This window comes from Streptomyces sp. WMMB 714, from assembly GCF_900090125.1.
GTDB lineage: Bacteria > Actinomycetota > Actinomycetes > Streptomycetales > Streptomycetaceae > Streptomyces > Streptomyces daqingensis.
Genome location: NZ_FMHJ01000004.1, coordinates 1 through 454,594, shown reverse-complemented (window position 1 = coordinate 454,594; position 454,594 = coordinate 1). Strand labels below are relative to the sequence as shown.

Sequence of the window (454,594 nt, the reverse complement as noted above, 5' to 3'; positions counted from 1 at the left end):
TACGAGCGGGTCACGCTCTACGGCGTGCCGCTCGTCGCCCAGCGCAAGGTCAACTACGGGCGGATCGACCCGGAGACGGCCCGCGACCTCTTCATCCGGCACGCCCTGGTCGAGGGGGACTGGCGCACGCACCACCAGTTCTTCCGTGACAATCGCAAACTCATCGACGAGGTCGAGGAGCTGGAGCACCGGGCACGCCGCAGGGACATCCTCGTCGACGACGAGACGCTGTACGACTTCTACGACCAGCGCGTCCCCGAACACGTCGTGTCCGGCGCCCACTTCGACTCGTGGTGGAAGAAGCACCGGCGCGAGGACCCGGACCTGCTGAACTTCGAGAAGTCCATGCTCATCAGCGAGCGGGCCGACGAGGTCAGCCGGACCGACTACCCGGACGTGTGGCAGCAGGGCCAGCTCACGCTGCGCGTCACCTACCAGTTCGAACCCGGCACGGACGCGGACGGCGTCACCGTCCACGTCCCCCTGCACGTGCTCAACCAGATCACCCACGCGGGCTTCGACTGGCAGATCCCGGGGCTGCGCCACGACCTGGTCACCGAGTTGATCCGCTCGCTCCCCAAGGCCGTACGCCGCAACTACGTGCCGGCGCCCGACTTCGCCGCCCGCTTCCTGCGCACCGCGGCGCCCGGCGGGGAGGCGCTGACGAGCACGCTCGTCCGCGAGCTGCGGCGCATGGTCGGAGTGCCCTTCGAGGCGGGCGACTTCGACTGGGAGAAGGTCCCGGACCACCTCAAGGTCACCTTCCGGGTGGTGGACGAACGGCGCCGGACGCTCGCGGAGTCCAAGGACCTGGAGGAGCTCCAGCTCCGGCTGCGGGAGAAGACGCAGGCCGCGATCGCGCGCGCCTTCGAGTCCGCGGAACGCTCCCGGCGCTCGAAGAAGGCGGCCGGGGGAGGCGGCGAGCAGCAGGAAGGCGCGCGGGACGCCGGCGCCGGGCACTCCACGTCCGAGGCGGCAGCAGGCCAGGGCGCCGCCCTGGCCTCCCGTACGGGCCTCACCGACTGGACGATCGGCGCTCTCCCCCGCGTCTTCGAGACGAAGCGCGCGGGCCAGCCCGTCAAGGCGTACCCGGCGCTCGTCGACGACGGCGGCTCCGTCTCGGTGCGGCTGTTCGACACGGAAGACGAACAGCAGCAGACCATGTGGAGCGGGACCCGCCGCCTGATCCTGCTCAACATCCCTTCCGATCCGGCCAAGTTCGCCGCCTCCAAGCTGTCCAATCCGCAGAAGCTCGCACTGTCCCGCTCGCCGCACGGCAGCGTCCAGGCTCTCTTCGAGGACTGTGTGACGGCCGCCGCGGACCGGCTGATCGCCGTGCACGGCGGCCCCGCCTGGGACGAGGACGCCTTCCGCAAGCTCTTCGAGGCGGTGCGCACCGACCTCGTCGAAGCCACGCTGAGGACGGTCAAGCAGGTCCAGGAGGTGCTGGCGGCCTGGCACTCGTGCGAACAGCGCCTGCGCGGCATCACCAGCCCCGCCCTGCAACCCTCCCGGGCCGACGTCGAGGAGCAGGTCTCCGCGCTCGTCTGCCCCGGCTTCGTCACCCGGCACGGCGCGCACCGGCTCCAGGACCTGCTGCGCTATCTCGTCGCCGCCGACCGGCGTCTGCAGCAGATGCCGAACAACGCGGAGCGCGACCGTACGCGCATGGCGAAGGTCAAGGAGATGCAGGACGAACACCTGTGGCTGCTCGAGCAGTTCCCCGAGGGACGCCCGCTTCCGCAGGCCGCGCGGGACATCCGCTGGATGATCGAGGAGCTGCGCGTCAGCTACTTCGCCCATGCGCTGGGCACCGCCTACCCGGTGAGCGACAAGCGCATCGTGAAGGCGGTGGACGCGGCGGTGCCGAAGCCGTGACGAGGGGGTGACGGCGGCGTCGCCCTGAGTGAGTTCGCGCCGCTCCTCGCGCTGCTGTAGAGTCTCGTCTCGCGCCGCGCGCCGGAAGGCGGAAGCGGGCATCGGCCCTTCGAGGCCACCAGGTCCTGTGGAGCAGTTTGGAGTGCTCGCCACCCTGTCAAGGTGGAGGCCGCGGGTTCAAATCCCGTCAGGACCGCAGAAGAAGAGCCCGCCCCCGGCCGCCGGGGGCGGGCTCTTCCGTGTGTCTGCTCCGTGTGCCTGCGCGGCTGTGCGCGTCGGGGCGCGTGTGGCAGGTTGTGCGTCCCCAGGCACCCTTCGGCCCCGAGACCGTGTCAGACCCGGAGCGCACCATGACCGTCCCAGCGGACACCCCGGCGGACATCCCGACGGCCCACTTCCACTTCGACCCTTCCTGCCCGTTCACGTGGCTGACCTCGCGCTGGCTGCTGGAGGTCGCCAAGGTGCGTCCGCTGCGGGTGAGTTGGCACCTCATGAGCCTCTCCCTGCTGAACGAGGGGCGCGACGACGACCCGGAGGACGACCCCGAGGGCTACCTCCGGATCCCGGTGCGCGTATGCGCCGCCGTACGCCACGAGCACGGGCAGGAGGCGCTGGCGAGGTTCTACACAGCCCTGTGGACCAAGGACGCCTCGGACGCGGGCAATTGGCTGAACGGTCTCCAGGTCTCGCTCGACAGGGCCGGACTTCCCCGCTCGCTCGCCGAGGCGGGCACGACGGACGCCTACGACGAGGCGGTCAGGGCGTCGCACGCCCGCGCGGTCGCGCTCGTCGGGAACGGCCTCGGCACCCCCGTGATCGCCGTCGAGCCGGCCGCCGGAAACGCCGGACCGGAGGGCGGGGAAGAGACGGCCGACCGCAGGACCGCCTTCTTCGGCCCCGTCGTCTCCCGGGTGCCGACGGGCGAGGCAGCAGGACGCCTGTGGGACGGGCTTCTTCTCGTGACCTCGACGCCCGGATTCCACGAGGTCCAGACGTCCCGCCCCTCCGCGCCCTGAGGGGCGGGACGCCGTGCGCTTCCCGCTGCTCCCGTGCGCCCCGCCCGGCGCGACTTGACGGCCCGTCCGCCCGGCAGTACGTCTCCACAGGGAGGTGGGGCGATCGTGGGGACGACTCCGCAGGACCCGGACCGGAGCAGGGCCGTGACCGCGGCGCTCCTTCGCGCGCACCTCTCGGCCGCGAGCCGGTACCGTCATCTGACGCCGCAGTGCCCTGTCTGCCACCGCCTGTTGCGCCTCGTGATGGAGCGCGTGCCGGACGAACCCGGGGACGCGGAAGAGGCTCCTGCGTCCAAGTAGTCAACACCGGTTCCGGATAAGCCAGTTGGGTAGGGGGTCTGGACCGGGCGCGGAGCCCTCCCCGCAGGGGAGCGCCTTTACCCGAGAGTGGCACATGCCACAAGTGGCGGGAGATGTGACGGGAGTCACCGATTCCACTCCGCACGAGGCGGAAGTTACGGGCTTCTCACCACCCGTCAATTTAATATGTGCAATTGCACCATGCACGAGAGGTCACCACGGAACCCCGCACTCCGGTGGTCGGTCGCCCCAACTGCCCCATACGCACCAGCAGTCGGAGAGCCCCGCGGCCCCGCAGGCCGGCCCCGGCGACCAGAGCCGAACGGTCAGAACTTGACCGTCACCGCACAAAAAAGATCGCGCCGGACCCGGCGGAGTCCAGCGCGATCAACGTTCAAGCGCCGTTGGGGACAGCGACCTGACGCTTCTCACCACGGGCGCCGATCCGGGGTGTGGGCCCCGAATGCGCCCTGATATGCAGTTATTTCGCCTGATCAAACCTCACTGCGCTGCTGCGGGATGCCCGCCAGCAGTGCGCGCACCTCCGCCTCGCGGTAGCGGCGGTGCCCGCCGAGCGTGCGAATCGACGTGAGTTTGCCAGCCTTTGCCCAGCGTGTGACCGTCTTCGGGTCCACGCGGAACATCGTGGCGACCTCAGCAGGGGTCAACAGCGGCTCGGCATCAGGGGTGCGAGCGGTCATGAGCGGCCTCCTCGGAGGAACCGAACCATACGGTTCTTTCCTTGAATTCTGCACCTTGGCCCGCCTTGCCCGATATGGGCGAAGGCAGACCGAGTCGGTTATAGGACGAACGGCTTGTCCTCGGCACTACAACTACACCATCTGTCCAGCCACGTCGGCCAAACCGATGGAATTGCCCTCTGAGGTGTTCAACCTCGACGGAAGCCGATGGACCGCCCTATAACGGACAGTCACCCTGCCGTGACGATCAGTCACAACGTGACCAAGCGGCATCAGACCCACCAAGGAAGGCAATACCGATCTATCCGACCATAGTTGGATGGATGGAGCCCCCGTCGAGCTCCTTGTCCTATTTTGACACGAGGGACGGCTCTGAGAGCAAGGCCCCGGAAAGTGCCGTCCGTCACGCTTGAGGCTTTGGCCCCTTTCGGGACCTTGGTCCTGGAGGTCCGCGACGCGAAGCAATCCCCGTTCTGCATCCGAGCCACCGGCCTGTGTTCAGTTCACGAACACACCGTGAACCTGCACCGACCGGCCCGCGCATCAGTTGGCGAACTGCAGTTCCCGTACAGCCCGCCAGCGGTCCGTGAGCCGCTCGTACGCTTCGCCGGCCCGCTCCCCGTCCCCTGCGCGCAGTGCCTCGATCCCCTCCGCGACATCGGCCGCGGAATGGTCGTCGGCGAGCTGCTCCTCAGGGATCGCGTGCGCCAGGCCGCCGTAGTCCAGTTCGACGAGAGACCGCGGATGGAACTCCTCCAGCCACCGACCCACGTCTACCAGGCCTTCGACGAGCGGCCCCTCCTCCAACTCCTCGCGGAGCACCTTCAGTCCACGGGCGAGGCGGCGCCGCGCCTGGACCATCGGCGTGCGATAGCGGAGGACGAACTGCTGAACGCTCTCCTCACCGCTTCCGGGCTTCGCAAACTCTTTCTCTTCCGAAGAAAAAAGAACGAACCAGCGCACAGGCACGTGCCAGAGCGCCGTCCTGATCCACGGACGGGCGTCCGGGTTGCGGATCAGCCACCGTTCGTAGTCGGAGGCGGCCTGCCGCCGCACGACGGGCGGCACAGCCGCGTCCAGCACCGTCTGCGGCATCGCCACCTCCTGCTCCCCCGCCGCCTGGGAGAGCGCGGCGAGCGCCTGCCAGCCGCGCAGCCGCGTCCGCCAGGGACACACGCAGACGACCCCGTCGACCTCCGCGACGAACGCGTCCGCACTTTCCCGCACAGGCACGGCCACGGGCGGAGTGGGCAGCAGGTCGGCCAGCGAGCGCCGCAACTCGTCCTGCGCCGTGGGCACCCGCTCCCGCTTGGCGTACCGCACCCAGTGGGCCCGCTCCGGTTCGGGGAACGCGGCCAGTGGCTCGTACACCCGCAGATACGCGGCGTACGGGACGATGGCCGAGGCCTGCTGAGCCACGCGTTTCCTCCAAGATCTGTGACAACGGACCTGCTGCCGCCCTCATTACCGGCGGGTCCGAAGGACAGTTGACTACCACCGATCGTGGCACCGCAACGATGCGGCCGCGCGCAGGCCGTACCCTGCTGTCGACCGGCCCTCGCCGCCGCTCCGCGCCACAAGCACGGAAGGCGGCAAAGAGGGCGTACAACTGCGACATCAGGAGTCACCACCGTGGCTGACGTACGTCCCTCCCCCCGGCACTCCGAGCAGGCGCCCACCGTCAGCGCCGGCGGAGCGAACGGTTCAGGGATCCTGCGCACCCTCTTCCAGTCCGAGATGGGCGGGCACGAGCAAGTCGTGCTGTGCCAGGACCGCGCGAGCGGTCTCAAAGCCGTGATCGCCCTGCACTCCACCGCCCTCGGCCCCGGCCTCGGCGGGACGCGGTTCCACGCCTACGCCGGCGAGGAGAACCCCGAGGAGGCAGCCGTGATGGACGCCCTCAACCTCGCCCGCGGCATGTCCTACAAGAACGCTCTGGCCGGGCTTCCCCACGGTGGTGGAAAGGCAGTGATCATCGGCGACCCGGAGAAGGCCAAGACGGAGGAGCTCCTCCTCGCCTACGGCCGCTTCGTCGCCTCGCTGGGCGGCCGCTACGTCACGGCGTGCGACGTCGGCACGTACGTGCAGGACATGGACGTCATCGCACGCGAGTGCCGCTGGACGACCGGCCGTTCACCCGAGCAGGGCGGCGCCGGCGACTCCTCCGTGCTCACCGCTTTCGGCGTCTTCCAGGGCATGCGCGCCAGCGCGCAGCACCTGTGGGGCGCGCCGACTCTGCGCGGCCGCACGGTCGGCATCGCTGGCGTCGGCAAGGTCGGTCACCACCTGGTCGATCACCTGCTGGAGGACGGCGCCCGCGTCGTGGTCACGGACGTGAGGACCGAGACGCTGGACCGGGTGCGGGCCGCGCACCCCGAGGTCATGGTCGCCGCGGACACCGCGGCGCTGGTCCGCTTCGAGGGGCTGGACGTCTACGCTCCGTGCGCCCTGGGCGGCGCCCTCGACGACGACACGGTTCCGGCCCTCACCGCCCGCGCCGTGTGCGGCGCGGCGAACAACCAGCTGGCGCACCCGGGCGTCGAGAAGGACCTCGCGGACCGCGGAATCCTCTACGCGCCGGACTACGTGGTCAACGCCGGCGGCGTGATCCAGGTGGCGGACGAGCTGCTGGGCTTCGACTTCGCGCGCGCTAAAGCAAAGGCTGCAAAGATCTTCGATACGACGCTCTCCATCTTCGAGCGCGCGGAGACCGACGGCGTCCCGCCGGCGGTGGCCGCCGACCGCATCGCCGAGGCCCGCATGGCGGGTGGCGAAGGTCACTGATCCCGTCCGGGCGAACCGGCCGTACGGCCCGCCGTGAGGGTTCTCATCCACCCCTCGGCGGGTCGATACTCGGACGCACGGTAAAATCAGAGCTGACCAGCGAAGAGAAGGACGTGGAGCACGTCGGTGGACGTCCGTGTCGTGCGGGCGACGTACCGTACGGCGGCGGAAGCAGGTACCGTTGAAGCTCTACGGGCCGGTCTCTCCTTCGAGGGTCCGCTCTGAATTGTGAACGCGTGTCAAGACTCTGGGGCCGTCGAGCCCCGTCGTTGAGGGGGTCGAGCCATGGGGCGCGGCCGGGCCAAGGCCAAGCAGACGAAGGTCGCCCGCCAGCTGAAGTACAACAGCGGTGGGACAGATCTGTCGCGCCTGGCTGAGGAGCTGGGCGCATCGACGTCGAACGAGCCGCCGAACGGCGACCGCTTCGAGGACGATGAGCAAGACGACGACCCGTACGCACAGTACGCGGACGTGTACAACGACGTGGAGGACGAAGGCGGGTCCTCTGGTTCCTCGGCGCAACGCCGGGGCTGACGTCCACAGATTCGTGCCCGGTCCGGCGAAAGCCGGACCGGGTTCTGTGCTGTTCCGGGGCCTGGGACTCCGCGGTGCCGCGGCCGGCGCGGAGTCTGCTCCGCTCCCGTCCACAGCCTGTGCACAGTGCGCTCCGCACAGTCCGCGCGTTCTCCGGCGCCGCCGGACTCAGCTCGCGTAGTCACCGCTGAGCGTCACCGCCTCGCCGTCCTCCGTCCGTCCGACGACCTCGCCCGCGATCCACGCGCCGACGCCGCGCTCCTCCAGGGTGGCCAGCACGCCCGCGGCCGACTCCGGCGGGACGACGGCGACCATGCCGACGCCCATGTTGAGCGTGCTCTCCAGCTCGGAACGGGCGACGTCCCCCGCCCTGCCCACCAGGTCGAAGACCGCGCCGGGGCTCCACGTCCTGCGGTCGATCCGGGCGTGCATCTCCTCGGGCATGACGCGGGCGAGGTTGCCCGCGAGCCCGCCGCCGGTGATGTGCGCGAAGGCGTGCACCTCGTGCGTACGGGCGAGGGCCAGGCAGTCGAGCGAGTAGATCTTGGTGGGTTCCAGCAGCTCCTCGCCGAGGGTGCGGCCGAACTCCGGCACGTGGCGTTCCAGGGCCCAGCCCGCGCGTTCGAAGAGCACATGCCGGACCAGCGAGTACCCGTTCGAGTGAAGACCCGAGGAGGCCATGGCGATCACCACGTCCCCCGAACGAATGCGATCGGCGCCCAGCACGGCGTCGGCCTCGACCACACCGGTGCCGGCACCCGCGACGTCGTACTCGTCGGGGCCGAGGAGCCCGGGGTGCTCGGCCGTCTCGCCGCCCACGAGAGCGCATCCCGCCAGGACGCATCCCTCGGCGATGCCCTTCACGATCTGCGCGACGCGTTCGGGGACGACCTTGCCCACGCACACGTAGTCCGTCATGAACAGGGGCTCGGCGCCGCAGACGACGAGATCGTCGACGACCATCGCCACCAGGTCGTGGCCGATGGTGTCGTGCTGGTCCATGCGCTGGGCGACCGCGACCTTGGTGCCGACGCCGTCAGTGGCCGAGGCCAGCAGGGGACGCTCGTAGCGCTTGAGGGCGGAGGCGTCGAAGAGCCCGGCGAAGCCGCCGAGCGCGCCCACCGACTCCGGGCGCTGGGCCTTCTTCACCCACTCCTTCATCAGCTGGACGGCGCGGTCGCCCGCCTCGATGTCCACGCCGGCTGCCGCGTAACTGGCACCGGAAGGTTCAGCAGGCATCAGGGTCAGCTCTCTCGGATCGTCGGGGGTCGGGGCTCTGACGGGCGGGGCTCATGGCCGGATTCCACGACCGGGGCTCGTGACCCGGTTCCGCGGCCGGGGCTCGTGGCGGACTCGGCATGACGAGGAGCCTTCGCCTTTCCGGGCGGCCTACGGGCGGCGGAGCGCGTCGGCGCCGCCGACTCCGGCGGTCAGCGTGCCGACACCGTCGACGTCGGGGATCGTGGCCTGGTCGTTCGGCCCGGACGCGGGCTTCCTGCCCTCGGGCTCCCTCAGGTACTTGCCGAGCAGCTCCGGGTCGGGGAGGGCCATCGGGTACTCGCCGTCGAAGCACGCCCGGCACAGCTGCGACTTCGGGATCGTCGTCGCCTCGGTCATGCCGTCGATGGAGATGTAGGAGAGGGAGTCGGCTCCGAGCGACTTGCCGATCTCCTCCACCGTCAGGCCGTTCGCGATCAGCTCGGCGCGGGTGGCGAAGTCGATGCCGAAGAAGCAGGGCCACTTGATGGGCGGGGACGAGATCCGCACGTGCACCTCGGCGGCCCCCGCCTCGCGGAGCATCCGCACCAGGGCGCGCTGGGTGTTGCCCCGCACGATCGAGTCGTCCACGACGACGAGGCGCTTGCCGCTGATGACTTCCTTCAGCGGGTTGAGCTTCAGACGGATGCCGAGCTGGCGGATCGTCTGGCTGGGCTGGATGAACGTTCGGCCCACGTAGCTGTTCTTCACCAGGCCGCTGCCGTAGGGGATGCCGCTGGCCTCCGCGTAGCCGATCGCGGCCGGGGTGCCGGACTCGGGCGTCGCTATGACCATGTCGGCGTCCGCCGGCGCCTCGGCGGCGAGCTTGCGGCCCATCTCCACGCGCGAGAGATAGACGTTGCGTCCGGCGATGTCGGTGTCCGGCCGTGCCAGGTAGACGTACTCGAAGACGCAGCCCTTGGGTTTTGCTTCCGCGAAACGGCTGGAGCGGAGGCCGTCCTCGTCGATGGCCACCAGCTCGCCGGGCTCGATCTCGCGGATGAAGCTCGCACCGACGATGTCCAGCGCCGAGGTCTCACTCGCGACGACCCAGCCCCGCTCGAGGCGGCCGAGGACGAGCGGGCGCACGCCCTGCGCGTCGCGGGCGGCGTAGAGCGTGTGCTCGTCCATGAAGACGAAGGAGAAAGCCCCCTTCACGCGGGGCAGGACGAGCGGGGCGGCCTGCTCGACGGTGAGGGGGGTGCCGTTCTCGTCGGTCTGGCCGGCGAGCAGCGCCGTGACGAGGTCGGTGTCGTTGGTGGCCGCGACCCTCGTGGCCCGGCCGTTGCCCTGGGAGGACTGCGCGGTCACGAGGTCGGCGAGCTCCGCCGTGTTGACCAGGTTGCCGTTGTGTCCGAGCGCGATCGAACCGTGCCCGGTGGCGCGGAAGGTCGGCTGGGCGTTCTCCCAGACGGACGCACCGGTCGTCGAGTAGCGCGCGTGGCCGATGGCGATGTGGCCGCGCAGGGAGCCGAGGGAGGTTTCGTCGAACACCTGGGAGACCAGGCCCATGTCCTTGAAGACCAGGATCTGCGAACCGTTGCTCACTGCGATGCCCGCGGACTCCTGACCGCGGTGCTGCAGCGCGTACAGACCGAAATACGTGAGCTTCGCGACCTCTTCCCCGGGAGCCCAGACACCGAAGACGCCGCAGGCGTCCTGTGGGCCCTTCTCCGAGGGGAGCAGGTCGTGGCTGAGTCGTCCGTCACCACGTGGCACGCCATCGAGTCTAGGACAGGTGGCGCGTTGCTCCGAATCGGGGACATGCCCTGCGAATCGGGTGACACGGCCGCTACCTGCGGTGACGGGCCTTCCGGGCCGCTCGGCGGGCGGGCCCCGTTAGCCCATCAGCGGCAACTGGCCCTCCAGGTCCGCCCGTTCACCGCTCGCCTGGACGGCATGTGCGGCACGGGCGTCCGCCCAGGCGACCCGTCCGGTCGCCAGCCTGACCCACGTGAGGGGGTCGGTCTCGACGACGTTCGGCGGGGTGCCCCGGGTGTGACGCGGGCCCTCGACGCACTGCACGACGGCGAACGGCGGGACGCGCACCTCCACGGACGAGCCCGGCGCCTTCACGGCGAGGGCGTCCGTGAGGACGCGCACCGCGGCTGCGAGAGCGAGGCGGTCGAGGGTGACGGCGGTCCGGGTGGCCCGGGCCAGGTCGTCGCTGTGGACCACCAGCTCCACGAGGCGGGTGACGCTGAAGTCGAGCATCCGCATGGCCCCGAAGCCGTGCGGGATGAGCAGGTCGGTCCGTACGGCGGACTCCAGGACGGGCTCGAACTGCGCGACGGCCTCGTCGATGCGGGCGAGGGCGTCGGCCGTCCGCGCGGACTGCTCGCGCGTCTCGCGGTCCAGATCTCCTGCCGCAGAGGCGGTGGAGAGCGCCCAGGTGGACAGGTCCAGCCCGGGGGCTCCGGCGTCCGCCTCGGGGCCGGCGAGGTAGCGGGGCACGGCGTCGATCTGCAGCGCGATGTGGACGAGGAGCTGGTCCACGTCCCAGCCGGGCAGTCCCGAGGGCAGGGCGCGCTGCTCGGCGGTCAGCGCGTGTGCGGCAGCGGCGACTGCCTCTACCTGGCCGATGAGGGCCTTCCGGACCTTCGCGGGGTCGTAGCTGCGCTTGGGCGGACGGCTGCTGCGTTTGGCTGGCGGCATGGTCACGAGATTAGAGGGTGCCCGGGGCTGCCCGGGACGTCCTGGTCGGCCGTGGGGCGCCGGGGTCTGCCGGGACGGGTGGGACGGACGCCTTGCGGGGAGCGTCCGGCCGTCCTCAGCCCGTGCTCTCCCGGGTGACCAGGCGGTGCGGGGCGTGCAGCGTCGTGTGCGGCGCCTCGGGGTCGCCCGCGACGCGCGCGAGCAGCGCCTCCACGGCGAGGTTCGCGAGCCGCGTCTTGTCCGGGGCGACGGTGCTCAGCGAGGGGACGCAGTAGCGCGTCTCCTCGACGTCGTCGAAGCCGATCACCGCGACGTCGCCGGGGATCTTGCGGCCCGCGTCGTACGCGGCCCGCACGACGCCCGAGGCCAGCAGGTCGGAGAAGCAGAACACCGCGTCGGGCGGCTCCCGCAGCGCGAGGAGGCTCCGCATGGCGGTCATGCCGTCCGCACGCGTGAACGCCGGGACGTAGGGGGTGAGTTCGGGCTCGTGCCGCAGGCCGGCGGACTCCAGGGCCCTGACGTAGCCGCGGGCGCGCTGCTGGGAGGTGGTGAACAGCGGATCGGCCTGGAACCCGACCGCGGCGATCCGGCGCCGGCCGCACGCCAGCAGGTGGGCGGTGGCCTCCTGCGCGGCCATGACGTTGTCGATCAGGACGTGGTCGGCGGGCACCTCGTAGTCGCGCTCGCCGAGGAGCACGAGGGGGACGCGGCGCTCGCGGCGGGCGAGGGTCGCCTGGTCGAGGCGCTGCGGTGAGAGCAGCACGCCGTCGATGAGGGGGTCGGACATGCCGCAGGCGACGCGGAGTTCGGCCGCGGGGTCGCCTCCGGTGTCCTCGATGAGGACGGAGACGTCGCGCTCGCGGGCGGCGCTGATCACCGCGGTCGCCAGCTCCGCGAAGTAGGGCTGCACGAGTTCGGGCACGGCGAGGGCGATGACTCCGCTGCGGCCGGTGCGCAGGTGGCGTGCGGACGCGTTGGGCCGGTAGTCGAGTTCGGCGATGGCCTTCAGGACGCGCTGGCGGGTGGGTTCGGAGACCCGCGCGTTGCCCCGTACGACGTTGGAAACCGTCTTGATCGAGACGCCCGCACGCTCCGCGACGTCCTTGAGCCTCGTCACGGCCATGCCACTCCCCTCGGGCCCGCGCCGGCCCGCGTCGCTCCCGCCTCGCCCCGCCCGCCGCGCGAGCGGCCGTCCGCCGGCGCCCGCGGGCACGGAGCCCGTGCCGAACACCCGGCGGAGAAAGATCTGCCCGATGTGTTGACGACAGATTACGCCCTGAGTACAACGTTGGAACACCGAAATCCGGCTGGCTCAACGGGCACTTCCCGGCGGACCTCCCGGTCGATTACAACGTTGAACGGGCGTGATGCGCATGCAGGGCAGGAGGAGGTTCCTCGGCGCTGCCGGCGGTCTCGCCGCGGCCGGGGCGCTCAGCGGCTGCAGCAGTACGGTCGGGCAGGCCTTCACCGGATCCGCGGGCCCCCCGTCGCTGCTCAACTTCTGGCACCCGTTCACCGGCGGGGACGGCGCGCAGCTCGTCGCGATGCAGGACCGGTACCGCAAGCGCAACCCGGGTACCGACCTGAAGTCGACGACGATGGTGTGGGGCGCCCCGTACTACACCAAGCTCACGCTCGCGACGCTCGGCCGGCGTCCGCCCCAGGTCGCCATCACCCACATGTCCCGGCTGCCCACCCTGGCCGCGTCCGGCCTGCTGCGCGACATCTCCCGCTCCGAGCTCGCCGAGCACGGCATGCAGGCGTCCCGCTTCAACAAGGCCGCCTTCCGCAGGGCGCACCTCGACGGCAAGCTCTACGCGCTGCCGCTGGACACGCACCCCTTCGTCCTCTTCTTCCGCAAGAAGATCGCGGAGAAGGCCGGGCTGCTCGACGGCGACGGCGAACTGAAGGACCTCGACGGCCCGGAGAAGTTCCTCGACGCGATGCGGGCGGCGAAGGAGGTCACCGGCGTCTGGGGCGGCTCCGTCGCGTCCATCAAGGACCCCGGCACCAACTGGCGCATCTTCTGGACCCTCTACCGGCAGCTCGGCGCCGACCTCGTCGCCGACGGCGGGCGGAAGGTCGTCATGGACGTCGGCGCCGCCGAGGAGGCCCTGGCCTACATACGCCGGATGACCGCCGAGAAGCTGGTGCCCACCGGCATCGACTACACCAGCTCCCTCACCCTGCTGACCTCGGGCAAGGCCGGTTTCCTGATGGACGGCGAGTGGCAGCTGCCCGCCGTACGGGACGCCGTCGAGGACGACTTCGGCATGCGGACCTTCCCGCGGATATTCCGGGACGGCCCCTACGCGTGCGCGGCCGACTCGCACGCCTTCATCCTCCCCACCGCCCCGTCCGAGAAGGCCCAGCGGACCGAGCAGTCACTGGCGTTCACACGCGCGATGCTCGACTCCAGCCTCGACTGGGCCAAGGGCGGCCACATCCCCGCCTGGGAGCCCACCGCGCGCTCCGACGCCTACGGCGACCTGAGGCCGCAGGCCGACTACGCGTCCGCGGCGGACGGAGCGGCCTACGACCCGGCCGCCTGGTACGCCGGCGCGGACAGCATCCTCTACCGGCGGTGCGCCGGCGCCATCGCGTCCGTGCAGGGGGGCCGTGCCCGCCCGGGCGCGGCCGCGGACGCCATCCACGGCGCCGTACGGGAACTGGCGAAGATGGAGGCCCCCGTATGAGCACGGCACCCACGAGCACCGCACGCGTGAGCACCGCCGCACGTACGGGCACCGCGACCGGACAGGCCAGGACCGCGGGCAGCCGGTGGACGGCGTCCGGGATGCTGCTGCCCTTCGGGGCGTTCTACGTGGTCTTCCTGCTGGGGCCGCTCGTCTACACGGCCGTCGCGGGCTTCTTCAACGGGAGCCTGGTCAAGGGCGGCCTGGGCGACTGGGTCGGTCTGAAGAACTACGCGGAGGCCTTCGGCGCGGCCGAGTTCTGGTCCAGCCTGGGCAACACCCTGTGGTTCACGGTGCTGACGACGGTCCCGCTGATCGTCCTGGCGCTGGCGCTGGCCCTGATGACCGACCGCTTCTCACGCGGCAAGTGGTTCTTCCGGCTCGCGTTCTTCGCCCCCTTCATGCTGCCGTCCTCGGTCATCTCGCTGCTGTTCATGTGGATCTACGCGGACGAGATCGGGCTCGCGCAGGCCACCGTCGAACTGCTCGGCGTCCGGACACCGCCCTCCTGGCTGGGCGACCCGGACTGGGCGATGATCTCGATCGCCGCGGCGACCGTGTGGTGGACCGTCGGCTTCAACTTCGTCATCTACCTGGCGGCACTCCAGGAGATCCCCCGAGAGGTGCACGAGGCCGCCGCGATGGACGGAGCGGGGCCGTGGCAGCGGCTGCGGCTCGTGGTCGTCCCCATGCTGGGGCGGGCCACGACGCTGGTGGCGGTGCTCCAGCTCGTCGCGTCGCTCAAGGTGTTCGACCAGATCTACATGATGACCAACGGCGGCCCCGAGGACTCCACCAGGCCCTCCCTGCTGTACGTCTACCAGACCGGCTTCACCGACAGCCGGACCGGATACGCCTCGACGGTCTCCCTGCTGCTGTTCGTCATCATCCTGCTGATCTCACTCGTCTGGTTCGCCCTGATCCGGCGCACCGAGAAGGAGGCCTGAGCGATGGCCACCCTCACCCCCGCCGCGTCCGGCACCCCCGAGGCGGCCGGCGGCGGCACGGGCACCGGGAAGGCGGGACGCGGACCGGCCGCACGCCGTACCGACTCCGAGCGGCTCTTCAACCGCGTCACGCTCGGCGTGCTCATAGCCCTCGCGCTGCTGTGGCTGGTGCCGCTGGCGTGGGCGTTCGCCACGTCGATCCGCCCGCCCGGCGAACTCGCCACGAACCCCACGACGTGGGTCGCGGACAACCCGACGCTCGCCAACTACCGCGAGGTCCTCTCCGCGGGCCGCATCCCGTACTGGTACGTGAACAGCTTCATCACGGCGGCGCTGACGACGCTGCTCAGCGTGTTCACGGCCTCGCTGGCGGCCTTCGCGCTCTCCCGGCTGAGGTTCCGCCACCGCAGGCCGGTCTTCCTGGCCATCCTCGCCGGCGTCATGATCCCGCCGCAGCTGCTGATGATCCCGCACTTCCTGACGTTGCAGGCCACGGGCATGCTGAACACCTACTGGGCGGTGATCCTCCCGCAGGTTCCGAACGTCGTCGCCGTGTTCGTCTTCAAGCAGTTCTTCGACGGCATCCCCGTCGAGCTGACGGACGCCGCACGTGCGGACGGCGCGAGCTGGCTGCGGATCTACTGGCAGATCGTGATGCCGCTCTCCCGCCCGGCGATCTCGGCGGTGACGATCTTCGTCTTCGTCTGGACGTGGAACAACTTCCTCTGGCCGCTCCTGGCGGTCACCGATCCGCAGATGATGACGCTGCCGGTGGGCCTGACCTCCGTACAGGACGCCTTCGGTCTGCCGCAGGCGCAGCTGATGGCCTCCGCGGTCCTCGGCGCCCTGCCGCTGCTGACGGTCTTCCTCTTCTTCCAGCGGCGGATCGTCGAAGGCATCGCCGGCACCGGCCTGAAGTGACGGCGAGGGCGGGGGCGGGGTCCGGGAGGCAGAACCGCCCCCGCCCTCGCCCCCGTCCGGAGACGGGCCGTCCGGGGCCGGATCCCCCGGCGTCAGCGCGAGCCCGAGCATGAGCCCGAGCCCGAGCACAGCACCGAGAGAGGCACGTACCCGCATGACCGACCAGTCCGCCGGCACCGCCCGCGTCACCATCGACCCCGACTTCGGCCTCGGCACCGTCGACCCCCGCCTGTACGGGACGTTCGTCGAGCACATGGGCCGCTGCGTGTACACGGGCATCTACGAACCGGCCCACTCCACCGCCGACGAGCACGGCTTCCGCGGCGACGTGGCCGAACTCGTGCGCGAACTGGGCACGGGCCTCGTCCGCTACCCGGGCGGGAACTTCGTCTCCGGCTACCACTGGGAGGACGGCATCGGCCCCGCCGGGGACCGCCCCCGCCGTCTCGACCTGGCCTGGCGCAGCATCGAGACGAACCAGGTCGGCACCGACGAGTTCCTCGGCTGGGCCCGCCGCCAGGGCGTCGAGCCGATGATGGCCGTCAACCTGGGCACCCGCGGCATCGACGCCGCCCGCGCCCTCGTCGAGTACTGCAACATCCCCGGCGGCACGGCCTGGTCGGACCTGCGGGTGCGGCACGGCGCCCGTGACCCGCACGGCGTGAAGCTGTGGTGCCTCGGCAACGAGATGGACGGGCCCTGGCAGACGGGCCACACCACTGCCGTCGAGTACGGGAGGCTCGCGGCGCAGGCCGGGAAGGCGATGCGCCAGGTCGACCCGTCCATCGAACTGGTCGCGTGCGGAAGTTCCAACGCCGAGATGCCCACCTTCGGCGAGTGGGAGCGCGAAGTGCTCCACGAGACCTACGACGAGGTCGACTACCTCTCCCTGCACGCGTACTACGAGGAGAAGGACGGAGACCGCTCCGGCTTCCTCGCCAGCGGCGCCCAGATGGACGCCTACATCTCGGACATCGTCGCCACCGCCGACCACGTACGCGCCGTGCGCCGCAGCAGCAAGCGGATGAAGCTCTCCTTCGACGAGTGGAACGTCTGGTACCAGTCCCGCTTCCCCGGCGAGCGTGCCCTCCCCCTCGAGGAGACGCCGCGGCTGATCGAGGACACCTACAGCGTCACCGACGCGGCCGTCGTCGGCTCGCTCCTGATGACGCTGCTGCGGCACGCGGACCGTGTGGCGATCGCCTGCCTGGCCCAGCTCGTCAACGTCATCGGCCCGATCCGCTCCGAACCCGGCGGCCCCTCGTGGCGGCAGACCACCTTCCACCCCTTCGCGCTCACCGCCAAGTACGCCCGGGGCACCGTGCTGCGCACCGAGGTCTCCGGTCCGGTGATCGAGACGCGGCGGCACGGGCCCGTCGACGCCCTGGACACGGCCACGACGCTCGACCCCGACACAGGGGCCCTGACGGTCCTGGCCGTCAACCGCGGCCAGGAGCGGGACCTGCACCTCCGCGCGGCCCTGCGCGGCTTCGGCTCCCGGTACCGCGTCGTCGAGCACCTGATGATCGCGGACGACGACCCGGACGCCGCGAACACCCAGGAGCACCCGGACCGCGTGACGCCGCAGGCCGTGAACGGGACCCGCGTCTCCGGCGAGGGCGAGCTGGAGGCCCTGCTGCCTCCCGTGTCGTGGAGCATCATCAGGCTGGCCCGGGAGGACGGGGCGTGATCACCGGCGTACCGGGGCCGGTCCTGGCCCGCCCCTGCGGCTTCTGAGCTCCTGGGTTCCCGGGTCCCCGGGTCTCCGAGCCCCGGCGTCCCAGCGCGCCTGAGCACCCGAGGCAGCGGCACGGTGCCGCCCGCGTGACCGGTTCACCGGGCGGCGCCGCGAGCCGATCGGGCCCTGGCCGAAGGGGTCGCCCACCACGTCGTCACCGGAGGCCCGCTACCAGCGGGGGAGGCGCAGGCGGTGAAGACACGACGGGGTCATCCGGGTGATATCACCCCCCGCTCATGCATGACTACGCTCTGGCACGGCAGTACGTACGTATGACGCCTCGATCACGCACCAGCACGCGACGAATATTCCTGGGCGGGGTGCTCCTTGCGGGCGCCAGCGCCGCACACTCCCGTACCTCCTTCGCCAACGGATCCGGCGCCGACGCCAAGGGTGCCGCCCGGCAGGCCGCTTCCCGCGGCGCGATACGCCCGCAGTCCTACCGCCTGCGGCCGCAGGCGGGCGCGCAGTCGCCCGGGCTCCGTCCCAGCACGTCCGTCACCTACACCCTGGAGGCCGCCGAAGGACGGCGAATAGCCCTGACCTTCGACGACGGCCCCGACCCCGTCTACACCCCGCAGATCCTGGACATCCTCCGCCGCTACAGGGTGCCCGCCACGTTCTGCGTGCTCGGCGAGAACGCCGTCGCGAACCCCGGGCTCCTGCAGGCCGTCGCCGACGGCGGCCATCTGATCGCCAACCACTCCTGGAGCCACCCGGCCCTCCCCCGGCTGAGCACCGCGAAGGCCCGCAAGGAGCTCTCCAGGACCAGCGAACTCATCGAGGACACAGTGGGCAGCCCGCCGTTGTGGGCCCGCGCGCCCTACGGCTACTGGAACGAGGAGACGCTGGAGCTGTCGGCGGGCCTCGGCATGAGCCCGCTGGGGTGGTCCGTCGACACAGGCGACTGGCAGCAGCCCGGCGTCCCCGCGATCGTCTCGGCGGTCGTGGACAACGTGCGCGCCGGCTCGATCGTCCTCTCGCACGACGGGGGCGCCGACGCGGCCCAGACCGTCGCCGCGCTCCGCGACTACCTGCCCCGGCTGATCGACGAAGGCTGGACCCTCTCGCTGCCGCCGGTCGACGGGCCCGCCGGCGCGTACCGGGGCGACGGTGCCGGAAGCAGCTCGGCGGACGCGGACGCCGGGACGTCGGGCGAGCGCATGCGGCCCGCTGCCCGGTGAGGACGCGGGGAGGGCGCGCGAGGCCCGCGCGGCAGCCCTCCCCGGTGTGAGTCGAGCCGGTGTGAGTCGAGCCGGCGTCCCGTCCGGATCTCCGGGGCGCGGCCCGGAGCTCCCGGATCCGCGCCCAGGGCGCGGATCCGGAAGAGCCGGATCAACCGGAACGAGCCGGAAGAGCCGGATGAACCGGAAGGCGGAAGCCCTAGCCGAACAGGCCGGGCAGCGTGGCCTCGTGCGCCGTGCGCAGCTCGCTCAGCGGGATGCTGAACTCGCCCTGCACCTCGACCGCTTCCCCGTCGACGACGCCGATGCGGGCGGCGGGCATGCCGCGCGCGGAGCACATGTCGTTGAAGCGGACCTCCTCGCTGCGCGGAACCGCGACGAGCGCCCGTCCCTGCGACTCCGAGAAGAGGAAGACGAAGGGCGACAGGCCGTCCGGCACCACCACACGGGCCCCCTTGCCGCCCTTCAGGCAGGACTCCGCGAGGGCCTGGACCAGCCCGCCGTCGCTCAGGTCGTGCGCGGCGTCGATCATGCCGTCCCGCGAGGCGGCGACGAGGATCTCCGCGAGCAGCCGCTCCCGCTCCAGGTCGACGGCGGGCGGCAGGCCGCCCAGGTGGCCGTGGGCCACCTGCGACCAGGCCGACCCGCCGAGCTCCTCCCTCGTCTCACCGAGCAGGTAGAGCAGGTGCCCCTCGTCGGTGAAGCCGATGGGCGTACGGCGGGTCACGTCGTCGATGACGCCGAGCACCCCCACCACCGGCGTGGGGTGGATCGCGGTGTCGCCCGTCTGGTTGTACAGGGAGACGTTTCCGCCGGTCACCGGGGTGCCGAGTTCGAGGCAGGCGTCCGCCAGGCCGCGGCAGGCCTCCGCGAACTGCCACATCGCCGCCGGGTCCTCCGGCGAACCGAAGTTGAGGCAGTCGGTGACGGCGAGGGGGCGGGCCCCCGTCGCGGCGACGTTGCGGTAGGACTCCGCCAGCGCCAGCTGCGCGCCCGCGTACGGGTCGAGCTTGGCGTAGCGGCCGTTGCCGTCGGTGGCGACGGCGACGCCCAGGCCCGTCTCGTCGTCGACGCGGATCATGCCGCCGTCCTCCGGCTGCGCGAGCACCGTGTCGCCGAGGACGTAGCGGTCGTACTGGTCGGTGATCCAGGACTTGGCGGCCTGGTTCGGGGACGAGATCAACGCGAGCGCGGCAGCCCGCAGTTCGTCACCGTTCGCGGGCCGCGGCAGCGCGGCGGGGTCGTCGGCCTGCAGCGCGTCCTGCCAGGACGGACGCGCGTACGGCCGGTGGTAGACGGGGCCTTCGTGGGCGACGGTGCGGGGCGGCACGTCGACGATCTGCTCGCCGTGCCAGTAGATCTCCAGCCGGTCGCCTTCGGTCACCTCGCCGATCACGGTGGCGATGACGTCCCACTTCTCGCAGATCTCGAGGAAGCGGGCGACCTTGTCCGGCTCGACGACGGCGCACATCCGCTCCTGCGACTCGCTCATCAGGATCTCCTCGGGGGAGAGCGAGGAGTCGCGCAGCGGCACCGTGTCCAGCTCCACGCGCATGCCGCCGCTTCCGGCGCTGGCCAGCTCGGAGGTGGCGCAGGAGAGTCCCGCGCCGCCGAGGTCCTGGATGCCCGCGACGAGGCGCTCGCGGAAGATCTCCAGGGTGCACTCGATGAGCAGCTTCTCCTGGAACGGGTCGCCGACCTGGACGGCGGGCCGCTTGGCGGGCCCCTCCTCGTCGAAGGTCTCCGACGCGAGGACGGAGACGCCGCCGATGCCGTCGCCCCCGGTGCGGGCGCCGTAGAGGATGACCTTGTTGCCGGTGCCCGACGCTTGCGCCAGGTGGATGTCCTCGTGCTTCATCACACCCACGCACAAGGCGTTGACCAGCGGGTTCCCCTGGTAGCAGGGGTCGAAGACGGTCTCGCCCCCGATGTTGGGCAGGCCGAGGCAGTTGCCGTAGCCGCCGATGCCGGCGACGACACCGGGCAGCACCCTCCTGGTGTCGGGGTGGTCGGGGGCCCCGAAGCGCAGCGGGTCCATGACCGCGACGGGGCGCGCGCCCATGGCGAGGATGTCGCGGACGATCCCGCCGATGCCGGTGGCCGCACCCTGGTAGGGCTCGACGTAGCTGGGGTGGTTGTGCGACTCGACCTTGAAGGTGACCGCGTAGTCCTGGCCGATGTCGACGACGCCGGCGTTCTCGCCGATGCCGACGAGCAGCGCGTCCGACTCGGGCGCCTTCTCGCCGAACTGCTTCAGGTGCACCTTGCTGCTCTTGTACGAGCAGTGCTCCGACCACATCACCGAGTACATGGCCAGCTCGGCACCCGTGGGGCGGCGCCCCAGGATGTCGCGGATACGCGCGTACTCGTCCTCCTTGAGGCCGAGTTCGGCCCACGGCTGGTCCGTCCCGGGAGTGCCGGAGGCGTGCTCGACGGTGTCGAGGACGGGGCGCTGTGCGGGTGTCGTGCGCGTCATGCGGTGACCAGCCTCTTGAGTACCGAGGTGAAGAAGCCCAGCCCGTCGGTCGTCGGACCGGTCAGGGTCTCGACGGCGTGCTCGGGGTGCGGCATGAGGCCGACCACGTTCCCGGCCTCGTTGGTGATGCCGGCGATGTCGCGGCGCGAGCCGTTGGGGTTGCCGCCGGCGTAGCGGAAGACGACGCGGCCCTCGGCCTCCAGGGCGTCCAGCGTGCGCTCGTCGGCGACGTAGCCGCCCTCGCCGTTCTTGAGCGGGACGGTGATCTCCTGCCCCTGCTCGTAGTCGCCCGTCCAGGCGGTGTCCGCGCGCTCGACCCGCAGCCTCTGGTCGCGGCAGACGAAGTGCAGGTGGTCGTTGCGGGTCAGGGCGCCGGGCAGCAGGTGCGACTCGCACAGCACCTGGAAGCCGTTGCAGATGCCCAGGACGGGCATGCCGGCACGCGCCTGCTCCAGCAGGGGCTCCATCACCGGGGAGAAGCGGGCGATGGCGCCGCAGCGCAGGTAGTCGCCGTAGGAGAAGCCGCCGGGAAGCACGACGGCGTCCACCTGCCGCAGGTCCTTCTCGCGGTGCCACAGCGCGACGGGCTCGCCGCCCGCGAGGCGCACGGCCCGCTGAGCGTCCCTGTCGTCGAGGGAACCGGGGAAGGTGACGACGCCGATGCGGCCGAGCCCCCCGGTCACGCCACGGCTCCCCGCGCGTCCCCGGAAGCGCCGCCGGAGGTTCCGCCGTCCTCGACGCGGACGGTGAAGTTCTCGATCACGGTGTTCGCCAGGAACTTCTCCGCCAGTTCGTGGAGGCGGGCCAGCGTCTCGTCCGAGACGGGCTCCGCCACCTCGAGTTCGAATCGCTTGCCCTGGCGGACGTCGGCGATGCCCTCGAAACCGAGACGGGGCAGTGCGCGCTGCACCGCCTGTCCCTGCGGATCGAGGATCTCCGGCTTCAGCATGACGTCGACTACGACGCGAGCCACAGGTACTCCCGGTGATGGTGGTGGTGCTCGAGGCGGGCGCCGCCGAGCGGTGCCTCACGCCTCTGTGAGTGCCGGCGCCCCGCCGCACGTCGAACAACACCCGGACGGCGCCGAACGACGTCAACGACGTGGTGACGCCTCCGCAAGCCTACCGGTCCCGAGATTCTACGCGCGTTGATATGGGATGCCGCCAGCTTTCGACTCTCCCCGCCGTTCCGGGCGGACGAGTCGCAGCTCTGGGAAAAAAGCAGTGAAAAAAGTATGGTCGCGATTGCGGTCTGACACGCGAGTCGAAATACTCTCGCTTCACATTGCAAAGCATGCCGCTGTACAAAAGATAAAGACACCGACCCCAATCCTTCGGACCACTTACGTTCCCCCAGGGTCTTCGCATGCGGGCCCCGGAGAAGAGCCGAGTGATCCATTTCGCGATCCTGATGGAAGGTCCGATATCCGTGGCGCAACGCGTAGTGGTGACACTCTCCGACGATCTCGACGGCGGGGAAGCATCAGAAACGGTCTCCTTCGGACTCGACGGGAAGTCGTACGAGGTCGACCTCAACCTCGACAACGCGAAGAAACTGCGGGAAGACCTCGCACGCTTTGTGGAGGCCGGCCGCAAGCGGGCCAAATCGGGCAAGACCTACCACCGCACCTCCGTGGCCCCCGACCCCCGCGCGGTACGGGCCTGGGCCGAATCGAACGGGTTCGAGGTGCCGGCCCGCGGGCGCATCCCGAAGAAGATCTACGACGCCTTCAACGCCTCCCGCTGAACCCGCGCCCGGCCCGTACGGCGGGCCGGGCGGCCCGACTTGCCATGCACCCCGGGTGATCCGCTAGAGTCTGGCGCACCGCGAAGGGGAACCTTCCGGATCACGCGGGTGTAGCTCAGTAGTAGAGCGCCCCCTTTCCAAGGGGGAGGCGCAGTGTGCGATTCCTGTCACCCGCTCTTTCTTCACCGGCCCCGGTATCCATCGGGTACAGTGAAGGACGCGCCACTCGGTGAACGCCGGGTGGAGGCATGCGGACGTAGCTCAGCTGGTAGAGCGCAACCTTGCCAAGGTTGAGGTCGCGAGTTCGAACCTCGTCGTCCGCTCCGTTCAGGAATAGGCCCCGGTTCCCACCGGGGCCTATTCGTCTTCCCGGGCCTTGCGGTCCGGTTCCCCTCCGCTCCGCCTCCACCGGTTTCGCGGTCCGTCCCGCACTGCCCCTTTGTGCGAAGCGCATGGTCCTCCCATGACGTTCGTCATCCGCACTTGTGACAGCGAACACGCCCCGGGACCTCGTTCGCGCGGAAGGATGACGCCATGGATGCGATCGAGGTCGAAGGACTCAAACGGCGATACTCAAAGGGGTTCGAAGCCGTACGCGGAGTCTCCTTCTCCGTCCGGGAAGGGGAGATCTTCGCGCTGCTGGGGACGAACGGCGCAGGCAAGACCTCCACGGTCGAACTGCTGGAAGGACTGGCGAAGCCGAGCGGAGGGAAGGTCCGCGTGCTCGGCTTCGATCCCTACTCCGAACGTCGCGCCGTGCGGCCGCGTACGGGTGTGATGCTGCAGGAGGGCGGCTTCCCCTCCGAGTTGACCGTCACCGAGACGGTGCGGATGTGGGCGGGCTGCACGAGCGACGCGCGGCCCATCGGCGACGCGCTGGCCCAGGTCGGGCTCTCCGGGCGGCGCGCGGACGTACGCGTGAAGCAGCTCTCCGGCGGTGAACGCAGGCGCCTGGACCTGGCGATGGCTCTCATAGGGCGCCCCGAGGTGCTCTTCCTGGACGAGCCGACCACCGGCATGGACCCCGAAGGACGCCGGGACACCTGGGAGTTGGTGCGCGAGCTGCGCACCGCCGGCACCACCGTGCTGCTGACCACCCACTACCTGGAAGAGGCGGAAGCCCTCGCCGACCGGCTCGCCATCATGCGCGCCGGCCGCATCGTCACCGCCGGCACGCACGAGCAGGTCGTCGCGGAGCGGCCGTCCCGTATCCGCTTCACGCTGCCGGAGGGCCTCACGCCGGCCGGGCTGCCGCCGACGCTGTCGCCCGCCGAACTGAACGGGAACCGTATCGAGATCCGCACGCCCAGCCTGCAGAGCGAGCTGACCGACCTGCTGATGTGGGCCCGCCAGAGCGGCGTCGAGCTGCAGAACCTCCACGCGCGCACCGCGACGCTGGAGGAGGTCTTCCTGGAGATCGCCCAGGAGCCGGAAGAGGACGACGCGGCGCCGGCCGGAGCCGGCGGCCACGCGGGCCACGGCGGGACGGCGCCGGAGCAGAAGGAGGTGGAGCGGGTATGACCGCGACACAGGCCGCCCCGGCGAACACGCCGGGCACCAAGATGAACACCTCGTCGGCCGGACGGCGGATGGCCTCGCTCGGACGGGCCGAACTGACGCTGCTGTTCCGCAACAAGGCGGCGCTCTTCGTCGCGCTCGCCACCCCGATCCTGCTGACGCTCCTGATGCGCCAGACGGCCAGCGGCATGAACCTGGACGGCACCGGTCTCTCGCTGGGCACCGTCCTCGTCCCCGGCTCCATCGGCTACGTGCTGATCTTCGCCGTCTACGCCAACCTGACGGGCGCGTACGTGACCCGTCGCGAGGAGCTCGTCCTCAAGCGGCTGCGGACGGGCGAGGCGAGCGACAGCGAGATCCTGGCGGGCGCGGCGCTGCCGTCCGTCGTCCTGGGCGTGCTGCAGTGCGTCCTGCTGCTCGTCGGCGGGGCCGCCCTGATGGACCTCGGCGCACCCGAGCGTCCCGAACTCGTCGCCGCGGGTGTGATCCTGGGCATGGTGATGATGGTCGGGCTGGCCGCGGTCTCCGCCGCGTTCACGCGCACCACCGAGGCGTCGCAGATCACGACCTTCCCGGTGATCGCGATCTCGGCGGTGGGCTCCGGCATCGTGATCCCGCTCGACGTCTTCCCCGACACTCTCGGGGAGATCTGCTCGCTGCTGCCCGTCTCCCCGGTCATGGAGCTGGTGCGCGGCGGCTGGGCGGGCACGCTGGACGGTCCGGACTCGCTGAAGGCGCTGGGCGTCGCGGTGCTGTGGATCGTGCTGTCGTTGCTGGCCGTGCACAAGTGGTTCCCTTGGGAGCCCAGGCGATAGACGGACGAGGCGGAGCCCCGGAAGGCGCTCCGGTGAGGAGAGCCGGCAAGGTGATCGGCTGGTGGTTGAACCCCGGATACCGCCGGTGGCAGGAGCGCAGCAGCACCGAGCAGGTCGAAGCGTCGACGCGGTGGATGCTCATCGCGTACGCGTGGGTGATCCTGGCGGGCTTCGTCGTGCAGCTGCTGCCCAACACCGCTCCCGGTCGCCTGCCCTTCTCCCTCGCGTGCGCGGTACTCGCGATGGGCCTGGTGCAGTGCCTGCTGTGTACGGCACTTCTGCACCAGGCCCTCGACAGCTACCTGGGCACGCGCCCCCTGCCCCGGGCCCGCTTCGGACTGCCGACGCTGCTGCTGGGGGCCGTCACCGCGCTCACGGTGGCGCTCGTCGCCCTCGGCGCCGTCGAGGGCGGGGTGACCGTGGGCCTGGCGCTGTACGGCGCCCTCGCCCCCTTCGCGGTGACGTTCGGCATCACCGTTCCGCGCCGGACCGCGGCGCTGGTCCTCTGCGGCTACGTCGCCGTCACCGCGGGCTCGCTGGCCGCCGCCGGGATGCCCTGGACGAACGTGCTGGCGGCAGCGGCGGTGATGGCCGCCGGCGGACTGATCTCCGTGTTCACCGGCCGCTCGTCCGCCTGGTACATCGCCGTCATCCGGGAGCTGGAGGAGGCGCGCGGTGTGCAGGCGCGGCTGGCGGTCGCCGAGGAGCGGCTGCGCTTCAGCCGCGATCTGCACGACGTGATGGGGCGGAACCTCTCCGCGATCGCGCTCAAGAGCGAACTGGCGGCGCAGCTGGTGCGGCGCGGGGCGCCGGCGGACGCGTCGGTCGAGCAGATGTCGGAGGTCCAGAGCATCGCCCGCGACTCGCAGTCCGAAGTCCGCGCGGTGGTGCGCGGGTACCGCGACGCGGACCTCTCCACCGAACTCGCCGGTGCTCGCGGCATCCTGCGTGCCGCAGGAGTCGACTGCCGCGCCAAGAGCGACGACGCCCCGCTGCCCGGCCCGGTCCAGGCGGCGCTCGGCTGGGTCGTGCGCGAGGGCGCCACGAACGTGCTGCGGCACGCGGACGCCACGTGGTGCACGGTGTGGGTCGGCTCGGACGCGGCCGGGAACAAGGCACTGCTCGTGATGGAGAACGACGGCGTGCACCGCGCCGCCCGCGACCCGGAGGGCGGGCGCACCGGTTCGGGGCTCGCGGGTCTGCGTGAACGTCTCGCCGGTGTGGGAGGCACCTTGCGTTCCGCCGGGGACAGCGGGAAAGGTACGTTCCGGCTGACGGCGGAGGTCCCGATCGGCAGCCCTGCGGACGACGCCCAGGGCGCGGGCGGGAAGGAAACAGCGGAGTGAGCGCGGAGGATCTGCCGGAGTCCGGATCCGGCGGTGGGAGTGAGGCGGGCGGGGACACGCGTCCTATCCGCGTCCTTCTCGCCGACGACGAGCACCTGATCCGCGGTGCGCTGGCCGCTCTGCTCGCGCTGGAGGGCGACCTGACCATCGTCGCCGAGGCGGCGTCCGGTCCCGAGGCGCTCGCGATGGCCCGGGCCCACGAACCGGACGTCGCGGTGCTCGACCTGCAGATGCCAGGCGCGGATGGTGTGAAGGTCGCGACCCAGCTCCGTGACTCGCTGCCGTCGTGCAGGATTATGATCGTCACCAGCCATGCGCGGCCCGGCCATCTCAAGCGGGCCCTCGCCGTCGGCGTACGGGGCTTCGTGCCGAAGACCGCGTCGGCGCAGCAGCTCGCGGAGATCATCCGGGCCGTCCACCGCGGAGTGCGGTACGTCGACCCGGAGCTGGCGGCGGACGCGATCAGCGCCGGCGACTCCCCGCTGACGGCACGGGAGGCGGAGCTGCTCGGTCTCGCCGCGGACGGCGCGCCCGTCGCGGAGATCGCGGAGCGGGCCTCGCTCACGGCGGGCACGGTCCGCAACTACCTGTCGGCGGCCACGGCGAAGCTGGGTGCCGAGAACAGGCACACGGCCGCACGCATCGCGCGGGAGCGGGGCTGGCTGTAACGGCACGGACCGTACGCACCGGGCGGTGCGGGGACGAACTCGGACGAGTTCGCCCCACGAGGCTGAAGAGGGCGCAACCACTGCGGACTTGGATATCCCTCGCTATCCCTGAATATCCCTTGCAACCGCTGGTGCCAATTTCAAGATTCTGAGGTTTACTTGAGCTTACAGCTCAGGGAACTGGAAAACGCCCACTGCCCAGTAACGAACTGGTCCAGTCCTTTACCATCCGTGGCATGAAGCTGTCGCGTCGCCTTGCAACAAACTGTCACGGATTCCTCTTCTGCGCCCCGCCCCGTGCTGGCATCTTCATCCCTGCGGAAGCGAGTCAGGCATTCACGGAGAGGTAAGCGTGCGCATAGATGCCCGCTTCGCTGCAGTTTACGGTGACGACCGAAAGCTCACCGAACGGGGGAAATGGTGCCCGACGACCAATCCGGGCCTTCCTGGCTTAGACCCACTTTCGCGAACCACAGCCAGCCATGTCTTACACGCACAGGAGGAATTCCATGCTGGAAGCGAAGCTGAACCTTCAGATTCAGGACGAGCTCCACGAGGGCCACGACGGTGAGATCGCGGAAGAGGCCACCCCGGTTCTCGCCACCCCCGCCCTCGCCGGTGCCTTCGTCGGCGGCGCCGCCGTCGTGACCGGCGCCTACGCGGCCGGCAAGGCTGTCGGCTGACCATCGCCCAACCGCCGGCCGAATTCCTACCTGCGGCCGGAATCCCGTCGCAAGACTTCACCAAGAACAGGAGTGTGCGCATGAACGACATCACTTCGCACATCAACGAGTCGGCCGAGCTCGCCGCCGTCGACGCCGAGGGTGCCATCTTCGCGGACAACACCCCCGTGCTCGCCACCCCGGGTGCCTTCCTGGGCGGCGTCGCCATCGCTTCGGCGACGGTCGCGGCCTTCGAGGCGGGCCAGGGCTGATTTCAGCCCCTCTCCTCGCTCACGCCGTCGTGTAGTACCCCCTTCTACAAGTCAGCGTGAAACAAGGGGACTCTCCTCCCGGTCGGCCGGCCGCAAAACCGGCCGACCGGATCCCCCGTTATCCGGTTTCTTTTAATTTTTGACCACTCTGTTTTTTCGCCATATTTGCCGCACCACGCCTCTTGCCAAATCCCCCACATTTCAGACCACCACCCGCACCCGGGACACCGGCACCGAGGAGACCGACGTGAAATCGCTTGCCAAAAAGCTGACCTCGACATTTCTCGGGCCGGTCCCGATCTCCCGTGACCGCACGCTCGCAATCTCCGAGCGCCTCACGGCAGTCACGTCACTCACCTCCAGCATCGAATACATCACCCACCAGCGGCAGATACGCCGCGGCGGGCTCAACGACTGGACGATCGCCCGCGGCATGCACGCCGCCTCCACGCGGCCCACCCGCCGCATTCTGGACGCCGTCGGCCACCCCCGCACCACGCAGGCACTGCACATCGCCCGTATCGCGGCGGGCGCGGCGCTCCTCGCACCGGGCAACGCCCGCTGGCGAGGTGCCGCGAACATGTTCCTCGGGCTCAGCAACGCCGCCCTCTACCCGCGCCACCGCTACGGCACGGACGGCTCCGACCAGGTGTCGTCGTTCGTGCAGACGGCCGCGGGAATGGCCCGGCTCTCCACCCAACCCGCCGTGCAGGACGCCCTGTTGTGGTACGTCGCACTGCAGGCGAACCTCTCCTACCTCGTCTCCGGCTGGGTGAAGCTGCTGGGGCAGCCGTGGCGGGACGGATCCGCGCTCAACGGCATCATGCGCACGCGTACGTACGGGCACGAGGGCCTGTGGAAGCTCACCAACCGCTACCCGGTGCCCGCCCGCTACCTCGCGCACGGCGTGCTCGCGCTGGAGTGCCTCTTCCCGGTGGCGTACCTCAAGGGCGGAGCCCTCGCCCGCCCGATCATGGCCAGTGCGGCGGCGTTCCACGTGGCCAACGGCTACTTCATGGGCCTGGGCCGGTTCATCACCGCCTTCGAGGCGATGCACCCGATGGTCGCGTACACCAGCGCACCCAAGTCGCACCCGGCGGTGGCCGGACGGGACGACAGGGCGCTGACCGCGACGGCGTCGATGGCGGCCATCGGCATCACGATCGCCGGGTTCCTCGCCGCGATGCGCCGGATGCGGGCCACCGACCCCTGGCCGCACGGCCGCGTCCTCACCACCCGGCACGGCAACGAACTCCACTACAACGAGCGGGTCTCGGAGAACGAGAAGGCACCCGTCCTCGTCTTCGGCACCGGGATGACCTCCACCGCCGAGCACTTCGGCTGGATCACGGAGAAGCTCGTCGAGGACAGCGACTACGGCATCATCACCTACAGCCGCGCCGGCTACGGGCCGAGCAAGCACCGCAGCCCCGCCCCGTACAGCCTCCAGGAGTCCGTGGACGACCTGGTGGACCTGGTCCGCGGCGCCGTGAACGAGGGACGGGACGTGTACCTCGTGGGGCATTCGCTCGGCGGTGAACTCGCCCGCCGCGCCGCGCGGGAGCTCGGCGACCGGGTCAACGGCGTCATCTACCTGGACAGTTCGCACCCGGAGGAGCTGAACCGCTCCAAGCAGCAGAAGGAATCCGCGGAGCGCCTCAAGGACGGCCTGAACATGTTCACGCGCAGCCTGCGGGCGGGCATGGGCGCGATGCTGGTACGTCCCCGCTGGGTGCACAACCTGCCTGCCGAGGTCCGCAGCCGCGCCTTCGCGCAGTACGCGGACAGCCGGCTGTGGCGCGCCGGCATGCGCGAATGGGACGCCACCGAGCGCGACTTCAAGGCATTCGAGGGCGATCTGCCCTCCGTCGGGGGCCATGCGCTGGTGCTCTCCGCGCAGCGGACCGTCGACCGCGACCCGGAACAGCTGCTGATGCACAACGAACTGGCCGCCGCGCACCGAGGGGACGGGCGCATCGTCCGCAACTCGGTGCTGGAGGGCGCCGACCACGACACAATGCTCACCGACGCCCGGCTCGGCACCGACGTGGGGCGCCGCATCCTCGACTTCCTCCACGAGGTCGAAGCGAAGGAAGGCGGCGCGGGACGCAGCGGGTCCGGCGCCGAGGGGAACAAGTCCGAGGAGGCACGATGACCAGCTCGCAGACTCCCGCATCGCTGGCCGGAACGGTGACCCGTACGGCCCGCGGCACCCGGTCGGTGCTCGCCCGCGCCTTCACCGGTCCGGGCGGCCTCACCCGCGCCGCCGGCGCCGCGGTGCTGCTGGGCACGCTCTCCGCGCAGCACCCGAACCCCCTGTTCAACAGGGCGCAGAAGATCGACATCTTCTCGGTGCTCTTCCCCAACTGGCGCTTCTTCGCGCCGACTCCGGCCCAGCACGACTACCACATCCTGTACCGGACCCTGGACCACGACGGGGAGACCTCCCCGTGGAAGATGGTCGAGGTCATCGTCGGCCGGAAGCTGCACCAGATGTTCTGGTTCCCGGGCCGGCGTCCCGAGAAGGCGATCTTCGACATCGTCACCGAGCTGATCACGCAGCTGGACAAGGGCTTCGGCGCGCTGAAGAAGCTGCCCTCCTACAGGATGCTCTGCGCGTTCCTCCGCCACCGGCTTCAGGAGGAGGGCAAGGCGGACGACGTGAAGGGCTTCCAGTTCACCCTCGTCAGGGCCACCGGCTACGAGGAGAACGACCCCGAGGTCATCTTCGTCTCGCCCTACACCCCCATGGCCGTCGAGTCGGAACCCGCCGCGGCGGCACGCAGCTCCCGGCCCTCCTACGAAGCGCACATACGGGACGACTCCCGCGAGGAAGTGCCCGTACAGCCTGCCTGACCGAGCACCGACTGTCCGTCCCGCGAACCTGTGGGGACGGGTGAACCACAACCGGATTCCCGAAAGGGGTCACATGTCCACCGCATCGATCGTCATCGCCGTCATCGGCATCGTCATCGCCGGATACCTCGCGCTGAACCTCGCCAAGAAGAAGAAGTAGTCCGCCGCCCCCAACGAGACCGAGAGGAGGCCCCGATGACTTCCGTGGACGACGTAGGTTACGGACGCCAGTTCGGCGGCTTCTACGACAGGATCTTCCCGAGCGGTCCCTACACCGAGCCGACCGTCGCGAAGCTCGCCGCCCTGCACCCCGCACCCGGCGAGCGGGCGCTCGAACTCGGCGTCGGCACGGGGCGGGTGGCGATTCCGCTCGCCCAGCGGGCCTTCCCCGTCACGGGCGTCGACTCGTCGCCCGAGATGCTGGAGCAGCTGACGACGAAGGCGAAGGAGGCCGACGCCGACGTCGAGGCGGTGCACGGCGACATCCGCAAGTACACCGACGACAACCAGTACAAGCTCGTCTACTGCATCTGCGCGACCTTCTCGATGCTGCTCGACCCCGACGACCAGCGCGCCGCCATCCAGTGTGCTGCCGACCGCCTCGCGCCCGGCGGCATGCTCGTGGTGGAGACCTCCAACGCGGGCGGTGTACGGGCGCTGCACGAAGGCCAGCAGCGCACCTCGTACTTCCTCCCGTACCCCGAGCCGAACACGGGGCTGCTGACGTATTCGACCCTCCTCGACAACGGCCTGTGGCACGCTTCGCACATCTGGTTCGAGGACGGCAAGTCGTCCATCGGATCCGAACTGGCAAGGCTCACGACGCCGGACGAGGTGGACGCGTACGCCCAGGCCGCCGGTCTGCGGCCGGCGGACCGCTGGGCGGACTGGAAGGAGACCCCCTGGGCCGAGGACTCCCCCATGTTCGTCAGCACCTACACCCGCAATTGAGGTGAGCGCCATGAGCACCCTGGAGGCGAAGGCGAGTTCCAGGACCCTCCACGTGGAGGGTCAGGACGACCGGATCGGACCGGCGCACGCGCGCAGGCGCGGCGGCGGTCCGGGACCAGCCGCCGTCTGGTATCTCGCACGGCGCCACAGGGCGCTCCTGGCCACCGGCATCGTCGTAGGGCTGATCGGCGTCACGGCGCAGCTCGCTCAGCCCTACGCGATCGGTGAACTGATCAAGCAGGCCGGGCAGAACAAGCCGCTCTCGGCGGCGATCATCCTTCTCGTCGCGCTGTTCTGCGTGGACGGCGCGTTCTCGGCGCTGCAGTCGTACCTCATCGGCCGGGCGGGCGAGAACATCGTCTACGACGTGCGGATGCTGCTCACCAGACGGCTGCTGCGCGTCGACCTGTCCGCGTACGGCAAGCAGCAGCAGGGCGACGTCCTCACCCGCACCGTCGCCGACACCTCGCTGGCGAAGATCGCGCTCTCGCAGAGCCTCGCCCAACTGGTCATCAACGGCTTCACGGTGGCCGGCGGCGTCATCGTGATGTTCCTGATCGACGTGTGGATGATGCTGATCACCCTGGCCTGCCTCGGCATCGCCAGCGCGATCTCCCTCTTCCTGGCGCGCAGCGTGCGCCGCGCCGCGATGGTCAACCGCGAGGACACCAGCCAGTACGGCTCGGACGTGCAGCGCGCGCTGTCGGCCCTGCCGACGGTGAAGGCGTCCCGCGCGGAGGACCGCGAGACGCACCGGATAGGCCTGCTGGCGTGGAAGGCCCGCAACTCGGGCGTGCGCGTCAACGGACTCAACGCGCTGTTCATGCCGGCGATGAACGTGGGGACGCAGGCGGCGCTCGCCGTCGTCGTCGGCGTCGGCATGACGCGGGTGACCCGCGGCACGATGTCGATGGCCGACCTCACCGCGTTCGTGATGTACCTCTTCTACATGGTCTCCCCGCTCGTCCTGTTCTTCCTCGCCATCGGGCAGTTCCAGCAGGGGCGCGCCGCGATCCGCAGGGTCGACGAGCTCACCGTCCTCCCGCAGGAGGGCGGCGTCCTGGACAGGATGCGGCACAAGTCGAAGCCCGCACCGGCCAAGAAGTCGCTGTCGGCGGACAAGGAGGCCGTGGAGTTCCGCGACGTCCGCTTCAGCTACGGCGGCGGGGAGGACGGCGCGGAGACGCTCAGCGACGTGACCTTCTCGGTGGCGTCGCGCGGGATGACGGCCATCGTCGGCCCGTCGGGAGCGGGCAAGACCACGCTCTTCCAGCTCGTGGAGCGCTTCCACGCGCTCGACGGCGGAGCGATCCTCGTCGGCGGCAAGGACATCGAGACGATGCCGCTGAGCACGCTGCGCGGCCTGGTCGGGTACGTCCAGCAGGACACCGCGGCGATGCGCGGCACCATCCGCGAGAACGTCGTGTACGCCGAGCCGGACGCGAGCGACGAGCAGATCCGCGAAGTCCTCGAACTGGCGGGTCTCACCAAGGTCGTCGACGCGATGCCGGACGGCCTGGACACCGAACTCGGCGACCAGGGCAGCGGCCTCTCCGGCGGTCAGCGGCAGCGCCTGTGCATCGCGCGCGCACTGCTGCAGAAGCCCGCCGTGCTCCTCCTCGACGAGGCCACCTCCCACCTGGACTCCGACTCCGAGCGGGAGTTCCGCGAGACGCTCAGCAAGGTCACCTCGCGCTGTGCCGTCATCGCGATCGCGCACCGCATCTCGACCGTCGTCGACGCGGACAAGATCGTCGTCATGGCCGACGGCCGGGTGCAGGACTCCGGCAAGCACGACGAACTGATGAAGCGGAGCGCGCTGTACCACCGGCTGGCCAACTCCCAGCTCCAGGCGGCGCACACCATGACGAAGGCCCCCGCGCAGGTGCCGCAGCCGGCGCACGCGGGTCCCGTGAGCACCGTGGACACGGCGGAGAACACTCTGTGACATCCGATGTGGCCGTCGTCGGCACCGGCCCGAACGGCCTCGCCGCCGCGGTGACCATGGCACGCGCCGGACTGAGCGTCGAACTGTACGAAGCGGCCGGGACCATCGGGGGCGGGCTGCGCGGCGAGGCGTTCTTCGACAGCGGCATCCGCCACGACGTGTGCTCCGCCGTGCACCCGATGGCCGCCGCGTCGCCCTTCTTCCGCGAGTTCCAGCTCCCGGAGCGCGGCGTGGAGCTGCTCAATCCGCCCGTCGCGTACGCGCACGCCCTGGACGACGGACGCGCGGGGCTGGCCTACGGCGATCTGGACACCACCTGCGAAGTCCTCGGGAAGGACGGGCCCGCCTGGCGGCGCCTGATGGCTCCGCTCCTCGAACACAGCACCGGCCTGGTCGACTTCTTCATGAGCGGCCAGCGGTCCGTGCCCCGTGACCTCCTCGCGCCGCTGCTGCTCGCAGCGCGGCTGCCCGCGCACGGCACCCGGCTCGGCTCGCGGGCCGGCTCGCCCGGCAGCCGCCTCCTCGGCGGCTTCCGCGAGGACGTGGCCCCGGCTCTGCTGGCGGGCGTCGCCGCGCACGCCGTCGGCAAGCTGCCGAGCCTGGCGTCCGCTTCGGTCGCGATGCTGCTGGGGCACCTCGCGCACGGTCCGGGCTGGCCCCTGCCCCGCGGCGGCAGCGAGCGCATCGCCGAGGTGATGGCCGACGACATCCGCGCGCACGGCGGGACGTTCCACACCTCGGCCCGCGTCACCGACCTGCGGCAGTTCGACGGCGTACGCGCCGTGCTGCTCGACACCGACCCCACCCAGCTGCTGGAGATGGCGGGGGACCGGCTTCCCGCCGGCTACGCCCGGCACTTGAGGCGGTACCGGTACGGCCCCGGCGCCGCCAAGGCCGACTTCCTCGTCTCCGGGCCCGTCCCGTGGACGAACCCGGAACTCGGACGGGCGGGAACCGTCCACCTGGGCGGGACGCGTGAAGCCGTCGCACGGCAGGAAGGGCTGACCGTGCGGGGCGAACGCACCGACGAGCCCTTCGTCCTGCTCGTCGACCCGGCCGTCACCGATCCCGGGCGGGCACGTGACGGGAAGAGGCCCGTGTGGGCGTACGCCCATGTACCCAACGGCGATCCTCGCGACCCCGTCGAACTGCTGCGTACCCGCATCGAGAAGTACGCGCCGGGGTTCAGCGACACCGTCATCGCCGCGCGCGGCATCCCCGCAGGCGAGTACGAGAAGTACAACGCGAACTACGTGGGCGGCGACATCGGAGCGGGCGCCATGACGCTCTACCAGTCGGTGGCCCGTCCGGTGCCCTACCTGGACCCGCACCGCACGCCGCTGCCGGGCGTCTTCCTCTGCTCGGCGTCCACACCGCCCGGCCCGGGCGTGCACGGCATGTCCGGGTATCTGGCCGCCCGCTCCGCGCTGCGGCACCGATTCGGGATGCGCGAGGCACCGTCGCTGGGTCCCGGACGGGCGTGACGGCGACGGGTCCGGCGGCCGGACCGAAGTCCGGCACCCCGTCCTTCTGCGCCCGCTCCCCGGCGCCGGGGGTCAGATCCAGCCGCGTTCACGGGCGAGCAGCGCCGCCTGCGGACGGTTGCCCGCGCCGAGCAGCTGCATGAGATCGGCGATGTAGCGCCTGTACGTACGGACCGAGACGCCCAGATCGCGGGCCCCCGCCTCGTCCTTGCCCCCGGAGCACATCGCCCGCAGGACCATCCGCTCCAGTTCGGACGGACCGTTCTCGCCTTCGGACCGGCGCTCCCCGAGCAGGGCGCCGAGGTCGTCCGACTCCGCCCAAATCGACTCGAACATGGCGAGAATGTTGGAGACGAGGCCGCTCTCCTGCGCGAACAGCGCACCGCGCGAGCTGTCTTCGGGGTGGACGGGCACGACGGCGGTGCGGCGGTCGTACATCTGGATCTTCGCCGTGGTGTGGCTGACCAGCCGCACCCGCGCTCCGTGGGACTCCAGTTCCCGCAGGTAGGAGACCGTCGGGGCGTGGTCCAGGGCCTTGCGGACGAGGACCGTGCGGACGCTCAGCCCCCTGCGCAGGCAGCGGAGCACCCGCGGCCGGTCCTGCTCGATGTCCTCCGGCCGAAGCGCCGTCGCCGGCTCCACCAGGGAGACCTCTTCGCGGGCGAAGAAGGCCAAGTCGTCGACGCGGTCACGGATCTTGGGCGGATCGGTGATCTGCTCGATGCCCACCACGGTCGGCGGCTGCTGCGCCGCGCTCTCCGGGCGGAGCGAAGCCACCAGCGGCTGAAGCTCGGTGACCTGCTGCAGCTTCTCGTGCAGTTCGTGGAGGCGGAGGTCCAGCAGGCGCGCCACCGCCACGTCCGGATCGGCGGCGGCCAGCCCGTCCTCCTCCGCCGTGCCGCTCCCGGCCTCCTGCTCCGGCGTTCCGCCACCTCGCAGCAGCCCCAACTCGCGCAGCCGGCCGAGCTCCTCGCGCGCCGCGTGCGGCGTCAGCCGGAGCTGCTCTATCAGTCCGTCGATCCCGATCCCCGGCTCGCGGAGGCACAGCCGGTAGATCTGCTCCTGTTCCTCGGTGAGACCGAGATAGGACATCTCGTTGGTACTCAAGCTGATCTCCCCCACTTCGGTCGCCTGCTGGGCCCGTGCAGTGGGTGGTCGTCAAAGCTTTGTGTCCCACGAGCCTGAACAGGAATCCGAGCATAGAAAAAACGAAGGCTTCCAACACCCCTCGGACCGGGGGCAATTCCTGGCAGGCCGTCGTGTGGTGCGCTTCTGCCCCCGTATGCACCCTCCCCATCGGAAGATTCGACTCCGCTAAGCCGGTTCTGTGTTTGGTTTATAGTGGGCACCGAGCCGCACGGATCGAGCAGGATCCGGTCGGCTCCTGCGGACGTAGCTCAGCTGGTAGAGCGCAACCTTGCCAAGGTTGAGGTCGCGAGTTCGAACCTCGTCGTCCGCTCGGCCGTGCACACGCGGTGTGCACACGAGAAGGGGTCCCGGTCTTCCCGACCGGGACCCCTTCTCGTGCGACGGAACGGCCTTGGGCGGCGCCCCGGGTGCGCCCGGACGCCAGGCGGAGGAGCGCCCTCGTACGGGGCGTACCCGGGCGGCTCCGACAGTGCAGCAGTCGGGCGTGCTGGGCGGCGCGGGCCCGACGAAGATCCGAACGACGTGCCCTCAGGCCCAGTCGAGGCCCGTCAGCCGGCTGTAGGCCTCCACGTACTTCGCCCGCGTCTGCTCCACGATCTTCTCCGGCAGCGGCGGGGGCGGGAGTTGACCGTTCCGGTCCCAGCCGGAATCGGCGCCGGACAGCCAGTCGCGGACGAACTGCTTGTCGAACGACGGCTGCGGGCGGCCCGGCTGCCACTGGTCGGCCGGCCAGAAACGGGACGAGTCGGGGGTGAGCACCTCGTCGCCGAGGAAGAGGCCGACGTGGTTCTCGGCGGGGACGCCGATGCCGTCGTCCGCGCCCGTACCGTGACCGAACTCCAGCTTCGTGTCGGCGAGGATGATGCCGCGGTCGAGGGCCACGTCACGCGCCCGCTGGTAGACCGCGAGGGTCAACTGCCGCAGCTGGGCGGCGGTCTCCGCACCCACCTCGCGCGCGACCTCCTCGTAGCTGACGTTCTCGTCGTGGTCGCCGACGGCGGCCTTCGTGGCGGGTGTGAAGATCGGGCCGGGCAACTCCGAACCGTCGGTGAGGCCTTCGGGGAGCGCGAGCCCGCAGACCGTGCGAGCCTGCTCGTACTCCGCGAGGCCCGAGCCCGTCAGGTAACCGCGCGCGACGCACTCGACCGGGATCATGCGCAGCGAACGGCACACCGTCGTGCGCCCTTCCCAGTCGGCGGGGGCGCCGGCCGGAACCTCGGTGCTGATCACGTGGTTCGGCACGAGGTCCGCCAGCTGCTCGAACCACCACAGCGAGAGCTGCGTGAGGATCCGGCCCTTGTCGGGAATCTCGGTGGGAAGCACCCAGTCGTACGCCGAGACGCGGTCACTGGCCACCATCACCAGGTCGCCCGCCTCGTTCCGGTACAGGTCGCGCACCTTGCCGGTGTGCAGATGCAGCAGGCCCGGCACCTGCACTGGCTCGGGCTTCTCGACGAATCCGGACACTGCTCCTCCGGGGGTTGGCACGGCTCCGGATACCGATTGTCCCGTACGGGCTCTCGCACACACTCCGGGGCGGTCCGGTCAGGGAAGGAGCGGGCAGCCGCCGGGCCGCGGGAGCGACGACCGGCCGTGCGCACCCGGGGCGCCCAAGGCCGCGGTGTGCACGGCCGCGGTGTGCACAGCCGCGGTGTGCACAGCCGCGGTGTGCACAGCCGCGGTGTGCACGGCCGCGGCGGTCAGTCGCTTTTGCACACGCGGTCCAGCAGGTTGGCCGTCGCCCGCTGCACGCGGGAGTCGACGTGGCCTGGCCGGTCCAGCGCGGGCGTCCAGGCGAAGGTGCCGGAGCAGAAGACCAGCGCGCCGGACGGCGCCCGGTACAGCGACGTCTCCTGATGGCGGCGCGCACCGCCCGTGTCCTGGTACGGGGAATGGGCGAGCAGGACGCGCTCGGTGTACTCCGGGAGGCTCGTACGGGGGAAGTAGCGGTCGGCCTCGCCGGCCACGAGACCCGGGATCCCGTCGCCGTCACCCGCCTCCGTCCCCTCCCACAGCCAGTGTTCGCTGTTGCGCACGATCAGCGGGTACGGCTCCGGGACCTGGCCCGCGTACTGGACGCCCAGGATGTGCTGCTCCGGCTCGCCCTGGGAGCGCCACTGGGCCGACCGGCCGGGGCCCCGGCGCTTGCGGCAGGTCAGCAGCCGGTCCGGCGACCCGCCGGGCAGCGGGTCCAAGTCCACCTGCCAGTACATGGTGTTGGCGGAGAGGAAGACGAGCGAGGTGCCGCCGTCACGGGCCCGTTCGACGGAGCGCCGCATGGGCACCGACCAGTACTCGTCGTGCCCCGGGAAGATCACTCCGCGGTGGGCGGCGAGATCCACGCGGCCCGCGTGGACGTCGCGGGCGTCGGCGTACGCCAGGTCGTAGCCGACGCGTTCGGCCCAGCGGATGAAGTCGTAGGCGTGGCCGATGTGCAGGGGGAGGCCGGCACCCGCGTAGGGGCGGTCGAAGGAGACGGTGACGGCGGCGTCCTCCTCGCCGAGCAGGCGTCCGTGGTCGTCCCAGGCGTGGTAGAGGCTGGCACCGTCGCGGCCGTTCTCGGGGAAGAGGTTGTACGCCTGCCAGGTGAGGTCGGGGAGGACGACCAGCAGATCCGCGGGGTCGCGGTCGCGGACGGTGAAGGGGATGTGGGAGCGGTGCCGTCCGTCCGCGGTGGTGAGAACCGCCACATAGGCGCCCGTCGACCAGTGGGAGGGGACCTGGAGCCGCCAGGAGAGCCACCAGTTGTGGCAGGAGACGGTGCGGTCGGCGGTCAGGGGCGGGGGCTGCCGGATGCCGGACAGACGGGGACTCGTGGTGATCTTCGTCGCGCCGATGCCGCCGTAATGGCCGACGCGGTAGACGTCGACGGCGAAGGCCTGGGGAGGGTCGACGGTGATCCGGAAGTCCAGGGAGTCCCCCGGCGCGGTGCCGCCGTCGCTTCCGGCGAACCCCTTGATCTGGCAGTGCACGTCGTCGGCGGTCCTGGGGCGGCCCACTCCGGGCTGGCTGAGGGACTCGCCGGGGAGGAGGCCCTCCAGCCCCGTCTGGTCCACGTACCAGGGCACCATGCGGCCGTTGTCGAAGTACTGCTCGCCGAACCGGAGCCAGGGGAGCGGCCCCTGGCCGAACGGGTCGGTGGCCGCGTGCGCGAGCGCCCCCGACTCCCAGTGCCGGATGTCTTCGGTCCCCACCTGTGACTCCCCAGTCCACATTTGTCGCCCCCGCGGCTTCAGCCCATCACATTACGCGAGCGCGACATCACCCTTGGTCGCTCATTTGGCCGATACAAGCACTCGGTCTCGGACAGGCGTACCAGCGCGGGCGGCGCAGGCGGTCCTGCGAGGCGTTCGCGCCGGAGCGGCAGCCGGGGGCCGCCGTCCCGGACGCAGGCGGCCCGCCTCGGGACGGCTACGGAAGCGGGCCGTTCGGAACAGACGGCTCAGACGAGCCGGACCGGCTTGTCCGCTCGGACGCCGACCCTCGCCAGCCAGTCCCTCAGCGGCTGGACGTCCGCCTCCTCGACGAGCGCGAGCACGGGACCGCTGAGATCCGCCGCGCGCTCCCCGCCGACGAAGAGCGCCGGGCCGTCGAGCCAGTCCAGACCGGCGACCGCACCGGCCGTGTCCACCGCCGCACAGCAGACGACCGCGGTGACGTGCTCCGTCATGACCTCGCGCCCGCCGCGGGGAGGCTGCAGCGGCAACCCCATGGGCGCCGCCGCCCCCGTGCCGCCCACGGCGGCCACGAGCGGCGCCACGAGCGCGGCCTCCCCCGCGTTCTCCGCCTCCTCACGGGCGACCGCGGCCGCTATCCGGGCGGCCAGCGCCTCCCCGTCCGCCCCCTCGCTCCCCGCCAGCCGCTCCATGACGCGGGACAGCGTGGGCCCCGGGAGAGCCCCCGCGCCGTCCGCCCCGACCCGTCCGGCACCGACGGCGCCGGGCCCGTCCAGCACGTCGAGCTCGGCGAAGAGACGGGCGGCATGGGTGCGCCATATGCGGTCGACGACCTCCTCCGGGTACTCCTGCCAGTCCACCGGAGACCAGTCGGGCCCGGACTCGGCCGGGCCGCCGTGGAAGAGGCGGGCCGCCAGCAGCGAGATCGACTCGTCGACCGCGCCGGGGGAGTCGAGCAGGTCGCAGGCGGGCCGCTCCCCGAGGCGGGAGGTGAAGCCCCCCGCGAGGCTGTCCCGGTGCGAGAGCTCCGTCAGGGCGGAGACCACGCCGGCGTCCAGCCGGGCGGGCCACCGGCCGATGCGCCAGGCGGGCAGCGCGACACGCGTCAGGAGGCGGTCCCAGCCGGCGTAGGCGAGACCGACCTGCTCCTGGGCGGACGTACGCAGCGCGTGGTCCACACCCTGTGCACGGTGGGCCGCCGCCGCGGCCACGCCGCGCTCCATCTCGGCGGCGTGCGGCACGCAGGCGCGGAGCATGAGGCGGGCGCATCCGCCCGCGAAGCGCAGGCCGAGGCGCCGCAGGGCCCCTGCCCGCCCGCTCCCCGCGTCCGCGGGGTGGTCGGCTACGGCGACGGCGGCGTCGAGGCCGCGCACGAATCGACGTGCGGCAGCTATGTCGGGATGCGCCGAGGGACCCGTACCGGCCACGACGGGGGCGAGCAGCGCCCGCAGCTCCGCGACCCGCATCCACCACAGGAAGGGCGACCCGATCACCAGGACGGGAGCCGGACGCGGGCGGACGCGGAGGGCCGCCCCGGCGCCGCCGCCCGCACCGGAGCGCGCACCCGCTGCCCCGTCGGCGGCGTGCGAGCGGTGGGTGCGGTCCTCCAGCCAGCTGTCGCAGTCGGGGGTGAGCGCGAGGGCCGACGGCGCCGGGACCTCCAGGCGGTCGGCCAGCTCGCGCACCAGGTTGTACAGGTCGGGGGCGGAGCGTTCGTCGAGGGCGACCGTGGGCGCCACCGCCGGCCTGGCCCGCACGATCACGGCGCCGACCGCCGCCGCGACGCCGAGCACCGCCAGCGCCACGGCCGTCACCGCCCAGCGCGCGCCCTGCCACTCCGGGCCGATGCTGCCCGTCCGCTCCCCTGCGAAGAGGACCACCGCCGCCGCCGCGGGCAGCAGGGCGAGCGCGAGGGCCGCGCCGCGGATGCGGAGCACGGAGAGAGCGTGTGAGCGCGCCGAGCGCGCTCCTGCCTGCCGGCCCACCACGAACTGCTCACCCCCAGACAGTCTGCCCGGGCCTTCCGGCCCTCGGATCTCCCCACTGTGGCACCGCGCGATGACAGCGCAACGTGCGCGGGGCCAGTCGGGGAGGAGCCATACGGCTTGCGCGGAACCCTAGTTGGGGCCTCCGGACGCGTCAGCCGCTCCGCGGCGCGGTCACTCGATGGAATGGCTTTGGGCAGAGCTCTTGCGTTGTGGAGGGTGAGCGAGGTGTCCCTTATGCGGCTAAAGCCCCCCGGGTGCCGCATGGCTGCCGCACGCCCGTGGGCAGCGTCCCGGCCGCGGAGACGGGCGCACCAGCCGGGCCGCGTCTGCTCCGCGGCCTTCGCCAGGCCCTACTCCGCGGCCTTCGCCGCGCTTCCCTCCGCGGCCTTCGCCAGGCCTTACTCCGCGGCCTTCGCCGCGATGTCCGAGCGGTGGTGCGAGCCGTCGAGGCCGATCCGGCCGACCGCGGCATAGGCGCGCTCGCGCGCCTCCCTGAGCCCGTCGCCCGTCGCGGTGACGGAGAGGACGCGTCCTCCCGCACTCACCACGCGGTTCCCGGCGTCGCGCTTCGTCCCGGCGTGCAGCACGTACGCGCCGGGTGCGTCCCGTTCGGCGACCTCTTCGAGGCCTTCGACGACGTCGCCGGTGCGCGGCGCCGCCGGGTAGTCCCTGGCCGCCACGACGACGGTGACCGCCGCCTCGTCGCTCCACCGCAGCGGCGGGAACTCCGCCAGCCGCCCGGTGGCCGCCGCGTACAGCAGGCCCGCGAGCGGAGTGCGCAGCCTGGCCAGCACGGCCTGCGTCTCGGGGTCGCCGAAGCGCGCGTTGAACTCGATGACGCGCAGCCCGCGCGAGGTGAGGGCGAGCCCGGCGTAGAGCAGCCCCGAGAAGGGCGTCCCCCGCCGGCGCATCTCGTCGACCGTCGGCTGGAGGACCGACTGCTCGATCTCCCGCACGAGGCCGGGGTCCGCCCACGGCAGCGGCGAATAGGCGCCCATTCCGCCGGTGTTGGGGCCTTCGTCGCCGTCGTAGGCCCGTTTGAAGTCCTGAGCGGGCTGGAGCGGGACCACGCTCTCGCCGTCCGTGACGGCGAACAGCGAGACCTCCGGACCGTCGAGGAACTCCTCCACGACGACGCGTCCGCAGGCGCGGGCGTGGGCGCGGGCCTCCTCGACGTCGCCGGTCACGACGACGCCCTTGCCCGCGGCGAGTCCGTCGTCCTTGACGACGTACGGCGGGCCGAACGCCTCCAGGGCGCCGTCGGTCTCCTCCGGGGTGGTGCAGACGTGGCTGCGTGCCGTGGGCACGCCCGCCGCGGCCATCACGTCCTTCGCGAAGGCCTTCGACCCCTCGAGCCGTGCGGCCTCGGCCGACGGGCCGAACACGGCGATGCCCCTCGCCCGTACGGCGTCCGCGACACCGGCGACCAGGGGGGCCTCCGGCCCGATGACGACGAGGTCCGCCTTCACCTGCGGCGTCTCCGCGAGGACCGAGACGGCCGCGCCGTCCAGGGCGTCGACCGCGTGGAGCGTCGCGACCTCGGCGATCCCGGCGTTGCCGGGCGCGCAGTGCAGGGCGGTGACCTCGGGGTCGAGCGAAAGAGAGCGGCACAGGGCGTGTTCGCGGGCGCCGCCGCCGATGACCAGAATCCTCACGGGAGCAGCCTAGACGGGACGGGCCCGCCCCCTGTCCGCGCCCTGTCACGCCCGGCGCCGGGGCCCGCCCGCGAGGGACAGCGCCCCCCTGTGAACTCTTTCGGGTGAGAAACGGACGACCGCCGATTCCGCACAGGTGCTGAACAGTGCCCCTGTACCGGGCAGTTCGGCAGGAAACCGGCATTGCGTGCCCACGCGCGGCGGTAGGAAGATCCCCCGGGCGTTCCGAGCGCGGAGTGCCGGGGGGCGTGATGTCGGGTGGCCTGATGCGGGGTGCTGTGGGGAGTGGCGCGGTGACTCAGCCGGAGATGAGGTGCGAGGGCGCCTGCCGGAAAGGGCGGGCGGAGCGCGCGGACGTGGAGGGCCGCGGCTTCCCCCTCGGCGACTGGAACGACCCCGCCCGTCGGCTCGACGAGCTCTACGCGTGGGTGGAGCAGCGTGCTCTGCACCTCGCCGACTCGTATCTCGCCGACCGCGTCCGCAAGCGCCGCGGGGCCCGGCTGCTGCGGGCGGGAGCGGCGCTCGGGGCGACGGCGAGCGCGGTCGTGCCGATGCTCGCGCTCACCGGGACGCTGCCCGGAACCGCCGCGGCCTGGGGCTACCTCGCACTGCTGGGGGCGGTCGTGTGCCTCGGCGCCGACCGCTGCTCCGGGCTGACGACGGGCTGGATGCGGGACGTCGCGACGGCGCAGGCCGTCCAACGGCGGCTGGAGACGCTGCAGTACGACTGGGCGTCGGAGGCGGTCCGCGAGGTGCTCGGCCCCACGGAGGGCAGCGCGGGGGACGCCGCGGACCGCGGCCTCGCCCTGCTGCGCCGCTTCACCGAGGACGTCTCGGAGATCGTGCGCGCCGAGACGGCCGACTGGATGCTCGAATCGGGTGCGGGCCGCTTACCCCTGCGGCCGCAGTGGGCGGCAGGGCCCCCGTCGCGCTCGCACGAGGCGTGCCGCCAGCCGCAGAGCGACCGCTCCCCGTTCGCGCGCGGCCCCCGCCCGGCCATGCCGCGGCAGCGCCCACCGGAGGACCTGCACTGACGTGGCTGGGCTCCGGCCCGCCATGAACCGTGACCTGAACTCGGCTGCCAGGAAGGCTGGTTCGAGACACCTCGCCGGTCGAAGGGCCGTTTCCAGCCACAGGACGCCCGGACGCCCCGCGGACGGCCGGACGGCCGGACGGCAGAAGGACTGATCAGCTGAAGACGATCATGGAGCCCTGCGCCAGGCTCCGCGTCGCCGCCGCGTGCAGCCCCAGCCACACGTGCCGCTCCCGCGCGAACGGCCCCTGCCCGTAGTCGATCGGGGAGTCCGCGGGCTCCTCGAGGCCGGTAGGCCGGGACGGCGCGGGCGGCGTGGGCGGAGGGTTGGCCGCGTCGATGCCCAGGCACGGCGCCACGGACTCCAGTTCGCGCAGCAGCCCCTGGCTCGACCCGAGCGGACCGCCGCCCTCCAGCAACTCCTCGTCCGCCAGCGGCGCGTCGAAGTCGACGGGGACGTAGGCGCCCGCGTGGTCGTAGTGCCACACGAGGTGCGACTGCTGCGCCGTGGTCTCGAACATCTCCAGCAACTGCTCGTAGTCGCCGCCGAGTTCGTCGACGGGCGTGACCTCCAGCCCGCACAGCTGCAGCAGGTGGGCGCGCCGGAGGAAGTGCAGCGCCTCGTAGTCGAAACCGGCGATCGGGGCGACCTCGCCGGAGAGGCCCGGCATGTAGTTGTAGACGGGCACCGGAGGCAGGCCCGCGTCCGTCAGCACCTTGTCGTACGCAGCGATCTCCTCGGCGAACGGATTGTCCGTGCTGTGGCACAGCACGTCGACGAGGGGGACCAGCCAGAGATCACATGCCAAGGGGTGCTCCCATCCACGGCTCGGGGTCGCAACAGCGTAGTGCCCGGTGTTGATGCCCCGTCGCGGCAGGCTCCGCACGTCTCGTGAGGGTCACGGTGCCAGCCGGATCGCCGGTCCCTCGGCCAGCGACAGCGCGTGCCGGTGGTATTCGGCCACGATGCGCCGCGACTCGACCGCGTCGCGCTGCTCCACCGCGTCGACGAGTTCCCGGTAGCCGGACCAGAGCCGCGCGGCGCTCTCCCCCTCGCGGCGCAGGCAGGGCACGCAGAAGACCCAGCACTGGGTGCGGAGCCGGTCGAGGAAGTCCAGGATGTACGGGTTGCCCGCGAGGGCGCCCAACTCCCGCCAGTAGCGCAGGTCGTAGCCGATCAGCACGTCGAGGTCCCCGGCGCGCGCGGCCCGTACCGCTGCTTCGGCGCGGCGGCGCACGGACGCCAGCACCGCCGGGTCCAGCTCGTACTCCCGGAGCGGCCCTGCCGCGCCGCCCGCCGCCTCCTCCGCGGTCCGCACGGCCTCCGCCTCGACGAAGCCGTGGAAGAGCCCGTCCATCACGATCATCCGCGCGTGCACCATGGCGCGGTAGTCGTCGATCGTGAACCGGTGGACGCGGAAACCGCGGTGCTGCTCGACGTCGAGCAGACCCTGCGCCGCCAGGTCGACCATCGCCTCGCGCACCGGCGTGGCGGAGACGCCGTACTGCTCGGCGATCTCCTTGACCGTGAAGTGGCTCCCGGCCGGCAGGCGTGCGGCCAGGATCTCGTCACGCAGGGCGGAGGCCAACTGCGCACGCAGGGTGCTGCGTTTGATCATCAGCGTGGACTCCGCCGTCTCAGCCGCGCGCGGACGCGCCGGCTTCCGCGGTATGGGCGTCCGCGACGCTCAGGGCCTCGTCCAGCACGGCCAGGCCCTCCTTGGCCTCGGACTCGCTGATGTTGCACGGCGGCACCACATGGGTGCGGTTCATGTTGACGAACGGCCACAGGCCGCCGCGCTTGCACGCCGCGGCGAACTCGGCCATGGGCGCGTTGTCCGGCCCGCTCGCGTTGTACGGCACCAGCGGCTCGCGCGTCGCCTTGTCCCGTACGAGGTCGAGCGCCCAGAAGGTGCCCATGCCGCGTACCTCGCCGACCGACGGGTGGCGCTCCGCCATCTCCCGCAGGGCCGGGCCGATCACGCTCTCGCCGATGCGGGCGGAGTTCTCCACGATGCCCTCCTCGGCCATCGTGTTGATCGTCGCCACGGCCGAGCCGCAGGCCAGCGGGTGACCGGAGTAGGTCAGCCCGCCCGGGTAGGGCCGCCTGTCGAACCTCGCGGCGATCTCCCCGGAGATCGCGACGCCGCCGAGCGGGACGTAGCCGGAGTTGACGCCCTTCGCGAAGGTGATCAGGTCGGGCGTGACGCCGAAGTGGTCGGCGGCGAACCAGGCGCCCGAGCGGCCGAATCCGGCCATCACCTCGTCGAGGATGAAGACGATGCCGTGCCGGTCGCAGATCTCGCGGACGCCGGCGAGGTAACCGGGCGGCGGCACCAGCACGCCCGCGGTCCCGGCGATGGTCTCCAGGATGATCGCGGCGATCGTGCCGGGCCCCTCGTAGGCGATGGTCTCCTCGAGGTGGGCGAGCGCCCGCCGGCTCTCCTGCTCCTCGGTCTCGGCGTAGAAGTGCGAGCGGTACAGGTGCGGCCCGAAGAAGTGCACCGCGCCTGCCGCGCCGGTGTCGTTGGCCCAGCGCCGCGGGTCGCCCGTCAGGTGGATCGCGGCCGCGGTGTGGCCGTGGTACGAGCGGTAGGCGCTCATCACCTTGGGGCGGCCGGTGTGCAGCTTGGCCATGCGTACGGCGTTCTCCACCGCTTCGGCGCCGCCGTTGGTCCAGAAGATCTTGTCGAGGTCGCCGGGCGTGCGCTCCGCCACGAGCCGCGCGGCCTCCGCCCGTACGTCGACGGCGAAACCGGGCGCCATCGTGCACATGCGGCCGGCCTGCTCCTGGATCGCGGCGACGACCTTGGGGTGCTGGTGGCCGATGTTGGTGTTGACCAGCTGGGACGAGAAGTCCAGGTAGCGGTTGCCCTCGTAGTCCCAGAAGTACGAGCCCTCACCTCCCGCTACGGGAAGGGGCTCGATCAGCCCCTGCGCCGACCACGAGTGGAAGACGTGTGCGCGGTCTGCGGCCCGCACTGCCTCGCCGGCAGCCGGGTCGGGAACGGTTGTACGCGGGGACGTGCTGGTCACGTGCAGGCTCCTCAGCTTCGGGATCACCCTTGGGGGAGGGCACCGGGTGGGACGGCCCACAGCCTAGGGATGAGTTTTCGCCCCGTCTTCCCCGGGACCGAACTATGTGGTTTTCCACCAGAACCGCAGGGCTCCGTACCCGCGGCCAGGTCCGATCGCGTAACAGATCAGCGACGAGCAGGCCGGAACTGTACTCCCCGCGTAGAGTCCGGACGGCGGGAGGGCGGGGGCCGCGAGCCTCCCGGCATGCGATGGGGGAGAGGTAGGCAGCGATGGAACGGCTCAGTGCCGGCGATCCGCGGTCGATCGGCGGCTTCCGGCTGCTGGGGACACTGGGCGAGGGCGGCATGGGGCGGGTCTACCTGGCCCGTTCCAAGCGCGGCCGGACCGTCGCCGTGAAGGTCGTCAAGAGCGAACTCGCCCGGCAGTCCGACTTCCGCCGCCGCTTCGCGCAGGAGATCACCGCCGCCCGCAGGGTGGGCGAGGCGTGGACGGCGCCGGTCCTGGAGGCCGACACCGAGGCGGAGACCCCCTGGGTCGCCACGGGGTACATCGCCGGCCCGTCGCTCGCGCAGGTCGTCGACGAGCAGTACGGGCCGCTGCCGGAGAAGTCGGTGTCGGCGCTCGCCTCCGGGCTGGTGCGGGCGCTCCAGGAGATCCACAACGCCGGGCTCGTCCACCGCGACCTCAAGCCGTCCAACATCCTCATCACCATCGACGGCCCGCGCGTCATCGACTTCGGCATCGCCCGCGCCCTGGACTCCGCGGTGCAGTCGGCGGGCGGACTGACCAGCACCGGGGCGCTGGTGGGGTCCCCCGGCTTCATGTCACCGGAGCAGGTGCGGGGTCAGCAGGTCACACCCGCGAGCGACATCTTCTGCCTGGGCGCCGTGCTCGCGTACGCGGCGACGGGCCGGATGCCCTTCGGCACCGCCGACAGCGGCGTGCACGCGCTCCTCTTCCGCATTGCCTCCGAGGAGCCCGATCTCACCGGCCTGTCGGGCGAGTTGCACGACATGGTCGCCGCGTGCCTCAGGAAGGACCCGGCGCACCGCCCCGCCCTGGAGGAGCTGGCGAAGCGCACCGAGGACGAACTCGCCGGCGCCTGGCTGCCGGGCGAGGTCCTCGCCCAGCTCGGACGGCATGCCGTCCAGCTGCTGGACAGCGAGGACCCGGACACCGAGACCGGCGCCATCCCCGTGGCCGACGCCGGCGCCGCCGCGGGCACCACGGCGGCCCCCGCGTCCTCGCACACGCCTCCCGCCTCGCCCTCCGCCGCTCCGGCACCGCAAGGTGTGTACGGGCCGTCCACACCGCCGCCCGGCGCGTACGGCCCTCCCGCGAGCGCCCCCTACCAGCCCCAGCCCCAGCCCTGGCAACAGCAGCCGGGGCCGGGGGCGTTCCGGCAGAACAACGGCGTGCCCGCCGCCGGGCCCGGGACTCCCCCGCCCCCGGGGCCCGGGCAGCGCCGTGCGATGTCGCCGCGCAAGCTGGGCAACGCCGTCATCGTCTTCCTCGGCCTGTCGCTGGTCGTCGACGTCATCGGGATGTTCCTGCACGGCATGGTGAGCTCCGCGCTGGAGGACAGCGCATCCGTCACGGGCGGCACCGCGGGCCTGCGCCAGGTGGACGGGTTCGTCGCGCTCAAGGGCGCCACGATGACGCTGGAGGTCATCAACGGCCTCGTCGTCATCCCCCTCATCGTGCTGTGGACGATGTGGTTCTGGCGGGCCCGTGTGAACGCGGAGATCTTCTCCCCCGGGCGCGTCCGCTACCCGGCGGGCACGGCGGCGGCGGCGTGGTTCCTGCCGGTGTGCAACCTGTTCATTCCCAAGCAGGTGCTCAACGACGTCTGGGCGGCGAGCAACCAGTCCCCGCAGTGGTACGGGCAGGGGCCGCGTCCCGCCCCGCGCCGCGCCCTCGTCCAATGGTGGTGGCTGCTGTGGCTGTGCTGCTTCTTCGCGGGCGGGGCGGCCAGTTGGGACAGCTGGTACAACATGGCCGACCTGGACGGCGGTCAGGACATCGTCTCGCTGGTGCTGTTCGCGGAGTTCGTCGGCATTCCGGCGGCGGTCCTCGCGATACTCCTCGTCAACCGGCTCACCGCTCTCCAGGACAACCTCATCTCCGGCCGGCGCTGACCGCGGGGGCCCCGCCCCTGCCCCATCTCCTTCCCCGGCCCGGCACTTCCCCTTCCCCGGCCCCCTCGCCGCGTGCCGTTTCTCGTTCCGCCGGCTCGTCCCGCCTGCTCGTCCCACCGTCGCGCCCGGAGTCGCCGACCGCCGGACGTACGCCCGCGAACAGTCCCGCTCTGACGCGGAATTCACATCGGGCAGAGCGCCACACGGCCGTCCAACCCCGGACAGCGCACTCCTCCGCGAGCATCAAACGGGAACCGGTGCGCAGCCCGACCGTGACCTTCGTAATCGACAGTGAGGAGGGATCGATGGACTGGCCGCAGATTCCACGTGGGGGAAGAACATGGCACAGCTGGCGGCGGACGACCCGCATTCGGTGGGCGGTTACCGGCTGTTGAGCAAGCTCGGCGCCGGCGGCATGGGCAGCGTGTACCTGGCACGGTCGGGAGGCGGGCGCACGGTCGCGGTGAAGCTCATCAAGGCCGAACTCGCCGCCGAGCCCGAGTTCCGCTCCCGGTTCCGGCTCGAGGTCGAAGCGGCACGGCGCGTGGGGGAGCGCTGGACCGCACCCGTGCTGGACGCCGACACCGAGGCCGAGACGCCGTGGGTGGCCACCGGATACATCGCCGGCCCCTCCCTGGAGCAGGTGATCTCCAGCCGCGTCCAGCAGGGCCACGGACCGCTTCCCGAGAACTCCGTCCGCACCCTCGCGTACGGCCTCGCCAGCGCCCTGCTCGACATCCACGGCGCGGGCGTCGTCCACCGCGACCTGAAGCCGTCCAACGTGCTGGTGACCATCGACGGGCCGCGCGTCATCGACTTCGGCATCGTCCGCGCCCTGGACGCCCTTCCGGACTCGACGATGACCAACACGGGCGTCGTCGTGGGCTCCCCGAGCTACATGTCGCCGGAGCAGATCCGCGCACAGCAGGTGACGCCCGCCAGCGACGTGTTCTGCATGGGCTCCGTGCTCGCCTTCGCGGCGACGGGCCGGCCGCCGTTCGGCAGCACGAGCGGGGGCATGCACGCGGTGATGTTCAACATCGCCACCGAGGACCCCGACCTGGAGGGCGTCGAGGAACCGCTGCGCGGGCTGATCGCCTCCTGCCTGGCCAAGGACCCCGCGGACCGGCCCGCGCCCGAGGACGTCATCGCGGGCGTGCAGCCCATCTCGACAGGTACCGCCGCCGCGCCGTGGCTCCCGGCCACGCTCATCGCCGAACTGGGGCGGCACGCCGTCCAGTTGCTCGACACGGACACCCCGCCCTCCGGTTCGGGAGCTCCCTCGGGCGTCCCCGGCGCGGAGAGCGGGCAGAGCGGGTCGACGTCCGCGCCCCGGGCGCTCCCCGAGGACCCGACCTCGGCGCTGCCGCAGCCCGCTCAGCAGCAGGCCCCCGCGCCGTCGTCGGCCGCACGGTCCCGCCGGCGCTACGCCGCCGCGGGCGCGGCCGCCGTGATCGTCGCCGGTGCCGCCTTCTTCGCGTCGGGCGCGGAACTCCCCCTGGTCGGCTCGGACGAGCCCGGGCAGACCTCGGGGTCCTCGGACATCCCCGACAGCTACGTGGGCACCTGGAGCGGACCCGTCGTACGGGACGGCGAACCCACGGGCCAGTACCGGCGGTTCACCATCTCCCGCGGCAAGGTGGGAGAGGTCGTCGCGAACAGCTTCAGCCTCGGCACGGACTACGAGTGCAAGAGCGACGCGAAGCTCGTGTCCGTCGGCAAGTCGCTGGAGCTGGACACCAGGGTCATCAAGAGCGTCGGCAGGAAGTGCTCCGCGCTGGGCTCGCACACCGTCACCAGCAACTCCGACTCGACGCTGACGTGGCAGGCGGCGGGCCGCAGCGCGACCCTCAAGCGCGTCGAGCAGCCGGAGAAGCTGCCCGAGGAGTACGTCGGCACCTGGCAGCGGCAGCTGCCCGACGGCGGCACGCAGCGGGTCACCATCGAGCAGTTGCGGGAGGGCAGCCCCATGTCGGTGGCCATGGTCTCCGAGAGCAGCACCCTGCACTGCGAGGCGAAGGCGGACATCTTCTCCGCGGGCGGCGACGGCGAGCCCGTCCGGCTCGGCCCGCCCCTCGTCGACAAGGAGGCCTCGTCCGGCGAGTGCCGGACCGGGCCGCCGTCGACGCTGAGCGTCGAGAACGGCAGCATGCTGCGCTCGTTCACCGAGGGCGGTACGGAGTTCGACTACACCCCCGCCCAGTGACGGCGGAGCGGACGGGCGGAGCGGGCGGGCCGGGTGCCCGCGACCGCGCCGCCGCCCGCTTGCGCTACTTCGTCTCCAGGTCCCGGCGCCGGAAGCCCGCCAGCCCCGCGGCCAGCAGCACGGCGGCGGTGAGGGAGAGCAGCAGCACCGGCGTCCAGTCCATGTCGTCGGACGGCAGCCGTGGCACGTGGCCGAAGGGCGAGATGTCGTTCATCCAGCCGGGAAGCTGCAGGATCTGGCCCAGGTATCCGGCGAGGAAGGCGTAGACGGGCACGCTCCAGGCCGCGGCGGCCGCCCGCGGAAGCCAGCCGTAGATCAGCGCCGCCACTCCGGCCGTGACCCACAGGGCCGGTGCGTAGGCCAGCGCGGCCGCGGTGAGCGACAGCACCAGGCCGCCGTCGCCCGTGGAGGCCGCCCCCGTCAGACCGAAGCCCAGCCCCGCCAGCACCAGCGTGAGCGTGCCGCCGAGCAGTGCGACGGCGAGGTGGCTCCACATCCACCGCACGCGGGACAGCCCCGTCGACAGCAGCGGTTCGGCCCGTCCGGCGCTCTCCTCCGCACGGGGCCTCAGCGAGGCGATGACGACGAACACGGCCGCCAGCACCGCGAGGACGATCATGACGGTGGAGGCGAACGACTCCACGAAGCCGGCGCCGCCCGCCTCGGCCAGCGCCTCCTTCACCACGGCGACGCCTTCGAGCATCTCCTCCACGTCGCCCAGGAGCGAGCCGTACATCGCGCCCAGCAGCAACGCCCCGCAGCAGAAGCCGGCCAGCATGCCGCGCTGGAGCCGCAGCGCGAAGCCGAGCGGACGGACGAGCGCCGCGGAGGCGGTCCGGCGTCCGGGCCGCGGCCTGCGCAGGCCCGCCCCCACGTCGCGCCGGCCGCTGAGCGCGTACGCGCCGGCGGCGGCGGCGCACGCGGCGCCGAGCATCAGCAGCAGCGGCCACCACCGGTCGTCGGCGAACGGGTAGCTGCGCTGCGCCCACCCGATGGGAGAGGCCCACGAGAGCGTTCCGTCGCCGACGTCCCCGGCCGCCCGCAGCACGAATGCCAGGCCGATCACGCCGATCGCCATGCCGGAGGCACCGCGCGCGTGCTCGCTGATCTGCGCCGTCACCGCCGCGACCGCGGCGAAGAAGACGCCCAGGCCGCCGAAGACGGCCCCGTAGAGCAGCGCCCCCTGCCACGTCGTCCCGTCGGCGCCGGACCCGCCGAGGGTGAGGCCGAGCAGCGCCGCCAGCAGCACGTCGGCGATCACCGCGACGGCGAGGGCCGCCGTCAGCGCCGCGTGCCGGCCCACCACGGCGGAGCGGAGGAGCTCCGCCCGCCCGGTCTCCTCCTCGGTGCGCGTGTGCCGTACGACGATCAGGACGCTCATCAGGGCCACCAGCACGCCGTAGAAGCCGAGCACCTGATGGCTGAGCATGGCGCCCGCCTCGTAACCGCCGTCGAGGTAGTGGCGGGGCCCGGTCATGGCGAGTCCGGCCGGGCTCGCCATCGTCTCGGCGAGGGAGGCGCGGGCTTCGGCGCCGCCGTAGAGCCCGGTCAGCTCGCTGAGCGTGGAGACGTGGGCGAGCAGCAGCGCGGCGACCCAGACGGGCACGCGGACGCGGTCGCGGCGCAGCATGAAGCGGAGCAGCGTCCCCGTACCCGCGAGCGGACCGCCGTCCGCGACGGCGGCGGCGGGGGCGGGGGCCGACGCCCCGGCTGACGGTGCGTCCCCGGCGGGCGGCCGTGCGCCGCCCGCCTCGGTTCCGGTGCTCATCGTGCCGTACCCCCGGCTCCGTTGAGGGCGGCCAGCTCGTCGCCGTAGTGCCGCAGCATCAGCTCTTCGAGCGTGGGCGGGTGGCTGGTGAGGCTGCGGATGCCGGAGCCGGAGAGGTGGCGTACGGCCGCGTCGAGGTGCTCGCCGTCGACGGCGAAGTGCACGCGACCGCCGTCCGTGCGCAGGCCGTGGACTCCGGGCAGCTCCCCGAGACCCGCGACGGGCCGGGCGGTCTCCGCCTCGATGGTGGTGCGCGTGAGGTGGCGCAGGTCGCTGAGCGTCCCGGACTGGACGATCCGGCCGAGCCGGATGATGCTCACGCGGTCGCACAGCTTCTCCACCTGGGCGAGGATGTGGCTCGACAGCAGCACCGTCTTGCCCGCGGCCCTGGCCTGGAGCACCACGTCCTGGAAGACGACCTCCATAAGCGGGTCGAGGCCCGCCGTCGGTTCGTCGAGGAGCAGCAGCTCCGCGTCCGACGCGAGCGCGGCGACGATGGCCACCTTCTGGCGGTTGCCCTTGGAGTAGGTGCGCCCCTTCTTCGTCGGGTCGAGGTCGAAGCGCTCGATCAGTTCGTCACGGCGGGCGGGGTCGATGCCGCCGCGGAGCCGGGCGAGCAGGTCGATGGCCTCGCCGCCGGTCAGCCCGGGCCACAGTTCGACGTCTCCGGGCACGTAGGCGAGGCGGCGGTGCAGGCTGACGGCGTCGTCCCACGGGTCGTGCCCGAGGAGCCGTGCCGCGCCGGCGTCCGCGCGGAGCAGGCCGAGCAGCACGCGGATCGTCGTCGACTTCCCGGCGCCGTTGGGGCCCAGGAATCCGTGGACCTCGCCTCTCCCGACGGAGAGGTCCAGCCCGTCGAGGGCGCGTGTGCGCCCGAAGGTCTTCACGAGACCGGAGACGGAGATGGCGGTGGTGGCTGTGTCCATGCTCGCGAATCTACGCTTCTTTCAGAAATTTGTGAAGTTAAGGAAGCGATAGGATCTGGCCAGGCGACTGAGCAGGGAGAAGCTGACCGGTGACCGCAGAGCGACCAGAGCACGGGCCCGAGGGGACGGCCGCACCCGGGGCGGGAAGGGGCGTCCGGTCCTCCGCGGGGCGGTCCTCGGAAGAGGAGCGATCGACCGTGGAGCAGCCGGCCGAGGGGCAGCGGTACGAGGAGCAGCCGGCCGAGGGGCAGCGGTCGGCCGAGCTGCGCCAGTACGACGAGGTCACCTCGGCGTTCGTGGAGCGGTTCGCCGCCGACATGACCGAGGCGGGGATGCAGCGCATGGCCGCGCGGATCTTCGCCTGCCTGCTCAGCTCCGAGAGGGGCTCGCTGAGCTCGGCCCAGCTCGCGGAGCGCCTACGCGTCAGCCCGGCGGCGGTCTCGGGGGCGGTCCGCTACCTCTCCCAGGTCCACATGGTCAGCCGGGAACGCGAACCGGGCTCCCGCCGCGAGCTCTACCGCGTGCACGAGAACGTCTGGCACGAGGCGCTCGTCGACCGGGACCAGATCCTCGGCCGCTGGACGAAGACGCTGCGTACGGGCGAGGCGAGCCTCGGGCCGGACACCCCCGCGGGCCGCCGGGTCCGCGATACCTACGACTTCCTCGAGTTCATGCAGCAGGAGCTGTCGCAGATGCTGGAGCGCTGGCGCGCCCACCGCGCGTCCCGGGACGCGCACGAGACGCCCCGGGACGGGTGAGCGGCGAGCGGGCCCGCCGGACGCCTGGTCAGACGTCCTTGGCCCGGTTGTAGAACTCCTCGAAGGTGAGGACGCCGTCCGTGTCGGCGTCCCGGGTCCTGAGGATCGCCTCGGCCAGCCCGACCGTGTACTCGCGGTCGCCCAGCTCCACCATGGCCTGCTGGAACTCCACCGCGGTGACGAACCCGTCGCCGTCACGGTCGAACTTTTCGAAGGTCTTGCGTGCTGCTTCTTCGTCGGCCACGAGACGTTCCTCCGCTGGTCGGTTATCGGGCCCGTTCAGACTAGACGGCGCCCTCGGCGGCCCGGATGCGAACTCCCCTCCGAGGCCCGCCCCTCCGGGACGTGCGCTCCAGGCCCCGCGGCCCCGCACGGCCGCTACCGCGGCCGGCCCACCGGCAGCACGAGGCTCCACGCCCGCGCCAGCGCCGTCCACGTACGGACCCTCACCGGGCCGCCCACCAGCGCGTCCGCGCGGTAGTGGAAGTCCGGCCCGGAGACCGTCACCGCCCTCGCCCGCACCCGGACCGGGCCGGAGCGGTCCTCACTCGGCCGCACCGTCACCTGCGCGAGGCCCGCGTGCGCACCCGCTCCGGGCTGCACCGAGACCTCCATGACCGGTTCGTCGAGGTCGGCCAGCAGCACGCCGTCGGCCTCCACCCGCAGCCGCTGCGGCGGCACCGGCACGTCACCGCGCACCCCGCGGCCCACGCGCACGGCCCGCACGGAGCGCGAGAGCGAACGGCGCGTACGGGAGAGTCCCGGCAGGGCGGAGAGGGCCTGGACCACCGGTGCGCCCTGTCCGGCACGCTCGCCGGCCTTCTCCCCGCGGGCCCGCTCCCCGCCGGGAGAGCCGCGGCCGTCCGCCCCGGAGCTCCCGCGCTCCGCCGGGCTGCCGGGGATGCGCAGGTCGCCCAGTACGACGCCTCCGCTGTCGTCCGTCAGCAGTCCGAGCCGGCGCGGCGCACCGTCCAGGACCGTACGGGCAGCCGAGACCGCGTCCGGCGGCACACCCAGGCCGCAGGCGAGACGCACCCGCTCGGCGGCGCCCACCGGCACCACCGACAGCGCGACGTCGTCCAACTCCCGTTCGCGGTGCAGCAGTCGGACCGTCCGGAGCAGTGCTCTGTCGTCGCCCACCACCACGGGACGCCGGCTGCCCCGGCGGACGAGCGCCCGCTCCGCCTCCTCGGGCGTCTCGGGCAGGCACACCTTCACACCGGGCGCACGCGCGCTCAGCACGTCACGCGCGATGCGCACGGACTCCCCGTCCCACAGCCGGGCGGCGGGGTCGATGACCACGAGCAGCGGGAGCTGCGAGGTCCCCGTGGGGTCTGGAGCCGACACCTTGCTCCTCTGGTTTCTCTCTCAGGTAATCTCTCGGTGCAAGAGCCCCTGTCGCTGTTGCGCCAGGGGCTGTATCTATCCGGGGCACCGGTCCGCGGCTCTTGCGATGGCAGAACCGCCACGCACGTGGGACATGCCCCGCCCGGAAGGGGTGTACGCCTGTGCCCGCACTCGTGCTGCTCGGTGCTCAGTGGGGTGACGAGGGCAAGGGGAAAGCGACCGACCTTCTCGGAGGCTCGGTGGACTACGTGGTGCGCTACCAGGGAGGCAACAACGCCGGCCACACGGTCGTCGTGGGCGACCAGAAGTACGCGCTGCACCTGCTCCCTTCGGGCATCCTCTCCCCGGGGTGCACCCCCGTCATCGGCAACGGCGTCGTCGTCGACCCGGCGGTCCTGCTCTCCGAGCTGAGCGGGCTGAACGAGCGCGGCGTCGACACCTCCAAGCTGCTGCTCAGCGGAAACGCCCACCTGATCACGCCGTACCACACCGAGGTCGACAAGGTGACGGAACGGTTCCTCGGCAAGCGGAAGATCGGCACGACGGGCCGCGGCATCGGCCCCGCCTACGCCGACAAGATCAACCGGGTGGGCATCCGCGTCCAGGACCTCTTCGACGAGTCGATCCTCACGCAGAAGGTCGAGGCCGCCCTCGACTTCAAGAACCAGGTGCTCGCCAAGCTCTACAACCGGCGCGCGATCCGCACCGAGCAGATCGTCGAGGAACTCCTGGGCTACGCGGACGCGCTGCGCGGCTACGTCGCCGACACCACGCTGATCCTGAACGACGCCGTCGACGAGGGAAAGGTCGTCCTGTTCGAGGGCGGGCAGGGCACGCTGCTCGACGTCGACCACGGCACGTATCCCTTCGTCACCTCCTCCAACCCCACGGCGGGCGGCGCGTGCACGGGAGCGGGAGTCGGCCCGACGAAGATCAGCCGGGTCATCGGCATCCTGAAGGCGTACACGACCCGCGTCGGCGCGGGCCCCTTCCCGACCGAGCTGCTCGACGCGGACGGCGAGGCGCTGCGCACCATCGGCGGCGAACGGGGCGTCACCACCGGCCGCGACCGCCGCTGCGGCTGGTTCGACGCCGTCATCGCCCGGTACGCGACCCGCGTCAACGGCCTCACCGACTTCTTCCTCACGAAGCTCGACGTCCTGACGGGGTGGGAGCGCATCCCCGTCTGCGTCGGCTACGAGGTCGACGGCCGGCGGATCGACGAACTCCCCTACAGCCAGAGCGACTTCCACCACGCCAAGCCGGTGTACGAGTACCTGCCGGGCTGGTCGGAGGACATCACCAAGGCGAAGACCTTCGACGACCTGCCGAAGAACGCGCAGGGCTACGTCAAGGCGCTCGAGGAGATGTCCGGAGCACCCGTCTCGGCGATCGGAGTGGGCCCGGGCCGGGACGAGACGATCCAGATCAACTCCTTCCTCTGAGCGGGAGGTTCCCCGCCCCGGCGCCCGGTCCGGGGCGCCGGGGCGGGGTCCCCGACCACCACGCCCATGTCCCTGACTTCGAGGAAGGACGGTGCCGCCATGGCGGCGAACTCCCCCCTTGTCGACGCCCTCGGGCTCCAGCCCCATCCCGAGGGCGGCTGGTTCCGCGAGACATGGCGCAGCGGCGTCCCGACGCACCCCGAGGGGTACGGAGGCGAGCGGGCGAGCGCGACGGCCATCTACTTCCTGCTCGGCCCCGGGGAGGAGTCACGCTGGCACGTCGTGCGCTCCGCGGAGATCTGGCTGTGGCACGCCGGATCCCCGCTGCACCTCCAGCTCGGCGGGGACGGTGCCGCACCCGGCGACGCTCCCGCCACCGTGACGCTCGGCCCTGACGTCGCAAGCGGCCACGTACCGCAGGCAGTCGTGCCCCCGGACGTCTGGCAGCGCGCCCGCCCCGCGGACAGGGACGGGGAGACGCTGGTCAGCTGCGTGGTCTCACCGGGGTTCGACTTCGCCGACTTCCGCATGCTGCCCTGAACGCCTGCCGGCCGGGGCGAGGCTTCCCGGCTGCCGCGTCCAGCGGGGCCCCGTGCCCCGGGTGGGCATCCGCGCCCGGAGCGGCCGCGTCAAACGGGCCCCCGCGCCACCGCGTCGGCCAGCACCCCGAACGCGGGGCTGCCCGGCACGAAAGGCGCGTAATGCCCCACTCCCGGCAGCAGGTTGAGCCGCACGCCCCAGTCGTTCGCGTAGCGGCGCGACAGCTCCACCGGCACTACATCGTCGACGGTGCCGTGCAGGATCTCGACGGGCACGCGCGGCGGCAGCCTCATCGGATCGGCCTCCGGAAGGCGGCGGGCCAACTCCCCCTCGCCGCCGAGGAATCCGGCCACCGCGCCGTCGCTGAGCCGCAGCGCGTGAGCCCGCTCCAGGTCGGCGACGGGCGAGACCGCGACGACACGCCCCGCCGCCCGCTCCGCGGCCGAAGCGGCCCACAGCGCGAGCTGGCCGCCGGCCGAATGCCCCAGCAGCACAGCGGGCGGGCCCAGCGCCTCCAGCGCGGCGGCGACGTCCTCGGCGGTGACGGGCCACCCGCCGCCGCCTCCGGTGCGCCGGTACTCGACGAGTTCGACCCGGACCCCGCGCTCCGCCAGGGCGGCGGCGAACGGCGAGAGGTGGCTCCTGTCGTACGGCTCGCGCCAGAAGCCGCCGTGCAGCACCACCACGCGCGGCCCCGACCCGCCCGTCCCGTAGAAGTCGACCACCTGGGAAGGGTGTTCGCCGTACGCGACGGTGCGTTCCGGCGGAACCGGCCGCAGCGACAGCAGTGCCCTCTCCTCCGCGCCGCTCAACCCCTCATCCCTTCAACTCCGCGGCTTTCCGGCCGCTTTCGGCTCCCCGCCCGCTCACCGCGCGCCTTCGACTACCCGCACGGCCTCCCCCAGCGCGGCCGCCGCGCGCTCCGCGTCGCCGAACGACGTGTAGAGCGGGGTGAATCCGAAGCGCAGCACGCCCGGCCGGCGGAAGTCCCCGAGGACGCCGCGCTCGTGGAGCGCCGCCATCACCCGCTCCGCGTCGGCCCTCAGCTCACCCTCGCAGAGCAACGAAACCTGGCTGCCCCGCAGTTCGTGAGACTCCGGGGTCAGCGAGGTGACTCTGCCCTCCGGAACGTGGGCACGGACCCGCGCCATGAAGAAGTCCGTCAGGGCGAGGCTCTTGGCGCGTACCGCCGCCATGTCGACGCCCTCCCAGACCCGCAGCGCCTCCTCCAGGGCGAGCATGGAGAGGATGTCGGGAGTGCCGACCCTGCCGCGTGACGCCCCTTCGGCCGGCTCGTAGCCGGACGCCATGGCGAACGGGTCCCGGTGGGAGGTCCAGCCGGGCAGCGGGGAGTCGAACCGGGGCTGCAACTCCCGCCGCACGTACAGGAAGGCAGGCGCGCCGGGCCCGCCGTTGAGGTACTTGTACGTGCACCCCACCGCGAAGTCGGCGCCTTGCGCGTCCAGTTCGACGGGCAGCGCCCCCACGCTGTGGCAGACGTCCCAAACGATGCGGCCGCCCGCGCGGTGCACGCCGACGGTGGCGGCCGCCGGATCGTGCAACTCCCCCGTCCGGTAGTCGACATGGTTGACGAGGGCGGCGGCGGTCGCGGGGCCCGCGGCCTCCCCCATCCGCGCCGCGGGCACTGCGCGCACCTGCGAACCCGTCATGCGTGCCGCGGACTCCGCGATGTACCCGTCGGTCGGGAACGTGGCCGCGTCGACCAGGATCTCCGTGCGGGCGGGTCGCCCGGCGGGGGTGTCCTCCCGCGCGACGCGCACCGCGGCGACCAGGGACTTGAAGACGTTGACGCTCGTGGAGTCACCCACGACCACCTGCCCCGGGGCGGCGCCGAGGAGAGGGGCGATGCGGTCGCCCGTCCGCTCCGGCGCGTTCCACCAGTCCGACTCGGACCACGAGCGGATGAGCAGGCGCCCCCACTCGCGCTCCACCACGTCCGCCAGCCGATCCGGAACCGAACGCGGCAGCGCGCCGAGGGAGTTGCCGTCCAGGTAGACGGTGCCCTCCTCCAGGGCGAAGAGCTTCCTGCAGGCGGCGAGTTCGTCCGCGGCGTCGAGGACCGCTGCTTCGAGTTGTCCTGCCTCCGGCTCAGACACGGCTGCGGGCCGTCCACAGCTCCGGGAAGACGTTCTTGGCGGCGCGCTTCTCCAGCCACGCCACGCCCGCCGAGCCTCCCGTGCCGACCTTGGAGCCCATCGCCCGCCTGGTGGCGACCAGATGGTCGTTGCGCCATCGCCAGACGAGCTCGGCGACCTCCGTCAACGCCTCGCCGAGCCGCACCACTTCGCCGTCGGGGCGCTGCGCGTAGGCGTCGGCCCAGACGGTCTCCACCTGGGCGTCGGGCCGGTAGAGCTTCGAGACGTCCCGGTCGAGGACGTCGGCGGGGATCTCCTCACCCCGCCGCGCGAGGAACCTCAGCACCTCGTCGTAGAGGCTCGGTTCGTGCAGCGCCTTCTCCAACTCGGCGTGCACGCGCGGCGCACCGCGGTGCGGCACGAGCATGGACGCCGACTTCTCGCCCAGCAGGAACTCCATCCGCCGGTACATGGCCGACTGGAAACCGGAGCCCTCACCGAGCGCGGAACGGTAGGAGTTGAACTGGGCGGGCGTCAGATGGGCCAGCGGCTCCCATGACGCGTTCAGCGACGACAGCTCGTACGTGGACCGCTTCAGCGCGGCCATCGCTCCCGGCAGGTCGTCCTGCCTGAGGCACTGCGCGGCTGTCTGCCACTCGTGGACGATGAGCGTGAACCACAGCTCCATGACCTGCGTCGTGACGAGGAAGGCCATCTCGCCCGGGTCGTCGGAGAGCGGGTGCTGGAGGTGGGTGAGGACGTCGGCCTGGACGTAGTCCTCGTAGGGCGTGGTGCCCTCGAAGTCGAGATGGGGGGCCTGCGTGCCGGCCTCGGGGTCGTCGACGGCGTGGGACATCGCTGTCTCCTCAACGTGGTGTCCGGGTAGCGGTCCGCTCCTTATCTGTAGGCAATGGAGCCCCGGTCCCCTCAGGCCCGCCACCGGACGTGGTCGTACGGGCCTGACAACATCATCGGTGAGGCGGCCCGCCGCGACAAGGGCAGCTGGTCAGCACCGTTGTCATATGCCCCCAGCCCCTCCGGAAGGCTCCCGGAAGGGAGCCCCCGGACGGGGGGGGTGGAGCGGCTGGACGCTCCGGTCCGCATACGTCCCGGGCCCGCTCCGGCGCGGCCCGGTCGCGGCCTCAGGAGAGGGTGGCCGCCGCGGTGGGCGAGCTCTCCTTGAGGAACGTCGAGCAGCGCTCGTACTCCTCCTGCTCGCCGATCGCGTGCGCCGCCCGCGCGAGAGCGTGCAGCGCCCGCAGGAAGCCGCGGTTCGGCTCGTGCTCGAACGGCACGGGGCCGTGGCCCTTCCATCCGCTGCGGCGCAGCGCGTCCAGGCCGCGGTGGTAGCCGGTACGCGCGTAGGCGTACGACTCGACGACGCGTCCCGCCTCGAAGGCGTCGTCCGCGAGCAGCGCCCACGCCAGCGAGGACGTGGGGTACTTCGCGGCGACCTCCACGGGCGCCGTGCCGGAGGCCAGCAGTTCACGCGGCTCCGGGTCGTCGGGCAGGTGGGTCGGGGGCGGGCCCCCGAGCAGGTTCTCGTGGATGCTCATGTTTTCCAGTCTGCCTTGTGTGACGGGGCGCAGCTGCCGTACGGAGACAGACCGCGGGCAGCGGCAGGGCCGGACACGCCCCGCGGTGCGGACGGCCCGGCCCCGGCCTGCTGCTGCGCTGCTGGTCTGCCCCTGTGCGGGCAGCGCGGACGGTGCTACTTGAGCCGGGTACCGGTCGAGCGCAGGTTCGCGCACGCCTTCTGCACGCGCTCCGCCATGCCCTTCTCGGCCGCCTTGCCCCAGCTGCGGGGGTCGTAGGTCTTCTTGTCGCCGACCTCTCCGTCGACCTTCAGCACGCCGTCGTAGTTGCGGAACATGTGGTCCGCGACCGGGCGGGAGAAGGCGTACTGGGTGTCGGTGTCGAGGTTCATCTTCACCACGCCGTTCTCGAGCGCGGTGGCGATCTCGGTGTCCGTGGAGCCGGAGCCGCCGTGGAAGACGAAGTCGAACGGGCTCTGCTTGCCGAACTTGGCGCCGACGCCGTCCTGCAGGTCCTTCAGCAGCTCGGGGCGGAGCACGACGTTGCCGGGCTTGTACACACCGTGCACGTTGCCGAACGAGGCGGCCAGCAGGTAGCGGCCCTTCTCGCCCAGGCCCAGAGCCTCGGCGGTGCGCAGCGCGTCGTCGACCGTGGTGTACAGGTCGTCGTTGATCTCGTGGCTGACGCCGTCCTCCTCGCCACCGGTCGGGGTGATCTCGACCTCGAGGATGATCTTCGCCGCCGCGGCCTCGGCGAGGAGCTCCTCACCGATCTCCAGGTTGTCCTTGAGCGTCTCGGCCGAGCCGTCCCACATGTGGGACTGGAAGAGCGGGTTCTTCCCGGCGGCCACCCGCTCCCTGGAGACGGCGAGCAGCGGACGCACGTAGCCGTCCAGCTTGTTCTTCGGGCAGTGGTCGGTGTGCAGGGCGATGTTGACCGGGTACTTCTTGGCGACGATGTGCGCGAACTCGGCCAGCGCCACGGCGCCGCTGACCATGTCCTTGCTGTACTGCCCGCCCAGGAACTCCGCACCGCCGGTGGAGATCTGGACGATGCCGTCGCTCTCCGCCTCCGCGAAACCACGGAGCGCCGCGTGCAGGGTCTGCGTCGAGGTGACGTTGATGGCGGGGTAGGCGAACTTGCCGGCCTTGGCCCGGTCGAACATCTCGTTGTAGACCTCAGGGGTCGCGATGGGCATCTGTCCGCTCCTTGGGGTACGTGATCGGCTCTGGTGCAGAGTTCGGGGTCGGTCAACGGAACGACGTCATCGTCGCTCCCCATCCTCCCAGACGGGCGCCGGTGCCAGGCGTGCGGTTCACGAGTGCACGAAAGCCCTGTGCCGCACAGCGGGCCGTGTGCGCGGTTTCACGTGGAACACGTCCCAACACCCGGCTTCCGCCCGGGGTTTGGGCTCCCGGGGCCCGCGCCTGCCCGTCGCCGCACCGGGGACGGACCCGCGCCTGTGCCGGACCCGCGCGTGTCCCGGCCCCGCTCATCACGGGTGCCCCGGACGGACGCCCGATCGCGGGCACGGGACGGGCGTCCGACGGGCCGGTGCGGGTCAGTCAGGCCAGTTCGAGGTCCGTGAGCCCGTACGCGTACAGGTACGGCAGTCCCGCGTCCGCGATCGCCGCGGCCGCGCCCCGCTCCACGATCGTCGCCACCGCGACGACCTCGGCGCCCGCCTCGCGGGCCGCCTCGACAGCCGTCAGCGGGGACCCGCCGGTGGTGGAGGTGTCCTCCACGATCAGCACCCGCCGTCCACGGATGTCCGGACCCTCGATGCGCCGCTGCAGACCGTGCGCCTTGCCCGCCTTGCGCACCACGAACGCGTCCAGCCGGCGGCCCCGGGCCGCTGCCGCGTGCAGCATCGCCGAGGCCACCGGGTCGGCGCCGAGGGTGAGACCGCCGACGGCGTCGAAGTCGAGTTCCGCGGTCAGGTCGAGCATGACCTGGCCGGCCAGGGGGGCGGCGTCACCGTCGAGGGTGATGCGCCGCAGATCGATGTAGAAGTCAGCCTCCTGCCCGGAGGAGAGCGTGACCTTGCCGTGTACGACGGCCTTGTCCTTGACCTGCTGGAGCAGCGCCGCACGCGCACCCGTGGGGGAGGCGAGGGGGGACGCTCCGGGAGAGGAGGATGCAGTGCTCATGGCCCCCGAGCCTAAGCGGACGGGACCGCGCCACGACGGCAGGGCGGGGCGGGCCCCGCGCGCGACGGCACGCGCGCGGCGCCCGCGCACGGGCCTACGGTGCGGGCTGCCAGCTCCAGGTCGTGGAGACCTCCAGCGGCTGGATGGGCGTCACGAGGTGGGGGTGCGTGTTGAGCCCGTTGGGCGGCCCCGTCTGGGGTTCGACGCAGACCGCGTCGGGCTGCTCGTCGTACACGACGACCCACTCCGCACGGCTGGCGATCTTCAGTTGCAGCTTCTTCGGCCACGTCAGCGTCACGTCGACGCCCTGCGGCATGCCGAAACAGTCGTCCCACGGGCCGGGGCGGGGCTCGACGCGCTTGCCCGTCGGCAGATGGTCGACGCCCCGCTCCTCCTGCCACTCGGGGGTGAAGTCGATGCGCACGTCGCCGCTGCCGTCGCCGAGGTTGCGCAGGAACCACGGGTGCCAGCCCGCCTGCGCGGGGAAGCTGGCGTCGGACGCCTCCACGCCGAGCGTGAGGGTGAGCGAGTCCCCCTTCTCCGACAGCTCGACGACCTGGGTCACCAGGCCCTCCCAGGGCCACGGGTCGGACAGCCGGCAGGTGAAGGCCGCGGAGCGCTCGTCCTGCCGCGCCGTCTTCCAGACGCCTTCGCGCACGGTGCCGTGGATCGCGTGCGGACCGCTGTCCAGGGGGAGTTGGTACAGCTCGCCGCCGCTGCGGAAGCGGCCGTGCTCGGTACGCCCGCACCACGGGACCATCACGAACGAGCCGTACCTCTTGCCCTGCCGGAGCAGTTCCGTACCGCTGACCTTGAGCGACGCGAGGCGGCAGCCCCGGTGCGGTTCTACCGTCAGCTCGGTGTTGCCCGCGCGGAGCGTGACGTCTGCGTCAGTGGTGGCGGTATGAGTCATGACGCGACCATAAACCTCGCCGGTTCCCCTCACTGCGCGACCTGGCCAGGCCGCAGGCGTGACAGCGGCGGCCCGCCGACCGGCGAACACCCGGCCGGTCGCCGCGCGTCCGGCGAGCGGCCCGGCTTCAGCGCCGGCGGCGCAGGGCCCGGCCGATGAACACGGCTCCCGCGACGACGGCCGCGGCAGCCGGTGCGACCCAGCGGACGGCCGCCGAGTTGGCGATCGGCTCGGGCACGGGGACGGGGGCGTAGCGCCCGCGGGGCGGCGCGTGGTCGACCTCCTCGGCGCTGCGGCCGATCATGGTGCGGCGGGCGTGCGCGGCCTCCGCCTCGGCGGCCGCCTTCGCCTCCGCCTCGGTCACGTCGGTCTCCTCGCCCGCTTCCTCGTCGTACAGCGGGTCCAGCGAGGACGGCGGCACCTCCGTCTCGAAGACGCCGCCGCGCTCCGGACGGTCCGCGTCGGACGGCTCGCCCGGGGCGGCGTCCTCCTCGGACTTCTCCCCGGTCCTCTCCTCGGGCCTGTCCTCGGCCTTCTGCCCGGAAGCGCCGGCCGCACTGTCCTTGCCGTCCGGCTCGCTGCCTTCCTTGCCGCCCTTGCTGTTCGTGCCGGCCTTGGCGGCGCCGTCGCCGGCCGCCGCTTCGGAGGAGTCCGGGGCGGGGCCGGGGATGCCGGGGATGACGCGCTCGTTGTCGTCCGGCTCGCCGATGCCGCCGGCCTGCGGGGTCTCGGCCTGTGTGGTCTCCGCCTGGGCGGCGGGGGCGGCCGGGGAGTCCAGCGCCTGCGGCTCGTCCTGCTCGATGCTCTCGGCGAGCGCCTTGCCGAACCGTTCCAGCAGCCGTTGTCCCGCGGAGGCGGCCGTCTTGTCCTCGAATTCGGCGAGGCGGCCGTCGGCATCGACCGTCCCGGTGAAGACGAGCCTGGTGCCCTCGCCCTCCTTGGCCCGGCGGGGCACGACCGTGAGCTTCAGCCGCACCGAGCCGCTGCCGCGCGCCTCCGTCCCGCTGCCCTCGACGGCGAACTCCTCGCCCTTGGGCGTGACGGTGAGGCTGCCGCGGTACGTGATCGTGGAGTTGCCGATCCGGAGCCGCAGCCGGCCCTCCGCCGTATCCGGGCCGGAGGCGTCGGCGGTGCCTCCCTCAGGGGCGTCGATCTGCAGTCCGGGGACGCAGCGCGCGACGCGATCGGGCTCGGCGAGAGCCGCCCGTACCGAACCGACGGAAAACGGAACGTTCACCTCGTGCTCCATAGTCGGGAGCCTACCCACCACACCCCGCACATGTGACCGGTCGATCGCATATCTCCGCGCGCCGCACCCTCACGTACCACCCGGAACGGGGGGCGGTGCACGTCATCCGTAGCGCGGGCGGGTCAGCGTCGACGGCGGAAGTCCGGCCACGCGTCCGCGCGGTGCGCGCAGAGGCGGCGGATCGGCGGCGCCCGTCCGGGAGCTGACGGCGCGTGGCCTCGGCAGCCGCGGATCTCCGCCGGGGGAGCGCCGTGCCAGGACGAAGCCCCAGTCGCGGGGTGTCGAGACCGCGTACGGGGAGGTGTGCAGGCCGGCTGAGCGGAGGGTCGCCTCCACCGTCCAGTACGTCTCCGGGTGCGCGGCGGCCGTGCCCGCGTGGACGGCGAATCGTCCCCGCGGGGTCAGCGCCCGGCGGACCAGCCCGTAGAACTCCTGCGAATACAGCTTCGCGTCGACGCTCGGGCCGGGGGCGGGCAGATCGGAGACGACGACGTCGTAGGCGGCCGGGCCGCTGCCCGCGCCGTGTGCGTGCTCGCGCAGCCGAAGGAAGGCGTCGCCCCCGCGCACCTGCACCCTCGGATCGTCGAAGGCGCCGTCGTTGAGCCGCCGGAGACCGGGATCGGTGCGCGCCAACCGCACGACGGCGGGGTCGGCTTGGACGACCGTCACCTCCTCCACGTCGTCGTGGCGCAGCACTTCGCGCAGCGTCAGCCCGTCTGCCCCGCCGAGGAGGAGCACCCGGGCGTTCGGCCCGCCCGCCATGGCCGGCCGGACGAGGGCCGAGTGGTAGCGGTAGCCGTCCGCGGAGCACACCCGCAGGCGCCCGTCCAGGAACAGCTGCAGCGGCTTGCCGCCGCGACGGTGCGCGGTCGGATCGGCGTCTCCCGTCAGCACGGCCTCCTGGGTGCCGGTGCGCACGGCCACGCGCAGGTCCTCCCCGTACACCGCCCGGCGTGCCTCCCGCTCGAAGACGCCCACGAACGCGGTCCCGGCGACGAGGAGCACGATCACGGCACCGTTCACGGTGAGCAGCCCCCACCGCATGCGGACGCCCACGTCGTGGCGGAAGAGCCACAGGACGACGACACCGCCCGCCGAGGCGTTGACGACACCCGTCAGCAGAGCCCCCGTCAACTGCCCGAAGAACGGCAGCAGAAGGAAGGGGAAGGTCAGTCCGCCCACGAGCGCGCCCACGTAGTCGGCGGCGAAGAGGTCGGCGAGGGCTCCGCCCGCGTCCTGGCGGCGGACGCGCTGGATGAGGGTCATCAGCAGCGGCATCTCGGCGCCGATCAGCACGCCGATGGCGAGGGAGAATCCGACGAGCGCCGGCCAGGCGCCGCCGAGCCAGGCGAAGCTGGCGTAGAGCGCCATCGCCGAACCGCCCCCGACGACGGCGAGCACGGCCTCGACGAGGACGAACCCGGTCGCCGCGCGGCATCGCAGCCGCTTGGCCAGCAACGACCCGATGCCCATCGCGAAGACCATGACGGAGAGCACGACGGACGCGTGTGTCACCGAGTCGCCCGCCAAGTAGGAAGCGAGCGCGACGAGTTCGAGTTCGTAGACGAGCCCGCAGGCCGCGCAGACGAACACGGAGGCCAGTACGAGTCCGCGTCCCAGCCCGGCGGGCACGGGCAGCCGCACGTCGTCGGCGGGTTCGAGGAGGCGGTCGCTCATGGCGTGAACGTTACGTGACGGCGCGAACACTCTCCGGAACGCACGCGAGCGCCTCCGCGGCACGCCACGCGCGGCGGTTCGCGCGTGAGGAGACGCGGCGGCACTGCTTCGGCGGCCGGTCCCAACTCTCAGGCCGGGGCGGGGCGTCGGGACGCGCGGACGCCTGCCGGGAGCACGGTGTGCGCGGTGACGCCGCGGCCGGACTCCGGCAGCGGCGCCGATGCGCGGACAGGCACCCCGACCCGGGTCCGGGTGGAGACCAGGGTGCCCTCCTGCGGGTAGGAGTGCCACGTACGCCAGTGGACCTGCCCCGACTGCCGCCGCACCAGCAGCGCGGTGAAGGCGTCGGGCGAGCCGGGGAACGTACCGGCAAGGCCGTTGGGGTGGTCCGAGACCAGCGCGAGCAGTTCCTGGGCGCGTCCCGCGAAGGACGCGGGCGCCAACTTCTCGACGTGGGCGGCGAATTCGTACTCCCACACGCCGACGCGTTTCGAGACGCCCAGCGGCAGCGGCGTACTGCTGCCCTGCATGCAGGCGACGGTCTCCGAGCAGCTTCCGCCGTCCTCTTCGAGCAGCACCTGGTGGGAGGCGCCGAGGAGGCGCAACTGCACTGCGGCGCCGTCGAGTTCGAGCTCCCTGACAGCGAGTGCCGGAAGGGGTTCCCGCCCGAGGACCCAGGCGAGGTCGCCGGCACGGGTATCGGTGTACGGGGTGGAGAGAGTGGTGAGCATGGGTCGGCTCCGCAAGCACACGGTGGAGGGGCGAGCCGGCACGACCCCCGGGACACGGCCGGGGTCGGCTTCGCCGACTCGAACCCACGCCAGCTTCAGTGATACTGAATCACCGAATCATGAAATGTGTACTTCCACAGACTTTTCGACGCCTACCTCCGGGTTTCCATCCCCCCGAGTGCCGGACAGTTCAGATGTTCAACTGCCGTACGGCGACCGGGAGGACGGAATCCGAGGCTCCGGGTGCTCGACCCCGGCGGGGCTCAGCTGCCGCCGCCACCGCCGCAGCCGCCGCCACCGCCGCCCCCGCACGAGGAGGAAGAGCCGCACGACGAGCCGCCGCCGTCGGACGACGAACCGCCGCCGCAGGACGAACCGACCTCTCCCGCACCGGCCCACCAGCCGCCGCCCCCGGACGACGACGAGCCCGCGGCCCGGCGGCGGCGCACGCTCGAGGCCGGACGCGTACCGCCGCTCCTCCTCGACGCGGCGACGGCAGCGAAGGTCACAGCGGCCACGATCATGGCAAAGAAGATCAACACGATGACTAGCGTCACGTCGGGTCCCCCATCTTTCAGCGGTGCGGCACCCCGCACCCTCAGTTGCACACGCGCGTCCCCCGGACGCCCGCGGATAGACGCCGTCTCCGGCGTGACGGGCTCCTGCCCGGGCCTTTCGGCCCTCAAAGCAGAGTTGAGGAAGACGAGAGGTTCGCGTTCCCGGGGCGGCGGCCGGCGGCCGGCAGTGGAGCGGCGCGGCGTGCGACGGCCTCCGAACGGGCGGGGCTCTACGCCCTGAATGCCCGTCATAAGTGCAATTGGGCGTTTCCCGACCTAGCGTCAGCTCCGAAACTCCCCCGACGGAGCGGCCGTCGCGCCGCTCCGGCCCGTGAAACAGGAGCACTCGTATGCGCATCACGCGAACCACAGCGGCCGCCGCGGCCGGCGCCGCCGCCCTCCTCCTCTCGCTGGCGGGTCCGGCCGGCGCCGCGCCGGCCGACGTCGCCGCCGACGCCCCGGGTGGCGGCGGATGGCACCGCGTCGGCCTCGACGGCGAGCAGGAAGTCCCCGGCCCGGGCGACCCGGACGGCAACGGCGTCTTCCGGTACGAGATCAAGAAGGACCGGCTCTGCTACAGGCTGAGCGTCGCCGACATCGACCCGCCGACCGCCGCGCACCTCCACTTCGGGCCCGCGGGCGAGACCGGGCCGGTCGCCGTCGTGCTGCGCACGCCGGGCGAGGACGGCACGTCCGGCGGGTGCATCCGCGCCCGCGCCGACCAGACGCCCGAGAACGCGGCCGAGGTGCTGACCCGCTGGGAGCTCCGCGGCATCGAGCAGGACCCGTTCTTCTTCTACGTCAACGTCCACAACGAGGAGTTCCCCGACGGGGCCGTCCGCGGCCAGCTGTGACCCCGTCCGCGGGGCGGCGCTGAAGTGAGCGACCGGGGTGTGCGGCGGGTGCACGTCGCACACCCCGCAGCACGGGAGGGGCCGGTCCCGGCCCGCTCCGCCGGCCCCGCCGGACCCGGCGGGCGTGACCGCCGCACGTCCGATCGGACAGGATGATCCCTGGACGGTCGTATCCCGGGTGAGGAGTTGGTGGACACATGAGTGACAGGCCGCTGCTGAACCGCAATCTGCGGGGGTTCGGTTCGACGATCTTCGCCGAGATGTCCGCCCTCGCCGTGAAGACCGGGGCGATCAACCTGGGGCAGGGCTTCCCCGACACCGACGGCCCCGAGTCCGTACGGGAAGCCGCCGTGAAGGCCCTGCGGGACGGACGCGGCAACCAGTACCCGCCCGGCCCCGGCGTCCCCGAACTGCGCACCGCGATCACCGAGCACCAACAGCGCTTCTACGGCCTGACGTTCGACCCCGACACCGAGGTGCTGGTCACCGCGGGCGCGACGGAGGCCATCGCCGCCTCGATGCTCGCCCTGCTGGAGCCGGGCGACGAAGTGATCGCGTTCGAGCCCTTCTACGACTCTTACGCCGCCTCGATCGCGATGGCCGGCGCGACCCGCGTCCCCCTCACCCTCCGTGCCCCGGGCTTCCGTCCCGACCTCGACGCCCTGCGCGACGCGATCACCCCCCGCACCCGGCTGCTGCTGCTCAACTCCCCGCACAACCCCACCGGCATGGTGCTCACCCGGGACGAAGTGACCGCCATCGCCGCTCTCGCGGTCGAGCACGACCTCCTCGTCGTCACCGACGAGGTCTACGAGCACGTGGTCTTCGACGGCGAGCACGTCCCGCTCATCTCGCTCCCCGGCATGCGCGACCGCACGGTCTCGATCTCCTCCTCCGGGAAGACCTTCTCCTTCACCGGCTGGAAGGTCGGCTGGGTCACGGCGTCCGCGTCCCTCGTGGCGGCCGTCCGCACCGCGAAGCAGTACCTGACGTACGTCAGCGCGGGGCCGTTCCAGTACGCCGTCGCCGAGGCGCTGCGGCTGCCCGGCAGCTACTTCGCCGAGTTCCGCGACGACCTGCGCGGCAAGCGCGACCTTCTCGCCGACGGGCTCGCGGCGGCGGGCTTCGAGGTACACCGGCCGCAGGGGACGTACTTCGTCACCACCGACATCACGCCGCTGGGCGAGAAGGACGGTCCGGCGTTCTGCCTGCGCCTCCCCGAGCGCTGCGGCGTGGTCGCCGTGCCGAACGCCGTCTTCTACGACGACCCGGACGCGGGACGGACGCTCGTGAGGTTCGCGTTCTGCAAGAGGCACGACGTCCTGGAGGAGGCCGCCGCCCGCCTGCGGCGCCTGGCGGACTAGACCCGCGCTCCCGGCGTCCCCGGACCCGACGGACCGGACGGTCGTCGGGTCCGCGGACGCCGGGAGCGTCGCCGGGTCACTTGCCCGAGGCCGCCGGGAACTGGCTCTGCATCTGCTGCCAGGCCTGGCTGACGACCGCGACGTCGCCCCAGGAACCGTCCGTGAAGTGGAACCGGAGGGTGGCCTTGCGCGGCATGCCCCCGGCCCACTCCAGGTGCTCGACGCCGCGCACCTGTTCCCTCGGCAGGGACCAGCCGGTCTCGGAGCCCAGCTCGCCCACGTACACGAGGTGGAGCCCCGTACGGCCGACGACGAGGAAACGCCGCGCGGACGTGTGGTGGGCGGCCAGCAGCGAGCCGGCGGTGCTTCCCCAACCCCCGCGCAGGGCGCGGCGCTTGCGGCGGAACGTGACCGAGTCCAGGAGCCAGTCGAAGAAGTTCCCGATCGGATCGGTCAGATGGTGCACCGGGACGACGACGAACAGGAGCAACCGGTCCAGCAAGCCCTTCTTGGGCTTGCGGACCACCGACGGATCCGGCCACCTGCGGCGCGGTGGCGTCTTCGCGCGCCCCGTGCCCTGGCTCGGTCCGAACACCACCGGCTGGTCCACGCCGGCCAGCGCCGCCTCGACGTGGCCGCGCGCCTCCTGCGCCGCCTGCTCTGCCTTGTCGTTCATCGTCCTCTGCCCAACTCCTCAGCCGAAATCCTTCTCGACCCTCTCCTTAGGCGAGAGCCCGTCGTTCATCCGGTCCTCGAAACCACGGGAGGAATCCTGCGGGAGAGGACTCTTCGGCGCGACACCGGGGGCGCCTTCGGGGCCGTACGTCTCGTAGCCCTTCTTGATCACGTCGCCGGTCTCGACGCCGATCACCGGGGCCACCACGCCCTTCTTGAGCGCCCTCTTGGTCGCCCAGTACTGGGCGGCCGCGGCCAGGTCGTCCCGCGACCCGCCCTCGACGCCGTCGATCTTCCCGCGGTACCGCTTGAGCGCGTTGCGGTGGCTGAGCGGGTTCTTCTTGTCGTTGAACCGGCGCAGCGTCGTGCGCAGCTTCGCCGCCTTGCGGAGGGCCTTCAGCCGCTTCGCCAGATCGGCGAGGGTGTCGGCGAGCTTCGCCGTGATCTTCACAGCCTTCATGGCCTTGTGCGCGATGCCCGCGGCGGCGATCAGCGGCCCGATCGCGGCGGCCGCGCCCGCCGTGAGCACCGACAGCAGCGCGGTCGTCGCGGCGGCGGCCACGGCGGCCTCGACGATCTCCACGATCAGGTCGATCATCAGCTGCTCGGCCTCGGCGCACGCGGCGGCAGCGGCATCGAGCAACTCGGCGATCTGCTCCATGTCCGCGGCCTCGCCCTCCAGGGCGTCCTCGAACGCGGACATCTCCTTGTGGAAGGCCTCGGCCGCCTTGCCGGCCCAGGAGCCGTTGAGGCGCTTCCGTTCGAACTTGAGGTCGTCGACGACGCCGCGCAAGTCCCGGGCCGCTTCCCGGTACTTCAGTGCGGCCTTCGTGAGCTGCTCGTTGTCGCCGGACACCTTCTCCAGGTCGTCCTCGAGACCGAACTGCTTGATGATCCCGCGGACGGCCTCGTCGAGCACACCGGCGAACGGCCCGGAAATGCTGATACCGAGCTTGCTGAGGATGTCCACGGTCAGCCCCCGAAGCTCACGTTGACGTCGTCCTCGGTCTGGTCGTACGCCTTCGCCGTGTCCCGCACCGCGTCGACGTTCTCCTCCAGCGTGCCGGCCGCTTCCTTCAGGTCGTCGAGCGAGTCCTTGCGCTGCTTCTCGTAGTCGTCGGCCAGCTCGTTCGACTCGGGCAGCTTCCCGAACGCCCCGGTGGGCAGCGTCACTTGGTCGATCTTGTTGCGGATGCGCCGGATGCGCTCCACGTCCTTGCTGACGTTCTTCGCGTAGGTCCGCAGAGCCTGCGGCTCGACTTCGAACTCTTCGGACAACGTCGTTCCCCCCAACTCACATGTGCGTCTGCAATGCGTCTGCGGGACAACCTTAATCGGGCCTCAGCAGCGGAATGTGAAGCTCAGGTTCGGGTGAGGGCGAGCGCCGGTGAAGGCGGGCCTTTGTGAAGCCCGGCGCGGTACGGGGCGCCGGTCAGCCCTGCCCGTCCCGCGGAAGGACCGACACCACTTCGGGGACCGGGCGCAGATGCTCCCCGAGCACCGCGAGCGCCCGCTCGGCGTCGCAGGCGTCGAGCGCGGCGACGAGCGCGCGGTGCTCGGCGTCGACGATGTCCACCCGTTCCGGGCGGGCCTTCATCGCGCGCAGCCCGACGCGCTGCTGACGGGAGTGCAGGCCGTCGTAGAGGTCGGTGATCACCGAGTTTCCCGCGGTGCTGACCATGATCTGGTGGAACTGGCGGTTCAGGCCGGCCACTTCGAACCAGTCCCCCGCGGCGCCGGCGCGCTCCATCGGCTCCAGCAGCGCGGTCATCCCCTCGGGAGCCCCGTGCCGGGCCTCGCACAGCGAACGGGCCGCCTGGCCCTCGATGAGCCGGCGCGCCTGGTAGACCTCCTCCAGCTCGCGTGCCGTGACGCTTCGCACCTGGGCGCCCTTGCGCGGCATGAGCTGGATGAAGTGCTCGGCGGCGAGACGGTGGAAGGCCTCGCGGACCGGGGTGCGGGACACGCCGACGGTGCGGGAGACCCACTGCTCGTCGAGGAACTGGCCGCCTTCGAGGGTGCCGCGGATTATCTCGTCGCGGAGCCACTCGTAGACGCGTTCCCTGGCGGGCCCGGCGGCCTTCGGGCTGCGCGTCGCCCCGTCCGGTGTGGTCACTGGCCCCTTCTCCCTGTCGGCTGACGTGAGGGCATCGTATCCCTGGACGCCTCGCAAATACACCGTGTATACACGGTGCATGCGCGGCTTGCGCGGTCGTCGTCACCGAGGAGTCCCCCTGTGCCCAGCACCCCCGCCGACCGGCGCTTCGCCGTCTGGCTGTCCGATCCCAGCACCGCCGCCGTCGAGATCGCCCGCGGCATGGGGTACGGAGCCGTCGTGCTCGACATCGAGCACGGCTCCTTCGACCTCGCCGACCTGGAGCGCTTCATCCCCTTCGTCAAGGCGTCGGGGATGGAGGTCCTCGCCAAGGTGCTGGGCCCCGAGCGCGGCCCGGTCCAGCAGGGGCTGGACTTCGGCGCGGACGTCGTCGTGATCCCGCACGTGGAGAGCGCGGCGCACGCCCGTACCGTCACGGCGTTCGCGAAGTTCCCGCCGCTCGGCGACCGCAGCTTCGCCGGAGGGCGGACGGCCGGCTACGGCGGCATGACGGACGACTGGGTGCGCGAACAGGACGCGCGCACCCGCTGCTACCCCATGATCGAGGACGCCGGTGCCGTCGAGGAGATCGGGGACATCCTGGCCCTGCCTACGGTGGACGGCGTGTTCGTGGGCCCCAGCGACCTCTCCCTTCGGCGCGGACGCGGCGCGTACGCCCGTACGGAAGGCGACTTCGCGGACCTGCAGAAGATCGCCGACGCCGCCGCGGAGGCCGGGAAGCCGTGGTTCCTGCCCGCCTGGTCCAGCGAGGAGAAGGAGTTCGCGGTCGGTGCCGGAGTCGACCAGATGGCGCTGATCATGCAGCACGGCGCTCTGGCGGCCGGGTTCTCGGCCCCGCTCGACGAGACGCGGCGACTCCTCTCCGGAAGCGGCGGCCCCTCGGCTGACGCGGCTCACACACCGGACCCGGCGGACGCGCGATGACGCACAGTGAAGCGGCCAAGGGCGCCGCTCCGAGGGCACAGCCCGGGACACCTCACGAGCCGTCCCGCGGGGGTCCCGCCGAACCGGCCCGCGGGACGGCGCCGGGGACCGCCCCCTCCGGCGGCCGCGGGCGAGTGCGCTGGGGCATCGCGGGAGTGCTCGGCGTCGGCACCTTCGTCAACTACATCGACCGCGTCAACCTCTCCGTCGCCGCCCCGGCGATCATGCGGGACTTCGACATCAGCGCCTCGCAGATGGGTGTGCTCTCGTCGGCGTTCCTGTGGACGTACGCGATGCTGCAGCTCCCGGTCGGCTCCGTCATCGACCGGATCGGCGTCACCTGGGTCAACAGGGCCGCGGCGTTCCTGTGGACGGTCGCGTCGTTCGCGTCGGCCGCCGCGGGCGGACTCGGTCTGCTGCTCGTCTCGCGGCTGCTGCTGGGCGTGGGGGAGGCGCCGACCATTCCCGCGGGCTGGAAGAGCATCGGGCAGTGGTTCCCCAAGCACGAACGCGGCACCGCGACTGCCGTGTTCGACGGCTGCGCCAAGCTCTCGAACGTGATCGGCATCCCGGTCATGGCCTTCCTCGTGACGGCGTACAGCTGGCATGCCGCCTTCCTGTTCACCGGCGTGCTGTCGGCCGTCTACCTGGCGCTGTGGTGGCTGCTGTACCTGACACCCCGGCAGGCGCACGCCAAGGGCAGGCTCGGCGACGAGGAGCTGGCGTACATACGCGAGGGCGGCGCGGACGACGAGGACTCGGCCACCGGCGAGGGCGGGTCGCTGCGCGGGCTGGGCCACCTGCTGCGGCGCCGCAAGACCTGGGGCCTGGCCCTCGGATACGCGTCCTACACCTACAGCTACTACGTGCTGCTGACCTGGCTGCCCGGCTACCTCGAGAAGCAGTTCGGGGTGAACCTGATGCAGGGCGGGGTCTACACGATGATCCCGTGGCTGGCGGCGGTCGTCGCCCAGTTCACGGTGGGCGGCCTCGTCATGGACCGCTGGCTCCGGCGCGCGAAGGACACCACGCGCGTGCGCCGCACGGTGCTCGTCCTCAGCCTCCTCGCCTCCCTGTCGGTGACGGGCGCCGCCTACGCCGGGTCCGTCGGCGCGGCACTGGTCTACCTGTCGGTGGGCGCGGCCGGACTCGCGATCTCGGTGCCCGCGGGGTCGAGCATCGTGGCCCTGATCGCCCCGGAGGGGTACGCGGGCACGCTCGGCGGGGTCGTCAACTTCGTCGCGAATCTGCTCGGCATCGCCGCCCCCATCGTCACGGGCATGGTGGTCGACGCGACGGGCTCGTTCGCCGGTGCTTTCATCGTCACCGGTGCGGTGCTGCTCGGCGGCATCTTCTGCTACACGGCGGTGCTCGGACGCATCGAGCGCATGCCCGCGCCCGCGGAAGCCGCATGACAGCCGACCTGCCGGCGGAGCGCCGGCGCAGGACCAGCCGATGGGAGAGGACGCATGGCTGAGATCGCCGTGGCGCAGTTCGCGCCGGGTGAGGACAAGAGCGCGAACCTGGCGGTGCTGCGCGAACTGGCCGAGGAGGCCGCGGGCCGCGGCGCGCGGGTGGTCGTGGCCCCCGAGTACGCGATGTACACCGCGCCGGCCATGGACCGGCGGTTCGTCGACTCGGCAGAAACCCTGGACGGCCCGTACACCGAGGCACTGCGCGAGCTGGCAGCCCGGCTCGGCATCCACCTGGTGGCGGGCGTCAACGAGCAGCGGGACGGGAGCACGATCCACAACACGCTGGTCGCCGCCGGACCGGACGGTGAGATCGCCGCCCTGTACCGGAAGACGCACCTCTACGACGCCTTCGGTTTCACGGAGTCATCGGTCGTGCACCCCGGCGCCCTGGACGCGCCGGCGACGTTCACGTCCGGCGGCCTCGTCTTCGGCATGCAGACCTGCTACGACCTGCGCTTCCCGGAGGTCACGCGCCGGCTGGTCGACGCGGGTGCCGACGTCGTACTGGTACCCGCCGAGTGGGTGCCCGGCCCGCTGAAGGAGGACCACTTCGTGACGCTGCTGCGGGCACGGGCCATCGAGAACACGGTCTACGTCGCGGCGGCCGACCAGTGCGCTCCGACAGGCTCCGGGCACAGCATGATCATCGACCCGATGGGGGTCGTCCTCGCGTCGCTGGGCGAGCAGACCGGGACGGCCCTCGCCACCGCCGGCCGGGAGCGCATGTCCGCGGTACGGAAGATCAACCCGGCGCTGGAGCTGCGGCGCTTCGCCGTGAAGGAGCGCTGACGAGGCGGGCTCCCGTCCGACAGCGCACGCAACGCACCAGGGAGCGGGCGGGGGTCCTCCCCCGGCCCGCTCCCTGGTGCGGTCCAGCGTGACGGCGGCCCGTGCGGACGGGCCCGCGTGTGCCGGGTGGCCCGCCCGGGCCACCGGGCTCACTCGGAGTCGTCGTCCGGCTTCTCCCCGGACTCCGCGTCCTTCTCGAGGCCGAACTGCTCGACCAGCCACTTGTCGAACTCGATCGAGGCACGGACCCAGCTGACGACGCTGGAGACGAAGTGCTCCAGCGAGACGCCGGTGCCGATCAGCAGCTGCGCCTCGCCGATCAGACGGACGGTGCCGTCGTCGTGCGTGTGGCTGTAGACCTTCGGCCACAGCGTGCGGCGGTTCCAGTCGTCGATGCTCTCCAGCAGCTTGGGCTTGTCCTCGATCGGGTGGGGCCGGTCGTAGAACGTACGGACCGAGAAGACCTGCTGCTCCTCCTCGCCCCGGAACATGAAGTACGTGCGGAACTCTTCCCACGGCGCCGCGAGGTCTCCCTCCTCGTCGACGACGTACTTCAGCTCCATCTGATCCAGCAGCTGCTTGATCAGCTCCTGGTCGGGGATGACAGGGCCGGTCGGGCCGGACTCCTGCGGGTCGGGCTCCTGCCCCCCGAAGTTCGGGATCGAGGACGGGTCGATGCTCACCGGATTTCCCTTCTTACGGTTCCTGCCATCCTCCCTCACACAAGCCCCGTACACGCAACCCCGGACGTCACGGCTCCCGCCGCTCGGTCTGCCGCTGCCCGAGAGCGGACGGGGACGCGGGCCGGACGCCGATCGGACGCGTAACGGGCACGGAACGGGCTCGGGAGGGACGGATCGCGGACGGGGCCCGGCGTCAAGCCCGCCGGATCCGCGCCGGCGGCGCGAGGCCGCCTCACCGCCGGTCCAGTGCCTGGTCCAGCAGGTCCTCCGCCATGGCACGGGCGTGCCGCAGGCGGCTGCCGTCTCCTTCCAGGCCGGCACGCGTCATCGCACCCTCCAGCAGGAACGACAGGTGTTCTGCCGTCGTGCGGGCCGCTGTGGGCCGGCCGGGCAGCATCGCCTCCATGTGCTCGCCGACGAGGCGCTCGACCTCCTCCTTGTGGCGGCGTACCGCTGCCCGGCTCTCGTCCCCGTCGGGCAGCTCGGCGGCGGCGTTGAGCAGCCCGCAGCCGCGGAAGCCCTGCGCGTGGACGGAGGCGGCGCTGTCGGCGTACGTGTCGAAGACCGCCAGCACGCCCTCGCGGGGGCTTCCGTCCTGCCGGAGGCGTGCGCGGTAGTGCGCCAGCCACTCCTCGTGCCGGGCGTCCAGGTAGGCCCGGACGAGCTCGGCCTTGGAGGAGAAGTTGTTGTACAGGCTCATCTTCGCCACGCCCGCCTCGGCAGTGATCGCGTCGATGCCGGTCGCGGCGACGCCGTCGGCGTAGAAGCGCCGTGCCGCGGCGGCCAGGACACGTTCACGGGCCGGCCGCCGCCTCCCGGCGCCTCTCGGTCGCTCCACCTGACTCATCACACACCTCGGTTGCACTAGGTAGACCGGTCTACCTAGTGTAGTCCGTACGCGGCTGCCCGCCGCAACTGCCGGATCCATGAACTCCACACCCGTGCCCCCGCCGACTCCCCCGGAGACTCATGTCCCTCCTGACGCCCCTCCTGACCGACCACCTCGTCGTCGACGGGGTACGCCTCGCCTACCGGGACCGCGGCCGGGGCGAGCCGGTGGTCTTCATCCACGGCACGCCCTCGCACTCCCACGAGTGGCGCGACGTCGTCCCGCACATCGAGGAGGCCGGCTTCCGCGCCGTCGTCTACGACCTGCTGGGGTACGGCCGCTCGGAGCGTCCCGTGGACCGCGACACGTCGGTCGCCGCCCAGACGGACCTGCTGGCCCGCCTCCTCGACGCGCTGGGCATCGAGCAGGCGAACATCGTGGCGCACGACATCGGCGGCGCCGTCGGCCTGCGCTTCGCCCTCGACCACCCCGGCCGGGTGCGGCGGCTGATGGCCATCGACCCGGTCAGCTACGACTCGTGGCCGTCCTCGACCTGGCGGAAGATCATCGACGAGCACCTGGACGGCTTCACGAGCATGCCGCAGGAGGCGTTCGACGCCCTGCTGACCCGTCAGCTCCGAATGACCGTCGCCGACGAGTCGCTCATGACCGGCGGCACCCTCGAGGCGTACCTGGCACCCCACCGGTCGGCGCTGGGCCGCGTCTCCTTCTTCGAGCACCAGGTGCGCCACTACGACTCGAAGTACACCGAGGAGATCAGCGGCCGGCTCGGAGACCTCGCCATGCCCGTCCGCATCCTGTGGGGCGAGGGAGACCGGTGGCAGCCCCTCCACTACGCGCGGCGGCTCAGCGGCGACATCCCCGGGGCTGAACTGACCGTCGTCCCGGAGGCCGGTCACTTCCTCATGGAGGACGCCCCCGAACGCGTCGTCGAGGAGATCGGCGGCTTCCTGCGCCGCCCGTCACGGTGAGGGGCGGCGCGGCTGACTCCCCGCACCGCCTCCCGTCCGCCGCTGTCAGGATCCGCGCGCCGAGGTGACCTCCAGGCTCCCGCCGTCCGGCGCGGCTTCCACCCGCACGGTGTCGCCGTCGAGCACCTCGCCGGAGAGGATCTCGCGGGCGAGCTGGTCGCCGATCGCCGTCTGCACGAGGCGGCGCAGCGGACGTGCGCCGTACGCCGGGTCGTTGCCCTCCCGTGCCAGCCACTCCAGTGCCTCCGGAGTGACGTCCAGCTCCAGCCGCCGCTCCGCGAGCCTCCGGCGCAGTCCCTCGATCTGCAGGCCGGCGATGCGGGCGAGCTCGTCGGTGCTCAGAGCCGAGAAGACGACCACGTCGTCCAGCCGGTTCAGGAACTCCGGCCGGAAGGAGGACCGTACGGTGGCGAGCACCTTCTCCTTCTTCTCCTCCTCCTTCTCCAGGGGGTCCATCAGGTACTGGCTGCCCAGGTTGGAGGTGAGGACGAGGATGGCGTTGCGGAAGTCGACGGTGCGGCCCTGCCCGTCGGTGAGGCGCCCGTCGTCGAGGACCTGCAGCAGCACGTCGAAGACCTCGTGGTGCGCCTTCTCCACCTCGTCCAGCAGCACGACGGAGTACGGGCGGCGCCGCACCGCCTCGGTCAGCTGGCCGCCCTCCTCGTAGCCGACGTAACCGGGCGGAGCACCCACCAGCCGTGCCACCGAGTGCTTCTCGCCGTACTCGCTCATGTCGATGCGGACCATCGCCCGCTCGTCGTCGAAGAGGAACTCCGCGAGCGCCTTGGCCAGTTCGGTCTTGCCGACGCCGGTCGGGCCGAGGAAGAGGAACGAGCCGGTGGGCCTGTCGGGGTCGGCGATGCCGGCCCGCGTGCGCCGCACGGCGTCGGAGACCGCCCTGACGGCCTCGCTCTGACCGATCAGCCGCCTGCCCAGCTCGTCCTCCATGCGCAGCAGCTTCTGCGTCTCGCCCTCCAGCAGCCGCCCCGCGGGGATGCCGGTCCAGGAGGCGACGACGTCGGCGATGTCGTCCCGGCCGACCTCCTCCTTGACCATCGTCTCCCGCTCGGGCTGCGAGGCGGCTTCCTCCTCGGCGGCGGAGGCCTCCTCCAGCTCCCGCTCCAGGCCGGGGATCTCTCCGTACAGCAGCTGCGACGCCGCCTCGAAGTCCCCCTCGCGCTGGGCGCGTTCGGCCTGCCCGCGCAGCTCGTCGAGCTTCTCCTTCAGCTCACCGACGCGGTTGAGGCCCTGCTTCTCCTTCTCCCAGCGGGCCGTCAGCCCCCGCAACTCCTCCTCGCGGTCGGCCAGTTCGAGACGGAGCCGCTCCAGGCGCTCGACGGAGCCGGGGTCGGTCTCGTTGGCCAGGGCCAGCTCCTCCATCTTCAACCGGTCGACGGAGCGCTGGAGTTCGTCGATCTCGACGGGGGAGGAGTCGATCTCCATACGCAGCCGGGACGCGGCTTCGTCGACGAGGTCGATCGCCTTGTCCGGCAGGAACCGGGAGGTGATGTACCGGTCGGACAGGGCGGCGGCCGCCACGAGGGCACTGTCCGCGATCTGCACCTTGTGGTGCGCCTCGTACCGGCCCTTGAGGCCGCGCAGGATCGCGATGGAGTCCTCCACCGTGGGCTCCGCCACCAGCACCTGCTGGAAGCGGCGCTCCAGGGCTGCGTCCTTCTCGATGCGCTCGCGGTACTCGTCGAGCGTCGTGGCGCCGACCATGCGCAGCTCCCCGCGGGCGAGCATCGGCTTCAGCATGTTGCCCGCGTCCATGGCGGAATCGCCTCCGGCGCCCGCGCCGACGACCGTGTGCAGCTCGTCGATGAACGTGATGATCTGGCCGTCGCTCTCCTTGATCTCCGACAGCACCGTCTTCAGGCGTTCCTCGAACTCACCGCGGTACTTCGCGCCGGCCACCATCGCGCCGAGGTCCAGCGCCACCAGCCGCTTGTCACGCAGCGACTCGGGCACGTCGCCCTTGACGATCCGCTGCGCCAGCCCCTCCACGACCGCCGTCTTGCCGACGCCGGGCTCGCCGATGAGGACCGGGTTGTTCTTCGTACGCCGGGAGAGCACCTGCACCACGCGGCGGATCTCCTGGTCACGCCCGATGACCGGGTCGAGCTTGCCCTCGCGCGCCGCGGCCGTGAAGTCGGTGCCGAACTTCTCGAGCGCCTTGTACGTGCCCTCCGGGTCGGGCGACGTCACGCGCCGGCTCCCGCGCACCGCCTGGAACGCCTCCAGCAGCTTCTTGTCGGTGGCGCCGTTGTCCCTGAGCAGGTCGGCCGTCTGCCCGCCCTCGGCGGCGAGCGCGATCAGCAGGTGCTCGGTGGAGACGTACGCGTCGCCCAGCTCCTTCGCACGCTGGGTGGCGTCCGCGATGACCGCCAGCAGTGGGCGGTTCGGCTGCGGCTTGCCGACCGTCGATCCCTTGACGCTGGGCAGCGCGGCGAGCTGGCGCTCGGCGCCGGAGCGCAGCGCGGCCTGGTCCGCTTCGACGGCGGAGAGCAGGTCGGAGATGTTCTCGTTGTCCTCGCCCTGGAGCAGCGCGAGGAGCAGATGGGCAGGTGTGATGTCGGGGTGCCCGTCCGTCACCGCACGGTCGTTCGCCCCGCTGATCGCGTCACGGCTCTTGTTGGTCAGCTCGGCGTCCACTGGCGTGCGTGCCTCCTTCTTCTCGCTGCTCTTCGGTAGCGCCCCGGCCGGCCGGGACCGTACAGCCCGGTCCGGCGGGTACCCCCACTGCACTGTTCAGCATCCAGCAAGTTGAGTCTATTCCACTCAACTATAGGGGCGTTAGGTTCGTTCCCATGACGCGTACGCCTTCCTCCCCCGCACCGCTTCCGGCAGCCGACGTCTCCGAAGCCCTTGCCGCCTTCTGGCGGGAACGCCACTACGCCACGCTCACGACCCTCAGGCCCGGGGGCACCCCGCACGTGGTGCCCGTCAGCGTCACCTTCGAACCGGGTACGGCGACGGCCCGCGTCGTATCGCGCCGGACCAGCAAGAAGGTGCGGAACATCGCGGCGGCGGGCGCCGAAGGCATGCGGGTGGCGCTCTGCCAGGTCGACGGCGGGCGCTGGTCGACACTGGAAGGCCGCGCCCGCGTACGTGAGGACGCGGACGCGGTCTCGGACGCCGAGCGCCGCTACGAGGAGCGCTACGGCCGCCGGCCCCGCCCCAACCCCGAGCGCGTGCTCATCGAGATCGCCGTGGACCGCACGATGGGGCGCGGCGTCTGAACGGGCCCGCCGCCCGTGCTGCCACGGAACCCCCGGCCGGGGCAGGGCGCGGCCGGGGCGGGGAAGGGAGCAGACGGAGCAGACGCCGGGGCAGCGGCTCAGCGGCCCCCGATCTCCTTCAGCAGCGTCTTCGCCGACTTCGGGTAGGGCCGCCCCAGCAGTTCGTCGTCCGAACCGACGGACGTCACGGCCACCAGCGTCCCGGCACCCCGCGACTTGTCGAAGTCCCGCAGCCACGGACCGCCGCTGACGCCCTGCGTCAGCCGGCACGGCTCGAGCGCCAGGGCCCCGACGTTGGCCGCCGCGATCTCACCGCGGCCGTAGCGGCGTGCCTCGCCCGCGCAGTAGTTCAGCGACTCCCCGTCGTAGGGCGAGGTGACCGGGTAGCCGAGCGTGGCCGTCGTGCCGCCCGGAACCGGCTCCGTCTTCAGGGTATTCGCGCCGTGCACGTCCTGGATGGTGCGCCCGCCCCGCTTCTCCATCCGCAGGAACGCCCAGTCGTGCGGGAGGATCGCCTCCAGCTCCTTGCGCACGTCCCAGCCCGGTGCCGTCCGCCACGACGTGGCCTTCCAGCCCTTCGCGAGGACGGCCTTCGGGCCGCCCTGCCCCTCGTAACCGGGCTGGAAGTAGATCGCCTGCGGCTTCTGCGGACGCTCCGGGCTGGCGATGCAGTGCGCCGCCGTCGCGACGACGCTGCCGCTCGGAGAGTCGACGACGGCTGCCGAGCACGACTCGACCTGGTTGTCCGACAGCTTCGCGACAAGCCTCCCGACCGTTCTGACCGTCCCGTGCGGCCACCGGCTCCCCTCGGAGGGCGGCGGGTAGGGCGCCGGAGCGCCGGCCGCGCCCATCACGGCCAGGGCGGTGGTGCATGTCACGAAAGCGGTAAGTGCCGCGCGTGTCGACGTCATGCCCCCACGCTCGGCCTGACCCGCCCCTGCGGCCAACTGCACACACCCGGTCGGGTTACACGTGCATGTTCCGCCTCGCACAGCCGTACGTGTCGGGCAGGCTGCACGGCGGCCCTGCCGAGCGGGGGCGCCTGCCAGGGGCCGCCGGGGCCCCGCGCGTCCCTGCCGCACCGAGGCCCCCTGCGCGCCGGACGCGCGAGGGGGCCGTTCGGGCAACTGACGTGCTCAGTCGCGGCTCTTCTTGGGACGCCAGACGACGAGCGCCCCGGACTGCGGATGCACGTCCTGGTACGGCACGAGGTCCCGGCGGTACGAGGCGTGGACCTGGGCCTCGCGCTGCTGCATGGCCGCCGCTGCGCCCTCGACCGCCTGCTGCAGTTCGACGACGCGCGACTTGAGCGCGGCGACCTGGTTCTCCAGTTCGATGATGCGCTTGATGCCCGCGAGGTTGATGCCCTCGTCCTGGCTCAGCTCCTGCACCTGACGCAGCAGTTCGATGTCCCGGGCGGAGTACCTGCGGCCGCGGCCGGCCGCCCGGTCCGGCGAGACGAGACCCAGACGGTCGTACTGCCGCAGCGTCTGCGGGTGCAGGCCCGAGAGCTGAGCGGCCACCGAGATGACGTACACCGGTGACTCGTCCGTCAGCTGATAAGGATTGCGTCGTCCGCCCCGGCCGTTCACCTCAGTCTCCCTTCGCGGCCTTGAACAGCGCGGCCCTCGGGTCCTCCGCCGCCGTCGCCTCGCGGTAGGACTCCAGGATGCCCTTCGCCTTGTCGCTCAAATCCTTCGGAACCGATACGTCGATCGTGACCAGCAGGTCGCCGCGCGTCCCGTCCTTGCGCACGGCACCCTTTCCGCGTGCCCGCATCGTACGACCGCTCGGCGTGCCCGGCGGCAGTTTGAGCGTGACGGGCGGACCGCCGAGGGTGGGCACCTTGATCTCGCCGCCGAGCGCCGCCTCCGGGTAGGTGACCGGCACCGACACCGTCAGGTTGTCGCCGCGGCGGCCGAAGACCGGATGCGCGTCGACGTGCACGATCACGTAGAGGTCGCCGGCCGGGCCGCCCCGCTCGCCGGGGGCGCCCTTGCCGCGCAGCCGGATGCGCTGCCCGTCGCTGACGCCCGCCGGGATGCGGACCTGCATGGTGCGCGAACTCGTCGCCTTGCCGGAGCCCTTGCACGTGTCGCACGGGTCCTGGGCGATCAGGCCGCGGCCCTTGCAGTCCAGGCACGGGTCGGTCAGCGAGAAGCCCCCACCGCCGCCGCGTGAGACCTGACCGGTGCCGACGCAGGTGGGGCACACCCGGGGCGTGCCGTTCTTGTCACCCGTGCCGGCACACGTCTTGCACGCCGCCGAGGAGGACATCCGCAGCGGCACGGTGGCACCGTCGACTGCCTCGGTGAAGCTGAGCGTCACCTCGGACTCGACGTCCTGGCCGCGCCGGGGCTGGGTACGCGTACCGGCGCCGCCACGGTTGAACAGACCTCCGAAGACGTCGCCGAGACCGCCGCCGAAGCCGCCCGCGCCACCGGGGCCGCCCGGGCCGCCGCCCGGCTGGCCGCCCCCGAAGAGGTCGCTCAGGTCGAAGTTGAATCCGCCCGCGCCACCGGGGCCGCCGGGCCCGCCCGTCCTGATCCCGCCGTTGCCGAACAGGGTGCGCGCCTCGTCGTACTCCTTGCGGCGCTTGGGATCGCCCAGTACGTCGTACGCCTCGGAAGCGTTCTTGAAGCGCTCCTCGGCCTTGGCGTCGCCCCGGTTGGCGTCGGGGTGGTTCTCACGTGCGAGCTTCCGGTAGGCCTTCTTGATCTCGGCCTCGGTGGCGTCCTTCGGGACACCGAGAACCTTGTAGTAGTCCTTCTCGATGAAGTCCTTCGTACTCATCCGCGGCGTCCCTCCTCCCGCTCGGTACCCCGGCCGGGGACCGGCCCGAGGTCCGGGCCGATCCCCCCGTCCAGCTCGCTTCCCTGGTCAGCCCTGCTCGGGGCCACCGTTCTCCTCTTCGTCGGCGGGCTCCTCGCCTGCCGGGCCCTGAGCACCCGGCTGCGGCTCAGCGACGCCCACCCTCGCGGGACGGATCGTGCGCTCGCCGATGCGATACCCGGGCTGGAGAATCTGCACGCACGTCGTCTCGGTGACGTCGGGCGAGTACGAGTGCATCAGCGCCTCGTGCACAGTCGGGTCGAAGGGCTCCCCCTCCTTGCCGAACTGCATCAGACCCATCTTGGCGGCGACCATCTCCAGCGACTCGGCGACGGACTTGAAACCGCCCACGAGTTCGCCGTGGTCCCGCGCCCGGCCGATGTCGTCGAGGACGGGCAGCAGCTCCGTCAGCAGGTTCGCGACAGCGACCTCCTTGACGGAGGCGCGGTCCCGCTCGACGCGACGGCGGTAGTTCTGGAACTCGGCCTGCAGACGCTGGAGATCCTGCGTGCGCTCCTGGAGCGCCGTGCGGGTCTGGTCCAGCTGGGCGGTCAGCGCCGCCTCCTGCGGGCCGAGCTCTCCGCCCTGGCCCTGGACCTGACCCTGGATCGGCTCCTGACCGGCCTGGCCTTCCTGCTCGGTCTCGGGAACGTCCCCGGCCCCGTCCGCCGGGCCCCCCGCCTCGTCGGCGGGGGAGGCACCGGCGGCCTGCGCCGCAGCGTCATCGGGCTGTACGGCGTCGGTGGGGACGTCGGACTTCTGGTCGAAGCCCGGGGTCTCCTCCGTCACGCTGCACCATCCTTCGGCTTCTGCTCGTCGTCCACGATCTCGGCGTCCACGACGTCGTCGTCACCGTCGGCCTTGGACTCGCCCGCGGCACCCTCGGCACCGGCCTGAGCGCCGGCCTCGCCCTGGGCGGCCTGGGCGTCGGCGTACATGGCCTGGCCCAGCTTCTGGCTGGTCGCCGCGACCTTCTCGCTGGCCTCGCGGATGGCCGCCGTGTCCTCGCCCTTCAGCTTCTCCTTCAGGTCCTCGACGGCGGCCTCGACCTCGGTCTTGATCTCGCCGGGGACCTTCTCCTCGTTGTCCTGGAGGAACTTCTCCGTCGTGTAGACCAGCTGCTCGGCCTGGTTGCGCGTCTCGGCGGACTCGCGGCGCTTGGCGTCCTCGTCGGCGTACTGCTCGGCGTCGCGCATCATGCGCTCGATGTCTTCCTTCGGAAGCGCCGAACCGCCCGTGACGGTCATCCGCTGCTCCTTGCCCGTCCCCAGGTCCTTCGCGGAGACGTGCATGATGCCGTTCGCGTCGATGTCGAAGGTGACCTCGATCTGCGGCACGTTGCGCGGGGCGGGCGGCAGGCCCGTCAGCTCGAACATGCCGAGCTTCTTGTTGTACGCCGCGATCTCGCGCTCACCCTGGAAGACCTGGATCTGCACCGACGGCTGGTTGTCCTCGGCCGTGGTGAAGGTCTCCGAACGCTTCGTAGGAATCGTGGTGTTGCGCTCGATCAGCTTGGTCATGATGCCGCCCTTGGTCTCGATGCCGAGGGACAGCGGGGTGACGTCGAGCAGCAGGACGTCCTTGACCTCGCCCTTGAGCACACCGGCCTGGAGGCTGGCGCCGATGGCGACGACCTCGTCCGGGTTGACGCCCTTGTTCGCGTCCTTGCCGCCGGTCAGGTCGCGCACCAGCTCGGCGACCGCGGGCATACGCGTCGAGCCGCCGACGAGGACGACGTGGTCGATCTCGGAGAGCTGGATGCCGGCGTCCTTGATGACGTTGTGGAACGGCGTCTTGCACCGCTCCAGCAGGTCCTGCGTCAGCTGCTGGAACTGGGCGCGCGTGAGCTTCTCGTCCAGGTGCAGCGGGCCCTCGGCGGACGCCGTGATGTAGGGCAGGTTGATGTTGGTCTCGGTGGAGCTGGACAGCTCGATCTTCGCCTTCTCCGCGGCCTCGCGGAGACGCTGGAGAGCCATCTTGTCCTTCGACAGGTCCACGCCGTGGCCCGAGTGGAACTGCTTGACCAGGTGGTCGACGACCCGCTGGTCCCAGTCGTCACCGCCGAGCTGGTTGTCACCGTTGGTGGCCTTCACCTCGACGACGCCGTCGCCGATCTCCAGCAGCGAGACGTCGAAGGTGCCGCCGCCGAGGTCGAAGACCAGGATCGTCTGGTCTTCCTTCTCCAGCCCGTAGGCGAGAGCGGCGGCCGTCGGCTCGTTGACGATGCGCAGCACGTTCAGACCGGCGATCTCACCGGCCTCCTTCGTGGCCTGGCGCTCGGCGTCGTTGAAGTACGCCGGGACGGTGACGACGGCGTCCTCGACCTTCTCGCCGAGGTAGGCCTCCGCGTCCCGCTTCAGCTTCTGGAGCACGAAGGCGCTCATCTGCTGGGGGTTGAAGTCCTTGCCGTCCAGGTTGATCTTCCAGTCGGTGCCCATGTGGCGCTTGACCGACCGGACCGTCCTGTCGACGTTGGTGACGGCCTGACGCTTGGCCACCTCGCCGACGAGCACCTCGCCGTTCTTCGCGAAGGCCACGACGGACGGCGTGGTCCTGGCGCCCTCGGCGTTGGTGATGACGGTGGGCTCACCGCCTTCGAGAACACTGACGACGGAGTTCGTCGTGCCCAGGTCGATGCCGACCGCACGTGCCATTTCGGTTTCCTCCAGCTGATGTCTTGAGTGAAGCTGACTCAAGAGTGCACGGCGAGGCAGGGAACGTCAAACGCCTTGAGTGGACAGGGCTCAACTCTTATGCCGTCTTTATGCGCACCCGGCCGCTGAGCAGGCACGGGAGGAAGTCCGGGCGCAGCCGTCAGGGTTGCCCTCGGCGGACGCTCGACGCGTCGCACCCCCGCGACGCAGATCACCGCGCGCCCGGGTACCAGCACCGCCGGGAAAGTGGGTAGTCTCGAACGGACTACATAAGTTACCGCTTAGTACGCCAGAGCGAGCCGCGCAGCCGCACGCATGCTCGCCCGCAGGTCCGAGGAGCCCGCATGCAACTCGCCGCGATCGTCGTTTCGCTGGTGCTGACCGTGGTCGGTATCGCACTGCTCGCGCGCGCCGTCGCGCAGATCTTCCGCTTCGTCCGGCTCGGGCAGCCGGTGCCCGCGGGCACGCGCACGGATGATCCGGGCGGACGCACGCGCACGCTCGCCCGCGAGTTCGTCGGCCACACCCGCATGAACCGCTGGGGCGTCGTCGGCGTCGCGCACTGGTTCGTCGCCGTCGGCTTCCTCACCCTGGGGCTGACGATCGTCAACGCCTACGGGCAGCTGTTCCGGGCGGACTGGATGCTGCCGGTCGTCGGCGGCTGGCTGCCGTACGAGATGTACACCGAGTTCATCGGCGCCATGACGACGCTCGGCATCCTCGTGCTGATCGGCATCCGGCTCGCGAGCCTGCCCTCGCGGGCCGGCCGCAAGTCGCGGTTCGCGGGGTCGAAGGCGTGGCAGGCGTACTTCGTCGAGTACGTCATCCTCACCATCGGCGTGGCCATCCTCGTACTGCGGGCCCTGGAGGGCGCGCTGCACCACGTGTCCGGCTACGAGGCCTCGTACTTCGTGTCGTACCCGCTCGTCGCCGCCTTCGACGGTCTCAGCACCGGCACGCTGCAGAACCTGGTCTACCTCTTCGCCATGATCAAGCTCAGCGTGACGATGATCTGGGCGATCACCATCGGGCTCAACACCAACATGGGCGTGGCCTGGCACCGCTTCCTCGCCTTCCCCAACATCTGGTTCAAGAGGAACGCCGACGGCGGCACCGCGCTGGGCGAGCTGAAGCCGATGGTCTCCGGCGGCAAGGAGATCGACTTCGAGACGGCCCTCGACGACGACAACGAGGAAGAGGTCCGCTTCGGCGCCTCCCAGGTCGAGGACTTCTCCTGGAAGGGCATCCTCGACTTCTCGACCTGCACCGAGTGCGGCCGCTGCCAGTCGCAGTGCCCCGCCTGGAACACCGGCAAGCCGCTCTCGCCCAAGCTGCTGATCATGTCGCTGCGCGACCACGCGCACGCCAAGGCCCCCTACCTCCTCGCCGGCGGCGGCAAGACGATGGAGGGCGAGGAGAAGGCGTCCGAGGAGCAGCTGAAGGACGTCCCGCAGTCCGCGCTGGCGGAGGCCGAGCGTCCGCTGATCGGCACCGCCGAGGAGGGCGGCGTCATCGACCCGGACGTGCTGTGGTCGTGCACCACGTGCGGCGCGTGCGTCGAGCAGTGCCCCGTCGACATCGAGCACATCGACCACATCGTCGACATGCGCCGCTACCAGGTGATGATCGAGAGCTCCTTCCCGAGCGAGGCCGGGACGATGCTCAAGAACCTGGAGAAGAAGGGCAACCCCTGGGGCATGGCGAAGAAGCAGCGCCTTGCGTGGACGAAGGAGCTGGCCGAGGAGACCGGCTTCGAGGTGCCCGTCGTCGGCAAGACCGTCGAGGACCTCACCGAGGTCGACTACCTGTACTGGGTGGGCTGCGCCGGCGCCCTGGAGGACCGGGCCAAGAAGACCACGAAGGCGTTCGCGGAGCTGCTGCACATCGCCGGCGTCAACTTCGCGATCATGGGCGGCGACGAGAAGTGCACCGGCGACTCACCGCGCCGCCTCGGCAACGAGTTCCTCTTCCAGCAGCTCGGTGAGGAGAACGTCGCCACCCTCAACGCCGCGTTCGGCGAGTCCGACCCGGAGGAGGAGGGCGGCGAGGGCGTCACGGTCGAGAAGTCGAAGAAGAAGATCGTCGCGACCTGCCCCCACTGCTTCAACACCCTCGCCAACGAGTACCCGCAGCTCGGCGGGCACTACGAGGTCATCCACCACACCCAGCTCCTCCAGCACCTCGTCGACGAGGGCAGGCTCGTCCCCGTCACCCCGGTCGAGGGCCTGATCACGTACCACGACCCCTGCTACCTGGGCCGCCACAACCAGGTCTACACGCCCCCGCGCGAGATCATCGGCAAGGTGCCGGGGCTGCGGAACGAGGAGATGCACCGCCACAAGGAGCGCGGCTTCTGCTGCGGCGCCGGCGGCGCCCGCATGTGGATGGAGGAGCGCATCGGCAAGCGCATCAACAACGAGCGCGTCGACGAGGCACTCTCCCTGAACCCCGACATCGTCTCGACGGCGTGCCCCTTCTGCCTCGTCATGCTGACGGACTCCGTCAACGGCAAGAAGAACGACAAGGCGGCGAAGGAGGACCTGCGGGTCGTGGACGTCGCGCAGCTGCTCCTGGACTCGGTGAAGACACCCGGAGAGCCGTCCGGCGAAAAGGAACCGGAGGAGGAGACGGAGCCCGAGCCCGCGAAGTGACCCTGCGCGCAGGGTTCTTCCGGAGCCGCGCGGGCAACGCGCCGGAAGCCTCGCGCAAGGGGCTTCCGGCGGGGCTCTGAACGGAGCCCGGACAGAGCCGTGACGGAGCTTGTCGTCCTGCACGGCAAGCTCCGTTTCGCATGCGGCAAGGTCCGTTCGTATTCAGTCACTTAATGTTCTTCACAGGTCAATCCCCTTCGGGGGATACCCATCGGGCCTCCTGCCGCTTAGCCTCGCTGACCAGCGACAGCCATAGCGGCGCGGTGAAGGAGGCGACCCGGGTGCCGGACGGCGGCGAGGAGATGGCGGGGAACCGCCCTGTCCCCGAGCGGCGGAAGGTGCTCTCCGCCCCCGTACGCCACCGCGCCGGCGGACCGGGAGCCGAAGCCCGGACGCCCGGGCGCCGCTCGGCGCGGCCCTTACGCACGTACGGGCCTGACAACAGCAGACCACCGGAGACCATGCGGGACGCAGACGGCGGCGCGACGACCACGGCAGGGGCCACGACCACGGCCCGGCCCGTGCGCCACGTCCACGGCCGGCCCGCATGCAGCACGGGCTCGGGGCGGACTCGTTCCGTTCACTGGACCTCAGCGTCGGGGAGATGACGGATGCTGACCAATGAGCGCCTGTGCCGCCTGCACTTCACCTCACGAGACCTCCCACGCATCCGGATCGAGGTCGAGGAGTGCGCGGCGGCCGCGGGCCTGGGGGAACCACGCAGAGGTGAATTCGTGGTCGCCGTCGACGCGGTGGCGACGAACGCGGTCGAACACGCCGGAGGCACAGGGCGGTTGGTGCTGCGTCACCTCGACGGCGAGCTGGAGTGCCAGGTGGAGGACTCCGGGCCGGGCTTCTCCGAGGACGTCATCCCGGAGCTGGCACCCGGCGTCGCCGGGGCCACCGCCGGACGCGGCCTGTGGCTGGCCAAGCTCGTCACGGACCGGCTCACGGTCGAACCCGCCGGGCCGGGCTGCGGCGCGGTGGTGACGCTGGCGGTGCGCCTGCCGGGCGGCTGAGTCCGGCCGACCGCCCGTCAGCCCGCGTCGGCGAAGCCGTAGGGGAGAGCCCTACGGGTTGTACCGGAACGGCCACAATGCCGTCCTCAATCCTCCTCGCCCGGCCTGACGGCTGCGGGGACAAGGTACGTTCGACGACGTGGCTGGTTTCAGGATCGGACGCGGCCGGGGCTCCCGGAACGCGCAGCAGCAAGGGCAGAACCGCGGACCTCAGGGGCAGCCGGGACAGGCGCCCCCCGGCCCGGGGCCGTACGGGCAGCGCCCGCCGCAGCAGTGGCCGGGCCGGCCGGGCAGCCATGGCGAACCCGAGTACCTGGGTGAGCCGCACGGCTCGCCGCCGCCCTACGGCTCGCAGGCCCCGTACGGACAGGGCGCGCAGTTCGGGCCCGGCCCGTACGCCGGAGGCCCCTCGCACGGACGGCCCCCGCAAGGCCCCGGCGGGCACCGGCACGGGAGCGACCCGTACACGGACAGCCCGGGCCACACCCGCTCCTTCACCGTCCCGGACCCGTACGCCCCCGGCGGCGCCTACGCCGGCGAGGGCCCCGGCGCCCCCGACCGGCATGCGCCGCCCCCCGGTCCGCGGCTCCACTGGAAGGAGCTGCTGAGCGGCATCGTCCTGCGGCCCAACGCCACCTTCTGGCGGATGCGGGACCACGCCGTGTGGCTCCCCGCGATCGTCGTCACCGCGCTCTACGGGATGCTCGCGCCGTTCAGCCTCGGCGAGGACACCCGCGAGGATCTCACCAGCAACACGATCGCGACCGCGGCGCCGAGCGTCCTGGGCGCGGCCGTCGCCTTCGTGGTCTTCGGGCTGATCCTCGGGTCGGTGACCCACACGCTCGCCCGGCAGTTCGGAGGCACGGGCACATGGGCGCCCACCGCCGGCCTGTCGATGCTGATCATGTCCCTCACGGACGCACCGCGGGTCCTCGCCGCCCTGTTCCTCGGCGGTGAGCACACGGTGTCGCAGGCGGTCGGCTGGATCACCTGGATCGCGGGCGGGGCTCTCCTGACGTCCATGGTCAGCCGTTCGCACGACCTCCCCTGGCCTCGTGCCCTGGGAGTGTCCGCGGTGCAGCTGCTGGCACTGCTGGTGCTGATCAAGCTCGGCAACTTCTGAGGCCGCTTCTGAGGCCGCGGGGGACGCGTCCCACCGCGGTACACGGGGGCGCGGTGACGTCGGCCGCGCCCCGCTTGCTGTCCGGCCCGTACGTCCGCCGCGGCGACGGCCACCCCTCCGGCTGACCGGCGACGGCCGATACGGGCCTCGCGTCCGGCTACCCCTCGCGCCGCCGGCCGTCCTCGCCGCCGTCCCTGCCCGTCCTCTTGAAACGCGGGCCGCCAGCGCGCGGATGCGGATGTTCCGGTCCCGCGTGCTCCGCGCCCTCGCCCTCCGGCGGGTTGCCCGGGTGGAAGGTGTCGTAGCGGTGGGTGACGATGCTCTGCTGGTGCCGCACGTTCAGCAGGTGGATCATGAGTGCCGTCAGTGCGATGAGCAGCACGATGACCCCGACGGTCACGAGGATGTCCATAGCTGTCGCTCCTCTCGCGCTGCCGGCGGCGACGGCCCGGCGCACCCGGCGGTGGCCGGCCGGACCCAACCGGCGACGAGGACGGCTCGGAAGCCTGTGGACGACGTATTCTCAGTATCTTCAGCCTACGCCGCCCCGGCGGCCGGGGCTGGTCGCAGGGCGAGCGCAGAGGGGGCGTGGGCGTGACGGAGGTGTTTCTGCGACGGCTCAGCCGATGGCAGGCCGACAGGGAACGGGACGCGGTCGCCGACCTGTACGTCGAGGCCTACAAGGGGATGCCGAGCGAGGAGTTCCACGACCGTGAGGAGTACCTGCGGCGCCTCGGCGAGCACGTTCAGCGCTCCGGTTTCGAACTCGTGATCGCCAGCGCCGGCGGCCGCCTGGTGGGCAGCGTCTACGGCTACCAGGCCGACCGCACGGACGAGTGGTGGCACGGCCTGCACGGTGAACTCCCCGGCGAACTGGTCGAACTCACCGCGGCCGGGCGGGCGTTCGTGATGACGGAGCTGATGGTCCTGCCGTCCGGCCGCCGCTCCCGCGTCGCCACCCGGCTCCAGGAGCATCTGCTGAGCCGCTCGGGAATCAGCCTCGCCGTCACCCTGATCGACCAGGACAACGCACCCGCCCGGGGCGCGCTGCAATCCTGGTCCTGGCAGAACCTCGGAAAGATCACACCCCCTTCCGGCGGCCCGCCCCGCGAGGCCTGGACCCGGCGCCTCGGCCGATAGGCGGGTTCGCGGTGGGTCGCTCCCCGGTGGGAGCGGGGCTTCCGAGCGGGGTGCTGCCGATGGCGGGTACGACGGCCGCGTCTCCGTCCGGCTCCCGGCTCAGGCGTCGAGGACCTGGCCGTCACGTTGCACGACAGGCGGGTCGACACTCCACGGGAAGTTGATCCACCTGTCCGTGCGCTTCCACACGTACTCGCACTTCACCACCGACTGCGGCTTCTCGTAGATCACCGCGCTGCGCACCTCGGCGACGTGCTCCGCGCAGAAGTCCTGCACCAGCTTCAAGGTGCGGCCGGTGTCCGCGACGTCGTCCGCGATGAGCACCTTCTTGCGGCTCAGATCGACGACGTTCGGTACGGGCGGAAGCATCACCGGCATGTCCAGCGTCTGACCGACGCCGGTGTAGAACTCCACGTTCATGACATGGAGGTTCTTCACGTCCAGCGCGTAACCGAGGCCGCCGGCGACGAAGAGTCCCCCGCGCGCGATGGACAGCACGATGTCCGGGTCGTACGAGTCGTCGGCCACGGCCCGGGCCAACTCCCGTACAGCCTGGCCGAAGAGGGAGTACGTCAGATTTTCCCGCTCGTCGTCACTCATCTCGCGCCTGCCTCTCGGCTGTCTGTGTCTGACGGCCGTTGCCCGTGCGGCAGCGCCGTCAGACCTGCGTGCGGTGGAACTTCAGATACGAGCGCGACGGGGTCGGCCCGCGCTGACCCTGGTAGCGGGAACCGTGCAGCGCCGAACCGTACGGGTGCTCCGCGGGCGACGTCAGGCGGAACATGCACAGCTGCCCGATCTTCATGCCGGGCCACAGCTTTATCGGCAGCGTGGCCACGTTCGACAGCTCCAGCGTCACGTGACCGGAGAAGCCGGGGTCGATGAACCCCGCAGTCGAATGCGTCAGCAGCCCCAGCCGCCCGAGGGAACTCTTGCCCTCCAGGCGCGACGCGATGTCGTCCGGCAAGGAGACGACCTCGTACGTCGACGCGAGCACGAACTCACCGGGGTGCAGGATGAACGGCTCGTCGCCCTCCGCCTCGATCAGCCGCGTCAGATCGGACTGCTCGACGGCAGGATCGATATGGGGGTACCGGTGATTCTCGAACACCCGGAAGTAGCGGTCCAGACGGACATCGATGCTCGACGGCTGCACCATCGTGGCGTCGTACGGCTCGATCCGCACCCGGCCACTGTCGATCTCGGCGCGAATGTCCTTGTCAGAGAGAAGCACGGGCTGAGACTACGCGCACGACGAGGGGCCGGCCCAATCGGACCGGCCCCTCGACCGCACGCGGGCTTCGTACCTGCGGGGGTTGGTGCGCGCGGGCGCCGACTTCGTGCGCGCGGACAGCCTGCTCATGCGCGGGCCGGCCGCAGGCACGGCCGCGGCGCTACCGCCCGTACGGCCCCGGCCGCCCGGATCCTCGCCCAGGGCGCGAAGCGGCCCCGTCCCCGCGAGCCTGCCCGGGCGCCGCGGGCGGGGGCACAGCAACCGGGGGAGAGACGGGCACCGCCTGCCGCAACCGCGCACAACGCGGACATCGCAGCAGCCGGCCGCGCCCGATGCGGTCCTCCCCCAGGTTCTGCATCGGGAACGTCGAGGTACTGAACACGTGGCCCTCGGCACACTGAACGACGGTGTCCTCCATCGCTCTCCTCTCCCCAACTCGTGGACGACCAAAGCCACATTAGGGGATCAAGCCGACAGCCCTCCGAGGAGGGCGCCCCGCCTCACGCTACGCCCCAACTCCCTTGCGCCGCAGGCCCCGGCCCCCGTCCCGGAGCAGCAAAAAGACCCCTTCGCCTGTGCGGCGGGGGTCATGGATGGGGTACAGTTATCGGCGTTGTAGCCGGTCACTCTCGGCTACTCGCGGGTGTAGTTTAATGGTAGAACATGAGCTTCCCAAGCTCAGAGCGCGGGTTCGATTCCCGTCACCCGCTCCAAGGAAAAAGCCCCAGGCCAGAGGCCCGGGACTTCTTTGTTGTACGGACGGTTCCAACGGTTCTAAGCGTCGCGTGCCAGATCCGTGCCAGAACGCTTGGCCGCCGGCTCCTGGCCCTCCCTCGCACGCTGGGCCCGTACGCGGGCGTCGATGCTGTCGGCCAGCTCGCGCTGGTGGGTGAGCGAGGAGTGCTGATAGATCAGCGCCGCGCGAACAGACGACTGTCCCATCCGGACCATGAGGTCCTTGAGCTTCGCCCCTGTGTCAGCGGCGAGGGTGTTTCCGGTGTGACGAAGATCGTAGAAGCGGAAGCCTTCCGGGAGGCCGACCTTCGCACGGGCCTTCCGCCACTTCCGCCCGAACGTCGAGCGCCGGAAAGGTGCACCCTTTTCGCCGACGAACAGCAGTCCGTCGGTCTCCTTTTCAGCGAACCATTCGATGTGCCGCTTTAGATCGGTGTGGATGAACGCGGGCAGGATCAGCGTGCGCTTGCCCGCCGTCGACTTCGGCTCTCCGGTGACCCGGCGGCCGGTTGTCAGCTCCGGTGAGGCGAGGGAGATGCGCAGCGTTCCGGCGTCCAGGTCGACGTCACCGCGGCGCAGCTCGGCCAGCTCCTCCGGGCGGAGCGTGGCGAAGGCGCCGAGGAGGACCATCAGGCGCCAACGCGGACCCATCGCATCGGCAATCGCGTAGACCTGCTCGACCGTGGCGACCGGCCGTTCCGGAGCCTTCTCCTGTCCGGCGCCCTTGATGCGACAGGGGTTGCGGCGGATCAGCTCGTCATCGACGGCAGTCTCGAGGATCGCCTTCAGGAGCCGATACGCCTTCGCCACGGTGGTCGGTGCGTCGGTCTCCGCCAGCCGCTCAGTCCGCCAGGTCCGTACGCGAGGCGCGGTGATCTCGTCCACGTCCAGCGTTCCGAAGAAAGGCACCAGGTGAAGACGGAGAAGCCGGCGGTACAGCTCCGCCGTCGTGGGACGCAGGCCGCGCTCAACAACCCACTGTCGTGCGTAGGTCTCGAAGTTGACCGCTCCCGCGTCAGGGTCCTGCCAGTCGCCACGCGTCAGGTCCGCTTCGGTCTGCGAGAGCCAGACTTCCGCGTCTGCCTTGCTCTCGAAGGTCCGATCAGCCGGGCGCATGAGCCCGTCGGGACCCGGATAGCGGGCCTGCCAGCGCCCCGAGGGCAGCTTGCGGACAGCCCCGAACCGGCGACGCTTTCCGCTCTTGTTCGCCATCAGGCAGCCGCCTTCCGGGGGCGGGAACGACGCGGACGCATCGGCTGGACAGTTCTCTCCTCGATGTAGGCGGCGAGGGCACTCTCTGGGATGCGCACGTGGCGGCCGACCTTGACGAAGGTGATGCGTCGCTCGGCAATCAGTCGGCGGGGGAACCGGGCGGTGGTGCCGAGGAGTTCGGCGACCTGGTCGACGCTGAGGTATCGGTCCGTCATCGTGCGATCTCTCCTTCCGTGCTGGTGGCCGTTGGTGTGCTGGGTTCGGCGAGCGAGGCGGATAGCCATTGCTCGATCGGATCGAGGCCGGTGCCGACGAAGGACCAGTGCGCGAGGACGAGCGTCGTCTCTTCGCGGGAACCGTTGTTGTCCACGGGCTGTGGATGGTTTTCGCCGCGTGCGATGGCGGCTTGGAGTCGGCGCCACTCGGCGCGGGCGTTGCGGAGTGCGCCGAGGGTGGTGGAGTAGCGGCGGGTCTTGGTGGAGAAGTGGCCGCGGAAGCCGAGCATGTGAGCCCAGGCCCGCAGCCGCAGTTGAGTCAAGTCCTTGCGGGCGCCGAGAGCCCAGGCGGTGCGGATCATTCGCTCGGCGTGGGGGCGGATGTCGAGCTGCGCGAGCTCGGCGACGAACTTCAGCCGGCGGTCGAGGGTTCCGGTGGCTGTCTCGGCGCCCTTGGTGGCGTACTTGGCGATGTACGCGGCCACCGTGCGATCCGTCAGCTGCTGCCCACCGTCGAAGTCCGGGCCGTGGATGGTGCGTACGTCGAGCTGGCGGCCGAAGGTGAAGGAGTGCGTACGCCCGTCGACGACGGGGCCCGCCACTCTCACCTTGTGCGTGGCGGCCTCGATGGCGTCGGTCAGCAGATCGGCCGTTGCCCAGGCCGGAGGCGAACTGTCCCCGCCCGTCGGTCCGTCGAGACGGATGACGGCGTGGAAGTGGACGGCCCCGCGCTTCTGGTACTCGGCGACCTTGGCGAAGGAGACGCGGGCGAAGTGCCGGAATGCGCGCTGTGTCAGCCCGGCCCGTTTGGCGACCTCGCGGCGCACGTAGATGGTGAAGCGCCGCCAGAGCATCCCGGCGTGCGCGTTCCACAGAACCGCGGCTTCGTAGTCGTACGTATCGGCGTCGAGCGGTGTGCCGAGTAGAGCGTCGTCTTCCTCGTGACGCTTACCGCAACGGCAGGGACGTACTGAACCGCTAGGCGAGGTGGGCCGGTTGTGGACCGGGCCGAAGCTCGGAGCGGTGAACGTCGCGAAGACCCGCGGGTGCGAGGTGACCGTCTCGGGTGTGCCTTTTCCGCCGCGGAGTCCGGCAGTGATCAGGTGGAAGGTGTCCCGGCGGTAGGTCTCCGCACAGGCCGCACAACGCGTCGTACGGCGGTTGCCGCACCTCACCAGGAGGTGACCGGCGGGCAGGTCCTGGGAGTTGAGGCGGTGCAGCTCCGCGCCGATCTCACCCGTGGCGGTGTCGACGCGATGTTCGGTCCGTTGGCCAGCGAGACGTACGGGGTGAGTGCAACCACCGAGCGTGGAGAGCTGGCGGAGGATATCGGGCAGAGACCCGGTCGAGGCGAGCGTCCCGAGTTCCTTGAGTGGAGTCGGGCTCTGGCGGGTGATGATGGTCCTTCTCCTTTCGGCTTCGGCTGGAAGGGGTCGGGCTGCCGGGGCGGTTGATGCTTGGCGGTATCGAGACCGCCCCGGTAGCCGCTCAGCGGCGGTGCTGTGAGTTCAGGAGCGAGCGCAGAACCACGGCAGCGACCGCCACGGAGATGGCTGAGACGGCGACGGCTGTCAGGAGCGCCGTGAGGACGACGCCGCCCAGGAGCACGAGGCCAATGGCGCCAGCGCTGACGGACGGAAGCGACCGACGGGGAGCCGGCGCGACCGGGGTCGACGCGTGATGCTGCGTGACGACCGGGGCAGGGCCGACGGGGGTTCCGGAAGGCGCCGGAAGCTGCGGCGTGTCGGGCAGTTGAGGGCGGAAGAGCATGGCGGTTCTCCTCTCAGTCGTGGGTGCCGTTGATGACCTGGACTCCGTTGCGGGTGCCGGAGTCGATGGCAGGGGCCAGGAAGGTGTCGGCGAGGTAGAAGCCGAAGAGGGCGATCACGACGACGAGCCATATGCGGACGCCGAGGAACTTCACGGCTCCCCAGGCGATGAGTCCAAGGACGACGACCAGGGGCAGGCTGACAGTCATGGTGGACGGGCTCCTTTCAGCGGACGGGGCAGCGGTGCGTGCGGGCGGCGAGTTCGGCGGCGGCGCGAGAGTCGTAGTCGGCGGAGAAGCCGCAGCGCGGGGCGGTGCAGGCGGCGGTGTGCTTCTCGCGGCCGCGGTTGTCGTAGGCGGTACCGACCTGGACCGGGCCGACGCGAGTCATGCGACGGAAGCGGCGGTTTAAGGACACGGCGAGTTCTCCTGTCTGGTCAGGGGAGTTGGGCGGCGATCTGTTCGGCGAGCGGCGTGGGGACGCCGAGGCGGGCACGGAGTGTGGCTGTGTCGATGCGTGCACCGGTCCGGGCCTGGTGGGCATCGGCGACCTTGCGGGCGTGAGCGACGAGGGCAGCCGGGACCGCCGGCGTAGTGCTCTCCGGCTTGGCGGGCGCCAGCGCTGGCGGTTCCTCAGCTACCGGCTCGACGGGAGCGCTGGATTCCTGCTCGGTGGTCATGACGGGCTCCGAACTCTCCGCCGCAGCAGGCTCGTTCGATCCGTGCGCGAGGAGCGTCCCGCCGAGGAAGGCCAGCGCGGGCCATCCGGCGACGAGGATGCGGAGCCAGGCGGGCACGTCGTCCAGGTCGAGAAGGCCGGCAGTTGAGATGTTCGCGCCGAGCGACGCGGCCAGGGCGACAAGGAACCAGCACCAGCCCGCAGCCTTGTCCCGTCCGGACCTCAGCCGCCGCCAGGCAGCGACCAACAGCAGGTCGACGGAGACCGGGTAGGCCCACGCCTTCCAGCCGTCCTGTCCGGCGGCCGAGGCCAGGTCGTGCAGGTGCGCGAAGGACAGCGCGGCGGCGATGACGGCTTGGATCAATACGGCGTCGACACGAGGCAGTTGAGCGCGCACGAGGTGCCTCCTTTCTGTTTCAGGCATGGGAGGGGTAGGGACGTGGCGCGAGGCGGTCACGCCAACCGGGTTGGGCGGGGAGTCAGTCGAGGACCGGGCGGGGCTTCACCAGCGAGATCGGCTGGCCGACCGAGGGCACCGGGGCGGCTGGCCGGAACGGGTCCAGAGCAGGCACGTCCGGCACCATGTGCGCGGCTTCCTGGCAGACGGCGGCAGCGTCGGCCAGGGACAGGTACGGCGTGCGGATGCGGGACCAGCCGCCGGAGGTGTCACCGGCCACGGCCAGGCCGGGCCGTTCCGGGGCGATGGCACAGACGGCCTCGACCGCCTCGGGGGCGATGTCGCCGAGCGCCATTTTTGCGGACGGTTCGTCGTTGACGCGGTGGCAGACGCGGCCGGAGAGCTGGGCACGGAGCATGGTGGCGCCCTTGCCCAGTTCAGCCCCGAAGCGCTGTCCGCACACCTCCAGGTAGATGCCAGCGGCACGGCCGAGCTGGGCGAGACGGATGAGCTGGGTGACCATCTCGTCCCGCCTCTCCTCGTCCTTCCGCGTCGCGACGAGGAAGAGTTCGGCGACCTCGTCGACGAACAACACGACCGGCACCGGCCGTTGATGCTCGGGCAATCCCCACACGTCCGAAGTGATCTCCTCGTCCGGCGTGTTCGGTGCGATGCCCTGCCGTGCCTTGATGAGGTCGTAGCGCTCCTCCATCAGCCGCACCAGCACCGGCAACAATTCCGCCGCCTCCCCCGGCTCGGTCGCCAGAGCAGACAGCCGCGGGGCGAAGGGCGCCAGCTCCACTCCGCGCTTGCAGTCGATTCCGGCGAGCGCGACCCGTTGACCAGCGAGACCGGTGACGAGGTTCCGCAGGTACATCGACTTCCCCGACAGCGTCGCGCCGAGGGTGAGCTGGTGGGGCATCGCGCGGTAGTCCCGTACGAACGCGGTCGCGTCCTCCCGCAGAGCCACAGGCACCCGGAGGAAGCCGTCACCTGCCTTGCGAGGCATCCGCACCCGGTCCAGCACGTCGAAGCCGACGAGCCGCAATTCGACGACGCCGGGCTTCACCTCGTCCACGTAGACGGCGTGAACACCCCAGGAATGCCGGAGACGCTCAGCCGAAGCCGCCACGTCCGCCGGCTCCTGCCCCGGAGCAAGCCGCAGTCTCAGCCGCATCCCGGTCGACGTCGGCCGTATCAGGCCCCGGCGAGGAGGTACCGGACGCACCTCGCGACGAGTCGTCGCGCGCGTGGCGAACACCCGCAGCCGTGACGGCGGAACCGTCAGCCCGCAAGAGTCCATGACCGACCCATACGAGCCCAACAGCCGGGCCACCGAAACCGGGAGGCCAACCGTGGACCAGTACGCGGCCGGATGCCGGGCCCGGAGGTAGGCGGCCCCGCCACCAGCAGCAGCGAGTGGGCCACCCACCTCCATCAGCGCCATCAGATCCGACATCAGGTCAGGCCCCCACACCGGCCGGAACGGCACCCGGAGCCACTGCCGCCGCCCGGTAGGCGATGCCGTGACGCTGCTGCCCGTTGAACACCGACTCCCACGGCCGGGCGAACAGACCCGGCAGGGAGACCGGCGCCCCGAGCGTCAGCCCTTCGGCGACACCGCTCTCGGGCACGGTCACGTGGATGAGCGAGGACTCCCCCTCGTCGATGTACACGACGCCGACCTTCATCAACGCCTCACCGCTGACGGCGTCCTTGGCGATCTCGCCGGTCTGCCGGTCCCGTACCTTCGGCTCAGGCACCTCGGTCAGCAGGATCGTGGCGTTCTCGGTCTCAACTCGGATGGTCTTCAAGGTTCTCTCTTCTCCTTCAGTCACCCGGAACCAGTCACGACTAGTCGTCTAGACAAGATGCGTCGTGACAGCACCGGTTCGATTCGAACGTGGACCACTGTGCCACAACACTTGCCCACTCGTCTATACGAGTATGCCTCTGGGTGTGTACAAGTCCCGAGAGAACGACGCCCCCTTGCATCACACCAGCGTCAACGTCCATCAGCTGGCAGGAAGTTGATAGGCGAGGACGTAGGCGTCAGCGGACATGACGGTGTCGCAGACCTCCACCGCCCGGCCATCGGTGTCGTACGCGGTCCGCACCAGGTGGATCACCGGCACACCGGAAGCCAGTCGCAGCGTCTTCACCTCGTCCGGTGCCGGCATCCGGGCCCGTACTTCTTCCTCGAAGTGGTCGAGCTGGTGGCCCAGTTCCTCAAGTCGGGCGTAGATGCCACCGGGCCCGGGGTTCGGTTCGGCGATGGGCGTATTGCGGGCGATGTCGAGCGGCAGGTACGAGACGGCCGTCTCGACCGGCTTCCCGTCCAGCAAATAGCGGCGCCGGCGGGCGAGGACCTTGCGGGCCGAGCCGAGCCGGGCGGAGATGTCGGGGGTCGAGCGCTCTTCCCGCACTTCCAAGCTGTCCACCTCGGGACGGCTTCCGGCGGCTTCCGCCTCCACGACGAAGGCGGCCTTGCCCTGATCGCGGTGACGCCGGGCAAAACGGTCGGACGCCAGTCGCTTCACCGGCGGTCGCGGACGGACGAAGACACCCCGGCCGTGCTCGTGCACGGTGAGTCCCTCGCCCTGCAAGATGCCCAACGCATTCCGCACAGTCATACGGGTCTTGCCGTAGTGCTCGACAAGCTCCGATTCCGACGGGAGCTTGGCGCCTTCCTTGAACCGTCCCTTGTCGATCGCTTCGCGGAGCTGGTCGGCGATCTGCCGGAAGGCTGCACGGTCACTGGTCGGATCCAGTGCACCAAGCACGCCGGGAGGAATGGACGCCATCCTGTACTCCTTCAGATATCTAGACGAGAGGTCGAGTGTCGTTGTTACGGTGGAGAGCCTAGCCAGACGAGGAAAGCCGGAAAGCGTGAGTACTGCAGAGCGCCCCCACTCCGTGAGCGTCGCCGGAGTCATCGTCGACGACCGCAGCCGGGCACTCCTGATCCAGCGCCGCGACAACGGCCAGTGGGAGCCGCCCGGCGGCGTACTGGAGCCGGAGGAGACCATCCCGGAAGCGCTTCAGCGCGAAGTCCTCGAAGAGACCGGCATCAAGATCGCGACTCCCGCGACCCTCACCGGCATCTACAAGAACATGTCCGGCCTGATCGTCTCGCTCGTCTTCCGCTGCGAAGCGGTCAACGGAGCCCCGACGACCGGGGACGAGACCTACGCGCTTCGCTGGGCGACCCGCGAAGAGGTCTCCGAACTGGCCGACGAGGCATACGCAATTCGCGTCCTGGACGCGCTCGACGCAACCTCCCCGCCGGCCGTGCGCGCGCACGACGGCGTCAAACTCGTCTAGCTCTAATCCACTGTCCATAGCGGCCACCAGCACAAAGGAACTTGTATGCACGAGTATACGAGCACTCTGCGGATCTGGGAACTCACCTGCCCCGGTTACTTGGAAGAGGTCGGCCGCGCACGTCGTTGGACGCGCGACGTCCTCAGCGACAGCGACCGCGCCGACGACGCGGCTCTGATCGTCACCGAGCTGGGCACGAACGCCTTACTCCACAGCGCCAGCGGCAACCAGGGCGAAGCCTTCAACCTCACGATCACCCGCACACCAGAGACGGTCCTGGTCTCTGTCACAGACGCCGGCGGCACCCGCACCACCCCACATGTCGAGCACCCCGACGAGAACGACACCCACGGCCGCGGTCTGGCCCTGGTCTCCACACTCGCCCAGCGGCTTCACATCAACGGCGACGACAAGCACGGCCACACCGTCACCGCCGAGCTCTCGGCCGACCCCAAGACGCCCAACGTCCCGCTGACACACGGCTACTGGTGCGAATGCCTCGTCAACGGCGGCAAGCTCGGCTCCTTCGACGCCACCAGCCCCGAACAGGCTGTCCGTTGGGTCCGCATCAGCCTCATGACGATCGCCATGGCTCTCGACGAGGAGCCCTACCGTCGGGCCCAGCATTGGAAGAACCAGGAGCAGCCGCAGGCTCTCGAAGCACTCCGCAAGGGCGAGCCCCAAAACCTCACCCTCAAGCACCGCACCACGCAAATCACTTGGACTGCCCGACCAGTCACCTTCCTACCCCTGGCACACCGCCAATGCAGAACGCTGCCCGCATGCACGCAGATGCACTCGACGGCCCAACTCACCAGCCTCAGCGGTGAGTAACAACTTTCTCTACTACTTCAAGGGCTCGCTCTGCTCGCCGCGCGGCCCGGCTTGCCGCCGGGCCGACGCTCATGTCTCCGCCCCGCTCCGGCCCGGCCGCCGGCCCGCGCGCAGCGGCGAACCTCAGAGAAAGAGCACCGTCGTGGCGGGGGCGGCCGGCTCCACGGCTTTACGGAGCCAACTTGGAGCGAGCCTCGAAGATCATGGCCCAGATCGGGCTATTGCGGGCAGGCGAGGAGCCAGCCCGATTCGCGGGAGCGTAAGGGCCATGATCTCTCGCTCCAAGCCAGCTCCACCCCAAAGCCCCTCCACCGACCTCGATTCCTCATCCAGTTACAGGTCTGAGCGCGAAAGGACAGCAAAGGTCCGCAAGCGAATGCTCTTGTTTCCCCCTTGATCCACACCGACTTCCTCGACCCCTCGCTCCTCCAAACTATTGAAATACGAGTACATCGCCGACTCTTCGAGATCCCAAGCTGCGGCTACAGCTCGAAGAGCCACACCGGTCATCGAGTTTGGAATTAGGAACGACTCATACTGCCAATCTCTCCCCCAATTGAATACCGCATTGTCGAACTCGTGGTAACGCCTTGATGCGTTGAGGGGAACACTGCCGCCGACATGCAATAGAACGATATCGTCTCCGAGTACGGGTGTTCCAGAGCTGCCTCTGCAATAGTTGCTCCACGCCGCATCCTGAACTAGGACAATCCGTGAACGCGTCGAACAATATCCTGTGAGTTCATCGAATGTAACTTCACCAGCAGCTGTTTCAGCTACAGTCAGATTTCCTGTGTCAGCGTATAGCCCCACAAGATCATGCGTGATCCGCTTGTCTAGGATCTCCTTTTGAGCTTGCCTGCTGGCCCACGAAGAAAAATCCTCCGCTTGAACAATGGGGATAGCAATATCACGTGCTGCTCGAACAGTCTTAGCGACAATTAGACCTGCAGAATGCTGCATGTGGGTTTGTGCACGCACCCCACCGACAACGAGTGGCGCGGAGAAAGATCTCAGGCTGCGTCCTACAGGATCATCTGAGTCTTCATCCCTGAGATCGTCAGGATCAAGAATGGAAGGCGCAATAGCCATCCGAGCTACGATGTCACCATCCGGAGAGATGACAGGCTCGAGATCTCCCTCGATCGCTTCTTTCATCTTCTCGGTCAATACTGGATCACGATCGATGTATAGCCGATCAATGAGATCATCTCGATCGATATGCTTCCAGTCATCTGCTGCAACAACAAGACGCCTTCCCACTGCCTTATCTGCAACGTGGAGATCAACGTCTAGCGCTGGACATAGCCAAGCACAGAACTCTTCGAGCGATACCAGATCCTTCGTCGGCCTATTCGAGCGACGGATGCTCAGAATATTCGCCACGGGTTGACTCAGTAGCACCTTGACTTCGGTTCCCCCGGAAACAAGCTGTTCGTGAGAGTCGGCGGTTCGTAGCATCGGTCGCCTTGAGACACCGTTTGCGAATTCGAGCACCAGGGTTTCACTTGCGGCTGCATCATAGCGTCGGGAAATCACCTGAACTGAGTGCCCGATCATAAAGACAGAGAAGAACCCAATTCCATACTGCCCCGTGGGTCGGAATCCCGAAGATAGAAGCCCTGGGAGGTCTCGACGCGATTGCGCAGAGTCCCAATAGGAAGTGCCGAAGTTTAGGAGTGCGTTCGTGAGAACAGATTTTGACATCCCAACGCCAGTATCGCGAATGTGGAGCCAGGCACCCCGGACATCTTCACGTAGCGTAACGGTAATATCTCCTGCAATTTCCCATGGAGCAACTCCGGATATTGACAGCAGCGCCTTTTTCGCTCGAACTGCATCTGCTGCATTACTTATTAGCTCCCGGATGGGTACTGACAGATCATTTCCGTATAGTTCCGCACCCCCCAATCGGTGAACTAGAGCAATAACATCAGTTGCCTTGACCCTAGCGTCGATCGGGTGCCAACCCTCGGTTTTGATACTGCGAGCGAGCTCTTCCAGGTCACTAACACCAACTACTGCTCGCACTGCGAACCGATGCCTACCGGCGTCAGATAGAATATTGTCTACTGCAGTGAGTTCATCATGCAGAGTCGCAAGCGCATCGTGGCAGACCCACCAGGCATCGGATTCGTCTCTGCTGAATGGGCTCAAGCTGGTGTAGGATAGTCGATCTTCATGAATGCGCGGTTTTTGCAGCTTGTCTTGGAAGATCCAATGCGGCATAGATTCAGCGCACGGTTTGCGCAGGGCACGCAAGAATGCTGGGGCTCTCCGGGAATCTAGGTGACTGGCATCCGCGCAGCGAAGAATGCATGCGAGCACCAGAGGGTCTACTTGCCAATCAGTAGGCATACTGGCACGGGCACCAATTTTCACGCCGAATTCTCGACGCAACTCTTTCGAGGACCACCAGTGGCTCGCAGCGATTCGGCCGGCAAGGTGACCATACTGGTTACGCAGTTCAGCGTCCTCAATCAGATGGAAAGACGCACCAGTAGCACTATCTTCATAGGAGGCCAATGGAATCCTTGCCGCGTAATCCGCATGTGTCTCACGCAGGTATCTCGCGACAGCCTTGGCTTCAATATCATGGTCCATGTTCACTTGTGTCTCATGTGAGGGGTAGTGACCATGTTCCGACCGATACTCAGCCACTAGTACGTCTTGCCACCTTGAGTCCTGGGAGATTTCCTCCATTCCTCCCGGAATTGCCGCTATGCCGTTAGCTAGGTCATGCACGAGAAAGGAGATGCCAAGGACATAGATTTCGGCAGGGTTCAGAGCGTAGTCGGAGCCACAGACAAGTTCAGCATATTCCCATAGAGCATCAATATGCGAGATGTCGTGCTGCGTAAGGTTGGCAGAGTCTCGGTTAATTTCAGCAGCGATTAAGGCAGCGCGTTCTCGGCTCCTTTCAAACTCCGCGAGGAGCCTCTTTGCCTCGCTACTGGATTTCTGTCCAGTGCACTCCTCGAAAATCTTCCAGAAGTGTGTCTCTTGATAGGACATGATCATTCCTCCGTAGTCCAGGCAATAAGTGCCGTCATGATCCGGGAAAACAGTTGCCCACGTAGACGCCCAGCTAGGCTTCAGGTCGCAGAATTGCTACGGACTGGGTCATGGCAATCGCCGACCCACTGAATCTGCAGGGCCCTTTCGTAATTCTCCAAACCATCTAGCCATTCGCAATCTATTTCTAATGCGAGCCGATGTGTATCGAGAGAGACGTACGGATAAACGACTGATCCCTGACACTCGAAGAATTTGAGCAGTCGGTCGCTTTCGATGCACAATTGATTATCGCATTGATGGCAGAACAAAAAGTCCACCGAGTGTCCACATTACGAGCACCGAAACGATGATGAACAACAGCACATATGTTTCATACCAACGTAGGAGGTTGCGCGGACGCGGCCGCTTACGGAACCCGGGCCCGATCATCTCATCAACGATGTCACACTCCTCATTGCGATAGTCGAGCCAGGAGGCAGCGCCCACTACGATCAACGTCACGGTGAACGCTGCGACCACTGTGATCAGGATCAATAATCCAACCACCCCATGCCGCGCAACAGCTGCCGTCAATTCCCATTTTCGGTAGCCGACAAAGAGCGCCAGAGCCGCGCCGACTAGCGTAGTAGCCAGTGTTTGGTAGATAGCGAAAAACCGGTGTGCATTTTCATTGACGGTATGTATCTGCTGCAGAATGTAGCGATACCTTTCTAATGCGAACTCGTTTCGCATTAGAAAGGTATCGGTCCGACTCTCCCCCATGTCGCCATCCTCTCCGCTGTGTCTGACCATCCATCAGCGTAGGCCATTCAGGCCACTGACCTACAGAGACCTGGAGTCCTGGATCGCTAAGGGTGGTTGGTCCCTGAAGCGGTGCCGGTGCACGCTAGAAGGTGGTCACGCTGACCATTTGGGCGTTGAGACCGCCAGCCAGACATCCACAACGCGTGCTTCTTCGAGGAAGCGCGCCAGCTGTCGCCCGGGCAGCTGTGATTCCCAAGATCAGCGTTCGGGTACGGTCTGGGCTCACTCAACGTTACGATGAAACGTGCGCCCTTCCCGACCGACAACTCTCCCCGCAGGGTGCGATGCGCCCCCGCAGTTCCTTCGTGCCAGATGCGTGCCAGAACAGCCGGGGAACGGCGGTTACCAGCGGTCAATCGATCGCCGCACGCGTGGTCGACTGTACGGGCCCTTGCCCAGGTCAGGGGCGGTTCTGAGCAGTTGTGGCCGGTGATTCCCAAGCTCAGAGCGCGGGTTCGATTCCCGTCACCCGCTCCAGCGCGAAGCCCCAGGCCAGGAGGCCCGGGGCTTGTTAGTTATCCCCAACCTCCGGTGGCCGCACCCCTTGCGTGCCCGCGTGGAATCAGGTGGGCCAAGGTGGCCGGCAACTGGCGAGCGACGACGTGGGAGTGCTGCCCATCGTGGCGCCGCAGACCTCCACCGCCCGCCCTTCGGCGCCGTAGACGGTGGGACGACGGGGCGATGGAAAGCCACACCGAGGATCTTGATCTCTTTGGACGGAGCGACTCGGAAGTTATGGCTGAGGCACCATAACCGTATGGCTCTGAAGAAGACGACCGTCATGGTCGACGAAGAAGACCTCGCGCTGATCAAGGGGGCGGCTGCTCGGGAGGGGCGCTCGGAATCGGAGTACTTCCGGGAGGCGTTCCACCTCGCGGCCCTGCGCACCCGTCGCTGGGATGAGGACTGGGACATCCCGAGCATGGACTTCGGCGGGCCGGTCACCGCCGAGGAGATCGACCAAGCGGTCTCGGACGGTGTGGCGGGCCAAGAGTGACGTCGTCGGGGACACCTCCGGCTTGGTGGCCGCACAGAACACCTCGAATCCTGAACACGAAGCCACTCGGACCGCAATGCGTCAGGCAGCACTCATCGTGGTATCACCGCTGGTGATTTTGGAGATCGAACACATCACCACGCGCAACGTCGACCGCAAGGCCGCGTACGCGGTGAACGATTGGCTGCTGAGTCAAGAGCAAACCGGACGCTTTGCCATTCCCGAGTTGTCCGCTGGCACACTGCGCAAGGCCCGTAAGGTCCAGAACCACCATGCAGCCCTGCGATTGGATCTGACCGATGCGGTGAACGTCGTACTGGCAGAGGCATACGACACCGAGATCATCCTGACCCTCGACCGCCGGGACTTCAGAGCCGTCACCCCGCTCACCGGCAACCATGCCTTTCGGCTTCTCCCCGACGATCTGTAGGTCCACGCCCGAACCCGTGCCGGATACGTGCCAGAACGAACAGGGGATCGCGGTCAACACCGGGAAAGGGAAGCTGACTTCAGTGGCGCCACACGTTGCCGTGGACGCAGGCCAGCTCCTCCGGGCGGAGCGTGGCGAAGGCACCGAGGAGCACCATCAGCCGCCAGCGCGGACCCGTCGCACCGACCATCGCGCAGACCTGCTCGGCCGTGGTGATCTGTCGCTCCGGTGCCTTCTCCTGTCCGGCGTCCTTGATGCGGCACGGGTTGCGGCGGATCAGCTCGTCGTTGACAGCGGTCTCGAAGTTCGCCTCTGGAGCCCGGGCGCCTGAACGCGTCTCTCGGCGCAGCCATCCCTCAAGTGCAGCCCGTTGGGCATCAGTTACGGACAACGCTCCGGGATCTTCGGTCCTGGTCGGCTCATCCCGGCCAACGACGAACCTCCGACTCACGTCACTGGGGCATCGTGCCCGCGGGAAGAGCAGGCACCCGGCGCGGGGTTACCCCTGGATGAAGCAGTACATCGAGATCGACGGAAGACTTCCCGACGACGAGAGCATGAGTCAAGCCCTCGTCGGATACGGGCACTTCACTTACATGCAGGTGCGGTCCCACGCCGTACGCGGGCTTGATCTGCATCTGGAGCGCTTGGAAAGCGGCACCCGAGAGCTCTTCGGCTCCGGCCTCGACCACGACCGCGTACGCCACTACATCCACTGCGCGCTGCGTAGGACTTCGGGTGACGCGTCTGTGCGGGTGCAGGTCGTCCCCGCGGACCCGAGCGTGCTGATGAGCGGCGCGAACGACGAACCGCGTGTCATGGTGATGGTGCGGCCGCCCGCCGAGCCCGACTACACCCCACAGCGGTTGCGTTCGGTGGAGTACGAGCGTCCAATGCCGCACATCAAGCACCTGGACACCATGGGCCTGATCCACCAGACGCGTCTCGCGCGCCAAGCCGGCTACGACGACGCTTTGTTCACCGACGCGGCGGGCCGGGTCTCCGAAGCAACCGTCGCCAACATCGTGCTTTACGACGAGGCGGAGGAAGCCTTCACCTGGCCCGACGCGCCCGCACTGCCCGGCATCATGCGCGGGCTGCTGCGCCGCGGAATGACCCGGCTGGATGTGCCGGTACGGGACCGCCCCGTACACCGGAGCGAACTTGAGAACTACAGCTCCGCGTTCCTGACCAACTCCATCAACGACGCGCAACCCGTCGCGTCGGTGGACGACGTCTCGTTCACCGTTCGGGAACCGGTGCAGGCTCTGCTGCGAAAATGCCACGAGTCGAACCGCTGGCAGACCATCAAAAGCGGTTGACCCTCTCGGCCGCCTCCGGGAGCGATTCAGTGCACAACAGTGCATGACACCGACCGCAGCGGGTGCAGGCCAGCGCGCCAAGTTGTCCCGACCACAGAGTGATTCCAAGCCCAGCGCGCGGGCCGATCCCCGTCACCCGCTCCAGCCCGATGCCTCAGGCCAGCGGCCGGCTGCCTCTCGGACGAAGGCATGACGCTGCGTGGCCAGCGGATCTAGTGTCTAGCCATGTCCCAGAGTGAGATTCACGGTGTCAACGCCCGCATGCAGTTCGACTCAGCCGAGGCTGATCCGTTATCCCGCTGGCAGCGAGCGGGGGCGGCGACCGCTGGGATTCTGCTGGCAGGAGCCGGGTCGGTCGCCATGTTCGTGAGCGAGAACGGCGCGGGCAGCGCCGTGTCTCTTGTCGTCGGAGCCGTCTTCATCCTGATGGCGATCACGGGCATGCCGTTTCTCGGCGGACGGCTCATGGACGCCGAGTTGATGATGGGACGCCGTCGTGCACGTTTGATCAAGCAGGCCAAGGCCGCTCCACCACTGGATGCCAGAGTCCTGCTGGACGACCTGATCCTCACCGACCGCGGCGTCATCGACGATCCCAATGCCGTCGCACTGGACTTCGCACTTCTGTTGGACGAGGTGAGGTATGCCGCTGGTGAGGCCCTCGAGCCGGACGACAGCCTGCATCACACGAGCAACCCTCAGATCGGGGACCCTCTCCTGGTGCTCGAACGTTCTACGGGGCAGCGCCTCGGGATTTACGCCATGAGCGCCAAGTCGGAGTCGGGGCGCCTGTCGGCCACCTTCAGCGACCAGTTCACAGCCCGTGCGGCGCACGCCGAATGTGACGGATATCTGTGGGTCGCTGCCGCTCCTTTCCAGGACGACCTCAGGTCGTTGGCCGCGCGTACCGAGAGGGAGACCGGCAAAGCCGTCGGGATTGTCGACTGGAGCACCCGGAATGTCGGACTGCGCCGCGGCATCGACGATCTGGACAACCGGGTCTTCCGCGTGCCGGAGCAGAGTGCCGAGGAAGGGACCGGCGCGTAGCGGTGCCTGTTGCAGGTCAGCAGAGCCGCCCGGTGATTCCGAGGCTCCGGGTGCGGCTGTCGCATGGTCTGGTCCCGCACCGCGCCGCAGGGAAGGCCCGGCGGGCCGCGGATGCGGGGCGGCTCTGAGCGCTCGGCTATGCGTCGCGCCCGGCGGCCGACCGGCGCGAGGTGGTCTGGGGTGAGGAGGGCGGCGCTGTGGTGCCGTCCGTCAGTGCCGCTTCGACGATGCGGATCGCTTCGCCGGTGTCGATGCCGGTGCCGGCGATGACGGCTGCGTATTCGGCGGCGGCGCGGCGAGCTCGTTCGCGTCCTTGCTCGCCCGCCGCGGAGACGAACGAGCCGGCCGGTCCGCGGGTCTCGATGAGCCCTGCCGCCTCGAGTTCGCGGTAGGCCCGGCCGACGGTGTTGACGGCCAGTCCGAGGTCGGCGGCCAGGCGGCGGATGGTCGGCAGCTTGGTGCCGACGGCCAGTGCGCGGTCGTGGATCTGCCGGGCGAGCTGGGCGCGGAGCTGCTCGAACGGCGGGACGGGCGAGGACGAGTCGATGACGATCATCGGATCACCGGGACGCCAGCGTCGTTCCGCGCCGGCGCGCCGCCAGCCCGGCGGACACCGTGATCAGTGCGAGCGAGACGGCGCCCAGGGCGACGAAGACGCACCAGGCGGCGACCCACCACCCGGGTGCGGTGTCCAGGACCGAGACGGTCGGCAGGCACCACACCACGGTCGGCGTGGTGACGTTGCGGGCGTCCTCGACCCGCATGATGCCGTCTGCGGTCAGCGAGACCTCGTCGTCGGCCACGACCGGGTGCGTCAGGACGTGGCGCAGCTGGACGGCCGTGGCGACGGCGACTCCGCACAGTCCGATGAGCAGGACGATCGACGCGTACTGCGCTGTGCCGTCCCGCACGGTCAGGGAGACGATCGCCAGCACCATCGCGCCCGTGAACGTGGCGACCGCGAACGCAGCGCGCGGTAGGCCGAGCACGGTGCGCCAGCCGGGCCGGACGGGATGAGCCGCCCGCCGCGGCAAGGTCGCGGCGACGCGGCGGTCGGCGCGCCGCACCTGCCGGTCCAGCAGCGACTGAGCCAGCACCAGGCCCCCCACCACCGCCGCCAGGACCACCAGCGACCAGGGCCGGTACGGCCCGGACCCGTCAGCCGGCCGGGCGAAGCTGTAGGCGAGGGCGACCGCGAGGATGAAGGCGGCCAGTACGACGCCCGAGGCGAGACGGGCACGTCGCCGCGCCGTCAGACGCGCGGCCAGCAACGGTGTCGTCCGGTCCTGTGGCAGTCCGTGCCCGGCCAGCCACAGGCCGACCCGCTCGACATCCGCCTGACGCACCGATCGGTCGGTCATCCGGCTCCCCTCCTCCAAGTCGCAGATGTTCGTCCCTCATGTCTCAAGCCTTGTCGCAAGATACTGCGTCAAGGCTTGAGACAAGTCAACGGGGAGGCGGAGCGGGTGGCGCCGGCCCCCGACGGGTGGACGGGCCGGCGGACGGGAGTCGGTCCGCGGCAGGTCCGCCGTACGGCCGAGGATGTGGGCACCCGTTGCGGCACAGAGCCCCAGGCCGGAGGCGGCCCGGGGCTCGTTCGTCGTGCGGGTGGATGTTCCGTGTCGGCTCCGGTGACGCGGAATCAGTGCTCGCAGAGGGAGAACTCCCGCTCGTAGAGCTGCTCGTTGTGCTCGTCGACGAAGAACTTGCGTTCCTGCATGAGCTGTTCGCGGTAGGCCCTGGCCTCTTCGAGGGTCATGGTCGACGTGTCGGCCCACGGTTGCTGCGGTGGCACGTCGGACGTCGAGACGATCCGCTCCGACGGGTCGACGAGGAAGAAGACGAGGATCTTGCGATGACCCGGACGGGCGGGATCCGCGAGACGGAACGAACCGACGCGGTGCTGCAGGACGTTGGGGAAGGCAAGGCAGCGGCCCGCCGGCGTCGGTGCGGAGCCGAGCTCCTGGTTCAGGGCGTCCTCGTCGTCCAGTCCGTACACCTCGCGCACGCCGTTGCCGTCGTTCTGCTCGTAGCGCGGGTCGTCGACCGCCGCCCGGAAACCCAGGCGGCTTTCGGTGATGTTCTCGCTGTCCCAGTAGTAGATGGCGGTCGAGACGATCCGCTCGTTCAGCATCCCCTCGACGTGCCAGGAGCCGCCGGCGTACTCGGGCTTGTCCGGGGTGAGACGAATCGTGGCGAGCTTGACGATGACCTGGAGACGGCGGCCGCGCAGGTCGACCCGGGAGGACTCGCCGGGCAGCTCCGGCGGGGTGAAGTCCGGTGCGTCGGGGATCTCCGGGCGGCGGTTCTGCCACCAGGCGTCCATTGCCTCTTCCCATGTCCGGCAGGCCTCTGCGTAGGACTCGTCATCGCGGTCCATGGATTCGTCGGGGTGTTCCGGCTCCGATTCGTACCACTCGGAGGGATACCACCCGAAGGGATCGGGCTCGATCCGCAGGGGCCGCGGACGGCGCAGATCCGTGAGCACGTTCTCCAGCAGCGGGCGCATGCGTGCGAGCAAGTCCGGCAGGACGGAGGCCAGTTCGCGATGCTTCCCGGGGTGGACGTTGTTGACGTAGGAGAGGAACTCCACGTCGCCGTCAGCACCGACCTCGACGTCCGTGGGCAGCCACTGGAACCTCTCCGAGAGTTCGTACTGCGAATAGCTGCCCGTCAAGCGCGGCCAAGCAGACTCGGGCACTCCGCTGGCCTCCCTCACCAGGCAGAACAGCGACGGATGAACGAGATCCAGTACCTGACCGTCGGACCCGGGGTGCCAGTCCTTCTCAGCTTCGGGAACGTCCTCCAGGACCCGGACCGCGTCGCGCAGCCGGGACCTGAGCTCCTCGTCGACCAGTCCGTCCGACTGCCACACCCCGTCGACGGCGGACACCTCGATGCCGGTCCGCCCGTCGCGCAGCGCGGCGTAATACCGGAGTTCGTCGAGCACGTACTCGATCTGCGCTTCGGTGAGGCCCTGCGCGATCGCTTCCCGCGTCCACCGGGAGACGATGCCGGCGTCGTCCATCTTCTCGAACCACCGCGGCTTCTCCCGGATGGCCGCACTGCACTGGATCATCTGGAGTTCCCGCAGCGTCCTGGGCTCCGAGAACGATATGGAGCGGGAGCTTTCGAAGGGCAGCGGGTAAGCGGACAGGCTGGTCAACGCTCTTGGTCCTCCCAGTCGGTTACGGCAGGCCGGAAGGCTACTTCGGCGGACTGACAGCGCGGCCGGACCCGTTCCGCCGCGGGCTGGGGGCGTTCACAACGAGTCGCGTGAAGCAGACGACACCCATGCCACCCTGACCCGGTGAGCTGCACGCGAGTGGCCTCACGTGCGCCAAGCGTGTGCGTATCCCTCTCGCCGCGGTCCGCCGACGAGGTCGAGCACCTGCTCGGCCGCCGCTGCCAGCGGCACGGCGTCGGCACGTTCGGCAACGACCCGGTGGCCTTCCAGCAGGGCCTTCCCCAAGGCCGGGTCCGCGCGGAGCAGCCTTCGGGGCAGCCACTTGCCGATGCCGGTCCATGCGCCTCGGTGCGCTGTGAGCAGATGAGCCGCCTCGCGCAGCGTGAAGTCGGCGAGAGCGAGCTGTTCGTACCGGTCGGCCGGTGGCGTGTCACGCAGATCGTCCATGTAGCAGGTGAGGCTGTAGCGGCTCTGCTCCCGCTCCGTAGGGGTGAGCGTGGGCGGCCCGGCTTCGATGAACGCCCGCGCCTGCTCCCGTGTGCGGGACACATGGCCGTGCGGGTCGGTGAGCGTCAGGCCCTGGTCGTAGATGAAGAGCACCGTGCCCCGGCGACGGGCTCTGTCCCACTCGAAGAACTCCGGGATGTCCTCAAGGGTGTTGAGGAACAACTCGACCTGACGGCCGCCGTGGCGTACCACTTCCCGGCGGCTGGTCTCGGTCTCCGGGAGCAGAACGGCCACATCGAGATCGCTGGACGGTGTGGCGCGGCCTTGAGCGGCAGATCCGCCGAGCAGGGCCCCGAGAGCATGGGGGAAGCGGGTTGTCACGAGATCCAGGGCCTGCGTTGCATGTGTGTCCTGATCAACCATGGTCGGCATCGTGTCAGGATGCGGCGGCCTCCTGCGGGCCGGCGGCACAGGCGACTTCGCCGTCTCGCGAGGCGCAAGGATCACGGCGACTGACGCCGCCGCTCCTGCTCCTTGCGCCGGAATGCGGAGCCCGGGTGGCGGGGCGGGCGAACCTCGTAGAGGGGCTCAGGGGCCGCCCAGCTGGAAGTGCCAGATGATCTCCGTCGGAACTCCCGCGTCGGCCGCCGCAGTCGCGTCGGGGAGCAGGTCCATCAGGGTCCACGGCCAGTCCTCCCACGGTCCCGGTTCGAGCGTGGGTCCCGGTTCGAGCGCCGGTCCCGGCGGGGAAGCCTGCGGCGCGGCACGTTCCGCGGACCCGGACCCTCCGGGCTCCTCGCAGCGCCGGACCCGCAGTCCTGCCGCGAGCGCGGCACGCAGGTAGTCCCCGACCAGGTGGCGGTGGGTCTCCAGCCGGCCCGGCTTCCCGTCCGCCGTGCGCACCGAGGGGATCGATCCCCGCGCCACCCTCTCCGGGTGGATGTCCGAGGTCACGAGGTGCCCACCCGGGCGCAGCACCCTGGCGAACTCGGCCATCACCGGCGCCAGTTCGCGGACGTGCGTCAGGGCGAGGGAGCAGACCACCAGGTCGACGACGCCGCCCGCCACGGGCAGACGGCGCAGGTCGCCGAGGTGGAACCCGGCGCCCGGTACCCGTTCGCGTGCCCTGGCCAGCATGTCCGGCGAGCTGTCGACGCCGACGGTCCGGTGGCCGCGCTCCGACAGCAGGGCCGACATCCGTCCGGTGCCGCAGGCGGCGTCCAGAGCGATGCCCGCCGGCAGCCGGTCGAGGATCTCCGACACGACGGGTTCGTCGATGTCGAACGCCGAGTTGGGGCCGTCGTAGGTGCGCGACCAGATCGCGTATCCGTCGACCGTGTTCACAGGGGCGACGTCCACAGCTGCATCCGCCAGTGTCTCCTCGTCGAGCAGCCTCCGGATCTCGCGGATGCGCGCGTCGGTGAACTCCCGGCCGTACTCCCCGGTGAACGCGCGCAGCAGGGCGGTCCCTTCCAAGCCCAGCAGGTAGGCGAGCGGGTCCTGGTACGTCATGGCGCGACGCTAAGACGTGCCGTGACGCGGTGTCACCTGCTTTACCCGTGGCGGGGACGGGATCGACCGGCGCCACCGCCCCTCCTCGCCGCGCCGCAGTGGCGTCCCCGCCGCGCCCCGCACATGGCGTTCCCCGCCGCCCGCACCGCGCGTGGTTCAGCGGGTGGTCAGCGGGTTGCCGTACTTGTGGGCCGTGGAGAGGTACGGGAGGCCGAGGGTGCGGGGCGAGAAGGCCGTGGAGCCGCGGGCCGAGCCGCCGGGGAGGTGCCATACGGCGCCCAAGGACGCGTTCTCGCCCGGGGATCCGGCGGTCACGTCCGGTGCGCCGTCGTCGTCGTGGTCGGAGGCGGCGACCGCCGCGCCGAAGGTGTCGCCTGCCTCGGCGACGCCCGGGACGCCGCTGGTGTCCTGGTTCCAGGTGACGGACCTGGCGGCGCCGCCGGCGTCGAGCAGGCCCTGCGCGCCACCGTGCAGCAGCCAGGCCGCACCCGCTCCCGCTCTGCTGCCGATGGCCTCGCCGGGTGCGCCCGCGATCAGGTCGTCGCGGCCGTCGCGGTCGACGTCGGCGGCGGCGAGGGCGGCGCCGAAGCGGTCGCCGTCCTCGGGCACGCCCGGGACGCCCGCCGTGCCCTGGTGGAGGGTCTGGGTGCGGCCGCCGAACCGGCCGCCCGCGGCGCTTCCGTAGTGGACGTGGACGCCGCCCCCTTCGGCGAGCTCTTCGGGGCCGCACGGGTCGTCGATGTTCTCGTCGGCGATCTCACGGCACTCGCCGAGCGCCAGGTCCTCGTGGCCGTCGCCGTCGAAGTCGCCGGCGGCCAGGGCGGTCACACCGGCGTTGTCCGTGTTCCAGAAGTTGGCCATGGAGGACGAGCCGGCGTCCCACGTCCACAGGCGCACGTGGGACTGCGTGGAGGGGTCGCCCGCCGTCCAGTACGCCACGGCCAGGTCCGCCGTGCCGTCGCCGTCGAAGTCGCCGGTGGCCAGGACGGGGGCGCGGCCGCCCATGGGCGCGGCGACGACGGTGGTGACGATGCTGTCCTCGCCCTCGATGACACGGGCGACGACCTTGTCCGTGCCGCCGACGGCGATCGTCTTGTTGCCGCCGCCGGTCAGGTCGGCCGCCGCGATCGATTTCCCGTACGCAGCCGACGGCGACGGCCCGGTGAGGACCGTCGACCCCGGTCCCGGCCCGCCCTCCGAGCCGCCCACGACGGTGACCATGCCGGCGTCCTTGCCGCGGTCGGTGACGTCCTCGCCGGGGGCGCCGGCGAGGAGTTCGGCGATGCCGTCGCCGTTGAGGTCCGTCAGGGAGGCGGAGGCACCGAAGCGGTCGCCCGCCTCGGGGGTGCCCGGCACCTCGGGGGTGGCCTGCGTGACGCGGATGCTTCCGTGGGCGCCCGCGCCCTTCGGGCCGCCCCGGACGATGTTCACGTACCCGGCCTTCGCCTTGCCGCCGACGGTGCCGTCCGGGACGCCCACGGCGACGTCCGCGTAGCCGTCGCCGTCGAAGTCGCTCGTGGCGGCGGGGGGTGCGGCGGCGCCGGCGCCTGACGGCAGCGCGAAACCGGCGGAGGCCACGGCGAAGGCTGCGGCGGCGCACGTCAGGATGCGGCGGCTGTGCGGCACGGAGGCCCCCATTCGGTCGACGGGGTACGGGTTGTCTGGTGTGACCGCCGAAAGGCGGGGCGGGTTGTACGGATTCGCCCGTCGTCGAGACGAATCGGCCGGTGGGGGAGGGCGACGGCGGTCGGGGCGCGGCTTCCGGACGGCGCGCGGCAAGGGCCCGCCGATACGGCGGGCCCTTGCGGCAGCGCCTCGGGATGCCGGGCGCTCAGCGGACGGGAGCGGGCGTCACTTCTCGGGCTTCTGCATCTCGGAGAAGCCCTCGCCCTTCTGCCAGCGAAGCGTGTAGAGCCCGTCGTAGTAGGCGACGAAGACGACCGTCTCGCCCCAGCCGCCCATCGTCGTGTCCCGCCAGCCGTCGAAGCCCTTCTGGATGTCGATGTCCCAGTCGGTCAGGTCGCCGGTGCCGACGCCCGCGAGCGACTCGGTGGGCGGCTCGCCGTCGTAGCAGAAGGTGCCGAAGTCGGCGATCAGCGAGACGGTGCCCTCCTCTTCACGGAGGTCGACGTCCTGGCAGCGGTCGGTCTTCGTCTTGTACAGCGTCTGCCACCGGCTCCACTTCGACGACTCGCCGGTCGTGTGGCGCTCCTGCACGCCGGTGCCCTCCACCAGCCGGACGTGCACCTTGCGCCCGTCGGTCAGTTCGAGAGTCGACTCGAAGTCGTCGTCGTCCCCGGCGGGTTCCTCCGGCGGCTGCGCCTCGCGCACCGTGGAACTCTTGTCGGGGGACGGGTCCATGCCCGCCTGAGCGGTGCCGTATCCGGCCCCCAGGAGTCCGATGGCGGCCACGACGGCCGTCGCGATTCTGCCTCCCCTGCTCATACCCACGTCTCCTCTCCCGCCGGTCTTCCGGCGTTTCCCGTACGTACGCGAGAGCTGCACCCGGTACGCAGCGGCGCCCTGCCCTCGAAAAGTCACTGAGGTCGCCAGGAGGACGACGGCAGCGGGCAGGCCGGTTCCGGTCGCGGCCGGTACGGCTGAGGGCCGTCACGCGGTACGGAGCGCGCCGACCGGGCCTCAACCGGCCGCGGGAGGGCGGTTGTTGACGGGCCGACGCGCCGCGATCCCCTGGGGCCGGCCTCGCCGGGCGGCGGCGAGGGGAGGGGCGGCAGGTGCCCCGCGACATGGGACGACGCCGTCGGAAGCGGGGGGTCCCGCGCAGGAGCGGCAACGGCGGACGGGGATCTTGCAACGACCGTGAGCCGCTTCGGGATCTCGCGTGCACGGTGAGTGAAGAGAGGGGCGTTCGGCGCACCGCACCCGGGCCGGGGCGGCAGCCTGGCGCGTGGCGTGACCGGTCAGTGGGGCACGCCGCGGTGGCGTCATGCGCCGCGTTCCACCTCTAGCGAAGAAGGACCACCGTCACATGCGCGACACCTCCCCCATCGAGACCCGTGAACTCTCCGACGCCGACCTCGACTCCGTCTCGGGCGGCCTCTCCGTGGGCGGCTCCGTCGAGGGCCTGAAGGCGACCTTCGAGCCGGGCCCCAACGGGCTTCCCGTCCTCAAGGGCGGTTCCGTGGACTCCGTCAGCATCAACGTCTCGGACATCCCGCTGGGCCCGGCCGCCGGCTGAGGCACCTGCCCCGAGTACCTCAGCCGGCGGCGCCGGCCTCCGCGACCTGGACGTGGTCGCGGAGGCCGGCGTCTGCCGCGACGGACGGCCTGCGCGGACGAACGCGGGTGAACCCGCGGCGGGTTACGGGCCGCGGGTTCACCGGCGGCGGGTTCACCGGCCGCGAGCGGCGGTCAGCGTCTCGGCCCCGCGAGCGCGTAGGCCGCCGTACCGCCGCCCGCGAGGGCCGCGGCCGTCCACGTGGCCGCCGCCGTGCCGGGCGGCAGCATCATCCAGGTCGCGACCTGCGCCGGCACGCCCGTACCGGGCGGAGTGAAGAGCGCGAACGCCAGCCACGCGACCGGCAGCGTCCACGCGTGCTGCGCGCCGAACAGGACCGCCCCGACGGCGACGAGCCCCGCCAGGCCCGCGCTGTCCCGTACGACGAACGCGGCGGTGGCCGCCTCCTCGCCCGCCTCGTCGCCCACCGCCCGCACCGCCAGCAGCACCGCTGCCGCGACCGTGCCGATGAGCAGGACGTGTGCCGCCCGGCGGGGCGCCCAGCGGATCGCGGCCGTCCGGTCCAGCGCGAGGTCCTGGCCGCCGAGACCGACGGAGCCTGCCGCCGTCCCCGCGACGAGTACCAGCGCGGGGAGCCGCGGATCGGCGCTCCCCCCGCCGGACAGCGCCCACACCGCCGCCGCGCTGACGACGGCCGCGGCGAGCGAGGCGGGAACCTGCCGGGAGCGGACGTACAGCGCCGTCCATCTCACCGAGCCGACGTACAGCGCCGTCCGTCTCACCGTGAGCCGCCTCCGGTGACCGCTTCCAGCGGTTCGCCGTCGCAGGAGAGCGCCGCGGCGCGCATCGCCTTGACGCGGGACCGCTGTTCGGCCCGCGGCAGGGCCTTCAGCTTCTTCCACGCCGGGCGGGCCTTCTCCATCTGGAAGGCGGCGCTGTGCATCGTGCCGTCGATCGGCCTGAGGTCCCCGAAGACCCATCCGGCCGCGACGCTCTGCGCGGCGGCCTCCGAGTCCGTGCCGCTGGAGCCCCAGCTGCGCGGCGAACACGTCGGTGCCACGCCCAGGCCCACCAGGACCCGGGTCAGCTCCTCACCCCTCGCGCCGCTGACCGCCTCGTCGGCGAAGTCGACGATCACATGCGTCCGGGAGCGTTCCATGGGCTTCAGGGGCGAGTTGAGGGCGGTGGTCTCGCGGATCGCCGTCGGCGCTCCCGCGCCCAGCGATTCGCGCAGCAGCCGCAGCGCCTTCTCGCCGGGGCCCGCGAGATACGAGAGTTCGCCCTCGTGGGCTTTCGTCACGCACACCCGGCCGTCGCACACCTCGGCCGCGGCGTCCTCGTCGATCACGTACGTCTCCCGAGGGGTCGCGGGCAGGACGAGCAGCGCGACGGCGGCACCCGACAGGAGGGGCGTCAGCGCGAGCGTCCGGGCCTTCGGGGTCGCTGCCGCCAGCAGCGCGAAACCGGTGGCGGCCATGCCCAGCAGCCACAGCGTCTGCCCGACGTGCACCGAGGCCGAGAAGGTGATCAGCACCTGCCGCACGCCTTCCACCGACGGCGACAGCAGCGCGACCGGGACCGGCAACGAGGACGACGGCAGCGCCGTGTCGAGCGTCATCCGCAGGACCGCCGTGACGAAGAGGGCGGCGACGGCCAGTGCGGGCGGTGTGAGCGCGGACGGCAGGGCCCGTCCGACGCCCATCCCCAGCACGGCGCCCGCGACGAGGGACAGCCCGGCCACGAGCGAGATCGGCAGCCACCCGAGGTGCTGGTACTCGGCACGGAACAGGACCTGGACGGCGCCCACGAGGACGAAGAGCCCGAAGCCCGAGGCCAGCGTGAGCGCCGTGGAGCCCGACAGCGTGGCCGCACGGTGCCACGCGGGCCGCGGCGTGCTCGTCAGCAGCTCGGGCATCTTCGAGCGGTGGTCGCGCAGCCCTTGCAGCGCGCCCAGTCCCACGGCGAGCGGCCACAGGAAGACGAGCATGGAGCGGGTCCACATCGCCATGGACGTCCACTGGGCGATCCACAGCTCCGTGCCCTTCCACCACGGACCGTCCAGCGAGTAGAGGAACGCCGGCCCGCCCAGCAGGGCCACCGCCCCCGCCCAGGGGGCGACGGACCTCTTCAACTCGGTACGCAGAACACGGGTGTTCACCAGCTGCCCCTTTCCTGCGCGGAGTCGAGGAGCAGCGCCGAGTAGCCGCGCTCCAGCGGGCTGTCGCCCACGTGGCCTGGTCCGCCGGCCTCGGCGAGGGCGTCCGGGGTCCCCTGGAACCGCAGCCGTCCCTCGGCGAAGAGCACCACGTCGGTGCAGGCGGCGGCGACGTCCTCGACGAGGTGGGTGGAGACCACCACGCAGGCGTCCGACCCCAGTTCCTGGAGGAGTTCGCGGAAGCGCAGCCGCTGCGCCGGGTCCAGGCCGACGGTCGGCTCGTCCAGCAGCAGGATCGCCGGGTCGTTGACGATGGCCTGGGCGATGCCGACTCGCCGCACCATCCCGCCCGAGAGCGTCTTCATGCGTGAGTCGGCGCGGTCGGCGAGACCCACGCGCTCGACGGCGCGCTGCACCGCCCCGGGGATCTCCCTGTCGGGGACCTCCTTCAGCCACGCCATGTACTCGACGAACTCCCGCACCGTGAACCGCTTGTAGTAGCCGAACTCCTGCGGGAGGTAGCCGATCCGGCGGCGCAGCTCACGGTGCTGCCCGCCCGTGCCGCGGGCCGGCTCGCCGAGCAGTTCCAGGCTGCCCCCGGCGGGTCGCAGCACGGTGGCCAGCGCCCGGATGAGGGTGGTCTTCCCCGCCCCGTTGGGGCCGAGGAGACCGTGTACGCCGGTACCGAGCGACAGGTCGAGCCCGTCGACGGCCATCCTCTTCGCGCCCGCCCTGACCTTCAGCCCGGTCGCCTGGATCTCCCAGGCGTAGGCCTTCGGTGCGATGTCGGCCGCGCTGACCGCGCGCATCATGTGTGTTCCTCTCTCGTGTCAACGATGAGTGCTCAGCACGGAGTAGGCGCCCCTGCGGGCTGCCACGACGCCCACGCCGAGCGCGAGGACCAGCCCCCACACGGGCAGGCCATCCGTCTGGAGGGCGAAGGTGATCCGGCTGGTGGCCAGGGTCGGCGCCAGCACGACGGCGACCCACACGGCCACCAGGACCGCGCAGGCGCGGGACACGCCGACGACGGTGCCGAGGGCCAGGGCCGTCGAGGTGAAGGCGAGGCAGGGCAGCAGCCACTGCCCGGCCGCCACCCCCGTCGCCCAGCCGCCCACCAGCAGCGGCGGCACGACGACCGCGAGCACGGCCGCGGTCCGCCGCAGTACGAGGTACAGCCCGGCTCTGGGCGCGGAGGCCGTCAGTTCGTACGCCGGGTCCAGGCCGCGCGACCAGGACGCCGCGACCCCGCACACGGGCAGCACCGGGGCGAACAGCAGCACTAGCGGCGCTTCGCCGAAACCCGCGCGGAATCCCGCCACTTCGAGCAGCAGCGCGATCAGGACCACGCAGGCCGCCGCGGCCAGCCACGGCACCATCACCGGCGTCATCCACGCCGAGCGGGCCGCCGTCCGGCGCCGCCCCGGCGGCATCGTGACCGCCGTCGCCAGCCGCGGTTCCAGTTCGGACCACACGGTGCCGACGAGCGACGCCACCGCGGGCGCCTCGGACGTGACGGCGGCGGAGAGCCGCTCACGGCACGTCCCGCACCTCTCCAAGTGGGCTTCCAGGGCCCACACTTCGTCGGCGGCGATGTCCGCGTCACCGCGCGCGTAGGCGTCGACGAGCCGCGTCGACGCGTGTTCCACGCTCATGCCAGCGCCTCCCGCATCGCGATCCGGGCCCTGCGGGCACGGGTCTTGACCGTGCCTTCGGGCAGTCCGAGCAGGACGGCGGTCTCCCGTACGGACAGCCCGTCGAGCACCATCGCCTGCAGCACCTGTCTGAGTTCGGGCGCGAGGCGCCCCAGCGCGTCCCCGACGTCACCGCCGACCGTCGCCGCGAGCGCCTCCTCCTCGGCGGCGGGGACGACGGGGCGCGGCGCGGCCGCCGGGGGCGGCTCCGCGTGGTGGGCGCGGCGCCTGAAGGCGTCGACGAGGCGGCGTGCCGCGATCGTCCACAGCCAGCCGACGGCCGTGCCTCCCACGGCGCTCCCGGCGAACGCCCCGGCCGCGCGCCACACCGCGAGGTACGTCTCCTGCATGACCTCGGCGACGATCTGCTCGTCCGCGCAGCGCCGGCGCAGCCGCAGCGCCATCCACGGCGAGGTGCGTCTGTACAGCTCCTCGAACGCGGCGCGGTCGCCTCTCGCCACGAGGCGGACGAGTCGCTCCTCGTCCAGCTCGTGCAGCGCTCCCCTGACTGATCTCACACCTGCTAGACGCCCGGCCCGCGGCGCGGGTTTTCCTTCCGGTGTGACCCGTGTCACTTTCAGGGCGGGGCCGCCTGGACGGTGCCCGGGGCCTGTCCGTGACGGCGCCGGGAAACCGCTGCACAGGGCCGATCTGAGTACCCGGACGGATGTCAGCCGCGTGGAGCCGCGTCAGGCTGCCCGGTATGGGATTCAACCAGCCGCTCGCCTACTGCCCTGGCTGCCGTGGACGGCTCGGCCACACGGCCGGGCACGCGCCGGCGGCGGACCACGGTCCGGGTCCGGGTCCGGCACACGGGCAGCCGCCCGCCAACTGCCCTTACTGCGCGCTGCCGTTGGCCGGCGGGGAGATCGACGAGCTGCTGCGGGTCGACGTGGACCTGGCCGCCCTGGAGCGGCGGCGCGCCGCACTCCACGAGCGGCGGCACGCCCTGCTGGCCGGGTTGCGGGCGCGGGGAGCCGGACACGGCGCGCAAGGCCCGGCAGCGGCTCCCGCCGGTGCCTTCGGACCGCCCCCTGCGCACGGGCCCGTGCCCAAGGCGTGGGGCGCGGCGCGGGCGGAGACCTCGTCGTACACCGCACGCAACGTCCTCCTCCTGCTCGGCGGTGTCCTGCTCACCGTCGCCGCGCTCGCGTTCACGCTGCTGAGCTGGGGCGACATGGGTGTCGGCGGACGTGCGGCGGTGCTCGGCGGACTGACGCTGTGCACCCTCGCCGCACCGCTGCCGCTGCTGCACCGCGGGCTGGCGGCCACCGCCGAGTCCGTGGCGGGCTTCGGGCTGGCGCTGCTGGCGCTGGACGCGTACGCGCTGCACGAGGTCGGCTTTCCGCAGACGGACGGGCTCGGCTGGACGGCGGGCAGCGCGGCGCTGATCGCCGCGGTGTGGGCCGGTTACGGGCTGGCGCTGCCGTCGCCGGGGCTGCGGCTGACGCTGCCTTCCGCTGTCGCCGTGGCCCAGTTCGCCCTGCCCCTGGGCGCGCTGGCCCTGGACGGGCCCGCGGACCGGGCGACCTACGTGCTGGCCGTCGCGCTGCTGGTCACCTTCGCCGCGGACGTCGCCCTGGCGGCATCGCGGCGGCGGACCGGCGACGACGGGGACGACGGGGACAGCGCGGGCTCCGGCGACGGAGACGGGGACGGGGACGGCCCGGGCAGCCGCGCGACCGCCCGGCCGGTCCGGTGGACGGCGGCCCTGGCGGCGGTTCCGGCGGGCGCGCTGATGACGGGCATGACGCTGGCCCAGCAGCAGTCCGGCGGTGTCGCCACGGCACTGAGCTGGAGCGCGCTGCCGGCAGCGGCCGCGGCCGTGCTGCTGTACGCGGGCCGGCGCCGCGAGGCCCTCCGGGTCGCGGGCCCGCTGGGCGTCACCGCCGGCCTGCTGCTGGTCGCGGCGCTCGCGGGCACCGTGTGGTCCGTGGTCCGCGCCTCGGGCACGGAGGGCGGGGACTGGCGTGTCCTGGTGTATCTGCTGTGCGCGACGGGCCTGCTGGGCGCGTTGCTCATCCCGCACGCGACGCGGGTGCTCACCGCGCGGCAGTCGTCCGGACTCGCCGTGGCGGCGCTCGCGGTGGAGACCGGTGCGCTCGTGTGGGCGCTCGTGCCGGTGGTGGAGGCCGTGTTCGGGCCGTGGAGGTACGCGGGCCGCATATGGCAGGGGCCGCCGCACGGCCCCGTCCGGCAGGCCGTCGACACGCACTTCGCGTGGACCGGCTCCGCCGCCACGCCGCTGATCCTCGTACTGCTGGCGCTGTCGGCACCGCTTCTCGCCGGCGCGCTCGGCACGGTCGGCGCGCTCGGCTCAGCCGACTCAGCCGACTCAGCCGACTCAGCCGCGGGCGGCGGACGGCGGTCCGGCGGCGGGAGCGCGCCGGACCGGGAGCCGGACACGCGGACGGCCGTGCCCGTGCTGCCGGCGCTGACCGCGCTGGGCGCCGCCGCCGGCGCCACCGCGGTGCTCGTGCTGCCGTACGGGCCGGCCGTCGCCGTCATAGCCGTGCTGGCCGTCGCGCTGCTCGCCGCCTCGGTCACGGTGCCGGACGGAGCGGCGGGCGTCACCGCACTGGTGTCGGGCCTCGTCCTGTCCGGTACCGCGACGGGCTGGGCCCTCGCGCAACAGGGCGCCACGCTCGGGGTGCTGGCCCTGATGGGCGGCGCGTCGGCGGCGAGCGCCGCCTGGTCGCGAACGGGCGGTCCGGGCCGCCGGGCCGCGCTCGCGGCGTCGGCGGTCGCATACGCGGCCGGGCTGGCCGGTGCCCTCGCGGCGACGCTGCATCTCCCCGCGCACCAGGCGCCTTTCGCGGTGCTCGCCGTCGCCGTGTGCACCGTGCCGGTGGCGGCGCTGCTGGCCCGCGGCGAGGCGGCCGCGCCCGGCGCGCGCAAGGCTGCTCCACCCGCCGCGCGCACGGCGATGGCACTCGCAGTCGAATGCGCGGGCTACGCCACCGCGCTCGCCGCGGTCATGCTGTGCGCGCCCCGCCCGGAGACCCTCTGGCTCGTACTCGCCCTGTGCGCCGTGACCGCCGCCGGACTCGCCCTCCGCGCCGACCGGCGCCGGGGTGCGGGCTACGGCTCCGCGGCGCTGCTCGTACTCGCCACGTGGGTACGGCTGCTGGCGTCCGGCGTCACCACCCCCGAGGCATACACGCTGCCGGTCTCCGCAGCCCTGCTGCTCCTGGGCTGGTTGCGCAGGCGCCGGACGGGCGTCGGCGAGGGCAGCGGGGAGACGGCCGGGCCGCGGCTCTCGTCGTGGCTCGCCTACGGCGGCGGGCTCGCCTTCACGTTCCTGCCGAGCCTGGTCATGGTCGCGAGCGACCCGCACTGGCTGCGTCCGCTGCTGCTGGGCGCGGCGGCGCTCGGGACCACCCTCGCGGGCGCCAGGTGGCGGGCGCAGGCTCCGCTGCTCCTCGGCGGGGCCACGCTCGCGGCGGTCGGCGTGCACGAACTCGCCCCGTACGTCGTCCAGGTCGCCTGGCTGCTGCCGCGCTGGCTGGTGCCGGCGCTCGCCGGGCTCCTGCTGGTCGCGGCGGGCGCCACGTACGAGCGACGCCTGGAGGAGGCACGGCGGCTGAAGCGCGCCTGGCAGCGGCTGAGTTGAGGCGCCCGTGCGCGACCCGTAGGCGTGTGTCGCACGCATGTCCCGGTCCTGGGGCGAGCGCCAAGGCCGCGGGCGCTCTTCTGTGACGGAGGAAAGCTCAGCGCCGCGCGTGGCGGATCTTCAGCCGTCCGAATCCCATGGTCCCGGAGATCCGGATCCTCGGCCCGCCGGGCCGGGAGCGCCTCGGGGTCTGGTAGAGCGTGTCCTTCCACCCGGTGCCCAACCCCTCGATGTCGACGGTCGCGTCGCGAGGCACCTTGATCTTGGCCCTGCCGGTGCCGAGGTGCAGCTCGATGTCGACCGCGGAATGTTCGAAGACCCCCTGGGACAAGTCCAGATAGACCCTTCCGAACGCGGACTCGACCTTCAGGCTCCGAGGTACCCGCCATACGCCGCGCCGCCGTATCCGGCCGCCGGCGGCGGCGATCTCCGACATGGTGCCCGCATCCACCTCTGGTAGCGAGGCCAGAGCCGAGGTGAGTTCACCATGCGTCCTGACGGTGAGCACCCGGTGGAGGCGTTCGTTCAAGTCCTCGTGAGAGATGTGCCCCTCGGCGTACGCCTCCTGGACGCGCCGCACGGCCGTGTCGCGGTCGTCTGCGCTGATCGGTGGCGGCCGGTCCCCCGGCAGAGCGGTCACCTTGGCACTCTACTGCCGGGCTGCCGGCGCGGATACGGCGAAGTCCGTGACGGGCAGGGCGCGTTGGATGCGTTGCGCCCTCCGCCGCCGGTCAGCCGCGCGCAGGGGGCCAGCGCACCGGCAGATGCGTGACGCCGTTGATGAAGTTGGAGGTGAGGCGGACCGGTGGCCCGTCGAGTTCCAGTTCGGGCAGGCGGTCCAGGAGGCGGGTGAAGAAGATCCGCATCTGCAACCGCCCGAAGTGCGCTCCGAGACACAGGTGAGGGCCCTGCCCGAACGCCAGGTGGTCGTTGGGCGTGCGGGTGATGTCGAAGCGGTAGGGGTCCGGGAAGGCGCGCTCGTCGAAGTGGGCGGACGCGTGGTAGACCACGACCTTGTCGCCCCGTTTGATCCGCTGCCCGGCGAGCTCCGTGTCCCGCGCGGCGGTGCGGCGGAAGCTGAGCACCGGCGGATGCCAGCGCAGCATCTCCTCGACGGCGGAGGGGACGAGGCCGGGGTCCTCGCGCAACCGCCGGTGTTCGCCGGGGTGTTCCAGCAGCGCCAGGACGCCGCCCGGCAGTGCGCTGCGCACCGTGTCGTTGCCCGCGATGACGACGAGGAAGAAGAACATCGCCAGTTCCTCGGCGGTGAGGGGGCGCCCGTCGTCGAGGGTGGCCGTCGCCAGGGCGGTCATCAGGTCGTCGGCGGGGTGGCTGCGCTTGTGCCGGGCGAGTTCGTGCGCGTAGTCGAACATGTCGCGCAGCATCGCGGGGGATCGGGGGTTGACGGGCCGCCCGGCGGCGTCGCGTACGACCTCGGCGTGTTCGGGATCCTGGTAGCCGATGACCCTGTTGGTCCACTTCAGCAGCAGGCCGCGGTCCTCGGCGGGGACGCCGAGCAGTTCGGCGAGGTTGGCGAGGGGGAAGTCGTCGGTGACGTCGACGGGCAGGTCGCAACCGCCTTGCCCCGCGACGGCGTTCAGCAGGGCGTCGGCCCGCGCGGTGATCTGCTCGGTGAAGCGTTCCAGGCGCCGCCTGGTGAACACCGCGGCGGCGAGACGGCGGATCCGGCTGTGTTCGGGCGGATCCATGTTGAGGATCATGCGCCGGATGAAGTCGAGGTCCTCCGGAGCGGGATCGCGGATCTGGGTGGCGCCGAGCCACGACGAGTATCCGGCGGGATCACGCAGCACGCCGCGTACGTCCCGGTAGCGGGTGACGGCCCAATAGCCGGGCCCCGCGGGCCAGTCGAGCACTTCACGCTCGTCCTGCCGGCAGACCGGCGCGTCGTCGCGCAGCCGCCGGAAGCTGTCGTGCGGGATGCCGTCCGCGAACACGCGGGGGTCGAACACGTCGGGGACCCCGGCGGCCGCGGTCATCAGTGCCTCCTGAGGAAGCGTTCGACGGTCCCGGCGAGAGCGACCGGGGACTCGTCCATCGCGTAGTGCCCGGCGTCGGGGAACACCTCCAGTTCGAGGTTCGGGTACCAGGCCCCGAACGTCGCCCGCATGGTGTCCGCACCGAGCGCGGGGTCGTGACGCCCGGCCACCACCAGGACCGGCACCTCGGCTCCCTGTATCTCGGTGTGGAAGTCGGTGCGCGCCCACGCGTCCAGGTAGGCGGCGAACGCGTCGCGGTCCGAGTTCTCCGCCGAATGACGCACCATGGCGTCGAGCCAGGTACCGGTGAGCCGGTTGCCGGTGGTGAAGTCGATGATCGCCCGGCGGTTGCCGTGGCTGTCCGCGGCGCCGGAGAACAGCGCCCAGCTCTGCTCGTCGAACGGCACCCCGCTCGCGGGCACCGGCGACACCCCGACGAGAGCCCGCACGCGCTCCGGCGCGTCGGCGTACACCCGCTGCATGACGGACCCGCCCATCGAGTGCCCCAGCAGCGAGAACCGCTCCGCCCCCAGCTCCCCGGCCGCCGCCAGCACGTCGGCCGCGGCCTCGGCCACCGTGTACCGGCCCGTCTCGCCGCGGCGCTCCCCGTAGCCGCGGTAGTCGAGGAACACGTAGCTGAACGCCTCCCGGTCGAGGTGCGGCAGCAGCGCCTGCCACGAACGCGACGAGCCGAACCAGCCGTGCAGTACGAGCACGGTGTGCGCTCCGGTGCCGACACGCTGTAAGTCCATGTTCCGTCCTCCGCAGCCGAGTCGGTGAGCGCGGCGAGGCCCGCGACGTCCAGGCCCTGTCTGACGCGTCTCGCCTCGCTCGCGACGACCGCGGCGGACGGCGCCATGTGTCGGACAGACCCTAGGACCGAGGACCCCGGCCGAGGAACAGGGCCTCGCGCGCCACCGGCCTCCCGCGGCCGCGGCGTTCGCCCCGGCCCCGGCAGGCGTGCCGCCGCTGTTGAGTCACGGGCGCAGCGCGTACGTGATGTGCGTGGCGTTCGGGGAGACGCGGACGTCGCGCTGGACGAGGCGCCGGTTGGGGCAGCCGGTCAGCAGCGGTGTGCCCGACCCGAGCACGAGCGGGGCGAGGTGGATGAGCAACTCGTCGGCCAGTCCGGTCTCCACGCACTGGCGGACGACGTCTCCGCCGCCCATCACGTAGACGTCCTTGCCGCCCGCCGCCGACCTGGCCCGGTCGACGGCCGCCGCGAGCCCGTCGGTGACGAACGTGAAGTCGAGATCGAGCCGGACGCTCTCCGGTGCCTCGTGGGTGACGACGAAGAACCGCGGCCTGGTGGCGAAATCCCCTCCGTAGCCCATCTGTCCGCTCCATCCGTACGGCCCGTCGACGACATCGAACAGGCGGCGTCCCATCACCACCGCGCCCGGGGACTCCGCGATCTCGCGCAGCACTTCCCTGTCGGTCTCGTGGCCGCTCGTCACCCAGGCGTGGAACGATTCGGCGCCCAGGCCGAGCCCCTGTTCCGGGCCGGGATCGGGCCCCGTCACGAACCCGTCGAGCGACATGGTGATGTCCGCGACGACCTTCGGCATGGGCTGCTCCCTCAATCCGGATCCGGTGGCGGCAGAGGACTGGACCGCGCAGGACGGCGGAACTCATCGCGGACGGAGCGGACGGCGGAACTCATCGGGGACGGGGCGGCCCTCCCGTGCCGGAACACGCCCGGCCGCCGGGCACGGAAGCTCCCGCGACCCTCCTCGACGGGTCACGAACCGCGGAAGCTCCTCACAGCACGGGCCCTTCGCCCGGCTCCTCCTGGTACGAGTACCGCTGCTCACGGCCTACTTCGCCGACGTTGTGATAGCCGCGCTCCTCCCAGAAGCCTCGGCGGTCGGCGGTCATGTACTCCATGCCGCGCACCCACTTCGGGCCCTTGTAGCCGTACAGATGCGGTACGACGAGGCGCAGTGGGAATCCGTGCTCCGGTGAGAGCCGTTCACCGTGGTTGTGGGTGGCGAGGATGGCGCGGCCGTCCGCCAGGTCGTCCAGCCGGAGGTTCGCGCTGTACCCGTACTCCGCCCACACCATCACGTGCGTGACGTCGGCAGCCGGCGGTGCGATGTCGAGCAAGTCGGACGCCAGGACTCCGCCCCAGTCGTTTTCCGGCACCGTCCACTTCGATACGCAGTGCAGATCGGCGGAGAGTCGTGAGGCGGGCAGTCCCTGGACCTCCTTGAGCGTGAAACTGTGGTTCACCCGCGTCGCCGTGGCGCCGAAGACCCGGAAATCCCAGTGATCCGGCTTGAATTGCGGCACGGGCCCGTAGTGGGTGACGAACCGCGAACCCGCGAGCCGCTGCCCCGGCGCGGGAACGTGGGCGGCGACAGGCCCGACAGCGCGTCCTCGCCTCTCGAAATTCCACATGAGGCGTTCGGCGTCCTCGTGGAGGCTCAGCCTGCGCATGGCCAGGACCGTCTCGAGAACGGTCGCCCCGGGACGTTCGGCGACTGCCTTGACGACGCGCCGCAGCATCGCTCCGTGACCGGCATCCCGCAGGGCGGCGAGAGCCCCGGCGGGTTCGCCGACGGGCAGGAGAGCGACGTCGCGCAGGACTTCGCCCAGTCGGGGGGAATCGCCCGACCGCTGCAGGTCGTCGAGAATCCGCAGCAGTTCGGGCAGGGGGTTCGCCCACTCGTCCTTCTGCCACACGTGCCCCGCGCCGGCCCTCGCACCACGTTCCGAGGGAGCCGCCGCTCTGCGCGCGACCGCGTGCGCCTGCCGTGGAGCATCGCCCGGTCCCGATTCCTCGCCCAGCACCGGTCCGTCCCCTGCCGGGAGGCCGGCCTCCCCCGTGGACGAGCCCTGGACAAGCCGCACGCACTCGTCGATGGCCGCGTGGATCCGGCGCAGGGCGGCGGACACGTCCCCGAGCAGTGCTCCGTCCGCGGAAGCGGAGGCCCGTTCCACCAGTCCCGTGACGGCCCACAGGTCGACGGCGCGCTCCTGCGGGATCGCGTCTTCATGTCCCAGCGCGCGCAGGGCGTCCTGCAATTCGGCCACGCGCTCTCCGGTCTCGTACACCAGGAGCAGCGCGTCCCGCTGATCCGTCTCAGCGGTGAGCATCTCCCGCTCGGCGCGGTCGAGCCGGTTGCGCGCCGCGGCGAGCCGGGTGCGTACCCGGTCGACGGCCCCACCGTTCTGTTCGAGCTCCACGACCTGGGCCTGGAGCCGGCCGATCATCACGAGTAGGGCGCCGATCAGCTGAGTGCTGTTGGTGAGCGCCTGCTCGCTCGTCGCTCTGGCCTCCAAGGCGCGAATGAGCTGCGACTGCGCCTCGATCGCGTGACGTTGAGCGTCCACGACAGGGTCGACGCCCGACGCCGGCTTCACGGCTTCGAGCCGGGACTCGTCGTGGGCCGGGGTCGGCGCGTAACGATGCCGGCTCCACAGACGCTTCGCCTCAGCTGTACGCCGCTTGGCGATCGCATCCTCCGCGCAGACGTCGATCACAGCCTCGACCAGCGCCCAGTCCAGACCCTTGCCGCTGAGGCGCTCCGAGAGCGTACTCAGCGGCGGTACGACACCCGTGGTGAAGTGATCAGGTGTGAGAAGACCCCGAAGCTGCCGGAGCCCGACGCCCTTTCTGTCGACCAGCTCCCGGAGCAGGCAGGCGAGATCATTGATCTCCTGGCTGGTACCACGTAAGGAGCCCCAACCACGCCCCGGCCGCCCCTTACCCGCCACGCACGCCCCCGGCATCCCGCTGCACGAACATCGCCATTGTTCGCCGGACATTGTCCCTTGTCCGAGCCCGGCCTGCCCAAAGCCCGCATCAAGCAGCCGGACAATTCTGCGGGGCGCACGGTTCTCGGTGTCAGCACACCCGTCTCCCTGGAGGGAAACAGAGATGACACCGCACAAGAACTCGTCCGACGACCCGCGCTGGAAGATCGCGACCGCCGCGGTGAGCGGCGTCTTCGCGGGTGCTGCCCGCGCCGTCATCGCCTGGCTGCTCGCCCGGCTGCTCCGTCAGGAGTGACCCCCTCGGCGGGAGGGGCACTTCCGTCATGCGGGACGGAGCACGACGGGCTTCCGCCAGGAGCCGCCGGGGGCCGAACCGGCGCCGGGCCGCACGCTGCGCCCCCGGCCGTCCGGTCCGGCCCGCTGCCGCGTCACATCCGCCGGACGTACGGGGCCCTCCATTCCGGGGACGGGTCAGATCCCGGCTCCGTCCAGTACTCCCGTCCGGCGGTGATCCTCCCGTCCCTGACCGTCCACAACGACACGACGCGGTGGACCCCCGTCGTGTCGTGGGGGACCTCGACCTCGGAGACCACGGTCTCGCCGTCGGCGACGATCCGCTGGACGTGGACCGCCCACCCCTCCGGATACTCCGCGTTGACGCGTATGAAGTCCGCACGGCCCTCGATCCGCTCGGCGGTGACCGGCCACTCCACCACCAGGTCCTCCGCGAGCAGCTCGCCGAGCCCCTTCCAGTCCCGGGCCTGCATGCGGTCCCAGAACCCTGCAACGACCTTCGCCGATTCCATGAGCGCATCCTGGCAGGCGCCTCTGACAACTCCCGCCCGTGACGGCGGGCGAGGCCGTTCCGGCGCCGTCCGGGCCACCGGGGGACCGCCGCGGACCTGCACCGGATAGCTTGAGCATCGGTCACAGGGGTGTTCGTGCGCTGCCGCGTGACGGAGGCTGGTCGCCGGCCGTCGGCGCCGTGCCGTACGGAACCGCCGCCCGACCCCGACGTGTTGACGTCCCCGACGTACCGAAACCGCTGACGAGTCGATGTCCCCCGACGAGTAGACGTCGCCGACCGAGGAGATCCGGATGCGCAGACTGCGTGTACGACTGGCTGCTGTTGTTGTCGCGAGCATGGCTCTGCCCGTCACGCCGGCCGTGGCCGAGCAGCCCGCCGGGTGCGCCGACGACTCGGTGCGACTGACCGTCGAGGAGCAGCGGCTGGACAAGGCCGCGCCCCAGGAGATCCTGCGGCGCTCCGGCTTCGGCTCCGTGGCGCCGCGTTTCGCCCGTGCCCTGTGCGGTGCGGACTCGTACGGCCAGGCGCGGAAGGCGGTGGCGCTGCACGGGCAGCGGCTGTGGCAGCGCGCGGTGGAGCGCGCCCAGGGACGCGGCCCGGCGGCCGGGGACCTGAGCCGTCTGGACGACCGGCCCCTGTACTGGGCGCGGCTCGGGATGACGGCCGCGCTGCGGCAGTGGGATCCCGGCTTCGAGCTGACCGACGCCCGACGCACCGCCCTGATGGACGAGTTGGAGCGCGGCTCGCGCGGCCAGGACGCGATCCGCTTCCCGGGCGGGGCGGAGAGCGGGACGGAGAAGGGGCTGAAGCGGGTGCTGGTCACCGGCTTCGACCCGTTCACGCTGGACGAGGACATCAGGATCAGCAATCCGTCCGGTGCCGGCGCCCTCGCGCTCGACGGCACGGTGGTGCGCACGGACGCCGGCCGCGTCAGGATCGAGACGGCCGTGTTCCCCGTCCGCTGGGCCGACTTCACCCGCGGAACGGTCGAGCGGGCGCTGCGTCCCCATCTGCCGCGGGTGGACATGTTCACCACCGTCAGCCAGGGCAGGCCCGGCCGGTTCGACATCGAGCGCCACAACGGCGCCTGGCGCGGCACGTTCCCCGACAACGGCAACGTCTCCGCGTCCGGGACCGTCCCCGTCTCCGACCCCTCGACCCAGCCCCAGTGGACGTCCACCACGCTGCCCTACCAGGACATCACCGGCACCCCCACGGGCCGCTTCCCCGTGCGGGACAACACCGAGGTGGTCGAGATCCCGGCCGGCGGAAGCGAGCCGGTGACGCGTCCCGACGGCCCGACGGAGGGCTCCACCGCGCGTGAGGGAGGCGGCGGGGACTACCTGTCCAACGAGATCGCCTACCGCGCGACGCTGCTGCGCGACCGGCTCGGACTGGACGTCCCCGGCGGCCATGTGCACACGCCCGTCCTGGAGTTCGGCGAGGGCAACACCGACCCGGAGACGGGCGGGATCACCGACCCGGACTTCGACCAGAACCGGCGGGACATCGTGGACCAGGTCCGTTCGATCATCCGCGTTGCGGCCGGGCACTGACGCCTCCCCGCACCGACGCCCCGCCCGCCCGGGTGCCATCGTCCGGCTCCGGCGGACGCCACCCGGGCGGGCGCGTGGGCACGTGGGCACGTGGGCCGCGGGCGCGTGGGCCGGGATATCCGGTTGCGGCGGGGTCCGGGTCCCAGCATCGTGAGCTGGATGAGCGACGTACCCGAGCGGTGGAGCAAGGCCGCCGTCCACCCCGACATGTGGGCCGACCCGGACGAGGATCCCCGCAACCGTGACGGGGCGAGCCCTGACGGCGAGTTGGCGACGCTGCGGGACTTCCTGGACGACTACCGGCTGACCCTGCGCCTGAAGTGCGAGGGGCTGGACCCGGAGCAGCTCGCCCGGCGCTCGGTGCCGCCCTCGACGATGTCGCTGCTCGGTCTGGTGCGTCATCTCGCGGAGGTGGAGCGCGACTGGCGCAACTGGATCTCCCCCGGCGGTCCGGCCCCGAAGCTGTACGGAGCACGCGACGCGGACTTCGAGGGAGCCGCGGCGGAACAGGCCCTGGTCGACGGGGCGTTCGCCGACCTCGCCCGCGAGCAGGCGGCGACCGACGCGGCTCTCGAAGGGCATCAGGACCTCGGCACGCGAGTGGGCCGGGACGGCACCTCCGTCCGGGAGTTGTGGGTTCACCGGATCGAGGAGTACGCGCGCCACTGCGGCCACGCCGACCTGCTGCGCGAACGCATCGACGGCCGGGTGGGCCAGTAGCGGTCCTGAACGCCGGGGTCCTGAAGGCCGGGGCTCAAAACACCGGCAGGTATCGGATTTGTCCGCATTCTGTAATAGGCCCTTGTCTGCGGCCTCTTGGGGCGGGTGTCCCCTCACATTGATGCTCCTCGGCACTCGGCCGGGATCCCGATCGCACCGGCGGCTCCAAGCGCCGCCGTGTGTGCACGACTTCGAGGAGACACCACATGTCTGCTTCTCGTCCGCTCCGCTTCGCGACGATGCTTCTGGCGTCCGGCGCTCTCCTGGGCGCGGTGGTCCAGCCGGCCACTGCCGCCGATTCGCACGCCCCGCGCTCGGCGGTGAAGATCGGACACGTGCAGTACGACAGCCCCGGTTGGGACACGCGCTCCAACCGCAGCCTGAACGCCGAGTGGGTGGAGGTGCGCAACACGGGCCGCAAGCCGGTGCGGCTGAACGGCTGGACCCTCACCGACCGTCAGGGCAACAAGTACCGCTTCCGCAACGTGTGGCTGCGGGGCCACGACTCCGTCCGCGTCCACACCGGCATCGGCCGCGACACCCGCCACCACGTCTACCAGGACCGCCGCAACTACGTGTGGGACAACCGCGACGCCGCCACGCTGCGCAACGACCGCGGCCGCTGGATCGACACCAAGTCGTGGGGCCGGTACGGCCGCTGACCGGTAGCACCGCACGTCACTCTGCGCTCCACCGCCCGACCGGCCGGCGGTGGAGCGCAGTGCCGTACCAGGAGGCGGACGCCCGCGAACGCCCGCGGGGAGCGGGGCGGGTCAGGACTCCCGCTGGGAGCCGGACGGTCGGGGCGGTCCTCGGCGCCCCGCCGCGCCGCCGTCACGACGCCACAGGGTTCTCGATCAGAGTGACGCGATTGCCGTCGGGATCGTGCACAGCGGCGAACCGGCTTCTGCGGCCGCCCTCTTGCACGTCGCCGGCCTCGATTCCCCGCTCCGCGAGCTCCTCCAGGGCCGCGTCCAGGTCCGGGACCACGAGGTTCAGCAGCGTCGACCCCGCGTGCTCCGGGGACTCGAAGACCTGGACCCAGGCGTTCGCCGACACGTGCCAGTCGGCCAGCCCGGGCATCGGCCTGGCGTCCGGCTGCCGGTCCAGGAGGCGTTCGTACCAGCTGACGGACGTCCCGATGTCGGTGACGGGGGCTACTGCGAGCACCATCGAGAAGTTCATGCCATGAAGTCCTTTCGCAAGCGCGTGTGATCCGGTACGTACGGACTCCGCGTCCGCCGCGTACTCATCGCCCGTCGGCGCCCCGGGAAAATCCCTTCGAAGGGGGGCGCGGCCCGCCCGTACGCTGCCGGACCATGACCTACGAACCGACGGAGCCGGGGCCGGGGTCGGCACGGGAGCTGGTGCCGCAACAGCCGGCACGGGAGCTGGTGCCGCAGCCGGGTGCCCCCGCCCGGGAGTGGGTCGACTACGACCTCGCCGCCCGCCGCACCCACTACTGGTCAGCGCTCTCCGGCACCGCTCCCGCGCTCCCGCCGGCACCCGCTGAGGCGCTGTGCCACGGCGACGGACGCGTACGGGAGGCGGCGCTGCGCCGTGCCGTACCCGGCGCGCTGCTGCCGCTGGTGGTCCTCCGCTGCGCCGACTGGGCCGAGCCGGTCAGGGACGCGGCGCGCGCCGTGCTCGCGGCGGCGTCGGACGAGTCGCTGGTGGCCGCGGCGGACACCGTGCTCGGGACGTCCGCACGCCGGTACGGCGGATTCGCCCTGGAGCTGCTGGAGACGCGGCTGGCGGGCGGCCGACTGGCGCTGTGGCGGCGGATGTTCAGCGACACCTCCCGCCGCGTGCGCCGCTGGGCGTACCGGCGGGCCGCGGACACCGGGCGGCTGACGGCGGCGGAGTTCGCCGAAGCCGCCTGCCGCGACACGGACGTGATCGTCCAGGAGACGTGCGCCTCCGCCGCGCTCGCCTCGGATCCGCTGCCGGAGACCGTGCACGACCGCCTCCTCACCTCCCGCTCCCCTCGCGTACGCGCCGCAGCCGTGACGGCGCTGCGCCGCTCCGGTCGGCAGTGCAGAGCGGTCCCACTGCTGGCCGACCGGACCGCGGCGGTACGGGCGTGCGCGCAGTGGGCGGTCCGTACGGCAGGCGGGGAACCCGCGCCGTACTACCGCGCGGCGCTCACCCACGCCGCCGAAGCGCCGCCCGGCGCCGTCGCGGGCCTGGGCGAGTGCGGCGTTGCGGCCGACGCGGCGCTGCTCGGGCCGCTGCTCGGCGACCCGCGAAGCGGGGTGCGGGCGGCGGCGGCCGGGGCGCTGGACCGTCTCGGGGCGGCCGATCCCGCGCGCCTCTCGGAGATGCTGGACGACCCGTCCCCGGCAGTCGTACGGCGCGTGGCGGCGGCCCTCGAACCGGACGCGCACACGCTCCCGGCCGGCGAGCTCCTCGCCCGCCTCGCGCCCGGGCACCCGGCCCACGTCCGGCGCGCCGCCCTGCGGCTTGTGCAGGCCGGCCGCCCCGAGCTGGAGCAGCTCCGTGCGGCTCTGCCGCTCGTCGACGACGAGGACGCGGCTCTGCGCGGCGCGGCCCGCATGCTCACTGCACGCTGGTCTCCACCGGACGCCGCGAAGCTCTGCGCGGCGCTGCCCCCGTCCGAACGGGCGCTGCTCTCGGCGGAGTTGGACAGGGCGTCGCTTTCGCTGCACCCGGGCACGGTCCGCATGCTGCGCCTGATGCTGCGGCTCTGAGCTTGCACGGGACGACGGCCCGTCACCGTCCCGGTCCCGGAACCGTTCCCGTCAGCCGTCGCCGGAGCGGTTCGCGTCCCGTTCCGTTCCCGTCAGCCGTCGCCGGTGCCGGGGCGGCCGGAGCTCTCGAAGGACTCCAGCAGACGGGGCGGAGCGGCCTGCTTCCAGGAGTCGACGAGGATGTCGCGCAGCTCGTCGCCGTCGTCGAGCGCGGCCAGACGTACACGCACCCACGCGGTGGGCGCCTCGTGCGGCGGCACCCAGAACTTCTCCGGCTCCGCCGCGATCAGCTCGGTCCGCTCGTGCCTGGGGCAGCGCACGGCGAACGACGTCTCGTCGTCGGGAACGGTGACGAACATCTTCCCGGCGACGCGGAAAGTGGGCATCTCCCACGCCACCTTCTCCACCGTCTCCGGAAGGGACAGCGCGATGCGGCGGACGTCCTCTGAGTCGGGCATGGGACCAACCTAGGGCCTGGCTGACAAACAGCGCCGTCCGCTGCAGGCGGTGCTCGCGGCGGACGGTGCGTACAGCCCCGAGGCAGAGGATCGCCCTCGTCGTGGGCTACTCGGCCGATGCGACAACGCCGGGGGCACCTCCCGCGAAGCGGGGAAGGATGTGCGTGCCAGTCGTCGCGAGCAAGGCGAGATGTGCCGGACAGGGCCTGGAACGCCCGGGCCGGCCTCACTCGCGGGACGGGGTCCGCCCGGCCCGGTCCGCGAGTCTCCGCCCCCACGCCTGCCCGGGCGCCTCGATGTACCGGTGGGTCAGCACGCACAGCGGCAGCAGTACGGCGAGGAAGCCGGACGCCGCCGCCAGGCCGCCGCGTCCGGGCGAGCGCACAGCCGCGCCCGCGGCGGCCAGCAGCATCGGATGCAGCAGGTAGACCGAGTAGCTGATCGTCCCCAGCCCGGTCAGCGGACGCGGAAGGCGCCGGTGGCGCAGGGCCCGTCCGGCCCAGAAGGTGAGCGCGGCGAGCACGAAGGCGACCGTCCATCCGCGCCGGTTGAAGCCGCTCCCGCCGTACGCGGCGGCGCACACGAGGGCGGAGGCGAGCACCGCCGCGGCGGCCGGGGCCGCGCTCCGGCCCGGGCTCCGGCCGTGGTCCGCCCGGTGGACGGCGGTCCCGAGGAACATCACCGCCAGGATCAGCAGGCCCTCCCACGGCGGAACGGTGCCGTTGAAGGGGACGAGGACGAGTACGAGCCCCGCACCCAGCACGGCACCGCACACGCGCAGGGAGCGGCTGCGGGCGAGGGAGCAGCAGACCGCCGCGGCGAGGACGGCCGCCGCGGCGAATGTGAGCGGGACGGTGCCGACGGCCGCTGACAGCGCGGACGGCCGCGGCGTGCCCGCGAACGCCCCGGCGGCGAGGGCCAGTACGGACAGTCCGGCCAGGGAGACCGCGACGGGGGCGGACCGCTGGTGCCTGCGGAAGGCGAAGAGGGCGACGGTAAGGAGGTAGAAGCACACCTCGTAGGAGAGGGTCCACAGGACTATCAGGACGCTCTCCGTTCCCAGGAGTTCCTGGAGGAGCGTGACGTGCGCGAGGACCGCCGCCGCCACGGAGGCGGCAGAGGCGTCGGGCCATTCGGCGCGGAGCTGGGCGTGGCCGGTCAGGTACAGCAGCGTCACCGCGGACACGGCGGCGGCCCACAAGGGGTACATGCGGAAGGCCCGGCCGATCCAGAAGGCCCGGACGCTGCCCCGGCGTTCGAGCGACGCGGGGATCACGTACCCGCTGACCAGGAAGAAGAGCACGACGCCGTAGCGGCCGCAGTCGAACCACGGCATCAACTGCCTGCGGAATCCGGGGAGGAAAGCGGACGAGGCGTGGTCGAGGACGACCATCATGGCGGCGATTCCGCGGAGGGCGTCGAGCCAGGCGAGCCGGGAGGGGGCGGACGCAGTCCGCCCGGACGCCGAGGGCGAGGACGTGGGCGAGGGCGAGGACGAGGACGAGGACGTAGGCGAGGGCGAGGACGTGGGCGAGGACGTGGGCGAGGGCGAGGGGACAGACGCCGGGGCAGGTGGCGGGGACGGCGGCCGGTCGGTCCGTCCGCAGGGGCCGCACGGCACGGTCCGCACGGCCGGTCGTGCGCTCCGCGCGGGCCGTCTCCGGTCCGGGGCGGCGGGGCGCGCACGGTAGTAGCGCAGCGGCCGGCCGTCGACGACGGTCTCGTGGGCGGTCTCGACCAGCCCCTCGGCCTGAAGCCGGTCCAGGGCGGCGTACAGGGCTCCGGCGCGCAGCCGCACCCGTCCCCCGGAGATCCGCCGGGCGTCGCCGATGATGCCGCGGCCGTGCCGCGGGGAGTCCGCCAGCGTCTCCAGCACCAGTCGCGAGGTGTCTCGTGCGCACGTTTTCATCGACCTACATATACAGATCGACTGACTATTAGCCAAGCACTCCCCATAAGGACAGCACCCGTCCGGACACCCTCCCGCCGTCAGAACCGACGGGCGCGCACCGCCCTCGTCAGCGGTCGGGGCACACCTGGGCCACCCTCCCCGCCCCGACGCAACAAGCCTGTATCCGGCGGCACTTGAGGTCTGTGGACGCCGTCACCATGCCCCGCGGTCCGGGCTGCCACGCGCAACGCCGACCAGGGAAGAGCCCCCGTCACCCGCAGGCCGCCGCACCCACTCGTTCCCCGCTCACCCTTGCACAGATACCGATGCTCGGTATATGCAGTTCCCATGACCAAGAGCATGCAGGAACCCACGTTCCTGGTCCTGACCGCGCTGGCTGACGCCCCGCAGCACGGCTACGGCATCATCGGCGACGTAGAACGGATCTCGGGCGGACGCGTGCGGCTGCGCGCGGGAACGCTGTACACGGCCCTGGACCGGCTTCAGGCCGAGGGGCTGATCGAGAGCGACCACGAGGCGGTCGTGGACGGGCGCCTGCGCCGCTACTACCGGCTGACCGACGCGGGCGCCGGCAGGCTCGAGGTCGAAGTCGAGCGGATGCGCGCCAACGTCACGATCGCCGCCACGAGGCTCCGTCTCCGGCACGGTCTCGCGGGAGGGACGGCATGAGCACCCTGGAGCAGCGCTACCGACGTCTGCTGCGCCTGTACCCGCGCCCCCATCGCCACGTGCACGGCGAGGAGATGCTGGCCGTCCTGCTGGAGTGCGCCGCCCCCGGGCAGGAGCGGATATCCGCGGCCGACGGGTTCGACCTCGTCCAGGGTGCCCTCAAGGTCCGCTGGCGCCGTCTGCAGGGCGTCTTCGGCCCGCAGTGGAGCGACGCGCTCGCCGTGGTGAGCCTGATCGCACCGCTCCTCATGCTGGCCTGCAGTTCGAACCCCATGGTCGGGGTGGTGGCCGACGGGGACTTCGACCCGCGCCCCATGCCCGGCGTCCCCTTCGATCCGACGCAGATCCTGGTCAGCTTCTACGTCGTCGGCTGGGCGTTCGTGGTCCTGACGGGGGCGGCGGGCAGGCGGTGGGCGTCGGCCGCCGCGGCCACCGTCCTCGCCACCATGGCGCTGGTCTTCCGCGTCGCGGACATCGCGAGGGGGCACTGGAGCGACTTCCTCGACCCGCCGCTCATCCTGACCGGGCTGATCGCCGCCACGGCGCTCATCGCCTCGCCCGGGCCCCGGCGCGGTGCCCGGATCATCGGCCTGCGCGGCACCCTGCTCGCGGTCACCGCGGCGACGCTGCTCCACGTCCTCAACCACAGCCTGGACTACGCCTCAAAGGCCCCGCACCTGGGCATGCTCCCCTACCTGCTCCTGTTCTTCGCGGTGTTCGGACGGCCGGAGGTGCAGATGCGGTTCGCCGCCCTGACGGTGCCTCACGTGGCGGGCGCGGCGACCTTCTTCCTGGGGATCGGGACGGGGCTGTTCACCACGGACGGGGACGAGGCCCTCTTGTACGACGAGGCCTACTACTCGGCCTACGCGGTGTCCGTCCTGTGCCTGCTGAGCCTGCTGTTCCTGCTGAAGCGGGCACGTGCCGCCGGCGCGGCCGCTCGCGACACCGGCGGTCCGCAGGAGGACAAGGACACCCTCACTCCGTGCTGAGGCCGCAGACCGGCCCTGCCCCGGCAGGGCTGTCCGCCTGCCTCACCCGTGAACTCCCGCCCGGTCAGGGCGTGCTGTGGAACCGGCGGTGCAGGGCACGCACCTGCTCGGCGAGTTCGGGAAACGGGCCCTCGACCGCGACGCCGGGAGCGACCTCCCGGATCGGAAGCGGCCGCACAGGAGGTGCGGGAACCCCCAACTCCGCCAGCCAGTCGGTCAGTTGCGCGGACGAGCTCACGTAGACGATGCGCCCCAGCCCGACCCAGCCGTGCGCCGCGGCGCACATCGGGCAGTGCTCACCTGAGGTGTAGACCGTCGCGCCCGCACGCTGCGCGGGGGTCATGTTCGCCGCGGCCCAGCGGGCCAGTTCGAACTCCGGATGCCTGGTCCGGTCGCCCCCGGCCACCCGGTTGCGGTCCTCGCGCAGCGCCTTCCCGTCCGCGTCGGCGAGCACGGAGCCGAACGGCTCGTCGCCCGCGTCGAGGGCCTCGCCCGCCAACTCCACACAGCGGCGCAGATGCCGCAGCTCGATGTCGTCCAACGTACGTCCCTCCAGTCGGGATTTCGAGCGGATGCTAGACCGGCCCGTACCGCCGCGCACCGCATTTCCCGCGCACCGGCGAACCCCCTGGCCGGGCGGCCCGGTGCGATCCGCGTGAACTCGATCGGCGAGCTGTGCGGAGTAGAGGGTGACCGGGCCGCTGCGCCCCGGCGCGCCTCGCAGAGCAGACGACAGGGGGATGATGGACGACGCGGAACACGGCGGCGGCAGCGGACGGGACTCCCGGCCGCTCGTCCGCCGCCACCCGCTCCTGGGTCTCGCGGTGACCGTCGCCTCGGCGGTGGCGGTGACCGCAACGGTGGTGCTCGGCGCCGAGGCGTTCGACGGCCCGGGCGGGAAGGGCGGTTCGGGCGCCTCCGTCGCGAATGCCGCCGGCACCCGGGAGATCAGCGCGAGGAAGGTGCTCCACGCGGTCGCCGACCGTGTGCGGGAGGAGGAGAAGGACGCCGAGAAGGACGCCGAGATCGACGTGCCCCGGGACGACCAGTTCGTCTACACCCGGGAGATCGTCAAGGAGACCGACCGCAGGACGGGCGAGACCGAAGTCAGGACGGCGGAGAGCTGGCAGTCCGTGGACCGCTCCAAGCGCGGATGGGTGGACGAGATCGGCGGCTCGGGCGGCTGGAGCGAACCGCTGGGCAGGAACGAGTCCACGTTCCCGCCTCCCGACTGGGAGGCCCTGGAGAGGATCCCCACCGACCCGGCCGGGCTGGTCCGCTACGTCGCGGCCGGTCTCGGGATCGGGAAGAAGCCGCTCGAGGAGATCGAGAAGGTCGAGTGGCGCATGATCCACTCCTCCCTGAAGGGACTCGCCACCCGTCCCATGGCACCGAAGGGCCTCCGCCCCGCCGCCTACGACGCTCTCGCGGCGGTTCCCGGCATGAAGGCCGAGCCGGGCGTCGAGGACGGCAACGGACGTCCCGCCGTCGGGGTCTCGTACGACTACGAGTTCACCAGGGACCAGAAGCTGGTCTTCGACGAGGACAGCCACGAGTACCTCGGTGAGAGGGCGATCCGCACGGCCCTCGGCAGGAAGAAGAGCTACGACCAGTTCGTCCGCCTGACCGGCTGCGCCGTCGTCGACGAGGTCAAGCAGCGGCCGTGAAGCGCGGGGGCCGGGCAGCCGCGGTACGGGGGTCCGCGGCTGCCCGGTCCGGCCTGGCGGGGGGTGCGGGGTGCAGGGCGCCGGGCTCTACTCGGGCGCGGCGCGCCTCGTGCAGGTGAAGGGTTCGCCGATCCAGTAGGTGTCATTTTCATGCCGGGGCCGAATACGTCGCTGCGGAAGTCGGCGGAGAGCCCCTTGTGCCACCGGTCGCCACCGGCCGCCGTCGAGCCCGTCGAGCCCGTCGGGTGCCGTTCGGACGGTCAGCCCTTCGGCTCCACGACGTTGATCATCCAGGGGGTGCCGAACCTGTCCGTGCACATGCCGAACACGTCCCCCCACATCTGCTTCTCGAAGGGCACCGCCACGGAGCCCTGGGCTGACAACTTCTGCCAGTAGCCGCGCAGTTCGGCGTCGTCGTCGCCGCTGACGCTCACCGAGAAGCTGTTGCCCGCGGTGTGCTCCGTGCCCGGCGGGGCGTCGGCGCCCATCAGGACGAAGCCGCTGGGCGTCTCCAGCATGGCGTGCATGACCTTGTCGGCGTGCGGGGTGCCGCTCTGGCCGTACTCGCCGAACGTGTGCAGGACCAGCGAGCCGCCGAACACCTCTTCGTAGAACTCCATCGCCTGGCGGGCGTCGCCGCCGAAGCTGAGGTACGGGTTGAGCCGCGAGGCCATGGGAACCTCCTACAAAGCGGAACATAACCGGATTACTCACACTAACCGGAACGCCCGCCGGGGGGGGGCCACCCGTGAAGCGCGCATCCGCACACCGTGGCCGGCGGCCCCCGTCCGGGGCCGCCGGCCAGGCGGTCATCCGTGTGCCGCCGGGACGCCCACCGTCCCCGCGGCCGGGAAGCCGCCGGCTACGAGCTCGCCGTGTGGCCGCCGATGTGCCAGTAGGCCAGCGCCGGGGAGTGCCGCCGGTCCCAGTTGCGCTTGAGGTGGACCCTGGGGTTGGTACGGGCGTCGACCGGGGCCAGCGAGTGGTCGCGGTGGTCGGCGGGCACGATCCGGAACTCCCCCGTGGGCGGGGCGTCGTACGCCTGCGGCTTGGCCACGATCCGCCAATCCTGGGAGGAGTCCTCGGAGTTGCAGGTGCGGACCCTGGCGTTGCCGGAGACCGGCCTGTTCTCGTTCGTGGAGAGGCAGACCGGGACGGCCCTGCCGATCGGCGCCGTCTGGATGCGGTACTGGCCGCCGGCCGTGCGCTTGATCCTCCAGACGGCCCCCGACCCGCCGTGGGCCATCGGATCCCTGTCCCAGACCTCGACGTCCTGGTTCGGGTTCTCGTTCTGGCCGTCCGTGCTCAGGTAGTTGCCGCTCACGGCGTTGCTGATGACGACGTTCTCATCGACCGGGAACGTCCCCGGTGCTGCGGCGGCGGGCGCCTGGACCACGGCCAGCGGCACAGTCGCGAACGCGGCGGTCAGGACGGCGGACTTGATGCGACGCATGCGTCTCCTCGCTTGCTGCTTTCTTGGACGAGGCAGCCTGCTCCGCCGGCCGCCGTTCATCCGGTCCGTCACCCGGTCGGCCGACACACTCCACACCGACGAAGGGAAAGGTGCCGGATCCGCCCGCGGGGCCGCCAGCCGCGGTATGGGCGGAACCGGATGCGCCCCCGCCCGGCCGGGCCTCCGGGGGCCGGCGGAGCCGAGCCCGCGCGGGCCACCGCACGCGGTGCTGTACTGGCCGGGTGAAGCGAGAGCACACACCGGCTTCGGCCGTGCGGAGCAGACGGGGGCGCAAGGCGCGTTCCGGGGGCGGGCGGGCGCGGCAGGCAGCCGAGGAGCAGCGCCGCAGAGTCCGGCTCATGATCGAGATCACGGCCCGGGCCGGGGCCTACCGGAAGGGACTGCTGGCGGCGGTCGGCCGCCTCAGCGCCGAGGAGGCCGCGGTCCTCGCCGACCTGGAGCGGAACGGACTGCAGGTCCCGCAGCTGCACGACGTGCTGTGCGGCGGGCACGTCCTCGTGGACGACCCGGCGCTGTACGAGGAGTGGCGGTCGGCGAGGGGCAGCCGCGAGCGTCTCTCCAGCCACCACCGGGACGTCGACAAGAGCCTCTACCCCGACATCGGGATGCGCGGGCAGGTCGTGAGGGAGAAGCTGCACGGGCGTACCGCTCAGGGCACCTGGGTGCAGCTGGAGAAGACCCCGGCCGCCTTCGGCGAGCGGAAGCTGCCCACCCTGAACGACCTGCGGCACCTCGCGGACTACGTGGTGTACCGGGTCACCCGCAGCAACGTCGGCCCGTGGGGCCTGTCCCGGATGACCGAGCGGCGTCCGATGTACCTGTCGCCGGCCCTGGCGGTGCCCACCTCCCTGACGCCTCCGGTCGCGCGGTCGCTGACCCGGGCGCTGCGGAGGATCGAGGAGGACGACGACGCCACCGCCGTCTCCCAGGACCTGGCCCCGCGCTTCCCGCCGCCGGACCGGCTGGACCTGACGGGGGAACTCGGCCGCGCCCTGACCGGGAGGGCGGGGCGGGGGCTGTTCGGCAACTCCGAGGTGTGGGTCACGGAGACGCCTTCGCGCATCGCCGCGTCGATCCTGCGGGCGCGGCCGGAGCCGCCCCCGGAGGCGGACGAGTGGCTGGAGAGAGGAGCGGCATGAGTGGTGACCGGAACGGTTCCTCGCCCGCTTCGGGCGAGGCGGGGGACGCGTCCGTACCCGAGGGGCTGGTGTCGGCCGTGGTGAACCTGGTCGGCACGGGGCCGGTGCTGCTCGGCGCCTACACGGTCGCCGAACTCACCGCCGTCGACGCGATCGTGGACTTCCTCGAGGCCCGGCCCCCGGACGACGTACTCGCCGAGGCCGTCCGCTCGCTGGCGGCGCGCCAGCTCCTGCTGGCCGGGTCGAGCGCCGAACAGGTCGAGGTACGCGGTGACCTGGGCATCGTGGTCGCGTTCCAGCGCAGGGCGCGGAAGGTGCTCGACGCCCGGACGACCGGTACCGGCGCGGGGGAGCCGTGGCGCATCCTGCTGCTCCCGCAGCCGGAGCGGATCTGCCTCATGGTCCGCATCGACGCGCTCGGCGTCCACGAGGTGGGCCTGTACAAGCTCGACGACGCGCTCGACATGCTTGTCGACTGGCTGCCCAGGGGCCGTCCGTCCGGGGCTGACGCCGCCGCGGACATCGACGGCGTCCTCGACAGCTCCGAGCGGTCGGCGCTGGTCACCGTCACCCACTACACGGCTCAGGGGTCCGCGGAGGTCGCCGGAGGCAGCACCGACCTCGTACTGGCCCGCAACCACGGGCGCCTGCACGTGCTGTCCCGGGACACCCGCGAGCAGCGGGATCTGACGCCGAGCCGGGTGGACGGCAAGGACGACGTCCACGACAGGCTCGCCGAGCTGCTCGCGGCATAGCCGGCCCGACCGGGCCTACGGGGCGGGACGGCCGCCCCGGTTCCGTGCCGGCCACGCGGTTCGCGGGTGGCCGGAAGGCGCGGCGGGTCGGAAGGCGCGGCGGGTCAGCGGGTCAGCGGGTCAGCGGGTCAGAAGGCGTGGTCCATCTTGCAGGACTTCACCTCGCCGGCCTTCCCGGTCTCGGTCATCGGCATCTCGACGTTCTCCGTGATCTCCTCGTCGTCCGGGGAGTCGGGCTGCGGGGTCAGCTTCAGCGAGGCGCTGTCGACGACCTCGCCCTCCGCGTCGAGGAAGTCGAGGCCGATGAAGTAGCGCCGGTCCGAGGGCGAGGTGCTGGCGGTGACCTTCACGGTCGCCTCGGGGTTCTTCTCCGTGGCGCACTCGACCACCTCGACCCTGATGTCGTCCCGGTCGAAGTCGTCGCCCTTGCCCGGGCGGCCGGTCGGTACGCCGTCGCCTCCGCACCCGCCGTACAGGGCGCCCGTCAGCGCCATGAGCGCGACGATCCCGATCGCCCGCAGATTCCTCTTCCGCCGCTGAAACACGGTTCCCGCCCACCCCGTTCGACTCCTGAGAAGCGCGAGCAGTATCGCAGCCGCCCGCTCGCGCCACCGACGTGGGACGGTCCGTCAGCCGGTCCGCCCGCCCGGCTGCGGTTCTGCCCGGGCGCCGCCGCCTCCGGCCGTCAGCCGCCGGGAAGCGGGCCCGGCCTGTCCGACGCGGGCCAGACGTACGGCAGGTCGTCGGGGACGCCCGGGAAGAGCGGGGCGTAGATGTCCGGGTCCTTGCGGATCAGTGCGGACCGGTGGCTGCGGTGGAAGGCCTCGTCACCCAGCCAGGGCGGAAGTTCACCGGCGTCCCGCAGCTCCGGCTGCCGGCGTACGGGCGTGCCGGGCCGCAGCTCGGCGAGTCCGGCGACGAGCGAGGCCGCGCAGCTGTCCTGACGGCCCTGGTCGCGCCACACCCGGCAGACGTCCAGCCCGTAGCGGACGAGCGCCTCCTCGTACCCGGCCCACATCCGCACGGCCGGATGCCTGCGCCACCCGTACCCCGGCACGGTCAGGCCCCGGAGGACCTGCAACGCCTCGACGCGCTGCTTGCCGAGCCGGCGGCGGTCCAGGACCAGTGCCGCCTCCGTGAAATCGGGACAGGGCAGGAAGGTCTGCATGCGCTCGTCCCTACCAGGGCGGGGCGGACGCGCGAAGGACCGCTGTCGGACGTCCCGGCGGGATCCGCGGCGCGGCACGCCCCGTGTCGCGCCAGACTCAGGCGCCGGAACCCGCCGGGCTTCCCGGTGTGTATCCGTCGCCGAGTCCGCCGCCCCCGGCACGTGACAGCCAGATCCCGCGGCCCACGGCCCACAGGACCAGTCCGGCGATCACCGGCGTGCCGAGGACCAGGAACATGCCGGCGCCGATGTTGGCTCCGATCACCCCGGCGGTCACCACCTGCCAGCCCGCTCCCGCCAGCACGCCGGCCGCCACGAGCGGCGCCAGCACCTGCCACCAGCGGCGGTCGAAGGAACCGCTGCGTGAGGCGCGTACGAGCAGTGCGGCACTGAGCGCCGCCAGCAGGAGGGCGCCCAGTCCGAGCGCGGTCTCCGCACCCGCCGGGACGTCCGGCGGCTGGACGGCGCGGTCGAGCTGCCGGGGCGGTACGCCCGGCTCGTCCTGCCGTCCCACGAGTCCCCAGGTGGCCACGGGTGCGGCGACGGTCAGAACGCCGGCGGCCAGCTGGTGCATCCCCTGTATTCGCATGGGCTCATCGTGGCACGGCGTGCCAGGGCCGCCATGAGCTGAAGTACTCACCCGGCTCCCCGCGCGCCGCGGCACGGGAAGTCCCGGAAGTTACCGCCCAGTTCAGCGGCGCCGCAGCGCCCGAGCACCCCCCGTGATGTGGCCTTCCTCACCGAGGGGGCGCGCGGAGGGCCCGTGCGCGTGCCGTCAGGTCCGGAGCGTGCTGGCGGGGTGCTGTCCGAAGCGCTCGTAGTACGAGGCGAAGAACTTGCCTCGGTTGAGGAACCCCCAGCGGGTGGCGACGGAGGCGACGGTCACCCCCGAGCGCGAATCGGCGGCCTGAAGGTCGCGGCGGGCCCGCTCCAGCCTGACGCGGTGCAGGTAGTCCAGCGGGCTCATGCCGTACTGCCGGAGGAAGCCGTCGTGCAGCGCGCGAGGCGTGACGGACGCGGAACGGGCGATGTCCGTCAGGGTCAGGGGCAGCGCGGCGTTGCCGTCGATGAACTCGACCGCGCGGCGCAGCACCGCCGGTGTGACCGTGCCGGGGCCCGGCTGGTAGTCGGCGGTCATGGTGGTGTTGGGGAACGTCTTCACGGCCGCCGCGCCGAGCAGATTGAGGGCCTGGACGTAGACGAGCGGTTCGGAGAGAGGGCTGTCCGGCGTCTCCAGCTGGTGGGCGACGAAGCCGGCCGTGGAGCGCCAGAACCGGTCCATGGCGGCGGAGACGGGGGTCGTCCCGACGAAGCTCACCCCGTCTCCGGCGCCGGTCTCCGCCGCGGCCTGCTCGGCGGCGCGCAGCGGCACCGACATGACCTCCTTGCCGAGGCGTTCCCAGCTCATCGACAGGGGCACGCCTGCGGGGAGGACGGCCGTGTCGCCGATGCGCAGCCGCGTCTCCAGGTCGCCCGCCGTGACGTTCAGCGTCCCGCCCGTCACGAAGACGAACATCAGGTAGTCGAGGGGGGCGACGTCGATGCTCATGCTCGAATGCACGAGGTGGTCCAGGCTCATGCTCCCGGCGGTCGTGCGACGCCCGTCGAACGTGAAGCCGTCCGTGGGCCCGTATCGCGGCTTGAAGGCGCCGTACATCTCGGCGCTCATCACCTCCGCCGCGTCGGGGTCCGACGTGCCGAACTCCGACCGCAGGACCGGTACCCGTTCAACATCCACCGACATGGCCGCCTCCCGGCTCCGAAGCGGGGCTGCGCCTGCGCTGCGGCAGGACCTTCTCCCTCGACCGTACTCCTCACCGCACCGTCCTGGCCCCGGCCGGCAGCGCAGTTCCGGAACCCGTTCTGAACTGCGCTTACGCCGTTCGTCCACGGTCAGTCGCGAGGTCCCCGGGGCGGGAGGGGGCGCCGTGGGGCCGTCGTCGTCCGGCGGGACCCGGCTCGGCCGGTGCCAGACCGTCGCGTCGGTGCGCCGGCCCGCCGCGGGCCCGTGTCACACAGGCCCGCCCTCGTCACCAGTTCTGCACGGAGTTCAGCAGGATCCGTTCGATGTCCTCCTCGTCCACGGGCCGGGGGCACGTCGTCAGCAACCGCTGCTGCTTCATCGTCCCGGGCACCAGCGCGGGGACGTCGCTCTCGCCGTAGCCGACGGCGCCGATGCCGTTGGGGATGCCGATGTCGCGCATCAGGTCGACGAGGACCTGCGGCAACTGCTCGGCCGGGTCGTCGAGTTGCTCCTTGTCCGGGGCCAGCAGCCGGGCCGCGCGCAGGTGCCGCTCCGGGGCCGCCTCGAAGCTGAACCGGAACGCCTCGGGCGCTGTCAGCGAGACGGCCTGGCCGTGCGGCACCATCGGTTCGTCCTGCGGGTATCCGCGCGGCCGGTAGTCACCGACCATGCCGGCGACGGGGTAGCCGTTGGCGTGCGGGATGTGAACGCCGGCGTTGCCGAAGCCCATGCCCGCGAACGTCGCCGCCATGATCATGTCCGTACGGGCCTCGACGTCCGCCGCTCCGTCGTGCACCGCGCGGCGGAAGGACTTCGCGATGAGGCCCATCGCCTTCTCGCACCACAGGTCGGAGACAGGGTTCGCGCCGCAGTAGGTGACCCGCTCCTCGGGGGCGCGCCTCGCGAAGCCGCCGTACCACCGGGCGGTGTACGACTCCACGGCGTGGCACACGATGTCCATGCCGGACGAGGCCGTCACCTCCGGCGGGAGGCTCATCGTCAGCAGCGGGTCGACGACGGCCAGCGACGGGCGCAGCCTCCAGTGGCTGATGCCGGTCTTGACCTTCATCGACAGCACGTCGAGAACGCACATCGCGGTGCTCTCCGCACCCGTGCCCGCGGTGGTGGGAACCGCGACGAGGGGCTTCAGCGGGCGGTCGGGGGCCTTGCCGCGCCCGACCGGCGCGTTGACGTAGTCCATGAGCTCGCCGGAACACGAGGTGAGCAGGTTGACGGCCTTCGCGGTGTCGATGGCCGAACCTCCGCCGACGGCCACGAAACCGTCCCAGGGGCCCCGGGACTCCGCGTGCTCGACGGCGGCCGCGAAGCTGGCGTCGGACGGTTCGACGTGCACCCCGTCGAAGACCTCCGCCGCGACGCCGTACCGGCGCAGGCTGTCGGCCACCCGGTCCGGGATGCCGAGCTCGCGCACGCCCGGGTCGGTGACGACCAGGACGCGCCCGGCCCCGTACTGCGCCAGTTCGTGGCCGACCTCGTCGCATGCGCCGGCGCCGAACTTCAAGGGCGGCGCGCCCCAGGTGAAGATCGTCTCCTCGGCCGGCTCGCCTGCTTCGTCGCCGCTCATCACGTGTGTGCCTCCGCTTGCTCTCGACGGCGGATTCAGGGGGGCGGCCGGGCTGGTACCCAGCCGGGCGGCCCGCACACTGCCGGCATGGGCCCCTGCGGGCAGTATGACCGCGTTCGCGCGGCGCACGCATGGCGCCGGGCCTCCGGCTGGGTACCAGCCCGGCCGCCCCGAAGCCACAAGAACGCCCCGTCCGGAGAGGCGGCCGGTAACCAACCGACGCGTAGGAAGCCCTGGGCCGGAAGAGGCCGAGGGGCCGGGAGCGCGTGCCGGACGCGAAGACGCGCCGCCGTACGGGGCGGACGCGACCCGTCGGCCGAGGTGCCACCGGGCAGGAGCGGGGCGGCTGCGCCCCGTGCCCGAGCCCAACCTCCGCCCCTCACGGGTGGGTTACGGTTCGAAGGGCGGACGCGCGAAGCGTCCGCACTCACCGACTGGGGGCTGGCATGGCACTGTTCGGCAACGCGCACACCGTCGACCCGGCGTCCGCGCAGCAGGAGTACGCGCGGCTGATGGGGCAGGGCGAGCAGGTGCACGCCGCGTACCTGCTGATCCGCGACACCATCCTCTTCACCGACCGCCGCCTGATCCTCGTCGACAAGCAGGGCATGACCGGCAAGAAGGTGGAGTACCACTCCGTCCCGTACCGCAGCATCACGCACTTCGCGGTGGAGACGGCCGGGACGTTCGACCTGGACGCGGAGCTCAAGATCTGGGTTTCGGGCAGCGCGACTCCCCTGCAGAAGACGTTCACCAAGGGCGTCGACATCTACGAAGTCCAGGCGATCCTCACGGCGTTCGTGGCGCGATAGGGGCGGCCCGTCCCGCCGGACCGGCACCTCCGCGGTACCGGTGCGGGGGCCGTCCTCGGCCTTGCGGCCTACGGCCGCCGCCCGATGTGGCGGTGCGTCACCGCGCCGTAGCCTCGCCCCCGTGACGGAGACGAACGTGCCCTCGGACGGGCCCCGCAGCCCGGAGCGCCGCAAGCGCGAGGCGCTGGAACGGCTCGCGCGGGACAACGACGTGTGGGTGGCCACCGCCGACGCCGCCGGGGAGCCGTGCCTGGTTCCGCTCGCGTTCTGGTGGGACGGCGGGACGGTGTGGCTGGCGACCCGCGACACCAACCCGACAGGGCGGAACCTGCGTGCCTCCGGGCGCGCCCGGCTCTGCTTCGGCTCCACCCGGGACGTGGTGCTGATGCACGGCACGGCGCGGACGGTGGCCCGCGAGGAGCTCGCGCCCGAAGTGGGTGACGCCTTCGCCGCCAAGGACGGCTGGGACCCCCGCCGCTCCCACCCCTCCTACGTCTTCTTCCAGGTCCGTCCCGAGGTGCTGCAGGCGTGGGGAACCGTGGCCGAGATGCCGGGGCGGACCCTCATGCGCGACGGTGAGTGGCTGGTCTGAGACGGGTCCCGCTCCGGCGGACGGTCCCGCACGGCCGGAGACTCTCCGCCCGGCGCCGCCTCGGGGGCAGTGGCGGGGCCGCGGCGAGGCCGCGGCAGGACTGCGAGGGGGGCCGTCACTCCTTGGGCGCCAGGGCCACCCACACCTGACCGCGTGCGAACCGCAGCCGCTTCCCCTTCGAGTCGGTGAAGGTGGTGCCGCCGGTCGCGGAGGGGCGGCTCCAGCGCGCCTCGTACTCCTTGCCGTCCCGCAGCACCAGCGCCCGGCCCGAGCCGACGGTCTCGGTGTAGGGCGTGACGGCGCCCGAACTGTCGCCCAGTTCGGAGTCGCGGACGTCGACGTACTGGACGACGACGGTGGACGCGCCCAGCACGCCCCCGCCGGTCGTACGGGCCTGTCGCCCGTCCATGCTCACCAGCCAGCGGCGTCTCTGCGCGGACCACGCGAAGTCGAAGCGGGCGGCCTGGTAGCGGACGCTCCGGGCCCGCGTTCTGCGTCCGCCGTCCGGGGCGGCACCGAAGCGGAAGCCGATGTCCTTGGGTGCGCCCGCGTCCTTGGCGACGGGGGCGGACAGGGCACGGCGGGGACGCAGGTACAGGTTGTGCGGCGCGGGCCGGTCGGAACCCCGCGTGTACGCCTCGGGCAGCCGGCCCGGCGGGAGGGCGACGAGAGGGGCGGAGTCCACCTTTGCCTGCAGCTTGGACTGGACGCCCGAGTACGCCAGTACCGGGTTGTCGAACTGCCGCAGCAGCTCCAGGTCGGACTCGCGGGCGCTGCGCACCGGCCCGAGCGTGGAGGGGATGCGGGAGGCGAAGACGGCCAGTATCCGGGAGAGGCCGGCCTCGACCTCCTCGATGTAGACGATGTCGGCCTGGTCGAGGCCGGTGTGCGGCCGCGCGGCCTCGACGTTGTCGATCTTCACGGCGAGGACCTTCTCGCCGATCGCGCGTCCGCCCGTGAAGGGCGAGCGCTCGACGTCGTCCTCACCACCGCCGCCTCCGCCTCCCCCGCCGCCTCCGCCTCCGCGGTCCTCCGAGTCGCAGGCCGCCGCCAGCAGCGACAGCCCCGCCGTCATCAGCACGGTCCGCCGGGATCCCGTCCACGCCATGGCCGCCCGCCTCCCTCTCTCGCGTCCAGGTCAACGTTCCCCGCGGAGGGGTGCTACCGACGCGTCGTGGCCGAGATGTGCCCGAAGGGCCGCCCGGGCGGGCACCGCGCCGCGTCAGGGTGTACGGCGGCGCACCAGCCGGAAGGCGGCCGCCACGAGGACGCCCGTCACGGCCAGCAGGATGCCCGTCTCGACGAGCTGGATCGGCCAGAAGTGGGACTCGGGGTGCGCCACCGCGAACACGTCCCGGCCGTCGTACTTGGCCAGGCACTTGTCCAGCGACGCCTGAACCGTCCTTCCGTCGCAGAACGACCCGGCGCGCGTACCGCTGTCCGTGATCATGCCGACGCTGAACTTCTCGCCCGCCCGGTCCGACAGGCCGGAGGCATCCGTGCCGGTCAGCCGCACCTTCGGCCACAGCAGGTGCCCGAAGGAGCCGAGAGCCGAGTAGACCGCCGCGAGGGCCGCCACGGAAAGGCCCGTCGCAGGCAGCGTCCGGCGGGTCAGCACGGCGGCGAGGGCCCCCACGGCCAGGCCGAGGGCGGTGAACGCGAGCCCGACGGGGCCGCCCGCGTGGAAAGCCTGCTGCTCCCACCAGAAACGGACGGGCCCCTGGGCTCCCGACGTCCAGACCCATCGCTGGAGGAGGATCAGGACGGTGGTCCCGGCGCCGATCAGGAGCCCCGGCACGGCCAGCTTCGTCGCGAGCCACCTCGCGGGAGTGACGGACTGGGTCCAGGCCAGGCCGGCCGTGCCCCTCTCGAAGTCCCGCGCGACGAGCGCGCCGCCCACGTACACGGCGACGGCGAACGGCAGGAACGTGATCGTGGTCTGGGCGAGTTCGAGCATCCAGCTGTAGGCGTAGGGCGCGCTGAAACCGTCCCCGTCCGGGCACTTCGGCACTCCGGGTTCGTGGCCGGACATGATGCAGAACGAGGTGTCCAGCCCCTTCGCCCGCTGCCCGACGGAGTACAGCCAGACGAGCGCGCAGGCGGCGACGGCGAAGAAGGACGTCCAGCCCAGCAGGCCGGCGCGGTGCACCCGGGCCGCCGCGAGGGCCGGACCGAGCGGGCCGCTCCCCGGGCCGGGGTCTCCGGCTCCGTGACTCGCGGAACGCCGCCCGTCACGGGTGAGTCCGGTCCGGGCGGTCATATCGCAACCTCCGGGCTCGGACTCACCGGCGCGACGCTCCCGGTGACCAGCGCGGGTGCGGCGGGGTTGCGCAGATGGGCGAGGAAGATCTCCTCCAGGCTGGGCTCCTCGACGTCCCAGACGCCGGTGTCCGGCTCGCCGTCCGGACGTACGAGCGCGGTACGTCCCCGCCCGGAGCCCTGCTCCTCGATGACCACGTGCGGCCCGAAGTCCGCGCCCGTACCGGTGAGGCGGCTGTGCGCCTCGACGATCTCGTCGCAGGTGCCGCCGAGTTGGACGCGTCCCGAAGCGAGCAGCAGCAGGTGGTCGCAGCAGCTCTCGAGTTCGGCGACGACGTGCGAGGACATCACGATGGAGGTGCCGTGCTCGGCCGCCTGCGCCATCAGCGCCCCCGTCAGCTGGTGCCGTGCGAGCGGGTCGAGATCGGCCATCGGCTCGTCCAGCAGCATCAGTTCGGGACGCTTCCCGAACGCGAGGGCGAGGGCGACGCGGGTGCGCTGACCGCCGGAGAGCTTGCGGACCGCGGCCCCGGGCTCCGCCCCGCCTCCGTAGGCGATGTGCTCGGCGGCCGCCTGGTCCCAGCGCCCCGGGTTCAGTTCGGCTCCCAGCCGCAGGGTGTCGGCGACGGTGAGCTGCGGGTAGAGCGGCTTGTTCTGCGCGACGAACGCGACGCGCTCGCGGTTCTCACCCGGGGCCCCGCCCAGCAGCCGCGCGGTTCCCCCCGTGGGCCGCCTCAGCCCGGCTGCGATGGCCAGCAGGGTCGACTTGCCCGCGCCGTTGGGGCCGACGAGCGCGCTGATGCTCCCGGCGGGCAGCCGGAAGGAACAGCCGTCGAGTACGGTCCCGCTCCTGAAGCCGTACCTCATCCTCAGGTCCACCGCCTCGACTGCGGCCGTCTGATCGGTCATCGCTGCTCCACCTCGGGGAACTCCTTGTCCAGTGCGGCGTGAAAGAGGGCCACCGCGCCTTCGCGGTCGAGCCCGTCGGCACGGACCCGCTCCATCCATTCCGACAGCTCCCTGCCGAGCGCGGAGTCCGTGGACGCGCCGCTGAGCGACTTGCGCACGAACGTGCCGAGACCGCGCCGGGCCTCGACCAGCCCTTCGCGTTCCAGCTCGCGGTATGCCTTCAGAACGGTGTTCGGGTTCACGGCGGTCGCCTCCACGACTTCACGTGCGGTAGGGAGCTTGTCGTCGGGCTCCAGCAGCCCCAGACGCATGGCCTGCTTGGTCTGCTTGACGATCTGGAGGTACGTCGCGACACCGCTGTGGCGGTCGATGCGGTACTCGATCACCCGTCCCAGCATCCTTTCACTAATCAAGTAGTGAAAGCGTGGTGCATGGGGGCGCGGATGTCAACGCCCCCTGGTCACCGCGGTGTCTGCCCGCGCCGAGAGGCCGGACCGGCCGCGCGAGGGGGAGTCGCCCCGCGTGCGGGCACGCGAAGGGCCCGGCGTCGATGCGTGCGCACCGGCGCCGGGCCCTTCGCCCGCTGTTCGCTCTGCCTGTCAGTCGCCGACCGGGATCCTGCCGTCGGCGGGGGCACCGGTGCCCCCCTGCGCCGGAGCGGCCCCGTTGCCGGCCACGCCCGGCTTGGCCGCCAGGCCCTTCAGCAGGCCAGCGAGGTCCACGCCCGTCGTCGAGTTGAGCAGCTCGACGCCCTGGGCGACGTTGTCCGCGACCGTGCGGGAGAGCTGGCTCGCCCCGTCGGTGGAGATGACCGTCATCTTGTCGACGGCGCCGAGGGGTTCGGACGCCTTGGCGACCACCTGCGGCAGCACCTCGACCAGCATCTGCAGCACGGCGGCGTCGCCGTACTGGGCGAACGCGTCGGCCTTCTTCTGCATGGCCTCGGCCTCGGCACGCCCCTTGGCGCCGATCGCCGCGGCCTCCGACTCGCCCTCGATACGGACGGCGTCGGCGAGCGCGGCACGCTGGGCCTTCATGCCCTCACCCGTCACCCGGGCCCGCTCCGCCTCCGCCTCGGCCTCCTTGACCTGCGCGATGCGGCGCGCCTCCGCCTCCTGCTCGGCCTGGTACCTGGCCGCATCGGCGGGCTTGCGCACCTTCGTGTCCAACTCGCGGTCAGTCAGGGCCGCCTGGCGCTGAGCGACCTTCTCCTGCTCGCTGAGGACCTCCTGGCGGCGTGCCGCCTCGGCCAGGGGACCCGCGGCGGCGGCACGGGCGGACGCCTCGTCGGTCTCGGCGGTGATCTCCGCCTGCTTCAGCTGGAACGTCCGCTGCGCGACGGCGATCTCCTCCTCGGCCCGCAACCGCGCCTGCTCCGCGTTGCGCCGCGCCTCGGCCTCGGCGATGTCGGCCTCCTGCTTGGCGCGGGCCGCCTCGGGACGTCCGAGGTCCTCCAGGTAGGAGCCCTCGGAGGTGATGTCCTGGATCTGGAAGGCGTCCAGCACGAGCCCCTGGCCCGACAGGCTCGCCTCGGCCTCCTCGGCGACCTGGCCCGCGAACGCCGCACGGTCCCGGATGATGTCCTCGACCGACATCCGTCCGACGATCGAGCGGAGCGCGCCGGAGAGCACTTCCTGCGTGAACCCCACGATCCCGTCCTGCTGCTGGAGGAAGCGCTGGGCGGCCGCACGGATCGAGTCCTCGTTGCCGCCCACCTTGACGATGGCGACACCGTCGAGGTTGACCTTCACACCGCGCAGCGTCACCGCTCCGCGCACGGCCACCGGGATGTGCCTGCTGGAGAGCTCCAGCGTGTACTTCTGCTGCACGAACGGCACCACGAAGACGCCGCCGCCGACGACGACCTTCTGCCCGCTGTTGTCGGTGAAGACGCGGCCCGTGTCCGGGTCGGTGGCCTTCTTGCCGCGGCGCCCCGTGACGATGAACGCCTCACTCGGGCCCGCGACCTTGTAACGCGTGACGACGGCGAGCGCGAGAATCACCAGAAGTACGGCGATTCCCACCACTGCGAGCACGACTGGACTCATGACGTGTCCCCCTCAGCCGCCCGCGCCGGGGCGGCGGTCGATAGTTCTCGTAGGACGGGACCTGCCGCGGGGCAGGCCCGGTCCGCGGGCCCTCACCGGGAGGCGGAAACGCCCCCCGGGGCCCGGCCGTTGCTTGTACGGCCCGTCAGCGCCCGACCGGCCGTACGGAGACGGACGTCGGCGACAGCGACGCGTCGACCCAGACCTCCGTGTCGCGCCCCAGCGGCGTGGCGCTGCGCGCCGAGAGCTTCACCGGCTGGCCCGCGACGGACAGCAGCACTTCGCCGTACCCGTCGGCGGGCACCGGTGTGACGACGCACCCCGTGACGCCGACCATGTCGTCACCCCGGGGCACCGCCGCCGAACTGCCGCTCATCAGCGCCCGGCTGAAGCGCCAGGTGCCCCAGCCGGCCAGCCCGCCCGCGCACACGCCCGCAGCGCTCGCGGCGCCTGCCCCGAGATCCGTGGCGCCCAGTACCAGCGCTCCGCTGAAACCGAGCATCGAGGTGAAGCCGGCGAGCACGGGAAGCGACAGAAGCCCGTCCATCGCCCCCACGCCGTCGAAGAGCCCGTCCAGAACCCCGTCGAAGATCAGTGAGAGAGCGAGGACGACGACGCCCGCGATGCCGAGAGCTAGAAAATAGAACACCGCCGACATCCCCCTTGCGTGCCGAACTGCCTGGCCAATGCCACCTTTCCACGGGATGGGAGACGTGCGCATTGCCTGGTTCCGGCAATGTTCGACGGCTACTTGATGCCGACGTGGAACCGCGGCGCTGGTCAGCGGACGCCGTGGACGGCTCGGCGCCTCGCACCACGAACCGCGGCTTCCCGGTGACGCCCGGCCCCGTCGGGACGCGGGCCCGGAGCGCGCCCCGGGATGTCAGCGGGATGAGCGAGGGGAGCGACGTGCGGGCGGGAACCACGTGCAGGCGGGAGCGAGGTGCGGGCGGGAGCGGCGTGGTCACGCCCGCCCGTCCTCCGCCGCGCCCGGCCCCGGCCCCGATTCCTTCACCGCCCGGCGGGGCGGGCCCCCGGCGGTGTCGTCCGTGCCGCGTGGGGACGGTCCGCCGCCGGGAGGCGGAGCGTCACGGACGCCGGGGTGCAGCACGAGGAACGCGGCGAGCAGGCCGAGTACGGCCGCCCCGCACACGAACGGCAGCGAGACCCCCGCCTGGTAGAGGGCGGTCGCGGCGAGCGGTCCGAGGACGAGGGTGAAGCCGTTCGTCGCGTTGATCAGCCCGGCCACGCCTCCTTGTTCGTCCGCGCCGACCCTGAGGCTCAGCGCGGAGTTGTAGCCCGGGATGGCGAGGCTGTGGCCCACTCCGGACAGCGTGGTGGCGGCGAAGAAGACGGGCAGGCTGTCGGCGAAGACCATCAGCGCGAACGCCCCGCACGTCAGCGGCACTCCCACCCGCAGCAGCCGCAGCGGACGCCACCCGAGGAGCGGGATGAGGACGCCCTGCACGAGGAGCATGGGCAGCCCGCCCGCCAGCAGCACGTACCCGGAGAGCTCCGCCGTCTCCGTCGTGCTCAGGCCGAGCCGGTCCTGGAGGAGGAAACCCAGGCTCATCTGCAGCAGGCTGACGGACAGATAGACGCCGGCGCCCGCCAGCAGGAACGGCCACACCCGTCCGTCGAGGGGACTGAGCTTCGGCGCGCGGCCCTTGCCCGCCTCCGGCCTCGAGTCGCCGGGCAGCAGGGCCCAGACCGCGAACGCGGGCAACAGGATCAGCGCCGGTGCCAGGTAGAGGGCGGAGACGAGACCGAAGTCCGCCAGCAGACCGCCCAGCCCGGGGCCGAGGACGAGCGCCAGGCCGATCGCGGCCCCCACCCGGGCCAGGCCCTTGACGCGCGTCTGCTCGTCGGGGGTGACGTCCGCGACGTAGGACTGGGCGGCCACCGGCAGCGCGGCGAGCGCACTGCCGAAGAGGACGCCCCGGGTGAAGAGCAGCAGGGCGAACGTCAGCACCGGGCCGATCAGGCCGCGGAGGCCGAAGTGGGCCGACAGGGCGAACGCGAGGAGACCGGCCGCCGCCCCGAAGAGGGAGACGACCAGCAGCGGCTTGCGCCCGTGGATGTCGCTGCGCCGCCCCCACCACGGGCTGAGCAAGGCGACCGTCGCCGCGGAAGCGCTCATCACCACGCCGAACTGGAACTCGCTCAGGGAGAGTTCGCGGGCCAGCGGCGGCAGGACCGGCGTGAGGATCTGCTGCCCCGTGTAGCCCCCGAACACGGCGAGGTAGACCAGCGGAAAACCGCGCCGGGACGGTTCCCGTGAGCCCGGTGGAGTGGCATGCGGAGCCGCAGCGGTCATCTCGTCCCCCAGTTTCGTCTCGTCCGGCACCGGCCGGCCGCCGTATACCTGCCCCGGGCTCCTACGGTGCCACTCGGGAGACGGCGAGTCCGCACCGCGCCCCGGGACGGGACGGGGCGGGACGTGGGACCGGACCGGACAAGTGCCCTACAGAGGACCACTGTTGACCAAGTGCCGCACGGGAAGGCCCCGTTGGCCAAGTGCCGCATGAAAAGGCTCTGTTGGCCAAGAGCCTCACGGGCAGGCGCCGTTGGCCAAGTGCCGTACGAGGTAGCCCCTTTGCTCAAGCCCCGTACCGGGCGCCGCCGTTGACCTGCACGACCTGTCCCGTCACGTGCCCGGCGTCCGGGGAGCACAGCCAGTGCACCGTCGCGGCGACGTCGTCCGGAGTGCCCGCCCGGCCGTTGTCGGTCTCGGCGATACGCATCCTGCGCCGCTCCTCGGGCATGCCGTCGCGGAAGAAGTCGGTGTCCTCGATGTAGCCCGGCGCCACCACGTTCACGGTCGCGCCGTGACCGCCCAGCCGTGCGGCCAGGTCGTAGGCGTACGGGTGCAGAGCCGCCTTGGCCGCCGCGTAGGAGCCGCCGCCCGAGCCGCGGTACGCGGCGATCGAGGAGAGCAGCACCACCCGCCGCCCGGGGGCCTGGAGCCGGTCCCGCAGCGCCTCGGTGAGCAGCACGGCGGTGAGCACGTTCGTCCGGAAGTTGCCCGTCCAGCGCCAGGCGACGCCGTCCAGCCCGCCCGGCACGTCGTCGGGCGTCCCGATCTCCACGTTGCCGCCGGCGTTGTTCACCAGCACGTCGACGCGTCCGTAGCGCCTCCCGACCTCCGCGGCCACGCGTTCGGCCTCCCCGGCGACGCCGAGGTCGGCGGCCACGGTCTGGATCTCCCCTTCGGCGCCGCCACCGGCCGAGAGCTCTTCGGCGGCCTGCCGCAGCACCTGAGGACGGCGTCCGACGAGCAGCACCCGGTCGCCCTCGGCGGCGAACCGGCGGGCCACGGCGCGCCCGATTCCCGTACCTCCACCGCTGACGACCACGACTCGCGACATGTGAGGTCTCCTCCCGACCTTCTCCGACCCGCGGCCCGGGCTCGACGGACCTGCCGGGCGCGAACGCCGCCCCGGCCCCTGAGGTCCAGGCCCCGAAGGCCCCGGCGCGGCTCACTCGTCGACCGACAGCGCGGGCTCGCCGGCCGACGCCTCCGCCCTCTCCGGCGGCGCCTCGGTGATGTCGAGGAAGACCTGGTCCGCCGAAGGCAGTTGCTCCATGACGGAGTTCTTGATGCGCTCGGAGATCAGCTCGACCTCCTCGCTGTCGAGACCGGGCGCGAGGTCGACGCGGGCCGCGACCAGCGTCGACTCCATCCCGAGCTTCATGGTCAGCAGCGTCTCGACGTTGTCGATCTCCGGCTGCGCCTCCAGCACGCGCTGGACGCCGCGCCGCAGTTCGGGGTCGGCGGCCTCACCGATGAGCTGGTCCCGGTTGGTCTTGCCGAGCCAGAACGCGACCAGCACCAGCAGCACCCCGATCGCGAAGGACGCGGCGGCCTCGTAGACGGCCTGCCCCGTGACCATGTGCAGGGCCATGCCCGCCATGGCGAGCAGGACACCGATCACCGCCGTGCCGTCCTCCGCGACGACGGTCCGCAGCGCGGGGTCGCGCACCCCGTCCGTGTCGGGGTCCTTGTGCGCCTGGTGCAGCGCCCTGACGAGGGACGTCCCCTCCGCGGCGAGGGCGACGCCGAGGACGGCGAGCCCGGCCACGTAGCCGCTGTGGGACTCCTGCGAGCCGCTGCGCAGCGCCTCGTAGCCCTGGAAGAACGAGAAGCAGCCGCCCATGACGAAGATGCCGACTGCCGCCAGAAGCGACCAGAAGAAGCGTTCCTTGCCGTAGCCGAACGGGTGCTTCCTGTCGGCCGGTTTGCGGCTGCGGCGCAGCGCCGCCAGCAGGAAGATCTCGTTGAAGCTGTCCGCGACCGAGTGCGCCGCCTCCGAGAGAAGCGCCGGCGAACCGGCGAAGAGCCCGCCGACGGCCTTCGCCACGACGATCAGCACGTTCGCGCCGAGCGCCACGAAGACGGTCGTGCGCGTCTTGCGGTCGGCGGTTTCCTGGCTCACGCGATGCCCATCCTGGTCTCCATGCGCCCCCGGTTACCCACCGGCCGTGCAGTCAGACCTGTCCGGTTCGCTCGGCTTGCGCGTCAACGTCCGTACGGAGGAAGGCTTTAGGCGGGCAGCGTCGGCGAGGAACGCGGAATGTCCACAGGGTGGGGACGGATTCGAAGACCTCCCCTCAGGACTCGAAGACCTGCGCTCAAGGACCGGGTTCAACAACCGCTGCGGACAGGCCGGTTCAGGATGGTTCAGGGCGGGACGGGCGGCGGAACCGTCTCCACGGAACGATGCTCCGGGAGAACTCGGGCTGTGCGGCCGGCCGTCCCGCCCGCCCCTTCTACGCGCCGGCGTGCGCCTCGCGGATCGCCGCGATGTCGAGCTTCGTCATCGAGAACACCGCTTCGCTGGCGCGCCTTGCCTTCTCCGGATCGGGGTCCGTGATCATCTCGACCAGCCCGTTCGGGACGACCTGCCACGACAGGCCGTACTTGTCCGTGATCCAGCCGCAGTGGCCTTCCTCTCCGCCGTCCTCGACGAACGTGTTCCAGTAGTGGTCGACCTCGTCCTGGTCCGCGCAGTAAATCTGGAAGGAGATCGCCGCGTCGAACGTGAACTGCGGGCCGCCGTTGACGCCGACGAACTTCTGGCCGTTGATCTCGAACTCGACCGTCAGCACCGTGCCGGCGAGCCCCGGACCTGCCTCCGTGTGGCGAGCGATCCTCCCGATCCTGCCGTCCTTGAAGATCGAGGTGTAGTAGTGCGCCGCCTCTTCGGCCTGCCCGTCGAACCACAGGCACGTGGTGAATCCTCGCTGGGGCATCGGTACCTCCCGGAGTAGGGGTGTCGCATGTGAGGACCGCACGGACGAGGGGGATTCATCGCTTCGGCGGGATCCCGCGGCCCGCGCGGGACACCCCGGACACGCGGGCGGCCCGGCGGACCGCTGCCTCGACGGGCGTCGGGGTCCACCGGGCCGGGACTCGCGGGACGGGACTCGCGGGGAGGGGACTCGCGGAACGGGCCGGACGCCGGTCCGGGATCCGCCCCGCGGCCGTCCGGAGCGTCAGGTCACCGCGTCGGCCGGACGGGGCGGGACGGATCGGAGCGCAGGCTCGTCGCGCCCGCCGCGTTGGTCGCCGTGACGGTGAACGTGTACGCGTCCCCGGCCCGCAAGTTCTTGACGGTGATGGGCGAACTCTTGCCCCGCGCCGAGGAGTTGCGGTGTCCGGGGTGCGTGACGTTCCTGGACGCCGCGGTGTACCCCGTGACCGCGTCGGAGGTGCTGGGCGTGAACGAGACCTTCGCCCTGCCCCTGCCCGCTGCGGCCTTCACGCCGGTGGGCGGCGCCGGGGCCGGCGGAACCGCCACGGCGGCGGGGGTGGTGAGCCCCCTGAAGGGCACGGTCCGCTGCGGGCCGCCGCGCGCGGGGACCTTCACCACGCGGTCGTTGCCGAAGTCCGCGACGTAGAGGTTGCCCGCGGGGTCCAGGGCCAGCCCCTGCGGGCTCTTCAGCCCCCTGGCGGGAACGGTGGTCTGGGGACCGCCGTCCGCCGGCACCCGTACGACGCGGTCGTTGCCCGAGTCGGCGATGTACAGGCGGGCGTCGCCCCGGCCGCCGGCGGGCTCGCGGAGCGCCAGCCCCGTCGGCTGTGACAGCCCGCTGGTGGGGACGGTCGTCTGCGGGCCCCCGGACACCGGCACCCGCACCACACGGTCGTTGACGAAGTCCGCGACGTAGAGGTGCCCGTCGCTGTCGAGCGCCAGCCCCGCCGGGTGGAGGAGCCCGCTGGTGGGGACGGTCACCTGGGGGCCGCCGTCCGCGGGGACCTTCACCACGCGGTCGTTGAAGCTGTCGGCGATGTACAGGTTTCCCGCCTCGTCCAGGGCGAGTCCGAGGGGGCGCAGGACGTCGGTGGTGACCGTCTCCTGCGGGCCGCCGTCGGCAGGCACCTTGACGACGCGGCTGTTGACGGTGTCGGAGATGTACAGGTCGCCCGCCGCGTCGAGCACCATGTACGTCGGACGGGTCAGGCCGGTCGTGGGCACGGTCTCCTGCGGGCCGCCGCCCGCGGGGCGTTCGAGGATCTCGTTGGCGGTGTAGTCGGAGACGTACAGCGGTGCGCTGCCCGGCCTGGGGGCCGGGTGCCCGGTCCTCGGCGCGGCGCCCGGACCGGCGGCCGCGGCGGCGGGTACGAGCCACGCGCAGCACAGCGCGAGGAGCGCCGTCACCGCCGTGAGGCAGCGCAACGACCGGAGCGGCGACGGCAGGCGTCCGCGTCGCCGTGGGGAACGGGGCACTGCTGAGGAGCGACTCACTGACACACCCACCTGTTCTGACCGGCGGCCCGCGCCGTGCGGACCGCTGAGACGGCGAGCGCCCCCGGCATCGCAACCCGAAAGGGTGGAGGAGCACCGGGGGCGCCGTTCACGCGACGGGCCGTCCCTTGCGGCCCGGTCCGGCGCACTGCACCGGGCCGGGCCCGGCCCGTCAGCGGCGACCATAGGGAGCGGTCACGGGCGGCGCGGTCGCACCACGCCACCGCATGCGCGTCATCCACCCCAACGGCAGGAACCGGCCTGCGGACGGGACGGCCGTGCTGCCCGGGCGGCCCGCGCCGCGTGCCGCGAAGAGCCGCGAAACGGGGTGTTCGCCATGTGGTGATGGCGTGTAATGTGTATACAGCCTGTATGCAATAGCGCGTTGACGTGGGAGGCGGACGTGGAAGACGCCGGTGGGGAGAGCCGCCTGTGATGTCGGGACGCCAGAAGGCGTACACGTATCTCAAGGACACCGTCCTCACCGATCCCGCGATGCAGGGCGAGTTCCTCTCCGAGCAGATGATCGCCGACCGGATCGGCATCTCCCGTACGCCGATCCGCGAGGCACTGCTGCTGCTCGCGGCGGAGGAGCTCGTCAGCCTGGTTCCCAAGCGCGGCGCGTACATCGCACCGCTCTCCGGCCGTGAGATCGGCGAACTGATGGAGATGCGCGCCCTGCTGGAGCGGTACGCGGCCGAGCGTGCCATCGCCCGCAAGGCCGTGCCCGCCGACGAGATGGACCGGATCCTCGACGAGCAGGCCAAGCTGCGCGGCGACGGCAAGGCGAAGGAGTTCATCGAGGCGGACCACCGCTTCCACGCCACGCTCGTCGCGGCCGCGGGCAACACCCTGATGGCGAAGCAGTACGAGGGGCTCCGCAGCCGCCAGGTCCGCGCCGGCGTCACCGCGCTCTACAGGGCAGGGGGGCGGCAGGAGGAGGTGTGCGTCGAACACCGGCGCATCCTGGAGGCGTTGGCCGCCGGGCGTGCCGACCTGGCCTGCGCCGCGATCGACGAGCACATCGCCGCGACCCGCCGCATCCTCGCCGAGGGCTGACGCGCCGGGCGGCGCCGGTCCGCGGGAGCGGCCCGGCGGGCCCGGACGGGCGGCCCGCGGAGGTGCGTCCGCCTCCGCGGGCCGCAGCGTCACAGCCGCCGGTTGTCCAGCACCGCGACCGCCCCGCGCACCCGCCCGACCTCTTCGGTGTCCACGTCGGCGACGATCAACTCCGGCTGCGTGCCCGCCTGTTCGCGGACACGTCCGTCGGGGCCGACGAGCACGCTGTGGCCGATCCCGAGGGGCGCCTTCGTGGGCTGCGTGATGTCCGCGTCCGGCCCGGGCGGTGCCTGCCCGACCGCCGCCACCCAGACCGTGGCGTCCAGCGCACGTGCCCTGCACAGCAGCTCCCAGTGGTCCAGCTTTCCCGGCCCCGCGCCCCAGGAGGCGGGCAGCACGGAGAGCACGGCGCCCTGGTCGGCGTGCGCCCGGAAGAGCTCCGGGAAGCGCACGTCGTAGCAGGTCGCCAGGCCGACGCGGACACCCGCGACGTCGACGGTGACCACCTCCTGGCCGGGTGCCACCGTCCTGGACTCGGAGAAGCCGAAGGCGTCGTACAGGTGGATCTTGTCGTACGCGGCGTCCACGCCGGGACCCGTCGCGATCAGGGTGTTGGCGACCCGCCCGCCGTCGGCGGGCCTGAACATCCCCGCCACGACGGTCAGTCCGTGCCGCCGCGCCGACTCCCGCACGCCCTCCGCCCACGGTCCGTCCAGCGGCTGGGCCACCGGGGCGAGGGGGATGCCGAAGCGCGCCATGGACGCCTCGGGGAACACGGCCAGCTGCGCGCCCCGCGCAGCCGCCCGCTCCGCCAGGCCGTCGATGGTGCGCAGGTTCTCCTCCGGGTCGGTGCCCGCGGTGAACTGGCACAGTGCCGTGCGCAGCGTCGTCACTGCGTCTCCTTTCCGCGTAGCCGTCCGCGACGGGACGGCGCGCCGGGCTCGTCGTCTCGGATGCCGCTACAGCGTCTTCGCGCCGTGTTCCGCCGCCTCCCGGGGACGGGGCACGTCGCCGAGGTGGCGGGTGTACTCCTCGTCCTCCACGTGGTCCGCGTCCCGGCCGAGCAGCACGCCGCCCACGGTAAGGACCGCCGTGACCACGATGTACCCCGCCAGCGGCAGCCAGGTGCCGAAGCTCCCGAGCAGCGCCGTGAAGATCAGCGGGGCCACGGCACCGCCGATGACGCCGGCCAGCGTGTAGGCGAGGGAGGAGCCGGTGTAGCGCAGCCTCGGGCTGAACTGCTCGGCGACGAAGGCCGCCTGGGGCCCGTAGAGCATCGAGTGGATCACGAGGGCGCCGACGACGCCCAGCACGATCAGCCCCCAGGAGCGGGTCTCGGCCAGCGGGAAGAAGACGAACGGCCACACGCCCGCGGCGACGGCCGCGGTCAGGTACAGCCGGCGGCGGTTCCAGCGGTCGGAGAGGGCTCCGGCCAGCGGGATCAGGAAGATCTGCAGTCCCGAGCCGATCAGTACGGCGGTGAGCGCCTCGCCCTGCGGCATGCCGAGCTGCTCCGTCACGTACGTGAGCACGAAGACGGTGAACATCGCGTAGAGCACGTCGGGGGCGACGCGGCAGAGGATCGCCGCGACCAGCGGACGGCGCTGGGTGGCGAACACCTCGCGGATGGGCGCCTCGGGGCGCTCCCCGGTCTGCTCGACGGCCTTGAAGACGGGGGTCTCCTCCAGGTGCGTCCGCACCCACAGCCCGAAGGCGACGAGGACGCCGGAGAGCAGGAACGCGATCCGCCAGCCGAAGGAGAGGAACTGCTCCTCGGTGAGCATCGCGCCGAGCGCCGCCAGGGCGCCGTTCGCCATGAGGTTGCCCGCGGGCGGGCCGACCTGGGCCGCGGAGGCCCAGAAGCCGCGCTGCCGCGAACTGCCGAACTCGCTCGTGAGCAGGACCGCGCCGCCCCATTCACCGCCGACGCCGACGCCCTGCGCGAAGCGCAGCAGGACCAGCAGGGCGGGAGCGATTGGGCCCGCGACGGCGTGCGTCGGAAGGCAGCCGATCAGGAACGTGGCCGCGCCGACGAGCACGAGCGTCGCGACGAGGACGCGTTTGCGTCCGATGACGTCGCCCAGGCGTCCGAAGACGAAACCGCCCAGCGGCCGGGAGACATATCCCACCGCGTAGGTGGAGAACGCGAGCAGCGTGCCCGTGAGCGGGTCCCCCGACGGGAAGAAGAGCTTGCCGAACACGAGCGCCGACGCGGCGGAGTAGACGGCGAAGTCGTACCACTCCAGCGACGTGCCGGTGAGGCTGGCGGTGAACGCCTTGAGCAGCGTTCTGCGGTCCTGGGGGCGGGGTGCGTCGGGGCTGCCGGCGGAGGTGGCGCCGGGCTCTCCCGGCCCGTGGCTCGGGGCCGGCTCCTCCGCCGCCGACTGCTTCGGCGAGTTGTGGTCCACGGGGCTTCCTCACGGTCGGGGACCTCTTGGGTACGGGAGCATACTTGCTGTATACAGCTCGTATGCGCAACCCTCGCGGACAGGATTCACCCCCGCGAAACACAGCCCGACCTGGAGGAACCACCATGTCCAGCCTCGCCTTCACGCTGCCCGACGGCACCCGGCGCACCGTCACCGTGACGCGTCTGCTCAACGCCGGCTACGCGGGCCGCAGCCAGGACGACGTGGCTGCGCACGTGGCGGAACTCGCGGAGCTGGGCGTACCGGCACCCTCCACGACCCCCGCCCTCTACCCGGTCGCCCCCTACCTCGCGCAGCAGACCGGCAGCGTCCCGGCGCAGCACGGCAGGACCTCCGGCGAGGCCGAGTGGGCGCTCGTCGTCGACGACACCGGCGACCTGCTGCTGACGGCGGCCTGCGACCACACGGACCGCGAACTGGAGGCGTACGGCGTCGCCTGGAGCAAGAACGCCGGGCCCGACGTGCTCGCCGGGCAGGCCTGGCGGCTCGCCGACGTCGCCGACCGCGTGGACAGCCTGACCCTGCGGGCCTGGGTCACGGGCGAGGACGGAACCGAGGAGCTCATCCAGGACTCCACCGCGGCAGAGCTGCTCACGCCCCACCACTGGGCCGAAGTGCTGCGCGAGCGCGGCGAGTTGGAGCCGGGCACGGTGCTGATCTCCGGGACGGTGCCGATGCGGCACGGCGTGGACCAGTTCGCCGGGCGCTGGCGCGTGCAGCTCGCGGACCCCTCCACGGGCAACGAGATCTCCCTGGGGTACGACGTCGTACGGATGCCCGAGCCCATCGGCTGAGACGGCGCTCCACCGCACTCGCTCGCTCACCTCCCCTGCCTCACCGGACCCTGCCGCCCCGCTTCCCCACTTCCCCGCTTCCCCGCTTCCCCGCCGGACCTCTTCCGGCCGCAACCGGGCCGCGCCGTTCCCCTCGGCGCGGCCCGGTCTCGTCGACCCGGTCCCGGCGGCCCGGTCCCGTCGCACGGCCCGATGCGGCCGCCCGGAGCCCGCCGGGGGGCGGCCGCATCGGGCGGCGCCTCGCCGGGCAGTTTCCTCTGAACGTACCCCTTGAAGGATCGTTCAACGATCCTCTACGTTAGCCGGGCATCAGCACCCCTCCCACGAGCCGGCCCCCTTCTCGGCGGCACCCTCCCCCTCAGCGAGGTGCACATGAACACCGACCCGATATCCAGCACCCCCAAGGACGGCACCGGCGACGGCGTGGACTCCGGAACCGGTCCCGGAACGGGCCCGCCCCCCGGCTCCGGGCAGCCTGACGGGCCGCAGCCGGACGGCTCGGGCTGGTTCGGCTGGTTCCGCGAGCTGGGGGCGTCCGGGCGCCGCGCCTTCGCCGGAGCGTTCGGCGGCTACGCCCTGGACTCCTACGACTTCTTCACCCTGCCGCTCGGCATGGTCGCCATCGGCGCCTACTTCAGCCTCGACACGGGCCAGACCGGTCTCCTCACCACCGTCACGCTGGTCCTCTCCGCGCTCGGCGGCGCCCTCGCGGGCATCCTGGCCGACCGCATCGGCCGCGTACGGACCCTGATCCTCACGGTGATCACGTACGCGACGTTCACCCTGCTGTGCGGCTTCGCCCCCAACTACGAGACCCTGCTGGTCTTCCGCGCCCTCCAGGGCCTCGGCTTCGGCGGGGAGTGGGCGGTGGGCGCGATCCTCGTCGCCGAGTACGCCACCGCGAAGAACCGGGGCCGCACGCTCGGCGTCATCCAGAGCTCCTGGGCCGTGGGGTGGGCGCTGGCCGTCGTCGTCTACACCCTCGTCTTCCAGTTCCTCGACGAGGACATCGCCTGGCGCGTGCTGTTCTGGACCGGCGCGCTGCCGGCGCTGCTGATCCTGTACGTGCGGCGCAACGTCACCGACGCCCCGAAAGCCACCGAGCAGCGCCGCAGCAGCCGCGACCGGGGCTCGTTCCGGGCGATCTTCACGCGCGACCTGCGGCGAACGACGCTCTTCGGCGTGCTCCTGTCCACCGGCGTCCAGGGCGGGTACTACACGCTCGCCACCTGGGTGCCCAGCTATCTGAAGACGGACCGCGGGCTGACCGTCGTCGGCACCGGAGGGTTCCTGACGTTCCTGATCTCCGGTGCCTTCATCGGCTACCTGACGGGCGGCTACCTCACCGACAAGCTCGGCCGCAAGAACAACGTCGCGCTGTTCGCGGTGCTCTCCGCGGTCTGCGTCGTCGCCTACACCAACGTGCCCATCGGCTCGAACACGCTGGTGCTGCTTCTCGGCTTCCCGCTCGGCTTCTGCATGTCCGCGATCTTCAGCGGGTTCGGCTCGTTCCTCAGCGAGCTGTATCCGACCGCGGTGCGCGGCACGGGGCAGGGCTTCGTCTACAACACCGGCCGTGCCGTGGGCGCCTTCTTCCCCACCCTCGTGGGGTTCCTCGCGGGCAGCTGGGGCGTGAGCGGCGCGCTGATCTTCGGCGCCGTCGGATACGGCGTCGCGCTCGTCGCCCTGCTGGGGCTGCCGGAGACGCGGGGGCGCGCGCTGCTGTGACGCCTGTACGGGCGGGCGCCGGGGCGCGTCCGCCCGTACGGATCGCAGCGCGGGAGCGGGCGCGCCGCCCCGCACCCCTCGCAGGCCCCCGATCGCAGGCCCTTCGCCGTACCGCCGTGCACCGACCGGAAGGAACGCACCGCCATGTCCCGTACGACACAGGGCGATCCGGCCGCCGCCGGTACCGCGCCACACCCCGGGGGCCCGGGGGCCGCGCCGGGCCCGGCGGAGGCCCGGGCGGCCTTCCGCGCCGGTTCGACGGCCCCCACCAGCGGCTGGGCGCCGGGCTACACGCAGGTCAACCTGATCTCCGTGCCCCGTGACTGGGCCTACGACGTGCTGCTCTTCTGCCAGCGCAACCCGCGGCCCTGCCCCGTCCTCGACGTGACCGACCCCGGAGGGACCTCCACGGTTCTCGCTCCGGACGCGGACCTCCGCACCGACCTGCCCGCGTACCGCGTATGGGAGGACGGCGAACTCGCCGGGGAGCCGGGCGAGGTGACGGACCGCTGGCGGAACGACCTCGTCACCTTCCTCATCGGGTGCAGCTTCACCTTCGAGTGGGCCCTCGCCGACGCCGGCGTTCCGCTGCGCCACCTCGAGCAGGAGCGGAACGTCTCGATGTACGTGACGGACCGCCAGTGCCGCCCGGCCGGGCAGATGCACGGCCCGATGGTCGTCTCCATGCGGCCCGTCCCGGAGGAGCTGCTCGGGACGGCGGCCCAGGTGACGGGCCGGATGCCCGCCGTGCACGGCGCTCCCGTGCACAGCGGCGATCCCGCACGGATAGGCGTCGCGGACCTGGGCACGCCCGACTTCGGCGACGCCGTGGACATGCTGCCGGGGGACGTGCCCGTCTTCTGGGCGTGCGGGGTGACGCCGCAGGCCGCGGTGATGGCGTCCAGGCCGCCGTTCGCGATCACGCACGCGCCGGGCCGGATGTTCGTCACGGACGTGCGGGACGAGCAGTACCTGGTCGCGTGAGGCGATGCCCGGCGACGATTCGCGTAGCCGCGGAGGACACACGTGGCTACGCTTGACGAATGAAGATCATCACGCAGCGGGAGTTCCGGAACAACTCCGCGTCCGTCATGGACGCCGTCGAGGCCGGCGAGATCTACCACATCACCCGGAACGGCACGGAAGTCGCCGAGCTTCGCCCGATACACCGCAAGCCGCGGCTGAGTGCCGAAGAACTGGTGGCCCGGCATCGCAGGCTCCCCCGTGTCGACCACCACGAGCTGCGCAGGGAAGCGGACGAGCTGTTCGGCTCCGTCGACCGCGCCGGTGACGACGACCCGTGGGAGCGGGACCGTGGCTGAGACCCGCCCCCGGTCCGGCGTGCTGGACACCTGCGCGTACATCGACCTGGATCTGCTCGACCCGGCGGATCTGCCCGCGGTTCCCGAGCTGACCGCCGTCACCTTGGCCGAACTCCACCAGGGCGTCGCCATGGCCAGGGACGCCGTGTCGAGAGCGGCACGCATGGAGAAGCTGGGATCCGCCGTCTCCGACTTCGACCCCCTGCCCTTCGACAGTGAGGCGGCGGCCCGCTACGGGTCGCTTGTCGGACTCACCCTGGCCTCCGCCCGGGATCCGGAGCCCCGCCGGCCGGACCTGATGATCGCCGCGATCGCATCCGTAAGGGGCCTGCCCCTCTTCACGCGCAATCCCGACGACTTCAAGGGGCTGGACAGCGCGGTGGACGTCGTGGCCGTCTGAGTCCCCAGGCGCCCCTCGGGACCCGCAATGGCAGGGGCAGGTGCCCGCACCGGCCTGAGGTTCCTCACGGACGTGCGGGACCTGCGGACCAAGGGATGCGATCCGACCCTCACCCCGGTTCCCCGAGGCGCATACTGGAGTATGCTTGATGCATGTCAGCCACCACCCGCGTCACGGTCACTCTGCCTGCAGAGCAGGTGGCCGCACTGAAGCAACTGACCGACAACGTCTCCGGCTACGTCTCCGAGGCGGTGGCCCGCCGTCTGAGGCACGAACTGGTCGGTGAGGACCTCCAGCGGTATCAGGAGGAGCACGGCGCCTTCACGGACGAGGAACTCGCGGAGGCGTCCGACAAGATCTTCGGGTCTGCTGGTCGCAACCTCCGCAGCGATGTCGCGTGAAGCAGCACATCGCGACCGTGGTCCTGGACTCTGAGGGACTCTCCGCCTGGATCGCCCAGGACCGGAAGGTCATCGCGATGCTTCAGTTGCTCCACGGCTCAGGAGCCGATTTCGTCGTCGGCGCAAACACCGTTGTCGAAGTGATGCATGCCCGCACGCAGGTCGCCCGCCTGAACTGGGTGCTCTCCCGTGTAAAGGTCGAACCTGTCACTGAGCAGGCGGCGAAAGCCTCCGCCGAGCTGCTCAAGTCCTGCGGGCTGCACGGTCACAGGTACGCGATCGACGCCACCGTCGCTGAGGCGGCTCTGCGTCAGCCGGGCCCTGTCGCCATGCTGACCTCCGACATCGATGACATGGAAAAGCTGTGCGGTCACCGAGTGCGGCTCGTGCCCCTCTGAGGCACCCGAAACCCGAGCCCGTCAAGGGGCTGGACAGCGCGGTGGACGTCGTGGCCGTCTGAGGGGGAGCCCGGGAGCGGCACCAAGGCACCGCCCCGGGAGATCCGTCCGAAAGGCACCCGCATGAGCACCCGCCCCCCGCTGCCCCCGTTCACCCCGGAGACCGCACGTCAGAAGGTGCAGGCCGCCGAGGACGCGTGGAACACCCGCGACCCGGAGAAGGTCTCCCTCGCGTACACCGAGGACTCGGTCTGGCGGAACCGCGACTCCTTCGTCACCGGCCGCGCAGCGATCCGGGAGCTGCTGACGCGCAAATGGCAGCGGGAGCTGGACTACGCGCTGCGCAAGGAGCTGTGGGCCTTCGAAGGGAACCGCATCGCGGTGCGCTTCCAGTACGAGTGCCATGACGCGGACGGACAGTGGTGGCGTTCGTACGGCAACGAGCTGTGGGAGTTCGACGAGAACGGGCTGATGGCGCGCCGCGAGGCCAGCATCAACGACGTCCGCATCGACGAGGGCGACCGGCGCATCCACGGGCCGCGCCCCGAGGCGGAGCGCGGCCGGGGCATCCCGCTCAAGTGACGGTCGTGCGCACGGGCGGCGCGGCACGGTGTGCGCACCCGCGGGGCGTAGGCGGCACGGCGGCCGGCCGCGGGCGCGAGTGCCCGCGGCCGGCCGCCGGCGCCGGTGGTGCTCATGCCTCCTCGTAGACCACCCAGACCTGGCCACGGTCGAAGGCCATGCGCTCGCCGTCGGACTTGGTGAAGGTCGTGCCCGACTCCTCGGTGGGCCGCTCCCACTTCGTCTCGTACGCCTTGCCGTCGCGCAGGACCGTCGCCTCGCCGCTGCCGACGGTCTTCTCGTACGGCGTGCCGCCGTCGTCCGGCGGCATCTCCACCTTCTGCACCACGACCGTGGCACCGCCGAGACGTGCGCCTCCGGTGGTCTCCGCCGGTTCGCCGTCGAAGGACGCCAGCCAGCGGTCCTCCTCCGCCGACCAGTTGAAGGTGGTCTGCGCGGAGCCGTAGTCGACGGTGCGCTCGTCGGTCGCCTCGCCGCCGCCGGGCGCCTCGTCGGCGAAGCGGAAGCCGATGTCCTTGCTCTTGCTGGCCTCCGGCGCCTGCGCGAGGACCTTGTCGGTGTGCGCGTAGAGGTTGTGCGGGGCCTCGTTGTCGCCGCCGCGGAAGTAGCCGTCCGGGTAGTCGTCGTGGGAGACGCCGTAGAGCTTCGACTTCTTGATCAGGTCGACGACGCCCTCACGCGCGCCCGAGTAGGCGAGTATCGGGCGGTCGAACATCCGGAGCTGCTCGACGTTGTACGCGCGGGCGCTGCGTACCGGGCCGATTCCCTCGGGGAACTTGCTGGAGAACACCCCGAGCAGCCGGCTCAGGCCGCCCTCGACCTTCTCCACGAAGACGATGTCGGCGTTCTCCAGCTCGGTGTGGGGCCGGGCGTCCTTGTGGTTGTCGATCTTCACCGCCATCACGGGGGCGGGTTCGGCGGGGAGACCGGTGAAGGGCGAGGTCTCCTCGTTCGCCTTCGAGGCGGCCCCCGCCTTCGCCGAGCGGTCCGGCGCTTCCTTCGCGGACGACGCGCCGGCGCTCGCCGTGCCGGCGGCGAGCGCCGCCACTGCCAGCGCGGCCAGCCATCGGGTGGGCCTGCGTATGCCTCCGGGTTCGCTGCCGGACGGCGAGGGGGTGGGGATGCCTCGCATGCAACTGCCTTCCGTCGTGGGGGGTTCGGAGACAGCCACCTCATCGCCGCCGCGCCGCGTCGTCAATACCGCTGCCGTGACACTTCCCGCCGGAGGGGGACGTGCGGCCGGTCGTGGCCAACGTCCCTGTCAGAACTCGGAGTTGATGACGGCCTCCACCAGTACCTCGCCGTCCGCCGTCAGGCTGATCCGCTTGCCGCCGTCGTCGACGACGGCCAGGCCGCGCTCCTGGAGGGAGGCGAACCTGCTCCGCCACGGCTCGTCGAACAGGGAGCGGCCGGGGAAGCGTTCCTGGTGGAGCCGGTCGTCGAGCGGGCGGAGCGTGGAGAGCGCCATCTTGACCGCCCGGGACTCCTGGGCGTCCTCGGAGAAGCGGGTGGCGGAGCCCAGCGGGACGCGGCCGGCCTCGACGGCCTCGCTGTACTTCTTCCAGTTCACGTCGGTGATGGCCTCGGAGGCACGGCAACTGGAGCTGCCGCCCAGGCCGATGGCGACCTCGGCCTCCTGCTTGTCCTGGTCGACCATGATGGCCTTCCACTTCTCCGGTCCGAGGCCGTCCCGCGCGAAGTACATCGTGGGCTGCTCGCTGTATCCGGCGTCGCGCAGTCCCTCGGTGAGGAGTTCGCGCATCTGGTACTGCTCGCCGAGGGTGGGCCAGCGGTGCCCCTTCTCGACGAGCCTGGCGCGGTACTCCGGCAGCTGCCACGCCGCCGGCTTCTCACCCGCCACGCCGGTCCTGGTGTCGCTGTAGTCCGCGAGGTGCAGCTTCGTGCAGACGACTGCGGTCAGTTCGTTCTCGACGACGATGTCGAGGTCCCGCCGGACGCTGTCCACGGTCTGGTCGAGGAGCCCGTACATGAGGTCGACGCTGATCCACTCGAAGCCGAGGGACTGGGCGTTGCGGACGAAGTCCACGCACATCTGCGCGGTGTGCTCGCGGCCGCACTGCTCCAGCACCGGGTCGTCGAAGGACTGCACGCCGCTGCTGAGCTTGGTGCAGCCCAGTTCGGCGAGGAGTTCGAGCTTCTCCGGCGTGAAGGTGCTGGGGTCGCCCTCGAAGCGGATGGCCGTGTCGGCGGTGAAGGCGAAGTTCTCGCGGTAGAAGTCGAGCAGCCGGCGGATGGCGTCCGGAGGCAGCAGCGAGGGCGTACCGCCGAAGACGTTGAACTCCCCGATCGGGGCGGACGCGAGGTTGGGCACGTCGCGCAGCCACAGCTCGGCCTCGCGGATGTTCCAGTCCACCCACTGCGTCGCCTTGCTGTCGACGGCCTCCGGGGAGCCCTTCGCCAGCACCACCGGGTACTGGCAGAAGCGGCAGCGGTAGGCGCACGTCGGTATGTAGGACCACAGGTGGATGGGTGCGGTGGAGGCGAGCTGGCGGTCCAGGTCCGCCAGGAAGTCCTCCGGGGAGTGGCCGGGGATGTTGCCGGGGAAGACGTGCGCGCCGAACGGGTCCTCGGTGACGTACTCGACGAGGTGCCGGTTGGACGGGTCGGTCAGCGCGCCCAGCACCGCCGGTTCGGGGTGGGCGGGGTCGGTCTTCCGCAGCGAGGCGAGGGACTCCTCGTAGGTCTGCCGTCGGGCGATGTCCATCAGAAGACACCGCCGTTGCCGAAGTAGTTGTGCGCTTCCCCTGATTCGCGGTCCTCGCAGAAGTACCGGACGAACTCGGTGAACCTCTCCGGCGGTACGTCCCGCAGGCACGGCGGCAGCGGCGGCGGGTGGCCGATGTCCTCGCCGACGGTGGCGCGCAGCCGGGCGAAGATCTCGTCGGCGAACTCGAAGTACAGCCGGTAGGACGGGGTCTTGTAGGAGTGGATGGGGGTGAAGTCGATCATCCTCATCTCGTCCTTGATCTCCGCTGTGCGCTGCCCGAGCCGTTCGGCCAGCGAGGGGCCGAAGAAGTCCACGACGGCGTCGTCGTCGAGGAGCGACGGTGTCAGCAGCACCGGCAGGATCGTGTTCTTCGGTGTGAAGTCCTTGACGGAGAACTCCCAGGCCTGGAGGGCCTCTTCCTCGGTCAGGTCGCCCTCGCGGTCGGCGACCGGCTCCGGCACGCGGATGTCGCGCATGACGATGATGCCGTCCGAGCCGTACGCCCTTCCCGTGATCACCTCGTCGATGGCGTGGTTGACGCGCCTCGGGTTGATCTCGACGCGGGACGCGGGAACGTAGGCGATGTCCTCGCCGGAGCCGCGGACGCGGATGCCGAAGTCCCAGTCGTCGGACAGGTGGTTGACGAAGCGGCCGTTCTGGAGCTGGTAGAAGATCTCGACGCCGCCGACCTTCTCGTACGCCTCGCGCTCCACCGCGAAGCCCTTGCCGTCGGGGAACCCGCCGAACAGCGAGAACGTCACGGCGCGGCAGCGCAGCGTCTTCTGGATGGCGTCCCACAGGCGCGGGCGCCGCGTGAAGTGCTCGGGCGCGTAGTAGTAGTCGCACACGCCGATGGCGGCCTTGCCCGACTCCATGGCCGTGAACAGCTCCCACAGCCAGCGCTCGTCCACTCGGCAGTCCGCATCGGCCGATACGAGGTAGAAGCGCTGCTCGGAGTCGGCCTGGCCGCGCCGCGCGCTGCGCCGGGACGCGAAGTCCATGCCCGTCCTGCGCGCGCAGGCCACCCCCTGCTCCGGTTCCGGGACGACGTGGAGGGCGAGGTCGGGATGGTCCGCCGCGAAGGCTCGGGCGATCCGCACGGTGGCGTCGGTGGAGTTGTTGTCCACGACGACGACTTCGTACATCGACTTGTCCAACGGGCCGTCCGGGCCGCGCTGTTCGTAGAGGGAGCGCAGCACGGCCGGCAGGTTGTCCGCCTCGTTGTAGACGGGCAGCACGACGCTCATGCGGGTCCGCTCGCCCATCGGGGTCAGGAACAGCTCGGCCAGCAGCTCGCCCGCCCGTTCGGCTCCGAAGTGACGTTCACCGAGCCGGTGGTTGTGGTCCGCCATCTCCTCGCGCTTCCTCTCGTCCAGGATCAGCCCGGCCACGTCGTCGACGAAGGCCGGCGTGGGCAGGTCGCCGTCGGTGAGTTCCATGACGGGGGCGCGGAATCCCTTGTCCCCGTAGACGGTGTCGTAGAGCTGGTAGCGGGTGGTCACGTACGGGACGCGGGAGGCCACGGCCTCGCCGATCGGGTTGCCGTAGCTCTCGTAGTCGTAGGAGGTCAGGAACGAGGCGACCGCGGCCTGGGAGAGCAGGTCCCGTACGGAGAAGCCGTCGCCGCTGGCGGCGCCGATGTCCGCCTCGTGCGGGGCGAGGCGGCCGCCGAAGACCACCCGGTCCGCCACACCGAGGGACTGCGCGAGCGTGCGGAGCCGTGCGTACTCGTCCGGGGCCTCGGCGGTGTCCCCGGCGACGAACAGGTACGCGCCGGTGCGGTCCGCGAGACCGGCCAGCAGGTGGATGTCCCGGTCGATGCGCTTCTGCGGGATGATCCTCGTGCAGCGGGCGATGAGCGGCGCGTCCTCGGGGATGCCGTATGCGCGGCGGAATCCGGCGGCCCCTCCGGCGCGCGGGGCGGCTGCGGGCGCATGCGTGAAGGTGTTGGGCAGCACGTCGATGTTCGCGAGGTCCGGCACCCATTCGAGGGTCCGCCGGCGGGCCTCCTCGTGCAGCGCGACGTAGTGGATCCAGGGCGAGTTGCGCGGGGCGACGGTGCCCGGGTAGGGGAACTCGCCGTACTTCTTGATGCCCGGCTCGCTCTGCCACATCAGGTCGTGGTCGCGCCACATGACGTACCGGCCCAGCCGGTGGCGCCGCCCGTAGGTCTCGATCGCCGAGTAGAGGGCCCTGGTGTAGGTGACGTTCTCGGGCAGCGTGCCGTTCTCGACCATCACGAACGACACGTTCCGGCGCTCCCACGTCCCGACGATCCGCTCGCTGATCGCCTCCGCCGCGGCCTCGACCAGCGGCAGCAGATGCTCGCCCGCACCGTGCTGGACGTACTCGCGCAGCACCTCGGAGACGAATTCGGGTCCGTAGCCGGGCACTTCGCCGATCCCCTCGATGCGGTCGAGCCGCACCCAGCCGGGGAGGAGCGCGGCCTCGTCGCGGTAGGGCCGGAAGAAGGCGTTCTTGTCCGCCTTCACGTCGTAGCCCAGGTCGAGGTGCACGCGGTAGCCCTGCTCCCGGAACGCCCTCGCGGTCTTGACGAACTCCACCACCACACCGGATATCGGCGTGGCGTCGAAAGATGTTCCCCACAAAACGGTCATGGACTCCAGATGCTCCTGCCGTCGCTGCCGGTTCGTCCCTCAAGAGGACGCCGAGAAGGGGAAGTTGACATTCCGGCGCCCCTGTCGAGGAGACCACCGGCGGAGCAGCCTGAGAAGACCGCGCATCGGTTCAATTCACTTCCCTGTGATCTCCATGCCAATAACCTGGCCCCGCACGGGAGTTCACGGGAGAGGAGCCGAGTGGTATCCCAACGCGCCGCTGTCGCCGCGGTATTCGTCGTCAACGGCGGCCTGTACGGCGCCTGGGCAGCCCGGGTCCCGGCGCTCGCCGCCCAGACCGGCGCCGATCCGGCAGAGCTGGGGCTCGCGCTGCTCGGCCCGAGCATCGCCATGATCGTCACCGCTCCGCTGGCGGCCCGCGCCTGCGCCGCGTGGGGTGCGCGGCTCGTCATCGCGGTGGCGCTCGCCGGCGCCTGCCTGGTGCTGCCGGTGCTGGGGCTGGCCGGTTCCGTCCCGCTGCTCGGCGCGGCGCTCGCCGCTCTCGGGGCGCTCATGGGGACCGTCGACGTGGCGATGAACGTCGCCGCCGTCGCCGTCGTACGGGACCTGGACCGCCCCCTGATGCCCTTCTTCCACGCCGGGTTCAGCTTCGGCGGGCTCATCGGCTCGCTGGGTGCCGGACTGGCCGCGGCGCTCTCCCTCACACCGGCGCGGCACTTCTGCTTCGTCGCGGCGGCCGGTCTGCTGGCGCTGCTCGTCACCGTGCGCTCGGTGCCGGGGGAGCGGCCCGGCCCGCAGGAGAAGAGCGGGGGCTCGTACCGCGCCGTCGTGTTCCGCAAGCGGCTGTGGCTGCTGGCGGCCGTGGCGCTGTGCGCGGCCGTCGCCGAGGGGACCTGCGCCGAGTGGTCCGCGCTCTTCCTCGTGAAGGAGCGCGCCGTCACCGAGTCGGTCGCGGCGACCGCCTATTCGGTCTTCTCCGTGACGATGGCCCTGACCAGGCTCTTCGGGGAACGCGTCGAGGCCCGGTTCGGGCCGCACCGGCTGCTGGCGGCCAGCGGGCTCGTCGCCGCCGCCGGTCTGGTACTGACCGCGGCGGTCCCGCTCGGGGCCGTGGCGTACGCGGGATTCGCCGTGGCGGGGGTCGGCCTGGCGTTCTGCTTCCCGGTGGCCATGGCGCTCGCGGGCGACGCGGGCCGCCGCTCCGACGGCGGCGGCGGCGAACGCGAACTCGGCTTCGTGACGACCGTCGCCTACGCGGGTTTCCTGGGCGGACCGCCGATGATCGGCGGTGTCGCCTCGCTGACCAGCCTCACCGTCTCGATCGGCGCCGTCGGGCTGCTGGCCGCGCTGATCACCCCGGCCGCCCTCGCGGCACGGGAACGCGGGGCGGCGCCGAAAGGCACCGCTGCCCGCGAACTCGTCTGAGACGGGCGGCCCCGCCGGCGCCGCGACGACCGGCGCCGCGACGACCGGCGCCGCGCCCCGCGGGACCGGCCCCGCGCCCCGCGTCGGACGTCAGTCGGCCACGGGAGCGGGCGCTTCGGCGCGCGTGACGCGGATCTTGGACTGCCCGTGCGGCAGCTTCTCCCAGTCGTCCATGAAGCGCGCGGTCAGCCCGTGCTTCTCCGCGAGGGCCGTCAGCGTCTCCGTCCTGTAGTAGAAGTCCTCGCGCAGCACCTGGTGTTCGGCGCCTTCCGTGCGGTCGAAGGTGAAGTCGAAGAAGCCGCGGGGCGTCAGGATGCGCGCGACGTTCGCGAAGCACTCGTCGATGACCTCGATCGGGGAGTGCGAGAAGACGCTGTGCGCGTGCACCACGTCGAAGTGGCCGTCCGGGAGGAAGTCGAAGGTCAGATCGTGCGTGAGGGTCAAGTGCGGGAGTTTGTCCTGCAGTTCGTACCGGGCCAGGGTCTTCTTCGCGGAGATGAGGATGTCGGGCGAGATGTCGATGCCGTAGTAGTTGCCGGCGTCCAGGTACTGGATGAACCTCCAGCCCGCGCGGAGGTTGCCGCAGCCGATGTCCAGCATGCGGTGCTCCTTCTGCAGTCCGTGCTCGACGAGGAAGTCGAACTGCATCTGCCCCAGGGCCAGCCACCTGTCGTGGCTGCGGCTGCCGACGGCCGCCTCCGGGTTCGCGGCCGTGTCGGACGCCATCACCGCCCGGTAGTAGTCGACGTGGTCCGGGTGCTTGAACCTCAGCCAGCGGTCGCGCAGGGCACGGCGGAGGTAGGGGACGACCCGTGCCGGGTTCCGCAGTGCGTAGGCGGCCTTGTGCGACAGCCGTGCGCGGTTCGCCGCGAGAGAGCGCGGGGTCTTCTTGGGCATCAGGACGTACTCCTTCGGTGCTGCGGTCTCCCCGCCGGTGCCCGATGCGGGCCGTTCGGGGCGAGTTGGGACGGGAAGGACTGAATGACCCGCCATGTCTGACATTCGCGGCCGAGCGTAGAGCAGCGCACGGCCGGGCGCGGACGCGCGGGAAGGGGCGTTTCCTGCGATCGGCGCGTGTCCGCGCCGTGCCGGACACCGCGCACCCCACGGGAGAAGGGGCTCCCGGGGCGCCGCGCGGCGCGGCAGGTTCAGCCGCCGCGCCGCCGTCTCCGGTGCCGGGCGCCGGCATCCGCGGTACCGGCGGCGGAGGCCCGTGCCGCGACGACTCCGCTCTCGTAGGCGAAGACGACGGCCTGCGTGCGGTCCCGCAGCGACAGCTTCATCAGGACGCGGCCGACGTGGGTCTTCACCGTCGACTCGGCCAGGTCGAGGTGGCCGGCGATCTCAGCGTTCGACAGGCCCTGCGCCACCAGGGCCAGCACGTGCGTCTCCCTCTCCGTGAGCCCGGCGACCCGTTCCAGGAGCGGTGCGCGCAGGGCGGCGTCCTCGCCGGTGAGCCGGCTGAACTCGGTGATGAGACGGCGTGTGACGGGAGGCGCCAGCAGCGCCCCGCCGGCGGCGACGGCCCTGACGCCCTCGGCGAGCCGCGCCACGGGGGCGTCCTTGAGCAGGAATCCTCCCGCGCCGGCCTTCAGCGCCTTGTAGACGTACTCGTCGAGGTCGTACGTCGTCAGGATCAGCACCTTCGTGGCGGGGGCGCGCGCGACGATCTCGCGCGTGGCCTCCAGGCCGCTCATGACGGGCATCCGCACGTCGAGCAGGGCGACGTCCGGGCGGAGCGCGAGGACCGCCTCGACGGCCTCCCGCCCGTCGGCCGCCTCACCCGCGACCTCGATGTCGGGGCGGCTGCCCAGCAGTACGGACAGGCCCTCGCGCACCATCATCTGGTCGTCGGCAATCAGCACACGGATGCTGCCCGCGTCAGCCATCGGGCTCCCCCGTTCCGGCGGCCGGCAGGAAGGCCGAGACCTCGAAGCCGCCCCCGTCGGTGGGCCGTACCTCCAGCCGCCCGCCCAGCATCGCGACGCGCTCCCGCATTCCCGTGAGGCCGTGCCCCGCGCCCGTCTCCCGCGGAGTCCGCCCCGTGCCAGGTTCCGTGGCGAGTTCCGTGGCGGGGCCGTTCACGACGGTGACGCCCAAGCCCTCCCGCGCATGGTCGAGTTCCACCCGGACGGGTGACCCGGGAGCGTGCCGCAGGGCGTTGCTCAACGCCTCCTGGACGATGCGGTACGCCGACAGCTCCACTCCGCGCGGCAGTTCGCGCACAGCGCCCCGCACCGTCTCCTCGACGGGCACCCCGGTCGCACGTACCCGCTCCAGCAGCACCGCCAGGTCGGCGAGCCCGGGCTGCGGAGCCTCGGCGGCACCGGCCGTCACGCCGTCCCCGCCGGCCGGCTCGGCCCGTACCGCTCCGAGGACCCGCCGCAGCTCCGCGAGCGCGGCGACCGCGTTCTCCCGGATGGCGGCGAAGGCCCTCTCCAGTTCGGGCGGCGGCGCCTCCACCCGGAACGGAGCGGCCTGCGCCTGGATGGCGACGACGGACATGTGATGGGCTACGACATCGTGCAACTCCCGTGCGATGACCGCCCGTTCCTCCAGCAGGATGCGCCTGGAGCGTTCCTCCGCGGTCGCCGCGGCGTGCACGGCCGCCTCCTCACGCGCCCGCCGCCACCCCGTGACGACGGCGCACACCAGCGGCATGCCACCGGAGAGCAGGGCCATCACCGACGTACCGAGCACGTAGGGGCCGAAGAGTCCCGCCGCCAGCATCAGCACGAGCGCCCAGAATCCGAGCGCGGCCCGGAGGCCGAGCCGCAGCCCCAGCACGACCTGGAGCGCCGCGAACGCGAGGAGCCCCGCCCAGGCCCACGGCCTCGCCTGGCTCTCGTACTGGAAGACGCCTTCGGAGAGTTCGGCGAAGGTGAACGGCGCGGCCACACCGCCGGGACGGGCGAGGCTGAGTCCCAGCAGCGCCAGCAGCAGCCAGCCCGACAGCACCGGCCGGCACAGCGCCGTCAGCAGCGCGAGCGGCACCAGGATGCGGCCCGCCGCGGCGTCGGCGGCAGGGACGCCGGACAGCGCCTGGAGCAAGGCGACGAGCACCGTCAGCGCCACGACACCGGCGTGCGGCGCCCAGCGCAGGGCCTCGCGTACGGGCGCGGGGAGCGCCCGCACGCCCCGCGCGGTGGGCGGGAGCCGTCGCGCCGGAGGCAGCGGGCGGGGGACGAAGGCGTCACGGACCAGGTCGCGGAAGAGGCCGCGCAGGACGCCCGACAGCCACCGGCGGAACAGCGCGGCCGCGGTCCCGGGCTCCGGCTCCCGGCCCGCCGGGCCGGAAACCGGCCCGGCGCCCTGGGCGGGTACCGCCGCGGCGCCCTGGGCGGGTACCGCCGCGGCCGGCGCCCGTTCAGGGGGCGGTGCCGGAGCGCGGTCGGGCGCTCTTCCCTGTGGTCGGTCCGGAATCATGCGGCGACGATATGGAGACCGGCCGGCCCCGGCATCCGTCCCAGGTGCCATCACGTGATCTCCCCCTCAGGTACTACACACGGGGGCGGTCCCGGACGCAGGCTGGGAGTCCGCCGCGGAGCCCAGCGCCCGCCCGTCACCGGCTGAGAGGAACCACCGTGCGCGTCGCCGTCCTGGACGACTACCAGCAGGCAGCCCACCACTTCGCCGACTGGCAGAGCCTGGACGCCGAAGTCACCTTCTTCCACGAGCACTTGGCGGACACCGACGCCCTCGTCGAAGCCCTGAGCGGCTACGGGATCGTCGTCGCGATGCGCGAGAGGACCCCGTTCACGGCCGAACGCCTCGCGCGGCTCCCCGATCTGCGGCTGCTGGTGACGACGGGCATGGCGAACGCCGCCATCGATCTGGACGCGGCCCGCGAGCACGGCGTGACGGTCTGCGGCACCCAGAGCCCCGCCACTGCGACGCCCGAACTCACCTGGGGGCTCATCCTCTCCCTCGTGCGGCACATCCCCGCCGAATCCACCGGGATGCGCGAAGGGCAGTGGCAGAACACCATCGGCGCGGACCTGGCCGGACGCACCCTCGGCCTCGTCGGCTTCGGGAGGCTCGGCAGGCGCGTCGCCGCCGTCGCCCAGGCGTTCGACATGCGCGTGCTCGCCTGGAGCGCCAACCTCGACCCGGCCGCCGCCCGCGAGCACGGCGCCGAGCCCGTCGGCAAGCAGACCCTCTTCTCCGAGTCCGACGTGATCAGCCTCCACTACAAGCTCAGCGGGCGCAGCGCCGGACTCGTCGGACGCGAGGAACTGTCCTGGATGAAGCCGACCGCGTACCTCGTCAACACCTCGCGCGGCCCGCTCGTCGACACCGGCGCCCTCATCGACGCCCTGTACGAGGGCCGTATCGCGGGCGCGGGACTCGACGTGTACGACATGGAGCCGCTGCCCGCCGACGACCTGCTGCGCACCGCGCCCCGTACCGTCCTGACCCCGCACCTCGGCTACGTCACCGAGGAGACCTACCGCGTCTTCTACGGGCAGGCCGCCGAGGACGTCGCCGCCTGGCTCGCGGGCACACCGCTGCGCACGCTCACGTCCTGAGCCCCCGGCCGGCTCCCCTCGGCCGCAGGCGCTCCGCCCTTCGGCTTGCCGATACGTGTCGAGGGCGAGCTGCTGTAACCGGCAGCACAGGGGCCACGGGTTGCGTCATCGGGCGTCAGTCACGTTCTCGTGGTGGCCGTCCTGCAAGAGGGACAGCAGAAGAGGCCGTTGCCCAGCGCCTCGGTCGTCGTGCCGCAGTACTCGCACGTGGGCGGGTCGGGCATCGGTGACGCCCTTCCCTGCCGCGTATTGGCCAGGGCGGTGGCGCGGATCTCCATGGCGGTGATCTGGTCGCGCAGCCAGGTGGATGTGGCGCTGCGCTGGGTGAGTTCGCGGGCGCAGCGGAGGCAGGCGTGTGCTCCTCCGCCGGGTCCTGATCCGCCTTCGTGGACGGTGACCAGGACGACGTCGTCTGCCCAGTCGTCGTGCCATGCGCAGTGCCCGGGGTGGGCCTGGCGGCTCATCACTGCACCTCCTCAAGTGCGAGGTGGAAGGCGGGTCGAACCCAGTGCGGTCCGGGTGGTGCGGTGTGGTCTCCGGCGGGGATGAGGACGTGGCGGCTGCGGCCGTAGACCGTCACGTCGGGGGTGGTGATGAGGTCGCCTGTGCCGGGGGTGATGAGGAAGAGGTAGCCGGGTCCGTCGCGGATGACGTCTCCGCACCGGGTGCCCAGGGCGTCAACGAGTGCTTCACCCTGCCGTGTCGGGACGCGTACGGCATCCCAGCGGCGTCCGGCAGCGACAAGCCGGAGCCCCTGGCGTGCGGAGCTGCGGTCTCGTCGTTGTGCTGTCCTCACCACGGGTCTCCGTGGGTGAAGGCGCGGTACAGGGCCAGGGTGGAGGTGGTGCGGCGGGACGAGAGGCGTGCCCAGTGCGGTCCGGGCGGCGAGATGATCCGGTCGGCGGGGACGAGGAGGAGATCACCGCGCCCCAGCACCGTCACACCAGGGAGCGTCAACTCCCCTCCCCGGCCCGGCTCGACGAAGAACCACACGTGCACCCCGTCCGCGACCACACCACCGCACCCCGCACCGAGATGGTCCGCGACTCGCTTGCCCACGGCGGCCGTCACACGGACCGCGTCCCAGCGGACCCCGGCCTTCGCCAACGTCAGGCGCATCTGCGTCTCGGGGATCGTCACCGCGCCGACGCCCCCGCGACGACGTTCTGGATCACGGCGTGCAGCCGCCTGGACCGGGTCAGCACACGGCCGTTGACAACAGGCCGCGCCCAGAACACCGCCGCCCAGCGGTCGCAATGGGGCGGAGGCACCACGACGTAGCAGCCCGTGCCGAGGACCCGCACACGAGCCTCGACCGGGAAGCGCCAAGCGTCGGCCGCACCCGGCCGGACCATGAAGTACACAGTCCGGTTGCAGGCGTCACGGATCACGGCGCCGCAGTCGTCGTCGAGGACCGCGAGAACCCGCTCACCTGAATCACCGGGCACCCGCACCGCGTCCCAGAACACCCCCGCCTCCCTCAACTCGGCGTCGAGACCTTCGGGCAGCGGCGTGCGCGACGGAACGGAGAGTCTGGACATGGTGAGCTGCACGGGAACGCACCTCTCGGTCATCGAGTGATCGGACACTCACAGACCGTAAGAGCGCTCCGCCGGGAGCAGGGGCAGGGATTCTGCCCCTGCGTCAGAACCCCTTTTCAGGCAGCCAGTACACCCACCTTGACTGCCAGCTCAGAGGCCCGGCGCCGACGATCCGGCGCCTTCGCCTCGGTCTCCTCCAGGATGATCCGCCGCGCGTAGCCGTTGTACTGGATCGTCTCCGGCGCGTTCTCGTGCGCCTTGTCCACCGTCTCCAGGGCGGCCTCGGGCTTTCCGTCGAGCTGATAGGCGCGGGCCTCCTCGATCCTGTGTCGCGCCCGGCGCGGCCGGGACGGAATCGACCGGACGTCGGCCTGCCGCACTTGCCGCACGCTCTCGTTGCCTGCGTGCAACTCCACAGCGAGAGTCACCGCGTGAGCCCCCATCACCGCCCGGGAGAACGACGTCACCGGGTGGTAGTAGGCCGCCGACAGCCCTCGCGCAACACGGTCCGCCTTGTCCCACCACCCCCACGCACTGCCGGCGTCTCCACGACTACTCGCCGTGTACCCCGCCGCCACCTGCAACGCCCCCGCGATGGCGCGCACATCCTCGCCCGCATCGGGCAGTTGCGGCTCAAGCCAGTGCAGGGCCTGCATCGTCACCGCGTCCGCGCCGTCGTACTGCGCGGAGTCCCGGTGCGCCTCAGCGGTCAGCCACGCGGCCATGCCCAGCGCATGCGGGTCACCGGACTCCTGCGCGGCAACCATGCCACGCTCGGCCACGCGCCACAGCAGGGCCGAATCCGGCTGGTAGGCGAGGAAGAACTGCGCGAGCGAATACACCTCGGCGAGGACGGCCTGCGCCGCGCGGCGCTCTGCGGGAGTGCCGGCCTGCCGCACGGCGAGTTGCCCGTCACGGATCAGCCCGGGCAGCAAAGTGCCGATCACCTCCCGGTGGTTCGGCGCCGAATGACGGGCGGCCCACGCGTGGGCGAGGCTTGCCCGAAGGTGCGCGGTGTCCGGGGCCCGGCGGTCATCCACCGGGAGCGGGAAGGCGTCCACGGCAGCGCGCACCTCGGGCAGGCGCGGATGTCCCGGGCCGATGAACAGAGCCGTAGGCATTCGAGCGGCATCGCCAGTGAGATCGGAAAGGTCTCGCACCCGCAACGCTTCGGCCATGCGCAGCACCATCGGGAGCGAAGGCGTGTGAAGGTCTCCGCGCTCGATCTGCTTCAGCCACGACGGCGACTTGCCCAACAGCCCTGCCAGCACGGGGCGGGTCATCCCACGGCGTGTCCGCAGGATGCGCAGGCGCTCACCGAACGCGATCGGTTCCGGGGTGGCATCGGGGTACGACACGGCTCTGCCCCTCTTCTGTGCGGCTCCGTCACTGCACAGGGTATGGGTCCGGACCGGATGTGTGACCGGGCTGACAACTCCCCAAGTGAGCAACGGGATTGCCGCCGCCGGAGACCGGGTGCCAGCCACTCCGGCGCCTGGCGCCGCACGTTCATGAGGGCGTCCACGGCCTGCCCGTACTGCCGCATCATGAGGTGCGCCCTCGCGCGACGCCGAGGCGACGCCGGTCGTAAGGATGTCTGGACCGTCGTACGAGGCCCAGGGCCTCGCCGAGACCGGCCACGGGGCTGCCAAGGGCGCCCGCCTCGTCCTGACGGCCCCTTCCGGCGAGCGGGGCGCACCGCCCGGTGAGACAGTGCCTGGTAGTGCCAGGTGAGGCCCGGGAGGTCGCGGTATGGCGGAGCGAGTGGTGGCCGAGTCCTACGGCGGACCGGAGGTGCTCTCCCTCGTCGAGGTGGAGGTGCCCCCTCCGGACCGGGGTGAGGTGACCGTCCAGGTGAAGGCCGCGGGCGTCAACCCGGTGGACTACAAGCTGTACGGCGGTGCCTTCGGATCGGACCCCTCGTCGCTGCCGATGCCTGTGGGGCAGGAGCTGGCCGGGGTCGTGACCGCTGTCGGGGAGGACGCCGAGGGGCCGGGCGGCCGGCTGTCCGTCGGTGACGAGGTGATCGTCTTCCAGATCTCCGGCGCGTACGCCACCGACGTGACCGTTCCCGCCTCCCAGGTCGTGCCCAAGCCCCCCGAGCTGAGCTGGGAGAAGGCGGCGGGGCTGCTGCTGACGGGTGCCACCGCCGTCCACGCCCTCGCCGTCGTGGGGGTGTCGCAGGGCGACACGATCCTCGTGCACGGGGCGTCAGGAGGCGTGGGGCTCATGGCCGTGCAGCTCGCCGTCGCGGTCGGAGCGAACGTGGTCGGGACGGCCGGCGAGGAGCGCCAGGAGCTCGTCCGGCGCTACGGTGCGACGCCCGTGGTCTACGGCGCGGGGCTGGAGGAGCGGGTGCGTGCCGCCGCGCCGGACGGCGTGCACGCGGCGGTCGACACCGCGGGGACGCGGGAGGCGGTGGACGTCTCCCTGGCCCTGGTCCCGGAGCCCTCCCGCATCGTCTCCGTCATCGCCTTCGACCGGGCCGACGCGGGGATCAAGCTCATCGGCAACGGCCCCGGCGCGGACCCCGGAACCAAGATCCGGAGCGACGCCTGGCGCGATCTGGTGCCCCTGGCGCGCGGCGGCATGATCGACGTCGTCGTCGCCCGCACCTTCCCGCTGAGCGAGGCGGCGGAGGCCCACCGCTTCCTCGCGGAGGGCCACCCCGGCGGCAAGGTCGTCCTGCTGCCCTGAACGGAAGACCGTCCTGCGGCCCGGACGGGCGGGCGCCCGGCGCCCTACAGCCGTGCCTTGAGGAACTCCAGCGTCCGCTCCCACGCGAGCCGCGCCGAGTCCGGGTCGTACGTGCCCAGGTGGTCCTCCTCGTTCGCGAAGGCGTGCCCGGCCGGATAGCGGTGGACCGTCATCGGCGCCCCCGACTCCGCCCGGATGCGCGCGGCGATCTCCTCGGCGCGGGCAGGGGAGGCGTTCTCGTCGAACTCGCCGTAGTGGCCCAGGACTTCGGCGCGCATCCCGGAGAAGTCGGCCTCGTCGTCGCCCGTCACGCCGTAGTACGGGACGGCCGCGGCGATCCGTTCCCCGGCGGCAGCGGCCAGCGCGAGGACGAAACCGCCGCCCATGCAGAAGCCGACGGCTCCGGCCGCGTCGCCGCGCACGGCCTCGTGGGCGAGCAAGTAGTCGACAGCGCCGGAGAGTTCGCCCACCGCCCTGGCCATCGGCACCTCCGAGGCGAGCCGGGCGGCGTCGTCGCTGTCGTGCGTCGTACGTCCGCCGTACAGGTCGGGGGCCAGGGCGACGTACCCCGCGGCGGCGAGGTCGTCGGCCACCGAGGCGATCTGGTCCGTCAGCCCCCACCACTCCTGGATGACGAGGACACCGGGGCCGGTACCGGCCGGGGGCAGTGCGAGGTAGCCGTAGACGTCCACGCCGTCGGCGGTGAAGCGGAGGTTCTGGCGGAGCGGGGGTGCGGACACGGGGGCAGCCTTTCGGTCAGCTCGGCGGAGGCGGGGGGCGGTTCGGCGGGCACGGGTAACCCGTCACCGCCGGAGATCACCTCCTGGGGCCCGTCTGCCTCAGCACCCGGCACCCGGCACCCGGCGCCCGCTCCGGCCGCCGTCCGCCGTCCGCCGCGTCAGTGGAGCAGTTCCAGCCCCACCACGCCCGCGACGATGAGCAGCAGGCAGATCAGCCGCGCCGCCGTGACCGGTTCGCCGAGCACCACCATGCCGTAGAGGGCCGTGCCGACCGCGCCGGTGCCCACCCACACCCCGTAGGCGGTGCCGAGCGGAATGTGCGTCACCGCGTAGGAGAGACCGAGCATGCTGAGGGCCAGAGCGCCGACGAACAGCAGCGACGGCCACAGCTTGTGGAAGTTCCCGGACGCCTGCAGGGCGCCCGCCCACACGGTCTCCAGCACCCCGGAGACGATGAGGACGGCCCAGGCCAGGCCCATGCGTCCACCTCCGCTCACCGCCGGCGGCGCGCACCGCCGCCGCTCCGCTCCCGCTCTCTGTCCGGCTCAGTCGATCACACGGACGGAGGGAGCGCCCAACCGGCACCGGCGGGCAGGGCCGCGGAGCGCTGTGCGCCCGGCCCCCGGTGGAGGGCCGGGCGCACAGCGTCGGTCGCCGCTCGCCCCTCACGCGTAGGGGTTCTTGTGCCAGTTCCCCTTCTTGCAGGTGTCGCCGGAACCCAACTTGTCGTCCTTGCAGGCCACCACGCGCGCGTGCGTGATGTTGAAGCCGTCGCTGAAGGACGGGCCCTTACGGCTCACACCCTTCCCCTTGCAGTCGGAGTTGTAGTTCCAGAACCGGCTCTCCCCCGTGACGACCTGACCGGTGGCCCTCTCGAACTGCATGAAGGCGAAGGCGTCGTCGCCGTCCTTGCAGCTGATGTCGTTGACGTAGACCTTGACCTTGCCGGTGCTGCCCGGTCCCTTCCACGTCCAGCGGGCAGAGGCGTACGTGTACTTCGGGTGCGCCTTCGAGTAGCCGCTCTTGCCGAGGACCTGCTGTCCGGCCGCCGCACCGGACACGGTGCCCGGCTGTGCCGCGGTGTCCGGCTGTACCGCCGACGCCGACGTCGCCGCGCCCCCGGTCGCCAGCAGTGCCGCCGCACCGATCCCGATGAGCGTCCTCTTGGTGTACTTGGTGTTCTTGGCGATCATGACCGATCTCCCCTCTGCCTCCGACGGGGCCGCGCCCCCTTCGCCAGTCAGCATCACGACTGCACGGCGGTCGGATCCACGACCTTCGGCGGAGGCCGAAGAACGCGGCGGGGGCCGGCGCTCCGCCCCGTCAGCCCGCCGGGGGCTCCGCCTGCCGGGGAAGGTCCTGCACACGGCGGCGCGGCGCCTGCCTGCTGCGCCGCTTCGCCGGGGCGTGCGCCCGCACCATCAGCGTGCCGACGTTGTCCGGCTCGGGCGCCGGAAGGACGTACGCGTCGATGTCGGTGAAACCGCTCTTCGCGAGCAGCTCCGTCCACATCTCGGGGGAGTAGGACCAGCGCAGGACGGGCAGGCGGCGGCCGCTGAGGCCGTTGCCGTACATCGCCTGCGGCCCGTAGAAGCCGTCGATCGGCTCGGCCTGCGAGAGAGCGAGCAGGCCCCGCGGGGAGAGGCGGCGGGCGACCAGCGGGACGAGGACGGCGGGATCGGTGAACCAGGCGGCGCCCCAGCGCGAGTAGACCGCGTCGTACGTCGTGGCGGTGCTCGCGAGGTACTCGCACGCCTCCGCGTTCACGAACGAGAGACCGGGGGTGCCCTCCCACCACAGGCGGGCGCGCGCGACCTGCGCGGGGGAGAAGTCGACCGCCGTCACCTCCACGCCCCGGCGCGCCAGGAAGTACGCCTCCTTCCCCTCGGCGGAGCCCAGTTCGAGCGCGGTGCGCGGCTCCCTCAGGAAGTCCGCACCGGGGCCGTGCCCCGGGTACTGCGTCCATTCGAAGGAGTCGACCGCGGGAGGAGGCGGCTCGCCCTCCCCCTTGTGCGGCTTGTACGTGTTCCAGTACTCCGGGAGGCTCTTGGACGTGAGGGGCATTGCGGTTCCTCGGGAGGCGCGGGGCAAAGGTGTCACCTGGCTGGAACCGTAGGGTTCACGCGCCGCCGGCCGGGACGGTATGGGAGGGGTTCACCCGAAAGTGCCCCCGGCGGGCACGTGATGTGCGCGCGGGGCGGCGGGCCGGACAGCCCGGACGTGAAGCACCGCCCGTCCGCAGGGAGTTGACCGCAGTCCGGCGCGTTCTGGACTGCCCACCTCAGACACCTCCTAGGGGACGATGACCGTCACACCGGCCGTCCCTCCCGACCCGGGGGAGCCCATGCCGGCCAGCGCCTCCGCCGCGTCGGAGAGGCCGATGCGCCTGCGCAGCAGGCGGTCCGGGCGCACCGCGCCGGACTCCAGCAGCCCCAGCAGAGCCGGGTATTCGTGCGCCTGGACGCCGTGGCTGCCGAGGACTTCCAGCTCCCAGGCGACGACCCGGTCCATGGGGATGCCGACGGCCGCCTGCTCCGGCGGCAGCAGCCCCACCTGCACGTGCCGCCCGCGCCGCCGGAGGCTGCGCACGGACGCCGTGCACGTCTCGGGCCGCCCGAGGCAGTCGAGCGACAAGTGGGCGCCTCCGCCGGTGAGTTCGGCGACGGCCGCGGCGGGGTCGTCCACCGCCGAGGCGTCCACGACCGCCTCCGCTCCCGATTCGCGGGCGAGTTCGAGCGCCGGGGGCGAGACGTCCACCGCGACGACCCGAGCACCGCAGGACGCGGCGATCATCACCGCCGACAGTCCGGCTCCTCCGCAGCCCCAGACCGCGACGAACTCCCCTGCCGCCGCCCGCCCCTGGCGCAGCGTCGCCCGGAACGCGGTGCCGAAGCGGCAGCCGAGGGACGCGGCGGTCGCCGTGTCCACGAAGCCGGGGAGCGGGACGAGGTTGTTCTCGGCGTGGTCGACCGCCACGTACTGCGCGAAGGAGCCCCAGTGCGTGAAGCCGGGCTGCGTCTGCCGTTCGCACACCTGCTGGTTGCCGGTCACGCACTCCGCGCATGCCCCGCAGCCGCACACGAAGGGCACGGTCACGCGCCGCCCCACCCACGACTCGCGCACTCCCGCCCCGACGGCGGCCACCGTTCCCGCGAGTTCGTGCCCGCCGACGTGCGGCAGCCGCACGCCGGAGTCGTGCCCCTGCCAGGCATGCCAGTCGCTGCGGCACAGCCCGGTGGCCGCCACTTCGACGACGGCCCCTCCGGGGGCGGGAGCGGGGTCCGGTACGTCGCGGAGTGCGGGGAGCTGCCCGAACTCGTCGTAGAGCAGTGCTTTCACAGCGGGGCAGTATGGCAGTCCGCACGGCGGCGCCCGGAGCGTGCCGGGTGCGCGCGGGCAGAGGACGGGCGGGGTGACGGGGCCGGTGCCTCCGCCGCCCGCGGCGCGCCCGGTGCGGCCGATCTGACCGGCGCCACATGGCGCCACCGCGCCAACCGGCCACGGTCCGCCGCGGGAGGCACGCCGCACCCGCCCGCTCCCCGGCCGCCCCGCCATGGCGTCTGACCAGGACGCCTGTGCCGCCGCACGGCGCTCCGCCCGTCCCGGAAGGGCACCGGTGCGCTCCCGCGGACTCGGCGGCCGGGTCATCAGCTTTGTACGAGCGGCTGCCAGTGACCCCTGTGCGAGGGGATGCTGGGGGGATGCGTGGGAGTCTGAAGTGGCCGCTACTCGGTGCGGCGTTGGTTCTGATGGTGCTGGGCGCTGTGGGCGGCGCGGCCGGGGGGTGGTTCGACCTCGTCTGGATCGCCGCCATCGCGGCGGTGGCCGGCTTCATCGTCTCCAGCGCCTGGGACCACCTCCAGGGCAGGCGCGCGGACGACGGGCTCCCCGACCCCGACCCCGGTCTGGCCGGGGTCTCCGACCCGGTGCGGTACGACCGGCGCCCCGGAGGCGCGGCCGGCGCGGCCGCGGACCACGTGGCGGACGCGCTCGGCCCTGCTCGCGCGGTCGGCGAATTCACCGGCCGCACCGAGGAGTTGCGCCTCCTGCGCGAATGGTGCGGCCACGAGGGGGAGTCCACGCGGCTGGCGCTGGTCACCGGCGCGGCCGGGGTGGGCAAGACCCGTCTCGCGCTGGAGCTGGCCGAGCAGCTCCAGCAGGAGGGGTGGCGGTGCCGCCGGGTGCTCGACGGCGAGGACGCCGCGGCCGTCCACGTGGTGGAGGCCGCCCGGCCCGGCCCCGTCCTGCTGCTCGTCGACCACGCCGAGACCCGCCCCGGGCTTCCGCATCTGCTGGCCTCCGCCGCCGCGAGCGGCGCGGCCGGGCTGCGGGTGCTGATGCTGGCCCGTGAAGAGGGCGAGTGGTGGGGGCACCTGAAAGCCGCGGCGTCCCCCATCGGTCCCGCCGCCTCCCGCGCCGTCACCCTGCGGCTGCAGGCGGGCCCGGGCGACGGAACGGACAGCGCGGAGCTGGTCGCGCGTGCCGTGCCGCGGTTCGCCGCCCATCTGGGGCTTCCCGCGCCGGAGGGCGTCGAGGTCGAACCCGCCCCGCACCCCGTCCCGATGCTGGTGGTGCACGCCGCCGCCCTCGTGGCCGTGCTGCGCGGCGAACGGGGCGGCGGAGGCCCGGCTCCGACGCGGGTGGGTGTCGGCCCGGACGTCCTGGACGAGCTGCTGCGGCACGCCGCACGCGCCTGGCACGAGAGCGCCGCACGGGCGGGGATCACCGGGCCGCAGGGGCTGGACGGGGCCGCCGTCGAGAACTGCGTCGCGGTCACCAGCCTGCTCGCGGCGGGCAGCGCGAAGGCCACGGAGGAGCTGCTGCGGACGGTGCCCGGACTGGACGGGGAGTCCCGCGCGGGGCTCCGGCGCCGGACCGCCCGCTGGCTCTGCACCCTCCATCCGGCTCCCGTCGACGGTGCCGTCGCGCCGCTGCGTCCCGCGCTGCTGGCGGAGCGGCACGTCACCGCGCGCCTCCACGAGAGCCCGGAGTTCGCCGCCGCGGTACGCGACCGCCTCGACGTCGTCCAGGCGCTGCGGGCCCTCACCCTCCTCACGCGGGCCACGGCCCACCACCCCCACGCGGCCGGGCTTCTGGACGACTGGCTGCGGCGGCGGACGGCGGACCTGTACGGGGCGGCGATCACCGTCACGATCGAGTCGCCGGGAGCGCTCGGCGCCGTCCTCGCGGACGTCCTCTCCACCACCGACGTCCCGCGGGAGGTGCTCGAGGAGATACAGCGCGCCATCCCGTACCTGACCGTCGCCCTGTCGGAGGCCGGCATCGCCGTCACCCGGCGCATCCTCGAGCGCCTCCCGGACGGTACGGGGCCCGAGCAGCGCGCGATGTGGCTGACCACGCTCGGGCTGCGGTACAGCCGGACGGGGCGGCTGGAGGAGGCGCTGCGGCCGGCGCGGGAGGCCGTCGAGCTCCACAGGGGGCTGGAGCGGCAGGACCCGGCCCGCTTCCGGCCCGACCTCGCCGGGTCCCTCAACAACCTCGGCAACGTCCTCTCCGAACTGGAGCGCGCCGAGGAGGCGCTGGAGCCCGCGCAGGAGGCCGCCGAGCTCTACCGCGAACTGGCGGTCCAGGCTCCGGACCGCTTCCGGCCGCGGCTGGCGGGCTCGCTCAACAACCTCGGCAACGTCCTGTCCGCGCTGGGCCGTACGAAGGAGGCGCTGGAGCCGGCGCAGGAGGCCGTCGCCATCCGCCGCGAGCTGGCGCGGAACGCGCCGGAGCGCTTCCGTCCCGTGCTGGCCCGCTCGCTCGACAACCTCGCCGGCCACCTGTCGGAGCTGGGCCGCGACGAGGAGGCGCGAAGCCACTGGCAGGAGTCGGCCGCCCTGTTCGAGGAGGCCGGGCCGCCGCAGGAGACCGCGCCCGTCCGGCAGGCGGGGCCGCAGCCCGCGGCGGGCGCTTGAGGGGCGGGGCCGCCGGGCGGCCGGCGGGTCAGAAGACCACGCGGGCCCACACCTGCTTGTGGTCGGACTGCTCGGAGTGGCTCACGCCGCTCCACTCGACGCGCACGGACGGCGCGACGAAGAGGTAGTCGATCTTCCCCTTGCTGTGGGTCGGTTCGCCGGAGCGGCAGTGCGTGTACCTGTTCCGTGGCAGCGCATCGCGCGGCTGCCGCGGCTTCATCGCGTCGCCGCAGGGGCCCGCCGCCTCCTTGAACGCGCCGCGCGCCCCGTGCCCGTAGCCGCGGTGGTAGAAGCGGTCGAGGACGCCGGACAGCGGCAGGTCGTTGATGTCGCCGCCGAGCACAGCCCTGTAGCCCTCGTAGCGGCCGGTGAGGACGCGCACGGCCTCCGCGGCCTCCTTCTCGCGGCTCGCGGCGTACTCGTCCTCACCGGGAGTCAGATGCGCGGAGCAGGCGACCAGTTTCCGCTCCTCGGAGCGCACGCACACCATCTCGCGGTACTCGTCGCCGCTCGTCGATCCGAGCAGATGGCTCTCGGCGGACTCCTGCTCGAAGCCCAGGTCCTCGCGGAAGACCAGCGTGTTGCCGAAGTCGGCCGGGTGGTGGCACCGCGCGGGAGTCCCCGGGTTCCTGGCGAGGTTGTCCACGGGGGCGAACACCACTCCGTAGCCCTTGAGCCGTTCCTCCAGCCGCTCGGCCCAGTCGCGGCACGTCTCCTGCAGGGTCAGCACGGCGGGCCTGCGGTCGGCGACGCCCTCGGCGAGGTCGTCGGGCACCGGGTTCCCCTTCGCGCCGTGCTCCGTCGTGCCCCCGGCCATGTTGAACTGACCGATGACGTAGCCCTTCGGCGAGGACTTCGCGGACGGGGACGGCGGCGCGGCGACCAGCACCACGGCTGCCACGGCACCCGCTGCCGCCACGGCACCGGAGAGCGCTACGGTCACGCGTCGGATGGCGCCCTCCATCGGTCCGGCCCGGTTCGCCCGGGTGCGGAAGTCTCCGCAGACGTACGGGCGCAAGCATGCAGAGGGCCCGGGAGGGCGTCAACACAGCGGAGGCGGCACAGGGCCCGCGGCAGTTCCCGCACGGCCGCTCACCCGCGGTCGCCGGTGGGGGATCCGCGCTTGCGGGCCGTTAGGATTTCGGGCATGGCGGCCACTGGAACTGAGCAGACGGGGTCGAAGGCGTACTACGTCACGACCCCCATCTACTACGTGAACGACGCTCCGCACCTGGGCCACGCCTACACGACCGTCGCAGGCGACGTGCTCACGCGCTGGCACCGTCAGCGCGGCGAGAAGGTGTGGTACCTCACCGGCACGGACGAGCACGGTCAGAAGATCATGCGCACCGCGGAGGCGAACGGCGTCTCCCCGCGCGAATGGTGCGACAAGCTCGTCGAGGAGGCGTGGAAGCCCCTCTGGGAGCATCTCGACATCCGCAACGACGACTTCATCCGCACCACGGAGAAGCGGCACACCGACCGCGTCCGCGAGTTCGTCCAGGACCTGTACGACAAGGGCGAGATCTACCAGGGCGGGTACGAGGGCCCGTACTGCGTGGGCTGCGAGGAGTACAAGACCTACGGCGAACTGCTGGACGGCGATGGGGGGTTCGCGGGGCAGAAGCTGTGCCCCATCCACCGCGCGCCGGTGGAGATGCTCCAGGAGGAGAACTACTTCTTCAAGCTCTCCGAGTACGGCCCGAAGCTGCTGGAGCACTACGAGCGGCACCCCGAGTTCATCCAGCCCGAGTCGGCGCGCAACGAGGTCGTGAACTTCGTCCGGCAGGGTCTTGAGGACCTCTCCATCTCGCGCTCGACGTTCGACTGGGGCGTGAAGGTCCCCTGGGACGACAAGCACGTCATCTACGTGTGGATCGACGCGCTGCTCAACTACGCGACGGCGGTGGGGTACGGCTCGGACCAGGAGCGCTTCGACGGGACGTTCCCCGCCGACGTGCACCTCGTCGGCAAGGACATCCTCCGCTTCCACGCGGTGATCTGGCCGGCGATGCTGATGGCGAACGGCCTTCCGCTGCCCGGGAAGATCGCCGCGAACGGCTGGCTGATGGTCGGTGGCGAGAAGATGTCCAAGTCCAACCTGACCGGCATCTCGCCGCAGCAGCTCACGGAGCACTTCGGCGTCGACGCCTACCGCTGGTACTTCCTGCGGGCCATCGCGTTCGGGCAGGACGGCTCGTTCTCCTGGGAGGACTTCACCGCCCGCTACACGAGCGAACTCGCCAACGACTACGGCAACCTCGCCTCCCGCGTCGCGGCCATGGTCGGCAAGTACTTCGACGGCACCCTCCCGGAGGCGAAGGCTCCCGGCGAGGCCGAGCAGGCGATCGTCGACGGGCTGGCGAAGGCCGTCGGCGAAGCGGACCGGCGGATCGGCGACGAGCTGGACTTCTCCGGCGGCATCGCGGCCGTCTTCGACTTCGTCAAGCAGGTCAACGGCTATCTGACGGAGCAGGCTCCGTGGAAGGTCGCCAAGGACTCCTCGCCCGAGGCGCAGGCCCGGCTGGCGACGATCCTCTACACGGCGGCCGAGGCGCTGCGGGCCTGCGCGGTGCTGCTGAACGCGGTGATGCCGGAGTCGTCGGCGAAGCTCTGGGAGTCCCTGGGTGCCGAGCCGCACCTCGGCGCGCTCGGCGACCAGCCGCTCGCGGACGCGGGCCGCTGGGGGCAGCTGCCCGCCGGAGCGACGGTCACCAAGGGCAAGGTGCTCTTCCCGCGCCTGGAGGACTGAGCCACCCCCGTGTCCGGTGGGCCCGCACCGGCCCACCGGACACGGCTACGCGGGGCCCGGAACCGGCTGGTTCCGGGCCCCCAAACGTTCACGGTCCCAGGCTCACACCCTGGCGCAGGACCGCGCGGCACGGAGCGCCCGGGACGGGAGTTACGGTGGTGAACCACCCTAGGGAACATGGAGGGGCCGATGCCCGAGACGCCCGCCCGCCAGATCGCCGACGACCTCCGCGCGAGGATCAAGTCGGGCGACCTCGCCCCTGGCACACGCCTGCCCGGCGAGCCCGCTCTGGTCCGGCAGTACGGCGTCGCCAAGCAGACGGCGGCGAACGCGCTCAAGCTGCTGACCTTGGAGGGCCTGGCCATCGCGCGACCCGGATCGGGCACGTATGTGCGTGAGTTCAAGCTGATCAGGCGCAGTGGGACTGAGCGTCTGTCGCGCGAGGGGCGCGCCCTTGGCCGTTCCGTCTGGGCGGCGGACGTCGAGGACCGCCCGCTGGAGGTGGACGGTCTCGACGTGCGCGAAGCGAAGGCTCCGGACTGGGTAGCCGAAGCACTGGGCCTGTCCGGCGAGGACACCGCTGTAGTCGTGCGCAGCCGCCGCTACCTGGTGGACGGGGAGCCCGTCCAGCTCGCCACCTCGTATCTTCCTGCCGGGCTCGTCCGCGGCACGCGCGTGGCCGAGCCGGACACCGGCCCGGGCGGCACCTACGCCCGGCTCGCCGAACTCAACGCCGAGCCCGTCGACTTCACGGAGGAACTACGCGCCAGGATGCCCGACCCGGACGAAGCCGAGGCGCTGGCCCAGCCGCCGGGTTCTCCGCTGATCGAGATCGTGCGCGTGGCGCGCACGCCGGAGAACCGGCCCGTCGAAGTGAACCGCATGTTGCTGGACGCCGGTTCGTACGTACTCGACTACCGCTTCAGCGGCTGAGCACCGCCCTGAGGGCACCCGGAAGTGGCATTGACCTCCCTAGGGAAGAGCGTTTAAATCTTCCCTAGGGAGGTCATCTCCTTCCGTTGGCCCACAAGAGGAGACTCCGTGCCGCCGAGCCTTCTTACTTCCTCCGCCGCCGGCTCGCCTCAACTCACCGATGTCGTCCCCTACATCACGGCATGGTCCTCAGAAAGGATTCCCGCACAGCCGGTCGTCGCCGCCGGTCCGGGGATCGGCTTCGCCGACGAGACTCTGCACGACCGCGACCGGGACGGCGTCCTGTGGACGCGCGTCGGGCACAGTCCGGGGAGAGGGCGCCCCGAGTTCGGCCGAGTACATGCGCTCCGCCAACGCAGGGCCATGCGGAAGATGTTGTGCCAGGTCTGCGGCGGCGCGGCCGACCAGGCCAGGGACGGGGTCCTGTGGGTGATCGGAGAGGAGGCCGCAGACTCCGGGAGTCTGCCGGACGACCTCACCACCACCCACCCTCCGGTCTGCGGCCCCTGTGCCGCCCGGGCCGTACGGGTGTGTCCTCACCTCCGGCAGCGCTCCGTCACGTTGCGCGTCCGCAGGCGCACACTCGTGGGAGTCCACGGCGCGCTCTACCAGCCTGGGCACCCTCACCCCACGGCCCGGACGGCGACCGGAGTGACCTACGACGACACCCACATCCACTGGACCCGTGCGGGACAGCTCGTCGCCCGGCTGGACTCCTACACCGTCGAGGACCCGGCGCGGCTGTGACGCGGCGCGAAACAGGTGAACCCCACGTCACCGCGTCACCGCGGTCACAGCTTCGGCTTGCGCACCGACAGGTGCAGCTCCTTCAGACGGGCCTCGTCCACCTCGCTCGGGGCGCCCATCAGCAGGTCCTGCGCGTTGCCGTTGAGCGGGAACGCGATCGTCTCGCGGATGTTGGGCTCGTCCGCCAGCAGCATTACGATCCGGTCGATGCCGGGGGCGATGCCGCCGTGCGGCGGGGCGCCGAAGCGGAACGCCCGCAGCATGCCGCCGAATTCACGCTCGACGTCCTCGTTGGAGTAGCCCGCGATCTCGAACGCCTTGAACATGATCTCGGGCTCGTGGTTACGGATGGCGCCCGAGGAGAGCTCCACGCCGTTGCAGACGATGTCGTACTGCCAGGCCAGGACGTCCAGCGGGTCCTGCGTCTCGAGCGCCCGCAGGCCGCCCTGCGGCATCGAGAAGGGGTTGTGGGAGAACTCGACCGCGCCGGTCTCCTCGTCCTTCTCGAACATCGGGAAGTCGACGATCCAGCAGAAGCGGTAGACGCCTTCCTCGAAGTGGCCGGTGCGCTTGGCGGCCTCCACGCGGACGGCGCCCATGATCTTCGAGACCTCGTCGAACTCGCCGGCGCCGAAGAAGACCGCGGTGCCCGGCTCGGCCTTGAGCACCGTCAGCAGCTGCTGGACGTCGTTCTCGCCGAGGAACTTCGCGATGGGACCGGTCAGCGTGCGGTCGTCGTTCACCCGCACCCAGGCGAGGCCCTTCGCGCCCTGCTCGACGGCGAACTCGCCCATCTGGTCGAAGAACTTGCGCGGCTGGTCCGCGGTGTCCGGCACGGCGAGGGCGCGGACGTGCTTGTCCGCGAACGCCTTGAAGCCGGAGCCCTTGAACACGTCGGAGACGTCGACGAGTTCGAGCTGCGCCCGCAGATCCGGCTTGTCGGAGCCGTACTTCAGCATGGCCTCGCGGAACGGGACGCGCGGGAACGGCGAGGTGCACTCGCGGCCCTCTCCCAGCTCCTGGAAGAGCTCGGTCATCACCTTCTCGATGACCTCGAAGACGTCCTCCTGCTCGACGAAGCTCATCTCCATGTCGAGCTGGTAGAACTCGCCGGGCGAGCGGTCCGCGCGGGCGTCCTCGTCGCGGAAGCAGGGCGCGATCTGGAAGTACCGGTCGAAGCCGGCGATCATCAGCAGCTGCTTGAACTGCTGCGGTGCCTGCGGCAGTGCGTAGAACTTGCCGGCGTGGAGCCGCGACGGCACGAGGAAGTCGCGGGCGCCCTCGGGGGACGTGGCCGACAGGATCGGCGTCGCCAGCTCGTTGAACCCCTCGCGCACCATCTTCTCGCGGATCTTCGCGATGACCTGCGAGCGCAGGATGATGTTGCGGTGCATGCGCTCGCGCCGCAGGTCGAGGAAGCGGTACTCCAGGCGCCGCTCCTCGTTGACGCCGTCCTCGGCGTTGATCGTGAAGGGGATCTGCCCGGCGCCGCCGAGCACCTCGACGTCCGCGACCTCGACCTCGACGTCACCCGTCGGCAGTTCGGGGTTGACGTTGTCGGCGCCGCGCGCGCTGACCTTGCCGTCCACGCGGACGACGGACTCCTTGGACAGGGAGCTGAGCCGCTCGTGCACCTCGGTCTGCTCGGGCCGCACGACGAGCTGCACGATGCCGTAGTGGTCGCGCAGATCGATGAAGAGGATGCCGCCCAGGTTCCGACGGTTGTGCAGCCAGCCGCTGAGACGGACGCCGGTGCCGACGTCCGAGGCACGTAGCTCACCGCAGGTGTGGGAACGGTACCGATGCATCATTCATCCAGTCGTTGGCTCGTCAGTCACTGGGACAGTTGCTCAAGGGTCGACCCCTGAGACTACCGCCCTGGCTCAGCCCCGCTCGCCCCGCATTCCGCAACCCACATAAAGTGGGGCAATGCGCACCGAGGACGTGCTGAGGGCCTCCAGGGTCGGCCTGTGGCGTTGGGACAGCGCAACCGGTGTCTCCACACTCGACCTGTGCGCTGCGGAACTGCTGGGCATCCCCATCCGGAAGGTCACCGGCACCCAGTCCATCTCCGTCCCCGGGCCCGGCTCCGACGCCCCGTCCGAGCCCGACGCGGCCCCCGGCACCGCGGCGGGCGGCGAGGGCGTAGGGGCCTTCGACGACGACAGCCGGACCGTCGCGCTCTCCGAGACCGCGATCCGCTCCTGCATCCACGTCGCCGACTACGTGGACCTCATGGCCACCGCCACGCTCGCCCTGACCGAGGGAACGCTGGTGGAGGCCACTGTGCGCGTCGTCGACCACGACGGGGCCGTCGTGCGGACCGTGCGCAGCCGGATGGCTCCGCAGGGCGAGGGCCGCACCCTCGCCCTCATCGGGACGGTCTCCGAGGTCCCCGAGACGTCCGCGGAATACCTGCCCTCCACGGAGAACCAGCAGCTCCAGCGCGAGGCGTTCCTGCTGAACACCGGGCGTGCGCTCGCCGAGGCGCGCACCACCGCGGAGGTGCTGCGCGTCGCGGGCTCGCTGGCCATGCCCGGGTTCATGCCGAGGACGCTGGCGGTCTTCAGCCTGGAGGGCGACCAGCTCTCCCTCGTGGGCAACTTCGGGCAGCGGCCGGTCCCGGAGCAGCTGCTGCCCTTCATCGAGGTCTCCGTCGACGCCGACTACCCGGCCGCCGACGTGGTGCGCACCAACCGGGCCGTCTACCTGCCCTCCCCGCAGGTGTACCGGCAGAGGTACCCCCACGTGTGGCCCGACGCGAGGCGCCTCGGGAACCGTGCCTGGGCGTTCCTGCCGCTGAACATCTCCGGGCGGATACTCGGCGCCTGGATGGTGGCGTTCGCCGAGCCCGTCGCCTTCACCACCGAGGACCGGTCGCTGCTGACGAACGTGGCCCGGATGCTCGCGCAGGCCATCGCCCGTACGTCGATGCACGAGACGGAGTTGCAGCTGTCCGCGGGGCTCCAGCGCACCATGCGGCCCGCGCGCCGTCCGGCCATCGAGGGCATGTCGCTGGCCGCGCGCTACGTGCCGGCGGGCGGCGGCCTCGAAGTGGGAGGCGACTGGTACGACGTGATCCCGCTGCCCTCCGGGCGTACGGCCCTGGTGATCGGCGACGTCCAGGGCCACGACGTGCGGGCGGCCGGCATCATGGCGCAGCTGCGGATCGCCCTGCGGGCGTACTCGGCGGAGGGCCACCGCCCCGACGCGGTGCTCTCCCGCACCTCGCGCTTCCTCGCCGGGCTGGGGCGCCCGGAGCCCGGCGCCGGTGAGGGCGAGCCGTCGGCGGAGACCGCGGCGTCCGCCGACACCCGCTTCGCCACCTGCCTGTACCTCGAGGCGGACCCGCTCACCGGCACCCTCGACATCGCGCGCGCCGGCCACCTCGACCCGGCGCTGTGGCTGTCCGACGGGACGATGCTGATCCGGCCCACCGCGGGCGGCCTGCCACTCGGCGTGGATCCCGGATCGGAGTACCCGACGACCCGTCTCGTCCTGGAACCGGGCGAGACGCTGCTGGTGTGCACGGACGGGCTGATCGAGGCCGGCGGGCACACCATGGAGTCCGGCTGGAGCCGCATCCGCGAGGTCGCCGAGGAGCAGGCCGACGGGCCGCACGCGCCGGAGGACCTGGAGAACTTCGCGAACGCCCTGGTCAGCTCTGCGACGCGCCCCCTGCCCGGTGAGGCGCCGGGGCCGCTCGCCGGCAGGCGCGAGGACGACATCGCGCTGCTGATCCTCTCCCTCGACCCCGAGTACGCCGTCCACCGGGCGGCGGCCGCCGAGGGGATCTCGCGCCGTACGACGCTGACGGTGGCGCAGGCCGAGCCGGAACGCATCGGCGAGGCGCGGCACCAGCTTCAGGGCATGCTCTTCGACTGGGCGAACGAGGACCAGATCGACGCGGCGGTCCTGATGCTGTCGGAGATGCTGACGAACGTCCTCGTGCACACGGACGGCGACGCCAGGGTGATCGCCGAATGCAGCGGCACCCGCCGGGAGCGGCTGCTGCGCGTCGAGGTGGCCGACACCAGCGACGCCCTGCCGCACCGCCGCACGCCCGGCGAGCTGGCCTCGTCCGGGCGGGGCCTGGTGATGATGGAGATGCTTGCCGGGGCGTGGGGCGTCGACCCTCGGGGTGAGGGGAAGTGCATCTGGTTCGAGATGCACGAGAACGCGGCGGCGCCCGACTGGTCCTGAGGTTCCCGCGATCCGGGGCCCGGCCTCCGGCCTGACCGGCCCCCGTCAGCCGTAGGTGCGCCTCAGCCGTACATGCGGCGCATCGCGAAGTCCACCATCTCCTCGACGGCCTTCGCGTCGAAGACCACGCGGTGGTCGCCCTCCATGTCCAGGACGAAGCCGTAGCCGGACGGCAGCAGGTCCAGCACCTCGGCGCCCGTGATCACGAAGTACCGGGACTCCTTGCCGGCGTAGCGGCGCAGCTCCTTGAGCGTGGTGAACATCGGGATGACCGGCTGCTGGGTGTCGTGCAGCGCCAGGAAGCCGGGGGTCTCACCTCGCGGGCAGTAGACCTTCGAGGTCGAGAAGATCGACTGGAAGTCCTCCGAGGTCATGGTGCCGGTCGTGAACGCCCGCACGGTCTCGCGCAGCGACGGCGGCGACGACGGCTCGGGGTAGAGCGGCTGCCCGTTGCCGTGCTGGGCCTGCCCGTAGTGGTGCGGAGCCGCCTGATGCGTCGTGTACTGCTGATGGCCAGCCTGCTGATGGCCGTACTGCTGCCCGGCATGCGGGTAGCCCTGCCCCGCGGACGCGGTCTGGTCGTAGCCGTACATGAAGGAAAGAGTAACGAGTCACAGATATGCGGAGAGGGCTTGCTTCTTATTACCGACGGGTAGCATCATCGTGTGTAGACACAACTGACTACCTGTCCGTCGAGTCCGACCACACGGAGCCGTTGCCATGGGGCACTACAAGTCGAATCTCCGCGACATCGAGTTCAACCTCTTCGAGGTGCTCGACCGCGACACGGTGTACGGCACCGGACCGTTCGCGGAGATGGACGTGGAGACCGCGAAGAGCGTGCTGTCCGAGATCGCACGCCTCGCCGAGAACGAACTGGCCGAGTCCTACGAGGACGCCGACCGCAACCCGCCCGTCTTCGACCCGGAGACGAACACCGCGCCCGTCCCGGCGTCCTTCAAGAAGAGCTACCAGGCCTACATGGACGCCGAATGGTGGCGGCTGGGCATCCCGGAGCAGATCGGCGGCACCACGGCGCCGCGCTCCCTGCTGTGGGGCTTCGCCGAGACGATCCTGGGCTCCAACCCCGCGATCTGGATGTACGCCTCCGGCCCCGCCTTCGCCGGCGTCATCCACGACGAGGGCACCGAGGACCAGCAGAAGATCGCCAAGCTGATCGCCGACAAGCAGTGGGGCGCCACGATGGTGCTCACCGAGCCGGACGCCGGCTCGGACGTCGGCGCCGGGCGCACCAAGGCCGTCCAGCAGGACGACGGCACTTGGCACATCGACGGCGTGAAGCGCTTCATCACCTCCGGTGAGCACGACATGTCCGAGAACATCGTGCACTTCGTGCTCGCCCGCCCCGAGGGCCACGGCCCGGGCACCAAGGGCCTGTCCCTCTTCATCGTCCCCAAGTACGAGTTCGACCGCGAGACCGGCGAGCTCGGCGAGCGCAACGGCGTCTACGCCACCAACGTCGAGCACAAGATGGGGCTCCGTGTCTCCAACACCTGCGAGCTGACCTTCGGCGCCAACCGGCCCGCGAAGGGCTGGCTGCTGGGCGAGAAGCACGACGGCATCCGCCAGATGTTCAAGATCATCGAGTTCGCGCGGATGATGGTCGGCACGAAGGCCATCGCCACGCTCTCCACCGGCTACCTCAACGCGCTGGAGTACGCCAGGGAGCGCGTGCAGGGCGCCGACCTGGCGCAGTTCACCGACAAGACCGCCCCGCGCGTCACCATCACCCACCACCCCGACGTGCGCCGCTCGCTGATGACGCAGAAGGCGTACGCGGAGGGCATGCGCGCCCTCGTCCTCTACACCGCCTCGGTGCAGGACGAGATCGTCATGAAGGAGTTCCGCGGCGAGGACGCGTCCGCGGAGCAGCGCCTCAACGACCTGCTCCTGCCGATCGTCAAGGGCTACGGCTCGGAGAAGTCCTACGAGCAGCTCGCGCAGTCGCTGCAGACGCTGGGCGGCTCCGGGTACCTCCAGGAGTACCCGATCGAGCAGTACATCCGGGACGCGAAGATCGACACCCTCTACGAGGGCACCACCGCGATCCAGGGCCAGGACTACTTCTTCCGCAAGGTCGTCCGCGACCAGGGCCAGGCGCTCACGACCCTCTCCGAGGAGATCAAGAAGTTCCTCGCCGAGGCGAAGGGCGGCGAGGAACTGGCCGCCGCCCGCGAGGAGCTGTCCCGCGCGGCCGTGGACCTGGAGGCGATCGTCGGCACCATGCTGACGGACCTCGCCGCCACCGAGAACGACGTGAAGTCCATCTACAAGGTGGGGCTGAACACCACCCGCTTCCTGCTCGCCTCCGGCGACGTCGTCATCGGCTACCTGCTGCTGCGCGGCGCGGCCGTCGCGGCGGACAGGCTGCGCGAGACCTCGGCGAAGCCGCTGTCCGCCAAGGACAAGGCCTTCTACGAGGGCAAGGTCGCGGCCGCGAAGTTCTTCGCCACGACCGTCCTGCCCGGCCTCGCGGTCGAGCGCGGCCTGGCCGAGAACGTCGACGCCTCCGTGATGGAGCTGGACGAAGCAGCCTTCTGAGCGGCGTCCGGGGCCGGTTCCCACCGGTCCCGGAAGGCTCCTGAGATCCCCCCATGCGGAACGCCCTTCTCCTCCCCGTCCGGGATGGGGAGGGGCGTTCCGCATTCGTATGCTGGCCGTATGACCCCTAGCCCTCAGCGCCCCGAGGACCGCCCGGGCCGAGCACACGCCGACAGCCTGATCCGTTTCCTCACCGACTCGCCCACGCCGTACCACGCGGTGCGCAGCGCTGCCGAGTTGCTGGAGAAGGCCGGCTTCCGGCAGCTCGACGAGACCGGCTCCTGGACGGCCGCACACTCCGAGGACGGCGCCCACGGCCAGCAGGGCGGCGGCCCGGGAAGCCCCCGGGGGCAGGGCCACTACGTGCTGCGCGGCGGCGCCCTGATCGCCTGGTACGTCCCCGCCGGCGCCGAACCCTCCACCCCCTACCGCATCATCGGCGCCCACACCGACTCCCCCAACCTGCGGGTCAAGCCCGTGCCGGACACGGGCGGCGGGGGCTGGCGGCAGATCGCCGTGGAGATCTACGGCGGAACGCTGCTCAACACCTGGCTCGACCGGGACCTCGGCCTCGCCGGGCGGCTCACCCTGCGCGACGGCTCGACGCGCCTCGTGCACATCGACCGTCCGCTGCTCCGCGTCCCCCAGCTCGCCATCCATCTGGACCGGCAGGTCAACGAGGGCCTGAAGCTGGACCGCCAGCGCCACATGACCCCGGTGTGGGGTCTCGGCACCCCCGGCGAGGGGGACGTCGTCCGCTACGTCGCCGAGGAGGCGGGCGTGCCCGCCGGGGACGTCACCGGCTGGGACCTGATGGCGCACAGCGTGGAGCCGCCCGCGTACCTGGGCCACGACCAGGAGCTGCTGGCGGGACCCCGCATGGACAACCTGCTGTCCGTCCACGCGGGCGCCACGGCGCTGGCGGCGGCCGCCGCGCGGGACGACCTGACCGCGATCCCCGTGCTGGCCGCCTTCGACCACGAGGAGAACGGCAGCCAGTCCGACACGGGCGCCGACGGGCCGCTGCTCGGCGGGGTGCTGGAGCGCTCCGTCTTCGCCCGCGGCGGTACGTACGAAGACCGGGCGCGCGCCTACGCGGGAAGCGTCTGCCTCTCCTCCGACACCGGGCACGCGGTGCACCCCAACTACCCGGAGCGCCACGACCCGGGACACCACCCGATGCCGAACGGCGGGCCGATCCTCAAGGTGAACGTCAACCAGCGCTACGCGACGGACGGTTCGGGGCGGGCGGTCTTCGCCTCGGCCTGCGAGCGGGCCGGCGTGCCGTGGCAGTCGTTCGTCTCCAACAACGCGATGCCCTGCGGAACGACGATCGGCCCCATCACAGCCGCGCGGCACGGCATCTCGACGGTCGACATCGGAGTGGCCATCCTCTCGATGCACTCGGCACGCGAACTGTGCGGCGCGGAGGACCCGTTCCTGCTCGCGCAGTGCATGGACGGCTTCCTGACGGCCCCTTGACGCCATCGGGCGCCGACCCCGCGCCGGGGGCGACGGCGTCGAGGCTGAGGGCCCCGCGGTCGCCACCGGTCGCCACCCGCACCGCCGTCAACGTCCCTGCCGCAGAACGCGGTTGACGCCGCCGCGGGACGTCCGTGACCCCGCCGCTGAATGACGGGCCAGCACCCGGGTACCCGCAACCCGTACGAGAGCAGGGCAATCGCCAACCGGAGGCAGGAATCCATGGGCATCGTCTTCTGCATCGGCATGCTGGCCGTGGGGGCCATCCTCACCTTGGCCGTCGACTGGAACACAGACGTCGTGAACCTCGATGTGGTGGGTCTCGTCCTGATGGCCGCCGGTCTGATCGGCCTCTCCGTCTACGTGAGCATCTTCAAGCGCCGCAAGACGCAGCCGCCGTCCCCGGCGGCGCCGGTGGTCGTCGAGGAGGAGCGCCACCATCTGCGCTGAGACGGGACGGGTGCACGGAGCACAGCGAGAGCACGCCGCACTGACGGCGTGAGCACCGACGGCGCCGCGGCACGCGGCGCGGAAAGCGGGTGAAGACGGCCCGCGGGGCCCGGGACGGACCCCGCGGGCCGTTGCCGTGCCGGACCGCACCCGGCGGCCGGTACGGGCGGCCGGGGCAGGCGTCCGCTCGCGCGGCCCTGTCCGGCGTCCCCGAACCAACCGGCCCGGACCGGCCGTTCCCGGACTAGCCGTCGAGACCCTGGTCGTCGAGGCCCGCGAGCACCAGCGGCAGCCTGGCCGTCCCCGCCCCGGTGACCCGTACCGGCACGCCCCAGTCCTGCTGGTGCATGTGGCACGCCGGGTACTCCTCCGGCTCCCCGTCCGAGGCGTCCGGATCGTCGCACGACGCCGCCGCGGCCGAGACGTGCAGCACGCCCTCGCGCACGTGCTCCGACAGCCGGAGCACGCGTCCCAGATCGGTGCCCGTCCCGGCGCCCTCCGCCAGCAGCTCCTCGGGCGTGGAGCTGACGACGAGCCTCGTCGACGGCCCGTAGCGGTCGTCCAGCTTCTGGCCGCGCGGCGCCTCGAAGACGACGTCCAGCAGCACCTCGCCCGGGGCCACTTCGGTGGCGGACCGCTGCGTGCGATGGGCCACCGGCTCCACGCGAACCGCCTCCTCGGGCAGGCGGAGCCGGGTGAGCCGGTGCCGTGCGGACTCCACGACGACGATGTCCCCGCCGCCGGCCGCCACCGCGTCCGAGGGCTCCCGCAAGTCCGTGGCGAGCGTGCTGACTTCGCCGCTCCGCGGGTCGTAGCGGCGCAGCGCGTTGTTGTAGGTGTCGCTGATCACGACGCTCCCCCCGGGCAGCGCCGTCACCCCCAACGGGTGCTGGAGCAGGGCCTCTTCGGCGGGCCCGTCCCGGTGGCCGAAGTCGAAGAGGCCGGTCCCCACCGCCGTGCGCACCGTATATGCGCCCTCGGCACCGTCCGCCTTCTCCAGCACGCGCAGCGCGCTCGTCTCCGAGTCGGCGATCCACAGCCGCTCGCCGTCCGCCGACGCCGACAGCCCTGACGGCTGCGCGAACCACGCCTCCGCCGCAGGCCCGTCCGCGAGGCCCTCGCCGGCCGTTCCCGCCTCCATCCGCACGGTGCCCTGCCCGTCGCCGTCCGCGGGCGGGACGTACGTCCACAGCTGGTGCACGCCCGCCATCGCGATCCACAGCCGCCCGTCGAACCACGCCAGGTCCCAGGGCGAGGAGAGCGAGACCTCACGTGCGGACCCGGACGTCTCGGCACCCTTCCACCACTGCTCGCCCGTCCCTGCGAGCGTGCTGACGGAGCCCGTCGCCAAGTCGCAGGCGCGCAGCGCGTGGTTCACGGTGTCGGCGACGACGACGGTGCGGCCGTCCGGCATCAGCGCGAGGCCCTGCGGCTCGCTGAACCGGGCGCTGTCCGGGCCGCCGTCCCGCATACCGCGTTCGCCCGTCCCGATGCGGCGCAGCACCGTCTCACCGTCCGCGTCCAGCTCGACGAGCTGGTGCCGGGTGGTGTCCGAGACCAGGAAGCCGCCGCCGTCCTCGCCCGCTTCCCGGGGGGTGGCGCCGCCGGGCAGGCGCAGAACCTTGCCGGGGAAGCGCAGCGTCGTCGGCTCGGGCTCCGGCGGCACGTACGGGGCGTCGCCCCGCCGCAGCGTCCCCTTCGCCTCGTGCTCGCGCTCGAGCTGCGAGACGAGCGCCTCCACGGCGTGCGCGTGGCCCTCGCCGGCGTGCTGCGCCACCACGTACCCCTCGGGGTCGACGACCACCAGCGTCGGCCAGGCGCGCACCGCGTACTGCCGCCACGTCGCGAGCTCCGGGTCGTCCAGCACCGGATGCTCGACCTGGTAGCGCTCGACCGCGTCGGCGACGGCCCGCGGCTCGGCCTCGTGGGCGAACTTCGGCGAGTGGACGCCGACGACCACGAGGGTGTCGCGGTGCCGCGCCTCCAGCTCGCGCAGCTCGTCCAGGACGTGCAGGCAGTTCACGCAGCAGAACGTCCAGAAGTCGAGCAGTACGATGCGACCCCGCAGATCCGCGAGGGCCGGCGCGGCCCCGCCGGTGTTCAGCCAGGCACGACCTTGCAGCTCAGGGGCGCGGACGCGGGCGCTTCTCGTCATGGCACCAGGGTCTCACCGTCGAATTCGTGCCCCACCCCCGGTACGGGACCACGGGACGCGCGGAACGCCGGGCTGCGCGAACTGCCCGCCTGCTCACCCCCGTTCGCGAATCAGAAGAGCCCCTCCCTGGCACACCATTCGGCGAAGCCCCCCGGCCTGAAAGGGAGCCGATACTGGCCCTCCAGCAGGTCGTCTGCCAGCGCGGAGACCAACGGCACAGTGAGAAGTCCAGCGTGGATCGCATCGCACAGCAGACCCAGAGTGCGACGCAGTGTGACGGGTCGGCCCCGCGCTGCCTCCACAGCCACTCGATCGTCGATGACCGCCACGGCGTCCGGCAGCGTCTCGGCCAACGCGAGTACGCCGCACTCGCCCATGTTGCGGCCATCCGGACCGACCAGCCGCCGCTCGTAGTGCACGAACGCGGATAACTGGGAGGGCGTTTCGAGTGAGACCGTCTCTATCCAGTCGGCTTCGAGTACAGAGCGCAAGTGCTGATGGCGTTCGGTCCCGTTGCGCAACTCGTCCGCGACCACGTCGGGGATCAGCACCCGGTGATCCTTCAGAACGACCTTGAGAACCCCGAGCCACTGAGCGTGCGCGAAGTGACTGAGCGGACCCGTGTCCAGCACGTACACGGCCGGCGCCTCGGTCACGAGGTCACTTCCCAGATCTCCGTCTCCGGCGCCGGCGGCAGACTGGGGAGTTCGTCCTCATCGAAGCTGCCGCGGAGCAGCCCCAAGGCCCGGTCAGCGGTGATCACTTCGCCGCGGTACAACTTCAGCACCGCCTGCTCGTAGGGGCGCGGCAGTGCCACCGGAGCGAGTTCGTCCCGGACGACGAGGTTCTTCTCCACGATGTCGGCCTGCTTGGTCTGAACACGGCGGATGTCGTCCGCCCGGCGCCGGTCCACCGCTCCGACCTCGGACAGCCTGCGCGCCAGGGTCGCCATGTCCGCTCCGTAGTGACTGGCGGCACGTACCGCGGCATCACGCCACGTCTCGTCCGTGATGGCCAGCCACTCCGTCCAGCGCTCCCGGAGATCCTCGGCCGGCAGGAGCAGCGCTCGGGCGAAGCGGTCCAGCCTGGACTCGATCCCCGTCGCCTCCGCCGCGGCGACCCGCCAGTCCAGGGAGAACTCGTCGGCGACGAGATAGTGCCCCAGCTCGTGGGCGGCAGCGAGCCGGCGACGACCCACCCGCCAATGCCCGTTGATGAGACAGACGCCGCCCCGCCGCAACAGCACCGTGCCGGCGTCCGCGCCTTCATCGAGGTCCATGGCGAACACCAGCAGCCCGATGCCCGCGAGCAAGCCGGAGAGGTCGTGCGCCGGCTGCCCCGGCTCCAGGCCGAGAAGGCGGCGGGCCGAGACGGCGAGCTTCTCGGCCTCTTCTGCTGTGGCCGGGTACGGCAGGGGTTCCGGCTGCCCCGCGACCAGCCCGGGACAGCGCGACGTGACGAACTCGGCATCGCGGACCAGCGAGTCCAGGTTCGTGTCGATGGCCTGCACGGCCACCCCCGGGTGTGCTCCGCGGTAGGAGACGAGCGCGGGCGGTGCTTCGTCGACGAACCACTCCACCCGCCGCCCCAGCTCACGCGCGATCGCCACGAGCTCGACAGCGGCCACTCGGCGAGTGCCGGACTCGACCTTCGCCAGCGCCGTACGGTCCATGGCGATGGAGGCAGCCAGCTGCGCCTGGGTGACTCCGCATTCCGACCTGGCCTCGGCTACGCGCGCCCCGATCTCCATGTGTGCGAATTTAGCACAGCCCCCCGGAGCACCCAACCCCGGTCACTCTGCGTACTCATGCCTGACGCATGGAGCCGGTCGGACATCCGGTGCCGCCCCCCACGTCCGACGGATGCGCTCCGGGGGGTTCTTCGCCGAGCCGCCGCGGGAGATGCTGGAGCCGCCACGCGAACGGGAGTCGACGGTGCACGAGAGCGCGTACGTCCGGCCGCGGTCCGGCGCGTCCTCCGCGGCCGTGCCGGGCCCCACCGAGCCGGGGGCGGTACCGCTGCCGGAGCTTCCGCAGCCGGCACCACCCGGGCCGGAGCCCGCGCCGTGGCCCTGGCCGGAGGATCCGGAGCCGGAGGACCCGGACGGAGCGGGGGACTGACGTACGCCGGGCCCGGCTCGCCGGTTCCCGCCCACTCGCCGTGCGCATTCCGCCGCACTCTGGGAAGGCGTAGTCCATGAGATACCTCGTACGGGAACGCGTCTTCGGCATCGGCGACGACTTCTGGATCGACGACGAGCACGGGAAGCAGGCCTTCCTCGTCGACGGGAAAGCGCTGCGCGTGCGGCAGACCTTCGAACTCAAGGACCCCGACGGCGAAGTGGTCGCCGTCATCCGCCGGAAGATGATCAGCCTCTGGGAGACGATGGAGGTGGAACGCGGTGGAAAGGCGCTGGCGACGGTGCGCAAGAAGAGGTTCACGCCCCTCCGCCACCGGTTCCGCGCCCGCCTCGCGGACGGCACGACGCTGACCGTCCACGGGAACGTGCTGGACAAGGAGTACGACATCGAGGCCGAGGGGCACCGGCTCGCCCGCATCTCCCGCAAGTGGTTCCGGGTGCGGGACACCTACGCGGTGGACGTGCGCCGGCCGGACGCCGACGTGCCGCTGCTGCTCTCCCTCGCGGTCTGCATCGAGGCGCTGACGAGCGGCGACTGACGGCGGCGGGCTCCGCTCTCAACTCCCGTTCCGGCGAGGCGAATCGACCGCCTCGCCCGCTTCCGTCCGCTTCTGGCCCGAACAGGCGCGCACAGTACCATCGGCGGTGCATTGGAGCGGGTCGATTGGGCCTAGCATCGTCACCGGAAACCACTGCCGCCCTGCCCGCGCGCAGCGTAACTTGAGAGCACCGCATCCAGACCGCGAACGTCCGTAACGCCCGAGGGGTCTCGTGACCGACCACCCAAGTCTGCAGCCATACGTCGACGCCTGGACCGAGTCCGTCGAAGCGATATCCGAGCTGGTGAGGCCGCTCGCCGAGGGTGAGTGGAACCGGCGGACCGCCTGCCCCGGGTGGTCGGTGCGGGACGTGGTCTCCCACATCATCGGCATGGAGTGCGAACTCCTGGGCGACCCGCGGCCGATCCACACCCTGCCCCGCGATCTCTACCACGTCGTGGACGAGCCGAGCAGGCACATGGAGATCCAGGTCGACGTACGGCGGCACCACACCGGTCCCGAGATGACGAGCGAGCTGGAGTACACGATCATCCGGCGCTCGCGGCAGCTCCGGAACGAGAAGCGCGGGCCGGACGCCGAGGTGCGCGACATCATGCCGGGCGGCGGGAAGGTCACTCTCGAACACCAGCTGCGGGTGCGGGCGTTCGACGTGTGGGTGCACGAGCAGGATCTCCGCCGGGCGCTGGGCAAGCCCGGCAACCTCGATTCGGCGGGGGCGGGCATCGCACGCGACCTGATGCTGGCCGGCCTTCCGAAGGTCGTCGCGAAGAAGGCGGGCGCACCGCCGAACACGGCGGTGGTCTTCGACGTCGGCGGGCCGGTCGAGTTCATGCGCACCGTCAGGGTCGACGCCGACGGCCGCGGCACCGTCGACGGCAGTCCGTCGCTCGGCCCCGCGGTCACGTTCTCCCTCGACTGGGAGACGTATCTGCGGCTCGCGGCCGGGCGCGTCCGCCCTGACACCGTCGCGGACCAGGTGAAGATCGAGGGCGACACCAAGCTCGCCAAGGCCATCCTGGAGAACTTCGCGGTCACACCGTGACGGACCATCCCATCGGCAACTGACGGGCCACCGGCGGCAGTCGGTCCCCGTACGGCGGCGGCACCCGCGGGGGTGCCGCCGCCGCTGCCGTACCGGGCGCGCGTACGCGCCGCCACTCACACCGGCACGTGGACCGCCTCGACCCGGCTGGCCACGACGCGCTCACGCTCACGCCGGTGGGCACGCGGGCGCAGCCGCAGGATCTGCCACACGCCGAGCGCCTCCAGCACGAAGACGCAGGAGAAGGCGACCGTGAAGTCCCCGCCGGTGAGGTCGAGCAGGACACCGACCGCGAGCAGCGTCGACATCGAGGCGGTGAAGCCGCCCATGTTCACGATCCCCGACGCCGTGCCCTGCCGCTGCGGCGGATTGGCGGGACGCGCGAAGTCGAAGCCGATCATCGACGCCGGGCCGCATGCCCCCAGCACCGCGCAGAGCGTCACCAGCAGCCACGCCGGCGCATGCCCGGGCCAGAGCAGCACGGCCGCCCAGACGCCGGCCGTCGCCGCCACCGTGCCCAGGGCCAGCGGTGCGCGGGCGGCGTGGTGCCGGGCGATCACCTGCCCGTAGACCAGCCCGATGCACATGTTGGACAGCACGACGAGCGTGAGCAGTTCGCCCGCGGCGGCGCGGGTCAGGCCCTGCCCCTCGACGAGGAACGGCATCCCCCACAGCAGCAGAAAGACCATGCCGGGGAACTGCGTGGTGAAGTGGACCCACATGCCGAGCCGGGTCCCGGGCTCCCGCCACGCCTGCTGGATCTGCCTGCGTACGTATCCGCTGCCCGGCTGCGGTGCGGGCGGCGGCGCGTGCCCCGCCGGATGGTCCTTGAGGAAGACCACCACGAGCACCAGTATCAGCACGCCGCCGAGGGCGCTGGCCGCGAAGGTGGGCGTCCAGCCGAAGACGCCGAGGACCCTGGCCAGTACGAGCGTGGTGACCAGGTTGCCGGCCATGCCGATCAGCCCCGCCACCTGCGCGATGATCGGGCCGCGCTTCGCCGGGAACCAGCGTGAGCCGAGCCTGAGCACGCTGATGAACGTCATGGCGTCGCCGCATCCGAGCAGGGCACGGCAGGCGAGCGCCGCCACGTACGACTCGGAGAAGGCGAAGCCGAACTGGCCCGCGGTGAAGAGCACGACGCCGAGCGTCAGCACCTTCTTCGTGCCGAGCCTGTCGACGAGCAGCCCGACCGGTATCTGCATGCCCGCGTAGACGAGCAGTTGCAGGATCGAGAAGGTGGAGAGCGCCGAGGCGTTGATGTCGAAGCGTTCGCTCGCGTCGAGCGCGGCGACGCCGAGGCTCGTGCGGTAGGTGATCGCGACGAAGTAGACGGTGACGCCCAGGCCCCAGACCGCCACGGCGCGGGAGCCGCCGGGCGGGTCCTGGTGGACCGGCGGGACGTCCGGTGAGGTGGCACCGCTCACCGGACGTCACCGTGGACCAGGTGCCGCACCCACGTGACGTGGCGGCGCACGGCGTCCGCCGCGGCGTCCGCGTCGCCCGCCCGCACCGCCTCCATGATCACCGCGTGTTCGGCGATGCTCTTGGCGATCCTGTCGGGCTGCGCGTGCATCATCGCGACGCCCATCCGCAACTGCCGGTCGCGGAGCTGGTCGTAGAGCCGGGTGAGGATCTCGTTGCCCGTGCTCCGCACGATCTCGGCGTGGAAGCAGCGGTCGCTCACCGCGAACGCCGTGAGGTCGCCGGACTCGGCGTGCGCGCTCTGCTCCTCGAGCAGCTCCTCCAGCCGGCCGATCAGCCCCGCGTGCACCGGGTCGGACGACTTCCGCACCGCGTGCTGCTCCACCAGGAGCCGCGTCTCGACGACGTCGGTGATCTCCTGCGCCGAGACGGGCAGCACGAGCGCGCCCTTCTTGGGGTAGAGCTTGAGCAGCCCCTCGACCTCCAGGCGCAGCAGCGCCTCCCGCACAGGCGTGCGCGAGACGCCCACGGCCTGGGCGAGTTCGCCTTCCGTGAGCAGCATCCCGCCCTCGTAGCGGCGGTCGAGAACGGCCTGCTTGACGTAGGTGTAGACACGCTCGGCGGCGGGCGGCTGCCGGAGCGGACCTGCGGGGACGTCGACGGAAACGGACATGTGCACACCTTAGATACAACACAGATGCGTACGTCGTCCGCGTCCGCGATCTGGACCAGCACGGCCGCCCGGCCCCTGCCGTCCACCGCTGTCCGCTACCCGGGCTGTCCGTACGGCCCCCCGTCGCCGTACGGACAGCCGGGGCGGCACGACCGGACGTCAGGGCGCCGGGCCGGTGCGGGGCACCGGCCCGGTCGCGCTCAGGTCCAGGTCATCAGCCGCCTGGGGTGCTCCAGCACTGCCGCGACGTCCGCCAGCAGCTTGGACCCCAGCTCGCCGTCGACGAGGCGGTGGTCGAAGGAGAGCGCGAGCGTCGTGACGTCGCGCGGCTTGACCTTGCCCTTGTGCACCCACGGCTGCTGCCGCACCTGCCCGAAGGCGAGGATCGCGGACTCCCCGGGGTTGAGGATGGGCGTGCCCGTGTCGACGCCGAAGACGCCGACGTTGGTGATCGTCACCGTGCCGCCCTGCATGGCCGCCGGGCTGGTCTTCCCCTCACGTGCGGTGGCGACCAACTCGCCCAGCGCCTCGGCGAGTTCGGGCAGCGTCTTGGCGTGGGCGTCCTTGATGTTGGGGACCACCAGACCGCGCGGCGTCGCCGCCGCGATCCCCAGGTTCACGTAGTGCTTCTGCACGATCTCCTGGTTGGCCTCGTCCCACGACGCGTTGGCCTCCGGGTGGCGGCGCAGCGCCACCAGGAACGCCTTGGCGACCATCAGCAGCGGATTGACGCGGAGTCCCTGCATGTCCGGATCCTGCTTCAGCTCGCGGACGAGCTTCATCGTCCGCGTCACGTCCACCGTCACGAACTCCGTGACGTGCGGAGCGGTGAAGGCGCTGTTGACCATCGCCTGCGCCGTCGCCTTGCGTACGCCGCGGACCGGGATCCGGGTCTCGCGTGCGTCCCCTGCGACGGGCGCCGCTTCCGCACCCGCGTCATGGGCCGCGGGGGCACCGGCGGCCACCGGCTCCCGCGACGCCGGCCGCGCCGGGGCGGGTGCCGCCGCCGCGTGGACGTCCTCGCGCGTGATGACACCGCCGGGACCGGTCGGTATCACCGTCGTGAGATCGATGCCCAGGTCCTTGGCCAGCTTCCGCACGGGCGGCTTGGCCAGCGGCCGCCCCTCGGCAGCGGAGCCGTTCGACGCCGTGCCGTGGGCGGCTTCCGCGGCCGGTTCCGGTGCCGCGACCGGTTCCGGTGCCGCGGCAGGGACGGACGCGGCCTCGCCGTGCCCGTTCAGTTCGCGCTGCGGGGCCCCCTGTCCGGACGGCTGCTTCCGCGGCCTGCGCCGGGTCGGCGACTCGGCCACGCCGTAGCCGACCAGCACCGGCTGCCGCTTCTCGCCGCCGCCGGCGCCGTCGGCCGGGCCCTCGGCCGCGGGCGGCGTGGAGGGGGCCTGCGCGGGGACCGCGCCCGCGGGCGCCCCGCCGTCCAGCGGTCCGGCGGACGGGTCGGTGTCCACGGCGATGATCGCCGTGCCGACGTCCACCGTCGTGCCTTCCTCGAAGCGCAGTTCGTGCACGGAACCGTTGAAGGGGATGGGCAGTTCGACCGCTGCCTTGGCCGTCTCGACCTCGCAGACGACCTGGCCGTCCGTGACGGTGTCACCGGCCTGGACGTACCACTTGAGGATCTCCGCCTCCGTCAGCCCCTCGCCCACATCGGGCATCTTGAACTCGCGGATGCGGGTGGCGCTCTCAGTCATCGTCACGACTCTCCTCAGTACGCCAGGGCGCGGTCGACGGCATCGAGCACCCGGTCCAGCCCCGGAAGGTACTCGTCCTCCAGCCGGGCCGGCGGATACGGCGCGTGGAACCCGCCCACACGCAGCACCGGGGCCTCCAGATGGTAGAAGCACCGCTCCGTGATCCTGGCGGCCACCTCCGAGCCGGTCCCCAGGAAGACAGGCGCCTCGTGCACGACCACAAGCCTGCCGGTCTTCTCGACGGACTTCTGGAGAGTGTCGAAGTCGATGGGCGACATGGAGCGCATGTCGACGACCTCGAGGGAACGGCCCTCCTCCTGTGCCGCGGCCGCGGCCTCCAGGCACGTCTTCACCATGGGCCCGTAGGCCGCCAGCGTCACGTCGCCGCCCTCACGCGCGACGTGTGCCGCGTGCAGCGGGGCGGGGATCGCGGTGACGTCCACCTCGCCCTTGTCCCAGTAGCGGCGCTTCGGCTCGAAGAAGACGACCGGGTCGTCGCTCTCGATGGCCTGGCGCATCATCCAGTACGCGTCGGCCGCGTTCGACGGGGAGACGCACTTGAGCCCGGCGACGTGCGCGAACAGCGCCTCCGGCGACTCGCTGTGGTGCTCGACCGCGCCGATGCCGCCCGCGTACGGGATGCGGATCACGACGGGCAGCTTGATCTTGCCCAGGGCACGGGCGTGCATCTTCGCGAGCTGCGTGACGATCTGGTCGTACGCGGGGAAGACGAACCCGTCGAACTGGATCTCCACGACCGGCCGGTAGCCGCGCAGCGCGAGGCCGATGGCCGTGCCGACGATGCCGGACTCGGCGAGCGGGGTGTCGATGACCCGCTGCTCCCCGAAGTCCTTCTGCAGACCGTCGGTGATGCGGAAGACGCCGCCGAGCTTGCCGACGTCCTCCCCCATGATCAGGACCTTGGGGTCGTTCTCCATCGCGAAGCGCAGCGACTCGTTGAGCGCCTTGGCGATGGGCATCTTGCGCACGTCCGCGGAGCTCGACGCGGAGCGGCCGGCGGTGGAAGAAGTGACTGTGGCAGCCATGTCAGCGGCCCTCCTCGGCGGTGTCGGCGAAGGACGCGAGGTACTCCGCGAACTGGGCGCGCTCCTCGTCGACGAGCGCGTGCCCGTCCGCGTAGACGTTCTCGAAGATCGCCATGGTGTCCGGGTCCGGCATGCTGCGGATGGCCTCCCGCACGTGCTTGCCCATGGCCTCGCTCTCCTCCTCGATCCCGGCGAAGAAGCCGGGATCGGCCAGGCCGTCCTTCTCCAGGTACGTGCGGAGCCGGGAGATGGGGTCCTTGGCCTCCCACTCCGCGCGCTCCTCGTCGCGGCGGTAGCGCGTCGGGTCGTCCGAGGTGGTGTGGGCGCCCATCCGGTAGGTGAATGCCTCGACCAGCATGGGCCCTTCGCCGCTGCGCGCCCGCTCGACGGCGGCGCGGGTGACGGCGAGGCAGGCCAGCACGTCGTTGCCGTCCACCCGCACGCCCGGGAAGCCGAAGCCGCTGGCGCGCTGGTAGATCGGGACGCGCGACTGGCGCTCCGTCGGCTCCGAGATGGCCCACTGGTTGTTCTGGCAGAAGAAGACGACCGGGGCGTTGTAGACCGCGGAGAAGGTGAAGGCCTCGGCCACGTCGCCCTGCGAGGAGGCGCCGTCGCCGAAGTAGGCGATGACGGCCGAGTCGGCGCCGTCCAGGTTGACGCCCATCGCGTAGCCGGTGGCGTGCAGGGCCTGGGAGCCGATGACGATCGTGTAGAGGTGGAAGTTGTTGCTGTTGGGGTCCCAGCCGCCGTTGTTCACACCGCGGAACATGCCCAGCAGGTTCGTCGGGTCCACGCCGCGGCACCAGGCGACGCCGTGCTCGCGGTACGTGGGGAAGACGTAGTCGTCGTCGCGCAGTGCGCGGCCGGAACCGATCTGCGCCGCCTCCTGGCCCAGCAGCGAAGCCCACAGGCCGAGTTCGCCCTGGCGCTGGAGAGAGGTCGCCTCGGCGTCGAAGCGCCGGGTGAGGACCATGTCGCGGTAGAGGCCGCGCAGTTCCTCGGCAGTCAGGTCGATGGAGTAGTCGGGGTGCTCGACCCGCTCACCCTCCGGTGTCAGCAGCTGCACCAGCTCGGGACCGGCGGTCACGGCGGTGGCGCCGGACTTCCCGGGAGCCGCGTTGCGCGCCGAAGCGCCCGTCCTGGCACCGGACTTGGCCTTGGCCGGCTTGGCCGACCCGGCCGGCTTCGCCGACTTGGCCGGCTTGGCTGTCTTCGCCGCTTTGGAAGACCCCGGCTTGGAAGACGCCGACTTGGTGCTCTTGGCCGCCTTCGCGGCCGGCGTGCGAGTACCGCTGGGCGCCGCGCCGTTACCGGACGCGCCGGTGGTACCCGTCGTGCTGCCGGCGGCGCTCTGAGCGGACGCCGTCTTCTTCGTCGCGCGCTTGCCTCCGGTGCCGCTGCGGCGCGGTTTGCTGCGCGCGGCAGTGCTCTCCACGGTCACGTGTGCTCCTCTTCTGTCCGGCCTCCGGGGTCGCCGGCGGCCTGGGGGTCCCCCGCCCGTCGGGCGGAGGGAGGCTCGCCCGGTCCCGTACGGCGCACGGGGTGGGTGCGGCACGGACGCGACCGAGCGGTGACTGATCTCTCGGTTGAGGCCCGCTGAAGCCCTGCCCAGACCTCCATACATGCATGAAGCTGCCCTGACCTGCAACTTTGCTCGGAGTTCCAACTAAACGCATTTGAAAGCCCGACCAAGCCGGAGAGTCAGGGACATCACTGGTCACGGCCCCGCGGGCCTCATAGTCCCCTGCACGTTATCCCGCGGCTCCAGAGTGCGGGAAGGGCAGAGCGCGGACCAGTATGTGAGACTGAAAAAATGGAAGAAATAGCACAAATAACCGTCTTCCTGCTCGACGATCATGAGGTGATCCGCCGGGGCGTGGCCGAGATGCTCTCGGCCGAACCCGGCATCGTGGTGATCGGCGAGGCCGACAACGCCGCGGACGCGCTGGAACTCATCCCCCGCCTCTCGCCCGACGTGGCGGTGCTCGACGTCCGGCTGCCCGACGGCAGCGGCATCGAGGTCTGCCGCGAGCTGCGCTCCCGGCACCACGACATCGCCTGCCTGATCCTCACCTCGTTCTCGGACGAGGAGGCGCTGATCCACGCGGTGCTGTCCGGAGCGTCCGGCTACGTGCTGAAGGGGATCCGCGGCAAGGAGCTGCAGAACGCCGTACGGGACGCCGCCGCCGGGAAGGTCCTGCTGCCGCCCGCCGCCGCGCACCGGGTCGTGGAGCGGCTGCGCACGGGCCGCACCGGCAGTGCGGAGCGGGACCGCCTCGCGGCCCTCACCGATCAGGAGCGCCGGATCCTGGACCTGATTGCCGACGGGCTGACCAACCGGGCCATCGGCACCGAGCTCCATCTCGCCGAGAAGACCGTCAAGAACTACGTCTCCCAGCTCCTGGCGAAGCTGGGAATGGAGCGCCGGACACAGGCCGCGGCCTACCTCACCCGGCTGCGCGCCGGGCGGGACGAACCCGCCTGACCGCCTGCGCAGGTGCGTCCGTACGCGTGAGGGGTTGCCCGGAGGACCGGACCTGGGGCGCAGGTCCGTGACGCCGGTGCTCCATGACGCCTAGTGCTCCGCCGGGTGAGTGGCTCAGTCCTCGGGGCCGCCGCCACCGGAGGTGCCGGTGCCGCCGTTCTCGCCGCCGCCCTGGTCGTTGCCGCCGGCCCCGTCGCTCGGGGTCGGGTCGTCCGTCGGGTCGTCGGGACCGCCCGGGCCGCCGTTGCCGTTGCCGCCGTTGCCTTCGGAGTCGGACTCGCTCGGGGTGTCGGACGGCTCCTCCGAGGGGGAGGTCTCCGTCTCGCTCGGCGCCGTCTCGGACGGCGTCTGCGAGGGAGTCACGTCACCGGTGTCGCCCGTGCTGGTGCCCGGGTCCTCCTCGGTCTCCGTCGGCGAGGAGGTCGGCTCGTCGGTGGTCTCCTTGTCCTTGGGCTCCGTGGTCGAACTGTCCGGCTTGACGTCGTTCTTGTCGCCGCCCTGGTTCATCGTGGCCACGTAGTAGATGCCCATGGCGACGGCGATCACGGCGAGGAACGCGATGAGCGCGTACTTGAAGCCCCCGCCGCCGCGGCGGTCGCCACGCTGTCCGCCCTCGAAGCCGCCGTCGTCCCGGTCGGGGCGGCCCATCAGCATCGGCGGTGCGAGCTGCGAGGTGTCGCCGTGGCCGGGGTGCTGCCGCGCGTCCGCGCCGGGCACGCCCATGGCGGGCGTGGTGCCGCCGCCGTGCGCGACCGGGCCGGTGTTCCACATGCCGCCGCTGTGGCCGCCCTGCTCCTGCAGCATCTGCAGGGCGTACTGCGCGAGGCCGCGCATCTCCTCGGCGCTCTGGAACCTGTCGTCGGGGTCCTTGGCCAGCGCACGCATCACCAGGCCGTCCAGCTCGGGCGGGACGACGTCGGAGACCTCCGACGGCAGCGCCGCCTCGTCCTGCACGTGCTGGTAGACGACGGAGAGCGGCGTCTCGCCGGTGAAGGGGGGCCTGAGGGTGAGCAGTTCGTAGAGCAGGCAGCCCGTCGCGTACAGGTCGGAGCGGATGTCTACGGTCTTGCCCAGGGCCTGCTCGGGCGAGAGGTACTGCGGCGTGCCCATCACCATGCCCGTCTGCGTCATGGTGTTGGACGCACCGTGCAGGGCGCGGGCGATGCCGAAGTCCATCACCTTGACCGCGCCGGAGTTGGTGATGATGACGTTGGCGGGCTTGATGTCGCGGTGCACGATGCCGTGCTGGTGGCTGTAGGCCAGGGCCTCCAGGACGCCCGAGACGATGATCAGCGCCTGGTCGGGCGGCGGCGCCTCCGCGTTCAGCAGCAGGTCGCGGATCGTACGGCCCTCGACGAGCTCCATCACGATGTACGGCGTGACGTTGCCGCCGACGGTCTCTTCGCCGGAGTCGTAGACAGCGACCACGGAGTGGTGGTTCAGCCCGGCCACGGACTGCGCCTCGCGCGTGAAGCGGGCCTTGGAGACCGGGTCCTCGGCGAGGTCGGAGCGGAGCAGCTTGACCGCGACCGTGCGGCCGAGACGCAGGTCCTCCGCGGCGTAGACCTCCGCCATGCCGCCCCGTCCGAGGCGGTGCGAGAGGCGGTAGCGGCCGTCGCCGACAAGGCCGCTGTTGCCCCACAGCTCCGGCGAATCGGCCATCGAGCCGCCCATGGCGTCGGGGTCGGGACCCCCGCCGGCCTGCGTCTGTGCCATCTGTCCTCGCCGTGGATCGAATGCCGTGAGTCGCGCGGTTGCGTCTCCCCCTGGCAGTCACCTGCACCGGCCGTGCACCCGGCTCACCGGGCGCGCGCCGGGGACGCCCCGCTCCGCATTGGAGGCTACAGGCTCAGGGGAGTTACATGGATGGGGCGAACAGCCATCCAAGCGGTCGCGGTGCCCGGCTGGCAAGTTCGCAGGCGGCGGCCGCACGGCTGGATTCCGGCCTTCCGCCGCCCCTCCGCGGGGGCCGGACGCCGCGTCTGCCCGCATCTCCGGAGATGCTGTGACCGGACCCTCTTTCGGGGCGGTGTGAATTCGACCAAGGTGCCACAGTTGTGGCACAGGTTGCGCGCCCGGTGTTACGGAACGGGCACTGAGCTTGACGTGACGGGGCCCTCCGGCAGACTTGGGCGAGAACCAGGATCATCGGAGACCGGGGCTGGAAATCTGCCCTGAAAAACCTGTGCGGGGGGCGCGCCGCCCGAGGGGGAGCAGCAGAGATGAGCGACGACGGCGGAAACGCCGCACAGTACGTGGGCCGTGCGGTCGGCAACGGCCGTTTCCAGCTGCAGAGTCTGCTCGGGGCCGGTGGCATGGCGGCGGTCTACCTCGCCCACGACTCCGTTCTCGACCGCCAGGTCGCGGTCAAGACCCTGCACACCGAGCTCGGCCGCGAGCAGTCATTCCGCGAACGCTTCCGCCGTGAAGCGCAGTCTGTCGCGAAACTCACACACACCAACATCGTCTCGGTCTTCGACTCCGGCGAGGACGAACTGGACGGCACGCTCGTCCCGTACATCGTCATGGAGTACGTCGAGGGCAAGCCGCTGCGCAACGTCCTGGACGAGGACATCGCGCAGTTCGGCGCCATGCCGACCGAGAAGGCGCTGAAGATCACCGGCGACGTGCTCGCGGCGCTGGACGTCAGCCACGAGATGGGCCTGGTGCACCGCGACATCAAGCCCGGCAACGTGATGATCACCAAGCGCGGCGTGGTCAAGGTCATGGACTTCGGCATCGCGCGGGCGATGCAGTCGGGCGTGACGTCGATGACGCAGACCGGCATGGTCGTCGGCACTCCGCAGTACCTCTCGCCCGAGCAGGCGCTGGGCCGCGGTGTGGACGCGCGCTCGGACCTCTACTCGGTCGGCATCATGCTCTTCGAGCTGCTGACGGGCCGGCTGCCCTTCGACGCCGACTCCCCGCTGGCCATCGCCTACGCGCACGTCCAGGAGGACGCGCCGATCCCCTCCTCGATCAACCAGTCGGTGCCGGCGGCGGTGGACGCCCTGGTGGCGCGGACGCTGAAGAAGAACCCCAACGAGCGCTTCCCGACTGCCGAATCGATGCGGGAGGAGTGCGCGCGCATCGGCGGTTCAGGTGCGGCGTCGGGCACCTCGCCGATCATCGTGAGCGGTGGGCCGAGGGCCCAGAGCGGCGCCGGCGTCGGCCAGGCCGTCTTCCCGCCGGTCAGCGACTCGGGGACGCCGCCGCCCCCCGGCCAGCAGCCCTACCAGCACCAGTACGGCGGCTTCGGGCCGTCCACGCCTCCGCCGCCCGGGCAGACGCCGATGGGGCAGTACGCCCAGCCCGTCGCTGCCTTCGGCCAGCCGGGCGGGGCCTCGCACACCCCGCCGCCGTACACGCTCTCTCCCACCGCGCCGGGAGGCGGCGGCGGACGCAAGAGCAACGCCGGCGTGATCGTCGGGTCGCTGGTCGCGGTGCTCGTGGCGGTCATCGCGGTGAGCTTCGCCGTGCTGATCCCGGAGGACGACGAGGACCCGACTCCCACGGGCGGCGACACCATCACGACGTCGCCGACCGCCGAGGAGCCACTGGACCCGGAGCCGTCGGAGGCCACGGACAGCGGCGGCAGCGACCACGGCGACGGCTTCAAGCCGGAGGACAAGTCCAAGACGATCGACTCGACGCGGTGCACGCGGGCGACCGACAGCTACTCCGACGAGGGCAAGAAGATCCTTCCGGACTTCACGTACAAGAACCTCGCGTCGGTGAAGAAGTGCATCAGCAGCGCCGGCTGGAAGCTCGACGACATCGAGTACGAGGACGAGAACCTGTGGGGCAAGAACACCGTCCTGCAGCAGTCCCCCGACGGCATCGACTCGTTCGACCCGAAGAAGGACAAGATCGAGCTGACGGTCTCCACCGGCAAGCCCGCGGAGTGACCACCCCGGCCCCCGGCTGAGCCCGGGGGCCGCTCGGCAGTGAAGCGCTCAGGCGCCCGTACGCATCAACTCAGGTGTACGGGCGCCTTCTTGTGCCTGGAGGGCCGGAGCATGCCGCGGTTGCCCGCAACAGCGGCGGCGCTCCAAGTCGCAGGGCCTGCGGGCCCCTGCCCCTTGCAGCGCCGCACGCTGCTCGCATGCCGCGACGTGCTTCAGGCCGTGTCTACGCCTGCCGCCGGACCTCCACGGTGCGGAAGCGGTCGGAGACGAACGCGCCGTCGCACAGGGCCGCGTTCGCGGCGGGGTTGCCGCCGGAGCCGTGGAAGTCGGAGAAGGCGGCCGTCTGGTTCACGTACACGCCGCCCGTGAGGTTCAGCGACAGCTGCGCGCACTCGTCCAGGCAGGCGTCCTCGATCATCCGCTCCACGTCCGGCGACGTGGTGTACGCCCCGACCGTCATCGCGCCCTTCTCGCGGACCGTCCGCCGCAGCAGCGCGACGGCGTCGGCCGTGGAGTCGACGGCGACCGCGAAGGAGACCGGGCCGAAGAACTCCGAGAAGCAGACGTCCTCCGAACCGGGCTTTCCCGCCTCCAGTTTGACGATGACGGGCGTGCGCACCGTCGCCCCCGGGAAGTCCGGGTGCTCCACCGTCCGCGATTCGAGGGCCACTTCGCCCAGCGACGGGGCCGACTCGACCCGCTCACGGACCTGCTGGTTGACGATCGCGCCCAGCAGGGCGTTCGCCCGGGCGTCGTCGCCGAGCAACTTGCCCACCGCGGCGGCCAGATCGGCCACGAACTCGTCGTAGCTCTTCTCGCCCGCGTCCGTGGAGATACCGCCGCGGGGGATGAGCAGGTTCTGCGGGGTGGTGCACATCTGGCCGCTGTAGAGCGACAGGGAGAAGGCGAGGTTGCCGAGCATCCCCTTGTAGTCGTCGGTGGAGTCGATGACGACCGTGTTGACCCCGGCCTTCTCGGTGAAGACGCGGGCCTGGTGGGCGTTGTTCTCCAGCCAGTCGCCGAACTCGGTGGAGCCGGTGTAGTCGATGATGCGGACCTCCGGCCGCAGAGCCAGCTCCTTGGCGATGCCCTCGTCGTCGCGCTCGGCCGCCAGTGCCACCAGGTTCGCGTCGAACCCGGCTTCCCTGAGCACGTCACGCGCGATGCGGACGGTGAGCGCCAGGGGGAGCACCGCACGCGGGTGCGGCTTGACGAGGACGGGGTTGCCGGTGGCCAGGGACGCGAAGAAGCCCGGGTAGCCGTTCCAGGTGGGGAAGGTGTTGCAGCCGATGAGCAGGGAGACGCCGCGGCCCACGGGCGTGAAGTGCTTGCTCAGGTTCAGGGGGTCGCGCTTGCCCTGCGGCTTCGACCAGTCCGCGGAGCCCGGGGTGCGGACCTGCTCCGCGTAGGCGTAGGCGACGGCCTCCATGCCGCGGTCCTGGGCGTGCGGCCCGCCCGCCTGGAGCGCCATCATGAACGCCTGGCCGCTGGTGTGCATCACCGCGTGCGCGAACTCGTGCGTACGGGCGCTGATCCTCGCCAGGATCTCCAGGCATACCGCGGCCCGCACCTCCGGCCCCGCCGCACGCCAGGAAGGCATCGCCTCCCGCATCGCGGGAAGCAGCACGTCCAGATCGGGACGCGGGTACTCGATGCCCATCTCCAGGCCGTACGGCGAGACCTCCGTCGCCGTCCAGCCGCCTTCCGGGCCCGCACCGGGCTGCCCCTCGATCTCGAAGCGGCCGCCGCGCAGCGCGTCGAAGGCGGCCTGCCCCTGCCCGGCGCTCAGCGAGCCCTCCGGGGCTCCCTCGACGCCCTCGCCGTACGCCTTCGGGTGCTCGGGGTGCGGCGACCAGTACTCCCTGGTCCGGATCGCCTCCAGCGCGCGGTCGAGTGTGGGACGGTGCCTCTCCGTCAGCTCGACCGCGGAGAGCGCAGCGTCACTGGACGTGGTGACAGGTGTGGTCACGGGTGCGGTCACGAACGACCAACTCCTCGTCGGACTGGATGGCTGGGGCTGTCGGACTTACGGCGACACGTAGATACTGCTACCGAACGATCGGTCGGGGCAAGGGGGGCCGGAGAGCCTGTGGATAACCTGGATAGCATCGGCGCCATGCCGGCCAAGCGCGACACCTACACGCCCGATTCGCTCCTGAAGGTCGCCGTGGAGGTGTTCATCGAGCGCGGCTACGACGGCACGTCCATGGAGCACCTCTCCCGGGCCGCGGGGATCTCCAAGTCCTCGATCTACCACCACGTCCGCGGCAAGGAGGAGCTGCTGCGCCGGGCGATAAGCCGCGCGCTGAACGGGCTCTTCGGCGTCCTGGACGAACCGCGCGCACGCGAGGGCCGCGCCGTCGACCGGCTCGAACACGTCACGCGCCGCACCGTCGAGGTGCTGATGGCCGAGCTTCCGTACGTGACGCTGCTGCTGAGGGTCCGCGGCAACACCGACACCGAGCGCTGGGCCATGGCGCGCCGCCGCGAGTTCGACCAGCGGGTCTCGGAGCTGCTGAAGCAGGCGGTGGCGGACGGCGACCTGCGCTCCGACGTCGACGTGCGGCTGGCGACGCGGCTGCTTTTCGGGATGATCAACTCCGTCGTGGAGTGGTACCGCCCCGGCCGGGCGGGCCGGAACGGCTCGGCCACCAGCGACGAGGTCGCGGAGGCCGTCGTGCTCACGGCCTTCGCCGGCCTGCGGAGCTGAGCCGGCGCCGGCGCTCCCGGACGGGCGGGACTTCCGGGACTGCCGGGACAGGACGGGACTGCCGGGACAGGATGGGGCTTCCGGAACCGGCGGGACTGCCGGAACCGGCTGCGACCGCCGCCGAAGGCCGGGTTTCACCCCGCGTGCCCGGGCCCGTCACGCTCTTACGGGCGGGGAGCGTCCACGAGCACGCCTGGGTTGAGGACTCCGGCCGGGTCGAGGACCGACTTGGCCGCCCGCAGCGCGAGCGCGAAGGGCTCGGGCCGCTGCCGGTCGTAGCCCGGGCGGTGGTCCCTGCCGACGGCGTGGTGGTGCGTGACGGTGGCGCCGTGCCGGGTGAGCGTCTCCATGGCGGCCGTCTTGATCTCGTCCCACATGGCGATCTCGCTGCCCCGGCGCCCGGTGGCGATCACCGTGAAGTACGGGGCAGGGCCGTCCGGATAGACGTGCGTGAAGCGGCAGTTGACCATGCCGGGCCGCCCCGTGACCTCCTCGACGGCGGCGCCGACGCCGGTCCGTACCTCCTCGATGAGCGCCGGCGCCCGGTCCCAGGTGCAGGCGGTCTCGAACGTCTCGGTGATCGCGCTCATCCGCGCCAGCCCGTCCCGTACGTAGGGCATCCGCAGGAACGCGGACCGCCACGCGCCGACGGCGCCCTCCGGGCCTCCCGTGCCGCGGCCCTCGGCGCCCTGGGACGTACGGACGAGCCCGCCGTGGTCGGCTGCGATCCCGGTCAGCTCCGCGAGCCGCTCGCCGACCGGCCTGTGTGCCGACTCCACGCCGAGCACCAGCACGCTCGTCCCGTCGTCGGCGACGCCGGACACGGCGGCCTCCCCGGGGTCGAGGAGCCGGCAGTTGGCGGGCTGGAGCCCGGACTGCGCGATGGCGCGCACCGCTTCGGCGGCGGCGTCGAAGCCGGTGAACGACACGGATGCCGACGCCTTGTGCACGGGACGGTCCTGCAGCCGCATCCACGCCTCGGTGATCACCCCGAGGGCGCCCTCGGAGCCGAGGAAGAGGCGGTCCGGTGAGGGACCGGCCCCGGACCCGGGCAGCCGCCGGGACTCGGAGACGCCGGCGGGCGTCACCACGCGCAACGACTCGACCAGGTCGTCGATGTGCTGGTACTGCGTCGCGTAGTGCCCGCCCGCACGGGTGGCGAGCCAGCCGCCCAGCGTCGAGAACTCGAAGCTCTGCGGGAAGTGCCGCAGCGTCAGCCCGGACCCGCCGTCCGCGCCCGGCCCGCCGGTGATCTCCCGGAGCTGGGCCTCCAGGGCGGGACCGAGGACGCCCGCCTGGACGCGCGCCGCCCTGCTGACGGTGTCGACCTCCAGGACGCGGTCCATCGCGGACAGGTCGAGGGTGAGCACCGCGGCGTGGGAGTCCCCGCGGTACTCGACGCCGCCGACCACCGAGCTGCCACCGCCGTAGGGGATCGCCGCCACGTTCCGCGAGCCCGCCCAGTCGAGCAGGTCCACGAGCTCCGTCTCGGTCCGCGGGAAGGCGACCAGGTCGGGCGCCGCCGCGAGGTCGCCGCGGAGCGCGCGGACGACGTCGCGGTAGGCCTTGCCGTAGGTGTGGCCGGCCCGCACCGCCGGGTCGTCGGTCACCAGGCGGGCGAGCCCCGCGGGAGGGCGCACCCGCGGCGGCGCGAGTGCGAGGCCGCGGACGTCCGGGACGGGCAGCGGCGTCGAGGACAGCCCCGGCAGGAGGGCCGCGAGTCCGGCGCACTCGCTGTCGGGGAGCGCTCTGTCCGTACGTCCCCAGCCCCACCAGGAACGGGTGCTGCCGGACGGGGGAGTGGTCGTCGCCATGGAGGGCCTTTCGCGCCGCGGACCCGTCAAGTTACTGGAGAGTTGCCCGCGAGGGGAGGGGCGGGCGGCTCGCGGTGCGGATCCCGGGCCGTCAGATCTCCGGTTCGAGGTCCGTCTCCTCGAAGACCAGCAGCGTCCTGGTGCTGATCACCTCGGGGATCGACTGGATGCGGGTCAGCACCAGGTCCCGCAGCGACCTGTTGTCGGCGGTGTGCACCAGCAGCAGCACGTCGAAGTCCCCGCTGACCAGCGCCATGTGCGCGGCGCCCGGCAGCCTCAGCAGCTGCTCGCGGACGCTGCGCCAGGAGTCCTGCACGATCTTCAGAGTGATGTACGCGGACGCGCCCTGGCCGGCGCGCTCCTCGTCGATCCTCGCGCTGAAGCCGCGGATGACGCCGTCGTCCACGAGCCGGTTGATGCGGGCGTACGCGTTGGCGCGCGACACGTGCACCTGGTCCGCGAGGGCCCGTACGGACATCCGCCCGTCCGCACGCAGGAGACGCAGGATGTTCCGGTCGACCGGATCGAGGGGCCGCGCCGGGGGTCTCGTCTCCAGCGACGGCTGCGGCAGCGGCTGCGGCAGCGGACGGAAGGACTCCCCCTCCGGCTGCTGCGGGGGCTGCTCCGGGCGTTGCTCCGAGGACTGCTGCCGGGGCTGCTGCGGTGGCTGAGGGATCTGCTCCCTGCCGTCGCGGCCGCCGGCCTGCCCGGCGCCCGGGCCGGGACCGCCGTCGCCGCCGGGGGCGCTGGACGTGTTGGCAATCTGTCCGTCCGGCATGCCCGGTGGCCTCCCCTCGCTGGACGTCCTGCTCCCATCGAACGTTCACACGCTCAAGTTGTCCACAGGCTGGGGCCGCCTGTGGCCAAAACGCCCCGGCGACCGAACAATCGGTAGGGGAGCCGACCGCTTCCCTGTCGTTCCGTGCCCACCAGCCACCCCCACGAGGAGGTGCTCGTCGTGACGGTCCTCGAGCAGTCCGGGTCCTACCACCTGGCCCCGCCCCCGGCCTGGCGTCCTCGCCGTGACCCCGCCCCGCTCCTGCCCGACCAGGAGCCCTACCGGCTGCTCGGCACCGGGGCGCAGCTCGACGGCGACCTGCTGCTGGAGCTCTACGGCCGGCTGGTGCGCGGACGCCGCTACAACCAGCAGGCCACGGCCCTGACCAAGCAGGGCCGGCTCGCCGTCTACCCCTCCTCGACCGGCCAGGAGGCCGCGGAGGTCGCCGCGGCCCTGGCGCTGCGCGAGCAGGACTGGCTCTTCCCGAGCTACCGGGACACCCTGGCCGCCGTCGCCCGGGGCCTGGACCCGGTGGAGGTGCTGTCGCTGCTCAGGGGTGACTGGCACAACGGATACGACCCGCGCGCCGGCCGCGTGGCCCCCCTCAGCACGCCGCTCGCCACCCAGCTTCCGCACGCGGTGGGCCTGGCGCACGCCGCCCGCCTCAAGGGCGACGACGTCGTGGCGCTCGCGATGGTCGGCGACGGCGGCACCAGCGAGGGGGACTTCCACGAGGCGCTGAACTTCGCCGCGGTCTGGCAGGCCCCCGTCGTGTTCCTCGTGCAGAACAACGGCTTCGCGATCTCCGTACCGCTGGCGAAGCAGACCGCGGCGCCGAGCCTCGCCCACAAGGGCGTGGGCTACGGCATGCCGGGGCGGCTGGTCGACGGCAACGACGCGGCGGCCGTCCACCAGGTGCTCGGCGAGGCGGTCGAGCGCGCCCGCCGTGGCGAGGGCCCCTCCCTGGTCGAGGCGGTGACGTACCGGGTGGACGCGCACACCAACGCCGACGACGCCACCCGCTACCGCGAGGCCGCCGAGGTCGAGGCCTGGCGTGAGCACGACCCGGTGGCGCTGATGGAGCGTGAACTGCGCTCCCGGGAGCTGCTGGACGACGAGGGCGCGCGGCAGGCCGCCGAAGCGGCCGAGGCGATGGCACGGGATATGCGCGAACGCATGAACCGGGATCCGGAGTTGCAGCCGATGGAGCTTTTCGACCACGTCTTCGAGCACCGCACGCCGCAGCTGGAGCAGCAGGCCCGGCAGCTCCGCGCCGAACTCGACGCCGAACACGACGCGTCAGCGGCCCCAAGCACCGCTGACCGCTCCGGAAGCACGAGGGGGAACTCCTGATGGGTACGGCGACGGGCGCATCGGTGAACGCCGGAACCGGCGGCGAGGCGGCGCCGGCGGCCGAGGCGCAGCGGCCCCCGGCGGCACGCAAGCCGTCGACCATGGCGCAGGCCCTCAACCGCGCGCTGCGGGACTCCCTCGCGGAGGACCCGTCCGTACACGTGCTCGGTGAGGACGTGGGCGCGCTCGGCGGTGTCTTCCGCGTGACGGACGGCCTGACGAAGGAGTTCGGCGAGGACCGCTGCACGGACACCCCGCTCGCGGAGGCCGGGATCCTCGGCACCGCCGTGGGCATGGCGATGTACGGGCTGCGGCCGGTCGTCGAGATGCAGTTCGACGCGTTCGCCTACCCGGCCTTCGAGCAGCTCGTCTCGCACGTCTCCCGCATGCGCAACCGCACGCGCGGCCGGCTGCCCATGCCGATCACGGTGCGCGTGCCCTACGGCGGCGGCATCGGCGGCGTCGAGCACCACAGCGACTCGTCCGAGGCGTACTACATGGCGACGCCCGGGCTGCACGTCGTCACGCCGGCGACGGTCGCCGACGCCTACGGGCTGCTGCGCCGCTCCATCGCCAGCGACGACCCGGTGCTCTTCCTGGAGCCCAAGCGGCTCTACTGGAGCAAGGCCGACTGGTCGCCGGAGCAGCCGGAGAGCGTGCCGGAGATCGGGCGGGCGTGCGTCCGCCGGGCGGGCACGTCGGCGACGCTCGTCACGTACGGGCCGTCGCTCCCCGTCTGCCTGGAGGCCGCCGAGGCCGCGGCGCGGGACGAGGGCTGGGACCTGGAGGTCGTCGACCTGCGGTCGCTCGTGCCCTTCGACGAGGAGACCGTGGTGGAGTCGGTGCGCCGCACGGGCCGCGCCGTGGTCGTCCACGAGTCGGCGGGGTTCGCCGGCCCGGGCGGGGAGCTGGCGGCCCGCATCGGCGAACGCTGCTTCCACTACCTGGAGGCGCCCGTGCTCCGCGTATCGGGCTTCGACATCCCCTATCCGCCGCCGATGCTGGAGAAGCATCATCTTCCCGACGTGGACCGGATTCTCGACGCGGTCTCCCGGCTGCAGTGGGAGAGCGAATGGCGGGGGGGGGGGGCGCCCGAGGGAGGGGTGCGCTGATGGCGTCCGTACGCGAGTTCAACCTGCCCGACCTGGGCGAGGGGCTGACGGAGGCGACGGTCGTGCGGTGGATGGTCGCCGTCGGCGACGTCGTGGCCGTCGACCAGCCGGTGGTCGAGGTCGAGACGGCGAAGGCGCTGGTGGAGGTGCCCTGCCCGTACGGCGGCGTGGTCACCGCCCGCTACGGCGACGAGGGCGCGGAGCTTCCCGTCGGGGCGCCCCTGCTCTCGGTGGCCGTCGGGGCTTCCGAGGAGGCGGGGGCGAACGGTGCCGCCGGGAGCGCCGGTCCCGCCGGATCCAAGTCCGCCGCCGACGGCTCGGAGGGCTCGGACGGTTCCGGAAACGTGCTGGTCGGTTACGGCACGGCGGGCTCCGCCGGCCGCCGCCGCCGAACCCGTCCCGTCGACGGCTTCCACCTGGCGGACGGGAAGGCACGCGGCGGCGTGGGCACCGCGCTTCCGGCGTCGCCGCCCGCGCAGGCCGAGCCGCCCGCGAAGACTGCACAGGCCGCACAGGCCGCGCCCGTCGAACCGTCCCACCCGACGCCCCGGCAGGGCCCCGTCGCCGTCATCTCACCGCTCGTGCGGCGTCTCGCACGGGAGCACGGCCTCGACCTGCGCGGCATCCCGGGTTCCGGCCCGGAGGGCCTGATCCTGCGCGCGGACGTCGAGCGCGCCGCCCGCTCCCGCGCCGACGCGGCTCCGGTGGCATACGGCACGGCGGACGGCACAGCAGCGGGCGCGGCCGGAGCCGCACCGCAGCAGGCCGCGCAGACGACCGGCCGGGCGCCCACCCGCATTCCGCTCACCGGTTTCCGCGGCACGGTCGCCGACAAGCTCTCCCGGAGCCGCCGCGAGATCCCCGACGCGACCTGCTGGGTCGACGCGGACGCGACGGAGCTGCTCGCCGCACGCCGCGCCATGAACGACCACGGCGCGGCCCACGGCACCGGCAAGGTCTCGCTGCTGGCGCTCCTGGCCCGCGTCTGCACGGCCGCGCTCTCCCGCTTCCCCGAGCTGAACTCCACGGTCGACACCGACGCCCGGGAAGTCCTCCGCCACCCGGACGTGCACGTCGGCTTCGCCGCCCAGACGCCCCGCGGGCTCGTCGTCCCCGTGGTGCGGGACGCCCACGCCCTCGACGCGGACGGGCTGACGGCGGAGATGTCCCGGCTGACGGAGTCGGCCCGTCAGGGCACCCTCACGCCCAGGGAGATGACGGGAGGCACCTTCACCCTGAACAACTACGGGGTCTTCGGTGTGGACGGCTCGACGCCGATCATCAACCACCCCGAGTCCGCGATGCTCGGCGTCGGGCGCATCACGGAGAAGCCGTGGGTGGTGGACGGGCAGCTGGCCGTACGCCACGTGGTGCAGCTGTCGCTCACCTTCGACCACCGGGTGTGCGACGGAGGCACGGCGGGCGGGTTCCTGCGGTACGTGGCGGACTGCGTGGAACACCCGGCGGTGCTGCTCCGTACGCTCTAGGCGTGACATCCGACGTCCCCACCGGCAGTCCGCGCCCCCAGGGCGCCCGCCCCGAGGACGGGAGGGGTTCCCCCCGCGGGAACGCCCCCGTCCGCAGACACGACGCCGTCGTCCTCGCCGGCGGCGGCGCCAGGCGTCTCGGCGGCGCCGACAAGCCCGCCGTGACCGTAGGCGGCAGGCCGCTGCTCGACCGCGTCCTGTCGGCGTGCGCGGACGCGACGGCCACGGTCGTCGTCGGCCCGCGCAGGCCGACGCCGCGGCCGGTGACGTGGGTGCGCGAGGAGCCGCCGGGCGGCGGCCCCCTCGCGGCGCTCGACGCGGGACTGCGGCACACCACCGAGCCGCTGGTCCTCGTCCTCTCCGCGGACCTGCCGTTCCTGCGCGAGGAGACCGTCCGGACGCTGCTGGCCGGGGTCGACGCCGAGCCCGGGCCCTGGCCGGGAGGCGGCGGCGCGGAACGTGCGCAGAGTGCGGCGCGGGCCGCGGACGCGGCGCGGGCGGAGGACGCGGGGGACGAGCTCGCGGGCTGCGAAGGGGCCCTCGTCGACGACGGCCGCGACCAGCCCCTCCTCGCCGCCTACCGCGCCGAATCGCTCCGCCGTGAACTGGCGCTGCTGCACACCGAGTACGGAAGTCTCCACGGTCTCCCCTTGCGGCTTCTCCTTCCTGAGCTGAGACTTCGTCGCGTACGCGCGTCGTCCGACACATCCGACGCCCTCGACTGCGACACCTGGGACGACGTCGCCGCCGCGAGGGCACGCATCAGGGAGCGTGACACCGTGCTGGACGAGTGGATGACCGCCGCGAAGGCCGAACTCGGCGTCGAACTCGACGTCGACACCGCCATGCTCCTGGACCTGGCCCGCGACGCCGCCCACGGCGTGGCCCGCCCGGCCGCACCCCTGACGACCTTCCTCGTGGGCTACGCGGCTGCCATGCGGGGCGGTTCGGCGCAGGACGTCGCGGAAGCTTCCCGCAAAGCCGTGCAGCTCGCCGCGCGTTGGGCGGCCGAGGCGGAGGAAGCAGGACCGGCCGGGGAAGCCGACGGCGGCCGATGAGCGGTTCCGACGAGCTCGACGAGGCGCTGGCGCTGGCCAACGACTCCGCACGCCGGCGCGACGCCACCGCGCGAGCCGGCGCCTCGGCGCGCGCGGCAGGCACGCCCGGCCCGGCGGGGACATCCGCGACGGCGGGTCGTTCGTCCCCTGCGCCCGGCGGCTGCCACGGCGGACCGGGCGGACGCCCCGCCGGGGAATCCGGACGCGGCGGCGGGACCCGCCGCACAGCACCCGGGGGCGAGCGCGACGCCCACGCGCACGACCTCCCCTGGCCCGACGCCCGTACGTACGCCTCCCGCGTCGCCGGCCCCCTGCCGTCGTGCACCCTCCCCCTGGGCCAGGCGCTGAACCACACGCTCGCGGCGCCTCTCGACGCCCTCACCGACCTGCCTTCCTTCGACACCTCGGCCATGGACGGCTGGGCCGTCTCCGGCCCCGGCCCGTGGGAACTCGCCAAAGGGGAACGCCCCGACGGCCACGGCCTCCTCGCCGGCGACCGGCGCCGCCCGCGCACCCTGCCCGACGGGCGCGCCGTCCGCATCGCGACGGGAGCGCGCGTACCGCCGGGCGCGAGCGCGGTGCTGCGCCGCGAGCACGGCGAGCTCGACGGGACCCGGCTGCGCGCCACGCACAGGCCGCAGCCCGGTGCGGACGTCCGTCCACGCGGCCAGGAGTGCCGCTCGGGGGACCGCCTGCTGCCCGCCGGGACCTCCGTCACCCCCGCCGTACTGGGCCTGGCGGCCGCCGCCGGGTACGACCGGCTCACCGTCACCGGACGTCCTCGTGCCGAAGTCCTCGTGCTGGGCGACGAGTTGCTGCACAAGGGCGTCCCCCGTGACGGGCGCATCCGCGACGCGCTCGGGCCGATGGTCGAGCCGTGGCTCACGGCGCTCGGCGCGGACGTCCTGGTCACCAGGCGGCTCGGCGACGACGCCGAAGCGCTCCACGAGGCGGTGTCCACGACCACGGCCGACGTCCTCGTCACCACGGGCGGCACCGCGCGCGGCCCCGTCGACCACCTGCGCCCCACCCTCGCCCGTGCGAACGCGCGCCTCCTCGTCGAGGGCGTGCAGGTCCGGCCCGGACATCCCATGCTGCTGGCGCGCCTCCCCGCGGGGCGCGGCAGCCGGCAGCCGGACGGCTCGGGCCCGTACCTCGTGGGCCTGCCGGGGAACCCGCTCGCCGCGCTCTCCGGGCTGATGACGCTCGCGGCGCCGCTGATCCGCACGCTCGCGGACCGCCCCGCCGGGACGCCGCCGTCCGCTCCGCTCAGCGACGGAGTGCAGGGCCATCCGCGCGACACCAGGCTCGTGCCGGTCGTCCACTCACCGGAGCAGTCACACGCCCGTCCGCTGCTCTACAACGGGCCGGCCATGCTGCGCGGCATCGCCACCGCGACCGCGCTGGCCGTCGTACCGCCCGGTGGGGCGACCGCCGGGTCGCGGGTTTCGCTGCTGCCGCTCCCCTGGCACGGCTGGTGAGTAACGTACTCACGTGACAGACCAGTACCGCGTTCTGCTGCCCCGCTCCGAGGTCAGCCCCCAACTCCAGGTCGGCAGACGGCTTCTGGCCGCGTTCCTGGTGCTGGCGTCGACCGTCCTCATCGTCTACTTCGACCGCGGCGGCTACCACGACAACGCAGACGAGAGCGTCAGCTTCCTCGACTGCGTCTACTACACGACCGTCACGCTCTCCACGACGGGATACGGCGACATCGCCCCCGTCAGCGACGGGGCACGCATCGCGAACATCCTGCTCGTCACGCCGCTCCGAGTCCTCTTCCTGATCATCCTCATCGGCACCACGCTCGAGGCGCTCACGGACCGCACCCGCGAGCAGTGGCGCCTGTCCCGCTGGAGGTCCCAGTTGCGCGACCACACCGTCGTCGTCGGCTTCGGCACGAAGGGCCGTTCTGCGGCTCAGACGCTGCTCTCCACCGGTGTCGGCCGGGACCGGATAGTGGTGATCGACCCCAACCACCACGTGGCGAAGGCCGCGAACGACGAGGGCTACGTGAGCGTCGCGGGCGACGCCACCCGCAGCGACGTCCTCGCCCGCGCCGAGGTGCGGCGCGCCAAGCAGATCGTCATCGCGACGCAGCGCGACGACACCGCCGTGCTCGTGACGCTGACCGCGCGTCAGCTCAACCCGCGCCTCAAGATCGTCGCCGCGGTGCGGGAGGAGGAGAACGTGCCGCTGCTGCGCCAGTCCGGCGCCGACTCGGTCATCACCAGCGCGAGCGCTGCGGGACGCCTCCTCGGCCTCTCCGTGCTGAGCCCGCACGCCAGCTCCGTCATGGAGGACCTCATCCAGCAGGGCTCCGGGCTCAGCCTCAACGAACGCCCCGTCACCAAGGCCGAGGTGGGCCGCGCTCCGAGGGAGTGCAAGGACCTCGTGGTGACGGTCGTCCGGGGCCACAGGCTCCTCGGCTACGACAACCCCGAAGCCGATCCGCTGCAGTCCACCGACCGGATCGTGGTGATCCACCGGTCCTCCACGCCGCATCCCGGCGGCCCCACCTCCGGCTCCGATCCGACGCACAGCGGGACGGGCGGAACGGGAGGCCCCGGGGGGCCGGGCGGCGCGGGCGGCGTCGGGTTCTGGCGGAAGGAGCGCGGCGGAGGCAGGTGACGAGCCCTCGACGCACCCGGCCGTCCGCCGCCGGGCCCGCTCCGTACCCGGCCCGCCGGCTGCGCGGCGCATGCGCACAGGGCGGTTCCGGACGGACGGCCGGTACGGCTCTCGCGCCGGGCACGGGGCGGCAGTTGCGGTCCGGGCGGACGGACGGGCGCCGGAAGTGCCCAGCGGGGCGGTGCCGTTCGGCGGCGGCCTGGGAGTAGCGTCGGCCCCATGGGTACGTCCAATTCCACGATGCACGCCGTCACCATCCCCGAACCCGGCGGACCCGACGCCCTCGTATGGGCCGAGGTCCCCGCCCCCGAACCGGCCGAGGGCGAGGTGCTCGTCGAGGTCGCGGCGAGCGCCGTGAACCGCGCCGACCTGCTGCAGCGGCAGGGCTTCTACGACCCCCCGCCCGGCGCCTCCCCGTATCCCGGACTCGAGTGCTCCGGGCGCATCACGGCGCTCGGCCCGGGGGTCAGCACGTGGGCGGTCGGCGACGAGGTCTGCGCGCTGCTCGGCGGCGGTGGCTACGCCGAGCAGGTCGCCGTCCCCACCGGCCAGCTCCTGCCCGTCCCGGACGGCATCGACCTGACGACGGCCGCGTCGCTGCCCGAGGTGACCAGCACGATCTGGTCGAACGTCTTTATGGTCGCTCACCTCCGTCCCGGCGAGACCCTTCTCGTCCACGGCGGCGGCAGCGGCATCGGAACCATGGCGATCCAGCTGGCGAAGGCGGTCGGCGCACGGGTCGCGGTGACCGCCGGCAGCAAGGAGAAGCTCGACCGGTGCGCCGAGCTCGGCGCCGACATCCTGATCAACTACCGCGAGCAGGACTTCGTCGAGGAGCTTCGGGCCGCCACCGACGGACAGGGCGCCGACGTCATCCTCGACATCATCGGGGCCAAGTACCTGGAGAAGAACGTCAAGGCCCTCGCCTTCAACGGCCGCCTCGCGATCATCGGCTTGCAGGGCGGCGTGAAGGGCGAACTCAACCTGGGCGCGCTGCTGTCCAAGCGGGCGGCGGTGACCGCGACTTCGCTGCGTGCCCGCCCGGCTGCCGAGAAGGCGGCCATCGTCGCGGCCGTGAAGGAGCACGTCTGGCCGCTGCTGGCCGACGGGCGCGTGAAGCCGGTGGTCGACCGCACGCTGCCGATGAGCCGGGCCGCCGACGCCCACCGTGCGCTGGAGGAGAGCAGCCACATCGGCAAGATCCTGCTGACCTCGCAACCGGAGTCGTAGCAGACCCCGCACCGACCCTCCCGGATGCCGGTTTTGTCCAACTATGTAACGCTGATTGCATTATTGGACCACCGTCCCGGGAGGGTCTCTGCCGTGAGGCACGGACGCCACAAACTCCGCGCGACCGCCCTGCTGCCCTGTGCAGTCGTACTGCTGGTCACGCCCCTCACCAGCGCGGCGTCCGCACCGCACAGGCAGCCGCAGCCCGGCGGACCGGCGCGCTCCGCGGACGTCGGCCGGGTCGTCGCGGACGCCGCCGGTTCCGTGCGGGCGGGCACCGGCGCCGTGCGTGACGAGGACCGCCTCGCCGGAATCCGGGGGCTGGTGAGCGAGGCGGGGTCCGTGGCGGGAGCGCCCGTCCTCACCACCCGGTCCGCGCAGCGGTCCGTCACCGCCGTCTCCGGGATCCGGGAGGCGGAGAAGTCGCCGGACGACGACGGCACTTCGGCCCCGTCCCCCCAGGGCGGACGTCAGCACGGCCGGGCCGAACAGGGCAGCCCGCCGGCCGGGGACTCCCAGGAGGGCTCCCGCCGGCCGGACCCGCCCTCCGGCTCGTCCGCGTCATCGGGCTCCTCCGCGTCCTCCGGCTCGTCCGGCTCATCCGGCTCCGTGCGAACGCCCGGCACGGACCCGCACTCCTCGTCCCCGCGCCCCCACCACAGCGGGGGGACCGCGGGCGGCCGCCACGACGCCCGCGACCGCCCCCCGGAGGCGGGCCGTCCGGACGGCGAGCCCGGGCCGGACAGGTCGCACGGCCGCGCGGAACGCCGGGCGGACTCCGGCCGGGAAGCGGCTTCGAAGGGCGGCGGCCACGAGGACGGCGACCACGGGCCCGGGCACCGCAAGCGGAACGGGCACGACTGGGACACCAGCGTCGAGGGCGGCGTATTCGGCGACGGTGACGGTGACGCCGACGTGCCGGGTCGCGGCCCGGAAGGGGACGCACCGGGCGGCACGGAGCAGGAGGCGGGGTCACCGGCCGCGCACAGGGTCTCCCCCGTCCTCCCGCTGGGCGCCGGGCTGACTTCCATCGGCCTCGGACTGGGCCTGCTCGCGCTGAGACTGCGCCGCGGATGACGGCCGCCCCCGTGTTCGGACCTCGGTCCCGCCCGCCGGCACCGGACATGCAGAATGGGGGCATGACACAGCCGAGCAACGAACGTCAGCGGGAGAACCAGCAGGTCCTGGTCGTCGGCCCGGACGGCATGGCTCTCGGCAGCGCCGACCCCAAGGGCGGTGGCGGGGAGGACGACGAGCAGGCTGAGGTTCCCGTCACGGAGATGGTCGAGCAGCCCGCGAAGGTCATGCGGATCGGCAGCATGATCAAGCAGCTGCTCGAAGAGGTGAAGTCCGCTCCGCTCGACGAGGCGAGCCGCGTACGGCTGAAGGAGATCCACACCAGCTCGATCAAGGAGCTCGAGGACGGCCTCGCCCCCGAGCTGATCGAGGAGCTGGAGCGGCTCTCGCTGCCGTTCACCGACGGCTCCGTGCCGACCGAGGCCGAACTCCGCATCGCGCAGGCACAGCTGGTCGGCTGGCTCGAAGGTCTCTTCCACGGCATCCAGACCGCCCTGTTCGCACAGCAGATGGCCGCCCGCGCGCAGTTGGAGCAGATGCGCAGGGCGCTGCCCCCCGGCAGCCTCCCGGAGGAGGGCATCCTCGGGGACCAGGAGTCCGGCCGGTCGCCCCGCTCGGGCGGGCCCTACCTCTGAGCAGCTCCGACGGAGCGTCCAGCTGCCTGGGAGCGCCGTCCCCGTCTGGGCGTTACGGCGGGCACGGGCCTGCTCGGTACGGGCTGTACAGGTTTGTACGGGCTGTGTACGGCGAACGCACGAGCGGGCCCGTAGGGGCGTGAAGGGCGTGGTGTGCGGGTCTGCGGGTTCAGTCCCCGGCCGGCGGGCGCCCCGCCATCCAGTGGTAGAGCGTCATGGCCACGCTGGTGGCCAGGTTGTAGCTGGAGACCTGCGGCTGCATGGGCAGGGCGAGCAGGTGGTCGGCGCGGTCCCGGAGTGCGGCGGACAGGCCGTGCCGTTCGGAGCCGAAGGCGACGAGCGCGTCGTCGGGCAGCGCGATCGTGCGGATGTCCTCGCCCTCCGGGTCCAGTGCGAAGAGCGGACCGGACGGCAGAGCTTCCGGCTCGCACTGCTCGACCACCGTCGCGAAGTGCAGTCCGGCACTGGCCCGCACCACGTTCGGGTGCCAGGGATCGACACTGCCGGTGGTGAGCACTCCCGCCGCCCCGGCCCCGGCGGCGAGCCGGATCACCGCACCGACGTTTCCCAGGTGGCGGGGGTTGTCGAGCACCACGACCGGTGCCGTGCGGACGTCATGGGGCGCACCGCCGGCGGGCGTACGGGTCAGCGATCCCCCGGAGCGTCCACTGCCCCGGACGGCCAGCGCGGCGACGCCGGTCGGATGCGGGCGCGGCACGAGCCCGCTCAGCGTCTCAGCGGGCACCTCGCGCAGCATCTGCGACAGCGGGCCGGTCAGGTCGGGGGCGAGTTCCTCCGCCAGCGCGAGCACCGCGCGACGGTCCGCGGCCAGGGCGAGCGGAACCCGCGCCTCGAACCGCAGCGCGTGCTTCAGGGCGTGGAAGCCGTCGAGCAGCACGCTGTCGGCCGACGTCGCGCGCCACTGCCGCAGCAGCGCCTCCGTCCCGGCAGGGGGCTCGGCGGCCCCCTGCCCGTCGTGCACGTCGTTCACGCGGCCGGTCGTCCTGTCATGCGGGTCAGCGTACGGACACGTTCTCGCCGGACCGCTGGCGCGGCACGGCGGACCGGCCGTCGTCGTCAGCGCCGGCGTTTCCGTCCGCGCCGGTGCCGGGCCTGCCCAGCCGGGACAGGAGCCGCTTCCGGCCCCCCGAGGCGCGCGCGCCCATCCACAGCAGCGCGGCGGTCGGCAGGAACACCGCGTCCGCCGCGACCATCGCCATCGAGAAGAACGGCAGCCCCAGCAGCACGGCGATGCTGAGATGCTCGGTGATCATGGCGGCGAGCAGCACGTTCTTCACACGCCGGTTGAAGAGCGCGAACGGGAAGGCCACCTGGACGGCGACCGTGCCGTAGGTGATGAGCAGCATCAGGAGGCCGCTGCCCGCCAGGACGGAGTTCAGCTCGGGCCAGGGCGAGAAGTAGTCCAGGTTCATCGGGTAGTAGACGGCCGTGCCGTCCTGCCAGCGGGACCCCTGGATCTTGTACCAGCCGGCCGTCGAGTAGATCAGGCAGACCTCGACGACGATGACCAGCAGCGCCGCGTTGTGCACGAGGTTGGCGAGCATGTCGCACACGGTGCGGACCTCGCTGTGCGGCGCGTACCGGCCGGCCAGGCGCCACACGGCCTGCGACGCCCACAGCGCCCAGAAGAACAGGCCCCAGCCGATGCTCAGCCCGCCGAGGGCCGTCGCCCCGACCATCACCGCGCCGAAGACGGCCCACAGCACGACGCCGACCGCGTCCGACTGCACGGCCCGGCCGTCTCCGCCGCCGCGGCGGCGCAGGCGGCGCGCGTCGAGGGACCACACCTGGCCGCACCGGGTGAGCACGAGGTACATCGCCATCAGATGGATGACGTTGTCGCCGCCGTCGCCCATGAACACGCTGCGGTTCTGCAGCGACAGCACGCCGATCATGAACAGCACGGACGACGTGCGGGAGCGCCAGCCGATCAGCAGCGTGACGCTGGAGAGGATCGCCAGGACGTACACGAACTCGAACCAGGCGGTGCTGTCCGTCCAGAGCAGGACGGTGAAGGCATGGTTCGACTCGACGAGCCTGTCCGCCAGGTTCCAGCCCCACGGGCCGTCCGGTCCGTACAGCTCGTGGCGGTGCGGCAGTTCGCGCAGGAGGAAGAAGAGCCAGGTGGCGGCGAAGCCGATCCGGACGATCGCCGTCTGGTAGGGAGCGAGGGCGCTCCCGGTGATGCGGGCGACGCCCCGTGCGAACGCGCTGTCGGGCGGGTTCGCACCGTCCGCGGCTTCGCCGGGCAGGGCCCCAGGTTCAGGGGGGTGGGGGGCGTCCCCGGCCGGAGGGTGGTTCCGGCTCTCGTACGGGTCGGTGCGCGTGGGCTGCTGCTCGCTGCCCGCGTGGGGAGGGCCGTCCGCGTAGGGGGTGTGCTGCCCGCCGTCCGCGGGCGGGGCCTCTGCACGGCCGCCGGCCCAGGAAGGCCCGCCGGTGCGCTCGCCGTGGGGTCCGTACTGCTCGCTCACTTCTCCCAGCCCCCCGGAATGTCCGCGCTGCCGACCTGCCACCAGGGCTGGACCCGGTAGTCGGTCTTCGTGTCCGCCTTCTCGTCGCTCCAGGGCGGCGGCGCCACCGGCGTGGTCGCGGAGCGGACCTGGATGCGCTCCACCGTGCCGCCGTTGAGCTCGGTACCGAAGCGGAGCATCACTATTCGCTTGATGTAGGTCTCGGACAGATCGCCCCGCAGTCCGACGGGCTTGCCCTTGTCGTCGTGCGAACCGTTGTAGAACTCCCACGCCCTGCGCAGCTCGTTCTGCTGGATGTGGCTGGGGGCGACGTTGTGGTCGATGTCCTCGCCGTCCATGGCGGAGAGGTTGACCCAGCCGGTCGTCTCCGTGCCGCCGTCGGGCTTGGCGACCTTCGCGCGGGCGTGCACGGCTATGTTCTGCTGCAGCGGGTTGGGCGCGAACAGCTTCCAGTTCTGTTCGAATTCCGGGTAGATGTAGTCGTCGACACCCTGACCGTGCTTCTTGGTCATGGTGTTCGAGGGCGCGACGTGCAGGAAGACCATCACCAGGTGGACGGCCACGGCGACGGCCACCGCCGCCACGGAGACAGCCATGATCATGCGCGCGGGCAGCGACATGGCCGCGTGACCTCCGCCGCGCGCCTCCCCAGGCCGCCCGCCGCTCTCCGGCGGCGGTGCCTGCTGCTCTGCTGGCTCCATGCCCTCCCCTGCTCCCCACGTCCATGTCCCGAGGTACGGCCTCAGAGATTATTCGAGCCTTGACACCCTATGGGGCCGCACCTCACCATTGAACCGAACGATCGGTCGGTAGGCGGCGCGGCTTCGGCCGTCGGCAAGGGGGTCGAGATGACATCGGTGCTGCTCGGCGAAGGCGCACAGAGCTCCGAGGGTCCCGCGGACCCGCTTGCGGATTTCGAGGGCGCGATCGCCGCGGACGAGCGGATCGAACCGCGGGACTGGATGCCGGACGAATACCGGAAGACGCTGGTCCGGCAGATGGCCCAGCACGCGCACTCCGAGATCATCGGGATGCAGCCGGAGGCGAACTGGATCACCCGCGCCCCGTCGCTGCGCCGCAAGGCGATCCTGATGGCCAAGGTGCAGGACGAAGCGGGCCACGGCCTGTATCTCTACAGCGCCGCGGAGACTCTCGGCACCAGCCGCGAGGAGCTGCTGGACAAGCTGCACTCGGGCCGCCAGAAGTACAGCTCGATCTTCAACTACCCGACTCTGACCTGGGCGGACGTGGGCGCCATCGGCTGGCTCGTCGACGGCGCCGCGATCACGAACCAGGTGCCGCTGTGCCGCTGCTCCTACGGGCCGTACGCCCGGGCGATGATCCGCGTCTGCAAGGAGGAGTCCTTCCATCAGCGGCAGGGTTTCGAGTTGCTGCTCGCGCTGAGCCGCGGCACCGAGGCCCAGCACGCCATGGCGCAGGACGCCGTGGACCGGTGGTGGTGGCCGTCGCTGATGATGTTCGGCCCGCCGGACGACGAGTCCGCGCACAGCGGCCGCTCCATGGCCTGGAAGATCAAGCGTCATTCGAACGACGAGCTGCGCCAGCGCTTCGTCGACATCTGCGTGCCGCAGGCCGAAGCGCTCGGCCTGACCCTCCCCGACCCCGATCTGCGCTGGAACGAGGAGCGGGGCCACTGGGACTTCGGCCCGATCGACTGGGAGGAGTTCCGCCAGGTGCTGCAGGGCAACGGGCCGTGCAACGAGGAGCGGATCGGCCGCCGCAGGCAGGCGCACGAGGACGGCGCCTGGGTGCGGGATGCGGCCGCGGCGTACGCGGCGAAGCGCGGCACAGGCCGGCCAGCGGCCCCGGCACAGGCCCAGCCGCAGACACAGCCGCAGACACAGAGCCAGGGACAGCACGACGGGGAGACGGCGGTGAGCCCACGATGAGCAGCAGCGACTGGCCTCTGTGGGAGGTGTTCGTGAGGAGCAGGCGCGGCCTGTCGCACACTCACGCGGGCAGCCTGCACGCGCCCGACGCCGAACTGGCGCTGCGCAACGCACGCGATCTCTACACGCGCCGCTCGGAGGGCGTCTCCGTGTGGGTGGTGCCGTCCGAGGCGATCACCGCGTCCTCCCCCGACGAGAAGGACCCCTTCTTCGCGCCCGCCGCGGACAAGCCGTACCGCCACCCCACGTTCTACGAAGTACCGGAAGGGGTGCGGAACCTGTGACGCGTTCCCAGGACGCCCCTGCCGACGACGGGGCAGCCACGCGCACGGAGGCGGCGGCGCTCGGCAGCCCGCTCCTTCCGCTGGCCGACGACGCGCTCGTCCTCTCGCACCGGCTGGGGGAGTGGGCGGGTCACGCGCCGGTGCTGGAGGAGGAGCTGGCGCTGGCCAACATCGCCCTCGACCTTCTCGGTCAGGCGCGGGTGCTCTACTCCGAACTCGGCGACGAGGACGAACTCGCCTTCCTGCGCGAGGAACGGTCCTTCCGCAACTGCCAGCTCGTGGAGCAGCCCAACGGCGACTTCGCCTGCACGATGGTCCGCCAGCTGTACTTCTCCGCCTACCAGGAGCTGCTCTTCGGCCAGCTCGCGGAGCTCGGCGATCCGCTCGCCGCGAAGGCCGTCAAGGAAGCCGAGTACCACCGCGACCACGCCGAGCACTGGACGCTCCGGCTCGGTGACGGCACGGAGGAGAGCCACGCCCGTGCGCAGCGGGCCGTGGACGGCCTGTGGAGGTACACGGGCGAGCTGTTCGAGCCGCTGCCGGGGCCGGCGCCCGTGGGCGCGGTCGACTGGGCGGCGCTGAGAGCGGGCTGGACGGAGCGGGTCACGCGCGTACTGACGTCCGCCACCCTCACGGTTCCGGACAGCCCGCAGAGCGGGGCGTGGGCGGCGGGCGCGGGCCGTCAGGGCCTGCACACCGAGCCGTTCGGGCGGATGCTCGCGGAGATGCAGCACCTCCACCGCAGCCACCCGGGGGCGTCGTGGTGACCGGCACGGCGCGCGGCACGGCAGGCGCCGGGACCTCCGCGTCCGCCGCCGGGCGGCGTCCGGAGGAGCTGTCCGCGGTGGCGGGCTCCGTCCCCGACCCCGAACTCCCCGTGGTGACACTCGCCGAGCTGGGTGTGCTGCGGGCCGTTCGGGAGCGCACTCCCGGCGGCCCCGTCGAGGTCGAGATCACTCCGACGTACACCGGCTGCCCCGCGATCGAGACCATGGCCGCGGACATCGAGCAGGCTCTGCGGGAGCACGGCGTCGCGGAGGTCTCCGTGCGCACCGTCCTCGCTCCCCCGTGGAGCACGGACGACATCACGGCCGAGGGGCGCCGCAAGCTCTCCGAGGCCGGCATCGCACCGCCTCGCGGCGGTTCCTCCGGCGGCTCCGGGCCCGTCCCGCTCACGCTGGCCATCCGCTGCCCCAACTGCGGTTCGACCGAGACGAGCCTGATCAGCCGGTTCTCCTCCACAGCCTGCAAGGCGCTGCGCCGCTGCGAGGCGTGCCGGGAGCCGTTCGACCACTTCAAGGAGGTGTGAGCGGCGCCGTGAGCACCTTCCACGCACTCCGGGTCGCATCCGTCGACCGGCTCACGGACGACTCGGTCGCACTGACCATCGCCGTGCCGCCCGAGCTGCGCTCCCTGTACGGCTACGCGCCCGGCCAGCACATCGCCCTGCGCCGGCACCGCGGCGAAGGCACCGGCGGTTCGGCGGGAGACGATGCGGGCTCTGCGGCGTACACGGGCGCGGAGGTCCGGCGGACGTACTCACTGTGCGCCCCCGCCTCGGACGCGCCGGAGACGCTGCGCGTCGGCATACGCGGCATCGAGGGCGGCGACTTCTCCACCTACGCGGTGAAGGAGCTGGCCCCGGGCGACATGGTGGACGTCCTGCCGCCCGCCGGCAGGTTCGTCCTCGAACCCCGGCCCGGCCACTTCGCCGCCGTGGTGGGCGGCAGCGGCATCACTCCCGTGCTCTCCATCGCCGCCACGCTCCTCGCGCGCGAGCCCGAGGCGCGCTTCTGCCTGATCCGCAGCGACAGGTCGACGGCGTCGACGATGTTCCTGGAGGAGGTGGCCGACCTCAAGGACCGCTTCCCGCACCGCTTCCAACTCGTCACCGTGCTCTCCCGGGAGGAGCAGCAGAGCGGCCTGCCGTCCGGCCGTCTCGACACGGAGCGGCTGAAGCAGCTTCTGCCCGCGCTGCTCCCCGTCGAGGAGATCGCGGGCTGGTATCTGTGCGGCCCGCTCGGCCTGGTCGAGGGGGCGTCGCGGGCGATGCGCGAGCTGGGCGTACCGCGGGGCCGCATCCACCAGGAGATCTTCCACGTCACCGACGCCCCGACAGGTGCCGGCGAGGGGGCCCGGGTGCCGGGCACCGGTCCGCGGGCGGCAGGTTCGCCGGGTGCCGGGGCGGACGGCGCAGCCGCTGCCCGCGCCGCCGCGGTCACGGCCACTCTCGACGGACGTTCGGGATCCTGGCCGATGGCCGAGGGCGAGTCCGTGCTGGAGACGGTGCTGCGCCACCGCGCCGACGCACCGTTCGCGTGCAAGGGCGGCGTGTGCGGCACCTGCCGGGTGCGTCTGGTCTCGGGCGACGTCCACATGGAGCGCAACTACGCCTTGGAGGAGGACGAGCTGGAGGCGGGGTACGTGCTCGCCTGCCAGTCGCGTCCCCTCACGGCAGCGGTGGAGGTGGACTTCGACGGCTGAGGCCGGGACAGGTTTCAAGGCCCGGGCCGGTGCCAAGGCGCGGGGCCAGGAGCGGGGACGCCGGACCGCGCTGCTCCCGTCCTGCGTGCGGCGCTCTGCCTGCGTGCGGCGCCTTGCCTGTCCGCGGCACCTGTCGGCGCGGGCCGTCAGGAGAGACCGTCAGGCGACGTGCGCCGGGTCCGTGTCGCCGGTGAGGGGGCGTCCCGCCGCCTCCCAGGCGAGCATGCCGCCGTCCACGTTCACCGCGTCGACGCCCTGCTGGCGCAGATACTGCGTGACCTGGGCCGAGCGCCCGCCCACGCGGCAGACCACGTAGACCCGCTCGCCCTCGCCTGCGCGCTCGGTCAACTCACCGACCCTGCCGACGAATTCGCTCATGGGGATGTGCAGTGCGCCCTCGGCGCGGCCCGCGGCCCACTCGTCGTCCTCGCGGACGTCCAGCAACAGGGCGTCCGCGGGCACCGACGCGATGTCGACCTGCGGCAACTGACCGTTCTGCATTGCTCGGCTCTCTCTCAGTTCTCTTCCGTGGCCGTGCCGGCGTCACCCGCGCCGCCGCGGCCGCTGTCCGCACCGGGGGCGGCGGCGCCGTCCGCACTCTCCGCGGCTTCGGGTCCGCCCGCCGGGGCCGGCGCGGACACGTCCCCCGCAGGCACGTCCGCCGGGGCCGAGCCCGCCGCTGCGGACGGCTCGCCTTCCGGCTGCACCGCTCCGCCGGCTTTCATCACCTCGGTCAGGCGCCCCAACTCCGCCTCCCGCTCGGCCACTTGCTCCAGCAGCTGCTCGGCGATCTCCTCCAGCAGCTTGTCGGGGTCGTCCGGGGCCATCTTCAGCATCGCGCCGATCGCGCTCTGCTCCATCTCGGCCACCATGGCGGTCAGCGCCTCCTTGCGCTCCGCCAGCCATTCCAGCCGGGCGTACAGCAACTCGCTCTGCGGCAGCCGCGCTTCGGGTTCCTCCTCGCGCGGCCCTGCCTCCCACTCCTCCAGCAGTTCGCGCAGTGCGTCCGTGTCGCCGTCCCCGTAGGCATTGTTGACGCGTACCAGGAACTCCTCGCGCCGTTTGCGCTCCGCCTCCTCCTGCGCCAGGTCGGGATGGGCCTTGCGGACCAGCTCCCGGTACGCCTTGCGCGCCTCCTCGCTGGGACGCACCCGGCTCGGCGGCCGTACGTTCCGCTCGGTGAGCATGGCGGAAGCCTCGGGCGAAAGCCCCTCGGAGTCGATCCAGCCGTGGAACAGCTCCTCGACCCGGGGCATCGGCAGCACCGCCGCCCGCAGCTCCCGCGCCTTGCGCAGGTCGTCCGGGTCGCCGCTGATCGCCGCGACGACCTCGGCGATGCTCGCGTCCAGCTCGTCCAGGCGCGCGTACATGGGGCCGAGGCGCTGGTGGTGCAGGCGGGAGAAGTTCTCGATCTCGATGCGGAACGTCTCCACCGCGATCTCGTATTCGATCAGCGCGGTCTCGGCGGCCCGTACCGCCCGCTCCAGCCGCTCCGTGCTCGGCTCCGGGGCCTGCCCGTCCCCCTCCGGGGCGGGCGGCTGCTCCGGTGATCCGGCAGGGCCGGGCACGCCGTCCGGCTGCCCTGTGTCGTCCGGCTGCCCGGGCTGCTCCGGCTCTTCGGCTTGCGCTTCCGGGTTCGCTTTCATCGGGCCCACCCTACGGAAGGGCGTCCGGCCTTCCCAGCGCGCCTGCGCGGATCACGCGCGGAACTCCTGCGGGCAGCCGGCCGCTTCGTCGGGCAGGTGCGCGTCCGCCCAGCGCGTGAGCTCGGTCATCGCGGGCTTGAGCGCCAGGCCCGCGTCGGTGAGCCGGTAGCTGACCCGCAGCGGCGGGCCCTCCTCCACGGTCCGTACGACCAGGCCGAGCGCGCCCAGCTCGCTCAGCCGGTCGGAGAGCATCCGCTCGCTGATGCCCGGTACCGCGCGGCGGAGCTGCGCGAAGTGGCCCGGCCCGTTCATGAGCGCGGCCAGGACCAGTCCGGTCCAGCGCTTGCCCAGCATCTGGAAGACCCGCGTGATCCCGCTCTCGGGCGCCATGCACTGCTCGACAGCGGGCGCCGCTTCCCCCTGCGTCTGGTTCCCGGGCTCTGCCATGGCTCAAGGGTACTGCGCCGGGACAAGGGGATGAAAAAAAGTAAGCTCCTGTGTTATCAATAGTTGCAGCACTAAAGAGCACCTGCTTACGCATCCTAAGGAGCTTCCCTCATGCCGACCCTGCTTCACATCGACTCCTCGCTCTTCCCGCAGGAGGGTTCCGTCTCGCGCGCCGTCGCCGCGTCGTTCCGCACCGCGTGGGAGGAGCAGCACCCGGAGGGCACCGTCGTCCACCGGGACCTGGCGGCCGACCCGCTGCCGCACCTCGACCAGACGGCCGCGGCGGCCGGCTTCGCCGCACCGGACGACCGCACCCCCGAGCAGGCCGCCGCCTACGCGCTCCGCGACCGGCTGGCCCGGGAGCTCGAGGAGGCGGACGCCGTGCTGATCGGGGCGCCGATGTACAACTACACGATCCCCTCGACGCTGAAGGCGTGGGTCGACCACGTGATCCTGCAGGGGCGCACCGCGGGCACGGACAAGCCCTCCGGAGCGGGCACCCCCACCGTGGTGGTGGCCAGCCGCGGCGGAGGCTACGGTCCCGGCACCCCGCGCGAGAGCTTCGAGTTCGTGCAGAACTACCTGGGCAAGGTCCTGGGCGAGGTCATGGGCCTGGACGTGGAGTTCGTGGTCCCCGAACTCACGCTGGCCCCCGTCACCCCAGGCATGGAGTCCCTCGTCGACCAGGCGGAGGTCTCACGTGCCCGGGCGCACGAGGCGGCGGAGACGCACGCCAAGAACCTCGCCGCCCGGCTCGCCGCGGCCGCCTGAGCACCGGGCCGCACGGGTCACCGGGCCCCGGGCCCTCGGACCCCGGGCCCCCGGGGTCCCTTGACCCACGAGCCACCCGGCCACCGAGCCCACCGGCGCCTGCCGGCGGGCTCGCGGGCGTACGGGCGGGGCGGCGTTCCGCGCAGGCGGTACGGCAGTCCGTACGGGCAGGCCATGCGCACAGGACGGACGCCGGCCCCGGTCAGCCCCTCCCCGCGCCCCCTGCTCCGGACCCCGTCTGCCTGCCGCGCTGCCCGCCGTGCAACTCGCGCAGCGCACCCGCCAGTTGATCTCCGGTGAGGGGTTCCGCCGGCAACGGCGACGCCCCCTCCCTGCGCAGCCCGTCGACGAACAGGGCCAGCAGCCGCCGCCACGAGCCGGGTGAGGCCGCCTCCGCTGCGGGGACCGCACGTCCCACCACCGCCAGAGCGAACAGCAGGTCCTCGACCGAGAGATCGTCGCGCGCCGTCCCCTCGGTCACGCATCGCGCCAGCAGCCCGCGGAAGGTCTCGGCGTTGTGCGCGTGGAGGGCGTCCAGCGTCGGCACGCCCTCCACGCCGGTGGTCAGCAGATCGGTCGCGCCGCGGTCGGCGGCGAGGCCCGCGAAGAGGTGCTCGACGTAGGAGACCAGCCCGTTCCAGGGGTCCTCCGCCCTGCGCGCTTCCTCACCGGCCCCGACGGTGGCCGTGAGCATGTCGTGGAAGACGGCTTCGATGAGGGACGCACGGTCCGGAAAGCGCCGGTAGAGCGTGGCGTTGCCGACTCCGGCCCGCCGGGCGATCACGTCGAGCGGCGCCTCGACGCCCTGCTCCGCGTAGACCTCGCGGGCCGCCGCGAGGACCGCCTCGCGGTTCCGCTGCGCGTCTCGTCTCACGCAGCGCACCGTACCCGACCGTGGAGCACTCCCCACTTCCCTGCTACCGTCGCATAAGTGGGGAGCACTCCTCACTTGACTCTCTCTGGAGCTGCCGATGAGCGCCGAGACCGCCGACACCGGACACCCGAACCCTCCCCGCTCCGCCTCCGCACCGCCCCCCGTCGACCTGACGGGCGAGGCGCGGACACTGCTGACCGCCCCCTACCCCCTCTACGCGCGGCTGCTCGGAGAAGGGCCCGTCCAGCACGTCCGGCTGACCGGCGTGGGCCCCTGCTGGATGGTCCTCGGACACCGCGAGGTGCGTGCGGCTCTCGCCGACGACCGGCTGCGCAACGACATCCGGCACTCCGCGAACTGGGACGACGACGGCACCTACGCCGTGGGCCCCAACATGCTCCAGGCGGACCCGCCGGCCCACACCCGGCTGCGGAGGCTCGTCGCCCGCGAGTTCACGGCCCACCGCGTCCAGGCCCTGCGTCCCCGCGTCGAGCGCATCGCCGGTGAACTCGCCGACGCCGTCGCCCGGGAAGGCCGCGCCGACCTCGTCGAGGACTTCGCCTTCCCCCTGCCCATCACGGTGATCTGCGAACTCCTGGGCGTACCCGCCGCGGACCGCACCGCCTTCGGCGCGTGGTCGACGGAGATCGTCGCCCCCTCCTCGCCGGAGGCGGCCACGGCGGCGTCCCGGTCGATGGGCGCCTACCTCCTCGATCTCATCGGACGCAAGCGCCGAACGCCCTCCCCCGACGCGGGCGACCTGCTGCACGCGCTCGTCCGCACGGCCGACGAGGACGGCGGCGCACTCACAGCCGACGAACTCCTCGGTATGGCCTTCCTGTTGCTCGTCGCCGGGTACGAGACCACCGCCAACCTGATCTCCAGCGCCGTCCGGCTGCTCCTCACCCATCCCGGCCAGCTCGCCGCCCTCCGAGCGGACCGGACCCTGCTGGAGGGCGCCGTCGAGGAGGCGCTGCGCTACGAACCACCCGCCCAGGCCGCGACGTTCCGGTACACGGCGGAGCCCGTGACGCTGGCCGGTGTCCGCATCCCCCCGGGCGAGACGGTGCTGCTCTACCTCGCGGCCGCCAACCGGGATCCGGCGCGCTTCCCGCACCCCGAGCGCTTCGACATCACCCGCGACCCGGCGGCCACCCGTGCGCACCTCTCCTTCGGCCACGGCATCCACCACTGTCTCGGCGCCCCGTTGGCCCGCCTCGAAGCCTCGATCGCGCTGCGCACGCTGCTGGAGCGCCTGCCCGGCCTGACGCTGGCGGAGGACGCCGGAAAGCCGGACTGGCGCCCCGGCCTGCTGCGCGGCCTGCGCTCGCTGCACGTCCGCTGGTGACACGTCCCGTCACCGGCGGGCAGGGCCAGGCCACCCGTCCACAGGGTCGGCGAGGGGGGCGTCAGGCGGCGTCCATTCACACGCCGCCCCGGATTCGCCCGCGAGCGCTTCACCTGCTCAGAGGGCCAGTTGGACGGGCCAGTTGGACGGGTTCGGCGTCCGCACGGAAGCGAGGCCGCACGGACGCGAGGCCGCGCGGACGCAGGGAAGCGAGGCCGCGAGGGGAGCTCACGAGCTCACGCCAGGAGCGAGCGCCAGCGGTCGGCCGAATCCACCATGTCGAGGATGACCCGTTCCAGGAACGTCCCGGCCCTCTGCAGTCGCTGCCCCACGGGATGGTCGGTCCCGAACTCCTCCGCCGCCGCGATCGCGGCCCGCGCGGAGTCGAGCGTCAGACGTGCGCTGACCACGATCGAGTGGTACCAGGCGTCGTCGTCGACGACGTAGATGTCGCGACGGCGCTGCGGATCGCGCTCGCGCCGCGCGAAGCCCTGCTGGACCAGGAAGTTCACGGCCACGGAGACCGAGGCAGGGCTGACGTTCAGCCTGCGTGCGAGCTCGGCCGCGGTGCGCCTGCCGTCCTCGGACAGCAGCAGGTCGACGTGGACGCGCGCCGTCGTCCTCGGCATCCCCGACCTGACCGCAAGCTCGATGATCTCCTCTTCCGTCCCGCTCGTGCGGCCCGGTTCGCCGGCCGCACGCCGGGGCGCCGGTGAGCCGCGTCGTGCGCGGTGGGCCGTCTCCTGGTGCGCCTGCTGCGGCCGGTAGCGGCCCGGGCCGCCGTGGCGTCCGACCTCACGGCTGATCGTCGACGTCGGACGGCCGAGCCGCCTGGCGATCTCGGCGTAGGAGAGCCCGTCGGCGAGTCCGGCCGCGATGCGCCGGCGGTCCTGCTGGGTCAACCGTCCTCCTGGCATCGGGCCAGTATTGCCTTCGCCGACATTCATTGCAACGCATCATTGCATTCGGACGCAGCGCCATTGCATCAAATTACCGCCTCTCACCTGCACTTACGAGTTGCACTCAATTGACGGAAATCCGAATGCAACGTAGCTTTCGATATGTGCTGAACGCGCAGACGCGCACAACGGGGAGCGGAACGGGGAATGGCAATGGGTGAATCCGTCCACACCGTCAGGGCGATGCCGGAGGCACGGAAGCCCGGCTGCCCCTTCGACCCGCCCGCGGAGCTGCTCGACGCCCGCCGGCACGGCCCCATCAGCCGCTACACCTTTCCCGGCGGCAGGCCCGGCTGGCTGATCACCGGATACGAGCTCGTCAGATCCGTACTGGCCGACCCTCGGTTCAGCTCGCGCAAGGAGCTCATGCTCCACCCGACCATCGACTTCGGGGACATGGAGATTCCGCCGGCGCCACCAGGCGAGTTCCTCCTCATGGACGACCCCCGGCACCGCCGCTACCGGAAGCCGCTGATGGGGAAGTTCACGGTCCGGCGGATGCGGATGCTCACGGAACGCGTCGAGCAGATCACCGCCGACTGCCTGGACGCCATGGAGGAGGCCGGACCGCCGGCGGAGCTGGTGACCGCGTTCGCCAGGCCCGTCCCCGCCATCGTCATCTGCGAGTTGCTGGGCGTGCCGTACGGGGACCGGGGGTCCTTCCAGGAGCAGATCGACTCGTTCATGAACGGCGAGACGAGCGACGAGGACCTGATGGCTGCCTACACCGCGACGCAGGACTACCTCGCGGAACTCGTGGCGGCCAAACGCTCGGACCCCACCGACGACGTGCTCAGCGACCTCACCGACAGCGACCTCACCGACGAGGAGCTGCGGGGGATCGCCCTGATCCTGCTGGCCGCCGGACTCGACACCACCGCCAACATGCTCGCCCTCGGCACCTTCGCGCTGCTGCGCGACGAGGAGCAACTGGCCTCGTTCCGCGGCGATCCCGCCCTGACGGACCGGGCCGTGGAGGAGCTGCTGCGGTACCTCAGCGTCGCCAAGACGTTCATGAGGACGGCTCTGGAGGACGTCGAGCTGGAGGGCCGGACGATCAAGGCCGGTTCGCGGGTGATCCTTTCGTACAACACGGCCAACCGCGATCCGGAGCGCTTCACCGATCCCCACGTGCTCGACCTGCGGAGGCAGCAGGGCGGGCATCTGGCCTTCGGCCACGGCATCCACCAGTGCCTCGGCCAGCAACTGGCGCGGGTCGAGATGAGGGTCGCCTTCCGCGCGCTCTTCGACCGCTTCCCCACGCTGCGGCTCGCCGTCCCCGCCGACGAGGTCCGCCTGCGCCCCGAGACCGCCGACATCTACGGGGTGAAGCGCCTTCCGGTCACCTGGGACGGAGCGCGATGAGTCGCCGCTCGGGACCCCGGGATCCGGGCAGGCGCGTCCGCGAAGGGCGTCCCGCGGCATCCCGGCGGCCGTGAAACATCTGCCCGGACGGGAAAAGTCCGGGATCTCGAATTGCCTCATGCGGTAAAGAATTCTCTCCGGGAAAGCCCACTTGACCGGTTTTCGACCACGTGAATCCTCCGGTGGCCGATCTGAAACAGCCGTCTTGTTGCCTCCATCACATTACCGACGGGGAACCAAGAGATCCCGCCACCTCGTGCTGTCATGAGTACCGCGAGGGCCGGACGACCAACGGCCGCTGCGCGCCGGTCATCACGTACGGGCGCACATTCGCGGAAAGTAATTCATGCAGTATCGGAGGGGGAATTTCCGTGCGCCTCAAGAACAATGTCATCGCTGCCGCCCTTGTGCCCTTGGCGCTCTTTGCAGTGACCGCGTGCGACGGAGCCGGATCCGGCACGTCCAAGTCCGAGAGCGGCTCGTCCGCCGCCGGCTCGTCCAAGGAACCCGATGGTGAGGGCAGCCAGCAGGACGGGAGCGGCGACGGATCGAGCGCGGGCGGAGGCCCGGCGAAGGAGAAGGCCACGTTGGGTTCCGGGGCCGACGGCGGCAGTGGCAAGGGCTCCGGGGGCGGACCGGTCGCGGCCTGTTCGGAGGACAATTCGTCGATGAAGATCGGCGAGGAGCAGTCGGCCGGTCTGCGCTACATGCTGTTCGTGAAGAACGAGGGTTCGGCTCCGTGCAGTATCGCGCCGATTCCCACTGTCGACGCGATCGACGGGGAGACGGGGGAGCCACTCAACGACGGTCAGCGTGACCAGACGTCGGGCGGGAATGTCACCACGCTCAAGCCGAATTACACGGCGTCCGCCTACTTCACGTACGACTCGTCCAAATGCCAGGGGGATTCGGACAAGGGCGCGGCGTCCTTTTCCGTCATCGCGAGCAAGAACAGCATTTTCACTCTCAAGGTACCCGGCGCCCAGGGAAGGTCCCCGTTCATCTGCGGCGGCCCTCTCACCGTGAGCAACTGGACTCTGCCCAAGTACCAGTGAGCCGTTTCTGCCGACCGGAATGAAGAAGCCCAGAAGCTCCTGGTGGCCGGGCGCCGGCCAAGCCCCTGCCCACCAGGAGCTTCGTGCTGCTCGCCGCTTTCCGTCGTCCGCCGAGTGAGCGACCGCTGCCGCGGATCCGGGTGAGCGCAGCCGTCTTCCGGCGGGCCGGTTCAGGACGCCGAGGACGTACCGCGCAGGACCTGGAACGCCTCGTCCACCAGCGTGGGCAGATGTTCGTCGCCGTCGCCGTCCACCCAGTGCGTGAGGGCAGTGGTCAGTGCGGCCAAGGAAGCAGCAGCGAGTACCCGGATGTGCAGCGTGACTTCACCGTCCGCGCGGGCCGCGAGGGCTTGGGCGAACAGTTGCTCCGTGGCGTACTGGTTCTCCCATGTGCGGGCGCGCAGAGCCGGCGTTCTCACAACGAGCCGGGTGCGGACGAGGAGTGCGTCCTTGTCGGTGCCGTAGACGGCGGCGAGACCTCGGGCGAGGGCCCGCTGCAGAGCGGTGAGCGGGTCCTCTTCCGGGGGGCGCTCCTCGATGAGCCGGACGATCAACGGGTCGTAGTCGTCGGTCTCGACGACCGATTCCTTGGTGGGGAAGTGGCGGAAGAACGTCATGTGCGAGACGCCGGCGGCGGCCGCGATCTGCTCGACGGTGGTGTTCTCGTACCCCTGGCTGAGGAACAGCTTCAGGGCGTGCTCCTGAATGCTGCGGCGGGTCTGGGCCTTCTTGCGTTCTCGCAGACCTCTCGGCTGTGCCGGGGACGGTGCCATCTGGAGGTTCCTCCGATAGGTACGGGCCCGGCGGGCCGGGAACGGCGGTTGGATCAGCCATCGCCCGGGCCGAGAGCCCCCCTGAGCCACCGGTCCAGCGATGCCGCCGAAGTACCGCGCCAGGCGAGGTGCGCGTCCGGTCTGACCAGCAGGACCTCACGCCCCTCACCGCGGCCGGGCCTCATCACGGTAACCCCGCCCGTACCGCCGAGTCTGCGGCGGGCCATCATCGCGCAGTCCCCGCCGGGGCGGGGCGTCAGAAGCACCCAGCGGGCGCCGAGTTCGCCGTGCAGACGAGTCACGCTCCCGTCCTCCCGGCGGCACTCCAGGTCCGGGACGCGGTCACCGGGGCGCGGCCCGGGGGCCACCAGGGAGCGTGGCGACCGTCCGGCCAGGGGCCCCTTGCGGTAACCGATCTTCAGCTGGGAGGACTTCTCCCAGATCAGGCGCTGTACGTACGGCCTGTTCATCAACGGGACGAAGACGTGATCGCGTACGAGCCGCGCCGCCGGCGTCCCGCCGAGCACCATGCGCGTCATCGCGCTGGTGGACTCCAGGACTTCCTCCGCGATCGGGCGCCGCTCGCTCTCATAGGTGCCGAGAAGCCCTTCGCCCGCTCTCCCCGCAGCGACCAGGGCCAGCTTCCACGCCAGGTTCTCCGCGTCACCCAGGCCGGTGTTCATCCCTTGCCCGCCGAACGGGCTGTGGACGTGTGCGGCGTCCCCGGCCAGGAGGACCCGGCGCCGGCGGTAGGCGGACGCCAGCCGGCGATGGATACGGAACGTCGAGGTCCACAGCGCCTCCTGGACCTGCACAGACGTCAGACCGGCGTGGTCCCGAACCAGCTCGACGAGCAGGGACAGGATCCTCTCAGCGTCCAGGTCGCCCCCTGTCCCGTTCGGCGCGGGCGCCATGAGCCGCCACACGTCCTCGCCGGGCAGGGGAAAGGCCCCGAGCATCCGGTCTCCGCGCAGCCAGACGGACACCGTCCCCGCGGGGAGGGGCAGAGCGACGCGCACGTCCGCGAGCAGGAAGCGCTCGATGACCGCCACGCCGGGGAACTCGATTCCGGCAGCCTTGCGTACCCGGCTGTGCGCACCGTCGCATCCGACCACCCAGCCGGCCCGGATGCTCCCGCCGCCGGTCTGAACGGACACCCCTCCGCCGTCCTGGTCCAGGGAGAGGACTTCCCGCCCCCATTCGACTTCCACCCCGAGGTCAGCGAGTCTGCGCCGGAGACCCGCTTCCACCTGGGCCTGCGAAATGATCATTCCTGGCCTGGTGACGAGCTTGGTGCGCCGCCCGACGTCCAACCGCGCCATCGGCTCACCGTCGACGTGGGTCAGCACCTGCCGGATGTGGACCGACTCGTCCGGGAGATCTGAGAGTGCTCCGAGACGGTCCAGCACTTCCGCTCCACGCGGCTGCAGACCCAGCGCCCGTGAGGTGTCGGCCGGCGCCTTCGCCTTGTCCACGACCCGTACCGGCACCCCGGCGGCCCGCAGGCCACAGGCGAGGGCGAGGCCAGTGGGCCCGGCACCCACTACGACCACGGTGGAGAAGATCATCTGGGGCTCCTGCAGGACTTCTACGCGTTAGTGACTAACTCATGTTAGTCACTAACGTAAAGCGGGAGCAATACGTCCCTCTCGAATCGGGCGGCAGATCCGCGGTCAGCGGTGAGCAAGCACGGCGAGAACAGCGGGAAACGACCTCCCGAACGCCCCCGGCCTCTCCGGTTCGAGCCAAGCCGGGCCCCGAGCGGCCGGGCTCAGTAGCCGAGGGCGCGCTCGATGTCCGCGGCGGCCGCGAGCACCCGCGGCACGAAGGCGCGCAGTTCGTCCTCGCCGACCACCACGTTCGGCACGGCGAGGTCGATCGCGTAGTGCACGCGCCCGTCCGGCTGCTTGACCGGTGCCGCGACGGCGGAGACGACGGCTTCGTGCTCACCCAGGTTGAGCGCGTACCCCTGCTGCCGGACGGCGTCCAGCTCGCGCAGGTAGTCCTCGGCCTTGGTGATGGTGCGGTCGGTGTTCACCGGGTAGTCGAGGCCCGCCGCGAGCGCGGCCCGTTCCGCCTCCGGAAGGTAGGCGGCGACTGCCTTGCCCATGGCCGTGCAGTGCAGCGGCGCGGGCGTTCCGATCTGCGAGTACATCTGGACGGGCGAACGCCCCGCGTATTTGTCCACATAGATGACCGTGGGGTTCTCGAAATACCCGAGGTGCACGGTCTGGCCGGTCTGCGCGTTGAGCCCGCGCAGGACGGGGGCGGCCACCTCGCGGACGTCCATCCCCGCCACCACGCGGTAGGCGACCTGCAACAGCTGGCTCCCGACGTGGTACCTGCCCGTCTCGTCGCGCCGGGCGAAACCCTCGTCGGCCAGGAGCTGGAGCAGCCGCACGGCTGTGGAGAGGCTGACGCCGTGCGACTGCGCGACCCGGCTCGCCGTAGCCGGTTCCTCGGACAGTGCGGCGAGGACTCTCAGCCCGCGCCGGAGGCTCTCACTCATACACCCGTACTCCTCGCTCCGGCTGGGCGGCACGGACCGATCCCTTGACGGCACGAGACACCCGAACTAGCTTCGCGTCATTATACGCAAGGGACTTGCAAAATATGCAAGTGATCGTTGGTTCGGTACCGCCCCTCAGCGAGTGCGTGAGACGGCGTGGAGGAATGACGTGGCACAGCCCGGATCGTTCGCAGCTCTCGGTGAATGCACCATGTGCGCCCGCAAGCAGGACACGGCGTTCCCGGACTACTGCGTGCACTGCGGCGGCTCGGTGGTGCTCCCTCCCACCGGGCCGCCCTTGCCGGACACCACGAACCTGCCGGGCATGTGGCGCTACGCGGGCCGGTTGCCGATCACACCGGAGACCGCGTGGCTGAGCATGGGGGAGGGCGGCAGCCCCGTCGTCCCGGCAGCCGGTACCGCGGACTGGTGCGGTGTCGAGCGTCTGCTGTTCAAGCTCGACCATCTCAATCCGTCGGGTTCCTTCAAGGACAGGGCGACCGCTGTGGGAATGGCGCAGGCCGTGCGGCAGCGAGCCAGCGCCGTCGTGTGTGCCTCGAGTGGCAACGCGGCGGGTTCGACAGCCGCGTACGCGGCCAGGGCGGGCCTGCCGGCAGTGGTGCTGATGCCGGAGGCGGTGCCCCCGGGAAAGGCCGCTGTCGCCCGCGCGCACGGCGCGGCGGTGCTGCGGGTCCGCGGGGACTACAGCAACACCTTCCGCGCGGCACGGGAACTGGCCGGCCGCTTCGGGTGGATCAACCTCACCACGACCTTCGTCAACCCGGTCGCCGTCGCAGGCCTGAAGAGCGCCGGATACGAACTGGCAGGTCAACTGGCCGATCCGCCGGACTGGATCGTGGTGCCGGTGGGCGCGGGCCCGCTCGTGCACGGCATCGCGACCGCCTACCGGGAGCTGCACGGCTCGGGGGACGTCGCGGGGGTACCGCGGATCCTCGGGGTTCAGGCCGAGGGCTGTGCGCCGGTCGCGGAGGCTTTCGCCCGCGGTGCGGCCGAAGTCGCCCCTTGGCAGCGCGTGCGGACCCGGATCTCGGCGATATCCGACCCGCTGCGCGGCTATCCGTCCGACGGCACCTACACACTGCGGCTGGTGCGCGAAACGGGCGGAGCCATGGCGACGGTCGCCGACGCCGACGCCGACGAAGCCGCGAACCAACTCGCTCACCGGGAAGGGCTGCTCATCGAATCCGGCGCCGCAGCCGGCCTGGCAGCGGTCCGGACCGCGCGCGAGCGCGGCACGGTCCGCGGGGACGAGAGCGTCGTCTGCATGCTCACCGGTCACGGCATCAAGACGTTGTCCACCGACGTCGACCCGGGCCCCGTGATCACCGGTACCGACGAGGCGGTGCGCCGGCTCCGGACGCGCACCGAACTGGCGGAAGGAATGGCGGGGTGAACCGGAACCGGGTGCTGCTGCACGGCGGCGAGGTCGTCGACGGAACAGGTGCCGAACGCCGCCGCGCCGACGTGCTGGTGGAGAACGGCCGGATCAGCGCCGTCGCCGGCATCTCGCGCGACATCGACGCCTCCGTCATGGACGTGTCGGGATCGGTCGTCTTTCCCGGCTTCATCGACGTGCACGCACATGACGACTTGGCGCTGCTGCGGCCGGACGGGGTCGAACCGAAGGTCATGCAGGGCGTGACCGTGGACGTGGTCGGCAACTGCGGGCACGGTTGCGCGCCGGTGGCCACCGATCCGCTGATGCAGGCGTCCTATTCCGGGCCGGTTCTCGGCCGCTTCCCCGAGTCGCCTCCCTGGCGGAGCTTCCCGGAGTATCTGGACCACCTGAGCGCGACCGGGCTGCGCACGAACGCCGTGGCTCTCGTACCGCACGGAGCGCTGCGCGCCTCGATCTCCGGCTACGCCCGCAGACCGCTGGACGACCGCGAACTCGCCCGCGCCACACGTGATCTGGACGAAGCCCTGGAACGGGGTGCGGCCGGCCTGTCACTCGGTTTGATGTACGCACCCGGCGACGCGGCCGACCGTTCCGAACTGCTGGCGCTGGCGCGAGTCGTCGCCGCCCGCGGACGGATCCTCGCGGCACACATCCGCAGCGAAGGGGACGACATCGCCGGCTCCCTGCGGGAGTTGCTCGACATCGCACGGGGCAGCGGGGTAAGGGTGCAGCTGAGTCACCTCAAGGTGGTCTCGCCGCGCAACAAGGGGCGCATGCCGGAGATCCTGACCCTGCTCGACGCCGCGCGGTCGGAAGGTATCGACATCACCGCCGACGTCTATCCGTACACGGCAGGCAGTACGACCGCCGCGGCGCTGTTCCCCAACTGGGCACTCGCAGACGGTGTTCCGGGACTGCTCGCCTCGCTGGACGCCCCGTCGGAACGCGCCGAGATCGTGGCGAGCATGCACCGGCCGTGGCGCCGTCAGGAGAACAACTTCCGGGCACTCGGCGCGGACGGCATCCTGCTGGCCGGCTTCCGGCAGCCCGTCAACGAACACTACGAGGGTGCCCGGTTGTCCGATGTGGCGGACGAACGCGGCGAGGACTCCGCGGAGTGCCTGTGCCGGCTCATGACCGAGGAGCGCGGCGAACTCACCGTCGTCATGTTCCAGATGGACGAAGCCGATGTGACGGCCGCACTGTCCTGGCCGTGGTCCCTCATCGGATCGGACGGCCTGCCCGTCCAGTCGCCGTACACGCATCCACGGATGTACGGCACCTTCGCCCGGGTGCTCACCGAATACGTCCGCGAGCGCGGGTTGCTCACTCTTGAGGAAGCGACCCGGCGAATGACCGCTCTGCCCGCGGAGCGCTTCCGGATTCCCGCAAGAGGCGTCATCCGAGCGGGTGCCGCCGCCGACCTGGTCGTCGCCAGTCCCGAACGCATCGAGGATCACGCGACATTCGCAGCTCCGCGCCGCTTCCCGGAACACGTCCGCGCCGTACTGGTCGACGGCGAGTTCGCGACGCTCGACGGGGCCGCTACCGAAAGCACGGCGGGTGCTCTGCTGCCGATCGAGAGAAGTACCGCCTGAGGAACAGAAGGTTCACCCATGAACAAGATCGCCGAATCCAGCTCCATCTACCTGTTCGTCTTCCTCGGCTCGCTGGTGCTCATGCTCGCCCTGGGCATCTGGGTCGCCCGCCGCAACCGCACCGGTGAGGACTTCCTCCTTGCCGGACGGCGGCTGACCATACCCTTCGTCACGGGCAGCGCGCTCGCCACGCTCGTCGGCACCGGGTCCAGCCTCGGTGCGGTCAGCCTGTCGTACACCAACGGCTGGGCGGGAGCGCTGTACGGGCTGGGCGGCGCGGTAGGGATCTTCTTGCTGCTCTGGCTGTTCGCCGACGTCCGCGAGCACGGCTTCATGACGTTCCCGGAGGAGATGAGCTACTACTACGGGGCGAACCGGATAATCAAAGGCGCGGTCGCAGTGGTCCTGTTCCTCGCCACGGTCGGCTGGCTCGGGGCCCATATTCTCGGCGGGGCGCTGTACTTGTCGTTCCTCACCGATATGGACATGACTCTCGCCAAGATCGTCGTCGCGGTCGGTTTCGGCCTGTACACGGTGATCGGCGGCTACTGGGCCGTCGTGGTCACCGACATGGTGCAGGGCACGATCCTGTTCCTCGGATTCTCCGTGATAGCCGTCCTGGCGCTCGTCAAGGCCGGTGGCTTCGATGCCGTCAACGAGAAGGCGCCTGCCGAGGCGACGTCCTTCCTCGGCGTCGAGACGCTCGGCACCGTACCGGCGATCTCGATGGCCCTGGTGATCGCGGTAGGCGTACTCGCCACGCCCTCCCACAGGCAGCGGATCTACTCGGCGAACAGCACGCGGACAGCGCGCCGCAGCTTCGCACTGGTCGGAGTGCTGTTCGCGGCCTTCGCCATCACCCCGCCCATCGTGGGGCTCTCCGCCCAGACCCTGCGCCCGGGCATGGACAATCCCGACCTGGCGTTCCCCGCCCTCGCCACCGAGGTCTTCCCCGTGTGGGTCGGCGCGCTGCTGCTCGTCTCCGGCCTCTCGGCGACCATGTCGTCGGGGGACTCCGAAGCGCTCACCGGCGTGACGATCTTCCTGCGCGACGTCATCAAGCTGGTGACGGGGAAGATGCCGAAGGCGGACAACATGGTCGTCTACTCACGGATAGCCCTGGTCGCGGTGCTGCTGTTCGCACTCGGAGGCGCCCTGCTGGCGGAGACGATCATCGAATACATCACGACGATGATCGCGACAGTGCTCACCGGTCTGCTGATCGCCGCGCTCCTCGGCAAGTTCTGGAACCGCGCCACATGGCAGGGCGGCCTGGGCGCGATCGTCGGAGGCGCGGCCGCGGCGACCGCCGTCAACCTCAGCGACTCCCTCACCGAGTACTGGGGCAACCCGGTGATCCCGTCACTGGCCGTGGCCCTGCTCGTGGGCGTACTGGTCAGCCTGGTGACTCCGCGCCGGACGATCAGCGATGCGGAAGCGCTGCGACTGCTCGCCGTCGAACGGGCGGAGCTCGATGTGGGAACGCAGTTGCGCACCGGGGACAGCACTCCGCAGCCCGCCCCCACCGCCCCCGACGAGACCACCCCTGACCGCTCGTGACAGCCCTCGGGGACGTACCGGCGCGGGAGCGGAGGCGTGGTCGGAACGCTCCTGCTCAGGGCTACCTCGCCGTAAGGCAGCCACCCCTCCCGATAACCGTCGACAAGAACGAGCAATTGAGGAGGATCGGCTGCGAGGTGGCGGTCACGGAGCATGCCTGCCCGCTGCTATTCGAATAGCACGGCGAGAGTCCGTACGAGCTGAACGCGGTGCATTGCTCCTCTACAGGTGGGGATTCTCCGGTAGCGCGAGCGCGAGGTACTTCCCGTCTTCGCTGACCATCAGACCGGTGTCACAGCACTCGTCGAGGAACGACGTCACCCCGTCCAGTGCCACGTCGGCGCCAGCGTCGAGAAGGTCCTGGTGGAGACGCTTGGCGCTGTGCGCTGTGTCGCCACATGCCTCGTACGCTTCGGCCCTCCAGCCCTCGACCACGGTGCGCTGCTCCTGGCCGGTGCGCCTGTCGACGACTTCGAGCCGACCGGGGAGGCGGCGGTAGACGAGAGTCGGCGACTCCTGCTCCCGCCACGTCGCGCGCCATTCGCCCACTGCGGAGTAGAGCGACTCGCGGGCTCCCTGGGAGGCCACGGCATCCGTGTCGTAGTCGAAGTAGTAGGCGATCTTGGAGTGGTCGAGGGTGTCCGGATAGATGTAGCCGTAGCAGGTGCGGGGGCGCACGTTCGACAGGCCGAGGGACGGGTCCGTGAAGTACGGGCTGAAGCGTTCCAGCCAGATCACCCCGCCGCAGGCCGGGGGCTGAAGATGGTGCAGCAGCGGCACCGTCCGGGCCTGCTCCTCGTAGTCGGCGTCGGTCTCCCCGGGGAAGCCGCTGAGGATGTTCCAGTCGACTGTGATGCCGTGATAGCGCGCCCACTTGAGCAGACGGACGTTGATCAGCTTGGTGGAGCCCTTCCGCATCAGGTCGAGGACGTGGGTGCTCAGGCTCTCGATGCCGGGCTGGATGCGGTGGATTCCCGCACGCTTGAGGACGGCGAGATGGGCCCGTGTCAGGTTCGCCTTGACCTCGTAGAAGATCTCGACGTCCCAGTGCCGCGACGCGAGGTCCGTGCACAGCGTCGACAGGTGCTTCATGTCGAGGATGTTGTCCACGGCTTCGACGTGGGTGACGGGATGCTTGCTCAGCAGGCTTTCGAGTTCCTCCATGGCCCGGGCCCCCGACTTGGGGCGGAAGCCCATGCCGAGTGCGTTGAGGCCGCAGAAGGTGCAGTGGTGCTTCTGCCCCCACCAGCAGCCGCGGGAGAACTCGACGAGCAGCTTGACCTGCGCGTCGCCCAGGATTGCCGTTTCGCCGTGCCGTCGCAGGCTCGCGAAGTAGTCGGAGTAGTCCGGAACGGGGAGGGTGTCGAGGTCCTGCGTGCGCGGGGACTCCCCGGTCGGGACGGTCGCACCTCTGGATCGCACTCCGGGAAGACCTGCGCGGTCGCCGGCGGCGATGCGGTGCAGAAGCGCCGGGAAGGCGATGTCCCCTTCTCCCGTCACGACGTGGTCGATCCAGGGGAGGGCCCTGAGGTACTCCTCGCCCATCTCCCCGTCGAAATTGGCCCCGCCGTAGACGACGTGCAGCTCGGGATGGCGTTCCTTCAGGATGCGGCCCATGGCGAGTGAAGCGGTGTTCTGCAGGAAGGTCGAGGAGAAGCCGACGACGTCGTAGGACCCCCAGTCGACCTCCTCCGCGCAGCGGGCCAGCCACTGGGGCAGGACTTCACGGCGCAGAGCGCTGATCTCGGCGCGGCCACCTCCGGTGACGTCCCGCCAGATGTTCTCCACCTCGTGGAACTCGGCGTGATAGTCCTCCTCGGGCCGGACGTCCCCGACAGCGGCGTAGGAGAAGAGCCACTCGCCGAACTGGTGCAGACGCTCACCCCCCGCCTCGGCGATGCCCGTATAGGTCTCCGGACCCACGACGGCCGCCAGTTCGACGTTGAGGTAGTGCACAGCGCAGTCGTGACCGGCCTCCCGCACGACGGACGCGAGAAGCCCGCACTGGATGGACGGCGTGTCGGAGCGCGCCCACGGCATGTTGACGAGTGCGACCCGCAGTCGCCGCGCCGGAGCACCGAGCGTCTGCTGTGGCTGGGGTGATCCCACCAGGGGGAGCGTCTTCGGCGACATGCCAGTCCTCTCGGGTCCGGATCTGTCCGTACCGGCGTCGCGGACACGCGGTGCGGACGCCGAGTGGAGCCGTGGTTCGAACTGGGTCTGGCTTGGAGAGTCCGTCAGGAGTGTAGGGACGCCTCCGTCGTGTGGGAAGCCCTCGGCACGGGATCACGATCGAAGAATGCCGATGGAGCCTCACGGGCCACACGCGAACCACCGACTGCGAGGAATCCGGCCCCCGGGGATCACACTTCCACCCAGGCGGAGGGCAAGCGAGCTCAATTCGACTTCTGAAGTCGGCACATGACGAGATTCAGGCACCGCCCCGGGACGCCGTGCGGGCCCTGGCGGCGGCGCACCGAACCTGTCGTCAACAGGGTCGTCGCGGTCGGCTCCGTATCGGTCTATTGACATGTATCGCTAGAGGCGGCAATGTTCCGGCCGTCCCGAGCCTTCGCTCACCGACAGGGCACAGCGCGTTTAGCACGGTTCGCTTTCTTGGATTGACTCACTCCCGGGGGGAAGTGTGACTCAGCCACGTGTGCTCGTCGCCTCCGCTTTCGAAGCGGAGATGCAGCCTCTGACCTGTGCGTACGCGGCAGCTTCCCTGCAGGCTCACGACGTGGAGACCGTCGGCTGGGACGCGCACTTCCAGCCCGATGCCTTCCCTGAAGGCCCGTTCGACCTGGCCCTGGTGTCGGTCCAGCAGTTCGAGGGGCTGGAGCGCGGCCTGAGCCTGGCACGTGAGCTCAAGGAGCGGTTCGCCACCACCGTCGTGGCGTTCGGCCAGTACGCGCAGATGAACCACCGCGAGTTCCTCAAGGCGGCGGACGCCGTCGTCATGGAGGAACCCGAGCTCATCGGCGAGGAACTGTCCGACCTGGCGCGCGGCACGCGCGACCTGCACGCGGTCCCTGCCCTGATGACGTCCCGGGGGATGCGCCCCAGGCCGCCCCGCCGCCGGATCTCCGTGGCCGCGCCCGCCCGTGATCTCTTCCCCTCCCTCGTCCACTACCCCGCCCACCACTCGCCGTTCGGGCTGATGGGGAACATCGAGGCGTCCCGCGGCTGCCACCACAAGTGCACCTACTGTTCCGTCTACGGCGCCTACGACGGCGGTGTCGCCGTCTACGAAGCCGACAGCGTCCTGGCCGACGCCCTCCAGCTCGCGGACGAGGGTGTACGCCACTTCTGCTTCATCGACGCGGAGTTCTTCAACTCCCGCACGATCGGCGCCGGAATCGTGGAACGGCTCGCGGACGCCGTCGGCCCGATCACGTTCGAGTTCACCACACGGGTCGACCACGTCCTGAGCTATCCACGTGAGCTGGAGAAGCTGGTCTCCCTCGGACTGCGCCGCGTCACCTGCGCCCTGGAGTTCCCCTCCGACCGCGTCCTGCGCATCTTCGACAAGCACATCGACGTCGACCACATGCGCCAGGCGGTCGTCGAGGCCAGACGCATCGGCTTCGAGCTGTATCCGACGTTCATCCCCTTCACCCCCTGGGTCGAGTACGAAGAACTGCTCGGCTTCGAGGACTGGCTGGTGGAGGCAGACCTCGCCCACGTCACCGACCCCACCGCCCTCCAGACCCGGCTGCTGCTGTTCAAAGGCTCGCCGCTGCTGTCCTCACCGTGGATGGAGGACGTCGCGACCGTCGACCGCGGCTTCTGGACGGAGTGGACGCACCCCGACAGGCGGGTCGAGGAGCTGTGGCAGCAACGAAGATCCGACGCGGAGGACGCGGGCAGGGTCCGTTGCTGCGTGAAGTGCTGACCGGTCCCTCCCACCCGAAGGAGCCCGAGATGGGCGGATCACCTCGCGTCGTCGTCTCCACCGGCCAGGCGCTTCCGCGGATGGGCTGGTCCGAGGAGCTCACCGACCTCACCGATGCCTGGCCGTATCTGGGCCCCACCTGGCTGGCGGCCACCGAGAAGGCCCTCCCGGAAGCCCAGCCGTGGCACACCGTCGCCACCCGCGCCCGCGGGGAGCTGGCCGTCCTGCCCGGATACGTCCTCGCCTCACCCCCGGTGGTCGACCACGAACCCCGCACCTACCTGGGCCGGCAGGCTCCCACGGGTGAGGAGGTCTGCTGCGGAGCGGAGACGGACTCCGCACGCAGCGCCGAGATCGACGAACTGGGCACCGAGCCGTTCTTCCCCACCCTGCTGCTGGGTTCCCCGCTCGGCTACCGCACCGAGCCCGCGTACAACTTCTGGACGCCCACCCTTGTGGGGACCCTCGTGGAGAAGCTGGTTCCCGCCGCGTTCGACGCCGGCGTCCGCTGCGTCCTCGCGCCCTGGATCCCCGACCGGCGCGTCGGCCGGGACCTGGTGACCGCCCTCGACTCGGCAGGCGGACACCACTGCTTCTGGGGGTACGAGGACTTCCTGAGCCTCGACGCCCCGGACTGGGAAGGCCACCTCGCCGCCCTCCCCCTGAAGAAGCGTCAGCGCATCAAGGCGGACGTCCGCAAGGCCGCGGCCGCCGGCATCACCATCGAGCGCGCCGACGGCACCGGCATACGCCCCTACGTCGAGCGCATCGCGGAGCTCACCTGCCTCAACCGTGAGAAGAACGGCGCCGGCGAGGAGCCCGGCCACATCGCCGGCATCCTCTCCGCACTCATCGACGAGGGAGCGGACGTACGGGCCTACCTCGGACGCAAGAGCGGTGAGCTGGTCGCCAGCTGCGTCACCGTACGCAAGCACCACCGGCTCTTCCCCAAGTGGGCGGGCTTCGACTACGCGGCCATCGGCGAACGCAGCGGCGTCTACTTCGCCCTCGTCCTCGACGCCCCCGTGCGCGACGCCTACGCCGAAGGGCTGCGGACCGTCGAGTTCGGTGCCGGCGCTCACCGGGCGAAGGTTCTGCGCGGCTGCACGCCCCGCGCCATGACCACGTCGCTGCTGCTCTCCGATCCGAACCTGCGTCCCCGGGCGGCCGCTTGGCTCGACGCGTTCGGATCGAGCAGGCACAGCGCGTTCGGGGACGCGGTGCCGTCCCGTCCCGCCGCGCCGCCGCTGCTGAGCGAATCGTCCGGCGGCTGCTGCTCCGCCGGTTGATCCGACCTCCGACCCACGAGACGGGGAATCACATGATCACCTTCATTCCGCTGACCGGGTTCCTGGGCGCGGGCAAAACCACGACCATGACCACGACCGCCCTGGCCCTGCAGGAGAAGGGCCACAGGGTCGCCGTCATCACCAACGACCAGGGTGTGGAGCTCGTGGACACCCAGCTCGTACGCAGCAAGCTGGACAGCGTCGCGGAGGTCACCGGCGGGTGCTTCTGCTGCAAGTTCGAGGATCTCGTCGAGGCGGTGGTCGCCCTGACCGGCTCCGACGGCGTCGACACGGTCATCGCCGAGGCCGTCGGCAGCTGCACCGACCTGCAGGCCACCGTGGTACGGCCGCTGCGCCGCTACTACGGCGACAACATGGTCGTCGCACCCCTGACGACCGTCGTCGACCCGCTGCGCCACCGGGCCTTCGAGCGGGCGGCGCAGCGCGGTGAGCCGGAGTCGGACCTGTCCTACCTCTTCCGGCAGCAGCTCACCGAGGCTGACGTGATCGCCGTGAACAAGCTCGACACGATCACCGGCGACCAGGCCGACGAGCTGCTGCCCGGACTGCGGAAGCAGTACGGCGACGCCGCCGTCGTGGGCTACTCGGCGACCACAGGCGAGGGCGTGGACACACTCCTGGCTGCCTGGGAGGCACCCGCGGGAAACCAGGCGGTGGACCTGGAGGTCGACTACGACCGGTACGCCGCGGCCGAGGCCCAGCTGGCCTGGATGAACCAGGAAGTCGAACTGTCCGCCGACGGCGAGGAGTTCGACGCGACGGACTGGGCCCGTACGGTCCTCGCCCGTCTCTCCGGCTGGGCAGCGGAGCACGGTGCGGTGATCGGACACGCGAAGCTCACCGTGGACGACGGCACCGGCGAGTTCGCCAAGCTGAGTCTCACCGAAGCGGGTGCGACGCCCACCGTGGACAGCGTCCTCGCAACCGCCGTGGCCGACGCCCGCGCGGTCGTCAACGCCCGCGTCGCGTGCGAACCGGACGACCTCGACCGCGCCGTCACCGACGCCGTGGCAGCGGCCGACGAGGCCACCGGAGCCCGCTCCTCAGCCACCTCACCGGTGTCGTTCAAACCCGGCTATCCCCGTCCCGTGCACCGCCTCGCCCCCGCCGGCGCCTGACCGAAGGACCCGTCCATGACCGACACATCCGGCACCGCCGCGAAGCTCCAGGACGAAGTGCGCGCCTACTACCGCTCCAAGGCCGACGAGGCCGGGACGGACGGTTCCTGCTGCTCACCCGACCCGGAGACCTTCGGGCCCGCCGCCTACCAGGACGTTCGGCCAGGGGCGGCGACGGACGCGGCTCTCCTGGCCAGCCTCGGCTGCGGCAACCCCACCGCCGTCGCCGAACTGCGCGAAGGCGAGACCGTGCTCGATCTGGGGTCCGGAGCCGGTCTCGACACCATTCTCAGCTCCCGCCGCGTCGGCCCCGACGGGCGGGTCTTCGGCCTGGACTTCCTGGAAGAGATGCTCGCCCTGGCCGCCGCGAACGTCGCGGACGCAGAGGCCGACAACGTGGTGCTCCTCAAGGGCAGCATCGAGGCCGTTCCGCTGCCGGCCGGAACAGTCGACGTGATCATCTCCAACTGCGTGATCAACCTGTCGGTCGACAAGCCCGCCGTCTTCGCCGAGATGGCCAGGGTGCTGGCACCCGGCGGACGCCTCGGCATCAGCGACGTCGTCGCCGAAGACCGCCTCAGCCCCGAGGAGCGCGCCGAACGCGGCAGCCACAGCGAATGCATCGCCGGTGCTCTCTCCGTCTCGGAGTACGTGGAGTTGCTGAGCGCCGTCGGGCTGAAGGACGCCGAAGTCGAGTTCACCCAGGAGGCCGCGGACGGCCTGCACGCCGCGATCATCCGGGCCCGCAAACCGGCCGACGCCCGGACGGAACCCGCCCTGCCGGAGGCAGGAGGCAGCTCCTGCTGCTGACCCGTGGAACACGCCCCGGGGCCAAGGCCCGTCCGCGGCCCCGGTGTTCAGTCGTCCGTCCTTCACCTGCGATGGAGACACCCCCATGTCCTTCACCACCGTGCTCGTCCTCGTTCTCGTCGCCGCACTGGCCGCGGCCAACGGCGGCAACGACGTCCCCAAGGGCGTCGCCACTCTCGCGGGAGCGGGGGTGACGAAGTACCGCACGGCCATCCTCTGGGGGACCGTGACCACGTTCGCCGGATGCGTCTGCTCGCTGGCGCTCGCCGAGAAGATGACGAAGCTCTTCTCCAAGGGCATCGTCACGGCCGAGCCCACCGAGGCGTTCGCCGTCGCCGTCCTGGCGGGCACCGTCAGCTGGGTCGCCCTGGCCACGGTGCTCCGCCTGCCGGTCTCCACGACGCACGCGTTGATCGGTGCGCTGCTCGGCGCGGGAACGCTGTTCGCCTCCAGCAGCATCGCCTGGAGCGCGATCCCCATGAAACTGGTGATCCCCCTGCTCGTCAGCGTCGGCGTCGCCTACGGGATCTCCTTGCTGCTCGCCCTGCTCTTCCGGAACGGCGACAACTCCGGTGCGCGGAACGCCTCCTCGGCGGACAGCAGTGACGTGGAGCCTTCCCCGGGCCCGGGTGGCGCCGCTCCCGGCACCGCGGCGCTTCTCACACCCGAGGCCTCCGCTGTCTCCTCCCCTCCCGCCACCGCCGGGGCCCCGGACCGGAGACTGACCGCGCTCCACTGGACGACCAGCGGCGCCACCGGCTTCGCCCGCGGCCTCAACGACACCCCGAAGATCGTCGCCATCGGCGCCTTCGCCCTCGTACCGGCCGGCATGACGACGTGGCAGGTGGCGTTGCTGGTCGCCGTCGCGATGGCGGTGGGGTCCCTGACCGCCGGCATGCGCGTGGCCGAACGGCTGGGGGAGGGCGTCATCCGCATGAACCACAAGGAGGGGTTCCTGGCCAACCTCACCACGGCCACGCTGGTGGGCCTCGGCGCCGGCTACGGACTTCCCATGTCCACCACGCACACCTCGACCGGTGCCATCGCCGGATCCGCCGGCGCCGACGTCAGCCGTCTGAGCGGCAAGACCCTCCGCGACTTCCTCGTCGCCTGGATCGTCACCCCGCCCTTCGCGGCGGCAGTCGCAGCCGTCGTCTTCCTGATCGCCCGTTAGGCCCGCTACCCATGTCCGACCGTCCACTCGCACAGGAGACCCTCGCCGAGTACGCCGGCTGGTTCCGGGCCCTGTCCGACCCCACCCGCATCCTCATCGTCGACTTCCTGACCCGGCAGCCCCGCCCCGTCCCGGCGGGCGCCGTCGTGGACCACCTGAGGATGAGCCAGCCCACCGTCTCCCACCACCTGCGGACGCTCCACCACGTGAGGATCGTGACCCGCCACCGCGCGGGCGCCAACATCCTCTACGCGGTCGACGCCCGGTGCTCCACCGAACTGCCCCGGGCCGCCGCCGAACTGCTCGGCGCAGCGCCCGGGCAACAGGCATCCTCCGCACAGTAGTCCGCGCCCGCACCCGACTGCCCATCCCGCACGCGGCCCGACTGCCCACCCCGCACGCGGCCTCACCGCATCCCCGAGAGGACGACGCACGACATGGCCACCCCGGACCAGCCCGCCCAGCCGGAAACCGCCGACGAGTCCGCACCCCTGCTCCTGCTCGTCGGCAGCGGCGACCGCCGGTACCGCGAATACATGGTGGCCGCCGTCGCCCGCCACTTCAGGCTCTGGCTGCTCGACGCCCCGGAGCCCACCTGGCAGCTCCCCTACGTCCAGGGCACCACCCGGGTCGACACCCGCGACCCGGACGCCCTCCACGCTGCTGCCGCGCCCGTGACCGCCCGGCACACGGTGGCCGGCGTCTTCACCTACGACGAATCGCTCGTGCACTCCAGCGCCCTGCTCGCCCAGAGGCTCGGTCTGCCGGGTGCGTCACCGGAATCGGTACTCGCCTGCCGGGACAAGGCGACGACCCGGGCCCTGCTGACGGGCGCGGGCGTGCCCCAGCCGGCCTCCATCCCCGTCTCGACAGCACAAGAGGCCCGAAAGGCAGCCGACCGCATCGGATATCCCGTGGTGGTGAAGGCCCGCGGCCTGGGCGGCAGCATCGGCGTCATACGCGTGGACGGCCCTGCGCCGGTGGAGGAAGCCTTCCACTCGGCAGCCTCCGCGCAGTGGCCGGGCGTACCCCGCTACGCCGCCGACGTCCTGGTCGAGGAATTCCTCACGGGCCCGGAGATCAGCGTCGACTCCGTCGTCGGCTCCGGGGCCGTGACCCCCATGGTCCTCGCACGCAAACAGGTCGGCATGGAGCCCTACTTCGAGGAGACGGGACACACGGTCGACCCCGCGGATCCCCTGCTGGCGGACGCGGAGCTCGTCGAGCAGCTCGGCCGCATCCACCGAGCCCTCGGCTTCGAACACGGCGCCACCCACGCGGAGTTCAAGCTCACCCCCGACGGGCCGCGGCTCGTCGAGATCAACGCTCGTCTCGGCGGCGACTTCATCCCCTGTCTGGGGATGCTCGCGAGCGGCACGGACCCCTCGGTCGCTGCCGCGAGCACCGCGGCCGGCCTCGTCCCGGACACGAGCCCGAAGACGGGACGTACCGCGGCCATCCGCTTCCTGTACCCGGAAGCCGACTGCGAGGTGGTCGAGGCCGTCGTACGCACGGACCTGCTGGGGCCGACCGTGCACAAGGCCGTGGCCACGGCAGCGACCGGGACCAGGCTGGCCCTCCCGCCCCGCGGCTACATGTCCCGCTTCGGCCACGTGATCGCCGTCGGGGACGACTCCGAGCAGGTCGCGGCGGATCTGGCCGATCCGCGCCGGCTCATCGAACTGCGGTCGCGCCCCCTCGGCGAGGAGGCGTGAGACCGACGGGCCCGGGGGGAGAGGCCCGCCGGTCTCACATGAAGGGGAGGGCCACCAGGCCGAGCCCGATGCTCCCTAGGAAGCCCACCCCGAGGTAGAAGGCGAAGACCGGCAGCTTCACGACGCTCTTCACGGCCACCATCGCCGGAATCGTGGTCACCGCACCGCCCAGGAGGAACGTCACCCCCGCGGCGGCCACCATCCCCTGGTTCAGCAGACCCTCGACGACGGGGATGGCTCCGACACCGTTGAGGTAGAGCGGGACGCTCACGGCCCCTGCGAGCAGCACGGAGACCACGCCCTCCGTGCCCAGGAGGGAGGAGACGACGTCGTCCGGCACGTAACGGATGATCAGCGCCTCCAGGACGATGGCCAGCAGCAGCCATCGCCCCAGGTGGATCGAGTCGCCCCAGATCTCCTTGAGGATCTCCACGGGCTTGAGGTTCTTCACGTCCCGCCGGACCAGCACGCGCCACGGTGTTCCGTCGTCGTCCGCCAGCGGGTCCGCCTCCGCCTTCGCGGAAGCGGAACAGCCGCCCCCGGAGGCGGTGTCCTCGGCGGCTTCCTTCGAGGACACCGCCGTCGTACCGGCGCCTCCCGCGGTCACCGCCGCAGGGGCCTGCGCGGCCGAGCAGGACGCCGTACCGCCTGCGGCATCGCTCTGGCCGCACGTCGCCGTGGCAGTCCGCGGCTTCGAAGCCGCCAGCAGCGGATCCCGGAAACGCCCTCGCCGCTCCAGCGCGAGAACGACCAGGCCGGCCCCGAAGCTGAGAACCAGCGCTCCCACCAGCCGCGCCGTCGCCACCGGGAATCCGAGCTGGGCGGCGGAGAGCGCGTAGATCTCGGGATCCATCGAGGGGGAGGCGATCCAGAAGGACATCACCGCCGACAGGGGTACGCCCGCCATGAGGAACCGGCGGATCAGCGGGATGACGGTGAAGGAGCAGAAGGGGCTGAAGGCGCCGATGGCTGTCACGACGGCGACCCCCGCGATCCCCCGCCGGGAGAAGCTGCGCCGGGCGACGACGTCGATGGAGAGCCGCTGCACCGATATGCCGAGGATGACCGCGACCAGGAACCACGGAAGGTAGTGCAGGACCTCCCGCAGGATGAACACGACGAGCGCCTGCACTTCACTCACTGGTGACCTCTGTGGGCTGGACGACACGGTGGCAGTCGAGCGGGAGGCCGGGCTCCGGCACCCCCTGGGTACGACGCCAGGACCTCAGTTCATCGAATATCGAAGATAAACGATGGAAGCCGTCGGCACCACCGCTCGTCGCTCATCGGCGGTCCGGACCGGGCCCGCACACGGAGCCTCCCGCGCACAGCTCCGTCAACAAGAGCAATACCAGGGTGTTCCCCGAGAGGCATCGGCCAGAACCGGCCACTCCCGAACACCTGCGGACAGGCCCGGAATCCCGTCTTCTGGTCGTCGATTCGATCGGCTAGCATCGATAAGCAATGAGCGGAACCATGAACGCCCAGCTGATCGACCGGAGCACGGCCGAGTCCTACGCGACCTGGTTCAAGGCCCTCTCCGATCCGACGCGTGTGCAGATCCTCAACCTCCTCGCGCTCGCCCCGGAGGCGATGAGCGTCGGGGAGATCGTGGAACAGGTCGGCGTCGGGCAGTCGACCGTCTCCCACCACCTCAAACTGCTGGCCGACGTGCGCTTCGTCTTCCGCGAGCGCCGGGGGACGTCGATCCTGTACTCGATCAACGTCGCCTGCGTTGCGTGCTTCCCGAGTGCGGCCGACGCCGTCATGGGACGGCCGGGCGCCGCCCGGGACATCGACTGAGACCCACCCCTGCCGGGTCGGCAGCCTTGCGTCAGCGGACACCGGGCCCGTCGTCCGGGGCGATCTCGGAGATGAGCTCCTCGATGCGGCGCTTGATCTCGTCCCGGATGGGCCGGACGGCCTCGACTCCCTGACCGGCCGGATCCTCCAGCTTCCAGTCGAGGTAGCGCTTGCCCGGGAAGACCGGGCAGACATCGCCGCACCCCATGGTGATGCACACGTCCGAGGCCCGCACAGCATCCACTGTGAGCACCTTCGGCGTCTCCGCGGCGATGTCGATGCCGGCCTCCCGCATCGCTTCGACGACTGCGGGGTTGACCGCCTCCGCCGGAGCGGATCCGGCGGAGCGCACCTCGACGCGCTCACCGGCGAGGTGCGTCAGCCAGGCAGCGGCCATTTGCGAACGGCCGGCGTTGTGCACGCAGACGAAGAGCACGGAAGGCTTCTCGGACATGACGGTCCTCTCCCCTGGGCGAACGACCCCGAAGCATCAGCCGTGACTGGTATCAGCATTCGATGATGTGACACTATCAGTTCATGCTGACATCAGCGGAGGCTGAACTGACGCCTCCGGACCTCGACCTGCTCCGCGTGCTGGGGGACCCGCTCCGGCTGCGGATCGTGACCCTTCTCGCCCGCGAGACGCTGTGCACCACGCACTTGGTGGAGGAGACCGGAGCACGGCAGACGAACCTGTCCAACCATCTGCGGGTCATGCGGGACGCCGGACTGGTGGAGACGGAGCCATGCGGCCGTTACACGTACTACAGATTGCGGCCGGACGTCCTCGGCTCGCTGGCCGGCTCGTTCAGCGAGCTGGCCGAGACCGCACGCACGACGACCGAGACGGATCGCAAGAGGCCGTGCCTGTGACGGATACCCGGACCGGCACTGCCCCCGCAGCAGACACACCGCCCGAGACCGGGGTCGTCGGCAGGCTCTCCACCCTGGACCGCTTCCTCGCGGTGTGGATCCTGCTCGCCATGTCCCTCGGACTCGGACTCGGACGGACCGTCCCGGGTCTGGACGACGCACTGAGCGAGGTCGAGATCGGAGGCATCTCCCTGCCGATCGCCGCCGGCTTGCTGATCATGATGTATCCGGTGCTGGCCAAGGTGCGCTACGACAAGCTGGACGCGGTCACCGGCGACCGGAAGCTCATGGTCTCCTCGCTGACCGTCAACTGGGTTCTGGGCCCGGCCGTGATGTTCGCCCTCGCCTGGATCTTCCTGCCCGACCTGCCCGAGTACCGCACCGGCCTGATCATCGTCGGCCTCGCCCGCTGCATCGCGATGGTCGTCATCTGGAACGACCTGGCATGCGGAGACCGCGAAGCCGCCGCCGTCCTCGTCGCCCTCAACTCCGTGTTCCAGGTACTCGCCTTCGGCCTGCTCGGCTGGCTCTACCTCGACCTGCTGCCCGGCTGGCTCGGACTGGGAAGCGGCGAGCAGCTCGGCATCTCCCTGTGGAAGATCGCCTGGAACGTCGTCGTCTTCCTCGGCGTCCCGCTGCTGGCCGGGTTCCTCACCCGCCGCCTCGGCGAGCGGAAGACGGGCAGGGAGGCGTACGAGAACCGGTTCCTGCCGAAGATCGGGCCGTTCGCGCTCTACGGCCTGCTCTTCACCGTCGTGATCCTCTTCGCCCTGCAAGGGAAGACGATCACCTCACAGCCCGTGGACGTCGTCCGCATCGCACTGCCCCTGCTGGCCTACTTCGCGCTCATGTGGTTCGGGTCCTTCGCCCTCGGCATGGCCATCGGCATCCCCTACGACCGCACTGCCGCATTGGCGTTCACCGCGGCAGGCAACAACTTCGAGCTGGCCATCGCGGTCGCTGTGGCCACCTTCGGAGTCACCTCCGGCCAGGCCCTCGCCGGCGTCGTGGGCCCGCTGATCGAGGTTCCCGTCCTGGTCGCCCTTGTCCACGTCTCCCTGGCCTTGCGCAGGAGGTTCGGGTCTGCCGCACAGGAGGCCGTGGCCCGGTGAGCGGTACGGCCGCCCGGCGTGGAGACTCCCCGGAGCGGACCGGTCGTCCCGATGCTCAACCGACCAGAGGGCTGCGGCGTTCGATCAGCACCACGTCGCGCCAGGTTCCGTGGTGCTGTTCGTCGTCGTGGTCCATGGCGATCACTCCTGATCCGTGTTCGGGACCGCCCCGACAGCCCCGGCGGACGGCGCCACCGACGGTGGCGCCGTGCACAGCAGGTCAGCCGGATACGGAGAAGCTCTGCGCGAGGGAAGCCATCACGCTCGGGGCGACGCGGTAGTACACCCAGGTGCCACGCCTCTCGGACGTCAGGAGTCCGGCCTCGCGCAGCTTCTTCAGGTGGTGGCTGACGGTGGGCTGGGAGACACCGACATCGGAGATGTCGCACACGCACGCCTCTCCGTCGGCGTGTGCGGCGATCTGGGAGAAGAGCCGCAGCCGGACCGGGTCACCGAGCGCCTTGAACATCGCAGCGGCCCGCTCCGCCTCCTCCACGGTCAGGGGCCGCTCGTTCAGCGGTGGGCAGCAGGGCTCCACTTCTGTCTGTATCAGCGGCAACGCGGCGGGTTTCGACATGCATCTATTTTGACACATGTCGAACAGTTGTCGCGCTTCCCGGGCATGCCATTTTGACGCCTATCTAAGTTGACGCCTGTCGAAACAAGTGTGAAGCTGGCCGTGCAGGCCATAGACAGAAGTCGAACCAAGCAGGTGAACCACCGTGGACGACCCCACTGCCGCACTGCCTACTGTGGTGATCGGAGCCGGCCCGGTCGGCTCCCGCAGGGGACGGGACCGCGTCGTCGACGCCGGGCGTGAGGAGCAGCCCTTCACCGTTCACGTAGTCACGGCGGACGGGAGTCAGGAGCGTCTGACCGCACGCGCTGTCATCGACGCTTCCGGTGCCTGGTCCATCCCGGGACCTCTCGGGAGCGACGGCCTTCCCGCTCCCGGGGAGCGCACCGCCGCTGGCCGGATCGCCTACCGCGTTCCGGATCTTGCCGACCCCGCGGCACGGGCCCGCTACGCGGGTAAGCGCACCGCCGTGATCGGCTCGGGCCCCTCAGCGTTCACCGCCCTCGCCGGGCTCGCCGACCTGGCGAAGGAGCAGCCGGGCACCCGCACTTCTTGGATCCTGCGTCGGGGCATCGGCGAGAACACCTTCGGCGGCGGCGAAGCCGATGAGCTGCCCGCGCGCGGCGCCCTGGGCCTGCGAGCCAAGGCCGCCGTCGAGGACGGATACGCCGCAGCAGTCACCGGATTCCGTACCGCTGCGGTGGAACAGAAGGACGGCCGCCTGGTTCTCGTGGGCGAGGACGGCCGCCGCCTGCAACCGGTCGACGAGGTCATCGTCCTGACCGGTCTGCGGCCCGACCTGTCGTTCCTCGGCGAACTGCGCCTCGGCCTCGATGAGCGGCTCCAAGCACCGGTGGCGCTGGCCTCGTTGATCGATCCCGACGTCCACTCCTGCGGCACCGTCCACCCGCACGGCGCGAACGAGCTGACCCACCCCGAGAAGGACCTCTATCTGGCCGGGATGAAGAGCTACGGCCGGGCTCCGACCTTCCTCGCCATGACCGGCTACGAGCAGGTCCGCTCCATCGCCGCCGCCCTCGCCGGAGACCACGAGACAGCTGAGCGCGTGGAGTTGACGCTGCCGGAGACCGGGGTCCGCGGCGGAGCCGGGCTCCTCGACGAGACCGCAGCACCCGCGGCCGGCCCGTCCGAGGACAGCGGCGGCTGCTGCGGACCCCCGGCGGCCCCGGAGCTCCAGCGAGCCGGCGCCCGCCCCCGGTAACGCGAGACCTGAACATCGGCCCACCACCAAGGAGGTACGTCATGGCACGCCTGCAACTCGCGCTCCGCGTCCCTGATCTCGACGCGTCCATCGTCTTCTACAGCAAGCTCTTCGGCGCCGAACCCGCGAAGGTCCGGGAGGGCTACGCCAACTTCGCGCTGACCGAGCCGCCGCTCAAGCTCGTCCTCATCGAAGGCGACGCGGGAGAGGAGACCCGCATGGATCACCTCGGAGTCGAAGTCGAATCCTCCGACGCTGTGAAGGGGGCCGCGACCCGGTTGAGCGACGCCGGCCTGGCCACCTTCGAGGAGAACGACACCGAGTGCTGCTACGCGCTCCAGGACAAGGTGTGGGTCCACGGCCCCGGCAAGGAGCCCTGGGAGGTCTACGTCGTGAAGGCCGATGCCGGCAACCTCGCCAAGCAGCAGGGCAGCGCGTGCTGTGACGGCGCCGGTGAAGAGGAGCGAGATGAAGCCCTCACCCCGGTCGCCGCCAAGGGAGGTTGCTGCTGACGCGCGGCGCGAGGCTCCGGAGGACAGCGGGGCCGCGACCGGTACGGGGGACCGGTCGCGGCCCCGCTTCGCCCCGCCCGCTCCATGCGTCACCAAGATCGCTACCGCCCCGCCCGTCTCCGCCCTTCTCGGCGAGGGGTGATGCCCGCTGGATCCGTCGTGGGTACGGGCCCGGAGCCGGTCATCGCCCAGCCCCCAACTTCCCCGTTTCCGTGGTGACTTGGCCGTGGACACCCACCGGCTGCTTCGCGCCCACCCCGGCGTGATCAACGCCCGCCGGTCCAGTTGAAGATCATCAAGTGAGGCCCGTTCTGGGCACTTCACCCCGGTACGTCCTCTATGCGCAGAACCGAGCATTCAGGCAGGCCGGACGCCCTGGCACCGACACCGGCCCCGGAGCCGTCCGCTCAACGCGAAACGGGCCCCCACCGGGACTTTCGTCCTGGTGGAGACCCGTTCTCCGCTGTGCGCGAGGGGGGAGTTGAACCCCCACGTCCTTTCGGACACTGGAACCTGAATCCAGCGCGTCTGCCTATTCCGCCACCCGCGCATCGGGCTCCCCGCCTGAGCGAGGAAGACGATCGCCGGGCTCCTTGCGGGCGCCCGCCGACGTCCAAAAGATTAGCACGCTGGTGGCGGTGGCTTCACATCCGTATGCACCCGCACAAGGCCCGTCGCTTCCGTGCACTGGCTGAGGGACACTTGCCGCGGGGACCCTACGATCCATGCGAGGGTGTGACGGCGCCCGGAGGGGTGTGTGAGAGGTGACACTCCTCCGCCGGGGCCGAGCGGGGAACCACCCGTTTTCCTCACGCGTGGATACGATCAGTAAGCAGTACCGGGAACCACCGGAACACAGCATGCGCAAGCCCGGAGAGACTGGGAGGCGCACTAGAGCCGAGGGCATCTGGGAAGGAGGTGCAACGTGGGAGTTCTGAAGCGCTTCGAGCAGCGACTCGAGGGTCTCGTCAACGGCACCTTCGCGAAGGTGTTCAAGTCCGAGGTGCAGCCCGTGGAGATCGCGGGCGCCCTCCAACGTGAATGCGACAACAACGCGACCATCTGGAACCGCGAGCGCACTGTCGTGCCGAACGACTTCATCGTCGAGCTGAGCGCACCCGACTACGAGCGCCTCAGCCCGTACTCGGGGCAGCTCGGTGACGAACTCGCCGGGATGGTGCGCGAGTACGCGAAGCAGCAGCGCTACACCTTCATGGGGTCGGTCAAGGTCCACCTGGAGAAGGCGGACGAACTCGACACCGGGCTGTACCGCGTGCGCAGCCGCACTCTCGCCTCCAGCTCCTCGCAGCCGCAGCGCGGCTCCGGTGCCCCCAACAACGCCTATGGCGGGCAAGGCGGTTACCCCCCGGGCCCGGGGCCCGCGGGCGCGCCGCCCATGCCGCCCGGACCGCCCCCGGGGTACGCCCCCGGCGCGGGCGGCAGCGGCGGCGGCCCGATGCCGCGCACCGAGACCCGGCGCTGGATCGAGATCAACGGCAACCGCCACCAGATCTCCCGCCCGACCCTCGTTCTGGGCCGCAGCACCGAGGCCGACGTGCGCGTCGACGACCCCGGGGTCTCCCGCAGGCACTGCGAGATCCGGGCGGGGGAGCCGTCCTCGATCCAGGATCTCGGGTCGACGAACGGCATCGTGGTGGACGGACAGCACACCACGCGCGCTACGCTCCGCGACGGCTCGCGCATCGTCGTGGGCAGCACCACGATCATTTACCGGCAAGCCGAAGGGTGAAGCGGGGGCAATGTCAGAGCTGACCCTGACGGTCATGCGGTTGGGATTTCTCGCCGTACTGTGGCTGTTCGTCATCGTGGCCGTACAGGTCATCCGTAGCGACCTCTTCGGCACCCGCGTGACTCAGCGCGCCGCACGCCGTGCCGAGGACCAGCGTGCTCAGCCGCGCCAGCCGGCCCGGCAGCAGAGCGGCAGGCGCGGGTCCGGCGGCGGGCGCGGGCGCAACGTCCCGACCAAGCTCGTCGTCACAGAGGGGTCGTTGACCGGTACGACGGTCGCCCTGCAGGGTCAGACCATCACGCTCGGACGCGCGCACGACTCCACGATCGTGCTGGATGACGACTACGCGTCCAGCAGGCATGCCAGGATCTACCCGGACCGTGACGGCCAGTGGATCGTCGAGGATCTCGGGTCCACCAACGGCACGTATCTCGAACGGACCCGGCTCACCACTCCGACGCCGATCCAGCCCGGGGCGCCGATTCGCATCGGCAAGACGGTCATCGAGCTGCGGAAGTAGTTACAGATCATGACGACCGGAGGGTGGGCACCGTGCGGATGTACCCGGAGCCGACGGGCGAGGTGCGCATGAGTCTGTCACTGCGCTTCGCCGCCGGATCTCACGACGGCATGATCCGAGAGCACAACGAGGACTCGGGCTACGCCGGTCCGCGGCTGCTCGCCGTGGCCGACGGCATGGGCGGGCAGGCCGCCGGCGAGGTCGCCAGCTCCGAGGTGATCTCCACCATCGTGCAGCTCGACGAGGACATCCCCGGATCGGACATCCTCACCTCGCTCGGCGTCGCCGTGCAGCGTGCCAACGAGCAGCTGCGCGTCATGGTCGAGGAGGACCCGCAGCTCGAGGGCATGGGCACCACGCTCACGGCGCTGCTGTGGACCGGGCAGCGGCTCGGCCTCGTACACGTCGGCGACTCCCGCGCCTATCTGCTCCGCGACGGCCAGCTCACGCAGATCACCCAGGACCACACCTGGGTGCAGAAGCTGGTCGACGAGGGGCGGATCACCGAGGAGGAGGCCACGACCCACCCCCAGCGCTCGCTGCTGATGCGCGCGCTGGGCAGCGGGGACCACGTCGAGCCCGACCTGTCGATCAGGGAGGTGCGCGCGGGGGACCGGTACCTCATCTGCTCCGACGGGCTCCCCACCGTCGTCAGCCCGCAGACGATCGAGGAGGCCCTGGCCAGCTACCAGGGCCCTCAGGAGACCGTCCAGGAGCTGATCCAGCTCGCGCTGCGCGGTGGCGGCCCGGACAACATCACGTGCATCGTCGCGGACGTCGTCGACGTCGACGAGAACGACGCCCTCGGCAGGCAGCTCAACGACACCCCTGTCGTGGTCGGCGCCGTCGCCGAGTCGCAGACCCCGCTGGGCGGCGACGTGGGCGCCATGCGCACGCCCGCGGCCCGTGCCGCGGAGCTCGGGCGAGGCGCCCAGTCCGTACCGCAGCAGGGCGCGCCCGGTGAGGGCTTCGGGCCTCCCGGCAGCGGCGGCACCGTCGCGGGCCCGCCGCACGGCAGCTTCGGCGCCTACACCGACGAGGACTTCGTCAAGCACCGCGGGCGCGGCCGGTGGCTCAAGCGCTCCATGTGGATCGCGCTGATCCTCATCATCGTCGGCGGCGGCCTCTACGGCGGCTACCGCTGGACACAGACCCAGTACTACGTGGGCGCCAACGACGACCACATCGCGCTCTACCGCGGCATCAGCCAGGAACTCGCCGGCATCAGCCTCAACGAGGTCTACCAGGACCGCCCCGGAGTCGAACTCAAGTACCTCCCCGGCTACCAGCGCAACCAGGTGCGCGAGACGATCGTCGCCGGCAGCGCCTCCGAGGCCCGCGACAAGGCCGACGAGCTGGAGGAGCAGGCGGAGGTCTGCCGCATCGTCGCCGAGCAGCGCGTCGAGCCCCCGAAGGACGAGGGCGGCAAGGACGAGGGCGGCAAGAAGGACGAGCAGAAGCCGGGCGACGGCAAGACCGGAGAGGCCGCGGGCGCCGCCGACGGCACCTCCCGTGCCGCCGCGCGCCAGGCCGGTCAGAGCACCAGCCAGGACAACTCGCGCAGCAGCGACGACACTCCGTCACCGAGCCCGAAGCTCACGGAGAAGCAGCAGCAGCTCGCCAAGCAGTGCACCGCGCCGTAGGGGGGCTCCGGCAGCAATGAGCAGCAACATCACGACCAACACCGGCAGCAACACGACCGTCTCGCCCGGAGGCCTGCCCAGCCGCCGCAACACCGAGCTGGCGCTGCTGGTCTTCGCCGTGCTCATCCCCGTGTTCGCCTACGCCAACGTCGGTCTGGCGAAGGACGGTTCACTCCCCGCGGGCATGCTCGGCTACGGGCTGGGGCTGGGTCTCCTCGCCGGCGTCGCGCACATCGTCGTACGCCGCTGGACGCCGTACGCCGACCCGCTGATGCTGCCGATCGCGACGCTGCTCAACGGCATGGGTCTCGTGCTCATCTACCGGCTGGATCTGGAACCGCTGCCCGGCGGTGCCGCCGCCCCGACGCAGTTGATGTGGTCGACGCTGGGCGTCGGGCTCTTCGTGGGTGTGCTGGTCTTCCTGAAGGACCACCGCGTCCTCCAGCGCTACACCTACATCTCGATGGTGACGGCGCTGATCCTGCTGATCCTGCCGGTGTTCTTCCCGGCCCGCTTCGGCGCCCGCATCTGGATCACGATCCCCGGCGTCGGATCCCTTCAGCCCGGCGAGTTCGCGAAGATCATCATCGCCGTCTTCTTCGCCGGCTACCTCATGGTCAAGCGGGACGCCCTGGCGCTGGCCAGCCGCCGCTTCATGGGCCTGTACCTGCCGCGCGGCCGCGACCTGGGCCCGATCCTCGTGATCTGGGGCCTGTCCGTCCTGATCCTGGTCTTCGAGACCGACCTGGGCACCTCGCTGCTCTTCTTCGGCCTCTTCGTGGTGATGCTGTACGTCGCGACGGAACGCACGAGCTGGATCGTCTTCGGGCTCGGGCTGACCATCGTCGGCGCCGTCGCCGTCGCCAGCTTCGAACCCCACGTGCAGAGCCGCGTCGACGACTGGCTCGACCCGATGCAGGCGTTCGAGAACGGCTCGGAGCAGCCGGCGCAGGCGCTGTGGGCCTTCGGTTCGGGCGGCACCCTCGGATCGGGTCTCGGCCAGGGCTTCTCCCGGCTGATCGGGTTCGCCGCCAAGAGCGACTACATCTTCGCGACCGTCGGCGAGGAGCTCGGACTGGCCGGTGTGATGGCCTTCCTGCTGCTGTACGGCCTCCTCGTGGAGCGCGGCATCCGCACCTCGCTGGCGGCCCGCGACCCCTTCGGCAAGCTGCTGGCCGTCGGCCTCTCCGCGGCCTTCGGCATCCAGGTCTTCGTCGTCGCCGGCGGCGTCATGGGCCTCATCCCGCTGACGGGTATGACGATGCCCTTCCTGGCGCAGGGCGGCTCGTCCGTCATCGCCAACTGGGCGCTCGTCGCCATCCTTCTCAAGATCAGCGACACGGCCAGGCGGCCGGCGCCGGCGCCCGCGCCCTCGCCCGACGCCGAGATGACCCAGGTGGTCCGGACATGACCGTGCCCGCGTACGGAACGACGAGCGTCCTCGGCGGCACGGCCGGGAACGCGACGGCCGCCGCGAACGTCAACGCAGAGGCGGGCGAAGGCGGTTGCGGCTTCGCTGCCGCCGCTTGCGCCCTCCCCCAACGACCCGCAAGAGGTGAAGCACTGTGAACAAGCCACTGCGCAGGATCGCGATCTTCTGTGGCCTGCTCGTGCTGGCCCTGCTGGTCCGCGACAACTGGATCCAGCTCGTCCAGGCGGACGAGCTGAAGACCGACCCGAAGAACCGCCGCGTCGCCATCGCCCGTTACGCGCAGCCGCGCGGCAACATCATCGTCGACGGCAAGTCGATCACCGGGTCGAGCGACACCAAGAGCGGCGACTTCCGGTACAAGCGCACGTACAGGAACGGCCCGATGTGGGCGCCCGTGACGGGCTACGCCTCGCAGGCCTTCGGTGCGACGCAGCTGGAAGCCCTCAACGACGGCATACTCACCGGCGACGACGACCGGCTGTTCTTCAACCGCACCATCGACATGCTCACCGGCAAGCAGCAGAAGGGCGGCAACGTCGTCACGACGCTGAACGCCAAGGCGCAGAAGGCCGCGTACGACGGACTCGGCAACAGCAAGGGTGCCGTCGCCGCCATCAACCCCAAGACGGGCGCCATCCTCGCTCTCGCCAGCAAGCCGTCCTACGACCCGTCCAGCTTCGCCGGCAACGGTGACAAGGACACGAGCGCCTGGTCGAAGCTGCAGAAGCAGAAGAACGAAGACGAGCCGATGCTCAACAGGGCCCTGCGGCAGACGTATCCGCCCGGTTCCACGTTCAAGGTCGTCACCGCCGCGGCCGGCCTGGAGAGCGGCAAGTACGACCTGGACGGCAAGACCGACACCCCGGACCCGTACCGGCTGCCCGACTCCAGCACCGACCTCGGCAACGACGGCAACATCCCCTGCGAGGACGCTTCGGTGCGTGACGCGCTGCGCTACTCGTGCAACACCGTCTTCGCGAAGATGAGCAACACCCTCGGCAACGAGAAGATGATCGAGATGGCGGACAAGTTCGGCTTCAACAACAAGGAGCTGGACACGCCGGTACGCGCGGCCGAGAGCGTCTACCCCAAGGACAACAAGCCGCAGAACGCCATGGCCGGCATCGGCCAGGCCAGCAACAGGACCACGCCGCTGCAGATGGCGATGGTGGCGTCGGCGGTCGCCAACAACGGTTCGCTCATGAAGCCGTACATGGTCGACCAGCTCCGCGCCCCGAACCTCAACGTCGTCCAGCAGCAGAAGCCCGACGAGCTGAGCCGCCCGGTCTCGTCCGAGACCGCGCAGAAGCTCCAGCAGGGCATGGAGACCGTGGTCGAGAAGGGGACGGGCTCGCGGGCCCAGATCCCCGGCGTGGTCGTCGGCGGCAAGACGGGTACCGCCCAGCACGGCGAGAACAACAGCAAGAACCCCTACGCGTGGTTCATCTCCTACGCGAAGGACAAGGACGGCTCCTCGCCCGTCGCGGTCGCCGTCGTCATCGAGAGTTCCGACACCCTCCGCGACGACATCGCGGGCGGCGCCCTGGCCGCTCCGATCGCGAAGAGCGTGATGAACGCCGTACTCGAAGGCAAGTGATGACGCACACAGTGCCCGCACGAAACCCGCTCCTCCTGGCCGTGCCAGGGGAGGCGCCACCCGGGGCACCGCACGGGGTGACGGCCGTCACCCCGCTCTGGACCGACTCGCCCGACCGGGCGGGTACCGTGTCCCGAGCAGCACACCGCCGTGCCGTACACCAGATACGGGCCGGACGAACGGAGAGGGCTGGAGACTATGGAAGAGCCGCGTCGCCTCGGCGGCCGGTACGAGCTGGGCTCAGTGCTCGGCCGCGGAGGCATGGCCGAGGTCTATCTCGCCCATGACACGCGGCTGGGCCGGACTGTCGCGGTCAAGACGCTCCGCGTCGACCTCGCTCGTGACCCCTCGTTCCAGGCCCGGTTCCGCCGCGAGGCCCAGTCGGCCGCTTCGCTCAACCACCCGGCGATCGTCGCGGTGTACGACACGGGCGAGGACTACGTCGACGGGGTCTCGATCCCGTACATCGTGATGGAGTACGTGGACGGGTCCACCCTCCGCGAACTTCTGCACTCCGGCCGGAAGCTGCTGCCGGAACGCGCCATGGAGATGTGCATCGGCATCCTCCAGGCCCTCGAGTACTCGCACCGCAGCGGCATCGTCCACCGCGACATCAAGCCGGCGAACGTCATGCTGACCCGCAACGGCCAGGTCAAGGTCATGGACTTCGGCATCGCACGGGCCATGGGCGACTCCGGTATGACGATGACGCAGACGGCCGCCGTCATCGGCACCGCCCAGTACCTCTCCCCGGAGCAGGCCAAGGGCGAGCAGGTCGATTCGCGCTCCGACCTGTACTCCACGGGCTGCCTGATCTACGAACTCCTCACGAACCGCCCGCCGTTCGTGGGCGACTCCCCCGTCGCGGTCGCCTACCAGCACGTGCGGGAGGAACCCCAGCCCACCACCGTCTTCGACCCCGAGATCTCGCCCGACATGGACGCGATCGTCATGAAGGCGCTGGTCAAGGACCCCGACTACCGGTACCAGAGCGCGGACGAGATGCGGGCCGACATCGAGGCGTGCCTCGACGGCCAGCCCGTCGCCGCGACCGCCGCCATGGGCGCGGTCGGCTACGGCGGCTACCCGGACGACCAGCCCACCACGGCGCTGCGCGCACAGGACGCGCAGACGTCGATGATGGCGCCCGTCGGCGACGACGGCTACTACGACGACGGCCGGGGGCGCCGCCGCCAGCAGAAGAGCCCCGTCTCGACGATCCTCCTCGTCCTCGCCGCGGTCTTCATCCTCGTCGGGGCGATCTTCGTCGGGAAGACCCTCTTCGGCGGCCCCTCCGACCGGGTCGAGGTGCCGCAACTCGCCGGCCAGACCTTCGAGCAGGCCAAGAGCTCCGGCAGCAACGGCGGCTTCAAGGTCGTGAAGGGCGAGCCCAAGTACTGCGAAGAGCAGAAGAAGAACCTCGTCTGCGACAGCGACCCTCCCAAGGACACGAAGATCGACCGCGGTGACACGGTCACCGTCTTCATGTCGAAGGGGCTGCCGCCGGTCGCCGTGCCGAACGTCGAGGGCACGCAGTACGAGGAGGCGAAGCAGAAGCTCGAGGCCGCCGGGTTCAAGGTCGACCGGAAGAACCAGGAGTCCGACCAGGAGCCGGGCACCGTCCTCACGCAGAACCCCAACGGCGGCGGCAAGGCGCCGAAGGAATCGACGGTCACCCTGACCGTCGCGCAGGAGCAGACGACCACCGTCCCGCCGGTCGTGGGCAAGAGCTTCGACGAGGCGAAGGCGCAGCTGGAGCAACTCGGCTTCACCGTCGCCAAGACCGAGGTGGACGACGCGTCCAAGCCCGCCAACACGGTCCTGAAGCAGAAGCCGGGGGCCAACGGCCAGCTCGCCGAGGGCGGGCAGGTCACCCTCACCGTCTCCAAGGCTCCGGACGACGAGCCGGCCACCGTCCCGGACGTCACGAACCAGCTGGTGAAGGACGCCCGGAAGACGCTCGAGGAGGCGGGCTTCAAGGTCGAGGTCCGCAACGCGCCGGACGAGAACAACGCGACAGTGATCACCACCGCCCCCGCGGCCAACACCCAGGGCAAGAAGGGTGACACCGTGGTCATCGTCGCGCGGCCGGGCGCCCCTGACGACGGGGGCGACGACGGAGGCTTCTTCGGCGGTCCCGCCGGCTGAGGCCCGGCCGCGAGCGTCTCGCTCGTGCTTGTGCGATCTGCCCGCTGCTCCCGCCGGCTCACAGTCGGCCGGAGCGGCGGGCAGTTCCGTTACCGGAACCGCCGTGCCTTCCGCCGCCCCGCACGCCGCCTCAACTGACGTGCGGCGCGGGCGGATTGACGCTTCGCGCTGCTACCGGAAGCCGAAGTGGGAGCGGGCGGCGGCGCGGTCAGGCGCCGATTCGCGGAGAGGTCAGCCGGACAGCGCGACCGACGATCGCATGCCGAACCGCTCAGCGCAGTTCCTTCGGCGGGGTCCGCTCCGGGTCGACGTCCTCCGTGCGCTCCAGCTCGCCCCACACCACGTACCGGTACGTCGAGGTGAAGACCGGGGTGCACGTCGTCAGGGTGATGTAGCGGCCCTCTTCCTTCTTCCCCGACTCCTTGGGGACCGGGTCCAGGACGTCGACGTTGTACTTCGACGTGCGCGGCAGGATCGAGAAGACCTTGTAGACGAACCACGTGTTCTTCGTCTCGAAGACGATGGCGTCGCCCTTGCCGATCTTGTCGATCTTGTGGAACTTGGCGCCGTGCCCGTCCCGGTGGGCGGCGAGCGAGAAGTTGCCCGACTGGTCCTGCGGCATCGCCGACTTCACGGGCTTCGTGTAGTAGCCCGCGGCGCCCTTGTTCAGCTCCTCGGCGTCCGTGCCCTTCATCACCAGCACGTCGCTCTTCGACATCGACGGCACATGCAGGAAGCCGATGCCGTCCTTCGTGTCGAGGCTCCCCGGGCTCCGGTCCTTCAGCCAGCTCTGCCTGACCTTGTCGCCCGCGCGCTTGGAGTCGCGGTCGGCCAGCACGTTCGTCCACCACAGCGAGTACCCGACGAACAGCGCGAGCACGAGGCCCGCCGTGATGAGGAGTTCGCCGAACACACCGATCACCGCGGAGATCCGCCTGCGCCTCGTGCCCGTCCTGCTACGGGCCGGGGGTTGTGGATCCGGTGGCGGCTCCGTGGCCGACGCCCCCCGCTGCCCGGCCCCGCCGTGGTCCCTCTCTGACACCCCTACCGCCCGTTTCCGCTGTTCCCCTACCCGACAAGCGCGTCCGGCTTCCCCTTGCTCCTCGGACGCTCCTCGACCATTTTGCCCCATACGATCAGGCGGTACTTCGAGGTGAATTCAGGGGTGCAGGTGGTCAGTGTGATGTAGCGCCCCTTCTTGGTGAATCCCGACTTTTCAGGGATGGGTTTGATCACGCCGGTGTTCGAAGGGGACGTGGACGGGAGCCGGTTGGCCAGTTGGTACGTGTAGAACTTCGTTCCGGTCTCCACGACCATCTTGTCGCCCGCGACCAGGCGGTTGATGTAACGGAACGGCTCCCCATGGGTGTTGCGGTGCCCCGCCAGAGCGAAGTTGCCCGTCTTGTCCCACGGCATCGCCGACTTGACGGGCTCCTTGTCGTAGTGCCCGACGAGGCCCTTGTCGAGGACGGCCGGTTTGGACACGCCCTGCGCGATCGGCACCCGCACGTCCAGCTTCGGGATGTAGAGGATCGCGAACCCCTCGCCGGGCGCGAAGTCGTCGGCCCTGCGCTCGGGGTCGATCGAGTTCCCGGCCTTCTCGCCGCCGTCCCACTGTGCCGCCAGGTCCTGCGCGGCGCCGCCGGCCTCCTGGCCGGCGAGCACGTTCGTCCACCAGAGCTGGTAGGCCACGAAGAGCAGCATCAGCACACCGGCAGATATGAAGACCTCGCCGAGGAAGCGGCTGGCGATGATCGCGGGGCCCTCCCGGCGGGCACGGGCGGCACGCCTCGCCTCCAGCCTGGTTCCCGCGAGCGGACGGACGTCGGATTCACGGAACCCGCTTCCCCTGCCGCCGCGGCCCTGAGCGGAACGACGGCGAGCCGCACGGCCCAGAGCCTCGAGGTCGGACCTGCGCAGCCCGAAGGTGTGGGTCTGCTCGGCCTCGCTCTCCGCGAGCGGCCTCGCCGCGGACGGCCGCATGAGATCCGGGGACGCCGCGGACGGGGCGGTCCCCGCCTCGCCGACGGCGGGCAGAGCCGCGGTCTCCGAGAGCCCCGGACGCCGCCCTGGAGCGGCCCCCTGTCCCGGCCGCGGCGCGGACGGGCGCCGCGCGCCGGCACCGGGTCCCGTACCGGGGCCCGCGGGCGGTGCGGAAGCGGGCGTCTGTCCCGGGGCGTGGGCGGACTGGGCTCCGAGGCGCCGCACCCGGGGCTGCCCGGGAGGGACGTCCTGGCCGGGCCGGCCCGCGTAGCGCTGTGCCTCTCCCGCCGTGGGCCCGGCGCCCGGTGCGCCCGGCCCCGGGTAACCGGCGCGCCCTGCGCCCGGTTCGCCGCGGGGGCCGCGCCACTGCTGCCGTCCGGTCTCGCCGTCCTCGTACAGCGCGCTCCTGTACGGCGCTTGACCATCCGACACCGGAGACGGCACGGGCCCCTGGCCCGTACGGCTCTGGCCCGTGCGCCCCTGTGCCGGCTCTCCCGGTTCGCGGTGCGGCCGGAACCACGGGGAGACGTCGTCCTGCGGCCCCTGCGCGTAGGGCTGGTCCTGCCCGTACCCCTGCGAGCGGCCCGGGCCGCGACCGCCCTGCGACGGGTACTGCTGGGACGGGTACTGCTGCGACGGGTACTGCTGCCCCTGGTGCCCCTGCGCCGGGGAGCCGGGCGCGGTGTACCCCTCGCCCCGGCTTCCGCCGCCGGCCTGGGCGCTCTGGCCGGGGAGCGGGTCGCTCAGCGGGTCGGAGAGCGCGTCGACCGCGGCCTGGAACGTCTCGGCCTGCGCGTAGGGGTCGTCGTGGGCACCGCCGCTCTGCCCGTACGGCGAACGGCCGTAGGGGTACCCCTCGCCGTGCCCATCGCCGTACGGCTCCCCGTAGGGGCTCTCACGATCCGGGGGCACCCCCGTCACCTGCCCCCCGCACCCGGGCCCGCGGCAGCGGCGGGCCTCACCCCGGCCAGCTCCCGCGAGCGTTCGACGGCTTCCGTGTCACCGCACTCGGCAAGCCAGTTCGCGAGCATCCGGTGGCCCCATTCCGTCAGCACGGACTCCGGGTGGAACTGGACGCCCTCCACAGGGAGTTCGCTGTGCCGCAGCCCCATCACGAGCCCGTTCGCGGTACGGGCGGTCACCCGCAACCCGTCGGGCACGGCGGCCTGTTCGACGCCCAGCGAGTGATAGCGCGTGGCGGTGAACGGCGAGGGGAGCCCGGCGAAGACGCCCTCGCCCTCGTGCTCGACCTGCGAGGTCTTGCCGTGCAGCAGTTCGGGCGCCCGTCCGACCACACCGCCGTAGGCGACGGCCATCGACTGCATGCCCAGGCAGACGCCGAAGACCGGTACGCCGCTGTCCGCGCAGTGGCGCACCATCTCCACGCAGACGCCCGCCTGTTCGGGCGTGCCCGGCCCCGGGGAGAGCAGCACGCCGTCGAAGCCCTCGTCGGCGTGGCGGAGTTCGGTCTCGTCGTTGCGCACGACCTCGCACTCGGCGCCCAACTGGTACAGGTACTGCACGAGGTTGAAGACGAAGCTGTCGTAGTTGTCGACGACGAGGATGCGGGCGCCCATCAGCTCCCACCGCCGTCGACGGTCACGTCGTTGAAGGGCAGTAGCGGCTCCGCCCAGGGGAAGACGTACTGGAAGAGCAGAAAAACGACCGCGAGCACGAGCACGAGCGAGCACAGCGCCCGCACCCATGTATTGCCTGGCAGGTGCCGCCAGATCCAGCCGTACATCCCTGCGTGCCGTCCTTTCTTCCCTGCCTCGCTGCGTCAAGGGCCGTGCCGTCCTGACCGTCCGGGCGCGTCCCCCAGACTACGGGGCCCCGGCAGGGTGCCGTGCCTCAGTCGGGGAAGTACCGCCCGCCTCGCCCCGACGTCACCCGATGGGCTTCGCGTAGCGCAGGTCGACCGTCCCCGAGTAGCCGGGCAGGTTCACGGACTTGCGCTCGTCGACCTTCCAGCCGAGATCGTAGGCGTCGACGTACTGGAGGTAGTTCTGGATCGCCGGGGACTCGTCCAGCGCCTTGTTGAGCTTCTCCTGGTCACCGACGGCGGTCACCTTGTACGGAGGGGAGTAGACGCGGCCCTGCAGGATCAGGGTGTTGCCGACGCAGCGGACGGCGCTCGTCGAGATGAGCCGCTGGTCCATGATCTTGATGCCTTCCGCGCCGCCCTTCCACAGCGCGTTGACCACGGCCTGCAGGTCCTGCTGGTGGATGACGAGGTCGTTGGGCTGGGGCTCGGGGACGCCGGGTACCTGGGCGGTGGCGTTGGGAGGGGCGTCGTCGAGGGTGACGGTCAGGCCGCCTCCGGAGACCTTGCGGGTGCCGGCGTCCTTCTCGAGGCCCGTCAGCTTCCTGGTCTCGGTGCTGTCCGGGCTGTCGCGCCGGGCGAGGCGGTCGACCTGGCTGCGCACCGCCGCCGCGGAGGAGTCGAGTTCGGCGTTCTTGCGGCTGCGCTCCTGGATCAGGTCGGAGAGGCGCAGCATCGAGGAGTCCGTGCGCAGGTCGGTACCATGTGCGGTGTTGAAACTGATCCAGAAAATGAGACCGGCGAGGGCGAAAACCCCCAGCGTGGCCAGCCGTGCCGGGCGGATGCGCAATCTGGTCACCGTACCCTCGTCTCCTCAGACCGCGGGGAAGCACTACGCTAACGGACCACCACAGCGTCACACCCCCTCGGCCCCATGAAGAGGGGGCCCCTCTACCGCGGTCACGAAGCGCGTCGACAGGAGAGACTCTCGTGCCGAAGTCACGGATCCGCAAAAAGGAAGACTTCACTCCGCCCCCGGAGAAGAAGGCGACCGAGATCAACCTCGGCGCCACGGGCGGCCGATGGGTGGCACCGCTCATGCTGGCGCTCTTCCTCATCGGCCTCGCCTGGATCGTGCTGTTCTACGTGACCGAGAGCAAGCTGCCGGTCGAGTCGCTCGGAAGCTGGAACATCGTCGTCGGCTTCGGCTTCATCGCCGGGGGCTTCGTCGTCTCCACTCAGTGGAAGTAGGGCGACAGCCTCTCCGCTCGCGCACTCCCACGCAGGTCACGCATGCCCGGAGCCGAGTTATCCACAGACTGATCCACAGGGCTGGAAAACTTCACAAGATCTGTGGATAACTCTGCGGGGGTTGACGCCCGTCATCCCACTGCCTCGCGGGGTGACACCTCGCACACCCCTTCTGGGCAGCGAAAACGTACCCGTGCGCGAGTCTGGACAGCCGTTCCCCGCGCCATGCACAAGATCGCAGGCGCTCTGTGGACAACAGTGCGGAAAACCGCCGGTCAGTGCGGCGAAGCCGCCTGCTCGGCCCCGGCCCCGCACCGCCGAGCACAGGGGGGCCGCACGTTCAGGCAGTGAGCTGCAGCGTGCGTACGACGCAGGCCGCGATGATCAGCGCCAGCACTCCCGCGCAGGCGGCGTACTGCACGAGCGTCCGCTTCTCGCGGGGCGCGTGCACCATCGCGTAGGCGATCAGCACCCCCACGACCAGGCCCCCTATGTGCGCCTGCCAGGAGATCCCTTCCCAGGTGAAGGTGAAGACCAGGTTGATCCCCAGGAGGATGAGGATCGGCCGCATGTCGTACTTCATGCGGCGCATGAGGATCGCCGTCGCACCGAAGAGGCCGAAGATCGCGCCGGACGCGCCGAGCGAGGCCTGCCCGGGCGAGGAGTCGAAGAAGGGCAGGGCACTGCTGAAATAGGTCAGGGCACTGCCGCCCAGCCCCGAGAGCAGATAGAGCGCCGTGAAGCGCAGCCGTCCGAGGGCGGCCTCCAGCGGCGGGCCCAGGAACCACAGGCCCAGCATGTTCATCGCGATGTGCCAGATCTCCTGGTGGAGGAAGATCGAGGTCAGCAGGCGGTACCACTGCCCCTCGGCGACGCCCTCCACCGGGCCGTACGGCACGGCGATGGCCTGCCCGAACAGCATCAGATCCCTGACCAGCCGCTCTCCGACGATCAGTACGCCGACGAAGAGGGCGGCGTTGACGCCCAGAAGAACCTTGGTGACGAGGCGGCGGTCGCCCCCCGCGATGACACCGCCCGCTATCGTGCGCGGCCGGCTCGCCGACGGCGCGTGCCCGGTGCCCGAACCGCCCTTGACGCAGTCGGGGCACTGGAAGCCGACGGAGGCCGTGATCATGCAATCAGGGCATATCGGGCGCTCGCAGCGGACGCAGCTGATGCCCGTCTCCCTGTCCGGGTGGCGATAGCAGTACGTCACCTGGGGTTCCGACTGGCGCTGGCCCTCCATGAGCTCATCCCTCCGCCTTGCTGCGGGTGCGGAAGCGTTCCGCCCCGTCCTCTCCTACGGTCGGACGGGGCGGAACGGTTCCCGGCACTCCTCCGTCACCTGCGTCAGCGACGCTCGATCACGACCGATTCCAGGACGACGTCCTGGACGGGCCGGTCGGTGCGGGGGTTGGTCTGGATACCCGCGATGGCGTCCACGACCTTCTGGCTCGCCGGCTCGGTGACCTCGCCGAAGATGGTGTGCTTCCCGGTCAGCCAGGCGGTGGCGCCGACCGTGATGAAGAACTGCGAACCGTTGGTGCCCGGCCCGGCGTTCGCCATGGCCAGCAGGTACGGCTTGCTGAAGGCGAGGTCGGGGTGGATCTCGTCCCCGAACTCGTACCCGGGGCCGCCCGTGCCGTTGCCCAGCGGGTCACCGCCCTGGATCATGAAGCCGCTGATGACCCGGTGGAAGACCGTACCGTCGTAGAGCTTCTCGGTGGTCTTGCTGCCGGTCTCCGGGTGAGTCCACTCACGCGAGCCCTCTGCGAGCTCGACGAAGTTCTTGACCGTCTTCGGCGCGTGGTTCGGGAAAAGCTGTACCTCGATGTCGCCGTGATTGGTCTTCAGGGTGGCGTAGAGCTGCTCGGCCACGATCTACCTTCCATCTGTCCGTACTGACCCGTCCGATCCTCCCACGGACGCGCTCCGCACGGAGTACGCACCGATGACCCGGATGCTGCCTGCAACGGGCTTGAGTCGGAGCAGCCAGGCATGATCTTCGAAACGGGTGGAAAACGACACTGTGTCTATGGGAGGAACCCACGAGCCCGTGACACGCCACCGAGGAGGAGGAACCCGTGACCCGCATCGACAGCGTGCGCGCCGCGACCGGGAGCACCAAGGAAAGCGTGCGGCACGCAGCGGAGGTCGTGGCCCCCTACGCAGGGACCGCCAAGGACACCGCAGTGCACTATGCGCACGAGGCGGGCGCGCGGCTGGGGCCGAAGGTCTCGCACGCCGCGCGGCAGGCCCGTACCTCGGCGCGCGACGGGTACGACCAGCACGTCGTGCCCCGTATCGCCCAGGCTCGCAAGAGCCTGCCGCCCGAACTGGACAAGGCCGCCACGAAGGCCGCCAAGCGCACGCGCAAGGCGGCCCGCAAGGCGACCAAGTACGCCGCGCCGCGCATCGAGAACGCCGTCGCGGAGGCCCGTACGGCATCGGGCCCGGTCCGGGAGGAGGCCGCTTCCCGCAGCTCGGCCGCAGTCGCGGCTCTGCGCGGGCAGGTGAGCGCCAAGGAGATCGAGAAGCTGGTGCGCCGCCGCGACCGCCGTGCCCGCAGGGGCCGGCTCGCCAAGCGGCTCGGGCTGCTCGGACTGCTGGCCGGCGGTGTCTACGCCGCCTGGCGCTGGTGGGACAAGCAGGCCAACCCCGACTGGCTCGTCGAGCCGCCGGAGGCCACCGAGGTCGGCGACCGCGCGTCGCTGTCGTCGGTCGACGGCGACGGCTCCAGCCGCCGGTCCGGCGACGGGCGGAAGCCCAAGTCCGAAGCCGAGGCCAAGGCGGAGGAGGCCAAGGAGGCCGAAGCGAAGGCCAAGGCGAGGCGGCGCAGCAGCTAGGAACGTGTCGCGCGCCACACCGGGCGCGACCGCGATCTGCGTGTGGGCCGGCAGACACGTGTCTGCCGGCCCACACGCGTCGCGGCCCCGTCCCGGGAGGCTGACGGCACGGCCGGCGGCCGGGCCGCAGAACCGGGCGCACGTCGCCCGCAGAACCTGAGAGGCAGGTGAACGACGCGTGCGTACAGGGCTGTTGAGGACCATCGGCACCGTCACGGCGCTGTACGGGCTCGCGGTGACGGCCCGTCCCGATCTGCTGGCCGTCCCGTCCGGACTCGTCGACGGCGCGGGCCGCACGGCCGGGCACACGCGGATCTCCCTGCGCCCCCTCGCCTGGCGCGACATGGCCTCGGGAGCCGCCATGGCGGCCGCCCCCGAGGGCGCCGCGCTCACGACGGCGACGCTGGTGCGGATCTCGGCGGACCTCGGCGACGCTCTGCTCCTCGGCGCCACCCTGCCCGGAAGAGCCAGGAGATTCGGCGCCGTCGCCGTCTCACTGGGATGGGGCGCGCTGTCCGTGGCCGGGCTCCTCGGCAGGCCCCGCGCCGGACGGGGGCGTACGCGCGGGGCGGACGGAGGCTGACGCGCACCGCTCCGAGGGCGGCGACGTGGACGGACGGGCCCGCGCGGCCCGGCAGTTGGCGCTGTTCCCGCACCTCTGCGGCTCGGCGGCGTACCGCCGGTAGCACCCCTGAGAGCGCTGGCTAGGCTCGTCCGGAACACACATCTGAAGACCCGCAGCGCACCCCGACAAGGAAGACGCGATGCCCTCCGCACAGCGCACCGCCCGGTGGATCACCCCGGTCGTACTGGTCGTCGTCTGGCTCCTGCTCGGCGGCCTCCTCGGCCCGTACGCGGGGAAACTCGGGGAAGTGGCCTCGAACGACCAGGCCTCGTTCCTGCCGCAGAGCGCCGAGTCGACCAAGGTCAGCGATCTGCAGAAGGGCTTCGCGCAGGAGCAGTCGCTGCCGGCGGTCGTCGTGTGGACGGCGGAGGACGGCGGGAAGATCACCCCGCAGCAGCGCACCGCCGCGACCCGCGCTCTCGCCTCGCTGTCCGGTGACGAAGGGATCACCGGCAAGGTCTCGCCCGCGCTGCCCAGCAAGGACGGCCAGGCGCTGCAGGGCGTCGTGCAGGTGCGCTCCGGGCTCGGCGGCGAACTCCCTTCGGTCGTCGAGCACATCAGCAGCGCCACCGACCGCGTCGAGGGGGCGCGGGCGGAGCTCGGAGGACCCGCCGCGAGCCAGGCCGACCTCTCGGAGGCCTTCTCCGGGATCGACAGCCTCCTCCTCGTCGTGGCGCTCGTGGTCGTGCTGCTGATCCTGCTGCTCGTCTACAGAAGCGTGCTGCTGCCCATCGTCATCATCGTCAGCGCGGTCTTCGCGCTGTCGCTGGCGTGCGCCGTGGTGTACGTGCTGGCACAGGACGACATCGTCCGCGTCGACGGCCAGGTGCAGGGCATCCTGTCGATCCTGGTGATCGGTGCGGCAACCGACTACGCGCTGCTGCTCTCGTCGCGGTTCCGGGAGGAACTCGCCGTCCGGGGCGAGCGGTTCGCCGCCATGCGCTCGACCCTGCGGGGCTCCTTCGGCGCCATCACCGCCAGCGCCGCCACCGTGGCGCTGGGCCTGCTCGCGCTGCTGCTGAGCGACCTGACGAACAACCGCGCGCTCGGTCCGGTCGGCGCCATCGGGATCGTCTGCTCCGTCATCAGCACCTTCACCTTCCTGCCCGCGGTGCTTGTGCTCGTCGGCCGCGCCGCGTTCTGGCCCGCCAAGCCCAGGACCCCGACCGACCCGGACGGCGGCGCCGAGGACGGGGCGAAGGCGTCCTCGACCGGCCTGTGGGGCCGCGTCGCCGCCCGCGTGGACCGGTCGCCGCGGCGTATCTGGGCGGGAACCCTGCTGGCGCTGCTCGTCTTCGCCGCGTTCTCACCGCAGCTGAAGTCGGACGGCGTCCCGCTCAGCGAGATCTTCGTCAAGGACGTGCCCTCCGTCAGTGCGCAGGCCACCCTCAGCGAGCACTTCCCCGGCGGCTCGGGAAACCCGGCGGTGATCATCGCTGACGCCGGCAGCGCACGCGCGGTGACCAAGGCAGCCGCCGGTACGGACGGCGTCGTCACAGCGGCACCCGTGTCGGAGTCGGGCCGCCCCGGCCAGGGTGAACCGCTCGTGGTGAACGGGAAGGTCCGTATCGACGCCACCCTCGAGGGAAGCGCCGACAGCGACGACGCCAAGCGGACAGTGCAACGGCTGCGTTCCGCCGTCCACGACGTACCGCGGGCAGACGCACTGGTCGGCGGTTACACCGCCCAGCAGTCGGACATCCAGACGACGGCCGAGCACGACCGGTCCCTCATCGTCCCCGTGGTGCTGCTGATCATCCTCGTGATCCTCGCCGCGCTGCTGAGGGCCCTGGTGATCCCCGTACTGCTCGTCGCGACCGTCGCGCTCAACTTCCTCGCCACGCTGGGCGTCGCCACACTGGTCTTCGACAACCTCCTCGGCTTCGAGGGGACGGACGCGTCGGTCCCCCTGTACGGCTTCGTCTTCCTGGTGGCCCTCGGCGTGGACTACAACATCTTCCTGCTCACCCGCGTACGCGAGGAGGCGCTGAGGCACGGCACCCGCGCGGGCATCCGCAGAGGACTGACCGCCACCGGCGGAGTGATCACTTCCGCCGGGGTGGTGCTGGCGGCGACCTTCGCCGCGCTCGTCGTGATCCCGCTGGCCTTCCTCGTCCAGATCGCCTTCATCGTCGCCTTCGGCGTGCTCATGGACACGCTGGTGGTCCGCTCGCTGCTCGTGCCGGCGCTGGCACGCGACATCGGCCCGGCCATCTGGTGGCCGGGGGCGTTGCGCCGCCGGTGACGCGGGGGGGGGGGGCGTGGTGAGCTGTCCGCGGAGACCGCCGAGAGGATTCCGCGATGACCCAAGCCACCGCGTCCGTCGCCCTGTTCACCGCTGACCTGCGCCTGCACGACAACCCCGTGCTGCGCGCCGCGCTCGACTCCGCGCACGAAGTGGTGCCGCTCTTCGTACTGGACACAGGGGTGCACGCGGCGGGCTACGACGTCCCCAACCGTCGCGCCTTCCTCGCGGACTGCCTGCGCGACCTGGACGCGGGCCTGCGGGAGAGAGGCGGGCGGCTGATCGTCCGCGAAGGCGACGTGGTCCGCGAGGTGTGCGCGGCGGCATCGGAGTGCGGCGCGCGGCAGGTGCACATAGCGGGCGACGTCAGCCTCTACGCGCAGCGCCGGGAGGGGCGGCTGCGGAACGCCCTGGACGCGGACGGGCGGCAGCTGTGCGTGCACGACGCGGTCGTCACCGCCCTGCCGCCCGGCGAGGTGACGCCTGCGGGCGGCGACCACTTCGCCGTGTTCACGCCGTACTTCAGGCGCTGGACGAGCGCGGGACCGCGCGGGGTGATCCAGGCGCCCCGCACCGTGCGGGTCCCCGAGCGCGCCTCCTCGCTGCCGGTGCCCTCGCGCGAGGACACCGCCGGCGTCTCACCGGGCGTCGCCGCGGGCGGCGAGCGCGAGGGCCGGGCACGGTTCGCCGCCTGGCGCGGCCGGCCCATGAAGGCCTACGCGGACCGGCACGACGACCTCGCCGCCGACGCCACGTCCCGTCTCTCGCCCCATCTGCACTTCGGGACGCTGTCCGCAGTCGAACTCGTCCACAGGGCGCGCCGGACCGGCGGGGAGGGCGCGGAGGCGTTCGTGCGCCAGCTCGCCTGGCGGGACTTCCACCACCAGGTCCTCGCGGCCCGGCCCCGCGCCTCCTCCGAGGACTACCGGCCCCGAGGCGACCGGTGGCGCCACGACGACGCCGAGATCGCCGCGTGGCGGGACGGCCGCACCGGCTACCCCCTGGTCGACGCGGCGATGCGGCAGCTCCGCCACGAAGGATGGATGCACAACAGGGCGCGGCTGCTGACGGCGAGCTTCCTCACCAAGACGCTGTACGTCGACTGGCGCGTCGGCGCCCGCCACTTCCTCGACCTGCTCGTCGACGGCGACGTGGCGAACAACCAGCTCAACTGGCAGTGGGTGGCGGGAACGGGGAACGACACCCGGCCCAACCGGGTGCTCAACCCCCTCACGCAGGCACGGCGCTTCGACCCGGACGGCACGTACGTACGCCGCTGGCTGCCCGAACTCGCGGACGTGCGGGGGCCGTCGGTGCACCAGCCGTGGAAGCTGCCCGACCGCGAAAGGGCGCGGCTCGACTATCCGGAACCGCTGGTCGAGCTGTCCGCCGGAGCCGACCGCTTCCTGCGGGCGCGGGGGCTCGAGGGGCGTTCGACGCGGGCGGGCTGAGCCCGGCCGGCGTTCCGCTTCGCTCCGGGTGCGAAAAGTTCGCGCTGGTGAAGAGGGGTGGGGCACCGCAGCGGACCATGGCCACCCGCCTCCGTGTGAGGCGGTGCACATGCGCCGCCGCCGGGGAGGCAGCCTCCGCGCCGCCGGAGTGCACGGGACGTCCGACGAGCGTCGGCCCGAACAGCGATGGGCACGGGCGCACCCGCGGGATGCCCGTCGACCGCGGCCGCCCGTAGGAGGCTGCGCCCTGGACCGTCGCCGCGTCGGGCGGGGAGGGATCCGGGCACGCTCCGGGAGCTTGAGCCCGCGATGCGCGGGGTGCTCGGTGCGCGGGGGCTCGGGGGGCTCGGGGCGCTCGGGGCGCTCGGCGCTCGGTGCGCGGGGAGCGGCCCGGGCCGGGCGCCCGTCAAGTCCCGTACAGGACCGGGCAAGCGCCGCACCGGGCCCGCCCCGGGCGCCGCCGGAACGCGAACAGGGCCTCCGAGGCGGCGTACACGCACTTCGGAGGCCCTCGCGGTGTGGAGCCTAGGGGAGTCGAACCCCTGACATCTGCCATGCAAAGACAGCGCTCTACCAACTGAGCTAAGGCCCCGCTCCGCACAAGAGTACCGGGTCCGCAGAGCGAATTCCGACCGGGTATCGCCCCCCGTCGGCCGCCGTCCGTAGGATGCACGCAAGTTCGCGCCAGCGAAGCGCCAGGGGAGTCCAGGGGAGACGAGATGGACGCAGCACAGCAGGAATCCACCGCGAAAGCGCGTGAGCTGCAGACCCAGTGGTACGGGGAGCCGCTGGGAACGCTCTTCCGCCGGCTCATCGACGACCTCGGCCTCAACCAGGCGCGTCTCGCCTCCGTACTGGGCCTGTCGGCGCCCATGCTGTCCCAGCTCATGAGCGGGCAGCGGGCGAAGATCGGCAACCCCGCCGTCGTACAGCGGGTGCAGGCCCTCCAGGAGCTGGCCGCAGAGGTCGCGCGCGGTGAGGTCAGCGCCGCGGACGCCACGCAGCGGATGGAGGAGGTACGCCGCACGGCGGGAGGCAGCGTCCTCAACAGCACGGCGCAGACGGCGTCTTCGGGCAGCGCGTCCCAGACGCCCGTGAAGCGCGTGGTGCGGGAGATCCAGTCGCTGCTCAGGTCCGTGGCCGACGCCGCCGACATCCTGGACGCCTCGTCCGCACTCGCCTCGACACATCCGGAACTGGCAGAGTTCCTCCGGGTGTACGGCGCGGGCCGCACCGCCGACGCGGTCAAACACTACGAGTCCCACCAGGACTGACACGGGGCCCGGCGCGGCCCGCACGACCGCGGGGCGCGGTACGGGACCGGCAGGGGGCCGGGCAGGGGTACAGCACGCACCGGAAGACCGGGCGTGCCGGGCGCTTCGGGTGGCCGGCAGCGGGCGACCGCGCCGTCGAGGAACAAGGGGCAGGGGCACAGGTTCATGGGTGAGGTCTTCGCCGGCCGCTACGAGCTGGCCGACCCGATCGGACGGGGCGGAGCAGGCGCGGTGTGGCGCGCCTGGGACCGCCGCCGCAAGCGCTACGTCGCCGCGAAGGTCCTCCAGCAGAGCGACGCCCACTCGCTGCTGCGCTTCGTGCGCGAACAGGCCCTGCGCATCGACCATCCGCACGTCCTCGCCCCGGCGAGCTGGGCCGCCGACGACGACAAGGTCCTCTTCACCATGGACCTCGTCAGCGGCGGCTCGCTGGCCCATCTCATCGGCGACTACGGCCCGTTGCCACCGACCTTCGTCTGCACGCTCCTCGATCAGCTCCTCGCGGGGCTCAACGCGGTGCACGCCGAGGACGTCGTGCACCGCGACATCAAGCCCGCCAACATCCTGCTGGAGCCCACCGGGAAGGGCCGGCCGCATCTGCGGCTGTCCGACTTCGGCATCGCCATGCGCAAGGGCGAACCACGCCTCACCGAGACCGACTTCATCGTCGGCACGCCCGGATACTTCGCCCCGGAGCAGATGATGGGCGCGGACCCGGACTTCACCGCGGACCTGTACGCCGTGGGCCTGGTCGGGGTCTACCTGCTGACGGGGCGGAAAGCCGACTCGATGGAGATGCTGGCCCGGTACGAGCACGGAGTGCCGCCCGCCCCCGAGCGGGTGCCCGAACCGCTCTGGCAGGTGCTGGGGCAGCTCCTCCAGCCGGCACCGGAGCACCGCTTCCGCACGGCCACGGGTGCCCGCAAGGCGCTGGCCGCCGCCGTGGAGCTGCTCCCGCCGGATGCGACGGCGGAGCAGGAGATCGTCGAGGTCTTCGACCAGATCGGGCCGCTTCCCCCTGGCTTCGGACCCGCCGGGCCCCTCCGGGACGGAGCGTCCGCCGGCACGGCGACGACCGCGCCGGGGTCAGGGGGAGCGGGAGCCGGTGGCGCGGGAGCCGGTGGCGCTGTGGCCGGTGGCGTGGCGGCAGGCGCTCCGGCGTCCGAGGCGCTGCCGTCCCCCTCGGAGACCGGCAGCTTCCATCTGCCGCCTCCCCAGGGCGGGTTCGGCGGCGTCCCCGAGCAGCCCCGCACGCCGCCGACGCCCACGCCGGTACCCGTGTCCGCGCAGCCGGCGGCGCCGCACGCGGAGACCGGGCCCGGGCAGGGGGCGCCCCAGCCGTACCAGCCGTACCAGTCGCTTCAGCAGGGGGCGCACGCTCCCGGGGTGTCCGGGACGCCGCCGGCGGGCCGGGACTCCGCCACGGGAACGGCCGCCGCTCCACCCGGCGGTCCCGCTGCCGCACGCAGACCGGGACCGCCCCCGAAGGTTGCGGTCCCGGTGCTGATCGTCGCTCTGCTCTGCCTGGCCGTGGGTGTCTGGGCCCTGACCGCGGCCTGACCGCGCCCTGACCGGCAGCGGAGCCCCGAGTACCGGGGGCCGGTCCCCCGCGGACGCCCGCGTCCCCGGCCTGACCGGCGGGGCGTCCGAGGGGGGCCGTGGGCGCCCCTGCTACGGCTGTTGCTGCCGGCGCGGGTCGTGGAACTGCTGCGTCCGATGCTCCCCGTACGGCTGCTGCGGCTCCGGCCACGCCGGCGTAGTGCCCGGACGCCCCTGGCCGGGGGCCGTGTACGCCCCGCCGCCGAGTGGCGGGCCCGGCGGCGTCCCCCCGGCAGGAGCCCCCGCAGCACCGGCCGCCGCACGCCGCGCGACGAGCGTCCAGAGGACGAGCGCGAGGATCAGCGCCGTCCCCGTCCCGATGCCCGCGTACGCGACCGTCATGAGGGTGCCGCTGCGCTGTCCCTCCGCGGCGTTCTGGCCCTTCTCGGCCTGCTCCCTGTCCTGGTCGCTGACGCCGAATCCGGCCGCCGCCGCGTCCCCCTCGTACCCGGGGCCGGCCTTGGCCTTCCCCTTCAGGTCGATGCGGAGGGTGAGCGGCGCGGTCCCCTTGATGACCTGGCCGGCCTTGGGTGAGACCGTGACCGCGAGGTAGTGCCATCCCGCGAGCGCGGCGTCGGAGCCCTCGTCCGCGAACCGGTTGCCGAAGTCCACCACTGGTGTGTAAGCGACCGCCTGGGCCGACTTGTCCGGGGTGTACGAGACGAAGCTCTCGTCGTCGAAGCGTCCGCGCGCCGGGTTGTACGTGGTGAGCCCGAGACCGTTGTAGACCGTCGGCGGGAAGTCCTCGGTGGACTTGACGCTGCTCAACTCCACCGCGGCGTTGAGCCGTTGGCCCCAGTCGACAGGCACCCGGTAGAAGCGCGTCTCGCCGGGCCTGATGCGGTCCTTCCACACCCCTTCGGAGACGGCTCCCGCGTCGTTGAAGCCGGTGCCTCCGTGCGCGCGCCTCTTCGCGCTGCCGGACAGCGCCGCCGGCGGATCGTCGCCCGCCCCGTTTCCGGTGGGCGCCGACGGCAGGGTGCCCTTGACAGGCGGCTCCGACATGTAGCGGATCTCCAGCGGCCACCGCGCCGGGTTCGACGTATCCCCGCCCACGCGTTCGACGGAGAAAAGGTACGGGCCGGCCTTCTGGCACTCGTCGTCCGCACCGACGACGCGGGCGGCGTAATCGGCGACGGCGTAGGCGGAGCCGTCCCCGGAGAAGTCCGACTGGGCCGAACCGTCGCAGGGACTGCCGTCGACGGCCTGGAGCGACAGTTCCAGGCCCTCTCCGACCGTCTGCACCCGCGCGCCGGGCTCGGGAGCGGCCACGGCGGAGAGGAAGGCGGCGGACTTCGCGTCGAGACTGACGCTGTAGTACTTCTTCTCCCCCTTCCCGATCGTGTCGCTGTAGACGCCGGGACGGATCTCGGGGCCGTCGCCGCTGCTCAGAGCGCCTTTGATCTTCTTCGCGTCCTCTGCCGCCTTGTACCGCGGCAGGTCGCCCGGCCCGTCCGCGGGCCCGGCCCACGCCTGACCGGGGAGCGCCGCCACCACGCACAGCGCTGCCGCGATCCCCGCCGCCCGCACCGGCGTCCGTCTCCGCGCGCCCCGTGCCACCGCCGCCTTGTACCGCGGCAGGTCGCCCGGCCCGTCCGCGGGCCCGGCCCACGCCTGACCGGGGAGCGCCGCCACCACGCACAGCGCTGCCGCGATCCCCGCCGCCCGCACCGGCGTCCGTCTCCGCGCGCCCCGTGCCACCGCGTCACGTATCCCCACGTCCCGCATCACCGCTCGCCGCCCCACTTCACCCACGCCACCCTCACCGGCACTCGCCGCCATCGCCACCGCCCCCTCGTCGCCCGCACACGCCGCGATCACCCCGGCGGTGAGACTGCTCCATCCTGCCCCGCCCCGTGCCGCGCTGTCCGTCCGCCCGTCCCAGGTAGCGGCCGGCGCCCTCGTCGCACGTACCGCCGGCGTCCGTGCCTCCCGGGATGCGGCCGATGCCGGAGACCAGCGGCACAGCTCCCTCGTCCTGACCGAAGTGCCCGGTGCTCGACGTGCGGCTGCCCGACGATCCGGGTGCGGTCAACCGCGTTCGCGGACCGTCGAGTTGGTCGACGCGGGAGCGGGGCCGGGGCACGGCGGCAGCCCTCTTCCGCTTCGTCGAACCGTAGAGCCGCAGCCCTCCCGCTCAGCCATCGAGCCGGACGGGTCCAGCACCACGATCATCGCTCCGTTGCCTTCTGCAACGCTTGCCACTGACCGAACCCACAGAGCCCATGGACACCCGCCCCACTGCACACGCAGTGCCGCCACGTCTTTTCCGAGACCATATTTCTTTGCTCTCGCACACGGCAAGTGGTTGTGTGTCACGGACCCGCAACACGGCGGCGGGCCACCGCACACCAGGGAGGAGGCCGCGGTGCGGACGCGAAAAGGCCCTGGCCGTCCGGAACGGTCAGGGCCTCAGCGCAGGCTTTTTGGTTTTTTCACACGCTCGCACCCGACGGCACGGAGTCGGTCGCCTCCGTCCACAGGTCCTGCTCGGCGCGGTCCGCCTGGATCTGGCGGTACACGAGGAGCCCGCCGATGGCGGCCAGTACGACCAGGAGTAGCTTCTTCACCGCGCTACCTCGTCCTTCTCTCAGACGTTGGGACCATCTTGGCGCCCGATGATACCCAACCGCCCGCACCCGGGCGGCGGTCCGCCCCCACGCGCAACGATCTTTCTCAGCCGCGACCGCCTTTCCCGCAGGCCGCCCGGCACGCCCCCGCCCGCGCAACCCCGCCCGCACAACCCCGCACGGCGAACCCCGGAACACCGGACGGCAGCAGGCAGGCGGCTACTCCCACACGTCGGCCTTCCCGCCCCGCCACTGGATGCGTACGGGGTCGTCCAGGCGCACCTGGTCCGGGTCGAGACCCGCGCGGCGCAGGATCTCCACCAGATCGGCGATGCCGTGGGCGTGGCCGAGGTCGTCCCCGTCGGGCCGGTCGGCGGTGATACGGCGTCCGCCCGTCGGGGACGGCGGATGCACGACTATCGACGCAGTCATACGGAAAGCCTGCGACGGATCCGCCGGTTCCGCATCTCGGACCCGCACCCCGAAAGAGGAGCGGAATGTGGCCACTTGACCACATAGTGTGCTCGACAGCACCTGTCCGTTCCGCTCGCGGAGGGCACGCTCCGCCCGCTCCCGCGAGAACCGCACACCGGAGTACGACGCACCCGTGAACCACCGCCGGCCCCGCGACTCGCCCCTGCTCATCGGCACCCGCAGCTCCGCCATGGCGCTCGCGCAGGCAGAGCACGTCACGGGGCTGCTCCGGCGGCTCGATCCCGGGCTGCGCACACAGACCGTCCCGACGACGACGGCCGGTGACACCTGGCCCGGCGACCTGACACGGATCGGCGGCAAGGGACTGTTCGTCAAGGCGATCGACGAGCAACTCCAGCGCGGCGAGGCCGACATCGCGGTCCACTGCCTCAAGGACGTCCCCGGCGACCGCCCCCTCCCGCGAGGCCTGACCATCGCCGCGGTGCTGCCCCGGGACGACGTCCACGACGTGCTCGTCGTCCCGGAGGGCTCACCGGTCGCCTCCCCGGCGGAGCTCCCCGAGGGCGCCACGGTCGCCACCTCCGCCGTACGCCGCAAGGCACAACTGCTCGCCCTGCGACCGGACTTGCGGGTAGTACCCGTACGCGGAACAGTCGGCACCCGCCTGTCGAAGCTCGACTCGGCACGCCGCCCGCAGACCGCCGCAGAAGACGGGGACGGCCCGGTGGACGCGATGGTGCTGGCCCGGGCCGGACTCAGCCGGCTGGGCCTCACGGCACGCATCCGCTACGAGTTCCCCCTGGCGGAGATGCTGCCCGCCGTCGGAGCGGGTGTCCTCGCACTGGTGTGCCGGGAGGAGGACGATGCCGTCACGGCACTGCTGCACCGGCTCGGCGAGCCCGCCGCGCACGCCGAGGCGGACGCCGAACGTTCGATGCTCAGCGGCCTGCGGGGGCACTGCAACTCCCCGATCGCGGGCCACTGCACCACCGCACCCGACGGGCGGCTGACCTTGCACGGCATGGTCTTCTCCAGCGACGGCACCCGCTTCGTACAGGCCCGCCTCCGCGCCGGCCCCACCGAGGGGGCCGCGGCGCTGGGAAGCCGCGTATGCGCCGAACTGTCGCGGCAGGGAGCCCGGCAGATCATCGACGGGTGACGGCGACTGGGCGACTGGGCAACTGGGCGACTGGGCAACTGGGCAACTGGGCAACGGTGACGCAGCAGCGACGGGCGGCAGCCGGGGCAGCGTCGGGGGAGCGGCGCGCTCAGCTGTCGCCGCCCGGCCCGACGCTCTGCTCCGGGACCTTCCCCACCCTGATCCCGGCCGCGTGCCGCGGGCCCGGCGGCTTCTCTTTCCGCAGCTCCGTGACCCGGCCGCGGTGCGCGAGCGCGTGTATACGGCTGCTCCGCGCCCGGTTGAGCGCCCGTACGCCCTCCCGCACGCACTGATGGTCCCAACTCGCCCGCACCGCCCGCCCGTTCTCCGGCGGGACGAGCAGCGACTCGATGGCCGTGAGCGCGCACTCCACCGTCTCCGCCCCCGCGAACGCGGGCAGAGCGGCCACCTCCTCCCGCGCCCTGCCGATCGAGTCGAGGATGGGCAGGATGTAGGGCTCCCGCTGGTGATGGTCGGTGACGTCGATGTCGGGGATGTAGAACATGTACCGGTTCGCCGCGTCCACAGCGGTTATCAGGTGGTCCTGCGCCTTCTCGAACCTCGCCACGTCGTGCTTGACCATCTCCAGAGCGGCTTCCCAGGCGGTGTGCGTACGCGCGATCCACAGCTGAGCGACGATCGTGACCAGGCCGGCGACCAGCACGGAACCGGATGTCACGTAAGCGGCGATCATCGCGGGTGCACCCAAGTCCATACGGGAATCATGAGTTATGCGAGTCGGCATAACAGGGCCAACTCAATAAATCGGACGGTATCCCGCGGGGCCGCATCACGTCGCGACGGGAGGGCGGTCAGCGCCTGGCACCCACCGCGAGCCGACCGCCGCCAGGTACCGACTGCTGCCGTCTCGACGCCTCGTTCTACACCGGACGAGCGGTAGAGCCGCTCGGCGGAAACAGTCTTATGACGGTCCGTTACTCTGCCGCCACGAGGACGCGCGGACCGTCGGTTCGCGGCACGTGGCGACAGTGCGTCAGCACGTCGGAGGGGGAGATCCGCATGTCGGAACAGGCCAAGAACGGGCTGGGCTGCCTGGTGATGGTCCTGGTCATCGTCGGACTGATTTTCATGGGCAGGGCCATATCGGGGGTCGACGATCCGCCGGCGGAGGGGAACGCGTGCACCGAACCCGGGGAGACAGTGGTGGACGAGCAGGGCAACGAGTTGACCTGCCGCTGAGCGCTCCCAACCCTCGGACGCGGACGGCGTGACGGGCGGACAAGGGCCCGGCCCGGGACCACGTCCCTGAGCCGGGCCCGGGAGGCTGGTGCTATTTCCGCCAGAACAGGTGGTGCGTCACGCCGCTCGGGCTGGGCACGACATCGAGGTGGAAGCGGTCGCGCAGCTCGTCAGGAGAGTCCCAGAGCTTCACACCAGAGCCGAGCTTCACCGGCGAGACCGCCACGTGCAGGGTGTCGACGAGGCCGGCGTCGAGGAACTCCCGGACGGTGGTGGCCCCGCCTCCGAGCCGGACGTCCTTCCCCCGTGCGGCCTCCCTGGCCTGCGTGAGGACCTCGGCAGGGGAGCCGTCGACGAAGTGGAACGTGGTGTCGGACAGCGTGAACGACGGACGCCTGTGATGCGTCAAGACGAACACCGGTGTGTGGAACGGAGGTTCGTCCCCCCACCAGCCCTTCCACTCGTGGTCCTGCCAGGGCCCGCGCTGCGGGCCGAACTTGTTGCGGCCCATGATCTCGGCCCCGATGTTGTGGGTGAAGTCCCTGGTGAAGTAGTCGTCGAGACCGCGACTGCCCCCGGGGTCGGTGCGGTTGGGCCAGCTCGCCGTGGCACCGGCCCAGGCGAACAGCTCCCCGGGATCGGCGTGACCGAACGGCCTCTCCAGGCTCTGATTCTCACCGGCACCGAATCCGTCGCTCGAGACGACGAAGTTCTGGACCCTCAGCAGCTGGCTCACCTGGCTCCTCCTGTGTGATCGGTGACGAGTAGACCGCCGGGACTGTGAAAACTCGTCGCCGTGACCAAGACCGGTCGTCACCGGCCACGAGGCCACCAGCGGGCCCACGCCCACCGTCACGCGCCCCGGGGCCCCGGCCCTCGACACCGGTGCAACCCCATGGACGCCGAAGACCCCCAGCCGGTACCGGCTGGGGGTCTTCGTGCTGGTGGGGCTAGGAGGACTTGAACCTCCGGCCTCATCCTTATCAGGGATGCGCTCTAACCATCTGAGCTATAGCCCCGCGCTGCACCGAAAGATTAGCGCACTTCCATCCGTGCCCCCAAATCGGTTCCGGGGGACTCACCAGGGCCCTATTCGTCGCCCTATTCGTCCTCGGCAAGGGTGATCTCGACGCCCCCGACGAACCCGGCGGAGATGTTGTAGATGAAGGCGCCCAGCGTCGCCAGAGCCGTCGCCAGCACCACGTCTATCGCCGCGATCACCGACGTGAACAGCAGCACCCTCGGCAGCGACAGGAACGACTCTAGGTCGAACCCGCCCTCGCCCGACTCCGTTGCCTGACTGAGCGTCCCGCCGATCGCGGAGAAGACACCCATGGCGTTCATGACCATCCACAGCACGCTCACCGCCACGATCGTGCACACGCCCAGCGCGATCGAGAGCAGGAAGCTCACCTTCATCACCGACCAGGGGTCGGTCTTGGCGACCCGCAGCCGTGCCTTTCGGGTACGTGGCACCGTCCGGGCGCCCGTACGCGGCCGACGCACCGCGTCCCCGCCCGGCCCCGCGGCAGAGGCAGGGCCGTGACCGTGGCCCCCGCCCGGCGCGGCCGCCGGATACTCGCCCGGCGCACCGGCGCCCGGAGCCGCCGTTCCCGTGTCCTGCCCGGCACCGCCCGGTCCCGGCATGCCCGCCAGGTGCAGCGGCTCAGGAGGCTCGGAGAGGCGGGGCGAGACGGACGGCCCCACCTGGCCCGGCCCCACCTGGCCCGCGCCCTGACCGCTCACGGGCCCGGCGGCCCCCGCCGTCGGCGGAGTCACAGGCGGGGCCGGGTACGCCTGCGGAGGGCGATGCGGCTCCGGCTGCGGCAGCGGCTGGGCCTGAGGCTGCGGTTGCGGCTGTGCCTGAGGCTGTACAGGCCCAGCCTCCTGCTGCCCCTCGGCTCCTTGCTGCGTACGCGGCTGTGGCTGGGCACCACTCACGCCTTACTCCTCGTCGTCCGCATCATCCGGCTGGTCCGGCTCATCCGACGTGGCCCGTGGCTCCTCTTCCGGCACCTCGCCAGGTTCCGCAGCCGCTTCCACTTCCTCGGCCTCACGGCCGGCCTCGGCGTTGCGCGCAACACCGACAACCGCGTCCCGCTTGCCCAGGTTGATCAGTTGGACGCCCATGGTGTCACGGCCCGTCTCCCTGACCCCACTCACGCGTGTGCGGATAACGCCGCCGCTGAGCGTGATGGCGAGGATCTCGTCGCTCTCCTCCACGACCAGCGCGCCGACCAGCGAGCCCCGGTCCTCGACGATCTTGGCTGCCTTGATGCCCAGACCGCCGCGGCCCTGCACCCGGTAGTCGTCGACGTTCGTGCGCTTGGCGTACCCGCCGTCGGTGGCGGTGAAGACGAACGTACCCGCGCGGACGACGTTCATCGAGAGGAGTTCGTCACCTTCACGGAAACTCATCCCCTTCACACCGGAAGTCGCACGCCCCATCGGCCGCAGCGACTCGTCCGTCGCCGTGAACCTGATCGACTGCGCCTTCCGGCTGACCAGCAGCAAGTCGTCCTCGGGAGAGACCAGTTCGGCGCCGATCAGCTCGTCGTCACGCCCGTCCTCCATCTGCCGGAGGTTGATCGCGATGACACCGCCGGAGCGCGGCGAGTCGTAGTCCTTCAGCGGAGTCTTCTTCACCAGGCCCGACTTGGTGGCCAGCACCAGATACGGCACCGCCTCGTAGTCGCGGATGGCGATCATCTCCGCGATCCGCTCGTCGGGCTGGAAAGCCAGCAGGTTCGCGACGTGCTGACCGCGCGCGTCCCGCCCCGCGTCGGGCAGTTCGTACGCCTTCGCCCGGTACACGCGGCCCTTGTTGGTGAAGAACAGCAGCCAGTGGTGCGTCGTGGAGACGAAGAAGTGGTCGACGATGTCGTCCTCTTTGAGCTTCGTGCCGCGTACGCCCTTCCCGCCGCGCTTCTGCGCCCGGTAGTCGACCGTCTTCGTCCGCTTCACATAGCCGCCACGCGTGATCGTGACGACGATGTCCTCCTCCGCGATCAGGTCCTCGATGGACATGTCGCCCTCGAAGGGGATCAGCTTCGTGCGGCGGTCGTCGCCGAACTTCTCCACCAGCGCCGCGAGTTCGTCGCCGATGATCTGCCGCTGACGCCCGGGGGAGGCCAGGATCGCCTTGTACTCGTCGATCTTCGCCTGCAGGTCGTCGTGCTCCGCGGTGATCTTCTGCCGCTCCAGCGCCGCCAGCCGGCGCAGCTGCATCTCCAGGATCGCGTTCGCCTGGATCTCGTCGATCTCCAGCAGCCCCATCAGACCGCCGCGCGCGTCCTCGACGGTCTGGCTGCGGCGGATCAGCGCGATGACCTCGTCGATCGCGTCCAGCGCCTTCAGCAGACCGCGCAGGATGTGCGCCCGCTCCTCCGCCTTGCGGAGCCGGAACTGCGTACGGCGCACGATGACGTCGATCTGGTGCTTCACCCAGTGCCGGATGAACGCGTCCAGCGACAGCGTGCGCGGCACACCCTCGACCAGCGCCAGCATGTTCGCGCCGAAGTTCGTCTGCAGATCCGTGTGCTTGTACAGGTTGTTCAGGACGACCTTCGCCACCGCGTCCCGCTTCAGGACGATGACCAGCCGCTGCCCCGTACGGGAAGAGGTCTCGTCGCGCACGTCGGCGATGCCGCCGACCCGGCCGTCCTTCACCAGCTCGGCGATCTTCAGCGCCAGGTTGTCCGGATTGGTCTGGTACGGCAGTTCGGTGACGACCAGGCACTGCCGCCCCTGGATCTCCTCGACCTCGACGACCGCGCGCATCGTGATCGAACCGCGCCCGGTGCGGTAGGCCTCCTCGATGCCCTTGCGGCCCACGACCAGCGCACCGGTCGGGAAGTCCGGGCCCTTGATGCGCTCCATCAGCGCATCGAGCAGCTCCTCGTTGGACGCGTCGGGGTGCTCCAGATACCACTGCGCACCCGCCGCCACCTCCCGCAGGTTGTGCGGCGGAATGTTGGTGGCCATGCCGACCGCGATACCCGCACTGCCGTTGATCAGCAGGTTCGGGAAACGCGACGGCAGCACCGTCGGCTCCTGGTTGCGGCCGTCGTAGTTGTCCTGGAAATCGACGGTGCCCTCGTCGATGTCCCGCAGCATCTCCATCGACAGCTGCGTCATCTTGCACTCGGTGTACCGCATGGCCGCCGCGGGGTCGTTGCCCGGCGAACCGAAGTTGCCGTTCGAGTCGACCAGCGGCATCCGCATCGACCAGTGCTGCGCGAGACGCACCAGCGCGTCGTAGATCGAGGAGTCACCGTGCGGGTGGTACGTGCCCATCACGTCGCCGACGACGCGGGCGCACTTGTAGAAGCCCTTCTCGGGCCGGTAGCCGCCGTCGTACATCGCGTACAGCACACGCCGGTGCACCGGCTTCAGGCCGTCACGGACGTCGGGCAGCGCACGCGAGACGATGACGCTCATCGCGTAGTCGAGATACGACCGCTGCATCTCGGTCTCGAGGCTCACCGGGTCGACGCGGGACGCCGCGCCCTCGATCTGCACCGGGGCGGGATCGCCGGCGACGACGGGCTCGATGCCGTCGCCCTCGGGGCCCTGCGGGGTGGAAGAAATCTCGTCGGCCATTGCTCAGCTCAAGTCCTTCTGTGTGTGCGGCGCGCCGAACTCCACGGCGGTACGGCCGACCTGCTCAGATGTCGAGGAAACGGACGTCCTTGGCGTTCCGCTGGATGAACGAACGGCGCGCCTCCACGTCCTCGCCCATGAGGATCGAGAACAGGTCGTCCGCGGCGGCCGCGTCGTCCAGCGTCACCTGGCGCAGCACCCGGTGATCGGAGTCCATCGTCGTGATGCGGAGCTCCTCCGCGTTCATCTCGCCCAGGCCCTTGAAGCGCTGGATCGAGTCGTCCTTGATGCGTTTGCCCTGCTCGCGGCCGAGCTGGATCAGGCTGTCGCGCTCGCGGTCCGAGTAGGCGTACTGGTGCTCGTCGCGACCCCACTTGATCTTGTACAGCGGCGGCTGCGACAGGAACACGTGACCCGCCTCGACCAGCGGGCGCATGAAGCGGAACAGCAGCGTCAGCAGCAGGGTGTTGATGTGCTGGCCGTCGACGTCGGCGTCGGCCATGAGGATGATCTTCTGGTAGCGGAGCTTCGCGATGTCGAAGTCCTCGTGGATGCCCGTCCCGAACGCCGAGATCAGGGCCTGCACCTCCGCGTTCTGCAGGACCTTGTCGATCCGCGCCTTCTCCACGTTGAGGATCTTGCCCCGGATCGGGAGGATCGCCTGGAACTCCGGATTGCGGCCCGACTTGGCGGAGCCGCCGGCCGAGTCGCCCTCCACGATGAAGATCTCGCACTTGGCGGGGTCGTTCGACTGGCAGTCGCTCAGCTTGCCCGGCAGCGACGCCGTCTCCAGCAGCCCCTTGCGGCGCGTGAGATCCCGCGCCTTACGGGCGGCGACGCGGGCCGTCGCCGCCTGGATGCCCTTGCGGATGATGTCCGCGGCCTCGTTGGGGTTGCGGTCCAGCCAGTCCGACAGGTGCTCGTGCGTGACCCTCTGCACGAAGGTCTTGGCCTCCGTGTTGCCCAGCTTCGTTTTCGTCTGCCCCTCGAACTGCGGCTCACCCAGCTTCACCGAGATGATCGCCGTCAGACCCTCGCGGATGTCCTCACCGGTGAGGTTGTCGTCCTTCTCCCGCAGCAGGCGCTTGTCCCGCGCGTACCGGTTGATCAGACCGGTGAGGGCCGCACGGAAGCCCTCCTCGTGCGTACCGCCCTCGTGCGTGTGGATGGTGTTCGCGAAGGAGTACACACCCTCGCTGTACTGGTTGTTCCACTGCATCGCCAGCTCGACGGAGAGCAGCCGGTCCTTGTCCTCGGCCTCCACGCCGATCACCGTCGGGTGCACCAACTCGCCCTTGCGGGAGTTGAGATAGCGCACGAAGTCGATGATCCCGCCCTCGTAGTGGTACCGGACGGAGAGCTGGTTGCCGTCCTCGTCCACATGCTCGGGACGCTCGTCCGTGAGCTCGATCGTCAGGCCCTTGTTGAGGAACGCCATCTCCTGGAAGCGGCGCGAGAGCGTCTCGAACGAGTAGTCCGTGCTCTCGAAGATCTCCCCGTCGGCCCAGAACGTCACCGTCGTACCGGTCTCGTCCGTCGCCTCATTGCGCTTCAGCGGGGCCGTCGGCACACCCAGCTTGTAGTCCTGCGTCCAGCGGTAGCCGTCCGTGCGGATCTCCACAGAGACCCGCTGCGACAGCGCGTTGACGACGGACACACCCACACCGTGCAGACCACCGGAGACGGCGTAACCGCCGCCGCCGAACTTGCCGCCCGCGTGCAGCACCGTGAGGACGACCTCGACGGCCGGCTTGCCCTCCGACGGAACGATGCCCACCGGAATGCCGCGGCCGTTGTCCACGACCCGGACACCCCCGTCGGCCAGCAGCGTCACATGGATCGTGTCCGCGTGGCCCGCCAGCGCCTCGTCGACGGAGTTGTCCACGACCTCCTGCACCATGTGGTGCAGACCGCGCTCACCGGTCGACCCGATGTACATGCCGGGGCGCTTCCGGACCGCCTCCAGCCCCTCGAGGACGGTGATGGCGCTCGCGTCGTACGACGGCTCAGCCTCCGCCGTCACCGGCGAGACAGGGGGACCGACCGGTTGCACCTCGACACCGGCGCCATCCACAGGGGGGCCGTCGGTACCCGCATCGGTGGAGTTGTTCTCGTACTCGTTGAGATCGCCGGAATCGGCCACGAAGCGCCCTTTCTGGCACAGCACAGGCCGACTCCGGGGCAGGGTGGAGCGGCTGCGTCGTTCGACTTGTTCCCCAACGGGGACGGTTTCTTCGACCAGTGTACCGGTGGCCGGAGTGTGGATGGGGGTTTGCGGGTGCCTGAGTCCGCATGTGCCGACCTGAACTGGCGTCCACCGACTCCCCATATGCGGACCGGGGGGCCAGAACGCTCACGGGGGCGCTCAGCGCTTCGACCTGTCAACGCTCAATCACCGTGAGCGGCGTCACGAATCACCCGTAGGTGTCACCCGGTCCCTTGCTCCCGGGAGCCCGCAGCCGCCCGCCCCGCGGAGCCCCCGTCTCCGGCCCGCGCACCTTCAGCAACAGGACCGTCCCCTGCCCCAGATCCTCGTTCAGACGGGCCACCAGACGCGGAGCCAGCAGACGCAGCTGCGTCGCCCACGCCGTCGAATCACACCGGACCGTGAGCGTCCGCTCCTCCTCGTCGTACCGCTGGGGCTCGCAGTGCTGCGCCACCTCCGGACCCACCAGCTGCGGCCACCGGCCCATCACGCCGCCCACGGCCGCCGGAGCCTCCCAGCCCCGCTCCGTGATCAGACCGTTCACCGCCGCCCCCAGCGGCACCGGATCCCGGCCGTCACGGCCCGCACCCGACCGCGGCACCCGGCCACGCCGCACGTCCCGCTTCTGCTGGGCGGCCGCCCCCCGCGCCCTCGCCGCCTCCTTGGCCGCCCGCAGCGCCACCCTCGCCAGGTCCACACCCGTCGCCTCCTGGGGCTGCGGACGGTCCGGCCCGGCCTCCGCCGCACCCTCCGGCGACCGGCCGGGCGGCACCTCCTCCGGCCCGGACGGCTCCCCCGACACCGGCGGCGGGACGTCACCACTCACTGCGGCACGACCTCCCCCTCCGAGACCGAGAAACGCGCCCCCTCCAGCACCGCCGGAACGTCCTCCCCGACGGCCGCCGTCACCAGAACCTGCTCACCCGGCGCCACCAGCTCCGCGAGCCGCGCCCGCCGCTTCACGTCGAGCTCGGCGAAGACGTCGTCCAGCACCAGCACCGGCTCGTTCCCCTCGCTCTTCAGCAGGTCGTACGACGCCAGCCGCAGCGCGAGCGCGAACGACCACGACTCCCCGTGGCTCGCGTACCCCTTCGCGGGAAGCTCGCCCAACTTCAGCACCAGATCGTCCCGATGCGGCCCCGCCAGCGTCACGCCCCGCTCGATCTCCGCCCTGCGCCCCTCCTGGAGCGCCGACTTCAGCTGCCCGTACAGCTCCTCACGGGACGCGGCCGCCTCACCGGCATCACCCGGCGAACCCTTGTACTCCAGGCCCACAGGGCCGCCCCCCGGCGCCAGGCACTCGTAGGCCTTGTCGGCCAGCGGCCTCAGCGCGGATATCAGCTGCAGCCGGTGGGCCAGCAACTCCGCCCCCACCCGCGACAGATGCTCGTCCCACACGTCCAGCGTCGAAAGGTCCCCACCCGGCTTCCCGCCGTGCCGGCGGGCCATCGCCGCCGACTTCAGCAGCGAGTTCCGCTGCTTCAGCACCCGGTCGTAGTCCGAGCGCACACCCGCCAACCGCGGCGACCGCGCCGTCAGCAACTCGTCCAGGAACCGGCGCCGCTCGCCCGGATCGCCCTTCACGAGCGCCAGATCCTCCGGCGCGAAGAGCACGGTGCGCAGGATGCCCAGCACGTCCCGCGGCTTGACCTGCGACGACCTGTTGACCCGGGCCCTGTTCGCCTTCCCCGGGTTCAGCTCCAGCTCCACGAGCTGCTGCCGCTCGCCCTGCCGCACCGCAGCCCGTACGACCGCACGCGGAGCCCCCATCCGCACCAGAGGCGCGTCCGACGACACCCGGTGGCTGCCCAGCGTGGCCAGATATCCGACGGCCTCGACGAGGTTCGTCTTGCCCTGGCCGTTCGGCCCCACGAACGTCGTCACACCGGGCCCGAGAGACACCTCGGCCCGGACGTACGAGCGGAAGTCGGCCAGCGACAGATGCGTGACGTGCATCGCGACCCGTCAGCCACCCACCGGCGGAAGGACGTCCGCCCCCGGAGTGTCCCCGTCCACATGGTCGCCGGACGCCGTCACCGCATGGCCGCCGAACTGGTTGCGCAACGCGGCGACCATCTTCATCTGCGGCGAGTCCTTCTGGCGGGAGGAGAAACGGGCGAAGAGCGACGCGGTGATCGCGGGGAGGGGCACCGCGTGGTCGATCGCCGCGTCCACGGTCCACCTGCCCTCACCCGAATCGGCCGCGTAGCCCCGCAGTTCCTCGAGGTGCTCGTCCGAATCCAGCGCCTTGACGGCCAGATCCAGCAGCCACGAGCGGATGACGGTTCCCTCCTGCCAGGAGCGGAAGACCTCGCGGACGTCCGTCACCGCGTCCACAGCTTCGAGCAGCTCCCAGCCCTCCGCGAAGGCCTGCATCATCGCGTACTCGATGCCGTTGTGGACCATCTTCGCGAAGTGGCCCGCACCGACCCTGCCGGCGTGGACTGCGCCGAACTCGCCCTCCGGCTTCAGCACGTCGAAGACCGGCTGCACCTTCGCGACGTCCTCGCTGGAGCCGCCGTACATCAGGGCGTAGCCGTTCTCCAGGCCCCAGACACCGCCCGAGACACCGCAGTCGACGAAACCCACGCCCTTGGCGCTCAGCTCTCCGGCATGCCGCTCGTCCTCCGTCCAGCGCGAGTTGCCGCCGTCCACGACGACGTCGCCGGGCGAGAGGAGCGAGGACAGCTGGTCGATGGTCGACTGGGTGGCCGCCCCCGCCGGGACCATCACCCACACCACACGGGGCGCCTCCAGCCGCGTCACCAGCTCCTCGAGGCTGTGCACGTCGGCAAGCCCCGGGTCGCGGTCGTAGCCGATGACGGTGTGGCCTCCACGGCGGATGCGCTCGCGCATGTTCCCGCCCATCTTGCCGAGACCGATGAGACCGAGCTCCATCAGTGCCCCTTCTTTCACGATTCGTACCTGGCCCGACCCTACGCCCACGGGTTCGTGCACACCTGTGGGCTCCGGCCGCTCAGAAGTGGCCGGTCACGGGCCTTCCAGGCGCTCCGGGAAGGCCCGGCGGCACGGCACGGTACGGCTCGTACGGCTGTGAACGGGGCGGGCAGCCGGGACGGTTCAGCCCGAAAGGCGCACCGGCATGATCAGGTACTTGTACGCGTCGTCCGCCTCGACGTCCTTCGCCGGCTTCCCGCTCAGCAACGCCGGCTTGGTCGAGGTCGTGAAGGACAGCTGCGCGACAGGGGAGTCGATGGCGCTCAGACCCTCGAGGAGGAACCCCGGGTTGAAGGCGATCGAGACGTCGTCGCCCTCCAGGTCGGCGTCCACACGTTCCACAGCCTGTGCATCGTCGCTGGAACCGGCCTCCAGCGTCAGCACACCCTGCTCGAAGCTCAGCCTGACCGGGGTGTTCCGCTCCGCGACCAGGGCGACGCGCTTGACCGCCTCGACGAACGGAGCCGTCTCGATCACGGCCACCGAGTTGAACTCCGTGGGGAACAGCGTGCGGTACTTGGGCAGATCGCCCTCCAGCAGCCGCGTCGTCGTACGCCTGCCGGCGCCCTCGAAACCGATCAGCCCCTCGCCCGAGCCGGAACCCGAGAGGGCCAACGACACACTGTCACCGCTGCTCAGCGACTTGGCCGTCTCCAGCAGCGTCTTCGCCGGGACCAGCGCGACGGACGAGACGTCGGGCGTCTCCGGCTTCCACAGGAACTCCCGCACGGCGAAGCGGTACCGGTCCGTGGAGGCCAGCGTGACCGTGTCGCCCTCGATCTCGATGCGGACGCCGGTGAGCACGGGAAGCGTGTCGTCGCGTCCGGCGGCGATGGCCACCTGGGAGACGGCGGCCGCGAAGACCTCGCCCGGCACCGTGCCGGTGGCGGTGGGCATCTCGGGCAGGGCCGGGTACTCCTCCACAGGCAGTGTGTGGAGTGTGAACCGCGAGGAGCCGCAGACCACCGTCGCCCGTACACCGTCTGTGGAGATCTCCACCGGGCGGTTGGGGAGCGAACGGCAGATGTCCGCCAGCAGCCGGCCGGAGACGAGGACCGTGCCCTCCTCCTCGACCTCGCCCTCGACCGACACACGTGCCGACACCTCGTAGTCGAAGCCGGAGAGGCTCAGCGAGCTGTCCTCCGCCTTCAACAGCAGGCCGGCAAGGACAGGCTGGGGCGGACGGGCGGGGAGGCTCTTCGCCGCCCAGGCCACCGCCTCCGCCAGAACGTCGCGCTCTACCCGGATCTTCACCTTCAGCCGCCTCCTGCTGTACCTGGCTGCTCGCCCCTGCTGCCTGTCGTCGGCTCGTCGCCGGGCACCAGTCTGACGCACACCGATGACAGTCGGCGCAGGTGTGGGTCAAGTCGTTGCGGAGCGGGCAGGAGACGGCCCGAGCGAGTTGTGCACAACCCCAACTTCGAAACAGATTCCCCGCTTTATATAGGTGGTCGTAGTAGTAGGGCTTGTGGAAACCGTGGATAAGCCCGTTTCCGCAGCTCAGCGCGGAGATTTTGTCCACCGGGCCTGTGGGCGCAGCGGTGGAGTACTCAGGGGTATCTGTGGACGCGGGAAAGTTCTGCACACCCGATGCACAGGCAGAGGCGACTTGCCCACAGCAACAGGCGCAGGTTTCCCCATGTTTCCCACACCCCAAACAGGCGCTCTGGTGTGACGCCTTTCACTCGGACCAGTGAGCAGGCGAGTTGTGTTGCCGAACAGTGGACAGCGCTGTGGAGAAGCCGCTTTCGGCTGGGGACAAGACAGCTTCGGCTGTGGGCGGGCGGTGGACAAAGCAGGACCGCGTCACTCGCGACGGAACCACTCCACATCCTGTGGACCCAGGTTGCGCACAAGTACACAGGCAGATGACCTCGGGAGACGGTCCGTTGAGGAGGGAGTCTGTGGACGCGTTCGGGACAACTTCGTGAGCACACAGGGTGTGGACCCCTCTGATGCCCTCAAGCTGTGGACCATCACGACCACAGGCTGTGGATTCGAACAGCAAGAAGCCCTCCGGGAGTTGCTCCCGGAGGGCTGAGGGGCCGACGCCGGCGGTTCCGTCCGGGCGATCAGGCGTTCTTGATGCGGTTCGTCAGCTCGGTGACCTGGTTGTAGATGGAACGGCGCTCGGCCATCAGCGCCCGGATCTTGCGGTCCGCGTGCATGACGGTCGTGTGGTCGCGGCCGCCGAACTGGCTGCCGATCTTGGGGAGTGACAGATCGGTGAGCTCGCGGCAGAGGTACATGGCGATCTGCCGTGCCGTCACGAGCACGCGGCTGCGCGAGGATCCGCACAGGTCGTCCACCGTGAGCCCGAAGTAGTCGGCGGTGGCCGCCATGATGGCCGGCGCTGTGATCTCCGGTGTGGCGTCCTCACCGCCGGGGATCAGGTCCTTCAGCACGATCTCCGTCAGGCCCAGGTCGACCGGCTGCCGGTTGAGCGACGCGAAGGCCGTGACGCGGATCAGCGCGCCCTCGAGCTCCCGGATGTTCCGCGAGATCCTCGACGCGATGAACTCCAGGACCTCCGGCGGTGCGTTGAGCTGCTCCTGCACCGCCTTCTTCCGGAGGATCGCGATGCGCGTCTCGAGTTCCGGAGGCTGTACGTCCGTGATGAGGCCCCACTCGAAGCGGTTGCGGAGCCTGTCCTCCAGGGTGACGAGGGCCTTCGGCGGCCGGTCGCTGGAGAGCACGATCTGCTTGTTCGCGTTGTGCAGGGTGTTGAAGGTGTGGAAGAACTCCTCCTGCGTCGACTCCTTGTCGGCGAGGAACTGGATGTCGTCGACCAGCAGGATGTCCATGTCGCGGTAGCGCTTGCGGAACGCGTCCGCCTTGCCGTCGCGGATGGAGTTGATGAACTCGTTGGTGAACTCCTCCGAGCTGACGTAGCGCACCCGCGTCCCCGGGTAGAGGCTGCGCGCGTAGTGCCCGATCGCGTGCAGCAGGTGCGTCTTGCCCAGCCCGGACTCCCCGTAGATGAAGAGCGGGTTGTACGCCTTCGCCGGCGCCTCGGCCACCGCGACGGCCGCGGCGTGCGCGAAGCGGTTCGAGGCACCGATCACGAAGGTGTCGAAGAGGTACTTCGGGTTCAGCCGCGCCGTGGGCTCCCCCGGCCCCGTCGCCGGAGCGGGCTGCGCGGCGAGCGGACCGGGCGCCCCGCTGGGGGCGGGCAGCTGGGAAGGGCCGTCGTAGCGGGGGGCCGGAGGCTGGCCCTGCGGCGGCACCTGCGGCTGGGGGTGGCGCTGCTGGTGCTGTTGATGCTGTTCGTACGACTCGTACGGCGCCTGCGGACGCTCGTACTGCTGCGCATGGCCGGGGCCGCGCTGGTCGTAGTGCTGTTCGTACGTCTGCTGCTGGTGCGGCTGCTGCGATTGCTGGTGGTGCCGCGGTTGCTGGTGCTGGTGCGGCGGCGGGTACTGGTCGCGCTCGGGCTGCGGCCAGGCGCCGGGCTGCCGGGGCGACTGCGGGTAGTCCGGGTACGCGGGGCGCGGGCTGGGCAGCTCGGGGTTCGGGTAGTTGTCGTACCTGCCGCCGTCGTAGCCGCCGTGCTGCTGCTCGTACCGGCCGCTGTCGTAGCCGCTGCCGTTCCCGTCCTGCTGGCCGCGCTGGGCATGCTGCTGATGCTGGCCGGGAGTGTGCTGGCCGGGCCCGTGCTGCGACGGCAGGGAAGGGGCGGACGGCTGCGTCTCCGACTGCGACGGGGAGTCCGGGGCCTGCTCCGGTGCGGCGGGTGCGGGGTCCTGGCTGGGGCCGGTGACCGTGATCGCGAGCCGGATGGGCTGCTGGCACTCGCGGCTGAGAGCATCACTGATCATCGGTGCGAGGCGGCCTTCGAGGACGCCCTTCGCGTATTCGTTCGGCACGCCGAGGAGCGCGGTGCCCGAGACGAGGACGAGAGGCTGGCAGTCGCGGAGCCAGCGCTGGTCCTTGGCCTCGACTCCCTGACCCTCCGAGAGGAGTTGCTCCAGTACACGCGGCCACACTGCGGCAAGATCGGCAGGCAGGTCAGCCACGGGGCACGCTTCTCTCACTCGCTGGATGTGGTGGTTCGGTGACGCCGGCCGGATCCCGCGAATGTGCAGTTCTGGGTCGGTCGGGAGGGATGGGAGGTTCAGTCACGGTAGTCAGGCCGACGTGCCCCGTTCAAGTCGTTGTCCACAGGCTGTGCACGACGGGGCTCCGCCCCGCGGGCAAGCCGATCGGCGGGCTCACCGGCGGTTTGACCGAATGGCGTAGCCGCGCGTACCGTAACGAGGTCGAGTTGTCGACGGCTGCTGCCGCCTGCCTCCGATGGGCAAGATCCAAGAGATTCTTTGCGGATCATGAAGCGGAGCACACTCGAGCGTTGCGAGCTACTCGTGGGCGCACGGTGACAGCTTGTCGATGCCATACGCGACACACGTCCATGTTCTCGCGGCCGCCCGCGGGACACGAAGCATTCCTGGAGCCCCCGAGTGAGCAAGCGCACCTTCCAGCCGAACAACCGTCGTCGCGCGAAGACCCACGGCTTCCGGCTGCGCATGCGTACCCGTGCCGGCCGTGCGATTGTTGCGAACCGCCGCAGCAAGGGCCGCAGCCGCCTGTCGGCCTGAGCGCCTGACCCACAGGTCCATGCCGTGCTGCCTACCGAGAACCGGCTGAGGCGGCGCGAGGACTTCGCGGCCGCGGTACGCAGAGGACGCCGGGCGGGCCGCCCGCTCCTGGTCGTACATCTGCGCAGCAACAGCAGCTCAACGGACCCGCACGGAGCGGGGGGAGAAGCTCCCCCCGCGCGTGCGGGTTTCGTCGTCAGCAAGGCGGTCGGCAACGCCGTGGTGCGCAACCGCGTCAAGCGGCGCCTGCGGCATCTGATGCGGGAGCGTCTGACCCGGTTGCCCGCAGGTAGCCTGGTTGTCGTACGGGCGCTGCCGGGCGCGGGCGAGGCCGTCCACGAGGAGCTGGTGCGCGACCTGGAGGCCGCCTTGGGGCGGCTGCTTGGAGGGCCTTCGTCATGAAGTACCCGCTGCTGTGGCTGATCAAGCTGTACCAGTGGACCATCAGCCCGTTGCTCGGGCCGGTGTGCCGCTACTACCCGTCGTGCTCGCACTACGGCTACACCGCCATCGGGCGGCACGGGGCTGTGAAGGGGACGGCACTGACGGCCTGGCGCATCCTGCGCTGCAATCCGTGGTCGCCCGGTGGTGTCGACCACGTACCCGCCCGGAAGCACCCGGTCTGGCACCAGCGGTTGCGTGACCGCCGGCAGCATCACCGGACCCCGTCCAACGCCCAAGGAGCCTGATGAACTTCCTGGACACGATCCTGAGTCCTCTCTATACCGCTGTCTCCTGGATCATTGTCCAGTTCCACTCGCTGTTCAGCCTCTTCTTCAACGAGGACAGCGGATGGGCCTGGGGTCTATCCATCTTCTTCCTGGTGGTCGTGATCCGGATCGCACTGATCCCGCTCTTCGTGAAGCAGATCAAGTCGACACGGAACATGCAGGCGCTCCAGCCCAAGATGAAGGCGATCCAGGAGCGCTACAAGAGCGACAAGCAGCGTCAGTCCGAAGAGATGATGAAGCTGTACAAGGAGACGGGCACCAACCCGCTCTCCAGCTGCCTGCCGATCCTGGCGCAGTCGCCGTTCTTCATCGCGCTCTTCCAGGTGCTGAACCACATCGCCAACAACAGGCCGGTCGGCGTACTGACCGCCGAGCAGGTCGACAGCGCGCGGAACGCCTCCGTCTTCGGCGCCCCGATCGCCGCGAAGTTCCTGGACAGCGCGGACAAGGTCGCCGAGCTGAGCGCCTCGCTCACGGACGTGCGCGTCGTCACGGTGATCATGATCCTTCTGATGTCGGCGTCGCAGTTCTACACGCAGCGCCAGCTCATGACGAAGAACGTCGACCTGACCGTCAAGACGCCGTTCATGCAGCAGCAGAAGATGCTGATGTACATCTTCCCGATCATGTTCGCCGTCTTCGGCATCAACTTCCCCGTGGGTGTGCTGGTCTACTGGCTGACCACCAACGTGTGGACCATGGGCCAGCAGATGTTCGTGATCAAGCGCAACCCGACTCCGGGCTCCATCGCCTACAAGCAGCGCCAGGAGAAGCTCCGCGCCGCCGGGAAGCTGAAGGAGGACCCGAAGGAGGTCGAGGCGCGGGAGGCCGTCGAGGCGGCGCGTGCCCGCCGGCAGCAGCCGAAGCGTCAGTCGAAGTCCCAGCGGCAGCAGGCGAAGCCGGGGGCCGCGGGCGGTGCTGAGGACGCGACGACGGAGTCGTCCGACGAGGAGCCGTCGAAGGCGAAGCCGCAGTCGAAGACCCAGCAGCCGAAGTCGCAGCAGCGGACGGGTCAGAAGTCGGGCGGCCAGAAGTCCGGACAGAAGAAGTCGGGGCAGCAGCGCAAGGGCGGCCCGCAGCGCCCCAAGCACCCCTCCAAGAAGTAGCGAGAAGGAGCCCAAGCCGTGACGGAGACGACAGACACCACGGAAGCGACTGCCGTGGAGGAGACGGACTCGTTGTCCCACCTGGAGCAGGAAGGTGAGATCGCGGCCGACTACCTCGAGGGGCTCCTCGACATCGCCGATCTCGACGGTGACATCGACATGGACGTCGAGGCGGACCGTGCCGCGGTGTCGATCATCAGCGAGGGCCCCAGCCGGGACCTGCAGAAGCTCGTCGGACGGGAAGGCGAGGTCCTGGAGGCGCTGCAGGAGCTGACGCGTCTGGCGGTGCACCGGGAGACGGGCGACCGCAGCAGGCTGATGCTGGACATCGCGGGCTTCCGTGCGCGCAAGCGTGAGGAGCTCGCGGAGCTCGGTGCCAAGGCGGCGCAGGAGGCCAAGGGCACGGGCGAGCCGGTCAAGATGCGTCCGATGACGCCGTTCGAGCGCAAGGTCGTGCACGACGCCGTCAAGGCGGCGGGGTTGCGCAGCGAGTCCGAGGGCGAGGAGCCACAGCGCTGCGTGGTCGTGCTGCCGTGACCGACCGGTCAGCCGGCCAGGCGGGGCCGCCGGACGGAGGCCCCGCGAAGGCCGGGGAGCTCGCGGAACTCGCGCCGCCGCCCGAGGCGGCCCACAGGCTCTTCGGCGACCGCCTGCCGGAGGTGCAGCGCTACGCCGAACTCCTCGCGGACTCGGGCGTACGGCGGGGGCTGATCGGGCCGCGTGAGGTTCCGAGGCTGTGGGAGAGGCACCTGCTGAACTGCGCGGTGCTCTCGGAGATCGTCCCCGAAGGCGTGACGGTGTGTGACGTCGGCTCGGGCGCCGGCCTGCCGGGCATCCCCCTCGCGCTGGTACGTCCGGACCTCGACATCACCTTGCTGGAGCCCTTGCTGCGCAGGACGACGTTCCTGGAGGAGGTCGTGGAGCTGCTCGGACTCGACCATGTCTCCGTGGCTCGGGGGCGGGCCGAGGAGATGCTCGGGTCTCTGCAGCCCGTGCACGTGGTGACGGCTCGGGCCGTTGCCCCGCTGGACCGTCTGGCGGGCTGGGGCGTTCCCCTGCTGCGGCCGTACGGCGAGATGCTGGCCATCAAGGGGGACACGGCCGAGGAGGAGCTGCGCGGCGCCCGGGACGCCCTGCACAAGCTCGGTGTCGTGGAGACGTCCGTGGTGCAGGTCGGCGAGGGGGTGGTCGACCCTCTGTCGACGGTGGTGCGTGCCGAGGTCGGAGAGAGCCCCGGTGGTGTGCGCTTCGCAGCCCGTAGGGCCAAGGCCCAGAGGGCGCGTTCGGGGCGGGCCGCACGGAACGGTCGCCGCAGGCGCTGATGCCTTCCCGCACAGCGCGTTTCCGGCCGCGCCGTGCGGGCCCAGCCTCACGAGACGGCGGTCGGTGAGGCAGCTGAGCAGCTGAGGGGGCGGACGAGGGGCCGCAAAGCCCCGATAGTTATGTCCGTCTACTCCATAAAAGCCCTTTCAGTCAGTCATCGCGGTGTGTCGTCCTGGTGTGCGGGTGCCGTCTGTGCATCGTGTTTCACGTGAAACGCCGCTCTCTCTTGCACGGAATCATCAGTCGCGGACGCGCACAGGCCGCTCAACGCGACCAGAAACCTACTCACAAAACCCGGTCCAAGGTGGATTCGTCCACAACTGAGCGGGCCTCGCTGGTTCATAACGCCGAAAGCATGGCAGGCTCTGTTCAGCACGAGCCTGATGTCGAGGAGAGTGAACCCTTGCGGTCCGACGCCAATACCGCGGGACCGATGGCCGATCCGGTCCCCGGCCCCCGTTCAGAATCGGTCGACGTTTCACGTGAAACGCCGCCTCCGATGGACGACACGCCGATCGGCCGCGCTGCCCAGCAGGCGGTAGAGGCGATGAACCGCGCTGGTGAGGGCCTTCCCAGGCCTGAGCAGACGCGGGTGATGGTCGTCGCCAACCAGAAGGGTGGAGTCGGGAAGACGACCACCACCGTGAATCTGGCCGCCTCCCTGGCCCTTCACGGTGCGCGGGTTCTCGTCATCGACCTGGATCCACAGGGCAACGCCTCCACCGCCCTGGGTGTCGACCACCACTCCGAGGTGCCGTCGATCTATGACGTCCTGGTGGAGAGCATGCCGCTGGCCGACGTCGTCGTTCCGGTCCCGGACGTCGAAGGGCTCTTCTGCGCGCCCGCCACCATCGATCTCGCCGGTGCGGAGATCGAGTTGGTGTCACTGGTGGCGCGTGAGAGCCGGCTGCAGCGGGCGCTGAGCGCCTATGAGCAGCCACTGGATTACGTCCTCATCGACTGCCCGCCGTCGCTGGGTCTGCTGACGGTCAACGCACTCGTGGCCGGAGCCGAGGTCCTCATTCCCATTCAGTGCGAGTACTACGCGCTGGAGGGGCTGGGGCAACTGCTGCGGAACGTCGATCTCGTCAAGGGGCACCTCAACACCAAGCTCCACGTCTCGACGATCATCCTCACGATGTACGACGGCCGTACCCGGCTCGCGTCACAGGTGGCGGACGAGGTTCGCAGTCACTTCAGTGCTGAGGTGCTGCGCACCAACATCCCCCGCTCGGTCCGGATCTCGGAGGCTCCCAGCTATGGGCAGACGGTGCTGACCTACGATCCTGGTTCCAGCGGTTCGCTGTCCTACCTGGAGGCGGCTCGGGAGATCGCGCTGCGTGATCCGAACGTCCAGCGCCGCCACGAGCAGTCGGCTCAGCAACTGCAGCAGCAGAACAGCACCATGTCGGAGGGCACGCAGTGAGTGATCGACGTAGGGGACTGGGCCGGGGTCTTGGCGCACTGATCCCGGCAGCACCGGCGCCCGGCGCCGATGAATCGGGCGGACCGGCGGTCGGCGCGAACGGTGCGACCTCACCCAGCGCGGTGCCGGTGATGACACCGGAGCGTGGGGTGGCCGCCGCGAAGGTCACCTCGCTGCCGGACAGCGAAGCTCGGGACGACGTTTCACGTGAAACGGCCGGCCGGCCCGAAGGGGAGTCGGGCAAGGACAGTACGGCGAGCCTCGAGGACGAGCCTGTCGGTGCCCACTTCGCCGAAGTGCCGCTGGAAGCGATCACCCCGAACCCGCGTCAGCCGCGTGAGGTCTTCGACGAGGACGCGCTGGCGGAACTGGTCACCTCCATCCAGGAAGTGGGTCTGCTCCAGCCCGTCGTCGTACGGCAGTTGGGGCCTTCGCGCTACGAGCTCATCATGGGCGAGCGGCGCTGGAGGGCCTGCCGGGAGGCCGGTCTGGAGCGCATTCCGGCGATCGTCCGCGCCACGGACGACGAGAAGCTGCTTCTGGACGCGCTGCTGGAGAACCTGCACCGGGCTCAGCTGAACCCGCTGGAGGAAGCGGCGGCGTACGACCAACTGCTGAAGGACTTCAGCTGCACGCACGACCAACTGGCCGACCGCATCGGGCGCTCGCGCCCCCAGGTCTCCAACACGCTGCGGCTGCTGAGGCTTTCGCCTTCCGTGCAGCGGCGCGTGGCGGCAGGTGTGCTCTCCGCGGGGCACGCACGTGCCTTGCTCTCCGTGGAGGACGGCGACGAGCAGGACCGGCTCGCGCACCGCATCGTCGCGGAGGGCCTGTCGGTGCGGGCGGTCGAAGAGATCGTCACCATGATGGGGTCGTCGCCGAAGAGCGCGCCCAAGTCGAAGCCCCGGGCCGGCAAGAGGGTCTCCCCCGCGCTGGACGAGCTGGCGGGCCGTCTCTCCGACCGCTTCGAGACCCGGGTGAAGGTGGACCTCGGTCAGAAGAAGGGCAAGATCGTCGTGGAGTTCGCCTCCGTCGACGATCTGGAGCGGATCCTCGGGCAGCTCGCGCCCGGAGAGGGACGCGTACTCGGCAAGCAGCTCTCCGCCGAGGCCGCCGAAGCAGAGGGGAAGACCGAGTCCGACGAGAGCTGACACACCGCCGTAGCCACGGGGCGGGCTCTCGCGAGTTCCCTCGTCCGGATTGAATCGGCTCCCGCTCACCCCGAAGAAGCGTCGCCCCATGGATACGATGGATCCATGGGGCGACAGCTCGTTCCGCTGACACTGGACAACCTCCCGGATCTGCCACGGCGTTGCCGCGCCTGTGTCTTCTGGGAGCTCGACCCTGTGAGCGGGGAGGCGGCGGCGCGAGCGGGCAGGCCCGGGGTGGAGAAGGAAGCGTGGATCTCCGCTGTCCTTCTGGAGTGGGGTTCCTGCGGCCGCGTCGTCTACGTCGACGAGAAACCAGTGGGATACGTGCTGTACGCGCCTCCCGCATACGTGCCCGGCTCGCTCGCCTTTCCCACGAGTCCCGTGGCGCCGGACGCGGTCCAGTTGATGACGGCGTGGCTCTCTCCGTCCCATCGGGGGCAGGGGCTCGGACGGGTCATCGTGCAGACGGTCGCCAAGGATCTGCTGCGGCGGGGCTTCAAGGCGATCGAAGCCTTCGGAGACGCGCGCTGGACCGAACCCGCCTGTGTGATCCCTGCGGATCATCTCCTCGCCGTCGGCTTCAAGACCGTACGGCCGCACCACTCCTATCCCAGGATGCGGCTGGAGCTGCGCTCGACTGTCTCCTGGCGGGAGGACATGGAGAGGGCCCTCGACCAGTTGCTGGGAGCCGTTCAGAAGGATCCGGTGCTGCGGCCGCTGTGATGCCCCGACGGCTGAAGCCTTCTGAGCGAAGCCTCCGCGAGGGTTTTGTGCCGCTCGGTGGATGCCGATGGGAGCGACGGTCCACCGGCGCATCGGTGTTTCACGTGAAACGGCCCGGCGCGAACGCCGGGCCGTTTCGGTTGCGGGGCTGAAGATCGACTGGCCCGCTGGGTCACGTCAAGGATCAGCCGATGAACTCGGCGAGGTCCTTCTCGATGGCTGCGCGCGGCTTGGCGCCCACGATCGTCTTGACGACCTCGCCGCCCTGGTAGACGTTCATGGTCGGGATCGACATGATCCCGTACTTGGCGGCGACAGCCGGGTTCTCGTCGATGTTGAGCTTCACGACGGTGAGCTTGTCGCTGTTCTCCTCAGCGATCGCCTCCAGGGAGGGAGCGATCTGACGGCACGGACCGCACCAGGCAGCCCAGAAGTCGACGAGCACCGGCTTGTCGCTCTTGAGCACGACCTCGTCGAAGTCGGCGTCGGTGGCGGTCACGGTTGCACCGGCCATTGTTGGCACTCCTTGTTTCTCGTGATCTATCAGGTGTGAGCGTGTGAGCGTGAGCTGGGGCGGCGGAAGCGTCAGGCGACGGCGGTCTTCTTGGCCGCCTCCTTGGCGGCTTCCTCCGCTGCCCGCTCCGACTCCTCCGTCATCTCGGGCTCGGAGACCTGCGTGCCGTCGAGCTGGGCGGCGAGGTAGCGCTCGGCGTCGAGAGCGGCGGCGCAGCCGGTGCCGGCGGCGGTGACCGCCTGACGGTAGGTGTGGTCCACCACGTCGCCGGCGGCGAAGACACCGGGCACGTTGGTCCGCGTCGAGGGGGCGTCGACCTTGAGGTACCCCTCCTCGTCCATCGTCAGGACGTCCTTGAACAGTTCCACGCGCGGGTCGTGTCCGATGGCGACGAAGAGACCGGTCACCGGGAGATCGGACGTGGCGCCCGTTTCGGTGTCCCGGAGCGTCAGCCCCGAGAGCTTTCCGTCCTTCTCGTGGATGGACTCGACCTCGCTGTTCCAGGCGAAGGAGATCTTCGGGTCGGCGAAGGCGCGCTCCTGCATGGCCTTCGAGGCGCGGAGCGTGTCCCTGCGGTGGACCACCGTGACGGAGTCTGCGAACCGGGAGAGGAAGGTCGCCTCCTCCATGGCGGTGTCCCCGCCGCCGACGACTGCGATGTCCTGGTTGCGGAAGAAGAAGCCGTCACACGTGGCGCAGTAGGAGACGCCGCGGCCGGAGAGCTCTTCCTCCCGGGGGAGCCCGAGCGTCCGGTAGGCGGACCCGGTGGAGACGATGACGGCGCGCGCCTCGTGCACAGTGCCCGCGGAGTCGGTCACCTTCTTGATCTCGCCCGAGAAGTCGACGGACGTCACGTCGTCCGGGATCAGCTCCGCGCCGAAGCGCTCCGCCTGGCCGCGCATCTGGTCCATGAGCTCCGGGCCCATGATGCCGTCGGAGAAGCCGGGGTAGTTCTCCACCTCGGTGGTGTTCATCAGCGCACCGCCCGCGGTCACGGAGCCCTCGAAGACCAGCGGCTTCAGTGACGCGCGTGCCGTGTAGAGCGCGGCGGTATAGCCGGCGGGCCCAGAGCCGATGATGATCACGTTGCGGACGTCGCTCACGGGAGTCTTCCTTGTCTGCCGACTGCTTTCCGGACCTGTGTGGTTCTCACCCCACCCAACGGATCCTAGGGGGCAGACATTCCCTGCGGGTGCGCGGTGGGGGCGTGGAGGGCGGCGCGTCTCAGCGGCGCTGGTAGGTGCGCTTGGTGAGGACGTCGGCCGGACCCGCCTTCTCGCCGGTCACGCAGGCGGCGTCGACGAGGTAGGCGTCGACGCGCTCCGAGTCGCCTCGGTGCGGCAGCACCACGAGGTACCCCTTGGCGCCGTCGTGCTCGGCTGACGCGTCGACGGCCAGCGGTGCCTCCGTCCGGTTCAGCCCTTCCTTGATGCAGGACGGGACGGACGTGGCCGGACCCGCGAGCGGAGAGTCCCCGGGGCTCTGCTTGCTCTTGAGGTCCGGAGTCTTCGAGCCCCGGGACTTCTCGGCGGAGTGCTGCTGTGCCAGCAGGGTGTGCACCTGCTTCTCGAGGCCGCCGTCGGCGGCCCCCTGCCGGCCCTCCTCCGACGCGTCGGAGGCCGTGGGTGGCGCAGACGGGCCGAGCGACTGCCACACCACTCCGCCGATGCTCAGTGCGACGACCGCGCCGGCACCGGCCAAGACTGCCGAGCGCCAGCGGCGCGAGCGGCGAGTGGGGCGATGGCGCCCGGGGCGGCTGGTGCCTCCGGGGTGGCCCGCGGGATGGGTGTTCGGCCCCTTGCGAGTGAGCGCCGTTTCACGTGAAACAGAGGATCCGGCACGGGACGAGGAGCTGCCCGCGGGGGCATCGGTTTCACGTGAAACATGACCGCTGCCAGAGGGGGACGCGTCGAGCAGTGCTTCCGCGGCCAGAGCGGCGTCGATGCGCCCGGCGACGTCCTCCGGCATGCGGGCGGGGCCCGGCAGTGTGCCGAGCGAGTTCCTGATCTCCTCCAGGGACGCCCGTACGTCCGCGCACACCTCGCAGGCGGAGAGGTGCGCATGCACCGCAGCCGTACGCTCGGGGCTGAGCAGATCCTCGGTGAGTGCGGAGATCTCTGCGACTTCCGGGTGGTCGTCGGTGCCGTGCACGTCGGACGTGAAAGGGGTGGATGTCATGCCTGCTCTCCTCCTCCCTTCACGGCTCCGGGTTGTCCTGTGACGCCTTCCGGTGGTGGGACGGATCGTCCCTGGCTCCGGTTCCTTCCCCTCTCGTGCGGTGACGTATCCCTCTCCTCACCGTTCGGCCGCAGATGGCTGACCAGCGGCAGCAGCCGGGCTCTCCCCCGCGCGCACCGGCTCTTGACCGTGCCGACGGCGACGCCGAGGACGTCGGCCGCTTCGGCGACCGGGTAGCCCTGCATGTCGACGAGGACGAGCGCGGCGCGCTGCTCGGCCGGGAGCTGGGCGAGGGCGGTGACGAGCTGACGCTGGAGATCCTGGCGTTCGGCCGGTACCTCCGCCGATTCGTGCGGCTCCAGAAGGAGGTCGAGGCGCTCGGTGTCGTCGGTGAGCGAGGTGCGCCGGGAGGTGGCCTTGCGGGCGCGGTCCAGGCAGGCGTTGACGGTGATGCGGTGGAGCCACGTGGTGACGGCGGACTGGCCTCGGAAGGTGTGGGCGGCGCGGTAGGCGGAGATGAGCGCGTCCTGGACGGCGTCCGCCGCTTCCTCGCGGTCTCCGAGGGTGCGCACGGCGACGGCCCACAGTCGGTCGCGGTGGCGGCGCACGATCTCGCCGAACGCCTCCGGGTCGCCGTCGACGTGGCGCGCGAGGAGTTCGCGGTCGTCGGGGGCGTCCGGGTCTCCGGCCTGTGCGGGAACGGGGGGGCCGGCGGTCGTGTCGGCCGCCCTGAGCCCGCCTCTTCCTCGCTTGGGGCGGCGGCGTATCGCCTTCCCGCCGCGTTCGTCGCTCACCGTCGGACGCCTCCCGTCATCCTCGCCCGCCGGCTGGGCCGCGCGTCAGTGTCGAGGTATCAGCTCTGGACCTGGATCTCCGTGATCCGGCCACGGTAGTTGCCGTCGTCCGAGAGTGGGAGCTTCGTGAGCCACACCAGTACGTACTGAGTCCGGATCGGTTTCTTCGCCTTGAGGGTCAGGTGCTCTCCGGTCCCCTCGTTGACCTTGCTGAAACCGCCCAGGGAACTCGGCATGCCCGTGGCGCTCTTGGGCGCGGCGTAGAGAGAGGCCGCTGTGGCGCCGATGAAGTCGACCTTCACCGAGCTCACCTGCTGCTGCTTGCCGAGGTCCAGGATGAGTCCGGCGCCGGGCTTGAGGTTCCCGAAGTCGGGGCGCCCGATGTACTCCTGCGTGAGCCAGTAGGTGCTGTGGGAGCCGTCGTAGGCGTCGGGGACGTCCGCCGGGTTCTCGCTGCCGTTGCCACCGGGCGGCGGGTCGAAGTCCTTGGCGTCGACGATCTTCACGGGCTTGCCCACAGCGCCCTGCTCGTCCGGTCCGCTGACCTGACCGCCTTCGTCGCTCGCGGAGCTGTCGCCCTTGAGCAGGGTGTCGGCGAGTTGCCAGCTGCCGAGGCCGAGAGCGGCGACGAGGAGGGCGGTGACGCCCCACTTCAGTGCTTTGCCGGTACGTCCGGGCAGTGCGGGCGGTGCCGGAGGTTCACCGCCCGGCCCGCGGACCGGTGCGGTGCCGCGTGCGGGGCCGGCCGTTCCGTGCGCGCCCTGCTGGTAGGCGGTGCGCTGGAACTGCCGCGGCGCGCTGAACGAGGGCTCCGGCGGGCGGATCCGGGGGAGCGCGGAGACGGCCTTGGCGAGCTCTTCGGGGGTGGCGCAGGGCCGGGCCTCGCTGGACGCGGTGGCGCCGTCGTTGACGAGTGCGCGCATGGCGAGCTGGGAGAGGCCCCGGTGGACGCCGGCACGGATCTGCTCCGGCGCGGGCAGGCTGTCCTTGGTCAGCGAGCCGACGCCGGTGAGGCCGTACGCGTCTTCCTCGTACGGCCAGCGCTGGGTGAGCGCCGCGTAGAGGACGGCGCCGATGCCCTCGGTGTCGGTGCGCTGCGGGCTGTCGCTGCGGATGCCGCGCAGGGCGGCGCTGACGGCCAGACCGCGAACGCGGTACTGGCCGGAGCCGGTGCGCAGCACCGTGCCCGGCGTCAGCCGGAGATGGGCGAGGCCCTCGCGGTGGGCGGCGGCCATCGCCTGGGAGAGCTGGGTGACGAGCTGGTAGGCGTCGTGCGGCTCCAGCGGGCCGGAGGCGAGGATCTCGCTGAGCGGAGTGGCGTCGGGAAGCCACTCGCGGACGACGTAGACGAGGTCGTTGTCCTCCACCGCGTCGAGGACCTGCACGAAGCGGGGGTCGCCGAGCAGTGCGGAGGAGCGGGCGGCGGAGAGGACCGAACGGGCGCGGGGGTGGCCCGTGGGGAGGACGTGGACGCCGACGGCGCGGCGCAGTTTCTCGTCGACCGCACGCCAGCTGCTGTATCCGTCCAGACGGGTGACGCACTCCTCCAGACGGTACCGCCGGGCGATCTTGTGGCCGCTGTGCAGATCGGGTGCCGCGGGGGACGCGGACGCATCGCCGGAGGGGGAGCCGGGAGCGGTTTCGCCCCCTGTGAGCGTGGGGTCCGCGGGGGTGTCCGCCGTGCCGGTCGCGGCAGGGTCGGTGGGGAGCGTCGCCGTCGGGGCGTCGGCGCCCGGGACGTCGCTCGGGGCGTCGCTCACGTCGTCGGTGCTCGCTTCGGTGGGGGTGCCGGGGTCTTCGTCGCCGCCGGTGGCTTCGGCGTCCGTTCTGGTCTCCTCGGAGGGCCGGCTGCTGCCGCTGTGTCCGTCCGTAGCGCTGTCGGCGCTGGCTTCGTCCGCCTTGGCGGTGAGCGCTTCCTTCTCACCGCTGCTGTCAGCCACGCCGACGGCAGCTGTGCTCCGTTCCGCCACCGTCGTTCCTGCCTCCCCAGTTCATTGCAGCCACTGTGTGCAATGGCTCGACAATTGTGCCCACAGGCCGCCGCTATGCACGACACGCGGTGACCGCCGATGGTTGTACGTCAGCGCCCGAGTCGGGCACGCACCATACCGACCATGGCGGTCATCTCCTCGATCCGCATCCGCTTCGCCGCTAGGACGAAGACCGCGGCCAATACGATCCCTCCGGCCGCCAGAGAGGCCAGCGAGCCGAGAGTTCCGCTGCCCAGGGCCTGGGTGACGCCGTAGGCGGCGGCACCCGCGGCGACGGTGGCCGGCAGCGCGGCGCCCGCGAGCCTGATGTACGTGCGGAGCACGCGAGCGGTGTCCAGGTCGCCGCCCAGCCGGAGGCGCAGACGGCGCCAGGCGATGCCCACGCCGACTGCGTAGGCGAGGCCGTAGGAGGCGGCCATGCCGACGACTGCCCAGCGGGCCGGGAGGAGCACGAAGCAGGCCGCGGAGGCGGCCGCGTTCGCGAGGGCCACGACGACGGTGTTGAAGAACGGGGTGCGGGTGTCCTCGTAGGCGTAGAAGGCGCGCAGGACGACGTACTGGACCGAGAAGGGGATCAGGCCCACGCCGAAGGCCATCAGTGCGAAGCCGATGGAGCGGGCCGCGTCGGCGCCCGAGGAGCCGTAGATCAGGGTGCACATCGGCACGCCCAGTGCGACGAAGCCGAAGGCGATGGGGACGATCGCGACGGCCGAGTTGCGCAGTCCCTGCGAGATGTCGTCGCGGACGGCGCCGGTGTCTCCGTCGTTGGCGGCGCGGGAGAGGCGGGGCAGGAGGGCCGCCATGACGGAGACGGTGATGATGGCCTGCGGCATGTTCCAGATGAGCTGCGCCTGGGAGTAGGCGGTCCAGCCGGCGCCGGCGTGGCCCTCCGCCGCGGCGGTCGACTGCGCCCAGGTGGAGAGCTGCGTGACGACGAGGATGCCGGCCTGGTTGGCGAGCACGAAGAAGATCGTCCACTTGGCGAGCCGTGCGGCCTTGCCGAGGCCGTGGCCCCGCCAGTCGAAGCGGGGGCGGACGCGGAAGCCCGATGCGCGCAGGTAGGGGACCATGGCGAGGGCCTGGACGACGAGGCCCAGCAGCGTTCCGATGCCCAGCAGCCGGACGGCCTCGGGCGGGATGCTGCCGACGCCGAGGCCGGACTCGTCGGCGGTCCCGTAGATCCAGAGGAACGAGCCGACCGTCGCCATGATGACGATGTTGTTCAGGACGGGCGTCCACATCATGGCGCCGAACCGGCCGCGGGCGTTGAGGATCTGACCCATCACCACGTGGATGCCCATGAAGAAGATCGAGGGCAGGCAGTAGCGCACGAACGTGACGGTGACCTCGTTCGCCTCGGCGTTCGACGCGAACTTCGGCGACATGACCCACACCAGCGCCGGGGCGGCGAAGACAGCGGCCGCCGTCAGGACTCCGAGGATGACCGACACCAGCGTCAGCAGGCGGTTCGCGTACGCCTCGCCGCCGTCGCCGTCCTCCTTCATCGCGCGGACGAGCTGCGGGACGAAGACGGAGTTCAGGCCGCCGCCGACGGTCAGTACGTAGAGCATCGTCGGCAGCGTGATGGCCAGCTGGTAGGTGTCGCCGAGGACGGCGGCGCCGAGAGCGGCGACGATCAGGGCCGAACGGATGAAGCCGGTCAGCCGGGAGACCATCGTGCCGGCGGCCATGATGGCGCTGGAGCGCAGCAGTCCCCCGCCCTTGCCGCCTCCGCCGGACTCCGGGGCGGGTTCCTCGTCCGGTTCGGGTGGGGGCGGGGTGGCCTCGGACGGCGCGGCGTGAGCGGCCTCGAACCCGGGGCCCGGGCCGGGGCCGGCGGGCTCCTCCGCCGGGAGCGGCTGCCGTGCAGAGCCGTGGCCGGAGCCGGACGGCGGCGGTGCGGCCGCGGCGGGGGCGGCGGTGTTCTGTGCGGCGGCCGGGGCGGTGCCGGGAGCCGTGGTGTGGGTGGCGGGTTCGGCAGGCTGGGGCGCGGAGCTGGAGCCGGGGCCCGGGGCGGGCGCCGGTGCGCTCTCCGAGCGGGGCTGGGGCGGGGCGGGCGTACGGCCGGGGGCGGTGCGTCCCTGGTCGCGGAAGAGGTGGGCGAAGGCGTCGTCAGGGGCGGGCCGCTCCGCGTCGGGCTGGTCCGCGCCGGGCCGGTCCGCGCCCGGCGGGTTCGTACGGTCCGCGTCCTCGGTCTCGCGGGGGCCTTCGGCTGACGCCTGCTCCCGTGCGTTTGCGGCCGGTGTCCCGGAGGGGCCGCCGAGCAGGCCGTCGATCCCCGTGTACTCGACGGTGGCGGGGTCGTCGCCGCGGGGGAGCCGGCGTGAGGGGCCCTCGGGTTCCGGCGCGGGCGTGGGCGCCCAGCGGCGCGGGTCCGGGGCGTCCGGACGGGGCTCGGGCTGCTCGTAGAGGGCTTGCGGGTCGGGGAGCGTGCCGGGCGGAGGAGGCGGGTTGGCGGCCCGGTCGTGGAGAGCTGCGTCCACGGGGTCCTTGGCGGCCGGGTCGCGGTCCTCGTACGGGTCGCGGGTGTAGGCGTCCCGTACGTAGGGGTCTTCGGGCGGCTGGGACTCGTCGTCCGGAGTGCCCCGGCCCCCGTGACCGTCGTGCGGCGCGTTCATCGCTACTGATCCCTGCCCCTGCTCGCCAGCTGACTCAACGGTCCACCTTCTCACCCGCGTCGGAGGCGCTGCCGCTTCCCTGACCGGTGTCGTCCTCGCCGGGACCGCCCGGGGTGCCGGGCTTCCCGGGGCTCTCCTCCTGGTCTCGCTCCGGCTCCCCGGCCGTGCCGTCCGCCCCGGTCTCCTCCCCGGGGCCGGCGTCGGCCTCGGAGCCGTCTCCGCTGCCGCCGTCCTCGTCGCCGTCCGTATCGCCGTCTCCGGGGCCTTCGGTGCCGCCGGCGCCCGGGGAGGCGTCCGTGCCGTCCGCGCCCGGGGCCGTGCCGCCGTTCCGCTTCCGCGTGATGTACATCCGGACGCCCGCGAGCACCACCAGCAGTACGCCTCCCGCGATGACCAGCAGGACGGTCGAGGTGATGGAGGTGACGTTCACCTGGAAGACCATGGGCTTCCCGTAGGGCTTCCCGTCCTTGGTGTAGAGCTGCGCCTCGACGAAGGCACGGCCGTTGGCCTTCGACGTCGTGGAGAACTTCACCGACTGGCTGTGCCCGCCGTCCACCTTGACCGGCTGGGCCTCGCCGACGTCGAGGCCGATACGGCGCCGCGACTTGAGACGCAGCTCCAGTCCGTCGACGCCCTGGACGAGGTTGTTCTGCACCGTGACGGGGATCGTCGCGCTGCGCCCGGAGAGGGTGATGGGGCTCTTCTGGATGAGCTGCACCTTCTTGGTCAGCCCGACCAGGTAGTCGCTCGTGCTGTCCCGGTAGTCCTTGGCGGCTTCCGGCTCACCGCGCCAGGACGTCGACTCCGCCCGCTCCGTCGAAGTGCGGAACGGCGTCTCCACGCGGTCGTCCTGCGTGAGGATCTGCATGAAGTCGTTGACGCCGCGGTCGGTCTCCTGCAGCTGCCGGTACGCCTCGGTGGGCAGCTCCTGGCGCCGCAGGGAGGACGGGTAGCTGCGGCTGCCGGGCACCTTCCGGTTCGCGCGGGGGTCGGGCTTGGCCGCGGCAGCCTCGGACAGGTCGTTGCCCTGCGCCCAGCGGCCGTCCTTCTGCAGCGAGCTCAGCGCCAGCGCCATCGCCCTGGCCTGGTCGGTGCTCGGCATCCGCTGCGGGGCGACGAGGATGTCGCGCTGCTTGTTCGGCACCTGCGCGGTCAGCGTGTGCGTCTCCGCCAGGAACCGCTGCACGGCCCTCGACGTGGCGCCCGGCCGCGTCATGTCGCCCTCGAACGCCTCGGAGAGCCCGGCGTCGGCGACCAGCGCGGTGTTGCCGCCGCCGATGGGGCGGGCCGAGGTCGGGGTGTAGGACAGCGGGGTGTCGCGGAGGCTGTCGCTGCGGGCGATGACGTTGTGGGCGCCCGCGGACGTGGCGACGTCGACGATCGAGGGGTCGACGGCGCCCTCGGCGGGCCACGCGTAGTCCGTGCTGGGCTTGGTGTGCAGGACGGACTCGACGGTGTTGACGGCGCGCTCGTTGGCGGAGCGCAGGACGGACAGCGCGCCGGGGACGTCGCGTCCGCGGTGTGCGAGGGACGCCAGGTCCGGGTCGCCGAAGGGGAGCGTGGCGACCTCCTCGCCCTTCACGGCGCCCTGAAGGTCCATCAGCCACTGCTTCGCGTAGGCCTGGCCCTTGCCGGGCCTCGTGCCGCCGCCCTTCTTCTGCACCCGGTAGGGCTCGGTCATCGCGTTGACCGTGGAGAGCAGATCGGGGTCGACGATCCAGGTGATCGGCAGGTCCGCGCCCAGCTTCACCATCTGCTGGAGCCTGCCGCCGGGTGCGAGCTCCTTCGCGAGGTCGTCGTCGCGGAAGACGGGGGTCTGCTCCTCGTCGGACTCCATGCGGACCGTCATATGGGGCCGCGAGATCAGCGGCCAGAGGTAGGTCAGCCCGGTCTTGTTCTCCGCGTCGGACGTCTGCCACGGCAGGAAGGTGCGCTCGATGCCGAGGATCTGGTCGTACGGGCGCTCGCGGGTCTGACCCGTGAGCGTCACGCCGAGCTGGTACACGCCCGACGAGTCCAGCTTCAGGGCGCTCACCGGGAGCTTCAGCTTGAAGGTGCGGCGGATGCCGGGGCGCATGCTGCCGACCTTCGCCTTGGCCTCCTTGGCCTTGACCTCGTCGCCGTCGGCGCCCGGCAGGTAGTCCTCGCGTTTCGCGTTCTGGGCGAGCGCGCCGCGGCTTTCGGCGGCGGGGCCGACGCGGAGGCCGATCTGCCCGTCGCTGATGGACGAGCGTCCGTTGTTCGTGACAGTGCCGGTGACGTTGAGGGTGTCGCCCTTCTCCGGCGTGGCGGGAGAGAGCGTCCTGATGGTGATGGCGGCGGTGCGCGAGCCGGTTCCCTTGCGGTCCCCGGTGGCGGCCGGGGCGGCGCCGGGAGCGGCGGAGCCGGCGGACGCCGCCGCGGCGGAGCCCTGTGCCGGCGCGGCATGGGCGGGCGGTGCCAGCAGGCCCCCGACGAGCGGCCCGGTCGTCAGCAGCACGGCGACGCCACCTCGCAGCCACCGGCGGACGGCAGCGGTCGGGGTGCTCCTGTTGTCAGCCGCCTCGGCCACGCGCTCGTCCGTCCCGTCGTGTCGTCGTGGGGTGGGTCTCGCTCACAGGTGAACGGTGCCGCCATCGCGTACCGGTTCCTGAACCCCTGATGGTAACGATGCCCGGAGGGTGCACGTGCCGCGGTGTGTGTCACATGATCGCCCGGCTTTCGGACCAGGTGCGGGGCGGGCCGTACGGGCGGCAACGTACCCTGTGCTGTCGTGCCGAACGCCAACGAAGACCCCCAGCCCGGAACGCCCGCGCAGCCCGCCAAGGAGCAGCTCAGCTCGGCGCAGCGCCGAGCGGTGAGCGAGCTGCTGCGGGTGTCCCCCGTCGCGGACGACCTCGCAAGCCGATTCAGGGACGCGGGGTTCCGCCTGGCGCTGGTCGGCGGTTCGGTGCGGGACGCGCTGCTGGGCAGACTCGGCAACGACCTGGACTTCACGACAGACGCCCGTCCCGAGGACGTGCTGCGCATCGTGCGTCCGTGGGCGGACGCGGTGTGGGAGGTCGGGATCGCCTTCGGCACGGTCGGATGCCAGAAGAAGAGCCGTGACGGGGGAGAGAAGCGCACCTTCCAGATCGAGGTCACCACCTACCGCTCCGAGGCGTACGACCGCACGTCGAGGAAGCCGGAGGTCTCCTACGGCGACTCCGTCGAAGACGACCTGGTCCGGCGGGACTTCACGGTGAACGCCATGGCGGTCGCCCTCCCGGAGAAGGAGTTCATCGATCCGCACGGCGGGCTGGAGGATCTGGCGCTGAGGGTGCTCCGCACTCCGGCGGCTCCCGAGACGTCCTTCTCCGACGATCCGCTGCGCATGATGCGCGCGGCCCGCTTCGCGGCGCAGCTGGACTTCACCGTCGCCGACGAGGTCCTCGGCGCGATGAAGGCCATGGCCGACCGCATCGGCATCGTCTCGGCGGAGCGCGTGCGTGACGAGCTGAACAAGCTGCTGCTCTCGGACCGGCCGGTGAAGGGCCTGCGGCTGCTCGTGGAGACGGGGCTCGCGGATCGGGTGCTTCCCGAGATTCCCGCGATGCGTCTGGAGCGTGACGAGCACCACCGGCACAAGGACGTCTACGAGCACTCGCTGACCGTCCTGGAGCAGGCGATCGATCTGGAGGACGGCGGGCCCGACCTGGTGCTGCGTCTCGCCGCGCTCCTCCACGACATCGGTAAGCCCCGCACGCGGCGCTTCGAGAAGGACGGGCGGGTCTCGTTCCACCACCACGAAGTCGTGGGCGCCAAGATGGCGAAGAAGCGGCTGACCGCGCTGAAGTACTCGAACGAGTTCGTGAAGGACGTATCCCGTCTCGTGGAGCTGCATCTGCGCTTCCACGGCTACGGCACGGGCGAGTGGACGGACGCGGCGGTGCGCCGCTACGTGCGGGACGCCGGGCCGCTGCTGCCGAGGCTCCACAAGCTGACGCGCTCGGACTGCACCACGCGGAACCGCCGGAAGGCCGACGCGCTGGCGCGTGCCTACGACGGGCTGGAGGAGCGGATCGCGCAGTTGCAGGAGAGGGAGCGGCTGGACGCGATCCGGCCGGACCTGAACGGCAACGACATCATGGAGGTGCTCGGCGTCGGCCCGGGTCCGATGGTGGGCCGGGCGTACAAGCACCTGCTGGAGCTGCGCCTGGAGCACGGGCCGATGGAGCGCGACGAAGCTGTCGCGGCGCTGAAGGAGTGGGCCGCCTCCCAGGGCTGACCCGGCTCGGTCACCCGGCGGGCGGCCGCGGATCAGGCGGGGCCGGACGACGAGGGCGGTGACGCCGGCGGTGCCGCACTCGGTGCGGACTCCAGCGACGCCCGCGCACGTTTCACGTGAAACATGAGCGCCGCGACCGCGACGTAGAGCACTGCCACCGTGAGGACCAGGGGGACGGAGCGTCCGTCCAGGGGGAGTATCAGGGCGGCGACGCCGGCGGCGCCGACGAAGGCGACGTTGAACAGCATGTCGTAGAGCGAGAAGACCCGCCCTCGGAAGGCGTCGTCCACGGACGACTGGACGGCGGTGTCGGCGGTGATCTTCGAGCACTGGGTGACGAGGCCGAGGACGAAGGCCGCGCAGAGGATCGGGACCGGCGCGAAGGTCAGCCCGAGGGCGGGTTCCAGGACGGCCGCCGCGGCCGCGCACAGCCCGAGCCACCCGAACCGCCCCGACCGCGCGACCCCCCACGGGGTGATGAGGGCTGCCGCGAAGAAGCCGAGCCCGGACGCGGCCACCGCGATGCCCAGGAGCTTGAGTCCCGCTCCCACGTCCACGGCCTCGACGGCGTCGCCCACGTCCGCGTCGTCTCCGAAGGCGTGGCGGCACAGCATCAGCACCATGACCGTCAGGGCTCCGTAGCCGAAACGCATCAGGGTCATCGCGGTGAGGGCGTAGGCGGCGCCCGGACGCTCCCTCAGGTGCCGCAGCCCGGCGACGAGGCCGTGTGCGGTCGTCGCCAGGGCGGCCCGCAGCCGCAGCTGCACGTAGCCGGTGTCCGGGCCAAGGCGGTCCCTGCCCAGGCGCAGCGCGGCGATACCCGCCAGCAGGTAGACGAGGGCACCGACGGCCACGACGACGGCGTCGGCGCCGCGGCCACCGTCGGGGGCCGCGAGGCGGACGGCGAAGGCGATCCCGCCGCCTGCCGTGGCCGCGAGTGTTCCGGCGGTCGGGGAGAGGGAGTTGGCCATCACGAGGCGCTCGTCGTCGACGACGCGGGGCAGCGCGGCGGACAGCCCGGCGAGGATGAAGCGGTTGACCGCCGTGACGGAGAGCGCGGAGAGGTAGAAGAGCCACTCGGGGACGGCGTTGAGGACGAGCGCCGCCGTGCCCGTGGCGAGGACGGCGCGCAGCAGGTTCCCGTAGAGCAGGACTTGCCTCCTACGCCACCGGTCCAGGAGCACCCCCGCGAAGGGACCCAGCAGCGAGTACGGGAGCAGCAGCACCGCCATCGCCGACGCGATGGCGGCCGGTGAGGTCTGCTTCTCGGGGGAGAAGACGACGTAGGCGGCCAGCGCGACCTGGTAGACGCCGTCGGCGAGTTGGGAGAGCAGTCGCACGGCGAGCAGTCGGCGGAAGTCGGGGAAGTGCAGCAGAGTGCGGAGATCACCGACGACGCTCATGGCCCCCAGCTTCACACACCGGCTGCGGCGACGCGTCCGGAGTCAAGGAGTCGACTACGACCGGGAGTCGGGGCCCGCATCCGAGGGTGGACGGGAGGGCGTTGCCTCAGCTCTCCGGTCGCGTCCCGGGCACTCTTGCGGCGCTCCTCGCGGCCGACCGCCGTTTCACGTGAAACATGGCGCCGTTCTCCCGCCCCTCGCGCCGTGACTGGCGGCGGGGACGCCGGGGCGACGGGGGCGTCACCTCATCCGCGTCCCGTGCGGAGGCGTCCCCCACAGGACGTGAGAGGTCTCCGGCGGGACCGGCTGCTGTTCCTCGGTCACGCGCCTGCCCCGTACGAAGACGTCGGGAGCCCGGTCCAGCACGCCGCCCGCCGGGTCGTCCGAGCCGTCCCTGCGCACGACGTCCCGTTCCGGGAGCAGCGCGTCACGGACGACCAGCGCGCACAGGTAGAGCGTCCCGAGGATGTGGACGAGGATCACGAGCTGGTAGCCCTCGGTCGGGAGTCCCTGGTGCTTGTCGCCGCTGCCCGTGTAGGCGAGGTACAGCCAGATGCCCAGGAAGTAGACGGACTCGCAGGCCTGCCAGATGAGGAAGTCACGCCACCGGGGGCGGGCCAGGGCCGCGAGAGGGATCAGCCACAGCACGTACTGGGGGGAGTAGACCTTGTTGGTGAGGACGAAGAGTGCGACCACGAGGAACGACAGCTGCGCCAGCCGGGGCCTGCGGGGTGCCCACAGCGCCAGTACGGCGATCCCCGCGCAGCCCAGGGCCATCAAGGCCATCGCATAGATGTTCGCATCGTCGAGGGGGTTGCCGGTGCGCTGGGAGATGATCAGCCAGATCGAGCCGAAGTCGACGGGCCGCTCCTGGCTGAAGCTGTAGAACTTCGACCAGCCCTCGGGCGCCAGCAGCATCACCGGCGCGTTCACGCAGCCCCATGCCAGCGCCGCGCCGCCGAGCGCCGAGCCGTACTCCCGCCAGCGCCCGGCCCGCCAGCACAGCAGGAGCAGAGGCCCCAGAAGCAGCGCCGGGTAGAGCTTCGCCGCGGTCGCGAGGCCGATCAGGACGCCCGCCGCCAGCGGACGGCTGCGCGCCCACATCAGCGTGGCCACGGCGGTGAGTGCCACGGCCAGCAGGTCCCAGTTGACGGTGGCGGTCAGGGCGAGAGCGGGAGCGAGCGCGACGAGCAGGCCGTCCCAGGGGCGGAGGCGGTGGGTGCGGACCGCGCAGACGACGAGTACGGCGGCACACGCCATCAGCATCCCGGCGTTGATCATCCAGTAGAGCTGCTCGCGGTGCTGCACGTCGTCGCCGCCCGGTGTGAACCAGGCGGCGACCTGCATGAACGCCCCTGTCAGCACGGGGTATTCGAGGTAGGACATGCCGCCGGAGACGCTGTCGGGGATGCGGTCGAAGTACGGGGTGAGGCCCTCGGAGAAGCCGCGTCCGACGAAGAGGTGGGGGATGTCGGAATAGCACGCGTGTACGTATTGACTGGTCTGGCCCGAGAACCAGGCGCCGTTGTAGCAGGGCAGCTTCTGCACCATGCCCAGGGCGAACATGCCCAGCCCGAGCAGCACCACCACCTTCACCGGCGTCCACCAGCCGCCCGCTCCCGGCGCCGCCCGCCGCCCCACCGGGCCGCCGATCAGCTCGCTGCCCGCCGCGGCGACCTCGTCCTGCTCGGTCGGATGCACGGGAGCGGACTTCCGGTCCGTGAGGTAGGCACGCATGCGCACATCCTGCCGTACGGGCCCCTACGGCAGCAGCCCCGTCACGGTCACCCGTGACGGGGCTGCTGGTGCGCCTCACAGCGACTGGAGGCCGGGACGACCGCCGGGGCCCGGAGTCGGGAGCCCGGCGGCGGCCCTACTCCCTCGTGCGGCCTTCCGGCCCTCCGAAGAGGCCTCCGCCGTTGTCGTTCCCGCCGTCGTTACCACCGTCGTCGCCGCCGGTGTTCCCGCCGTTGTCCTGACCCTGGTCGTTGCCGCCGTCCTGACCCTGGTCGTTCCCGCCGTCCTGACCCTGGTCGTCACAACCGAACGGGTTGTTGCACGTCTCGGACGGAGACGGCAGCGACGGGGACTGGGAGGGCTGGTCGGACGGGTTCTGCGACGGGTCCTGGGACGGCGACTCGCTCGGCGGCTCCGTCTGGGACGGGCTGGCGCCCGGCCCGAAGACCCTGCCGCCGATCGGAGCCGGCTCCGGGAAGTTCTGGACGGGCTGCCCCTGGAGCGCGCCGGTCATGTACTTGGTCCAGATCTCGGCGGGGAAGGACGCACCGTGGATCGAGTCCTGGTTGCCCACGCCGTACATCTTCAGGAACTTCTGCACCTTGGCCTTGTCGTTGACGCGCCACATGCCGACGGCCGTCGACAGCTGCGGCGTGTAGCCCGAGAACCAGGCCGACTTGTTGTCGTCCGTCGTTCCCGTCTTGCCCGCGGCCGGCCGGCCCAGGGCCTTCGCCGCCGAGCCGGTGCCGTCCTGGACCACCGTCTTCAGCACGTCGGTGACGTTGTCCGCCACCTTGGCCTCGAAGGCGCTCTTCACGCTCGGCTGGTGCTCGTAGACGTTCGTGCCGTCCTCTTCCACCTTCTTCACCGAGTACGGCTCGGACGCCATGCCGCTGCTCGCGAACGTCGCGTAGGCGTTGGCCATGCGGATGGCGCTGGGAGCCGAGGTGCCGAGCGAGAACGTGGGCGTCCGGCGGGCGAAGCTGTCCTCGTTGAGGCCGGCCTTGAGCGCCGCGTCCGCGACCTTGTCGACACCGACGTCCATGCCGAGCTGGATGTACGGGGTGTTGACCGAGTACTGCATCGCCTCACGCAGGTCGATCTGGCCGCGGCTCTCGTTGCCGTCGTTGCGCTGGCGCCACTCCTTGCCTTCCTTGTCGCGCCAGATGTCGCCGTCGTACTCGCGCAGCTTCACCTTGTTGTCGCCGTTGTAGACGCTCTTCGGGGAGACCGGCGTACGCGCGTCCGCGCCCTGCACCTCGGGCCCCTCGGGGTCGCGCTTTCCGTCGCGCATCGCGGCCGCGAGCACGAACGGCTTGAAGGTCGAACCGACCTGGACACCGGTGTAGTCGGCGTTGTTGGTGAAGTGGGTGGTGGCGTCCTCGCCGCCGTACATCGCGACGATGGCGCCGTCCTTCGGCTTCACCGAAGCACCGCCGAACTGGACGTACTTGTCGACGTCGCGCTGCTCGGGGTCGATGTTCGCCTTCCGCACCTGCTCGACGGCCCTCGTCATCTGCGCCATCTTCTTCTTGTCGAAGGTGGTGTAGATGCGCAGCCCGCCCTGCTTGAGGCGCCGGTCGTCGATCGTCTCGCTGTTCGCGGTGATGTAGTTGTTGGCTACGTCGACCATGTAGCCCTTCTGGCCCTTGAGTTCGGTCGACTTCTTCGGCGGCTTCGGCGTCGGGAACTTCTGGTACTTGGCCCGTTCGGCCTTGCTCATCCGGCCCGTCTGCACCTCGCGGTCCAGCGTCCACTTCCACCGGGCCTCCGCGCGCTGGCGGTTCTTCTCCGGCGTCGCCGCCGAACCCACGCCGCCCGCCGGGTCGTAGAGGTTCGGGCCGTTGAGCGTCGCGGAGAGGAACGCGGCCTGGCTCGGGTTGAGCTTCTTGGAGTCCACGCGGTAGTACGCCTGGGCGGCGGCCTGGATGCCGTAAGCGCCGCGCCCGTAGTAGCCGGTGTTGAGATAACCCGCGAGGATGTCCGGCTTCTCCTCCTGGGCACCGACCTTGATCGAGATGAACAGCTCCTTGAGCTTTCGCGTGATGGTCTGCGACTGGTCGAGGTAGGTGTTCTTCACGTACTGCTGGGTGATCGTCGAACCGGACTGGGTGTCACCCCCCAGCGCCATGCGGCCCACCGCGCGCACGATGCCGACGGGGTCGACACCGGCGTCGTCGTAGAAGGTCTCGTTCTCCGCCGCGATCACCGCGTCCTGCATGGACTCGGGGATCTGCGCGAGCGGCACGATCTGGCGGTTCTGCTCACCGCCGCCCGCGACCACCATCTGCGAGCCGTCGGCCCAGTAGTAGACGTTCTTCTGCTGCTCCGTGGCCTTGTTGGGGTCCGGCACCTGCACCATCGCGAGCGCGATGCCGGAGAGGCCGATGATCGCCCCGATGAAGCCGGCGAAGGTGCCCAGCACCAGCTTCCAGGACGGCACCCAGCGGCTCATGCCCGAGCGGTTCCAGCGCGGGTAGTCGATGAACCGTTTCCTGGGCGGCGGCTGGTACCGCCCGCGGCCCCCGCCGCCCCGGCCGGGCGGCATTCCGCCGCCGCGCCCGCGTCCGCCCCCGCCGATGCCGGAGATGCCCATTCCCGCGCCCGCGCCGGCCGCGCCGGCTCCCGCCGCGGGGCCGGCAGCCCGGCGCCTGCCGCCGCTCCCCCCGCGCGGCGCCGCTCGTCGGGCGTCGGCGCGGGGGCCGTACGAGCTGGAAGCGCCTGGCGGCGGCTGCGTGTAACGCCTGCCGTTGCCTGATGACGGCGACGGCTGCGCTGCGCGCCGGCCGCGCCCCTGTGGCGGCTTTCGACGGTGCTCGCTCATGGAACAGCTACTCCTCGGGCAGGCGCTCTCGCCTGAAGGTGGCAGTTGACGTCTGGTCCCCCCGAGCACGTCCCGCCGGCTGCCCGCCGACCGGTCGCACTGCACCCAGGACGATGACGCGCGCGGGCGTCTTCTGGTTCCCGGTGGTGGTCTGCACGCGCACAGACTACGCAGCTCCAAAACATGACTTTGGCTGTATTCATCTCAATCGGCACAAGTTCCCTGCGACGTATTTGAGATGTGAGTCCCTTCACCCGCCGTCCCCTTGTTGACCGACCGCCCCCGGCCTATCGTTCAGATGTATCGAGCCGATACATCGGCGTGACACAACTCGCGCCGGGGGGCAGTGATCGGCCGGACGGTGCCGGAGGGGGCGGTGGAGCATGAGCAGGCGTGCCGGCATCCTCGAGTTCGCCGTGCTGGGTCTCCTCCGCGAAGCGCCGATGCACGGCTATGAGCTGCGGAAGCGGCTCAACACCTCGCTCGGCGTCTTCCGCGCCTTCAGCTACGGGTCGCTCTACCCCTGCCTCAAGACCCTCGTGCAGCGGGGGTGGTTGACGGAGGAGCACAGGCATCCGCAGGAGTCGCACGAGGGCGACGCCCGCTCTGCCTCACTGCCCGTGCGCCGGGCGAAAATCGTCTACCGGCTGACGGCCGAAGGGAAAGAACACTTCGAGGAACTTCTTTCACAGACCGGACCGGACGCGTGGGAAGACGAGCACTTCGGTGTCCGTTTCGCCTTTTTCGGGCAGACCTCGCGCGAGGTGCGGATGCGCGTGCTGGAGGGGCGGCGCAGCCGCCTGGAGGAGCGGCTGGCGAAGATGCGCGCCTCCCTCGCCCGCACGCGCGAACGGCTCGACGAGTACACCCTCGAACTGCAGCGCCACGGGCTCGAATCCGTGGAGCGTGAAGTCCGCTGGCTCAACGAGCTCATCGAGAGCGAGCGGAGCGGGCGCGGCCGGGAAGAGCGGACCTCACCCGGGCGGCAGGCCAAGTCCGGGCCCCCGCCGCGCACTTCAGGAGACGCGGGCGGCCGGCCCCGGATCCGGGACGACGTCCCGGCGCCGGATCCGTCCGAGGACACCGCTTGAGATCCCGTACCTACGGGGTCCATCCATCACAAACAGGGAGCAACCGGAATGGGTTCGGTTCGTGTAGCCATCGCCGGCGTGGGCAACTGCGCTGCCTCACTGGTGCAGGGCGTCGAGTACTACAAGGACGCCGACCCGGGCAGCAAGGTGCCGGGCCTGATGCACGTCCAGTTCGGCGACTACCACGTGCGTGACGTGGAGTTCGTCGCCGCTTTCGACGTGGACGGCAAGAAGGTCGGCCTCGACCTGGCCGACGCCATCGGCGCGAGTGAGAACAACACCGTGAAGATCTGCGACGTGCCGCCCTCCGGGGTGTCCGTGCAGCGCGGTCACACCCTCGACGGGCTCGGCAGGTACTACCGCGAGACCATCGAGGAGTCCGACGCGGCGCCCGTCGACGTCGTACGCGCCCTGAAGGACGCCGAGGCCGACGTCCTGGTGTGCTACCTGCCCGTGGGCTCCCAGGAGGCCGTGGAGTTCTACGCGCAGTGCGCCGTCGACGCGGGCGTCGCGTTCGTCAACGCGCTGCCCGTCTTCATCGCGGGCACCAAGGAGTGGGCGGACAAGTTCACCGAGGCGGGCGTCCCCATCGTCGGCGACGACATCAAGTCGCAGGTGGGCGCGACCATCACGCACCGCGTCATGGCGAAGCTGTTCGAGGACCGCGGCGTCATCCTCGACCGCACGATGCAGCTCAACGTCGGCGGCAACATGGACTTCAAGAACATGCTGGAGCGGGACCGGCTCGAGTCGAAGAAGATCTCCAAGACGCAGGCCGTCACCTCGCAGATCCGCGACCGCGACATGGGCGCCGACAACGTGCACATCGGCCCGTCCGACTACGTGGCCTGGCTCGACGACCGCAAGTGGGCCTACGTGCGGCTGGAGGGACGCGCGTTCGGCGACGTGCCGCTGAACCTGGAGTACAAGCTGGAGGTCTGGGACTCGCCCAACTCCGCGGGCGTCATCATCGACGCGCTGCGCGCCGCGAAGATCGCCAAGGACAGGGGGATCGGCGGGCCGATCCTCTCCGCGTCGTCCTACTTCATGAAGTCGCCGCCGGTGCAGTACTACGACGACGAGGCACGCGAGCAGGTGCAGGCGTTCATCGACGGGAAGGTCGAGCGCTGAGCGTCCCGCACATCCCGCACACGCGCCGGCCGCGGCACCGGGAGCCGCGGAGCCACACAGGGGCTCCGTGAGCACCGCCCCGGCCGCGGGGTCCGCCGCGGTGGCCTGAGCCACCGCGGCGCGGGCCCCGTGACTTCCGCGCGCCGTCCGCCGTCCGCCGTGGTGCCGCGGACCGCGGGCCCGCCCGCCTCAGCGGTCGACCGTGCGGTCCACCATCGTCGTCGTGTGCCGCAGCTGCGCGGTGAGTTCCTCGCCCACCTTGGGCTCCGGCGCGTCGGCGGGCACGAAGAGGATCGACACCTGCATGTGCGGCGGCTCCGCGAACCAGCGCTGCTTGCCGCCCCACAGGTACGGCGACAAATTCCGGTTCACCGTGGCGAGCCCCGCGCGGGCCACGCCCTTCGCCCGCGACGTCATGCCTGCCATGGCCTTGGGCGACTCCAGCCCCACACCGTGCGACGTGCCGCCCGCCACGACCACGAGCCACCCGTCGCCGGGGGCCCGCTGCTGCCGGTAGCCGAACCGGTCGGCCTTCGTCACCCTCGACACGTCCAGGATCGAACCCCGGTACTCCGTGGCCGTGGGGTCCCCGAGCCACAGCCGGGTCCCGATACGGGCGCGGAAGTTCGTACGCGGGAACTGCTGCTGAAGTCGCGAGAACTCGTCCGGCCCCAGGTGGCTGACGAACATGGTGTCCAGCGGCAGCCGCGCCGCCCGCAGGCGGTCCATCCAGTTGATGACCTCGTCGACGGCGTCGGACCCGTCCGTACGGTCCAGCGGCAGATGGATCGCGAAACCCTCCAGCCGCACCTCGTCGATCGCGGCGTGCAGCTTCGGCAGGTCCGCCTCGGTGACGCCGTGCCGCTTCATGCTGCTCATCACCTCGATGACGACCCGCGCACCGCGCATCAGCCCGACGCCCTCCACGGAGGAGACCGATCTGATCGCGCGGTCCGGCAGCGGCACAGGCTCCTCGTCCTTGCGGAACGGGGTGAGCACCAGCAGGTCCCCGCCGAAGAAGTCCTTCATACGAGCGGCCTCGTAGGTCGTGCCGACAGCGAGGATGTCGCTGCCGAACCGGGTGGCCTCGTCGGCCAGCCGCTCGTGACCGAAGCCGTAGCCGTTTCCCTTGCAGACGGGCACGATGCCCGGGTACTGCCGGATGACGGACAACTGATGCGCCCGCCAGCGATCGGTGTCGACGTAGAGGGTGAGCGCCATGGCCGGTGGAGAACCTTTCTTCCGGGTCGTCTCGGTCTGTTGAGTCCTGCGGGCGGTGGGCCGGGCCCGTCAGCGCCGCGACATGTAGATGTCGAGCGCCTTGTGCAGCAGCTTGTTGAGCGGGAAGTCCCACTCGCCGAGATACTCCGCCGCCTCTCCCCCGGTGCCCACCTTGAACTGGATGAGCCCGAAGAGATGGTCGTTCTCGTCCAGTGAGTCGCTGATGCCGCGCAGGTCGTAGACGCTCGCCCCGAGCGCGTACGCGTCCTGCAGCATGCGCCACTGCATCGCGTTGGACGGCCGTACCTCCCGCTTGTGGTTGGCGGAGGCGCCGTACGAGTACCAGACGTGGCCGCCGACGATGAGCATCGTGGCCGCCGCGATCCGCTCGCCCTCGTGCTCGGCGAAGTACAGCCGCATGCGGTTGGGGTCCTCGGCGTTGAGGACCTTCCACATCCGCTCGAAGTACGCCTTCGGGCGCGGCCGGAACTTGTCCCGCTCAGCGGTGATCTCGTACAGCCGCTGCCAGTCGTCCATGTCCTGCAGCCCGCCCTGGACGACCTGCACACCGGCCTTGTCGGCCTTCTTGATGTTGCGCCGCCACAGCTGGTTGAAGCCCTTGTGGACCTCCTCCAGCGAACGCCCCTCGAGCGGCACCTGGAAGACGTAGCGGGGCTGGACGTCGCCGAACCCGGCGCCGCCGTCCTCGCCCTGCTGCCAGCCCATACGGCGCAGCCGGTCCGAGACCTCGAAGGCCCGCGGCTCGATGTGCGTGGCCTGGACGTCGCGCAGCCGCTTCACGTCCGGGTCCTGGATGCCCTTCTTGATCGCCGGGGCGTCCCACCGCCGGATGACCACGGGCGGGCCCATCTTCACCGAGAAGGCGCCCTGCTGCTTCAGATGCGCCAGCATCGGGCGGAGCCACTCCTCCAGGTGCGGCGAGTACCAGTCGATGACCGGCCCTTCGGGCAGGTAGGCGAGGTACCGCTTGACCTTCGGCAGCTGCCGGTAGAGCACCAGCCCCGCGCCCACCAGTTCGCCGTCGCGGTCGAACCATCCCAGGTTCTCCGACCGCCACTCGCCCTTCACGTCCGCCCAGGCAGGCACCTGGCAGTGGCTCGCCGAAGGCTGGTCCCGGATGTACGCGAGATGCTGCTCACGGCTGATGGTCCTCAGGGTCAGGCTCATGCGGGACGCTCCTCCGGCGCAGGTAAGTAACTCGCGGCGAAGCCTACTGTGCGTCCGCGAGGGACCACTGCCTGCGCCCCGGCGTCCGGTGGTGCGGGCGGGCACGCGCCGGAACTGCGCGCGGCTCCCCGGAGGTTGGGGAAGCGGAGCGGGCGCGCGGTGTCCCGGCACCGTACGGGGCCTCGCGGTGCGGGGCGGCCTGGGCCGGAAACGGACGCCGCGGGGACGGTGCGGCCGGCGACGGGCGGCCTGTGTGAGGCGGTGCCGCGAGCGGCCCCGGCGTCGGCCGTGGCGGCGTCAGCCGGTCCCGTGGGGGCGCCGTTCCGCCGTGGGCGGCGGCGCGGTCACCGAGCACGTGGCGCAGACCGCGTCCACCGAGTCGGGCGCCGGCGCCGCGGCCCGTACCGCCATCAGCGCCACCACAGCCGCGACCAGCAGGAGCCCCGCGCAGCTGATCATCGCGCCCTGGAAGGCGGCGTCGACGTCGGCGGGCGACCGGTACTCGTCGCCGGAGAGGCCCACGATCGCGGGGATCGCCGCGACGGAGACGAGCCCGCCGGTACGGGCGGCCGCGTTGTTGACGCCGCTCGCCGTGCCCGCCCGGGCGACGGGGACGGAGTCCAGCACGGTCGCCGTCAGCGGCGCGACCAGCAGCGTCATGCCGGCGCCGAGGGCGATGCCCGCGGGCAGCACGTCGGCGAAGTACGAGGCGTCCGGCCCGATGCGCAGCATCAGCAGCACGCCCGCGGCGGCGATCACGGGGCCCGCGGTCAGCGGGATGTGCGGCCCGATCCGGCTGCCCAGCCGGGCGGCCCGGCTGGAGAAGGCCAGCATCAGCAGCGTGAGGGGCAGCAGCGCGAGACCTGCCAGCAGGGGCGAGAAACCGGCGGTGGTCTGCAGTTGCAGCACGAGGAAGAACTGGACCGCCGCCAGGGCCCCGTAGATGAGGACCGTGACGGTGTTCGTCGTCGAGAACAGCCGCGACGAGAAGAGCGACAGCGGCATCATCGGACGGGGCGAACGGCGTTCCGTCCTGATGAACGCGGCGCCGAGGACGACGGCGGCGGCACCCGTGGCGACCGAGGTCGCGGGCCGGGTCGAGGCGGCCGTGAGGGCGTAGGTCAGCGAGCCCAGGCTCAGCGCGGCGAGCACCGCGCCCGGGACGTCGAACCGCCCGCTCGCCGTCTCGTCCCGTGTCTCCGGGACGTGGCGTGCGGCGATCAGCACCGTCAGCACCGCCGGCGGCACGTTGATGAGGAAGACCCAGCGCCAGCCCGGTCCGCCGACCAGCCACCCGCCGAGCAGCGGGCCCACGGCTCCGGCGACGCCGCCCAGTCCCGCCCACGTCCCCACGGCGGGAGCGCGGTCGGCGGGCCGGAAGACGGCCTGGATGATCGCGAGCGAGCCCGGCGACAGCAGCGCACCCCCGACCCCCTGCAGCGCACGCGCCCCGATGAGCATCTCCGCGTTCACCGCGAAGCCGCACAGCGCGGAGGAGACCGCGAACCACAGCACCCCCACCACGAAGACCCGGCGGCGCCCGTACCTGTCGCCGAGGGAACCGCCCAGCAGGATCAGTCCCGCGAGCGTGAGGAGATAGGCGTTCACCGCCCACTGGAGCCCGGCGAGACTGGCGTCCAGGTCCTCCCCGATCCGGGGCAGCGCCACGTTCACCACGGTGCCGTCGAGCAGCACCATGCTGGAGCCGAGCACGGTGGCGAACAGCACCCAGCGCCCCGTGGCGCCGGCCATGGGAACCTCACCTGCGCGGGCAGCGTCCATGGCTCCATCCTGCGGCGGGACGGGCGGGGGCGCCCGGGAGCGCGCCGCAGCCGTCGCGCCGTGGCAGGACGGCACCGCCCGCACATGCCGAACCCCGCGGGCGTCGTCATCATGGAAAGCGCAGCACGGCTGCTCCCCGGGCGGCCTCACGAGCCTCCGGGCTCCTCCGGACCGTCCCGCGGAGCGCCCGTCCCACAGCGCGTCGGCGCTGCAAGGCGGCGCAGAGCGCCACCGCGACGCGCCGCTGCACATCTCCCGCCGGTGCGCACTCCGGGTCGCCGGCCGGCGCCGGCGGGGAGCACACGCCGCACTCCAGCGAACTCCACCGCAGTACAGGAGAGGAAGGGGGACGGACGCCATGGAGCTCTTCCCGCCCCTGCCGCTCGCCGAATGGCGGGACACCAAGGAGACCCTGCACCGCTTCGAGCAGCTGATCGGCAAGATCCGGCTCACCTCCAGCCCCCGGCGAAACCACTGGTGGCACGTGCCGTTCCACCTGACGGGACGCGGCATCACCACCCGCCCGATGGGGCAGTCCGACGGCAACCCCGTCTTCACCATCGACTTCGACTTCGTCGACCACCAGCTCGTCGTGGCGGCGCTCGACGGAACCGCCGTGTCCTTCCCGCTCCTCGGACAGTCCGTCGCCTCCTTCCGGGAGCACACCCTGGCGACGCTCGCGGACCTCGGCGTCCACGCGGAGATCCCCCACCCCGAGCCCTTCGACCTGCCGGACTCCTCCCGCCCCTTCTCACGCGACACCGAGCACGCCACGTACGACCCCGAGCACGCGAACCGCTACTGGCAGGTCCTCAGCCAGGTTGCGCTCGTGCTGGAGGAGTTCGCCGCCGGCTTCTCCGGCAAGAGCAGCGCGGTGCACCACTTCTGGCACACGTTCGACATCGCGCACACCCGCTTCTCGGGGCGCCACGTCGAGCAGTCGCCGCAGACCGACCCCGTGACGCGGGAGGCGTACTCGGAGGAGGTGACGAGCTTCGGCTTCTGGTTCGGAGACGACAAGCTCCCCGAACCCGCGTTCTACGCCTATGCCGCCCCCGAACCCCCGGGCCTGGAGCAGGAGCGGCTCAGCCCGCGTCAGGCACGCTGGGCAGCCCAGAACGGCGGGCACCTCGCGCTGCTCATGTACGACGACGCACGCGCCGAGGCCGATCCCCGTTCCGCGGTGCTGGACTTCTACGGCAGCGCGTACCGGGCGGCGGCCGTACGCGCCGACTGGGACGTCGACTACTTCGCGAGCCCGCACGGCGTGACGGACCGGCAGCTGCTCAGCCGGTACGGCTGAGGCAGGACGGTCGGGTCCGGGCCGTACCCGTCCGACGGGCACGGCCCGGACCCGGCTCACGGACGCGAAGTCTGCGGGGGCCGAAGTCTCATGGATCCGAGGTCTCAGGGGGCCGGTCCGGGCCGCACGGTCCGGGCCGGCCCCCTGAGCGGCCCGCCACGGTCAGTGCAGCTGCCGCTGCCAGTCGGAGGGCACCTTGCCCGCCGGGCCGGGGGTCGGCTGGGAGACCGGGTGCGAGGTGGGCGGAGCCAGGGCAGGACCTTCGAGGACCTGCTCCGTCTCCGCGTTCCAGTACCAGTCCTCCCCCGGCTCGAAGCTGGTCAGGTACGGGTGCCCCGCGTCGAGCGCGTGCCTGGTGGCGTGCTGCCCGGGGGACGAGTCGCAGCATCCGACGTGGCCGCACGCGGCACAGCGCCGCAGGTGGAACCACCAGCCCGGACCGTCGCCCGCGGAGCACTCCACGCAGCCCGGGCCGCTGGGGGCGGCACTCGGATCGATGTCGGGAACCTGGTTCTGTGCCATGGGGCAGCTCCTCTCCTCGCTGGTACGGGGCCGGAGCGGGCGCCCGGCCCCCGTGTGGACGCCCGCGCACCGTGACGGGGCGAGGCGGCACCGTGCCCGGTCGCTGTCACACGTTCGGCTGACAGCGGCCGACAGCCGCCTCCCTCGGGGCCCACGGCGGGCGCCGCTCTCGGCCCGCGGTGCACGGGCCCCTGCCGAGTGGCCCTACGGCAGCAGCCCTCCGTGTGCCATGCCGAGGTAGAAGCCGAAGGCGGCCCCGACCATCCCGATGATCAACGCGAACCGCTCACCCGTCGACGCCGAGATGAACTGCCCGAACGCACCGGTCAGGACGCCTACCAGCCCCGTCCACGAGCTGAGCACGTGCAGGCCCGACCACATCGCTGTCAGGAACGCGACGACACCGAGCAGCAGCGTCGCCGCCGCGAAGGTGTTCTCGAGGGGATGGGCCCTGCGGTCGGCGCGGAGCATCGAGATCGGGTTATGCCGTACTGCCTGCGCCATGCGGCACCTCCTGCAGAGGGCGGCCTCGGGCGGAGTCCGGGTGACGCCGCTCACACCGTTGCGTCCAGATTGCGGCGACTTGCCCCCGGATTTCAACCGGAAGGCCGAAGCCGGGTAGGCTGAACGGTCTGCACACACGCCTGCGGGTGTCCGTGCAGAACGCATCACGACCCTCCTGCCACGGAACGACCGTGGCCGCGAGTCCAGAGGAGGTGGGTTCCACATGCGTCACTACGAGGTGATGGTGATCCTCGACCCCGATCTCGAGGAGCGCGCGATCTCGCCGCTGATCGAGAACTTCCTGTCCGTCGTCCGCGAGGGCCAGGGCAAGGTCGAGAAGGTCGACACCTGGGGCCGTCGCCGGCTCTCCTACGAGATCAACAAGAAGCCTGAGGGCATCTACTCGGTCATCGACCTGCAGGCCGAGCCTGCAACCGTCAAGGAGCTCGACCGTCAGATGAATCTGAACGAGTCGGTTCTGCGGACCAAGGTCCTCCGCCCCGCCGCCCACTGAGCACCAGCTCACCGAGGCGAACGGGCCGGACAACCGAGTAGCAGCAGTACGCCAACGAGCCACTGAAGCCACCGAAGCCCCAAGCAGCCAGCAGTACCCGCCGAGAGGTTCACCATGGCAGGCGAGACCGTCATCACGGTCGTCGGCAATCTGGTCGACGACCCCGAGCTGCGCTTCACCCCCTCGGGTGCGGCGGTCGCGAAGTTCCGTGTCGCGTCCACTCCCCGCACCTTCGACCGGCAGACCAACGAGTGGAAGGACGGCGAGAGCCTGTTCCTGACGTGCTCGGTCTGGCGGCAGGCGGCGGAGAACGTCGCCGAGTCCCTCACCAAGGGGACGCGCGTCATCGTGCAGGGCCGCCTCAAGCAGCGCTCGTACGAGGACCGCGAGGGCATCAAGCGCACGGTCTACGAACTGGACGTCGACGAGGTCGGCGCCAGCCTCCGCAACGCCACGGCCAAGGTCACCAAGACCAGCGGCCGGGGTGCTCAGGGCGGCGGTTTCGGCGGTGGCGGCGGCCAGGGTGGCGGCGGCTGGGGCGGAGGCCAGGGCGGCCAGCAGGGCGGAGGGGCACCCGCGGGCGATCCGTGGGCGACCGGTGCTCCGGCCGGCGGCGGTCAGGGCGGCTCCGGCGGAAGCTGGGGCGGCGGCTCCGGCGGCGGCTACTCGGACGAGCCCCCCTTCTGACCGTCACGCGCGAGCGTACGGCCGGAGGCGGGCCCGACAGTCACACACTTCTTGAAACTCAACGGAGAGAGACATGGCGAAGCCGCCTGCTCGCAAGCCGAAGAAGAAGGTTTGCGTGTTCTGCAAGGAGAAGATCTCCTACGTGGACTACAAGGACACGAACCTGCTGCGGAAGTTCATTTCCGACCGCGGCAAGATCCGTGCCCGCCGGGTCACCGGCAACTGCACCCAGCACCAGCGTGACGTCGCGACGGCCGTGAAGAACAGCCGTGAGATGGCGCTGCTGCCCTACACCTCGACCGCTCGATAAGGGAAGGGTGACCGACAGATGAAGATCATCCTTACCAACGAGGTCTCCGGTCTCGGTGCCGCGGGCGACGTCGTGGAGGTCCGCGACGGGTACGCCCGCAACTACCTGGTCCCGCGCGGTGTCGCCATCCGCTGGACCAAGGGCCGTGAGAAGGACGTCGAGCAGATCCGCCGCGCTCGCAAGATCCACGAGATCGCGACGATCGAGCAGGCCAACGAGGTCAAGGCACGGCTCGAGGGCGTCAACGTGCGCCTGAAGGTGCGCGCCGGCGACCAGGGCCGTCTGTTCGGCTCCGTCACCCCGGCCGACATCGCCGCCGCCGTGAAGGAAGCGGGCGGTCCCGAGATCGACAAGCGCCGCATCGAGGTGGGCTCGCCCATCAAGACGCTCGGCGCCCACCAGATCTCGGTGCGCCTGCACGCCGAGGTGCTGGCGAAGGTCGACGTCGAGGTCGTCGCGGCCTGATCAGCAGCACAGCACAGGGCCGCATCCCGTTCCGCGGGGTGCGGCCCTTCTGCCTGCCGTGAAGCGGGACCGGCGGCGCTTCCACGGCGGCGCTTCCCCGGCGCAGGCCGACGCCTCGGCCGGTCCTCCGCCCGCGCGCCCCGTCCCTTCAGGTCCGGACGCCGCTCTGTCAGGTCCGCACGGCGCCCGTCACCACCCACCGTCCCGACCTGGCCCGCAGCCACAGCGTCACGAGCCTGACGCTCATCATCAACCCGGCGACCGTCCACCACAGTTCGGTCAGACCGCCGCCCCAGCGGGGCAGCAGCAACGCCACGGGAGCGAAGGCGGCGAGCGTCACCAGCATCGCCCCGGCCAGGTACGGCCCGTCTCCCGCGCCCATCAGGACCCCGTCCAGTACGAAGACCACTCCGGCCACCGGCTGGGTCACCGCCACCACGAGCAGCGCGGGCGTCAGCGCGTCGATCACCGTGCCGTCCGAGGTGAATAGCGGCATGAACACAGGACGTGACGCCGCCACGAGCAGCCCCAGCACGACCCCCGCGACGACGCCCCACTGCACCATCCGCCTGCACGCCGCCCGCGCGCCCTCCTCGTCCCCCGCCCCCAGGTAGCGGCCGATGATGGCCTGCCCCGCGATGGCGATCGCGTCCAGCGCGAAGGCGAGCAACGACCAGAGCGTCAACGCGATCTGATGGGCCGCGATGTCCGCGTCACCGAGCCGTGCCGCCACTGCTGTGGCGATCATCAGCACGGCCCGCAGCGACAGGGTGCGGATCAGCAGCGGTGCCCCCGCCTGTGCGCACTGCCGGATGCCCGCCGCGTCCGGCCGCAGCGACGCCCCGTGCCGGCGCGCGCCCCGCACCACGACGAACAGGTACACCGCGGCCATCGCCCACTGCGCCAGCACGGTCCCCCACGCCGATCCGGCGATGCCCAGCCCGAACCCGTAGACGAAGAGGAAGTTGAGGACGGCGTTCGCGGAGAAGCCCCCGACCGCCACGTACAGCGGCGTCCTGGTGTCCTGCAGTCCGCGCAGCACTCCGGTGGCCGCGAGCACGACGAGCATGGCGGGAATGCCGAGCGAGCTGACGCGCAGGTAGGTCACTGCGTGCGGCGCCGCTGTGGACGAGGCCCCGAACAGGTCGACCAGCGCGGGCGCGCCCGGCAGGACCGCCACGACGACCGCCGCGCCCAGCAGCAGCGCCAGCCAGATGCCGTCCATCCCCTGGCGGATCGCGGCGGGAAGGTCGTCCGCGCCGACGCGGCGTGCGACAGCGGCGGTGGTCGCGTAGGCGAGGAAGACGAACACGTTCACGCCGGTCTGGAGCAGCGCCGCGGCGACTCCGAGCCCGGCGAGTTGGGGCGTGCCCAGGTGCCCGACGATGGCGCTGTCCACCATGACGAAGAGGGGCTCCGCGACGAGCGCGCCGAACGCGGGGAGCGCGAGCGAGACGATCTCGCGGTCGTGACGGCGCATGGCCGCGCGCCGGCCGGCGGCGGTGCCCTGCCGCACCTCGGGGTGGTTCGGGCCGGGCCCGGGGCCGGAGGGCGGGCCGGACGTGGAACGGGAGGCGGAGCTGTCGGGCATGGGTTCGATCCAAGCATCCACAGGTAATGGTTGCAAGTGGCGGCCGTCTATTACTTCTGTGCGGTGGGAGTAAGGGGCGGGCACCTGTACGCCGCCCCGTGTAACGATCTCGCGCCGGAGGGCGGATTTTTTCGCGCACACAGGCGGTGGACGCCATCACAGCAGGTCAAGGCAGGAGTGAGCCGGAGCGGCTGCACTTCTCCACAAGACTGTCCCCCGAGCCGTACACAGCTTTGGCGGCCTTCTCCACAGGAAGCGCCACATCATCCACACCCCCCTGTGGATAACCAGATTGGCTGACGTCCCGGGCGGCCATAACGTAGTGCAGCGCCCGCCCCAGCAGCCCTCATCGACACCCATGGCCTCGACGCGCCGTAAGCGGAGCCGGGCGGCCATTGTCAGAGCTGTGCCGTAAGAAGGAGAGGCACTGCGGCGAGGTCCGGTCATGCACGAACGCCGGACGGGGAGGAGGTGCCCGGGTGACCCAGCAACCCGAGCACGTCGAGGACGTCTGGGCGGCCGACTCCCAGGCCCTGAGCGGCCAACAGGCCCGCCCCGGCGAGCGGTTCCCCGTCGCGCGGCAGCGCAGCGGCGGCTCGGGCGGAGGCCGCGAGGCCGGCCACGCGGAACAGCACGACCGCGGCGCCGACGCCGCCGCGCCGGTCTCCGCGTCCTTCGAGCGCGTGCCTCCGCAGGACCTCGAAGCCGAACAGTCCGTCCTCGGCGGCATGTTGCTCTCCAAGGACGCCATCGCCGACGTCGTCGAGGTGCTCAAGGGCCACGACTTCTACCGTCCCGCACACGAACTCGTCTACCAGGCCATCCTCGACCTGTACGCGAAGGGCGAGCCGGCCGACCCCATCACCGTCACCGCCGAACTCACGCGCCGCGGCGAGATCGGCCGCGTCGGCGGGCCCGGGTACGTCCACTCGCTGGTGCAGACGGTGCCGACGGCGGCCAACGCCGAGTACTACGCGGAGATCGTGCACGAGCGCGCGATCCTGCGCCGCCTCGTCGAAGCCGGCACCCGCATCACGCAGATGGGATACGCGGCCGACGGCGACGTCGACGACATCGTCAACTCCGCGCAGTCGGAGATCTACCAGGTCACGGAGGCCCGTACCTCCGAGGACTACCTCCCGCTGGGCGACATCATGGAGGGCGCGCTCGACGAGATCGAGGCGATCGGCTCCCGCAGCGGCCAGATGACGGGGGTGCCGACGGGCTTCACGGATCTGGACTCCCTGACGAACGGCCTGCACCCGGGCCAGATGATCGTCATCGCGGCCCGTCCCGCCATGGGAAAGGCACTCGCGCTCGACACGCCGCTTCCCACCCCCGACGGGTGGACGACCATGGGGGAAGTGCAGGTCGGGGAGCTGCTCCTCGGCGCGGACGGGAAGCCCACCCGTGTGATCGCCGCCACCGACGTCATGCATGACCGGCCGTGCTACCGGATGACGTTCGACGACGGCACGACCGTCGTCGCGGACGCCGACCACCTGTGGCTCACCGAGACCCGCGCCTCCCACGGATCGGTACAGCAGGCCGCGGCGAGGACGACGAAGGAGATCGCGGCGACAGTCCGCACCACCTCCGACGAGAGCGTGAACCACTCCGTACGCAACGCCGCACCGCTCGAACTGACGGAACGTGACCTGCCCGTACCGCCCTACACGCTGGGCGTCCGGCTCGCAGGCGGAACCGGCGACGCGGCGGCGGCCTACCATCTCGCCCCCTCGGACGAACTCCCCTGCTCCGAGGACGCCGAGAGGCACGCCAGCCCGCCCGCCCCCGTCAGCGAGGCGGGAGCGCTGGGGAGCGAGCACATCCCGAGCGAGTACCTGCGGGCGTCCGCCGCCCAGCGGCGGGCACTGGTCGCCGGTCTCCTCGACACCGTGGGGACCGTGAACCCGGCCGGGTCCGTCGAGTTCGCGGTGGAGAACCGGGCGCTCGCCGACGGGTTCCGCGAACTCGCCCTGAGCCTCGGCTACCGGTGCGGAACGCGGGAGACGCGGATCGAGGGCGCGCCGGTGGAGCCGTCGACCCGCTACACCGTCACCCTCACCACCGACGACGAGGTCTTCCGGTCGAGCAGCAAGCAGCAGGCGCACCGTCGGAGGCGCCGCCCGGCCACGCCGGAGCTGACGCAGCGGTACATCACGGACGTGGAGGAGACCGGTTCCGTCCCGGTCCGGTGCGTGCAGGTCGACAACCCCGCGCACCTCTACCTCGCGACCCGGTCCATGATCCCCACCCACAACTCCACCCTCGCCCTCGACTTCGCGCGGGCCTGCTCGATCCGGCACAACATGCCCAGCGTGATCTTCTCGCTGGAGATGGGGCGCAACGAGATCGCGATGCGGCTGCTGTCGGCCGAGGCCCGGGTGGCGCTCCACCACATGCGGTCGGGGTCGATGACGGACGAGGACTGGACGCGGCTCGCCCGGCAGATGCCGGGCGTGACGGAGGCGCCGCTCTACATCGACGATTCGCCCAACCTGTCGATGATGGAGATCCGGGCCAAGTGCCGCCGCCTGAAGCAGCGGAACGATCTGAAGCTCGTCGTGATCGACTACCTCCAGCTGATGCAGACGGGCAGCTCGCGGCGCCCGGAGAGCCGCCAGCAGGAGGTCTCCGAGATGTCCCGGAACCTCAAGCTGCTCGCGAAGGAGCTGGAGCTCCCGGTCATCGCGCTCTCCCAGCTCAACCGAGGGCCCGAGCAGCGTACGGACAAGAAGCCGATGGTGTCCGACCTGCGCGAATCGGGCTGCATGACCGCGGACACGACTCTGCTCCGCGCGGACACAGGAGCGCCCGTCACATTCGCCGAGCTGATGAAAAACGGGTACGAGGGCGTGCTCGTGTGGTCGCTGGACGACAGCCGTCGCCTGGTCCCGGCGCCCGTCACGAACGTCTTCTCCTCCGGCACGAAACCGGTCTACCGCCTGCGTCTCGCGTCGGGCCGTGAGGTCAAGGCCACCAGCAACCACCCGTTCCTCACCTTCGACGGATGGACCCCCCTGGGGGATCTGGCTGTCGGGTCCCGGATCGCCGTTCCGCGCCACACCCCGCAGCCCGTCGCGGGCGCGTCCAGGGAAGGCGTGGCCCGGTGTGCCGCGGACCTGAACTCCGAAGCCCTGCACGGTGCCGCCACCGACGACGTGTCCTGGGACCGGGTGGCGGAGATCGAGCCGCTCGGTGAACAGCCGGTCTACGACGCCACGGTGAAGGGCACGCACAACTTCATCGCGGACGGCATCTTCGCGCACAACAGCATCGAGCAGGACGCCGACATGGTCGTGCTGCTGCACCGTGAGGACGCGTACGAGAAGGAGTCCCCCCGCGCGGGCGAGGCCGACCTGATCGTGGCCAAGCACAGGAACGGCCCGACGGCCACGATCACCGTCGCCTTCCAGGGCCACTACTCGCGCTTCGTGGACATGGCGCAGACGTAGCGGAGCGGCTGCGGTTCTCAGGACCGATGCCGCCCGGGGCCTCGGCCTCGATCCAGAATCACTGGTGGCCCAGATCAACCGGCTTGAAAAGGATCTGGGCCCGTCCTTGATCGAATGTGCTGAGCGGGGAGGCAGCATGCGGCCCACACCGTTCGGCGCGGAAGTCGCCGCCGCTGTCCGGGCCACGACGCCTCCAGCCACCGAGCGAACTCCGCCTGTCAGCGAAGGATCTTCACCATCATCCGTTCTCTGACCCCGTCGTCGGACAAGAGGTCCCCGAGCTCTCCGGAGAAGTCGAAACCGTGGCGTTGATACAGCGTCATCGCAGGCTCGTTGCCCGGAATCACCGCCAGTCTCAACGTGGTGGCGCCCGAACGTCGGGCCCACGCCTCGACCACCGCAACCAGGAGGTCTCCGACGCCGCTGCCCCGGGCCTCGGGGCTGACCCATACCGATCTCAGCTCGCAGGCGTCGCTGTCCACGGGCAGTCCACTGGCCATTCCCACCGCCTGCCCGCGCAGAAACGCGACGATGTTGTGAGCCCCGAGCATGGCCAACCGCGCACGCCACCGCTCCTCCCCACCCCAGTGCCAGTCCTCGATCCGGGACTTGAAGGAGCGCGGGGCCTCCGCCAGCGCAGCGAGACGAACGTCCCGCCACAACGGCCAGTCATCAGTCGTGAGAACACGCACACGCACCATGCGAGGGAGTCTCCCGCGCTGTCCATGGAGCGGTCCAACCTCGCTCGCTGAGGAAACGACACGGCTCGTGAGACTGAGTCCGCCGGACACGGCGTGAGACAGCGGAGGAATGCCCAGCTCACAGCGTCGGTGAAGGAAGCCGGGATTGAGAACCTACAAGCGGTGTGTGAGATGCGGGGCGGCACAGGGTTCGCTGCTTCTTCGGTGACCCCGTCCCTGCGAGGATCGGTGCAGACGAAGGGGCGGGACCGTGGACACTGTGGAGCGGTACAGAGCTTCTGACGCCAGGGAAGCTCGAGAACTGATCGCATTCATCGACCGGTTGCCCGTACCGCGGAGGCAGCCGCACCTGCTCCTGGCCGCCGTGCGGTTCCTCGGGAGACCTGTGCGGAGGGGCACCGCAGGCCGCGGATGGCCGCGGCAGCGGTCGATGTGAGGCCGGTTCCGTGCCCCGCGACCCGAAGAGACCCCGCCGGCTGACCGTCGGCGGACGGGCATACCTGTGGACGCTCCGCCACAGCCACCGCGTACTGGACGACGGCCGGCGAGTGGACTGCCGCCAGACCCTCACGCTCTACCCGCAGCCCGCCGGCACCGGCGGTCCGTTGCGCATCGTCTTCGCCGGGGGACCCGGACGGCACGTCCCGGGCGGGTTTCCCCTGGGCTCCGGGGACGTGGGGTGCGATCGGGACGGCTTCCTCAACCTGCATGAACCCGGAGCGGTCCGGGCCCTGCTCGACGCGGCGGCGGCACGCGGGTGGCTGCCGCAGGAGGGCCGGGTGGCGGAGGTCGACGGCTGGTCTCTGCTGGGGGCGGTCGCCGCCGCGCGGTCCGGGGATGTCCGTTCGCCTCCTGAGGCCGGCAACGACGGGAAGGCGACGCGCAGTTGAGGCACCCGGTGTCCGGGATGCCGCAGGAGGGCGGGACGCCGCAGGTCATGGAGGCGGTCCGGGGTGGCCCGGCCCCTCACGCGGCTCCCCGGATGTCCCCGGGAGCCGGGGGCAGTCGGCGGGCCCGCACCGGCTCAGGCGGAGCCGACGGGCCGGCCCGCGGCGGCTGGACGCGGCGGCCAGGCGTGGGGGACGAGGATGCCGAGGACGTAGGCGCGGGCGACGAGGGCGGGTCTGGTCGGGGCGTGAAGGAGGTCGCGGAGCCGGCTGAGGTGGTAGTCGACGGCCTGCCGGGAGAGCTTCAGCGAGGTGGCGATCTCGCCGTTGGTGCTTCCTTCGGCGAGCAGGGACAGTATGCGGATCTGCGCGGCGGTGAGTGGCGGGTGCCCCTCGTGGGCGAGGCTCTGGTGGGTGACGACGGCCCACACGTGGGGGGCACGCCCGGCCGAAGCGGTCACGGCGGCCAGATGGAGCCGCGCGCGGCGCTGGTTCCCCTGGGTGTCGAGGAGCACGGCGGAGGTCTCCGCCCGTCTGATGCGGCGGGATATCAACCCCTCCCATGTGTGTCGGAGTTGGCGCACCTCGGGTGTGGCCGCGAGCAGGGTGTCCGCGCGGCGGCCGACGAGGTCGGACAGGCGTGTCCGGAAGAGTTCGGCGGCGGCCGTACCGGCCTGTTCGATGCGTCCGCCGGCGGAGAGCAGCGCGCACGGCAGGCCGCTGTGGTCGCGCAGCGCCCTCAGGCTTTCCTCGGCTTCGCGGCGCTGGTTCATGGCGCGGGTGTGTTCGGTGATGTCGACGTAGATCCCGGCCACGCAGGTCTGGTCGTTCTCCTGGACGGGGAAGCGGTGCCCGGCCGCCTGCCCGGTGCTGCCGTCGGACCGGTGGTAGGTCAGGGTGTGGCGGACCGGCTTGCCCCGGCTGAGGATCTCCTGGTCGAGGGCGCGGAACTGCGCGGCGTCGGAGGGGGAGTCGTGGTCTTCGATGCGGCTGCCGGCGATCCGTTCCGGCGTCGTGCCGTAGAGGTGGGCGTAGGCGTGGTTGGCCCACAGGTAGCGTCCGTCGCTGTCGCGGATGAAGGCCGCGGCGGGGGCGAAGTCGGCGACGTCCGCGAAGGCGGCGTAGCGGCGTCCGTTCGCGGGCTGCGCCGGTGCCTCCACGGCGAGTCCGCAGGTACGTCCGGGGTCGCGGCTGCCGTTCGGGGGGAGCCGCACCTCGAAGGTCCGGCCGTCGAACTGGACGAGGCAGTGCCCGTCTTCGGCGGAGTGCCCCGGCGACGACATCTGCTGGCGAAGGCGGTCGAGGAAGCGCTGCGCGGTGGCGAGGTCGCCGAATGCGCCGCCGCCCCTCTCCAGGAGGTGCCACTGCTCGTCGGCCTCCCACCAGGACACAGGGAGGTGCTCCAGGAGTGCTCTGAGACCGGAGTCATCCACGACGGCCTTTCGGTTCCGTTTCCCGCCGGGCGGAGGGAGGTTCACGCGATGCCTATCCCGCGTGCGTGCCGCTCATGCCCGGTTCCCGGCAGGCTGCGAAGTGTGACCTGATCACGAGCGAGGCGCGCCATATGTGATCACGGAACCTTCACCGATGTTCGACGAGGTCTGCAACTTTGGCATTTGCCTGAGAGGTGCCCGGCGGCCGTGGCGATTCCGGGAGGCGGGGTCTGATTCCCTTGTGTGTGCCGCCAGTTACGCCCCGTGTTCTACGCGGGTTGCGCCGCCGTGCCGTCCCCTCGGGACCCGGGCGCGCGGAGGGCGGTGACAGGCAGCCGGACCGGGCGATCGCCCGCGACCCGGACAGAACGAAGCGAAGGGAGTCGAACTTCAGTGAGCACGGTGCTGTTGGTGCACGCCAAGGGCGGTCCGCCGCTAGGTCACGTTCTGTCCCGTACGGCTGCGAGAGCGGAGGTGCATCTGCTGGCGCTCAGCGAGCTGCCGCCCGCCGTCGCCTCCCAGGCCGGGCGTCTGTGTGCCTCCGTCACGGTCCCCGCGGAGGAGGAGCGGCGCGACCTGGTCCCGCTGATCGTCCGGCGGGCCGAGGCCGTCGGCGCGGACGCCGTGCTCACCTTCTCCGAGTACGCGGTCGTGGCCGTCGCCGAGGCATGCGACGCGCTGGGTCTCGCGGGAGCGGGTAGTGCCGCCGCGCTCGCCCGCGACAAGCGGATGATGCGGGAAGTCTGGCGCCGACGCGGCCTGCCCCAGCCGGAGTTCCGTCCCGTCGCGACGCGGACGGACCTCCACGAGGCCGCGGACGCCCTGCCCGTCCCCATGCTGCTGAAGGCAGCCTGGAGCGCGGGCTCGACCGCCCACCAGATCATCGGCTCTCCCGGCGAGGCCGAGGCGGCGTGGCGGCGCTCGCGCGAAGTGATGGCCGAGTCCGCCCGATTGGGCTTCGCCGAACTCCATGTCGCCGAGGCGGACGCGCACTTCGTGGTCGAGCAGATCGTGACCGGCGACGCCGGGGAGTGGTTCGACGAGCCCGGCTGGGGCGACTACGTCAGCGTCGAGGGCGTGGTGGCGGACGGCGTCTTCCACCCGGTCTGCGTCAGCGGGCGGATGCCCACGGTGGAGCCGTTCACCGAACGCGCCAGCATCACGCCCGCGTTGCTCCCCGCCGGGCTCCAGGACCGGGTGGTGGAACTCGCGCGTGAGGCCGTCGACGCTCTCGGGCTGCGCGACTGCGGCACCCACACGGAGATCAAGCTCGGTGCGGGCGGGCGCATGTGGCTGATCGAGACGGCCGCACGGTTCGGCGGTGCGATGACCGTCCCGCAGATCGAGGAGGTCTTCCGGCTCGACCTGGTCGGGATGCTCGTGGACCACCTCCTGGGCCGTACGGTCGCCTGGCCCGAGCGGGTGCTCGGGCCGGAGCGGGCACAGGGCGCCGCGGGGTCCCTCGTCGTCCTCGCGGTGGACGGCGACGGCGCCGCCTGGCGCGACCGCAGGGTATGGGACTTCCCGGCGGTGAAGGAGGCCGTCGCACTGAGCGAGGGCAGCGACCTCTCGGTGGTACCGGAGAGTTCGCTCCCGGACGGCGCGGACGTGCCGGTCTACGACCCCGCCGGCGGAGCGAACACGATGGCGGCGCTGTGCCTGCTGTCCGCCGCCGACGCGGGCACGGTGATCCGCGACTTCACGACTCTGGTGGACGCCCTGCCCTCGGTGCTGCCGCCCGCCGCGCCTGCCACGTCCGCGCTGCCGAACGGTGCGCCTGCCACGTCCGTGCTGCCGCCCGCCGCGAAGGCCGCGCTCGCCGCGCCCGCGGTGCGCAAGCCCGCGCCCGCCGTGCGGAAGCCGGCGCTCACCGCGCCCACCGTGCGGCAATCCGTGCCCGCCGCTCCCGAGGAGGTCCCCGCATGAGCACCGCCACGCTCTCCACCGGAGCCCCGGAACCCCTGACCGACCGCACGGTCGTCGGAGAGAACCTGTCGCTGCCGCTGTTCCGCACGCTCTCCGGCGTCCTGGCCGGACACCCCTACCTCAAGGTCGTCGTCGACCGCGCCGAGAACACCTGGCACCTGCTCGACACGGCCGTGCACCCCTTCCACGTCGACTACACGGCGACGCGCGTCCTCGGCATGGACCTCGCCGAACTCGACGCGTCCCTCGACGAGTTCAACGCCTCGGTCTACATGGACCCCGAACGCCGCTTCCTGCTCGGAGTGCTGTCCCTGCACACCGAGCCGGGGGACGACGGCCGCGAGCGTACGTTCCTGGTGCTGGAGACCACCGAGGCCGACACCATGCACGGGGAACTGCTTCAGTTCTTCTACGACTTCGTGCGCGAACGCGTCGACGGCAGGCTGCCGCTCCTGCTCAAGCCCGCGAACCACGGCCAGGAGGAGGAGCTGGCCGGGGTGAGCGAGCAGCGGCTCCCGCGCGTCCTCAGCCACGAGCTCTTCGGCAACCGCACCAGGACGCCGCTCAACACCGGGGAGGCCACGGGGCGGCTGCGCTGCTTCCGGACGGTGGAGGAGTACGGGGCGGCGGCCGCGGGCCTCGGCTGGTCGGACATCGTCGCCATGCCCTGCCTGCCGGACGACGTGCAGCGCGTGGCGGGATTCGTCAACACCGCGCCCATCACGCCGCTCTCCCACACCAACGTGCTCGCGACGGGCTGGGGCATACCCAACGCGATCGTCCGCGACCTGGACCGGCTCGTCGAGGAGGACGGACTGGACGGCGCCTGGGTCCGCTACCGGGTACGCGAGGACGAGGTCACCCTGGAGCGGCTGGAGCAGGCTCCCGAACTGCGGGCCCCGGCCTGGCACCAGCAGCGCATCCGGCTGGAGCCGCCGCTGCTGGAGGACTCGCCCGTGCTCTCCCTGCACCGGCTGCGCAGTGCGGACCGGGACCGCTACGGCACGAAGGCCGCCAACCTCGGGGAGCTGCACCACGTCCTCGACAGCCGCTCCGCCGACCTCACCGCGTTCTACGGGCGCCCGCGCCCGCCGCGGGAGGACCTGTACGGGCATCTCGCGGCCCGGCTCGGCCTGCGTTCGCCCTCCGCGCCGGAACTCCGGGCGGCCGCCACGAAGTTCGTGGCGGACACGGTCGAGGCTCCCGACGGCGTGGCCCTGCCGTTCTCCCTGCAGCACCGCTTCCTCACCTCGTCCCCGGCTCTCCAGCAGGGCATCGGCAAGTTGAAGATGGCGCTCGAACTCGGCGCGGACGACGTCGTCGACTCGCTCTGCCTGCAGATCCAGCACCTCGTCCGGAACACGCCGATGCCCGAATCCGTCGCCGGGGAGATCACCCGCGCCTTCCCCGCACCGCTCGCGGCCGGCGACCGCCTCGTGGTGCGCTCCTCCTCCAACGCCGAGGACCTCCCCGGGTTCTCCGCCGCCGGGCTCTACGACTCCGTCACCACGGTCCGCGACGCCGGTGAACTGCCCGACGCGGTACGGCAGGTGTGGGCGTCGCTGCTCTCGCCGCGCAGCGTGCGCCTCCGCCACCAGGTGGGGATCAGCCTGGACGACACGTACATGGGTGTGATCGTGCAGGCGTACGTGCCGGCAGCGCTCGGCGGTGTGATGGTGACCTGCGATCCGACCCGGCGTGAGGACTTCCGCAACGTCTACCTCAACTGCTCGCCCGGTTCGCCCGAACAGGTCGTCGAGGGTGCGGTCCTGCCGCAGCAGTACCTGTACAACACCGTCGAGGGGGGCGGACGCACCGTCGCCCTCGGCACGTGGAGCGAGGGACTGCCCGCCGCCACGCGGGCCCGGCTCGCCGACCTGTCCCTGACGGGGCGGCTGCTGCAGTCCCACTTCAGCGCACCCGACGTGGACGACCCGCTGGACATCGAGTGGCTGCTGACCGACCAGGGCGACTTCCGGCTGGTCCAGATCCGCCCGTACGCGCTGTGAGCGCCCGTCTCCCGCGCCCGCGCTCCGCCGCGCGGCCCGCGGCCACCCCGCTGACGCCCACCGCCCGCCGCATCGTCCGGCTCAACTACGGCTTCCAGCTGCTGTTCAACCTGCTGTGGTGGATGCCGGTCTTCTACGCGTACCAGAAGGACGCCGGGCTGTCCGACGGGCAGATCTTCGGCATCCAGAGCGTCTACTACGTCGCCTTCTGCCTCTTCGAGATCCCGACGGGGCTGATCGCCGACCGCATCGGCACCCGCAACTGCCTGCGGGCGGGCGCCGTCGTGATGACGGCGGCGAATCTCGCGCCGGTGTTCAGCGCCTCCTACACCGGGTTCCTCGTCCACTTCCTCGCCATCGCCGCCGGCCGCTCTCTCACCTCGGGAGCGGCCAGCGCCTACCTGTACGACGGGCTGCGCGCCGAACGGTGCGACGAGCACTACCTGAAGGCGGAGGGCACGGCGCGGGCGCTCGGACTCGCCGCGAAGGTCCTCTGCTGGCCGCTGGTCGGGCCGCTGATGGCTCTCGCCCATCCCGCTCCGTACGTCCTGAGCGCCGTGAGTGCGGCGGGCTCCCTGGCCTGCGCCGTCGCCCTGCCCCGGCTCGCGGGCGCCTCGGCGGGCGGCGGCACGTCTCCGACCGGCCGGAAGGGGAGGCCGCCGGCCGGGAAGGCGTCCGGGGCAGCCGGGCGCGGTCGCGGCCGAAGCGCCTCGCTGCGCGACGCCGGGGCCGCACTGCGGTGCATCGCCTCGTCGCCCTGGCTGGCGCTGGTGATGGTGCAGGGGGTCGCGGTCTTCACGCTCTCCCGGATCTGCCAGGTCAATCTCTTCCAGCCGATCCTGCTCGACCACGGCATCGGCGAGGCGTCGCACGGCGGGGTGCTCGCCGCCATGACGGTGGCGGAGGCCGTGGGTTCGGCGCGCCCCCAGTGGCTCGGGCGGCGTCTGACTCCGGTGGCCTGGGTGTCCGTCCTCAGCGTCGCTCTCGCGGTCACGCTGGCGGGCATCACACTCGGCGGGCCCTGGACGGTGGTCGTCCTGCTCTGCCTGTTCGCGGCCGCTGCCGGTTTCGCCTACCCGGTGCAGCGCAAGCTGGTCAACGACGCCGTTCCCGCCCACGCTCCGCGGGCCACGGTGCTGTCCGTCGAGTCGATCGTGGACCGCGGGGTGTGCGCACTGGCGGCCGTCGCCGTGGGCGCGTACCTCTCCGCCGGACGCCTGGACGCCCTGCTCTGGCACAGCGCCCTGGCCACCGCGGTGCTGCTCGGCGTCTTCCAACTGGTCCTGCGCAGCGACGTGTTGCGGCGCGTACCCGACGGCAGGCCGCGGGCGGTCGCCGCCCGGGAGCCGGACGGACGCACCGTCCCGGGTGCGGAGGCGGCTCCGGCTCCTGCGGCGGACGGTTCCTCTGCGGCGGACCCCGCTGCTCCGGCGGCCCCGGTGGCAGCGGACGCGCACCGCAACGTCGGCGTGTAGGACGGCCGCGCGCCCGCCCCTCACCGGGACGGGCGCGCGGCGGCGGTCCTGCGCACTTCGCGTGTTCGAGGCCGGGCGGCGTCAGGAGCGGTGCGCGAGGAGTTCGATCACGCGGGCCGGCAGGTAGGCGGGGCGGGAGGGCAGCCCGGTCTGGTAGGCGAAGTAGCCGAGCGAGGCGGCGACTTCGGTCTCCTCGGCGGTCTCGGCCTCGTAGACGAGGCGGCAGCCGTTCGCGTTCTCCTTGGCGCGCTCCCACAGCGCGGGCGCCGGCTTGCGCTCCGCCTCGGTGCGGGGGGTGAGGATCCGGTCTCCGAAGTCCTCCCAGGCGAAGGGTGCGGAGCCCTTCCAGGCCGAGTCGACCTCCTTCTTGAGGGCGGCGGCACGTTCGGCGTCCGTCTCGCCCCAGGAGGGGGGCACGTTCGTGATCAGCCCGACCTCGATGTCCCGTTCCCGCAACTCGCGCAGGTAGGCGGCCGCGCCCGGCATGTAGCCGGTGCTGTCGTCCTCGGCGGTGTGCACGAGGGTCTCGCCCAGGTCGAAGTAGACGACGGCGCAGCCGCGTTCGGCGTCCGCCCGTATCCCGGCCGCGGCGTCGTGCGCACCCTCCGCCGGCACGGCCGCACTCGCAGCGGTGGTCATCGCGGCGGACGCCGCCGCCGCGCCCAGCAGCGCGATGCCCGTACGGAAGAAGCCGCGGAAGGCGGGTCTGTTCATGGCGTTCGGCGCCTCTCTCCTCGGCGCATCGCAGCGATGCGCGGATGTCCGGGGCATGACACGCGTGGGAGGCGGAGCGTCCGCCAAGTCCCCTCATGTGCCTGGAAGAAGGTTCTTCCTGCCACCGCTCCCTCCCGCCATACCCCCGAACGGCGCACACCACTCGGCCCGGGGATCCTGACGGCCCGGCTCAGGCCGTCCCGCCACGCACGCCCCCGGGATGCACGCCGGCGGTCCGGCAAGCGCCGATCCCCTTCCTTTCAGGGCGAGTTGGAGCATCCTTGAATCCAGCGGCCGGCGACTGCGCCGGATCGTGCCACAGGGCCGGGGGAGCGAGATGAAGGACTGGGCGGGGGAGTCGGACCGCGACAGAGCCGTGGAGCGTTACGTGGAGGACCTGCTGGTCCGATTACCGCGCTCCCGCGCCGAGTTGCCGGCGACGCTGCTGCTCGGCCCGCGCGGCAGCGGCAAGACGACGGTGCTGCGGCACCTGGCGGACTGGGCGCGCCGGGCGCCCGTGGCGCGGCTGGACCTGGCGGCGCTCGGCCAGCAGGGCCGCAAGCCGATCGACGTGCTGGCCGCACTGGTCTTCCAGCTCAACGCGCCGAAGCGGGACTTCGCGCGGCTGCGCTTCCCGTCGTTCGGTCTGCTGGCGATCGCCGTCGCGGCGCGGATGGACGCCGCCGACCGGGACGCGGCCGTACGGCAGATGGAGGGCGCCCTCATCGGCCCGCCCAGCAGCCGCTCCGAGGTGTTCAACCAGCTTGCGCAGTACGCCGCGACGGTGCTCGGCGCACCCACCGCCGTGACGGCGGCCCTGCCGCTGCTCCCGCAGTGGCAGCGGCACTGGGTGCGGATGCGCATGCGGTGGCGTCTGGCACGCGTCCGGCGCCGGACCGCCGACAGCAGCGGCTCCGTCGACGGATTCCTCATCGACCTCAACCAGCGCTACGGGGACCGGGAGCTGGCGGAGCGGCAGCGCGCCGAGGCGGTCCTCTTCGACGCGTTCCTCGACGACCTGCGCAGGGCCTACGGCTCACGCGAGGGAGACCTGCGGCGTACGACGCACTGCCTGATCCTGCTCGACAACGTGGACAGCCCGCTCGGCAACGACTTCCTGAAGGCCCTGCTGGACGCCCGGCGGAAGGCCGGCGCCCACGATCCCCTGCTCGTCCTGGCGACGGCCGGCAGCTATCCGGAGGCGCTGGAGAGCTTCGCCTTCGGGGGTCCCCGGCAGCCGGGCGTACTGCCGGGGAGCTGGGCGGCGGACGAGGAGCGGTTCCGTCCCGAGCAGGTGGTGAAGGGACTCGTGGTGGGCCGGCTCCGCGACCTGGCACGCCACGAGGTGGAGGTGCAGGCCGACGAGGTGCTGCGAGCCGCCCGCGACGTGGTCCCCGCCGCGGACAACGGCGTGCAGTGGCTGGGCTGGCTGGTGTACGAGCTGACCCGCGGCCACCCGGCCGGTACGGCGCAACTGCTGGAGGCCCTGCTGGAGTCCGGCCCGGAGACGGGCTGGGAGGAGCGCGTGCGGCGGAGCCTCGAACCGGGGGCGCCGCTCGTGGACGTGCTGCTGGAGCGGCTCCTGCCGATCGGTGTGAGCGGCGAGCTGGCGAGCGCGCTGGCACGCGGGGCCGCGGCGGTGGACCTCGCACAGGCGCAGTCGGGACCGCTCTGGGACGAGGCGGACGCGGCCGCCCAGGACGAGTTCCACGACTTCTGCACCGACGTCCTGCGCACGATGCACCTCGACGGGGGCGGGGAGGAGGCCGACGGCTGCACGGAGACAGCGCATCCGCTGCTGCGCTTCCTCCTGCTGCGCCGTCTCGCCTCCGTACGCGAACCCGGCGACCCGACCGGCTCTCCCGGCTCCGCACCTCCCGAGGCGTCCGCGGGCGCCGGGACCGAGGGGCGCGGCTGGACCGCCGTGCACGGCGCCCTCCGGGAGCGTGCCGAGACCACCGGCGACGAGGGGACGGCGGCCTACCACGCCCTGGCCGTGGGCGACCTGGCCTCGGCGGCGGGCTACCTGGACCGGGCATACGACCGCCTCGCTCCCGAGGAGTGGTGCGCCGAACTGTGCCGGCTGCGCCGCGCGCCCCTCGCGGAGTCCGGCGGGCTGCGGGGGCGGACGCTGTGGGAGCGGTACGAGCGGCTCGTCGACCATCTCAACGAAGGCGTGGTGGACCAGCGCCTGCGGACCGTCACGCGGCTGCTGGCAGCGGTCTGGCTCGCCCCGGAACCGCCGGACGACCCCCGCACCGACAGGGTCGGCGACCCGTACCGGGACCCGCTGGGCGACCCGGAGGCCGAGCTGTACGGCGAGATCAAGGCCCGGTTCCACACGCTGGCCGTGCACGCCGACAACGCTCAGTGGACGACCGCGCTGCTGAGGAAGGCACGGCAGTACCGACAGGAGCCCTGGCTGTGAGCGAGCGAGTGTTCGTACCGCCGAGACCGCCGCGCCGCTGGGGCCTGCGGGCGCTGGGGGCGGCGCTGGTTCTCGCCGTGGCGGCGCCGGCGGCAGTGTGGAGCGTCGATCGGGCGGAGCACTGCGGGGAGGGCGTGCGCGCGGTGGACGGGGGCGAGTGCGTCGGCGTGACGGACGGCGCCTTCGCCTTCGAGGCGGCGAAAGGGCTGAGCGGGAAGATCCGCGCGGAGAACGAGCGGGTCGCCCGCTCGGGGCTGCCCTCGGTGTCCGTCGCGTACGTGGAGGCCATGTCCGGCGGTTCGGCGGACCGCGGTGCGGAGACGACGCGTCAGGCGCTGACCGGCGCCTATCTGGCGCAGCGTGCGCTGAACGGCGAACGCGGGACGCTGCCGAAGGTGCGTCTGCTGCTCGCCAGCACAGGCAGCGGCGACCGGCACTGGAAGCCGGTCGTGGACCAGTTGCGGAGCATGAAGGAGAGGGAGCGGCTCGTCGCGGTCGCGGGCCTCGGCCAGAGCAACGACAGGACGAAGTCCGCGGTGCGCAGGCTGCGGGAGTACGGACTGCCGATGGTGGGGGCGACGGTCGCCGCGGACGGGCTGCGCTCCTCCGAAGCGGGCTTCTACCGGGTCTCCTTCCCCAACAGCGACCAGGCGGCCGCGGCAGCCCGCCACATCGCGGAACAGCAGAGGAAGCACCCGGGCCGGCGCGTCCAGGTCGTCAGGGACGGCAACGAGGAGGACGCGTACAACACCTCGCTGTACAGGGACTTCAGGTCGGCGGCGCGGCGCGAGGGGCTGAAGGTGGACGACCAGGTCGTGCCGTACCGCTCGGACGAGGACGCGGTCTCGCCGTCCGGCAACGCCCTCACCCTCGCGGCGGACAGGGTCTGCGACGGGAGTCCGCCCGACTTCGTCTTCTTCGCGGGCCGGGGCCGGGACCTGCGGCGGTTCATAGAGGCCGCGGGCGAGGGCGGGCGCCGCTGCCGCACCACGGTGGTCTCCGGATCGAGCACCCTGGGCGTCTACTTCGACCTCAAGGACGGGAAGCCCGGCGCCGCCCTGGAGAAGCTGCGCAGCCGCTGGGCGCACAGCGGACTGCGGGTGTACTACACGGCGTACACCCACCCCGAGATCGCGGAGAAGGTGTACGGGAAGGGCGGCGGCCCGTTCGCGGACTTCGAGAAGGCGTACCGGCGCGAGGCCGGCGGCCCCGTCTCCGCCCTCGACAGCGGCCAGGCGATGCTCGGGCACGACGCGACGCTCACCATCGGGAAGGCCGCCCGCACCGCTGTACGCGTGTACGGGACGCGGGCCGTGACGCCGCGCATGGTGCTGGCCATGCTGGAGCAGACGAACGGCAAGCTGCGGGTGCGCGGGGTGAGCGGCGAGATCGCCTTCGACCCGGACACGGGCGAACCGGTCGGACGCCCGCTGGCGCTGGTGGAGCTGAACCGGCCGCCGGGCGGCGGCAGCGCCGGGAAGTACCGCTTCGAGGCCGCGATCACGCCGTGACCCCGTCGGCGTCCGCGGGGGTTCGGCAGGTGCGCCCTCAGGCCGCGAGCAGGAGCACCAGGGCCGCGGCGGCGGGCAGGGCCTGGACGTAGAGGATGCGGCGGGTGACCGTCAGGGAGCCGTAGAGGCCGGCGGCGAGCACGCAGCAGAGGAAGAACACCTGCACCTGGGGGCCCGTCGGGTCCGGGGCGAGGAGCCCCCAGACGAGCCCCGCCGCCAGGAAGCCGTTGTAGAGGCCCTGGTTGGCGGCGAGCACCGCGGAGGCGTCGGCGAACTCCTGCGTCGTGCCGAAGGCCCGCCGCCCGCGAGGAGTCCGCCACAGGAACATCTCCAGGACCAGGAAGTAGAGGTGGAGCGCGGCTATGAGGCCGACGAGCAGCAGGGCGGCGGTGTGCACGGAGGTCTCCCGGGATCGGTGAGTTGGATTTCGCGACCAACTGGAACGGCCGGAACGCTAGCGCACATTGGTTTGTTTATCCAACCTTCCCTCCGCTAGATTGCCGCCATGGCCAGGAGAGAGGTGAACCCCCGCGACTGCTCGCTGGCCTCGGCGCTGAACGTCGTCGGGGAGAAGTGGTCGCTGCTCGCACTGCGCGAGGTTTTCTACGGCGTCCACCGCTTCGACGGCATCGTCCGCAACACCGGCGCTCCGCGTGACGTGCTCGCCGCGCGGCTGCGCACGCTTGTCGACGGCGGAGTGCTGCGGCGAGTGCCCTACTCCGAGCGGCCGCCCCGCGACGAATACCACCTGACGCAGGCAGGACGGGAGCTCGCACCGGCGATGCTGGGCCTCATGCGGTGGGGCATGCGCTGGGTGCCCGGCGCGCCCACCGGCCCGACGGTCTTCACGCACGAGTGCGGCGGTCCGCTGGACGCGGGGATCGTATGCGGCTCGTGCGGCGAACAGGCCGAGGCCGGCGGCGTCACGATGCCGGGCCCGGACCGGGGCCAGGGCTCCGATACCGGTCCGCGTTCTGATACCCGTCCGGGCCCGGGTGCCGGTCCGGGCCCGGCTTCCGGCTGAGGCTCCGCTTCCTGGTTCCTTGGCCCCTGGTTCCTTGGCCCCTGGCCCCTGGTTCCTGGTTTCGGTTCCAAGGCCCCCGGGGCCGGCTCATTGCAGCACGCGCAGCCTCGCCCCCTTGTTCCACGCCTCCAGCAGGCCGCGGTGGACGGCGGTCACCTCGTGCCGGGCTGCCACCAGCAGCGCGTCGCGGGTGAAGGGCGCGGACGCGACGAGCAGCGCGACGTCGGCCTCGTACTCGAGCTTCGCGACGCCGGCGAAGCCCAGCACGTCGCCGCCGGTGACGTGTGCGCCGGAGTGGCGCGTCCTGCAACGGACGACGAGACGGCGTCCGTCCGCTGTGTGCCCGAGCATGTCGGCGAAGCCGTCTCCGGTGCCCCCGCCTCGGCCGTCCCCGCGGGTGGCGGTCATCTCCGCGCAGCCGTCGCGTCGGCAGAGCCAGGCGACATGGCGTTCGAACTCCCGCGCGTCCATGGCGTCCAGCGCCGCCATCGAACAGACCGCTCCGTACTCACGGACGACGCGACTGAGCCGGGCCGTCTCCGCCTCGTTCTCCGCGAGCCTGCGCCGCAGTTCGCCGTGCGCGTGCATCACCTGGTTCAGCAGCGGTACGACAGTCCGGCCGACGACGCCACGCACCGCCTCTTCCGCGATCTCGCGTACCCGGCCCTCCCGCGCGGCGTGCGCGACTCCCTGCTCGGCGACGCACGCCGCGATCCACTGATCCAGCCACTCGACGAGGCTGTGGACGACCGCGTCGTCCACAGGCGCGCCCGGGCTCTCCGCCCGCGAGGCCTGCTCCGTGTCGAGCAGGTACGTGCGCACCCGCCGCGCCACGTCGCTGTCGCGCAGCAGCATCGCGACGTTGAGCACGGCGCGGCGGGTGAAGAGCGTCAGGTTGGAACGGGGCTGTGGATAACTCTCAGGAAAGGAAGACAGAATGTCCTTCTTAAAGAACTCCAGGTCAGAGCCTCGCAGCGTCCGCATGCCCCGCTCTGTCAGCTCGTCCCGGTGGCGCTGGACGAGTTTGCCCACAGCGTGCTCCGAGACCTCGAAGTACCGCGCCACCATCCGCGTCGTCACATGCACGCCGTCCGGCAGCAGCGACAGCGTCTTCACCTTGTCGAGCGCTTCGGTGCGCTCCGCGACGGACGCGCGCAGCGTCTGCGATTCGAGCAGTGCGCCTTCGTGCACCACGACGGATCCCCCCTCCCCACCGGGCACGCGCCCGGTTCCGGGGCAGGCGTCCCCGCTGACGCCACCCCGTGGGGATCAACGAGGCCGCGCCGGGGGAAGGCACGCTCGAAAAGCGTGCATGCTTGCGAATCGGCGCAGGCTCAAGCGGACCGGCGTGCGCCTCTACCGCGAGCGCCCCCACGGCCCGGCACTCAGAGCGGCATCTTGAAGCCCAGGTGGGACGCCTCGAATCCGAGCCGCTCGTAGAAGCGGTGAGCCTCGATGCGGGTGGCGTCGGAGGTGAGCTGGACGAGGGAGCACCCCAGTCGCCGCGACTCCGCGACGGCCCATTCGATGATCTGGCTGCCCAAGCCGGTGCCGCGGTCGTCCGAGTGGACGCGGACGGCTTCGATCAGGGCGCGGCTCGCACCGCGCCGCGACAGCCCCGGAATGACCGTGAGCTGCAGGGTGCCGACGGTGCGGCTGCCGCGTTCGGCGACGACGAGGTGCTGGTTGGGGTCGGCGTCGATGCGCTCGAACGCGGCCCGGTACGCCTCGGGTTCGTCCGGGCTCTCGCGGCGTGCGCCGAGGGGGTCGTCGGCGAGCATGGAGACGATGGCAGGAACGTCGTCGGCGGTCGCCCGGCGCATCGTCACGGGCGAGTCCGCCGGTGACGCGGAGGGCGGTGTGGATGACGGAGTGCCGGTGGTCATGTCCGCAACTTACGTCTCGGTTTTGGCCAGAGGTCGGACTCGTTGGCAACGTGCGCATCCGTGCCCAAAGCGCACCGTGCCGGATGTGACCGCGGAGCCCCGCGCGGCTGCGACTGCGGGACCCGCGCGGCTGCGGGGCCCGCGCCCGGCTACCGGTACCCGCGCGACCAACGTCCCCGTCGCGACCCGCGGGCTCACGAGGTTCCGTCACCGGCACGGGGCACCGCCGTCCTCCGCGGGGACCCCGGCCGGCCGGAGTCCGTCAGCCGGCAGGGTCCAGTGCCCGCACCGCGCGGACGAGGGGCGCCAGTTCGGGACGCTGCTCCGCCGCGTCGAGCGCGCCGCGGAGAGCCGCGTCGTGCGTGGGGCGAGCGGACTCGAGAAGGGCGTGGCCCGCCTTGGTGACGTTCGTATAGATGCCGCGTCTGTCTGTCGGGCAGAGGTAGCGGGTGAGCAGGCCGCGCTCCTCGAGCCGGTTGACCAGCCGCGTGGTGGCGCTCTGGCTGAGGACGACGGCGTCGGACAGCTGCGTCATGCGGAAGTGGCCGCCGTCTCCGTCGTGTTGCTCGCTGAGCACGTCGAGGACGGAGAACTCCCGGACGCTGAGGCCGTGTTCCGCCTGGAGCGCGCGCTCGATACGGGCCTCGATCCGCCCGTGCAGTGCGGACAGCGCGCACCAGCCCTTGGCGGGGACGGGATCCGGTCGCGACATGGCGGCACTCACTTCCTCTTGCGGGCGGTCCGTGCCTCGTCGAGCGGGCCCCTGCCTCGTCTCCGGGCGGGTCATGCTCCCTCGGCGTGCGTCTGCCTCTCGGCGGGCCCGGCGGCGCCGCGGACAGGAGGGCGCCGCTCGGTCTTCCACAGGTTAGTGCAGGGCGAAATTCCCAGCTCGCACCTGTATGCGGCGCTTGCAATCACCGTCCCGGCGCCCTGGCCGTCAGCGCGGTGGCGGCGAGCGTCTGCCCCGTCCCGGGAGTGGCGAGGGCGACGGCCAGGACGAGCCAGTCCGCGAACAGCTTCATGGACAGGACGGAGACCTCCGCGAACGCGTCCGGATTCCGGACGCTCGCGAGGGCCAGTGCGAGCAGGCACAGCGAGGGTGCCGGCCGGAGCAACCACCGTTGCCCGGCGGCGGGTAGGCGACCGCCCCACGGCACTTCCGAGTCCGCTCTACGATCGGCCCATGGCTCCTCCTCCGCTCTCCGTGCCCCCGCGGCCTGGCGCCGGGCAGGCGCAGGGCCGCCCCCGGCTCCACCTGTTCGACCTGGACGGGACGTTGATCCACGGTTCGTCGGCGGCCGTCGAGATCTCGCGCCAACTGGGCCTGGACAGGGAGATCCGCGAACTGGAGTCCGCGTTCTCGGCCGGGGCGCTGACACCTCCGCAGTTCGCCGCGCGCGCGTGCGAGCTGTGGTCGGAGCTGACCGACGAGCACGTGGGCCGGGCCTTCCTGGATGCGCCGTGGCTGGCGGGCATCCGCGAGGTGTGGGAGGACATCCGGTCACGCGGCGAGCACTGCGCCGTCATCTCGCTCTCGCCGGACTTCTTCGTCAGTCGACTGCTGTGGCAGGCCCCTCCGTCCCCGCACGGCGCCCTCGGCTCCCCGGACGGGGACGCCGGGTCCGCCCGTACGGGCGCCGACGCGACGTACGGATCGCGGTGGCCCGCAATCCCCTTTCGGGAGCCCGTGAATCCGGCGGGGATTCTCTCCGCGGCGGCGAAGGTACGGATAGCGGACGAACTCTGCGCGCAATTCGGTGTATCGAGAAATGAGTGCGTCGCGTACGGCGATTCGATGTCCGACGCGGAGCTGTTCGCCAGGGTGCCGACGTCGGTCGCGGTGAACGCTGACCGCCACCTGCGGGGTCTCTCCTCGTACGAGTACCGCGGGCGGGACCTCCGGGAGGCATACGGACTTGTCGGCACGCGTCCGTAATTCCTGTCAGTGGCGCCCGTCACGCGATTCGCCCGGGCTGTTCACGGGACTTGTGCGACGAAGTGACAACGGTATGGTCGAGTCCGCATCGTGCGGTACGTCAATCCGCTGCCGGTGCCCCGGGGTCGAATCACCGAAAACGTGCGAAATGCGTGACTGCGCAGATTGTCTGTAAGAGTTCGAGGCGAGGCAGACCATGACGACCACATCGGCCGGCAACGGTCCGTCCGCGGGGGACGGCGGAAGAGGCGACGGCAGAGAAGACGACGACTGGGGCTGGTTCAGCCGGCCGCAGCCGCAGGCCGGAAACCCGACCGCTGAACAAGGGACCACCTGGCACCAGGAGGAAGAGACGCGGGGGACGCGCCCCCGGGACAGTGCGGAAAGCAGCGCGGCGGGGCGGGCCACCGAAGCATGGGCCTCCCGGGATCAGGCCGGGCGCGAGCAGGCAGGACGGGAACAGGCCCCACGCGAGCAGGCCCCACGCGAACCTGGCCGTCAGCCCCTGAGCCCGGTCGGTCCGGTCGCCGCGAACGCCGGTCCCGGCGCGCTGCGCACCCGGCTCGCCGAGGCGCCCGGGCAGCCGGGAGCCACCGACGGCGGGGGTCTCGACGAGTTCGACGCCTTCGGCGGAAGCGGAAGGGACCGTCCGGCACCCGCGATCGACGTGCCCGCGATCGACGTGCCCACGCTCGACGTCCCGACCGTCGACGACGGCCTGGAACCGGCCCGCCGGCACCCCGACCCCGGAGCGCACCACGGGCCCGCGCCGGAGAGCCCGTCCTCCCCGGCGGCCGCGCCGGACGCCGACCCCGTCGAGTCACGCGACGCGATGCTCATCCGCCGCACCATGCAAGAGGTGGAACCCGTAGCCGACGCGGCGACCGCGTACTTCTACGCCCTGCTGTTCGTCGAGCACCCCGAGCTGCGCGAGCTCTTCCCGGCCTCCATGGACACCCAGCGCGACCGGCTCTTCCGCGCGCTGCTGACCGCCGTGCGCCTCGCCGAGGACCCCGACGTCCTCACCCGCTACCTCTCCGGACTGGGCCGCGGGCACCGCAAGTACGGCACCCGCCCCGAGCACTACCCGGCGGTGGGCGAGTGCCTGCTGGGCGCGCTCGCCCAGTACGCGCCCGGCACCTGGAGCCAGGAGACCGAGGACGCCTGGGTCCGCGCGTACACGCTGATCTCGCAGGTCATGATCGACGCCGCGGCCGAGGACGAGATGCGCGCCCCGGCGTGGTGGAACGCGCAGGTCGTCTCGCACGAGCTGCGCACCTCCGACATCGCGGTGATCACCCTGCGCCCCGACCAGCCGTACCCGTTCCTCGCGGGCCAGTTCACGAGCGTCGAGACGCCCTGGTGGCCGAGGGTCTGGCGGCACTACTCGTTCGCCTCCTCGCCCCGCTCGGACGGCCTGCTCACCTTCCACGTGAAGGCCGTACCGACAGGATGGGTCTCCAACGCGCTCGTCCACCGCGCCCGTCCCGGCGACGTGCTGCGGCTCGGCCCTCCCGCGGGCGGCATGACCGTGGACCACTCCACGGACGACGGTCTGCTGTGTCTCGGCGGCGGCACGGGGATCGCCCCCATCAGGGCGATGGTGGAGGATGTCGTGCAGCAGGGCCGCAGACGGCCCGTCGAGGTCTTCTACGGAGCGCGCAGCGATCACGACCTCTACGACCTGGAGACGATGCTGCGCCTGGAGGAGCGGCACGACTGGCTGTCGGTGCGGCCGGTGGTCGTCAACGGGCCGGGGGCGGGCCGTGCGCACGTCCTGTCCGGTCAACTGCCGGACGCCGTCAGGCAGTACGGCCCCTGGAACTCCTACGTCGGCTACCTGTCGGGCCCGCCCGGCATGATCCGCAGCGGCCTGGACGCCCTCGTCGAGGCGGGTGTGCCGGCCCACCGGATACGGCACGACGCGGTGGCGGAGCTGAACGTCGGGAGCGAGTAGCGGCGTCAGAAGGCAGTGTCCGGAGCACGGCACGCGGGACGTGCGCACACACCGCGCCCGCGGCAGCCAGAACCGCATAGGGCAGGCACGACAGCGACAGCAGGACAGCACGGCGGACTCCGTGCGCAGCAGAGCAGTTGGCAGAGGAAGGGGAAGGGGTCAGCGGCGTGGCAGAGGCTGATGGGGCACATCCTCGGGATGGCCAGAACGCGCGTGCGCAGCACGAGCACGAGAAGTCGGAAGCGCACTGGTTCGAGCGCCGTGACCGCCACGACCGAACGGCCTCCGGAAGCGGCCCGCGCGAGGAGGACGGCGCGGGAGCCCGGCTGAACGGGGACGGTGCGGTCCGCGAGGAACCCGGGCTCTTCGGCGGGCCGTCGCGCCCCGGCAGCGACGGTGAACGCGTGCTGCAGCGCCGGATGGGCACCACCGACCGGGCGGAGCGCTTCTACGACGAGCAGGTGCTGGACCGTCTCAACGAGCGGATGCGCGAGTTCGTGCAGCGCCAGGAGATGTTCTTCCTCGCCACGTCGGACCGCCACGGCGAGTGCGACAGCAGCTTCCGTGCCGGACCGCCCGGATTCCTCCACGTGCTGGACGAACGCACCCTGGTGTACCCGGAGTACCGGGGCAACGGCGTGCACGCCAGCCTCGGGAACATCGAGGAGAACCCGCACCTCGGCATCATGCTGATCGACTTCACCCGCGCCAGGATCGGGCTGCACGTCAACGGCCGCGCCAGCGTGCTCAGCGACGCGGAGATCCGCATGTCGCACCCGGAGCTGCCCGAGGACCCGGTGCCCGGGCGCAAGGCGCAGCTGTGGGTGCGGGTGGAGGTCGAAGAGGCCTACATCCACTGCGCGAAGCACATCCCCCAGCTGCAGCGCGCACCGAAGCGCACGGCCCGCGAGTGGGGGACGGACGACTACAAGCGCAAGGGCGGGGACTTCTTCGGCGCCGCACGCGACGCGCGCGAGCGCGGGGCCGCACACGCAACCTCACGCCAGGGCGCCGGAGCGCGCGAGCGCGTCCCGGCGGCGCGGACCGCGCAGGGGTACGCGGCGTCACGCGGGCAGCAGCAGACGCAGACGCCGCCGTCCCCGTACGACGAACTGCCGGGCTACGGGCGGGAAGAGGCGTACGAGTCCCGGAGCCACGGGGCGCAGGCCCACGAGTCCGGGGCCCGCGAGTCCCACGCGCCGGTGTACGGGGCCGGGTCGTCGGCCGCGGAGCCGGCGGGGGCGGGAAGCGCGTCGCCCGAGGCGGGAAGCGTGCCCGAGCCCGTGTCCCTGGCCGACACCACGGGCACCACGAGTGCTACGGACACCACGGGGACGGCGGCGGCGGACCCCGTCGTGCCCGATGCCGGGACCGGCGCGGCTGCCGTGACCGGTTCCGCATCAGGGAACGCCTCCGACAGCACGGCATCCGCCACGGGGACCGGGACGACGAGCAGCTCGTCCGGTACCGGCCTGCTCGGGAGCGACCGCGAATCGGCCTGGCAGCTTCCCGAGATGCCGCCGCCGCCACGGCTGCTGAACGCGCCCCCGGCCCAGCGCGGCGCCGGTTCCCAGCAGGGCGCCTCGGCGTACCCGGGGAGCTCGGACTGGCCTTCGTCGCTCTCCGCAGGTTTCGCGGCGACCTCGTCCCCGGCGCAGGGCGCGCCGACTGCCGCAGACGGGGCGTCCGGAGCGATCGCCGCACGAGGGGCGGCAGCAGGGGTACGCGGTGCCGATCCGCACGCCTGGCGGCAGGAGGCGGAGGCGGCGCTGGCCGAGGCGCAGCGACGCGGTGCGGTGAGTGGACAGGGCACGTTCCAGGGCTGGTTCGGCTGAGGGCCTGACCCGGCCGGAGGGCCCGCCCCCGGCGGAGGAGCCCCGCGGACTGCGGTCTGACGGCCGGACTGCCCGTCGGCCGTGGGCCGTTCACCCCAGATCGGGTGCCAGAAGCGCCAGGACGCCCTCGATGTTCCGCTCCAGGTAGGAGCGGAGCGCCGGCGGCACGACGTCGACGGAGGTCACGCCTTCGCGGGTGAACGGCACCCGCACGATGTCGTACTCGCCGCTCGGCTCGTCCACTTCGGGCCCGTGCCGGCGGGAGAGGTCCATGGACACCAGCCGGCAGACGAAGAAGTGCTGCACCTTCACGCCGCTCTCGCCGCTCTCCGTGGTGTGGGGCACCGTGTCGACGAAGGCGGGCACCACGTCGGTGACCTTGCCGCCGAGTTCCTCGTCCACCTCGCGGTGCAGCGCCTCGACGACGGTGCGGTCGACCCCCGGTTCGACGCCGCCGCCCGGCGTGATCCAGTACGGCTCCAGCCCGGGCTTGGTGCGTTTGATGAGGACGAGGTGCGGAGCGGCCGGAGCAGGGCCGCCGGCGGAACCGGTGCCGCCGCAGTCGAGCAGGACCGCGCGGGCGGTGCGTTTGACCACGTGACGTTCATGGGCCATGGATGAGGTCTGGCCCGCGGTGGGACGCGTCAAACTCCTCCGCCGGGACGCCCGTCGTACGCCGCGGCCCGCGCGGCGGCGCAGGACCGGCCCCGCCGCGGATGCGGAACGTCGGCCAAAATCTCCTCAGAGCTATATCGATAATGTCGCGACAGTCACTGGACATCGACGCAGAGTCAACTAACCTGGTTTTGAACGGTTCTTCGCGCGTTGAACCGTGGAACCGGGCGGTTCGAGGCATGAGGGGGGAGCCTCGAACCGCCTGTTGCGTGCGGGGCGCGGGTGCCTCGGCGTATGCCTGATGCGGGGCGCAGCGCGCAACCGGCCGTCCGGAGACTTGCGGCAGTGGTCACATGCGTGGCTCCCGTTCAAGAGCCCGTCCCCTGACCGTGGTTGACGCGTCGAAGGCGTACCGCCCCGCTTCCCGGCCACCGCGAGCGCGTCGCCCGAAGGCGTCCACGTGAGTGCGGTGACGCGGTCGGTGCGTCCGTCCAGGGTCCGCACGTGCCGGCTGTGAACCCGGCCGCCCTCCGGTCCGCCCTCCTCCGGGGTCGCCTCCGGGCCGCCCTGCGGCCCTACTTCTCCGGTGTCTTCTCGAACTTGTCGCACTGCCAGTCGCGGAAGTCGCGGTGCTTTTTCCACATGCGGTGCGCGGCCTTGATGTTCCATTCCGGGTCCAGGGCCTTTCGCGGTGTGCCGCCCATCTGCTCGACGCGGGCCTCGTAAAGCTGGAAAACCCCCCAGTTCCGGGTTCCGTTGTTGTTGGAGAGGATGTACAGCGGGTCCAGATTCGACTGGCAGCGGGCTATTGCCACCGCGCGGTCCGGTGCTTCTTCGAATACTTCGCGAATTCGCTTCTCGACGCGCTCCTCGGACCAGCTTCTGAGGTGCGTCCTTTCTTCGTAGAGTGCCCGTTTCGTCGTGTCGTCCACGACTCCGTTCGGCGTTATTCCGGCAAGGACCTGGAATGCGATGACGCGTCTCAGCGTCTCGGGCCCGAACGAGTCGTCCACGGCCAGTTCACCGCCCGCCCGCTTGAGCAGGAGCTGGACCTCCCGTACGCACTTGTCGTTCTGGCGGCCGAGGTTTATCGGCCCGTCGCAGGTGTCCGCGAAGAGCGGGCGGGAGCGCTCGTCCCGTCCGCCGTCGCTCGCGAGGCCGATTCCGACGGCGACCGCGGACACGAGGGTCACGGCGGCCGCCGCGATCAGCGGACGCCGGAACCGGCGCGAGGCAGGGGCATCCGCGGACGGTTCGGACGCGGACGGGGGGCCGGCAACTAAGGCGGCCGGCTGTTCCGCCACCGCCTCCGCCACCGCCTCCGTTGCCGCCTTCTCCGCTGTCTCCGTCTCCGCTGTCTCCGCCGGGGCCGCCGCCGTCACAGCCGCTGCCGTCGTCGCGGGCCTCCGCCCCCCGGGCTTCTTCTCCCCGATCCGCTTCTCGGCCGTCTTCGCCTCGGCCCATCTCGCCGCCCACTCCTGCCTGTCGCCGCCCAGGGCCGCGGCGATGTCCACCGCGTTGACCTGCTTGACGAGCACTTCCTGCTCGATCAGCCGATGAGCGGTGTCGTGGCTGCAGTGCGCGTCGTTGCCGATCTTGCGGAATGAGGGATTCCCGGCGCCGGCCCGCAGCGCCCGGATGTCACGGAAGAAGGCCGCCCGGACCTCGTGCGCGTCCGGTTCGTCATTGTCGTCGACCATCTGCACCCACTTGAACGGAATTGGCCTCTGCGAATCGGAACCTCGCCTGCCACGGGCCGGAACCGGTGTCCGAGGATATCCGAAGTTCTCCGAAAGCGTCCGGACTCCTGGCCTTCCGGTATCCGCGGCTGAGACGGTCCTCTGGCACGGGCACCAGACTTCATCGAATTCCTGGCCGTGGGTCCAGGGGAAAAGGAGTGCATTGTGAAGAGGATTTTCAAGCGGCTCGCCGTCTCCACCGCAGCCGTCGGGGTACTGGCATCGGGAATGGTCGTCGCCGGCACATCGGAGGCCGTGGCCGCGGCGCCCTGCGGACTGAGCTACACGGTGGGCGACGTGCCGGGCGGGCCCCTGAAGGTCGTCTACTACGACATCCGCAACTGCCACAACAAGGCGGTGAAGCGCAAGTTGGATCTCGCGGGTACCACTGACGAGGACTGCCTCACCATTCCCGCCGGACAGACGGTTTCCAGGGAGCGCATCATCGCGGGCTGGGCGGGCGTGCGGGGCATCAAGCCCTGCTGAAGCCCGTCCGACAGCCCCTGGGAATCGAACTGTCGGCGTCGCGCCCGGAGTTCAGAGCGCTGCCGTGACCGTCCTCCCGCAGAACCGGCCGCCCCGTTCGTTCGAGACGGGGCGGCCGGCCTTCCACCCGGGTTCCGTCAGCGCTCGGTCAGGGGCAGATAGACGCGGTTGCCGCCCTCCGCGAACTCACGGGACTTGGCGAGCATGCCTGCCTCGATCTCCTCCTGCCCGAGAGGACCTTCCTCACCGCCGCCGGGGCCGAACCGCTCGTTGATGTCGCGGCTGATCTTCATCGAGCAGAACTTCGGCCCGCACATCGAGCAGAAGTGGGCGACCTTCGCCCCCTCCGCGGGCAGCGTCTCGTCGTGGAACGACCGGGCGGTCTCCGGATCGAGGGCCAGATTGAACTGGTCCTCCCAGCGGAACTCGAAACGCGCGTCGGAGAGAGCGTCGTCCCAGTCCTGGGCGCCGGGGTGGCCCTTTGCGACGTCCGCCGCGTGGGCCGCGATCTTGTACGTGATCACGCCGGTCTTCACGTCGTCCCGGTCGGGCAGACCCAGATGCTCCTTGGGCGTGACGTAGCAGAGCATCGCGGTGCCCCACCAGCCGATCATGGCGGCGCCGATGCCGCTGGTGATGTGGTCGTAGCCAGGGGCCACGTCCGTGGTGAGCGGGCCGAGGGTGTAGAACGGCGCCTCGTCGCAGACCTCTTGCTGGCGGTCGATGTTCTCCTTGATCTTGTGCATGGGCACGTGGCCCGGGCCCTCGACCATGGTCTGCACGTCGTGCCGCCTGGCGATGCGGGTGAGCTCTCCCAGCGTCTCCAACTCGGCCATCTGCGCGGCGTCGTTGGCGTCGGCGACGCAGCCGGGTCGCAGCCCGTCACCGAGGGAGAAGGTGACGTCGTAGGAGCGCAGGATCTCGCACAGCTCGGAGAAGTGCGTGTAGAGGAAGCTCTCCTCGTGGTGCGCCAGGCACCACGCGGCCAGGATCGACCCGCCCCGCGAGACGATCCCGGTCCTGCGGCGTGCCGTCAGCGGGACGTAGCGCAGCAGCACCCCGGCGTGCACCGTCATGTAGTCGACGCCCTGTTCGCACTGCTCGACGACGGTGTCCCTGTAGACGTCCCATGTCAGCTCCTCCGCCTTGCCGTTCACCTTCTCCAGCGCCTGGTAGAGCGGCACCGTGCCGATGGGGACGGGGGAGTTGCGCAGCACCCACTCGCGGGTGGTGTGGATGTTGCGGCCGGTGGACAGATCCATGACCGTGTCGGCGCCCCACCGGGTCGCCCACGTCATCTTCTCCACCTCCTCCTCGATGGAGGAGGTGACGGCCGAGTTGCCGATGTTGGCGTTGACCTTCACGAGGAAGTTCCTGCCGATGACCATCGGCTCGGTCTCCGGATGGTTGACGTTGGCGGGCAGGACGGCACGGCCCGCGGCGATCTCGTCGCGTACGAACTCGGGCGTGCGCTTCTCGCGGATCGCCGCGTACTCCATCTCCGGCGTGACCAGGCCGCGCTTGGCGTAGGCGAGTTGGGAGACGGCCTCCCGGTGGCCGCCGGACCGTGCCCGGCGGGGCCTGCGGGCGCGGCCGGGGAAGACGGCGTCGAGTCCGTCGAGCCCGGCAGATTCGCCTCCGCCGCCGACGCGGCCGCGCGGGACGGCGCCTCCCCGTGGAGTGGTGTGCCTGATTCCGTCGTCCTCGGGCCGCAGTTCACGGCCCGCGTACTCTTCCGTGTCGTCTCGTTCGATGATCCAGTTCTGGCGCAGCGGGGGAAGGCCGCGGCGCACGTCGGTTTCGATGGCGGGATCGGTGTACGGCCCGGACGTGTCGTAGAGCGTGACGTCCTTGCCGTCGGTGAGGTGCACGCGGCGGACCGGGACCCGCAGGTCGGGGCGCGAACCGCTCAAGTAGCCCTTGTGCCAGCCGAGCCCGGTGGGCCCGGACGCGGCGGACGAAGGCGTGTGTGCATCCTGCATGGTCATGCGACCAACTCCCTACGCCGGCATTACCCGGTAACAGGTTCGGCGGTCGGCGCAGCCTTCTCCGTTTCCGCGCGAACGGCTGTACGGAAGTCAGCGCCCTCTCAGCCCCGTGCTCGGAGCTCCCGCGATGTGCAAAGGCGTACTCACGCTAGTGCTATGGCAACAGGACTGACCAGAGCGCCTCCGGTATTGCGATGATCGGGGCGTGACACCGACACCTCCGTTCCGTCCCGGCAGCCCCGCCGGAAACACGGGACACGATGCTGAAGGCCCGGACCGCGGCCCCGCCCGCGCCGGCCTCCGCGACCGCTCCTCCGCGGATGCTCCCGCCCCCGCCCCCGCGAGCGGCCACGCCCACAGCCACGGCCACTCTCACGGCCACGGGCCCCCTGCCCCCGTCTCCCGCCACCTGCGGAAAGTCATCGCGGCGGTGCTCATCCCCTTCGCCGTCGCCGTCGCCGCCGGCCTCGTCTCGCTCTGGCCCGGCGGGGTCCCCGGCCACGACGAGGACACGGGCCTCGGCTTCGACCGGCCCACCCTCGCGGCACGCGTCACGGCGGTGAAGGTCGTCGACTGCAAGGACGTGAACGTCCGGCCGCCCACCGGCCAGCCCGGTCAGCCGCCCGGTGAGTCCGGCGCGCAGGGGCGGGCCGGGAAGGGCGACGCCTGCCGCAAGGCGACCGTCGAGGTCGCCGAAGGCAAGGACAAGGGGGACACCTTCACCGAGGTCGTGCCGCCCGACGCCACCCGCACCTACTCGGCCGGGCAGGACGTGGTGGTGGCGTACGCGGCGAACGCCCCTCGCGAGCTGCGCTACAGCGTCGTCGACGTCGACCGGGACGTCCCGGTCGTGCTGCTGGCGGGCGTGTTCGCGCTCTTCGTCGTACTCGTCGGAAGGATGCGCGGCATGCTCGCGCTGGCCGGTCTGGCCGTGAGCTTCGCAGTGCTGTCGTTCTTCATCCTGCCCGCGATACTGCAGGGTTCGAATCCGCTGGTGGTGGCGGTCGTCGGAGGCAGCGCGATCATGCTGACGACGCTGTACCTCTGCCACGGGTTCTCCGCGCGTACCTCCGTGGCCGTGGTCGGGACGCTGATATCGCTGCTGCTCATCGGCGTGCTCGGCTCGCTCTTCATCGACTGGGCACGGCTCACGGGCAACACCGACGACCAGACCGGCCTCGTCCACGGTCTCTTCCCCGGCATCGGCATCCAGGGTCTGCTGCTCGCGGGCGTACTGATCGGCTCGCTGGGCGTGCTCGACGACGTGACGGTGACGCAGACGTCAGCCGTGTGGGAGCTGAAGCAGGCCGATCCGGGGGCGGGCTGGCGGAAGCTGTACGGCGCGGCCATGCGCATCGGCCGCGATCACATCGCCTCCGTCGTCAACACGCTGGTGCTGGCGTACGCGGGTGCCGCACTGCCGCTGATGCTGCTGTTCTCCATCGCGCACAGCAGCGTCTCCACGGTGGCGACGAGCGAGGTCGTGGCGGAGGAGATCGTCCGCACCCTCGTCGGCTCGATCGGCCTCGTCGCGTCCGTCCCGGTCACGACGCTGCTGGCGGCGCTCGTGGTGTCCGCGGACCGCCGGGGCACCGTCCCGGCAGCGGCCGGGGCGGCGGGCGGCGCCTCCCCGGCGCCCGCGGCCGCTCACGCGGGGCGCGAGGGTGCGCCCGCTCCCGTCACCAGTCGTCGCGGCGGGAGGAGGAGGAAGCCGAAGTGAAGTGCCGCACGACGTAGATGAGGCCGCCGACCAGAGCGGCGAAGATCAGCAGCTTGAAGAGGAGCCCGACGAGGAATCCGACGACGCTGAGGATCAGGCCGCCGAAGACAGCGACGGCGATCAGCGGGATCGCGACCCACTTGACCCACCACGGCAGGCTTCTCATGATCCCCTTGGCGTCCATTGAACCGCTCCCGATGGCCGGCCGGCCCGTGTGCGGACCGGTGAAGTGCGAACTCCGCGGCAGGTCCTGCCGCCTTCCGACTCCGATGCTAGGACTCGCCGGTCCGCGGCGGGAGGGCCGGAGCCCCCGGTCCTCCCCTGAACCGCCCCCTACGCCGACCCTGAGCCCGGCCCGTCCGGCCGCCTCCTGAGAGCTGACACCGCCCGGGCCCGCGGCACCCGGCGGTGTCAGCTCTCAGGAGGCGCGAAGACGACCATCATCCGCAGGTCCTCGCTGATGTGGTGGAACTTGTGCGGCGTCCCGGCCGGCACGTACACGACGCTGCCGCGTGCGACGGCGGTCGTCTCGGTGCCGACGGTGATCGCCCCGCGTCCGCTGACGACGAGATACACCTCGTCCTGCCGGTGCGGCTGCTGCGGGTCGACGGTGCCGCGGTCGAGGGCGTAGAGACCCGCCGACATGTGGCGTTCGCGAAGGAACTGAAGGTATGCCCCGTCGTTGGCGGCCCGCTGGGCCTCCAACTCGTCCAGCCGGAACTCCTTCATCTCGCTGCCCACCCCGCTCTTCCGTCCGCCCGCCAGGGACCCCGTGTGCTGCCGGAGCCCGGCTCTGCCACGATCACACTATGACGAATTTCCTCATCAAGACGCTCGCCAACGCAGCCGCCCTCGCGGTGGCCACATGGCTGGTCTCCGGCGTCGACGTCACCGGCACCGGCACCGGCGAGAAGACGCTCACGCTGATCATCGTGGCACTGATCTTCGGTGTGGTGAACTTCGTGGTGAAGCCGCTGCTGAAGTTCTTCTCGATGCCGCTGCTGATCCTCACGCTGGGTCTCTTCACGCTCGTCATCAACGCCCTGATGCTGATGCTCACCTCCTGGGTGTCGGACCAGCTGGACGTCAACTTCGATGTGGACGGCTTCGGTCCGGCCTTCCTGGGCGGCCTCGTCATCTCCATCGTGGCCTGGGCGCTGCACATGGTTCTGCCCGACCGGGACTGAGGCGGCATGCACGAGTACAGCGTCTGCTTCGTCTGCACCGGCAACATCTGCCGCTCCCCCATGGCGGAGGCCGTCTTCCGCGCCCGGATCGCGGAGGCGGGACTGGACGGCCAGGTCGTCACCAGCAGCGCGGGCACCGGGGGGTGGCACGCCGGAGACCCCGCGGACCCCCGCACGGCCGCGCTGCTGGAGGAGACGGGATACGAACTGGACCACGTGGCACGGCAGTTCGTCCGGGACGGATTTGCGGGCCACGATCTCGTCGTCGCCCTCGACGAAGGCCACGCCCGTGAACTGCGGGCGTTGGCGCCCACACCGGGCGACGAGGCGAAGATCCGGCTCCTGCGCGGCTACGACCCCACGGCCGCCGAGGACGACGGCTTCGGCTTCGACGTCCCCGACCCCTACTACGGCGGGCCCGAGGGCTTCGAGGAGTGCCTCCGGCTCGTCGAGGCGGCGGTGCCCGGACTGATCGCCGAGGTCGCCGCGACGCTGGAGCAGCGTGCGGGGGACCGGGGCGACGGCGGGGCCGGGGACTCCGGCGGAAGCGGCGCGGGCACGGCCGCCCACGGCGGCGGAAGAAGAGACAACAGCACGGGACGCCCCCTCGCGGGCGAGCACAGCACAGGAGAGCACCCATGAACGCCGTCGCCGACCGCGTGGCGCAGCTGACCGACGCCGCCGAGGCAACCGGGGCGTACCCGTTGCCCGGCGGGGACATCTGCGACGCCTGGCGCATCACCCTGCGCGGCGGCCCGCTCGGCCCCCACAGCACCGTCTTCGCCAAGTCGCTGGCAGACCCGCCGCCGGGCTTCTTCGAAGCGGAGGCCGCGGGGCTGGCGATGCTCGCCGTCACCGGCGAGGTGGCGGTCCCGCGCGTCCTGGCCGTCGCCGACGACGTGCTGGTGCTGGAGTGGGTCGAGCCCGCGTACGGAAGCCCGTCCGCCCAGGAGGCCGAGAGGTTCGGACGGGACCTCGCCGCGCTGCACGACATCAGCGGCACCGTCTCCTACGGCACCCCCGGACGAGCCGCCTACCTGGGCACCCTCCCCCTGCCGAGCCCCGACGAGAACGTCGCCGACCCCGCCGACTGGCCCCGCTTCCACGCCGAGTACCGGCTGCGGCCCTTCCTGCGCGAGGCGTTCGACCGGGGCGGCATATCCGCGTCCGACACCCTCGACGTGGAGCAGCTGTGCGAGGAGATCGGCAAGGTGGCCGGGCCGCCGCAGCCTCCGGCGCTGATCCACGGCGACCTGTGGTCCGGCAACGTGCACTGGGCGGCGGACGGCCGGGCCAGGCTGATCGATCCCGCGGCTCAGGGCGGCCATCCCGAGACCGACCTGGCGCTCCTGGAGCTGTTCGGCTGCCCCGAGCTCTCCCGTATCCTCGCCGCGTACGAAGAGGTACGTCCCATCGAGGGCCGCGCGGAGCGTGTCCCTCTCCACCAGCTGCAGCACCTGCTCGTGCACGCGGTCCTCTTCGGCGGCGCGTACGGCGCGAAGTGCGGGGAGGCGGCACGGGCCGCGCTGCGCCAGGGCTGACGGCCCGGCCCGCGCCGGCCCGGCCGTCCGACAGGAGAGCACCATGAGCACCGACCGCGACGCGACCCGGGTCGTACGGGCGGGCCTTCCCGACGAGGAGGCCTACGCCCCGCCGCTGCCCGGCCCCGTCTTCGCCGCCCACTACCACCTCCCCGGTGACGTCGCCGGCGCCCCCTACGCCTACGGCCGCGACGCCAACCCCACCTGGACCGGCCTGGAGAGCGCCATCGGCGAGCTGGAGTGCCCCGGGGACGAGGCGGCGCGCACCGTCGCGTTCGCCTCCGGGATGGGCGCGATCTCCGCGGTGCTGCTCTCCCGCGCCCGTCCCGGCAGCGTCTTCGTACTGCCCGACGACGGGTACAACCTGCTGGCCGCCATGCGGGAGCGGCTCGAGGCCTTCGGTGCCGAGGTCCGCACCGCGCCGACGGCCGGTGACGCCCAACTCGCCCAGCTCGACGGGGCGTCGCTGCTGTGGATCGAATCGCCGTCGAACCCGGGGCTCGACGTGTGCGACATCCGGCGGCTGGCCGCCGCGGCACGCGAGCGCGGCGTCCTCGTCGCCGTCGACAACACGCTGGCCACGCCCCTGGGGCAGCGCCCGCTCGAACTCGGCGCCGACTTCTCGGTGGCCAGCGGCACCAAGGCGCTCACCGGGCACGGCGACATCCTGCTCGGCTACGTCACCTGCCGCGACCAGGAGCTCGCGGACTCCGTCCGGCTGTGGCGCAAGCACGTAGGCGCCATCCCTGGCCCCATGGAGGCCTGGCTCGCGCACCGTTCGCTGGCGACGCTCGACGTACGCACCCGGCGTCAGGCGGAGAACGCGCGGGCCGTCGCCGAGGCCCTGCTGGAGCGGCCGGACGTCACCGGTGTACGCCACCCCGGGCTCCCCGGCGACCCGGCGCACGAGGTGGCGGCGCGGCAGATGAGCCTCTTCGGCTGCGTCGTCTCCTTCACGCTGCCAGGCAAGGCGGAGGCGGAACGGTTCCTCGGTGCGCTGCGCCTCGTCGACGACGCGACCAGCTTCGGCGGCCTCCGCTCCACGGCGGAACGGCGCGGCCGCTGGGGCGGGGACGCCGTGCCGGAGGGCTTCGTGCGCATGTCGGTCGGCGTGGAGGACGCCGCGGACCTCGTGGCGGACGTCCGGCAGGCGCTCGACGTGGCGGGCGGCTGAACGGGGGCGGCTGAACCGGCCCTACCTCGGCGGGTGTTCGGGCCCTCCGTACTCCGGGCTCGAGTAGTCGGGGCTGGAGTAGCGGGGGCGTACGCTCCGCTCCTCCTTGCCGTCGGAGGGGCTGCGGCTGGAGAAGTCCGGGTGCGAGTAGCCGAGCCGGGGCGTGCGCTCGGCACGCCGCGTCTGTCCGTCGCGCGGCTGCTCGCCCGCCGGGCCCTCGCCGGGGGCGGGGGCGTAGCTGGACGGTGCCCGGCTGCCCGGTTCGTCCGCGAGGGCGCCGGTCAGGAACGGGACTATGCCCCGCTCCAGGAGCGCCTCACGCCAGGCGGCCCGTGCCTTAACGAGTTCCTCCGTGCGGCCCGCGCGGCCCGGCGTTCCCGAGCCGGCAGCCGCCTGCTCCTCGGCCGCCTTCCGCCGTGCGCCGGCCCCGTTGCGCAGGGCGGTCAGCCACAACTCGACCATGCCGACGACGGTTCCCGCGGCGGCGAGCACGGCGAAGACCCAGCCGGCGCCCCGCATGGGGGCGGCTATCGACGGCTCGGGCGTCACGGCGTGCAGCGCGTACCCCAGCAGCAGGAAGATCACCGCCGCCGTCCCCGCGAGCAGCGGCACCAGCACGGACACCATCGCCAGCAGCCCGGCTCCCGCGGACTCGGCCGGGTCCTGGACGCCGCCGGCGGGGCCCGTCTCCTCCGGGCGGGAGGCGTCCGCTGCCGCGTCGCCGGAACCGGCGTCCGCACCCGCACGGGCTCCGGCGGCAGCGGCCGTCCGCGATGTCCTGGCCGCCTGCCCGGCGGGCTGCCGCAACTCGGTGCGCAGCGCGACGAAATGGGCGTACTCCTCGGCGGCGTTGCCGGCGATGGCGCTGGCCGCGCTGAGGGCCATGGTCCGGAGCTGCTCGGCCTTGAGCCGCTCGCCCAGCCCCGCGAGGGCGGGACGGCGGGCCGCCGTACGCAGTGCCTCGTCCACGGCCCGCTCGAACTCGGGCCGGTCCTCGGGCAACAGGTGCGGAGCGCTGTTCATGTGCATCCCCCGATGCTCCGTAAGGCCGTGAAGGCCGGTCGGCGGGCGGGGCAGCCACGGCGACGGGTAGGGGAACTCGCTGCGGCAGGACCGATGGTAGAGGGAGTCCGGCACCCCTTGATGAAGAGTTTCCGGTAATTGGCCCTTCCCGGCAACGTGTTCCGCGCCGTCCGCGCCCGTGCGTGAAGTTCTGCGCCCGCCCCTGAACGGCTATTCCGTCAGCGGCAGTTGCGTGACGAGCAGCTTTCCGGCCATGGTCACGCCGCCGTCCATGGCCAGCGCCAGCCCGTCCGCGTAGACGTGCGGGCCGGTCACGTCGGGCGCGTCCTCCTCGTCCTCGCTGCCCACATCGCCCAGCAGGTACGGGATCGGGCTGTGGCCGTGGACGATGCGCTCGCCGCCGAAGACGGAGAGCAGGCCCCGGGCGTTCTCCGGGCCCGTGCCGTCGCGGAACGCGAACCGCTTGGTGAACTTGCGGAACATGTCCCACGTTTCGTCGGCGTCGTTGCGCTGGAGCGCCACCGTGACGGCGTCGTTGACCGCGTCGATGGTGGTGCCGTAGTCGAGGTAGCAGGTGGCGTCGGAGTGCAGCAGCAGGTGCCCGTCGGCGAGGGCCATCGCGTCCAGCCGCGACATCCACTGCACGTGGTGGTCCTGCAGGCGCTCCATGTCGGAGCGCTGACCGCCGTTGAGGAGCCAGGCCGCCTGGAAGGAGGCCGTGCCCGCGCCGGAGTTGACGGGGGTGTCCCCGAAGCGTTTCGCGCCGATGAGCAGCAGTTCGTGGTTGCCCATCAGGGCCTTGCAGTAGCCGCCCGCGGCGGCGGCCTGTGCCGAGAGGTCCATCACCAGGTCGATGACGCCGATCCCGTCCGGGCCGCGGTCGGTGAAGTCGCCGAGGAACCACAGGCGGGCGTTGCCCGCGATCCAGTCGTCGTTTGCGTCGATGATCCCCGCACCGCGCAGCGCCTCGCGCAGCTCGTCGAGGTAGCCGTGCACGTCCCCGACGACGAAGAGCGAACCCTCGCCCTCGTTGGTGGTGCCGGGCTTCGGCACGTCCACGAGGGTGGGCTCCGGTTCGCCGTTCCCGTCGCGGGTGATGACCGGCAGGTCGCGTTCGGTGGGTGTGTAGCCGTCGGGCTCCTCCGGCCGGGGCGGCTCCTCCCGTACGGGCGCGGAGGCCGCCGCCGGGGGCAGGAGAGGTGCGGGCGTACCGGCCTGCGCGGGGGGAACGGCCGGTGCGGGCGGAACGGCAGCACCGCCGAACCCGTCCCCCTGCGCGGTCGCGCCGCCGCCCTGCCACATCGCGGGTCCCTGACCGGCCCCCTGAGTCATCGACCCCTCCACCATCGCGCGCCGCCGTGCACCTGCCCGGACCTTGCCCTGCCTGCCGCGGCGGGGAGTTCCCGCCTGTCGCCTCTCTGCGCCGGCCCACACGTCCGTGGCTCCCACGGTTTCACAGGTCGAGGGCGGGTCCCGGTGTCGTGCGCCCATCATAGGAACGCCGGTAGCGGCTTGCGACGCACCTGGGGGTGGCAATTGAGGCTCGTGCACGCGACGGTGGCGCATTCCTCCGGAAATCTTCCTCTCGTCCCCGCGCGGAGGGTCCGTCAGCCGCACGGCACGGACGGCCCGGAGGGGCCGCGGCCGTCATTCGGGGCCCGGGGAGCGCGGCGCGCTGACCGTCTTGCGGGGCGGGCGGCGCTGCGAGGACGTACGGACGATGAGGTCGGTCGGCATGACCTGGTGCACGGGTGACTTCGGACCGACGCCCTCGATGGCGTCGATGAGTAACTGGATGACGGTGTTGCCGATTCTGCCGGGCTTCAGGGAGAGCGTGGTGATGGGCGGTTCGGTGCTGGCGTAGACGGTGGACTCGCTGCAGCACACCAGCAGCAGGTCCTCCGGTACGCGCAGCCCGTAGCGCCGCGCCGCCGCGAGCAGGTCGGTGCCGTTGGGGTCGAAGAGGCCGTAGACGGCGTCGGGGCGGTCGGGCCGTGCCAGCAGCCGGTCCGCGGCGACCGCGCCGGCGCAGGGGTCGTGGGCGGGGTAGGTCTCGTAGACCGGTTCCTGGCCGACGCGCGTGCACCAGTCGAGGTAGGCGGCGGTGGACAGCCGCGTGTAGGTGTCGGTGCTGGTGCCGGTGAGCAGCCCGATCCGGCGGGCGCCCGACTCGGCGAGGTGGTCGAGGAGACCGCGCACCGCCGCCTCGTGGTCGTTGTCGACCCACGCGGTGACGGGCAGCGAGCCGGCGGGGCGGCCGTCGGAGACCACCGGCAGTCCGGAGCGCACGAGTTCGGTGACGACGGGGTCCTCGTCGGAGGGGTCGATGACGACGGTGCCGTCGAGCGCGACGTTGGACCACAGGTCGTGGCGGGAGGTGGCGGGCAGGATGACCAGCGCGTATCCCCGGGCCAGCGCGGCCGAGGTGGCCGCACGCGCCATCTCCGCGAAGTAGGCGAACTCGGTGAAGGTGAACGGTTCTTCGCCGTACGTCGTCACGGTGAGCCCGATCAGGCCGGACTTCCCGGTGCGGAGCGTGCGGGCGGCCGCCGACGGGCGGTAGCCGAGGCGCTCGGCGACCTCGCGGACGTGCCGGCGGGTGGCCTCGGGCAGCCTGCCCTTGCCGTTGAGGGCGTCGGAGACAGTCGTGATGGATACACCGGCCGCGGCGGCGACATCGCGGATGCCCGCGCGCCCGTTCAGCCGGCTCCCCCCGCGTGCCCGGCGCGAGGCCGATGCCCGGCTTACCTGATGCTTCTCTGCTGCTGTCATGGCGCCCCGATCGTAGGCCCGCGGCGGAGGGGGTGACGGACGCCGCGGAGGAGGGCCAGAAGGCACGATTCTGCATGTGTCCCTGGCATCAACAACCTTTAAAACTACGGTAGTTGACGCCCCGTCATAAACTTTGCCTCCCGTTCGGGCGATTGCGCCCGCGGACACGGTGATGTTTCGAGGAGGTCTCAACTCACACTCATGAGTGACGCGCGCCACCGCTCCCGCCACCAGCGCGGTAGTGCGTGGGGGAGCTCATGCCGCACACCCGTACGCCCTGTTCCGCATTCCTCTTATGGTGAGCAGTATTGAAGTCCGAGTCGGGACGAGGAGGAACAGCGGTGAGTGAGAAGACGCCCAGGCTGCGCGGCGCGCTCGAGGGGATCCCCACCTACAGGCCCGGCCGGCCGGCCGCCTCCGGAACGGCCGCCTACAAGCTGTCCTCCAACGAGAACCCCTACCCCCCGCTGCCGGGCGTCCTGGAGACGATGACGGCGGCCTCGGCGGCCGCCAACCGGTATCCGGACATGGCCTGCACGGCCCTGATGGCCGAACTGGCGGAGCGCTTCGACGTCCCCGTCGAGCACGTGGCCACCGGCACCGGCTCCGTCGGCGTCGCCCAGCAGCTGCTCCAGAGCACCGCGGGCCCGGGCGACGAGGTGGTCTACGCCTGGCGGTCCTTCGAGGCCTACCCGATCATCACCCAGATCTCCGGCGCCACGTCGGTGCGGGTCCCGCTGACCGAGGGCGAGGAGCACGACCTGGACGCGATGGCCGACGCGGTCACCGGGCGCACCAGGCTGATCTTCGTCTGCAACCCCAACAACCCCACGGGCGTGGCCATCCGCCGGGACGCCCTGGAGCGTTTCCTGGACCGGGTGCCGGAGGACGTCCTGGTCGTACTGGACGAGGCGTACCGCGAGTTCGTCCGCGACGGGAGCGTCCCGGACGGGATCTCCCTCTACCGCGACCGCCCCAACGTCTGCGTGCTGCGCACCTTCTCGAAGGCGTACGGCCTGGCGGGGCTGCGGGTCGGCTTCGCCGTGGCCCACGAACCGGTCGCCGCCGCGCTGCGCAAGACCGCCGTGCCGTTCGGGGTCAGCCAGATCGCCCAGGACGCCGCGGTGGCGTCGCTGCGCAGCGAGGACGCGCTGCTGGAGCGGGTGGAGACGCTCGTGGCCGAGCGGGCCCGCGTCTCGCGCGAGCTGGTGGCGCAGGGCTGGACGGTCCCCGAGTCGCAGGCCAACTTCGTGTGGCTGCGGCTGGGCGAGCGTACGGGCGACTTCGCGGCGGCGTGCGAGAAGGCGGGTGCGGTGATCCGACCGTTCGCGGGTGAGGGGGTGCGCGTCACGGTGGGGGAGAGCGAGGCGAACGACATCTTCCTGCGGGCCGCCGCCGCCTTCCGCAAGAACGAGCTCTGACCACACGGCCGGCGCGGCCCCTCCGTCCGCGTGCCGGCGAGACGACGGCGGCCCGTCCGCCCTGCCCTCACCGGGCGGGCGCAGGCGGGCCGCCGTCGTCGTGGCCGTCCGTCCGGCCGGGCAGATGTGGCCTTCCTCCCTTTTCAGGACCCCCGCTGCGCGAGCGGCCCGGTGTGGTCGTAGCATTACTTGTGAATGTGAACGCATTCACAAGTGAACTCGGCGGGCCCCGGCGTTCCTGACGCGACCAGGAGGAACGCGGGGCGCGGTGGAAGGCAAAGGAGAGAGCCGGTGGAGATCACAGCTCTGGCGCCGGAGACGCTGGCACGTTGGCAGTTCGGCGTCACGACCGTCTACCACTTCCTCTTCGTCCCCCTGACGATCTCGCTGGCCTCCCTCGTCGCCGGGCTCGAGACGGCGTGGGTGCGCACCGGCAAGGAGAGGTACCTGCGGGCCACCAAGTTCTGGGGGAAGCTCTTCCTGATCAACATCGCCATGGGAGTGGTGACGGGGATCCTTCAGGAGTTCCAGTTCGGGATGAACTGGTCGGACTACTCGCGCTTCGTCGGGGACGTGTTCGGCGCCCCGCTCGCCTTCGAGGCGCTCATCGCCTTCTTCTTCGAGTCGACCTTCATCGGGCTGTGGATCTTCGGCTGGGACAAGCTGCCCAAGCGCCTCCACGCGGCGTGCATGTGGATGGTCGCCCTCGGCACCGTCCTGTCCGCCTACTTCATCCTCGCCGCCAACTCCTGGATGCAGCACCCCGTGGGCTACCGCATCAACCCGGACAACGGCAGGGCCGAACTCACCGACATCCTCCGCGTACTCACGCAGAACACCGCCGTCGCGCAGTTCGCGCACACGCTGGCCGCGGCGTTCCTCACGGGCGGGGCGTTCGTCGTCGGCGTCGCCGCGTACCACCTCGTACGGGGGAGGCACGTGGCGGTGATGCGCTCCTCGCTGCGGCTGGGGCTGGTCACGCTCGTCGCCGCCGGGGCGCTCACGGCCGTCTCCGGCGACCGGCTGGGGAAGATCATGTACGACCAGCAGCCGATGAAGATGGCCGCCGCCGAGGCCCTGTGGGAGACGCAGGCGCCCGCGCCCTTCTCGCTCTTCGCCTACGGGGACGTCGACGAAGGCCACAACAAGGTCGCCGTCGAGGTGCCGGGGCTGCTCTCCTTCCTCGCGCACGACGACTTCTCCGCGGCCGTCCCCGGCATCAACGACACGCAGAAGGCGCTCCAGGAGAAGTACGGCGACGGGACGGGCATCTCCGACTTCCGGCCCAACATCCCCGTCGCCTACTGGTCGTTCCGCTGGATGATCGGCTTCGGCATGACGTCGCTGGCGCTGGGGGCCGCCGGCCTCTACCTCACCCGGCGCAGGCTCTGGCTCTCCCCGCGGCTCCGCACGTCCGGCGACGAGGTCCCCGTCCTCGCCCTCACCCGCGACCGCGCGGCCGGACCCGCCCTCACCCGCTGGTACTGGCGGCTCGCGCTGCTGACCATGGCGTTCCCGCTCGTTGCCAACGCCTGGGGGTGGATCTTCACCGAGACCGGTCGGCAGCCGTGGGTCGTCTACGGCGTGCTGCCCACGTCCGCGGCGGTCTCGCCCAGCGTGAGCCAGGGCGAGGTCATCACGTCGATGTCCGTGTTCATCGCGCTGTACGCCGTCCTCGCCGTCGTCGAGGTCAGGCTGCTCGTGAAGTACGTCAAGGCCGGGCCCCCGGAGCTGACCGGCGCCGACCTCGACCCGCCCACCCGGATCGGCGGTCACGACGCCGACGCCGACAGGCCGATGGCCTTCTCGTACTGAGGAGAGAGCGATGCAACTGCACGACGTCTGGTTCGCCGCCATCGGCGTGCTGTGGACCGGCTACTTCTTCCTGGAGGGCTTCGACTTCGGCATCGGCGTCCTCACCCGCCTCCTCGCACGCGACCGGACGGAACGCCGGGTGCTCATCAACACCATCGGACCGGTCTGGGACGGCAACGAGGTGTGGCTGCTGACCGCGGCGGGGGCGACCTTCGCGGCCTTCCCCGACTGGTACGCGACGCTCTTCTCGGGCTTCTACCTGCCGCTGCTGCTCGTCCTCGTCTGCCTCATCGTGCGCGGCGTGGCCTTCGAGTACCGCGCGAAGCGTCCGGAGCGCAGCTGGCAGGACCGCTGGGAGGCGGCGCTGTTCGTCACCTCGCTGCTGCCGGCGTTCCTCTGGGGCGCCGTCTTCGCCAACATCGTGCGGGGCGTGCCGATCGACGCGCGGAAGGACTACGCCGGGACGACCGCCGACCTGTTCGGCCCCTACGCGCTGCTCGGCGGGCTGGCGACGCTCGCCCTCTTCACCTTCCACGGCAGCGTCTTCGCCGCCCTGAAGACCACGGGCGCCATACGCCTGCGGGCGCGGCGGCTCGCGGGCCGCCTCGGTCTCGCCGCCGCCGCCGTGCTGGCCGCCTTCCTCGTGTGGACGCAGCTGCACACCGGCGGCACGGGGAGCCTCACCGCGCTCGCGGTGGCCCTGGCCGCCCTGCTCGCCGCTGTGCTCGCGAACAGGGCGGGCCGGGAGGGCTGGGCCTTCGGGCTGTCCGGCGTGACCGTCGCCGCCACGGTGGCCATGCTCTTCCTCGCGCTCTTCCCCGACGTGATGCCGTCCTCGCTCGACCCCGACTGGAGCCTGACGGCCGAGGGCGCGGCCTCCAGCCCGTACACGCTGAAGATCATGAGCTGGTGTGCGGCCTTCGCCACACCGGTCGTCCTCCTCTACCAGGGGTGGACATACTGGGTCTTCCGCAAGCGCATCGGCACGCAGCACATCGCCGGCAACCACTGAGGTCACCCCATGAAGCCCGTAGACCCGCGCCTGCTCAGGTACGCCCGCACCACACGGGTCTTCCTCGCGGCCTCGGTGGTACTGGGGCTGGCATCCGCGGGGTTGGTCGTCGTGCAGGCGATGCTCATCGCCGACGTCGTCGTGCGCGGCTTCCAGGAGCACGCCACGGCAGGGCAGTTGCGCACCCCGCTGCTGCTGCTCGCCGCCACGGCGGGCGGCCGGGCGCTGGTGTCCTGGCTGACGGAGCTGGCCGCGCACCGTTGCAGCGCCGCGGTCAAGTCGCAGCTGCGCACGCGGCTGCTGGAGCACGCGGGCAGGCTCGGACCCGCGTGGCTGTCGAAGCAGCGCACCGGTGAACTCGTCACGCTCGCCACACGCGGCGTCGACGCCCTCGACGACTACTTCGCCCGCTACCTCCCCCAGCTCGCGCTCGCCGTCGTCGTCCCCGTCGCGGTGCTGGCGAGGATCGTCACGGCCGACTGGGTCTCCGCCGCGGTCATCACCGTGACCCTTCCGCTGATCCCGCTCTTCATGGTGCTGGTCGGCTGGGCGGCCCAGGCCCGCATGGACCGCCAGTGGCGGCTGCTCTCCCGGCTCTCCGGCCACTTCCTCGACGTCGTCTCCGGCCTGCCCACCCTCAAGGTCTTCGGCCGGGCCAAGGCGCAGGCGGAGAACATCCGCGCCATCACCGCCGACTACCGGCGGGCCACGCTGCGCACCCTGCGCGTCGCCTTCCTCTCCTCGTTCGTGCTGGAGCTCCTGGCGACGATCTCCGTGGCGCTCGTGGCCGTCGGCATCGGCATGCGCCTCGTGCACGGCGAACTCGACCTGTACACCGGGCTGCTCGTCCTCGTACTGGCACCCGAGGCGTATCTGCCGCTGAGGCAGGTCGGCACCCAGTACCACGCCGCCGCCGAGGGGCTGTCCGCCGCCGAGGAGGTCTTCGCCGTACTGGAGGAGGCCCCGCCGGAGGTCTCCGGCCCGCCCGCACCCGATCTGCGGTCCGCGGGCATCACGGTCGACGGCCTCGTCGTACGGCACGAGGGCCGCCGTGAGGACTCACTGCCCGCCACCTGCCTGACGCTCGCGCCGGGCGAGACGCTCGCGCTGACCGGGCCGTCCGGGTCGGGGAAGACGACGCTGGTGAACGCGCTGCTCGGCTTCGTCCGCCCCGCAGAGGGCAGCATCCGGGCCGGCGGCGCGCGGCTGGGCGACTTCGGTCTCGCAAGCTGGCACGAGCAGATCGCCTGGGTCCCGCAGCATCCGCATCTCTTCGCCGGGACCGTCGCGGACAACGTGCGGCTGGCCCGGCCCGGGGCCACGGACGCCGAGGTGCGCGCCGCACTCGACGCGGCGTGCGCGGGCCTCGACCCGGCGGCCGGACTCGGCGAGGGCGGGGCGGGCGTGTCCGCGGGGCAGCGCCAACGGGTCGCGCTGGCAAGGGCGTTCCTGGCCGACCGCCCGCTACTGCTGCTCGACGAGCCGACGGCGGCGCTGGACGGCGAGACGGAGGCGTCCGTCGTCGAGACGGTCCGCCGCCTCTGCGCCGACCGCACGGTCCTGCTGATCACGCACCGCCCGGCGCTGCTGGGCGTCGCGGACCGGGTCGTGCGCCTGGAGGGGCACGGGGCGGAGCCGGACGGGCGTTCCGGGGACGCCGGGGAGCCCGGCCCGGGGCGCGGCAGCCCGGTGCCGGCCGCCTCCCCGGAGCCCGTCCACGCGAACGCCGTCCCCGAAGCGGCGGCGCCCGGCCCGGACGGTGCGCCGACTCCCGCCGGGGCGCCGTCCTCCCCGGAGCCCCGTCCCTCCGGCGGTTCCCCCGAGACCCGGCAGCCCCGGCAGCCCCCGGACGCCTCCCGCGTCCTCACGCTGCGGGCAGCGACCCCGCGAGCCGCCCTCGCCCTCCTCCTCGGCTCGCTGGCGCTGCTCAGCGCCGTGGGCCTCATGGCCACCTCCGGCTGGCTGATCTCCAGGGCCGCACAGCATCCGCCGGTGCTGTACCTCATGGTCGCCGTCACGGCGACGCGCGCGTTCGGCATCGGGCGCGCCGTCTTCCGGTACGCCGAGCGCCTCGTCTCCCACGACGCGGTGCTGCGCGTCCTGGCCGACGTCCGCGTACAGGTCCACCGACGGCTGGAGCGGCTCGCGCCCGCCGGGCTGCGCCGCAGCCACCGCGGCGACCTGCTGACCCGCCTCGTCGCCGACGTCGACGCCCTCCAGGACCATCTGCTGCGCTGGCTGCTCCCCGCCGCGGTCGCGGGCACCGTCGGAGCGGCCGCCGTCGGCTTCACCACGGCGCTGCTCCCCGCCGCCGGAGCGGCCCTCGCCGTGGGCTTGCTCGCGGCGGGCGGCGCCGTTCCCGCACTGACCGGTGCGCTCTCCCGGCGCACGGAGCGCCGCCTCGCCCCCGCGCGCGGCGCTCTCGCCACGCGGGTGGTGGACCTCCTCACGGGAACCGCCGAGTCGACCGTCGCGGGGGCGCTGCCCGCCCGTACCGCCGCGGCACGCGACGCCGACGCCGGCCTGACCCGCCTCGCCACGCGCTCCGCGGCCGTCACCGCCCTCGGCTCCGGCCTGGCCGCGCTCGCGTCGGGGCTCACCGTCACCGCCGCCGCCTGGACCGGCGTCGCCGCGGTGCACGACGGGTCGCTCGACGGGGTGTGGCTCGCGGCTCTCGTGCTCACGCCGCTCGCCGCGTTCGAGGCGGTCAGCGGGATGCCGCTCGCCGTCCAGTACCGGCAGCGCACCCGGCGTTCGGCGGAGCGGATTCGGGAGGTGCTGGAGGCGCGGGAACCCGTCCGGGAGCCGGAGCGTCCCCTTCCCGCGCCCGCCTCCCCCTTGCCCGTCCGGCTGCGGGACGTCACCGTGCGCTACCCGGACGAGGAGGACGCCGACCCCGAAGGCCGGACGCCCGCGCCGCTCGCGGGATTCGACCTGACGCTCACCCCCGGGCACCGCGTCGCGGTGGTCGGCGCCTCCGGCTCCGGCAAGACCACGCTCGCGCAGACGCTGCTGCGCTTCCTCGACGTGCGGAGCGGTTCGTACACCCTCGGCGGAGTCCCGGCGGAGCGGCTGGAGTCCGACGAGGTGCGCCGCTTCGTCGGACTGTGCGCGCAGGACGCCCACATCTTCGACAGCTCGCTCCGGGAGAACCTGCGCCTCGCCCGTACCGGCGCGGACGACGCCGAACTGCACCGGGCCCTGGACGCCGCCCGGCTCGGAACGTGGGCCCGGACGCTGCCCGACGGGCTCGACACCCTCGTCGGCGAGCACGGCGCCCGGCTCTCCGGCGGGCAGCGCCAACGACTCGCGCTCGCACGGGCGTTGCTCGCGGACTTCCCCGTCCTCGTCCTGGACGAGCCCGCCGAGCACCTCGACCTGCCCACCGCGGACGCCCTCACCGCGGACCTGCTCGCCGCCACGGAGGGCCGCACGACGGTGCTGATCACGCACCGGCTCCAGGGCCTGGAAGCGGTGGACGAGGTAGTGGTGCTGGACGGCGGACGGACGGCCGAACGCGGCACCTACCGTGAACTGGCCGCCGCGGGAGGCCCGTTCAGCAGGATGCTGGCGCGGGAGGCCGAGGCGGCGACGGCGGGCGCCGGTGCGGCGAGCGGGGTCAGCGGCGCGCGGGGTCCGGCACAGGGCCGGACGGCGGAGCCGCCGGACCGGGGCCCGTCCCGAGCAGCAGCCGCTCGATGACCTCCGCGACGCCGTCCGCCTCGTTGGACGACGTGACGTGCGTCGTGGCGGCGAGCACCTGGGGGTGCGCGTTGGCCATCGCGTAGGAGGTCCCCGCCCAGTCCAGCATCTCCAGGTCGTTGGGCATGTCACCGAAGGCGACGACCTCCTCCGGCTGGACGCCCCGCTCCGCGCAGCACTTCGCCAGAGTGCTGGCCTTGCTGACGCCCCGTCCGCTGATCTCCAGCAGCGCGGACTTGCTGGAGCGTGTGAACTGCGCGTGCGCGCCCGCCACTTCGCGTCCGAGGGCGAGGAACTCGTCCGGTTCGAGCTCGGGGTGGTACGCGAGGAGCTTCAGGACGGGCTGCCCGTGGTCCAGAGGGGGCCTGGGGCCCGGGCCCGCTCCCAGCAGCTTCTCGGCGGGGGCGACGCAGCCCACCGGGTCGGGGTGCAGGGCCGGGTAGGAGGGCTCGAAGTGGATCCCGCCGCTGCGTTCGACCGCGAAGCTCACACCGTCCGCCGCCTCGCGGAGCGCCTCCACGACGGCCAGCGCGTCGTCCAGCTCCAGCCCGCGCACGTCCACGACCTTGCGCCCCCGGTGCAGGTCGACGACTGCGGCGCCGTTCGCGCAGATGGCGAGACCGTGGCCGTGGACGTGCTCGCTCACCACGTCCATCCAGCGCGCCGGCCGTCCCGTGACGAAGAAGACGTCGAGGCCCGCGACCTCTGCCGCCGCCAGGGCGGCGACGGTGCGGTCGGAGACCGTCTTGTCGTCGCGCAGCAGCGTGCCGTCGAGGTCCGTGGCGATCAGGCGCGGACGGACGGCGCGGGGGGTGCCCATGGCGGCGGGGCCGGTGGAGGGCCCGGTGGCGCAGGCGGCGGGAGACGGGCGCGGATCAGTCACAGCGCCCATCATCGCTCATATGTACGCACACTCGTGCGCAGGGCTCCGCCGATGAGCGCTGCGGAAGACGCCGGCGGAGCGCCGGGGCGCAGGTCCGGCGGGTGCGCGGCCGGCCGTCAGCCCCTCCGGCCGAGCTGGCCGCGCGCCTCCGTGGCGATCCGCTCGAAGACCCCCTGGTCGGCTTCGAAGCGGGTGCCCGGCAGTGGCCAGTGCAGGACGATCTCCGTGATGCCGGCCTCCGCGTGCTTCCCGGCGAAGTCGACGAAGGCGTCGAGCGATCCGAGGGGATTCCCGGGCGTGAAGCCGGTGAGCAGGATCTTCTCCGGGACGGAGGTGTCCCGTCCGGTCTCGGCGCAGGCCGTGTCCAGCCGGTCGATCTGGTCCCGTACGGCCTGGAGGCTCTCCGCCGGACTCCCCTCCGCGGAGAGGCGGGGGTCGCCCGTCGTCACCCACGCGTCCCCGTAGCGCGCGGCGAGGAGGAGCCCGCGCGGGCCGGTGGCGGCGACGGCGAAGGGGAGACGGGGGCGCTGGACGCAGCCGGGGACGCCGCGCACCTCGTGCGCCGAGTAGAACTTCCCGTCGTGGGTGACCACCGGGTCGCGCAGCAGCCGGTCCAGCAGCGGCACGAACTCGGCGAAGCGGTCCGCCCGTTCGCGGGGCGTCCACGGCTGCTGCCCGAGGGCTGTCGCGTCGAAGCCGTTGCCTCCGGCGCCGATGCCGAGGACGACGCGTCCGCCGCTGATGTCGTCCAGGGAGAGCAGTTCCTTCGCCAGCGTCACCGGATGCCGGAAGTTCGGCGACGTGACGAGAGTGCCGAGGCGCAGCCGGGACGTGGCCCCGGCGGCGGCCGTCAGCGTGGGCAGGGCGCCGAACCACGGGCCGTCGCGGAAGGGTTCGCGCCACGAGAGGTGGTCGTAGGTGTAGGCGGCGTGGAAACCGAGCTCCTCGGCGCGGCGCCACCGCTCGCGGCCGCCCTCGTGCCAGCGGACGACGGGGAGGATCACGGTGCTCAGGCGCAGGCTCATGGCCACGACACTACGTCGGAGCCGGACGCACCCGCGGGCCCGTCCGGGACGGCGCCGAGCAGCTGCCGCATCGACCGCGCCGCCCGCACCGCCGCGTCGCCGCAGCAGTTGTTGAAGAGGACGTGGACCTCGCGCGCCTGCTCGGCCATCGCGCGGACGCGGGGCGTCCACTCCGACAGCTCGGCGGCGGTGTACGAGTGGCGGAACCTCTCCTCCTTCGTCCCGGTGCCCCAGGCGGTGCTGCGCCCGTGGAAGCGCACCACCGCGAGCCGGGGGTCGGTGACCGTCACCACGGGTGGCACGGAGGCCGGCAGCGTCTGCGCCATGTCCACCGCGACGGCCGCCGCGTCCAGCTCCGCCAGCAACGCCGAGGTACCGGCGGCGCGGTCCTCGCTCCACCAGCCGGGATGCCGGAACTCCACGGCCACGGGCCACCCCGCCGTCCGCTCGCGGCACGCACGCAGGAACGCTTCGGCGGACCTCCCCGGGGCGAACCGCCCCGGGAACTGGAACAGGAGCGCTCCGAGGCGGCCGGAGTCCCGCAGGGGCTGGAGGGCTTCGCTGAACCGGCGCCACACCTCGTCGAGCAGGCCGGGATCGGCCCCGGGCCCGCCGCGCTGCCGCTCCAGGGCCGGACGGAGATCGGCCGGCAGCGCTCCCGGCCTCGTGGGATGCCCGGTGAGCAGGGAGAACGCCTTCACGTCGAAGCGGAATCCGTCGGGGGTGCGCGCCGCCCACAGGTGGCTGTTGCGAGCCGTGGGGAGGCCGTAGTAGGTGGCGTCCACCTCGGCCACGGGGAACTGCGTGGCGTAGTGACGCAGCCGGCCCTCCGCGTCCCGCCTGCCCGGCGGATACCAGCCGCTGGAGACCAGCGCCCTGTCCGTCCACGAGCATGTGCCGACCCGGATCTCACCCATGCCGGGCGCCTTCCCCGCACGCGACCACGCCAACGTCCTTGTGTGGGGCGCTCGTCGGGCGGGGCACGGGACGGGACGGCCGGTGCCTTTCGGCGGTCACGCGGCGGGCACTCCCGGTGATTAGTCGAAAAGAGTTAAAAAGTGGACAATTGCTACAAGGTGTCCGCGTGACGGCATCGCCGTGGCGCCTCGGGCGGGGCACGCCCGCGGCAGCCCGGCCGGGCATCGCACCCCGCTCATGCGGAGGCACCCAGGTGACCTGGGCAGGCCGCTCCCGGGACGGCGCTGAAAGGAACGGGCCATGGCAGCCACACACAGCCGGTACGTCGCCGACCGCGGTCTGACCAGCCGGATGGTGGTCACGATGTTCTTCATCGGGCTGCTGTACGTCGTGCTCGTCGGTGTCCTGATCGCGGCTCTCGGCAACGCCTGGCCCCTGATCGTCCTGGTGGTGGGCGGCCTCTTCGTCGCACAGTTCTGGTTCAGCGACCGGATCGCCGCCTTCAGCATGGGCGCCCGCGAAGTCACCCCCGAACAGGCGCCCGAGCTGCACGGTGCGGTGGACAGGCTGTGCGCACTGGCGGACGTGCCGAAACCCAAGGTGGCGATGGCCCAGAGCGATGTGCCCAACGCCTTCGCGACGGGCCGCAGCCAGCGCAACTCCATGGTCTGCGCGACCACCGGGCTGATGCGCCGCCTCGAACCGGAGGAGCTCGAAGGGGTGCTCTCCCACGAGCTGTCGCACGTCGCGCACCGCGACGTGGCCGTGATGACGATCGCCTCCTTCCTCGGCGTCCTGGCCGGGATCATGACGCGCGTCGCGCTCTGGGGCGGCCTGAGCAGAGCGGGCCGCGACGACCAGAGCGGAGCGGGCCTCGTGCTGCTGCTCGTCCCGCTGGTGAGCGCCGCCGTCTACATCGTCAGCTTCCTGCTGACGCGGCTCCTCTCGCGCTACCGCGAACTGTCCGCGGACCGCGCCGGAGCACTGCTGACGGGACGGCCCTCCGCTCTCGCCTCCGCACTGACCAAGGTCACCGGCGAGATGGCGCGGATCCCCACGCGGGACCTGCGCAAGGCCGAGCCCTTCAACGCCTTCTACTTCGCGCCCGCCTTCTCCGGCGAGAGCGTCGCGACCCTGCTCTCCTCGCACCCGCCGCTGGAGCGCCGCCTCGACCAGCTCAGCCGGATCTCCGCGCAGCTCGGGCAGCAGCGGTGACGGCGGGCGCCCGGCGGCGCCCGCCCGGCACAACAGCACACGTACCCGTCAGCCCCCGTCCGATTGAGGGATGTGAAGACCGTGCGCCTCCTGGACGCACTGCTCGGCCGCAGCAGACCCGCCCGCCCCGACCTGGACCAGCTCTTCGGGCTGCCCGCGGCGGCCGTCACGCTCCAGGCGGGAGCGGACCTCGTGCCGACGGGGCTCGGGTCGGTGTGCTTCGCGAGCGTCGAGGGCGGTGCGTTCAAGCAGGTGGAGCGGGACGTGCGGGCGCTGCTCGACGCCGGCCCTCCGCCGGGCTACCTCGGCGACGCCCCGTCCGGCAACCCCGGCGACGCTCCCGCGGGCACCCCGGGCGACACCCCGCCCGCCGTCCCCGGCGACGCGCCGGTCGAGTTCAGCCAGGACGAGTACGGCTACACCTGGCTCCTCACCCGGCACGGGCCGCAGGGGACGATCCCCCTGGTGAACGACCTGCACGCCGTGAACACCCTGCTCGCCGAGGGAGGGTTCGGCCCGCAACTGCTGTGCTCCCTCGTCGGGTTCCGCGGGGCGGGCGACGGCGACCCCCGCGCGCTGGCCCTGGTCTACCTCTACAAGCGCGGCACCTTCTATCCGTTCGCGCCCCGCTCCGGGCAGCCGGAGAAGCGGGACAGCGCACTGGAGCTCCAGGTGCGCGGACTGCTGACGGACGACCTGCGGATGGAACCGGACCTGGCCCGCTGGTTCCCCCTCTGGGGAGTGCCGGGCCTGTGACGGCCGTGCCGCCTGTGCCTCCGGCAGCGGGCAGGCGCGTCGGCGAGCCCCCGCCCCGTGATCAGCGCGCCGGACCCGGGGTCACAGCGGCGGGTCGACGCGGGCGAGGGCACGCACCACTCGCGGGGCGAAGCGCGACAGGAACCGCGCGGCATGCGCCTCGGCGGTCACCGGCACGACGGCCTGATCGCGGACGATCCCGCGCATGACCGCCCGGGCGACCTTCTCCGGCGGGTACCTCCGCAGCCTGTACAGCTTCGCCACCCGCTCCCTGCGGCGCCGCCCCTCCTCCTCGCCGAGGCCCACGAACCGCGCCGTCCCCGTTATCCCGGTGTCCACCGGGCCCGGACAGACCGCCGTGACGCCGATCCCTTCGCCCGAGAGCTCCGCGCGGAGGCATTCGCTCAGCATCAGCACCGCCGCCTTCGACGTCCCGTACGCGGGGAGCAGCCTCGTCGGCTGGAACGCCGCAGCGGACGCGGTGTTGACGATGTGCCCGCCCTCGCCCCGCTCCGCCATCTGCTTGCCGAAGAGGCGGCAGCCGTGGATGACGCCCCACAGATTGGCGTCCAGGACCCGCTTCCACTCCTCCACGCCGGTCTCGAGGAACGGGCCGGAGACGCCGACTCCGGCGTTGTTGACCAGGACGTCCACGGTTCCGATCTCTGACGCGACCCGGGCGGCGAGCCGCTCCATGGCGTCCTGGTCGCCCACGTCCACCGCCTCGGCCCACGTCTGCGGGGCACCCGCACGGCGGGCCAGCTCCGCCGCGTGCACGGCGCTGTCCCCGTCGATGTCGACGCACACGACGCGGGAGCCCGCCGCCGCGAAGGCGACCGCGGTGGCCTTGCCGATGCCGCTGCCCGCGCCCGTCACCAGCACGAGCTGCCCGCCGAACCGTTCGGCGAGAGCGTTCCTGCCGGGTGCCTTACCGGCGCCCCTGCCCCCGCGTCCGTTCCCGCCTCCGTCCCTCCCGTCCCGGGGCTGCGGACCGCGCGGCGCACCGGGCGCCCGGGCCGCCCCTGCCGGTGCGGCGGCGGCCCCCGCCTCCTCCTGACCGGTCACGAATTCCGTGATCCACCGGGCGAGCCGGTCGGGCCTGGTACGGGGGATCCAGTGCCCCGCGTCCAGCGTGCGGCGGGTGACGTCCGGTTCCCAGAGGGCCACCTCGTCGTAGAGCCGCGCACTGAGAAAGACGTCCCGCAGCGGCACGATCAGCTGCACCGGCGCGTGCGCGTGGCAGTCCGGCCGGGGACTGCGCAGCTTCCGGCCCACGTTGTCCCGGTAGAGCCAGGCGCCGTGCGCCGCGTCGCGCGGCAGCGACTGCGTGGGATAGCCGTCCGCCGGGACCTTCTCGACGCGGCGCAGATACCTCGGCCAGTACGCGGACAGGGGCCCCCGCCAGGCCAGTTCCGGCAGCACCGGCGTGTGCAGCGCGCCGATGTACCACGAGCGGACGCCCTGGTTCAGGGCCTGCGCCAGCCGCACGGGCGTCGGGCGCCGCACCCGCCTCCTGAGCCAGTGCCCGAAGTGGTCGAGCGACGGGCCCGACATGGAGGTGAAGGAGGCGATACGGCCCCGGGTCTCCTCGACGGAGACGAACTCCCAGCCCTGCACGGAGCCCCAGTCGTGCCCCACGAGGTGGACCGGGCGGCCGGGGGAGACCTCGGCCAGCACGGCGAGGAAGTCCCGCGTCAGCTTCTCCAGGGTGAAGCCGCCGCGCAGCGGCTGCGGCGCGGAGGAGCGGCCGCAGCCCCGCACGTCGTACAGCACGACGTGGAAGCGTTCGGCCAGCCGGCCGGCGACCTTCGACCAGACCTCCTTGCTGTCCGGATAGCCGTGCAGCAGCACTACGGTGGGCCGCTCCGCGTCGCCCAGCTCGGCGACGCACAGCTCCACGCCCTCCGCCGTACGGACCCAGCGCTCCCGCGCGCCCTCCAGAAGGGCTCCGTCCGCCGCGTTCCGCCCCGCGCCCGCGCCCGCGCGCTCGCCCACAACCCCCACCGTCCCCGCGATCAGGGGCCGGCGAGGCGCCGGCCCGCGTACTCGGCACGGTCAATGGGATCAATGCGGCAGGAAGCCGTCAACAGCGGGCCCCGAACCTGTGGATACCGCCGGTAACACGGCTTTGTCCTTCTTGTCCACGCCCCTTAAGGGCGGCGTCCGCCTCCGGTATCAGTCGAATCCAGCCCTCAGGAGGGACGTCGGAAGCGGCACTCAGGCCCTAGCGTCGTGGGGGTGACTGTGATCGCTATCGAAAGCCTGACCAAGCGGTACCCAAGGGTGACCGCCCTGGACCGGCTGACCGTGGGCATCACACCGGGTGTAACCGGCCTGGTGGGCGCCAACGGGGCCGGTAAATCGACCCTCATCAAGATCCTTCTGGGGCTCGCCCCCGCCACGGAGGGCGGCGCGACCGTCCTCGGCCTGGACGTGGCACGCGAGGGATCCGCAATCCGCGAACGCGTCGGATACATGCCCGAGCACGACTGCCTGCCGCCCGACGTCTCGGCCACCGAGTTCGTCGTCCACATGGCCCGCATGTCCGGGCTGCCGACGACCTCCGCCCGGGAACGCACGGCCGACACCCTGCGCCACGTCGGACTGTACGAGGAGCGCTACCGCCCCATGGGCGGCTACTCGACGGGCATGAAGCAGCGCGTCAAACTCGCGCAGGCCCTCGTGCACGACCCGCAACTCGTCCTCCTCGACGAGCCCACCAACGGCCTCGACCCCGTCGGCCGTGACGAGATGCTCGCGCTCATCCGCCGCGTCCACACCGACTTCGGCATATCCGTGCTCGTCACCTCGCACCTGCTGGGCGAGCTGGAGCGGACCTGCGACCACGTCGTCGTCATCGACGGCGGCAAGCTGCTCCGCGCCTCCAGCACCGCCGACTTCACCAAGAGCACGCCGTCCCTCGCGGTGGAGGTCACCGACACCGACGCCCACCCGGACGGAACCGAGGCGCTGCGCGCCGCGCTCGTCGCCGTCGGCCTGTCGGCGCAGGCGCCCGGAGCGGCGGGCGCGCCCGGTGCCGGGCACCTGCTGATGGTCGACGCCACCGACGAGAGCGCCTACGACACCGTCCGCGACACCGTGACCGAACTCGGCCTCGGCCTGGTCCGGATGGAACAGCGCAGGCACCGCATCTCCGAGGTCTTCGACTCGCAGCAGCCGCTCACCGCGTCCGGCGCGGAGCCCGCACGGCCCGACGCCGCCCGCCCGCTCCAGACGCAGAAGGGAGGCAGCGGCGATGTCGCCTGAGCCTCAAGCCCCCCGGTCCGCACCGGAGTCCGGGACCGCGCCCGCCCCTTCGGCACTCACGAAGCAGGCACCCGGAGCCGGGGCGCGCGGTGAGAACGTCATCCACAACATCGGCTACCGCAACTACGACGGGCCGAGGCTCGGCAGGAGCTACGCCCGCGCCTCGCTGTTCGAGCAGTCGCTCCGCGGCGCGTACGGACTGGGCCGTTCGGCCAAGTCCAAGGTGCTGCCGATGATCCTCTTCGCCGTGATGTGTGTACCGGCCGCGATCGTCGTCGCGGTCACGGTCTTCACCAAGGCGAAGGAGATGCCGATCGAGTACAGCTCCTACGTCATCCAGATGCAGCCCGTCATCGGCATCTACATCGCCGCCATGGCGCCGCAGGCCGTCTCGCTCGACCTGCGCTTCCGCGTGGTGCCGCTCTACTTCTCCCGCCCCATCCGGCGGGGCGACTACGTCGCGGCCAAGTACGCCGCGCTGTCGGCGGCGATCTTCGTCTTCACCGCGACGTCCGTCGTGATCCTCTACGTCGGGGCGCTGCTGGCGAAGCTCGACTTCGGCGACCAGACGAAGGACTTCGCGCTGGGCCTCGTCTGCTGCCTGGTCTTCTCCGTGCTGCACGCCGGCATCGGCCTGGCCGCGGCGGCGGCCACCCCGAGGCGGGGCTTCGGCGTCGCCGCGATCATCGCCGTCCTGACGATCCCGTACATGCTCATCAGCGCGCTGCAGGCCATCGTCTCCTCGCAGGACGAGACCTCGGCCGTCGGCTGGCTCGGCCTCGGCTCGCCCGGATCGCTGATCGACGGGCTCCAGAGCAAGCTCCTCGGCGGCCGGAACGCCTTCCCGATGGGCGTGGAGCTCACGAACGCGCAGGCGTCCGTCTACGTCGCGCTCGTCGCCCTGCTCATCGCCTGCACGTACGCCCTGCTGCTGCGCCGCTACCGGAAGGCCGGGCTGTGACCGAACACTTCTCCCCGGCTTGCCCGGCCTACCCGGCTTACCCGGTCACCGCTGGGCGGCGCCAGTGCCCCCGCCCCACCGCCACCCTCCGAAGGAGTGGGCCGCGCTCATGAGCACTCTCCACATCGACCGCACGTCCCGCTGGTTCGGGAACGTCGTCGCCGTCAACGACATCACGATGGACATCACCCCCGGCGTCACCGGCCTCCTCGGCCCGAACGGCGCGGGCAAGTCCACGCTCATCAACATGCTGGGCGGCTTCCTGCCGCCCTCCACCGGCAGCGTCACGCTCGACTCCACGCCGATCTGGCGCAACCAGGAGGCGTACAAGGAGATCGGGCTCGTCCCCGAGCGGGAGGGGATGTACGACTTCCTCACGGGCTGGGACTTCGTGCTCGCCAACGCCGAGCTGCACAGGCTCTCCGACCCGGCGGCGGCCGCCCGCAAGGCCCTCGCGACCGTCGAGATGGAGCAGGCGCAGGACCGGAAGATCGCCACGTACAGCAAGGGCATGCGCCAGCGCGTGAAGATGGCGTCCGCCCTCGTGCACGATCCGTCGGTGCTGCTGCTCGACGAACCGTTCAACGGCATGGACCCCCGGCAGCGCATGCAGCTGATGGAGCTGCTGCGCCGCATGGGCGACGAGGGCCGCACCGTGCTCTTCTCCTCGCACATCCTCGAGGAGGTCGAGCAGCTCGCCTCGCATATCGAGGTGGTCGTCGCCGGAAGGCACGCCGCCAGCGGCGACTTCCGCAAGATCCGCCGCCTGATGACGGACCGCCCGCACCGCTACCTCGTCCGCTCCAGCGACGACCGGCTGCTGGCGTCGGCACTCATCGCCGACGCCTCCACCGCGGGCATCGAACTCGACTACAGCGAGAAGGCGCTGCGGATCCAGGCCGTCGACTTCGGACGGTTCACCGAGGTCCTCCCCCGGCTCGCACGCGAGCACGGCATCCGGCTCTACACGGTCTCGCCCTCGGACGAGTCCCTGGAGAGCGTCTTCTCGTACCTCGTAGCGGCCTGAAGGGAGCCTTCACGATGTACAACCAGACAGTCGCAAGGCTCACCTACAAGGCCCTCCTGGGCAGGCGCCGTGCGCTGATCCTCTTCGCGCTGCCGCTGCTGCTCCTCGTCGTGGCCGGCACCGTACGGGCGACGACCGGCATGGACGACGAGGTGACGAGGGAACTCCTCGGCGGTTTCGCGATGGCCACGATGGTGCCGCTCATCGGAGTGGTGGCGGGCACCGGCGCGATCGGCCCCGAGATCGACGACGGCTCGGTGGTGTACCTGCTGGCCAAGCCGCTGCGGCGGTCCAGCATCATCTTCACGAAGCTGCTCGTCGCCATAGCGGTGACGGTCGTCTTCTCGGCCGTTCCGACCCTGCTGGCCGGCTACCTCCTCAACGGCAACAGCCAGCAGATCGCGGTCGCCTACGCCGTGGCCGCCGCGGTCGCGTCCGTCGCCTACAGCGCGCTCTTCCTGCTGCTGGGGACGGTCTCCCGGCACGCCGTCGTGATCGGACTGGTCTACGCCCTGATCTGGGAGGCCCTGTTCGGCAGCATGGTCTCGGGCGCGCGGGAGCTGTCCGTGCAGCAGTGGGCCCTGTCGCTGGCGCAGAAGGTCGCCGGCAGTGGCGCGGGGATCACGTCGGACGTCGGACTGACGACGGGCCTCACGCTGCTGCTGCTGGCCACCGTGGGCGGCACCTGGTACGCGAGCCGCAGGCTGCGCACCCTCACGCTCGCAGGGGAGGAGTGACCGCACCGCGGCACCCGGAGTGAGGAGTGCCCGGGCTACGGTCACCCGTGACCGTAGCCCGGGCACTCCCGTCCGTGCGCCCCGGGGTGGCGCCCTGGCGGGCCCTACCGCACTGCTCCCGTGCTACTGCCCGGCAGATGAGACCCGGAGCCGCGTGCCCGCGGACCCGACTAACGTGTCCGTATGTCACCAGCGAGCCGCTACACCTACCTCGGTCCGGAAGGCACTTTCACCGAGGCCGCCCTGCGCACCCTGCCCGAAGCCGCCACGCGGGAACTGACGCCGATGGTCTCGGTGCCCGCGGCGCTGGACGCCGTGCGCAACGGCGAGGCCGCGGCAGCGCTCGTCCCGATCGAGAACTCGGTCGAGGGCGGCGTGACGGCGACGCTCGACGAGCTGGCGAGCGGCCGGCCGCTGATGATCTACCGCGAAGTGCTGCTGCCCATCGCCTTCGCGCTGCTGGTGCGTCCCGGCACCTCCATCGAGAGCGTCAAGACGGTCACGGGGCACCCGGTCGCGCAGCCGCAGGTCCGGCAGTGGATGGCGAAGCACCTCCCGGACGCGCTGTGGGAGTCCGCCGCGTCCAACGCGGACGGCGCGCGGCTCGTGCAGGAGGGCCGGTACGACGCGGCGTTCGCCGGCGAGTTCGCCGCCGCCACGTACGGCCTGGACCCGCTGGTGACGGACATCCACGACGCGGACAACGCGGCGACGCGTTTCGTGCTGGTCGGGCGCCCCGCCAGGCCGGCGGCCGCGACAGGCGCGGACAAGACCTCCGTCGTCTTCTGGCTGCGCGACGACCACCCGGGCGCGCTGCTTGAGGTGCTGCAGGAGTTCGCGTCGCGCGGCGTGAACATGATGCGCATCGAGTCCCGGCCGACCGGCGAGGGCATCGGCCGCTACTGCTTCTCGGTCGACTGCGAGGGGCACCTTCAGCAGCGCCGCGTGGGCGACGTGCTGATGGGGCTGAAGCGGGCATGCGAGAAGGTGCGCTATCTCGGCTCGTATCCGCGTGCGGACGGCGGCCGTGCCACAGAGCGTCCCGGAACGACCGACACGGAGTTCGTCGAGGCGGCCGACTGGCTCACCCGCTGCCTGGACGGGCGGGGCTGAGGGCGCTTTCCACGGCGTCTGTGCAGCCCACAGAGTTATCCACAGGCGACTGCGTCGCCTGTGCACAACGCAGGCGCCGGAAACGGACACTATCGACAAAGCGCCATGGAGACCCCATAGGCGTCCACAGTGCATCTGGTCCGCTTCCATCCCTTTTCGTCACTTCAATTACGTCGCTGCACTCTTTGGTGTGAGTCCAACCCGCTCGAATGAGTGCTTATTGAGGGTTTGCAACGGAATTTCCGCTGCCTCAGCGATTCCTTCGGAACTGTCAACTCCAATTTCCACAGGTGCCGCCCGCGCCCTGTGGAAAAGGTCGCGGAAGACCGTCGAAGCTGTGGATAAGTCTGCCGCGGCTCCCGGCTCCACCGCCGCGCCGGCCCTCCTCAACTGCCTCTGACTGGGGTGGACATGGGCCCGGGTGCCTCGGCCGGACCGCGTCGCGCCGGAGTCGGCCACCGCACGGAGGAGGGCCCGAGAAGGGCTCCTGGCATCCCATTTTGACAAAAGGGACAATTTAGGCAAGAAAGCCCTGCGGGAATGCTGTCGAGGCACTGTGGTCCCCCCGGTACCCTGGCGGGGTGATTGACCTTCGACTGCTCCGTGAGGACCCCGACCGAGTCCGCGCATCACAGCGCGCCCGTGGAGAGGACGTCGGCCTCGTCGACGAACTGCTCTCCGCCGACGAACGCCGAAGGTCGTCCAGCGTCCGCTTCGACTCGCTGCGCTCCGAGCAGAAGCAGCTCGGCAAGCTGATCCCCAAGGCCCAGGGCGACGAGAAGGCCGAGCTGCTGGCGAAGGCCGGCGAGCTCTCCGCGGCGGTGAAGGCCGCCGACGCCGACCAGCACGAGGCCGCGGAGGAGACGCAGCGGCTCCTGCGCCTCCTCGGCAACCTGGTCCACCCCGACGTCCCCGTCGGCGGCGAGGAGGACTTCACGGTCCGCGAGACGATCGGCGAACCCCGTGACTTCGCGGCGGAGGGCTTCGAACCCAAGGACCACCTGGAGCTGGGCCAGCTCCTCGGCGCCATCGACGTGGAGCGCGGCGCCAAGGTCTCCGGCGCGCGCTTCTACTACCTCACCGGCGTGGGCGCGCTGCTCGAACTCGCCCTGGTCAACGCCGCGATCGCCCAGGCCGCCGAGGCGGGCTTCACGCCCATGCTCACCCCCGCCCTGGTCAAGCCGCAGGCCATGGAGGGCACCGGCTTCCTGGGGCAGGCGGCGCAGGACGTCTACCAGCTGGAGAAGGACGAGCTCTACCTCGTGGGCACGTCCGAGGTCCCCCTCGCCGGCTACCACATGGACGAGATCATCGACGTCTCGCAGCTGCCCCTGCGGTACGCGGCGTTCTCGCCCTGCTTCCGGCGCGAGGCGGGCTCGTACGGCAAGGACACCCGCGGCATCTTCCGGGTGCACCAGTTCGACAAGGTCGAGATGTTCTCCTATGTGACGCCGGAGGACTCCGAGGCGGAGCATCTGCGCCTGCTGGAGTGGGAGAAGCAGTGGCTCACCGCCCTGGGCCTCCCCTTCCAGGTGATCGACGTCGCTACGGGTGACCTGGGCTCCTCGGCCGCCCGGAAGTACGACTGCGAGGCGTGGATCCCCACCCAGGGCAAGTACCGCGAGCTGACCTCGACTTCGGACTGCACCGAGTTCCAGGCCCGCCGCCTCTCCATCCGGATGCGCGACGGCAAGCAGGTGCGGCCGCTGGCGACGCTCAACGGCACGCTGTGCGCGGTGCCCCGCACGATCATCGCGCTGCTGGAGAACCACCAGCAGGCGGACGGCTCGGTCCGGGTGCCCGCGCTGCTCCAGCCCTACCTGGGCGGACGCGAGATCCTCGAACCGGTGGGCAAGTGAGCCCTGAGTCCGGTCCCGGGCCCGTTCCCGGGTCCACGTCGGGACGGGAGCCCGCTCCCGTGCCGTACCGGCTGATCGCCACGGACCTCGACGGCACGCTGCTCCGCTCCGACCAGACCGTCTCCCCGCGTACGCGCGACGCGCTCACCTCGGCCGCGGCCCGCGGCGCTGCGCACATCGTGGTCACGGGCCGGGCCGTGCCGTGGACGAAGCACATTCTCGACGACCTCGGGTACGACGGCCTGGCCGTGTGCGGGCAGGGCGCGCAGGTCTACGACGCGGGGTCGCACCGGCTGCTGACGTCCATGACGCTGGACCGTCAGCTCGCGCAGGTCGCGCTGGCCAAGATCGAGGCTGAGACGGGGCCGCTCGCGGTGGCGGCCTCACGGGACGGCATCGACGGCGAGGTGGTCGTCGGCCCGGGGTTCCGGGTGCTGGAAGGTCCGCTCCCCGTGGTGACGTGCACCGATCCCGTCGAGCTGTGGGCGGAGCCGCTGAGCAAGCTGTACCTGCAGCACCCCGTCCTCCGCGACGACGAACTGGCGGAGGCGGCCCGAGCCGCCGCCGGGGGCCTGGTGAGCATCACCATGTCCGGCGAGGACATCGTCGAACTGCTGCCCCTGGGGCTGAGCAAGGCGAAGGGCCTGTCGATGGCGGCACGGCGGCTCGGCGTCACCGCGCAGGAGACGATCGCCTTCGGCGACATGCCCAACGACATCCCCATGTTCGACTGGGCCTCCAGGGGCGTGGCCATGGCGAACGCCCACCCGGAACTGCGCGCGGCGGCCGACGAGGTGACGCTCGCCAACGACGCCGACGGCATCGCCGTGGTGCTGGAGCGCCTGTTCGCCGTATGAGCGGCGCGGTTCGGTGAAGCCCAGCGCTTGCGCCCTCCCTGCCGTACGGATTTGCGAAGCACGGCCATCGGCTCGAAAAGAGCCGTGACCATACGAAGATCCGTTCGTTGCACCTGATGCGCGGAGGCGACCGGAGTACGTGGCGACGAGAGTCCGTGAAGTGGTGGTGGCCGGTTGAGGGCGAAGCCCTTGCCGGTAGTGCAGTACGTGGCAGACATGAGCTGATCTCCGCTCCTGGCTCCTGGATACGGACACCTGACGGCCCCAGGTGAGTGGGCCCTGATTCGTCATGTCCGCACGACCCCCAGGAGGGGTTTCTTCGTGTACACCGAATCCGTGCTGCTGGAGTCGCCGACCGCGCGATCCGGCATGAGCCACAGGATCGAAGTCCTCGACAAGATCAAGGCGTTGGCGCTGTCCACAGACGGCGTCCACGCGACGACGAAGGAGGTAGCGGAGTACTTCGAGGTGGGTGAGCAGGTTGTGCACAACTTGCTGCGCCGGCACCGGGAAGAGCTGGAGAACAACGGCCTGCGCGTTCTGCAGGGCTCTGAGCTGCAGGAATTTGTAACACTCAAGTTGACTGTCACAAACGTGAATGCAAATAGTTATCCACAGATGCAGAGGCGTGTGGCCGTCTACACCCGCCGCACCGTCCTCAACGTCGCGATGCTGCTGCGTGACAGCGACGTCGCGCGACGCGTGCGGGCGTACCTCCTCGACGTCGAGTCGCGGCGCCGCACCGAGCCGGACGTCGCGGCGACCTCGGCGTCGCCGCCGGCCGGGTACGCCTCTCTCGAGCGCCGGGTGACGAACCTGGAGTGCGCCGTCACGGACGTCGGGTCCGTGCTCCGCGACCTGGGCCCCGTCATCGGACGGATCTCGTCGAGGCTGGAACGGGTCGATCACCGGCTTCTGCAGATGGAGCGGCGGCAGGTGAGCACCGAACGTGTGGTGTCGGCGATGAGCCGGCGCCTCGCCGACATGGGGGAGGACATGCGCACCATGCGTGCCGACGTCAACCGTCTGTCGCGGGACTGCGCGCGGAGGCGACCGCACCGTCGGGACCGTTGATCGCACCGCGCCGGTCCCACACTCAAGCCGACTGTGAAATCGGCGCATCTCCGTCCGTCGCATAGAGCGCGGTGACGGCGGCGGCGGCGCGGGCGAGTTCGGCCCGCGCCGCCGCCGGTTCGAGGACCTCGACGTCGGGGCCGAACTGCAGCAGCTGGCGGACGGCACGCAGCACCGGATAGGCGAGGCGGACGGTCACCCAGGTGTCCTCCGGTTCGCGGTCCCCGTCCCCGTTCCCGGCCCCGTTCCCGGCCCCGGCCGCCGACTCTTCCGCGCTGCCGTCCGCACCCGCACCGGTGCTCACCGCGTCCCCGTCCGAGCCGAGCAGGAACGGGCCGACGATGCGGCGGAACATCTCCAGACGCGACTGCCGCACCCGCGCCCTGACCGGGACGTCCGGCGCCCAGCTCTCGACCTGACGGCGCAACCCCTCCCACGCGTCGCCCAGTTCGACGCCCGTCCTGCGCTGCACGGGTGCCTCGGTCACGTGCGCCCGCTGGATGCGGTCCGCGCGGAAGAGCCGGGGCCGTCCTCGGCGGTCGGCGACGAGGTACCAGGTGCCGGCCTTTGCGACGAGTCCGTACGGGTCGACGGTGTATCTGTGCGAGCGCGTCTCTCCGCCGTGCCGGTAGACGATGCGCAGGCGCCGGTCGGTGAAGACGGCCGTGGTGAGGACGTCCAGGTCGACCGCGGTCCGCTGCCCTCCCAGCCAGCGTTCGGGGTCGACGAGGATGCGCCGGCTGGTGAGTTCCGCAGCCGGCCTGTGCGGGGCGGGGAGTGCGGCCATCACCTTGCGCAGGGCCGACCCGAGTGCGCCGTCGAGGCCGAGCGCCGAGTGCGTGCCCTGTGCGGTGAGGACGAACAGCGCCCGTGCCTCGTCGGCGGTGAGCCCTGTGACGTCCGTGCGGAACCCGGGCAGCAGGGAGATGCCTCCGTGCCTGCCCCGTTCCGCGTACACGGGGACGCCGGCAGCGGAGAGGGAGTCGACGTCGCGGTAGATGGTGCGGGTGGAGACCTCGAGCCGGGCGGCCAGCTCGTCGGCGGACACGCGTGCGCGGGTCTGGAGCAGCAGCAGGATCGAGAGCAGTCGGTCCGACTTCACGTCTCCCACAGTGCCGGAAAACTTGACGGTACGTGTCAGGAAAACCGGGGAAGCTCAGCACGTCCGCAGGCGGGACAGACGCCTCGGACATCGCGAAACTCCACGATTCGCCACCGAAACGGAGATACCTCATGAACTCCACCTCCCCGGCCCAGGGCGGGGGCCCGGCTGTGGACCCGGCCGCGGACCCTCGTCCCGTCTTCGAACTGGCCGCGCGCCAGATGGCCTCGCTGTTCGACGCGGTACGTCCCGCGCAGCTGGCCGATCCGACGCCTTGCCCGGGCTTCAGCGTCGGTGCCCTGCTGAGCCACGTCGTCGGCGGCACGCTGCGCGTCGCGCAGGTAGGGGAGGGCGGCGGGCCCGGGGAGGTCGATCCGGACGCGGAGGTCGACTCCGGGGTGTCGGGCGTCGCGGACGACGCCTGGCCGGCGGCGTACGAGCGGGCCCGCGAACGCTTCCGCGCGGCGTGGGCGGACGACGCGAAGCTCGACGCCGTGGTGACCGTCCCGTGGGGGACGATGCCCGGCCGGTTCGCGCTCGCGGGCAGCGTGATGGAGGTGGTCACCCACGCGTGGGACCTGGCGCAGGCGCTGGGCAGGCGCGCGGAGCTCGACGTGGGTCCGGCGGAGTTCGCCCTCGCGGTGGCGAAGCGTGCGGTGCCCGCGGAGACGCGCGGCGGGGAGGTCCCCTTCGGCCCGCCGGTGCGCGCACCCGAGGGGGCGGACGCGTACGACGAACTGGCGGCGTGGCTCGGCCGCAGTTGGACGCCTGCCGGTTCCGCGGGCGGATCGAATGGCTGACCGGGCGGCTGCGCGGAGGGTGCCCTTCCCGGCGGACAAGGTCCGTGGCCGGGTCCTGCTGCCGGAGGACGGTTCCTACAGCGGGGAGTGCTCCGGTTTCCAGGCAGGCTACCGGCACCGTCCTGACGTGGTCGTGGCCGCCGCCGACGCTGATGACGTGCGTACAGCGGTACGGCACGCGGCTGAGCACGAACTGCCGTTCGCGGTGCAGGCCACCGGTCACGGGCTCGGAACGGCGCTGGACGGCGGGGTGCTGGTGAGCACGCGCCGGATGGCGCACGTCCAGGTGGACGCCGCCGCACGCACCGCGCGGATCGGGGCCGGGGCACGCTGGGGTGATGTGATCGAGGAGGCCGCGCGGTCGGGCCTGGCACCGTTGAGCGGATCGGGGCCGGGCGTCGGCGCCGTCTCGTACACCCTCAACGGCGGAGTGGGGCTGCTCGCCCGGGAGTTCGGTTACGCGGCGGATCACGTGCGCAGCCTCGATGTCGTCACCTCGGACGGCCGGCTCCGCCACGTCACCCCGGACAGCGAGCCGGACCTGTTCTGGGCACTGCGCGGGGGCGGCGGCCGGGGAGGGTTCGGCGTGGTGACGGAGCTGGAGATCGGCCTGTTGCCCGTCGAGCGGTTCTACGGCGGTCAGCTGATCTTCGACGGCGCGCTGGCCGGGGACGTCGTCGAGGCGTGGCGGGCGTGGACGGCGACCGTTCCCGAGGAGCTGACGTCGTCGGTGACGATGCTCGTCTTCCCCGATGTGCCCGCGCTGCCGGACCGTCTCCGCGGGCGGTACGCGGCGCAGGTGCAGATCGCGTACGACGGCGGCCGGGCTGAGGGCGAACGCCTCGTCGAGCCGCTCCGCGCGGTCGGCCCGCGCTTGGACGAGACGCTGCGGACGATGCCGTACACGGAGTCCGCCGGCGTCTACAACGAGCCCGGCATGCCCCACGGCTACCAGGGCGCCAACGTCCTGCTCGGCGGCGAGCTGCCTGATCGGGAGGTGCTCCGCTCCGTACTGGAGCTGACCGGGCCGGGTGCCCCCTCGATGACGGTGCTCAGCCTGCGGCACATGGGCGGTGCGCTCGGCAGGGAACCGGAGGTGCCCGGCGCGGTGGGGCACAGGGACGCCGGTCATCTCATGGTGCTGCTGTCGGTGACGGAGGACGCCGCCTCCCCCGAGGCCGATGCGATGCACGAGCGGGTGTTCGGGCTGGTGGAGCCCTGGACGGTCGGCACGAACAGCAACTTCCTGTACGGAAGGGCGTCCCGGGCCGTTCCGGGCGTGGGGCCTGCCGTGCACGGTTCCGAGCAGCGTCGGCGTCTGAGGGGGCTCAAGGCGCTCGTCGATCCGGTGAACCTCTTCGGAGGCATCTGAGTCCGCCGGCGGAGGAGGGTGACGGGCGGGCCGCAACGTGCCGCTCCTCTCCGGGACTTCGCTCCGGACGGCGCGCAGCGCGCGGAGAACAGCGACCGGCGGGTCCGCCGTCTTGAGCGGACCCGCCGGTCGCCGTCGCTCACCGCCCCGTGCCGGGTGCCGTGGGGCGGGTCACCCCTCCAGCAGCCGCTGCCCCACGTACTCGCCCTTCGCGGGGCCGCCCGGCACCGCGAACAGCCCGCTGGCCTCGTGCCGGATGAAGCGGGAGAGGGCGTCCCCGCGGTCGAGCTTGCGCTGCACCGGTACGAAACCGCGCTGCGGGTCCGCCTGCCAGGCGATGAAGAGCAGGCCGGCGTCCGGCGCACCGTCGTCGCGGAAACCGTCGTGGTACGAGAAGGGCCGGCGCAGCATGGCCGCGCCGCCGTTGGTCTCCGGTGCGGAGACCCGTACGTGGGCGTCGGCCGCGATGGAGAGGGAGCCGTCCGAGCTGAGCTTCTCGAGGTCGGGTCCGGTCTCCTCGCTGCCGCCGCTGAGGGGGACGCCGTCGGACTTGCGCCGCCCGATGACCTTCTCCTGCTCGGCGAGCGACTTCCCGTCCCAGTCGTCGAGGAGCATCCGGATGCGGCGTACGACGGCGTAGGAACCGCCCGCCATCCACTCCGGGGACGCGGCGCCCGGCTTCGCGCCCGAACCGGGGACGAAGACCCGCTCGTCGAAGTCCGACTCGGACGGCTTGGGATTCCGGGTGCCGTCGATCTGCCCCATGAGGTTCCGGGTCGTCATCGGACGGGGTGTGGCGCCGGGGGTGCGGTTGAAGCCGTTCATCTGCCAGCGCACGCGGGCCGTGCCCTCGGCCAGGCGCTGCATCTCGCGCAGGGCGTCGAAGGCGACGAGTCCGTCGTCGGCTCCGATCTGCACCCACAGGTCGCCTTCCGAACGGCCCTTCTCCAGGGCGTCGTTGGAGAAGTCCGGGAGGGGCGTCAGCTCCGCGGGCCGCTGCTTCTCGAGCTTGGCGCGGGAGAAGAAGCTGCGGCCGAAGCCGAAGGTCACGGTGAGCGAGCAGGGGCCGGCGTCCAGCGCGATGCCGGTGTTGCGGGAGGGGGACTTGCCCTCCATCAGTTGCCGTGCCGTAGCCGACCAGCGGCGCAGGAGAGCCGCGGCCTGCTTGCGTCCGGCGCCGGAGACGAGGTCGAAGGCGATCAGATGCCCGAACGCCTGCACGGGCGTCACGATGCCGGCCTGGTGCTTTCCGTAGAAGGGCACCCGCGTCGAGCCGACGCTCGTGAGGGGGGTGGGGGCCTTCGGCGCCTGCTGTGCCGTCGCCTGTGCGACGGCGCCGCCTGTCGCGCCGAGTGCGATGCCGGTGGCGCCTGCGGCTCCGACCTGGCTGACGAGGCGGCGGCGTGAGATGCGCTGTGGTTCGTGGTCGTGCTGGGTCATGGGAGTCCTAGCGAGTTCCGGGGGCGACGGTTCTCAGCCGCACGGCCACATGTACCTCTACGCAGGCGCGTGTTCCCGTGCGCGCCCGGACGTGGGAGTGTGCGGTTGGGGTGGTTCTGCACATCTTCGCGTTCATCGGTGCGTTCTCATCGGATCTTCGTTTCGGGTGGGTCGCTGGGGACGAGGGCGCCCGGTCCGGTGCCCGGCGCACCGCGGCGGGGTGAACCCGGGCGGGCCGCGGCGTCAGTCGATCTGCACGGTTATCGTCTCCGTGACCTGGTCGATGTCGGACGTCCGGATGGTCAGCGCGACCTTCCAGCGGCCCGCGAGCGGCACCTGTACGACCTCTGAACGCCAGCGGTCCTTCTTCGAGTTGATCGTCTCGAACGGCACCGCGATCGGCCCGAGGTCCTGGAGGGGGAGCCGGAGGGCGGCCTTCACCTCCGAGGCCTCCAGCGGCTTGCCTCCGGGGCCCTTCGTGACCACTCGCAGCGAGTTGCCGCCCGCCTGGCCGGGCGTGATCCACAGTTCGGCCGTGCCCTCGCCCTTGGGCCCGCCGGTGTCGAAGGGGATCTTCTCCTTCACGGGGCCGAGGCGCTTCTGCGCCGCCTCGGCGGCCGCGGCGCTCCCCGCCTGGGCCAGCTCCTCCGTGCGGCCGGGTTCGGTGCTGGTCAGTCCGGTCGTCACGGCCAGCAGCACGACGGCGACCCCGGTCTCGACGAGGACGGAGCGGCGCAGCGCGCCGCGCTCCGGGTCGGCCTCCCGCGACTTCTTCCTGAGCGTGCTCTCGACTGCCGCGCGCTGCCGGGCGAGCTGGGCGGCGCGTACGGGCCCGGTGCCGGGTCCGGCACCGGAGCCCTCGCTCTTCGCTGCCCCGTCAGCACCTGTCCCGTCGGCACCTGTCCCGTCCGCGCCCGCGGTGACGGCGGCCGCCCCGACGGGTTCGGCTTCGCGCACGGCGGGCTCGGGCGTCTCGGCGAGGCGCCCCACCCAGCGACGTGAGGCCCGGGCGGCTGCCAGCAGCACGATGATCAGGGCGATCTTGGCGAGCAGCAGCTTCCCGTACGGCGTGCCCGTGAGCGCGCTGAAGGACCCGAGCTGACGCCAGGACTGGTACACGCCCGTCGCCACCAGAGTCAGCACGCTGCCGAACGCGATCTGCGAGAAGCGCCGCACGGTGGCCCGGGAGGGCCGCGGCCCCCAGTGCAGGCACGTGAGCAGGGCCGCGAGCCCGCCCAGCCATGCCGCCACCGCGAGCATGTGCACGATGTCGACGGGCATGGCCACCGCCGTCTGGAGCCCCGCGGAGGCGTGTTCGGACATGGCCCATGTCGCGGCCAGCCCCACCGACACGACGCCGCCGCCCAGGCACAGCCCGAGGGTGACGTCGCGGCTGGGCCCGTCGGCGGCACCGGTCCCGTCCGTCGCCGCCGCGTCCGGCTCCGGCGTCCCGTCCGCCGCGCTCGCGTCCGACGCCCCGCCGGTGTCCGTCCCGCCGTTCTCCGTCGTGCCGGTGTCCGTCCCGTCCGTGCCTGACCCGTCCGTGCCTGCCTCGTCCGTGCGTCCCCGCCCGTACGGGCCGAAGAGCACGGCGATGATCACCGCGGAGGTGCCGAGCAGCAGCAGGCGGGCGGCGAGTGCCGCCCCGGGCTTCGTGCCGAAGACGGCCTTCAGGCCGTCCAGGTCGAAGACCTCGCTCAACGACCCCGTGTTCACGTAGGAGTTGCGCATCAGCAGCATCAGCAGTGTGGCGGCCGTGAGCGTCATCCAGCCGGTCACCACGAGACGCTGCAGGCGGCGCACCGACGCGGCGCGCGGACCGCACGCGATCACGAAGGCGGCGCCGCCCACGAGCAGGATGAAGCCCGCGTAGGCCGCGTACCGTCCCGTCTGGTAGAACGCGTCGATCAGCCGCGTCCCGGAGTCCCCGCCGCCGCCCCCGACGTCCGCCTTCGTCGCGGACGGCGCCCCCACCGAGAAGGTGAAGGCTCCGGCGACGGGATGGCTGTCGGCGGAGACGGCCCGCCAGGCGACGGTGTAAGTGCCCTTCGGCAGATCGGACTTGAGGCTCACGGCCCGTTCGACGTCGCTGCCCCCGACGACGCGGACCTTGTTCTTGTCCACGCGCTTGCCGTCCGGCCCGAGCACCCTGATCGCGCCGTCGGACAGCGAGACCTCCTCGGACCAGGTCACGCGGACCTCCCGCGGAGCGCTGTCCACCACCGTCCCCTCCGTGGGGCTGCTGCCGGTCTGGACCGCGTGGGCCGAAGCGGGAGCGGCACTGCCCAGTACGGCCATCAGCGCGCAGAGAACGGCGCACAGAGCCATCGACAGGGGACGCAGCAGCGGGCTGAGCGCCATGTGCGGCGTACGCGTCGAGGCCCGGGTGGTGAACAGCACGGGTCAGTCCCTCATTTCTCCGGCACGTGGTTGGTCGCCTCGACCGGCATCGAGACCTTGACGGGGTCGGACTTCTCGAAGTGGAGCGTCACGGGCACCTTCTCGCCCTTCGCCGGCTTCCGCTCCGGATTGAGGAACATGATGTGGTTTCCGCCGCGGCTCAGCCGCAGCTCCCCGTTCGCCGGCACGGACAGCGACTTCACACGCTGCATCTGCTGGTCGACCGTCTTGTGCAGCTGCGCCTCCTCGAACGCGCTGCTTTCGACGGACGTCAGCCTGTCGGCCGTGGCGCCGTCGTTCTTCACGACGAGGAAGCCCCCCGCCATGTCGGACGTCACGGGCTCGGGCAGGTAGGCGTCCTCGACGGTGAGGCGCGGCGCGGAGTCCGCTCCCTCGCCCTTGCCCTCGCCGCCGGAGCCGGATCCGGAACCGCCGGACCCGCATGCGGACAGCACGAGCAGCCCTGCGGCCGCCCCGGTCAGCGCGGCGGTGCGGAGCGTGCGCCCCGTGCGGCCGTCCGTGCGACGGCCCGTGCGGCGGTCCGGGGCCGGGCCGGTGGCGGCGCTCACGGGTTCTCCCCCTTGATGATCTCGGGGAGTTCCTTCTCCAGGATCTGCGGCGACGTGTTGCCCTCCGTGTAGAGGACGTGTGCCTTGTCGTCCTTCGGCGAGAAGGCCAGCAGCTGCGCCCCGTGCGTGGAGACGACGTCGCCGTTCTTCTTCTTGTAGGCCGGCTCGATGCTGATGCCGGCCGTCCTCGCTCCCGCCTGGATGGTGTCGAAATCGCCGGTCAGCCCCACGAAGGAGGGGTCCTGGCCGCGCAGCCAGCTGCCGAGCTCCTTCGGGTTGTCGCGCTCCGGGTCGGAGGTGACGAAGACGACCTTCAGCTTCTTCTTCTCCTCGGCGGTCAGCTTCGACCTGGCGACGGCGATGTTGCTCATCGTCAGCGGGCAGACGTCCGGGCAGTGCGTGTAGCCGAAGTACAGCAGCACCGGCTTGCCCTTGGTCTCGTCGATCAGGTCGTACTCCTCGCCCTTGGTGTCGGTGAGGGTGAGGTCGGGCTTTTCGAAGGGCTGGTCGAGGACGGTCCCGCCCTTCTTCCGCGGTTCGGCGGAGGCCACGGCGGTGCCGTCGTCGCCTGCACCCTTGCCGCTCGCACCGGAGTCCCCGCCGCACGCGGAGAGGGCGAGGGCGGCGGTCGCGGCGAGAGCGACCGCGGAGAGGGTTCTTGTCTTACGCATGAAGCACTTGCCTTCTGACTTCCTGTTCGTCCTGTTGCCGGCGGCGGGCCCGGCGGCCCCCGCCATGACTGGTCGTGACCGGCGATCGGTGCCCGGCCCGGGCGCGGCGTTCGCGGCGCCCGGGCCGGGCGGGGGAGAGAGGCTGCGGACCCCCGTGCGCGTGCGCGCGGCACGCGCACGGAGCCGCGGCGGGGTCAGCTCTCAGGGCGAGCGCATGACCGGGCCGCGTCGCAGCTCAGGCCCGGTCAGGCGCCCCTGCGCCGTCCCGCGAGCACGCCGAACGCCACACCGGCGACGCCCACGACGATGCCCGCGACGCCGAGGACGCGTGCCGTGGTGTCGGTGCCGCTCCCGCCGTCCTTCGCCTGGGCGGAGACGTCCGCCGACGTCTGCTCCGTGCCCGCGCCGTTCTTGGCGTCGGAGCCCGATGCCGCGGCCGGTGCGAGCTTCAGAACGGGGGCCGGGTTCTCCGGCTCGGGCTCCCCTTCCTTCGGCTCCTCGATCCAGCGCACGACTTCGTCGTCGTCGTACGTCTGGAGGGCCTTGAAGACGACCTGGTCGGCGTCCTTCGGCAGCTCGCCCATGGAGACGGGGAACTGCTGGAACTCGCCCTTGCCGATCTTCCCGCCGGACCAGGTGATCTTGGTGGCGGCTTCGGTGATCTTCTCGCCGTGCATCTCGATCGGCTTGTCCAGCTTGGACTTGGTGACCTTCACGTCCCAGCCGGGCACCGGCTGCGGCATGACGGACGCGAGCGGGTGGTCGGTCGGGAGGTTGACCTCGACCTTCGTGGTGGCGGCGTCGTCCCGCTCGTTGGGGACCTTGAAGTTCACGACGCTGTAGCCGCCCTGTTCGGCTTCCTCGGGGTCGACGCTGACGTGCGCGAGCGCGGGCCCGGCACACAGCACGACGGAGGTGGCGGCGAGGGCGCCGACGGTTGCGAGACGGCGGCGCGGAGTGCTTCGCATGATGAGTTGCTCCTGAGTTGCCAGGACGGAACGAGGATTTGCCGGACGGATCCAGCACAGGACTGGGTGCGCGGCGAGCGCGCACGCCGTCGTTCCGTCGAGGGCGCCGTGCGTCAGGCCGCGAGTCCGAAGGTCTGCTGCTGCGTGGACTCCGGCGGTCCGCGCCGGTGCACGGAGTGGTCCAGCAGCACGGAGCCCGGCTCGCGCCGGTCGTCCGCCGGGACGCGGACGATCCGCCCGGGGAGCCGCGGCAGCGACGTGCCGGCCATCGCCCTCACGCAGGCGAACGCCGTTCCCAGCGCACGCGCGTGCGTGACGGCGGTGCGTGCCGAGCGGGCCGACAGCCGGACGAGCCGCCACAGGGCCGCTTCGCCGCGGTGCAGCAGCCAGCCCAGAGCGAGCGCGGCCAGCAGGTGCGCGGCGAGCATCGGCCCGTCGAAGAGGGAGAGCGCGGCGTCGGCCGCGGTACGGAGGCACTCCAGGGGGGTGTCGGCCCCGGACGCGGCGGCCCCGGCGGCCTCGTGGCCGCCGCCCGTCCCCGCGTGGTGCGAGGCGTGCCCGTAACCGTGCCCGTGCCCCGGCGAGGCCGCGTGCCCGGCGAACTTGTCCGGGTCCAGGCCGGCGTCCGAGACGATGCGGCGGGCCCGCGACTCGCTGATGGTCCCCGCGGTCTGCTCGCCGCAGAGCAACTGGGCGGCGAGGCTCCGCAGGCCGGCGCCGCTTCCGTGAGCGGTGCCGGCCTGCGAGGCATGTGCGGCATGTGCGGAGGAGGCGCCGGTGGCGGTCGGGGCGATCTTGCCGCCGCAGGAGAAGAGCGTGTGGAGCGCGATCTGCCCGCCCGCGAGGAGCGCGGCGATCCCCGGCAGCGACCGTTCACGGCCGGCGAGCGGTGCGGCGACGAGGAAGACGGCGACGCAGGCGACGCCGATCGTCCACAGCGGTATGCGACCCCCGCCTGTCAGCGAGTGACCGCCCGCGGACAACGTCACGCAGACCGCGGTGAACACCGCGGTCCGCAGGAGTCTGAGATCCGCCCCGGCCGTCATTGCCGCGCCATCATCTCACCGGCACCTGTCCTGCATAAGCCTGGGGCCGGAACATCCGTATGGGGCGCACTCGGTCCTCTTCGTCCGCGTTCGCGCCCGGCATCCCGCCGGCCGTCACGGGCCCCGGCCGGGGAACCCCGCCACCCCGGGCTGTTCCCCGCGGTTCGGGCACCCCCTGCGTCCCCCGAACGGATGTCACGTGCACATCCATGTGCGTACGCCTCGCCCACCCCGGCAATACGTAGGCCATGGCCGGGGCGGCCCTTCGGGGCCGGCCGTCGAGCCTCGGCCTGTGGAGGGTTGAGCATGAGCATGTGGTGGTGTCTCCAACTGAGGCGCGAAGCTGCCAGCGTGCCGCTCGCCCGGCGGCTGCTGGTCAACGCCATGGACAGCGCCGGTGTGGACAGCGAGGTCGTCTACGAGCTGTCGCTCGCGCTCTCGGAGGCATGTGCGAACGCCGTGGAGCACGGCAAGGGCGAGAGTTCCGACGCGTACTGCGTGACCGCCTACCTGGACGGCGACCAGTGCCGCATCGAAGTCGCCGACTCCGGGCCCGGCTTCCGGGCCGCCGCCGCTTCACGGATCCGCGGCGGCCCCCTCGAGGCGGAGACGGGCCGGGGGCTCGTCCTGATCGAATCCCTCGCCGACCACCTGCGCGTGCAGAACAAGCCGGACCACGGCGGCGCGGTCGTCACCTTCGACAAGACCCTCAAGTGGCAGCACGGTCACGGCGGTACGGGCAGCGGCACGACGGGCGGCTCCGAGAGGCCGGAGAGCGGCCCGAGCCCCCTGCTCGCGGCCGGTTGAACGGGTCGGCTGAACGGGTCGGCTGAACGGGATGGCTGAACAGGCCCGTTGGACGGGTCGGCCGAACGCAGCCTGACCGGGCTGAGACGCCGGGCCCGACGGGGCTACTGGTCGCGGTACCGCAGCAGCAGCATGGCGGCGTCGTCGTGCGGCGGTGCGCCCACGTGGTCGGCCAGGTCGTGCCGTACGGAGGCGAGGGCCGCGTCCGGGTCGGGGTCCTTGAAGAGGTCGCCGCGTTCGTCGATCGGGTAGAACCGGTTGAACTGGTCGCGGGCCTCGCTGACGCCGTCGGTGTAGAAGAGCAGCTGGTCACCGGGGACGAACGGCACTACGTGCGGCTCCGGCACGGGACCGTCCTCGAGGTCCAGGCCGAGCGGCATGGCACGTTCGGGCGGCTCCACGAAGGAGACGGAGCCGTCCGGACGGATCAGCAGCGGGGCGGGATGGCCGAAGTTGAGCAGGGTCGCGCCGTCCCGCTCGCGCACCTCGGCGAGCACGGCCGTGACGAACTTCTCGCCGGTCAGATGGCGCGACAGCGCACGCTCCAGCCGCTCGCCGACGGCCATCAGATCCTTCTCGTCGTACGCGGCCTCCCGGAACGCGCCCACGACGACCGCCGCCGTCTCGACCGCTTCGAGGCCCTTGCCCTGCACGTCCCCGACGATGAGGCGCACGCCCGTCGGCGAGATCACCACTTCGTACAGGTCGCCGCCGATGCGCGCGTCGGCCATGGCGGACGTGTACGAGACGGCAGCCCGCAGATGCCCCGCGTGGCGCGGAACGGGCCGCAGCAGGACGCGTTGTGCGGCTTCCGCGATGGACCGCACGCTGGCCAGTTCCGCCTCGCGCCGCTTGCGCATGGCCGTCGCGGCGACGCCCGCGACGGCGACGCCCGCCACCGAGAACAGGGTCGTGTAGCCGCGGCGTTCGCCGAGCTGGTCGTTGAAGATGCTCAGCATCAGCGACAGTGCGAGTGCCACGACCCCGATTACGACACTGCGGCGCACGTTCCCGATCAGGCCGGCGAACGCGGGCCCCAGCGCCATCATCGGCAGGAACCCGATGCCCGGGCCCGCGAGCACGTCGACCAGCACGACGATGCCCATGGACACAAAGGGCAGCGCCGCCAGCAAGCCGGGCCGGAACCTAAGCGTGACCACCGTGTGCTCTCTCCTTGACCGGGACTCGCATGCCGGGTTTCGGCAAGGTTATGCACCGTGACTGATTCCGCACGGCAATGTGACGAAAGTAGCCCCGGAACCGGACGTACCGGAATGCCCTTGCTGCAACCCGGTGTCCGGGCGCCCAGCACACGCCGGCGGCCGGCCGCTCACCGGCCGCCGACCGCCGTGTCAGCTGCGCAGAGCCGCCATCCATTCCTCCACGTCGCTGCTGCTGCGCGGCAGTCCGGCGGAGAGATTGCGGTTGCCGTCCGCGGTCACGAGGATGTCGTCCTCGATGCGGACACCGATGCCCCGGTACTCCTCGGGGACCGTCAGATCATCGGGCTGGAAGTACAGCCCGGGCTCCACGGTGAGGCACATCCCGGGTTCCAGGGTGCCCTCGGCGTACGTCTCACGGCGGGCGGTCGCACAGTCGTGGACGTCCATGCCCAGCATGTGGCCCGTGCCGTGCAGAGTCCAGCGGCGCTGGAGCCCCAGTTCCAGGACCCGCTCCACGGGCCCGTCCAGCAGGCCCCACTCGACGAGCTTGGCCGCCAGCACGCGCTGGGCGGCGAGATGGAAGTCGAGGTACTTCGCGCCGGGCTTGACCGCCGCGATGCCCGCCTCCTGGGCCTCGTGGACAGCGTCGTAGATCTTCCGCTGAAGGTCCGTGAAGCGGCCGCTGATCGGCAGCGTGCGGGTCACGTCAGCCGTGTAGAGGCTGTGCGTCTCCACACCGGCGTCGAGGAGCAGCAGCTCACCGGAGCGGACGGCGCCGTCGTTGCGCACCCAGTGGAGCGTCGTGGCGTGCGGGCCGGCCGCGCAGATCGAGCCGTAGCCGATGTCGTTGCCCTCGACGCGGGCCCGGAGAAAGAACGTTCCCTCGATGTACCGCTCGGAGGTGGCCTCCGCCTTGTCCAGCACCCTGACGACGTCCTCGAAGCCGCGGACGGTCGACTCGCACGCCCTGGCCAGCTCGCCGACTTCGAAGTCGTCCTTGACCAGGCGCATCTCGGAGAGGAAGACCTGGAGCTCCGTGTCGCGCTCCGCGGTGACCTTGTCGCTGAGCGCCTGTTCCACTGCGGCGTCGTATCCGCGCACCACGCGCACGGAGCCGGTGGCGGCCCGCAGCTCCTCGGCGACGGTGCGGACGTCCGCGCAGCTCACCCCGTACAGCTGCTGCGCCTCGCTGAGGCTGTTGCGCCGGCCGACCCACAACTCGCCCTGGCCGTCGAGCCAGAACTCGCCGTTCTCGCGGTTCGAGCGGGGCAGCAGGTAGAGCGTGGCCTCGTGGCCCTCACCCGCGGGGTCGGGCTCCATGACGAGGACGCCGTCCTCCGTCTGGTCGCCGGTGAGGTAGGCGTACTCCACCGAGGCGCGGAAGCTGTACTCGGTGTCGTTGGAGCGGGTCTTGAGGTTGCCCGCCGGGATCACCAGGCGCTCGCCGGGGAAGCGCGCGGAGAGCCGGGCCCGCCGGTCCGCGGTGTGGCCCGCCTGGGCGACGGGCTCCAGCCCGCGCAGCTCGGTGTCGGCCCAGCCGGTCTTCATGTTCTCGGCCAGCTCGTCGGAGACGGCCGGGTACAGGCCGTTCTTGCGCTGCTTGATGGGCTGCTCGTCAGCGGGGTCCGCCACGTCTGCCTCCTCCTGGTGTTCGACCGCCTCCATCGTATGGGCGCCCCCGGGCCCGCGGAAGCTGGTCATGAGGCGGTGACAGGGGCGTACGTGCGTGCGTGAGCCCCCGGGCGCGGAAGGCGCACAGGGGCTCACGGGACGGTACGGACGAGGGGCGGACGCGCCCCGCGGCTGCCTGGGGCCGGCTCCTGCGGGACGTTCAGAAGCGCGCGGCCAGCAGCACGACGTCCTCGGAGTCGTGCTGCCCGAAGTCCCGAGGGCGTCCGGCGAGTCCACCGCGGCCGGACCGACCGGTGTCCCCCTCGGGCAGCGCCGTGCGCAGCACGTGGTCGAGCAGCGCGTCCGGATCGGCGCGGACCGCAGGCGGCGCGCAGGAGGCGGCGGAGTGCAGCCTGGCGAACGCGCGGTCCATCTCCTCGCCGGTGCGGTGCAGCAGCCCGTCGCTGTAGAGCAGCAGCGTCTCGCCCTCGTACAGCGTCAGCTCCACGCTCGGCGCCTCCCAGCAGGCGAGCATGCCGAGCGGCGCGGACAGAGTCGTCTCGACGAACTCGGTGCGGTGCTCGCCGATGATCAGCGGAGGGCAGTGCCCTGCGCCGGCGAGCAGCACGCGGCGCACGGACGGTTCGACGTAGGCGAAGAGCGCTGTGGCCGAGCGTGCCGGCTCGGTCAGCCGCAGCAGCAGTTCGAGGTCGGAGAGGACGGCGACCGGGTCCTCGCCCTCCATCACGGCGTACGCGCGCAGCGAGGCGCGCAGCCGGCCCATCGCCGCGACCGTGCCGGGGCCGCTGCCGGTGACGCCGCCGACGGTGAGCCCGAGCGCCGCGTCGGGCAGCGGCAGCGCGTCGTACCAGTCGCCTCCGCCGCCTCTGCCCGTCAGGTGCCGGACGGCGGTCGTGACGCCGGGGACGCGCGGGAGGCGGCTGGGCAGCAGCCCCTCGTGCAGGGCGCTCAGGTCGGCGCGGGCCGTCGCCAGTTCGAGGTGCCGGGCGATCTGCTCGCTGGCGCAGCGGAGGTAGAGACCGAGCAGGTGACGCTGGCGGGGGGTCGGTTCGGCGGGCTCGTCGTAGAGCCACACCGCGGCACCGATGCGCGGGGAGTCGGCCGTGGCGATGCGGGTGGCGTGGCTGGCGGCGTAGCCGAGCCTGGCGGCGACCTCGCGGTGCCGCGGGTCGAGGGTGTCGTCGGTGGCGATGTCGGGGTGGGTGATCTCGGGGTATCCGCCGGCTTCCGGGTGCGGGCCCAGACCGTCGTCGGCGATGTCGAGTCCGCGGGAGCCGTCCTGGCCGTCCGGCGCGGGCAGCCCGTCGAGGATGCGCGCGTACGAGGACGAGCTGCGCGGGACCGTCTCCAGTTCGCCGATGTCGGAGCGGCCGAGGCCCAGCCCGATGGTGCGTTCCGGACTGTCGCTGTCGGCCGGTTCGAGCGCCAGCAGGCCCCGCTGGGCGCCGACGAGCGTGGCCCCGGCGCGGAGCGTCTCGCGGAGCGCCTCGTCGAGGGTGGCGGTCGCCGAGAGCCGTTCGGCGAGCTCCTGAAGGGTGGTCAGGTCCGTGACCCAGCTGGCCAGCCGGTCGTGGATGGCGGCGAACTGCTCCGCCGACGCATCGGAAGCGGGGGGCGCAGTCTGAGGCGGCGGGGAGATCACGGGTTTGAATCCGGCCACTTTCGACCGCTGCGGGGCGCTCACGGGAGCGTTCTCGCGCTCTGGACAGTCTCTCTGCATAGCATCGCAAACCCCCATGGCACGCTGCTCCGCTGGCAATGCACCAGATGTACACGTACCGACAACGGGATGTCCAGCATTGTCCCTGCACTGCGAATGGTGTCCGCGTGCCGATGTTGACTCCGCAGGCCCGTGCGGAGGTTGTGGAACGTTGGCGTAAAATCGTCTCTGCGGGGCGGCATTTGCTGTCGACTGGAGCAACCCCGCACACCCGCTCGCTTCCCCGCCGTTGAGGGAAGCGCAGGCCGGAGGGTCCACTCGGCAGCCGCGGGAACGGAACCCGGCGAGGGGGCGGCGCGTCATATGAGGCAGCTGCCCCTCCCCTCTCCGGCTCGGCGGACAGGCACGGCCGGTACGGCCAGTACGAGCGCAATACCAAGCGTTATCGAGGGCACCAGCACAGAAGGCGGCACGGCGCGCGGGCACCCCGCGTGAGCCCGCACCCGCCGAGGTTCAGGCTCGGCCGTGGGACGAGATGCGCCCCATGTGGCGCACGGTGAGCAGTGAATGACGTGTTGTGATGGGCTGAACGATCTCTGTCGAGACGATCTGTTGGCGTTTACGGAAAGGAACGAGCGCACATGCGCGAGATCCTCGGAAGGCGACGCATGAACCGGTCATCGCCGCGCAACGCGGCGCTCCACTACGCGACTTGCTGGGGCTGGCCGGTACTCCCCGGAGCAGCGCTGAATCCGGCCTCCGCCGCGACCGCACGCCAGTCCAAACAGCCGCAGGCCGCCATGTGCTCCTGCCCCGACCCCGACTGCGCGGTGCCGGGAGCACACCCCTTCGACCCCGTGCTGCTCGCCGCGTCGACGGACGCCCGCATGGTCGGCTGGTGGTGGTCCAACCGGCCCACCGCGCCGCTGATCCTCGCCACCGGCGGCCGTGGCCCGTCCGCGCTCAGCCTGCCCGCGATCGCCGGCGCCCGCGCGCTGGCCGAGTTCGACCGCCTCGGGGAGCGCATCGGGCCGGTGGTCGCGACGCCGACCCGGTTCACGCTGCTCGTCGCGCCGTACGCCCTCGCGGAGCTGGGGGAGAAGCTGTACGCACATGACTGGGTGCCCAGTTCGCTCCGGTTCCACGGCGAGGGCGGCTATGTCGCCCTCCCGCCCTCGCACACCGGCGCCGGCCGGGTGCGCTGGGAACGCGAACCGGTCGCCGCGGACGAGGCGGCGGGCGCCCGCAGGTCCGGACGGGCCGCCGCGCGCCGTGCCAAGCGCGGGGCGCTGCCGTGCACGGCGCCGTGGCTGCCGCGCATGGAGCGCGTCCTCGACGTCCTGGTCGAGGCGAGTACGACCGCGCCGGACTCCGGCACGAGCCTCACCTTCTGATCCCGGCGGCCACCGGCCGCACCGCGCCCCGGAGTGCCCTCCGGGGCGCCTGCATGAGGCATGCGCGGCCGCGTCACCCGTACGGGTAGGAGCTGGCACGGGTTGTACGCGAAATGGGCGTCGTCGACGCCGAGTTGGCGCGGTGTGCCGGATATGTTCCCCTCACTGCCCCGCTTCCGCCCCCCTCAGTGAGCCGTGGATGGGTTCCCTCATGCCTCTGCAGCAGCCGCAGAACCGTGCGTCTCACCTCCCTCTCGTAGCCCTCGCCTGCACCGTGGTGCTCGCTGCCGCGTTGCCGATCGCGGCCGCCACGGCAGGGGGCGGCTGGTCCCGTGCCGCCGGCGGTGAGCCGCCGCAGATCACGAGGTTCACGGAATCCGGCGCGGAGGGCGGCGAGCGGTCAGGCTCGGAGACCGGGGCCGCGGGAGGCGCCCGTGGCGGGCCCGCGGGGAATGTCCCCGGGGCGCGCTCCGCCTCGTACTGCGGGGCCGGACTCGCCGCAGCAGGCGGGCTGCACGCGCAGCCCTGCGTTCTGTCCGACGGGGAGGACGCGTGGGCGCGTGCGTACTACCGGAACGGCACAGGATCCCAGCTCCGGGGAGCGCTCACGCTCACCCGTCCCGACGGCACGTCCCTGCGCGCCGACTGCGCGTTGCCGTCCCGGGGCGGCGAGGGCATGTGCGAGACGCCGCGGGAGCGGGTCCGGGAGGCGGACGGGCGGGCGCCCGGCGGGGCCCGGCGCTACTCGGCGACGGTGGAGATCGGAACTCCCGACGGGGAGCGGCTGTTGCTCCGCTCCGTGAGCAACTCACAAGCCTGAAAGGCGAGTTGGTGCACGGTGGAGGTGCGTCTCCGGATCCGGGCATGAAAGAACCCGGTCGCTGGCGACGGGGGATGCACCAGCGACCGGGCTCCTAGAAAGGTAACAAGAGATCTGCCGTTAGCAAATTCGATCGCGCAGATCCGGACGTTGATTTACCTGCCAGTATGCTCGGTTACCGGCCAGGTGTGACGGGAGTCACGGTCACACTTTCTCCGTACGGCCTCTGCGGAATGGTCTGCTCCAGATTCAGCTCAGGGTCACCTGGCGGTTCATGAGGCCGCTGCGGGCCCGCCGTTCGTCGGCGGTGAGCGGCGTCCCGGCGGCCAGAGCCTCCGCCAGCCGCTCCGCGAACGACGCCGCGGGCTTCTCGCAGTCCCCGGCGCGCATGCCGCTGGGAAGGTCCCACACAGGCACCGTCAGCCCGTGCGCGCGGAAGGAGCCCACGAGCCTGGTGTCGTCGCCGAGCGACGAGGTGCCGGCGGCGTGCAGGCGGGCCAGCGCGTCGAGCAGCTTCTCCTCGGGGTGCGTCATGACCCAGCGCAGGTGGTTCTTCTCGGGCGTCTCGCACCAGTACGCCCCCTCCGCCCCGGTCAGCCGGGCCGTAGGAATGGCCGCCGAGTTGGCACGCTCGAGCGAGGCGGCGACCTCGCCCGAGGCGTTCTCCCCCTCCTCGCCCAGCCAGAACTCGAAGCCGGTGTGCACCTCGGGTGCGAAGGGCGCGTCGAGGTCCAGCAGGTCCTGCAGCCGGGGCCCGTCGGGGGTCGCGCGGCCCGCGTCCACGGGCGAACCGGGGGCGGTGGTGAAGGCGCGGTTCAGCGTGTCCGCGAGGTCGCGGCTGATGTCGCCCGTGGCGGTGTCGTTCTGCAGGCCGAGGAGCACCTCGCCGTTGTCGCGGCGCAGCGCGGGCCAGGCCATCGGCAGCACCGTCGCGAGCGTCACGGACGGCACGCCCTCCGGCAGCCCGCCCTTGAGCGTCAACTGCGCCGTCGCGGCCGGAACGAGCTCCCGCAGCGCCACCCAGTCCGCCTCGCCGGGCAGCCCCTCGAAGGGGCGCTGCACGAGCTCTGTCACGGCCTGGGCCGCGGCACGGCCGTGGCACGCCTTGTAGCGGCGTCCGGAACCACAGGGGCAGGGCTCACGGGCGCCGACGACGGGGATCTCACCGTCGACGGGGCGCGGTGCGGCGGCCTTGGGCTGGGGGCGGCGCTTCTTGGCCATGGCGTGCGGTTCTCCGGTTCTGCGATCGGGTGGTCAGGAGGATCGCGTCGGGTCGGTCGGCGGTCGATGCGTGAAGTGCGGTGCGCCGCGGCGCCGTTGAGAGCCGGCCGGTGGGCCGGCCGGGCAGCCGGTCACGGCCCGCAGCGGCAGGCGGCCCCGGCCGCGCGCACCAACTGTGGGCGTGAGCCTAGCCGCTGGGCCCGCCCGAGTTCGCGCCCCGCGTGTCGTCCGTCGCTCCCGGGGGCAGCCGGCGGGAGCACGCCGGGCGGCCGCATCCGACGGCACCGGTTCGACAACACCGGTTCGAGAGCACCGTCCTGGGCAACCGGTTCAGCGCAGCTCCTCCACCGCCGCGAGATCCCGGGCCAGGCTGTCCGCCAGGCCCTCACCGATGCCGCCGCCGTCGCCCGCGAGAACGACCCAGACAGTCACTCCGCGGCCCGTCCCGTCCTCGTGCTGGGGCCTTTCTCCCGGGATTTGGTGGAACTCCTCCCGGACCCCCCAATCACGCGCCAGGGCACCGATGATGGCGAGGCCCCGGCCACCCCGCGCGCTGACCGACGGAGTGGCGGGCAACGGCCGTGTGGGGCCGCCGCCGTCCGTCACGGAAATGGTCAACTCGCCGTGCCTGTCACGGTTCCAGGCCGCTCGTACGGATTCGTCGCGGCTCAGGGGCCGCGCATGCCGGCACGCGTTGCTGAGCAGTTCGGAAAGGATCAGTACGGCGTCGTCGACGACCGTCTCGTCAGCCCCGCTCGCAAGCAGGTCCGCGCGCATTCTGCGCCGCGCAGCCCCTACGCCGGCGGGGCCGTGAGGCACAGCCATCGTCGACGAAGCAGGCACGTTCTGTGCCATAACCAACGCCACCCCCGAGACCTCCTTTGCCCCACGCCAATTCGATGGATGCCCCGGGAACGTCTGGCGGAAACCGGCCACGCAACGCTGCTTGACGCATTCGGAAGGATCGAATACAGAACGAATGCTTCGATGCACTCCTGGTAAGAGGTTTGTTTTCAGGGCGAATTGGGGTCCTGAAGCGCCCTCGCGCCCGCGCCGGTTGTGTCGTATCTAACACGGCTGCGGAAAAGCGGCGTTCTCAGCGAAGTTGCGCCAGTACCTGCTGTGGCCGGTTTGTGATCACCGCGTCGACGCCGAGGCGTACGCACAGCTCGACGTCCTCCGGCTCGTTGACAGTCCACACGTGCACCTCGTTCCCATGACGGTGCGCGCGCTCCACGTACTCGGGGTGGGCCCGCAGGATGCGGATGCTGGGGCCCGCGATCGCCACCCCGGGAGGCAGCCGGCCGTCACGGTGGCGGGGCAGGAGCAGGCTCATGAGGTAGACGGTCGGGATGTGCGGCGCGGCGGCCCGTATGCGGTGCAGCGACCGCGCGGAGAAGCTCATGACCCGTACGGGTGTCACGGGCCGGTACTTCTCCAGCAGCTGCAGCAGCCGCACCTCGACCTGGCCCGCCCACCGCGACGGATGCTTGGTCTCGATGGCGAGTCCGACGGGGCGCGGGGCGTCCGCCACCAGCTGGAGCAGGCGCTCCAGGGTGAGGACGGAGGTGCGGTCGCTCTCCTCCTGGTCCGGCGACTCGTACGGGTCCTCGTCGGGGCCCTCCTTCTTCCACGAGCCGAAGTCGAGGGCGGCGAGGTCGGCGAGCTCCAGGGCGGACACCGCTCCGCGGCCGTTGGAGGTGCGGTTGACCCTGCGGTCGTGTACACAGACGAGATGGCCGTCGGCAGTGAGCCGCACGTCGCACTCGAGGGCGTCAGCCCCCTCGTCGATCGCTCTGCGGTACGCCGCAAGGGTGTGCTCCGGTGCGGCCTCGGACGCGCCGCGGTGCGCGATGACGGACAGCGGGCTCGCGGGGGAGAGGCGCGACCCGGAGCGGATCTCGGAGCTCACCGGGTTATCGTGCCACCGGCGGACGGGGAGGCTGCCGTGGGCCTGCCGCGGACGCGTCGTATATGCCCTGCTATGCCGGAAGTAAAGGTTCCTCCGTTCCGGCCGGGCGGCGGTTTACGTCCGCCTGACGCACCATGGGAAAGGCTGTCCTAGGACATCCGAATACGCGAACGCCCGGTCTGTGATGGCGTGTAGCTGATGAGGAGAAACCTGTGAGCACCGAGAACGAGGGCGCTGCCACCACGCCGGCGGCGGGGCCGAACCCCACGTCCCCCACGGTGCCGAAGACGGCGGCGCGCGACGGCGCCCCCGCACCCGAAGCCACCGACTCCCAGGGGCCCAGCATGAGCAAGCCGGAGACCACACCGCCCTCCTCCGGGGACACTGTGCAGTTCGGTGCCGTCGAGCCCCCTCAGCCGGGGCACCAGCCGGAACCGCAGCCTCTGGCCGCTCAGCCCCCGCAGCCCCCGCATCGGCCGGAGCAGCCGCCCATGGCGGCGGGGCACCAGCAGCAGCCGACAGGAGCCTTCGGCGACCCGGGGTCCTCCGGCGGCCCGGAACACGGCGGCCAGACCTCGCACGGCGGCCCGTGGGGTCACACCCCGTACGGCGGTCCCGGCGCGGGCGGCCACGGTGCGGGCGGCCACGGTGCGGGCGGCGGCCCCGAGGGGCCCGCGGGCCCGCAGTACCCGTGGGGAGCGCCGCCGGCGCCTCCGGGGCCCCCGCCCGGCGGAAAGCGGCTGTCGGGCGGACTGCTCGCAGCCGTCCTCGTGGCCGCGCTGGTCGCCGGCGGCATCGGAGGCGGCATCGGCTTCTGGGCGGCGGAAAGCGGAGACGACAGCTCCACGACGATCACCTCCGGCTCCGACCCCGAAGCGCTCAACCGCTCCCCCAAGTCCGTCGCCGGTATAGCCGCCAAGACACTGCCCAGCGTCGTGACGATCGAGACCAGCGGCGGCGGCGAGGAAGGCACCGGCACCGGCTTCGTCTTCGACAAGCAGGGCCACATCCTGACCAACAACCACGTCGTCGCCAGCGGCGGCGACGGCGGCGGGCTCTCCGCGACCTTCTCGGACGGCAAGAAGTACGAAGCCGAAGTCGTCGGAAAGGCGCAGGGGTACGACGTCGCGGTCATCAAGCTCAAGGACGCCGACGAGCGCAAGCTCCGGCCGCTGCCGCTCGGCAGGAGCAACGACGTACAGGTCGGCGACGCCACCATCGCTATCGGCGCGCCGTTCGGCCTCTCCGGCACCGTGACGACGGGCATCGTCAGCGCCAAGAACCGCCCGGTGGCCTCCAGCGACGGGCAGGGCAGCAACGCGTCCTACATGAACGCCCTGCAGACCGACGCCTCGATCAACCCCGGCAACTCGGGCGGGCCCCTGCTCAACGCCCAGGGCGCGGTCATCGGCGTCAACTCGGCCATCCAGTCGGCCGGCGGCGAGGGAGGCCTCGGCCAGGGGCAGTCCGGCAGCATCGGCCTCGGCTTCGCGATCCCCGTGAACCAGGCGAAGCGCGTGGCCACCCAGCTGATCAAGACGGGCACGCCCGTCTACCCGGTCATCGGCGCCACTGTCACCATGGACCAGAAGGGCGGCGGCGCCGTCATCGCCGACAGGGGCGAGGGCGACCAGGACGCGGTCACCAAGGACGGGCCGGCGGACAAGGCAGGCCTCAAGCCCGGCGACGTCATCACCAAGCTCGACGACACCACGATCGACAGCGGACCCACGCTCATCGGCACGATCTGGACGCACAAGCCCGGCGAGAAGGTCAAGATCACCTACGAGCGGGACGGCAAGGAAGCCACGACCGACGTGACCCTCGGATCCCGCAAGGGCGATCAGTGACCGCCCCGGCCATTCGCTAGGCTTGCCCTCGCGCTGCCCCTGCGGGGGCGGCGCGAGGAGGTGTGCCCGAGCGGCCGAAGGGAACGGTCTTGAAAACCGTCGTGAGGTAACCCCTCACCGTGGGTTCAAATCCCACCGCCTCCGCCAGGTGGCAAACGCGCACGTCAGAAGGGGCGCCCGGGAAGCCGGGCGCCCCTTCGTGTCTCAACCTGTCTCACCGTGTTTCACTCGGGATCAGTCTCCACGGACAGGCCACGGACAGAGATTGCGGGCTTATGGCTTGGTCGGTGCAGCTCCGGCCCCGGAATGGGATTGCGATCTGCCCGAGCCGCGTGCCCCTGTCCGCGGATCTCAACAACCGGATCAGCTGATCGGTCTGCTTGGGTCGCGGGTCGTCGGCGGGATGTCGGAATCCGAAGGATCATCGGCGTGGAATCGATGGCTGATGCCCGGGGCCATTCGGCATGCTGTTCGGCTATGGGGAATCCGGACCACACCAGGCGCATAAGCAGGCAGGTCGTTGTTGCTGGGACGGGGGTCATCGTCATCGCGGCAATGGGTACGTGGCTGGGATTGGTGCGTCCGGGATACGACCCTTCCCCTGACTTCGCCGCTGTACTGGGAGCGTTGACCGGATGCGCGGGAGCGGTGATGTCAGCGTCTCTCTTCTATGGCGCCCATCGAAGAGAGCGCGAGACCGCCAGGGCTAGTCAGCAGCGTCTCGCCGAAGCCGAACAAGCGCTTGAGGAAGCGTTGCGCGGCGCCCGTCACCAGGTGATTGTTGAAGCTGGCGGAAACTTGGTGATTCATGACCAGGCCACTGGTGGGGTTCGTGGGGAAGGGCAAGCAGACAGCTCTGATACGGCGGACAGAGGTCTGTCGTCTACGGCGCCGTCAACCCGTCTGGCTCTCCCGGAGCTGTGGGCCACTACGCACGCCCGCCTCGACCACTACCACAGCATCGCCACGGGGCAAGCCCACAGGTCGTTTCGCAACGCCCAGGTGGCTAGCGGGCTTGGCTTCGTGCTCCTCGTTGCCTTCGTGTTCGTGGCGCTCAACGCGAGCACGACAGCCGGAAGCATCGTTATCGGTGGACTCGGTGCGGTGTCCGCAGCATTGGCCGGATTCGTGAGTCGTACCTTCGTCCGCTCCCAGGAGGCGTCGGCCGCACACCTACGTTCCTACTTCGACCAGCCGCTCGAAATGTCCCGGTTTCTCGCCGCAGAACGTCTTATTGCTGATACCGAACTTGACGAGACTCAACGCGCTGACGTGCTGGCAGCACTCGTCCAATCCATGGTCGGTGGTCCTCATCAACCACCCCAAGATCTCTCGAACCCCTGTGGGCAGTGAGCCTACTTTTCAGATCAGAGAGCGACCCAACCACTTGTCTGCAGTTGAGAGTCCGGGACGCCCGGTCTGTGGGCCTCCCGGACTCCTTCTCCAATAGCGCTACCTCTGCCCCTGTTCTGCCGTCCGTCGAGGGCACGCTCGATCCGTTCATTGGTCTGTTGCTCCTGGCCGTGGATGGCCTTGGCGTAGAAGCGGAACAGGACGGTGATGCTGTGGCCGGCTCGACCGGCCACTTCCGCTGGTGACACGCCGGAGTTGAGCCACAGAGAGACTCCTGCGTGCCGGAGCGAGTATGGCGTCCGGGCGAGAGGTGTGGCCGCCTCCTCCTTGCTCAGGACGGCGACCCGCGCGGCGAGCCAGATCTCCGGGTACTCGTTGGACCGCAGCAAGCCACCTCGCGACGCTTGAAACGGGTGGCCGTCCGGGCCGGTGCCGAACTCGTCCAGGTGGGACCGGAGCATGCGCACCAGGACCGGCGGGATGGGGACCGCTCGGACGGACTTGCGTGCGCGCTTCTTGAACCCGCGGGCGTCGTAGCACTTTCCGCTGTCGGTCCAGCCGGAGCCCACGCTCGGTGTGCTGTTGTCCAGGAGTAGTTCACCCCAGCCGTGAGTCGGCAGGGTGCAGTCCGATTCCTTGGTTCCTCGCACTTCGCCGGGCGCATCGCGGCGTAGTAGATGCAGCCGAAGAACGCCTTGAGGTGGCGACCGTGAACGCCCTGATGGCCGACGGCCGCCAGGAGCTTGCCTGACATCACCGGTCCGGGGACGTAGCGGAAGTCGATCTCGTCCTCCGCCTTCGGTGCCTTCCAGTCGACCTGTACAGCGGCAGCTTGTCGAGGAACTCCCGTTCCACCGCGTACCGCAGGGCGTTGCTGAAGACGGGGTACTTCCGGTTGACGGTGTTCTCGGCAGCTTTGGTTCCGTCCGTTCTGAGTTCAAGGGCGGCCAGTGCGCTCCGGAGCCACTCGGGGCTGTCGAGGTCTGTGAGAGGGATCGAACGCCGGGTGATCCAGGCGAGTGCTTCGGCGATCTCTTCGGGAGCGTCTTCGGCCTCGAAGCGGTGCCTCAGCAATCCCTTTCCCGTCCGAGCGCAGTTGGTAGGCCCACGAAGACAAGGCCCTGCGAAGGACCTTGGGAGTTGGAGCCCCTCGCCTGTCACGGACGAGTGCGGGCGTGATCGTTGCGAGGGCATCCGCGATCCCAGCGCGGTGCTTGGCCGAGGCGGTCGGCCACTTCATGACCACATACGCGAGAGTGTGCGCGTATCACGTCTCTGTCTTACGTCGGTTGCTCAACTCGGACCGGGGCAGGTCGGTGTCCGTGTCGAACTGCTGGCCGTCGCGCTGCGCGAGCAGCAACCCCGCACGTCGGCCCTCCGCCGACGCCTTGACCCGGAATGTCTCCGCGAACTCTTTGCTCCCCGCCCGCCAACGCACCTGGTGGGCAGCGTCTCGCGACCGGATGGCCCAGATCTTGATGTCATACGTGAACATGGAGTCCCCTTCAGCGGGGGCCGCCGTGGCGGCCCCCGCAAGACCGGTCAGTAGCGGGCGTGCTCTTCGCAACGGGCGAGCCAGGCGTCGAGGTCGCCTCGGCGTACGCGGAGAGGGCGGCTCATCCGCCGCACCCGGCGCCTTCTCAACGGACAGAAACGCACCTGGACTTACAGCTGGAACAGCGAAGACCGCCTGACCGCGACGACCACCCCCGACGGCACACGCTGGCGATACACCTACGACCCCACCGGTCGCCGCATCGCAAAATACTGCCTCTCCGAAGCCGGGCAACATGCAGAAACCGTCCGCTTCACCTGGGACGGCACCCGCCTCGCCGAGCAAGCCGCCGCGGACGGAACCACCACGACCTGGGACTACAGCCCCGGCACCCACCGGCCGCTGACCCAGACCACCACCCAGGCCGACTACGACGTCCGCTTCCACGCCATCATCACGGACTTCGTCGGGACCCCCACCGAACTCCTCACCCCCGACGGGGACATCGCCTGGCAACAACGCACCACGCTCTGGGGCGCACCCCTCGCCAGTCCGACTGGCTCCGGTGGTATCGACTGCCCCCTGCGCTACCCAGGCCAGTACGCAGACGACGAAAGCGGCCTCCACTACAACAACCAGCGCTACTACGACCCCGAAACCGCCCGGTACCTTGCCCCCGACCCCCTCGGCCTCGACCCCGCCGACAACCACCACGGGTACGTCCACAACCCTCTCGCCTGGATCGACCCGCTGGGTCTGGAGTCTTGTAATGATCTCAAGTTCGAACCGTCACCAAAACACGGTAAAGAACAACGAGGAAATGCC

General features: G+C 71.4%; 403 protein-coding genes, 9 tRNA genes, 7 pseudogenes and 1 riboswitch (1 of these 420 cut by a window edge). Of the genes and pseudogenes, 196 read left to right on the top strand and 223 right to left on the bottom strand.

Features of this window, described 5'->3' with window-relative positions:
* The 4 genes from hrpA to H181DRAFT_RS29855 form a co-directional block, all read left to right on the top strand.
* On the top strand, nt 1-1,878 hold the end of the coding sequence (hrpA, locus tag H181DRAFT_RS09835) for an ATP-dependent RNA helicase HrpA (RefSeq protein ID WP_045863872.1). 2,223 nt of this gene lie to the left of the window's left edge; 1,878 of the gene's 4,101 nt are visible here — the last part of the coding sequence; the start codon falls outside the window, past its left edge; it ends in the stop codon at nt 1,876-1,878.
* Nucleotides 1,879-1,999: 121 nt separating this feature from the next.
* Nucleotides 2,000-2,074, top strand: a tRNA-Asp gene (locus tag H181DRAFT_RS09830).
* Between the two features lie 154 nt (nt 2,075-2,228).
* A complete protein-coding gene (locus H181DRAFT_RS09825; protein WP_045863871.1) occupies nt 2,229-2,894 on the top strand; it encodes a mycothiol-dependent nitroreductase Rv2466c family protein in 666 nt (221 codons plus the stop codon).
* Between the two features lie 105 nt (nt 2,895-2,999).
* Entirely contained in the window at nt 3,000-3,194 is a 195-nt protein-coding gene (locus H181DRAFT_RS29855) for a DUF6274 family protein (RefSeq protein WP_045863870.1), read from the top strand.
* A gap of 494 nt (nt 3,195-3,688) precedes the next feature.
* On the opposite strand, the gene bldC is transcribed toward H181DRAFT_RS29855, so the two are convergent.
* Both bldC and H181DRAFT_RS09810 read right to left on the bottom strand, forming a co-directional pair.
* Nucleotides 3,689-3,895, bottom strand: coding sequence for a developmental transcriptional regulator BldC (gene bldC / locus H181DRAFT_RS09815; RefSeq protein WP_027749187.1), 207 nt, complete (start codon nt 3,893-3,895; stop codon nt 3,689-3,691).
* Nucleotides 3,896-4,438: 543 nt separating this feature from the next.
* The gene (locus H181DRAFT_RS09810) at nt 4,439-5,314 is read right to left on the bottom strand and encodes a DUF8083 family protein (RefSeq protein ID WP_045863869.1); all 876 of its coding nucleotides are present in this window, start codon (nt 5,312-5,314) and stop codon (nt 4,439-4,441) included.
* A gap of 318 nt (nt 5,315-5,632) precedes the next feature.
* On the opposite strand from H181DRAFT_RS09810, the gene H181DRAFT_RS09805 reads away from it, so the two are divergent.
* Complete coding sequence (locus tag H181DRAFT_RS09805; RefSeq protein WP_045864008.1) at nt 5,633-6,679, top strand: Leu/Phe/Val dehydrogenase; 1,047 nt, start codon at nt 5,633-5,635, stop codon at nt 6,677-6,679.
* A 285-nt stretch (nt 6,680-6,964) separates the two neighbouring features.
* Entirely contained in the window at nt 6,965-7,213 is a 249-nt protein-coding gene (locus tag H181DRAFT_RS09800; RefSeq protein ID WP_045863868.1) for a DUF3073 domain-containing protein, read from the top strand.
* 168 nt (nt 7,214-7,381) lie between these two features.
* Here H181DRAFT_RS09800 and purM read toward each other — a convergent pair whose 3' ends face one another.
* The 4 genes from purM to H181DRAFT_RS09780 form a co-directional block, all read right to left on the bottom strand.
* Nucleotides 7,382-8,452, bottom strand: coding sequence for a phosphoribosylformylglycinamidine cyclo-ligase (gene purM, locus H181DRAFT_RS09795; RefSeq protein ID WP_045863867.1), 1,071 nt, complete (start codon nt 8,450-8,452; stop codon nt 7,382-7,384).
* A 150-nt stretch (nt 8,453-8,602) separates the two neighbouring features.
* Nucleotides 8,603-10,189 carry an amidophosphoribosyltransferase gene (gene purF / locus H181DRAFT_RS09790; RefSeq protein WP_045863866.1) on the bottom strand — a complete coding sequence of 529 codons (1,587 nt, stop codon included), beginning with the start codon at nt 10,187-10,189 and terminating at the stop codon, nt 8,603-8,605.
* Nucleotides 10,190-10,309: 120 nt separating this feature from the next.
* Entirely contained in the window at nt 10,310-11,125 is an 816-nt protein-coding gene (locus tag H181DRAFT_RS09785) for a maleylpyruvate isomerase family mycothiol-dependent enzyme (RefSeq protein WP_045864007.1), read from the bottom strand.
* A 115-nt stretch (nt 11,126-11,240) separates the two neighbouring features.
* Complete coding sequence (locus tag H181DRAFT_RS09780; RefSeq protein ID WP_045863865.1) at nt 11,241-12,248, bottom strand: LacI family DNA-binding transcriptional regulator; 1,008 nt, start codon at nt 12,246-12,248, stop codon at nt 11,241-11,243.
* A gap of 244 nt (nt 12,249-12,492) precedes the next feature.
* Here H181DRAFT_RS09780 and H181DRAFT_RS09775 point away from each other — a divergent pair, with 244 nt between their 5' ends.
* The 5 genes from H181DRAFT_RS09775 to H181DRAFT_RS09755 all read left to right on the top strand — a co-directional run bounded on the left by H181DRAFT_RS09775 (nt 12,493) and on the right by H181DRAFT_RS09755 (nt 18,611).
* Entirely contained in the window at nt 12,493-13,821 is a 1,329-nt protein-coding gene (locus tag H181DRAFT_RS09775) for an extracellular solute-binding protein (RefSeq protein ID WP_052708522.1), read from the top strand.
* The gene (locus H181DRAFT_RS09770; protein ID WP_045863864.1) at nt 13,818-14,768 is read left to right on the top strand and encodes a carbohydrate ABC transporter permease; all 951 of its coding nucleotides are present in this window, start codon (nt 13,818-13,820) and stop codon (nt 14,766-14,768) included. The genes H181DRAFT_RS09775 and H181DRAFT_RS09770 overlap by 4 nt, the downstream gene beginning before the upstream one ends.
* 3 nt (nt 14,769-14,771) lie before the next feature.
* Nucleotides 14,772-15,689, top strand: coding sequence for a carbohydrate ABC transporter permease (locus H181DRAFT_RS09765; protein WP_045863863.1), 918 nt, complete (start codon nt 14,772-14,774; stop codon nt 15,687-15,689).
* A 154-nt stretch (nt 15,690-15,843) separates the two neighbouring features.
* Nucleotides 15,844-17,379 (top strand): arabinosylfuranosidase ArfA, encoded by a 1,536-nt coding sequence (locus H181DRAFT_RS09760; RefSeq protein ID WP_045863862.1) that lies wholly within the window; start codon nt 15,844-15,846, stop codon nt 17,377-17,379.
* A gap of 284 nt (nt 17,380-17,663) precedes the next feature.
* A complete protein-coding gene (locus tag H181DRAFT_RS09755; RefSeq protein WP_078895620.1) occupies nt 17,664-18,611 on the top strand; it encodes a polysaccharide deacetylase family protein in 948 nt (315 codons plus the stop codon).
* A 199-nt stretch (nt 18,612-18,810) separates the two neighbouring features.
* On the opposite strand, the gene purL is transcribed toward H181DRAFT_RS09755, so the two are convergent.
* The 3 genes from purL to purS are packed head-to-tail and all read right to left on the bottom strand — an operon-like array spanning nt 18,811 to nt 22,060.
* Complete coding sequence (purL, locus tag H181DRAFT_RS09750) at nt 18,811-21,087, bottom strand: phosphoribosylformylglycinamidine synthase subunit PurL (protein ID WP_045863861.1); 2,277 nt, start codon at nt 21,085-21,087, stop codon at nt 18,811-18,813.
* Nucleotides 21,084-21,770: a phosphoribosylformylglycinamidine synthase subunit PurQ gene (gene purQ / locus H181DRAFT_RS09745; RefSeq protein ID WP_045863860.1), complete on the bottom strand. Its 687-nt coding sequence runs from the start codon at nt 21,768-21,770 to the stop codon at nt 21,084-21,086. The genes purL and purQ overlap by 4 nt, the downstream gene beginning before the upstream one ends.
* On the bottom strand, nt 21,767-22,060 hold the full coding sequence (gene purS / locus H181DRAFT_RS09740; RefSeq protein ID WP_045863859.1) for a phosphoribosylformylglycinamidine synthase subunit PurS: 294 nt from the start codon (nt 22,058-22,060) through the stop codon (nt 21,767-21,769). Before purS ends, purQ begins: the two co-directional genes overlap by 4 nt.
* 455 nt (nt 22,061-22,515) lie before the next feature.
* Between purS and H181DRAFT_RS09735 the strand changes: the two genes are divergently transcribed.
* The 14 genes from H181DRAFT_RS09735 (at nt 22,516) to H181DRAFT_RS09680 (ending at nt 35,353) form a co-directional block, all read left to right on the top strand.
* Nucleotides 22,516-22,833: a histone-like nucleoid-structuring protein Lsr2 gene (locus tag H181DRAFT_RS09735; RefSeq protein WP_074467800.1), complete on the top strand. Its 318-nt coding sequence runs from the start codon at nt 22,516-22,518 to the stop codon at nt 22,831-22,833.
* Between the two features lie 104 nt (nt 22,834-22,937).
* Nucleotides 22,938-23,009: transfer RNA gene (locus H181DRAFT_RS09730), tRNA-Gly, on the top strand.
* A 74-nt stretch (nt 23,010-23,083) separates the two neighbouring features.
* Nucleotides 23,084-23,156 (top strand) — tRNA-Gly (locus H181DRAFT_RS09725).
* A 211-nt stretch (nt 23,157-23,367) separates the two neighbouring features.
* On the top strand, nt 23,368-24,354 hold the full coding sequence (locus tag H181DRAFT_RS09720; protein ID WP_045863857.1) for an ABC transporter ATP-binding protein: 987 nt from the start codon (nt 23,368-23,370) through the stop codon (nt 24,352-24,354).
* Nucleotides 24,351-25,166, top strand: a complete 816-nt coding sequence (locus tag H181DRAFT_RS09715) for an ABC transporter permease (RefSeq protein WP_045863856.1) — start codon at nt 24,351-24,353, stop codon at nt 25,164-25,166. The genes H181DRAFT_RS09720 and H181DRAFT_RS09715 overlap by 4 nt, the downstream gene beginning before the upstream one ends.
* A 32-nt stretch (nt 25,167-25,198) precedes the next feature.
* On the top strand, nt 25,199-26,512 hold the full coding sequence (locus H181DRAFT_RS09710) for a sensor histidine kinase (RefSeq protein WP_045863855.1): 1,314 nt from the start codon (nt 25,199-25,201) through the stop codon (nt 26,510-26,512).
* An 11-nt stretch (nt 26,513-26,523) separates the two neighbouring features.
* Complete coding sequence (locus H181DRAFT_RS09705; RefSeq protein WP_045864004.1) at nt 26,524-27,180, top strand: response regulator transcription factor; 657 nt, start codon at nt 26,524-26,526, stop codon at nt 27,178-27,180.
* 509 nt (nt 27,181-27,689) lie between these two features.
* Nucleotides 27,690-27,863: a hypothetical protein gene (locus H181DRAFT_RS29365; protein ID WP_158715429.1), complete on the top strand. Its 174-nt coding sequence runs from the start codon at nt 27,690-27,692 to the stop codon at nt 27,861-27,863.
* A gap of 80 nt (nt 27,864-27,943) precedes the next feature.
* Nucleotides 27,944-28,114 (top strand): hypothetical protein, encoded by a 171-nt coding sequence (locus tag H181DRAFT_RS29360; RefSeq protein WP_158715428.1) that lies wholly within the window; start codon nt 27,944-27,946, stop codon nt 28,112-28,114.
* A 247-nt stretch (nt 28,115-28,361) separates the two neighbouring features.
* Nucleotides 28,362-30,269, top strand: a complete 1,908-nt coding sequence (locus H181DRAFT_RS09700; RefSeq protein ID WP_078895619.1) for an alpha/beta fold hydrolase — start codon at nt 28,362-28,364, stop codon at nt 30,267-30,269.
* Nucleotides 30,266-30,970: a hypothetical protein gene (locus H181DRAFT_RS09695; RefSeq protein WP_074467789.1), complete on the top strand. Its 705-nt coding sequence runs from the start codon at nt 30,266-30,268 to the stop codon at nt 30,968-30,970. The genes H181DRAFT_RS09700 and H181DRAFT_RS09695 overlap by 4 nt, the downstream gene beginning before the upstream one ends.
* A gap of 195 nt (nt 30,971-31,165) precedes the next feature.
* Nucleotides 31,166-31,921, top strand: a complete 756-nt coding sequence (locus H181DRAFT_RS09690) for a class I SAM-dependent methyltransferase (RefSeq protein WP_045863854.1) — start codon at nt 31,166-31,168, stop codon at nt 31,919-31,921.
* Between the two features lie 10 nt (nt 31,922-31,931).
* Nucleotides 31,932-33,869, top strand: a complete 1,938-nt coding sequence (locus H181DRAFT_RS09685) for an ABC transporter ATP-binding protein (RefSeq protein WP_074467788.1) — start codon at nt 31,932-31,934, stop codon at nt 33,867-33,869.
* The gene (locus tag H181DRAFT_RS09680) at nt 33,866-35,353 is read left to right on the top strand and encodes a phytoene desaturase family protein (RefSeq protein ID WP_045863853.1); all 1,488 of its coding nucleotides are present in this window, start codon (nt 33,866-33,868) and stop codon (nt 35,351-35,353) included. Before H181DRAFT_RS09685 ends, H181DRAFT_RS09680 begins: the two co-directional genes overlap by 4 nt.
* Nucleotides 35,354-35,425: 72 nt before the next feature.
* Here H181DRAFT_RS09680 and H181DRAFT_RS09675 read toward each other — a convergent pair whose 3' ends face one another.
* Nucleotides 35,426-36,460, bottom strand: a complete 1,035-nt coding sequence (locus H181DRAFT_RS09675; protein WP_107068726.1) for a helix-turn-helix transcriptional regulator — start codon at nt 36,458-36,460, stop codon at nt 35,426-35,428.
* A gap of 279 nt (nt 36,461-36,739) precedes the next feature.
* On the opposite strand from H181DRAFT_RS09675, the gene H181DRAFT_RS09670 reads away from it, so the two are divergent.
* Nucleotides 36,740-36,812, top strand: a tRNA-Gly gene (locus H181DRAFT_RS09670).
* 218 nt (nt 36,813-37,030) lie between these two features.
* Here H181DRAFT_RS09670 and H181DRAFT_RS09665 read toward each other — a convergent pair.
* The 4 genes from H181DRAFT_RS09665 to purD form a co-directional block, all read right to left on the bottom strand.
* Entirely contained in the window at nt 37,031-37,969 is a 939-nt protein-coding gene (locus H181DRAFT_RS09665; RefSeq protein ID WP_045863851.1) for a phosphoribosylaminoimidazolesuccinocarboxamide synthase, read from the bottom strand.
* Nucleotides 37,970-38,202: 233 nt separating this feature from the next.
* Complete coding sequence (locus H181DRAFT_RS09660) at nt 38,203-39,696, bottom strand: N,N-dimethylformamidase beta subunit family domain-containing protein (protein WP_045863850.1); 1,494 nt, start codon at nt 39,694-39,696, stop codon at nt 38,203-38,205.
* Nucleotides 39,697-39,944: 248 nt separating this feature from the next.
* On the bottom strand, nt 39,945-41,687 hold the full coding sequence (locus H181DRAFT_RS09655) for a membrane protein (protein ID WP_045863849.1): 1,743 nt from the start codon (nt 41,685-41,687) through the stop codon (nt 39,945-39,947).
* 377 nt (nt 41,688-42,064) lie between these two features.
* A complete protein-coding gene (gene purD / locus H181DRAFT_RS09650) occupies nt 42,065-43,321 on the bottom strand; it encodes a phosphoribosylamine--glycine ligase (RefSeq protein ID WP_045863848.1) in 1,257 nt (418 codons plus the stop codon).
* Between the two features lie 293 nt (nt 43,322-43,614).
* On the opposite strand from purD, the gene H181DRAFT_RS09645 reads away from it, so the two are divergent.
* Complete coding sequence (locus H181DRAFT_RS09645; protein ID WP_045863847.1) at nt 43,615-44,355, top strand: SLATT domain-containing protein; 741 nt, start codon at nt 43,615-43,617, stop codon at nt 44,353-44,355.
* A 154-nt stretch (nt 44,356-44,509) separates the two neighbouring features.
* Here the strand turns inward: H181DRAFT_RS09645 and H181DRAFT_RS09640 are convergent, their stop codons facing one another.
* From H181DRAFT_RS09640 to H181DRAFT_RS09630, 3 genes are all read right to left on the bottom strand, one after another.
* The gene (locus H181DRAFT_RS09640) at nt 44,510-45,163 is read right to left on the bottom strand and encodes a hypothetical protein (RefSeq protein ID WP_045863846.1); all 654 of its coding nucleotides are present in this window, start codon (nt 45,161-45,163) and stop codon (nt 44,510-44,512) included.
* Between the two features lie 90 nt (nt 45,164-45,253).
* Nucleotides 45,254-45,973: a GntR family transcriptional regulator gene (locus H181DRAFT_RS09635; protein WP_045863845.1), complete on the bottom strand. Its 720-nt coding sequence runs from the start codon at nt 45,971-45,973 to the stop codon at nt 45,254-45,256.
* Nucleotides 45,974-45,992: 19 nt separating this feature from the next.
* A complete protein-coding gene (locus H181DRAFT_RS09630; protein WP_045863844.1) occupies nt 45,993-47,390 on the bottom strand; it encodes an aspartate aminotransferase family protein in 1,398 nt (465 codons plus the stop codon).
* A 272-nt stretch (nt 47,391-47,662) separates the two neighbouring features.
* Between H181DRAFT_RS09630 and H181DRAFT_RS09625 the strand changes: the two genes are divergently transcribed.
* On the top strand, nt 47,663-49,531 hold the full coding sequence (locus H181DRAFT_RS09625) for a protein kinase domain-containing protein (protein ID WP_045863843.1): 1,869 nt from the start codon (nt 47,663-47,665) through the stop codon (nt 49,529-49,531).
* Between the two features lie 340 nt (nt 49,532-49,871).
* Nucleotides 49,872-51,737, top strand: coding sequence for a serine/threonine-protein kinase (locus H181DRAFT_RS09620; RefSeq protein WP_045863842.1), 1,866 nt, complete (start codon nt 49,872-49,874; stop codon nt 51,735-51,737).
* A 64-nt stretch (nt 51,738-51,801) separates the two neighbouring features.
* Here H181DRAFT_RS09620 and H181DRAFT_RS09615 read toward each other — a convergent pair whose 3' ends face one another.
* Together H181DRAFT_RS09615 and H181DRAFT_RS09610 are read right to left on the bottom strand one after the other, a co-directional pair.
* Complete coding sequence (locus tag H181DRAFT_RS09615; protein ID WP_254666782.1) at nt 51,802-53,367, bottom strand: ABC transporter permease; 1,566 nt, start codon at nt 53,365-53,367, stop codon at nt 51,802-51,804.
* A gap of 134 nt (nt 53,368-53,501) precedes the next feature.
* Nucleotides 53,502-54,431 carry an ABC transporter ATP-binding protein gene (locus tag H181DRAFT_RS09610; RefSeq protein ID WP_045863840.1) on the bottom strand — a complete coding sequence of 310 codons (930 nt, stop codon included), beginning with the start codon at nt 54,429-54,431 and terminating at the stop codon, nt 53,502-53,504.
* A 317-nt stretch (nt 54,432-54,748) separates the two neighbouring features.
* Here H181DRAFT_RS09610 and H181DRAFT_RS09605 point away from each other — a divergent pair, with 317 nt between their 5' ends.
* A complete protein-coding gene (locus H181DRAFT_RS09605; protein WP_078895636.1) occupies nt 54,749-55,189 on the top strand; it encodes a GbsR/MarR family transcriptional regulator in 441 nt (146 codons plus the stop codon).
* 28 nt (nt 55,190-55,217) lie between these two features.
* Here H181DRAFT_RS09605 and H181DRAFT_RS09600 read toward each other — a convergent pair whose 3' ends face one another.
* Complete coding sequence (locus tag H181DRAFT_RS09600; protein WP_045863839.1) at nt 55,218-55,433, bottom strand: EF-hand domain-containing protein; 216 nt, start codon at nt 55,431-55,433, stop codon at nt 55,218-55,220.
* A gap of 134 nt (nt 55,434-55,567) precedes the next feature.
* Nucleotides 55,568-56,536, bottom strand: coding sequence for a diacylglycerol kinase (locus H181DRAFT_RS09595; RefSeq protein WP_254666769.1), 969 nt, complete (start codon nt 56,534-56,536; stop codon nt 55,568-55,570).
* A 161-nt stretch (nt 56,537-56,697) separates the two neighbouring features.
* Between H181DRAFT_RS09595 and H181DRAFT_RS09590 the strand changes: the two genes are divergently transcribed.
* Both H181DRAFT_RS09590 and H181DRAFT_RS09585 read left to right on the top strand, forming a co-directional pair.
* Nucleotides 56,698-57,981 carry an adenylosuccinate synthase gene (locus H181DRAFT_RS09590; protein ID WP_045863838.1) on the top strand — a complete coding sequence of 428 codons (1,284 nt, stop codon included), beginning with the start codon at nt 56,698-56,700 and terminating at the stop codon, nt 57,979-57,981.
* Between the two features lie 99 nt (nt 57,982-58,080).
* Nucleotides 58,081-58,521 (top strand): cupin domain-containing protein, encoded by a 441-nt coding sequence (locus H181DRAFT_RS09585; protein ID WP_045863837.1) that lies wholly within the window; start codon nt 58,081-58,083, stop codon nt 58,519-58,521.
* Nucleotides 58,522-58,610: 89 nt separating this feature from the next.
* Here the strand turns inward: H181DRAFT_RS09585 and H181DRAFT_RS09580 are convergent, their stop codons facing one another.
* The 11 genes from H181DRAFT_RS09580 to H181DRAFT_RS09530 all read right to left on the bottom strand — a co-directional run bounded on the left by H181DRAFT_RS09580 (nt 58,611) and on the right by H181DRAFT_RS09530 (nt 69,415).
* Entirely contained in the window at nt 58,611-59,333 is a 723-nt protein-coding gene (locus H181DRAFT_RS09580) for an alpha/beta fold hydrolase (protein WP_045863836.1), read from the bottom strand.
* Between the two features lie 54 nt (nt 59,334-59,387).
* Complete coding sequence (gene kynU, locus H181DRAFT_RS09575; protein ID WP_045863835.1) at nt 59,388-60,638, bottom strand: kynureninase; 1,251 nt, start codon at nt 60,636-60,638, stop codon at nt 59,388-59,390.
* Nucleotides 60,631-61,473, bottom strand: coding sequence for a tryptophan 2,3-dioxygenase family protein (locus H181DRAFT_RS09570; RefSeq protein ID WP_045863834.1), 843 nt, complete (start codon nt 61,471-61,473; stop codon nt 60,631-60,633). Before H181DRAFT_RS09570 ends, kynU begins: the two co-directional genes overlap by 8 nt.
* A 286-nt stretch (nt 61,474-61,759) precedes the next feature.
* Nucleotides 61,760-62,173: a DUF3151 domain-containing protein gene (locus H181DRAFT_RS09565; RefSeq protein WP_045863833.1), complete on the bottom strand. Its 414-nt coding sequence runs from the start codon at nt 62,171-62,173 to the stop codon at nt 61,760-61,762.
* A 155-nt stretch (nt 62,174-62,328) separates the two neighbouring features.
* The gene (gene fbaA / locus H181DRAFT_RS09560) at nt 62,329-63,351 is read right to left on the bottom strand and encodes a class II fructose-bisphosphate aldolase (protein WP_045863832.1); all 1,023 of its coding nucleotides are present in this window, start codon (nt 63,349-63,351) and stop codon (nt 62,329-62,331) included.
* Nucleotides 63,352-63,718: 367 nt separating this feature from the next.
* The gene (gene pyrE / locus H181DRAFT_RS09555) at nt 63,719-64,303 is read right to left on the bottom strand and encodes an orotate phosphoribosyltransferase (RefSeq protein ID WP_074467787.1); all 585 of its coding nucleotides are present in this window, start codon (nt 64,301-64,303) and stop codon (nt 63,719-63,721) included.
* Nucleotides 64,304-64,397: 94 nt separating this feature from the next.
* On the bottom strand, nt 64,398-65,216 hold the full coding sequence (locus tag H181DRAFT_RS09550) for an aldose epimerase family protein (RefSeq protein WP_045863831.1): 819 nt from the start codon (nt 65,214-65,216) through the stop codon (nt 64,398-64,400).
* 127 nt (nt 65,217-65,343) lie between these two features.
* Complete coding sequence (locus H181DRAFT_RS09545; RefSeq protein WP_045863830.1) at nt 65,344-66,453, bottom strand: SRPBCC family protein; 1,110 nt, start codon at nt 66,451-66,453, stop codon at nt 65,344-65,346.
* A gap of 114 nt (nt 66,454-66,567) precedes the next feature.
* Nucleotides 66,568-68,142, bottom strand: coding sequence for a polyamine aminopropyltransferase (locus H181DRAFT_RS09540; RefSeq protein ID WP_045863829.1), 1,575 nt, complete (start codon nt 68,140-68,142; stop codon nt 66,568-66,570).
* Between the two features lie 128 nt (nt 68,143-68,270).
* Nucleotides 68,271-68,873, bottom strand: coding sequence for a DUF2617 family protein (locus H181DRAFT_RS09535; protein WP_078895618.1), 603 nt, complete (start codon nt 68,871-68,873; stop codon nt 68,271-68,273).
* A 263-nt stretch (nt 68,874-69,136) separates the two neighbouring features.
* Nucleotides 69,137-69,415 (bottom strand): hypothetical protein, encoded by a 279-nt coding sequence (locus H181DRAFT_RS09530; RefSeq protein ID WP_175439737.1) that lies wholly within the window; start codon nt 69,413-69,415, stop codon nt 69,137-69,139.
* A gap of 365 nt (nt 69,416-69,780) precedes the next feature.
* Here H181DRAFT_RS09530 and H181DRAFT_RS09525 point away from each other — a divergent pair, with 365 nt between their 5' ends.
* Both H181DRAFT_RS09525 and H181DRAFT_RS09520 read left to right on the top strand, forming a co-directional pair.
* Nucleotides 69,781-70,284, top strand: coding sequence for a CHRD domain-containing protein (locus H181DRAFT_RS09525; RefSeq protein ID WP_052708518.1), 504 nt, complete (start codon nt 69,781-69,783; stop codon nt 70,282-70,284).
* A gap of 197 nt (nt 70,285-70,481) precedes the next feature.
* Nucleotides 70,482-71,648, top strand: a complete 1,167-nt coding sequence (locus H181DRAFT_RS09520; RefSeq protein ID WP_045863827.1) for a pyridoxal phosphate-dependent aminotransferase — start codon at nt 70,482-70,484, stop codon at nt 71,646-71,648.
* Between the two features lie 76 nt (nt 71,649-71,724).
* Here H181DRAFT_RS09520 and H181DRAFT_RS09515 read toward each other — a convergent pair whose 3' ends face one another.
* The 4 genes from H181DRAFT_RS09515 to H181DRAFT_RS09500 all read right to left on the bottom strand — a co-directional run bounded on the left by H181DRAFT_RS09515 (nt 71,725) and on the right by H181DRAFT_RS09500 (nt 74,439).
* Complete coding sequence (locus H181DRAFT_RS09515) at nt 71,725-72,324, bottom strand: hypothetical protein (protein WP_045863826.1); 600 nt, start codon at nt 72,322-72,324, stop codon at nt 71,725-71,727.
* An 18-nt stretch (nt 72,325-72,342) separates the two neighbouring features.
* On the bottom strand, nt 72,343-73,293 hold the full coding sequence (locus H181DRAFT_RS09510; RefSeq protein ID WP_052708517.1) for a WXG100 family type VII secretion target: 951 nt from the start codon (nt 73,291-73,293) through the stop codon (nt 72,343-72,345).
* A 2-nt stretch (nt 73,294-73,295) separates the two neighbouring features.
* Nucleotides 73,296-73,601 (bottom strand): type VII secretion target, encoded by a 306-nt coding sequence (locus tag H181DRAFT_RS09505; RefSeq protein ID WP_045863824.1) that lies wholly within the window; start codon nt 73,599-73,601, stop codon nt 73,296-73,298.
* A 154-nt stretch (nt 73,602-73,755) separates the two neighbouring features.
* Nucleotides 73,756-74,439, bottom strand: coding sequence for a GntR family transcriptional regulator (locus H181DRAFT_RS09500; RefSeq protein ID WP_045863823.1), 684 nt, complete (start codon nt 74,437-74,439; stop codon nt 73,756-73,758).
* A gap of 120 nt (nt 74,440-74,559) precedes the next feature.
* On the opposite strand from H181DRAFT_RS09500, the gene H181DRAFT_RS09495 reads away from it, so the two are divergent.
* The 3 genes from H181DRAFT_RS09495 to H181DRAFT_RS09485 are packed head-to-tail and all read left to right on the top strand — an operon-like array spanning nt 74,560 to nt 77,627.
* The gene (locus H181DRAFT_RS09495) at nt 74,560-75,363 is read left to right on the top strand and encodes an HpcH/HpaI aldolase family protein (protein ID WP_045863822.1); all 804 of its coding nucleotides are present in this window, start codon (nt 74,560-74,562) and stop codon (nt 75,361-75,363) included.
* Nucleotides 75,360-76,778, top strand: a complete 1,419-nt coding sequence (locus tag H181DRAFT_RS09490) for an MFS transporter (RefSeq protein WP_078895616.1) — start codon at nt 75,360-75,362, stop codon at nt 76,776-76,778. Before H181DRAFT_RS09495 ends, H181DRAFT_RS09490 begins: the two co-directional genes overlap by 4 nt.
* Before the next feature lie 54 nt (nt 76,779-76,832).
* The gene (locus tag H181DRAFT_RS09485) at nt 76,833-77,627 is read left to right on the top strand and encodes a carbon-nitrogen hydrolase family protein (protein WP_045863820.1); all 795 of its coding nucleotides are present in this window, start codon (nt 76,833-76,835) and stop codon (nt 77,625-77,627) included.
* Between the two features lie 149 nt (nt 77,628-77,776).
* Here the strand turns inward: H181DRAFT_RS09485 and H181DRAFT_RS09480 are convergent, their stop codons facing one another.
* Nucleotides 77,777-78,310, bottom strand: coding sequence for a type III secretion system chaperone family protein (locus H181DRAFT_RS09480; RefSeq protein WP_045863819.1), 534 nt, complete (start codon nt 78,308-78,310; stop codon nt 77,777-77,779).
* Between the two features lie 232 nt (nt 78,311-78,542).
* Nucleotides 78,543-79,157 (bottom strand): TetR/AcrR family transcriptional regulator, encoded by a 615-nt coding sequence (locus tag H181DRAFT_RS09475; RefSeq protein ID WP_045863818.1) that lies wholly within the window; start codon nt 79,155-79,157, stop codon nt 78,543-78,545.
* 122 nt (nt 79,158-79,279) lie between these two features.
* Here H181DRAFT_RS09475 and H181DRAFT_RS09470 point away from each other — a divergent pair, with 122 nt between their 5' ends.
* Nucleotides 79,280-80,131, top strand: a complete 852-nt coding sequence (locus tag H181DRAFT_RS09470) for an alpha/beta fold hydrolase (RefSeq protein WP_045863817.1) — start codon at nt 79,280-79,282, stop codon at nt 80,129-80,131.
* Between the two features lie 45 nt (nt 80,132-80,176).
* On the opposite strand, the gene clpB is transcribed toward H181DRAFT_RS09470, so the two are convergent.
* A complete protein-coding gene (gene clpB, locus H181DRAFT_RS09465) occupies nt 80,177-82,786 on the bottom strand; it encodes an ATP-dependent chaperone ClpB (protein ID WP_045863816.1) in 2,610 nt (869 codons plus the stop codon).
* A 155-nt stretch (nt 82,787-82,941) separates the two neighbouring features.
* Here clpB and H181DRAFT_RS09460 point away from each other — a divergent pair, with 155 nt between their 5' ends.
* Nucleotides 82,942-83,373 carry a pyridoxamine 5'-phosphate oxidase family protein gene (locus H181DRAFT_RS09460; protein ID WP_045863815.1) on the top strand — a complete coding sequence of 144 codons (432 nt, stop codon included), beginning with the start codon at nt 82,942-82,944 and terminating at the stop codon, nt 83,371-83,373.
* Nucleotides 83,374-83,471: 98 nt separating this feature from the next.
* Here the strand turns inward: H181DRAFT_RS09460 and H181DRAFT_RS09455 are convergent, their stop codons facing one another.
* From H181DRAFT_RS09455 to dnaK, 5 genes are all read right to left on the bottom strand, one after another.
* Nucleotides 83,472-84,284, bottom strand: coding sequence for a trypsin-like serine peptidase (locus tag H181DRAFT_RS09455; RefSeq protein ID WP_139131691.1), 813 nt, complete (start codon nt 84,282-84,284; stop codon nt 83,472-83,474).
* Between the two features lie 225 nt (nt 84,285-84,509).
* Nucleotides 84,510-84,965 (bottom strand): heat shock protein transcriptional repressor HspR, encoded by a 456-nt coding sequence (locus tag H181DRAFT_RS09450; protein WP_045863813.1) that lies wholly within the window; start codon nt 84,963-84,965, stop codon nt 84,510-84,512.
* Nucleotide 84,966: 1 nt separating this feature from the next.
* The gene (dnaJ, locus tag H181DRAFT_RS09445; protein WP_045863812.1) at nt 84,967-86,166 is read right to left on the bottom strand and encodes a molecular chaperone DnaJ; all 1,200 of its coding nucleotides are present in this window, start codon (nt 86,164-86,166) and stop codon (nt 84,967-84,969) included.
* 87 nt (nt 86,167-86,253) lie between these two features.
* Nucleotides 86,254-86,994: a nucleotide exchange factor GrpE gene (gene grpE, locus H181DRAFT_RS09440; protein ID WP_045863811.1), complete on the bottom strand. Its 741-nt coding sequence runs from the start codon at nt 86,992-86,994 to the stop codon at nt 86,254-86,256.
* On the bottom strand, nt 86,991-88,859 hold the full coding sequence (gene dnaK / locus H181DRAFT_RS09435; protein ID WP_045863810.1) for a molecular chaperone DnaK: 1,869 nt from the start codon (nt 88,857-88,859) through the stop codon (nt 86,991-86,993). Before dnaK ends, grpE begins: the two co-directional genes overlap by 4 nt.
* 344 nt (nt 88,860-89,203) lie before the next feature.
* Between dnaK and H181DRAFT_RS09430 the strand changes: the two genes are divergently transcribed.
* The 3 genes from H181DRAFT_RS09430 to H181DRAFT_RS09420 all read left to right on the top strand — a co-directional run bounded on the left by H181DRAFT_RS09430 (nt 89,204) and on the right by H181DRAFT_RS09420 (nt 93,652).
* On the top strand, nt 89,204-91,510 hold the full coding sequence (locus tag H181DRAFT_RS09430; RefSeq protein ID WP_045863809.1) for a (Fe-S)-binding protein: 2,307 nt from the start codon (nt 89,204-89,206) through the stop codon (nt 91,508-91,510).
* A 611-nt stretch (nt 91,511-92,121) separates the two neighbouring features.
* The gene (locus H181DRAFT_RS09425; protein ID WP_045863808.1) at nt 92,122-92,529 is read left to right on the top strand and encodes an ATP-binding protein; all 408 of its coding nucleotides are present in this window, start codon (nt 92,122-92,124) and stop codon (nt 92,527-92,529) included.
* A gap of 139 nt (nt 92,530-92,668) precedes the next feature.
* Nucleotides 92,669-93,652 carry a Yip1 family protein gene (locus H181DRAFT_RS09420; protein WP_045863807.1) on the top strand — a complete coding sequence of 328 codons (984 nt, stop codon included), beginning with the start codon at nt 92,669-92,671 and terminating at the stop codon, nt 93,650-93,652.
* Nucleotides 93,653-93,809: 157 nt separating this feature from the next.
* Here the strand turns inward: H181DRAFT_RS09420 and H181DRAFT_RS09415 are convergent, their stop codons facing one another.
* Nucleotides 93,810-94,064, bottom strand: a complete 255-nt coding sequence (locus H181DRAFT_RS09415; protein WP_045863806.1) for a hypothetical protein — start codon at nt 94,062-94,064, stop codon at nt 93,810-93,812.
* Between the two features lie 182 nt (nt 94,065-94,246).
* Between H181DRAFT_RS09415 and H181DRAFT_RS09410 the strand changes: the two genes are divergently transcribed.
* Nucleotides 94,247-94,792: a GNAT family N-acetyltransferase gene (locus H181DRAFT_RS09410; RefSeq protein WP_139131690.1), complete on the top strand. Its 546-nt coding sequence runs from the start codon at nt 94,247-94,249 to the stop codon at nt 94,790-94,792.
* A gap of 99 nt (nt 94,793-94,891) precedes the next feature.
* Here H181DRAFT_RS09410 and H181DRAFT_RS09405 read toward each other — a convergent pair whose 3' ends face one another.
* Both H181DRAFT_RS09405 and dcd read right to left on the bottom strand, forming a co-directional pair.
* Nucleotides 94,892-95,392: a phosphoribosyltransferase gene (locus H181DRAFT_RS09405; protein WP_045863805.1), complete on the bottom strand. Its 501-nt coding sequence runs from the start codon at nt 95,390-95,392 to the stop codon at nt 94,892-94,894.
* 58 nt (nt 95,393-95,450) lie between these two features.
* Nucleotides 95,451-96,026 (bottom strand): dCTP deaminase, encoded by a 576-nt coding sequence (dcd, locus tag H181DRAFT_RS09400; RefSeq protein ID WP_045863804.1) that lies wholly within the window; start codon nt 96,024-96,026, stop codon nt 95,451-95,453.
* A 639-nt stretch (nt 96,027-96,665) separates the two neighbouring features.
* Between dcd and H181DRAFT_RS09390 the strand changes: the two genes are divergently transcribed.
* Nucleotides 96,666-96,739 (top strand) — tRNA-Gly (locus H181DRAFT_RS09390).
* A 61-nt stretch (nt 96,740-96,800) separates the two neighbouring features.
* On the opposite strand, the gene H181DRAFT_RS09385 is transcribed toward H181DRAFT_RS09390, so the two are convergent.
* From H181DRAFT_RS09385 to H181DRAFT_RS09340, 10 genes are all read right to left on the bottom strand, one after another.
* Nucleotides 96,801-97,973, bottom strand: coding sequence for a tyrosine-type recombinase/integrase (locus tag H181DRAFT_RS09385; RefSeq protein WP_175439736.1), 1,173 nt, complete (start codon nt 97,971-97,973; stop codon nt 96,801-96,803).
* Entirely contained in the window at nt 97,973-98,188 is a 216-nt protein-coding gene (locus tag H181DRAFT_RS09380; protein WP_045863802.1) for an excisionase family DNA-binding protein, read from the bottom strand. Before H181DRAFT_RS09380 ends, H181DRAFT_RS09385 begins: the two co-directional genes overlap by 1 nt.
* Nucleotides 98,185-99,525 carry a replication initiator gene (locus H181DRAFT_RS09375; protein WP_074467784.1) on the bottom strand — a complete coding sequence of 447 codons (1,341 nt, stop codon included), beginning with the start codon at nt 99,523-99,525 and terminating at the stop codon, nt 98,185-98,187. The genes H181DRAFT_RS09380 and H181DRAFT_RS09375 overlap by 4 nt, the downstream gene beginning before the upstream one ends.
* 151 nt (nt 99,526-99,676) lie before the next feature.
* Nucleotides 99,677-99,958 carry a hypothetical protein gene (locus H181DRAFT_RS29850; RefSeq protein ID WP_045863799.1) on the bottom strand — a complete coding sequence of 94 codons (282 nt, stop codon included), beginning with the start codon at nt 99,956-99,958 and terminating at the stop codon, nt 99,677-99,679.
* A gap of 13 nt (nt 99,959-99,971) precedes the next feature.
* Nucleotides 99,972-100,166, bottom strand: coding sequence for a hypothetical protein (locus tag H181DRAFT_RS09365; protein WP_045863798.1), 195 nt, complete (start codon nt 100,164-100,166; stop codon nt 99,972-99,974).
* 16 nt (nt 100,167-100,182) lie between these two features.
* Nucleotides 100,183-100,374, bottom strand: a complete 192-nt coding sequence (locus H181DRAFT_RS09360) for a mobile element transfer protein (RefSeq protein ID WP_045863797.1) — start codon at nt 100,372-100,374, stop codon at nt 100,183-100,185.
* Between the two features lie 19 nt (nt 100,375-100,393).
* A complete protein-coding gene (locus H181DRAFT_RS09355) occupies nt 100,394-101,032 on the bottom strand; it encodes a DUF2637 domain-containing protein (RefSeq protein ID WP_045863796.1) in 639 nt (212 codons plus the stop codon).
* Nucleotides 101,033-101,114: 82 nt separating this feature from the next.
* Nucleotides 101,115-102,491 carry an FtsK/SpoIIIE domain-containing protein gene (locus H181DRAFT_RS09350; protein WP_045863795.1) on the bottom strand — a complete coding sequence of 459 codons (1,377 nt, stop codon included), beginning with the start codon at nt 102,489-102,491 and terminating at the stop codon, nt 101,115-101,117.
* Between the two features lie 4 nt (nt 102,492-102,495).
* Nucleotides 102,496-102,846, bottom strand: a complete 351-nt coding sequence (locus H181DRAFT_RS09345; protein ID WP_045863794.1) for an SCO3933 family regulatory protein — start codon at nt 102,844-102,846, stop codon at nt 102,496-102,498.
* A gap of 201 nt (nt 102,847-103,047) precedes the next feature.
* The gene (locus H181DRAFT_RS09340; protein ID WP_045863793.1) at nt 103,048-103,836 is read right to left on the bottom strand and encodes a GntR family transcriptional regulator; all 789 of its coding nucleotides are present in this window, start codon (nt 103,834-103,836) and stop codon (nt 103,048-103,050) included.
* 112 nt (nt 103,837-103,948) lie between these two features.
* Between H181DRAFT_RS09340 and H181DRAFT_RS09335 the strand changes: the two genes are divergently transcribed.
* Nucleotides 103,949-104,356 (top strand): NUDIX hydrolase, encoded by a 408-nt coding sequence (locus H181DRAFT_RS09335; RefSeq protein WP_045863792.1) that lies wholly within the window; start codon nt 103,949-103,951, stop codon nt 104,354-104,356.
* Nucleotides 104,357-104,401: 45 nt separating this feature from the next.
* Nucleotides 104,402-105,190 carry an ATP-binding protein gene (locus H181DRAFT_RS30220; RefSeq protein ID WP_074467783.1) on the top strand — a complete coding sequence of 263 codons (789 nt, stop codon included), beginning with the start codon at nt 104,402-104,404 and terminating at the stop codon, nt 105,188-105,190.
* Nucleotides 105,191-105,523: 333 nt separating this feature from the next.
* Here the strand turns inward: H181DRAFT_RS30220 and H181DRAFT_RS28320 are convergent, their stop codons facing one another.
* Nucleotides 105,524-108,205: an HD domain-containing protein gene (locus H181DRAFT_RS28320; protein WP_158715427.1), complete on the bottom strand. Its 2,682-nt coding sequence runs from the start codon at nt 108,203-108,205 to the stop codon at nt 105,524-105,526.
* A 288-nt stretch (nt 108,206-108,493) separates the two neighbouring features.
* Complete coding sequence (locus H181DRAFT_RS09320) at nt 108,494-108,940, bottom strand: hypothetical protein (RefSeq protein WP_175439735.1); 447 nt, start codon at nt 108,938-108,940, stop codon at nt 108,494-108,496.
* 829 nt (nt 108,941-109,769) lie between these two features.
* Between H181DRAFT_RS09320 and H181DRAFT_RS09315 the strand changes: the two genes are divergently transcribed.
* Both H181DRAFT_RS09315 and H181DRAFT_RS09310 read left to right on the top strand, forming a co-directional pair.
* On the top strand, nt 109,770-110,009 hold the full coding sequence (locus H181DRAFT_RS09315) for a ribbon-helix-helix protein, CopG family (RefSeq protein WP_045863791.1): 240 nt from the start codon (nt 109,770-109,772) through the stop codon (nt 110,007-110,009).
* Nucleotides 109,990-110,439, top strand: coding sequence for a PIN domain-containing protein (locus H181DRAFT_RS09310; protein WP_045863790.1), 450 nt, complete (start codon nt 109,990-109,992; stop codon nt 110,437-110,439). Before H181DRAFT_RS09315 ends, H181DRAFT_RS09310 begins: the two co-directional genes overlap by 20 nt.
* Nucleotides 110,440-110,548: 109 nt before the next feature.
* Here H181DRAFT_RS09310 and H181DRAFT_RS29355 read toward each other — a convergent pair.
* Nucleotides 110,549-110,752 (bottom strand): annotated as a pseudogene (locus H181DRAFT_RS29355) (site-specific integrase); the annotation flags it as partial.
* Between the two features lie 196 nt (nt 110,753-110,948).
* Here H181DRAFT_RS29355 and H181DRAFT_RS09300 point away from each other — a divergent pair.
* Together H181DRAFT_RS09300 and H181DRAFT_RS09295 are read left to right on the top strand one after the other, a co-directional pair.
* A complete protein-coding gene (locus H181DRAFT_RS09300; protein ID WP_045863788.1) occupies nt 110,949-111,761 on the top strand; it encodes an aminotransferase class IV in 813 nt (270 codons plus the stop codon).
* A gap of 225 nt (nt 111,762-111,986) precedes the next feature.
* On the top strand, nt 111,987-112,808 hold the full coding sequence (locus H181DRAFT_RS09295) for a hypothetical protein (RefSeq protein ID WP_045863787.1): 822 nt from the start codon (nt 111,987-111,989) through the stop codon (nt 112,806-112,808).
* Nucleotides 112,809-112,944: 136 nt separating this feature from the next.
* Here the strand turns inward: H181DRAFT_RS09295 and H181DRAFT_RS09290 are convergent, their stop codons facing one another.
* From H181DRAFT_RS09290 to H181DRAFT_RS09260, 7 genes are all read right to left on the bottom strand, one after another.
* The gene (locus tag H181DRAFT_RS09290) at nt 112,945-113,364 is read right to left on the bottom strand and encodes a GntR family transcriptional regulator (RefSeq protein ID WP_045863786.1); all 420 of its coding nucleotides are present in this window, start codon (nt 113,362-113,364) and stop codon (nt 112,945-112,947) included.
* A 4-nt stretch (nt 113,365-113,368) separates the two neighbouring features.
* A complete protein-coding gene (locus H181DRAFT_RS09285) occupies nt 113,369-114,169 on the bottom strand; it encodes a hypothetical protein (protein WP_045863785.1) in 801 nt (266 codons plus the stop codon).
* Between the two features lie 281 nt (nt 114,170-114,450).
* Nucleotides 114,451-115,974: a DUF4246 domain-containing protein gene (locus H181DRAFT_RS09280; protein ID WP_045863784.1), complete on the bottom strand. Its 1,524-nt coding sequence runs from the start codon at nt 115,972-115,974 to the stop codon at nt 114,451-114,453.
* 165 nt (nt 115,975-116,139) lie between these two features.
* The gene (locus H181DRAFT_RS09275) at nt 116,140-116,865 is read right to left on the bottom strand and encodes a nucleotidyltransferase domain-containing protein (protein ID WP_074467797.1); all 726 of its coding nucleotides are present in this window, start codon (nt 116,863-116,865) and stop codon (nt 116,140-116,142) included.
* A gap of 165 nt (nt 116,866-117,030) precedes the next feature.
* A complete protein-coding gene (locus H181DRAFT_RS09270; protein ID WP_045863783.1) occupies nt 117,031-117,954 on the bottom strand; it encodes a class I SAM-dependent methyltransferase in 924 nt (307 codons plus the stop codon).
* A gap of 156 nt (nt 117,955-118,110) precedes the next feature.
* Complete coding sequence (locus H181DRAFT_RS09265; protein WP_254666767.1) at nt 118,111-119,580, bottom strand: FG-GAP-like repeat-containing protein; 1,470 nt, start codon at nt 119,578-119,580, stop codon at nt 118,111-118,113.
* Between the two features lie 225 nt (nt 119,581-119,805).
* Nucleotides 119,806-120,399, bottom strand: coding sequence for a hypothetical protein (locus tag H181DRAFT_RS09260; RefSeq protein ID WP_052708516.1), 594 nt, complete (start codon nt 120,397-120,399; stop codon nt 119,806-119,808).
* A 544-nt stretch (nt 120,400-120,943) separates the two neighbouring features.
* Between H181DRAFT_RS09260 and H181DRAFT_RS09255 the strand changes: the two genes are divergently transcribed.
* Nucleotides 120,944-121,153 (top strand): hypothetical protein, encoded by a 210-nt coding sequence (locus H181DRAFT_RS09255; RefSeq protein ID WP_045863781.1) that lies wholly within the window; start codon nt 120,944-120,946, stop codon nt 121,151-121,153.
* A gap of 173 nt (nt 121,154-121,326) precedes the next feature.
* Here H181DRAFT_RS09255 and H181DRAFT_RS09250 read toward each other — a convergent pair whose 3' ends face one another.
* The 5 genes from H181DRAFT_RS09250 to H181DRAFT_RS09230 are packed head-to-tail and all read right to left on the bottom strand — an operon-like array spanning nt 121,327 to nt 125,520.
* Nucleotides 121,327-121,905 (bottom strand): hypothetical protein, encoded by a 579-nt coding sequence (locus tag H181DRAFT_RS09250; protein WP_045863990.1) that lies wholly within the window; start codon nt 121,903-121,905, stop codon nt 121,327-121,329.
* Between the two features lie 26 nt (nt 121,906-121,931).
* On the bottom strand, nt 121,932-123,311 hold the full coding sequence (locus H181DRAFT_RS09245; protein ID WP_045863780.1) for a hypothetical protein: 1,380 nt from the start codon (nt 123,309-123,311) through the stop codon (nt 121,932-121,934).
* Nucleotides 123,308-124,120 (bottom strand): ABC transporter ATP-binding protein, encoded by an 813-nt coding sequence (locus H181DRAFT_RS09240; protein ID WP_199810814.1) that lies wholly within the window; start codon nt 124,118-124,120, stop codon nt 123,308-123,310. The genes H181DRAFT_RS09245 and H181DRAFT_RS09240 overlap by 4 nt, the downstream gene beginning before the upstream one ends.
* Nucleotides 124,121-124,138: 18 nt before the next feature.
* A complete protein-coding gene (locus H181DRAFT_RS09235) occupies nt 124,139-124,963 on the bottom strand; it encodes a zf-HC2 domain-containing protein (RefSeq protein WP_045863779.1) in 825 nt (274 codons plus the stop codon).
* A complete protein-coding gene (locus tag H181DRAFT_RS09230; protein ID WP_302622634.1) occupies nt 124,960-125,520 on the bottom strand; it encodes an RNA polymerase sigma factor in 561 nt (186 codons plus the stop codon). Before H181DRAFT_RS09230 ends, H181DRAFT_RS09235 begins: the two co-directional genes overlap by 4 nt.
* 185 nt (nt 125,521-125,705) lie before the next feature.
* Between H181DRAFT_RS09230 and H181DRAFT_RS09225 the strand changes: the two genes are divergently transcribed.
* On the top strand, nt 125,706-128,615 hold the full coding sequence (locus H181DRAFT_RS09225; protein WP_052708515.1) for an SCO7613 C-terminal domain-containing membrane protein: 2,910 nt from the start codon (nt 125,706-125,708) through the stop codon (nt 128,613-128,615).
* Between the two features lie 97 nt (nt 128,616-128,712).
* On the opposite strand, the gene H181DRAFT_RS09220 is transcribed toward H181DRAFT_RS09225, so the two are convergent.
* The 5 genes from H181DRAFT_RS09220 to H181DRAFT_RS09200 form a co-directional block, all read right to left on the bottom strand.
* Nucleotides 128,713-129,255: a DUF1707 SHOCT-like domain-containing protein gene (locus H181DRAFT_RS09220; RefSeq protein ID WP_045863778.1), complete on the bottom strand. Its 543-nt coding sequence runs from the start codon at nt 129,253-129,255 to the stop codon at nt 128,713-128,715.
* Nucleotides 129,256-129,346: 91 nt separating this feature from the next.
* Entirely contained in the window at nt 129,347-130,612 is a 1,266-nt protein-coding gene (locus H181DRAFT_RS09215) for a cytochrome P450 (protein ID WP_045863777.1), read from the bottom strand.
* Complete coding sequence (locus H181DRAFT_RS09210; RefSeq protein WP_045863776.1) at nt 130,612-131,364, bottom strand: alpha/beta fold hydrolase; 753 nt, start codon at nt 131,362-131,364, stop codon at nt 130,612-130,614. The genes H181DRAFT_RS09215 and H181DRAFT_RS09210 overlap by 1 nt, the downstream gene beginning before the upstream one ends.
* Before the next feature lie 225 nt (nt 131,365-131,589).
* Entirely contained in the window at nt 131,590-132,180 is a 591-nt protein-coding gene (locus H181DRAFT_RS09205) for a dihydrofolate reductase family protein (RefSeq protein ID WP_045863775.1), read from the bottom strand.
* Nucleotides 132,181-132,373: 193 nt separating this feature from the next.
* Nucleotides 132,374-133,012, bottom strand: a complete 639-nt coding sequence (locus tag H181DRAFT_RS09200; RefSeq protein ID WP_045863986.1) for a molybdopterin-dependent oxidoreductase — start codon at nt 133,010-133,012, stop codon at nt 132,374-132,376.
* 1,483 nt (nt 133,013-134,495) lie between these two features.
* Here H181DRAFT_RS09200 and H181DRAFT_RS30160 point away from each other — a divergent pair.
* A complete protein-coding gene (locus H181DRAFT_RS30160; RefSeq protein WP_302622633.1) occupies nt 134,496-134,627 on the top strand; it encodes a hypothetical protein in 132 nt (43 codons plus the stop codon).
* A gap of 133 nt (nt 134,628-134,760) precedes the next feature.
* On the opposite strand, the gene H181DRAFT_RS09195 is transcribed toward H181DRAFT_RS30160, so the two are convergent.
* Entirely contained in the window at nt 134,761-135,138 is a 378-nt protein-coding gene (locus H181DRAFT_RS09195; RefSeq protein ID WP_045863774.1) for a nuclear transport factor 2 family protein, read from the bottom strand.
* A 292-nt stretch (nt 135,139-135,430) separates the two neighbouring features.
* On the opposite strand from H181DRAFT_RS09195, the gene H181DRAFT_RS09190 reads away from it, so the two are divergent.
* The 3 genes from H181DRAFT_RS09190 (at nt 135,431) to H181DRAFT_RS09180 (ending at nt 138,078) form a co-directional block, all read left to right on the top strand.
* Nucleotides 135,431-136,696: a pyroglutamyl-peptidase I gene (locus tag H181DRAFT_RS09190; protein WP_107068710.1), complete on the top strand. Its 1,266-nt coding sequence runs from the start codon at nt 135,431-135,433 to the stop codon at nt 136,694-136,696.
* A gap of 159 nt (nt 136,697-136,855) precedes the next feature.
* On the top strand, nt 136,856-137,416 hold the full coding sequence (locus H181DRAFT_RS09185) for a DinB family protein (RefSeq protein WP_045863773.1): 561 nt from the start codon (nt 136,856-136,858) through the stop codon (nt 137,414-137,416).
* Between the two features lie 206 nt (nt 137,417-137,622).
* The gene (locus tag H181DRAFT_RS09180) at nt 137,623-138,078 is read left to right on the top strand and encodes a lamin tail domain-containing protein (protein ID WP_045863772.1); all 456 of its coding nucleotides are present in this window, start codon (nt 137,623-137,625) and stop codon (nt 138,076-138,078) included.
* A gap of 172 nt (nt 138,079-138,250) precedes the next feature.
* On the opposite strand, the gene H181DRAFT_RS09175 is transcribed toward H181DRAFT_RS09180, so the two are convergent.
* Nucleotides 138,251-138,601 carry a VOC family protein gene (locus H181DRAFT_RS09175; RefSeq protein WP_045863771.1) on the bottom strand — a complete coding sequence of 117 codons (351 nt, stop codon included), beginning with the start codon at nt 138,599-138,601 and terminating at the stop codon, nt 138,251-138,253.
* 134 nt (nt 138,602-138,735) lie between these two features.
* Here H181DRAFT_RS09175 and H181DRAFT_RS09170 point away from each other — a divergent pair, with 134 nt between their 5' ends.
* Nucleotides 138,736-140,127, top strand: coding sequence for a HEAT repeat domain-containing protein (locus H181DRAFT_RS09170; RefSeq protein ID WP_052708514.1), 1,392 nt, complete (start codon nt 138,736-138,738; stop codon nt 140,125-140,127).
* Between the two features lie 92 nt (nt 140,128-140,219).
* On the opposite strand, the gene H181DRAFT_RS09165 is transcribed toward H181DRAFT_RS09170, so the two are convergent.
* On the bottom strand, nt 140,220-140,585 hold the full coding sequence (locus H181DRAFT_RS09165; protein ID WP_045863770.1) for an MmcQ/YjbR family DNA-binding protein: 366 nt from the start codon (nt 140,583-140,585) through the stop codon (nt 140,220-140,222).
* Between the two features lie 226 nt (nt 140,586-140,811).
* On the bottom strand, nt 140,812-142,494 hold the full coding sequence (locus tag H181DRAFT_RS09160) for an acyltransferase family protein (RefSeq protein ID WP_368073259.1): 1,683 nt from the start codon (nt 142,492-142,494) through the stop codon (nt 140,812-140,814).
* Between the two features lie 330 nt (nt 142,495-142,824).
* Between H181DRAFT_RS09160 and H181DRAFT_RS09145 the strand changes: the two genes are divergently transcribed.
* Complete coding sequence (locus tag H181DRAFT_RS09145; protein ID WP_045863767.1) at nt 142,825-143,166, top strand: PadR family transcriptional regulator; 342 nt, start codon at nt 142,825-142,827, stop codon at nt 143,164-143,166.
* Nucleotides 143,163-144,158, top strand: coding sequence for a hypothetical protein (locus H181DRAFT_RS09140; protein ID WP_045863766.1), 996 nt, complete (start codon nt 143,163-143,165; stop codon nt 144,156-144,158). The genes H181DRAFT_RS09145 and H181DRAFT_RS09140 overlap by 4 nt, the downstream gene beginning before the upstream one ends.
* A 64-nt stretch (nt 144,159-144,222) precedes the next feature.
* Here H181DRAFT_RS09140 and H181DRAFT_RS09135 read toward each other — a convergent pair whose 3' ends face one another.
* A complete protein-coding gene (locus H181DRAFT_RS09135; protein ID WP_045863765.1) occupies nt 144,223-144,699 on the bottom strand; it encodes a nucleoside deaminase in 477 nt (158 codons plus the stop codon).
* 148 nt (nt 144,700-144,847) lie between these two features.
* On the opposite strand from H181DRAFT_RS09135, the gene H181DRAFT_RS09130 reads away from it, so the two are divergent.
* Nucleotides 144,848-145,825, top strand: coding sequence for a CU044_5270 family protein (locus H181DRAFT_RS09130; RefSeq protein WP_302622632.1), 978 nt, complete (start codon nt 144,848-144,850; stop codon nt 145,823-145,825).
* 260 nt (nt 145,826-146,085) lie between these two features.
* Here H181DRAFT_RS09130 and H181DRAFT_RS09125 read toward each other — a convergent pair whose 3' ends face one another.
* Nucleotides 146,086-146,499 (bottom strand): VOC family protein, encoded by a 414-nt coding sequence (locus tag H181DRAFT_RS09125; protein ID WP_045863764.1) that lies wholly within the window; start codon nt 146,497-146,499, stop codon nt 146,086-146,088.
* A 188-nt stretch (nt 146,500-146,687) separates the two neighbouring features.
* Nucleotides 146,688-147,278 (bottom strand): RICIN domain-containing protein, encoded by a 591-nt coding sequence (locus H181DRAFT_RS09120; RefSeq protein WP_045863763.1) that lies wholly within the window; start codon nt 147,276-147,278, stop codon nt 146,688-146,690.
* Nucleotides 147,279-147,637: 359 nt separating this feature from the next.
* Between H181DRAFT_RS09120 and H181DRAFT_RS09115 the strand changes: the two genes are divergently transcribed.
* On the top strand, nt 147,638-148,438 hold the full coding sequence (locus H181DRAFT_RS09115; RefSeq protein ID WP_045863762.1) for a hypothetical protein: 801 nt from the start codon (nt 147,638-147,640) through the stop codon (nt 148,436-148,438).
* A complete protein-coding gene (locus H181DRAFT_RS09110; RefSeq protein ID WP_045863761.1) occupies nt 148,435-149,193 on the top strand; it encodes a hypothetical protein in 759 nt (252 codons plus the stop codon). The genes H181DRAFT_RS09115 and H181DRAFT_RS09110 overlap by 4 nt, the downstream gene beginning before the upstream one ends.
* Before the next feature lie 128 nt (nt 149,194-149,321).
* Here the strand turns inward: H181DRAFT_RS09110 and H181DRAFT_RS09105 are convergent, their stop codons facing one another.
* The 5 genes from H181DRAFT_RS09105 to H181DRAFT_RS09085 form a co-directional block, all read right to left on the bottom strand.
* Nucleotides 149,322-149,687, bottom strand: coding sequence for a hypothetical protein (locus H181DRAFT_RS09105; RefSeq protein WP_139131687.1), 366 nt, complete (start codon nt 149,685-149,687; stop codon nt 149,322-149,324).
* Nucleotides 149,688-149,878: 191 nt separating this feature from the next.
* Nucleotides 149,879-150,361 carry an MSMEG_6728 family protein gene (locus H181DRAFT_RS09100; RefSeq protein WP_045863759.1) on the bottom strand — a complete coding sequence of 161 codons (483 nt, stop codon included), beginning with the start codon at nt 150,359-150,361 and terminating at the stop codon, nt 149,879-149,881.
* A gap of 97 nt (nt 150,362-150,458) precedes the next feature.
* On the bottom strand, nt 150,459-150,950 hold the full coding sequence (locus tag H181DRAFT_RS09095) for a hypothetical protein (protein ID WP_045863758.1): 492 nt from the start codon (nt 150,948-150,950) through the stop codon (nt 150,459-150,461).
* Nucleotides 150,951-151,136: 186 nt separating this feature from the next.
* Nucleotides 151,137-152,105, bottom strand: coding sequence for an AraC family transcriptional regulator (locus tag H181DRAFT_RS09090; protein ID WP_052708512.1), 969 nt, complete (start codon nt 152,103-152,105; stop codon nt 151,137-151,139).
* Between the two features lie 286 nt (nt 152,106-152,391).
* Nucleotides 152,392-153,690, bottom strand: a complete 1,299-nt coding sequence (locus tag H181DRAFT_RS09085; protein WP_045863757.1) for a hydroxyacid-oxoacid transhydrogenase — start codon at nt 153,688-153,690, stop codon at nt 152,392-152,394.
* A gap of 446 nt (nt 153,691-154,136) precedes the next feature.
* Between H181DRAFT_RS09085 and H181DRAFT_RS09080 the strand changes: the two genes are divergently transcribed.
* Nucleotides 154,137-154,502 (top strand): PH domain-containing protein, encoded by a 366-nt coding sequence (locus H181DRAFT_RS09080; protein WP_045863756.1) that lies wholly within the window; start codon nt 154,137-154,139, stop codon nt 154,500-154,502.
* A gap of 121 nt (nt 154,503-154,623) precedes the next feature.
* Nucleotides 154,624-155,094, top strand: a complete 471-nt coding sequence (locus H181DRAFT_RS09075; RefSeq protein WP_078895612.1) for a pyridoxamine 5'-phosphate oxidase family protein — start codon at nt 154,624-154,626, stop codon at nt 155,092-155,094.
* 115 nt (nt 155,095-155,209) lie between these two features.
* On the opposite strand, the gene H181DRAFT_RS09070 is transcribed toward H181DRAFT_RS09075, so the two are convergent.
* From H181DRAFT_RS09070 to H181DRAFT_RS09020, 11 genes are all read right to left on the bottom strand, one after another.
* The gene (locus tag H181DRAFT_RS09070) at nt 155,210-156,202 is read right to left on the bottom strand and encodes a DUF3048 domain-containing protein (RefSeq protein WP_045863754.1); all 993 of its coding nucleotides are present in this window, start codon (nt 156,200-156,202) and stop codon (nt 155,210-155,212) included.
* Between the two features lie 114 nt (nt 156,203-156,316).
* Entirely contained in the window at nt 156,317-157,354 is a 1,038-nt protein-coding gene (locus H181DRAFT_RS28750; RefSeq protein WP_052708511.1) for a hypothetical protein, read from the bottom strand.
* A complete protein-coding gene (locus H181DRAFT_RS09060; protein ID WP_045863753.1) occupies nt 157,351-158,262 on the bottom strand; it encodes an ABC transporter ATP-binding protein in 912 nt (303 codons plus the stop codon). The genes H181DRAFT_RS28750 and H181DRAFT_RS09060 overlap by 4 nt, the downstream gene beginning before the upstream one ends.
* Complete coding sequence (locus H181DRAFT_RS09055; protein ID WP_045863752.1) at nt 158,259-158,660, bottom strand: GntR family transcriptional regulator; 402 nt, start codon at nt 158,658-158,660, stop codon at nt 158,259-158,261. The genes H181DRAFT_RS09060 and H181DRAFT_RS09055 overlap by 4 nt, the downstream gene beginning before the upstream one ends.
* 201 nt (nt 158,661-158,861) lie before the next feature.
* The gene (locus H181DRAFT_RS09050) at nt 158,862-160,310 is read right to left on the bottom strand and encodes a flotillin family protein (protein WP_045863751.1); all 1,449 of its coding nucleotides are present in this window, start codon (nt 160,308-160,310) and stop codon (nt 158,862-158,864) included.
* 145 nt (nt 160,311-160,455) lie between these two features.
* On the bottom strand, nt 160,456-160,959 hold the full coding sequence (locus H181DRAFT_RS09045) for a hypothetical protein (protein WP_045863980.1): 504 nt from the start codon (nt 160,957-160,959) through the stop codon (nt 160,456-160,458).
* A 315-nt stretch (nt 160,960-161,274) separates the two neighbouring features.
* Nucleotides 161,275-162,657, bottom strand: a complete 1,383-nt coding sequence (locus H181DRAFT_RS09040) for an MFS transporter (RefSeq protein WP_052708510.1) — start codon at nt 162,655-162,657, stop codon at nt 161,275-161,277.
* A gap of 253 nt (nt 162,658-162,910) precedes the next feature.
* Nucleotides 162,911-163,678: an SDR family NAD(P)-dependent oxidoreductase gene (locus tag H181DRAFT_RS09035; RefSeq protein ID WP_045863750.1), complete on the bottom strand. Its 768-nt coding sequence runs from the start codon at nt 163,676-163,678 to the stop codon at nt 162,911-162,913.
* Between the two features lie 111 nt (nt 163,679-163,789).
* Nucleotides 163,790-164,746 (bottom strand): cation diffusion facilitator family transporter, encoded by a 957-nt coding sequence (locus tag H181DRAFT_RS09030; RefSeq protein ID WP_045863749.1) that lies wholly within the window; start codon nt 164,744-164,746, stop codon nt 163,790-163,792.
* A 334-nt stretch (nt 164,747-165,080) separates the two neighbouring features.
* Nucleotides 165,081-165,563, bottom strand: coding sequence for a VOC family protein (locus H181DRAFT_RS09025; RefSeq protein ID WP_045863748.1), 483 nt, complete (start codon nt 165,561-165,563; stop codon nt 165,081-165,083).
* A gap of 248 nt (nt 165,564-165,811) precedes the next feature.
* The gene (locus H181DRAFT_RS09020) at nt 165,812-166,972 is read right to left on the bottom strand and encodes a fibronectin type III domain-containing protein (protein ID WP_254666766.1); all 1,161 of its coding nucleotides are present in this window, start codon (nt 166,970-166,972) and stop codon (nt 165,812-165,814) included.
* A gap of 519 nt (nt 166,973-167,491) precedes the next feature.
* On the opposite strand from H181DRAFT_RS09020, the gene H181DRAFT_RS09015 reads away from it, so the two are divergent.
* Entirely contained in the window at nt 167,492-168,118 is a 627-nt protein-coding gene (locus tag H181DRAFT_RS09015) for a GntR family transcriptional regulator (RefSeq protein ID WP_045863747.1), read from the top strand.
* A gap of 89 nt (nt 168,119-168,207) precedes the next feature.
* Here the strand turns inward: H181DRAFT_RS09015 and H181DRAFT_RS09010 are convergent, their stop codons facing one another.
* Nucleotides 168,208-169,002, bottom strand: a complete 795-nt coding sequence (locus H181DRAFT_RS09010; protein WP_175439741.1) for a carbon-nitrogen hydrolase family protein — start codon at nt 169,000-169,002, stop codon at nt 168,208-168,210.
* Between the two features lie 75 nt (nt 169,003-169,077).
* Nucleotides 169,078-170,403, bottom strand: coding sequence for an MFS transporter (locus H181DRAFT_RS09005; protein WP_045863977.1), 1,326 nt, complete (start codon nt 170,401-170,403; stop codon nt 169,078-169,080).
* Nucleotides 170,404-170,651: 248 nt separating this feature from the next.
* Between H181DRAFT_RS09005 and H181DRAFT_RS09000 the strand changes: the two genes are divergently transcribed.
* From H181DRAFT_RS09000 to H181DRAFT_RS08965, 8 genes are all read left to right on the top strand, one after another.
* Nucleotides 170,652-171,341, top strand: a complete 690-nt coding sequence (locus H181DRAFT_RS09000; protein ID WP_045863745.1) for a DUF2848 domain-containing protein — start codon at nt 170,652-170,654, stop codon at nt 171,339-171,341.
* Nucleotides 171,342-171,713: 372 nt separating this feature from the next.
* Nucleotides 171,714-173,069, top strand: coding sequence for an MFS transporter (locus H181DRAFT_RS08995; protein WP_078895608.1), 1,356 nt, complete (start codon nt 171,714-171,716; stop codon nt 173,067-173,069).
* A gap of 144 nt (nt 173,070-173,213) precedes the next feature.
* Nucleotides 173,214-174,053 (top strand): putative hydro-lyase, encoded by an 840-nt coding sequence (locus tag H181DRAFT_RS08990; protein ID WP_045863744.1) that lies wholly within the window; start codon nt 173,214-173,216, stop codon nt 174,051-174,053.
* Between the two features lie 59 nt (nt 174,054-174,112).
* Complete coding sequence (locus H181DRAFT_RS08985; protein WP_045863743.1) at nt 174,113-174,391, top strand: type II toxin-antitoxin system Phd/YefM family antitoxin; 279 nt, start codon at nt 174,113-174,115, stop codon at nt 174,389-174,391.
* The gene (locus H181DRAFT_RS08980; RefSeq protein WP_045863742.1) at nt 174,384-174,791 is read left to right on the top strand and encodes a PIN domain-containing protein; all 408 of its coding nucleotides are present in this window, start codon (nt 174,384-174,386) and stop codon (nt 174,789-174,791) included. The genes H181DRAFT_RS08985 and H181DRAFT_RS08980 overlap by 8 nt, the downstream gene beginning before the upstream one ends.
* A gap of 152 nt (nt 174,792-174,943) precedes the next feature.
* Nucleotides 174,944-175,192: a type II toxin-antitoxin system CcdA family antitoxin gene (locus tag H181DRAFT_RS08975; protein WP_045863741.1), complete on the top strand. Its 249-nt coding sequence runs from the start codon at nt 174,944-174,946 to the stop codon at nt 175,190-175,192.
* Nucleotides 175,189-175,590 (top strand): PIN domain-containing protein, encoded by a 402-nt coding sequence (locus H181DRAFT_RS08970; RefSeq protein ID WP_045863740.1) that lies wholly within the window; start codon nt 175,189-175,191, stop codon nt 175,588-175,590. The genes H181DRAFT_RS08975 and H181DRAFT_RS08970 overlap by 4 nt, the downstream gene beginning before the upstream one ends.
* Nucleotides 175,591-175,713: 123 nt before the next feature.
* Nucleotides 175,714-176,172, top strand: coding sequence for a nuclear transport factor 2 family protein (locus H181DRAFT_RS08965; RefSeq protein ID WP_045863739.1), 459 nt, complete (start codon nt 175,714-175,716; stop codon nt 176,170-176,172).
* Between the two features lie 112 nt (nt 176,173-176,284).
* Here H181DRAFT_RS08965 and H181DRAFT_RS08960 read toward each other — a convergent pair whose 3' ends face one another.
* The 3 genes from H181DRAFT_RS08960 to H181DRAFT_RS08950 form a co-directional block, all read right to left on the bottom strand.
* On the bottom strand, nt 176,285-177,304 hold the full coding sequence (locus H181DRAFT_RS08960) for a DUF3048 domain-containing protein (RefSeq protein WP_078895607.1): 1,020 nt from the start codon (nt 177,302-177,304) through the stop codon (nt 176,285-176,287).
* 129 nt (nt 177,305-177,433) lie between these two features.
* Nucleotides 177,434-178,897, bottom strand: a complete 1,464-nt coding sequence (locus H181DRAFT_RS08955; RefSeq protein WP_045863738.1) for a radical SAM protein — start codon at nt 178,895-178,897, stop codon at nt 177,434-177,436.
* Nucleotides 178,897-181,518 (bottom strand): glycosyltransferase, encoded by a 2,622-nt coding sequence (locus H181DRAFT_RS08950; protein ID WP_045863737.1) that lies wholly within the window; start codon nt 181,516-181,518, stop codon nt 178,897-178,899. The genes H181DRAFT_RS08955 and H181DRAFT_RS08950 overlap by 1 nt, the downstream gene beginning before the upstream one ends.
* A gap of 201 nt (nt 181,519-181,719) precedes the next feature.
* Here H181DRAFT_RS08950 and H181DRAFT_RS08945 point away from each other — a divergent pair, with 201 nt between their 5' ends.
* The gene (locus tag H181DRAFT_RS08945; protein WP_045863736.1) at nt 181,720-182,904 is read left to right on the top strand and encodes an MFS transporter; all 1,185 of its coding nucleotides are present in this window, start codon (nt 181,720-181,722) and stop codon (nt 182,902-182,904) included.
* A 90-nt stretch (nt 182,905-182,994) separates the two neighbouring features.
* Here H181DRAFT_RS08945 and H181DRAFT_RS08940 read toward each other — a convergent pair whose 3' ends face one another.
* From H181DRAFT_RS08940 to H181DRAFT_RS08930, 3 genes are all read right to left on the bottom strand, one after another.
* Nucleotides 182,995-183,801 (bottom strand): class I SAM-dependent methyltransferase, encoded by an 807-nt coding sequence (locus H181DRAFT_RS08940; RefSeq protein WP_045863735.1) that lies wholly within the window; start codon nt 183,799-183,801, stop codon nt 182,995-182,997.
* Between the two features lie 251 nt (nt 183,802-184,052).
* The gene (locus H181DRAFT_RS08935) at nt 184,053-184,793 is read right to left on the bottom strand and encodes a response regulator transcription factor (RefSeq protein WP_078895605.1); all 741 of its coding nucleotides are present in this window, start codon (nt 184,791-184,793) and stop codon (nt 184,053-184,055) included.
* Nucleotides 184,786-186,330, bottom strand: a complete 1,545-nt coding sequence (locus tag H181DRAFT_RS08930; RefSeq protein ID WP_052708509.1) for a histidine kinase — start codon at nt 186,328-186,330, stop codon at nt 184,786-184,788. The genes H181DRAFT_RS08935 and H181DRAFT_RS08930 overlap by 8 nt, the downstream gene beginning before the upstream one ends.
* A gap of 158 nt (nt 186,331-186,488) precedes the next feature.
* Here H181DRAFT_RS08930 and H181DRAFT_RS08925 point away from each other — a divergent pair, with 158 nt between their 5' ends.
* Complete coding sequence (locus H181DRAFT_RS08925; RefSeq protein WP_045863734.1) at nt 186,489-187,433, top strand: D-2-hydroxyacid dehydrogenase family protein; 945 nt, start codon at nt 186,489-186,491, stop codon at nt 187,431-187,433.
* A gap of 119 nt (nt 187,434-187,552) precedes the next feature.
* On the opposite strand, the gene H181DRAFT_RS08920 is transcribed toward H181DRAFT_RS08925, so the two are convergent.
* The 5 genes from H181DRAFT_RS08920 to H181DRAFT_RS08900 form a co-directional block, all read right to left on the bottom strand.
* The gene (locus H181DRAFT_RS08920; protein WP_045863733.1) at nt 187,553-187,897 is read right to left on the bottom strand and encodes a hypothetical protein; all 345 of its coding nucleotides are present in this window, start codon (nt 187,895-187,897) and stop codon (nt 187,553-187,555) included.
* Nucleotides 187,897-188,232 carry a hypothetical protein gene (locus H181DRAFT_RS08915; RefSeq protein WP_139131686.1) on the bottom strand — a complete coding sequence of 112 codons (336 nt, stop codon included), beginning with the start codon at nt 188,230-188,232 and terminating at the stop codon, nt 187,897-187,899. The genes H181DRAFT_RS08920 and H181DRAFT_RS08915 overlap by 1 nt, the downstream gene beginning before the upstream one ends.
* On the bottom strand, nt 188,226-188,573 hold the full coding sequence (locus tag H181DRAFT_RS08910) for a hypothetical protein (RefSeq protein WP_045863732.1): 348 nt from the start codon (nt 188,571-188,573) through the stop codon (nt 188,226-188,228). Before H181DRAFT_RS08910 ends, H181DRAFT_RS08915 begins: the two co-directional genes overlap by 7 nt.
* On the bottom strand, nt 188,570-189,022 hold the full coding sequence (locus tag H181DRAFT_RS08905) for a hypothetical protein (protein WP_139131685.1): 453 nt from the start codon (nt 189,020-189,022) through the stop codon (nt 188,570-188,572). Before H181DRAFT_RS08905 ends, H181DRAFT_RS08910 begins: the two co-directional genes overlap by 4 nt.
* Before the next feature lie 68 nt (nt 189,023-189,090).
* Nucleotides 189,091-190,332 (bottom strand): helix-turn-helix domain-containing protein, encoded by a 1,242-nt coding sequence (locus H181DRAFT_RS08900; protein ID WP_078895603.1) that lies wholly within the window; start codon nt 190,330-190,332, stop codon nt 189,091-189,093.
* A 394-nt stretch (nt 190,333-190,726) separates the two neighbouring features.
* Here H181DRAFT_RS08900 and H181DRAFT_RS08895 point away from each other — a divergent pair, with 394 nt between their 5' ends.
* Complete coding sequence (locus H181DRAFT_RS08895; RefSeq protein ID WP_175439733.1) at nt 190,727-191,671, top strand: quinone oxidoreductase family protein; 945 nt, start codon at nt 190,727-190,729, stop codon at nt 191,669-191,671.
* Nucleotides 191,672-191,715: 44 nt separating this feature from the next.
* On the opposite strand, the gene H181DRAFT_RS08890 is transcribed toward H181DRAFT_RS08895, so the two are convergent.
* The 5 genes from H181DRAFT_RS08890 to H181DRAFT_RS08870 all read right to left on the bottom strand — a co-directional run bounded on the left by H181DRAFT_RS08890 (nt 191,716) and on the right by H181DRAFT_RS08870 (nt 195,750).
* The gene (locus H181DRAFT_RS08890; RefSeq protein ID WP_045863731.1) at nt 191,716-192,411 is read right to left on the bottom strand and encodes a dienelactone hydrolase family protein; all 696 of its coding nucleotides are present in this window, start codon (nt 192,409-192,411) and stop codon (nt 191,716-191,718) included.
* 158 nt (nt 192,412-192,569) lie between these two features.
* Nucleotides 192,570-192,884, bottom strand: a complete 315-nt coding sequence (locus H181DRAFT_RS08885; protein ID WP_045863968.1) for a DMT family transporter — start codon at nt 192,882-192,884, stop codon at nt 192,570-192,572.
* A 192-nt stretch (nt 192,885-193,076) separates the two neighbouring features.
* Nucleotides 193,077-193,604, bottom strand: coding sequence for a hypothetical protein (locus H181DRAFT_RS08880; RefSeq protein WP_045863730.1), 528 nt, complete (start codon nt 193,602-193,604; stop codon nt 193,077-193,079).
* Nucleotides 193,605-193,734: 130 nt separating this feature from the next.
* Nucleotides 193,735-194,475: a class I SAM-dependent methyltransferase gene (locus H181DRAFT_RS08875; RefSeq protein ID WP_074467780.1), complete on the bottom strand. Its 741-nt coding sequence runs from the start codon at nt 194,473-194,475 to the stop codon at nt 193,735-193,737.
* A gap of 228 nt (nt 194,476-194,703) precedes the next feature.
* On the bottom strand, nt 194,704-195,750 hold the full coding sequence (locus H181DRAFT_RS08870; RefSeq protein WP_045863729.1) for a zinc-dependent alcohol dehydrogenase family protein: 1,047 nt from the start codon (nt 195,748-195,750) through the stop codon (nt 194,704-194,706).
* A 362-nt stretch (nt 195,751-196,112) separates the two neighbouring features.
* Between H181DRAFT_RS08870 and H181DRAFT_RS08865 the strand changes: the two genes are divergently transcribed.
* Nucleotides 196,113-198,332: a tetratricopeptide repeat protein gene (locus tag H181DRAFT_RS08865; RefSeq protein WP_158715426.1), complete on the top strand. Its 2,220-nt coding sequence runs from the start codon at nt 196,113-196,115 to the stop codon at nt 198,330-198,332.
* A gap of 28 nt (nt 198,333-198,360) precedes the next feature.
* On the opposite strand, the gene H181DRAFT_RS08860 is transcribed toward H181DRAFT_RS08865, so the two are convergent.
* Entirely contained in the window at nt 198,361-199,275 is a 915-nt protein-coding gene (locus tag H181DRAFT_RS08860) for an endonuclease/exonuclease/phosphatase family protein (RefSeq protein ID WP_158715425.1), read from the bottom strand.
* 204 nt (nt 199,276-199,479) lie between these two features.
* On the opposite strand from H181DRAFT_RS08860, the gene metG reads away from it, so the two are divergent.
* The 3 genes from metG to H181DRAFT_RS08845 all read left to right on the top strand — a co-directional run bounded on the left by metG (nt 199,480) and on the right by H181DRAFT_RS08845 (nt 202,764).
* Nucleotides 199,480-201,084, top strand: a complete 1,605-nt coding sequence (gene metG, locus H181DRAFT_RS08855; protein WP_045863726.1) for a methionine--tRNA ligase — start codon at nt 199,480-199,482, stop codon at nt 201,082-201,084.
* A 189-nt stretch (nt 201,085-201,273) separates the two neighbouring features.
* Nucleotides 201,274-202,017, top strand: a complete 744-nt coding sequence (locus H181DRAFT_RS08850; protein WP_045863725.1) for a GntR family transcriptional regulator — start codon at nt 201,274-201,276, stop codon at nt 202,015-202,017.
* A 108-nt stretch (nt 202,018-202,125) separates the two neighbouring features.
* Nucleotides 202,126-202,764, top strand: a complete 639-nt coding sequence (locus tag H181DRAFT_RS08845) for a hypothetical protein (RefSeq protein WP_045863724.1) — start codon at nt 202,126-202,128, stop codon at nt 202,762-202,764.
* Between the two features lie 44 nt (nt 202,765-202,808).
* On the opposite strand, the gene aspS is transcribed toward H181DRAFT_RS08845, so the two are convergent.
* On the bottom strand, nt 202,809-204,572 hold the full coding sequence (gene aspS, locus H181DRAFT_RS08840; RefSeq protein ID WP_045863966.1) for an aspartate--tRNA ligase: 1,764 nt from the start codon (nt 204,570-204,572) through the stop codon (nt 202,809-202,811).
* Between the two features lie 121 nt (nt 204,573-204,693).
* Here aspS and H181DRAFT_RS08835 point away from each other — a divergent pair, with 121 nt between their 5' ends.
* The gene (locus H181DRAFT_RS08835; protein ID WP_045863723.1) at nt 204,694-206,967 is read left to right on the top strand and encodes an ATP-binding SpoIIE family protein phosphatase; all 2,274 of its coding nucleotides are present in this window, start codon (nt 204,694-204,696) and stop codon (nt 206,965-206,967) included.
* Between the two features lie 62 nt (nt 206,968-207,029).
* Here the strand turns inward: H181DRAFT_RS08835 and H181DRAFT_RS08830 are convergent, their stop codons facing one another.
* Entirely contained in the window at nt 207,030-207,560 is a 531-nt protein-coding gene (locus H181DRAFT_RS08830; RefSeq protein WP_045863722.1) for an SseB family protein, read from the bottom strand.
* Between the two features lie 127 nt (nt 207,561-207,687).
* Here H181DRAFT_RS08830 and H181DRAFT_RS08825 point away from each other — a divergent pair, with 127 nt between their 5' ends.
* The 3 genes from H181DRAFT_RS08825 (at nt 207,688) to H181DRAFT_RS08815 (ending at nt 211,461) form a co-directional block, all read left to right on the top strand.
* Entirely contained in the window at nt 207,688-209,529 is a 1,842-nt protein-coding gene (locus H181DRAFT_RS08825; RefSeq protein ID WP_045863721.1) for an acyl-CoA dehydrogenase, read from the top strand.
* A 120-nt stretch (nt 209,530-209,649) separates the two neighbouring features.
* A complete protein-coding gene (locus tag H181DRAFT_RS08820; RefSeq protein WP_045863720.1) occupies nt 209,650-211,011 on the top strand; it encodes a M18 family aminopeptidase in 1,362 nt (453 codons plus the stop codon).
* Between the two features lie 150 nt (nt 211,012-211,161).
* Nucleotides 211,162-211,461, top strand: coding sequence for a hypothetical protein (locus tag H181DRAFT_RS08815; RefSeq protein ID WP_368073258.1), 300 nt, complete (start codon nt 211,162-211,164; stop codon nt 211,459-211,461).
* Nucleotides 211,462-211,705: 244 nt separating this feature from the next.
* Here H181DRAFT_RS08815 and H181DRAFT_RS08810 read toward each other — a convergent pair whose 3' ends face one another.
* From H181DRAFT_RS08810 to H181DRAFT_RS08800, 3 genes are all read right to left on the bottom strand, one after another.
* Nucleotides 211,706-213,616 carry an NHL domain-containing thioredoxin family protein gene (locus H181DRAFT_RS08810; RefSeq protein WP_045863718.1) on the bottom strand — a complete coding sequence of 637 codons (1,911 nt, stop codon included), beginning with the start codon at nt 213,614-213,616 and terminating at the stop codon, nt 211,706-211,708.
* 110 nt (nt 213,617-213,726) lie between these two features.
* Entirely contained in the window at nt 213,727-214,272 is a 546-nt protein-coding gene (locus H181DRAFT_RS08805; protein ID WP_045863717.1) for a PIN domain-containing protein, read from the bottom strand.
* Nucleotides 214,269-215,366 carry a helix-turn-helix domain-containing protein gene (locus H181DRAFT_RS08800; protein ID WP_045863716.1) on the bottom strand — a complete coding sequence of 366 codons (1,098 nt, stop codon included), beginning with the start codon at nt 215,364-215,366 and terminating at the stop codon, nt 214,269-214,271. The genes H181DRAFT_RS08805 and H181DRAFT_RS08800 overlap by 4 nt, the downstream gene beginning before the upstream one ends.
* A 112-nt stretch (nt 215,367-215,478) precedes the next feature.
* On the opposite strand from H181DRAFT_RS08800, the gene H181DRAFT_RS08795 reads away from it, so the two are divergent.
* From H181DRAFT_RS08795 to H181DRAFT_RS08785, 3 genes are all read left to right on the top strand, one after another.
* Nucleotides 215,479-215,736 (top strand): hypothetical protein, encoded by a 258-nt coding sequence (locus H181DRAFT_RS08795; RefSeq protein ID WP_045863715.1) that lies wholly within the window; start codon nt 215,479-215,481, stop codon nt 215,734-215,736.
* A gap of 76 nt (nt 215,737-215,812) precedes the next feature.
* Nucleotides 215,813-216,295 (top strand): LURP-one-related/scramblase family protein, encoded by a 483-nt coding sequence (locus H181DRAFT_RS08790; RefSeq protein ID WP_045863714.1) that lies wholly within the window; start codon nt 215,813-215,815, stop codon nt 216,293-216,295.
* A gap of 232 nt (nt 216,296-216,527) precedes the next feature.
* Nucleotides 216,528-217,358 carry a maleylpyruvate isomerase family mycothiol-dependent enzyme gene (locus tag H181DRAFT_RS08785; protein WP_045863713.1) on the top strand — a complete coding sequence of 277 codons (831 nt, stop codon included), beginning with the start codon at nt 216,528-216,530 and terminating at the stop codon, nt 217,356-217,358.
* 116 nt (nt 217,359-217,474) lie between these two features.
* Here the strand turns inward: H181DRAFT_RS08785 and H181DRAFT_RS08780 are convergent, their stop codons facing one another.
* The 5 genes from H181DRAFT_RS08780 to pdhA (H181DRAFT_RS08760) form a co-directional block, all read right to left on the bottom strand.
* A complete protein-coding gene (locus H181DRAFT_RS08780) occupies nt 217,475-218,785 on the bottom strand; it encodes an MFS transporter (RefSeq protein ID WP_045863712.1) in 1,311 nt (436 codons plus the stop codon).
* A complete protein-coding gene (locus H181DRAFT_RS08775; RefSeq protein WP_045863711.1) occupies nt 218,782-219,456 on the bottom strand; it encodes a GntR family transcriptional regulator in 675 nt (224 codons plus the stop codon). Before H181DRAFT_RS08775 ends, H181DRAFT_RS08780 begins: the two co-directional genes overlap by 4 nt.
* Before the next feature lie 200 nt (nt 219,457-219,656).
* Nucleotides 219,657-221,162, bottom strand: coding sequence for a dihydrolipoamide acetyltransferase family protein (locus H181DRAFT_RS08770; RefSeq protein ID WP_045863965.1), 1,506 nt, complete (start codon nt 221,160-221,162; stop codon nt 219,657-219,659).
* Nucleotides 221,163-221,176: 14 nt separating this feature from the next.
* Entirely contained in the window at nt 221,177-222,142 is a 966-nt protein-coding gene (locus H181DRAFT_RS08765; RefSeq protein ID WP_045863964.1) for an alpha-ketoacid dehydrogenase subunit beta, read from the bottom strand.
* A 67-nt stretch (nt 222,143-222,209) separates the two neighbouring features.
* Nucleotides 222,210-223,649 carry a pyruvate dehydrogenase (acetyl-transferring) E1 component subunit alpha gene (gene pdhA, locus H181DRAFT_RS08760; protein WP_045863710.1) on the bottom strand — a complete coding sequence of 480 codons (1,440 nt, stop codon included), beginning with the start codon at nt 223,647-223,649 and terminating at the stop codon, nt 222,210-222,212.
* Nucleotides 223,650-224,021: 372 nt separating this feature from the next.
* On the opposite strand from pdhA (H181DRAFT_RS08760), the gene H181DRAFT_RS08755 reads away from it, so the two are divergent.
* Nucleotides 224,022-224,693: a response regulator gene (locus H181DRAFT_RS08755; protein WP_045863709.1), complete on the top strand. Its 672-nt coding sequence runs from the start codon at nt 224,022-224,024 to the stop codon at nt 224,691-224,693.
* Between the two features lie 114 nt (nt 224,694-224,807).
* Here H181DRAFT_RS08755 and H181DRAFT_RS08750 read toward each other — a convergent pair whose 3' ends face one another.
* Nucleotides 224,808-226,409: a protein kinase domain-containing protein gene (locus tag H181DRAFT_RS08750; protein ID WP_045863708.1), complete on the bottom strand. Its 1,602-nt coding sequence runs from the start codon at nt 226,407-226,409 to the stop codon at nt 224,808-224,810.
* A gap of 506 nt (nt 226,410-226,915) precedes the next feature.
* Here H181DRAFT_RS08750 and H181DRAFT_RS08745 point away from each other — a divergent pair.
* Nucleotides 226,916-228,601, top strand: a complete 1,686-nt coding sequence (locus H181DRAFT_RS08745; RefSeq protein ID WP_045863707.1) for a protein kinase domain-containing protein — start codon at nt 226,916-226,918, stop codon at nt 228,599-228,601.
* A gap of 223 nt (nt 228,602-228,824) precedes the next feature.
* Here H181DRAFT_RS08745 and paaN read toward each other — a convergent pair whose 3' ends face one another.
* On the bottom strand, nt 228,825-230,570 hold the full coding sequence (gene paaN, locus H181DRAFT_RS08740) for a phenylacetic acid degradation protein PaaN (RefSeq protein ID WP_045863963.1): 1,746 nt from the start codon (nt 230,568-230,570) through the stop codon (nt 228,825-228,827).
* Between the two features lie 147 nt (nt 230,571-230,717).
* On the opposite strand from paaN, the gene H181DRAFT_RS08735 reads away from it, so the two are divergent.
* Nucleotides 230,718-231,311, top strand: a complete 594-nt coding sequence (locus tag H181DRAFT_RS08735) for a TetR/AcrR family transcriptional regulator (RefSeq protein ID WP_045863706.1) — start codon at nt 230,718-230,720, stop codon at nt 231,309-231,311.
* A 164-nt stretch (nt 231,312-231,475) separates the two neighbouring features.
* On the opposite strand, the gene H181DRAFT_RS08730 is transcribed toward H181DRAFT_RS08735, so the two are convergent.
* Both H181DRAFT_RS08730 and H181DRAFT_RS08725 read right to left on the bottom strand, forming a co-directional pair.
* Nucleotides 231,476-233,125, bottom strand: coding sequence for an FAD-binding oxidoreductase (locus H181DRAFT_RS08730; protein WP_045863705.1), 1,650 nt, complete (start codon nt 233,123-233,125; stop codon nt 231,476-231,478).
* 91 nt (nt 233,126-233,216) lie between these two features.
* Nucleotides 233,217-233,708 carry an Lrp/AsnC family transcriptional regulator gene (locus H181DRAFT_RS08725; protein ID WP_045863962.1) on the bottom strand — a complete coding sequence of 164 codons (492 nt, stop codon included), beginning with the start codon at nt 233,706-233,708 and terminating at the stop codon, nt 233,217-233,219.
* A gap of 375 nt (nt 233,709-234,083) precedes the next feature.
* Here H181DRAFT_RS08725 and pdhA (H181DRAFT_RS08720) point away from each other — a divergent pair, with 375 nt between their 5' ends.
* The 9 genes from pdhA (H181DRAFT_RS08720) (at nt 234,084) to H181DRAFT_RS08680 (ending at nt 244,486) form a co-directional block, all read left to right on the top strand.
* Complete coding sequence (gene pdhA, locus H181DRAFT_RS08720; RefSeq protein ID WP_045863961.1) at nt 234,084-235,256, top strand: pyruvate dehydrogenase (acetyl-transferring) E1 component subunit alpha; 1,173 nt, start codon at nt 234,084-234,086, stop codon at nt 235,254-235,256.
* A gap of 101 nt (nt 235,257-235,357) precedes the next feature.
* Nucleotides 235,358-236,368, top strand: a complete 1,011-nt coding sequence (locus H181DRAFT_RS08715; RefSeq protein ID WP_045863960.1) for an alpha-ketoacid dehydrogenase subunit beta — start codon at nt 235,358-235,360, stop codon at nt 236,366-236,368.
* On the top strand, nt 236,368-237,855 hold the full coding sequence (locus H181DRAFT_RS08710; RefSeq protein ID WP_045863704.1) for a dihydrolipoamide acetyltransferase family protein: 1,488 nt from the start codon (nt 236,368-236,370) through the stop codon (nt 237,853-237,855). Before H181DRAFT_RS08715 ends, H181DRAFT_RS08710 begins: the two co-directional genes overlap by 1 nt.
* 2 nt (nt 237,856-237,857) lie before the next feature.
* Nucleotides 237,858-238,913, top strand: coding sequence for an NTP transferase domain-containing protein (locus H181DRAFT_RS08705; RefSeq protein WP_074467779.1), 1,056 nt, complete (start codon nt 237,858-237,860; stop codon nt 238,911-238,913).
* Nucleotides 238,910-240,394 carry a molybdopterin molybdotransferase MoeA gene (locus H181DRAFT_RS08700; RefSeq protein WP_045863703.1) on the top strand — a complete coding sequence of 495 codons (1,485 nt, stop codon included), beginning with the start codon at nt 238,910-238,912 and terminating at the stop codon, nt 240,392-240,394. Before H181DRAFT_RS08705 ends, H181DRAFT_RS08700 begins: the two co-directional genes overlap by 4 nt.
* Nucleotides 240,395-240,407: 13 nt before the next feature.
* On the top strand, nt 240,408-241,544 hold the full coding sequence (locus H181DRAFT_RS08695) for a potassium channel family protein (RefSeq protein ID WP_078895600.1): 1,137 nt from the start codon (nt 240,408-240,410) through the stop codon (nt 241,542-241,544).
* Between the two features lie 240 nt (nt 241,545-241,784).
* Complete coding sequence (locus H181DRAFT_RS08690) at nt 241,785-242,774, top strand: NAD(P)H-quinone oxidoreductase (protein ID WP_045863957.1); 990 nt, start codon at nt 241,785-241,787, stop codon at nt 242,772-242,774.
* A 93-nt stretch (nt 242,775-242,867) separates the two neighbouring features.
* The gene (locus tag H181DRAFT_RS08685) at nt 242,868-243,851 is read left to right on the top strand and encodes a hypothetical protein (RefSeq protein WP_045863702.1); all 984 of its coding nucleotides are present in this window, start codon (nt 242,868-242,870) and stop codon (nt 243,849-243,851) included.
* Between the two features lie 62 nt (nt 243,852-243,913).
* Complete coding sequence (locus tag H181DRAFT_RS08680; protein ID WP_045863701.1) at nt 243,914-244,486, top strand: bacterial proteasome activator family protein; 573 nt, start codon at nt 243,914-243,916, stop codon at nt 244,484-244,486.
* 169 nt (nt 244,487-244,655) lie between these two features.
* Here the strand turns inward: H181DRAFT_RS08680 and H181DRAFT_RS08675 are convergent, their stop codons facing one another.
* From H181DRAFT_RS08675 to H181DRAFT_RS08665, 3 genes are all read right to left on the bottom strand, one after another.
* A complete protein-coding gene (locus H181DRAFT_RS08675) occupies nt 244,656-245,420 on the bottom strand; it encodes a TrmH family RNA methyltransferase (protein WP_045863956.1) in 765 nt (254 codons plus the stop codon).
* A gap of 82 nt (nt 245,421-245,502) precedes the next feature.
* On the bottom strand, nt 245,503-246,759 hold the full coding sequence (locus tag H181DRAFT_RS08670) for an HTTM domain-containing protein (RefSeq protein ID WP_254666780.1): 1,257 nt from the start codon (nt 246,757-246,759) through the stop codon (nt 245,503-245,505).
* Nucleotides 246,760-246,974: 215 nt separating this feature from the next.
* Nucleotides 246,975-247,679, bottom strand: a complete 705-nt coding sequence (locus H181DRAFT_RS08665; protein ID WP_229711821.1) for a DUF5819 family protein — start codon at nt 247,677-247,679, stop codon at nt 246,975-246,977.
* A 147-nt stretch (nt 247,680-247,826) separates the two neighbouring features.
* On the opposite strand from H181DRAFT_RS08665, the gene paaA reads away from it, so the two are divergent.
* The 5 genes from paaA (at nt 247,827) to H181DRAFT_RS08640 (ending at nt 251,656) form a co-directional block, all read left to right on the top strand.
* The gene (gene paaA / locus H181DRAFT_RS08660; protein ID WP_045863954.1) at nt 247,827-248,888 is read left to right on the top strand and encodes a 1,2-phenylacetyl-CoA epoxidase subunit PaaA; all 1,062 of its coding nucleotides are present in this window, start codon (nt 247,827-247,829) and stop codon (nt 248,886-248,888) included.
* Complete coding sequence (gene paaB, locus H181DRAFT_RS08655) at nt 248,885-249,172, top strand: 1,2-phenylacetyl-CoA epoxidase subunit PaaB (protein ID WP_045863699.1); 288 nt, start codon at nt 248,885-248,887, stop codon at nt 249,170-249,172. The genes paaA and paaB overlap by 4 nt, the downstream gene beginning before the upstream one ends.
* A gap of 80 nt (nt 249,173-249,252) precedes the next feature.
* Nucleotides 249,253-249,939 carry a 1,2-phenylacetyl-CoA epoxidase subunit PaaC gene (gene paaC / locus H181DRAFT_RS08650; protein ID WP_045863953.1) on the top strand — a complete coding sequence of 229 codons (687 nt, stop codon included), beginning with the start codon at nt 249,253-249,255 and terminating at the stop codon, nt 249,937-249,939.
* A 68-nt stretch (nt 249,940-250,007) separates the two neighbouring features.
* The gene (gene paaD / locus H181DRAFT_RS08645; protein WP_045863952.1) at nt 250,008-250,481 is read left to right on the top strand and encodes a 1,2-phenylacetyl-CoA epoxidase subunit PaaD; all 474 of its coding nucleotides are present in this window, start codon (nt 250,008-250,010) and stop codon (nt 250,479-250,481) included.
* A gap of 8 nt (nt 250,482-250,489) precedes the next feature.
* On the top strand, nt 250,490-251,656 hold the full coding sequence (locus tag H181DRAFT_RS08640) for a 2Fe-2S iron-sulfur cluster-binding protein (RefSeq protein ID WP_045863951.1): 1,167 nt from the start codon (nt 250,490-250,492) through the stop codon (nt 251,654-251,656).
* Nucleotides 251,657-251,815: 159 nt separating this feature from the next.
* Here H181DRAFT_RS08640 and H181DRAFT_RS08635 read toward each other — a convergent pair whose 3' ends face one another.
* From H181DRAFT_RS08635 to H181DRAFT_RS08625, 3 genes are read right to left on the bottom strand one after another with little or no spacing between them, the layout of a single operon-like run.
* A complete protein-coding gene (locus H181DRAFT_RS08635) occupies nt 251,816-252,157 on the bottom strand; it encodes a rhodanese-like domain-containing protein (protein WP_045863698.1) in 342 nt (113 codons plus the stop codon).
* Nucleotides 252,158-252,171: 14 nt separating this feature from the next.
* On the bottom strand, nt 252,172-253,302 hold the full coding sequence (locus tag H181DRAFT_RS08630; RefSeq protein ID WP_254666765.1) for a hypothetical protein: 1,131 nt from the start codon (nt 253,300-253,302) through the stop codon (nt 252,172-252,174).
* A gap of 51 nt (nt 253,303-253,353) precedes the next feature.
* Entirely contained in the window at nt 253,354-253,692 is a 339-nt protein-coding gene (locus tag H181DRAFT_RS08625) for a winged helix-turn-helix transcriptional regulator (RefSeq protein WP_045863949.1), read from the bottom strand.
* Between the two features lie 168 nt (nt 253,693-253,860).
* Between H181DRAFT_RS08625 and H181DRAFT_RS08620 the strand changes: the two genes are divergently transcribed.
* Nucleotides 253,861-254,520, top strand: a complete 660-nt coding sequence (locus tag H181DRAFT_RS08620; RefSeq protein WP_045863697.1) for an FMN-dependent NADH-azoreductase — start codon at nt 253,861-253,863, stop codon at nt 254,518-254,520.
* A gap of 202 nt (nt 254,521-254,722) precedes the next feature.
* Here the strand turns inward: H181DRAFT_RS08620 and H181DRAFT_RS08615 are convergent, their stop codons facing one another.
* The gene (locus H181DRAFT_RS08615) at nt 254,723-255,394 is read right to left on the bottom strand and encodes a TetR/AcrR family transcriptional regulator (protein ID WP_045863948.1); all 672 of its coding nucleotides are present in this window, start codon (nt 255,392-255,394) and stop codon (nt 254,723-254,725) included.
* A 97-nt stretch (nt 255,395-255,491) separates the two neighbouring features.
* On the opposite strand from H181DRAFT_RS08615, the gene H181DRAFT_RS08610 reads away from it, so the two are divergent.
* Nucleotides 255,492-256,742 (top strand): cytochrome P450 family protein, encoded by a 1,251-nt coding sequence (locus tag H181DRAFT_RS08610; protein ID WP_078895598.1) that lies wholly within the window; start codon nt 255,492-255,494, stop codon nt 256,740-256,742.
* Between the two features lie 236 nt (nt 256,743-256,978).
* Here the strand turns inward: H181DRAFT_RS08610 and H181DRAFT_RS29845 are convergent.
* Both H181DRAFT_RS29845 and H181DRAFT_RS30155 read right to left on the bottom strand, forming a co-directional pair.
* Nucleotides 256,979-257,323 (bottom strand): annotated as a pseudogene (locus tag H181DRAFT_RS29845) (MarR family transcriptional regulator); the annotation flags it as partial.
* Nucleotides 257,324-257,518: 195 nt separating this feature from the next.
* A pseudogene (locus H181DRAFT_RS30155) lies at nt 257,519-257,659 on the bottom strand (helix-turn-helix domain-containing protein); the annotation flags it as partial.
* Nucleotides 257,660-257,854: 195 nt separating this feature from the next.
* Between H181DRAFT_RS30155 and H181DRAFT_RS08600 the strand changes: the two are divergent.
* Both H181DRAFT_RS08600 and H181DRAFT_RS08595 read left to right on the top strand, forming a co-directional pair.
* Nucleotides 257,855-259,066, top strand: a complete 1,212-nt coding sequence (locus H181DRAFT_RS08600; protein WP_045863695.1) for a cytochrome P450 — start codon at nt 257,855-257,857, stop codon at nt 259,064-259,066.
* 182 nt (nt 259,067-259,248) lie between these two features.
* Complete coding sequence (locus H181DRAFT_RS08595; protein ID WP_139131683.1) at nt 259,249-260,121, top strand: DUF4232 domain-containing protein; 873 nt, start codon at nt 259,249-259,251, stop codon at nt 260,119-260,121.
* Between the two features lie 170 nt (nt 260,122-260,291).
* Here the strand turns inward: H181DRAFT_RS08595 and H181DRAFT_RS08590 are convergent, their stop codons facing one another.
* The 3 genes from H181DRAFT_RS08590 to H181DRAFT_RS08580 form a co-directional block, all read right to left on the bottom strand.
* On the bottom strand, nt 260,292-260,894 hold the full coding sequence (locus H181DRAFT_RS08590; protein WP_074467776.1) for a TetR/AcrR family transcriptional regulator: 603 nt from the start codon (nt 260,892-260,894) through the stop codon (nt 260,292-260,294).
* A 53-nt stretch (nt 260,895-260,947) separates the two neighbouring features.
* Nucleotides 260,948-262,462 (bottom strand): FAD-dependent monooxygenase, encoded by a 1,515-nt coding sequence (locus tag H181DRAFT_RS08585; RefSeq protein WP_045863693.1) that lies wholly within the window; start codon nt 262,460-262,462, stop codon nt 260,948-260,950.
* 203 nt (nt 262,463-262,665) lie between these two features.
* Nucleotides 262,666-263,403 carry an IclR family transcriptional regulator gene (locus H181DRAFT_RS08580; RefSeq protein ID WP_045863692.1) on the bottom strand — a complete coding sequence of 246 codons (738 nt, stop codon included), beginning with the start codon at nt 263,401-263,403 and terminating at the stop codon, nt 262,666-262,668.
* A 169-nt stretch (nt 263,404-263,572) separates the two neighbouring features.
* On the opposite strand from H181DRAFT_RS08580, the gene thrC reads away from it, so the two are divergent.
* The 3 genes from thrC to H181DRAFT_RS08565 are packed head-to-tail and all read left to right on the top strand — an operon-like array spanning nt 263,573 to nt 267,981.
* Nucleotides 263,573-264,817, top strand: a complete 1,245-nt coding sequence (gene thrC, locus H181DRAFT_RS08575) for a threonine synthase (RefSeq protein ID WP_139131682.1) — start codon at nt 263,573-263,575, stop codon at nt 264,815-264,817.
* Complete coding sequence (locus H181DRAFT_RS08570; protein ID WP_045863691.1) at nt 264,814-266,421, top strand: N-acyl-D-amino-acid deacylase family protein; 1,608 nt, start codon at nt 264,814-264,816, stop codon at nt 266,419-266,421. Before thrC ends, H181DRAFT_RS08570 begins: the two co-directional genes overlap by 4 nt.
* Nucleotides 266,422-266,439: 18 nt before the next feature.
* Nucleotides 266,440-267,981 carry a sodium:solute symporter family protein gene (locus H181DRAFT_RS08565; protein ID WP_107068707.1) on the top strand — a complete coding sequence of 514 codons (1,542 nt, stop codon included), beginning with the start codon at nt 266,440-266,442 and terminating at the stop codon, nt 267,979-267,981.
* 222 nt (nt 267,982-268,203) lie between these two features.
* Here H181DRAFT_RS08565 and H181DRAFT_RS08560 read toward each other — a convergent pair whose 3' ends face one another.
* Nucleotides 268,204-270,090, bottom strand: a complete 1,887-nt coding sequence (locus tag H181DRAFT_RS08560; protein WP_158715424.1) for a RiPP maturation radical SAM C-methyltransferase — start codon at nt 270,088-270,090, stop codon at nt 268,204-268,206.
* 535 nt (nt 270,091-270,625) lie between these two features.
* On the opposite strand from H181DRAFT_RS08560, the gene H181DRAFT_RS28310 reads away from it, so the two are divergent.
* From H181DRAFT_RS28310 to H181DRAFT_RS08525, 7 genes are all read left to right on the top strand, one after another.
* Nucleotides 270,626-271,876 (top strand): arsinothricin biosynthesis radical SAM protein ArsL, encoded by a 1,251-nt coding sequence (locus H181DRAFT_RS28310; RefSeq protein WP_139131681.1) that lies wholly within the window; start codon nt 270,626-270,628, stop codon nt 271,874-271,876.
* A gap of 29 nt (nt 271,877-271,905) precedes the next feature.
* Nucleotides 271,906-273,165, top strand: coding sequence for a GNAT family N-acetyltransferase (locus tag H181DRAFT_RS08550; protein ID WP_139131680.1), 1,260 nt, complete (start codon nt 271,906-271,908; stop codon nt 273,163-273,165).
* A gap of 32 nt (nt 273,166-273,197) precedes the next feature.
* A complete protein-coding gene (locus H181DRAFT_RS08545) occupies nt 273,198-274,304 on the top strand; it encodes a GTP-binding protein (protein ID WP_052708504.1) in 1,107 nt (368 codons plus the stop codon).
* A gap of 15 nt (nt 274,305-274,319) precedes the next feature.
* Nucleotides 274,320-275,114 (top strand): methyltransferase domain-containing protein, encoded by a 795-nt coding sequence (locus H181DRAFT_RS08540; RefSeq protein ID WP_045863688.1) that lies wholly within the window; start codon nt 274,320-274,322, stop codon nt 275,112-275,114.
* A gap of 85 nt (nt 275,115-275,199) precedes the next feature.
* Nucleotides 275,200-276,288: an inorganic phosphate transporter gene (locus H181DRAFT_RS08535; protein ID WP_045863687.1), complete on the top strand. Its 1,089-nt coding sequence runs from the start codon at nt 275,200-275,202 to the stop codon at nt 276,286-276,288.
* 11 nt (nt 276,289-276,299) lie between these two features.
* Nucleotides 276,300-276,632, top strand: a complete 333-nt coding sequence (locus H181DRAFT_RS08530; protein WP_045863686.1) for an ArsR/SmtB family transcription factor — start codon at nt 276,300-276,302, stop codon at nt 276,630-276,632.
* 93 nt (nt 276,633-276,725) lie between these two features.
* A complete protein-coding gene (locus tag H181DRAFT_RS08525; protein WP_045863685.1) occupies nt 276,726-278,003 on the top strand; it encodes an ATP-grasp domain-containing protein in 1,278 nt (425 codons plus the stop codon).
* A gap of 34 nt (nt 278,004-278,037) precedes the next feature.
* On the opposite strand, the gene H181DRAFT_RS08520 is transcribed toward H181DRAFT_RS08525, so the two are convergent.
* Nucleotides 278,038-279,144: a permease gene (locus tag H181DRAFT_RS08520; RefSeq protein ID WP_158715423.1), complete on the bottom strand. Its 1,107-nt coding sequence runs from the start codon at nt 279,142-279,144 to the stop codon at nt 278,038-278,040.
* A gap of 335 nt (nt 279,145-279,479) precedes the next feature.
* On the opposite strand from H181DRAFT_RS08520, the gene H181DRAFT_RS08515 reads away from it, so the two are divergent.
* Nucleotides 279,480-279,806 carry an ArsR/SmtB family transcription factor gene (locus H181DRAFT_RS08515; protein WP_045863683.1) on the top strand — a complete coding sequence of 109 codons (327 nt, stop codon included), beginning with the start codon at nt 279,480-279,482 and terminating at the stop codon, nt 279,804-279,806.
* Between the two features lie 31 nt (nt 279,807-279,837).
* Here the strand turns inward: H181DRAFT_RS08515 and H181DRAFT_RS08510 are convergent, their stop codons facing one another.
* Nucleotides 279,838-280,260: an arsenate reductase ArsC gene (locus H181DRAFT_RS08510; RefSeq protein ID WP_045863682.1), complete on the bottom strand. Its 423-nt coding sequence runs from the start codon at nt 280,258-280,260 to the stop codon at nt 279,838-279,840.
* Between the two features lie 83 nt (nt 280,261-280,343).
* Here H181DRAFT_RS08510 and H181DRAFT_RS08505 point away from each other — a divergent pair, with 83 nt between their 5' ends.
* Together H181DRAFT_RS08505 and arsB are read left to right on the top strand one after the other, a co-directional pair.
* On the top strand, nt 280,344-280,679 hold the full coding sequence (locus tag H181DRAFT_RS08505; RefSeq protein ID WP_045863681.1) for an ArsR/SmtB family transcription factor: 336 nt from the start codon (nt 280,344-280,346) through the stop codon (nt 280,677-280,679).
* Nucleotides 280,676-281,791: an ACR3 family arsenite efflux transporter gene (gene arsB / locus H181DRAFT_RS08500; RefSeq protein WP_045863680.1), complete on the top strand. Its 1,116-nt coding sequence runs from the start codon at nt 280,676-280,678 to the stop codon at nt 281,789-281,791. Before H181DRAFT_RS08505 ends, arsB begins: the two co-directional genes overlap by 4 nt.
* Nucleotides 281,792-282,011: 220 nt before the next feature.
* Here arsB and H181DRAFT_RS08495 read toward each other — a convergent pair whose 3' ends face one another.
* A complete protein-coding gene (locus H181DRAFT_RS08495) occupies nt 282,012-282,368 on the bottom strand; it encodes an ArsR/SmtB family transcription factor (RefSeq protein WP_045863679.1) in 357 nt (118 codons plus the stop codon).
* A 145-nt stretch (nt 282,369-282,513) separates the two neighbouring features.
* Here H181DRAFT_RS08495 and H181DRAFT_RS08490 point away from each other — a divergent pair, with 145 nt between their 5' ends.
* Both H181DRAFT_RS08490 and H181DRAFT_RS08485 read left to right on the top strand, forming a co-directional pair.
* Entirely contained in the window at nt 282,514-283,590 is a 1,077-nt protein-coding gene (locus tag H181DRAFT_RS08490; RefSeq protein ID WP_254666764.1) for an NAD(P)-binding domain-containing protein, read from the top strand.
* A 41-nt stretch (nt 283,591-283,631) separates the two neighbouring features.
* The gene (locus tag H181DRAFT_RS08485; RefSeq protein WP_045863678.1) at nt 283,632-284,102 is read left to right on the top strand and encodes an ArsI/CadI family heavy metal resistance metalloenzyme; all 471 of its coding nucleotides are present in this window, start codon (nt 283,632-283,634) and stop codon (nt 284,100-284,102) included.
* A 466-nt stretch (nt 284,103-284,568) separates the two neighbouring features.
* On the opposite strand, the gene H181DRAFT_RS08480 is transcribed toward H181DRAFT_RS08485, so the two are convergent.
* Nucleotides 284,569-284,652 (bottom strand) — tRNA-Leu (locus H181DRAFT_RS08480).
* A 375-nt stretch (nt 284,653-285,027) separates the two neighbouring features.
* On the opposite strand from H181DRAFT_RS08480, the gene H181DRAFT_RS08475 reads away from it, so the two are divergent.
* From H181DRAFT_RS08475 to pknB, 6 genes are all read left to right on the top strand, one after another.
* Nucleotides 285,028-285,852 (top strand): FhaA domain-containing protein, encoded by an 825-nt coding sequence (locus H181DRAFT_RS08475; RefSeq protein ID WP_045863677.1) that lies wholly within the window; start codon nt 285,028-285,030, stop codon nt 285,850-285,852.
* Between the two features lie 10 nt (nt 285,853-285,862).
* Nucleotides 285,863-286,372 carry an FHA domain-containing protein FhaB/FipA gene (locus H181DRAFT_RS08470; protein ID WP_045863676.1) on the top strand — a complete coding sequence of 170 codons (510 nt, stop codon included), beginning with the start codon at nt 285,863-285,865 and terminating at the stop codon, nt 286,370-286,372.
* A 23-nt stretch (nt 286,373-286,395) separates the two neighbouring features.
* Complete coding sequence (locus H181DRAFT_RS08465; RefSeq protein WP_045863675.1) at nt 286,396-288,015, top strand: Stp1/IreP family PP2C-type Ser/Thr phosphatase; 1,620 nt, start codon at nt 286,396-286,398, stop codon at nt 288,013-288,015.
* Between the two features lie 16 nt (nt 288,016-288,031).
* Nucleotides 288,032-289,426, top strand: coding sequence for an FtsW/RodA/SpoVE family cell cycle protein (locus H181DRAFT_RS08460; RefSeq protein WP_045863674.1), 1,395 nt, complete (start codon nt 288,032-288,034; stop codon nt 289,424-289,426).
* A gap of 154 nt (nt 289,427-289,580) precedes the next feature.
* Nucleotides 289,581-291,044 (top strand): peptidoglycan D,D-transpeptidase FtsI family protein, encoded by a 1,464-nt coding sequence (locus H181DRAFT_RS08455; RefSeq protein ID WP_045863673.1) that lies wholly within the window; start codon nt 289,581-289,583, stop codon nt 291,042-291,044.
* Between the two features lie 198 nt (nt 291,045-291,242).
* Nucleotides 291,243-293,192 carry a Stk1 family PASTA domain-containing Ser/Thr kinase gene (gene pknB / locus H181DRAFT_RS08450; protein ID WP_045863672.1) on the top strand — a complete coding sequence of 650 codons (1,950 nt, stop codon included), beginning with the start codon at nt 291,243-291,245 and terminating at the stop codon, nt 293,190-293,192.
* A gap of 271 nt (nt 293,193-293,463) precedes the next feature.
* Here pknB and H181DRAFT_RS08445 read toward each other — a convergent pair whose 3' ends face one another.
* From H181DRAFT_RS08445 to H181DRAFT_RS08430, 5 genes are all read right to left on the bottom strand, one after another.
* On the bottom strand, nt 293,464-294,234 hold the full coding sequence (locus H181DRAFT_RS08445; protein WP_254666763.1) for a class E sortase: 771 nt from the start codon (nt 294,232-294,234) through the stop codon (nt 293,464-293,466).
* A 26-nt stretch (nt 294,235-294,260) separates the two neighbouring features.
* Nucleotides 294,261-296,087 carry a class E sortase gene (locus tag H181DRAFT_RS29835; protein ID WP_052708503.1) on the bottom strand — a complete coding sequence of 609 codons (1,827 nt, stop codon included), beginning with the start codon at nt 296,085-296,087 and terminating at the stop codon, nt 294,261-294,263.
* 5 nt (nt 296,088-296,092) lie between these two features.
* Nucleotides 296,093-296,752: an aminodeoxychorismate/anthranilate synthase component II gene (locus H181DRAFT_RS08435; RefSeq protein WP_045863671.1), complete on the bottom strand. Its 660-nt coding sequence runs from the start codon at nt 296,750-296,752 to the stop codon at nt 296,093-296,095.
* A complete protein-coding gene (locus tag H181DRAFT_RS29350; RefSeq protein WP_045863670.1) occupies nt 296,752-296,919 on the bottom strand; it encodes a hypothetical protein in 168 nt (55 codons plus the stop codon). The genes H181DRAFT_RS08435 and H181DRAFT_RS29350 overlap by 1 nt, the downstream gene beginning before the upstream one ends.
* Before the next feature lie 142 nt (nt 296,920-297,061).
* Nucleotides 297,062-297,796 (bottom strand): DUF881 domain-containing protein, encoded by a 735-nt coding sequence (locus H181DRAFT_RS08430; protein ID WP_045863669.1) that lies wholly within the window; start codon nt 297,794-297,796, stop codon nt 297,062-297,064.
* Between the two features lie 131 nt (nt 297,797-297,927).
* Here H181DRAFT_RS08430 and crgA point away from each other — a divergent pair, with 131 nt between their 5' ends.
* On the top strand, nt 297,928-298,188 hold the full coding sequence (gene crgA, locus H181DRAFT_RS08425) for a cell division protein CrgA (RefSeq protein ID WP_045863668.1): 261 nt from the start codon (nt 297,928-297,930) through the stop codon (nt 298,186-298,188).
* 340 nt (nt 298,189-298,528) lie between these two features.
* Here crgA and H181DRAFT_RS08420 read toward each other — a convergent pair whose 3' ends face one another.
* Both H181DRAFT_RS08420 and H181DRAFT_RS08415 read right to left on the bottom strand, forming a co-directional pair.
* Nucleotides 298,529-299,434, bottom strand: a complete 906-nt coding sequence (locus H181DRAFT_RS08420) for a rhomboid family intramembrane serine protease (RefSeq protein WP_045863667.1) — start codon at nt 299,432-299,434, stop codon at nt 298,529-298,531.
* Nucleotides 299,435-299,538: 104 nt separating this feature from the next.
* A complete protein-coding gene (locus tag H181DRAFT_RS08415) occupies nt 299,539-300,066 on the bottom strand; it encodes a peptidylprolyl isomerase (RefSeq protein ID WP_045863666.1) in 528 nt (175 codons plus the stop codon).
* Between the two features lie 206 nt (nt 300,067-300,272).
* Between H181DRAFT_RS08415 and H181DRAFT_RS08410 the strand changes: the two genes are divergently transcribed.
* The 4 genes from H181DRAFT_RS08410 (at nt 300,273) to H181DRAFT_RS08395 (ending at nt 305,355) form a co-directional block, all read left to right on the top strand.
* Entirely contained in the window at nt 300,273-301,034 is a 762-nt protein-coding gene (locus H181DRAFT_RS08410; protein WP_045863665.1) for a DUF5324 family protein, read from the top strand.
* Between the two features lie 178 nt (nt 301,035-301,212).
* Entirely contained in the window at nt 301,213-301,617 is a 405-nt protein-coding gene (locus tag H181DRAFT_RS08405; protein ID WP_045863664.1) for a hypothetical protein, read from the top strand.
* Nucleotides 301,618-301,798: 181 nt separating this feature from the next.
* A complete protein-coding gene (locus H181DRAFT_RS08400; RefSeq protein ID WP_045863663.1) occupies nt 301,799-303,904 on the top strand; it encodes an MMPL family transporter in 2,106 nt (701 codons plus the stop codon).
* A 56-nt stretch (nt 303,905-303,960) separates the two neighbouring features.
* A complete protein-coding gene (locus tag H181DRAFT_RS08395) occupies nt 303,961-305,355 on the top strand; it encodes a cryptochrome/photolyase family protein (RefSeq protein ID WP_045863662.1) in 1,395 nt (464 codons plus the stop codon).
* 519 nt (nt 305,356-305,874) lie between these two features.
* On the opposite strand, the gene H181DRAFT_RS08390 is transcribed toward H181DRAFT_RS08395, so the two are convergent.
* Nucleotides 305,875-305,947: transfer RNA gene (locus H181DRAFT_RS08390), tRNA-Ala, on the bottom strand.
* Nucleotides 305,948-306,074: 127 nt separating this feature from the next.
* Here H181DRAFT_RS08390 and H181DRAFT_RS08385 point away from each other — a divergent pair.
* The gene (locus H181DRAFT_RS08385) at nt 306,075-306,629 is read left to right on the top strand and encodes a helix-turn-helix domain-containing protein (RefSeq protein ID WP_045863661.1); all 555 of its coding nucleotides are present in this window, start codon (nt 306,075-306,077) and stop codon (nt 306,627-306,629) included.
* A gap of 165 nt (nt 306,630-306,794) precedes the next feature.
* Nucleotides 306,795-308,189, top strand: coding sequence for a serine/threonine-protein kinase (locus H181DRAFT_RS08380; protein ID WP_045863660.1), 1,395 nt, complete (start codon nt 306,795-306,797; stop codon nt 308,187-308,189).
* Between the two features lie 111 nt (nt 308,190-308,300).
* Here the strand turns inward: H181DRAFT_RS08380 and H181DRAFT_RS08375 are convergent, their stop codons facing one another.
* From H181DRAFT_RS08375 to H181DRAFT_RS08365, 3 genes are all read right to left on the bottom strand, one after another.
* Nucleotides 308,301-310,049: a hypothetical protein gene (locus H181DRAFT_RS08375; protein ID WP_158715422.1), complete on the bottom strand. Its 1,749-nt coding sequence runs from the start codon at nt 310,047-310,049 to the stop codon at nt 308,301-308,303.
* A gap of 614 nt (nt 310,050-310,663) precedes the next feature.
* Complete coding sequence (locus H181DRAFT_RS29650; RefSeq protein ID WP_217627983.1) at nt 310,664-310,798, bottom strand: DLW-39 family protein; 135 nt, start codon at nt 310,796-310,798, stop codon at nt 310,664-310,666.
* Between the two features lie 219 nt (nt 310,799-311,017).
* Entirely contained in the window at nt 311,018-311,230 is a 213-nt protein-coding gene (locus H181DRAFT_RS08365) for a hypothetical protein (protein WP_045863659.1), read from the bottom strand.
* Between the two features lie 175 nt (nt 311,231-311,405).
* Between H181DRAFT_RS08365 and hemC the strand changes: the two genes are divergently transcribed.
* Entirely contained in the window at nt 311,406-312,392 is a 987-nt protein-coding gene (gene hemC, locus H181DRAFT_RS08360) for a hydroxymethylbilane synthase (protein WP_302622631.1), read from the top strand.
* A 109-nt stretch (nt 312,393-312,501) separates the two neighbouring features.
* Here hemC and H181DRAFT_RS08355 read toward each other — a convergent pair whose 3' ends face one another.
* On the bottom strand, nt 312,502-313,107 hold the full coding sequence (locus tag H181DRAFT_RS08355) for a hypothetical protein (RefSeq protein ID WP_045863658.1): 606 nt from the start codon (nt 313,105-313,107) through the stop codon (nt 312,502-312,504).
* A 305-nt stretch (nt 313,108-313,412) separates the two neighbouring features.
* On the opposite strand from H181DRAFT_RS08355, the gene H181DRAFT_RS08350 reads away from it, so the two are divergent.
* On the top strand, nt 313,413-313,592 hold the full coding sequence (locus H181DRAFT_RS08350) for a hypothetical protein (protein ID WP_139131677.1): 180 nt from the start codon (nt 313,413-313,415) through the stop codon (nt 313,590-313,592).
* A gap of 91 nt (nt 313,593-313,683) precedes the next feature.
* Here the strand turns inward: H181DRAFT_RS08350 and H181DRAFT_RS08345 are convergent, their stop codons facing one another.
* The 10 genes from H181DRAFT_RS08345 to dnaA form a co-directional block, all read right to left on the bottom strand.
* Nucleotides 313,684-314,328: a dihydrofolate reductase family protein gene (locus H181DRAFT_RS08345; RefSeq protein ID WP_045863656.1), complete on the bottom strand. Its 645-nt coding sequence runs from the start codon at nt 314,326-314,328 to the stop codon at nt 313,684-313,686.
* 206 nt (nt 314,329-314,534) lie between these two features.
* Nucleotides 314,535-314,611: transfer RNA gene (locus H181DRAFT_RS08340), tRNA-Ile, on the bottom strand.
* A gap of 82 nt (nt 314,612-314,693) precedes the next feature.
* Nucleotides 314,694-315,371, bottom strand: coding sequence for a DUF3566 domain-containing protein (locus H181DRAFT_RS08335; protein WP_254666762.1), 678 nt, complete (start codon nt 315,369-315,371; stop codon nt 314,694-314,696).
* A 165-nt stretch (nt 315,372-315,536) separates the two neighbouring features.
* Nucleotides 315,537-318,194 carry a DNA gyrase subunit A gene (gyrA, locus tag H181DRAFT_RS08330; protein ID WP_045863655.1) on the bottom strand — a complete coding sequence of 886 codons (2,658 nt, stop codon included), beginning with the start codon at nt 318,192-318,194 and terminating at the stop codon, nt 315,537-315,539.
* 64 nt (nt 318,195-318,258) lie between these two features.
* On the bottom strand, nt 318,259-320,361 hold the full coding sequence (gene gyrB, locus H181DRAFT_RS08325) for a DNA topoisomerase (ATP-hydrolyzing) subunit B (protein WP_045863654.1): 2,103 nt from the start codon (nt 320,359-320,361) through the stop codon (nt 318,259-318,261).
* 247 nt (nt 320,362-320,608) lie between these two features.
* On the bottom strand, nt 320,609-321,097 hold the full coding sequence (locus tag H181DRAFT_RS08320) for a DciA family protein (protein ID WP_254666776.1): 489 nt from the start codon (nt 321,095-321,097) through the stop codon (nt 320,609-320,611).
* 125 nt (nt 321,098-321,222) lie between these two features.
* Nucleotides 321,223-322,356, bottom strand: coding sequence for a DNA replication/repair protein RecF (gene recF / locus H181DRAFT_RS08315; protein WP_045863653.1), 1,134 nt, complete (start codon nt 322,354-322,356; stop codon nt 321,223-321,225).
* A 9-nt stretch (nt 322,357-322,365) separates the two neighbouring features.
* Nucleotides 322,366-323,298, bottom strand: coding sequence for a phosphogluconate dehydrogenase (NAD(+)-dependent, decarboxylating) (gene gnd, locus H181DRAFT_RS08310; protein ID WP_045863652.1), 933 nt, complete (start codon nt 323,296-323,298; stop codon nt 322,366-322,368).
* 183 nt (nt 323,299-323,481) lie between these two features.
* Nucleotides 323,482-324,612, bottom strand: coding sequence for a DNA polymerase III subunit beta (gene dnaN, locus H181DRAFT_RS08305; protein ID WP_045863651.1), 1,131 nt, complete (start codon nt 324,610-324,612; stop codon nt 323,482-323,484).
* Nucleotides 324,613-325,430: 818 nt separating this feature from the next.
* Entirely contained in the window at nt 325,431-327,374 is a 1,944-nt protein-coding gene (dnaA, locus tag H181DRAFT_RS08300) for a chromosomal replication initiator protein DnaA (RefSeq protein WP_045863650.1), read from the bottom strand.
* 441 nt (nt 327,375-327,815) lie between these two features.
* On the opposite strand from dnaA, the gene rpmH reads away from it, so the two are divergent.
* From rpmH to H181DRAFT_RS08255, 9 genes and pseudogenes are all read left to right on the top strand, one after another.
* Complete coding sequence (gene rpmH, locus H181DRAFT_RS08295; protein ID WP_027748981.1) at nt 327,816-327,953, top strand: 50S ribosomal protein L34; 138 nt, start codon at nt 327,816-327,818, stop codon at nt 327,951-327,953.
* A 24-nt stretch (nt 327,954-327,977) separates the two neighbouring features.
* On the top strand, nt 327,978-328,355 hold the full coding sequence (gene rnpA, locus H181DRAFT_RS08290; RefSeq protein ID WP_045863649.1) for a ribonuclease P protein component: 378 nt from the start codon (nt 327,978-327,980) through the stop codon (nt 328,353-328,355).
* A pseudogene (gene yidD, locus H181DRAFT_RS08285) lies at nt 328,352-328,597 on the top strand (membrane protein insertion efficiency factor YidD); the annotation flags it as partial. The gene rnpA and the pseudogene yidD, both read left to right, overlap by 4 nt.
* A gap of 53 nt (nt 328,598-328,650) precedes the next feature.
* Nucleotides 328,651-329,790, top strand: a complete 1,140-nt coding sequence (gene yidC, locus H181DRAFT_RS08280; protein ID WP_045863934.1) for a membrane protein insertase YidC — start codon at nt 328,651-328,653, stop codon at nt 329,788-329,790.
* Nucleotides 329,791-329,808: 18 nt separating this feature from the next.
* Nucleotides 329,809-330,327, top strand: coding sequence for a Jag family protein (locus H181DRAFT_RS08275; protein ID WP_045863647.1), 519 nt, complete (start codon nt 329,809-329,811; stop codon nt 330,325-330,327).
* A complete protein-coding gene (gene rsmG, locus H181DRAFT_RS08270; RefSeq protein ID WP_045863646.1) occupies nt 330,324-331,112 on the top strand; it encodes a 16S rRNA (guanine(527)-N(7))-methyltransferase RsmG in 789 nt (262 codons plus the stop codon). Before H181DRAFT_RS08275 ends, rsmG begins: the two co-directional genes overlap by 4 nt.
* A 356-nt stretch (nt 331,113-331,468) precedes the next feature.
* The gene (locus H181DRAFT_RS08265) at nt 331,469-332,539 is read left to right on the top strand and encodes a ParA family protein (RefSeq protein ID WP_074467774.1); all 1,071 of its coding nucleotides are present in this window, start codon (nt 331,469-331,471) and stop codon (nt 332,537-332,539) included.
* Nucleotides 332,536-333,690, top strand: coding sequence for a ParB/RepB/Spo0J family partition protein (locus tag H181DRAFT_RS08260; protein WP_074467773.1), 1,155 nt, complete (start codon nt 332,536-332,538; stop codon nt 333,688-333,690). Before H181DRAFT_RS08265 ends, H181DRAFT_RS08260 begins: the two co-directional genes overlap by 4 nt.
* A gap of 105 nt (nt 333,691-333,795) precedes the next feature.
* Nucleotides 333,796-334,413, top strand: coding sequence for a GNAT family N-acetyltransferase (locus H181DRAFT_RS08255; RefSeq protein WP_045863643.1), 618 nt, complete (start codon nt 333,796-333,798; stop codon nt 334,411-334,413).
* 184 nt (nt 334,414-334,597) lie between these two features.
* On the opposite strand, the gene trxA is transcribed toward H181DRAFT_RS08255, so the two are convergent.
* The 7 genes from trxA to H181DRAFT_RS08220 form a co-directional block, all read right to left on the bottom strand.
* Nucleotides 334,598-334,927 carry a thioredoxin gene (gene trxA, locus H181DRAFT_RS08250; protein ID WP_045863642.1) on the bottom strand — a complete coding sequence of 110 codons (330 nt, stop codon included), beginning with the start codon at nt 334,925-334,927 and terminating at the stop codon, nt 334,598-334,600.
* 71 nt (nt 334,928-334,998) lie between these two features.
* On the bottom strand, nt 334,999-336,030 hold the full coding sequence (gene trxB / locus H181DRAFT_RS08245; RefSeq protein ID WP_045863641.1) for a thioredoxin-disulfide reductase: 1,032 nt from the start codon (nt 336,028-336,030) through the stop codon (nt 334,999-335,001).
* Nucleotides 336,031-336,151: 121 nt separating this feature from the next.
* The gene (locus H181DRAFT_RS08240) at nt 336,152-337,105 is read right to left on the bottom strand and encodes an anti-sigma factor family protein (RefSeq protein WP_045863640.1); all 954 of its coding nucleotides are present in this window, start codon (nt 337,103-337,105) and stop codon (nt 336,152-336,154) included.
* Nucleotides 337,102-337,899 carry an RNA polymerase sigma factor SigM gene (gene sigM, locus H181DRAFT_RS08235; protein WP_254666761.1) on the bottom strand — a complete coding sequence of 266 codons (798 nt, stop codon included), beginning with the start codon at nt 337,897-337,899 and terminating at the stop codon, nt 337,102-337,104. Before sigM ends, H181DRAFT_RS08240 begins: the two co-directional genes overlap by 4 nt.
* Before the next feature lie 59 nt (nt 337,900-337,958).
* The gene (locus H181DRAFT_RS08230; RefSeq protein WP_045863639.1) at nt 337,959-339,869 is read right to left on the bottom strand and encodes a protein kinase family protein; all 1,911 of its coding nucleotides are present in this window, start codon (nt 339,867-339,869) and stop codon (nt 337,959-337,961) included.
* 110 nt (nt 339,870-339,979) lie between these two features.
* The gene (gene murJ, locus H181DRAFT_RS08225; RefSeq protein ID WP_045863638.1) at nt 339,980-342,508 is read right to left on the bottom strand and encodes a murein biosynthesis integral membrane protein MurJ; all 2,529 of its coding nucleotides are present in this window, start codon (nt 342,506-342,508) and stop codon (nt 339,980-339,982) included.
* Nucleotides 342,509-342,542: 34 nt separating this feature from the next.
* On the bottom strand, nt 342,543-345,059 hold the full coding sequence (locus H181DRAFT_RS08220; RefSeq protein ID WP_074467772.1) for a DUF6049 family protein: 2,517 nt from the start codon (nt 345,057-345,059) through the stop codon (nt 342,543-342,545).
* A 201-nt stretch (nt 345,060-345,260) separates the two neighbouring features.
* Here H181DRAFT_RS08220 and H181DRAFT_RS08215 point away from each other — a divergent pair, with 201 nt between their 5' ends.
* Complete coding sequence (locus tag H181DRAFT_RS08215) at nt 345,261-346,754, top strand: CCA tRNA nucleotidyltransferase (protein WP_045863637.1); 1,494 nt, start codon at nt 345,261-345,263, stop codon at nt 346,752-346,754.
* Between the two features lie 32 nt (nt 346,755-346,786).
* Here H181DRAFT_RS08215 and H181DRAFT_RS08210 read toward each other — a convergent pair whose 3' ends face one another.
* The 3 genes from H181DRAFT_RS08210 to H181DRAFT_RS08200 form a co-directional block, all read right to left on the bottom strand.
* A complete protein-coding gene (locus H181DRAFT_RS08210; RefSeq protein WP_045863636.1) occupies nt 346,787-348,157 on the bottom strand; it encodes an MFS transporter in 1,371 nt (456 codons plus the stop codon).
* Between the two features lie 240 nt (nt 348,158-348,397).
* Entirely contained in the window at nt 348,398-349,894 is a 1,497-nt protein-coding gene (locus H181DRAFT_RS08205) for a glycosyltransferase family 87 protein (protein WP_045863635.1), read from the bottom strand.
* A 136-nt stretch (nt 349,895-350,030) separates the two neighbouring features.
* The gene (locus tag H181DRAFT_RS08200) at nt 350,031-352,718 is read right to left on the bottom strand and encodes a transglycosylase domain-containing protein (RefSeq protein ID WP_045863634.1); all 2,688 of its coding nucleotides are present in this window, start codon (nt 352,716-352,718) and stop codon (nt 350,031-350,033) included.
* 383 nt (nt 352,719-353,101) lie between these two features.
* Between H181DRAFT_RS08200 and H181DRAFT_RS08195 the strand changes: the two genes are divergently transcribed.
* The gene (locus H181DRAFT_RS08195; RefSeq protein ID WP_045863633.1) at nt 353,102-353,809 is read left to right on the top strand and encodes a PadR family transcriptional regulator; all 708 of its coding nucleotides are present in this window, start codon (nt 353,102-353,104) and stop codon (nt 353,807-353,809) included.
* A gap of 48 nt (nt 353,810-353,857) precedes the next feature.
* Entirely contained in the window at nt 353,858-354,940 is a 1,083-nt protein-coding gene (locus H181DRAFT_RS08190) for an inositol-3-phosphate synthase (protein ID WP_045863632.1), read from the top strand.
* A 189-nt stretch (nt 354,941-355,129) separates the two neighbouring features.
* Here the strand turns inward: H181DRAFT_RS08190 and H181DRAFT_RS08185 are convergent, their stop codons facing one another.
* The 3 genes from H181DRAFT_RS08185 to H181DRAFT_RS08175 form a co-directional block, all read right to left on the bottom strand.
* A complete protein-coding gene (locus H181DRAFT_RS08185) occupies nt 355,130-356,161 on the bottom strand; it encodes an alanine racemase (RefSeq protein WP_045863631.1) in 1,032 nt (343 codons plus the stop codon).
* Between the two features lie 69 nt (nt 356,162-356,230).
* Nucleotides 356,231-357,349 (bottom strand): lipid II:glycine glycyltransferase FemX, encoded by a 1,119-nt coding sequence (locus tag H181DRAFT_RS08180; RefSeq protein ID WP_045863630.1) that lies wholly within the window; start codon nt 357,347-357,349, stop codon nt 356,231-356,233.
* Between the two features lie 297 nt (nt 357,350-357,646).
* On the bottom strand, nt 357,647-359,131 hold the full coding sequence (locus H181DRAFT_RS08175) for an MFS transporter (RefSeq protein WP_045863629.1): 1,485 nt from the start codon (nt 359,129-359,131) through the stop codon (nt 357,647-357,649).
* Nucleotides 359,132-359,489: 358 nt separating this feature from the next.
* On the opposite strand from H181DRAFT_RS08175, the gene H181DRAFT_RS08170 reads away from it, so the two are divergent.
* Nucleotides 359,490-360,434 carry a DUF5996 family protein gene (locus H181DRAFT_RS08170; RefSeq protein WP_045863628.1) on the top strand — a complete coding sequence of 315 codons (945 nt, stop codon included), beginning with the start codon at nt 359,490-359,492 and terminating at the stop codon, nt 360,432-360,434.
* A gap of 162 nt (nt 360,435-360,596) precedes the next feature.
* Here the strand turns inward: H181DRAFT_RS08170 and H181DRAFT_RS08165 are convergent, their stop codons facing one another.
* Both H181DRAFT_RS08165 and H181DRAFT_RS08160 read right to left on the bottom strand, forming a co-directional pair.
* Complete coding sequence (locus H181DRAFT_RS08165; protein WP_045863627.1) at nt 360,597-360,956, bottom strand: UBP-type zinc finger domain-containing protein; 360 nt, start codon at nt 360,954-360,956, stop codon at nt 360,597-360,599.
* Nucleotides 360,957-361,160: 204 nt separating this feature from the next.
* Nucleotides 361,161-361,460, bottom strand: coding sequence for a hypothetical protein (locus H181DRAFT_RS08160; protein ID WP_045863626.1), 300 nt, complete (start codon nt 361,458-361,460; stop codon nt 361,161-361,163).
* A gap of 223 nt (nt 361,461-361,683) precedes the next feature.
* Here H181DRAFT_RS08160 and rpsF point away from each other — a divergent pair, with 223 nt between their 5' ends.
* The 4 genes from rpsF (at nt 361,684) to rplI (ending at nt 363,436) form a co-directional block, all read left to right on the top strand.
* Entirely contained in the window at nt 361,684-361,974 is a 291-nt protein-coding gene (gene rpsF / locus H181DRAFT_RS08155) for a 30S ribosomal protein S6 (protein ID WP_045863625.1), read from the top strand.
* Nucleotides 361,975-362,088: 114 nt separating this feature from the next.
* Nucleotides 362,089-362,661 carry a single-stranded DNA-binding protein gene (locus H181DRAFT_RS08150; RefSeq protein WP_045863624.1) on the top strand — a complete coding sequence of 191 codons (573 nt, stop codon included), beginning with the start codon at nt 362,089-362,091 and terminating at the stop codon, nt 362,659-362,661.
* Between the two features lie 73 nt (nt 362,662-362,734).
* Entirely contained in the window at nt 362,735-362,971 is a 237-nt protein-coding gene (rpsR, locus tag H181DRAFT_RS08145) for a 30S ribosomal protein S18 (RefSeq protein WP_003978893.1), read from the top strand.
* 18 nt (nt 362,972-362,989) lie between these two features.
* The gene (gene rplI, locus H181DRAFT_RS08140; protein WP_045863623.1) at nt 362,990-363,436 is read left to right on the top strand and encodes a 50S ribosomal protein L9; all 447 of its coding nucleotides are present in this window, start codon (nt 362,990-362,992) and stop codon (nt 363,434-363,436) included.
* A 169-nt stretch (nt 363,437-363,605) separates the two neighbouring features.
* On the opposite strand, the gene H181DRAFT_RS08135 is transcribed toward rplI, so the two are convergent.
* Nucleotides 363,606-364,916: an MATE family efflux transporter gene (locus H181DRAFT_RS08135; protein WP_045863931.1), complete on the bottom strand. Its 1,311-nt coding sequence runs from the start codon at nt 364,914-364,916 to the stop codon at nt 363,606-363,608.
* 590 nt (nt 364,917-365,506) lie between these two features.
* On the opposite strand from H181DRAFT_RS08135, the gene dnaB reads away from it, so the two are divergent.
* Together dnaB and H181DRAFT_RS08125 are read left to right on the top strand one after the other, a co-directional pair.
* On the top strand, nt 365,507-368,485 hold the full coding sequence (gene dnaB / locus H181DRAFT_RS08130) for a replicative DNA helicase (protein WP_078895593.1): 2,979 nt from the start codon (nt 365,507-365,509) through the stop codon (nt 368,483-368,485).
* A gap of 64 nt (nt 368,486-368,549) precedes the next feature.
* The gene (locus tag H181DRAFT_RS08125) at nt 368,550-368,738 is read left to right on the top strand and encodes a hypothetical protein (RefSeq protein WP_074467771.1); all 189 of its coding nucleotides are present in this window, start codon (nt 368,550-368,552) and stop codon (nt 368,736-368,738) included.
* Here H181DRAFT_RS08125 and H181DRAFT_RS08120 read toward each other — a convergent pair.
* Nucleotides 368,704-369,186: a GNAT family N-acetyltransferase gene (locus H181DRAFT_RS08120; protein ID WP_045863622.1), complete on the bottom strand. Its 483-nt coding sequence runs from the start codon at nt 369,184-369,186 to the stop codon at nt 368,704-368,706. The genes H181DRAFT_RS08125 and H181DRAFT_RS08120 overlap by 35 nt on opposite strands.
* Before the next feature lie 446 nt (nt 369,187-369,632).
* Here H181DRAFT_RS08120 and H181DRAFT_RS08115 point away from each other — a divergent pair, with 446 nt between their 5' ends.
* Nucleotides 369,633-370,076 carry a hypothetical protein gene (locus H181DRAFT_RS08115; protein ID WP_045863621.1) on the top strand — a complete coding sequence of 148 codons (444 nt, stop codon included), beginning with the start codon at nt 369,633-369,635 and terminating at the stop codon, nt 370,074-370,076.
* Between the two features lie 134 nt (nt 370,077-370,210).
* On the opposite strand, the gene H181DRAFT_RS08110 is transcribed toward H181DRAFT_RS08115, so the two are convergent.
* Nucleotides 370,211-371,464 (bottom strand): PAS domain-containing protein, encoded by a 1,254-nt coding sequence (locus H181DRAFT_RS08110; RefSeq protein ID WP_254666760.1) that lies wholly within the window; start codon nt 371,462-371,464, stop codon nt 370,211-370,213.
* Between the two features lie 435 nt (nt 371,465-371,899).
* Between H181DRAFT_RS08110 and H181DRAFT_RS08105 the strand changes: the two genes are divergently transcribed.
* Genes H181DRAFT_RS08105 through H181DRAFT_RS08095 form a run of 3 tightly spaced genes read left to right on the top strand, consistent with a single transcriptional unit; the run spans nt 371,900 to nt 376,916 of the window.
* On the top strand, nt 371,900-373,432 hold the full coding sequence (locus H181DRAFT_RS08105) for an ATP-grasp domain-containing protein (protein WP_254666759.1): 1,533 nt from the start codon (nt 371,900-371,902) through the stop codon (nt 373,430-373,432).
* On the top strand, nt 373,429-375,441 hold the full coding sequence (locus H181DRAFT_RS08100; RefSeq protein ID WP_045863619.1) for a PEP/pyruvate-binding domain-containing protein: 2,013 nt from the start codon (nt 373,429-373,431) through the stop codon (nt 375,439-375,441). The genes H181DRAFT_RS08105 and H181DRAFT_RS08100 overlap by 4 nt, the downstream gene beginning before the upstream one ends.
* Nucleotides 375,438-376,916 (top strand): MFS transporter, encoded by a 1,479-nt coding sequence (locus tag H181DRAFT_RS08095; protein WP_052708501.1) that lies wholly within the window; start codon nt 375,438-375,440, stop codon nt 376,914-376,916. The genes H181DRAFT_RS08100 and H181DRAFT_RS08095 overlap by 4 nt, the downstream gene beginning before the upstream one ends.
* An 81-nt stretch (nt 376,917-376,997) precedes the next feature.
* Here H181DRAFT_RS08095 and H181DRAFT_RS08090 read toward each other — a convergent pair whose 3' ends face one another.
* Nucleotides 376,998-377,630: an HAD family hydrolase gene (locus H181DRAFT_RS08090; RefSeq protein WP_045863618.1), complete on the bottom strand. Its 633-nt coding sequence runs from the start codon at nt 377,628-377,630 to the stop codon at nt 376,998-377,000.
* 337 nt (nt 377,631-377,967) lie between these two features.
* Between H181DRAFT_RS08090 and H181DRAFT_RS08085 the strand changes: the two genes are divergently transcribed.
* Nucleotides 377,968-380,058 (top strand): P-loop NTPase family protein, encoded by a 2,091-nt coding sequence (locus H181DRAFT_RS08085; RefSeq protein ID WP_074467770.1) that lies wholly within the window; start codon nt 377,968-377,970, stop codon nt 380,056-380,058.
* Nucleotides 380,055-381,569: an ABC transporter substrate-binding protein gene (locus tag H181DRAFT_RS08080; protein ID WP_052708500.1), complete on the top strand. Its 1,515-nt coding sequence runs from the start codon at nt 380,055-380,057 to the stop codon at nt 381,567-381,569. Before H181DRAFT_RS08085 ends, H181DRAFT_RS08080 begins: the two co-directional genes overlap by 4 nt.
* Before the next feature lie 37 nt (nt 381,570-381,606).
* On the opposite strand, the gene H181DRAFT_RS08075 is transcribed toward H181DRAFT_RS08080, so the two are convergent.
* Nucleotides 381,607-381,966 (bottom strand): DUF1304 domain-containing protein, encoded by a 360-nt coding sequence (locus tag H181DRAFT_RS08075; RefSeq protein WP_045863617.1) that lies wholly within the window; start codon nt 381,964-381,966, stop codon nt 381,607-381,609.
* 108 nt (nt 381,967-382,074) lie between these two features.
* On the opposite strand from H181DRAFT_RS08075, the gene H181DRAFT_RS08070 reads away from it, so the two are divergent.
* The gene (locus H181DRAFT_RS08070; protein WP_045863616.1) at nt 382,075-382,593 is read left to right on the top strand and encodes a winged helix-turn-helix transcriptional regulator; all 519 of its coding nucleotides are present in this window, start codon (nt 382,075-382,077) and stop codon (nt 382,591-382,593) included.
* An 87-nt stretch (nt 382,594-382,680) separates the two neighbouring features.
* Here H181DRAFT_RS08070 and H181DRAFT_RS08065 read toward each other — a convergent pair whose 3' ends face one another.
* The 4 genes from H181DRAFT_RS08065 to H181DRAFT_RS08050 all read right to left on the bottom strand — a co-directional run bounded on the left by H181DRAFT_RS08065 (nt 382,681) and on the right by H181DRAFT_RS08050 (nt 385,594).
* Nucleotides 382,681-383,787: a restriction endonuclease gene (locus tag H181DRAFT_RS08065; RefSeq protein ID WP_045863615.1), complete on the bottom strand. Its 1,107-nt coding sequence runs from the start codon at nt 383,785-383,787 to the stop codon at nt 382,681-382,683.
* A 191-nt stretch (nt 383,788-383,978) separates the two neighbouring features.
* A complete protein-coding gene (locus tag H181DRAFT_RS08060; RefSeq protein ID WP_045863614.1) occupies nt 383,979-384,479 on the bottom strand; it encodes a GNAT family N-acetyltransferase in 501 nt (166 codons plus the stop codon).
* A gap of 262 nt (nt 384,480-384,741) precedes the next feature.
* Nucleotides 384,742-385,191 (bottom strand): MarR family winged helix-turn-helix transcriptional regulator, encoded by a 450-nt coding sequence (locus tag H181DRAFT_RS08055; RefSeq protein WP_045863613.1) that lies wholly within the window; start codon nt 385,189-385,191, stop codon nt 384,742-384,744.
* 202 nt (nt 385,192-385,393) lie between these two features.
* Complete coding sequence (locus H181DRAFT_RS08050; protein ID WP_045863612.1) at nt 385,394-385,594, bottom strand: hypothetical protein; 201 nt, start codon at nt 385,592-385,594, stop codon at nt 385,394-385,396.
* Between the two features lie 68 nt (nt 385,595-385,662).
* Between H181DRAFT_RS08050 and H181DRAFT_RS08045 the strand changes: the two genes are divergently transcribed.
* From H181DRAFT_RS08045 to H181DRAFT_RS29830, 3 genes and pseudogenes are all read left to right on the top strand, one after another.
* Complete coding sequence (locus tag H181DRAFT_RS08045) at nt 385,663-386,415, top strand: HAD family hydrolase (RefSeq protein WP_107068705.1); 753 nt, start codon at nt 385,663-385,665, stop codon at nt 386,413-386,415.
* Nucleotides 386,416-386,611: 196 nt separating this feature from the next.
* The gene (locus H181DRAFT_RS08040; protein WP_074467769.1) at nt 386,612-388,372 is read left to right on the top strand and encodes a globin domain-containing protein; all 1,761 of its coding nucleotides are present in this window, start codon (nt 386,612-386,614) and stop codon (nt 388,370-388,372) included.
* Nucleotides 388,373-388,791: 419 nt separating this feature from the next.
* Nucleotides 388,792-389,352 (top strand): annotated as a pseudogene (locus tag H181DRAFT_RS29830) (pyridoxamine 5'-phosphate oxidase family protein); the annotation flags it as partial.
* Nucleotides 389,353-390,297: 945 nt separating this feature from the next.
* Here the strand turns inward: H181DRAFT_RS29830 and H181DRAFT_RS08030 are convergent.
* Nucleotides 390,298-390,822: an NUDIX domain-containing protein gene (locus H181DRAFT_RS08030; RefSeq protein ID WP_045863611.1), complete on the bottom strand. Its 525-nt coding sequence runs from the start codon at nt 390,820-390,822 to the stop codon at nt 390,298-390,300.
* A gap of 575 nt (nt 390,823-391,397) precedes the next feature.
* On the bottom strand, nt 391,398-392,522 hold the full coding sequence (locus H181DRAFT_RS08025) for a peptidoglycan-binding protein (protein ID WP_052708499.1): 1,125 nt from the start codon (nt 392,520-392,522) through the stop codon (nt 391,398-391,400).
* A 204-nt stretch (nt 392,523-392,726) separates the two neighbouring features.
* Between H181DRAFT_RS08025 and H181DRAFT_RS08020 the strand changes: the two genes are divergently transcribed.
* Nucleotides 392,727-393,047 (top strand): hypothetical protein, encoded by a 321-nt coding sequence (locus tag H181DRAFT_RS08020; RefSeq protein WP_045863610.1) that lies wholly within the window; start codon nt 392,727-392,729, stop codon nt 393,045-393,047.
* Nucleotides 393,048-393,184: 137 nt separating this feature from the next.
* Here the strand turns inward: H181DRAFT_RS08020 and thiC are convergent, their stop codons facing one another.
* Complete coding sequence (thiC, locus tag H181DRAFT_RS08015; protein ID WP_045863609.1) at nt 393,185-395,035, bottom strand: phosphomethylpyrimidine synthase ThiC; 1,851 nt, start codon at nt 395,033-395,035, stop codon at nt 393,185-393,187.
* Nucleotides 395,028-395,171: riboswitch (TPP riboswitch) on the bottom strand. (Overlaps the previous gene by 8 nt.)
* A 69-nt stretch (nt 395,172-395,240) precedes the next feature.
* On the opposite strand from thiC, the gene H181DRAFT_RS08010 reads away from it, so the two are divergent.
* The gene (locus tag H181DRAFT_RS08010; protein ID WP_078895591.1) at nt 395,241-396,755 is read left to right on the top strand and encodes a YibE/F family protein; all 1,515 of its coding nucleotides are present in this window, start codon (nt 395,241-395,243) and stop codon (nt 396,753-396,755) included.
* Here the strand turns inward: H181DRAFT_RS08010 and H181DRAFT_RS08005 are convergent.
* Together H181DRAFT_RS08005 and H181DRAFT_RS08000 are read right to left on the bottom strand one after the other, a co-directional pair.
* Complete coding sequence (locus H181DRAFT_RS08005) at nt 396,715-396,939, bottom strand: DUF5326 family protein (protein ID WP_045863607.1); 225 nt, start codon at nt 396,937-396,939, stop codon at nt 396,715-396,717. The two genes, H181DRAFT_RS08010 and H181DRAFT_RS08005, sit on opposite strands and share 41 nt — an antisense overlap.
* A 227-nt stretch (nt 396,940-397,166) precedes the next feature.
* Complete coding sequence (locus H181DRAFT_RS08000; protein ID WP_045863921.1) at nt 397,167-397,484, bottom strand: cupin domain-containing protein; 318 nt, start codon at nt 397,482-397,484, stop codon at nt 397,167-397,169.
* 80 nt (nt 397,485-397,564) lie between these two features.
* Here H181DRAFT_RS08000 and H181DRAFT_RS07995 point away from each other — a divergent pair, with 80 nt between their 5' ends.
* The 4 genes from H181DRAFT_RS07995 to H181DRAFT_RS07980 are packed head-to-tail and all read left to right on the top strand — an operon-like array spanning nt 397,565 to nt 400,657.
* Nucleotides 397,565-397,942 carry a phage holin family protein gene (locus tag H181DRAFT_RS07995; RefSeq protein ID WP_045863606.1) on the top strand — a complete coding sequence of 126 codons (378 nt, stop codon included), beginning with the start codon at nt 397,565-397,567 and terminating at the stop codon, nt 397,940-397,942.
* A 6-nt stretch (nt 397,943-397,948) separates the two neighbouring features.
* Nucleotides 397,949-398,584 carry a low molecular weight protein-tyrosine-phosphatase gene (locus H181DRAFT_RS07990; protein ID WP_074467768.1) on the top strand — a complete coding sequence of 212 codons (636 nt, stop codon included), beginning with the start codon at nt 397,949-397,951 and terminating at the stop codon, nt 398,582-398,584.
* A complete protein-coding gene (locus H181DRAFT_RS07985; RefSeq protein ID WP_045863605.1) occupies nt 398,581-399,483 on the top strand; it encodes a fructosamine kinase family protein in 903 nt (300 codons plus the stop codon). The genes H181DRAFT_RS07990 and H181DRAFT_RS07985 overlap by 4 nt, the downstream gene beginning before the upstream one ends.
* A gap of 43 nt (nt 399,484-399,526) precedes the next feature.
* Nucleotides 399,527-400,657: a cystathionine gamma-lyase gene (locus tag H181DRAFT_RS07980; protein WP_045863604.1), complete on the top strand. Its 1,131-nt coding sequence runs from the start codon at nt 399,527-399,529 to the stop codon at nt 400,655-400,657.
* Between the two features lie 21 nt (nt 400,658-400,678).
* On the opposite strand, the gene H181DRAFT_RS07975 is transcribed toward H181DRAFT_RS07980, so the two are convergent.
* The 3 genes from H181DRAFT_RS07975 to H181DRAFT_RS07965 all read right to left on the bottom strand — a co-directional run bounded on the left by H181DRAFT_RS07975 (nt 400,679) and on the right by H181DRAFT_RS07965 (nt 404,452).
* On the bottom strand, nt 400,679-401,686 hold the full coding sequence (locus H181DRAFT_RS07975) for a hypothetical protein (protein WP_045863603.1): 1,008 nt from the start codon (nt 401,684-401,686) through the stop codon (nt 400,679-400,681).
* Between the two features lie 204 nt (nt 401,687-401,890).
* Nucleotides 401,891-403,027, bottom strand: a complete 1,137-nt coding sequence (locus H181DRAFT_RS07970; RefSeq protein WP_045863602.1) for a metallophosphoesterase — start codon at nt 403,025-403,027, stop codon at nt 401,891-401,893.
* A 300-nt stretch (nt 403,028-403,327) separates the two neighbouring features.
* Nucleotides 403,328-404,452: a LacI family DNA-binding transcriptional regulator gene (locus H181DRAFT_RS07965; protein ID WP_045863601.1), complete on the bottom strand. Its 1,125-nt coding sequence runs from the start codon at nt 404,450-404,452 to the stop codon at nt 403,328-403,330.
* A gap of 341 nt (nt 404,453-404,793) precedes the next feature.
* On the opposite strand from H181DRAFT_RS07965, the gene hisC reads away from it, so the two are divergent.
* The 4 genes from hisC (at nt 404,794) to cydD (ending at nt 412,402) form a co-directional block, all read left to right on the top strand.
* Nucleotides 404,794-405,873, top strand: coding sequence for a histidinol-phosphate transaminase (gene hisC / locus H181DRAFT_RS07960; protein ID WP_045863600.1), 1,080 nt, complete (start codon nt 404,794-404,796; stop codon nt 405,871-405,873).
* Nucleotides 405,874-406,164: 291 nt separating this feature from the next.
* A complete protein-coding gene (locus tag H181DRAFT_RS07955) occupies nt 406,165-407,688 on the top strand; it encodes a cytochrome ubiquinol oxidase subunit I (protein WP_175439731.1) in 1,524 nt (507 codons plus the stop codon).
* A gap of 10 nt (nt 407,689-407,698) precedes the next feature.
* Nucleotides 407,699-408,700 (top strand): cytochrome d ubiquinol oxidase subunit II, encoded by a 1,002-nt coding sequence (gene cydB, locus H181DRAFT_RS07950; RefSeq protein ID WP_045863599.1) that lies wholly within the window; start codon nt 407,699-407,701, stop codon nt 408,698-408,700.
* 9 nt (nt 408,701-408,709) lie between these two features.
* A complete protein-coding gene (cydD, locus tag H181DRAFT_RS07945; RefSeq protein ID WP_074467767.1) occupies nt 408,710-412,402 on the top strand; it encodes a thiol reductant ABC exporter subunit CydD in 3,693 nt (1,230 codons plus the stop codon).
* Here cydD and H181DRAFT_RS07940 read toward each other — a convergent pair.
* The 3 genes from H181DRAFT_RS07940 to H181DRAFT_RS07930 all read right to left on the bottom strand — a co-directional run bounded on the left by H181DRAFT_RS07940 (nt 412,320) and on the right by H181DRAFT_RS07930 (nt 415,227).
* Entirely contained in the window at nt 412,320-413,222 is a 903-nt protein-coding gene (locus H181DRAFT_RS07940) for an HAD family hydrolase (protein WP_045863917.1), read from the bottom strand. The genes cydD and H181DRAFT_RS07940 overlap by 83 nt on opposite strands.
* Nucleotides 413,223-413,401: 179 nt before the next feature.
* Complete coding sequence (locus H181DRAFT_RS07935; protein ID WP_045863916.1) at nt 413,402-414,310, bottom strand: LLM class flavin-dependent oxidoreductase; 909 nt, start codon at nt 414,308-414,310, stop codon at nt 413,402-413,404.
* Nucleotides 414,307-415,227, bottom strand: coding sequence for a DUF72 domain-containing protein (locus H181DRAFT_RS07930; RefSeq protein WP_045863598.1), 921 nt, complete (start codon nt 415,225-415,227; stop codon nt 414,307-414,309). Before H181DRAFT_RS07930 ends, H181DRAFT_RS07935 begins: the two co-directional genes overlap by 4 nt.
* A gap of 301 nt (nt 415,228-415,528) precedes the next feature.
* Between H181DRAFT_RS07930 and htpX the strand changes: the two genes are divergently transcribed.
* Complete coding sequence (gene htpX / locus H181DRAFT_RS07925) at nt 415,529-416,443, top strand: zinc metalloprotease HtpX (RefSeq protein ID WP_045863597.1); 915 nt, start codon at nt 415,529-415,531, stop codon at nt 416,441-416,443.
* Nucleotides 416,444-416,524: 81 nt separating this feature from the next.
* Nucleotides 416,525-417,199, top strand: a complete 675-nt coding sequence (locus H181DRAFT_RS07920; protein WP_045863915.1) for a PspA-associated protein PspAB — start codon at nt 416,525-416,527, stop codon at nt 417,197-417,199.
* Between the two features lie 81 nt (nt 417,200-417,280).
* Here H181DRAFT_RS07920 and H181DRAFT_RS07915 read toward each other — a convergent pair whose 3' ends face one another.
* Nucleotides 417,281-419,194 (bottom strand): SDR family oxidoreductase, encoded by a 1,914-nt coding sequence (locus H181DRAFT_RS07915; RefSeq protein ID WP_078895590.1) that lies wholly within the window; start codon nt 419,192-419,194, stop codon nt 417,281-417,283.
* A gap of 243 nt (nt 419,195-419,437) precedes the next feature.
* Between H181DRAFT_RS07915 and H181DRAFT_RS07910 the strand changes: the two genes are divergently transcribed.
* The 8 genes from H181DRAFT_RS07910 (at nt 419,438) to H181DRAFT_RS07875 (ending at nt 428,094) form a co-directional block, all read left to right on the top strand.
* Nucleotides 419,438-420,466, top strand: coding sequence for an ABC transporter ATP-binding protein (locus H181DRAFT_RS07910; RefSeq protein ID WP_045863913.1), 1,029 nt, complete (start codon nt 419,438-419,440; stop codon nt 420,464-420,466).
* Nucleotides 420,456-421,427: an ABC transporter permease subunit gene (locus H181DRAFT_RS07905; protein WP_254666758.1), complete on the top strand. Its 972-nt coding sequence runs from the start codon at nt 420,456-420,458 to the stop codon at nt 421,425-421,427. Before H181DRAFT_RS07910 ends, H181DRAFT_RS07905 begins: the two co-directional genes overlap by 11 nt.
* A gap of 109 nt (nt 421,428-421,536) precedes the next feature.
* Nucleotides 421,537-422,454: an ABC transporter ATP-binding protein gene (locus H181DRAFT_RS07900; protein ID WP_045863596.1), complete on the top strand. Its 918-nt coding sequence runs from the start codon at nt 421,537-421,539 to the stop codon at nt 422,452-422,454.
* 14 nt (nt 422,455-422,468) lie between these two features.
* Entirely contained in the window at nt 422,469-423,191 is a 723-nt protein-coding gene (locus H181DRAFT_RS07895) for an ABC transporter permease subunit (RefSeq protein WP_045863595.1), read from the top strand.
* A gap of 183 nt (nt 423,192-423,374) precedes the next feature.
* On the top strand, nt 423,375-424,304 hold the full coding sequence (pheA, locus tag H181DRAFT_RS07890; protein WP_045863594.1) for a prephenate dehydratase: 930 nt from the start codon (nt 423,375-423,377) through the stop codon (nt 424,302-424,304).
* Between the two features lie 581 nt (nt 424,305-424,885).
* The gene (gene serS / locus H181DRAFT_RS07885; RefSeq protein ID WP_045863593.1) at nt 424,886-426,163 is read left to right on the top strand and encodes a serine--tRNA ligase; all 1,278 of its coding nucleotides are present in this window, start codon (nt 424,886-424,888) and stop codon (nt 426,161-426,163) included.
* A gap of 59 nt (nt 426,164-426,222) precedes the next feature.
* The gene (locus H181DRAFT_RS07880) at nt 426,223-427,020 is read left to right on the top strand and encodes an HAD family hydrolase (protein WP_045863592.1); all 798 of its coding nucleotides are present in this window, start codon (nt 426,223-426,225) and stop codon (nt 427,018-427,020) included.
* Between the two features lie 321 nt (nt 427,021-427,341).
* Nucleotides 427,342-428,094: a hypothetical protein gene (locus H181DRAFT_RS07875; RefSeq protein ID WP_045863591.1), complete on the top strand. Its 753-nt coding sequence runs from the start codon at nt 427,342-427,344 to the stop codon at nt 428,092-428,094.
* A gap of 22 nt (nt 428,095-428,116) precedes the next feature.
* Here H181DRAFT_RS07875 and H181DRAFT_RS07870 read toward each other — a convergent pair whose 3' ends face one another.
* Complete coding sequence (locus H181DRAFT_RS07870) at nt 428,117-429,196, bottom strand: helix-turn-helix transcriptional regulator (RefSeq protein WP_045863590.1); 1,080 nt, start codon at nt 429,194-429,196, stop codon at nt 428,117-428,119.
* A 131-nt stretch (nt 429,197-429,327) separates the two neighbouring features.
* On the opposite strand from H181DRAFT_RS07870, the gene H181DRAFT_RS07865 reads away from it, so the two are divergent.
* Nucleotides 429,328-429,996, top strand: coding sequence for a TIGR03086 family metal-binding protein (locus H181DRAFT_RS07865; RefSeq protein WP_045863589.1), 669 nt, complete (start codon nt 429,328-429,330; stop codon nt 429,994-429,996).
* Nucleotides 429,989-431,368, top strand: coding sequence for an FAD-binding oxidoreductase (locus tag H181DRAFT_RS07860; protein ID WP_045863588.1), 1,380 nt, complete (start codon nt 429,989-429,991; stop codon nt 431,366-431,368). The genes H181DRAFT_RS07865 and H181DRAFT_RS07860 overlap by 8 nt, the downstream gene beginning before the upstream one ends.
* A 171-nt stretch (nt 431,369-431,539) precedes the next feature.
* Here H181DRAFT_RS07860 and efeB read toward each other — a convergent pair whose 3' ends face one another.
* From efeB to H181DRAFT_RS07830, 6 genes are all read right to left on the bottom strand, one after another.
* Nucleotides 431,540-432,808, bottom strand: coding sequence for an iron uptake transporter deferrochelatase/peroxidase subunit (gene efeB, locus H181DRAFT_RS07855; protein ID WP_045863587.1), 1,269 nt, complete (start codon nt 432,806-432,808; stop codon nt 431,540-431,542).
* A gap of 243 nt (nt 432,809-433,051) precedes the next feature.
* Complete coding sequence (locus H181DRAFT_RS07850) at nt 433,052-435,208, bottom strand: copper resistance CopC/CopD family protein (protein WP_254666757.1); 2,157 nt, start codon at nt 435,206-435,208, stop codon at nt 433,052-433,054.
* 11 nt (nt 435,209-435,219) lie between these two features.
* Nucleotides 435,220-435,777 (bottom strand): copper chaperone PCu(A)C, encoded by a 558-nt coding sequence (locus H181DRAFT_RS07845; protein ID WP_254666756.1) that lies wholly within the window; start codon nt 435,775-435,777, stop codon nt 435,220-435,222.
* Nucleotides 435,774-436,448 carry an SCO family protein gene (locus H181DRAFT_RS07840; protein ID WP_045863909.1) on the bottom strand — a complete coding sequence of 225 codons (675 nt, stop codon included), beginning with the start codon at nt 436,446-436,448 and terminating at the stop codon, nt 435,774-435,776. The genes H181DRAFT_RS07845 and H181DRAFT_RS07840 overlap by 4 nt, the downstream gene beginning before the upstream one ends.
* 245 nt (nt 436,449-436,693) lie before the next feature.
* A complete protein-coding gene (locus H181DRAFT_RS07835) occupies nt 436,694-437,416 on the bottom strand; it encodes a YcnI family copper-binding membrane protein (RefSeq protein WP_045863586.1) in 723 nt (240 codons plus the stop codon).
* Nucleotides 437,417-437,529: 113 nt separating this feature from the next.
* Entirely contained in the window at nt 437,530-438,405 is an 876-nt protein-coding gene (locus H181DRAFT_RS07830) for a hypothetical protein (RefSeq protein WP_254666755.1), read from the bottom strand.
* Nucleotides 438,406-438,768: 363 nt separating this feature from the next.
* Here H181DRAFT_RS07830 and H181DRAFT_RS07825 point away from each other — a divergent pair, with 363 nt between their 5' ends.
* Nucleotides 438,769-439,269 carry an ATP-binding protein gene (locus H181DRAFT_RS07825; protein ID WP_078895588.1) on the top strand — a complete coding sequence of 167 codons (501 nt, stop codon included), beginning with the start codon at nt 438,769-438,771 and terminating at the stop codon, nt 439,267-439,269.
* Nucleotides 439,270-439,373: 104 nt separating this feature from the next.
* Here the strand turns inward: H181DRAFT_RS07825 and H181DRAFT_RS07820 are convergent, their stop codons facing one another.
* From H181DRAFT_RS07820 to H181DRAFT_RS07810, 3 genes are all read right to left on the bottom strand, one after another.
* Entirely contained in the window at nt 439,374-440,375 is a 1,002-nt protein-coding gene (locus H181DRAFT_RS07820) for a PP2C family protein-serine/threonine phosphatase (protein WP_045863907.1), read from the bottom strand.
* A gap of 246 nt (nt 440,376-440,621) precedes the next feature.
* Nucleotides 440,622-442,097, bottom strand: coding sequence for an aminopeptidase P family protein (locus H181DRAFT_RS07815; RefSeq protein WP_045863584.1), 1,476 nt, complete (start codon nt 442,095-442,097; stop codon nt 440,622-440,624).
* Between the two features lie 166 nt (nt 442,098-442,263).
* Nucleotides 442,264-443,802 (bottom strand): PP2C family protein-serine/threonine phosphatase, encoded by a 1,539-nt coding sequence (locus H181DRAFT_RS07810; RefSeq protein ID WP_078895587.1) that lies wholly within the window; start codon nt 443,800-443,802, stop codon nt 442,264-442,266.
* A 563-nt stretch (nt 443,803-444,365) separates the two neighbouring features.
* On the opposite strand from H181DRAFT_RS07810, the gene H181DRAFT_RS07805 reads away from it, so the two are divergent.
* The gene (locus tag H181DRAFT_RS07805; RefSeq protein WP_045863582.1) at nt 444,366-445,118 is read left to right on the top strand and encodes a bifunctional DNA primase/polymerase; all 753 of its coding nucleotides are present in this window, start codon (nt 444,366-444,368) and stop codon (nt 445,116-445,118) included.
* Between the two features lie 211 nt (nt 445,119-445,329).
* Nucleotides 445,330-445,938, top strand: a complete 609-nt coding sequence (locus H181DRAFT_RS07800; protein ID WP_045863906.1) for a hypothetical protein — start codon at nt 445,330-445,332, stop codon at nt 445,936-445,938.
* A gap of 249 nt (nt 445,939-446,187) precedes the next feature.
* On the opposite strand, the gene H181DRAFT_RS07795 is transcribed toward H181DRAFT_RS07800, so the two are convergent.
* From H181DRAFT_RS07795 to H181DRAFT_RS07785, 3 genes and pseudogenes are all read right to left on the bottom strand, one after another.
* On the bottom strand, nt 446,188-447,159 hold the full coding sequence (locus H181DRAFT_RS07795) for a DUF5926 family protein (RefSeq protein WP_045863581.1): 972 nt from the start codon (nt 447,157-447,159) through the stop codon (nt 446,188-446,190).
* A 465-nt stretch (nt 447,160-447,624) separates the two neighbouring features.
* Nucleotides 447,625-448,114, bottom strand: a pseudogene (locus H181DRAFT_RS07790) (ATP-binding protein); the annotation flags it as partial.
* 141 nt (nt 448,115-448,255) lie between these two features.
* Complete coding sequence (locus H181DRAFT_RS07785; protein ID WP_045863579.1) at nt 448,256-449,071, bottom strand: glycerophosphodiester phosphodiesterase family protein; 816 nt, start codon at nt 449,069-449,071, stop codon at nt 448,256-448,258.
* 212 nt (nt 449,072-449,283) lie between these two features.
* On the opposite strand from H181DRAFT_RS07785, the gene H181DRAFT_RS07780 reads away from it, so the two are divergent.
* The 3 genes from H181DRAFT_RS07780 to H181DRAFT_RS29135 all read left to right on the top strand — a co-directional run bounded on the left by H181DRAFT_RS07780 (nt 449,284) and on the right by H181DRAFT_RS29135 (nt 452,274).
* Nucleotides 449,284-450,921, top strand: a complete 1,638-nt coding sequence (locus H181DRAFT_RS07780) for a S1C family serine protease (RefSeq protein ID WP_045863578.1) — start codon at nt 449,284-449,286, stop codon at nt 450,919-450,921.
* A gap of 56 nt (nt 450,922-450,977) precedes the next feature.
* Nucleotides 450,978-451,068, top strand: a tRNA-Ser gene (locus H181DRAFT_RS07775).
* A 291-nt stretch (nt 451,069-451,359) separates the two neighbouring features.
* Nucleotides 451,360-452,274, top strand: a complete 915-nt coding sequence (locus H181DRAFT_RS29135) for a hypothetical protein (protein WP_254666773.1) — start codon at nt 451,360-451,362, stop codon at nt 452,272-452,274.
* A 14-nt stretch (nt 452,275-452,288) separates the two neighbouring features.
* Here H181DRAFT_RS29135 and H181DRAFT_RS30150 read toward each other — a convergent pair whose 3' ends face one another.
* Entirely contained in the window at nt 452,289-452,924 is a 636-nt protein-coding gene (locus H181DRAFT_RS30150) for a site-specific integrase (RefSeq protein WP_302622630.1), read from the bottom strand.
* Nucleotides 452,925-453,541: 617 nt separating this feature from the next.
* Nucleotides 453,542-453,769 (bottom strand): hypothetical protein, encoded by a 228-nt coding sequence (locus H181DRAFT_RS30145; RefSeq protein WP_045863576.1) that lies wholly within the window; start codon nt 453,767-453,769, stop codon nt 453,542-453,544.
* A gap of 114 nt (nt 453,770-453,883) precedes the next feature.
* Between H181DRAFT_RS30145 and H181DRAFT_RS30140 the strand changes: the two are divergent.
* A pseudogene (locus H181DRAFT_RS30140) lies at nt 453,884-454,594 on the top strand (RHS repeat-associated core domain-containing protein); the annotation flags it as partial.

What these genes read in the sequence shown, in the direction of transcription:
- H181DRAFT_RS09550 (WP_045863831.1), bottom strand. Translation starts at nt 65,216, where the DNA reads ATGACTCATACCGCCACCACTGACGCAGACGTCACGCTCCGCGCGGGC.
- H181DRAFT_RS07835 (WP_045863586.1), bottom strand. Translation starts at nt 437,416, where the DNA reads ATGCGAAGCACTCCGCGCCGCCGTCTCGCAACCGTCGGCGCCCTCGCC.
- pknB (WP_045863672.1), top strand. Translation starts at nt 291,243, where the DNA reads ATGGAAGAGCCGCGTCGCCTCGGCGGCCGGTACGAGCTGGGCTCAGTG.
- H181DRAFT_RS08565 (WP_107068707.1), top strand. Translation starts at nt 266,440, where the DNA reads ATGAACAAGATCGCCGAATCCAGCTCCATCTACCTGTTCGTCTTCCTC.
- H181DRAFT_RS09175 (WP_045863771.1), bottom strand. Translation starts at nt 138,601, where the DNA reads ATGAACTTCTCGATGGTGCTCGCAGTAGCCCCCGTCACCGACATCGGG.
- H181DRAFT_RS09225 (WP_052708515.1), top strand. Translation starts at nt 125,706, where the DNA reads ATGGGATTCAACCAGCCGCTCGCCTACTGCCCTGGCTGCCGTGGACGG.
- rpsR (WP_003978893.1), top strand. Translation starts at nt 362,735, where the DNA reads ATGGCGAAGCCGCCTGCTCGCAAGCCGAAGAAGAAGGTTTGCGTGTTC.
- H181DRAFT_RS09385 (WP_175439736.1), bottom strand. Translation starts at nt 97,973, where the DNA reads ATGGCGAACAAGAGCGGAAAGCGTCGCCGGTTCGGGGCTGTCCGCAAG.
- H181DRAFT_RS09625 (WP_045863843.1), top strand. Translation starts at nt 47,663, where the DNA reads ATGGAACGGCTCAGTGCCGGCGATCCGCGGTCGATCGGCGGCTTCCGG.
- H181DRAFT_RS08755 (WP_045863709.1), top strand. Translation starts at nt 224,022, where the DNA reads ATGGAAGAAATAGCACAAATAACCGTCTTCCTGCTCGACGATCATGAG.
- H181DRAFT_RS09165 (WP_045863770.1), bottom strand. Translation starts at nt 140,585, where the DNA reads ATGCCCGACTCAGAGGACGTCCGCCGCATCGCGCTGTCCCTTCCGGAG.
- H181DRAFT_RS08395 (WP_045863662.1), top strand. Translation starts at nt 303,961, where the DNA reads ATGACCCAAGCCACCGCGTCCGTCGCCCTGTTCACCGCTGACCTGCGC.
- H181DRAFT_RS09690 (WP_045863854.1), top strand. Translation starts at nt 31,166, where the DNA reads ATGACTTCCGTGGACGACGTAGGTTACGGACGCCAGTTCGGCGGCTTC.
- H181DRAFT_RS09785 (WP_045864007.1), bottom strand. Translation starts at nt 11,125, where the DNA reads ATGCCGCCAGCCAAACGCAGCAGCCGTCCGCCCAAGCGCAGCTACGAC.
- paaA (WP_045863954.1), top strand. Translation starts at nt 247,827, where the DNA reads ATGACATCGGTGCTGCTCGGCGAAGGCGCACAGAGCTCCGAGGGTCCC.
- H181DRAFT_RS08585 (WP_045863693.1), bottom strand. Translation starts at nt 262,462, where the DNA reads ATGATCTTCTCCACCGTGGTCGTAGTGGGTGCCGGGCCCACTGGCCTC.
- H181DRAFT_RS08435 (WP_045863671.1), bottom strand. Translation starts at nt 296,752, where the DNA reads ATGGGCGCCCGCATCCTCGTCGTCGACAACTACGACAGCTTCGTCTTC.
- H181DRAFT_RS08535 (WP_045863687.1), top strand. Translation starts at nt 275,200, where the DNA reads ATGTCCTTCACCACCGTGCTCGTCCTCGTTCTCGTCGCCGCACTGGCC.
- H181DRAFT_RS08790 (WP_045863714.1), top strand. Translation starts at nt 215,813, where the DNA reads ATGAGATACCTCGTACGGGAACGCGTCTTCGGCATCGGCGACGACTTC.
- H181DRAFT_RS08795 (WP_045863715.1), top strand. Translation starts at nt 215,479, where the DNA reads ATGCGCTCCGGGGGGTTCTTCGCCGAGCCGCCGCGGGAGATGCTGGAG.
- H181DRAFT_RS09070 (WP_045863754.1), bottom strand. Translation starts at nt 156,202, where the DNA reads ATGGCGTGGACGGGATCCCGGCGGACCGTGCTGATGACGGCGGGGCTG.
- H181DRAFT_RS09805 (WP_045864008.1), top strand. Translation starts at nt 5,633, where the DNA reads ATGGGCGGGCACGAGCAAGTCGTGCTGTGCCAGGACCGCGCGAGCGGT.
- H181DRAFT_RS07930 (WP_045863598.1), bottom strand. Translation starts at nt 415,227, where the DNA reads ATGGGTGAGATCCGGGTCGGCACATGCTCGTGGACGGACAGGGCGCTG.
- H181DRAFT_RS09270 (WP_045863783.1), bottom strand. Translation starts at nt 117,954, where the DNA reads ATGACGTACCAGGACCCGCTCGCCTACCTGCTGGGCTTGGAAGGGACC.
- H181DRAFT_RS09755 (WP_078895620.1), top strand. Translation starts at nt 17,664, where the DNA reads ATGCATGACTACGCTCTGGCACGGCAGTACGTACGTATGACGCCTCGA.
- murJ (WP_045863638.1), bottom strand. Translation starts at nt 342,508, where the DNA reads ATGAACGCGCCGCACGACGGTCACGGGGGCCGGGGCACTCCGGACGAC.
- H181DRAFT_RS07860 (WP_045863588.1), top strand. Translation starts at nt 429,989, where the DNA reads ATGGCTGACCGGGCGGCTGCGCGGAGGGTGCCCTTCCCGGCGGACAAG.
- H181DRAFT_RS07975 (WP_045863603.1), bottom strand. Translation starts at nt 401,686, where the DNA reads ATGCACATGAACAGCGCTCCGCACCTGTTGCCCGAGGACCGGCCCGAG.
- H181DRAFT_RS08600 (WP_045863695.1), top strand. Translation starts at nt 257,855, where the DNA reads ATGGGTGAATCCGTCCACACCGTCAGGGCGATGCCGGAGGCACGGAAG.
- H181DRAFT_RS09695 (WP_074467789.1), top strand. Translation starts at nt 30,266, where the DNA reads ATGACCAGCTCGCAGACTCCCGCATCGCTGGCCGGAACGGTGACCCGT.
- H181DRAFT_RS08160 (WP_045863626.1), bottom strand. Translation starts at nt 361,460, where the DNA reads ATGGCGCAGGCAGTACGGCATAACCCGATCTCGATGCTCCGCGCCGAC.
- H181DRAFT_RS09405 (WP_045863805.1), bottom strand. Translation starts at nt 95,392, where the DNA reads ATGAGTGACGACGAGCGGGAAAATCTGACGTACTCCCTCTTCGGCCAG.
- H181DRAFT_RS09025 (WP_045863748.1), bottom strand. Translation starts at nt 165,563, where the DNA reads ATGCCCCAGCGAGGATTCACCACGTGCCTGTGGTTCGACGGGCAGGCC.
- H181DRAFT_RS08880 (WP_045863730.1), bottom strand. Translation starts at nt 193,604, where the DNA reads ATGATCGCCAAGAACACCAAGTACACCAAGAGGACGCTCATCGGGATC.
- H181DRAFT_RS08690 (WP_045863957.1), top strand. Translation starts at nt 241,785, where the DNA reads ATGCACGCCGTCACCATCCCCGAACCCGGCGGACCCGACGCCCTCGTA.
- H181DRAFT_RS09765 (WP_045863863.1), top strand. Translation starts at nt 14,772, where the DNA reads ATGGCCACCCTCACCCCCGCCGCGTCCGGCACCCCCGAGGCGGCCGGC.
- H181DRAFT_RS08510 (WP_045863682.1), bottom strand. Translation starts at nt 280,260, where the DNA reads ATGTCCGAGAAGCCTTCCGTGCTCTTCGTCTGCGTGCACAACGCCGGC.
- rplI (WP_045863623.1), top strand. Translation starts at nt 362,990, where the DNA reads ATGAAGATCATCCTTACCAACGAGGTCTCCGGTCTCGGTGCCGCGGGC.
- H181DRAFT_RS09685 (WP_074467788.1), top strand. Translation starts at nt 31,932, where the DNA reads ATGAGCACCCTGGAGGCGAAGGCGAGTTCCAGGACCCTCCACGTGGAG.
- H181DRAFT_RS29850 (WP_045863799.1), bottom strand. Translation starts at nt 99,958, where the DNA reads ATGCTCTTCCGCCCTCAACTGCCCGACACGCCGCAGCTTCCGGCGCCT.
- H181DRAFT_RS28320 (WP_158715427.1), bottom strand. Translation starts at nt 108,205, where the DNA reads ATGTCCTATCAAGAGACACACTTCTGGAAGATTTTCGAGGAGTGCACT.
- H181DRAFT_RS08100 (WP_045863619.1), top strand. Translation starts at nt 373,429, where the DNA reads ATGAGCACCGCCACGCTCTCCACCGGAGCCCCGGAACCCCTGACCGAC.
- H181DRAFT_RS08895 (WP_175439733.1), top strand. Translation starts at nt 190,727, where the DNA reads ATGGCGGAGCGAGTGGTGGCCGAGTCCTACGGCGGACCGGAGGTGCTC.
- H181DRAFT_RS08770 (WP_045863965.1), bottom strand. Translation starts at nt 221,162, where the DNA reads ATGACTGAGAGCGCCACCCGCATCCGCGAGTTCAAGATGCCCGATGTG.
- H181DRAFT_RS08815 (WP_368073258.1), top strand. Translation starts at nt 211,162, where the DNA reads ATGACGGGCCAGCACCCGGGTACCCGCAACCCGTACGAGAGCAGGGCA.
- htpX (WP_045863597.1), top strand. Translation starts at nt 415,529, where the DNA reads ATGGCAGCCACACACAGCCGGTACGTCGCCGACCGCGGTCTGACCAGC.
- H181DRAFT_RS08710 (WP_045863704.1), top strand. Translation starts at nt 236,368, where the DNA reads ATGGCGTCCGTACGCGAGTTCAACCTGCCCGACCTGGGCGAGGGGCTG.
- H181DRAFT_RS08940 (WP_045863735.1), bottom strand. Translation starts at nt 183,801, where the DNA reads ATGCCCAAGAAGACCCCGCGCTCTCTCGCGGCGAACCGCGCACGGCTG.
- rpsF (WP_045863625.1), top strand. Translation starts at nt 361,684, where the DNA reads ATGCGTCACTACGAGGTGATGGTGATCCTCGACCCCGATCTCGAGGAG.
- H181DRAFT_RS07800 (WP_045863906.1), top strand. Translation starts at nt 445,330, where the DNA reads ATGCCTCTGCAGCAGCCGCAGAACCGTGCGTCTCACCTCCCTCTCGTA.
- H181DRAFT_RS08985 (WP_045863743.1), top strand. Translation starts at nt 174,113, where the DNA reads ATGAAGATCATCACGCAGCGGGAGTTCCGGAACAACTCCGCGTCCGTC.
- H181DRAFT_RS09120 (WP_045863763.1), bottom strand. Translation starts at nt 147,278, where the DNA reads ATGCGTCGCATCAAGTCCGCCGTCCTGACCGCCGCGTTCGCGACTGTG.
- H181DRAFT_RS08175 (WP_045863629.1), bottom strand. Translation starts at nt 359,131, where the DNA reads ATGGACGCTGCCCGCGCAGGTGAGGTTCCCATGGCCGGCGCCACGGGG.
- H181DRAFT_RS08930 (WP_052708509.1), bottom strand. Translation starts at nt 186,330, where the DNA reads ATGATTCCGGACCGACCACAGGGAAGAGCGCCCGACCGCGCTCCGGCA.
- H181DRAFT_RS08385 (WP_045863661.1), top strand. Translation starts at nt 306,075, where the DNA reads ATGGACGCAGCACAGCAGGAATCCACCGCGAAAGCGCGTGAGCTGCAG.
- H181DRAFT_RS08265 (WP_074467774.1), top strand. Translation starts at nt 331,469, where the DNA reads ATGGCAGGCTCTGTTCAGCACGAGCCTGATGTCGAGGAGAGTGAACCC.
- H181DRAFT_RS08715 (WP_045863960.1), top strand. Translation starts at nt 235,358, where the DNA reads ATGGCGCAGGCCCTCAACCGCGCGCTGCGGGACTCCCTCGCGGAGGAC.
- H181DRAFT_RS08545 (WP_052708504.1), top strand. Translation starts at nt 273,198, where the DNA reads ATGATCACCTTCATTCCGCTGACCGGGTTCCTGGGCGCGGGCAAAACC.
- H181DRAFT_RS07940 (WP_045863917.1), bottom strand. Translation starts at nt 413,222, where the DNA reads ATGGGCACCCCCCGCGCCGTCCGTCCGCGCCTGATCGCCACGGACCTC.
- H181DRAFT_RS08135 (WP_045863931.1), bottom strand. Translation starts at nt 364,916, where the DNA reads ATGCGCCGTCACGACCGCGAGATCGTCTCGCTCGCGCTCCCCGCGTTC.
- H181DRAFT_RS07970 (WP_045863602.1), bottom strand. Translation starts at nt 403,027, where the DNA reads ATGGTGGAGGGGTCGATGACTCAGGGGGCCGGTCAGGGACCCGCGATG.
- H181DRAFT_RS09235 (WP_045863779.1), bottom strand. Translation starts at nt 124,963, where the DNA reads ATGAGCGTGGAACACGCGTCGACGCGGCTCGTCGACGCCTACGCGCGC.
- H181DRAFT_RS07905 (WP_254666758.1), top strand. Translation starts at nt 420,456, where the DNA reads ATGTCGCCTGAGCCTCAAGCCCCCCGGTCCGCACCGGAGTCCGGGACC.
- H181DRAFT_RS08995 (WP_078895608.1), top strand. Translation starts at nt 171,714, where the DNA reads ATGAACACCGACCCGATATCCAGCACCCCCAAGGACGGCACCGGCGAC.
- aspS (WP_045863966.1), bottom strand. Translation starts at nt 204,572, where the DNA reads ATGCATCGGTACCGTTCCCACACCTGCGGTGAGCTACGTGCCTCGGAC.
- H181DRAFT_RS08625 (WP_045863949.1), bottom strand. Translation starts at nt 253,692, where the DNA reads ATGGCGCCCGAGAGCGGGATCACGCGGGTCTTCCAGATGCTGGGCAAG.
- pyrE (WP_074467787.1), bottom strand. Translation starts at nt 64,303, where the DNA reads ATGAGCACTGCATCCTCCTCTCCCGGAGCGTCCCCCCTCGCCTCCCCC.
- H181DRAFT_RS08955 (WP_045863738.1), bottom strand. Translation starts at nt 178,897, where the DNA reads ATGGACATCGCCCGACGGCAGACCTACGAGGAGTCCCTCGCCTCGCTG.
- H181DRAFT_RS09000 (WP_045863745.1), top strand. Translation starts at nt 170,652, where the DNA reads ATGTCCAGCCTCGCCTTCACGCTGCCCGACGGCACCCGGCGCACCGTC.
- H181DRAFT_RS08400 (WP_045863663.1), top strand. Translation starts at nt 301,799, where the DNA reads ATGCCCTCCGCACAGCGCACCGCCCGGTGGATCACCCCGGTCGTACTG.
- fbaA (WP_045863832.1), bottom strand. Translation starts at nt 63,351, where the DNA reads ATGCCCATCGCGACCCCTGAGGTCTACAACGAGATGTTCGACCGGGCC.
- efeB (WP_045863587.1), bottom strand. Translation starts at nt 432,808, where the DNA reads ATGACCCAGCACGACCACGAACCACAGCGCATCTCACGCCGCCGCCTC.
- H181DRAFT_RS09720 (WP_045863857.1), top strand. Translation starts at nt 23,368, where the DNA reads ATGGATGCGATCGAGGTCGAAGGACTCAAACGGCGATACTCAAAGGGG.
- H181DRAFT_RS08590 (WP_074467776.1), bottom strand. Translation starts at nt 260,894, where the DNA reads ATGGCACCGTCCCCGGCACAGCCGAGAGGTCTGCGAGAACGCAAGAAG.
- H181DRAFT_RS09775 (WP_052708522.1), top strand. Translation starts at nt 12,493, where the DNA reads ATGCGCATGCAGGGCAGGAGGAGGTTCCTCGGCGCTGCCGGCGGTCTC.
- H181DRAFT_RS29350 (WP_045863670.1), bottom strand. Translation starts at nt 296,919, where the DNA reads ATGTACGGCTGGATCTGGCGGCACCTGCCAGGCAATACATGGGTGCGG.
- H181DRAFT_RS08735 (WP_045863706.1), top strand. Translation starts at nt 230,718, where the DNA reads ATGCCGGCCAAGCGCGACACCTACACGCCCGATTCGCTCCTGAAGGTC.
- H181DRAFT_RS09085 (WP_045863757.1), bottom strand. Translation starts at nt 153,690, where the DNA reads ATGAGCGGCGACGAAGCAGGCGAGCCGGCCGAGGAGACGATCTTCACC.
- H181DRAFT_RS09570 (WP_045863834.1), bottom strand. Translation starts at nt 61,473, where the DNA reads ATGTCCCACGCCGTCGACGACCCCGAGGCCGGCACGCAGGCCCCCCAT.
- cydD (WP_074467767.1), top strand. Translation starts at nt 408,710, where the DNA reads ATGAAGCCCGTAGACCCGCGCCTGCTCAGGTACGCCCGCACCACACGG.
- recF (WP_045863653.1), bottom strand. Translation starts at nt 322,356, where the DNA reads ATGCACGTCACGCATCTGTCGCTGGCCGACTTCCGCTCGTACGTCCGG.
- H181DRAFT_RS09605 (WP_078895636.1), top strand. Translation starts at nt 54,749, where the DNA reads ATGACCGAGGCGGGGATGCAGCGCATGGCCGCGCGGATCTTCGCCTGC.
- H181DRAFT_RS08420 (WP_045863667.1), bottom strand. Translation starts at nt 299,434, where the DNA reads ATGGAGGGCCAGCGCCAGTCGGAACCCCAGGTGACGTACTGCTATCGC.
- H181DRAFT_RS09475 (WP_045863818.1), bottom strand. Translation starts at nt 79,157, where the DNA reads ATGAGTCAGGTGGAGCGACCGAGAGGCGCCGGGAGGCGGCGGCCGGCC.
- H181DRAFT_RS08025 (WP_052708499.1), bottom strand. Translation starts at nt 392,522, where the DNA reads ATGGTCGACGACAATGACGAACCGGACGCGCACGAGGTCCGGGCGGCC.
- H181DRAFT_RS09260 (WP_052708516.1), bottom strand. Translation starts at nt 120,399, where the DNA reads ATGAGCAGGGGAGGCAGAATCGCGACGGCCGTCGTGGCCGCCATCGGA.
- H181DRAFT_RS07840 (WP_045863909.1), bottom strand. Translation starts at nt 436,448, where the DNA reads ATGCGTAAGACAAGAACCCTCTCCGCGGTCGCTCTCGCCGCGACCGCC.
- H181DRAFT_RS28750 (WP_052708511.1), bottom strand. Translation starts at nt 157,354, where the DNA reads ATGACCGCCCGGACCGGACTCACCCGTGACGGGCGGCGTTCCGCGAGT.
- dnaJ (WP_045863812.1), bottom strand. Translation starts at nt 86,166, where the DNA reads ATGAGTACGAAGGACTTCATCGAGAAGGACTACTACAAGGTTCTCGGT.
- H181DRAFT_RS08935 (WP_078895605.1), bottom strand. Translation starts at nt 184,793, where the DNA reads ATGGCTGACGCGGGCAGCATCCGTGTGCTGATTGCCGACGACCAGATG.
- H181DRAFT_RS08070 (WP_045863616.1), top strand. Translation starts at nt 382,075, where the DNA reads ATGGCCAGGAGAGAGGTGAACCCCCGCGACTGCTCGCTGGCCTCGGCG.
- H181DRAFT_RS09520 (WP_045863827.1), top strand. Translation starts at nt 70,482, where the DNA reads ATGAGTGACAGGCCGCTGCTGAACCGCAATCTGCGGGGGTTCGGTTCG.
- H181DRAFT_RS08350 (WP_139131677.1), top strand. Translation starts at nt 313,413, where the DNA reads ATGTCGGAACAGGCCAAGAACGGGCTGGGCTGCCTGGTGATGGTCCTG.
- H181DRAFT_RS30220 (WP_074467783.1), top strand. Translation starts at nt 104,402, where the DNA reads ATGCACGAGTATACGAGCACTCTGCGGATCTGGGAACTCACCTGCCCC.
- H181DRAFT_RS08165 (WP_045863627.1), bottom strand. Translation starts at nt 360,956, where the DNA reads ATGGCACAGAACCAGGTTCCCGACATCGATCCGAGTGCCGCCCCCAGC.
- H181DRAFT_RS09585 (WP_045863837.1), top strand. Translation starts at nt 58,081, where the DNA reads ATGGCGGCGAACTCCCCCCTTGTCGACGCCCTCGGGCTCCAGCCCCAT.
- H181DRAFT_RS09760 (WP_045863862.1), top strand. Translation starts at nt 15,844, where the DNA reads ATGACCGACCAGTCCGCCGGCACCGCCCGCGTCACCATCGACCCCGAC.
- H181DRAFT_RS08240 (WP_045863640.1), bottom strand. Translation starts at nt 337,105, where the DNA reads ATGACATCCACCCCTTTCACGTCCGACGTGCACGGCACCGACGACCAC.
- H181DRAFT_RS09455 (WP_139131691.1), bottom strand. Translation starts at nt 84,284, where the DNA reads ATGACGTCGACACGCGCGGCACTTACCGCTTTCGTGACATGCACCACC.
- H181DRAFT_RS08965 (WP_045863739.1), top strand. Translation starts at nt 175,714, where the DNA reads ATGAGCACCCGCCCCCCGCTGCCCCCGTTCACCCCGGAGACCGCACGT.
- H181DRAFT_RS08830 (WP_045863722.1), bottom strand. Translation starts at nt 207,560, where the DNA reads ATGTACGGCTACGACCAGACCGCGTCCGCGGGGCAGGGCTACCCGCAT.
- H181DRAFT_RS08205 (WP_045863635.1), bottom strand. Translation starts at nt 349,894, where the DNA reads ATGCGTGCCTACCTCACGGACCGGAAGTCCGCTCCCGTGCATCCGACC.
- H181DRAFT_RS09315 (WP_045863791.1), top strand. Translation starts at nt 109,770, where the DNA reads ATGGCTCTGAAGAAGACGACCGTCATGGTCGACGAAGAAGACCTCGCG.
- dnaK (WP_045863810.1), bottom strand. Translation starts at nt 88,859, where the DNA reads ATGGCACGTGCGGTCGGCATCGACCTGGGCACGACGAACTCCGTCGTC.
- H181DRAFT_RS08200 (WP_045863634.1), bottom strand. Translation starts at nt 352,718, where the DNA reads ATGAGCGAGCACCGTCGAAAGCCGCCACAGGGGCGCGGCCGGCGCGCA.
- H181DRAFT_RS09285 (WP_045863785.1), bottom strand. Translation starts at nt 114,169, where the DNA reads ATGACCGACCGATCGGTGCGTCAGGCGGATGTCGAGCGGGTCGGCCTG.
- H181DRAFT_RS08085 (WP_074467770.1), top strand. Translation starts at nt 377,968, where the DNA reads ATGAAGGACTGGGCGGGGGAGTCGGACCGCGACAGAGCCGTGGAGCGT.
- H181DRAFT_RS09275 (WP_074467797.1), bottom strand. Translation starts at nt 116,865, where the DNA reads ATGGTTGATCAGGACACACATGCAACGCAGGCCCTGGATCTCGTGACA.
- H181DRAFT_RS07935 (WP_045863916.1), bottom strand. Translation starts at nt 414,310, where the DNA reads ATGAGCCTGCGCCTGAGCACCGTGATCCTCCCCGTCGTCCGCTGGCAC.
- H181DRAFT_RS08810 (WP_045863718.1), bottom strand. Translation starts at nt 213,616, where the DNA reads ATGACGAGAAGCGCCCGCGTCCGCGCCCCTGAGCTGCAAGGTCGTGCC.
- H181DRAFT_RS07865 (WP_045863589.1), top strand. Translation starts at nt 429,328, where the DNA reads ATGAACTCCACCTCCCCGGCCCAGGGCGGGGGCCCGGCTGTGGACCCG.
- H181DRAFT_RS07795 (WP_045863581.1), bottom strand. Translation starts at nt 447,159, where the DNA reads ATGGCCAAGAAGCGCCGCCCCCAGCCCAAGGCCGCCGCACCGCGCCCC.
- H181DRAFT_RS08835 (WP_045863723.1), top strand. Translation starts at nt 204,694, where the DNA reads ATGCGCACCGAGGACGTGCTGAGGGCCTCCAGGGTCGGCCTGTGGCGT.
- H181DRAFT_RS08090 (WP_045863618.1), bottom strand. Translation starts at nt 377,630, where the DNA reads ATGAACAGACCCGCCTTCCGCGGCTTCTTCCGTACGGGCATCGCGCTG.
- H181DRAFT_RS08485 (WP_045863678.1), top strand. Translation starts at nt 283,632, where the DNA reads ATGGCACGCCTGCAACTCGCGCTCCGCGTCCCTGATCTCGACGCGTCC.
- H181DRAFT_RS08540 (WP_045863688.1), top strand. Translation starts at nt 274,320, where the DNA reads ATGACCGACACATCCGGCACCGCCGCGAAGCTCCAGGACGAAGTGCGC.
- H181DRAFT_RS09780 (WP_045863865.1), bottom strand. Translation starts at nt 12,248, where the DNA reads ATGGCCGTGACGAGGCTCAAGGACGTCGCGGAGCGTGCGGGCGTCTCG.
- H181DRAFT_RS09300 (WP_045863788.1), top strand. Translation starts at nt 110,949, where the DNA reads ATGAAGCAGTACATCGAGATCGACGGAAGACTTCCCGACGACGAGAGC.
- H181DRAFT_RS09255 (WP_045863781.1), top strand. Translation starts at nt 120,944, where the DNA reads ATGCGCGACACCTCCCCCATCGAGACCCGTGAACTCTCCGACGCCGAC.
- H181DRAFT_RS09215 (WP_045863777.1), bottom strand. Translation starts at nt 130,612, where the DNA reads ATGACCGCGGCCGCCGGGGTCCCCGACGTGTTCGACCCCCGCGTGTTC.
- H181DRAFT_RS08620 (WP_045863697.1), top strand. Translation starts at nt 253,861, where the DNA reads ATGCCGACCCTGCTTCACATCGACTCCTCGCTCTTCCCGCAGGAGGGT.
- H181DRAFT_RS08505 (WP_045863681.1), top strand. Translation starts at nt 280,344, where the DNA reads ATGCTGACATCAGCGGAGGCTGAACTGACGCCTCCGGACCTCGACCTG.
- H181DRAFT_RS08850 (WP_045863725.1), top strand. Translation starts at nt 201,274, where the DNA reads ATGCCCGAGACGCCCGCCCGCCAGATCGCCGACGACCTCCGCGCGAGG.
- H181DRAFT_RS08460 (WP_045863674.1), top strand. Translation starts at nt 288,032, where the DNA reads ATGAGCAGCAACATCACGACCAACACCGGCAGCAACACGACCGTCTCG.
- H181DRAFT_RS07825 (WP_078895588.1), top strand. Translation starts at nt 438,769, where the DNA reads ATGAGCATGTGGTGGTGTCTCCAACTGAGGCGCGAAGCTGCCAGCGTG.
- H181DRAFT_RS09565 (WP_045863833.1), bottom strand. Translation starts at nt 62,173, where the DNA reads ATGAGCATCCACGAGAACCTGCTCGGGGGCCCGCCCCCGACCCACCTG.
- H181DRAFT_RS08185 (WP_045863631.1), bottom strand. Translation starts at nt 356,161, where the DNA reads ATGGCGCTCACCCTCTACGTCGACACCGATCGCTGGCGGGCGCATCAG.
- thiC (WP_045863609.1), bottom strand. Translation starts at nt 395,035, where the DNA reads ATGACCATGCAGGATGCACACACGCCTTCGTCCGCCGCGTCCGGGCCC.
- H181DRAFT_RS09515 (WP_045863826.1), bottom strand. Translation starts at nt 72,324, where the DNA reads ATGAACGACAAGGCAGAGCAGGCGGCGCAGGAGGCGCGCGGCCACGTC.
- H181DRAFT_RS08825 (WP_045863721.1), top strand. Translation starts at nt 207,688, where the DNA reads ATGGGGCACTACAAGTCGAATCTCCGCGACATCGAGTTCAACCTCTTC.
- H181DRAFT_RS09415 (WP_045863806.1), bottom strand. Translation starts at nt 94,064, where the DNA reads ATGGACATCCTCGTGACCGTCGGGGTCATCGTGCTGCTCATCGCACTG.
- H181DRAFT_RS09340 (WP_045863793.1), bottom strand. Translation starts at nt 103,836, where the DNA reads ATGGCGTCCATTCCTCCCGGCGTGCTTGGTGCACTGGATCCGACCAGT.
- H181DRAFT_RS09055 (WP_045863752.1), bottom strand. Translation starts at nt 158,660, where the DNA reads ATGCTGGGACGGGTGATCGAGTACCGCATCGACCGCCACAGCGGTGTC.
- H181DRAFT_RS09035 (WP_045863750.1), bottom strand. Translation starts at nt 163,678, where the DNA reads ATGTCGCGAGTCGTGGTCGTCAGCGGTGGAGGTACGGGAATCGGGCGC.
- H181DRAFT_RS09470 (WP_045863817.1), top strand. Translation starts at nt 79,280, where the DNA reads ATGTCCCTCCTGACGCCCCTCCTGACCGACCACCTCGTCGTCGACGGG.
- H181DRAFT_RS07805 (WP_045863582.1), top strand. Translation starts at nt 444,366, where the DNA reads ATGCGCGAGATCCTCGGAAGGCGACGCATGAACCGGTCATCGCCGCGC.
- H181DRAFT_RS08680 (WP_045863701.1), top strand. Translation starts at nt 243,914, where the DNA reads ATGACACAGCCGAGCAACGAACGTCAGCGGGAGAACCAGCAGGTCCTG.
- H181DRAFT_RS08180 (WP_045863630.1), bottom strand. Translation starts at nt 357,349, where the DNA reads ATGAGCCTGACCCTGAGGACCATCAGCCGTGAGCAGCATCTCGCGTAC.
- H181DRAFT_RS29135 (WP_254666773.1), top strand. Translation starts at nt 451,360, where the DNA reads ATGGCTGATGCCCGGGGCCATTCGGCATGCTGTTCGGCTATGGGGAAT.
- H181DRAFT_RS08950 (WP_045863737.1), bottom strand. Translation starts at nt 181,518, where the DNA reads ATGACCGTTTTGTGGGGAACATCTTTCGACGCCACGCCGATATCCGGT.
- H181DRAFT_RS07895 (WP_045863595.1), top strand. Translation starts at nt 422,469, where the DNA reads ATGTACAACCAGACAGTCGCAAGGCTCACCTACAAGGCCCTCCTGGGC.
- H181DRAFT_RS09095 (WP_045863758.1), bottom strand. Translation starts at nt 150,950, where the DNA reads ATGCGAATACAGGGGATGCACCAGCTGGCCGCCGGCGTTCTGACCGTC.
- H181DRAFT_RS09295 (WP_045863787.1), top strand. Translation starts at nt 111,987, where the DNA reads ATGTCCCAGAGTGAGATTCACGGTGTCAACGCCCGCATGCAGTTCGAC.
- H181DRAFT_RS30160 (WP_302622633.1), top strand. Translation starts at nt 134,496, where the DNA reads ATGACACCGCACAAGAACTCGTCCGACGACCCGCGCTGGAAGATCGCG.
- H181DRAFT_RS08005 (WP_045863607.1), bottom strand. Translation starts at nt 396,939, where the DNA reads ATGGACGCCAAGGGGATCATGAGAAGCCTGCCGTGGTGGGTCAAGTGG.
- H181DRAFT_RS08700 (WP_045863703.1), top strand. Translation starts at nt 238,910, where the DNA reads ATGAGCGGTTCCGACGAGCTCGACGAGGCGCTGGCGCTGGCCAACGAC.
- H181DRAFT_RS08775 (WP_045863711.1), bottom strand. Translation starts at nt 219,456, where the DNA reads ATGTCCGTTTCCGTCGACGTCCCCGCAGGTCCGCTCCGGCAGCCGCCC.
- H181DRAFT_RS09460 (WP_045863815.1), top strand. Translation starts at nt 82,942, where the DNA reads ATGACGCGTACGCCTTCCTCCCCCGCACCGCTTCCGGCAGCCGACGTC.
- H181DRAFT_RS09210 (WP_045863776.1), bottom strand. Translation starts at nt 131,364, where the DNA reads ATGGACTTACAGCGTGTCGGCACCGGAGCGCACACCGTGCTCGTACTG.
- H181DRAFT_RS08120 (WP_045863622.1), bottom strand. Translation starts at nt 369,186, where the DNA reads ATGGTGCGTGTGCGTGTTCTCACGACTGATGACTGGCCGTTGTGGCGG.
- H181DRAFT_RS09090 (WP_052708512.1), bottom strand. Translation starts at nt 152,105, where the DNA reads ATGTCGGTGGATGTTGAACGGGTACCGGTCCTGCGGTCGGAGTTCGGC.
- H181DRAFT_RS08190 (WP_045863632.1), top strand. Translation starts at nt 353,858, where the DNA reads ATGGGTTCGGTTCGTGTAGCCATCGCCGGCGTGGGCAACTGCGCTGCC.
- H181DRAFT_RS07815 (WP_045863584.1), bottom strand. Translation starts at nt 442,097, where the DNA reads ATGGAGGCGGTCGAACACCAGGAGGAGGCAGACGTGGCGGACCCCGCT.
- H181DRAFT_RS08975 (WP_045863741.1), top strand. Translation starts at nt 174,944, where the DNA reads ATGTCAGCCACCACCCGCGTCACGGTCACTCTGCCTGCAGAGCAGGTG.
- H181DRAFT_RS08920 (WP_045863733.1), bottom strand. Translation starts at nt 187,897, where the DNA reads ATGAGCCGCCAGGCCCACCCCGGGCACTGCGCATGGCACGACGACTGG.
- H181DRAFT_RS09170 (WP_052708514.1), top strand. Translation starts at nt 138,736, where the DNA reads ATGACCTACGAACCGACGGAGCCGGGGCCGGGGTCGGCACGGGAGCTG.
- H181DRAFT_RS09825 (WP_045863871.1), top strand. Translation starts at nt 2,229, where the DNA reads ATGACCGTCCCAGCGGACACCCCGGCGGACATCCCGACGGCCCACTTC.
- H181DRAFT_RS08820 (WP_045863720.1), top strand. Translation starts at nt 209,650, where the DNA reads ATGACCCCTAGCCCTCAGCGCCCCGAGGACCGCCCGGGCCGAGCACAC.
- H181DRAFT_RS08630 (WP_254666765.1), bottom strand. Translation starts at nt 253,302, where the DNA reads ATGAAAGCGAACCCGGAAGCGCAAGCCGAAGAGCCGGAGCAGCCCGGG.
- paaB (WP_045863699.1), top strand. Translation starts at nt 248,885, where the DNA reads ATGAGCAGCAGCGACTGGCCTCTGTGGGAGGTGTTCGTGAGGAGCAGG.
- H181DRAFT_RS09200 (WP_045863986.1), bottom strand. Translation starts at nt 133,012, where the DNA reads ATGTGGAATTTCGAGAGGCGAGGACGCGCTGTCGGGCCTGTCGCCGCC.
- H181DRAFT_RS08610 (WP_078895598.1), top strand. Translation starts at nt 255,492, where the DNA reads ATGAGCGCCGAGACCGCCGACACCGGACACCCGAACCCTCCCCGCTCC.
- H181DRAFT_RS08530 (WP_045863686.1), top strand. Translation starts at nt 276,300, where the DNA reads ATGTCCGACCGTCCACTCGCACAGGAGACCCTCGCCGAGTACGCCGGC.
- H181DRAFT_RS09195 (WP_045863774.1), bottom strand. Translation starts at nt 135,138, where the DNA reads ATGGAATCGGCGAAGGTCGTTGCAGGGTTCTGGGACCGCATGCAGGCC.
- H181DRAFT_RS09110 (WP_045863761.1), top strand. Translation starts at nt 148,435, where the DNA reads ATGAGTGGTGACCGGAACGGTTCCTCGCCCGCTTCGGGCGAGGCGGGG.
- H181DRAFT_RS08470 (WP_045863676.1), top strand. Translation starts at nt 285,863, where the DNA reads ATGTCAGAGCTGACCCTGACGGTCATGCGGTTGGGATTTCTCGCCGTA.
- H181DRAFT_RS08355 (WP_045863658.1), bottom strand. Translation starts at nt 313,107, where the DNA reads ATGGACTTGGGTGCACCCGCGATGATCGCCGCTTACGTGACATCCGGT.
- H181DRAFT_RS09770 (WP_045863864.1), top strand. Translation starts at nt 13,818, where the DNA reads ATGAGCACGGCACCCACGAGCACCGCACGCGTGAGCACCGCCGCACGT.
- H181DRAFT_RS09050 (WP_045863751.1), bottom strand. Translation starts at nt 160,310, where the DNA reads ATGAGTCCAGTCGTGCTCGCAGTGGTGGGAATCGCCGTACTTCTGGTG.
- H181DRAFT_RS08515 (WP_045863683.1), top strand. Translation starts at nt 279,480, where the DNA reads ATGAACGCCCAGCTGATCGACCGGAGCACGGCCGAGTCCTACGCGACC.
- H181DRAFT_RS08255 (WP_045863643.1), top strand. Translation starts at nt 333,796, where the DNA reads ATGGGGCGACAGCTCGTTCCGCTGACACTGGACAACCTCCCGGATCTG.
- H181DRAFT_RS09540 (WP_045863829.1), bottom strand. Translation starts at nt 68,142, where the DNA reads ATGAGCGACCGCCTCCTCGAACCCGCCGACGACGTGCGGCTGCCCGTG.
- H181DRAFT_RS09125 (WP_045863764.1), bottom strand. Translation starts at nt 146,499, where the DNA reads ATGGCCTCGCGGCTCAACCCGTACCTCAGCTTCGGCGGCGACGCCCGC.
- pheA (WP_045863594.1), top strand. Translation starts at nt 423,375, where the DNA reads ATGTCACCAGCGAGCCGCTACACCTACCTCGGTCCGGAAGGCACTTTC.
- H181DRAFT_RS09430 (WP_045863809.1), top strand. Translation starts at nt 89,204, where the DNA reads ATGCAACTCGCCGCGATCGTCGTTTCGCTGGTGCTGACCGTGGTCGGT.
- H181DRAFT_RS09715 (WP_045863856.1), top strand. Translation starts at nt 24,351, where the DNA reads ATGACCGCGACACAGGCCGCCCCGGCGAACACGCCGGGCACCAAGATG.
- H181DRAFT_RS07980 (WP_045863604.1), top strand. Translation starts at nt 399,527, where the DNA reads ATGAGCACCGACCGCGACGCGACCCGGGTCGTACGGGCGGGCCTTCCC.
- H181DRAFT_RS09160 (WP_368073259.1), bottom strand. Translation starts at nt 142,494, where the DNA reads ATGAAAACGTGCGCACGAGACACCTCGCGACTGGTGCTGGAGACGCTG.
- H181DRAFT_RS09290 (WP_045863786.1), bottom strand. Translation starts at nt 113,364, where the DNA reads ATGATCGTCATCGACTCGTCCTCGCCCGTCCCGCCGTTCGAGCAGCTC.
- H181DRAFT_RS09615 (WP_254666782.1), bottom strand. Translation starts at nt 53,367, where the DNA reads ATGCTGCGCCGCGACCGCGTCCGCGTGCCCGTCTGGGTCGCCGCGCTG.
- H181DRAFT_RS29360 (WP_158715428.1), top strand. Translation starts at nt 27,944, where the DNA reads ATGAACGACATCACTTCGCACATCAACGAGTCGGCCGAGCTCGCCGCC.
- H181DRAFT_RS08865 (WP_158715426.1), top strand. Translation starts at nt 196,113, where the DNA reads ATGCGTGGGAGTCTGAAGTGGCCGCTACTCGGTGCGGCGTTGGTTCTG.
- H181DRAFT_RS09525 (WP_052708518.1), top strand. Translation starts at nt 69,781, where the DNA reads ATGCGCATCACGCGAACCACAGCGGCCGCCGCGGCCGGCGCCGCCGCC.
- H181DRAFT_RS09485 (WP_045863820.1), top strand. Translation starts at nt 76,833, where the DNA reads ATGGCTGAGATCGCCGTGGCGCAGTTCGCGCCGGGTGAGGACAAGAGC.
- H181DRAFT_RS08550 (WP_139131680.1), top strand. Translation starts at nt 271,906, where the DNA reads ATGGGCGGATCACCTCGCGTCGTCGTCTCCACCGGCCAGGCGCTTCCG.
- H181DRAFT_RS09185 (WP_045863773.1), top strand. Translation starts at nt 136,856, where the DNA reads ATGAGCGACGTACCCGAGCGGTGGAGCAAGGCCGCCGTCCACCCCGAC.
- H181DRAFT_RS07820 (WP_045863907.1), bottom strand. Translation starts at nt 440,375, where the DNA reads ATGGGCATCGTCGTGCTGGTCGACGTGCTCGCGGGCCCGGGCATCGGG.
- H181DRAFT_RS08765 (WP_045863964.1), bottom strand. Translation starts at nt 222,142, where the DNA reads ATGCCCATCGCCAAGGCGCTCAACGAGTCGCTGCGCTTCGCGATGGAG.
- cydB (WP_045863599.1), top strand. Translation starts at nt 407,699, where the DNA reads ATGCAACTGCACGACGTCTGGTTCGCCGCCATCGGCGTGCTGTGGACC.
- H181DRAFT_RS08000 (WP_045863921.1), bottom strand. Translation starts at nt 397,484, where the DNA reads ATGAAGGAGTTCCGGCTGGACGAGTTGGAGGCCCAGCGGGCCGCCAAC.
- gyrA (WP_045863655.1), bottom strand. Translation starts at nt 318,194, where the DNA reads ATGGCCGACGAGATTTCTTCCACCCCGCAGGGCCCCGAGGGCGACGGC.
- H181DRAFT_RS09610 (WP_045863840.1), bottom strand. Translation starts at nt 54,431, where the DNA reads ATGGACACAGCCACCACCGCCATCTCCGTCTCCGGTCTCGTGAAGACC.
- H181DRAFT_RS08635 (WP_045863698.1), bottom strand. Translation starts at nt 252,157, where the DNA reads ATGCAGAACGGTCAGTTGCCGCAGGTCGACATCGCGTCGGTGCCCGCG.
- H181DRAFT_RS07965 (WP_045863601.1), bottom strand. Translation starts at nt 404,452, where the DNA reads ATGACAGCAGCAGAGAAGCATCAGGTAAGCCGGGCATCGGCCTCGCGC.
- H181DRAFT_RS09535 (WP_078895618.1), bottom strand. Translation starts at nt 68,873, where the DNA reads ATGCTCACCACTCTCTCCACCCCGTACACCGATACCCGTGCCGGCGAC.
- H181DRAFT_RS08580 (WP_045863692.1), bottom strand. Translation starts at nt 263,403, where the DNA reads ATGAGTGAGAGCCTCCGGCGCGGGCTGAGAGTCCTCGCCGCACTGTCC.
- H181DRAFT_RS09060 (WP_045863753.1), bottom strand. Translation starts at nt 158,262, where the DNA reads ATGACCGATCAGACGGCCGCAGTCGAGGCGGTGGACCTGAGGATGAGG.
- H181DRAFT_RS08365 (WP_045863659.1), bottom strand. Translation starts at nt 311,230, where the DNA reads ATGACTGCGTCGATAGTCGTGCATCCGCCGTCCCCGACGGGCGGACGC.
- H181DRAFT_RS08800 (WP_045863716.1), bottom strand. Translation starts at nt 215,366, where the DNA reads ATGGAGATCGGGGCGCGCGTAGCCGAGGCCAGGTCGGAATGCGGAGTC.
- H181DRAFT_RS08750 (WP_045863708.1), bottom strand. Translation starts at nt 226,409, where the DNA reads ATGGCACAGACGCAGGCCGGCGGGGGTCCCGACCCCGACGCCATGGGC.
- H181DRAFT_RS08150 (WP_045863624.1), top strand. Translation starts at nt 362,089, where the DNA reads ATGGCAGGCGAGACCGTCATCACGGTCGTCGGCAATCTGGTCGACGAC.
- H181DRAFT_RS08045 (WP_107068705.1), top strand. Translation starts at nt 385,663, where the DNA reads ATGGCTCCTCCTCCGCTCTCCGTGCCCCCGCGGCCTGGCGCCGGGCAG.
- H181DRAFT_RS07810 (WP_078895587.1), bottom strand. Translation starts at nt 443,802, where the DNA reads ATGGGGGTTTGCGATGCTATGCAGAGAGACTGTCCAGAGCGCGAGAAC.
- H181DRAFT_RS09490 (WP_078895616.1), top strand. Translation starts at nt 75,360, where the DNA reads ATGACGCACAGTGAAGCGGCCAAGGGCGCCGCTCCGAGGGCACAGCCC.
- H181DRAFT_RS07900 (WP_045863596.1), top strand. Translation starts at nt 421,537, where the DNA reads ATGAGCACTCTCCACATCGACCGCACGTCCCGCTGGTTCGGGAACGTC.
- purL (WP_045863861.1), bottom strand. Translation starts at nt 21,087, where the DNA reads ATGACGCGCACGACACCCGCACAGCGCCCCGTCCTCGACACCGTCGAG.
- H181DRAFT_RS09105 (WP_139131687.1), bottom strand. Translation starts at nt 149,687, where the DNA reads ATGGCGCTGACGGGCGCCCTGTACGGCGGGTGCGGAGGCGACGGCGTA.
- H181DRAFT_RS08875 (WP_074467780.1), bottom strand. Translation starts at nt 194,475, where the DNA reads ATGCCCCTCACGTCCAAGAGCCTCCCGGAGTACTGGAACACGTACAAG.
- H181DRAFT_RS08990 (WP_045863744.1), top strand. Translation starts at nt 173,214, where the DNA reads ATGTCCCGTACGACACAGGGCGATCCGGCCGCCGCCGGTACCGCGCCA.
- H181DRAFT_RS09800 (WP_045863868.1), top strand. Translation starts at nt 6,965, where the DNA reads ATGGGGCGCGGCCGGGCCAAGGCCAAGCAGACGAAGGTCGCCCGCCAG.
- H181DRAFT_RS08745 (WP_045863707.1), top strand. Translation starts at nt 226,916, where the DNA reads ATGAGCGACGACGGCGGAAACGCCGCACAGTACGTGGGCCGTGCGGTC.
- H181DRAFT_RS08525 (WP_045863685.1), top strand. Translation starts at nt 276,726, where the DNA reads ATGGCCACCCCGGACCAGCCCGCCCAGCCGGAAACCGCCGACGAGTCC.
- H181DRAFT_RS08055 (WP_045863613.1), bottom strand. Translation starts at nt 385,191, where the DNA reads ATGTCGCGACCGGATCCCGTCCCCGCCAAGGGCTGGTGCGCGCTGTCC.
- purM (WP_045863867.1), bottom strand. Translation starts at nt 8,452, where the DNA reads ATGCCTGCTGAACCTTCCGGTGCCAGTTACGCGGCAGCCGGCGTGGAC.
- H181DRAFT_RS09365 (WP_045863798.1), bottom strand. Translation starts at nt 100,166, where the DNA reads ATGACTGTCAGCCTGCCCCTGGTCGTCGTCCTTGGACTCATCGCCTGG.
- H181DRAFT_RS09205 (WP_045863775.1), bottom strand. Translation starts at nt 132,180, where the DNA reads ATGCCGAAGGTCGTCGCGGACATCACCATGTCGCTCGACGGGTTCGTG.
- H181DRAFT_RS08040 (WP_074467769.1), top strand. Translation starts at nt 386,612, where the DNA reads ATGACGACCACATCGGCCGGCAACGGTCCGTCCGCGGGGGACGGCGGA.
- H181DRAFT_RS08495 (WP_045863679.1), bottom strand. Translation starts at nt 282,368, where the DNA reads ATGTCGAAACCCGCCGCGTTGCCGCTGATACAGACAGAAGTGGAGCCC.
- H181DRAFT_RS08730 (WP_045863705.1), bottom strand. Translation starts at nt 233,125, where the DNA reads ATGGCGACGACCACTCCCCCGTCCGGCAGCACCCGTTCCTGGTGGGGC.
- H181DRAFT_RS08060 (WP_045863614.1), bottom strand. Translation starts at nt 384,479, where the DNA reads ATGACCACCGGCACTCCGTCATCCACACCGCCCTCCGCGTCACCGGCG.
- H181DRAFT_RS09350 (WP_045863795.1), bottom strand. Translation starts at nt 102,491, where the DNA reads ATGTCGGATCTGATGGCGCTGATGGAGGTGGGTGGCCCACTCGCTGCT.
- H181DRAFT_RS09635 (WP_045863845.1), bottom strand. Translation starts at nt 45,973, where the DNA reads ATGATCAAACGCAGCACCCTGCGTGCGCAGTTGGCCTCCGCCCTGCGT.
- H181DRAFT_RS07985 (WP_045863605.1), top strand. Translation starts at nt 398,581, where the DNA reads ATGAACGCCGTCGCCGACCGCGTGGCGCAGCTGACCGACGCCGCCGAG.
- trxA (WP_045863642.1), bottom strand. Translation starts at nt 334,927, where the DNA reads ATGGCCGGTGCAACCGTGACCGCCACCGACGCCGACTTCGACGAGGTC.
- H181DRAFT_RS29365 (WP_158715429.1), top strand. Translation starts at nt 27,690, where the DNA reads ATGCTGGAAGCGAAGCTGAACCTTCAGATTCAGGACGAGCTCCACGAG.
- H181DRAFT_RS09140 (WP_045863766.1), top strand. Translation starts at nt 143,163, where the DNA reads ATGAGCACCCTGGAGCAGCGCTACCGACGTCTGCTGCGCCTGTACCCG.
- bldC (WP_027749187.1), bottom strand. Translation starts at nt 3,895, where the DNA reads ATGACCGCTCGCACCCCTGATGCCGAGCCGCTGTTGACCCCTGCTGAG.
- H181DRAFT_RS08210 (WP_045863636.1), bottom strand. Translation starts at nt 348,157, where the DNA reads ATGAGCGTCGTCGGTGATCTCCGCACTCTGCTGCACTTCCCCGACTTC.
- H181DRAFT_RS09100 (WP_045863759.1), bottom strand. Translation starts at nt 150,361, where the DNA reads ATGCAGACCTTCCTGCCCTGTCCCGATTTCACGGAGGCGGCACTGGTC.
- H181DRAFT_RS09080 (WP_045863756.1), top strand. Translation starts at nt 154,137, where the DNA reads ATGGCACTGTTCGGCAACGCGCACACCGTCGACCCGGCGTCCGCGCAG.
- H181DRAFT_RS09180 (WP_045863772.1), top strand. Translation starts at nt 137,623, where the DNA reads ATGTCTGCTTCTCGTCCGCTCCGCTTCGCGACGATGCTTCTGGCGTCC.
- H181DRAFT_RS08195 (WP_045863633.1), top strand. Translation starts at nt 353,102, where the DNA reads ATGAGCAGGCGTGCCGGCATCCTCGAGTTCGCCGTGCTGGGTCTCCTC.
- H181DRAFT_RS30145 (WP_045863576.1), bottom strand. Translation starts at nt 453,769, where the DNA reads ATGTTCACGTATGACATCAAGATCTGGGCCATCCGGTCGCGAGACGCT.
- H181DRAFT_RS09380 (WP_045863802.1), bottom strand. Translation starts at nt 98,188, where the DNA reads ATGACGGACCGATACCTCAGCGTCGACCAGGTCGCCGAACTCCTCGGC.
- H181DRAFT_RS08170 (WP_045863628.1), top strand. Translation starts at nt 359,490, where the DNA reads ATGGAGCTCTTCCCGCCCCTGCCGCTCGCCGAATGGCGGGACACCAAG.
- H181DRAFT_RS09425 (WP_045863808.1), top strand. Translation starts at nt 92,122, where the DNA reads ATGCTGACCAATGAGCGCCTGTGCCGCCTGCACTTCACCTCACGAGAC.
- H181DRAFT_RS08960 (WP_078895607.1), bottom strand. Translation starts at nt 177,304, where the DNA reads ATGCGAGGCATCCCCACCCCCTCGCCGTCCGGCAGCGAACCCGGAGGC.
- H181DRAFT_RS08380 (WP_045863660.1), top strand. Translation starts at nt 306,795, where the DNA reads ATGGGTGAGGTCTTCGCCGGCCGCTACGAGCTGGCCGACCCGATCGGA.
- H181DRAFT_RS09115 (WP_045863762.1), top strand. Translation starts at nt 147,638, where the DNA reads ATGATCGAGATCACGGCCCGGGCCGGGGCCTACCGGAAGGGACTGCTG.
- metG (WP_045863726.1), top strand. Translation starts at nt 199,480, where the DNA reads ATGGCGGCCACTGGAACTGAGCAGACGGGGTCGAAGGCGTACTACGTC.
- H181DRAFT_RS07995 (WP_045863606.1), top strand. Translation starts at nt 397,565, where the DNA reads ATGACGAATTTCCTCATCAAGACGCTCGCCAACGCAGCCGCCCTCGCG.
- H181DRAFT_RS09190 (WP_107068710.1), top strand. Translation starts at nt 135,431, where the DNA reads ATGCGCAGACTGCGTGTACGACTGGCTGCTGTTGTTGTCGCGAGCATG.
- H181DRAFT_RS09320 (WP_175439735.1), bottom strand. Translation starts at nt 108,940, where the DNA reads ATGCGAAACGAGTTCGCATTAGAAAGGTATCGCTACATTCTGCAGCAG.
- gnd (WP_045863652.1), bottom strand. Translation starts at nt 323,298, where the DNA reads ATGGAGCTCGGTCTCATCGGTCTCGGCAAGATGGGCGGGAACATGCGC.
- H181DRAFT_RS09145 (WP_045863767.1), top strand. Translation starts at nt 142,825, where the DNA reads ATGACCAAGAGCATGCAGGAACCCACGTTCCTGGTCCTGACCGCGCTG.
- H181DRAFT_RS09620 (WP_045863842.1), top strand. Translation starts at nt 49,872, where the DNA reads ATGGCACAGCTGGCGGCGGACGACCCGCATTCGGTGGGCGGTTACCGG.
- H181DRAFT_RS08665 (WP_229711821.1), bottom strand. Translation starts at nt 247,679, where the DNA reads ATGGAGCCAGCAGAGCAGCAGGCACCGCCGCCGGAGAGCGGCGGGCGG.
- H181DRAFT_RS08030 (WP_045863611.1), bottom strand. Translation starts at nt 390,822, where the DNA reads ATGGCCCATGAACGTCACGTGGTCAAACGCACCGCCCGCGCGGTCCTG.
- H181DRAFT_RS07990 (WP_074467768.1), top strand. Translation starts at nt 397,949, where the DNA reads ATGCACGAGTACAGCGTCTGCTTCGTCTGCACCGGCAACATCTGCCGC.
- H181DRAFT_RS09240 (WP_199810814.1), bottom strand. Translation starts at nt 124,120, where the DNA reads ATGATGCGCGCGGTCAGCGCGGCCGACATCGCACCGAAGGCCTACGCC.